387 protein-coding genes, 1 tRNA gene, 3 rRNA genes, 16 pseudogenes, 1 riboswitch and 1 other annotated feature (2 of these 409 only partly in view) are annotated in these 461,373 nt (G+C 71.7%); of the genes and pseudogenes, 167 read left to right on the forward strand and 240 right to left on the reverse strand.

From position 1 onward, the window contains the following. On the reverse strand, nt 1-333 hold the 5' end (the start) of the coding sequence (gene istA, locus NAMU_RS18315) for an IS21 family transposase (protein ID WP_041369125.1). Its footprint begins 900 nt before the window's first position; the window shows 333 of its 1,233 coding nt (coding positions 1-333); its start codon is at nt 331-333; its stop codon lies beyond the left edge, outside the window. A gap of 375 nt (nt 334-708) precedes the next feature. Here istA (NAMU_RS18315) and NAMU_RS29455 point away from each other — a divergent pair, with 375 nt between their 5' ends. The 3 genes and pseudogenes from NAMU_RS29455 to NAMU_RS18325 form a co-directional block, all read left to right on the forward strand. Continuing rightward, a complete protein-coding gene (locus NAMU_RS29455) occupies nt 709-978 on the forward strand; it encodes a hypothetical protein (protein WP_138180327.1) in 270 nt (89 codons plus the stop codon). 14 nt (nt 979-992) lie between these two features. Further along, nucleotides 993-2,039 (forward strand): tellurite resistance/C4-dicarboxylate transporter family protein, encoded by a 1,047-nt coding sequence (locus NAMU_RS18320; protein ID WP_015748846.1) that lies wholly within the window; start codon nt 993-995, stop codon nt 2,037-2,039. A 38-nt stretch (nt 2,040-2,077) separates the two neighbouring features. Next, a pseudogene (locus tag NAMU_RS18325) lies at nt 2,078-2,464 on the forward strand (NAD(P)/FAD-dependent oxidoreductase); the annotation flags it as partial. Nucleotides 2,465-2,712: 248 nt separating this feature from the next. Here NAMU_RS18325 and NAMU_RS18330 read toward each other — a convergent pair. Further along, entirely contained in the window at nt 2,713-3,093 is a 381-nt protein-coding gene (locus NAMU_RS18330; RefSeq protein WP_217180481.1) for a hypothetical protein, read from the reverse strand. A 76-nt stretch (nt 3,094-3,169) separates the two neighbouring features. Then, nucleotides 3,170-4,146, reverse strand: a pseudogene (locus NAMU_RS30075) (IS3 family transposase); the annotation flags it as partial. After that, nucleotides 4,015-4,146 (reverse strand) — a sequence feature (AL1L pseudoknot). It overlaps the preceding pseudogene by 132 nt. Nucleotides 4,147-4,227: 81 nt before the next feature. Between NAMU_RS30075 and NAMU_RS18340 the strand changes: the two are divergent. Genes NAMU_RS18340 through NAMU_RS30595 form a run of 3 tightly spaced genes read left to right on the forward strand, consistent with a single transcriptional unit; the run spans nt 4,228 to nt 7,083 of the window. Then, on the forward strand, nt 4,228-5,232 hold the full coding sequence (locus NAMU_RS18340; protein ID WP_015746553.1) for a tyrosine-type recombinase/integrase: 1,005 nt from the start codon (nt 4,228-4,230) through the stop codon (nt 5,230-5,232). Continuing rightward, nucleotides 5,229-6,353 carry a hypothetical protein gene (locus tag NAMU_RS30590; RefSeq protein WP_217180483.1) on the forward strand — a complete coding sequence of 375 codons (1,125 nt, stop codon included), beginning with the start codon at nt 5,229-5,231 and terminating at the stop codon, nt 6,351-6,353. Before NAMU_RS18340 ends, NAMU_RS30590 begins: the two co-directional genes overlap by 4 nt. Then, nucleotides 6,271-7,083: a tyrosine-type recombinase/integrase gene (locus tag NAMU_RS30595; RefSeq protein WP_217180484.1), complete on the forward strand. Its 813-nt coding sequence runs from the start codon at nt 6,271-6,273 to the stop codon at nt 7,081-7,083. Before NAMU_RS30590 ends, NAMU_RS30595 begins: the two co-directional genes overlap by 83 nt. On the opposite strand, the gene NAMU_RS31895 is transcribed toward NAMU_RS30595, so the two are convergent. The 3 genes from NAMU_RS31895 to NAMU_RS18360 form a co-directional block, all read right to left on the reverse strand. Beyond that, a complete protein-coding gene (locus NAMU_RS31895; protein ID WP_015747772.1) occupies nt 7,056-7,388 on the reverse strand; it encodes a transposase in 333 nt (110 codons plus the stop codon). The genes NAMU_RS30595 and NAMU_RS31895 overlap by 28 nt on opposite strands. A 113-nt stretch (nt 7,389-7,501) precedes the next feature. Next, nucleotides 7,502-8,017 (reverse strand): hypothetical protein, encoded by a 516-nt coding sequence (locus NAMU_RS18355; protein ID WP_015748847.1) that lies wholly within the window; start codon nt 8,015-8,017, stop codon nt 7,502-7,504. Next, a complete protein-coding gene (locus NAMU_RS18360) occupies nt 8,014-8,238 on the reverse strand; it encodes a hypothetical protein (protein ID WP_015748848.1) in 225 nt (74 codons plus the stop codon). The genes NAMU_RS18355 and NAMU_RS18360 overlap by 4 nt, the downstream gene beginning before the upstream one ends. A 62-nt stretch (nt 8,239-8,300) precedes the next feature. Between NAMU_RS18360 and NAMU_RS18365 the strand changes: the two genes are divergently transcribed. Beyond that, nucleotides 8,301-10,637, forward strand: a complete 2,337-nt coding sequence (locus NAMU_RS18365) for an ATP-binding protein (protein WP_217180485.1) — start codon at nt 8,301-8,303, stop codon at nt 10,635-10,637. 250 nt (nt 10,638-10,887) lie between these two features. Here the strand turns inward: NAMU_RS18365 and NAMU_RS18370 are convergent, their stop codons facing one another. The 6 genes from NAMU_RS18370 to NAMU_RS18395 form a co-directional block, all read right to left on the reverse strand. Continuing rightward, nucleotides 10,888-11,412, reverse strand: a complete 525-nt coding sequence (locus NAMU_RS18370) for a DUF4389 domain-containing protein (RefSeq protein WP_015748850.1) — start codon at nt 11,410-11,412, stop codon at nt 10,888-10,890. Between the two features lie 59 nt (nt 11,413-11,471). Further along, nucleotides 11,472-12,395, reverse strand: a complete 924-nt coding sequence (locus NAMU_RS18375) for an integrase core domain-containing protein (RefSeq protein ID WP_015747798.1) — start codon at nt 12,393-12,395, stop codon at nt 11,472-11,474. 164 nt (nt 12,396-12,559) lie between these two features. Then, complete coding sequence (locus tag NAMU_RS18380; RefSeq protein ID WP_015747797.1) at nt 12,560-12,904, reverse strand: hypothetical protein; 345 nt, start codon at nt 12,902-12,904, stop codon at nt 12,560-12,562. 285 nt (nt 12,905-13,189) lie between these two features. After that, nucleotides 13,190-14,005 (reverse strand): ABC transporter permease, encoded by an 816-nt coding sequence (locus tag NAMU_RS18385; protein ID WP_015748851.1) that lies wholly within the window; start codon nt 14,003-14,005, stop codon nt 13,190-13,192. Further along, nucleotides 14,002-14,943: an ABC transporter ATP-binding protein gene (locus NAMU_RS18390; RefSeq protein ID WP_015748852.1), complete on the reverse strand. Its 942-nt coding sequence runs from the start codon at nt 14,941-14,943 to the stop codon at nt 14,002-14,004. Before NAMU_RS18390 ends, NAMU_RS18385 begins: the two co-directional genes overlap by 4 nt. A gap of 111 nt (nt 14,944-15,054) precedes the next feature. Next, nucleotides 15,055-16,023: an NAD(P)-dependent alcohol dehydrogenase gene (locus NAMU_RS18395; protein WP_015748853.1), complete on the reverse strand. Its 969-nt coding sequence runs from the start codon at nt 16,021-16,023 to the stop codon at nt 15,055-15,057. Between the two features lie 546 nt (nt 16,024-16,569). On the opposite strand from NAMU_RS18395, the gene NAMU_RS18400 reads away from it, so the two are divergent. Continuing rightward, entirely contained in the window at nt 16,570-17,241 is a 672-nt protein-coding gene (locus NAMU_RS18400) for a TetR/AcrR family transcriptional regulator C-terminal domain-containing protein (RefSeq protein WP_015748854.1), read from the forward strand. Between the two features lie 519 nt (nt 17,242-17,760). Here the strand turns inward: NAMU_RS18400 and NAMU_RS18405 are convergent. Continuing rightward, complete coding sequence (locus NAMU_RS18405; protein ID WP_015748856.1) at nt 17,761-18,222, reverse strand: SRPBCC family protein; 462 nt, start codon at nt 18,220-18,222, stop codon at nt 17,761-17,763. Then, nucleotides 18,212-18,496 carry a hypothetical protein gene (locus tag NAMU_RS18410; protein ID WP_015748857.1) on the reverse strand — a complete coding sequence of 95 codons (285 nt, stop codon included), beginning with the start codon at nt 18,494-18,496 and terminating at the stop codon, nt 18,212-18,214. The genes NAMU_RS18405 and NAMU_RS18410 overlap by 11 nt, the downstream gene beginning before the upstream one ends. Before the next feature lie 30 nt (nt 18,497-18,526). Here NAMU_RS18410 and NAMU_RS18415 point away from each other — a divergent pair, with 30 nt between their 5' ends. Beyond that, the gene (locus NAMU_RS18415) at nt 18,527-18,817 is read left to right on the forward strand and encodes a type II toxin-antitoxin system ParD family antitoxin (protein WP_015748858.1); all 291 of its coding nucleotides are present in this window, start codon (nt 18,527-18,529) and stop codon (nt 18,815-18,817) included. Next, nucleotides 18,817-19,176, forward strand: coding sequence for a type II toxin-antitoxin system RelE/ParE family toxin (locus NAMU_RS18420; RefSeq protein WP_015748859.1), 360 nt, complete (start codon nt 18,817-18,819; stop codon nt 19,174-19,176). Before NAMU_RS18415 ends, NAMU_RS18420 begins: the two co-directional genes overlap by 1 nt. A 73-nt stretch (nt 19,177-19,249) precedes the next feature. Here NAMU_RS18420 and NAMU_RS18425 read toward each other — a convergent pair whose 3' ends face one another. Continuing rightward, nucleotides 19,250-20,314 carry a hypothetical protein gene (locus NAMU_RS18425; RefSeq protein WP_015748860.1) on the reverse strand — a complete coding sequence of 355 codons (1,065 nt, stop codon included), beginning with the start codon at nt 20,312-20,314 and terminating at the stop codon, nt 19,250-19,252. Between the two features lie 47 nt (nt 20,315-20,361). Here NAMU_RS18425 and NAMU_RS18430 point away from each other — a divergent pair, with 47 nt between their 5' ends. The 7 genes and pseudogenes from NAMU_RS18430 (at nt 20,362) to NAMU_RS18455 (ending at nt 29,036) form a co-directional block, all read left to right on the forward strand. After that, entirely contained in the window at nt 20,362-20,628 is a 267-nt protein-coding gene (locus NAMU_RS18430) for a transposase (protein ID WP_015748861.1), read from the forward strand. 47 nt (nt 20,629-20,675) lie between these two features. Beyond that, nucleotides 20,676-20,918 (forward strand): annotated as a pseudogene (locus NAMU_RS31900) (IS3 family transposase); the annotation flags it as partial. A 165-nt stretch (nt 20,919-21,083) separates the two neighbouring features. After that, nucleotides 21,084-23,984 (forward strand): FAD-binding and (Fe-S)-binding domain-containing protein, encoded by a 2,901-nt coding sequence (locus NAMU_RS18435; RefSeq protein WP_015748862.1) that lies wholly within the window; start codon nt 21,084-21,086, stop codon nt 23,982-23,984. Nucleotides 23,985-24,386: 402 nt separating this feature from the next. Further along, nucleotides 24,387-26,075, forward strand: a complete 1,689-nt coding sequence (locus NAMU_RS18440) for an L-lactate permease (protein ID WP_015748863.1) — start codon at nt 24,387-24,389, stop codon at nt 26,073-26,075. A 99-nt stretch (nt 26,076-26,174) separates the two neighbouring features. After that, nucleotides 26,175-26,924 (forward strand): (Fe-S)-binding protein, encoded by a 750-nt coding sequence (locus NAMU_RS18445; protein WP_015748864.1) that lies wholly within the window; start codon nt 26,175-26,177, stop codon nt 26,922-26,924. Then, entirely contained in the window at nt 26,921-28,405 is a 1,485-nt protein-coding gene (locus NAMU_RS18450) for a LutB/LldF family L-lactate oxidation iron-sulfur protein (protein WP_015748865.1), read from the forward strand. Before NAMU_RS18445 ends, NAMU_RS18450 begins: the two co-directional genes overlap by 4 nt. Next, nucleotides 28,398-29,036: a LutC/YkgG family protein gene (locus NAMU_RS18455; RefSeq protein ID WP_015748866.1), complete on the forward strand. Its 639-nt coding sequence runs from the start codon at nt 28,398-28,400 to the stop codon at nt 29,034-29,036. The genes NAMU_RS18450 and NAMU_RS18455 overlap by 8 nt, the downstream gene beginning before the upstream one ends. Here NAMU_RS18455 and NAMU_RS18460 read toward each other — a convergent pair. Both NAMU_RS18460 and NAMU_RS18465 read right to left on the reverse strand, forming a co-directional pair. Continuing rightward, on the reverse strand, nt 29,033-30,025 hold the full coding sequence (locus NAMU_RS18460) for an IS481 family transposase (RefSeq protein ID WP_015748867.1): 993 nt from the start codon (nt 30,023-30,025) through the stop codon (nt 29,033-29,035). The two genes, NAMU_RS18455 and NAMU_RS18460, sit on opposite strands and share 4 nt — an antisense overlap. A 107-nt stretch (nt 30,026-30,132) precedes the next feature. Next, nucleotides 30,133-30,717 (reverse strand): annotated as a pseudogene (locus tag NAMU_RS18465) (IS256 family transposase); the annotation flags it as partial. A gap of 71 nt (nt 30,718-30,788) precedes the next feature. On the opposite strand from NAMU_RS18465, the gene NAMU_RS18470 reads away from it, so the two are divergent. Beyond that, nucleotides 30,789-32,141 (forward strand): IS256-like element ISNml4 family transposase, encoded by a 1,353-nt coding sequence (locus NAMU_RS18470; protein WP_041369108.1) that lies wholly within the window; start codon nt 30,789-30,791, stop codon nt 32,139-32,141. 38 nt (nt 32,142-32,179) lie between these two features. Here NAMU_RS18470 and NAMU_RS18475 read toward each other — a convergent pair. Beyond that, nucleotides 32,180-32,986, reverse strand: a pseudogene (locus NAMU_RS18475) (IS256 family transposase); the annotation flags it as partial. Between the two features lie 202 nt (nt 32,987-33,188). On the opposite strand from NAMU_RS18475, the gene NAMU_RS18480 reads away from it, so the two are divergent. Beyond that, the gene (locus tag NAMU_RS18480) at nt 33,189-34,886 is read left to right on the forward strand and encodes a hypothetical protein (RefSeq protein ID WP_138180333.1); all 1,698 of its coding nucleotides are present in this window, start codon (nt 33,189-33,191) and stop codon (nt 34,884-34,886) included. 196 nt (nt 34,887-35,082) lie between these two features. On the opposite strand, the gene NAMU_RS27600 is transcribed toward NAMU_RS18480, so the two are convergent. After that, the gene (locus NAMU_RS27600; protein ID WP_052307997.1) at nt 35,083-35,517 is read right to left on the reverse strand and encodes a transposase; all 435 of its coding nucleotides are present in this window, start codon (nt 35,515-35,517) and stop codon (nt 35,083-35,085) included. Between the two features lie 842 nt (nt 35,518-36,359). Here NAMU_RS27600 and NAMU_RS18490 point away from each other — a divergent pair. From NAMU_RS18490 to NAMU_RS18520, 7 genes and pseudogenes are all read left to right on the forward strand, one after another. Beyond that, nucleotides 36,360-37,292 (forward strand): hypothetical protein, encoded by a 933-nt coding sequence (locus NAMU_RS18490; RefSeq protein WP_015748869.1) that lies wholly within the window; start codon nt 36,360-36,362, stop codon nt 37,290-37,292. Nucleotides 37,293-37,929: 637 nt separating this feature from the next. Further along, nucleotides 37,930-39,465 carry an IS21 family transposase gene (istA, locus tag NAMU_RS18495; RefSeq protein WP_041369141.1) on the forward strand — a complete coding sequence of 512 codons (1,536 nt, stop codon included), beginning with the start codon at nt 37,930-37,932 and terminating at the stop codon, nt 39,463-39,465. Nucleotides 39,466-39,598: 133 nt separating this feature from the next. Beyond that, nucleotides 39,599-39,928 (forward strand): annotated as a pseudogene (locus NAMU_RS18500) (ATP-binding protein); the annotation flags it as partial. A 119-nt stretch (nt 39,929-40,047) separates the two neighbouring features. Further along, a complete protein-coding gene (locus NAMU_RS18505) occupies nt 40,048-41,229 on the forward strand; it encodes a tyrosine-type recombinase/integrase (protein ID WP_015746535.1) in 1,182 nt (393 codons plus the stop codon). Further along, the gene (locus NAMU_RS18510; RefSeq protein ID WP_015746536.1) at nt 41,219-43,378 is read left to right on the forward strand and encodes a tyrosine-type recombinase/integrase; all 2,160 of its coding nucleotides are present in this window, start codon (nt 41,219-41,221) and stop codon (nt 43,376-43,378) included. The genes NAMU_RS18505 and NAMU_RS18510 overlap by 11 nt, the downstream gene beginning before the upstream one ends. Then, nucleotides 43,375-43,830: a DUF6262 family protein gene (locus NAMU_RS18515; RefSeq protein ID WP_015746537.1), complete on the forward strand. Its 456-nt coding sequence runs from the start codon at nt 43,375-43,377 to the stop codon at nt 43,828-43,830. Before NAMU_RS18510 ends, NAMU_RS18515 begins: the two co-directional genes overlap by 4 nt. A gap of 43 nt (nt 43,831-43,873) precedes the next feature. Continuing rightward, nucleotides 43,874-44,323 (forward strand): annotated as a pseudogene (locus NAMU_RS18520) (ATP-binding protein); the annotation flags it as partial. Here the strand turns inward: NAMU_RS18520 and NAMU_RS18525 are convergent. The 3 genes from NAMU_RS18525 to NAMU_RS18535 all read right to left on the reverse strand — a co-directional run bounded on the left by NAMU_RS18525 (nt 44,247) and on the right by NAMU_RS18535 (nt 47,161). After that, complete coding sequence (locus tag NAMU_RS18525; RefSeq protein ID WP_015748870.1) at nt 44,247-45,152, reverse strand: ExeA family protein; 906 nt, start codon at nt 45,150-45,152, stop codon at nt 44,247-44,249. The pseudogene NAMU_RS18520 and the gene NAMU_RS18525 overlap by 77 nt on opposite strands. After that, nucleotides 45,149-46,636, reverse strand: coding sequence for a DDE-type integrase/transposase/recombinase (locus NAMU_RS18530; RefSeq protein ID WP_015748871.1), 1,488 nt, complete (start codon nt 46,634-46,636; stop codon nt 45,149-45,151). Before NAMU_RS18530 ends, NAMU_RS18525 begins: the two co-directional genes overlap by 4 nt. A 111-nt stretch (nt 46,637-46,747) precedes the next feature. Then, a complete protein-coding gene (locus NAMU_RS18535) occupies nt 46,748-47,161 on the reverse strand; it encodes a hypothetical protein (RefSeq protein WP_245544824.1) in 414 nt (137 codons plus the stop codon). A gap of 464 nt (nt 47,162-47,625) precedes the next feature. On the opposite strand from NAMU_RS18535, the pseudogene NAMU_RS18540 reads away from it, so the two are divergent. Then, nucleotides 47,626-48,871 (forward strand): annotated as a pseudogene (locus tag NAMU_RS18540) (IS256 family transposase). A 326-nt stretch (nt 48,872-49,197) separates the two neighbouring features. On the opposite strand, the gene NAMU_RS18545 reads toward NAMU_RS18540, so the two are convergent. From NAMU_RS18545 to dxs, 4 genes are read right to left on the reverse strand one after another with little or no spacing between them, the layout of a single operon-like run. Beyond that, on the reverse strand, nt 49,198-49,782 hold the full coding sequence (locus tag NAMU_RS18545) for a hypothetical protein (protein WP_015748873.1): 585 nt from the start codon (nt 49,780-49,782) through the stop codon (nt 49,198-49,200). Nucleotides 49,783-49,788: 6 nt separating this feature from the next. After that, nucleotides 49,789-51,006 carry a sensor histidine kinase gene (locus tag NAMU_RS18550; protein WP_015748874.1) on the reverse strand — a complete coding sequence of 406 codons (1,218 nt, stop codon included), beginning with the start codon at nt 51,004-51,006 and terminating at the stop codon, nt 49,789-49,791. 8 nt (nt 51,007-51,014) lie between these two features. Beyond that, nucleotides 51,015-51,677, reverse strand: coding sequence for a response regulator transcription factor (locus NAMU_RS18555; protein ID WP_015748875.1), 663 nt, complete (start codon nt 51,675-51,677; stop codon nt 51,015-51,017). Nucleotides 51,678-51,720: 43 nt separating this feature from the next. After that, nucleotides 51,721-53,664, reverse strand: coding sequence for a 1-deoxy-D-xylulose-5-phosphate synthase (gene dxs, locus NAMU_RS18560; RefSeq protein ID WP_052307998.1), 1,944 nt, complete (start codon nt 53,662-53,664; stop codon nt 51,721-51,723). Between the two features lie 383 nt (nt 53,665-54,047). On the opposite strand from dxs, the gene NAMU_RS18565 reads away from it, so the two are divergent. Next, nucleotides 54,048-54,764, forward strand: a complete 717-nt coding sequence (locus tag NAMU_RS18565; RefSeq protein ID WP_015748877.1) for a glycerophosphodiester phosphodiesterase — start codon at nt 54,048-54,050, stop codon at nt 54,762-54,764. Between the two features lie 41 nt (nt 54,765-54,805). Here the strand turns inward: NAMU_RS18565 and NAMU_RS18570 are convergent, their stop codons facing one another. From NAMU_RS18570 to NAMU_RS18580, 4 genes and pseudogenes are all read right to left on the reverse strand, one after another. Further along, nucleotides 54,806-55,345 (reverse strand): DUF4265 domain-containing protein, encoded by a 540-nt coding sequence (locus NAMU_RS18570; RefSeq protein ID WP_015748878.1) that lies wholly within the window; start codon nt 55,343-55,345, stop codon nt 54,806-54,808. Nucleotides 55,346-55,459: 114 nt separating this feature from the next. Beyond that, nucleotides 55,460-56,431 carry a class I SAM-dependent RNA methyltransferase gene (locus NAMU_RS18575; protein ID WP_407669252.1) on the reverse strand — a complete coding sequence of 324 codons (972 nt, stop codon included), beginning with the start codon at nt 56,429-56,431 and terminating at the stop codon, nt 55,460-55,462. 156 nt (nt 56,432-56,587) lie between these two features. Then, nucleotides 56,588-56,761, reverse strand: a pseudogene (locus NAMU_RS31905) (TRAM domain-containing protein); the annotation flags it as partial. Beyond that, nucleotides 56,758-58,806, reverse strand: coding sequence for an APC family permease (locus tag NAMU_RS18580; RefSeq protein ID WP_015748880.1), 2,049 nt, complete (start codon nt 58,804-58,806; stop codon nt 56,758-56,760). The pseudogene NAMU_RS31905 and the gene NAMU_RS18580, both read right to left, overlap by 4 nt. A 233-nt stretch (nt 58,807-59,039) precedes the next feature. Here NAMU_RS18580 and NAMU_RS18585 point away from each other — a divergent pair, with 233 nt between their 5' ends. Beyond that, a complete protein-coding gene (locus tag NAMU_RS18585) occupies nt 59,040-59,705 on the forward strand; it encodes a potassium channel family protein (RefSeq protein WP_041369145.1) in 666 nt (221 codons plus the stop codon). Then, entirely contained in the window at nt 59,705-60,358 is a 654-nt protein-coding gene (locus NAMU_RS18590; RefSeq protein ID WP_015748882.1) for a potassium channel family protein, read from the forward strand. Before NAMU_RS18585 ends, NAMU_RS18590 begins: the two co-directional genes overlap by 1 nt. Nucleotides 60,359-60,379: 21 nt before the next feature. Here the strand turns inward: NAMU_RS18590 and NAMU_RS18595 are convergent, their stop codons facing one another. The 4 genes from NAMU_RS18595 to NAMU_RS18610 all read right to left on the reverse strand — a co-directional run bounded on the left by NAMU_RS18595 (nt 60,380) and on the right by NAMU_RS18610 (nt 62,430). After that, on the reverse strand, nt 60,380-61,195 hold the full coding sequence (locus NAMU_RS18595) for a DUF3159 domain-containing protein (RefSeq protein WP_217180487.1): 816 nt from the start codon (nt 61,193-61,195) through the stop codon (nt 60,380-60,382). After that, on the reverse strand, nt 61,192-61,560 hold the full coding sequence (locus NAMU_RS18600) for an OB-fold nucleic acid binding domain-containing protein (protein WP_015748884.1): 369 nt from the start codon (nt 61,558-61,560) through the stop codon (nt 61,192-61,194). Before NAMU_RS18600 ends, NAMU_RS18595 begins: the two co-directional genes overlap by 4 nt. 80 nt (nt 61,561-61,640) lie before the next feature. Beyond that, nucleotides 61,641-62,081, reverse strand: a complete 441-nt coding sequence (locus NAMU_RS18605) for a pyrophosphohydrolase domain-containing protein (protein WP_015748885.1) — start codon at nt 62,079-62,081, stop codon at nt 61,641-61,643. A 49-nt stretch (nt 62,082-62,130) separates the two neighbouring features. After that, a complete protein-coding gene (locus NAMU_RS18610; RefSeq protein WP_015748886.1) occupies nt 62,131-62,430 on the reverse strand; it encodes a DUF4193 domain-containing protein in 300 nt (99 codons plus the stop codon). Between the two features lie 393 nt (nt 62,431-62,823). On the opposite strand from NAMU_RS18610, the gene cei reads away from it, so the two are divergent. The 3 genes from cei (at nt 62,824) to NAMU_RS18625 (ending at nt 66,063) form a co-directional block, all read left to right on the forward strand. Further along, nucleotides 62,824-63,582, forward strand: coding sequence for an envelope integrity protein Cei (cei, locus tag NAMU_RS18615; protein WP_138180335.1), 759 nt, complete (start codon nt 62,824-62,826; stop codon nt 63,580-63,582). A gap of 107 nt (nt 63,583-63,689) precedes the next feature. Then, complete coding sequence (gene ppgK, locus NAMU_RS18620) at nt 63,690-64,502, forward strand: polyphosphate--glucose phosphotransferase (protein WP_015748888.1); 813 nt, start codon at nt 63,690-63,692, stop codon at nt 64,500-64,502. 214 nt (nt 64,503-64,716) lie between these two features. After that, nucleotides 64,717-66,063 (forward strand): RNA polymerase sigma factor, encoded by a 1,347-nt coding sequence (locus tag NAMU_RS18625; protein WP_015748889.1) that lies wholly within the window; start codon nt 64,717-64,719, stop codon nt 66,061-66,063. A gap of 39 nt (nt 66,064-66,102) precedes the next feature. On the opposite strand, the gene NAMU_RS18630 is transcribed toward NAMU_RS18625, so the two are convergent. From NAMU_RS18630 to cydD, 4 genes are all read right to left on the reverse strand, one after another. Further along, the gene (locus tag NAMU_RS18630; RefSeq protein ID WP_015748890.1) at nt 66,103-67,107 is read right to left on the reverse strand and encodes a M56 family metallopeptidase; all 1,005 of its coding nucleotides are present in this window, start codon (nt 67,105-67,107) and stop codon (nt 66,103-66,105) included. Next, entirely contained in the window at nt 67,107-67,457 is a 351-nt protein-coding gene (locus tag NAMU_RS18635; protein ID WP_015748891.1) for a BlaI/MecI/CopY family transcriptional regulator, read from the reverse strand. The genes NAMU_RS18630 and NAMU_RS18635 overlap by 1 nt, the downstream gene beginning before the upstream one ends. 106 nt (nt 67,458-67,563) lie before the next feature. After that, nucleotides 67,564-69,312: a thiol reductant ABC exporter subunit CydC gene (gene cydC, locus NAMU_RS27610; protein ID WP_138180337.1), complete on the reverse strand. Its 1,749-nt coding sequence runs from the start codon at nt 69,310-69,312 to the stop codon at nt 67,564-67,566. After that, complete coding sequence (gene cydD / locus NAMU_RS27615; protein WP_015748893.1) at nt 69,309-71,030, reverse strand: thiol reductant ABC exporter subunit CydD; 1,722 nt, start codon at nt 71,028-71,030, stop codon at nt 69,309-69,311. The genes cydC and cydD overlap by 4 nt, the downstream gene beginning before the upstream one ends. Nucleotides 71,031-71,348: 318 nt before the next feature. Here cydD and NAMU_RS31910 point away from each other — a divergent pair, with 318 nt between their 5' ends. Next, on the forward strand, nt 71,349-71,885 hold the full coding sequence (locus NAMU_RS31910) for a helix-turn-helix transcriptional regulator (protein WP_041370961.1): 537 nt from the start codon (nt 71,349-71,351) through the stop codon (nt 71,883-71,885). A 56-nt stretch (nt 71,886-71,941) separates the two neighbouring features. On the opposite strand, the gene cydB is transcribed toward NAMU_RS31910, so the two are convergent. Both cydB and NAMU_RS18655 read right to left on the reverse strand, forming a co-directional pair. Further along, entirely contained in the window at nt 71,942-72,961 is a 1,020-nt protein-coding gene (gene cydB / locus NAMU_RS18650; RefSeq protein WP_015748895.1) for a cytochrome d ubiquinol oxidase subunit II, read from the reverse strand. Nucleotides 72,962-73,049: 88 nt separating this feature from the next. Continuing rightward, nucleotides 73,050-74,504, reverse strand: a complete 1,455-nt coding sequence (locus NAMU_RS18655) for a cytochrome ubiquinol oxidase subunit I (RefSeq protein ID WP_015748896.1) — start codon at nt 74,502-74,504, stop codon at nt 73,050-73,052. A gap of 448 nt (nt 74,505-74,952) precedes the next feature. On the opposite strand from NAMU_RS18655, the gene NAMU_RS18660 reads away from it, so the two are divergent. Both NAMU_RS18660 and NAMU_RS18665 read left to right on the forward strand, forming a co-directional pair. Next, a complete protein-coding gene (locus tag NAMU_RS18660; protein WP_015748897.1) occupies nt 74,953-75,147 on the forward strand; it encodes a DUF7455 domain-containing protein in 195 nt (64 codons plus the stop codon). A gap of 125 nt (nt 75,148-75,272) precedes the next feature. Next, on the forward strand, nt 75,273-75,827 hold the full coding sequence (locus NAMU_RS18665; protein WP_015748898.1) for a hypothetical protein: 555 nt from the start codon (nt 75,273-75,275) through the stop codon (nt 75,825-75,827). Nucleotides 75,828-75,847: 20 nt separating this feature from the next. Here NAMU_RS18665 and NAMU_RS18670 read toward each other — a convergent pair whose 3' ends face one another. Further along, nucleotides 75,848-77,599 carry a DEAD/DEAH box helicase gene (locus tag NAMU_RS18670; RefSeq protein ID WP_015748899.1) on the reverse strand — a complete coding sequence of 584 codons (1,752 nt, stop codon included), beginning with the start codon at nt 77,597-77,599 and terminating at the stop codon, nt 75,848-75,850. 329 nt (nt 77,600-77,928) lie between these two features. Here NAMU_RS18670 and NAMU_RS18675 point away from each other — a divergent pair, with 329 nt between their 5' ends. After that, the gene (locus NAMU_RS18675) at nt 77,929-79,209 is read left to right on the forward strand and encodes a YihY/virulence factor BrkB family protein (protein ID WP_245544825.1); all 1,281 of its coding nucleotides are present in this window, start codon (nt 77,929-77,931) and stop codon (nt 79,207-79,209) included. A 55-nt stretch (nt 79,210-79,264) separates the two neighbouring features. On the opposite strand, the gene NAMU_RS18680 is transcribed toward NAMU_RS18675, so the two are convergent. Then, nucleotides 79,265-79,498, reverse strand: coding sequence for a DUF3039 domain-containing protein (locus tag NAMU_RS18680; RefSeq protein WP_015748901.1), 234 nt, complete (start codon nt 79,496-79,498; stop codon nt 79,265-79,267). A gap of 158 nt (nt 79,499-79,656) precedes the next feature. Here NAMU_RS18680 and NAMU_RS18685 point away from each other — a divergent pair, with 158 nt between their 5' ends. Both NAMU_RS18685 and NAMU_RS18690 read left to right on the forward strand, forming a co-directional pair. Then, the gene (locus tag NAMU_RS18685; protein ID WP_015748902.1) at nt 79,657-80,577 is read left to right on the forward strand and encodes a pseudouridine-5'-phosphate glycosidase; all 921 of its coding nucleotides are present in this window, start codon (nt 79,657-79,659) and stop codon (nt 80,575-80,577) included. Nucleotides 80,578-80,581: 4 nt separating this feature from the next. Then, the gene (locus tag NAMU_RS18690) at nt 80,582-81,475 is read left to right on the forward strand and encodes a carbohydrate kinase family protein (protein ID WP_015748903.1); all 894 of its coding nucleotides are present in this window, start codon (nt 80,582-80,584) and stop codon (nt 81,473-81,475) included. Between the two features lie 31 nt (nt 81,476-81,506). Here the strand turns inward: NAMU_RS18690 and NAMU_RS18695 are convergent, their stop codons facing one another. Beyond that, nucleotides 81,507-81,929, reverse strand: coding sequence for a DUF3099 domain-containing protein (locus tag NAMU_RS18695; protein WP_083785896.1), 423 nt, complete (start codon nt 81,927-81,929; stop codon nt 81,507-81,509). 147 nt (nt 81,930-82,076) lie between these two features. After that, nucleotides 82,077-82,670, reverse strand: coding sequence for an HhH-GPD-type base excision DNA repair protein (locus NAMU_RS18700; RefSeq protein WP_015748905.1), 594 nt, complete (start codon nt 82,668-82,670; stop codon nt 82,077-82,079). Nucleotides 82,671-82,763: 93 nt separating this feature from the next. Here NAMU_RS18700 and NAMU_RS18705 point away from each other — a divergent pair, with 93 nt between their 5' ends. Together NAMU_RS18705 and NAMU_RS18710 are read left to right on the forward strand one after the other, a co-directional pair. Continuing rightward, entirely contained in the window at nt 82,764-83,234 is a 471-nt protein-coding gene (locus tag NAMU_RS18705) for a hypothetical protein (protein ID WP_138180339.1), read from the forward strand. A gap of 70 nt (nt 83,235-83,304) precedes the next feature. Next, nucleotides 83,305-84,834 (forward strand): DUF7782 domain-containing protein, encoded by a 1,530-nt coding sequence (locus NAMU_RS18710; protein WP_015748907.1) that lies wholly within the window; start codon nt 83,305-83,307, stop codon nt 84,832-84,834. Here the strand turns inward: NAMU_RS18710 and NAMU_RS30600 are convergent. Further along, nucleotides 84,800-85,072, reverse strand: coding sequence for a hypothetical protein (locus NAMU_RS30600; protein WP_407669253.1), 273 nt, complete (start codon nt 85,070-85,072; stop codon nt 84,800-84,802). The two genes, NAMU_RS18710 and NAMU_RS30600, sit on opposite strands and share 35 nt — an antisense overlap. Before the next feature lie 162 nt (nt 85,073-85,234). Here NAMU_RS30600 and NAMU_RS18720 point away from each other — a divergent pair, with 162 nt between their 5' ends. The 3 genes from NAMU_RS18720 (at nt 85,235) to NAMU_RS18730 (ending at nt 89,016) form a co-directional block, all read left to right on the forward strand. After that, nucleotides 85,235-85,738, forward strand: a complete 504-nt coding sequence (locus NAMU_RS18720; RefSeq protein ID WP_015748909.1) for a D-aminoacyl-tRNA deacylase — start codon at nt 85,235-85,237, stop codon at nt 85,736-85,738. A 393-nt stretch (nt 85,739-86,131) separates the two neighbouring features. Continuing rightward, nucleotides 86,132-87,136, forward strand: coding sequence for a sigma-70 family RNA polymerase sigma factor (locus tag NAMU_RS18725; RefSeq protein ID WP_015748910.1), 1,005 nt, complete (start codon nt 86,132-86,134; stop codon nt 87,134-87,136). Nucleotides 87,137-87,333: 197 nt separating this feature from the next. After that, nucleotides 87,334-89,016, forward strand: coding sequence for an MFS transporter (locus tag NAMU_RS18730; protein WP_015748911.1), 1,683 nt, complete (start codon nt 87,334-87,336; stop codon nt 89,014-89,016). Between the two features lie 94 nt (nt 89,017-89,110). On the opposite strand, the gene NAMU_RS18735 is transcribed toward NAMU_RS18730, so the two are convergent. The 3 genes from NAMU_RS18735 to NAMU_RS18745 are packed head-to-tail and all read right to left on the reverse strand — an operon-like array spanning nt 89,111 to nt 93,881. Further along, nucleotides 89,111-91,792, reverse strand: a complete 2,682-nt coding sequence (locus NAMU_RS18735) for a bifunctional acetate--CoA ligase family protein/GNAT family N-acetyltransferase (protein WP_015748912.1) — start codon at nt 91,790-91,792, stop codon at nt 89,111-89,113. Next, nucleotides 91,785-92,966: an acetoin utilization protein AcuC gene (locus tag NAMU_RS18740; RefSeq protein ID WP_015748913.1), complete on the reverse strand. Its 1,182-nt coding sequence runs from the start codon at nt 92,964-92,966 to the stop codon at nt 91,785-91,787. The genes NAMU_RS18735 and NAMU_RS18740 overlap by 8 nt, the downstream gene beginning before the upstream one ends. Nucleotides 92,967-92,975: 9 nt before the next feature. Beyond that, complete coding sequence (locus tag NAMU_RS18745) at nt 92,976-93,881, reverse strand: sulfurtransferase (protein ID WP_015748914.1); 906 nt, start codon at nt 93,879-93,881, stop codon at nt 92,976-92,978. A 148-nt stretch (nt 93,882-94,029) separates the two neighbouring features. Here NAMU_RS18745 and NAMU_RS18750 point away from each other — a divergent pair, with 148 nt between their 5' ends. From NAMU_RS18750 to NAMU_RS18760, 3 genes are read left to right on the forward strand one after another with little or no spacing between them, the layout of a single operon-like run. Further along, nucleotides 94,030-94,719, forward strand: coding sequence for a metal-dependent transcriptional regulator (locus tag NAMU_RS18750; protein WP_015748915.1), 690 nt, complete (start codon nt 94,030-94,032; stop codon nt 94,717-94,719). A gap of 34 nt (nt 94,720-94,753) precedes the next feature. After that, entirely contained in the window at nt 94,754-95,974 is a 1,221-nt protein-coding gene (locus NAMU_RS18755) for a cation:proton antiporter (protein ID WP_015748916.1), read from the forward strand. Between the two features lie 22 nt (nt 95,975-95,996). Next, the gene (locus NAMU_RS18760; RefSeq protein WP_015748917.1) at nt 95,997-96,896 is read left to right on the forward strand and encodes an NAD-dependent protein deacetylase; all 900 of its coding nucleotides are present in this window, start codon (nt 95,997-95,999) and stop codon (nt 96,894-96,896) included. A gap of 70 nt (nt 96,897-96,966) precedes the next feature. Here the strand turns inward: NAMU_RS18760 and ileS are convergent, their stop codons facing one another. The 6 genes from ileS to ftsZ form a co-directional block, all read right to left on the reverse strand. After that, nucleotides 96,967-100,170 (reverse strand): isoleucine--tRNA ligase, encoded by a 3,204-nt coding sequence (ileS, locus tag NAMU_RS18765; protein WP_015748918.1) that lies wholly within the window; start codon nt 100,168-100,170, stop codon nt 96,967-96,969. Nucleotides 100,171-100,518: 348 nt separating this feature from the next. After that, a complete protein-coding gene (locus NAMU_RS18770) occupies nt 100,519-101,175 on the reverse strand; it encodes a DivIVA domain-containing protein (RefSeq protein WP_015748919.1) in 657 nt (218 codons plus the stop codon). Between the two features lie 155 nt (nt 101,176-101,330). Beyond that, complete coding sequence (locus tag NAMU_RS18775; RefSeq protein ID WP_015748920.1) at nt 101,331-101,630, reverse strand: YggT family protein; 300 nt, start codon at nt 101,628-101,630, stop codon at nt 101,331-101,333. Between the two features lie 145 nt (nt 101,631-101,775). After that, nucleotides 101,776-102,384 carry a cell division protein SepF gene (locus NAMU_RS31505; protein WP_015748921.1) on the reverse strand — a complete coding sequence of 203 codons (609 nt, stop codon included), beginning with the start codon at nt 102,382-102,384 and terminating at the stop codon, nt 101,776-101,778. Between the two features lie 146 nt (nt 102,385-102,530). After that, nucleotides 102,531-103,298, reverse strand: a complete 768-nt coding sequence (gene pgeF / locus NAMU_RS18785; RefSeq protein WP_015748922.1) for a peptidoglycan editing factor PgeF — start codon at nt 103,296-103,298, stop codon at nt 102,531-102,533. A gap of 38 nt (nt 103,299-103,336) precedes the next feature. Beyond that, nucleotides 103,337-104,674, reverse strand: coding sequence for a cell division protein FtsZ (gene ftsZ, locus NAMU_RS18790; RefSeq protein WP_015748923.1), 1,338 nt, complete (start codon nt 104,672-104,674; stop codon nt 103,337-103,339). 346 nt (nt 104,675-105,020) lie between these two features. Between ftsZ and NAMU_RS18795 the strand changes: the two genes are divergently transcribed. Beyond that, nucleotides 105,021-105,554, forward strand: a complete 534-nt coding sequence (locus tag NAMU_RS18795; RefSeq protein WP_015748924.1) for a PH domain-containing protein — start codon at nt 105,021-105,023, stop codon at nt 105,552-105,554. Further along, nucleotides 105,551-107,191, forward strand: coding sequence for a PH domain-containing protein (locus tag NAMU_RS18800; protein ID WP_052308003.1), 1,641 nt, complete (start codon nt 105,551-105,553; stop codon nt 107,189-107,191). The genes NAMU_RS18795 and NAMU_RS18800 overlap by 4 nt, the downstream gene beginning before the upstream one ends. On the opposite strand, the gene NAMU_RS18805 is transcribed toward NAMU_RS18800, so the two are convergent. After that, a complete protein-coding gene (locus NAMU_RS18805; RefSeq protein WP_015748926.1) occupies nt 107,188-107,463 on the reverse strand; it encodes a hypothetical protein in 276 nt (91 codons plus the stop codon). The two genes, NAMU_RS18800 and NAMU_RS18805, sit on opposite strands and share 4 nt — an antisense overlap. A gap of 246 nt (nt 107,464-107,709) precedes the next feature. Between NAMU_RS18805 and NAMU_RS18810 the strand changes: the two genes are divergently transcribed. From NAMU_RS18810 to NAMU_RS18820, 3 genes are all read left to right on the forward strand, one after another. After that, nucleotides 107,710-109,899: an elongation factor G-like protein EF-G2 gene (locus tag NAMU_RS18810; RefSeq protein ID WP_015748927.1), complete on the forward strand. Its 2,190-nt coding sequence runs from the start codon at nt 107,710-107,712 to the stop codon at nt 109,897-109,899. Nucleotides 109,900-109,997: 98 nt separating this feature from the next. Further along, nucleotides 109,998-111,479 carry an FAD-binding protein gene (locus tag NAMU_RS18815; RefSeq protein ID WP_015748928.1) on the forward strand — a complete coding sequence of 494 codons (1,482 nt, stop codon included), beginning with the start codon at nt 109,998-110,000 and terminating at the stop codon, nt 111,477-111,479. Between the two features lie 104 nt (nt 111,480-111,583). Continuing rightward, nucleotides 111,584-112,846 carry a class I SAM-dependent methyltransferase gene (locus tag NAMU_RS18820; protein ID WP_052308214.1) on the forward strand — a complete coding sequence of 421 codons (1,263 nt, stop codon included), beginning with the start codon at nt 111,584-111,586 and terminating at the stop codon, nt 112,844-112,846. Here NAMU_RS18820 and NAMU_RS18825 read toward each other — a convergent pair. From NAMU_RS18825 to NAMU_RS18855, 8 genes are all read right to left on the reverse strand, one after another. Next, a complete protein-coding gene (locus tag NAMU_RS18825) occupies nt 112,823-113,095 on the reverse strand; it encodes a putative acetyltransferase (RefSeq protein WP_015748930.1) in 273 nt (90 codons plus the stop codon). The genes NAMU_RS18820 and NAMU_RS18825 overlap by 24 nt on opposite strands. 211 nt (nt 113,096-113,306) lie before the next feature. Beyond that, complete coding sequence (locus NAMU_RS18830; protein ID WP_015748931.1) at nt 113,307-114,377, reverse strand: M14 family zinc carboxypeptidase; 1,071 nt, start codon at nt 114,375-114,377, stop codon at nt 113,307-113,309. Then, complete coding sequence (locus NAMU_RS18835; RefSeq protein WP_015748932.1) at nt 114,374-114,727, reverse strand: hypothetical protein; 354 nt, start codon at nt 114,725-114,727, stop codon at nt 114,374-114,376. Before NAMU_RS18835 ends, NAMU_RS18830 begins: the two co-directional genes overlap by 4 nt. Before the next feature lie 386 nt (nt 114,728-115,113). Beyond that, nucleotides 115,114-115,914 carry a nucleotidyltransferase domain-containing protein gene (locus tag NAMU_RS18840; RefSeq protein ID WP_015748933.1) on the reverse strand — a complete coding sequence of 267 codons (801 nt, stop codon included), beginning with the start codon at nt 115,912-115,914 and terminating at the stop codon, nt 115,114-115,116. 226 nt (nt 115,915-116,140) lie between these two features. After that, complete coding sequence (locus NAMU_RS27620) at nt 116,141-116,356, reverse strand: apurinic/apyrimidinic endonuclease family protein (RefSeq protein ID WP_052308005.1); 216 nt, start codon at nt 116,354-116,356, stop codon at nt 116,141-116,143. Nucleotides 116,357-116,362: 6 nt separating this feature from the next. Further along, nucleotides 116,363-116,524 (reverse strand): hypothetical protein, encoded by a 162-nt coding sequence (locus NAMU_RS30085; protein ID WP_169312523.1) that lies wholly within the window; start codon nt 116,522-116,524, stop codon nt 116,363-116,365. 203 nt (nt 116,525-116,727) lie between these two features. Continuing rightward, nucleotides 116,728-117,570 (reverse strand): sugar phosphate isomerase/epimerase family protein, encoded by an 843-nt coding sequence (locus NAMU_RS18850; RefSeq protein WP_015748934.1) that lies wholly within the window; start codon nt 117,568-117,570, stop codon nt 116,728-116,730. Then, nucleotides 117,567-118,643 carry a Gfo/Idh/MocA family protein gene (locus NAMU_RS18855; protein WP_015748935.1) on the reverse strand — a complete coding sequence of 359 codons (1,077 nt, stop codon included), beginning with the start codon at nt 118,641-118,643 and terminating at the stop codon, nt 117,567-117,569. Before NAMU_RS18855 ends, NAMU_RS18850 begins: the two co-directional genes overlap by 4 nt. A 247-nt stretch (nt 118,644-118,890) precedes the next feature. Between NAMU_RS18855 and NAMU_RS18860 the strand changes: the two genes are divergently transcribed. Continuing rightward, on the forward strand, nt 118,891-121,674 hold the full coding sequence (locus NAMU_RS18860; RefSeq protein WP_015748936.1) for an ATP-binding protein: 2,784 nt from the start codon (nt 118,891-118,893) through the stop codon (nt 121,672-121,674). A gap of 105 nt (nt 121,675-121,779) precedes the next feature. Here the strand turns inward: NAMU_RS18860 and katG are convergent, their stop codons facing one another. Together katG and NAMU_RS18870 are read right to left on the reverse strand one after the other, a co-directional pair. Further along, nucleotides 121,780-123,960: a catalase/peroxidase HPI gene (gene katG, locus NAMU_RS18865; protein WP_041370986.1), complete on the reverse strand. Its 2,181-nt coding sequence runs from the start codon at nt 123,958-123,960 to the stop codon at nt 121,780-121,782. 71 nt (nt 123,961-124,031) lie between these two features. Continuing rightward, a complete protein-coding gene (locus NAMU_RS18870) occupies nt 124,032-124,472 on the reverse strand; it encodes a Fur family transcriptional regulator (protein ID WP_015748938.1) in 441 nt (146 codons plus the stop codon). A 131-nt stretch (nt 124,473-124,603) separates the two neighbouring features. Between NAMU_RS18870 and NAMU_RS18875 the strand changes: the two genes are divergently transcribed. Next, a complete protein-coding gene (locus NAMU_RS18875; protein WP_015748939.1) occupies nt 124,604-125,218 on the forward strand; it encodes a hypothetical protein in 615 nt (204 codons plus the stop codon). A 46-nt stretch (nt 125,219-125,264) separates the two neighbouring features. Here NAMU_RS18875 and NAMU_RS18880 read toward each other — a convergent pair whose 3' ends face one another. Continuing rightward, nucleotides 125,265-126,416, reverse strand: a complete 1,152-nt coding sequence (locus NAMU_RS18880; protein ID WP_015748940.1) for a glycosyltransferase — start codon at nt 126,414-126,416, stop codon at nt 125,265-125,267. A gap of 236 nt (nt 126,417-126,652) precedes the next feature. Here NAMU_RS18880 and NAMU_RS18885 point away from each other — a divergent pair, with 236 nt between their 5' ends. The 6 genes from NAMU_RS18885 (at nt 126,653) to NAMU_RS18910 (ending at nt 132,890) form a co-directional block, all read left to right on the forward strand. Beyond that, complete coding sequence (locus NAMU_RS18885; RefSeq protein ID WP_015748941.1) at nt 126,653-128,746, forward strand: MDR family MFS transporter; 2,094 nt, start codon at nt 126,653-126,655, stop codon at nt 128,744-128,746. Between the two features lie 87 nt (nt 128,747-128,833). Further along, nucleotides 128,834-129,454, forward strand: coding sequence for a hypothetical protein (locus NAMU_RS18890; RefSeq protein WP_015748942.1), 621 nt, complete (start codon nt 128,834-128,836; stop codon nt 129,452-129,454). 39 nt (nt 129,455-129,493) lie between these two features. Further along, nucleotides 129,494-129,769 (forward strand): hypothetical protein, encoded by a 276-nt coding sequence (locus NAMU_RS18895; protein ID WP_015748943.1) that lies wholly within the window; start codon nt 129,494-129,496, stop codon nt 129,767-129,769. A gap of 220 nt (nt 129,770-129,989) precedes the next feature. Further along, nucleotides 129,990-131,177, forward strand: coding sequence for a chromate efflux transporter (gene chrA, locus NAMU_RS18900; RefSeq protein WP_015748944.1), 1,188 nt, complete (start codon nt 129,990-129,992; stop codon nt 131,175-131,177). Nucleotides 131,178-131,281: 104 nt separating this feature from the next. Then, nucleotides 131,282-131,692: a YciI family protein gene (locus NAMU_RS18905; protein WP_015748945.1), complete on the forward strand. Its 411-nt coding sequence runs from the start codon at nt 131,282-131,284 to the stop codon at nt 131,690-131,692. A gap of 4 nt (nt 131,693-131,696) precedes the next feature. Beyond that, on the forward strand, nt 131,697-132,890 hold the full coding sequence (locus tag NAMU_RS18910; RefSeq protein ID WP_015748946.1) for an RNA polymerase sigma factor: 1,194 nt from the start codon (nt 131,697-131,699) through the stop codon (nt 132,888-132,890). A 6-nt stretch (nt 132,891-132,896) separates the two neighbouring features. Here the strand turns inward: NAMU_RS18910 and NAMU_RS18915 are convergent, their stop codons facing one another. Next, nucleotides 132,897-133,661 carry a DinB family protein gene (locus NAMU_RS18915; protein ID WP_015748947.1) on the reverse strand — a complete coding sequence of 255 codons (765 nt, stop codon included), beginning with the start codon at nt 133,659-133,661 and terminating at the stop codon, nt 132,897-132,899. A gap of 91 nt (nt 133,662-133,752) precedes the next feature. Between NAMU_RS18915 and NAMU_RS18920 the strand changes: the two genes are divergently transcribed. From NAMU_RS18920 to NAMU_RS18945, 6 genes are read left to right on the forward strand one after another with little or no spacing between them, the layout of a single operon-like run. Further along, nucleotides 133,753-134,436 carry a class I SAM-dependent methyltransferase gene (locus NAMU_RS18920; protein WP_015748948.1) on the forward strand — a complete coding sequence of 228 codons (684 nt, stop codon included), beginning with the start codon at nt 133,753-133,755 and terminating at the stop codon, nt 134,434-134,436. Nucleotides 134,437-134,496: 60 nt separating this feature from the next. Further along, the gene (locus NAMU_RS18925; protein ID WP_015748949.1) at nt 134,497-135,057 is read left to right on the forward strand and encodes an RNA polymerase sigma factor; all 561 of its coding nucleotides are present in this window, start codon (nt 134,497-134,499) and stop codon (nt 135,055-135,057) included. Beyond that, nucleotides 135,054-135,779: a hypothetical protein gene (locus tag NAMU_RS18930; protein ID WP_015748950.1), complete on the forward strand. Its 726-nt coding sequence runs from the start codon at nt 135,054-135,056 to the stop codon at nt 135,777-135,779. Before NAMU_RS18925 ends, NAMU_RS18930 begins: the two co-directional genes overlap by 4 nt. A gap of 54 nt (nt 135,780-135,833) precedes the next feature. Continuing rightward, a complete protein-coding gene (locus tag NAMU_RS18935; protein ID WP_015748951.1) occupies nt 135,834-136,373 on the forward strand; it encodes a PadR family transcriptional regulator in 540 nt (179 codons plus the stop codon). Beyond that, nucleotides 136,370-137,050 carry an ABC transporter ATP-binding protein gene (locus NAMU_RS18940; RefSeq protein ID WP_015748952.1) on the forward strand — a complete coding sequence of 227 codons (681 nt, stop codon included), beginning with the start codon at nt 136,370-136,372 and terminating at the stop codon, nt 137,048-137,050. The genes NAMU_RS18935 and NAMU_RS18940 overlap by 4 nt, the downstream gene beginning before the upstream one ends. Beyond that, nucleotides 137,047-139,446 (forward strand): ABC transporter permease, encoded by a 2,400-nt coding sequence (locus NAMU_RS18945; RefSeq protein WP_015748953.1) that lies wholly within the window; start codon nt 137,047-137,049, stop codon nt 139,444-139,446. The genes NAMU_RS18940 and NAMU_RS18945 overlap by 4 nt, the downstream gene beginning before the upstream one ends. Before the next feature lie 77 nt (nt 139,447-139,523). On the opposite strand, the gene NAMU_RS18950 is transcribed toward NAMU_RS18945, so the two are convergent. Together NAMU_RS18950 and NAMU_RS18955 are read right to left on the reverse strand one after the other, a co-directional pair. Continuing rightward, nucleotides 139,524-141,062 (reverse strand): HNH endonuclease signature motif containing protein, encoded by a 1,539-nt coding sequence (locus NAMU_RS18950; RefSeq protein WP_015748954.1) that lies wholly within the window; start codon nt 141,060-141,062, stop codon nt 139,524-139,526. 41 nt (nt 141,063-141,103) lie between these two features. Then, nucleotides 141,104-142,300: an MFS transporter gene (locus NAMU_RS18955; protein ID WP_015748955.1), complete on the reverse strand. Its 1,197-nt coding sequence runs from the start codon at nt 142,298-142,300 to the stop codon at nt 141,104-141,106. Nucleotides 142,301-142,438: 138 nt separating this feature from the next. Here NAMU_RS18955 and NAMU_RS18960 point away from each other — a divergent pair, with 138 nt between their 5' ends. From NAMU_RS18960 to NAMU_RS18990, 7 genes are all read left to right on the forward strand, one after another. After that, the gene (locus NAMU_RS18960) at nt 142,439-142,789 is read left to right on the forward strand and encodes a hypothetical protein (protein ID WP_015748956.1); all 351 of its coding nucleotides are present in this window, start codon (nt 142,439-142,441) and stop codon (nt 142,787-142,789) included. A 137-nt stretch (nt 142,790-142,926) separates the two neighbouring features. After that, the gene (locus NAMU_RS18965) at nt 142,927-143,514 is read left to right on the forward strand and encodes a CBS domain-containing protein (RefSeq protein WP_217180491.1); all 588 of its coding nucleotides are present in this window, start codon (nt 142,927-142,929) and stop codon (nt 143,512-143,514) included. Between the two features lie 77 nt (nt 143,515-143,591). Next, nucleotides 143,592-144,218, forward strand: a complete 627-nt coding sequence (locus NAMU_RS18970) for an acetate uptake transporter family protein (RefSeq protein ID WP_015748958.1) — start codon at nt 143,592-143,594, stop codon at nt 144,216-144,218. Between the two features lie 91 nt (nt 144,219-144,309). Continuing rightward, complete coding sequence (locus NAMU_RS31510) at nt 144,310-145,101, forward strand: PadR family transcriptional regulator (protein WP_015748959.1); 792 nt, start codon at nt 144,310-144,312, stop codon at nt 145,099-145,101. Continuing rightward, complete coding sequence (locus NAMU_RS27630; protein ID WP_015748960.1) at nt 145,098-145,568, forward strand: DUF1707 SHOCT-like domain-containing protein; 471 nt, start codon at nt 145,098-145,100, stop codon at nt 145,566-145,568. The genes NAMU_RS31510 and NAMU_RS27630 overlap by 4 nt, the downstream gene beginning before the upstream one ends. A 22-nt stretch (nt 145,569-145,590) precedes the next feature. Continuing rightward, nucleotides 145,591-146,109: a DinB family protein gene (locus tag NAMU_RS18985; RefSeq protein ID WP_015748961.1), complete on the forward strand. Its 519-nt coding sequence runs from the start codon at nt 145,591-145,593 to the stop codon at nt 146,107-146,109. Nucleotides 146,110-146,163: 54 nt separating this feature from the next. Next, on the forward strand, nt 146,164-146,880 hold the full coding sequence (locus tag NAMU_RS18990; protein ID WP_015748962.1) for a YoaK family protein: 717 nt from the start codon (nt 146,164-146,166) through the stop codon (nt 146,878-146,880). Nucleotides 146,881-146,888: 8 nt separating this feature from the next. Here NAMU_RS18990 and NAMU_RS18995 read toward each other — a convergent pair whose 3' ends face one another. Continuing rightward, nucleotides 146,889-147,086: a hypothetical protein gene (locus NAMU_RS18995; protein ID WP_015748963.1), complete on the reverse strand. Its 198-nt coding sequence runs from the start codon at nt 147,084-147,086 to the stop codon at nt 146,889-146,891. 197 nt (nt 147,087-147,283) lie between these two features. Between NAMU_RS18995 and NAMU_RS19000 the strand changes: the two genes are divergently transcribed. The 3 genes from NAMU_RS19000 to NAMU_RS19010 all read left to right on the forward strand — a co-directional run bounded on the left by NAMU_RS19000 (nt 147,284) and on the right by NAMU_RS19010 (nt 149,323). After that, nucleotides 147,284-147,706, forward strand: coding sequence for a TIGR03618 family F420-dependent PPOX class oxidoreductase (locus tag NAMU_RS19000; protein ID WP_041370998.1), 423 nt, complete (start codon nt 147,284-147,286; stop codon nt 147,704-147,706). Nucleotides 147,707-147,817: 111 nt separating this feature from the next. Further along, nucleotides 147,818-148,849, forward strand: a complete 1,032-nt coding sequence (locus tag NAMU_RS19005; RefSeq protein ID WP_015748965.1) for an intradiol ring-cleavage dioxygenase — start codon at nt 147,818-147,820, stop codon at nt 148,847-148,849. A 57-nt stretch (nt 148,850-148,906) separates the two neighbouring features. Further along, entirely contained in the window at nt 148,907-149,323 is a 417-nt protein-coding gene (locus tag NAMU_RS19010; RefSeq protein ID WP_015748966.1) for an HNH endonuclease, read from the forward strand. Here the strand turns inward: NAMU_RS19010 and NAMU_RS31915 are convergent. Further along, nucleotides 149,290-150,298 (reverse strand): annotated as a pseudogene (locus tag NAMU_RS31915) (alpha/beta hydrolase fold domain-containing protein). The gene NAMU_RS19010 and the pseudogene NAMU_RS31915 sit on opposite strands and share 34 nt — an antisense overlap. Nucleotides 150,299-150,357: 59 nt before the next feature. Here NAMU_RS31915 and NAMU_RS19020 point away from each other — a divergent pair. Continuing rightward, a complete protein-coding gene (locus tag NAMU_RS19020) occupies nt 150,358-151,131 on the forward strand; it encodes an SDR family oxidoreductase (RefSeq protein ID WP_015748967.1) in 774 nt (257 codons plus the stop codon). 9 nt (nt 151,132-151,140) lie between these two features. Here NAMU_RS19020 and NAMU_RS19025 read toward each other — a convergent pair whose 3' ends face one another. Continuing rightward, on the reverse strand, nt 151,141-151,815 hold the full coding sequence (locus NAMU_RS19025; protein ID WP_015748968.1) for an NUDIX hydrolase: 675 nt from the start codon (nt 151,813-151,815) through the stop codon (nt 151,141-151,143). Nucleotides 151,816-152,127: 312 nt separating this feature from the next. Between NAMU_RS19025 and NAMU_RS19030 the strand changes: the two genes are divergently transcribed. The 5 genes from NAMU_RS19030 (at nt 152,128) to NAMU_RS19050 (ending at nt 157,491) form a co-directional block, all read left to right on the forward strand. After that, nucleotides 152,128-153,174, forward strand: a complete 1,047-nt coding sequence (locus tag NAMU_RS19030) for a LacI family DNA-binding transcriptional regulator (protein ID WP_015748969.1) — start codon at nt 152,128-152,130, stop codon at nt 153,172-153,174. A 143-nt stretch (nt 153,175-153,317) separates the two neighbouring features. Beyond that, on the forward strand, nt 153,318-154,583 hold the full coding sequence (locus NAMU_RS19035; RefSeq protein ID WP_015748970.1) for an ABC transporter substrate-binding protein: 1,266 nt from the start codon (nt 153,318-153,320) through the stop codon (nt 154,581-154,583). An 81-nt stretch (nt 154,584-154,664) separates the two neighbouring features. Further along, the gene (locus NAMU_RS19040; protein WP_015748971.1) at nt 154,665-155,627 is read left to right on the forward strand and encodes a carbohydrate ABC transporter permease; all 963 of its coding nucleotides are present in this window, start codon (nt 154,665-154,667) and stop codon (nt 155,625-155,627) included. After that, a complete protein-coding gene (locus tag NAMU_RS19045; protein WP_015748972.1) occupies nt 155,624-156,529 on the forward strand; it encodes a carbohydrate ABC transporter permease in 906 nt (301 codons plus the stop codon). The genes NAMU_RS19040 and NAMU_RS19045 overlap by 4 nt, the downstream gene beginning before the upstream one ends. A 2-nt stretch (nt 156,530-156,531) precedes the next feature. Next, a complete protein-coding gene (locus tag NAMU_RS19050; protein ID WP_015748973.1) occupies nt 156,532-157,491 on the forward strand; it encodes a glycoside hydrolase family protein in 960 nt (319 codons plus the stop codon). Between the two features lie 31 nt (nt 157,492-157,522). Here the strand turns inward: NAMU_RS19050 and NAMU_RS19055 are convergent, their stop codons facing one another. Together NAMU_RS19055 and NAMU_RS19060 are read right to left on the reverse strand one after the other, a co-directional pair. Then, entirely contained in the window at nt 157,523-158,716 is a 1,194-nt protein-coding gene (locus NAMU_RS19055; RefSeq protein ID WP_015748974.1) for a 4-hydroxybenzoate 3-monooxygenase, read from the reverse strand. A gap of 109 nt (nt 158,717-158,825) precedes the next feature. Then, nucleotides 158,826-160,166, reverse strand: a complete 1,341-nt coding sequence (locus NAMU_RS19060) for an MFS transporter (protein WP_015748975.1) — start codon at nt 160,164-160,166, stop codon at nt 158,826-158,828. 222 nt (nt 160,167-160,388) lie between these two features. Here NAMU_RS19060 and NAMU_RS19065 point away from each other — a divergent pair, with 222 nt between their 5' ends. Beyond that, nucleotides 160,389-160,673: a DUF1490 family protein gene (locus NAMU_RS19065; RefSeq protein WP_015748976.1), complete on the forward strand. Its 285-nt coding sequence runs from the start codon at nt 160,389-160,391 to the stop codon at nt 160,671-160,673. A gap of 191 nt (nt 160,674-160,864) precedes the next feature. Continuing rightward, entirely contained in the window at nt 160,865-163,000 is a 2,136-nt protein-coding gene (locus NAMU_RS19070) for a heavy metal translocating P-type ATPase (protein ID WP_041371005.1), read from the forward strand. Nucleotides 163,001-163,027: 27 nt separating this feature from the next. Here the strand turns inward: NAMU_RS19070 and rpmG are convergent, their stop codons facing one another. Continuing rightward, on the reverse strand, nt 163,028-163,192 hold the full coding sequence (rpmG, locus tag NAMU_RS19075) for a 50S ribosomal protein L33 (RefSeq protein ID WP_015748978.1): 165 nt from the start codon (nt 163,190-163,192) through the stop codon (nt 163,028-163,030). 150 nt (nt 163,193-163,342) lie between these two features. On the opposite strand from rpmG, the gene rpmB reads away from it, so the two are divergent. Both rpmB and rpsN read left to right on the forward strand, forming a co-directional pair. Further along, the gene (gene rpmB / locus NAMU_RS19080) at nt 163,343-163,579 is read left to right on the forward strand and encodes a 50S ribosomal protein L28 (protein ID WP_015748979.1); all 237 of its coding nucleotides are present in this window, start codon (nt 163,343-163,345) and stop codon (nt 163,577-163,579) included. A 5-nt stretch (nt 163,580-163,584) separates the two neighbouring features. Continuing rightward, nucleotides 163,585-163,889: pseudogene (gene rpsN / locus NAMU_RS31920) on the forward strand (30S ribosomal protein S14). A gap of 65 nt (nt 163,890-163,954) precedes the next feature. Here rpsN and NAMU_RS19090 read toward each other — a convergent pair. The 6 genes from NAMU_RS19090 to NAMU_RS19115 all read right to left on the reverse strand — a co-directional run bounded on the left by NAMU_RS19090 (nt 163,955) and on the right by NAMU_RS19115 (nt 170,325). After that, complete coding sequence (locus NAMU_RS19090) at nt 163,955-165,004, reverse strand: GTP-binding protein (RefSeq protein WP_015748980.1); 1,050 nt, start codon at nt 165,002-165,004, stop codon at nt 163,955-163,957. Nucleotides 165,005-165,126: 122 nt separating this feature from the next. Next, complete coding sequence (locus tag NAMU_RS19095) at nt 165,127-166,179, reverse strand: GTP-binding protein (protein ID WP_015748981.1); 1,053 nt, start codon at nt 166,177-166,179, stop codon at nt 165,127-165,129. Between the two features lie 101 nt (nt 166,180-166,280). Then, nucleotides 166,281-167,333, reverse strand: coding sequence for a hemolysin family protein (locus NAMU_RS19100; protein ID WP_015748982.1), 1,053 nt, complete (start codon nt 167,331-167,333; stop codon nt 166,281-166,283). Beyond that, nucleotides 167,330-168,712 (reverse strand): hemolysin family protein, encoded by a 1,383-nt coding sequence (locus NAMU_RS19105; protein WP_015748983.1) that lies wholly within the window; start codon nt 168,710-168,712, stop codon nt 167,330-167,332. The genes NAMU_RS19100 and NAMU_RS19105 overlap by 4 nt, the downstream gene beginning before the upstream one ends. 166 nt (nt 168,713-168,878) lie before the next feature. Beyond that, nucleotides 168,879-169,520: a response regulator transcription factor gene (locus NAMU_RS19110; RefSeq protein WP_015748984.1), complete on the reverse strand. Its 642-nt coding sequence runs from the start codon at nt 169,518-169,520 to the stop codon at nt 168,879-168,881. Nucleotides 169,521-169,542: 22 nt separating this feature from the next. After that, nucleotides 169,543-170,325 (reverse strand): thioesterase II family protein, encoded by a 783-nt coding sequence (locus tag NAMU_RS19115; RefSeq protein WP_015748985.1) that lies wholly within the window; start codon nt 170,323-170,325, stop codon nt 169,543-169,545. Between the two features lie 236 nt (nt 170,326-170,561). Here NAMU_RS19115 and NAMU_RS19120 point away from each other — a divergent pair, with 236 nt between their 5' ends. Beyond that, entirely contained in the window at nt 170,562-171,800 is a 1,239-nt protein-coding gene (locus NAMU_RS19120) for an IS110 family RNA-guided transposase (RefSeq protein ID WP_015748986.1), read from the forward strand. Nucleotides 171,801-171,817: 17 nt separating this feature from the next. Here the strand turns inward: NAMU_RS19120 and NAMU_RS19125 are convergent, their stop codons facing one another. Both NAMU_RS19125 and NAMU_RS19130 read right to left on the reverse strand, forming a co-directional pair. Continuing rightward, nucleotides 171,818-172,483: a 4'-phosphopantetheinyl transferase family protein gene (locus NAMU_RS19125; RefSeq protein ID WP_015748987.1), complete on the reverse strand. Its 666-nt coding sequence runs from the start codon at nt 172,481-172,483 to the stop codon at nt 171,818-171,820. A 2-nt stretch (nt 172,484-172,485) separates the two neighbouring features. Continuing rightward, a complete protein-coding gene (locus NAMU_RS19130) occupies nt 172,486-173,499 on the reverse strand; it encodes a TauD/TfdA family dioxygenase (RefSeq protein ID WP_015748988.1) in 1,014 nt (337 codons plus the stop codon). A gap of 202 nt (nt 173,500-173,701) precedes the next feature. Here NAMU_RS19130 and NAMU_RS19135 point away from each other — a divergent pair, with 202 nt between their 5' ends. Then, nucleotides 173,702-175,006 (forward strand): sensor histidine kinase, encoded by a 1,305-nt coding sequence (locus tag NAMU_RS19135; RefSeq protein ID WP_015748989.1) that lies wholly within the window; start codon nt 173,702-173,704, stop codon nt 175,004-175,006. 81 nt (nt 175,007-175,087) lie between these two features. Next, entirely contained in the window at nt 175,088-175,882 is a 795-nt protein-coding gene (locus NAMU_RS27635) for a DUF4097 family beta strand repeat-containing protein (RefSeq protein ID WP_052308010.1), read from the forward strand. Nucleotides 175,883-176,938: 1,056 nt separating this feature from the next. Here NAMU_RS27635 and NAMU_RS19145 read toward each other — a convergent pair. The 9 genes from NAMU_RS19145 to NAMU_RS19185 all read right to left on the reverse strand — a co-directional run bounded on the left by NAMU_RS19145 (nt 176,939) and on the right by NAMU_RS19185 (nt 207,613). Then, nucleotides 176,939-179,167 (reverse strand): MMPL family transporter, encoded by a 2,229-nt coding sequence (locus tag NAMU_RS19145; RefSeq protein WP_217180502.1) that lies wholly within the window; start codon nt 179,165-179,167, stop codon nt 176,939-176,941. 87 nt (nt 179,168-179,254) lie between these two features. Then, entirely contained in the window at nt 179,255-180,526 is a 1,272-nt protein-coding gene (locus NAMU_RS19150) for an MFS transporter (RefSeq protein WP_138180341.1), read from the reverse strand. Beyond that, nucleotides 180,523-181,506: an ornithine carbamoyltransferase gene (locus NAMU_RS19155; RefSeq protein WP_015748994.1), complete on the reverse strand. Its 984-nt coding sequence runs from the start codon at nt 181,504-181,506 to the stop codon at nt 180,523-180,525. The genes NAMU_RS19150 and NAMU_RS19155 overlap by 4 nt, the downstream gene beginning before the upstream one ends. Nucleotides 181,507-181,540: 34 nt before the next feature. After that, the gene (locus NAMU_RS19160; protein WP_015748995.1) at nt 181,541-198,637 is read right to left on the reverse strand and encodes a non-ribosomal peptide synthetase; all 17,097 of its coding nucleotides are present in this window, start codon (nt 198,635-198,637) and stop codon (nt 181,541-181,543) included. Next, nucleotides 198,637-203,634 carry a non-ribosomal peptide synthetase gene (locus NAMU_RS19165; protein ID WP_015748996.1) on the reverse strand — a complete coding sequence of 1,666 codons (4,998 nt, stop codon included), beginning with the start codon at nt 203,632-203,634 and terminating at the stop codon, nt 198,637-198,639. The genes NAMU_RS19160 and NAMU_RS19165 overlap by 1 nt, the downstream gene beginning before the upstream one ends. Nucleotides 203,635-203,703: 69 nt before the next feature. After that, nucleotides 203,704-203,925, reverse strand: a complete 222-nt coding sequence (locus tag NAMU_RS31925; RefSeq protein ID WP_041371018.1) for an MbtH family protein — start codon at nt 203,923-203,925, stop codon at nt 203,704-203,706. Nucleotides 203,926-204,131: 206 nt separating this feature from the next. Then, nucleotides 204,132-205,139, reverse strand: a complete 1,008-nt coding sequence (gene sbnB / locus NAMU_RS19175) for a 2,3-diaminopropionate biosynthesis protein SbnB (RefSeq protein WP_015748998.1) — start codon at nt 205,137-205,139, stop codon at nt 204,132-204,134. Then, the gene (sbnA, locus tag NAMU_RS19180) at nt 205,133-206,149 is read right to left on the reverse strand and encodes a 2,3-diaminopropionate biosynthesis protein SbnA (RefSeq protein ID WP_015748999.1); all 1,017 of its coding nucleotides are present in this window, start codon (nt 206,147-206,149) and stop codon (nt 205,133-205,135) included. The genes sbnB and sbnA overlap by 7 nt, the downstream gene beginning before the upstream one ends. Nucleotides 206,150-206,260: 111 nt before the next feature. Beyond that, nucleotides 206,261-207,613, reverse strand: coding sequence for a condensation domain-containing protein (locus tag NAMU_RS19185; protein ID WP_015749000.1), 1,353 nt, complete (start codon nt 207,611-207,613; stop codon nt 206,261-206,263). A 256-nt stretch (nt 207,614-207,869) separates the two neighbouring features. Here NAMU_RS19185 and NAMU_RS19190 point away from each other — a divergent pair, with 256 nt between their 5' ends. The 9 genes from NAMU_RS19190 (at nt 207,870) to NAMU_RS19230 (ending at nt 224,495) form a co-directional block, all read left to right on the forward strand. Beyond that, a complete protein-coding gene (locus tag NAMU_RS19190; protein WP_015749001.1) occupies nt 207,870-209,396 on the forward strand; it encodes a phosphopantetheine-binding protein in 1,527 nt (508 codons plus the stop codon). Beyond that, on the forward strand, nt 209,393-210,088 hold the full coding sequence (locus NAMU_RS27640; RefSeq protein ID WP_015749002.1) for an acyl-CoA dehydrogenase family protein: 696 nt from the start codon (nt 209,393-209,395) through the stop codon (nt 210,086-210,088). Before NAMU_RS19190 ends, NAMU_RS27640 begins: the two co-directional genes overlap by 4 nt. Beyond that, nucleotides 210,085-211,248: an acyl-CoA dehydrogenase family protein gene (locus tag NAMU_RS19200; protein WP_015749003.1), complete on the forward strand. Its 1,164-nt coding sequence runs from the start codon at nt 210,085-210,087 to the stop codon at nt 211,246-211,248. The genes NAMU_RS27640 and NAMU_RS19200 overlap by 4 nt, the downstream gene beginning before the upstream one ends. Next, complete coding sequence (locus NAMU_RS19205) at nt 211,245-212,201, forward strand: 3-oxoacyl-[acyl-carrier-protein] synthase III C-terminal domain-containing protein (RefSeq protein ID WP_015749004.1); 957 nt, start codon at nt 211,245-211,247, stop codon at nt 212,199-212,201. Before NAMU_RS19200 ends, NAMU_RS19205 begins: the two co-directional genes overlap by 4 nt. Next, nucleotides 212,198-213,076, forward strand: coding sequence for a hypothetical protein (locus tag NAMU_RS27645; protein WP_015749005.1), 879 nt, complete (start codon nt 212,198-212,200; stop codon nt 213,074-213,076). The genes NAMU_RS19205 and NAMU_RS27645 overlap by 4 nt, the downstream gene beginning before the upstream one ends. A gap of 9 nt (nt 213,077-213,085) precedes the next feature. Next, entirely contained in the window at nt 213,086-214,579 is a 1,494-nt protein-coding gene (locus NAMU_RS19215) for a class I adenylate-forming enzyme family protein (protein WP_015749006.1), read from the forward strand. 55 nt (nt 214,580-214,634) lie between these two features. Beyond that, nucleotides 214,635-216,371 carry an acyltransferase domain-containing protein gene (locus NAMU_RS19220; RefSeq protein ID WP_015749007.1) on the forward strand — a complete coding sequence of 579 codons (1,737 nt, stop codon included), beginning with the start codon at nt 214,635-214,637 and terminating at the stop codon, nt 216,369-216,371. A 5-nt stretch (nt 216,372-216,376) separates the two neighbouring features. Beyond that, nucleotides 216,377-222,421, forward strand: a complete 6,045-nt coding sequence (locus tag NAMU_RS19225) for an SDR family oxidoreductase (RefSeq protein WP_015749008.1) — start codon at nt 216,377-216,379, stop codon at nt 222,419-222,421. A gap of 73 nt (nt 222,422-222,494) precedes the next feature. After that, entirely contained in the window at nt 222,495-224,495 is a 2,001-nt protein-coding gene (locus NAMU_RS19230) for an AfsR/SARP family transcriptional regulator (protein ID WP_015749009.1), read from the forward strand. 168 nt (nt 224,496-224,663) lie between these two features. On the opposite strand, the pseudogene NAMU_RS19235 reads toward NAMU_RS19230, so the two are convergent. Continuing rightward, a pseudogene (locus NAMU_RS19235) lies at nt 224,664-225,833 on the reverse strand (IS1380 family transposase); the annotation flags it as partial. On the opposite strand from NAMU_RS19235, the gene NAMU_RS19240 reads away from it, so the two are divergent. After that, the gene (locus NAMU_RS19240; RefSeq protein WP_041369108.1) at nt 225,813-227,165 is read left to right on the forward strand and encodes an IS256-like element ISNml4 family transposase; all 1,353 of its coding nucleotides are present in this window, start codon (nt 225,813-225,815) and stop codon (nt 227,163-227,165) included. The pseudogene NAMU_RS19235 and the gene NAMU_RS19240 overlap by 21 nt on opposite strands. Before the next feature lie 40 nt (nt 227,166-227,205). On the opposite strand, the pseudogene NAMU_RS19245 reads toward NAMU_RS19240, so the two are convergent. The 5 genes and pseudogenes from NAMU_RS19245 to tatA (NAMU_RS19265) all read right to left on the reverse strand — a co-directional run. Next, nucleotides 227,206-227,505: pseudogene (locus NAMU_RS19245) on the reverse strand (IS1380 family transposase); the annotation flags it as partial. A gap of 120 nt (nt 227,506-227,625) precedes the next feature. Then, nucleotides 227,626-228,222 carry a hypothetical protein gene (locus NAMU_RS19250; protein ID WP_015749010.1) on the reverse strand — a complete coding sequence of 199 codons (597 nt, stop codon included), beginning with the start codon at nt 228,220-228,222 and terminating at the stop codon, nt 227,626-227,628. 133 nt (nt 228,223-228,355) lie between these two features. Next, nucleotides 228,356-228,697, reverse strand: coding sequence for a Sec-independent protein translocase family protein (locus NAMU_RS19255; protein ID WP_015749011.1), 342 nt, complete (start codon nt 228,695-228,697; stop codon nt 228,356-228,358). Nucleotides 228,698-228,730: 33 nt separating this feature from the next. Continuing rightward, entirely contained in the window at nt 228,731-229,627 is an 897-nt protein-coding gene (gene tatC / locus NAMU_RS19260) for a twin-arginine translocase subunit TatC (protein ID WP_245544826.1), read from the reverse strand. Between the two features lie 78 nt (nt 229,628-229,705). Then, entirely contained in the window at nt 229,706-230,002 is a 297-nt protein-coding gene (tatA, locus tag NAMU_RS19265; RefSeq protein ID WP_015749013.1) for a Sec-independent protein translocase subunit TatA, read from the reverse strand. 516 nt (nt 230,003-230,518) lie between these two features. Between tatA (NAMU_RS19265) and NAMU_RS19270 the strand changes: the two genes are divergently transcribed. Further along, on the forward strand, nt 230,519-231,187 hold the full coding sequence (locus tag NAMU_RS19270; RefSeq protein ID WP_015749014.1) for a 4'-phosphopantetheinyl transferase family protein: 669 nt from the start codon (nt 230,519-230,521) through the stop codon (nt 231,185-231,187). A gap of 13 nt (nt 231,188-231,200) precedes the next feature. Here the strand turns inward: NAMU_RS19270 and NAMU_RS29460 are convergent, their stop codons facing one another. Then, nucleotides 231,201-231,908, reverse strand: a complete 708-nt coding sequence (locus NAMU_RS29460) for a hypothetical protein (protein ID WP_138180345.1) — start codon at nt 231,906-231,908, stop codon at nt 231,201-231,203. Nucleotides 231,909-232,119: 211 nt separating this feature from the next. On the opposite strand from NAMU_RS29460, the gene ppk2 reads away from it, so the two are divergent. Then, the gene (gene ppk2, locus NAMU_RS19285; RefSeq protein WP_015749016.1) at nt 232,120-233,019 is read left to right on the forward strand and encodes a polyphosphate kinase 2; all 900 of its coding nucleotides are present in this window, start codon (nt 232,120-232,122) and stop codon (nt 233,017-233,019) included. A 31-nt stretch (nt 233,020-233,050) separates the two neighbouring features. On the opposite strand, the gene NAMU_RS19290 is transcribed toward ppk2, so the two are convergent. Continuing rightward, nucleotides 233,051-234,379, reverse strand: coding sequence for a M23 family metallopeptidase (locus tag NAMU_RS19290; RefSeq protein WP_015749017.1), 1,329 nt, complete (start codon nt 234,377-234,379; stop codon nt 233,051-233,053). 100 nt (nt 234,380-234,479) lie between these two features. On the opposite strand from NAMU_RS19290, the gene mftG reads away from it, so the two are divergent. Both mftG and NAMU_RS19300 read left to right on the forward strand, forming a co-directional pair. Beyond that, complete coding sequence (mftG, locus tag NAMU_RS19295) at nt 234,480-236,018, forward strand: mycofactocin dehydrogenase MftG (RefSeq protein ID WP_015749018.1); 1,539 nt, start codon at nt 234,480-234,482, stop codon at nt 236,016-236,018. Nucleotides 236,019-236,134: 116 nt separating this feature from the next. Continuing rightward, entirely contained in the window at nt 236,135-237,688 is a 1,554-nt protein-coding gene (locus tag NAMU_RS19300) for an IS1182-like element ISNml3 family transposase (protein ID WP_015749019.1), read from the forward strand. 181 nt (nt 237,689-237,869) lie between these two features. Here the strand turns inward: NAMU_RS19300 and NAMU_RS19305 are convergent, their stop codons facing one another. Continuing rightward, nucleotides 237,870-239,309, reverse strand: a complete 1,440-nt coding sequence (locus tag NAMU_RS19305) for a 6-phospho-beta-glucosidase (protein ID WP_015749020.1) — start codon at nt 239,307-239,309, stop codon at nt 237,870-237,872. A 90-nt stretch (nt 239,310-239,399) separates the two neighbouring features. Between NAMU_RS19305 and NAMU_RS19310 the strand changes: the two genes are divergently transcribed. Next, nucleotides 239,400-239,699: a hypothetical protein gene (locus tag NAMU_RS19310; RefSeq protein WP_015749021.1), complete on the forward strand. Its 300-nt coding sequence runs from the start codon at nt 239,400-239,402 to the stop codon at nt 239,697-239,699. 25 nt (nt 239,700-239,724) lie between these two features. Here NAMU_RS19310 and NAMU_RS19315 read toward each other — a convergent pair whose 3' ends face one another. From NAMU_RS19315 to NAMU_RS19345, 7 genes are all read right to left on the reverse strand, one after another. After that, on the reverse strand, nt 239,725-239,919 hold the full coding sequence (locus NAMU_RS19315) for a helix-turn-helix transcriptional regulator (RefSeq protein WP_015749022.1): 195 nt from the start codon (nt 239,917-239,919) through the stop codon (nt 239,725-239,727). After that, nucleotides 239,916-240,338, reverse strand: coding sequence for a hypothetical protein (locus tag NAMU_RS27650; RefSeq protein ID WP_015749023.1), 423 nt, complete (start codon nt 240,336-240,338; stop codon nt 239,916-239,918). The genes NAMU_RS19315 and NAMU_RS27650 overlap by 4 nt, the downstream gene beginning before the upstream one ends. Nucleotides 240,339-240,417: 79 nt before the next feature. Beyond that, nucleotides 240,418-241,323, reverse strand: coding sequence for a universal stress protein (locus NAMU_RS19325; RefSeq protein ID WP_015749024.1), 906 nt, complete (start codon nt 241,321-241,323; stop codon nt 240,418-240,420). 138 nt (nt 241,324-241,461) lie between these two features. Then, entirely contained in the window at nt 241,462-243,360 is a 1,899-nt protein-coding gene (gene recD / locus NAMU_RS19330) for an exodeoxyribonuclease V subunit alpha (protein ID WP_015749025.1), read from the reverse strand. Further along, nucleotides 243,357-246,776, reverse strand: a complete 3,420-nt coding sequence (locus NAMU_RS19335; protein WP_015749026.1) for a UvrD-helicase domain-containing protein — start codon at nt 246,774-246,776, stop codon at nt 243,357-243,359. Before NAMU_RS19335 ends, recD begins: the two co-directional genes overlap by 4 nt. Continuing rightward, a complete protein-coding gene (gene recC / locus NAMU_RS19340; RefSeq protein WP_015749027.1) occupies nt 246,773-250,198 on the reverse strand; it encodes an exodeoxyribonuclease V subunit gamma in 3,426 nt (1,141 codons plus the stop codon). Before recC ends, NAMU_RS19335 begins: the two co-directional genes overlap by 4 nt. A gap of 144 nt (nt 250,199-250,342) precedes the next feature. Continuing rightward, nucleotides 250,343-250,963 (reverse strand): hypothetical protein, encoded by a 621-nt coding sequence (locus NAMU_RS19345; protein ID WP_138180348.1) that lies wholly within the window; start codon nt 250,961-250,963, stop codon nt 250,343-250,345. Nucleotides 250,964-251,287: 324 nt separating this feature from the next. Between NAMU_RS19345 and NAMU_RS19350 the strand changes: the two genes are divergently transcribed. From NAMU_RS19350 to NAMU_RS19370, 5 genes are read left to right on the forward strand one after another with little or no spacing between them, the layout of a single operon-like run. After that, entirely contained in the window at nt 251,288-252,550 is a 1,263-nt protein-coding gene (locus NAMU_RS19350; RefSeq protein WP_015749029.1) for a substrate-binding domain-containing protein, read from the forward strand. After that, nucleotides 252,547-253,305 (forward strand): ABC transporter ATP-binding protein, encoded by a 759-nt coding sequence (locus tag NAMU_RS19355; protein ID WP_015749030.1) that lies wholly within the window; start codon nt 252,547-252,549, stop codon nt 253,303-253,305. The genes NAMU_RS19350 and NAMU_RS19355 overlap by 4 nt, the downstream gene beginning before the upstream one ends. After that, nucleotides 253,302-254,024: an ABC transporter ATP-binding protein gene (locus tag NAMU_RS19360; RefSeq protein WP_015749031.1), complete on the forward strand. Its 723-nt coding sequence runs from the start codon at nt 253,302-253,304 to the stop codon at nt 254,022-254,024. Before NAMU_RS19355 ends, NAMU_RS19360 begins: the two co-directional genes overlap by 4 nt. After that, nucleotides 254,021-254,899, forward strand: a complete 879-nt coding sequence (locus NAMU_RS19365; RefSeq protein ID WP_015749032.1) for a branched-chain amino acid ABC transporter permease — start codon at nt 254,021-254,023, stop codon at nt 254,897-254,899. The genes NAMU_RS19360 and NAMU_RS19365 overlap by 4 nt, the downstream gene beginning before the upstream one ends. Further along, the gene (locus tag NAMU_RS19370) at nt 254,896-256,017 is read left to right on the forward strand and encodes a branched-chain amino acid ABC transporter permease (protein WP_015749033.1); all 1,122 of its coding nucleotides are present in this window, start codon (nt 254,896-254,898) and stop codon (nt 256,015-256,017) included. The genes NAMU_RS19365 and NAMU_RS19370 overlap by 4 nt, the downstream gene beginning before the upstream one ends. Here the strand turns inward: NAMU_RS19370 and NAMU_RS19375 are convergent. The 4 genes from NAMU_RS19375 to NAMU_RS19390 all read right to left on the reverse strand — a co-directional run bounded on the left by NAMU_RS19375 (nt 255,977) and on the right by NAMU_RS19390 (nt 261,047). Further along, a complete protein-coding gene (locus NAMU_RS19375; protein WP_015749034.1) occupies nt 255,977-256,534 on the reverse strand; it encodes a hypothetical protein in 558 nt (185 codons plus the stop codon). The two genes, NAMU_RS19370 and NAMU_RS19375, sit on opposite strands and share 41 nt — an antisense overlap. A gap of 24 nt (nt 256,535-256,558) precedes the next feature. Further along, the gene (locus NAMU_RS19380; RefSeq protein WP_041371047.1) at nt 256,559-258,367 is read right to left on the reverse strand and encodes a helix-turn-helix domain-containing protein; all 1,809 of its coding nucleotides are present in this window, start codon (nt 258,365-258,367) and stop codon (nt 256,559-256,561) included. Nucleotides 258,368-258,387: 20 nt separating this feature from the next. Then, the gene (locus tag NAMU_RS19385; protein WP_015749036.1) at nt 258,388-259,170 is read right to left on the reverse strand and encodes a 3-hydroxybutyrate dehydrogenase; all 783 of its coding nucleotides are present in this window, start codon (nt 259,168-259,170) and stop codon (nt 258,388-258,390) included. 89 nt (nt 259,171-259,259) lie between these two features. Next, nucleotides 259,260-261,047: a chitobiase/beta-hexosaminidase C-terminal domain-containing protein gene (locus tag NAMU_RS19390; protein WP_015749037.1), complete on the reverse strand. Its 1,788-nt coding sequence runs from the start codon at nt 261,045-261,047 to the stop codon at nt 259,260-259,262. Nucleotides 261,048-261,150: 103 nt separating this feature from the next. Here NAMU_RS19390 and NAMU_RS19395 point away from each other — a divergent pair, with 103 nt between their 5' ends. The 3 genes from NAMU_RS19395 to NAMU_RS31930 all read left to right on the forward strand — a co-directional run bounded on the left by NAMU_RS19395 (nt 261,151) and on the right by NAMU_RS31930 (nt 262,695). Further along, entirely contained in the window at nt 261,151-261,438 is a 288-nt protein-coding gene (locus NAMU_RS19395; RefSeq protein WP_015749038.1) for a GlsB/YeaQ/YmgE family stress response membrane protein, read from the forward strand. A 244-nt stretch (nt 261,439-261,682) separates the two neighbouring features. After that, nucleotides 261,683-262,216, forward strand: a complete 534-nt coding sequence (locus tag NAMU_RS19400) for a hypothetical protein (protein ID WP_015749039.1) — start codon at nt 261,683-261,685, stop codon at nt 262,214-262,216. Between the two features lie 173 nt (nt 262,217-262,389). Beyond that, nucleotides 262,390-262,695 carry a cold-shock protein gene (locus NAMU_RS31930; protein ID WP_015749040.1) on the forward strand — a complete coding sequence of 102 codons (306 nt, stop codon included), beginning with the start codon at nt 262,390-262,392 and terminating at the stop codon, nt 262,693-262,695. Between the two features lie 138 nt (nt 262,696-262,833). Here the strand turns inward: NAMU_RS31930 and NAMU_RS19410 are convergent, their stop codons facing one another. From NAMU_RS19410 to NAMU_RS19475, 13 genes are all read right to left on the reverse strand, one after another. Next, on the reverse strand, nt 262,834-263,640 hold the full coding sequence (locus NAMU_RS19410) for a cell division protein FtsQ/DivIB (RefSeq protein WP_015749041.1): 807 nt from the start codon (nt 263,638-263,640) through the stop codon (nt 262,834-262,836). A 4-nt stretch (nt 263,641-263,644) separates the two neighbouring features. After that, nucleotides 263,645-265,093 (reverse strand): UDP-N-acetylmuramate--L-alanine ligase, encoded by a 1,449-nt coding sequence (gene murC / locus NAMU_RS19415; protein ID WP_015749042.1) that lies wholly within the window; start codon nt 265,091-265,093, stop codon nt 263,645-263,647. After that, nucleotides 265,090-266,175 (reverse strand): undecaprenyldiphospho-muramoylpentapeptide beta-N-acetylglucosaminyltransferase, encoded by a 1,086-nt coding sequence (gene murG / locus NAMU_RS19420; RefSeq protein ID WP_015749043.1) that lies wholly within the window; start codon nt 266,173-266,175, stop codon nt 265,090-265,092. Before murG ends, murC begins: the two co-directional genes overlap by 4 nt. Beyond that, nucleotides 266,172-267,803, reverse strand: a complete 1,632-nt coding sequence (ftsW, locus tag NAMU_RS19425; protein WP_015749044.1) for a putative lipid II flippase FtsW — start codon at nt 267,801-267,803, stop codon at nt 266,172-266,174. The genes murG and ftsW overlap by 4 nt, the downstream gene beginning before the upstream one ends. Then, nucleotides 267,800-269,257, reverse strand: a complete 1,458-nt coding sequence (murD, locus tag NAMU_RS19430) for a UDP-N-acetylmuramoyl-L-alanine--D-glutamate ligase (RefSeq protein ID WP_015749045.1) — start codon at nt 269,255-269,257, stop codon at nt 267,800-267,802. The genes ftsW and murD overlap by 4 nt, the downstream gene beginning before the upstream one ends. 2 nt (nt 269,258-269,259) lie before the next feature. After that, nucleotides 269,260-270,354, reverse strand: coding sequence for a phospho-N-acetylmuramoyl-pentapeptide-transferase (gene mraY / locus NAMU_RS19435; RefSeq protein WP_015749046.1), 1,095 nt, complete (start codon nt 270,352-270,354; stop codon nt 269,260-269,262). Beyond that, on the reverse strand, nt 270,351-271,883 hold the full coding sequence (locus tag NAMU_RS19440) for a UDP-N-acetylmuramoyl-tripeptide--D-alanyl-D-alanine ligase (protein ID WP_015749047.1): 1,533 nt from the start codon (nt 271,881-271,883) through the stop codon (nt 270,351-270,353). The genes mraY and NAMU_RS19440 overlap by 4 nt, the downstream gene beginning before the upstream one ends. Next, nucleotides 271,880-273,535 (reverse strand): UDP-N-acetylmuramoyl-L-alanyl-D-glutamate--2,6-diaminopimelate ligase, encoded by a 1,656-nt coding sequence (locus NAMU_RS19445; protein WP_052308014.1) that lies wholly within the window; start codon nt 273,533-273,535, stop codon nt 271,880-271,882. Before NAMU_RS19445 ends, NAMU_RS19440 begins: the two co-directional genes overlap by 4 nt. Before the next feature lie 75 nt (nt 273,536-273,610). Then, entirely contained in the window at nt 273,611-275,638 is a 2,028-nt protein-coding gene (locus tag NAMU_RS19450) for a peptidoglycan D,D-transpeptidase FtsI family protein (protein ID WP_052308015.1), read from the reverse strand. A 259-nt stretch (nt 275,639-275,897) separates the two neighbouring features. Next, nucleotides 275,898-276,671: a hypothetical protein gene (locus NAMU_RS19460; protein WP_015749051.1), complete on the reverse strand. Its 774-nt coding sequence runs from the start codon at nt 276,669-276,671 to the stop codon at nt 275,898-275,900. Next, entirely contained in the window at nt 276,668-277,714 is a 1,047-nt protein-coding gene (gene rsmH, locus NAMU_RS19465; RefSeq protein ID WP_015749052.1) for a 16S rRNA (cytosine(1402)-N(4))-methyltransferase RsmH, read from the reverse strand. Before rsmH ends, NAMU_RS19460 begins: the two co-directional genes overlap by 4 nt. Before the next feature lie 237 nt (nt 277,715-277,951). After that, entirely contained in the window at nt 277,952-278,386 is a 435-nt protein-coding gene (gene mraZ / locus NAMU_RS19470; RefSeq protein WP_015749053.1) for a division/cell wall cluster transcriptional repressor MraZ, read from the reverse strand. A 397-nt stretch (nt 278,387-278,783) separates the two neighbouring features. Continuing rightward, nucleotides 278,784-279,275 (reverse strand): GtrA family protein, encoded by a 492-nt coding sequence (locus NAMU_RS19475; RefSeq protein ID WP_015749054.1) that lies wholly within the window; start codon nt 279,273-279,275, stop codon nt 278,784-278,786. Between the two features lie 166 nt (nt 279,276-279,441). On the opposite strand from NAMU_RS19475, the gene NAMU_RS19480 reads away from it, so the two are divergent. The 4 genes from NAMU_RS19480 (at nt 279,442) to NAMU_RS19490 (ending at nt 284,089) form a co-directional block, all read left to right on the forward strand. After that, nucleotides 279,442-280,455 (forward strand): AAA family ATPase, encoded by a 1,014-nt coding sequence (locus NAMU_RS19480; RefSeq protein ID WP_015749055.1) that lies wholly within the window; start codon nt 279,442-279,444, stop codon nt 280,453-280,455. After that, nucleotides 280,448-281,104 (forward strand): DUF58 domain-containing protein, encoded by a 657-nt coding sequence (locus tag NAMU_RS30090; RefSeq protein WP_052308016.1) that lies wholly within the window; start codon nt 280,448-280,450, stop codon nt 281,102-281,104. Before NAMU_RS19480 ends, NAMU_RS30090 begins: the two co-directional genes overlap by 8 nt. After that, nucleotides 281,076-281,756, forward strand: a complete 681-nt coding sequence (locus NAMU_RS27660) for a DUF58 domain-containing protein (protein ID WP_052308017.1) — start codon at nt 281,076-281,078, stop codon at nt 281,754-281,756. Before NAMU_RS30090 ends, NAMU_RS27660 begins: the two co-directional genes overlap by 29 nt. A gap of 101 nt (nt 281,757-281,857) precedes the next feature. Further along, nucleotides 281,858-284,089: a transglutaminase family protein gene (locus NAMU_RS19490; RefSeq protein ID WP_015749056.1), complete on the forward strand. Its 2,232-nt coding sequence runs from the start codon at nt 281,858-281,860 to the stop codon at nt 284,087-284,089. Between the two features lie 369 nt (nt 284,090-284,458). On the opposite strand, the gene NAMU_RS19495 is transcribed toward NAMU_RS19490, so the two are convergent. Beyond that, complete coding sequence (locus NAMU_RS19495; protein WP_015749057.1) at nt 284,459-284,839, reverse strand: DUF3040 domain-containing protein; 381 nt, start codon at nt 284,837-284,839, stop codon at nt 284,459-284,461. 195 nt (nt 284,840-285,034) lie between these two features. Next, nucleotides 285,035-285,823 (reverse strand): class I SAM-dependent methyltransferase, encoded by a 789-nt coding sequence (locus NAMU_RS19500; protein ID WP_015749058.1) that lies wholly within the window; start codon nt 285,821-285,823, stop codon nt 285,035-285,037. A 102-nt stretch (nt 285,824-285,925) separates the two neighbouring features. On the opposite strand from NAMU_RS19500, the gene NAMU_RS19505 reads away from it, so the two are divergent. Beyond that, nucleotides 285,926-286,735: a ParA family protein gene (locus tag NAMU_RS19505; protein ID WP_015749059.1), complete on the forward strand. Its 810-nt coding sequence runs from the start codon at nt 285,926-285,928 to the stop codon at nt 286,733-286,735. Nucleotides 286,736-286,758: 23 nt separating this feature from the next. On the opposite strand, the gene NAMU_RS19510 is transcribed toward NAMU_RS19505, so the two are convergent. Continuing rightward, on the reverse strand, nt 286,759-287,196 hold the full coding sequence (locus NAMU_RS19510; protein ID WP_169312524.1) for an SAV_6107 family HEPN domain-containing protein: 438 nt from the start codon (nt 287,194-287,196) through the stop codon (nt 286,759-286,761). A 392-nt stretch (nt 287,197-287,588) separates the two neighbouring features. On the opposite strand from NAMU_RS19510, the gene NAMU_RS19515 reads away from it, so the two are divergent. Beyond that, on the forward strand, nt 287,589-288,179 hold the full coding sequence (locus tag NAMU_RS19515) for a GNAT family N-acetyltransferase (protein WP_015749061.1): 591 nt from the start codon (nt 287,589-287,591) through the stop codon (nt 288,177-288,179). 38 nt (nt 288,180-288,217) lie between these two features. On the opposite strand, the gene NAMU_RS19520 is transcribed toward NAMU_RS19515, so the two are convergent. From NAMU_RS19520 to NAMU_RS19570, 11 genes are all read right to left on the reverse strand, one after another. Further along, the gene (locus tag NAMU_RS19520) at nt 288,218-289,945 is read right to left on the reverse strand and encodes a DUF885 domain-containing protein (protein ID WP_015749062.1); all 1,728 of its coding nucleotides are present in this window, start codon (nt 289,943-289,945) and stop codon (nt 288,218-288,220) included. A gap of 10 nt (nt 289,946-289,955) precedes the next feature. Continuing rightward, complete coding sequence (gene mnhG, locus NAMU_RS19525) at nt 289,956-290,345, reverse strand: monovalent cation/H(+) antiporter subunit G (protein ID WP_015749063.1); 390 nt, start codon at nt 290,343-290,345, stop codon at nt 289,956-289,958. Between the two features lie 5 nt (nt 290,346-290,350). Beyond that, nucleotides 290,351-290,611, reverse strand: a complete 261-nt coding sequence (locus tag NAMU_RS19530; protein ID WP_015749064.1) for a monovalent cation/H+ antiporter complex subunit F — start codon at nt 290,609-290,611, stop codon at nt 290,351-290,353. After that, on the reverse strand, nt 290,608-291,207 hold the full coding sequence (locus NAMU_RS19535; protein WP_015749065.1) for a Na+/H+ antiporter subunit E: 600 nt from the start codon (nt 291,205-291,207) through the stop codon (nt 290,608-290,610). Before NAMU_RS19535 ends, NAMU_RS19530 begins: the two co-directional genes overlap by 4 nt. Continuing rightward, nucleotides 291,204-292,841, reverse strand: coding sequence for a Na+/H+ antiporter subunit D (locus tag NAMU_RS19540; RefSeq protein WP_015749066.1), 1,638 nt, complete (start codon nt 292,839-292,841; stop codon nt 291,204-291,206). The genes NAMU_RS19535 and NAMU_RS19540 overlap by 4 nt, the downstream gene beginning before the upstream one ends. After that, complete coding sequence (locus tag NAMU_RS19545) at nt 292,838-293,212, reverse strand: NADH-quinone oxidoreductase subunit K (protein WP_015749067.1); 375 nt, start codon at nt 293,210-293,212, stop codon at nt 292,838-292,840. The genes NAMU_RS19540 and NAMU_RS19545 overlap by 4 nt, the downstream gene beginning before the upstream one ends. Next, nucleotides 293,209-296,079: a Na+/H+ antiporter subunit A gene (locus tag NAMU_RS19550; protein ID WP_015749068.1), complete on the reverse strand. Its 2,871-nt coding sequence runs from the start codon at nt 296,077-296,079 to the stop codon at nt 293,209-293,211. Before NAMU_RS19550 ends, NAMU_RS19545 begins: the two co-directional genes overlap by 4 nt. Before the next feature lie 180 nt (nt 296,080-296,259). Next, on the reverse strand, nt 296,260-296,631 hold the full coding sequence (locus NAMU_RS19555; protein WP_015749069.1) for a WhiB family transcriptional regulator: 372 nt from the start codon (nt 296,629-296,631) through the stop codon (nt 296,260-296,262). Nucleotides 296,632-296,716: 85 nt separating this feature from the next. Further along, nucleotides 296,717-297,217, reverse strand: coding sequence for a universal stress protein (locus NAMU_RS19560; RefSeq protein WP_015749070.1), 501 nt, complete (start codon nt 297,215-297,217; stop codon nt 296,717-296,719). A 15-nt stretch (nt 297,218-297,232) separates the two neighbouring features. Next, nucleotides 297,233-298,606: an MFS transporter gene (locus NAMU_RS19565; RefSeq protein WP_015749071.1), complete on the reverse strand. Its 1,374-nt coding sequence runs from the start codon at nt 298,604-298,606 to the stop codon at nt 297,233-297,235. Then, nucleotides 298,603-299,259, reverse strand: a complete 657-nt coding sequence (locus NAMU_RS19570) for an SRPBCC family protein (RefSeq protein ID WP_217180516.1) — start codon at nt 299,257-299,259, stop codon at nt 298,603-298,605. Before NAMU_RS19570 ends, NAMU_RS19565 begins: the two co-directional genes overlap by 4 nt. A gap of 123 nt (nt 299,260-299,382) precedes the next feature. Between NAMU_RS19570 and NAMU_RS19575 the strand changes: the two genes are divergently transcribed. Further along, on the forward strand, nt 299,383-300,477 hold the full coding sequence (locus NAMU_RS19575; RefSeq protein ID WP_015749073.1) for a LacI family DNA-binding transcriptional regulator: 1,095 nt from the start codon (nt 299,383-299,385) through the stop codon (nt 300,475-300,477). Between the two features lies 1 nt (nt 300,478). Here the strand turns inward: NAMU_RS19575 and NAMU_RS19580 are convergent, their stop codons facing one another. From NAMU_RS19580 to NAMU_RS19590, 3 genes are all read right to left on the reverse strand, one after another. Then, the gene (locus NAMU_RS19580) at nt 300,479-301,162 is read right to left on the reverse strand and encodes a hypothetical protein (protein WP_015749074.1); all 684 of its coding nucleotides are present in this window, start codon (nt 301,160-301,162) and stop codon (nt 300,479-300,481) included. Between the two features lie 20 nt (nt 301,163-301,182). Then, nucleotides 301,183-303,039 (reverse strand): substrate-binding and vWA domain-containing protein, encoded by a 1,857-nt coding sequence (locus NAMU_RS19585; protein ID WP_015749075.1) that lies wholly within the window; start codon nt 303,037-303,039, stop codon nt 301,183-301,185. Nucleotides 303,040-303,291: 252 nt separating this feature from the next. After that, nucleotides 303,292-303,924: an alpha-ketoglutarate-dependent dioxygenase AlkB gene (locus tag NAMU_RS19590; RefSeq protein WP_015749076.1), complete on the reverse strand. Its 633-nt coding sequence runs from the start codon at nt 303,922-303,924 to the stop codon at nt 303,292-303,294. A 378-nt stretch (nt 303,925-304,302) separates the two neighbouring features. Here NAMU_RS19590 and NAMU_RS19595 point away from each other — a divergent pair, with 378 nt between their 5' ends. Then, nucleotides 304,303-305,400: a trans-sulfuration enzyme family protein gene (locus tag NAMU_RS19595; RefSeq protein WP_217180518.1), complete on the forward strand. Its 1,098-nt coding sequence runs from the start codon at nt 304,303-304,305 to the stop codon at nt 305,398-305,400. A gap of 16 nt (nt 305,401-305,416) precedes the next feature. On the opposite strand, the gene NAMU_RS19600 is transcribed toward NAMU_RS19595, so the two are convergent. The 3 genes from NAMU_RS19600 to NAMU_RS19610 form a co-directional block, all read right to left on the reverse strand. Continuing rightward, nucleotides 305,417-305,986 (reverse strand): pyridoxamine 5'-phosphate oxidase family protein, encoded by a 570-nt coding sequence (locus NAMU_RS19600; protein ID WP_015749078.1) that lies wholly within the window; start codon nt 305,984-305,986, stop codon nt 305,417-305,419. 43 nt (nt 305,987-306,029) lie between these two features. Next, complete coding sequence (locus NAMU_RS19605; protein WP_015749079.1) at nt 306,030-307,034, reverse strand: LacI family DNA-binding transcriptional regulator; 1,005 nt, start codon at nt 307,032-307,034, stop codon at nt 306,030-306,032. Between the two features lie 110 nt (nt 307,035-307,144). Then, nucleotides 307,145-308,611 carry a mannitol dehydrogenase family protein gene (locus NAMU_RS19610; RefSeq protein WP_015749080.1) on the reverse strand — a complete coding sequence of 489 codons (1,467 nt, stop codon included), beginning with the start codon at nt 308,609-308,611 and terminating at the stop codon, nt 307,145-307,147. Nucleotides 308,612-308,892: 281 nt separating this feature from the next. Here NAMU_RS19610 and NAMU_RS19615 point away from each other — a divergent pair, with 281 nt between their 5' ends. Further along, nucleotides 308,893-309,621 carry an SDR family oxidoreductase gene (locus NAMU_RS19615; RefSeq protein ID WP_015749081.1) on the forward strand — a complete coding sequence of 243 codons (729 nt, stop codon included), beginning with the start codon at nt 308,893-308,895 and terminating at the stop codon, nt 309,619-309,621. A 24-nt stretch (nt 309,622-309,645) separates the two neighbouring features. Further along, complete coding sequence (locus tag NAMU_RS19620; protein WP_015749082.1) at nt 309,646-310,644, forward strand: LacI family DNA-binding transcriptional regulator; 999 nt, start codon at nt 309,646-309,648, stop codon at nt 310,642-310,644. On the opposite strand, the gene NAMU_RS19625 is transcribed toward NAMU_RS19620, so the two are convergent. Beyond that, nucleotides 310,616-311,614: a DUF4432 family protein gene (locus tag NAMU_RS19625; RefSeq protein ID WP_015749083.1), complete on the reverse strand. Its 999-nt coding sequence runs from the start codon at nt 311,612-311,614 to the stop codon at nt 310,616-310,618. The genes NAMU_RS19620 and NAMU_RS19625 overlap by 29 nt on opposite strands. Nucleotide 311,615: 1 nt before the next feature. Then, the gene (locus NAMU_RS28540) at nt 311,616-313,658 is read right to left on the reverse strand and encodes a PfkB family carbohydrate kinase (RefSeq protein ID WP_015749084.1); all 2,043 of its coding nucleotides are present in this window, start codon (nt 313,656-313,658) and stop codon (nt 311,616-311,618) included. A gap of 183 nt (nt 313,659-313,841) precedes the next feature. Here NAMU_RS28540 and NAMU_RS19635 point away from each other — a divergent pair, with 183 nt between their 5' ends. The 5 genes from NAMU_RS19635 to NAMU_RS19655 all read left to right on the forward strand — a co-directional run bounded on the left by NAMU_RS19635 (nt 313,842) and on the right by NAMU_RS19655 (nt 319,308). After that, nucleotides 313,842-314,687, forward strand: coding sequence for a class I fructose-bisphosphate aldolase (locus NAMU_RS19635; RefSeq protein WP_015749085.1), 846 nt, complete (start codon nt 313,842-313,844; stop codon nt 314,685-314,687). Then, on the forward strand, nt 314,684-315,853 hold the full coding sequence (locus NAMU_RS19640) for a Gfo/Idh/MocA family protein (RefSeq protein ID WP_015749086.1): 1,170 nt from the start codon (nt 314,684-314,686) through the stop codon (nt 315,851-315,853). The genes NAMU_RS19635 and NAMU_RS19640 overlap by 4 nt, the downstream gene beginning before the upstream one ends. Before the next feature lie 313 nt (nt 315,854-316,166). After that, nucleotides 316,167-316,931: an ATP-binding cassette domain-containing protein gene (locus NAMU_RS19645; protein WP_015749087.1), complete on the forward strand. Its 765-nt coding sequence runs from the start codon at nt 316,167-316,169 to the stop codon at nt 316,929-316,931. Between the two features lie 88 nt (nt 316,932-317,019). Continuing rightward, complete coding sequence (locus tag NAMU_RS19650; RefSeq protein WP_015749088.1) at nt 317,020-318,123, forward strand: ABC transporter permease; 1,104 nt, start codon at nt 317,020-317,022, stop codon at nt 318,121-318,123. Nucleotides 318,124-318,255: 132 nt separating this feature from the next. Continuing rightward, nucleotides 318,256-319,308: an ABC transporter substrate-binding protein gene (locus tag NAMU_RS19655; RefSeq protein ID WP_015749089.1), complete on the forward strand. Its 1,053-nt coding sequence runs from the start codon at nt 318,256-318,258 to the stop codon at nt 319,306-319,308. 91 nt (nt 319,309-319,399) lie between these two features. Here the strand turns inward: NAMU_RS19655 and NAMU_RS28545 are convergent, their stop codons facing one another. Next, on the reverse strand, nt 319,400-320,620 hold the full coding sequence (locus NAMU_RS28545) for an HAD-IA family hydrolase (protein WP_169312525.1): 1,221 nt from the start codon (nt 320,618-320,620) through the stop codon (nt 319,400-319,402). 86 nt (nt 320,621-320,706) lie between these two features. Between NAMU_RS28545 and NAMU_RS31515 the strand changes: the two genes are divergently transcribed. Beyond that, a complete protein-coding gene (locus tag NAMU_RS31515; RefSeq protein WP_015749091.1) occupies nt 320,707-322,146 on the forward strand; it encodes an FGGY-family carbohydrate kinase in 1,440 nt (479 codons plus the stop codon). A 56-nt stretch (nt 322,147-322,202) separates the two neighbouring features. Next, entirely contained in the window at nt 322,203-323,093 is an 891-nt protein-coding gene (locus NAMU_RS19670) for a tagatose-bisphosphate aldolase (protein ID WP_015749092.1), read from the forward strand. 34 nt (nt 323,094-323,127) lie between these two features. On the opposite strand, the gene NAMU_RS19675 is transcribed toward NAMU_RS19670, so the two are convergent. The 4 genes from NAMU_RS19675 to NAMU_RS30615 all read right to left on the reverse strand — a co-directional run bounded on the left by NAMU_RS19675 (nt 323,128) and on the right by NAMU_RS30615 (nt 328,885). Next, nucleotides 323,128-324,117 (reverse strand): LacI family DNA-binding transcriptional regulator, encoded by a 990-nt coding sequence (locus NAMU_RS19675; protein WP_015749093.1) that lies wholly within the window; start codon nt 324,115-324,117, stop codon nt 323,128-323,130. Between the two features lie 89 nt (nt 324,118-324,206). Continuing rightward, nucleotides 324,207-327,173 carry a vitamin B12-dependent ribonucleotide reductase gene (locus NAMU_RS19680; RefSeq protein ID WP_015749094.1) on the reverse strand — a complete coding sequence of 989 codons (2,967 nt, stop codon included), beginning with the start codon at nt 327,171-327,173 and terminating at the stop codon, nt 324,207-324,209. 123 nt (nt 327,174-327,296) lie between these two features. Next, a complete protein-coding gene (nrdR, locus tag NAMU_RS19685) occupies nt 327,297-327,833 on the reverse strand; it encodes a transcriptional regulator NrdR (protein WP_015749095.1) in 537 nt (178 codons plus the stop codon). A gap of 338 nt (nt 327,834-328,171) precedes the next feature. After that, nucleotides 328,172-328,885 carry a LysM peptidoglycan-binding domain-containing protein gene (locus NAMU_RS30615; RefSeq protein ID WP_015749096.1) on the reverse strand — a complete coding sequence of 238 codons (714 nt, stop codon included), beginning with the start codon at nt 328,883-328,885 and terminating at the stop codon, nt 328,172-328,174. Nucleotides 328,886-329,163: 278 nt separating this feature from the next. Between NAMU_RS30615 and lexA the strand changes: the two genes are divergently transcribed. Beyond that, nucleotides 329,164-329,922 (forward strand): transcriptional repressor LexA, encoded by a 759-nt coding sequence (gene lexA, locus NAMU_RS19695; protein WP_015749097.1) that lies wholly within the window; start codon nt 329,164-329,166, stop codon nt 329,920-329,922. Between the two features lie 37 nt (nt 329,923-329,959). On the opposite strand, the gene tatA (NAMU_RS19700) is transcribed toward lexA, so the two are convergent. The 5 genes from tatA (NAMU_RS19700) to NAMU_RS30620 form a co-directional block, all read right to left on the reverse strand. After that, the gene (gene tatA / locus NAMU_RS19700) at nt 329,960-330,271 is read right to left on the reverse strand and encodes a Sec-independent protein translocase subunit TatA (RefSeq protein ID WP_015749098.1); all 312 of its coding nucleotides are present in this window, start codon (nt 330,269-330,271) and stop codon (nt 329,960-329,962) included. A 222-nt stretch (nt 330,272-330,493) separates the two neighbouring features. Continuing rightward, nucleotides 330,494-331,912: a GTPase HflX gene (gene hflX / locus NAMU_RS19705; protein WP_407669254.1), complete on the reverse strand. Its 1,419-nt coding sequence runs from the start codon at nt 331,910-331,912 to the stop codon at nt 330,494-330,496. Between the two features lie 139 nt (nt 331,913-332,051). Further along, a complete protein-coding gene (dapF, locus tag NAMU_RS19710) occupies nt 332,052-332,897 on the reverse strand; it encodes a diaminopimelate epimerase (protein WP_015749100.1) in 846 nt (281 codons plus the stop codon). Between the two features lie 4 nt (nt 332,898-332,901). Then, nucleotides 332,902-333,816 (reverse strand): tRNA (adenosine(37)-N6)-dimethylallyltransferase MiaA, encoded by a 915-nt coding sequence (gene miaA / locus NAMU_RS19715; RefSeq protein WP_015749101.1) that lies wholly within the window; start codon nt 333,814-333,816, stop codon nt 332,902-332,904. Beyond that, a complete protein-coding gene (locus NAMU_RS30620) occupies nt 333,813-334,523 on the reverse strand; it encodes a class III extradiol ring-cleavage dioxygenase family protein (protein ID WP_015749102.1) in 711 nt (236 codons plus the stop codon). The genes miaA and NAMU_RS30620 overlap by 4 nt, the downstream gene beginning before the upstream one ends. Nucleotides 334,524-335,492: 969 nt before the next feature. Here NAMU_RS30620 and NAMU_RS31935 point away from each other — a divergent pair. Further along, nucleotides 335,493-336,764 (forward strand): DUF349 domain-containing protein, encoded by a 1,272-nt coding sequence (locus tag NAMU_RS31935; protein ID WP_407669255.1) that lies wholly within the window; start codon nt 335,493-335,495, stop codon nt 336,762-336,764. A gap of 50 nt (nt 336,765-336,814) precedes the next feature. Here the strand turns inward: NAMU_RS31935 and miaB are convergent, their stop codons facing one another. Continuing rightward, nucleotides 336,815-338,353: a tRNA (N6-isopentenyl adenosine(37)-C2)-methylthiotransferase MiaB gene (miaB, locus tag NAMU_RS19730; protein ID WP_041369185.1), complete on the reverse strand. Its 1,539-nt coding sequence runs from the start codon at nt 338,351-338,353 to the stop codon at nt 336,815-336,817. 243 nt (nt 338,354-338,596) lie between these two features. Here miaB and NAMU_RS19735 point away from each other — a divergent pair, with 243 nt between their 5' ends. The 3 genes from NAMU_RS19735 to NAMU_RS19745 all read left to right on the forward strand — a co-directional run bounded on the left by NAMU_RS19735 (nt 338,597) and on the right by NAMU_RS19745 (nt 341,211). Continuing rightward, on the forward strand, nt 338,597-339,325 hold the full coding sequence (locus NAMU_RS19735) for an amino acid ABC transporter ATP-binding protein (protein WP_041369187.1): 729 nt from the start codon (nt 338,597-338,599) through the stop codon (nt 339,323-339,325). A gap of 122 nt (nt 339,326-339,447) precedes the next feature. Beyond that, on the forward strand, nt 339,448-340,413 hold the full coding sequence (locus tag NAMU_RS19740) for a glutamate ABC transporter substrate-binding protein (protein WP_015749106.1): 966 nt from the start codon (nt 339,448-339,450) through the stop codon (nt 340,411-340,413). Nucleotides 340,414-340,503: 90 nt separating this feature from the next. Beyond that, nucleotides 340,504-341,211, forward strand: a complete 708-nt coding sequence (locus tag NAMU_RS19745) for an amino acid ABC transporter permease (RefSeq protein ID WP_138180358.1) — start codon at nt 340,504-340,506, stop codon at nt 341,209-341,211. Between the two features lie 11 nt (nt 341,212-341,222). On the opposite strand, the gene NAMU_RS19750 is transcribed toward NAMU_RS19745, so the two are convergent. Continuing rightward, entirely contained in the window at nt 341,223-342,473 is a 1,251-nt protein-coding gene (locus NAMU_RS19750; RefSeq protein WP_015746517.1) for an IS110 family RNA-guided transposase, read from the reverse strand. Between the two features lie 275 nt (nt 342,474-342,748). On the opposite strand from NAMU_RS19750, the gene NAMU_RS19755 reads away from it, so the two are divergent. Next, the gene (locus NAMU_RS19755; RefSeq protein ID WP_015749108.1) at nt 342,749-343,672 is read left to right on the forward strand and encodes an amino acid ABC transporter permease; all 924 of its coding nucleotides are present in this window, start codon (nt 342,749-342,751) and stop codon (nt 343,670-343,672) included. Between the two features lie 30 nt (nt 343,673-343,702). Here NAMU_RS19755 and rny read toward each other — a convergent pair whose 3' ends face one another. The 4 genes from rny to NAMU_RS19775 all read right to left on the reverse strand — a co-directional run bounded on the left by rny (nt 343,703) and on the right by NAMU_RS19775 (nt 348,127). Then, nucleotides 343,703-345,418, reverse strand: coding sequence for a ribonuclease Y (gene rny / locus NAMU_RS19760; RefSeq protein WP_407669256.1), 1,716 nt, complete (start codon nt 345,416-345,418; stop codon nt 343,703-343,705). Nucleotides 345,419-345,881: 463 nt separating this feature from the next. Continuing rightward, on the reverse strand, nt 345,882-346,655 hold the full coding sequence (locus NAMU_RS19765; RefSeq protein ID WP_015749110.1) for a regulatory protein RecX: 774 nt from the start codon (nt 346,653-346,655) through the stop codon (nt 345,882-345,884). Between the two features lie 23 nt (nt 346,656-346,678). After that, nucleotides 346,679-347,719, reverse strand: coding sequence for a recombinase RecA (recA, locus tag NAMU_RS19770; RefSeq protein ID WP_086008639.1), 1,041 nt, complete (start codon nt 347,717-347,719; stop codon nt 346,679-346,681). 198 nt (nt 347,720-347,917) lie between these two features. After that, nucleotides 347,918-348,127: a DUF3046 domain-containing protein gene (locus NAMU_RS19775; RefSeq protein WP_015749112.1), complete on the reverse strand. Its 210-nt coding sequence runs from the start codon at nt 348,125-348,127 to the stop codon at nt 347,918-347,920. Nucleotides 348,128-348,258: 131 nt separating this feature from the next. Here NAMU_RS19775 and NAMU_RS29465 point away from each other — a divergent pair, with 131 nt between their 5' ends. The 3 genes from NAMU_RS29465 (at nt 348,259) to NAMU_RS19785 (ending at nt 351,130) form a co-directional block, all read left to right on the forward strand. Then, nucleotides 348,259-348,363: an LPXTG cell wall anchor domain-containing protein gene (locus NAMU_RS29465; RefSeq protein WP_015749113.1), complete on the forward strand. Its 105-nt coding sequence runs from the start codon at nt 348,259-348,261 to the stop codon at nt 348,361-348,363. A 152-nt stretch (nt 348,364-348,515) separates the two neighbouring features. Next, complete coding sequence (locus NAMU_RS19780; RefSeq protein ID WP_015749114.1) at nt 348,516-350,396, forward strand: MFS transporter; 1,881 nt, start codon at nt 348,516-348,518, stop codon at nt 350,394-350,396. Further along, nucleotides 350,393-351,130 (forward strand): TetR/AcrR family transcriptional regulator, encoded by a 738-nt coding sequence (locus tag NAMU_RS19785; RefSeq protein ID WP_015749115.1) that lies wholly within the window; start codon nt 350,393-350,395, stop codon nt 351,128-351,130. The genes NAMU_RS19780 and NAMU_RS19785 overlap by 4 nt, the downstream gene beginning before the upstream one ends. Here NAMU_RS19785 and pspM read toward each other — a convergent pair. Both pspM and NAMU_RS19795 read right to left on the reverse strand, forming a co-directional pair. Then, nucleotides 351,120-352,046 (reverse strand): phage shock envelope stress response protein PspM, encoded by a 927-nt coding sequence (gene pspM / locus NAMU_RS19790; protein WP_015749116.1) that lies wholly within the window; start codon nt 352,044-352,046, stop codon nt 351,120-351,122. The genes NAMU_RS19785 and pspM overlap by 11 nt on opposite strands. Next, nucleotides 352,046-352,870, reverse strand: coding sequence for a PspA/IM30 family protein (locus tag NAMU_RS19795; protein WP_015749117.1), 825 nt, complete (start codon nt 352,868-352,870; stop codon nt 352,046-352,048). The genes pspM and NAMU_RS19795 overlap by 1 nt, the downstream gene beginning before the upstream one ends. 329 nt (nt 352,871-353,199) lie before the next feature. On the opposite strand from NAMU_RS19795, the gene NAMU_RS19800 reads away from it, so the two are divergent. Then, nucleotides 353,200-354,399: a type 2 periplasmic-binding domain-containing protein gene (locus NAMU_RS19800; RefSeq protein ID WP_015749118.1), complete on the forward strand. Its 1,200-nt coding sequence runs from the start codon at nt 353,200-353,202 to the stop codon at nt 354,397-354,399. Between the two features lie 38 nt (nt 354,400-354,437). On the opposite strand, the gene NAMU_RS19805 is transcribed toward NAMU_RS19800, so the two are convergent. The 15 genes from NAMU_RS19805 to NAMU_RS19875 all read right to left on the reverse strand — a co-directional run bounded on the left by NAMU_RS19805 (nt 354,438) and on the right by NAMU_RS19875 (nt 368,039). Continuing rightward, nucleotides 354,438-355,295 (reverse strand): hypothetical protein, encoded by an 858-nt coding sequence (locus tag NAMU_RS19805; RefSeq protein ID WP_015749119.1) that lies wholly within the window; start codon nt 355,293-355,295, stop codon nt 354,438-354,440. Further along, a complete protein-coding gene (locus NAMU_RS19810) occupies nt 355,292-356,203 on the reverse strand; it encodes a hypothetical protein (RefSeq protein ID WP_015749120.1) in 912 nt (303 codons plus the stop codon). Before NAMU_RS19810 ends, NAMU_RS19805 begins: the two co-directional genes overlap by 4 nt. Nucleotides 356,204-356,287: 84 nt before the next feature. Further along, nucleotides 356,288-359,152 carry an aminomethyl-transferring glycine dehydrogenase gene (gcvP, locus tag NAMU_RS19815; RefSeq protein WP_015749121.1) on the reverse strand — a complete coding sequence of 955 codons (2,865 nt, stop codon included), beginning with the start codon at nt 359,150-359,152 and terminating at the stop codon, nt 356,288-356,290. 77 nt (nt 359,153-359,229) lie between these two features. After that, nucleotides 359,230-359,333, reverse strand: a riboswitch (glycine riboswitch). Between the two features lie 66 nt (nt 359,334-359,399). Continuing rightward, the gene (locus tag NAMU_RS19820) at nt 359,400-360,728 is read right to left on the reverse strand and encodes an MFS transporter (RefSeq protein WP_015749122.1); all 1,329 of its coding nucleotides are present in this window, start codon (nt 360,726-360,728) and stop codon (nt 359,400-359,402) included. Then, nucleotides 360,725-361,162 carry a MarR family winged helix-turn-helix transcriptional regulator gene (locus NAMU_RS30625; protein ID WP_015749123.1) on the reverse strand — a complete coding sequence of 146 codons (438 nt, stop codon included), beginning with the start codon at nt 361,160-361,162 and terminating at the stop codon, nt 360,725-360,727. The genes NAMU_RS19820 and NAMU_RS30625 overlap by 4 nt, the downstream gene beginning before the upstream one ends. A gap of 177 nt (nt 361,163-361,339) precedes the next feature. Continuing rightward, nucleotides 361,340-361,882: a MerR family transcriptional regulator gene (locus tag NAMU_RS19830; RefSeq protein ID WP_015749124.1), complete on the reverse strand. Its 543-nt coding sequence runs from the start codon at nt 361,880-361,882 to the stop codon at nt 361,340-361,342. A 184-nt stretch (nt 361,883-362,066) separates the two neighbouring features. Beyond that, nucleotides 362,067-362,582: a bifunctional nuclease family protein gene (locus NAMU_RS19835; RefSeq protein ID WP_015749125.1), complete on the reverse strand. Its 516-nt coding sequence runs from the start codon at nt 362,580-362,582 to the stop codon at nt 362,067-362,069. A gap of 111 nt (nt 362,583-362,693) precedes the next feature. Next, nucleotides 362,694-363,434 (reverse strand): transcriptional regulator FtsR, encoded by a 741-nt coding sequence (gene ftsR / locus NAMU_RS19840; protein ID WP_015749126.1) that lies wholly within the window; start codon nt 363,432-363,434, stop codon nt 362,694-362,696. Nucleotides 363,435-363,552: 118 nt separating this feature from the next. Further along, nucleotides 363,553-364,023, reverse strand: coding sequence for an FHA domain-containing protein (locus tag NAMU_RS19845; protein ID WP_015749127.1), 471 nt, complete (start codon nt 364,021-364,023; stop codon nt 363,553-363,555). Nucleotides 364,024-364,197: 174 nt separating this feature from the next. Next, entirely contained in the window at nt 364,198-364,602 is a 405-nt protein-coding gene (gene gcvH / locus NAMU_RS19850; protein ID WP_015749128.1) for a glycine cleavage system protein GcvH, read from the reverse strand. 60 nt (nt 364,603-364,662) lie between these two features. Further along, complete coding sequence (locus NAMU_RS19855) at nt 364,663-365,430, reverse strand: DUF881 domain-containing protein (protein WP_015749129.1); 768 nt, start codon at nt 365,428-365,430, stop codon at nt 364,663-364,665. Then, nucleotides 365,427-365,759, reverse strand: a complete 333-nt coding sequence (locus NAMU_RS19860; RefSeq protein WP_015749130.1) for a small basic family protein — start codon at nt 365,757-365,759, stop codon at nt 365,427-365,429. Before NAMU_RS19860 ends, NAMU_RS19855 begins: the two co-directional genes overlap by 4 nt. Nucleotides 365,760-365,811: 52 nt before the next feature. Continuing rightward, complete coding sequence (locus NAMU_RS19865) at nt 365,812-366,711, reverse strand: DUF881 domain-containing protein (protein ID WP_015749131.1); 900 nt, start codon at nt 366,709-366,711, stop codon at nt 365,812-365,814. After that, nucleotides 366,708-367,331: a CDP-alcohol phosphatidyltransferase family protein gene (locus NAMU_RS19870; RefSeq protein WP_015749132.1), complete on the reverse strand. Its 624-nt coding sequence runs from the start codon at nt 367,329-367,331 to the stop codon at nt 366,708-366,710. The genes NAMU_RS19865 and NAMU_RS19870 overlap by 4 nt, the downstream gene beginning before the upstream one ends. A gap of 156 nt (nt 367,332-367,487) precedes the next feature. After that, the gene (locus tag NAMU_RS19875) at nt 367,488-368,039 is read right to left on the reverse strand and encodes an NUDIX domain-containing protein (RefSeq protein WP_015749133.1); all 552 of its coding nucleotides are present in this window, start codon (nt 368,037-368,039) and stop codon (nt 367,488-367,490) included. Between the two features lie 69 nt (nt 368,040-368,108). Here NAMU_RS19875 and NAMU_RS19880 point away from each other — a divergent pair, with 69 nt between their 5' ends. Further along, nucleotides 368,109-369,224, forward strand: coding sequence for a chorismate-binding protein (locus tag NAMU_RS19880; RefSeq protein ID WP_015749134.1), 1,116 nt, complete (start codon nt 368,109-368,111; stop codon nt 369,222-369,224). On the opposite strand, the gene NAMU_RS28550 is transcribed toward NAMU_RS19880, so the two are convergent. The 4 genes from NAMU_RS28550 to NAMU_RS19900 all read right to left on the reverse strand — a co-directional run bounded on the left by NAMU_RS28550 (nt 369,136) and on the right by NAMU_RS19900 (nt 372,972). Continuing rightward, complete coding sequence (locus tag NAMU_RS28550) at nt 369,136-369,726, reverse strand: TIGR03086 family metal-binding protein (RefSeq protein WP_015749135.1); 591 nt, start codon at nt 369,724-369,726, stop codon at nt 369,136-369,138. The two genes, NAMU_RS19880 and NAMU_RS28550, sit on opposite strands and share 89 nt — an antisense overlap. Before the next feature lie 89 nt (nt 369,727-369,815). Then, the gene (locus tag NAMU_RS19890; protein WP_015749136.1) at nt 369,816-371,201 is read right to left on the reverse strand and encodes a UTP--glucose-1-phosphate uridylyltransferase; all 1,386 of its coding nucleotides are present in this window, start codon (nt 371,199-371,201) and stop codon (nt 369,816-369,818) included. A gap of 100 nt (nt 371,202-371,301) precedes the next feature. Beyond that, nucleotides 371,302-371,739 carry an OsmC family peroxiredoxin gene (locus NAMU_RS19895; protein WP_015749137.1) on the reverse strand — a complete coding sequence of 146 codons (438 nt, stop codon included), beginning with the start codon at nt 371,737-371,739 and terminating at the stop codon, nt 371,302-371,304. Between the two features lie 180 nt (nt 371,740-371,919). Continuing rightward, nucleotides 371,920-372,972, reverse strand: coding sequence for a LacI family DNA-binding transcriptional regulator (locus NAMU_RS19900; RefSeq protein ID WP_015749138.1), 1,053 nt, complete (start codon nt 372,970-372,972; stop codon nt 371,920-371,922). A 116-nt stretch (nt 372,973-373,088) separates the two neighbouring features. Here NAMU_RS19900 and NAMU_RS30095 point away from each other — a divergent pair, with 116 nt between their 5' ends. Beyond that, the gene (locus tag NAMU_RS30095; protein ID WP_015749139.1) at nt 373,089-373,256 is read left to right on the forward strand and encodes a hypothetical protein; all 168 of its coding nucleotides are present in this window, start codon (nt 373,089-373,091) and stop codon (nt 373,254-373,256) included. Between the two features lie 35 nt (nt 373,257-373,291). On the opposite strand, the gene NAMU_RS19910 is transcribed toward NAMU_RS30095, so the two are convergent. Next, entirely contained in the window at nt 373,292-373,903 is a 612-nt protein-coding gene (locus tag NAMU_RS19910; RefSeq protein WP_015749140.1) for an alpha/beta hydrolase family protein, read from the reverse strand. Nucleotides 373,904-373,989: 86 nt separating this feature from the next. Here NAMU_RS19910 and NAMU_RS19915 point away from each other — a divergent pair, with 86 nt between their 5' ends. From NAMU_RS19915 to NAMU_RS19930, 4 genes are read left to right on the forward strand one after another with little or no spacing between them, the layout of a single operon-like run. Further along, nucleotides 373,990-374,283 carry a hypothetical protein gene (locus NAMU_RS19915; protein WP_015749141.1) on the forward strand — a complete coding sequence of 98 codons (294 nt, stop codon included), beginning with the start codon at nt 373,990-373,992 and terminating at the stop codon, nt 374,281-374,283. Next, nucleotides 374,280-375,065 (forward strand): hypothetical protein, encoded by a 786-nt coding sequence (locus NAMU_RS19920; protein ID WP_015749142.1) that lies wholly within the window; start codon nt 374,280-374,282, stop codon nt 375,063-375,065. The genes NAMU_RS19915 and NAMU_RS19920 overlap by 4 nt, the downstream gene beginning before the upstream one ends. Nucleotides 375,066-375,113: 48 nt before the next feature. Next, nucleotides 375,114-377,054 carry a fumarate reductase/succinate dehydrogenase flavoprotein subunit gene (locus tag NAMU_RS19925; protein ID WP_015749143.1) on the forward strand — a complete coding sequence of 647 codons (1,941 nt, stop codon included), beginning with the start codon at nt 375,114-375,116 and terminating at the stop codon, nt 377,052-377,054. Beyond that, on the forward strand, nt 377,044-377,802 hold the full coding sequence (locus NAMU_RS19930) for a succinate dehydrogenase/fumarate reductase iron-sulfur subunit (RefSeq protein ID WP_015749144.1): 759 nt from the start codon (nt 377,044-377,046) through the stop codon (nt 377,800-377,802). The genes NAMU_RS19925 and NAMU_RS19930 overlap by 11 nt, the downstream gene beginning before the upstream one ends. 16 nt (nt 377,803-377,818) lie before the next feature. Here NAMU_RS19930 and NAMU_RS19935 read toward each other — a convergent pair whose 3' ends face one another. The 3 genes from NAMU_RS19935 to NAMU_RS19945 all read right to left on the reverse strand — a co-directional run bounded on the left by NAMU_RS19935 (nt 377,819) and on the right by NAMU_RS19945 (nt 380,123). Then, entirely contained in the window at nt 377,819-378,259 is a 441-nt protein-coding gene (locus NAMU_RS19935) for a CBS domain-containing protein (RefSeq protein WP_015749145.1), read from the reverse strand. Between the two features lie 53 nt (nt 378,260-378,312). Beyond that, nucleotides 378,313-378,702, reverse strand: a complete 390-nt coding sequence (locus NAMU_RS19940) for a hypothetical protein (RefSeq protein WP_015749146.1) — start codon at nt 378,700-378,702, stop codon at nt 378,313-378,315. Nucleotides 378,703-378,785: 83 nt separating this feature from the next. Next, entirely contained in the window at nt 378,786-380,123 is a 1,338-nt protein-coding gene (locus NAMU_RS19945; protein WP_015749147.1) for a protein kinase domain-containing protein, read from the reverse strand. 185 nt (nt 380,124-380,308) lie between these two features. On the opposite strand from NAMU_RS19945, the gene NAMU_RS19950 reads away from it, so the two are divergent. Then, nucleotides 380,309-381,550, forward strand: a complete 1,242-nt coding sequence (locus tag NAMU_RS19950; protein ID WP_015749148.1) for an alpha-amylase family protein — start codon at nt 380,309-380,311, stop codon at nt 381,548-381,550. 12 nt (nt 381,551-381,562) lie between these two features. Here the strand turns inward: NAMU_RS19950 and NAMU_RS19955 are convergent, their stop codons facing one another. Next, nucleotides 381,563-382,126, reverse strand: coding sequence for a helix-turn-helix domain-containing protein (locus NAMU_RS19955; protein WP_015749149.1), 564 nt, complete (start codon nt 382,124-382,126; stop codon nt 381,563-381,565). A 58-nt stretch (nt 382,127-382,184) separates the two neighbouring features. On the opposite strand from NAMU_RS19955, the gene NAMU_RS19960 reads away from it, so the two are divergent. The 5 genes from NAMU_RS19960 (at nt 382,185) to NAMU_RS27675 (ending at nt 387,545) form a co-directional block, all read left to right on the forward strand. Continuing rightward, the gene (locus NAMU_RS19960) at nt 382,185-383,387 is read left to right on the forward strand and encodes a benzoate/H(+) symporter BenE family transporter (protein ID WP_015749150.1); all 1,203 of its coding nucleotides are present in this window, start codon (nt 382,185-382,187) and stop codon (nt 383,385-383,387) included. Between the two features lie 34 nt (nt 383,388-383,421). After that, nucleotides 383,422-383,796 carry a hypothetical protein gene (locus tag NAMU_RS19965; protein ID WP_217180523.1) on the forward strand — a complete coding sequence of 125 codons (375 nt, stop codon included), beginning with the start codon at nt 383,422-383,424 and terminating at the stop codon, nt 383,794-383,796. 193 nt (nt 383,797-383,989) lie between these two features. Then, nucleotides 383,990-386,047 carry a RecQ family ATP-dependent DNA helicase gene (locus tag NAMU_RS19970; RefSeq protein WP_052308019.1) on the forward strand — a complete coding sequence of 686 codons (2,058 nt, stop codon included), beginning with the start codon at nt 383,990-383,992 and terminating at the stop codon, nt 386,045-386,047. A gap of 41 nt (nt 386,048-386,088) precedes the next feature. After that, the gene (locus NAMU_RS19975) at nt 386,089-386,877 is read left to right on the forward strand and encodes a MerR family transcriptional regulator (protein ID WP_015749153.1); all 789 of its coding nucleotides are present in this window, start codon (nt 386,089-386,091) and stop codon (nt 386,875-386,877) included. Then, nucleotides 386,877-387,545: a hypothetical protein gene (locus NAMU_RS27675; protein ID WP_015749154.1), complete on the forward strand. Its 669-nt coding sequence runs from the start codon at nt 386,877-386,879 to the stop codon at nt 387,543-387,545. The genes NAMU_RS19975 and NAMU_RS27675 overlap by 1 nt, the downstream gene beginning before the upstream one ends. Here NAMU_RS27675 and NAMU_RS19985 read toward each other — a convergent pair. After that, complete coding sequence (locus tag NAMU_RS19985; protein ID WP_015749155.1) at nt 387,478-388,044, reverse strand: maleylpyruvate isomerase family mycothiol-dependent enzyme; 567 nt, start codon at nt 388,042-388,044, stop codon at nt 387,478-387,480. The genes NAMU_RS27675 and NAMU_RS19985 overlap by 68 nt on opposite strands. Before the next feature lie 39 nt (nt 388,045-388,083). On the opposite strand from NAMU_RS19985, the gene NAMU_RS19990 reads away from it, so the two are divergent. Beyond that, nucleotides 388,084-388,926: a helix-turn-helix domain-containing protein gene (locus NAMU_RS19990; protein ID WP_015749156.1), complete on the forward strand. Its 843-nt coding sequence runs from the start codon at nt 388,084-388,086 to the stop codon at nt 388,924-388,926. Here the strand turns inward: NAMU_RS19990 and NAMU_RS19995 are convergent. Next, the gene (locus tag NAMU_RS19995) at nt 388,884-389,786 is read right to left on the reverse strand and encodes a helix-turn-helix transcriptional regulator (RefSeq protein ID WP_015749157.1); all 903 of its coding nucleotides are present in this window, start codon (nt 389,784-389,786) and stop codon (nt 388,884-388,886) included. The two genes, NAMU_RS19990 and NAMU_RS19995, sit on opposite strands and share 43 nt — an antisense overlap. Before the next feature lie 126 nt (nt 389,787-389,912). On the opposite strand from NAMU_RS19995, the gene NAMU_RS20000 reads away from it, so the two are divergent. Beyond that, nucleotides 389,913-390,854, forward strand: a complete 942-nt coding sequence (locus NAMU_RS20000; protein ID WP_015749158.1) for an SDR family oxidoreductase — start codon at nt 389,913-389,915, stop codon at nt 390,852-390,854. A gap of 111 nt (nt 390,855-390,965) precedes the next feature. Here NAMU_RS20000 and NAMU_RS20005 read toward each other — a convergent pair whose 3' ends face one another. Beyond that, on the reverse strand, nt 390,966-391,631 hold the full coding sequence (locus tag NAMU_RS20005; protein ID WP_015749159.1) for a TetR/AcrR family transcriptional regulator: 666 nt from the start codon (nt 391,629-391,631) through the stop codon (nt 390,966-390,968). Between the two features lie 50 nt (nt 391,632-391,681). Continuing rightward, a complete protein-coding gene (locus NAMU_RS30630) occupies nt 391,682-392,005 on the reverse strand; it encodes a hypothetical protein (protein ID WP_217180525.1) in 324 nt (107 codons plus the stop codon). A gap of 39 nt (nt 392,006-392,044) precedes the next feature. Here NAMU_RS30630 and NAMU_RS20010 point away from each other — a divergent pair, with 39 nt between their 5' ends. Further along, on the forward strand, nt 392,045-392,935 hold the full coding sequence (locus NAMU_RS20010) for a glycosyltransferase (protein ID WP_217180527.1): 891 nt from the start codon (nt 392,045-392,047) through the stop codon (nt 392,933-392,935). Nucleotides 392,936-393,073: 138 nt separating this feature from the next. On the opposite strand, the gene NAMU_RS20015 is transcribed toward NAMU_RS20010, so the two are convergent. From NAMU_RS20015 to NAMU_RS20030, 4 genes are all read right to left on the reverse strand, one after another. Next, nucleotides 393,074-395,182, reverse strand: coding sequence for a putative bifunctional diguanylate cyclase/phosphodiesterase (locus NAMU_RS20015; protein ID WP_015749161.1), 2,109 nt, complete (start codon nt 395,180-395,182; stop codon nt 393,074-393,076). A gap of 8 nt (nt 395,183-395,190) precedes the next feature. Continuing rightward, entirely contained in the window at nt 395,191-396,006 is an 816-nt protein-coding gene (locus tag NAMU_RS20020) for an SAM-dependent methyltransferase (RefSeq protein ID WP_015749162.1), read from the reverse strand. A 447-nt stretch (nt 396,007-396,453) separates the two neighbouring features. Further along, nucleotides 396,454-396,858, reverse strand: a complete 405-nt coding sequence (locus tag NAMU_RS20025) for a hypothetical protein (RefSeq protein WP_015749163.1) — start codon at nt 396,856-396,858, stop codon at nt 396,454-396,456. Between the two features lie 168 nt (nt 396,859-397,026). Further along, nucleotides 397,027-397,100: transfer RNA gene (locus NAMU_RS20030), tRNA-Pro, on the reverse strand. A gap of 129 nt (nt 397,101-397,229) precedes the next feature. On the opposite strand from NAMU_RS20030, the gene NAMU_RS20035 reads away from it, so the two are divergent. From NAMU_RS20035 to NAMU_RS31940, 4 genes and pseudogenes are all read left to right on the forward strand, one after another. Beyond that, the gene (locus NAMU_RS20035) at nt 397,230-398,780 is read left to right on the forward strand and encodes an HNH endonuclease (protein ID WP_015749164.1); all 1,551 of its coding nucleotides are present in this window, start codon (nt 397,230-397,232) and stop codon (nt 398,778-398,780) included. A 141-nt stretch (nt 398,781-398,921) separates the two neighbouring features. Next, complete coding sequence (locus NAMU_RS20040; RefSeq protein WP_015749165.1) at nt 398,922-399,872, forward strand: calcium/sodium antiporter; 951 nt, start codon at nt 398,922-398,924, stop codon at nt 399,870-399,872. Between the two features lie 2 nt (nt 399,873-399,874). Beyond that, nucleotides 399,875-400,057, forward strand: a complete 183-nt coding sequence (locus NAMU_RS20045) for a hypothetical protein (RefSeq protein ID WP_041369198.1) — start codon at nt 399,875-399,877, stop codon at nt 400,055-400,057. Nucleotides 400,058-400,158: 101 nt separating this feature from the next. Next, nucleotides 400,159-400,392 (forward strand): annotated as a pseudogene (locus NAMU_RS31940) (hypothetical protein); the annotation flags it as partial. A 127-nt stretch (nt 400,393-400,519) separates the two neighbouring features. Here the strand turns inward: NAMU_RS31940 and der are convergent. The 8 genes from der to NAMU_RS20090 form a co-directional block, all read right to left on the reverse strand. Then, the gene (gene der, locus NAMU_RS20055; RefSeq protein WP_015749166.1) at nt 400,520-401,971 is read right to left on the reverse strand and encodes a ribosome biogenesis GTPase Der; all 1,452 of its coding nucleotides are present in this window, start codon (nt 401,969-401,971) and stop codon (nt 400,520-400,522) included. After that, the gene (locus tag NAMU_RS20060; protein WP_015749167.1) at nt 401,968-402,636 is read right to left on the reverse strand and encodes a lysophospholipid acyltransferase family protein; all 669 of its coding nucleotides are present in this window, start codon (nt 402,634-402,636) and stop codon (nt 401,968-401,970) included. Before NAMU_RS20060 ends, der begins: the two co-directional genes overlap by 4 nt. 25 nt (nt 402,637-402,661) lie before the next feature. Continuing rightward, a complete protein-coding gene (cmk, locus tag NAMU_RS20065) occupies nt 402,662-403,375 on the reverse strand; it encodes a (d)CMP kinase (protein WP_015749168.1) in 714 nt (237 codons plus the stop codon). Beyond that, the gene (locus tag NAMU_RS20070) at nt 403,372-404,121 is read right to left on the reverse strand and encodes a pseudouridine synthase (protein WP_015749169.1); all 750 of its coding nucleotides are present in this window, start codon (nt 404,119-404,121) and stop codon (nt 403,372-403,374) included. Before NAMU_RS20070 ends, cmk begins: the two co-directional genes overlap by 4 nt. Further along, entirely contained in the window at nt 404,114-404,731 is a 618-nt protein-coding gene (gene scpB / locus NAMU_RS20075; RefSeq protein WP_015749170.1) for an SMC-Scp complex subunit ScpB, read from the reverse strand. Before scpB ends, NAMU_RS20070 begins: the two co-directional genes overlap by 8 nt. Continuing rightward, on the reverse strand, nt 404,728-405,603 hold the full coding sequence (locus NAMU_RS20080) for a segregation and condensation protein A (protein ID WP_015749171.1): 876 nt from the start codon (nt 405,601-405,603) through the stop codon (nt 404,728-404,730). Before NAMU_RS20080 ends, scpB begins: the two co-directional genes overlap by 4 nt. Beyond that, on the reverse strand, nt 405,600-406,406 hold the full coding sequence (locus tag NAMU_RS20085) for a ParA family protein (RefSeq protein WP_217180992.1): 807 nt from the start codon (nt 406,404-406,406) through the stop codon (nt 405,600-405,602). The genes NAMU_RS20080 and NAMU_RS20085 overlap by 4 nt, the downstream gene beginning before the upstream one ends. Before the next feature lie 366 nt (nt 406,407-406,772). Further along, nucleotides 406,773-408,167, reverse strand: coding sequence for a hypothetical protein (locus NAMU_RS20090; protein ID WP_015749173.1), 1,395 nt, complete (start codon nt 408,165-408,167; stop codon nt 406,773-406,775). Between the two features lie 245 nt (nt 408,168-408,412). Between NAMU_RS20090 and NAMU_RS20095 the strand changes: the two genes are divergently transcribed. Continuing rightward, a complete protein-coding gene (locus tag NAMU_RS20095) occupies nt 408,413-409,594 on the forward strand; it encodes an AI-2E family transporter (RefSeq protein WP_138180362.1) in 1,182 nt (393 codons plus the stop codon). 72 nt (nt 409,595-409,666) lie between these two features. On the opposite strand, the gene NAMU_RS20100 is transcribed toward NAMU_RS20095, so the two are convergent. The 9 genes from NAMU_RS20100 to NAMU_RS20140 all read right to left on the reverse strand — a co-directional run bounded on the left by NAMU_RS20100 (nt 409,667) and on the right by NAMU_RS20140 (nt 418,752). Further along, nucleotides 409,667-409,969 carry a DUF1540 domain-containing protein gene (locus NAMU_RS20100; protein ID WP_015749175.1) on the reverse strand — a complete coding sequence of 101 codons (303 nt, stop codon included), beginning with the start codon at nt 409,967-409,969 and terminating at the stop codon, nt 409,667-409,669. Nucleotides 409,970-410,069: 100 nt separating this feature from the next. After that, nucleotides 410,070-410,768: a hemerythrin domain-containing protein gene (locus NAMU_RS20105; RefSeq protein WP_015749176.1), complete on the reverse strand. Its 699-nt coding sequence runs from the start codon at nt 410,766-410,768 to the stop codon at nt 410,070-410,072. A 158-nt stretch (nt 410,769-410,926) separates the two neighbouring features. After that, complete coding sequence (locus tag NAMU_RS20110; RefSeq protein WP_015749177.1) at nt 410,927-411,988, reverse strand: site-specific tyrosine recombinase XerD; 1,062 nt, start codon at nt 411,986-411,988, stop codon at nt 410,927-410,929. A 31-nt stretch (nt 411,989-412,019) separates the two neighbouring features. Beyond that, nucleotides 412,020-412,706, reverse strand: coding sequence for an NUDIX domain-containing protein (locus tag NAMU_RS20115; RefSeq protein WP_015749178.1), 687 nt, complete (start codon nt 412,704-412,706; stop codon nt 412,020-412,022). Next, the gene (locus tag NAMU_RS20120) at nt 412,703-414,454 is read right to left on the reverse strand and encodes a CTP synthase (protein WP_015749179.1); all 1,752 of its coding nucleotides are present in this window, start codon (nt 414,452-414,454) and stop codon (nt 412,703-412,705) included. The genes NAMU_RS20115 and NAMU_RS20120 overlap by 4 nt, the downstream gene beginning before the upstream one ends. Before the next feature lie 118 nt (nt 414,455-414,572). Continuing rightward, a complete protein-coding gene (locus tag NAMU_RS20125; protein WP_015749180.1) occupies nt 414,573-416,039 on the reverse strand; it encodes an ABC transporter permease in 1,467 nt (488 codons plus the stop codon). Then, complete coding sequence (locus NAMU_RS20130) at nt 416,036-416,854, reverse strand: ABC transporter ATP-binding protein (RefSeq protein WP_083785909.1); 819 nt, start codon at nt 416,852-416,854, stop codon at nt 416,036-416,038. The genes NAMU_RS20125 and NAMU_RS20130 overlap by 4 nt, the downstream gene beginning before the upstream one ends. Before the next feature lie 93 nt (nt 416,855-416,947). After that, on the reverse strand, nt 416,948-417,604 hold the full coding sequence (locus NAMU_RS20135) for a response regulator transcription factor (RefSeq protein WP_015749182.1): 657 nt from the start codon (nt 417,602-417,604) through the stop codon (nt 416,948-416,950). Then, a complete protein-coding gene (locus tag NAMU_RS20140) occupies nt 417,601-418,752 on the reverse strand; it encodes a sensor histidine kinase (RefSeq protein ID WP_015749183.1) in 1,152 nt (383 codons plus the stop codon). Before NAMU_RS20140 ends, NAMU_RS20135 begins: the two co-directional genes overlap by 4 nt. Before the next feature lie 191 nt (nt 418,753-418,943). Here NAMU_RS20140 and NAMU_RS20145 point away from each other — a divergent pair. Then, a pseudogene (locus tag NAMU_RS20145) lies at nt 418,944-420,334 on the forward strand (ISL3 family transposase). 98 nt (nt 420,335-420,432) lie between these two features. Here the strand turns inward: NAMU_RS20145 and NAMU_RS20150 are convergent. The 13 genes from NAMU_RS20150 to NAMU_RS20210 form a co-directional block, all read right to left on the reverse strand. Next, complete coding sequence (locus NAMU_RS20150; protein WP_015749185.1) at nt 420,433-421,371, reverse strand: copper transporter; 939 nt, start codon at nt 421,369-421,371, stop codon at nt 420,433-420,435. Continuing rightward, on the reverse strand, nt 421,368-422,540 hold the full coding sequence (gene steA, locus NAMU_RS20155; RefSeq protein ID WP_015749186.1) for a putative cytokinetic ring protein SteA: 1,173 nt from the start codon (nt 422,538-422,540) through the stop codon (nt 421,368-421,370). Before steA ends, NAMU_RS20150 begins: the two co-directional genes overlap by 4 nt. A gap of 82 nt (nt 422,541-422,622) precedes the next feature. Next, on the reverse strand, nt 422,623-424,389 hold the full coding sequence (gene recN, locus NAMU_RS20160) for a DNA repair protein RecN (RefSeq protein ID WP_015749187.1): 1,767 nt from the start codon (nt 424,387-424,389) through the stop codon (nt 422,623-422,625). 55 nt (nt 424,390-424,444) lie between these two features. Then, on the reverse strand, nt 424,445-425,335 hold the full coding sequence (locus NAMU_RS20165) for an NAD kinase (RefSeq protein WP_015749188.1): 891 nt from the start codon (nt 425,333-425,335) through the stop codon (nt 424,445-424,447). Then, nucleotides 425,332-426,150: a TlyA family RNA methyltransferase gene (locus NAMU_RS20170; RefSeq protein WP_015749189.1), complete on the reverse strand. Its 819-nt coding sequence runs from the start codon at nt 426,148-426,150 to the stop codon at nt 425,332-425,334. The genes NAMU_RS20165 and NAMU_RS20170 overlap by 4 nt, the downstream gene beginning before the upstream one ends. Then, nucleotides 426,143-426,373 carry a hypothetical protein gene (locus tag NAMU_RS20175; RefSeq protein WP_015749190.1) on the reverse strand — a complete coding sequence of 77 codons (231 nt, stop codon included), beginning with the start codon at nt 426,371-426,373 and terminating at the stop codon, nt 426,143-426,145. Before NAMU_RS20175 ends, NAMU_RS20170 begins: the two co-directional genes overlap by 8 nt. 37 nt (nt 426,374-426,410) lie before the next feature. Continuing rightward, nucleotides 426,411-427,511 (reverse strand): HAD-IIA family hydrolase, encoded by a 1,101-nt coding sequence (locus NAMU_RS20180; RefSeq protein WP_015749191.1) that lies wholly within the window; start codon nt 427,509-427,511, stop codon nt 426,411-426,413. Further along, nucleotides 427,508-428,632, reverse strand: coding sequence for a pentapeptide repeat-containing protein (locus NAMU_RS29470; protein WP_015749192.1), 1,125 nt, complete (start codon nt 428,630-428,632; stop codon nt 427,508-427,510). Before NAMU_RS29470 ends, NAMU_RS20180 begins: the two co-directional genes overlap by 4 nt. A 1,787-nt stretch (nt 428,633-430,419) precedes the next feature. Further along, nucleotides 430,420-430,536, reverse strand: a 5S ribosomal RNA gene (gene rrf, locus NAMU_RS20195). 108 nt (nt 430,537-430,644) lie between these two features. Next, nucleotides 430,645-433,735, reverse strand: a 23S ribosomal RNA gene (locus tag NAMU_RS20200). After that, complete coding sequence (locus tag NAMU_RS30100) at nt 433,730-433,906, reverse strand: hypothetical protein (protein ID WP_169312528.1); 177 nt, start codon at nt 433,904-433,906, stop codon at nt 433,730-433,732. The genes NAMU_RS20200 and NAMU_RS30100 overlap by 6 nt, the downstream gene beginning before the upstream one ends. A 213-nt stretch (nt 433,907-434,119) precedes the next feature. Further along, nucleotides 434,120-435,636, reverse strand: a 16S ribosomal RNA gene (locus NAMU_RS20205). Together the 16S, 23S and 5S rRNA genes form the textbook arrangement of a ribosomal RNA operon. A gap of 517 nt (nt 435,637-436,153) precedes the next feature. Beyond that, the gene (locus NAMU_RS20210) at nt 436,154-436,573 is read right to left on the reverse strand and encodes a putative hemolysin (protein ID WP_052308020.1); all 420 of its coding nucleotides are present in this window, start codon (nt 436,571-436,573) and stop codon (nt 436,154-436,156) included. On the opposite strand from NAMU_RS20210, the gene NAMU_RS27680 reads away from it, so the two are divergent. Next, entirely contained in the window at nt 436,572-437,030 is a 459-nt protein-coding gene (locus tag NAMU_RS27680) for a hypothetical protein (RefSeq protein ID WP_052308021.1), read from the forward strand. The genes NAMU_RS20210 and NAMU_RS27680 overlap by 2 nt on opposite strands. Before the next feature lie 95 nt (nt 437,031-437,125). Here the strand turns inward: NAMU_RS27680 and ppdK are convergent, their stop codons facing one another. Genes ppdK through NAMU_RS20230 form a run of 3 tightly spaced genes read right to left on the reverse strand, consistent with a single transcriptional unit; the run spans nt 437,126 to nt 441,886 of the window. Then, nucleotides 437,126-439,852 carry a pyruvate, phosphate dikinase gene (gene ppdK / locus NAMU_RS20220; protein ID WP_015749195.1) on the reverse strand — a complete coding sequence of 909 codons (2,727 nt, stop codon included), beginning with the start codon at nt 439,850-439,852 and terminating at the stop codon, nt 437,126-437,128. Nucleotides 439,853-439,883: 31 nt separating this feature from the next. Then, nucleotides 439,884-440,942 (reverse strand): 4-hydroxy-2-oxovalerate aldolase, encoded by a 1,059-nt coding sequence (gene dmpG, locus NAMU_RS20225; protein ID WP_015749196.1) that lies wholly within the window; start codon nt 440,940-440,942, stop codon nt 439,884-439,886. Next, on the reverse strand, nt 440,939-441,886 hold the full coding sequence (locus NAMU_RS20230) for an acetaldehyde dehydrogenase (acetylating) (RefSeq protein WP_015749197.1): 948 nt from the start codon (nt 441,884-441,886) through the stop codon (nt 440,939-440,941). The genes dmpG and NAMU_RS20230 overlap by 4 nt, the downstream gene beginning before the upstream one ends. 168 nt (nt 441,887-442,054) lie before the next feature. On the opposite strand from NAMU_RS20230, the gene NAMU_RS20235 reads away from it, so the two are divergent. Beyond that, nucleotides 442,055-442,849, forward strand: coding sequence for an IclR family transcriptional regulator (locus tag NAMU_RS20235; protein WP_015749198.1), 795 nt, complete (start codon nt 442,055-442,057; stop codon nt 442,847-442,849). Between the two features lie 37 nt (nt 442,850-442,886). Here NAMU_RS20235 and NAMU_RS20240 read toward each other — a convergent pair whose 3' ends face one another. From NAMU_RS20240 to NAMU_RS27685, 4 genes are all read right to left on the reverse strand, one after another. After that, the gene (locus NAMU_RS20240) at nt 442,887-443,216 is read right to left on the reverse strand and encodes a DUF2218 domain-containing protein (RefSeq protein WP_015749199.1); all 330 of its coding nucleotides are present in this window, start codon (nt 443,214-443,216) and stop codon (nt 442,887-442,889) included. Nucleotides 443,217-443,268: 52 nt separating this feature from the next. Beyond that, nucleotides 443,269-444,072: a 2-keto-4-pentenoate hydratase gene (locus NAMU_RS20245; RefSeq protein ID WP_015749200.1), complete on the reverse strand. Its 804-nt coding sequence runs from the start codon at nt 444,070-444,072 to the stop codon at nt 443,269-443,271. A 127-nt stretch (nt 444,073-444,199) separates the two neighbouring features. Beyond that, complete coding sequence (locus NAMU_RS20250; RefSeq protein ID WP_015749201.1) at nt 444,200-447,079, reverse strand: helix-turn-helix transcriptional regulator; 2,880 nt, start codon at nt 447,077-447,079, stop codon at nt 444,200-444,202. Between the two features lie 97 nt (nt 447,080-447,176). Further along, nucleotides 447,177-448,115 carry a LysR family transcriptional regulator gene (locus tag NAMU_RS27685; RefSeq protein WP_015749202.1) on the reverse strand — a complete coding sequence of 313 codons (939 nt, stop codon included), beginning with the start codon at nt 448,113-448,115 and terminating at the stop codon, nt 447,177-447,179. A gap of 223 nt (nt 448,116-448,338) precedes the next feature. Between NAMU_RS27685 and NAMU_RS20260 the strand changes: the two genes are divergently transcribed. Beyond that, nucleotides 448,339-449,172 carry an IclR family transcriptional regulator gene (locus tag NAMU_RS20260; protein ID WP_407669257.1) on the forward strand — a complete coding sequence of 278 codons (834 nt, stop codon included), beginning with the start codon at nt 448,339-448,341 and terminating at the stop codon, nt 449,170-449,172. Nucleotides 449,173-449,191: 19 nt separating this feature from the next. Here NAMU_RS20260 and NAMU_RS20265 read toward each other — a convergent pair whose 3' ends face one another. Continuing rightward, nucleotides 449,192-450,919 carry a PHA/PHB synthase family protein gene (locus tag NAMU_RS20265; RefSeq protein ID WP_015749204.1) on the reverse strand — a complete coding sequence of 576 codons (1,728 nt, stop codon included), beginning with the start codon at nt 450,917-450,919 and terminating at the stop codon, nt 449,192-449,194. A gap of 188 nt (nt 450,920-451,107) precedes the next feature. On the opposite strand from NAMU_RS20265, the gene NAMU_RS20270 reads away from it, so the two are divergent. Together NAMU_RS20270 and NAMU_RS20275 are read left to right on the forward strand one after the other, a co-directional pair. Further along, nucleotides 451,108-453,045, forward strand: a complete 1,938-nt coding sequence (locus NAMU_RS20270) for a bifunctional sugar phosphate isomerase/epimerase/4-hydroxyphenylpyruvate dioxygenase family protein (protein ID WP_015749205.1) — start codon at nt 451,108-451,110, stop codon at nt 453,043-453,045. 139 nt (nt 453,046-453,184) lie between these two features. Continuing rightward, entirely contained in the window at nt 453,185-453,418 is a 234-nt protein-coding gene (locus tag NAMU_RS20275; protein ID WP_015749206.1) for a hypothetical protein, read from the forward strand. A 43-nt stretch (nt 453,419-453,461) separates the two neighbouring features. Here the strand turns inward: NAMU_RS20275 and NAMU_RS20280 are convergent, their stop codons facing one another. After that, entirely contained in the window at nt 453,462-455,210 is a 1,749-nt protein-coding gene (locus NAMU_RS20280) for an FAD-dependent oxidoreductase (protein WP_015749207.1), read from the reverse strand. A gap of 118 nt (nt 455,211-455,328) precedes the next feature. Between NAMU_RS20280 and NAMU_RS20285 the strand changes: the two genes are divergently transcribed. Next, complete coding sequence (locus NAMU_RS20285) at nt 455,329-456,204, forward strand: sugar phosphate isomerase/epimerase family protein (RefSeq protein WP_015749208.1); 876 nt, start codon at nt 455,329-455,331, stop codon at nt 456,202-456,204. A gap of 121 nt (nt 456,205-456,325) precedes the next feature. Here the strand turns inward: NAMU_RS20285 and NAMU_RS27690 are convergent, their stop codons facing one another. Further along, entirely contained in the window at nt 456,326-457,345 is a 1,020-nt protein-coding gene (locus tag NAMU_RS27690) for a hypothetical protein (protein ID WP_015749209.1), read from the reverse strand. 264 nt (nt 457,346-457,609) lie between these two features. Here NAMU_RS27690 and NAMU_RS20295 point away from each other — a divergent pair, with 264 nt between their 5' ends. Next, on the forward strand, nt 457,610-458,911 hold the full coding sequence (locus tag NAMU_RS20295) for an ISL3 family transposase (protein WP_015749210.1): 1,302 nt from the start codon (nt 457,610-457,612) through the stop codon (nt 458,909-458,911). A gap of 146 nt (nt 458,912-459,057) precedes the next feature. Here NAMU_RS20295 and NAMU_RS20300 read toward each other — a convergent pair whose 3' ends face one another. The 3 genes and pseudogenes from NAMU_RS20300 to NAMU_RS31945 all read right to left on the reverse strand — a co-directional run. Then, on the reverse strand, nt 459,058-460,122 hold the full coding sequence (locus tag NAMU_RS20300) for a Gfo/Idh/MocA family protein (RefSeq protein ID WP_015749211.1): 1,065 nt from the start codon (nt 460,120-460,122) through the stop codon (nt 459,058-459,060). After that, nucleotides 460,119-460,616, reverse strand: coding sequence for a type II 3-dehydroquinate dehydratase (gene aroQ, locus NAMU_RS20305; protein ID WP_015749212.1), 498 nt, complete (start codon nt 460,614-460,616; stop codon nt 460,119-460,121). The genes NAMU_RS20300 and aroQ overlap by 4 nt, the downstream gene beginning before the upstream one ends. 126 nt (nt 460,617-460,742) lie before the next feature. Further along, nucleotides 460,743-461,373: pseudogene (locus NAMU_RS31945) on the reverse strand (MFS transporter); it runs 864 nt beyond the window's last position.

The raw sequence follows: 461,373 nt of genomic DNA on the forward strand, positions 1-461,373 counted from the left end.
GATCAACCGGTCCGAAGGATCGGCCGGCCGGTGTTCAGGCCGCAGCTGCCGCACGTTGTCGCGGAACCAGGTGATCGACCCGGTCCAACCGACCCGCTCGGCAATGACGGTGGCCGGCATGTCCGGCGTCGTGGCCAGCAGTTGACGCACCGCCGGTTCGAACGGTGTGAACGAGGTCGGCACCACTGGCCGCTCGTACTTCGGTTGCCGGTCCGAAGCCAACGCCCGCGCCACCGTCGCCCGCCCGATGCCCAGGTCCCGTGCGACCTGGCGCTGCGGAACACCGTCCGCCACCAGCCGCCGGATCAGAGCCCAATCCTCCACAGAGATCACCCATCCAATCTGTCTGGGTGGCCTCGTTTTCGGCCGTCGCTTTGGCCTCGTTTTCAAGCGTCGTCGACAGGAGTTCGACCCGGGGTCGGACCGAACTCGCCGGCGGGCATGCTCAGCTTCGAGCGTGGAGCGCGTAATCGGTCGGCCGACGACCCCGTCACCGACTGGGTACGGCGACCTGGTCTCCCTGAACCCGAGCCAACGCCCAGCTGACCGACTGCCAGCGGCGGTCGTGACGTGTGCTGACGATCAGGGGATCCGTTCGGTTGTCCACGGGATCATGCTGACCTTTTCGGCCGCTGCCGGCGATGACTCGCGGACACCGCTCGCCGCGCGGGAGCGCGCCATCCTGATCCGCGTCGTGGGATGAGAGGCTTGACCGTCAATGACATGGATTTCCAGCAGCGGGATCCCGACCGTCCGGGCGAGGCCGGTATCCGGATACGGACGTTCATCGAAGGCCGTGACTGGACCTTCTTGGGCCGAACCGTTGAGTCGTCAGCCGCGCCTGACGAACTCGGCGCCGGTTCGAATTTCCAGAATGGTCGAGTATTTCCGCGCGGCGGACCGGACACACCTCACTCGGTGATCCGGCCAGCCGATCAAGCGCCCAGGCTGCTCGTCGTGCCAGTTTCGGTGCGGTGAATCACCATAGGCTGATGCCGCACCGCGTCCAAATCGCCGCCCGTGACCTGCCACCCGGCTCGTTCGCTCCGGTGATGGCCAGCGGCATCATCGCGATCGCACTGGATCTGACCGGGCACGACACCGTTTCCCTGATCCCGGCCGGTGTGACCGGTGCGGGTTACCTGCTTCTGATCCTGATGACCGGGTACCGGGTGATCGTCTTCCCCGCGGCCTTCGCCACGGATTTCCGGTCCCGGTCCCGCAGCGTCGGCCACTTCACCTTCGTCGCGGGCACCAACGTGGTGGGAGTACTGGCCCTACTGCGAGGATGGCCGGCCGCCGCGATCCCCCTGTTCACGGTCGGCCTACTGGCCTGGTTGGTCCTGGGATATGTCGTGCCCTGGTCGGTGTTGCTAGGCCGGCGAGACAGCGCGGTCCTTCCCGCGGTGGACGGAACGTGGCTCCTGTGGGCGGTCTCCAGCCATTCTGTGGCGATAGCCGCCGCCGACCTCGAGGTCGCCTATGTCGGGGTTCGCCAGTATCTGGCCGCGCTGGCGATCCTGGCCTGGGCGCTGGGCGTGGCCCAGTACGGCGTGGTCGTGGTCGTGCTGCTTCTCAGGTTCGCTGCCCGGCAGATGTGCCCGGCCGATCTCGACCCGTCGTACTGGGTGTCGATGGGAGCGCTGGCGATCACTGCGGTCGCCGGCGCGCAGATCACCGAGATGGACAGCGCGCCCATGGTGAACGCCACCCGGGCGGTCATCGCCGGACTGTCCGTCATCGCGTGGTGCGTCGCCACCTGGCTGATCCCGGTACTCGTCGCGGTCGGCTGGTGGCGGCACATCCGGCACCGAATCCCGCTGCGGTACGAGCCGGGCTTGTGGAGCTTGGTCTTCCCGCTCGGCATGTACGCGGTCGCTGGGATCGACCTCGGTCGGGCGGACCATCTTCCCCTTGTCCAGACCATCGGCGCAGCATGGTCATGGGTGGCCACCGCGGTCTGGGCAACGGTCCTGGTCGCCTCGACCCGAATCGTGCCCGGCGGGGATGTCACCGCCAACCGGAGATGCCGCCGGTAAACAGCGTCCCCGACGGGGGCCTGTCGGAAGACCCGCGTCCCCAGCACGTCCGCGGCCAGCACATCACCGGCCACTGGAGCCACACCGACGCCCAACGAATAGCCGACCGCATGCAAGGGAAGATCGAGCGCGCCGCACCCGGATTCACCGACCGCATCCTGGCCCGCCGGATCCTCACCCCACCCGACCTGTACAACCGCGACGCCAACCTCGTCAGCGGCGCCCTCAACGCAGGCACCCCCGCAATCCACCAACAACTCATCTTCCGGCCCATCCCCGGCCTCGGTCGGGCCGGAACGCCCATCCGCGGGCTCTATCTCGGCTCCGCCGACGCACACCCCGGCGGCGGAGTGCACGGCGCCTGCGGCGCCAACGCCGCCCGAGCCGCGCTCGCCCACGACCGGCTCCACCCATTCACCAGGTGACGATTCAGCGCCTCCCCGTGATCCGTCCCGGGGCGCAGGGACCCGCTGGTATTCGGGCATGCAGTCGACCTCCAATCGACAATCCCGGCCGTTCAATGAGACCCGACCGATCCGATTCGACCGGTCGACCGGTCGAAATCGCTCTGAGCGGGACCCGCTGTCCGAACCAGGCGACGCTGTCGAAGGCACGCCGCTCGAGCAACGTGACGCCGTCGACCGCCTGCCAGACCGCCTGCGGGGCGCACCGATCACCCACCTGCGCCCAAGACGCCGACCGCGCGGGCGATGACCAGAAGAGAGGTGACCAACGCCGCGGTCGCCTGCACTCCCATCAGGATTTTCGCGCGGCTCGTCAACGGCATCGTGTCGGTCGGGCTGAACGCGCTGGAATTCGTCGTGGACAGATACAGATAATCCACGAAGGTAGAGATCCAATCAGCCTTCACGCTCGAACCGGCGGAAACCTCCACCACGGTGTCCTGGGTTTCGTCCTGGGTGAAACGGAAATCGGCCAGCGGCAATTCCGCGCGCGCCTTCTGTGTTCGTGATACCGGACCGCCCCGGTCCAGCTCCCAGTAGATCAACCCGAACGCGATCACGTTCGTCGCCCACACCTGCAGCGCCGCCACCAGCAGGCTCGTGCCGGCCGTGTTCTGGTCGCCGACCAGAACGACTGAATCGCCCTGGATTTGCTGGAGGCTCGGGTTACGCAGCCTCCCCGGCCGGGGCGCTGGTCTGCTGACGGTACAGCTGCTCGTAGGTGACGGGTGGCCGGTAGTCGATCGAGGAGTGCAGTCGGCGGGTGTTGAACCAGTGCACCCAGCCGGCGGTCGCGGTCTCGACCTGCTGCGGGCCGGCCCAAGAGCGCCGGTACCGGTCGATCAGCTCGGTCTTGTACAGGCCGATGGTCGACTCCATGAGCGCGTTGTCCAGGGCGTCGCCCACCGAACCGATCGAGGGCGCGATCCCGGCCTCGACCAGCGCGGTGGTGTAGGCGATCGATGTGTACTGCGACCCGGCATCCGAATGATGCACCAGACCGGTTGCCGTGAAACGGGTATCGGTGCGGCGCCGGGTGAACAGGGACTGCTCCAAGGCCGCGGTGACCAGCGCGGTCGTCATCGACGAGGCGACCCGCCAGCCCAGTATCCGACGGGAGTACACGTCCACCACGAACGAGACGTAGCAGAACCCGGCCGGGGTCCACACGTAGGTGAAATCCGCGACCCACCACTGGTCCGGCCGGGTCGGCGCCGCCCAGTCCCGGTTGATCAGGTCCGCCGGTCGCGGCCGGTCATCGGTCGTGCGGCGCCGGGTCGTCGTGGTTGTGTGATCGCCGCGGCGCACGCCCTTAGGCCGGCGATGCTCATCAGCCGGGCGATCTGGTCCCGGCCGACCTGGTGCCCTTCCTGGGTCATCAGCTGCCACATCTTGCGCACCCCGTACACGCCGTGGTGCTCGCGGTGCAGGTCGATGACGGTGTTGACCAGCTCCGCCTCGGCCCGCAGCGCCGGGCTGACCGGCCGCCGGCGGTGCGCGTAGTAGCTGCTCGGGGCGATCGGCATGGCGTGCTCGGACAGCACCCGGCAGATCGGCTCGACCCCGAACCGATGCTTGTGCGCATCGATGTAGGCGCAGATCACTTGAGTCGGCGGTCGAGCTCCGCCGCTGCAAAAAACGGCTTGATATGCGGGTGATCTGACACGTCGGGTGTCAGCCTTGGTGCCCGGCCCCGGGTTGGGGCCGGGCGAGGAGGTCCCGTGATGGAGTTCGTGCCCTGTTTGCAGCGCCCGGCCGGGGAGGTGCCGCGGCTCGGGGAGGTGCTGTTGGACGAGTACCTGCGGTTCGTCGCGGCGCGGTGTCGGCCGAATACGCTGCTGGCTCAGATGTTCGACCTGAAGGTGTTCTTCACGGTCGTGGGGCGGCCGCCGGTGGAGGTGACCACGGCCGACGTCCTTCGCTTCATCGAGCGGCAGCGGGCAGCCCGTAACGGCAACGTGGTCCGGCTCGCCGATGGCGAGTCGGGGTTGGCGTTGACGACGATCAAGCGGCGTCTCGCGACGGTCTCCGGCCTGTTCGAGTATCTGGCCATTCGCGGGTTGGTGGCACGGAACCCGGTGCCGCGCAGTCTGTCTGCTCGGCCGGGCCGGGCACCTGTGCGAGGTGCTCCGTTGATCCGGGCGCCGCGCCGGCTGCCGCGGATCCTGAGCCCGGCCGAGGTGAACGCGCTGATCAGCGCGCTGCGGACGGCCCGGGACCGGGCCATGGTGTGGCTGATGCTGCTCGGCGGCCTTCGCCGCTGCGAGGTCCTGGGCCTGCGGCATCGTGACGTCCAACCGGGCGAGCGGCGAGTGTTCGTCACCGGCAAGGGCGGCCACGAGCGGGTCGTGCCGGTCGGGAAGGTGTTCTTCGCCGAGCTGGCCGGCTATTACGCCACGGAGCGACCAGACACCGACACCGATCAGGTGTTCGTTGTGTTGAAGGGACAACGCCGAGGCCAGCCGCTGTCCGCGGCCGGGGTGGACGAGGTGCTCTCCGGCGCCCGCCGGCGGGCCGGGCTCGCCCACGCCACCTGCCATGAGTTGCGCCATACCTGCTTCACCCGGCTCCGCGAATCCGGGATGGCGTTGGAGGCGATCCAGGCCCAGGCTGGGCACGTCTCGATCGAGACCACCAAGATCTACCTGCATCTGGCCCCGGACTGGCTGGTCGACGAGTACCGAAAGGCGATGGACATCCTCGACGACATCGCGGGAGCTCAAGGATGAGCGGGACCGCCGAATCGACCGCGGCCCGGGCCGAGGAACCCGGGATCGGCCAGGCTCGGGCGGCCTACCTGGCCGACGCTGGCACCCAGCCGGCACGACTGTCCCGGTCGCGGAGCATCGGGCGGTTCGTCACCGAGTTCGGTGACGTGAGCGGTTGGCGGGCCTGCTCGGTGCCCGAACGGCTCGCCGCCGGAGACCAGGCGCGAGCCTTCGCGCACTTCGCTGTCGTGCACGACCGGGTCCCGGTCGAGGCCGAGTACGTCGCAGCCGTGACGTCGAGGTGGGGCCATCACGTCGCGAACCGAGATCCGGAGCAGGCTAACCAATTCCGGCGCCAGGCCGCGTCGTTGAGTTTCAATCGGTTGGAGATCGACAAGATGTGGTCCAAGCTCGCCCAGATCTGCGTCATCACCGGCAGCCGCCCGGACGAACTGAGCAGCGACAACTACGTGGCCGGGCGGGCCGCGTTCTGGGCCGCGGTCGTCGCCAAACACGGCGGCACGATCCCGACAACACTGGCGACCCCCCTGTTCGGCCTGGACGCCGTGATGTTCCACCGGGGCCAAGCGCCCCGACCCACGACACGCAAGTCATGGGCTGCCCGGTCGGTGCCGGAGACCAGCTGGGACCAGATCACCGCCGCCGCCCCGATGATGGCCGCCACCATGCACCGCTACCTGGACCAGCTGCGGGTCAGCCTGCGCGCTTCATCGGTCGCCAGCATCGAGATCACCCTGCGGCAGATCGCCGGGCACCTGATCTCCACCAGCAGCGTCACGACGGTCGCCGACATCGGCCGGCCGCAGATCGAGGCCTACGGGACCTGGCTGGCCGGGCGTGGCGGCTACCGCAAGAACAGCACAATCAGCAAAACGACCATCGGGATGCGGATGTGTCACCTCGGCGCGTTCTTCCGCCGGATCATCGAATGGGGCTACCCCCGACGCACCCCTTCGGCCACCGGTCTTCTCCTCCGACCGGCCGGCCAAAGACAAGCCGCTGCCCCGGTTCCTCGACGACGCTGCTACCGCCAAGTTCATGGCCGCGGCACGGGAGCTGCCCGACCCGTTCGGTCGGCTCGCCATCGAGATCTTGGCCCGCACCGGCATGCGCAAGGGTGAGCTACTCGGTCTGACCACCGACGCCGTTGTGCAGATCGGCTCCGCCTACTGGCTGCGGATCCCTGTCGGCAAACTCCACAACGACCGCTACGTTCCTCTCCACCCGCAACTGAAAACCATGATCGACAACTGGCTCGAACAGCGACCCGACTGGCAAAACAGCCACCTGCTGTTTACCGACCGGGGCCGGCCGATCCCACCCACCCGAGTCGACCACGCCGTTCAAACAGCCGCCACCGCAGCCGGTATCGGTCACGTGCACCCACACCAACTCCGGCACACGCTAGCCACCCAGGCAATCAACCGCGGCATGAGCCTCGAAGCGATCGCCGCGCTGCTGGGCCACAAGACGATGAGCATGACCCTGGTCTACGCGCGCATCGCCGACCGCACCGTCGCCGACCAGTACTTCACCGTCACCGAGAAGGTCCAAGCTCTCTACCAACAGCAGCAACCCGCAATGCTACCCGCCGCGGACGAACCAGCCCCGATGCGCAAACTCCGCGCCGAACACAGCAAACGCATGCTCGGCAACGGCTTCTGCACCCGACCCGCCGAACTCGAATGCCACTACGAAACGATCTGCGAGTCCTGCACCTTCTTCGTCACCACCATCGAATTCCGACCCACCCTGCAGGCTCAACGTGACGACGCCGCCCGCAAGGGTCAAAGCGGCCGTCAGAAGGTCTACGACGGACTCCTTCAGCGACTCGCCGACACCGCTACTTGACACCGATCACCCACATAAGCCGAAGCGGTGCGCAGAATCTCGTTCGCACGGCGTAGTTCGGCCACCTCCCGGCGCAGCCGGACCAACTCGGTGTGTTCGTCGCTGCTGGTGCCCGGACGCTGCCCGGCGTCGATCTCGGCCCGCTCGATCCACCCCCGGAGGGTCTCGGATTTCACGTCGATCAGCGCGCCAATCTGCCGGCGGGCCTCGATCGCCGACTCACCCGGATGCGCGGATCGGCGTTCCCGGTACATCCTCACCGCACGGTCACGGGTCTCCTGGTCGTACTGGCGTGGTGCTGGCATGGCTCGATTCTCCTTGCGAGATCAGAGCCTGCAGCAGATCCAGGACATCTCACCTGCCCATCGCTTCGACGGTCCAGCCGTCGTGCCGCACGCACCTCGGCCGGTGAGCGGGGTTAGGGCCGGGGATTCTTGGGCGCGGCCGGCGTTGAGCGCCAGCGGTCGCCGGGCGTGGCCAGGTACTGCCGGGCGACGTAGCCCCAGGGGATGACGGCCAGGATGACGACGACCCAGAGGTTCTTGGCGAACAACTCCGTGGTGGCGGCGTCCATTCCGTCCCCGACCAGCTGCGGCAGGGCAACGACCGCAAACCAGGTCAGCTTCCACATCGACTCGAACAGCAGGATGGGCAGCATCTTCACCGGGTACCGCAATCCGAGCAAAGCCAGGAGTGACATCGCGAGCAGCATGCATTCGACAACCCCTTGTGACAGGGTCCAGGACCCGGCGTTCGCAACGAAGGCCGGCCATTTGACCAAGGCCAGTCCGCCGCCCATGACCAGGTAACCGAACCTGAGGACGTAGAGGCGGGGCAGGGACAACCCGCCCCCGGGTGCGGTGGGGATGCGGTCGGTGCCGCGGGCCGTGGGGGCGGCCGGTTGGGCGGCCGCGGAACTGGTTGGGGATGTCATCGAGTGTTCTCCTTCTGGTGGGCAGGCGTGGCCTGCAGGGCGATGACCTCGCAGCCGCGGAGGGCTTCGAGGAAGGGTTGGAAACTGCCGGCGACCAGGCAGCGCACGACCTGACCTTCGATCACGACCTCGCTGACCCCGGAGGCCCGCGCGAGCTGCCGGGCGGGCGGTGCGCCATCAACCATCACTTCGACCCGCTGCGTGAGGTGCTGTGCGCTCATGCAGTAAACGTACGAAGCGGCAGGGGGGCCGTCTTCGGTGGAACCACGGATCTGGTACGGAGTTGAACGCTGTCGAGCACCCCGCTGTAGCGTCAGCCCTCGTGGCGAGGCGCAGCTCCACGTCGGGGAACCTGCCCGCCGAGACGACGAGCTTCATCGGCCGTCGCCATGAGCTGGCCGAGACCCGTCGAAAGCTCGGTCTCGCGCGCCTGGTGACCCTGGTCGGGCCGGGTGGTGTGGGGAAGACCCGGCTGGCGATCCGGGCGGCGGCCGACTTCGCGCGCGGCGTCCCGGACGGCGCGTGGTTGGTCCAGCTCGCCGAACTGCGGGACGCGGCGCTGATCGGCAACGCGGTCCTGGCCGCTCTGGATCTTCGTGACCAGGGCGCCGCCGGGCCGCAGGCCCTGCTTCGCTCCTATCTACGGGACAAACAGCTGCTGCTGGTTCTGGACAACTGCGAGCACCTACTGCCGGCGGCCGCCGAGCTGACCAACGACCTGCTCAGGGCCGCGCCAGGCGTGAGGGTGATCGCGACGAGCCGGGAACCGTTGTCGCTCGACGGTGAACACGTGCTGCCGGTGCCACCGCTGCCGCTGCCCTCGGCGACCGCCACTGAGGCGCTGGACCGGGTGCGCCAGAACGAGACCGTGCAGCTCTTCATGGAACGGGCGGCCGCAGCATCGGGGAGTTTCGAGCTCACCCAGGGCAACCGGGCCGCGGTGGTCGAGCTCTGTCGGCGGCTGGACGGATTGCCGCTAGGGATTGAGCTCGCGGCGGTGCGGACCCGGGTGCTGAGCGCGGAGCAGATCCGCGACCGCCTCGGCGAACGGTTCGAACTGCTCACCGGCGGCAGCCGAGCGGCCTTGCCGCGGCACCAGACCCTACGAACCACGATCGAGTGGAGCTACGACCTACTGACCGGCGACGAGCGCCGGCTGCTGAGCCGGCTGTGCGTGTTCGCCGGCCGGTTCGCGTTGGACGACGTCGCGGCGGTGTGCGGCTGGGACGGCCTGCAGCCGGTGGATGTGCTCGACCACCTGTCGTCGCTGCTGGACAAGTCGCTGGTGATGAAGCATGACGTCGCCGGCACCGCGTGCTACCGGCTGCACGAGACGATGCGCGAGTACGCCAGGCTGAAGCTACGGGAGGCCGGCGGCGAGGTTTCGGTCGAGCGGCGATGCATGGGCTACTACCGGACCCGGTGCCAGCAGTTCGCGGTCGAGGGAAGGCACCAGCTGGTGGAGTGGCTTCCGTGGGTGGAGCTGCGGATCGACACCATCCGGGGTGTGCTGCGCCGGACTCTGGACAAGGACGAGGTTCCGGCCGGCACCGAGATCGCCGTCTTCCTCATGCGGTATTGGATTACCCGCGCGACCACGGAGGGCGTGCGGTGGCTCGACGAGCTGATTGCCGCGGGCGCCCAACACGGCATCCACCCCGGTGTGTACTTCGTTCGTGGGTTCCTGGCCGTCCTGCAGGGCGATCCGGCGGCTGCCGTGCCGGCGCTGGAGCGGTGTGTGAGCGCAGCCCGCGAGACGGGTCCACCCGAGAACCTGTCCCGGTCGCTGTCGATGGCGTCGATCGGTGCCGGTCTGGCGGGGGACCGCGAATCTTCCAGGGGCCTGCTGAAGGAGGCTCGGCTGGTCGCCGACGACTTGGGTGACCTCGGCGCGACGCTGATGCTGCACCAGGCCCAGGCCCTCAATGGTCTGCTTGACGGCGACCTCGCGGTGGTCGGGCCGGCGGCGGCGGAGGGGGCGCGACTCAGCCGGGAGGCGGGTGACGTGTACAGCCTGGAGATGATGGTGATGAACCAGGCCCTCGCCGCCGTGATGTCAGGGGATCTCCGCGAATGCGAGCGGCGGTCGACCGAAGGCCTGCGGATCGCCGACCAGCTCGACGACCGCGTCGCGCATTGCTACCTGCTCGGCGCTCTGGCGTGCTGCGCGGCGGCCTGGGGCGAGCACCGACGGGCCGCGCAACTCATCGGAGCAACGGACAGCGCCCGCACCGAAGCCGGGGCGAGGATCCACTTCGGCCTCGCTCCGGCACTGGACAAAGCAACCAGGACAGCGGCGGCGGCGCTGGGATCGGCGAGATACGCGGCAGACTTCGCCAGCGGACAACAACTGACCCGCCAAATGGCGTCCCGGCTCGCGCTCCGTGAGGCCGCCCCGGCCGCGGCCGATGCCGTCAGGAACCCCGGGCCCTCCGGGGCACTGAGCAGGCGTGGAACGCAAGTGGCGCAGCTGGTGGCCGAAGGTTTGACCAACCGGGAGATCGGCGCCCGCCTGTTCATCTCCGAACGCACCGTGGAAAGCCACGTGGGTACCGTCCTGAACACATTGGGCTTCACCTCGCGGGCGCAGATCGCCGGATGGGTGGCGTCCGGAAACTGAAGCACATGACCTAGCGGCTACCAATCCCTGAGAGCCTCTCTAGTCTGACTGCGAATTGGAATCTTCTCAATCGCAACACTTCTCGTTCTACCGCCGTGGCGTCACGTGGCCACACATGAGGTCACGATGCCCGAAATCCGTGGCGCTGGATGCGACTCGCCCGTCGCCGACCAGCCTTTGACGACGCGGGGTTTCCCCGGTGTCATACCGAGGGCCCCGGTCACCGGGTGCCGTCCGAAGCCGGTGGCCGTCAGCCGGCTTGCAGGCTGAACGGCGGGTACCGGTCGGTGAGCAGACCGGTATAGGCCTGCACGCGCACGCTGTAGCGGTAGACGGCGACCAGGAAATCGCGGAGCGACTGCGGGTACTCCCCGGTGATCAGGACAGCGAGGAACCCGGCAACCAGCACGGCGATCGCCGCGATGCTCAACCCGAACAGCACCAAGTAGTGCGGGACGGCGAGCAGCCATTTGACCAGTGGCTGCCACCGGGACAACTGCTCCGGGTAGGTGAACGTGACCAGGGTGGGCGGGTCGGCGCCGTCGTCGGCGGCGGTCGGCTGGAAGTCGAACGGCGGGTAGTCCGAGCGGAGGAACAGCGCGTAGCTGACGGTGCGCCATTCGTAGCGGAAGGTCATGGCGATCGCGTCGAACAGGGGCCGCGGAATACGCCGGGTGCCCAGCACGGTGACGAACGCGACCAGCGTCAGCACGGCCCGCACCACAGTCAAGGCGTATGCGATGAACAGGTGCGGAATGGCCAGGAGCCATTGCACGAGTGGTCGCCAGCGTGCGATGACGTGTGTCTGACTTAATGACGCATTTCGGCGTTTGATTAGCCAACATCGTCGGGCTCCGGGGCGGGTGGTTGGTGTTGGTCGTTCCGGTGCTCGCGGTGCCAGGTTAGCCGTCGTTGGCGGGCGGTTTCCAGGCCGGCCTGGCGGGCCTTGCGGATCTGGGCTCCTCGTCCTTGGTGTTCGTCGTTGGGACAGACGTAGCCGATGCCCTGGTGCAGCCGGACCCCGTTATAGTGCGCCCGCACCTGGTCCAGTTCGGCACGCAGCGTAGCCGGGTCGCGGATGGCCAGGAGGTGCGGGTACTCGGCCTTGAGGTGCCCGTTGAGGCTCTCGATCCACGCCTGGTCGGTCGGTGTGCCGGGCCGGCCGAAGTGCTGGGCGATCGCGCACAACGCCATGAACTCGCGGGTCGACCCGGAGGTCATCTGCGGGCCGTTGTCCGAGATCGCCAGCAGGATCGGCCGGTGCTCGTCGTCGACGCCCAGGTCGACGCGGCCGTCGTCGTGCCGGGCGTCGACCAGCTGTAGCAGCCCCTCGGCGTGCAGGGCGCGGGTGAAGCCGACCTGCACCTGCGTCGAGGTCTCCTCGGCCGACACGACCGTGCTCAGCCACTTGCGGGAGACCAGGTCCTCCACGATCAGCACCGCCATCCCGGCCCTGGTGAAGTGCGTTGTGTCGTAGATCCACAGACTGTTCGGCTTGTACTCGGCCCATTCCGGGAACGGCCGCTTGGAGCTGCGGCCGGGCTTGGGCAGCGGCCGGAAGTGCTTGTCCGCCAGGAACAACACTCGCCGCACCGTTGATGGTGACACCCATACCCGGCCCAGGTAGGAGCCCCGGTGGGCCAGCTTGCGATGACTGCGGTCGGTCTCGCCCCACTCGTCGAACAAGGCCAGGACCGCGGCCACCTCATCGTCGAGCAGGCCGTGCATCGGCGACCCGCCCGGCGGCGAGTCGGCCAACCGTCCCTCGGCTCGGCGGTCCAACCAGCGGTACGCGCGTCGCTCGGGCAGCTCCAGTACGCCGCACGCGTCGCGTAGGGACCAGCCGGCGTCCAGCGCCTGGTCCAGCAGCGTGAGCAGCTGATCCTTGATGGCCGCCTCGACGCGGCGCGGGACCCGGCCATCTAGGCCCAGCCGCCTTTTCCCTCGACCAGGGTGAGCTTGACCGCCATCTGCTTGACCGCCTCGGACAGCCGGGCGATCTCGGCTTTCGCGGCCTCCATCTCGTAGTCCCGCTGCGCCGCCGCGACGCCGGGCTTGGACGCAGCGAGCGCGGCCAACGCACCCTCCTTGGCGACGGTGCGTATCCGCATGATCGTTGATCGGTCGACCTGCTGCTGCTCGGCGGCCTCGGCGATCGTCACCTCCTGCCGGACCAGTTGCAGCCAGATCTCGTACTTCTCCGAGGGCGTCAGGAACCGCTTGGTGCGCCGGCCGGCACGGTCCTTGCCACGATCGGGTTGGGTCATCTTCGGATCCTCCGAGACGGGTCGAAGGAGTCGTCGGATGTTGGCTGATCAACACGCCGATCTCTGACACGAAGTCAGAAGCAAAACAGCGATCTGCGGCGTGCCGTGGAATTCGAGTCGGGTGGGATACTGGGTGGCCAGGGACATGGTGCCCTCCTTGGGCGAATTGTCAGCGGATGATGTTCGGCGGCCATGACGTTCCGGGCGAGGTGAATCGACGACGAGGCAACACCGGGACCACCACAGTGTGATCCTGGTGTCGATCTCCGGGCGGCGGTCTGGGGTTCAGGCGTCGACGCGGCGGAGCCGCCAGGCGGCGAGGCCGATCAGGACCGCGGCGTAGCTGCACATGACGGCGAAGCCGGTCCATGGGGTCAGGGGGTGGGCGACGCCGAAGGTGCCGTCGAGCATCACGGCACCGGCGTTGGACGGCAGGTACTGCACGAAATGGTCCGTCAATGCGGTGGGCAGCAGGTTCGTGAGCGGTGGGATCACGAAGAACACCGCGACGAAGGTGGTGATCGCGGCGGCGGTGTTGCGGAGCAGCGCCCCCAAGGCGATGGCGGTGAGTCCGGCCACGGTCAGGTACAGCGCCGCGCCCAGGACCGATCGCAGCGCCCCCGGGTCGGACAGCGTCACTCCCAGGTGCTTCCCGCTGAGCAGCGCCTGGCCGATGAAAAAGGAGGTGAAGCTGGCGGCGAGCATGGTCAGGAACGTGGTGCCGGCGAACACGGCGAGTTTGCCCCACAGCGTGGGGAGCCGGCTGGGCACCACCGTGAGGGAGGAGCGGATCATCCCGGTGCTGTATTCACCGGTGATCAGCAGCACACCGAGTACTCCGACGGCGAGTTGCGCGAAGAACGTGCCCGTCAGTGAGGTGGAAATGGCGGTGGCGCCCGGTTCGAATCCGGTCGCCTGGCTGGCGGTGATCGCGGCGAACATGGCCCCGAGACCGATCATCAGCATGACGGCGATCAGCAGGGTGGAGACCGTCGACCGCAGGGACCGGAATTTGGTCCATTCCGACAGCAGGACCCGGGCCTGGGTGACTCGCAACTGGGTGCCACCGTCGGCGCCGGTCGGGGTGAGGGTGCTGGTCATGCCGCCACCGCCGCGATGGTTGGGGAGCCGGTGGTGTCGGTGGAGCGGTACTCGACGGAGTCGCTGGTCAGGGTCATGAATGCTTCCTCTAGGGAGGCCTGTTGCACGGTCAATTCGAAAATGGGTACCCGGTGCTGCCAGGCGACGGTGCCGATGTGTTCGGCGGTCAGGCCCTCGATCTGCAGCACGTCGGGCTGCGCGGTGGTGATGGTGACGTCCGGGCCGAGGAGCAGCTCCCGCAGCCGGGTGGTTTCGGGGGTGCGGACGGTGACGGCGTGGTGTGATGCCTGGGCGATGAACTCCTCGACGGTGGTGTCGGCGATCAGCTTGCCGCGGCCGACGACCACCAGACGGGATGCGGTTTGGGCCATTTCGCTCATCAGGTGGGAGGAGACGAAGACGGTGTGCCCGTCGGCGGCGAGGTCTTTGAGCATGGTGCGCATCCAGAGCACCCCTTCGGGGTCCAGGCCGTTGACCGGTTCGTCCAAGAGCACGGTCTGCGGGTTGCCGAGCAATGCCGAGGCCACCCCCAGCCGTTGGCCCATGCCGAGGGAGAACCCGCCGACCCGTTTGCCGGCGACCTGCTGCAGGCCGACGATGTCGATCACCTCGTCCACCCGGCGCCGGCTGATGCCGTTCGTCTGGGCCAACGCGAGGAGGTGGTTGCGGGCCGACCGGCCGGTGTGCACCGCCTTGGCTTCGAGCAGCACCCCGAGTTCGGCCATCGGAGCAGCCGCGGACCGGTAGTCACCACCATTGACGGTGACCCGTCCGGTGGTCGGTTGGTCCAGGCCGGCGATCATCCGCATCGTGGTGGACTTCCCGGCGCCGTTCGGGCCGAGGAACCCGGTGACAATTCCCGGTTGGACCACGAAACTCAGTCCGTCCACCGCGAGCTTGGTCCCATATCGCTTGCTGAGATTTTCCACTTCGATCATTGTTTTGCCTTTCGGGCATGGTGGGGACCGCCGCGCCGTGGCGACGGAGCCGGGTGACGAACCTGATGGAATGCTCTGTCGCAGCACACTTGTCCGGAGCGGCGCCGATAGTCAGATGGTGATCGCGATCTTTCCCTTGACCGTGCCGCCCTCAAGGTGCCGCATCGCCGTGGATACCTGGTCCAGCGGGTAGGTGCGGTCAATGCTGGGGGTCACGGTGCCGGCGCCGATGTGCTGGGCGAGGACCTCGCTGTCGGTGGCCCGTTCCTTGGACGCCAGGCCGGTCAGCCGCTGCCCGATGAACGGGGTCAGAATCAGCGCTCGCAGCTGCCGCCCGATGCCGCCGGTGATGTTGCCCTTGCTTTCGCCGCCGACGATGACCGCGGTCCCGGTGGGGGTGAGTGCCCGGCGGAGCCTGGACAGTGGGGAGTTACCGGCGATGTCGATGATCAGGTCGTAGTGATGGGCGCCGTCGGCGAAGTCGTCCCTGGTGTAGTCGACGACCCGATCCGCACCCAGACCGGTGACCAGATCCATCTTGTTGGTGCTGCACACCCCGGTGACCTCCGCGCCGGCAGCCTTGGCCAGTTGCACCGCATAGCTGCCGACGCCGCCCGACGCGCCGATGATCAACACCCGCTGTCCCGCCGACACCCGCCCGGCCCTGAGGGCCTGCAACGCGGTGCCACCGGAGATCCCGACGGTGGCGGCCTGCTCGAACGAGGCGTTCGCCGGCTTGTGGGCAAGCTTGTCCTCCCGGGCGGCGGCGTACTCGGCGAAGGAACCGCGGCTCATCCCGAACACCTCATCACCCACACCGAACCTGGTCACCGCCGAACCGACCGCGGCAACCGTCCCCGCGACATCCACCCCAGGCACCCGGTTCTTCGGCCCGCGGAACCCGAACCCCATGATCCGCATCAGATACGGCGTGCCGGTCATCAGGTGCCACGTCCCCCGATCAAGACCGGCCGCGTGCACCCGAACCAGTACCTCGTTGTCCGCGATCTGGGGTCGTTCGATCTGCGCCGAGCGCAGCACATCGGCCGTGCCGTAGCTGTCCTGCACGATCGCCCGCATCATCCGTTCCGTTCGTGCCGGGCCGGTGTGGGCGACCGTCGTCTGCTTGCTGTCGAATCCCATGATTGCTTCCCTTTCCCGGGGCTGAATGGTCCATGCCGACGTACTTAGTACGAACCGTACTCGTACTAAGTACGAGCCGCTAGGCGGCCAGGACGCCTATTCCTAATGCTGGCTTCGGTGGTCCGATCGGAGAACGTGGGCTTCCCTCCCGGTTTCTGGCTGGTCGACTCCGCATGCCCCCATCGGCGGCCGGGCATCGGCCGTCGTCGTGATGGTGGAAGCCAAGGAGATTGTCGTCCGCACCGCGGTGGCCGGGCATCGGCTGCCGCACTGCCGGTGGGATGACTCAACTGGCTTGGGCCTTCGGTGTGAAACCTCTCTTGTCTCAATGTGGAGACCATGACCGTGCTGGGTTGCGCTCCGGTAGGAGGCCGGTGGAGCCGGGTGGAGAGCGGTTCTTTCCAGGATGGCTCGATGCTGTGCTCGTACTAAGTACGAGTGTACAGTACTAAGTACGAGATGGCTAGCGTTCGGGAGGCGCGGATGTCACAACCAACCAGCGGTAGTACCAAGGAACGCGTTCCGCTCAGCCGGGACCGGGTGCTGGCCGGCGCGATCACCGTCGCCGACGCCGGCGGGATCGGGGCGCTGACCATCCGCACGCTCGCCCAGGAACTCGGCGTCAAACCGATGTCGGTCTACCATTACGTCGCCAACAAGGACGAAATCATCGACGGCATCGTCGATCTTGTCTACGCCGAGATCGACCTGCCGGTGCCCGGCGGTGACTGGCGGGACGAGATGCGGCGGCGAGCCCACTCCGCTCGCCGGGTGCTGGCGAATCATCCCTGGGCCACCCCGTTGCTGCAGTCACGGCTGAACCCCGGGCCCGCGACGCTGCGACACCACAACGCTTTCATTGCCACCCTGCGGGCGGCGGGTTTCTCGGTGGAACTGACCGCCCACGCCTTTGCCCTGATCGACAGTTACGTTTTCGGGTTCGCCCTGTCGGAGAACGCGCTGCCCATCCACGGCCCGGACAGCGTCGCCGACACCGCCGCGTCGATGATGCATTTCTTCGACGCCGAGGCCTACCCGTCCCTGCTCGAGTTCACCATGGAGCACATCATGCGACCCGACTACGACTTCGGCGAAGAATTCGAGTTCGGGCTCGACCTGATCCTCGACGGCCTCGCCCGCTTCGTCGGATCGTGAACCCCGCTCGACGGCCGAAGGCGAAATGATCGCCCGGATGAGTCGGAACGATGAATGCGGGGCGTCGCTTCCTCTATCGTGCGGGTGGCTCTCTCGGCAGCGGCACACGATAGGCGGGAAGTCTTCGTCGCGTAGAGTGATGAGAGAGTGAACGGGGTTGTCGAGCGCGGCGGCGTGACCGATCTTGTTGGGCACCCGGGTCGGTCCAAACGGTCCGAGGCGGGGAGCGAAGGGGGATCGAATGGGACTCGACGAGTGTTCGTACGCGCGGCAGATGGGCGCCATCAAAACATTAATGGCCTCCCTGCCGCCCGGCTGGCAGTCGACGGCTTCCATGCCGATCCAGCATGACCCACACCCGGAGGATCCCCGGCGGCCCGGCGTTCCCAATCCCCGACGCCACATCAACGCCCCGGTCTGACCGACGCGGCCGTCAGCTCGCCACGCCGTCACCCAACGTCCGTGGTCAGTACACCTAGCGACCCTCTACCCGCAACCGAAGTGGACGTCCCCGACGGCCTACCCGAGGATTCGGCTCAGCTGCCGGTCTTCGAGGATCGCCTTGAGTCGCTCCAGGTCCTTCTGGTTCGCCCTGCGCATCGAGGCAACCATCATCGGTGCCGCCATCTTGCCGAAACCGCTGGGCTCACCCGCGTTCCGCAGGGTCATCAGGGTGCCACCGGACTCCGCGTCCCGCCAGGTGTAGGTGGTCTGCATGGGGAACGGCCCTTGGGCGGTACTCATCACGAAACGCTCGTCCGGGACGATCTCACGGACCTCGTAGGTGTAGGCGATCCGCCGACCCAGGAACTGCGCCACGAACGCGATCCGGGAACCGACGACCGCCGGCGCAGGGGTCTGCCAGCTGACCGACTTGATGTTGACGTACCAGCGGGTGGCGTTGTCCGGGTTCGACACGAACTCGGCGACGACGGAACGGGGGCAGTCGATCTCGATCGAAGTCTCGACGTCAACCGCCATGACCCGATGGTAGGCCGGCGACGTCGCGGCTCACCCGGGTGCACGCCCGGATCGGCATTCCGACGCCGACGATGGCCACGACAATCCTGGTCCAGACCAGCCGAACCAGGCCGTCCAGCACGGCCGAGCCGGTTCGATACCCCGGCCGATCCGGCTGCGCGTGGACCCGCAGCCCCAGGATGAAAGCCTCCGCCCCCTGGCCGCCGTCCACGCCCCGGGGGGCGAAGCAGGCGGCGTTGCGTCGGACGGTCGATGCCCGGTCGACCCCACCCATTGGCATAAACTGCCAATGGAGGTGGTTGTCGTGGCGACCCGGAACGTTGTCCTGAGTCAGCACCAGCATGAACTCGTCGAGTCCCTGGTGGCATCCGGGCGGTACCAGAATGCCAGTGAGGTGCTGCGCGAAGGTCTGCGCCTGCTGGAGCACCAGGAGGCGGAGAACGCGGCCAGGATCGCCGTGCTGCGTGAGGCCGCCGACAAGGGGTGGGCAGATCTCGCCGCGGACCGCTACGAGGACATCGCCGATGAGAACCTTCACGACTTCATCGGCCAACTCGGCATCCAGGCGGCCGCACCGCCGCCGTCGGCAGGCTGATGGCGGACTACCGCCTCACTCACACCGCCCGCGCCGATATCGTCTCGATCCTCGCGTGGTCCCACGAACAGTTCGGGGAGCAAGCCCGCAAGCGTTACGAGGCCTTGATCGCCACCGCCATCCGCGACGCCGCCTCCCGCGGTGGCGACGGCGGACACACGCTGCGCCCGGAACTCGGGGAGGGCGTCTTCACCTGGCACCTGGCGCGCAGCCGCGGCCGCACCCCCGGAGGCAGAGTCCACCGACCGCGACACTTCCTCGTCTGCCGACGCGACGGTGACACGCTGGTCATCGGTCGGGTCCTGCACGACGCCATGGACCTGCGACGACACGTCGACCCGCGACGGACCTGGGACTAGCGGGTGCACCCCGTCGACGAGTACCAAGGACAGCCGGTTGGACCACTTCGGGTCGGGCCCGCGATGGTGGTCATCACGGAGCCGTCGCCACCGTCAGGAGCTGGTCGATCCGCTCCTTAATCTCGACGGCCCGCCGGTCGACGTCGGCGAGTTCGTCGGCGATGCCGGCCAGCTCGGCCAGGTCGGATCGTCGCTGATCCCACGCCGCCCGCGCTTGTTGTTTCGTGTAGCCAGTGCCGACACCGTGGTGGGGAGCGGGCGACGCCGGCTCGCCGGCCCTGGGGACCACGTCCAGGTCCCGATGCACCGTGACGATCCCGTCCAGCAGATCCCGAGCCTGCCGAGACACCGCGTGCGGCGACATCGGGCTCAGCGGGAACGGGGCGTGTCCCCATTGATTGACCGGCGCCAACAAGGGGTGGCCGCCGGACCGCTCATCCAGCGCGAGCGGTTCCCGACACACGTGCGGTGACGTGCCGGTCAGCGACTCAAGCTTGCGCAGGTGCCTCGAGACCGCGGGGGTGGCGATCTTGGTGACGATGACGTCGTGGGTCTGCAGCCAGCGGGCGACCGCGCATGGCCCGCACAGCACTGGGTCGTGCACCGCCGCCACGGTTCGGAGCTGACCGGGGACCCTGATGGTGGCGACGCCGTCGGCGACGGTGACATCGCCGGCCGTCAGCTGCGCGAGGTGCCGGTGCGGGATCTGGGCGAGTTGGGACAGGACGAGCAGGCACCGGTCCCGTTGGCCGAACAGGCCGCCGGTCCAGCCGCGGCTGGGTAGCAACCGCAGGGCCCCGTCCACCCGAGCAACGGTCTTCGGTGTGACCGGTGGCAGGTCGGCGGGTGGGCGGCCGAGCGCGTTCCGGACCCGGGGGTCGGCGCCGGGCGGTGGATGTCCGGCGCTGGTGTGGTGGTGGTCGATGGCGATGACCCGCCGCCGCCGGGTGGCGGCGGCGGCCGGGCAGTCGACCAGGAAAGCCAGCACGGTGGTCGGGTCGGCGGGCAGCGGCTGGTGGTCGGTGGCGTCGCACCAGTCGACGAACAGGGCCCAGTCCGCCGTGTAGGCCCAGTTCTCCCGAACGTGACCCAGGCCGCAAGGTAGCGGTGTGGGCTTCCCCTCGTAGCGTGGAGGCATCGCCTCAAGGAGGTTGGCGGTGACGGAGACACGACGGAGGTTCGATCGTGAGTTCCGCGATGGTGGCGGTTCGGATCCTCCGTGAGACCGGGAAGCCGATCGCGCAGGTGGCCCGGGATCTGGGGATCAATGAGGGCACCTTGGGGAACTGGTGCGCCCAGGACCGGCGGGCACGGGGTGAGGGCGGCGGCCCGGTGACTGAGGACGAGCGCGCGGAGCTGGTCCGGTTGCGGCGGGAGAACGCGGAGCTGGCGATGGAGCGTGATGTCCTCAAGCGCTCGGTGGCCCTCTGGGTGCGGGATGCGATGCGGTGAGCACGGCCGCATTCATCGCTGCTCAGAGGGCGAACATGCGGTGCCGCATGCAGTGTCGTGTCGGGCATTGGGTGTGTCACCGGCCTGGTTCTACAAGTGGCGGCCGGGTCAGCTGTCCGCTGCGCCGTCAGCGGCGGGCGGTCTTGGCCGCGTTGATCAGTTACGTGTTCAACAAGCATCGCGGCACGTACGGGTCGCCCCGGATCGCCGCCGACCTGGGTGATCTGGGGTGGCGAGTGAGTGTCAATACGGTCGCGGAGATCATGGCCGAGCGGGGGTTGGCGGCCCGGCGCAAGCGCCGGTGCCGGGGCACCTGTCATGGGCGCGGCCCTGGGGGTATACGGTGTCCTCGACCAGGTGCCCGACAAGATCGACAGCTTGGGCCTGTTGCTCGGGATGTGCGTGCTGGTGTACTTGCAGTCCATGCCCGTGATCGGATGGATGGTGGTGGGCTGATGTCCCTGTCAACGAGGCCGCATGGGGGAGCCCCCGAGCAGGTCGCATCGGTCCTGCTGCCACCCGCCGACCCGACTCTGCTCGATGCGCTGCAGCGGGCGCTGCCGGAGCCGGGACAGCTGCGCACCCGCGCGCTGGACCGATTGGCCCTGGGTCACGACGCCTCGCACTACTTCCTCACCCCGACGGCCGTGGTCACCCCCCGTGACGCCGACGACGTCGGCCGGCTCTTCGAGGTCTCCGCGGCGCGCGGGGTGCCGTTGACGTTCCGGTCCGGCGGCACCAGCCTGTCCGGCCAGGCCGGCACTGCCGGCATCCTGGCTGACACCCGCAAGCACTTCCGGGGCATCGACGTGCTGGACGACGGCGCCCGGGTCCGGGTCGGTCCCGGTGCCACGGTGCGTCAGGTGAACGCTCGGCTGGCCCGGTTCGGACGCAAGCTCGGGCCCGATCCGGCCAGCGAGATCGCCTGCACGATGGGCGGTGTCGTCGCCAACAACTCCAGCGGGATGGCCTGCGGCACGACCCAGAACACCTACCAGACCCTGGAGTCGCTGGTCCTGGTGCTGCCCAGCGGCACCGTCCTCGACACCGGCGCGGCCGACGCCGACGAGAAGCTGCGGTCGACCGAGCCGGCGCTGTACGAAGGGCTGGCCCGGCTGCGGGGCCGGGTCCGCGGCAACACCGAGTCGCTGCGCATCATCGCGGCCCAGTTCGCGATGAAGAACACCATGGGATACGGGCTGAACTCGCTGGTCGACCACACCCGGCCGGTGGACATCCTGACCCACCTGGTGATCGGCAGCGAGGGCACGCTGGCGTTCGTCGCCTCCGCGATGTTCCGCACCGTGCCGCTGCTGCGGCACGCGATGACCGGGCTGCTGGTGTTCGAGGACCTGTCCGGCGCCACCGGGTCGCTGCCCGCCCTGGTGTCCACCGGGCCGGCCACTATCGAACTGCTCGACGCGACGTCGCTGCGGGTGGCCCAAGCAGATCCGGGCTGTGACGAGATCATCCGGCGGATCACCGTGGACCGGCATTCCGCACTGCTGGTCGAGTACCAGGCCGACTCGATCGAGGCCGTCAGCGAATTGTCACAGGCCGCCGGCCCGGTGTTGCGGTCGATCCCGGTCACCGGTCCGGCCGAGCTGACCGCCGACCCCAGGGCCAGGGCCCGGCTCTGGCACACCCGCAAGGGCCTGTACACCACGGTGAACGAGGCCCGGCCATCCGGCACGACTGCGCTGCTGGAGGACATCGTCGTCCCGGTCCCGAAGCTGCTGGACACCTGCGAGCAGCTGATCGACCTGTTCGCCAAGCACAGGTATACCGACAGCGTGATCTTCGGGCACGCCAAGGACGGCAACATCCACTTCATGCTCACCGAGCGCCTCGGCGCCGGGGGAGACCTGCAGCGATTCGCCGAGTTCACCGAGGACATGGTCGAGCTGGTGCTGGCCAACGGCGGCAACCTGAAGGCCGAGCACGGCACGGGCCGGATCATGGCGCCGTTCGTGCGCCGTCAGTACGGCGACGAGCTGTACGAGGTGACCCGGGAGATCAAGCAGCTGTGCGACCCGGCCGGACTGCTCAACCCTGGCGTGATCATCACCGACGACGACCAGGCCCACCTGCGGGACCTCAAGGTCACCCCGACCGTCGAGCAGGAGGTGGACCGCTGCGTGGAGTGCGGCTACTGCGAGCCGGTCTGCCCGAGCCGGGATCTGACCACCACCCCGCGCCAGCGGATCGTGCTGCGCCGGGAAATGCAGCGGGCCCGGGAGGCCGGCGACACTGCCCTGCTGGCCGAGCTCGAGCAGGAGTACGACTACGACGGCGTGCAGACCTGCGCGGTCGACGGCATGTGCCAGACCGCCTGCCCGGTGTTGATCAACACCGGTGACCTGGTGCGCCGGCTGCGGGCCGAGTCGGTCGGCAAGGTCACCGCGAAGGGCTGGTCCTACGCGGCCAAGCACTGGGCCGGCACCACCAAGCTGGCCGGAACCGCGCTGTCGGTGGCCGAGAAGACCCCGTCCATCCTCATCACCGGGCCGAACGAGCTGGCCCGGACGGTGATCGACCCGGACATTCTGCCGCTGTACTCGCCGGAGCTGCCCGGCGGCGGCCGGCAGCGGCCCAAGGGCGGTGGCGACGAACCGACCGCCCCGACGCCCACCGCGGTGGAAATCGTCTTCTTCAGCGCCTGTGTCGGCACCATGTTCGGCCCGGCCGACGGGGGACCGGGCGCCCGCGAGTCGTTCGTCCGGCTGTGCGAACGGGCCGGCGTGTCGATCACCTACCCGGCCGACCTGCCCTCGCTGTGCTGCGGGACGCCGTGGAAGTCCAAGGGCATCTCCGACGGCTACCGGGTGATGCTCCGCAAGGTGTTGCCGCGGCTGTGGGAGGCCTCCCGGCACGGCGAACTGCCGATCGTCTGCGACGCCTCGTCGTGCACCGAGGGTCTGCGGCACATGCTGCAGAGCGAACTCGCCGAGGGGCACTTCCAGGGCCTGAAGATCGTCGACGCGACCGCGTTCGTCGCCGAGCACGTGCTCCCCAAGCTCGACATCAAGCGCCGGAAGTCGGCGATGGCGCTACACCCGACCTGCTCGTCGACCCAGCTGGGTCTCAACGACACCCTGAAGTCGGTCGGCGCATCGGTCGCCGACTCGGTCACCGTGCCCGACAACTGGGGCTGCTGCGCCTACGCCGGCGACCGTGGCATGCTGCACCCGGAGCTGACCGAGTCGGCGACCAAGGGCGAGGCACTGGAGATCCGCCAAGGGAACTTCGACGCCTACGCCTCCTGCAACCGGACCTGCGAGCTGGGCCTGACCCGATCCACCGGCCACGAGTATCAGCACATCCTGGAGCTGGTGGACTGGGCCAGCGCCCCCTGAGACGCAGAGCCCGCTGCCGGAGTTTCCCGTTCACGGGGATCTGCGCCGGCCCGCCACTTCAGTGGCGCGCCGTGACTCGGCCGACGACGCGCGTCCCGGCCTCCGGGGCAGCCGCGCGGCCCGTCCGGAACACCCGGCGCTGAGAACCACGGCTCCGATCCCGCCAACTGCGGATGCCCGTCCTGCCAAATCGGTATATGAATTGAGGACTAATCGGGTAGAACGCGGGCCGCCCCAGCGACTGCGGTATGCCCGGCCTGCCTAATCGGTATAGGAGCGGAGGACTTCTCAGGTAGAACGCGACCCCGATCACGGCCACGATGAGCAGCGGTCACGGGACGCTGTCACGCCGCGTCACACGTCTCGGTAAGACCAACGCTCTATCAAGTACATGGAGGTTCAATGGCGACCCCGTACCAGCCCGACGTTCAAGCGGTCGGCGACAGCGTTTTCCTGACGGCGATGGTGTCGATCATCCCACTGCTCGTGGTGTTCGTCTTCCTCGGGGTTCTGAAGACGAAGGCGCACATCGCTGGTCTGGCGGGTCTGGCCGCCGCGATCCTGGTGGCGATCCTGGCGTTCGGGATGCCGGTGGATCTGTCCTTGCTGGCCGCGTCCCAGGGCTTCGTGTACGGCCTGTTCCCGATCATGTGGATCGTCATCGCGGCGATCTGGTTGTACGAGTTGACGGTGATCAGCGGGCGGTTCGAGGATCTGCGGACCGCGTTCAACCGGGTCTCCGACGACCCGCGGATCCAGGGCATCATCATCGCGTTCTGCTTCGGCGGTCTGCTCGAGGCTCTGGCCGGGTTCGGCGCCCCGGTGGCGATCACCGGTGTCATGCTGGTCTCGTTGGGCTTTTCCGCGATGCGGGCCGCGGCGACCGTGCTGTTGGCCAACACCGCGCCGGTCGCGTTCGGCGCGATCGCCATCCCGATCATCACGGCCGGCAACCTGACCGGCATCGACTACCACGAGATCGGCGCCGTGGTCGGCCGGCAGTCCCCGATCCTGGCGGCATTCGTCCCGCTGCTGCTGGTGTTGATCGTGGACGGCCGGCGCGGGCTGCGACAGACCTGGCCGGCTGCCGTCGTGGCCGGCCTGTCATTCGCCGTCGCCCAGTTCCTGAGCTCGAACTACATCTCGGTCGAACTCACCGACATCATCGCCTCCCTGGTCGCGCTGCTGGCCGTAGTCCTCCTGCTGCGGTTCTGGACGCCCAAGGGTGGGGACGAGGCCCGCCAGCGGCTGGCCATGGCCGCGAAGGACGAGCACATCGAGCCGGTCACCGGCACCGGTGGGTCCGCGCCAGTGGCGACCGAGGTCTCGACCGAGAAGTTGACCGTCGGCCGCACCGTGATGGCGTTCCTGCCCTACCTGGTGGTCATCGTGGTGTTCACTCTGGCCAAGTTGTGGGCGCCGCTGAAGACCTGGCTCGCCGGTACCGACGTCAAGATCCCCTGGCCGGGGTCGGACGGCTTCATCCTGAATGTCAGCGGCACCACCTCGACCGCCACCCAGTACACCCTGAGCTGGCTGTCCGGGGCGGGCACCCTGTTGCTGATCTCCGGCATCATCGTGGTGGCCGCCTATCGGATCTCCCCCGTCGTCGCGGTCAAGGAGTTCGGCCGCACCATCTACAAGTTGCGGTACGCGCTGCTGACCGTGGGCAGCGTGCTGGGTTTGGCCTACGTGATGAACCTGTCCGGTCAGACGATCACCATCGGTCAGTGGCTGGCCGCCGGTACCGGCGCGTTCTTCGCGTTCCTGTCCCCGATCCTGGGGTGGGTGGGTACCGCTGTCACCGGCTCGGACACCAGCGCCAACGCCCTGTTCGCCACCCTGCAGCAGTCCGCGGCCGAGGAGGCGGGCCTGGATCCGACGCTGCTGGTCGCCGCGAACACGTCCGGCGGTGTGGTTGGCAAGATGATCAGTCCGCAGAACCTGACCATCGCTGCGACCGCGGTCGGTCTGCTCGGCCGGGAGTCCGACATCCTGCGCCGGGTCCTGAAGTGGAGCATTGGCCTGCTGCTGGTGATGTGCGTCCTGGTCTACCTGCAGAGCAACGTCCTCGCCTGGATGATCCCCTGACCTGCGTCGATCATTTTCGGACGGCGTCCGTCTGATAACGGCTGTTGATGCCGCACCCCAACTTTCTCCGCCGCCGCACTGAGTTGACCGGAGTTCGTCATGCGTATCGCGTTGATCGCCACCTGTCTGGGTGACGCTCTGTTCCCCGAGGTGGCCAGGGCCACCACCCTGCTGCTGGAACGCCTCGGCCATGAGGTGGTCTTCCCGCCCGACCAGGTCTGCTGCGGGCAGATGCACGTGAACACCGGCTACCTCGCCGAGGCGGTGCCGGTGGTCCGGCATCACGTCGAGGTGTTCGAGGCCGCCGACTTCGACGTGGCCGTCGCCCCGTCGGGGTCGTGCGTGGGCTCGGTCCGGCACCAGCAGGCGATGGTCGCCCGCCGGGTCGGCGACACCCTCCTGGCGCGGCGGGCCACCGCCCTGGCCGGCCGCACCTACGAGCTGTCCGAACTGCTGGTCGACGTGCTCGACGTGACCGACGTCGGCGCCTACTACCCGCACCGGGTCACCTACCACCCCACCTGCCACTCGCTGCGGATGCTGCGGGTCGGCGACAAGCCGCTGAAGCTGCTGCGCCAGGTGCAGGGCATCGACCTGGTCGAACTCCCGGGCGCGCAGGAGTGCTGCGGGTTCGGCGGCACGTTCTCCATCAAGAACGCCGACACCTCCTCGGCGATGCTCGCCGACAAGGTCCGCAACGTGGTGGGCACCGGCGCCGACCGGTGCACCGCCGGCGACGCGTCCTGCCTGATGAACATCGGTGGCGGCCTGTCCCGGCAGGACACCGGGGTCCGCACGATCCACCTGGCCGAGATCCTGGCCTCCGCCCGAGAGAGTGTGGCCGCATGAGCACCTTCCTCGGCATTCCCCGGCGTGCGTCCCACGAGGACGAGGAGTCGCCGCTGCGCGGCACCCTGCCGTTCCCCAAGGCGGCCCGAAAGGCCCTGGCCAACGACCAGCTGCGCCGCAACCTGGCGCACGCCACCGCCGTCATCCGGACCAAACGGGCACTCGTGGTCGACGAGATGCCGGACTGGGAGGCGCTGCGGGACACCGGGTCCGCGGTCAAGACGCAGGTGATGGCGAACCTGCCGGAGCTGCTGGAGCAGTTCGAGGCGAACGTGATCGCCCACGGCGGCGTCGTGCACTGGGCGGCCGACGCCGAGGAGGCCAACCGGATCGTCACCGACCTCGTCCGCGCCCAGGACGTGGACGAGGTGATCAAGGTCAAGTCGATGGCCACCCAGGAGATCGGGCTCAACGAGTACCTGGAAGAGCGCGGCATCGCCGCGGTGGAGACCGACCTGGCCGAGCTGATCGTGCAACTGGGCCACGACAAGCCCTCGCACATCCTGGTCCCGGCGATCCACCGCAACCGGACCGAGGTCCGGGACATCTTCCTGGCCGAGATGGCCGACGCCCCGGCCGATCTCACCGACGAGCCGCGACGGCTGGCGATGGCCGCCCGGGACCACCTGCGGCGCAAGTTCCTGCGCAGCAGGGTCGCCATCTCCGGCACCAACTTCGGCATCGCCGACACCGGCACCATCGGCGTGGTCGAATCCGAGGGCAACGGCCGGATGTGCGTGACCCTGCCCGAAACTCTCATCACCGTCATGGGCATCGAGAAGATCCTGCCCACCTTCACCGACCTGGAGGTGTTCCTGCAGCTGCTGCCCCGCTCCTCCACCGGAGAGCGGATGAACCCGTACACCTCGCTGTGGACCGGCGTGACCCCCGGCGACGGCCCGCAGAACTTCCACATCGTGCTGCTGGACAACGGGCGCACCAACGCACTGGCCGACCAGGTCGGCCGGGCCGCGCTGCACTGCATCCGCTGCTCGGCCTGCCTGAACGTGTGCCCGGTGTATGAACGGACCGGCGGCCACGCCTACGGTTCGGTGTACCCCGGCCCGATCGGCGCGGTGCTCACCCCGCAGCTGACCGGCATGCACGGTCACCACGACGTCAACTCCACGCTGCCCTACGCCTCCTCGCTGTGCGGCGCCTGCTACGACGTCTGCCCGGTCAAGATCGACATCCCGACGCTGCTCGTCGAGCTGCGTGGCCGGGCGGTCGACTCGGACAGGGGTCGAACCATCCCCGGCGGCTGGGACGCGGCGATGAAGGCAGCGTCCTGGGTGATGAGCGACCCCAAGCGGTTCGTCGCCGCGGAGAAGGCCCTGGCCGCCGGACGCCTGGTCGCCGGCCGGGACCGCAAGATCAAGCACCTGCCCTACCCGGGGTCGGCGTGGACACAGAGCAAGGACATGCCGGCCCCGCCGAAGCAGACGTTCCGCCAGTGGTGGCAGGAGACCCATCATGAGTAGCCGGGATGCCGTGCTCGGCCGGATCCGGTCCGCACTGGCCGCCGACACCGACCCCCCACCGCCGGTGCCCCGCGACTACATCCGGGTCGGCGCGAACCCGCCGGGCAGCGAGCCCGTGCTCGAGCTGATGGTCGACCGACTGGTCGACTACAAGGCCCAGGTCCGCGAGATCTCCCCGGCCGAACTCGATGACGCCATCGACGCCGCCCTGACCGATCAGGCCTCGGTGGTCATCGCCGCCGACCTGGACCCCGATCTGGTCGAGCCGACCCGACGCAGCGGCCGCGCCGTGACGGTGGACGGGGACCCGACCGTCCTGACCCCGGCCGAACTGGACGCGATCGACGCCGTGGTATCCACCGCCCAGGTCGCCATCGCGCTGTCCGGCACGATCATCCTGGACGCCGGGCCCGGGCAGGGCCGGCGGGCCATCACCCTGGTCCCGGACTTCCACCTGATCGTGCTGTACGCGGACCAGATCGTGCAGACCGTGCCCGAGGCCATCGCCCGGCTCGACCCCCTCCGACCGCTGACCATGATCGCCGGGCCGTCCGCGACCAGCGACATCGAACTGGAACGCGTCGAGGGGGTGCACGGCCCGCGCACCCTGTACGTGCTCATCGTCCGCTAGTTGTTGAGCCCGGACAGGTTGGTAACGGCTGGCGTGCGGTAGGCGGGCGGTTTGCCCTTCAGCGCGGTGTGCGGCCGATGGTAGTTGTAGCGGTGCACGAACCCGGCCAGGGCGGCGGCTCGTTCGTCGTTGCAGGACCAGGCCTGGCGGTAGGCCCATTCCCGGGCCAGGGTCCGGTGGTACCGCTCGACCTTTCCGTTGGTCTGCGGTCGGTACGGTCGGGTGTACTTGTGGACCGTGGCCCCCAGCGCGGTGTTGAAGTCCTTGCCGCGGTAGCAGGAACCGTTGTCGGTCAGCACCCGGTGGATCCTCTCGATGCCGTGCGCGGCGAAGAACTCGACCGCGCGGGCCCAGAAACCGGCCGCGGTCACGGACTTCTCGTCGGCCAGTTCTTCGGTGTAGGCCAGCCGGGACCGGTCATCGATCGCGGTGTGCAGGAACGCGTACCCGGGTCGCTGACCCCGCTGGGAGGCTCGGTGGGCGTCGTTGCCCCGGCCGTGGATTCGCCAGCCGCCGCCGTCGGGGATGCGGCCGATCTTCTTCACATCGACGTGGATCAGGTCACCGGGCGCGGCCCACTCGTACCGGCGGACCGGTTCCCGCAGCTGATGGCCGGTGACGTCCAGGTGCCGCAGGCGAGAGATGCCCCGGCGCACCAGGACCCGGTGGATCGTCGACGGCGCCAGCGTGATCCCGAACTCGCGCAGCTCCGCGGCCAGCATCACCGGACCGAGCTTGAGGTGCCGCCGCAGATACTCCACGACGTCCTCGACCTGGGCGTCGACCTGGCCGGGTGAGGACACCGGGCGCGACGAGCGGTCCTGCAGGCCGGCCGGACCGTCGGCCTTCCAGCGGGCGTGCCACTTGGCCAGGGTTTGCCGGGCCACGCCGGCCTCGGCGGCGACGTGACAGATCGGCCGACCGGCGTCGACGCGCTGGCACAGGCGTCGGCGTCCCTCGGGGGTCAGCGGGGCGTTACGGTGGGCCACGAGGGTCCTCCTGGTTCGGCGTGTTTGCTTGGTCGCTTCACACCTCACCAAGGGATGCTGTCAAGTTTTCTGTGTAAGTCGCGATGTTGATCTTGGGTTGGGGTTGGTCAGCTGATCCTGGGGGTGATGCGGTCGGGGTATTGGATGGCCAGTGCACCGAGCGCGGGTTTCCAACCGGTGGTGACCTGGCCCTCGACGAGCCGGCCCTCGGCGGTGCGTCCGACTCGTTTGCCCTTCTCCGCGGCCCGGTCCCGGGCGCGTTTGTCCTCGATATCGCGGATGGCCAGCCACAGCAGCTTGACCACTGCGTCGTCGTTGGGGAAGTGCCCGCGGTTCTTGATGATCTTGCGGAGCTGGTAGTTCAACGACTCGATCGCGTTCGTGGTGTAGATGATCTTGCGGACCGGCCATGGGAACGCCAGGAACGGGATGAACCGGTCCCAGGCGTCCTGCCAGGTCCGCAGGCAGGCCGGGTAGCGGCGGGCCAGATCGGTCTCGGCGAACGTCGACAGCGCCGTCTCGGCGGCGTCCACGGTCGGGGCGGTGTAGATCGTCTTGAGCTGGGCCACGACAGCCCGCCGGTCGGTGTAGGACACGAACCGCATCGAGGCCCGGATCAGGTGGACCACACACGTTTGGACGGTCGTCCGCGGCCAGGTCGCCTCGATCGCCTCGGGTAGCCCGGTCAGCCCGGACCTGTCAGATGGACTGTGTAAGGGGTGTGGCATCTAGCGTCTGAGGAGTAGCTGTGACGATTGATGGCATGCCGAGATTGACCCCGCAGGAGCGGGCCGAGCGTCGTCGGGTGCAGGCTGAGTTGGCTGCGGATCTGAAGGCCTCGGGTGCGCTGGACGGGGTGTTCGCCCGCATCGATGCCGGGGAGCCGCTGACCGGCGACAGCGGGGTGCTGGGCGGGATGCTCAAGGCTGCGTTGGAACGCGGTCTGGAAGCGGAGCTGACCGACCACGTCGGCTACGACAAGGGCGCCGTGGACGCGGCCGAGTACGACAATTCCCGCAACGGTCACTACGCCAAGACGGTGTCCAGCGAGATCGGTGACATCGAATTGCGGGTCCCTCGGGACCGGGCCGGGACGTTCACCCCGATGCTGGTCGGCAAGGGGCAGCGCCGGCTGGACGGCATCGACGGGATGATCATCTCGCTGTACGCGGGCGGGATGACGTTGCGGGACATCGCCCACCACCTGGCGACCACGGTCGGGGTGGACCTGTCCCACGAGACGATCAGCAAGATCGTGGACGCGGTCGCCGACGAGGTCCTGGCCTGGCAGCGCCGTCCGTTGGAGCCGATCTACCCGGTGATCTATCTGGACGCCATCACCGTCAAGATCAAAGACGGCGGACACGTGGTGAACAAGGCCGCGAACCTGGCCGTCGGGGTCGACATGGAAGGTATCAAGCACGTTCTCGGGATCTGGGTGCAAACCCATGAGGGCGCCAAGTTCTGGGCCGGGGTGTGCGCCGACCTGGCCAACCGCGGCGTGCAAGACGTGCTGATCGTGTGCTGTGACGGGCTCACAGGGTTCCCCGAGGCCATCGCGGCGACCTGGCCGGCCGCGACCGTGCAAACCTGCGTGGTCCACCTGATCCGCGCGTCGATGCGGTTCGTGTCCTACGGCGACCGCAAAGCCGTCGCTGCCGCGGTCAAACCGATCTACACCGCCAGCTCCGAAGAGGACGCCCTCGCCGCCTTGGAGGCGTTCCGGGACGGGCCCTGGGGGTCGAAGTACCCGTCGGCGGTCCGCTCGTTCCAGGCGGCGTGGGACCGGTTCACCCCGTTCCTGGCGTTCCCGCCGGCCCTGCGCCGGGTCATCTACACCACCAACGCGATCGAGTCGCTGAACTATCAGTTGCGCAAGGTCACCAAGAACCGCGGCCACTTCCCCAACGACGCAGCCGCGGTCAAGCTGCTGTGGTTGGCGATCTGCAACATCGAGGACAAACGAGCCCGCGACCGGGAGAAAGAGCGCGGACTACCCGCCGCCGACCGACGAGCGTCCGGACGCCTCATCCAAGGCGCCGTCACCACCAACTGGAAAGCAGCGCTGGCCCAACTCGCCCTGGTCTATCCCGACCGAATCGAACCCCACCTGTAACCCCCGTCACACCCCTTACACAAAGGACTTGACAGGCTCGTCAGCCCGTCGCAACACACGATCAGCACGTCCTTGACGCCCCGGTTGGCCAGCTCGGCGCAGACCCCGGCCCAGAACTTGGCGCCCTCGGTGGACTGCACCCAGATCCCCAGCACGTGCTTGATCCCGGCCATATCGACGCCGACGGCGATGTACGCGCTCTTGTTCCGAACCTGGTGCCCGTCGCGGACCTTCACCACGATCGCGTCCAGGTACATGATCGGGTAGAGCTCTTCCAACGGCCGGGACTGCCAGGCCTTGACCTCTTCCAGGACCGCGTCGGTGATCTTGCTGATCGTGTCGTGGGACAGCTCGGTGCCCAGTGTCCGGGCCAGATGGGCCTGGATATCGCGGACGGTCATGCCGCCGGCGTACAAGCTGATGATCTGCTCGTCCAACCCGCCCAGGCGGCGTTGACCCTTGGGCACCAGCCGCGGCTCGAACGTCGACTTGCGGTCCCGCGGCACGCTCAACGGAACCGGACCGACCTCGGTCGAGAGCGTTTTCGGGGTGTGCCCGTTCCGACTGTTCGGCGAGCCCCGACCAGCCGGGTCGCCCGCTTCGTAGCCCAGGTGCCCGGTCAATTCCGCGGCCAGGCCTCGTTCGAGCACAGCCTTGATCATCTCCGGCAAGAACCCGCCCTCGCCGGTCAACCTGACCCCGCCGGCCTCGGCGCGGTCGATCAACTCATCCAGCCACACGTCGTCGGCCAGCAACTCCCGCAGCTGCCGACCAGTCGACCGGGCCGGACCCGGCACCTCATCATCGACCGGCGACGACGGCACCGATGAGGACTGCTCGGTCATGGTCATGATCCGCTCCTTCGCGAGGCACCCGCCTCAGCATCCGATCGCGGTTCCTACACAGACCATCTGACACGCCCCCGAGGGCGGCCAGTCCAGGACGCTGTACACCTCCAACGCAACCCGAAACGACAAGGCCAACCTACCGGTCGCGGAAATCATCCGATTGCTCGGTTCGGCCCACGGTAACGGTTTCAGCCGGCAGGTGCTGATCTTCGACGCCTGCGCGAACTACGTCGAGGAGATGTCCTACGACACTGGGCTGCCGCCAGGTGGGTTCGGAAAGTTGCATCCACGCCCGGTGCCGCATTTTGTGTACTACGCCACCGACCTGGGCCAAGTCGCCGCTTACAACCGCCTCCAGGGCCGCTCCGAATTTTCCACCGCCGTCTTCGACTGGCTCGACCAACAGCCCGCCGAGCCGTTCCTGCCGGACCTGGACACCCTGTTCACGAAGGTCGACGCGATCTTCGCTCAGCGGGCGACAAACGGCCAATACACCCAGCGGCCGGTCGCGCTGCAGGTCAAACCCTTCCACGGCATCGAACGCCAGCACACCCACCGGGCCGTAGTCGATGTCCGCGTCAAGAGCTCCGATCTGTTGGGCACTGACATCGCCCGTGCAGTGCGCGCCGCTGACCACCTTGCTGGTACCCCCGAACTGGACGTCAGCGCCCTGCTCAACGTGGACCGCACATCCAACGCCAGGTGGAGGATCGCGAGGACACTACTTGCGACCGTTCCCGATCGTTCCGGACCCCCACTACTCAAGCGGATCATGGCGTGCGAGGTGAGCGGCCCGACGTGGGGCCAAGCGTCGAATGCCGCCGGGTTGCTCTCGCCCACGCACCGCCCGCTGCTTGAAAACGACCTCACTGAGACGCTCGAGGGATGGCACGTCGAACGTATACGCCACGTCATCACTGCGTTGGGCAGGATTGGGGCCACCTCTCGGGCAGAGAGAGTTGAAGAAGCGGCCGAGCACTACATCGACAAGCTCGGCTCGTATGCCGCTGAAGCGCTCGCCCGCATGTTTCAGGCGAGCGTCGCCAAAGGATCTATCAGCGACGCGGACCCCGAGTCAGCGTTGCGAACGCTGGGCGACTTCCTCACCCGGCACCCCGACTACGTCAGGGATGTGTATTCCATCTTCTCCACGCTGACTCCGAAGCATGCCGATCCCCTCCTTAAGCACTGGTTGCCCTCCGAGAACACCGACCTGGTTTCACTAGCGGCCGACGCTCTTGGGCGCATGCGCATACGGAGGGCATGCAAGGCGCTGGCCGATCGCGCCAGCACCCTGCCAGCCAAGAATGCGGCACCGCTGTTATACGCCATCGGCCGGATTGGCGGTCGCGAGGCAGTGGAGTTGCTCCGGACACGGTCCCTGCTACCCCAATATGGTCGGGCGGCCAGCGAAGGCCTCGCCCTTAGCGCCGAATACGTCGAAGACGATTTCGACATTCTCTCCAACGAACTCATCGACACGACCAGTGTGTACACCTGGGCCGTCTACCGGGCGTTAGGGATTCGCCCAGACCTAGGCTCGGACGAACTGCTGCGGCGCGGGCTGCAAGACAAGCATGGCTTTGATCGCGGCGTGACGGCACTGGCGCTCGCCCGACGGGAGGGCAAGGCCGTCCTGAACACCGTCAAGGTCGCCTCCGACCAGGCTGCCGATCCTATCGAGTCAATCATGACTGCTCTCGCGGTGCGCCGACTCGACGACACCATCGCCACCCGGTCAATGATCAACGATCGGTTGGCCCGCCACGTGGACACCGTTCTGATGCTCGACGACATACCGTTCAACGATGTCGTGAACGAACTGGAGTTCGGCGGCGACCCGGGCCTGACTGATCTGGCCCATGCGCTCCGGTGGCTGGCCGCGGCCCCAAGCTGAACACGCCCAAAGAGATCGAGCTGCAACGTCTGCGGTCAGGTGCGTGACGGCGTCGGCGAGTCGACGGTCGGCGTCGATGTCAATCGGGCTCTACGCAATCAACCTGGGTCGGTGGGGTCGAAATCCGTGTCGGTTGTTGATCTTCCCTGATCAGGCCGTGGTTGAGAAGTAGTCGCAGTCGGTAGTTGGCGAACGATCAGTAGCCGCGGGCGACGCGCTTTGTGTTCTTGATCTTCAGATTGAGGTTCTCGGTGGGCCCGTTGGACACCTCGGGGTGATCGAAACGAGCGAGGAATTCGGTTCGCCAGGCGACCAGAGTGCGTCCGAAGCGGGCGATCTCAGGCACCGGACAGGTCTTCGCGAGCGTGATGAGGTGCTCGGCCGCGGCGCGGCCGGCGGCCCGGTCCGGGTTCGCGTACGCCTGCATCACCTTCTGCGCGACGAGCCAGGCAGCGGTGATCTCTTCACCGGTGTCACCGACGGTCAACGCGTCCCGCTGCCGGGCCAGTTGCCGGTCGGTGAGCCGGTCGTACCGGCGCCGCATGATCCGCCTCGCCCGGTACAGCGCGTCGCCGGCATGTCCGCGGTGCCCGGTGGTGTCCTGCTGCACCCGGCGCCGCACCTGGTCCACCGCCAGCAGGATCAGCTTGACGATGGAAGGGGTCCAGAACCCTCGTCGCCGCTGGTAGATGGCCGGTCAGGGCGGTCGCGTAGCCGCGGAACGGGTCCAGGGAAGGCGGTCCGGACCGCGGCCTTCCATGCCTCGTCACGGCCGGTCAGCCAGCCGCCCAGGACCCGGCCGGAGCGGCCCGGTACGACCCGCGTTCGGTCCAGGCGTCCCACTACGACCTTCCTCGACGAGGAGACGACAAGACGGCGCGAAAGCCCAGGTCACAAGGATATTGAGACCATTGTCGTGCCCGGCCCAGGCTCCAACCGGCCGACCCTCTCCAGGTAGCCTCCCCCAGGGGTCGACCTCGCCTTATAGCACTGCCACGTCGCGGGCGGCATCGCCGGCCTCGGCCAGGTCGTCGGCCGCGTCGCTGACGGCCGGGCCGGGATCGGCGTGGTTGTCGGACCGGACGCGGCCGGCGTCGTGTTCGGCGTGCAGCCAACCCTCGAGTACAGCCAGGCTCGGCGGAAGGGGTCAGTTATCACTCGTTGTCGACAGCACTTGCGGGGTTCATCACGGGGCCGGGCGGCCGCACTTGGATCGTTCAGGGGTTACCCCTTGGCGTCGGCGCGTGACCGCCAGGTACGACAAGAACCTGAGTTGCTCAGCCTCCACCGCGAACCCCTGACGGGCTCGCCTGGCAACACGGATTCGCGTCACTCCGGCTTCGCACTGCATCGCATCATGAGCCTCGCATCACGGCTTCACATGGAGGGATCGCGTAGGTAGGCACGAAAGGCAGATACAGCCGACCGAAGGGCGAGTACGCAGAGCGCCGCCGACCGCGTAGGTTTCCGTTCATGACGACGACTTCATCGGCGCCCCCGTCCGAGACCGTAGCCAGCGGAGACGAGGCCCTGGTAGAACTGCTCCGTCTTTCGGGCCGGGGGTACACAGTGGTGCGCCACGTCCTGAACCAGCTCCCCTCCGGCCCCGCAGACCGGACCAGCGTGCTGGGTCCAATGGTGACCGAGCGCAAGCGCAGGCCGCTCCAGCTGTACCTGCTCCTTCTGACGGTCTGGCCGTGGCTTCAGAACCAGCAGCCACTGCCGAATATCGTTTGGGCCAGGGCTCTCACAACCGACACTGGTCGAATCTGGACGGCCACCAACGTCTCAGAGGCCTGGAATGACCTAGAGGAACGCGGTCTCATCACTCGCGAACGAAAGTCGCGGGCCGTGCTGATCACACCCAGACGCGAGGACGGAAAAGCGCCCTACACCCCGCCCGGCGCAATCAAGAAGAACCATCGTGAGACATTCTTCATCCTGCCCGGGACCTTCTGGCGCGACGGCTGGTTCGAGAAACTCTCCATGCCAGGCTTGGCGATGCTGCTCATCATTGCCGGCCTGACCAGCGACAAACAGGAAGCGTGGTTGACCAACAAAGACGCCGGCAAGTGGTTCGGCCTCTCGCCTCGCAGCGTAGAGGCAGGCATCGAGGATCTCCGCACCAAGCACCTACTCGAGGAACGCGCCGAGTGGATCAAAGCCCCCCTCTCAGCCATTGGCGCCACACAGAGGCACTGGTACCACCTCACGGGTGAATTTGACACCGATCAACGCCGTGCGCTTCAGGAGCGCACCCGCCAGGAAGTCCGGGCGCGCATGTCGGCCAGCGGAGCGCAAAAGGCGTCCGGCTCGACTATCAAGATCAAAAAGAAGGGTGCCGCGACGGGTGCCACCGCCGACCGGAAGGTCAAGAGACGCCGAAAGAGTGCTGAGGAATCATGAAAACACTCGCCCGCGAGGTAGGCCGCACAGTACGGACGGCCATCGGCGGATGGGGCCCCACCGCCCGGTTAGTGATCTTGCTTGTTGTAATGACTGCCTGTGTAGTCGCCTATCAGAAGATCTACTGACCTCGTGCCCCTGGCCAGGCGGGCCAGAATGCGTACCCTCCTCGCCGATCGAGGAACTGTCGGTCGGTGACCGCGATCTGACGTACTACGCCGGTCAGATCAGCAGCGGTACGCCGGTCAGATTGTTGACCGGCGCTCTACATGGCGATGTTGGCATCGTCGTTGTTGACGATGGTCTGGGTGTTGAAAGGCCCCGCCCGGTGGTGGTGGGCGGGGCCTTGGTGGTCATGGCGGCGGGGTCGTCGTCAATGTGAGGGTCATTCGCCTCCGGTTTCGGCGATCGCGGCCCGGGCTGATTTCTCGTCGACGATGGCCTGGTGTCAGCGGTCATGAAATTCCCCAGGTCGGGGTGGGTGTCCGTCACGTAATTCCCCACCCTGGTGCGTCACGTAATTCCCCATGGGGACGACGGCGTGCCGTCGGCTGGTGGGTCCTGCTCGCAGTTCACGCTCACCGCCGGCCGTCAGGTGGCCCGGACGGGAGCGGTGATGGGCAGGAGGAGCTTCGACGTGGTGGATCTGCTGGAGTTGTTCACGCACTGGGAGGCGGGCCGGTCTCAGTCGCAGATCGCGGACAGCCTCAACCTCGATCGGAAGACAGTGCGCAAGTACACGGCGCCGCTGGTGCAGCGGGGCCTGGTGCCCGGCGGCCCGCCGGTCGGCGAGCAGGTATGGGAGCAGCGGATCGCGCAGTGGTTTCCTCAGGTGGTCGACCGAAGGTTGCGGCAGGTGACTTGGCCGCAGATTGAGGCGCATCGGGATTACATCGTCGAGCAACTCGGCGAGGGCGTGACGGTGGCGACGATCAGCCAGCGGCTGACCGATGAGCATGGGCTGATCGCGTCGGAGTCGTCGGTGCGGCGATGGATGAACGCGAACCTGACCGAGCAGGTCGCCCGTCACCGGGCGTCGCCGCCGCGGCCGCCGGTGGAACCGGGCAGCGAAGCACAGATCGACTACGGCGCTCTGGGGTCGTGGGTCGACCCGGCCACCGACCGGCGGCGGACGTTGTGGGCGTTCGTGATGGTGCTGGCATGTTCCCGGCTGATGTTCGTGCACCCGGTGCTCCGGTTGGACCAGACATCCTGGTGTGCAAGCCATGTGCTCGCGTTCGAGTACTTCCAGGGTTGCGTGGCCCGGCTGGTGCCGGACAATCTGAAGACCGGAGTCGACCGGCCGGACCTGTACGACCCGAGGATGAACCGGGCCTACGCCGAGCTGGCCAGCCATTACGGTGTGCTGCCCGACCCGGCGCGGGTCCGAAAGCCCAAGGACAAGGCCCGGGTAGAACGGGCCATGCCTTACGTGCGTGACTCGTTCTGGCGGGGCCGCACTTTCACCAGCCTGCAACAGATCCAGCAGGCCGCCGTGGTCTGGTGTGACGAGGTCGCGAACGTCCGCAAACACCGCAGCCTGGACGGCGCAACGCCCCGGTCGGTCTTCGACGCCGTCGAGGCCCCGGCTCTGCAACCGTTGCCGCGCAACGAGTTCGTCCTCGCGACCTGGTCGGTCGGCAAAGTAGGGGTTGATTGCCACCTCAAAGTAGGCCCCGCTCTCTACTCGGTGCCGTGGCGGCTGATCGGACAGCAGTTGCACGCTCGGACGGCCGGCGGCACGGTGCAGATCCTGCACGAGAACAAGGTCGTGGCCACCCACATCAGGCTGCCCAGGGGACGGGCGACCGACTTCGAGCACTACCCGCCGGAGAAGATCGCGTTCCACATGCGCAACCCGACCTGGTGCCGCAACGAGGCAAGCAAGATCGGTCCGGCGACCGCCGCCGTCATCGACGAGCTGATGGAGCACACCGCGATCCACCGGCTCCGCTCGGCCCAAGGCATCATCGGCCTGGCCGGCCGTCCCGGCATCGGCCCGGACCGGCTGGAAGCGGCTTGCGCCCGCGCGTTGGCCGTCGGCGATCCCCGCTACCGGACGATCAAGGGGATCCTCGCGGTGCACGCCGAAACCCCACCGGCCGAACCCACCGCCGGCGCTGCCGCGGACACACCCGCGTTCCTGCGCGGACCCGAGCAACTCCTCGGCTAACTCCGCTCCGACGGGCCCCGCTCGGGTGGCCGGTCCAGCCCCGGGCCAGCTTCGGCGGTTGGCCCGCCCCACGCTCACCGGACTTCGTTTCCTTTGTCTTCCTTCTACTCTCATCGAGAGGAAACACCACACAATGACGATCCTGGACCCATCGCTGCGGGACGCGTTACGCACCCTCAAGCTCACCGGGATGCTGCAGACCCTGGACGCCCGGCTGACCCAGACCCGCGACGGCACCCTGGGCCACCTGGAGTTCCTGCAGGTCCTGTGCGAGGACGAGATCGCCCGCCGGGAGACCGCTGCCCTGGCCCGCCGCGTCCGCCGCGCCCGGTTCGAAGAACAGGTCACCCTCGAAGGCTTTGACTTCGCCGCGAACCCGAAGATCCCCGCCCCGCAGATCCGGGGCCTGGCCGCCCTACGCTGGCTGGGCGCCGGCGAATCGGTCATCCTGTTCGGCCCGGTCGTTATCCCCGGTTCCTGACGCGCCCTCATCACTGTCATCACCGAGCCCTGTCCTGACGTCCTGCCATCGTCGTTTCCTCGCAATCAGCGGGTCTTCTTCGACGAGATGGAACGGCAACGATGGCGCAGAGCGTGATGGCCCGACCCGACGGCGGGCCTCGCACGTGGACGGTGATCGATCAGGGATACCGGACGGTCGGACCGGTCGAGGAGTGGCTGGAGGCCCACCGGCATCTTTGGTCGCCGAACACGGTCCGCGGGTACGCGACCGCGCTGAGCCAGTGGTGGACGTTCCTTGAACAGCGGGCCGAGTCCGGGCGGTGGAACGAGATCGGCGTGCCGACGGTGTCGGCGTTCGTGTCCTGGATGCGCAACGGGCGCCGGGTCGAGCGTTCCCTGGTGCCGGAGGACGGGCCGTCGCCGGAGACGATGCAGGCGCGGCTGGCCGCGGTCATCTCCTTCTACACGTGGCACGAAGCCGTGTCCGGCGTTCCGGTGGCCGGCCGGTTGATGCGTGGAGCGCCGCGGCGGGCAGTGGCCCGGGGGCTGCTGTCCCATCTGGATGCCCGCTCGGGGCCCGCTCCGACGTCGCTGGTCCGGGTGCGCCGCAGCCGGCGGCATCGTCCGCCGTTGCTGATGCCCCAGCAGATCCAGGCGATCCTGGATGGCTGCGCCACCTACGATCCAGACACCGGTGAATGGGTCGGAAACCTGCGTGACCGGCTGCTTTTCGCCGTTCTTGCGGAGAGCGGCATGCGGATCGGCGAGGCGTTGGGTTTGCGGATCAGCGACTTCGTGATGGGTCGCGGCGGCACCCCGTTCATCGAGATCGTGCCTCGCGCGGACAACACCAATGGGGCGCGGGTGAAGATGATGCGTCCCCGCCGGGTCTACGTCGGCGCCGATCTCGAGCGGCTGTTCGCCGACTACCTGACCCTCCTGGCCTGCACAGCAGCCGATATGGGCATCGCGGTGGCGGCGGACTCGCCGCTGCTGGTCAACCTGCAACGGCCGCCGCTGCTGGCTGCGCTGCACGAGGGCACCGTCCGCGACAAGACGGCCGCGCTGCGGAAGAAGGGGATCGGCCCGCCCGGGTGGACCCCGCACTGGTTCAGGCATAGCCACGCGACCGCGTTGCTGCTGGCCGGCACGGCGGAGTGGGTGGTGTCCCGTCGGCTGGGGCACGCCCACGTCCAGACCACGCTGGACCTCTACGGCTGGGTCCGCGAGGACGAGGCGCTGCGGGCGGCGGCGAACTGGACGTCGTACGCGTCCAATTGGCGGGTGACCGATGCGCCGTGAACCGGGCGGGGGCCTTCGGCCCGCCGAGGACCTGGATCCCGTTCATCGGCTCTGGCTGGAGCTGCCCGAGCAGTGGCGGGGTCCGGTGATCGGACCCGGCATCGCGAACTGGGACCGGATCACCGAAAACGGCGACAGGCGAATCGATCTGACTGGGCTGCCTGACCCGTTCCCGGCCGAACTCGCGTGGATGGCGCACTGGCAGTCCGTCGACGGGACCCGATCGACGGTGCTGGCGATGAACCAGCTGGCCAACATCCTGCGCCGCGCCATCCGCGAGGGGCACCCGTTCCCCACCTCGATGCTGGCCTTGGACTGGGAGACGGCCTCGGCGTTGCAGGGGTGGTTCTACGCGCACCGCTGGGGGCGGCTCCCACCCAAGGACAGCCGTAGCCGGCTGCGGGTGCTGTTCCGGTTCGCCCGGCAGGCGTTGATCGCCCGCTGCCACGATGGCCCGTGGTGGACGCTCGACGAGTGGCATCCACGTTGTGATCCGCGGATACCGCTGTCGACCCGGGAACCACAGGCCAACTACGGGTGCTCGCCCGGGCAGATCACCCAGCCCTGGCTCCGGGAAGCCGTCAAGTGGTACCTGGGGACCCAACTGGAGTCCGGGGCGCTGCGCTGGACGACCGTGAGCCAGGACCGGATGAATTGCCTGCGCCGGTTCGACGTCTGGCTGACCAGTTGCCTGGACGATCCCATCGAGGTGCTCGGCGATCCAGCGGCGGCCGCCGGGCAGGCGGACAGATATCGACGTTGGGCCATGGAACCGGGCCACCGGAAGACCGGCACGTTCGACCGTCGGACGCCCCCGAAGCCGGCCCACCCGCGCCTGATCAACGACGACATCCGGGCAGTGGCAGATCTGTTCACCTTCATGGTGGCCAACCGAGACCGGGCCCACATCGTCACCGGATACGCCGTCTGGGATCGGGTCACCGACACCCACGTGGCCGGATGGTTCCGCCAGGTCTCCCGCATCCCGCGGACACCCACCCTGAACGACCGGCACTACGTCGACGACCACGCGCTCGCCCAGATTCCGGGTGCGCTGCCGTTGCTGGGCTTGCCCCGGGACCAACAGATGACGATCACCCGGGGCGACGGCACCCAGGTTCTCGCCGCCGGCTTCGACGATCCGCAGGCGATGCGGATGATCCTGCTGCAGATCCTGACCGGGCGTCGGTCCAGCGAGATCCGCACGTGCGAGTTCGATTGCCTGTCACCGGCTCCCGATATCTCGGTGCAGTCCGGGCAGGACCAGGAAGTCGTCCGGTTCCGCTACGCCCAAAGCAAGATCGACACCGCGCCGGACACCATCCTGGTCGACCGCGAGGTCTCCGCGGTCATCGAGGAGCAGCAGCGTTGGGTCCGCGAACACCTGCCGGAGTTCGAACCGCGGCATCTGTTCGTGCAGCGGACCGGGAACCGCAACGGCGACAAGCCCTACCCGCCGGGAACCTACAACTGGATGCTCCGGGAGCTCAGCAACGTCGCGCGGATCACCGACGGCCAGGGCCGGCAACTGCAACTGAGCAACACGCACCGGTTCCGACACACCAAGCTCACTCGGCTCGCCGAACTCGGCCTGCCCATCCACGTCCTGCAGCGGTACGCCGGGCACGCCACACCGACCATGTCGATGCACTACGTGGCGCAGCGCGAGGAACACGCCGAGCAGGCGTTCCTGGCCACCGTCAAGCTGCGGGCCGACGGCAGCCGGGTCCAGTTCTCCCGTGAGGACCACGACGGCCTGCACCTGCTCGACCGGGCCGACCGGTTCCTGCCCAACGGCTGGTGCCTGCTGCCCCCGCTCCAATCCTGCGACAAGGGCAACGCATGTTTGAGCTGCTCGGTCTTCGTCACCGACGCGACCCACGAGCCGACACTACGACGCCAACAGGCCGAGACCGAAGCGTTGATCACACGCACAACCAACGCGTTTCGGGAGAAGCACGGTCGCGCCATGCCCGAGGACAATGTTTGGCTCGCGCAGCGTCGAGCCGAGCAAGCGGCGCTCACCCGGCTGTTGGACACGATGGCCGACCACCCCGAACGGGCGGTGCAAGGAGGCGGATGCGGCGCACCTCCGACAGGCCCGGTGCCCCTGGCACTCACCGGACCCAGGCGCAGGACCCGGCCATGACCGACGCGAACGCGAAACGCGCCGCGACGCTGACCGCCGCAGCCAAAGCGAAATCAGCCGCGAAGACCCAGGCCGCCGAGCAAGGCATCCGCGCGCTGGTCAAACGGGGCGAGTCCGTCACCTTCCAGGCCGTTCAACGGGAAGCCGGCGTCTCGCACGCCTTCCTCTACGGCAGCCCGGACCTCCGCGCGCGGATCGAGCACCTACGTTCCCGCGGCCGCCCGGGACCGACGCCAGCCAACCCACCGGACTCGGAAAGCACGCTCGTCCTGAGCCTGACCGCCCAGATCACCCAGCTCAAGAAGCGGCACCGGCAAGAGATCCAGACCCTCAAAGACGCGCTCGCGCAAGCCCACGGGGAGAACCTTGAACTTCGCCGCGAACTCGCCCGCAAGGGCAGCTGCGCCCGGCACCACACCGCTCACGTTGCATCGATCGCAGAAACGTCATGACCAGCGCAAATGTCGCTCGCAGGAGCCCAAACCGTCGATAACGGTCGGGGTCGGCAAGACCCACGTCGCCCAAGCCCTCGGGCACCTCGTCGCCCGGCGGGGCGGCGAGGTCCGCTTCGCCAAGACCAGCCGGGTGCTGGCCGACCTCGCCGGCGGGCACGCAGACCGCACCTGGGGTGCCCGGGTCCGCGAGTACACCCGACCCGCCGTCCTGATCCTGGACGACTTCGCCCTCCGGGAGCACACCGCCGCCCAGGCCGACGACCTCTACGAGCTCATCTCGGAGCGGGCCGTGCACCACCGGCCGCTGGTGCTGACCAGCAACCGCAAGCCAATCGACTGGTACCCGCTGTTCCCGAACCCCGTCGTCGCCGAGAGCCTGCTCGACCGACTGATCAACACCAGCCACCAGGTCCTCATGGACGGACCGTCCTACCGGCCCCGCAAGCGGCCCGGGCGAGCCGACTCGACACCACCGCCCGCCGACCGGTAGAACCAGACCAGCAGGGCCGACCTGGGGAATTACGTGACAGCAGCCCTGGGGAATTTCGTGACTGATGACACTGGTTGCGGGCGAACGCCGCGGTCAGGGCGTTGATCGCGAGGTTGTTGATGGCGCGGGGGTAGCCGCGGGCGGCGTTGTGGATCAGGGTGGTGGCGTCGCCGCTGAACAGGGTGTCGCTGCGGCCGGCGATCTTGAGGTGGTGGGTGAGGTAGTCCGCGGTTTCCTGGTCGGTCATCCCGGTCAGGGTGCAGCGCACCGAGATCCGTTGGTCCAGCGCGGCGAGCACGCCGAGGCGCAGCCGGTGCCGCAGGGTGGGTTGCCCGACGAGCAGCGCGGCGAACGGGCTGCCGGAGTCCATGTCGTGGTTGGACAGCATGCGCAGTGCTTCGAGTTGCTGGTTGTCCAACAGGTGCGCCTCATCGATCACGACCACGGGGGTGCGGCCGCGTTCGGCGTGTTCGGCCGCGAGGGCGTCGGCGGCTTGCGGGGCCAGGATCGAGGTGTAGAACGACGGGGTCCGGCCCAGGGCGGCGACGATGTGGTGGAGCATGCCGCGGACCCCGACGGACGGGTTGGGCAGGTAGATGACGACGTGCCGGCTGCTGTCCAGGGCGGCGGTGGCGGCGCGGACGGCGACGGTCTTGCCGGCGCCGACCTCGCCGGTGATCACGCCGAGGGCGTGTTGGTCGACGCACCAGCTGATCCGGGCGATCGCTTCGCCCAGTCCGCGGTGCCGATGCAGCATGCCCGGGGCCAGGTTCCGGCCGAACGGCATCCGGGTGAAGCCGTAGTGGGCCTGAAGGCGTTGCACGCTCACCGGGCCACCGCCTGACCATCGTCGTTGCCGTCGTTGCCGTCGTTGCCGTCGTTGCCGTCGTTGCCGTTGAGGTCGGCCAGGGCGTCGTCGATGCTGAGCTGCCCGGGCAGCTCACCTGGGTAGAGGGTGTGATAGTTGATCTTCTGGTCGGCACTGATCTGTTGCTGGTGGTCCTGCGCGACCAGCGCCAGGTAGTCGATCCCCGTCCGCGGTGTCGTTGCCGGTTCAGGGGTCTCGGGTCTGGCCTTGGGATGGGTGTGCCGGGTGATCCGATGCGGCACCGCCGGCCCGTGGTCCCGGCCGTCGTAGCGGACCCGCAGGGTTTCCAGATCGAACGGGGAGAACACCAACTCGACTTTCCGACCGACCAGCCCCGCCTGAACCTGGTAGGTGTTGCCGTGCAGCGACACCGTCGCGGTCCTGGTGACCACGCGTTGTTCGGACCACAGGAACGCCTCGGTCAGATCCGCGGGGGTCGGCATCGCCGGAGACCGGCCGGCCCGCTGCCACCCGTCGGTCCAGCGTTGCAAGGGGCTCTGCCCGGTCTCGGAATGCACGTGGTGATAGGACGCCTCGACCCAGGCGGTGAACAACCCGTTGAGTTCCAGCAGGGCGCCGGCGGGGGTCATCCCGGTATCCCGGATCTGGTCGGCGGTGCTGTCATCGATCTCGACCAGGAACTGGTCGCGCACGCTGCGGAACCAGCGTTCGATCTTGCCCCGCCCCTGCGGCTGCCCCGGACGGCTGTGGACGAGCCGGATCCCGAGCACCGCGCAGGCCCGCAGCAGCCAGTTGTCGACGAACGCGGACCCGTTGTCGACGTAGACCGAGCCGGGGACGCCGCGGCTGCCCAACGCGGGTTGCAGGGCCGCGGCCAGCCGGACGGTGTCCTCGGCGAACCCGAACCGATACCCCACGGCCACCCGGCTGTGGTCGTCCAGGAACGCGAACAAGTACGTTTTCCGGCCGGCGACCCTGGGCCCGTGCAGGGCGTCGCCGACCCACCGTTCGTTGCAATCGGCCGCTTCGAACCGGCCGAACACGGCCGGCCCGGCGCCGCCGGGCACCATCAGGTCCAGCCGGTGGAAATGCCGCAGCAGCGTCGTTTCCGACGGTGACCAGCCGGTCGAGGATCGCAGGATCCGGGCGACCTGGGCGACCGTGCGGGCCGGGTTCTCCCGTTTCAGACCGGCGGCCAGCTCGAACACGCCGGTGTCGATCCGGGTGCCGGGTTCCCGGGGCGACGGGCACAGACCTTCGAACCCGCCGGCCCGGTACCGGCGGATCCACCGGTCCAACGACTCCCGCGAGTATCGGACCCGGCCGCCGAACGGGCCGTCGTGTTCCCGGTCGGCGATCGCCCGAACGACCCGTCCGCGTTGCTTGGTCGACAGGCCCGGTTCCAGCGCCGGGCAGATCAACTGATATCGGAACAACGCGATCTGCTGCGCCCGTTCCCGCTGCTTGACCGTGTCCACACTCATCAACCACACCCGTCCTCGTCGTCGCTTCACCGCCCGGCAGGTGTTGCCGGGCAACGGCCTTCGCGACGATCCCGGACCAACACCGGTGACGTCAGGGGCAACTCGTGTTGATCAACACGGTGTCGAGAGCCGGGGCCAACCCGGGGACAGGAGCCGGCCGCCCGAGGACGCACAGGCGACCTGTCCGGCCGTCACCGTGCCGACCAAACCGGCCGACCCGAACCGGGACGCGATCGCCACCCAGGCCGCGGCGACCGCGGCCACCACGTCCCGCCAGGCGTCGCCAGTCGCGTCCGGGGCCGGCTGGTCCACCCCGGCCCGCCGGGCAGCGACGGTGAAGTGCACCCGCACCGGCTCCAACCGGGTGCTCATCCGTCGCAACCAGCCCCGGACCGTCGGCGCCGGCGCCCCGACCAGGACGGCGACCGCCCGGTGCCCGTGGCCGGCCGACCGGGCGACCAGCGCCGCCCAGATCACCGCGGCCGCGTCGGCCCGCCGCAGCAGCACCGTGACCGGCAGCAGCACGTGCGTGATCAGGCACGACGAACACCTGGCTCGGCGGGGCCGCAGTAACCCGACGCCTCGGACGTCACGCCGGCGAGCCCACCCCCAAGGGGCCAGCACACCTGGGCAGACCGGGCACGGCACGCCGCCGCCCGTCAGCCGGGACTCGACCAGATCCTGATTCGCCTCTACCGTGACCAACGGGTGCCTCCGTGCATCCGAGCACGGCCCTCCCGCACAGGTCTTCCCGGACACGTCGGCGGGAGGGCCGTTGTCCATTTCCGATGCTGGTCACACTGACGGTGACGACGACCGGACTCAACCCGCCAGCACACCCAGTTGAGTCCACCAGAGTGGTGTACGACCACTGATCGACCTTGACCCCCTGACCAGGCAGGTCGGGGCGTGTCGGTCCCGGGACGAGGACGGCCACCGCGTGAGGCTTCGAAGGACCTCTCACAGTCTGCCGAAGGAGACATCACGCGATGACCACTGCGCAGCCTAACGACCCCACGACCATGGTCGGCGACATGCTCGCGTCGGCGAGCCCGGACCTGCTCCGCTCGATGCTGTCCACGTTCATTCAGACGCTGATGGGCGCCGAGGCCGACGCCCTGTGCGGCGCCGGCTACGGAGAACGCAGCCCGGACCGGGTGAACTCCCGCAACGGGTACCGGCACCGGGACTTCGACACCCGGGTCGGCACCCTGGACGTCGCGGTGCCGAAACTGCGGTCCGGGTCGTACTTCCCGGACTGGCTGCTGGAACGGCGGACCCGCGCCGAACGCGCCCTGGTCTCCGTCGTCGCGACCTCGTACCTGCTCGGGGTCTCGACCCGGCGGGTGGAGAAGCTGGTCCAGGCGCTGGGCGTGACGTCGCTGTCCAAGTCGCAGGTGTCGGTGATGGCCCGCGACCTGGACGAGCAGGTCGAGGCGTTCCGCACCCGGCCGCTGGACCAGGGCCCGTACACGTTCCTCGCGGCCGACGCGCTGGTCCTGGAAGGTCCGCGAGGGCGGCCGGGTCGTGCAGGTCCACGCCCTGCTCGCGACCGGGGTCAACGGTGACGGGCATCGCGAGATCCTGGGCCTGGACGTGACCAGCCGCGAGGACGGCGCCGGCTGGTTGGCGTTCCTGCGTGGCCTGGTCGCCCGGCGCTTGTCCGGGGTCCGGCTGGTCACCAGCGACGCGCACAGCGGCCTGGTCGCCGCGATCGGCGCGACCCTGCCGGGTGCCTCGTGGCAGCGATGCCGCACGCATTACGCGGTGAACCTGATGTCGATCACCCCGAAGAGCAGCTGGCCGTGGGTGCGGACCATGCTGCACTCGATCTACGACCAGGTCGACGCGAAAGCCGTGGCTGCCCAGTTCGACCGGGTGATCGACACGCTCGCCGAGAAGCTGCCCGCGGTCGCCGATCACCTCGACCAGGCCCGGGCCGACCTGCTCGCGTTCACCCCGTTCCCGAAGGAGATCTGGCGGCAGATCTGGTCCAACAATCCTCAGGAACGGCTCAACAAAGAGATCCGCCGCCGGACCGACGTCGTCGGGATCTTCCCCGACCGGGGCGCTCTGATCCGCCTCGTCGGCGCCGTCCTGGCCGAACAGCACGACGAATGGACCGAGGGCCGCCGCTACCTTGGCATCGACGTCCTGGCCCGCTCCCAGACCGCCAACGGACCCGACGCGAAGGAGGACACCAGCACCACGCCCGCGATCACCACCGCCGCCTGACCAACGAAGATCACCGGCGGCCGGACCTCGTCACGTACACCACTCAGCTGGGCTTGACCGATCGGCGCCAACGCCCGACGCATCGACTGACCCGCGAGCACTCCCTGGAAAAACAGCACCTTGTCCGGCCAGTCATACACCCGCTTGCGCGGACCACTCATCGATTCTGAAGACAACGCAACACTCCTCGATCAGAGCGTGTTGCATCGACCATATGAGTCCGCCGCAGCCAGAACGGCCCTCTTCCCATGATCAACAGTCCGCGGGGGCCCGGCCGCCGTACCCCCGCCCGGGGTGCCCGGGGGCGGGGGTCGGGCAGGCGGGGCTCAGCCCGCGGGCGGTTCGGCGTCCAGGAACGCCCGGCCCCGCGGGGACAGCTCGTACCCCACCGGCAGGCTATGGGTCAGGCCGAGCTCCTTGAGCTTGCGGACATCGAGCTTGAACGGCTTGGTCTCCCGGCCCAGCGAGGCGGCCAGGTCGGGCGCGCGGACCGCCGGGTTGGCCTCGATCAGCCGCAGGATCGTCCGGGTCCAGGGACCGGTGCGCCGGCCGCGGTCCATCCGGTCCAGGGTCGCGGCGATCTGCGCGATCTCGGCCGCCGAGGGCAGCTCCGCGCGCAGGGCGACCCGCTCGTCGGGCCCGTCGTAGGCGACGCCGATCCGGTACAGCTGCGCACCCCGGCCGCGGGCGTTGGCCGCGCGCAGGGCGGCCAACGAGGCCATCCCGGCGCCGCGGGCGTCCGCTTCGGTCAGCGAGTCGTCGGTGACCCGGTCCACCGAGGTGAACCGGACCACGCCGGCCCCGGTCCGCTGGGTGCCGCCGACCCGCACCCGCGGTGCGTCCCAGCGGCGGAACACCGCGGTCACCGAGCCGTCCTGGATCCCCTGCGCCACGGCCAGCGTCAGCAACACCGTCGCTCACCTCTCCGATCGGTCGGGACGGCCCGTGCCGTCGTCGAAGGGCAGCCGGACGGTCACCCGCAAACCGCCGTCCGGGACCGGTGCGGCCACCACCGACCCGTGGTGGGCGGCGACCACGGCCCGCACGATCGACAGGCCCAGGCCGGTCCCCCGCTGCCCGGTTCGGGGCCGCCGCCCCTGCCGGAACGGCTCGAACAGCTCGCCGACGGTGCGCTCGTCGATCACCGGCCCGCAGGAGGCGACCTCCAGCACCGACTCGCCGCCGTCGCGCTCGGTCCGCACGGTGATCCACCCGCCGGCCACGTTGTGCCGCACCGCGTTCTCCACCAGGTTGCCGATCAGCCGGCCGAGCAGCGCCGGGTCACCGGAGACCGGCGCCGGGGCCGCCTGCACCGAGACCGACAGGCCCCGTTCGGCGATCGCCGACTCGTTGGCCTGCAGGGTCGGCGCGATCAGATCGGCGAAGTCGACCACCTGCAGCACCGAGACCCCCCGCGCCTGGGTCCGGGCCAGCACCAGCAACGAGGTGAGCAGCCGGTTGGCCCCGTCGGTGGCCTCCAGCACCACCGCCCCCATCTCGCGCAGGTCCGCGGCGCTGGCCTCAGGGTCGGCCAGGGTCACCTCGACCTCGGTGCGGATCACCGACAGCGGGGTGCGCAGCTCGTGCGAGGCGTTGGCGACGAACCGGCGCTCGGCGTCGAACGCGGCCTGCAGCCGGTCCAGCATCTCGTCGAAGGTGTCGGCCAGGTCGGCGACCTCGTCCCGCGGCCCGGACAGCCGGATCCGCCGGTCCAGCGACGACTCGGACAGCACCCGGGCGGTGCGGGTCAGGGTGAACAGCGGGCGCAGCGTCCGCCCGATCAGCAGCCAGGACAGCAGCGCGCCGGCCAGCACCTGGATCGGGAACGCGATCAGGCCGACCACCAGCACCGTCTGCCGCCCCTGCCCGGCGATCTCGGCGGCGGCCGTCGAGGCGTCCATCAGCTGGTCGCCGACCTGCACCAGGGTCCCCGGCGGGAACTGCGGCAGCGCCGCCACCACCCGCCCGACCAGCAGGTAGGACAGGGCCAGCAGGAGCGCGCCGAACAGGGCCAGCAACGCGGTGGACAGCAGGGTCAGCCGCAGCCGCAGGCTCTGCCGTTGGTCGATCGGGCCGCGGCGGCGCGTCGAGCGAGCCGGCCCCTCGGGACCGGCGGCGGGAGGGGCGGCGCTCACGGCATCAGTCAGTCGATGGCCACGCGGTAGCCGGAACCGACCACCGTGTCGATGATTCCGGGATCACCGAGCTTGCGGCGCAGGGTCATCATGGTCACCCGCACGGTGGTGGTGAACGGGTCGGCGTTCTCGTCCCACACCCGCTCCAGCAGCTCCTCGCTGGAGACCACCGAACCCCCGGCCGCCAGCAGCACCTCGAGTACGCCGAACTCCTTGCGGGTCAGTTCCAGCGCCCGGCCGGACCGGGTGACCGTGCGCTTGGCCGGGTCGAGTTCGAGGTCGCCGGCCCGCAGCACCGGCTTGACCGCCGGTGACGAGCGGCGGCCCAGCGCCCGGATCCGGGCCACCAGCTCGGGAAAGGCGAACGGCTTGGTCAGGTAGTCGTCGGCGCCCAGGGACAGGCCATCCACCCGGTCCTCCACGCCGGCCGACGCGGTCAGCATCAGCACCCGGGTCGTGTCGGAGGCCGACACGATCTCGGTCAGCACGTCGTCACCGTGCATCTCCGGCAGATCCCGGTCCAGCACCACCACGTCGTAGCGCGTGGTCATCGCCTTCTGATGCCCCTCGACCCCGTCGTAGGCGACATCGACGGCCATGCCCTCGGCCCGCAGGCCGCGGGCGATCGCGTCCGCCAGCCGTTGGGCGTCCTCGACGACCAGGACCCGCATGCTCTCCCCTTGTTGATGTGCCCGTGCTCAGGTGCCGGAAGCCCTACCGCTCGATCGACTCGGGCCCGCTGCCGGAGACGACCGGGCCGGAGACGTCCATCGCCCGCCGGGCGATGAGTTCGGTGATGCCGCGGGCCACCGCCTGACCGGTCAGGCCCAGGTCGACCAGCAGTTCGCCCCGGGACGCGGACTCCAGGAACTGCTGCGGCAACGCCAGGACGTGCACCGGGACGTCGGTGTCGGCCAACCGGTCGGTGACCGCGGCGCCCACCCCACCGGAGCGGCCCCCGTCCTCCACCGTGACCACCAGGCGGTGCTGCGCGGCCAGCGCGTCGATCTCGGCCGGGACCGGCAGCGCCCAGCGGGGGTCGACGACGGTCACGCCGATGCCCTGGGCGGCCAGCAGCCGGGCCGCCTCCACGGCCATCGCGGCGAACGCACCCACAGCCACCAGCAACACGTCCCGGTCCTGCCGGCCGACCGGCTCGACCAGGATGTCCACCCCGCCGACGGACGACCCACCGGCCGGCTGTTCGGCGGCCACGAATCGTCGCACCGCGGGGATGGTGGCCGGCACCGCGCCCTTGGGGAACCGCAGGACGGTCGGCCCGTCGGTGACCGCCAGCGCCTCGTGCAGCTCCTCGGCCAGGGTCGCCGCGTCCCGGGGGGCGGCCATCCGCAGCCCGGGCACGATCGCGGCCAGCGACATGTCCCACATGCCGTGATGGCTGGGCCCGTCCTCGCCGGTCACCCCGGCCCGGTCGAGCACCACGGTGACCCCGAGCCGGTGCAACGCGCAGTCCATCAGCAGCTGGTCGAACGCCCGGTTCAGGAATGTCGAGTACACCGCGACCACCGGGTGCATGCCGCCCATGGCCAGGCCGGCCGCCGAGGTCAGCGCGTGCTGCTCGGCGATGCCGACGTCGAACATGCGGTCCGGGAAGGCGGTGCCGAAGGAGGTCAGCCCGGTCGGCCCGCTCATGGCCGCGGTGATGGCGACCACGTCCGGCCGCTCGGCCCCGGCCACGACCATCTCCCGGCCGAACACGTGGGTCCAGGTGGTGGTGGTCGCGGCGACGGGCTTGCCGGTCGCCGGGTCGAACGCCGGCGGCGAGTGCATCTGCTCGGCCTCGTCGGTCTCCGCCGGGTGATAGCCCAGACCCTTGCGGGTGACGCAGTGCACGACCACCGGGCCGCGGAACGAGCGAGCCCCGCTCAGCGCCTGGACCAGCGCCTCGACGTCGTGCCCGTCGACCGGACCGACGTACTTCAGGCCCAGGTCGGCGAACATCGTCTGGGGCACGAACCAGTCCTTGACCGCGGACTTGGCCGCGTGCAGCGCGGCGTACAACGGTCCGCCGACGACCGGGGTGCGGGGCAGGGTGTGCTTGACCCGGCCGAGCATCCGCTCGTAGCCCGGGCGCAGCCGCAGCGCCGCCATCCGCTGCGCCATCCCGCCGGTGGTGGGCGCGTAGGAGCGGCCGTTGTCGTTGAGCACGATGACCACCGGGCGATCGGCCCCGGCGATGTTGTTCAGCGCCTCCCAGGCCATCCCCCCGGTCAGGGCGCCGTCGCCGATCACCGCGACGACGGTGCGGTCGCTCTCCCCGCGCAGGGCGATCGCCTTGGCCAGCCCGTCGGCGTAGGACAGCGAGGTCGACGCGTGCGAGTTCTCGATCCAGTCGTGCTCGGACTCGGCCCGGCTCGGGTACCCGGACAGGCCGCCCCGGGTCCGCAGGGTGTCGAACTGCCCGCCTCGGCCGGTGAGGATCTTGTGCACGTAGGCCTGGTGACCGGTGTCGAACAGCACCGGGTCGCGGGGCGAGTCGAAGACCAGGTGCAGCGCGATGGTCAGCTCGACGATGCCCAGGTTCGGCCCGAGGTGCCCGCCTCGCTTGGACGTCTGCTCGACCAGCAGGTCGCGGATGCCGGCCGCCAACTCGGTCAGCTGCGACGGCGAGAGCTCCCGGAGCCGAGCCGGCGACATGTCCCGCAATCCGTCCGGCACCTGCCCGTCCGGTGTGCCGGGGCGACCCTGCTGTGTCACCAACGCCTCCCTGACTCCGGACCTGACTCCGGACCTGACTCCGGACCTGATTCCGGACCTGATTCCCGGGCCTGCTTTCCGGGCCGACCGGCTGGCCACCCGAATCTCCTGACCGTACCGCCAGCGTCCCGGGTGGGACGACGGACGGCACGTGTGACAGACGCGCGAGTCGGGGGTGGCGTTGGGCCGAGCGGGGCTGCTCGCCCGAACGGGGTGAGGCGGCCGGACCAGCCGTGACGGCCGGCGGGCGGTAAATTCCGGCCGTGGATGCGAGATCACCCGACCCGGGGTCCGACCCGGCCGCGCTGCGTCACGATCGTGGCGTGCCGGTCGTCGTGGGACATCGGGGGGCCAGCGCCCGCTGGCCGGAAAACACGCTGTCGTCGTTCCTGGCCGCCTGGCACGCCGGCGTCACCTGGGTCGAGGCGGACACCCAACCCACCGCGGACGGGGTGCCGGTCCTGCTGCACGACCGGGACCTGAACCGCACCACCTCGGGACGCGGCCCGGTCCGGGCGACCCGCCTGCGCGACGTGCAGAAGCTGTCGGTGCGAGGTTGGCCCGGGGACTGGGTACCGCGGCTGGCCGAGCTGCTGACCATGCTGACGCCGACCCGGGCGCTGCTGCTGGAGATCAAGGGCTACCACACCAGCCGGCAGATCCGGGCGGTGCTGGACGAGATCGACCAGGCCGGCGTGGCCGACCGGGTGCTGCTGCAGTCGTTCGAGGTGGAGGTGCTGCGCGAGCTGCAGCGGGCGGTGCCCGACCGGCCCTACGGGCTGCTGGTCAGCTCCCTGGACGCGGACCCGGTGGCCCGGTGCAGTGAGGTGGGGGCGGCGTACTACAACCCCTCAGCGGGTGCGGTGCTCGGCCGCCCGGGCGTGGTGCCGCAGCTGCATGAGGCCGGCATCGGGGTGGTCTGCTGGACGGCCAATGAACCCCGGGAGTGGGACGCCCTGGCCGGTGCCGGCGTGGACGGGATCATCACCGACCGGCCGGCGGAGCTGCTGGCCCGGCAGCGGCGGGCGGCGCCGGCCTGATCGAGCCCCGCGCACGGGCCGACCGGCCCCGCGGTTCGAGTTCAGGCGCAGGCCGAGCGGGCCCCGTGCTGATCGCTGGCCACGGTGAACGCGCAGGTCATCGACTCGGCTGCAGTCAGGATCCGCACCACCGCGGTCAGGCTGACGCGTTCGGGGACGTCCACGGCGAGCATCGGCGGCTCCAGGCCGCTGCGAACCACGGCCCCCAGTGCGGTCAGCGCCTCGATCACCGGGGCCAGTTCGGCCGGGGTGGCGGCCAGCACGTGCAGGGTGGAGTGCCCGCCGCGGCTGACGATCACCCCGCCGACGTAACCGATGCCGTCGTGGCTGACCCGCACGATGTCACCGCGCGAGAGGTTGGTGACGAACCACGGCACCCCGACGATCTCGACCAGATCGTGGGCCAGCAGCACGCCCTCGATGCTCTCCGCCGGGTAGGGCGGCCACTGCTCCTCGTCGACGAGCGGGAACAGCACGTCGACCTCGGTCGGCTGGTGACCGACGGTGACGTTGCGCTCGGGCTGGTTCCCCGGACGGGTGACGACGGCCTGGGGCGATCGGACATCCACTGACATAGACATACAAAACTCCTCGACGGCGGTCGCGGCAAGCGTTGGCAACGCAGTGAAGAGTTCCGAATGGACGTCAGGGATACGTCCGATTCCGTCGGGTTCGCACCGAACCGCCGCGACCGGTCAGTCGGCGGCGGCCGGCACGAACCGGGCCACGCATTCCACGTGGTGGGTCTGCGGGAACGTGTCGAACGCGCGCAGCGAGTCCAGCCCGTAGCCACCGGCCGCCAGCGCCGCGGTGTCCCGGGCCAGGGCGGCGGGATCGCAGGCCACGTAGACGATGACGTCCGGGCCGAGCCCGGCCAGCGACGCGCAGACCCGGGGCCCGGCGCCGCTGCGCGGCGGATCCAGCACGATCGCGGCCACCGCCGGGTCCAGCGTCGGCAGCACGGCCTCGACCTCGCCGCAGCGACCGGTGAACCCCGGGTGGTCGGCCAGGTTGGCCACGGCCAGGTCGGCGGCCCGCTCGTCGGACTCCACGCCGATGACCGTCCCTTCGGGGCCGATCGCCTCGGCCAGCACCTGCGCGAACAGCCCGACGCCGCCATAGAGGTCCCAGCCGGTGCGCCCGGCCAGCTCGACGCCGGCCAGAGCGGCCGCGACCGCGGCCGCGAGTACGTCCGCGGCCGCATGGTGCGGCTGCCAGAAGCCGTCGGCGGCGACGGCGAAATCCCGCCCGGCGGCGTGTTCGGTCACGATCGGTGCCGCGCCGGGCCGGCCGGGCCAGGTGGCGGTCACCGCGCCGTCGGCGGCCTGGGCGAGCACCACCTCGGGCAGCGCGACCGGGGTGCGGCGCGGCGGCCGACCGGAGTCGCGCCGGCGGCGGCGCGGGCCGGTCGGCGGCGCCGGGTGCACGCCCGGCGGCACGTCCAGGGTGTCCGTGGCCGCGGTGATCGCCGGGTCGGCGATCAGGCACGGTCGCAGCGCATTGATCGGAACCACCCGGTGCGACCGGGTGGCCCGGGGGCCGACCCGGCCCTGCGCGTCCAGGGCCCAGCGGACCCGGCTGCGCCAGCCGACGTCACCGCCGGGCAGCGGCTCGACCACCACCGTGCGTTCGATCCCGGCCAGCCGCTGCAGCTGCTCGGCCACCACCTCGGCTTTGAGTTCGCGTTGCCGGTCCGGCTGCACGTGCTGGAAGTCGCAGCCCCCGCACCCGCCGGGCCCGTAGTGCGAGCACGGCGCCGGGATCCGGGCCGGGTCGGCCTGCAGCACCTGGATGACCTCGCCGCGGCAGAACGAGCCGGCCTTGGCCTGGGTGATCCGCACGATCGCCCGCTCCCCCGGCACGGCCAGCCGTACGAAGATGACGCGGCCGTCGTACCGGGCGACGCAGTGCCCGCCGTGGGCGACCGGACCGATCGTCACCTCGACCTCGACGCCGGGGGCCAGCTCGTCGGCGGCCGGGGCCGCCGCGCCGCTCACTCGTCCCCGTAACGGATCTCGAAGGTGCCGGTGTCGCTGGCGCCGTCGGGCGGGATCAGCGAGCCGGGCTTGCGGCCGCGGATGTAGGGCGATCGTTCGGCGCGCAGCCGGATCCGTTCGTCCAGCGCCTCGGACGAGGACAGCTGCCAGGGCACCGAGGTGACCATGACGCCCGGGGTGAACAGCAGCCGGCCCTTGAGCCGCAGCGCGGACTGGTTGTGCAGCAGGTGCTCCCACCAGTGCCCGACCACGTACTCGGGGATGAACACGGTGACCACGTCGCGGGGCGCGTTCTTGCGGGCCCGGCGCACGTAGTCCAGCACCGGCTTGGTGATCTCCCGGAACGGCGAGTCGATGACCTTGAGCGAGACCGGGATCTGCCGGTCCTCCCACTCCCGGGCCAGATCGGCGGTGTCCTCGGGATCGACGTTGACGGTGACCGCCTCCAGGGTGTCGGGCCGGGTGGCTCGGGCGAACGCCAGCGCCCGCATGGTCGGCAGGTGCAGCTTGGAGACCAGCACGATGGCGTGCACCCGGCTGGGCAGCACCAGATCGTCCTCGTCGGCGGCGATCTCCTGGGCGACCCGCTCGTAGTGCCGCTTGATGGCCTGCATGGTGACGAAGATGACCGCCATGGCCAGCAGGGCGATCCACGCGCCGGCCAGGAACTTGGTGATCAGCACGATGATCAGCACCACGCCGGTGAAGCAGAAGCCGACCGCGTTGATGGTCTGCGACCGGCGGTAGCGCCGGCGGACCGCCCCGTCGCGTTCGGTGCGCAGCAGCTTGTTCCAGTGCTTGATCATGCCCAACTGGGAGAAGGTGAACGAGACGAACACCCCGACGATGTAGAGCTGGATCAGTGCGGTGACGTCGGCCTGGAACGCGATCACCAGGATCAGCGCGATCGCGGCCAGGAAAACGATGCCGTTGGAGAAGGCCAGCCGGTCGCCGCGGGTGTGCAACTGCCGGGGCAGGAACCGGTCCTGGGCCAGGATCGAACCGAGCACCGGGAAGCCGTTGAACGCCGTGTTGCAGGCCAGCACCAGGATCAGGCCGGTGGTGAACGAGACGATGTAGAAGGCCAACGGGAACCCGGAGAAGACGGCCTCCGCGATCTGGGCGATCAACGTCTTCTGGTAGTAGCCCTCGGGGGCGCCGATCAGCTGGGTGGCCGGATCGTCGGCGAACTGCACGCCGGTGTAGAGCGTGAGCGCCACCAGCCCCAGCATCATCGACACCGACAAGGCGGCCATCAGGGCCAGCGTGGTGGCCGCGTTGCGCGACTTGGGCTTCTTGAACGCCGGCACGCCGTTGGAGATCGCCTCGACGCCGGTGAGCGCGGCCGAGCCGGAGGAAAAGCCCCGCAGGAGCAGGAAGACCAGGGCGAACCCGGTCAGGGCGGACTCGGCCTGCAGGTGGAAGTCCGCGCTCTGCGCCTTGACGTCGGCGCCGATGACGAACTCCACCAGGCCGGTGATGATCATCGCGACGATCGAGATGATGAACGCATAGACCGGGATGGCGAAGGCCGACCCGGACTCCCGGATGCCGCGCAGGTTCAACGCACAGACCAGCACGATGATCCCGATGGAGAACCACACCGGGTGATCGCCCACCACCTGGATCGCCGATCCGATGTTGGCCACGCCCGCGGCCGTCGACACGGCCACCGTCAGGATGTAGTCGACCAGCAACGCGCTGGCCACCAGCAGCCCGTACGTCGGGCCCAGGTTCTTGGTGACGACCTCGTAGTCGCCGCCGCCGCTGGGGTAGGCGTGCACGTTCTGCCGGTACGACAGGACGACCACGATCATCACCAGCGCGACCAGGCCGGCGATCCAGGGGGCGTAGGCGTAGGCGGCGAGCCCGGCGACCGAGAGCACCGCGAAGATCTCCTGCGGCGCGTACGCCACGCTGGACAGCGCGTCGGAGGCGAACACCGGCAGGGCGATCCGCTTGGGCAACAAGGTGTGCGCGAGCTTGTCGCTTCGGAAGGGCCGCCCGACCAGCAAGCGCTTGGCGGCCGTGGTCAGCTTGGACACAGTTCGCGAGCCTACGGTGGCCCGGCGGGCGCCGGCACCACGGCGGCCCCGAACACCGCTCCCGCGCGCCCGCGGCGCGGTCGCGCGGTCGGCCCGCGGCGCCACGATGTAGGTTTCTCCCTGCCGGGGCGGAGTGGTACCGCCGGCCCCGCAAGGCCGCGTCCACCCCGCCCGGACGGACCGCCCGGATGGACAGGGCCGCGGCGTCCATCAGCAGCGAAAGGGCACCCCGCGTGCACATCGTGATCATGGGTTGCGGCCGGGTCGGGTCGTCACTGGCCCGCCAGCTCGGCCGCGCCGGGCACTCGGTCGCCGTCATCGACCGCGATCCGGCCTCGTTCCGCCGGTTGGGCAGCGAGTTCCACGGCCAGCAGGTCACCGGCATGGGCTTCGACCGGGACGTGTTGCTGGCCGCCCGGATCATGGAGGCGCACGCGTTCGCGGCGGTCTCCTCCGGCGACAACTCCAACATCATCGCCGCCCGGGTCGCCCGCGAGCAGTTCAACGTGGAGACCGTGGTCGCCCGCATCTACGACGCCAAACGGGCCCAGGTCTACGAGCGCCTGGGCATCCCGACCGTGGCCACCGTGCCGTGGACCACCGACCGGCTGCTGCGGATGATCATCCCGGAGGGCCTGATCAGCGAGTGGCGGGACCCCTCGGGCACGGTGACGATCGTCAACCTGCCCTACCACCGGCACTGGATCGGCCGCCCGCTCAGCGAGCTGGACGCCGCCGTCGGCGTGCACGCGGCGTTCGTCGTGCGGTTCGGCCGGGGCCTGCTGCCCTCGCCCGAGACCGTCGTCCAGGACGGCGACCTGATCTACGCCTCGGTGCTCTCCCGTGACATTCACGACGTGGCCGACAAGGCCGCCATTTCCCCGGTGGACGGTCTGTAATGCGCATCGCCATCGCCGGAGCCGGTTCGGTGGGCCGGTCCATCGCCGGTGAGCTCGTCGAGAACGGCCACCAGGTCATGCTGATCGACCGGGACCCGGAGGCCATCAAGCCGGGCCGGATCGAGGCGGCCGAGTGGGTGCTGGCCGACGCCTGCGAGGTCGCCCTGCTCGAGGACGCCGGCCTGCAGACCTGCGACGTGGTCATCGCCTGCACCGGCGACGACAAGGTCAACCTGGTGGTCTCGCTGCTGGCCAAGACCGAGTTCGCGGTCGGCCGCGTGGTCGGCCGGGTCAACGACCCCCGCAACGAGTGGCTGTTCACCGACGCCTGGGGCGTGGACGTGGCCGTGTCGACGCCGCGCATCCTGGCCGCGCTGGTCGAGGAGGCGGTCTCGGTCGGTGACCTGGTCCGCCTGTTCACCCTGCGCCAGGGCCAGGTCAACCTGGTCGAGGTCACCCTGCCGCCGACCACCAGCATCGCCGGCCGGCCGGTGCGTGATCTGAAGCTGCCGCGGGACGCGGCCCTGGTCACCATCCTGCGCGGCGGGCGGGTCATCGTGCCGCAGCCGGACGAGCCGTTGGAGCCCGGGGACGAGCTGCTGTTCGTCGCCTCCACCGAGGTGGAGGGTCAGGTGCGCGAGGCCCTGCGCTAAGGGGCCGGGACGCCGGTGCCCTCAGGTGGCCTCGGAGGACTGCGGGTCGTCCTTGCCCGGCCGGCTGGACTCCCGCAGGTGCCGGATCCGGGACCGCCAGGTAGTGGCGTGCTCGGGCCAGGTGCCGTGGGCCACGATCAGCACGCTGGCCGCGATGGCCACCACGAACAGCGGGTAGCCCATGATCAGCCGGAAGGCGGCCAGCCAGCCGACCTGGTCCGAGTCGTACAGGTAGTTCTGCACCAGGTAGCGCACGGCGAACACGACCACCCAGACGAAGGTGGCCCAGTCGTAGCGCCGGACCAGGGCGCGGTCCTTGCGCCAGGCCGTGCCGCGCCCGTTGACCGATTCCCAAATGACGCCGATCAGCGGCCAGCGCACGACGATCGAGAGCAGCAGCGCGCCGCCGTAGAGCAGGTAGCTCCAGATGCCGAGCAGGAAGTAGCCCTTGGCCGAGTCCGTGCGGTAGGCGATGTAGGCGGCGATGCCGACGCCGAACAGGCCGCCGATCGCCTGGGTGACCGGGCGTTTACGGGCGATGCGCATGATCGCGATGACGACGGCCGCGGTCACCGCCGCGCCGATCCCCCAGCCCAGCCCGCCGACGGTGTTGGCGACGATGAAGACCAGCACGGGCAGGCCGGAATCGACCATGCCCATGACGCCGCCCATCTGGTCCCAGACGGTGGCCGGCGGCCGGGCGGCCGGACCCGGCGCGGTCGCGGGCGGCGGCCCCCACTCGGCGGCGGGCGGGGGGCCCGGATCGATCTCCGGCGATTCGTGCGGCGCGGCACCCGCCGGCTCACGGCCGTACGGGTCGGTCGGACCTGAACTCACGCGTGCGCCGGCAGCAGGTCGTAGTCGGGGTTGTAGATCACCTTGCGGCCGTCCCGGATGGCGACCCGGCCGCGCACCTTGACCGTCCGACCGGGCTCGATACCGGGGATGGAACGGCGGCCCAGCCAGATCAGCTGGACGCCCTCGGTCCCGTCGTAGAGCTCGGCGACCAGGGTGGCCAGCGAGTCGGTGGGCCGCAGGTCGACGTAGCGCAACCGGCCCTGCAGCTTGACCACCTCACCCTGGCAGCAGATCTGGGCGCGGACCGCGCCCGAGGCATCGGCCTCGCCGCTGAGCCGGTCGGCGTCGACCTCGTCGTCGTCCCGGGTGAGCTTGCGGATCCAGGTGGAGAACGATCCCGCCATGGCCCGTCCCTCCTGTCTCGCCACTGCAGATGTCGGGTCCGGTGTGCGGCCTCGGGGCCCACGCACCGGGTGGTGCTGTCCTAGTCGAGGGTAACCCCGCCACCGGCCCGGGCGCCCTGCCCGAGCACGGCGGCGATGTCCGGCGGGCGGTAGTGCGGACCCTTGAGCACCTTGCCGTCGGCCCGGCGCACCGGGCGCCCGTCCGCGCCCAGCTTGGTCATGTTCGACGCGTGCACCTCGTCGAGCACGGCATCCAGATCGATGCCGTACACGTGGGCGGTGCCGTACGCGACGTAGACGATGTCGGCCAACGCGTCGGCCACCCCGACCACGTCGCCGGCCCGCACCGCGTCGGCCAGCTCGCCGACCTCTTCCTCGATCAGGGCCTGCCGCAGCAGTGCCTGATCGGAGCCGACGCCGGCGGTCGGCTCGTCGCGCATCGGCAGCCCGTAGGCCCGGTGGAAATCACCCACCTGCCGGTGGGCCCGGCTGGGGCCGGACTCCACCGGGGCGGCGGGCACTTCTGTGTCCTGTATCACCTGTTGCCCCGCACCCGACCCGGCGTGCGGGTCAGGCACAGTCCACGCACACCAGGCGCCCGCCGTTGTCGGCGGCCAGCCGGCTGCGGTGCTGCACCAGGAAACACACCGAACAGGTGAACTCGTCCGCCTGCTTGGGGATGACCTTGACGGTCAGCTCCTCACCGGACAGGTCCGCCCCGGGCAGTTCGAAACTCTCAGCGGTGTCGCCCTCATCGATGTCCACCACCGCGGACTGGGCCTCGTTGCGCCGCGCCTTCAGTTCTTCCAGCGAATCCTCGGACGGTTCGTCGGACTCGTTCCGACGTGGAGCGTCGTAGTCGGTAGCCATGTTCACTTCCTCACCCTGGGATCGCCCCAGGTCTCATCTGCTCCGTTTACTGCGACCCGGGTAACGCATCCGACCCACGTTTTGTGCCCGCTGCGGTCGCCGTCACACCCGGCTCGTTGGTCACCACGGCGCGCCGACGAAGAACCAAGGGGAGCACCACTGGGCCGCGCCGACGCTATCGGCGCGCGCAGAGTAGCCGATACCCCGGCCGGAGGCGAGCGGGGGTCCGGGCCGGCTCGGCGTGGCTTTACCCTGGTTCCATGTCGCGCCCGCCATGATGGCGCCAGCCGCCGCGCAGCGACGCGCGCACTCCGGTGTTCGCCCGCGTCGAACTTCTCGCGGCCAGACGTCGGTCAGCCGGCCGGCTCCACGGAACAGAAGGGTCCCCCAGCGGTGAGTCGCGAGTCCGCGCCCGATCGGTATCGACGGCGTCACTACTGGCCGGTGGCGATCGTGCTCATCGTCTTGTTCGTGGTGGGCGCCATCATCTGGTTCCCCAGCCTGCGCGAGAGCGCCGCCGACAGCGGCGCCTGCAACGCCCCCGGGCCGGCCCCGGTGACCACCGCGCCGACCATCCGCAGCACCGCCGCCGATCCGACCGCGACCGGGGACACCGCCGCGCCGGCCACGCCCACCACCCCGACCTCGACCGCGCCGCCGATCGTCACCTCGTTGGGCGCCTACGCCGACCACGAGAGCCTGGCCAACGTCCGGCCGGCCAACCCCTCGACCATCCTGCTGACCGTGTTCAATGCCAGCAGCGTGCGCGGGCAGGCCAAGGCGGTGGCCGACGAGCTGCGGGCGGCCGGCTTCGAGTCGATGCTCGCCAGCGGCAACGATCCGCTGTACCCGGCCTCCGACCTGAACTGCGTGGCCCAGATCCGCTTCGGCCCGGCCGGGGCGGCCGCGGCCCGGACGGTGCTGCTGGTGGCACCGTGCGCGCAGCTGGTCGTCGACTCCCGGGTCGACGATTCGGTGGACCTGGCGCTGGGCGGCCGCTACATCTACGACTCGGTCAGCAGCGAGACCCGCGACCAGCTCAAGCAGATCAAGGACGCCGCGACCCCGCCGGCGGTCATCGAGGGCCAGACCGCGGCGGCCAAGCCGCTGCCGCCGATTCCCGCACTGCCCACGGCCGACTGCGCCACCTGAGCCCCGGGCGCGCTGATGCTGCCGTCCCGGACTTCGATCAGTACGATTTCGGCACCGTGCCGCCCACGCCCCACCCGGGCGGCGTACTCGATTGGCGAGGAGTTCGTGTGGCAACCAACCAGCCCGACATCGCTTTCGGCATCGACATCGGTGGCACCGGGATCAAGGGCGGCGTGGTCGACCTGCGCGGCGGCGTGCTGATCGGCGAGCGCTTCCGGCTGCCGACGCCCAGCCCGTCCACCCCCGAGGCGGTGGCCAAGACCGCCGGTCAGGTCGCCGCCAACTTCGACTACTCCGGTCCGTTCGGGGTCGACTTCCCCGGCGTCGTCCTGAACGGCGTCGTGCAGACGGCCGCGAACGTGGACAAGGGCTGGATCGGCACCTCGCTGCAGCAGGCCATGGAGCCGCACCTGCCGGGTCCGGTGACCGTGCTCAACGACGCCGACGCGGCCGGGCTGGCCGAGGCCCGCTACGGCGCCGGCCGGGGCCGGCGCGGCCTGGTCATCGTGGTCACCTTCGGCACCGGCATCGGCATCGCGTTGATCAACGACGGCAAGCTGGTGCCCAACGCCGAGCTCGGGCACATCGAGCTGGACGGGCACGACGCGGAGACCAAGGCGGCCGCCTCGGCCCGGGAGCGCGACGGCCTGAGCTGGGAGCAGTGGGCCAAGCGGGCCTCCAAGTACCTGCGCCACCTGGAGAACCTGCTCTGGCCGGAGCTGTTCATCCTCGGCGGCGGCATTTCCAAGAAGCCGGAGAAGTGGGTGCCGCTGCTGCGCAACCGCACACCCACCGTGGTCGCCCAGCTGATCAACAACGCCGGCATCGTCGGCGCCGCGCTGGCCGCCAGTGAGGCCCAGACCCCGGCCGAAGCGGCCGAGTCCCCGGCCGAGTCCACCCAGACCCTGATCCTGGACTGACGGGTACGACCGGCCGATTTTCGGTGGTCCGCCGATCGCGGGCCTCGATTCGGTCGTGGCCGGGAGGCGGCGCGGCTACACTGGAGCGGTCGCTTTCCGGCAGGACCACGGTTCTCGAGTTCGGATCCCTCGCGTCGGCTCAGCGCAAGCTGTACCCCGGCGTGAGCGGAATCGGACCGCCGTGTATGCGGCTCGTTGACGCGAAAGGGCATCAGTGGCAGGCGCAGCAACCTCTCCCAGTTCGACAAGGACCCGACGGTCGGCTTCGGGCGATCCCGGGGCAGCCATCAGGTCCGCTCCCCAGGCGGCCGATCCGGCGACGGACCCGACCGCCCTGGAGGCGACCGACGAGGCTCCCGAAGAGGAGCTCATCGGTGGGGCCGACGACGTCGAACTGATCGATGTCGAACAGGTCGCCGACGACGCGACCGCGACCGGCACCGCGGTGGTCGGGGTCCTGGAGATCGACGAGGCGGACGAGGACGACGAGGAGGAGGCCGCGACCCCGGCGGTGGCCAAGGCCAAGCCCGCCGGCAAGGACGCGACCCCCGACAAGCCGGGCGAGTCCGAGGAGTTCACCTGGGACGACGAGGAGGAGTCCGAGGCGCTCAAGCAGGCGCGCAAGGACGCCGAGCTGACCGCGTCGGCCGACTCCGTCCGCGCCTACCTCAAGCAGATCGGCAAGGTCGCGCTGCTCAACGCCGAGGAAGAGGTGGACCTGGCCAAGCGGATCGAGGCCGGCCTCTACTCCTCCGAGCGGATGCGCCAGTTCGAGGAAGCCGGCGAGCGACTGCCCAACCAGATGCGGCGCGACCTGCGCTGGATCAAGCGGGACGGCGAGCGGGCCAAGAACCACCTGCTCGAGGCCAACCTGCGGCTGGTCGTCTCGCTGGCCAAGCGCTACACCGGCCGCGGCATGGCGTTCCTGGACCTGATCCAGGAGGGCAACCTCGGTCTGATCCGCGCGGTCGAGAAGTTCGACTACACCAAGGGCTACAAGTTCTCCACCTACGCCACCTGGTGGATCCGGCAGGCGATCACCCGGGCCATGGCCGACCAGGCCCGCACCATTCGTATCCCGGTGCACATGGTCGAGGTCATTAACAAGCTCGGCCGCATCCAGCGCGAGCTGCTGCAGGACCTGGGCCGCGAGCCCACTCCGGAAGAGCTCGCCAAGGAAATGGACATCACCCCGGACAAGGTGCTGGAGATCCAGCAGTACGCCCGGGAGCCCATCTCCCTCGACCAGACCATCGGTGACGAGGGTGACTCGCAGCTCGGTGACTTCATCGAGGACTCCGAGGCCGTCGTGGCCGTGGACGCGGTCTCGTTCACCCTGCTGCAGGACCAGCTGCAGGCCGTCCTGCAGACCCTGTCCGAGCGGGAGGCCGGCGTCGTCCGGCTGCGCTTCGGCCTGACCGATGGTCAGCCGCGCACCCTGGACGAGATCGGCCAGGTCTACGGGGTCACCCGCGAGCGGATCCGGCAGATCGAGTCCAAGACGATGTCCAAGCTGCGGCACCCGTCGCGCTCCCAGGTGCTACGCGACTACCTGGAGTAAACCGCTCGGCCGGTCCCGGCCAGCGCTGTCCCGACCGAACTACCAGGTCAGGGTCAGCACGGTGGCCGGGATCGCCAGCAGGCCGGCCGCCGTGAGCACGATCAAGGCCCGGGCGAACAGCGGCAACGGCCGCGGATCGTTCATCCGCCGCACCCGGTCGGTCACGCACGTCCCCGATCCGGCCCGATGCGCGTCACTTCCGGCGGCCTGGCCGCCGATGGTGTCGGGGCCGTCGGTACCGGCCCGGGTCCGTCCCTCCAGGGCGACCCGGGTGAGCGCCGAGGCCAATGCGCCCGGGGCCGACCGGGCCCGCGCGACGTCGTCGGCGAGCATCTCGGTCAACTCCGTCACCGACCGCCCGGCCTCCCGCACCCCACGCACCCGGCCGACTGCGGCCACCCAGGACTGGAACGGCAGGATCAGGATGTCGTGCCGGGCCCGGAGGTGGGCCCGTTCGTGTTCGACCACCGCGGCCAGCTCGACCGGGGTGAGCAGGTCGACCAGCCCGGTGGAGACGACCAGCCGGGCGTGCAGACCGGGCAGGGTGTACGCGACCGCGCTGCGGTGATCCATCAACCGGACCTGGCAGCCGGCGCCGATCGGCACCCGGGGCGGGATCGGTCGGGTCAGCAGATCCAGCAGTTGTCGGTGCCCGCGGCGCCGGCGCACCGTGCGCCAGGCCGTGCGGATCAGGGTGGTCAGCAACAGCACGGCGACGGCCAGCCCGAGCAGCCCGCAGACCGCGCGCCAGGGCGCCAGCTCCCCCGCGAACAGCGACCCCCACCAACTCAGCCCGGCGCCGACCAGGGTGTGCCCGGACGGCTCGACGGCCAGCAGGGCCAGCCCGGCCACCACCGAGAATCCCGCGCCCAGGCAGACCCCCTGCCACAGCAGCAGGCTGCAGGCCGGCGCGCGCCGGGGCCAGCGGGCGTGGGCCAGCGCCAGGCTGACCGGCGCCGCCAGCGTCACCCCGATCAGGACCAGCAGGCAGCCGATCGCGGCGACCGGCGTCGGCCCCGCGGCCGGGGCCAGGTCCGCATCCATCAGCAGGGGCCGTCGAGGGCGCGCCGCAACGCTTCCTGGTCCTGTTCGGAGATCCCGCCGACGAACCTGGTCAGTGCCGCATCCCGATCCGGAGCCCCGTCCAGCACCTGCCGCATCAGGGTGGCCAGGTGCTCCTCCCGGCCCGCGGTCGCCTCGTACGAATGGGCCCGGCCGTCCCGGGACCGGCGGACCAGACCCTTGGTCTCCAGCCGGGACAGCACGGTGAGCACGGTGGTGACCGCGAGTTCGCGACCGGGCAACGCCTCGACGACGGCCCGGGCGGTCATCGGCTCACCGGCGTCCCAGAGCACGTCGACGACGGCCCGTTCCAGCTCGCCTCTGCCGGCCATGCACTCTCCTTCGGTCCGAGCACCCATCATCCTCCCCGGCCCCGGAACCGGCGAGAACGGTCCCACCGGCCGCCTCCGGCGCCGGCTCGATGCCCGGCGCGGGTCGTCAGCCGACCCGGCGCCCGCCGGCGAGCCGGACCACCTGGTCGGCCAGGGCCTCGTCCTGCGGGCGGTGCGAGACCAGCAGCACGCACCGGCCCGGGTCGGGTCGCATGATGCGGGCGGTGACGGACTCGGCGGTGGCCCCGTCCAGATGCGCGGCCGGTTCGTCGGCCAGCAGCACCGGCCGGTCGGCCAGGATCGCCCGGGCCAGCGCGATGCGCTGACGCTCGCCGCCGGAGACCGCCCGCCCGTGTTCGCCGACCGGAGTGTCCAGGCCCTGGGGCAGCCCGTCGAGCCAGCCGCCGGCGCCGGCCTCGCGCAGGGCCGCCTCGACCTGCGCCGCGTCGGCGTCCGGGCGGGCCAGCCGCACGTTCTCCAGCACCGTGGAGTCGAACAGGTGCGCGCTCTGGTCGCACCAGGAGAACCGGGTGCGGACCTGGTCGGGATCGAGCTCGGCGACGTCGACCCCGTCCAGGGTGATCCGCCCGGTGGTCGGGGTGAGGAAGCCCAGCAGCACGGCCAGCAGCGTGGATTTGCCCGAACCCGACTCCCCCGCCACCACGATCCGCCGGCCCGGCACCAGGTCCAGGTCGATGTCGGTCAGCGCGTCGCGGTCCGCCCCGGGCCAGCGGGCGCCGACCCCGCGCAGCCGGATGATCGCGCCGGCGGCCGGCTCCGGCAGCGGTCGGGGGTGAACCGGCGGAGGTGCGGTGACCGGCGGGGTGTCCATCACGGCGAACAGGCGGCGCAGCGCGGCCGTGGCCCGATGCAGGGCCGCGGCGGCCACCCCGACCGCCTGCACGGTGTCGGTCAGGGCCAGTGGGGTGAGCACGATCACGGCCAGCAGCACCGGGTTCAGGTCGGCCGCGGCGACCGCCGGCACCCCGAACCAGGCCGCGACCCAGACGGCCGCGCCCATGGCCGCGACGGCGACCGCGGCGGCCACCCCGGCCGCGCGGGCGGTCCCGGCCGCGATCCGCCGGCTGTCGGTCTCGATCTGGTCGAGCTCGTCGAGCCGCCCGGCCAGCCCGTCGGAGACGGTCAGCTCGGGCAGGTCGTCCAGCAGCTCGGTGACCAGCCGGGTCCGGCCGGCCCGGATCTGCACGGCTTGCCCCTCGACCCGGGCGGAGCGGCGGGCCGAGAGCACCGGCACCAGCACGCAGGCCACCACCAGCGCCACGGCCAGCGCCACCCCGGCGGCCGGCAGGATCAGCGCCAGCAGCACGACGGTGCCGGCCCCGACCAGGGCGGCCCCGGCCAACGGCAGCAGCCCGCGCAGGAAGGCGTCCCCGGCGTCGTCGACGTCGTCGACGGTGCGGGCCAGCAGATCCCCGCGCCGCCACACCGGCAGGGCGGCCGGCGCGATCAACGCCAGGTGCGCGACCAGCCGCTGCCGGATGCCGCCCAACACCCGGAAGGCGGCGTCGTGCGAGATGAGCCGCTCCACGTAGCGCAGCACGCCGCGGCCGATGCCCAGCGTCCGGACCGAGACCACGGCGACCATCAGGTACAGCACGGGTGGTTGCTGGGCGGCCCGGGCGATCAGCCAGGCCGACGTGGCCATCAGGCCGACCGCGCATCCGGTGGCCAACGCGCCGACGACGGCGGCGCCGAGCAGTCGCCAGCGCACCCCGGCCGCCTGGGACCACAACCGGGCCAGCGGCGCCATCCGGCGAGGCACCGCAGGTGCCGCCGGTGCGGCCGGCGGGCCGGCCGGGGCCACGGACGCGGCCCCGGAACGGGGGGCGGTCACCACGGGTTCACCCCGGTGGTGGCCAGCGCGGTGCCGGCCTCGCCGTCCGCGGGATCGGTCTGCTCGATCGCGGCCGTCTCCAGCCGCACGACGTGATCGGCCAGGGCGAGCGGGCCGGGCCGGTGGGTGACCAGCACCACCGTGCGTCCGGCGAGGTATCGCCGGATGCCGGCCAGCACCCGTTGCTCCGTGTCGCCGTCCAGCGCGGCGGTGGGCTCGTCCAGCAGCAGCACCGGGGCCGGCCGGGCCAACGCCCGGGCCAGCGTCAGGCGCTGCCGTTGGCCCTGCGACAGACCGGCCCCACCGTCACCGAGCCGATGCTCCAGGCCACCGGGCAACGCATCGACGAAATCGGCCGCGTCCACCGCGACCAGGGCCGCGCGCAGCGCCGCCTCGTCCAGACCGGGGTGACCCAGGCTCAGGTTCTGTCGGATGGTGCCGGCCTGCAGGGCGCCGCCCTGGGCCGCCCACCCGAGCTGGCCGCGCCACCATCCGGGATCCAGCTCGGCCACCGGGACGGGGTCGGTGCCGGCCCCACGCACGTCCACCGCACCGGAGTCGGGTCGAACCACCCCCGCGATCAGCTGCAACAACGTGGTCTTGCCGGCGCCGCTGTCGCCGATGACGACGGTCACCTGACCCGGCGGCACGCTCAGGGTCAGCGGGCCGACGGCGCCGCGCTCCCCCGGGCGGCCCACCGTCGCGTCCTGCAGGCCGATCTCGAACGGCCCGGCCAGATCGCGGCGGGTGCCGGCCGGCGGCGGCGGCGTGTCCAGCACGTCCAGCACCCGGCCGGCCGCCTCCACCCCGTCCGCCGCGGCGTGGAACTGGGTGCCCAGCGCCCGCAGCGGCAGGTAGGCCTCGGGGGCCAGGATCAGCACGGCCAGGCCCACCTCCAGGGTCAGCCCGCCGTACACCAGCCGCAGCCCGATCGCCACGGCGACCAGGGCCACCGACAACGAGGCGAGCAGTTCGAGCACCATCGAGGACAGGAACGCCACCCGCAGAGTGACCATCGAGGACCGGCGGTAGTCGTCGGTCACCCGGCGGACCGCCTCGGCCTGGGCCTTGGCCCGGCCGAACACCTTCAGGGTGGGCAGCCCGGCCACGACGTCGGTGAAGTGCGCGGCCAACCGGGACAGGCTGGCCCACTTGGCCCGGGTCTGCCGGTCGGTGTACCAGCCGACCAGCGCCATGAACAGCGGGATCAACGGCAGGGTGACCAGCACGATGATGGCGCTGGTCAGGTCGGCGCTGAACAGGTAGATCAGCATCATCACCGGCACCACCACCGAGAGCACCAGCTGCGGCAGGTAGCGGGCCAGGTAGGTGTGCAGCGATTCGACCCCGGTGGTGGCCAGGACGGCGAGCCGCCCGGTCTGTTCGCCGGATCGCCAGCGGGGACCCAACGCGGCCGCGTGCAGCACCAGATCGCGCCGCAGCCCGGCGGTGACCGCCGACGCACTGCGCCCGGCCAGTTCCTCCGACGCCCAGGCCAGCCCGGCGCGGATCGCGATCACCACGGCCAGCACCCCCAGGCGGCCGGCGACCTGTTCCAGGCCGGCCCCGCCGATGATCACCTCGGCCAGGATCCCGGCCAGCAGGACGGCCTGGACGATCACCACCAGCGCCGACAGAACACCCAGGACCACGGACAGCACGATCAACCGGCGCACGCCGGTGGCGTACCGGGCCAGTCGCGGGTCGAAGGGTCTCACGGCACCAGTGAAACAGAGCGGTCGGACAGCAGGGCGGCGGCCGCGGCGCCGTCACCCTGCGGATGCCGGCGTTTGACTGCGCTGAGTACCGGGTACATCACCTGGTGATGAAGACCCAGTCGCGGACTCAACCGTTCAGGGGCCCAGGAGGGACCAAGAACCATGACGCTTGATACCGACAGTGAGACCCGGTCAGCACTCATGTCACATACCTCGATCGCGCCGCGTGCCCGTTTTGTGCCCCGGCAACGCAGTGCCATCGCGGACCACCGCCGTCTGGGCGGATCCGCCGAGCCCACCGACCTCGTGGCCGGGGCGATGACCGTGCTCATCGCCGATCCGGTGCCCAGCAGCCGGGAACGGCTGGCCACCGAATTGGCCTCCGGCGGGGCCGGTCAGGTCATCCAGGCCGACAGCGTGCGTGCCGTGGAGATCCTGATCGAGAACTCGACCGGCGGTCAGCTGGCCCTGGTCAGCCTGGGTTTCGGCGATCCGGCGCCCCGACTGATCCGCGGCCTGGCCCAGGTTCCGTGGACCCGGGTGCTGGCCGTGGCCCTGTCCCGGCAACCGGAGCCGCTGCTGGCCGCCCTGGCCGCCGGCGCCACCGGCGTGCTGCGGGGACACCCGGGAGGCGCCGACCCGGATCTGTCCGGCCGGCTGGGCCGGTTGACCGCCCGTGAACTGGACGTGCTGCGGCTGGTCGCCGAGGGTCGCACCAATAAGTGGATCGCCGAACAGCTGTCGCTGTCGGCGTTGACCGTCAAGAGCCACCTGGCCCGGATCAGCCGCAAGCTGGGCACTGGCGACCGCTCGCACCAGGTCGCGGTGGCCATGCGCGCCGGGATGATGCGCTAACCCTGGGCCCGTGCGGGTCCGGACCGGCGTCGCCGGCCCGGACCCGGCCGCGGCCATCAATGGCTGGGCACCGAGGTCGGTGACTCGGGGATCTGCTTGGTCGAGATCCGCTTGCGGAAGATCCAGTAGCTCCACGCCTGGTAGCCCAGGATCAACGGGACGAACAGCAGGGCGATCCAGCTCATCACGGTGAGCGTGTACGGGGTGGACGCGGCGTTCTCGATGTTCAGCGAGTAGTCCGGGTTGATCGTCGAGGGGAACACGTCCGGGTAGATCGAGGCGAACCAGCCGGTGACCAGCATCCCGGTGGACACCGCGGAGGCCAGGAACGCCCAGCCGTCGCGGTTGGCGCGCGTCAACAGCACCGCCGCCAGCATCGCGACCACGGCCAACGCGCCCAGCACGACCGAGCCGGTGGTGCCCCGGATGAACTGCTGCCAGACGACGGCCACGGCCATCACCACGAGCGCGACCGGCCCGAGCCGGACGGCCAGCCGCTGCGCCCGTTCCCGAACCTCCTGGGTGGTCTTCAGGGCCAGGTATACCGACCCGTGGGTCAGGAACAGCAGCAGCGTGGTCAGGCCCATCAGCAGCGCGAACGGGTTGAGCAGGTCCAGGAAGGTGCCCACGTACTCGTGCTCGGCGTTCAGCGCGACGCCGCGCACCACGTTGCCGAAGGCAACGCCCCAGAGCAGGGCCAGCCCCCAGGAGGTGACCAGGATGGACAGGTCCCAGCGGGCCCGCCAGGTATCGCTGTGCCCCTTGCCCCGGTACTCGAAGGCCACCCCGCGCACGATCAGCAGCACCAGGATCAGCACCAGGGCCAGGTAGAAGCCCGAGAACATCGAGGCGTACCACTCGGGGAAAGCGGCGAAGGTCGCGCCGCCCGCGGTGAGCAGCCAGACCTCGTTGGCGTCCCAGACCGGGCCGATGGTGTTGATCAGGACCCGGCGGCCCTTCTCGTCCTTGCCGACGATGCGCAGCAGCGCGCCGACGCCGAAGTCGAAGCCTTCCAGGACGAAGTATCCGATCCACAGGATGGCGATGAGGACGAACCAGAGGTTGTTCAGGAACACGGTTGACCGCTCCTAGGTGCCAGGGCCGGCGGTAGTTCGAGGACAGGGGTGGTGACGGCGGTGATCACAGCGGTCGGGCGCATGGCGATCAGTAGGCGAACGCCAGTGGCTTCTCGTCCGCGTCCGCGGGCGTCCCTTCGTCGTCGCCGCCGAACCCACCGCTGCGCGGCTTGCCCCGGCGGATCGAGGCCAGTGCCTCCTGCTCGCTGGGCGGGCCGATCTTGACGTACTTGACCACCAGGCCGACCTCGACCACCGCGAGGATCCCGTACAGCAGCGTGAAGATGATCAACGAGGTCAGCACCGAGCCGCCGCTGACCGACGGCGAGACCGATTCCTCGGTCCGGTAGAGCCCGACCACCGTCCAGGGCTGGCGACCCATCTCGGTGAAGATCCAGCCGGCCGAGTGGCCGACCACCGGTCCGGCGATGGCGAACATCGCCAGCCGCCAGACGGTCTTGGATTCGGGGAGCCGGCCCTTGCGGGTCAGCCACAGGCCGACGATCGAGACCAGCAACATGACGAAGCCGGCGCCCATCATGATCCGGAACATCCAGTAGGCGACCGGGATGATCGGCCGGTAGTCGCCTGGGCCGTACTGCTCCTCGAACTGGGCCTGCACGTCGTTGATGCCCTCGACGGTGCCGGAGAACGACTCGGTGGCCATGAACGAGAGCACGCCGGGCACCCGGATGGAGAACACCTCGCTGGAGCCGTCCAGCGTGCCGATCGTGAACAGCGAGAACGACGCGCCCTCGGTGGTGTCCCACAGCGCCTCGGCGGCGGCCATCTTCATCGGCTGCACATCGGTCATCACCTTGGCCAGCAGGTCGCCGGTGACGATCACCGCCAGCGATCCGATGAGCATGCCGACCAGGCCGAACCGTACCGCCGGCCGGAAGACCTCGACGTCGCGCTTCTTCATCAGGAAGTACGACGCGATGCCCGCGAACATGGCCGCGCCGGACAGGATGGCCCCGGCGATAACGTGCGAGTACGCCCACATGTTCAGCGGCTGGGTCAGCACCGCCCAGATGTCGTTCATCTCGGCCCGGCTGCGGTCGGCGTTCACCGTGACACCGACGGGGTGCTGCATGAACGAGTTGGCCGACATGATGAAGAACGCCGAGAGCATGGTGCCGATCGAGACCAGCCAGATGCACGCGCAGTGCAGGCGCGGCGAGAGCTTGTCCCAGCCGAAGATCCACAGCCCCAGGAACGTGGACTCCAGGAAGAACGCGAGCAGGGCCTCCATGGCCAGCGGAGCGCCGAAGACGTCGCCGACGAACCGGGAGTAGCTCGACCAGTTCATCCCGAACTGGAACTCCTGGACGATGCCGGTCACCACGCCGATCGCGAAGTTGATCAGGAAGATCTTGCCCCAGAACTTCGTGGCCCGCAGGTACACGGGCTTGCGGGTGCGGACCCACGCGGTCTCGGTGATCGCGATGAAGAACGCCATGCCGATCGTGATCGGCACGAACAAGAAGTGGTACACGGTGGTGATCCCGAACTGCCAGCGGGCAATACCCAAGGGATCCACAGCTAGTTCTCCTCCTTCTGGCGGGCCGTTCGGCGGCGGCTGACGGCGACTCAACGAGACTGCTGGTTGGCGCCCCTTTCGATCAAGGACCAAAGTCCCGAGGTCAGTGTGACGCCTCACACCGGCAGTTGCAGTTTCTACCGGCCAGCGGGACGACACGGATGCGAACGGTGTCTTACGCCACGGGCGAATTCCCGGCCCGGACGGGCCCGGGGATGGCACGATGAGCGGGTCAGCGTCACCCGCAAGGACCCATCGTTACCGGCGATCGCTACGAATGACCGGTATCGGACAACCGGCGCGGTGCCTCTGACGTCCCAGACGTGGAGACAGCGACGTCTCGTCTTGATGGGAAGGACAGCGCCACGTACCAACACCCGTGAACGCGAAGTCGGACGTGAACGGTGACGAAGCTGCCACCGCGGTGGCGGCCGATGGGAGGACGACAATGACCGAGACTCTTGCCAGTCCAGCTGCGCTCACCGCCGCCGATCGTTGCGACCGTTGCGGTGCGGCCGCCCGCGTGCGCGCCCTGCTGCCCACGGGCGGCGAACTGCTGTTCTGCAATCACCATGCCAAGGAGCACGGGGCCCGGCTCGAGCAGCTGGCCGCGGTGATCCACCGCTCGCGCGACGAGTCCTGAGCGGCTCGTAGTCACGACGATCTGACCGGCCGCGGCCCCCGCCGCCGGCCGGTCACGCGATCGGGCGGTTCCGCCGTCGCCTGCTCATGCGCGATGATGCAGGCACCGATCGGGAGGTGCGGGGCATGTCACAACTGGGACGCGCAGTGGCGCCCTCGGTCGTGGCCGCCCCGCCCCCGCCCCATCGGTCGGTGCGAGCCGACCCGGTCGCGGCCATCTTTCTCCTGCTCGCCGGGGCGATCGGCATCTGGCAGCTGCTGGTCCCCTGGCTCACCACGACGGCGGCCGCGTCCGCGGTACTGTCCGGGGCCGGTGCCGGCCCGGCCGGCCAGCTGACCGGCTGGCGCATCTACCGGGCCCTGCGGGCCGCTCCTGCACCGTCCAGCGAAGTGAGCTGGGCCACCCTGGCTATCCTGGGATGCGCCGTCGGCGGTGGCGCGCTGATCGTGCTCGGCCTGGCCATGATGGCGCCGCTCAACCATCGCCCGTTGGGGGCGGCCGCCCTGGTCATCTCGCTGCTGTCGGCGGCGGGGGCCCTGTGGGTCGTCGTGCACGCCCGGATGGTCTTCGACGTCGGGGTGTTCAGCCTGTTCGGTCAGACCACGGTCGGCTGGTACCTGTTCCTGGGCTCCGGCCTGCTCGGCGTCATCGGGTCCTGGAAGGCCCTGTCCACCGGCTGACGCGCGGGCCGGGGCGAGAGTTACAGCAGGCCCAGCAGGTGGTCCCGGCGGGCGGTCAGCACGTCCGGGTCGGCGGCCGCCGAGGCCGGTCCGGGCACCGCCCGACGCACCTGGGAGTGCACGCTGGCGTGCGGCTTGCCGGTCCGCGCCGCGACCCGGGCAACCAGCTGATTGACCTCACGCCGCAGATCCGCGGCGGCCCGCCAGCCGGCCATCGACCCGGCGTCCGGGTCCGGCGCGTCGGCCAACGGGTCCCGCGGCATGGATCGCACCCGGCGCCGCAGGTCGGAATCCCGGGTGGCCAGCAGGGCCGCGGTCTGTTCCGGGCTGAGCAATCCGGGCAGCCCCAGATAATCCTGGTCCTCCTCGCCGATCATCCCGGACGTCATGACGGCCGGCTCCCGGCCCGGCGCCGACCCGCCGGACACCACGGCCCGGCCCGAGTGCAGCACGTGCGCGAACTCGGCCTCCGAGTCCAGGCCCTCGATCTTCCGGCTGCCCGGCTCGACCGGCTCCCGGGGCAGCGGATCGGCCAGCGCGTCCAGGTCGTCCTGCACCGGCGGGGGCGGCGCCATGACGTAGTTGCGGTCCTGCTCCAACTCGGCGGCCAGGGCCAGCAGCGGCCGCACGGCCGGCAGGAACACCGTCGCCGCCTCGTGCGCCCCCCGGGCCCGGACCACGCGGCCGACGGCCTGGGCGAAGAACAGCGGCGTCCGGTAGGAGGTCATCCAGGCCAGACAGGCGGCGCGGGGGATGTCGACGCCTTCGGAGATCATCCGCACACACACCGCGATCCGCTCGTCGCTGCCGCGGAACCGCTCGATCCGCTTGGATGCCGCGGCGTCGTCGGACAGGATCAGCACCGGGCGTGTGCCGGTGATGCGATGCACCACGTCGGCGTAGTCCCGGGCGTCGTCCTGATCACTGGCCAGGACCAGCCCGGCGGCGTCGGGAATGCCCGAGGACCGCAACTGGCTGATCCGCTCGTCCATCGCCGCGATGACGTGCGGCACCCAACCACCGGCCGGATCCAGCGCCGTCCGCCAGGCCGCCGTCTCCACCGACTTGGTGCCGGCCTCGGTGAGCGAGGCGGCGATCACCTCGCCGGCGCTGTTGCGCCACCGGGAGACGCCGCTGTAGGCGGCGAACACGACCGGCCGGACCACCCGGTCGGCCAGCGCCCGGCGGTAGCCATAGGTGAAGTCGGCGACCGAACGCAGCAGGTCGCCGTCGATCTCGTACTCGACGAACGGGATCCGCTCGCCGGCCCGGGTCCGGAACGGCGTCCCGGTCAGCGACAGCCGCCGGTGCACCTCGCCGAACGCCTCGCCGACCGCCTCACCCCAGGACAACCCGTCCCCGGCGTGGTGGATCTCGTCGAGCACCACCAACGAGCGCAGCTTGCCGCTGCGGGCCTGGTGGATGGCCGGGCGCGCCGCGACCTGCGCGTACGTGGCGACATAGCCCTGGCAGCCGGCCGGCACCGGGCCCTGCGCGTTGGACATCTTCGGGTCCAGCACCAGGTTGAAGGCGGCGGCCGCGTCGGCCCACTGGGTGCGCAGATGGTCGGTCGGGCAGACGATGACGACGCGGTCGATCACCCGGCGGCGCAGCAGGTCGCCGGCCACCGCGAGGGCGAACGTCGTCTTGCCGGCGCCCGGGGTGGCAGTGACCAGGAAGTCGCGCCGTCCCCCGCCGGCGTGCGCCGCATGGTAGGCCCCCAGTGCCTCGCGCTGCCAAGGCCGCAGCGGCGGCTGCCCCACCCCGCTCACCCGTCCCTCCGCTCCGTCACCCGGCCGGGTGGCCGCGCGCCTCGGTGCTCGCCCGAGATCACTGGTTGTGTCATCGATTCCGATGGCTGGGCCGGCCGTCCGGCGGCCGCGCCGACCCACGACCCTACCCTCGCCCCCGACCCCCGCGGACCGTTCCGGGCCCGCGCGGCGGGGCGCCGGTGCGGGTGTCGGCTCGGGTTCGGCGTGGCGGGCCGGGGCGCGCCGGGCGGGCCGGAGATTGTTGCGAATCGGTGTCGGTGCGCCGGCAACCGGCCGCCGAAGCAGTGTCGTGTTGGCACCGTCGGCGTCGGGCAAGGCAGACTCGTGAGGTGAGCACGGCCGTCCCGCCACCACGGGATCCGACGCGGCCCGCGGGGGGCCGCACGCTGAGTGCACCCTCCGCCCCGGCCGGTCCGCCCCCCGTTCCTGCCGCCCCACCCGTCGCCGCCGCGGCGGACGCGAGTGCGACGGCACCGTACGAGCCGGCGGTCGCCCGCAACGGGTCCGCGGGGCCGACGGGGCCGGACGCCACCGCGACGGTGGCCCTGCACCGCTTCGACCTCGATCCGGCGCCCGATCCAGCGCCTTCCCCGGCCGATGTCCAGCACACCGTCCCCTGGTTCCGGCAGGGCACCGGGCCCGCGGCCATCGCGCCGCCCCGGGTCCGGCACCGCTGGCGCAAGGTCATCGGCCGCACCCTGTCCAAGGCCTGGGGCGATTCCCTGTTCGGGATGAGCTCGCAGGCGGCGTTCTGGTGCGCCCTGTCCACCGCACCGCTGCTGTTGGCCCTGCTCGGCCTGGTCGGCTACGTGGTCGGCTGGTACTTCCCGGCGGGCACGATCGACCAGGTCCGTGAGCAGATCCTGATCTTCCTCAACGCCATCTTCAACGAGGAGGTCGCCGACAACCTGGTCGGCAACACGGTCGAGACGATCCTGAGCCAGGGCCAGGCCGACGTGGTCTCGGTCGGCCTGGTGATCAGCCTGTGGGCCGGCTCGTCGGCGATGTCGGCGTTCGTGGAGTCGATCACCATCGCCTACGGCCAGCACGAGGTGCGTCATCCGGTCGCCGAGCGCTTCTTCGCCCTCGGCCTGTACCTGCTGGCCTTGCTGTCCGGCATCATCATGCTGCCGCTGCTGGCCATCGGCCCGGACTACCTGCCCAAGGTGTTCCCCGAGTCGTGGCGCCCGCAGGTCTCCAACATCGTCAACATCGCCTACTACCCCACGCTGGCGCTGGGGCTGATCTTCCTGCTGACGGTGCTCTACAAGGTCGCCCCGAAGCACAAACATCCCTGGTACCGAGGCGTGCCCGGGGCGTTCCTGGCGGCCGCGGTGTTCATCGTCACCAGCTTCGGGCTCCGGCTGTACCTGTCGTACGTGTACGCGCACGGGCTGACCTACGGGGCGCTGGCCACCCCGATCACGTTCCTGCTCTTCTACTACTTCGTGTCCATGGCCGTGATCATCGGCGCCCAGTTCAACAACGCGACGCTGGAGTACTACCCGCCGCGGCCGTCGAAACGGGAACTACGTCGCTGGCAGCGCTACGACCCCGAGCAGGACCAGGTGGACCCGGCCGATCCGGCCGCCGGGCGGCCGGCGACCTAGCCGCCGGCCGGACCGGGCCAACGATCAGGCCGGCAGCTTCTCAGGCCTTCGGCGATCAGGCCTTGAGCGACTCGTAGATCTTCTTGCAGTCCGGGCACACCGGCGAGCCCGGCTTGGGCGAGCGGGTCACCGGGAACGTCTCGCCACACAGCGCCACCACGAAGCTGCCCATCACCGCCGATTCGGCGATCTTGGACTTGCGCACGTAGTGGAACATCTTCGGCGTGTCGTCGTTGTCGGTGGTGCTTTCCAGCGGCTTCTCGAGCGTGGTGGTGGTCGGGGAGGACATCAGGGGCTCCTGTTCGTTGGCGCCGCTCGCGATTCGCGGTGGCCGGCCTGTACCGGCCATGATGCCAGTCGCCGGGCCACCCTGTCCCCGCCCGACCCGGCAGTCAGCAGTGCCGAACCGGTTCCGATCCGGACCCGAGCTGCCGTGAAGGAGATGACGTGACCGGTCCGCTGGTGGTGTCCGACGAGGTGAGCGCGGCGGTCCGAGCCGGCCGGCCGGTGGTCGCGCTGGAATCGACCATCCTGGCCCACGGGCTGCCCCGCGGGGAGAACCGGCAGGTGGCCGCGAAGATCGAGGCGGCGGTCCGGGCCAACGGCGCGGTGCCGGCCACGATCGCGGTGCTGGACGGGGCGATCCGGATCGGACTGGGCGCCGCGGAGCTGGACCGGCTGTGCTCGTCGGCGGAGATCGCCAAGCTGTCCGTGCGCGACCTGGGGGTGGCGCTCGCCCTCGGGGTGCCGGGCGCGACGACCGTCGCCTCGACCGCGGCCCTGGCCCACCGGGCCGGGATCTCCGTGTTCGCCACCGGTGGCCTGGGCGGGGTACACCGGGAGGCCGGTCGCACCTTCGACGTCTCGGCCGACCTGCGGGTGCTGGCCAGCACGCCGATCGTGGTGGTGTGTGCCGGGGTGAAATCGATCCTGGACGTCGGGGGCACGCTGGAATACCTGGAGACGCTCTCGGTGCCGGTGCTCGGATACCGCAGCGACCGGTTCCCCGGCTTCTACCTGTCCGATTCCGGCTTCACCGTGCCCTGGCGGATCGACGAACCCGAGCAGGCCGCGGCGGTGCTGGCGGCCCGCCGCCGGCTCGCGCTGGATCAGGCCGGGGTGGTGGTGGCCAATCCCCTGCCGCCGGATCGCCAGCTCGATCCGGAGCTGCACGACCGGACCCTGGCCCAGGGCTTGGCCATCCTGGCGGCCGAGTCGGTCACCGGCAAGGACGTCACCCCCCGGTTGCTCGCGCACTTCCATGCGGCCACCGCCGGGGCCAGCCTGCGGGTCAACGTGGAGCTCGTGCTGTCCAACGCCGCGCTGGCCGCCCGGATCGCGGTGGCCGTGGCCGGCGCGGAGAGCTGAGCCGGTGAGCGCGGCGCCGCCCCCACGGGTGACCGTGGTCGGCGACGTCGGCCTCGACGTGCGGTGCCGGCTGACCGCGGCCCTGGCCCCCGGCGACGACACCCCGGCCCGGATCACCGCCCACCCCGGCGGGGCCGGCGGCAACACCGCGGCCTGGCTGGCCGACCTGGGGGTCCGGGTCGAGCTGATCGCCCGGGTCGGCGACGACGAAGCCGGCCGGACGGCCGCCACCGAACTGGGGGCCCGCGGGGTGGGCTGCCGGTTCGTCGTCGACCCGCAGCATCCGACCTGCCGGGTCGTGGTCCTGCTCGGTCCGGACGGCGATCGGACGATGGTCTCCGACCGGGGCGCCAATGCCGCGCTGCATCCGGACGACATCCGGCTGACCGACCCCGGGGCCCCCGGCCACCTGCACCTGTCCGGCTACGTGCTGCTGGACGAGGCCTCCCGCCCGGCCGGACGGGCCGCGCTGGCCCGGGCCGCCGCGGCCGGCTGGAGCACCTCGGTGGACCCGCAGACCGCGGCCGGCCTGAGCGCGGTGGGCGCGGACACTTTTCTGGAGTGGGTGCGCGGCGTCGATCTGCTCCTGCCCAACGACACCGAACTGGCCGCCCTGGGCGGGCCGGCCGCGGCCCTGGCCGTGGTCCGGGCGGTGGCGGTCACCCACGGCCGGCAGGGGGCGACCTGGTTCGCCGGCACCGAGCAGCGGCGCGCGGTGGTCGAGCGGGTCGACGACACCGACAGCACCGGCGGCGGTGACGCGTTCAACGCGGGCTTCCTGGCCGCCTGGCTGGACGGGGCGGAGCCGGGCGCGGCGCTGGCCGCCGGGGTCCGCGCCGGAACCAGGGTGGCCGGTGCGGCCGGTGCCCGGCCGGTCCTGGACGGGCCGGCCGGCTGACGCCGCGGGGGACGGCGGTGCGGCGGTCCGCTCAGCGCGGGTCCGGATCGACCGCCGAATCGACGATCTCGTGCCGGCCGGGCGGCAGCGCCCGCTCCGGGTTGACGGTCACCGGAGCCATCCGCTTGCGCTTCTGGGCGGGCCGGTCGTTGGCGATCAGCACCGCCATCCAGGGCAGCGGGATGGACAGGGCGGCGATGGTGATGGCCAGCCACGGGGTTTGGTAGAAGAAGGCGGCCAGGATCAGGCAGGGGATGCGCAGGCCCATCATGATCGAATACCGGGTGCGGCGGGACCGCAGCTGGTCGTCGTAGGAGGGTTCGGCCGCCGTGATGATCGCGGCCGCCGGAGCCTTGCGCGAACTGCGTCCGCCGTTCGCCGGGGCCGGTCCCCCCGACGGGTTCGCGGACGGGTTCACCGTCGGGCCTGCTGTCGATTCCGATCCGAGGGTCATGGCGTGTACACCGCTTTCAGGTCTCCTGTGCGACGCCCACGAGCCGTTGACGCGTCGCTACCGCAGCGGGCTTAGCCAGCCACCAGGCTGCCCGCCGACCACGCTACGCCCAGCCGGGACCGGTCAACCGGTCCGGGGCGGAGCCGCTCAGTTGCCGGCTGCCCGGGCCGCCGCCTTGGCCGCCTTCTTGGCCGCGCGCACGAGTTCGAGCGAGGGCTGATCGACCACGTCGGCGACCGATCGGTGGCTGCCCGCCTCGCCGTAGATCCCGGCCGCTTCCCGCCAGCCGGCCGGCTGGACGCCGTACTGCTTGCCCAGCAGGGCGAGGAAGATCGGCGCCTTGGCCGGCCCGAAGCCGGGCAACGCGGCGATCCGGGCCAGCAGCTCCTGGCCGTCGGCGACGTCGGACCACAGGTTCGCCGCGTTGCCGTCGTAGCGGTCGGTGAGTACCTGGCAGGTGGCCTGGACCCGCTTGGCCATGGCCGCCGGGAATCGATGGACGGCCGGGCGCTGCGCGCACAACGCGGCGAACTCCTCCGGATCGGCCTGCGCGATCGCCGGCACGTCGAGCCGCCCACCCATCCGCTGGGCGATCACCGCGGGCCCGGCGAACGCCTTCTCCATCGGCACCTGCTGGTCCAGCACCATGCCCAGCAGCAGCGCATTGGGGTCGGCGGCCAGCAGCTCGTCGGCGGCCCGGTCACCGGTCAGGTACAGCTCGGAGGCGGTCATGCCGAGCATTGTCCATTCCGCCGTCCCCGGTGGCGATCGATCCCCTGGGGTTGCCCGGTCGGATCGATGGTCGAATCGCGGCCGGGCACCTACCCTGGCCCTATGACGTCCAGTTCGGCGCTGACTCGGAGTTCACCCTCGCCAGGACCGGTGGCCGATCAGCCGCGGGCGTTGCCGCCGCTGGCCTTTCGCCAGGTCGAGTTGTCCGGCCTGGGCTGGGCCGCCATCGTGCTGCCGGGGGCGGTGGCCGGGGCGAGCGCCGGTCTGGCCTTGACCCGCGGGCGGCTGCGGCCCGGTCCGCTGGCCGCGGCCGGTCTGGCCGGGGCCCTGCTCGGCGTGGCCGTCGCCCGGGTCGTCGACGAACTGCGCTGGCGGCGCAGCGCGATCTGCCTGGAATTGGCCGAACCGGATGCGGTGCTGGACCTGCTGCAGGCGGTGCGCGCCGAGGGCGTGCACGCCGACATGATCCGGGCGTCCGACGGCCCCGCCGGCGCCGGCGCCGGATATGCGTTGCGCTACCGGGCCCGCGACGACCGCCGGGTCCGCGCCGTGCTCTCCGCCCAACTGAGCTGAGGGCCGGCCCCACCCCGACCGAGGCCGGCCCGTCGACCGGCGCCGCCTGCCCGCATGGTGAGCTGACCGGGTGAACGCTGCGAACCCGGACCGGCCGGCCGGCCTCCCCCTGACCGACCTCGAGATCGTCGACCGCCTGGGCGAGGACCTGCGGACGGGCGGCTTCGACGCCACCGGAGTCCCGGAGCTGCTGGGCGCGGCCGCCCACCGGGCGCTGGGCCGGGGTGAGCCGGCCGCGGCGCTGCGCGCCACCCGCGACGGATCGACCCGGTCCACCCTGGTCCGGTTGTTCCTGCTCGGCGCGAACGCGGCGGAGCGGGCCGTGGCCCGGGCGCTGCCGGCCACCGGGGTGGCCGCCGCACTGGCCCAGGGCGTGCTGGAGCGCGACGGCGACGAACTCCGGGCCGCGCTGGACATCCGCCCGCACGCCGCCGATGACGAGGAGTTCCTGCTGGTCTCCGACCTGGACTCGGATGTGCGGCCCGGCCCGGTACGGCCCGATCACGTGCTCGGCCTGGGTTCGGCCTCGATCACGTTGGCCCGGGCGATCGTGCGCGACCCGGTGACCACCGCCCTGGACCTGGGCACCGGCTGCGGCATCCAGGCGCTGCACCTGGCCGGACACGCCGGGTCGATCGTGGCCACCGACATCAGCCCGCGCGCGCTGGCGTTGGCCGGCGCCACCGCCCGGCTCAACCAGCAGCACTGGGACCTGCGGGCCGGGTCGCTGTTCGACCCGGTGGCCGGTGAGCAGTTCGACCTGATCGTGTCCAACCCGCCGTTCGTCGTCGGCGACGGCACCACCCGGTTCACCTACCGCGACTCCGGCCTGCCCGGCGACGGCGTCGGCCGGGCCATCGTCGAAGGGGCGCGCACGCACCTGCGGCCCGGCGGGACCGCGCAACTGCTGGCCAACTGGCTGGTCGTCGACGACGGCGACTGGCGCGACCGGGTCGGCGGGTGGGTCGCGGCCAGCGGTTGTGACGCCTGGGTGGTGCAACGGGAGATCGCCGACCCGGTCGAGTACGTCGGCCTGTGGTTGGCCGACGCCGGGGAGGACGCCAAGTCCGGGGGCGACCGGGCGCGGGCCCACCGGCTCGCGCAGGACTGGCTGGACTATTTCGCCGCGCAGCGAATCACCGGCATCGGCATGGGCATGATCACCTTGCGCCGCACCGACGCCGACGACCCGTCGATCAATCTGGACGAGATCACCGACGACCCGGTCACCGGCACCGAGGTCGGCGCGTTCCTGACCAACCGGGCCTGGGTCGAGTCCCGCACCGACGCCGAACTGCTGGGCCAGCGGTTCCGGCTGGCCGACCAGGTTCTGCTCGAACAGAGCGCATTGCCCGGCCCCGAGGGGTGGGACGTCATGCTGCGCCTGGTCCGCCGGCTGGGCGGCGCCGGCGCGACCCTGCAGGTCGACGAGTGGGGTCAGTCCCTGCTGGCCGGATGCTCCGGCGCCCTGCCGCTGGCGGTGCTGATCGAGTTACTGGCCGGAGCCCACGCGGTACCGGCCGGCGCGCTCGCCGAGGCCATCGTGCCGGCCGTCCGGGTCGCCGTCACCCGAGGGCTGCTGGTTCCGATCGGCGATTGAGCGCGCGGCCCCGCCGGCCGACCGTCAGGGCGGCGCGGACCGCACCGATCGAGGCGAACGACAGGATGGACCCGACGGAGGCGAACGACAGGATCGACCCGAGTGAGAACGCCGACCAGAGTGAGAGCACCGACCCCGTCGATCCGATGGACAGGATCGAGCCGGACGAACCGATCGACAGGATGGACCCGGCCGAGCCGATCGACAGGATCGAGCCCGCGGATCCGATGGACAGGATCGACCCGGCCGAGCCGGCCGGCCCCGGGTCGCCGTGCCCCGTCGCCCCATGCTTGCCGAGCCCGTGCCTCTTCGGCCCATGCTTCATCGCCCCATCGTGCCGCAATTGGCCCGCCGTGGCCTGCTCTCACCCGGACGTCGCCGACCTGACAGCATCACCGGCATGCGTGCCGTGGTGACCCGAGTGCTCTCCGCCAGTGTGACCGTGCCCCGCCCGAACGCGACCGGGCACGACACCACCAAGACTCAAGGCCCCGGGGACGACCGCGCCGGCACGGACGAGGCTGCGGGCGAGGTCGTCGGGCGGATCGACCGGCCGGGTCTGCTCGCCCTGATCGGGGCCACCCACACCGACACCCCCGAGACCGCCCGGGCGATGGCCGCCAAGCTGCACGAGCTGCGCATCCTGCCGGGCGAGGTCTCCTGCGCCACCACCGGCGCTCCCCTGCTGGTGGTCAGCCAGTTCACCCTCTACGCCCGCACCGACAAGGGCCGCCGGCCCTCCTGGGACCTGGCCGCCCCGCGCGAGAGGGCCGAGCCCCTCGTCGCCGAAGTGGTGGACGAGCTGCGGCGGCGCGGCGCGCCGGTGGCGACCGGCCGCTTCGGCGCCACGATGCGCGTCGCCAGCGTCAACGACGGCCCGTTCACGGTGCTGCTCGAGCTCTGATCGACCTCCCGTCGGCGAGTGTGACGTACCTCACTCGCATCGGCATTCGCGTGACCGCCCCGGTGCCCGGACGTCTCCGAATCAGAAAAACAAGGGGAAATAAGGCCGACGACAACAGCGGGTCGGCGCCGGCGGCCCGTTTCCCATGTAGTTCCCATGACCGCCACACGGCGGGTCACAGCCCGTCGGGATTGGGTATGTCGAACGGACGAAGGGCAGTCGCAATCCGGCCGTCGGGGTGCTTCAGCCGACATCGGCCGGGGAACTAAATCGGAACTGACAGACGTTCGAATAGTCAGCGGGTCAGCAGCAAACGGTCCGCCACGAACGTGACGAAGGGAGCATGACATGGCCGCACCCTCATACGACCTCGATACTGCGAGCCGCACCACCATGACCACGACCGCGAGCACCACCACCACCGCGACCACGGCGACTGCCGCGACCACGCGCACCGTCAGCCACGACGAGGACCTGGACGCCCAGGGCCCCTCCGCCGACCTGGTCCGCGTGTACCTCAACGGCATCGGCAAGACCGCGCTGTTGACGGCCGAGCAGGAAGTCGAGCTGGCCAAGCGGATCGAGGCCGGCGTGTTCGCCGCGCACGTGCTGGAGTCCGACGTCGAGATGTCCCCGCAGCGCCGCAAGGATCTGCGGATGGTCGTGCGCGACGGCGGCCGGGCCCGCAACCACCTGCTGGTGGCCAACCTGCGCCTGGTGGTCTCGCTGGCCAAGCGGTACACCGGCCGCGGCATGCCGCTGCTGGACCTGATCCAGGAGGGCAACCTGGGCCTGATCCGCGCGGTCGAGAAGTTCGATTACACCAAGGGTTTCAAATTCTCCACGTACGCCACCTGGTGGATCCGGCAGGCGATCTCGCGCGGCATGGCCGATCAGGGTCGCACCATCCGGCTGCCCGTCCACCTGGTCGAGCAGGTCAACAAGCTCTCCCGGCTCAAGCGGGAACTGCACCAGCAGCTGGGCCGGGACGCGACGCTGGCCGAGTTGGCCCACGAGTCGGGCATCCCCGAGGAGAAGATCGCCGATCTGCTCGACCACGCGCGTGACCCGGTGAGCCTGGACATGCCGGTCGGGTCCGACGAGGAGGCGCCGCTGGGCGACTTCATCGAGGACAGCGAATCCACCTCGGCCGAGGCCGCGGTGGTCGCCGGATTCATGCACGACGACATCAACCGGGTCCTGCGCACGCTGGACGACCGCGAGCAGACCGTCGTGCGGCTGCGGTACGGGCTCGACGACGGCCGGCCGCGCACGCTCGACGAGATCGGCCGGCACTTCGGCATCTCCCGCGAGCGGGTGCGGCAGATCGAGCGCGACTCGATGGCCAAACTGCGCGTCGGTGATCGTTCCGAGGTGCTGCGCTCGTACGCCAGCTGAGCTTGGCCGAGCTGACGATGACGCTGTAGCGGCGAGCGCCTCGACAACGAGGTTCTGCGCGCCGTCGCCCAGAGGGGCCGGGTCTGTTCACACGGACCCGGCCCTTCGCCATCTGCCCGCACCGTTTGTGGGACCGATCGGGCGAATCACCCCAACCGGATGCCGCCCGGGGGCCATCGGCTTGCCAGGATGAGCGGATGACCACCTCCGCGTCCACCGGCGCCGCTGCGGCCACCGCTCGTTCCGGGGCCGGTCTCGTCCTGGCCGTGCTGGCGGCCAGCCAGTTCCTGATGACGCTGGACAGTTCGGTGATGAACGTGTCCATGCCCACCGTCGCCGCGGACCTGGGCACCACGATCACCGGCATCCAGACCGCGATCACCATGTACACGCTGGTGATGGCCACCCTGATGATCACCGGCGGCAAGCTGGGCACGATCATGGGCCGCCGCCGGGCCATGGGCATCGGCCTGGTCATCTACGCGGCCGGCTCGTTCACCACCGGCATCGCCCAGAACCTGACCCAGCTGCTGATCGGCTGGTCGCTGCTGGAGGGCATCGGCGCGGCCCTGATCATGCCGGCCATTGTGGCCCTGGTCGCCTCGAACTTCCCGGCCGACAAGCGTTCGGCCGCCTACGGTCTGGTCGCCGCGGCGGGTGCGGCCGCGGTCGCCGTCGGCCCGCTGATCGGCGGCGCGGTCACCACCTACGCCTCGTGGCGGTACGTCTTCTTCGGCGAGGTCGTGATCGTCCTGCTGATCCTGGCCGTGCTGCGCAAGCTCAACGACGTGGCCCCGCAGCCCAGCCGGATCGACCTCTTCGGGTCGTTGCTGTCGGTGGTCGGCCTGGGTCTGTTCGTCTTCGGCGTGCTGCGCTCGAGCGAATGGGGCTGGGTGATCGCCAAGCCGGGCGCACCGGCCCCGTTGAACGTGTCGCTGACCATCTGGTGCATGGCCGGCGGGCTGCTGGTCGTCTACGGCTTCCTGCGCTGGGAGAGCCGGCTGGAGGCCGCGGCCAAGGACGACCCGACGGCGCTGCAGCCGCTGCTGCGGCCCAGCATGCTGGCCAACCGGCAGCTGACCGGTGGCCTGGGCATGTTCTTCTCCCAGTTCATGATCCAGGCCGGGGCGTTCTTCGCGGTCCCGCTGTTCCTGTCCGTGGTGCTGGGCCTGACCGCCATGCAGACCGGGGTGCGGCTGGTGCCGCTCTCGATCGCCCTGCTGGTCACGGCGATCGGGGTACCCAAGGTGTGGCCCAAGGCCAACCCGCGGCGGGTGGTCCGGCTCGGGCTGCTGCTGATGATCATCGGGATCGGCTTCCTGGTCGCCGGCATGGATCCGGACGCCGACGCCAGCGTGATGACGATCCCGATGATCCTGATGGGCCTAGGCCTGGGCGCGCTGGCCTCCCAGCTCGGCGCGGTCACCGTGTCGGCGGTGTCCGAGAGCGAGACCGCCGAGGTCGGTGGCCTGCAGAACACCGCGACCAACCTGGGCGCCTCGATGGGCACCGCGCTGATCGGCTCAGTGCTCATCGCCACGCTGAGCAGTGCGGCGTTGACCGGGGTGGCCAGCAGCCCGGAGATCAACGACGCGCTCAAGTCGCAGATCTCCACCGAACTGGTCGGCGGGGTGCCGTTCGTCTCCGACGAGCAGGTGGCGACCGCCCTGTCCGCGGCCGGGGTGAGCCAGTCCGAGATCGATGCCATCACCGAGATCAACGCGCAGGCCCGGCTGGAGGCGCTGCAGGTGGCCTTCGCGCTGGTCGGCTTCATCGCCATCGGGGCGCTGTTCTTCTCCACCAAGCTGCCCACGGTCGCCCCCGGCTCGACGGTCGCGGCCGCCGGTCCCGACCCCACCGGTCCGCCCAAGCGCGACTGACGCCCGGCCGGTCGGGGACGGGCCGGTCGACCCCCGGCACGGTCAGCCGGTCGGGCCAGCCGGCTGGGTCAACCGGTTCGATCAGCCGGTTCGATCAGCGCAGCCGGCGACGCCAGTCGTCGAACGCCGACGGCGGCCCGATCCGGGCCCGGGCCCCGGTGATCGCAATCCCGCCCGGTCCGGCCAGCACCGGCTGTAGCTGCAGTTCCAGCAGCTCGGGGACGTCGTCGGCCAGCGCGGACAGGCGCAGGGCCAAGTCGATCAGCGGCTCCTTGGGCACCGTGCGGGCGCCGCGGTAGCCGTCCAGCAGTGGCGCGGCCCGCGGGGCGCCGATCAGGTCGGCGGCATCGACATCGGTCAGCGGCACCGCCCGGTACGCGCGGTCGTCGAGCAGCTCGGTGGCCATCCCGCCGATGCCGAAGGAGACCAGTGCCCCGAACGAGGGGTCGGCGGTGATCCGGAAGACGGTGGGCACCTCGGACTTGGCCCGCGGCACCTCCCGCTGCACGTACAGCCACGGTCCGGCGATCGCCGACAGGCTCTCGTAGCCGTGCCGGAGCTGGCTGTCGGTGTGCAGGCCCAGCCGGATGCCGGCCTGGTCGATGCGGTGCCGCAGCGCGTCGTCGAACGACTTGAGGGCCACCGGGTAGCCGATCTCCTGGGCCGCGGCCACCGCCTCATCGGCCGAGCCGATCGCCCGGAAGTCCTCGATCCGGATGCCGTAGCCGGCCAGCAGGGTCACCAGTTCGGCGTCGGTCATCGCCCGGGCCGGGTCCTGCGGGGCCCGCATGCCCTCGACCGCGGCCCGGGCCGCGGCGGCCGCCGCCCGGCGATCCAGGCCCGGCAGGTCGGGCACGGTGCCGGCCGGGCGGGCCAGCCAGGCGCCGTAGCGAACGCCGAAGGCCAACGCGGCCACCGCCCGTTCCAGGGTCCGGTAGGAGGGCACCGACCCGCGCGCCGGGTGCCCGTGCTCGTCGAGGACGGCCAGGTGGGCGTTGAGCCCGTCGACGGCCAGGAAGGTGGTGACCGCCGGGATCGGCGCGCCCCGCAACGCGTCCCGCAGGGCGGCCGCGTGTTCGTGCCCCTCGGTGGCCACCGGCGGCACCCACCCGACGACCAGGGCATCCAGGTCGTCACGGTGGGCCATCTCGCGCACGGCGGCGGCCAGCTCGGCGGCGCTGACGCCGACGCCCAGATCGACCGGTGAATCAGGGTCGACGATCAGGCCGGCGTCCAGGCAGAAGTCGACCGCCAGCACGCCCAGCGCGCTGGAGTTGCCGACGATGCCGATCCGGTTCCCCCGTGGCACCGGCTGGGTGGACAGCAACTGGGCGACGTCGAAGGCGGCGGTCAGCCCCGGGGTGCGGATCACCCCGGACTGTTCGAACAGGGTCGCGACCACGTCCTCGGACAGGGCGGAGCCCTGCAGGCCGACCACCGTCCGGGCGTGCCGGCCGGACTTGACCGCGATCACCGGCTTGGTCCGGGCCAGCACCCGGGCCAGCCGGGCGAACTTGCGCGGGTTGCCGAACGATTCCAGGTACAGCAGCACCAGTTCGGTGCGGTCGTCGCCGTGCCAGTACTGCAGCAGGTCGTTGCCGGAGACGTCGGCCCGGTTGCCGGCCGAGACGAACGTCGACAGGCCCAGGCCGCGGGCCGCGGCGTCGGCCAGGATGGCCACGCCCAGCGCGCCGGACTGGCAGAAGAACCCGATCCGGCCGGGCGGCGGGACCACCGGCGCGAGCGAGGCGTTGAGCCGCACGGCCGGGTCGGTGTTGATCAGGCCGAGGCAGTTGGGACCCAGCAGCCGCATCCCGGCGCCGCGCACCACGGCGGCCATGTGCCGCTGCGCCGCCGCGCCGTCGTCGCCGGCGTCGCTGAACCCGCCGGTCATCACGACCAGGCCGTGCACCCCCTTGACCCGGCAGGCCTCGACGATGTCGGCGACCGTGTCGGTCGGCACGGTGACCACGGCGACGTCGACCGGGTCGGGAATGTCGTTGACGGTCGGGTACGCCCGCACCCCGCGCACCGACACCGCGTCCGGGTTGACCGGGTAGACCGGGCCCCCGAAGTCCTCGCGCAGCAGGTTGACCAGCACCGCGTGCCCGATCTTGGTGTGGTCGGCCGACGCGCCGATCACCGCGATCGAGCGCGGCGCGACCAGCCGGGCGATCGAGCGGGCCTCGGCCCGGTGCTCCCGGGAGAGCACGACGGCCCGGGACTTGTCGGTGGGCGCGATGTCGAAGACCAGGTCGATCACGCCGGAGTCGTACTCGCGGTGCACCGAGTAGCCGGCGTCGATGAACACCCGAACCATCTGGGTGTTCTCCCCCAGCACCTCGGCGGTGAACCGGCGGATGCCCCGCTCCTGCGCGGCCGCGGCCAGGTGTTCCAGCAGGATCGAGCCGAGCCCGCGGCCCTGCTGGGAGTCCTCGACCAGGAACGCGACCTCGGCCGAATCCCGGTCCCCCGACGGGTCCCGATGGGCGGTGCCGGCGGCGATGATCTGCTCGCCGAGCATCACCACCAGCCCGATGGCGGTGTCGTGATCGACGTCGGTGAACACCGCGACCTGGGCGTCGGAGACCTGCTTGACCGGCGAGAAATACCGCAGATAGAGCGATCGGGCACTCACCCGGCCGTGCATGGCGCGGATCCCGGCGGCGTCGTCGGGCGTGGCCGGGCGCACGTGGGCCACCCCGCCGTCGGTGAGCACGACGTCGGCCTCCCACTGCTGCGGGTAGGCCGGCCGGGCCGGCGCCGGGTCAGTCACGGGGATCCCGCGGGTCCAGCCCGTGCAGCGGGTAGACGGCCTCCCGGGTCTGCAGGATGGCCCGGTCCACGGCCATCTCCTGGTGCCCGGCCCACGGCTGGTAGCCGACGACATCGGGTGTGCCGTCGGACATGTCGATGGGCAGTTCGACATCGGGCCGGGCCGCGGCGGCCCGGGCGATCCAGTCCGGCGGCATCGGGGTGCCCGGGTGCAGGTCCCGGCCGGCGACGATGGCCAGCAGGTGGGTCCAGGCCCGCGGGACCACCCGGACCGGCGAGTACCCGCCGCCGCCCAGGGCCAGCCACCGGCCCCCGGTGAACTCCTCGGCGAGGTCCCGCAACGCCAGGTAGGTCGTTCGCTGCCCGTCTACGGTCAGCATCAGGTCGGCCAGCGGGTCCTCCCGGTGCGCGTCGGTGCCCTGCTGGGTGACCAGGACCTCGGGCCGGAACGCGCGGACGACGCCGGGTACCACCGCGTGGAAGGCCCGCAGCCAGGCGGCGTCCCCGGTGCCGGGCGACAGGGCCACGTTCACCGCGGTGCCGCTGGCCGCCCCGACCCCCAGCTCGGTCGGCCAGCCGGTTCCCGGAAACAGGGTCAGCGGGGACTCGTGCAGCGAGATCGTGAGTACCCGGGGGTCGTCGTAGAACGCGGCCTGGACCCCGTCGCCGTGATGGGCGTCGACGTCGATGTAGGCGATGCGGTTCACCCCGGCGTCCAGCATGGCCGTGATGCCCAGCGCCACGTCGTTGTAGACGCAGAATCCGGAGGCGTGATCGGGCATGGCGTGGTGCAGGCCGCCGCAGAAGTTGACGGCCCGGTCGACCTCGCGGTGGGCGATCGCCCGGGCGGCGTCGATCGACCCGCCCGCGATCAGCGCCGCGTTCTCGTGCATGCCGGGGAAGATCGGGTTGTCGTCGGTGCCCAGCCCGTGCCCGACCGCCATCGGCACCGGCCCCGAGGCGGCCCGCACGGCCTCGATGTAGCCGGCCGTGTGCACCCGGCCCAGGGCGGCGTCGTCGGCCACCTCGGGCACCAGCACCTCGTAGTCGTCGAGCACGCCCAGCTCGCCGGCCAGCGCCCAGGTCAGGTCCCAGCGCAGCGGGTGCAGCGGGTGATCCCCGCCCAGGTCGTAGCCGAGCATTCGTCGATCCCAGACCACCAGCGGCGCCGCCATCGAATCAGGCTAAACCTCCGCCCCGGGACGGCCCGCGCCGGTGGCGACCGGCCGGCCCAGCGCGCACCACTGCGAGTACGAGCCCGGGTACAGGGCGGCCCGCCGGCCGACCAGCTCGGCGGCCAGCACCAGCTGGCAGGCGGTCACCCCCGAGCCGCAGGACGCGATCGCCGGGGTGCCGTCGGTCAGCCCGACCGCCTGCAGCACCGTCGCGATCTCCGCGGCCGGCCGGTAGGTGCCGTCCGGGCGCATCAGCTCGCCGATGGGCAGGTTGACCGCGCCGGGGATGTGCCCGGCGACCGGGTCCAGGGGTTCGACCTCGCCCCGGTAGCGGGCGGCTGCCCGCACGTCCAGCAGCACGGGGTGATCAGCGGCCCCCTGCGCATCGATCCCGCTGCCGATCGCGCGATCGACCTCCTGGACCGTGACGGTCGGCATCGCCCCCGGTCGCACGGTGACCGAGCCCGCGGCCGGCGGGGCGGCCAGGCCGGACTCGGTCGGCCGGGCCGGGTCGGCCAGCCAGGCCGGAAGGCCGCCGTCCAGCACCCGGACGCGGGCCAGGCCGGACCAGCGCAGCACCCACCAGGCGCGGGCCGCGGACAGGCCGGATCCGCCGTCGTAGACGACGACCGGCGACTGGTCGGTCAGGCCCAGCGCGCGCAGCGCCGCCTGCAGCGACTCGGCCGGCGGCAGCGGGTGTCGGCCGCCGGGTCCGGCCGCACCGGCCAGGTGCCGGTCCAGGTCCAGGAACCGGGCACCGGGGAGGTGGCCGGCCACGAAGCCCGGTTCGTCGCTGCCGGCCAACGACCAGCGCACGTCCAGCAGGATCGGCGCAATCCGGTCGGGGCGCGGGCCGGCCAGTTCGTGAGCCAGTTCGTCGGCCCTGATCAACGGTGGCGCCGGTGAGGGTTTCATCGCCGACTATTGTGGAGTACTCGCGATGGAAAGGGGTTGCGCACGCCCGGAAGGGTGTGCCTCGGGTCCCCACCAGACCCACCGACCACCACCGCGTCGGGCCCGCCGCTGAGTAGGATCGCGAGCGCCAAGAAGGGGAAACGCCAGCGTGAACGACCTGATCGATACGACCGAGATGTATCTGCGGACCATCTTCGAGTTGGAGGAAGAGGGCATCGTTCCGCTGCGCGCCAGGATCGCGGAGCGGTTGAACCAGAGCGGGCCGACGGTCAGCCAGACCGTCGCCCGGATGCAGCGGGACGGCTTGCTGGTGGTCTCCGACGACCGGCACCTGGAGCTCACCGACCTGGGCCGGGATCGCGCGGTCGCCGTGATGCGCAAGCACCGGCTGGCCGAACGGCTGCTGCTGGACGTGATCGGGTTGGACTGGCAGGACGTGCACGTCGAGGCCTGCCGGTGGGAGCACGTGATGAGCGAGCAGGTCGAACAGCGCCTGGTCACCCTGCTCGGCCACCCCCGCACCTCGCCCTACGGCAACCCCATCCCCGGCCTGGATCATCTGGGCGAGTCCACGCCCCCGGTCACCGAGACCCATCGCGACTTGATCGGCGCCGACGTCGCCGCCGGGCGCGGCGGCCGGTTCGAGGTCCGCCGGATCATCGAGATCGTGCAGAACCAGCCCGTGGTGATGGACCGGCTGCACCGGGCCGGTGTGGTGCCCGGAGCGGTGCTGGAGTTCGAGGTCCGCGGCGACACGATGGTCGTCGTCGACGGGGCGATCACCACCGAGCTGTCCCCCGAGATCGCGCACGGGATCCACGTGCGACCGGCCGCCTGAGGCCGGGAACGCGAGCCGGCCCCGGGGGGTCGAGGTGGACCTGCCGCTGAGCGTGCTGGTGATGTTCCCGTTGCTGGCGGCGATCGCGCCGATCCTGGCCGCGGCCGCCGGGCGGCTCGTGCGGATCCCGCTGGTGGTGTTCGAGATCGTGCTGGGCATGGTGTGCGGCCCGGCGGTCCTTGGCTGGGTCACGCCCACCGGCACCACCGAGAAGCTGGCCAACCTCGGGCTGTGCATGCTGTTCTTCCTGGCCGGCAACGAGATCGACTTCCGCCGCATCCGCGGCCGGCCACTGAACTCCTCGATCGTCGGCTGGCTGTTCGCCCTGGTGCTGGGGGTGGGCGCGGCGTTCGCGCTCGCCCCGCAACCGGCCGCGGCGATCTTCATCGGGGTGGCCCTGACCAGCACCGCACTGGGCACGCTGATGCCGATCCTGCGGGACGCCGGTGAACTGCGCACGCCGTTCGGCGCGGCCGTCATCGCGATCGGCGCGGTCGGCGAGTTCGGCCCGCTGATCGCGATCTCCCTGTTCCTGTCCGGGCGGCAGCCCGGGGTGGCCACCGTCGTGCTGCTGGGCTTCGTGGTGATCACCGCGGTGGCGATCGTGCTGGCCGGTCGCGGCCCGCACGCGGGGCTCACCTCCCTGGTCACCGCGACCCTGCACACCAGCGGTCAGTTCGCCGTCCGCCTGGTGATCTGCCTGCTGTTGTTGCTGGTCGCGCTGAGCCTGCTGCTGGGCCTGGACATGCTGCTGGGCGCCTTCGCGGCCGGGGTGATCGCCAAGCTCCTGCTGGCCGGGGCGCCGCCCCGGGACAAGGAGTCGATCGAGGGCAAGCTCGAGGCCGTCGGCTTCGGGTTCCTGGTGCCGATCTTCTTCATCAGCACCGGGTTGACCTTCGACCTGGACGCCCTGCTGGCGCAGCCGCTGACGCTGGTGCTGGTCCCGGTCTTCCTGGTGCTGCTGCTGGTGGTGCGCGGCTCGTCGACGCTGTTCACCTCGCGGGGACTACCCGGGGCCGACCGGCGCGCGGTGATGCTGCTGGGCGCCACCGGGTTGCCGATCGTCGTGGCCGTCACCGACATCGGCGTCGATTCCGGCGATCTACCGGCCGGGACCGCCGCGGCCCTGGTCGGTGCGGCCATGCTGTCGGTGCTGCTCTACCCGTTGATCGGGCTCGCGCTGCACCGGCGGGCGCCCGACGGCGGCGTCAAACCGGCCGATCGGGACGTGCCGGAGATCGCCGAGGAAGGCTGAGCGCGGCCGTACTCTCGATGGGGTGACGGTCACCCCCACCGCGGCCGGCCCCGCCAGTGCTGATGTCCGCATCCCCGACACCCCGCGCACCGGCACGCCCAGCGCGGCCCTGCTGGCCGCCGAGCAGGCCGCCGACGTGCTGGCCGGACGCCGGCTGGTGGTGCTGACCGGCGCCGGTCTGTCCACCGATTCCGGCATCCCCGACTACCGCGGCCCGGACAGCCCGCCCCGCTCCCCGATGACCTACGACGAGTTCGTCTCCGGCTCGCGGGCGCGGCAGCGGTACTGGGCGCGCAGCCACATCGGCTGGCAACGGCTGGGCAGCGCCCAACCCAACCAGGGACATCACGCGCTGGCCGCGCTGGAATCCGCCGGCGTGGTCCGCACCCTGATCACCCAGAACGTCGACGGGCTGCACCGGGCCGCCGGCAGCCGCACCGTCATCGACCTGCACGGCCGGATCGACCAGGTGATCTGCCTGCGCTGCGGCGTCCTGTCCGGCCGGCTGGAGCTGCACCACCGGCTGGACGAGGTCAACCCCGACTTCGCGACCCACGCCGACGTGCGCACCGCCCCCGACGGCGACGTCGAACTGGAGGACACCAGCGAGTTCGTCCTGGTCGACTGCCGGGTCTGCGGCGGGGTGCTCAAGCCCGATGTGGTGTTCTTCGGCGAGAACGTGCCCAAGGCGCGGGTCGATCAGGTCTACACCGCGATGACGACGGGGCAGGCCCTGCTGGTGGCCGGCTCGTCGCTGACCGTGATGTCGGGCCTGCGGTTCGTCCGGCACGCGGCCAAGCTGGGCTGGCCCATCGTCATCGTCAACCGCGGCATCACCCGGGGCGACCCGCTGGCCCGCGGGCGGGTCGACGCCGGCTGCACGCCGACGCTCACCGCCCTGGCCGAACGCCTGACCGGCTGACCGACAGGCCAGCGCCCGCGCCGACTGAGGGGGATTCGGCCCGCGAGCGAGCCGAATCCCCCGGTCCTGGCTAGGACCCGCTGGGGGCCTTGCGCAGCTGCACCCGGATGGCGGCGTCGACGCCGGTACCGGCGACCAGGTCGGCGGCACCGAGCGCGTCGGCCGGAGCCGGCTCGAGCGTGGCCGCGTTGACCGCGAGCACCTGATCGGCGAGCCACCCCCACCGCCCGAGTACGGCCGACCGCGCGATGGCGTCGTCGCTCACCACGAACAGCTCGATCCGGTCCGAGACGTCCAGGCCGGCGCTCTTGCGCAGGTCCTGCACGCCCCGGGCGACGTCGCGAACCAGGCCGTCGGCGACCAGGTCGTCGTCCAGCGTGGTCTCCAGCGCGACGAACCCGCCGGCGGACAGCAGGCCGACCGCGTCGGAGGACGCGCCGGCGGCGGACAGTTCCAGGGTGTACTCCCCGTCCGCCAGCACCACGTCACCGCAGGTCACGGTGCCGTCTTCGGCCACCGACCAGTCGCCGGACTTGGCCGCCTTGATCACCTGCTGGACCTGCTTGCCCAACCGGGGACCGGCGGCCCGGGCGTTCACCGTGAGCCGGCGGGTGACCCGCTCGTCGTGCTCGGCCAGCTCGCTGACCAGCACCGAGCGCACGTTGACCTCGTCGGCCAGCAGCGCCGCGAATGGCTCCAGCGCGGCCGCGTCCCGCACCGCGACGGTCATCGACGACAGCGGTTGGCGGACCCGGAGCTTGCCGGCCTTGCGCACCGACAGGGCGACCGAGGCGACCTCGCGGACCTCGTCCATCACCGTCACCAGCTCGGCATCCAGCGGCAACTGGTCGGCCGGCCAGTCGGTCAGGTGCACGGACCGTTCGCCGGTAAGCCCCCGGTAGATCACCTCGGTGGTCAGCGGCAGCAGCGGCGCGGCCACCCGGCACAGGGTCTCCAGCACCGTGTGCAGGGTGTCGATCGCGTCCTGGTCGGCGTCCCAGAAGCGCTGCCGGGACCGCCGGATGTACCAGTTGGTCAGGACCTCCAGGTAGACCCGGACCGCGGCGCAGGCGCCGGCCAGGTCATAGGCGTCCATCGCCGCGGTGACCTCACCGGTCAGCTCCGCCGTCTTGGCCAGGATGTAGCGGTCCAGCACGTCGGTCGAGTCGGTCCGGATCGACCCGGCAACTCCCCCCGCATTGGCGTACAGGGACAGGAACGACCAGGCGTTCCACAGCGGCAGCACGGCCTGGCGGACGCTGTCCCGGATGCCCTGCTCAGTGACGACCAGGTCGGCGCCGCGCAGGATCGGCGAGGACATCAGGAACCAGCGCATCGCGTCCGAGCCGTCCCGCTCGAACACCTGCCCCACGTCCGGGTAGTTCCGCCGGGACTTGCTCATCTTCTGCCCGTCGTCGCCCAGCACGATGCCGTGGGCCATGCAGGTGACGAACGCCGGCCGGTCGAACAGCGCGGTGGCCAGCACGTGCAGGGTGTAGAACCAGCCGCGGGTCTGCCCGTTGTACTCGACGATGAAGTCGCCCGGGTAGTGGTCCTCGAACCACTCGCGGTTCTCGAACGGGTAGTGCACCTGGGCGTAGGGCATCGAGCCGGACTCGAACCAGCAGTCCAGCACCTCGGGTACCCGGCGCATGGTCGAGCGCCCGGTCGGGTCGTCCGGGTTGGGCCGGGTCAGCTCGTCGACCATCGGCCGGTGCAGGTCGCTCGGCCGCACCCCGAAGTCGCGCTCCAGCTCGTCCAGCGAGCCGTACACATCGGTCCGCGGGTAGGTCGGATCGTCCGAGGTCCAGACCGGGATCGGCGAGCCCCAGAATCGGTTGCGGGAGATCGACCAGTCCCGGGCCCCCTCCAGCCACTTGCCGAACTGGCCGTCCTTGATGTGCCCGGGCACCCAGCTGATCTGCTGGTTCAGCTCGACCATCCGGTCCCGGAACTGGGTGACGGCCACGAACCAGGACGAGACCGCCCGCTGGATCAGTGGGGTGTCGCAGCGCCAGCAGTGCGGGTACGGGTGCTCGTAGGAGTCGCGGCGCAGCAGCAGCCCGGCCGCCTTGAGGTCGGCGATGATCGGCACGTTGGCGTCGAAGACCTGAAAGCCCTCGTAGGCGGGCACCTGCGCGGTGAACCGGCCCTGCCCGTCGACCGGGTTGACCACCTCGATGCCGGCGGCGTCGGTGACGGCCTTGTCCTCCTCACCGAAGGCCGGCGCGATGTGCACCATGCCGGTGCCGTCCTCGGTGCTGACGTAGTCGGCGGTCAGCACCTGGTGCGCGTTGTCCCGGCCGACGAAGAAGTCAAAGGGCGGCGTATAGCGCACCCCGACCAGCTGGGCCCCGGTGTAGCGGGCCAGCACGGCCGGCTCCTCCCCCAGCTCCCGGGCGTAGGCCCCCAGCCGCGCCTGCGCGAGCAGGTACCGCCCGGCGAACGGGCCGGCCGACTCGACGACGACGTAGTCGATGTCCGGCCCGACCGCGGCGGCCAGGTTGGACGGCAGGGTCCACGGGGTGGTCGTCCAGACCAGCGCGTTGACCCCGTCCAGGGCCGGGTCGTCCGAGCGCAGGCGCAGCGAGACGGTGACCGCCGGGTCCTGCCGGGACCGGTAGGTGTCGTCCATCTTGGTCTCGGTGGCCGACAGCGGCGTCTCGCAGCGGATGCAGTACCAGAGCACCCGATAGCCCTCGTAGATCAGGCCCTTGTCCCACAGCGTCTTGAAGGCCCACATGACGGACTCCATGTAGTCCAGGTCAAGGGTCTTGTAGTCGTTCTCGAAGTCGACCCAGCGGGCCTGCCGGGTGACGTACTCCTGCCATTCGTGGGTGTACCGCAGCACCGACTGGCGGCAGGCGTCGTTGAACGCCTCGATGCCCATCCCGACGATCTCGGACTTGTGCTTGATGCCCAGCTGGCGTTCGGCCTCCACCTCGGCCGGCAGACCGTGGGTGTCCCAGCCGAAGCGGCGTTCCACCTTGCGACCGCGCATGGTGTGGTAGCGCGGCACCACGTCCTTGACGTAGCCGGTGAGCAGGTGCCCGTAGTGCGGCAGGCCGTTGGCGAACGGCGGGCCGTCGTAGAAGACGTACTCGTTGCTGCCGTTGTCGCCGGCGGCGCGACGGTCGATCGAGGCCTGGAAGGTGCCGTCCGCGGCCCAGTGGGCCAGGACCTGCCGCTCCAGGGCGGGAAAGTCGGGGTGGGTGGCGACCTCGGTCGCGCCGGCGCGGGGGTAGGCGTTCGGGTGGTCGGCGGTGCTCGCCATGCTGGGCACTCCTCGTCGCTGCAGGTCATCCGACACTGCAGGGACGAGGCCCGACCGTGTCCGGTCGCGCCCCGCGGTACCACCCCGCTTGCCCGGGTCCGCGCTCTGCCGAGCACGGGCCGGACCACTCATTGCGCCGGCTGTGTCGGGCCGGACCCGTTCGGGTCTAGTGAGAGAGCCCGCCGCGGTGGCGACGGGCGCTCCGTTCTTCCGAATGGCTCGCCGGTGATGGCCGGGTCACTGCCGTCGTGCAACGTTCACCAACAGATCTGAATCAAGCGTAACGCCGCCGGTCCAGGGATATTCCCGGCCCTGGCCGGGATCGGCCGGGAATCGACCGGAAATCGATCAGTCGCCGGGGCTGGTGGTCACCGCGATCGGCTGCTGCTCGCGGGATCCGCCGTCGTCGAGCTGGGCGAGCTGGTCGCTGATCCAGCTCTTGAGCCGGCCGCGGTACTCCTTCTCGTAGCCCCGCAGGTCCTCGATCTTCTTCTCCAGGCCGACCTTCTCGGTGTCCAGCCGGCCGAGGGTCTCGTCGTAGCGAGTCTTGGCCTCCCGGTCCAGGTTCTCGGCCTTGGTGCGGCTGTCCCGCTCGGTGGCCTCGGCCCGCGCGGTGGCGTCGGAGAGCAGGGCCTCGGCCTGGCTCTTGGCGTCGGCGACGGTCTTCTCGGCCTCGGCGGTGGCCTCGCCGGTGACCTTGTCCGCCTCGGCGCGCGCCTCGGAGGTCAGCCGGTCGGCGGTCTCCTGGGCCAGCCCGAGCAGGCGGGCGGCGGCGGTGTGCGCCTCACCGGTGGACAGCGGGGTCTCCGCCTTGGTCAGCGGCACGGTCTGGCCACCGGTGGTGGCGCCGCCGGCCTTGAGTTCGGCGTTCTCCTCGATGAGGCGGGCCAGCTCGGCCTCGACGACGTCCAGGAAGGCGTCGACCTCGTCCTCGTCATACCCGCGCTTGCCGATCGACGGCTTCTTGAAGGCAACGTTGTGCACGTCGGCTGGGGTCAGCGGCATGACTTACTCCTTGATGGCTCTACTCAACTGCGCTGGTACCGGGGCGATCGCTCACTTCGTCGAGCAGCACTCGCCGTGATCGTCTCGGCCAGGATAGTCGGAACCGCCGCCCATCGAGCCGCCATTCGCGGTCCGGGCGGCCACCGGGGGTGAGCTCACAGCGCGCCGAGCGCGAGCCGCCAGACCACTTCCATCAGGATGTAGACGATGATGAGCAGCACGATGATGCTCAGATCGAAGCCGACGCCGCCCATCCGGATGGTCGGGATGATCTTGCGGAACAGCTTCACCGGCGGGTCGGTGGTGACGTACAACACTTCCATCGCCACCGCCGGCGTGCCGGCCGGACGCCACGTCTTGGCGAACATGCGGACGAACTCGATGACGATCCGGCCGAGCAGGGCGAGGCGGAAGAGCCAGAGCAGGAGGTAGACGACCTGCCAGAGAACGTTCACGCCTCCACTTCTACCTGATCGAACGCGCGGAATTCCACCCGCGCGCCCAGACCGGGTCGGGCCGACCGCCAGCGGCCGGCGGCGGCCGGCAACGCCGAACACGCCGGTCCCCAGGTGCGGGGCCGGCGTGTTCGGGTACAGACGGTCAGCGGCCGGCGCGGCTTCCGGCGTAGGCCGGGCGGGCGCCCGGGTAGGCGGCGTAATCCGGCTCGTAGGCCGGCAGGTCGGCCATGTCGGTGTCCGGGGGCAGCAGCATGAACACCTTGGTCGTCACCTTGTCGATGGACCCGCGCAGGGCGAACGCCAGCCCGGCGGCGAAGTCGACCAGGCGACGCGCGCCGGCGTCGTCCATCTCGGTCATGTCCAGGATGACCGGCTTGCCCTCGCGGAACTTCTCGCCGATCACCCGGGCCTCGCTGAACCCGGTCAGCTTGACCGTGACCGGACGGGCCGCACCGGTGGACTCGGCGTACTCGCGACGGACCTCGGGGCGGGCCTGGACGGCCAGCGCCCCCTGGGTCATCGGGGCCTCGTACCCGTCCGGCACGGCCCGGGGGGCCGATCCGTAGGGCGACTGCCGAACCTGCTCACGGGCGTAGGCCTCGTCGTACTCGGGAGCCCGGTCGGCCTCGTACCCGTCCGGGTAGCCACCTTCGTGGTACTGCCCCTCGTGGTACTCCTCGCCGTATTCATCCCGGCGGCCGTCCTCCGGGACCAGCCCGAGGAATGCCCCCACCTTTCGCCACGATCCCATGCCCGTCCCGATCCTTCCGCTGTCGATCACTGCCACTGCGCTGACCCAGGGCCGTCTGTCAGGCCCGTCCAGCGGAGCCGCCCGGCCTGTTCGAGACCACTCGAAACGCAGGCCGCGCGAACCGTTTTCCACGCCTGCCGGTGAGGCTATCCCCGATCCGGGGACGGACTGTGGTGCGACACACCCGACCGGTCACCCGGCCGCAAAGACCCGTCCGAGGCCATCCAGATCAGGCCGGCCTGACGCCCGGTGGGGGCGCCTCGCCGGTGGCTGAACAGGTCGGGATCGGTGCGGGTGCAACGAGTGTCGACGTGCACCGCGCGGATGCCCAGTCCGGTCAGCTGTTCGGCCAGCCCGGCCCGCAGATCCAGCCCGGGCGTGCCCTGTTCGGTGCGGCCGGCCGAGCCGGGCAACGCCTGATCGACCTCGTCCCGCAGCGCCGCCGGGACCTCGTAACACCGCCCGCAGATCGCCGGGCCCAGCCACACCGTGATGGCGGCCGGATCCGCGCCGCAGCGCGTCATGACCTCGATCAAACGGGCCCCGATGCCGTCGGCGGCACCCCGCCGGCCGGCGTGCGCGGCGCCCACCACCCCGGCCGCCGGGTCGGCGGCCAGCACCGGCACGCAGTCCGCGGCCAGCACCGCCAGCACCAGCCCGGCGGTGGTGGTGACGACGCCGTCGCACTCGGGCAACGGCTCGTCCGGCGGCCCGTCGACGATGCGGACGATGCTGCTGTGCACCTGGTGCAGCCAGACGAACCGATCCGCCGGCACACCCACCTGCTCGGCGACCACGGCCCGGTTGACCCGGACGGCGGCGGGATCGTCGCCCACCGCGCCGCCGAGGTTCAGCTCGTCGTAGGGCGCCGCGGACACGCCTCCGCGCCGGGTCGTGAACAGGGTTCCGATCACCGGCGCGGAGGGCGGGGCTGGGGCGGTCGAGCCGACGCTCAGCGCTTCATGAACGACGGGACGTCCACGTCGTCGTCGTCCAGGTCGAGCTGCTGACGCCCGCGGGCCGGCGGCATCCCCTGCTGCGGGTGAGCCGGCGGCTGGGTCGGGTACCGGCCCGGCGCCTGCTGCTGGTACGCCGGCGCCGCGCCGCGCGAGGGCGGCGGCGGGGTGCTGGCGTACTGCGGCTGCGGCGGCATCTGCGGCTCGACCCGCTGCGGGTGCGAGGAGAAGCCACCGTTGCCGCTGTTGGCCAGCGCGCCGTCCAGGCTCGGGGTGTGGCCACCGTTGTGTCCACCACCGTGGCCACCACCGAGCCGGCCGCTGGGTCCACCCAGCCGGTCGGCCGAGGCCCGGGCCCGCTGGTCGATGCTCGGCGGCAGCACCGACGGGCTCGAGTCGAAGCCGGCGGCGATGACGGTGACCCGCACCTCGTCGCCGAGCGAGTCGTCGATGACGGTGCCGAAGATGATGTTGGCGTCCTCGTGGGCCGCCTCCTGCACCAGCGAAGCGGCCTCGTTGATCTCGAACAGGCCCAGGTCGCTGCCGCCGGCGATGGACAGCAGCACGCCGTGCGCACCGTCCATCGAGGCCTCCAGCAGCGGCGAGTTGATCGCCTTCTGCGCGGCCTGGACCGAACGGCCCTCGCCGCGGGCCGAACCGATGCCCATCAGCGCGGTGCCGGCCCCGGCCATCACGGACTTGACGTCGGCGAAGTCGACGTTGATCAGACCGGGGGTGGTGATCAGGTCGGTGATGCCCTGGACACCGTTGAGCAGCACCTCGTCGGCCGAGCGGAACGCGTCCATCAACGAGACGCCCATGTCGCCCAGCTGCAGCAGCCGGTCGTTGGGGATCACGATGAGGGTGTCGCACTCGTTGCGGAGCATCTTGATGCCCTCTTCGGCCTGCCCGCCGCGCCGCCGACCCTCGAACTGGAACGGCCGGGTGACCACACCGATGGTCAGGGCGCCGAGCTTGCGGGCGATGGAGGCGACCACGGGGGCGCCACCGGTCCCGGTGCCACCGCCTTCCCCGGCGGTGACGAAGACCATGTCGGCACCCTTGAGCACCTCCTCGATCTCCTCGCGGTGATCCTCGGCCGCCTTGCGGCCGACGTCCGGGTTGGCCCCGGCCCCCAGGCCACGGGTCATCTCCCGGCCGACGTCCAGCTTGACGTCGGCATCCGACATCAGCAGGGCCTGGGCGTCGGTGTTGATCGCGATGAACTCGACCCCGCGCAGGCCGACCTCGATCATGCGATTGATGGCGTTCACGCCGCCGCCGCCGATGCCGACGACCTTGATGACGGCCAGGTAGTTGTGCGGTGGCGTCATTCGCCTTCGCCTTTCTGTTCGGCCCGACCGCGGACGGACTGGCGGACAACCAGTCGACCCACGGGCCGGGCCACTCGACTACGGATGCACCGTGCCTGACTCAACTGCCCCGTTCGGCGTGTCGAACCCTCAACCTCAACCATACGGTTATAGTTATGTCAGGTGGTGGCGCTGGGGTTGAAGGTAGGTCGGGCGGCTCGGGAGGCTTCGGAGGCGCGCCGCGCGTCGCGTCAGTTTGTCGCGACTCCGATCGTCGACCGTGCGCCGTCCGTGCGCCGGCCGGTCGTCGTGCATGGGCGCACCGCGCGTCCGGCCGGGTGTCGGACCGCCGGGGCACGATGGAGCCATGACCACGAGCGCCGCCGACGATTCCCGGGTCGACCGGGCGGCCACCCGGCTGACCCTGCGGCCGCCGGCGAACCGGGTGAGCCCGCGGGCGCTGTGGTACTGGTTCACCTCCGCGCTGGCCGGCTGGGCGCTGGTGCTGGCCGTCGAGGTGGCGGCCCTGCTGCTGGACTGGCCGTTCCCGCCGGCCAAGCTGCCGGTGCTGGCCATCACCTTGGCGGTGGCCGCGGTGCACGTCACGGCGATGCCGTGGCTGCGCCGGCGGGTGCACCGGTGGGAATTGACCGGGACGGCCGTGTACACCCGCACCGGCTGGTGGACCCAGGAGTCGCGGATCGCGCCGCTGAGCCGGGTCCAGACGGTCGACAGCGCCCGTGGTCCGCTGGCCCGCCTGTTCGGCCTGACCGAGGTGACGGTCACCACCGCATCGGCGGCCGGACCGTTGCGGATCCAGGCGCTGGACCAGGCGACCGCGGCCGACCTGGCGGCCGACATCACCCGGGCCAGCGAGCAGTTCCGGGAAGACGCCACGTGAGCGAGCCCGTCGCGACCGACGCCGGCCCGCCCGCCCGGCCCGGTCCATCCGCACCTGCCGGCCCACCCGGCCCGTCCGCACCCGCCGGGCCGCCGGTCGCCGAACCCGAGTGGCGGCGCCTGTCCCCCGGCATGCTGCTGGTCGAGCCGGTCCGCGAGATCCTGCGCTTCATCCCGATGCTGGCGGTGCTGATCATCGCCGGCGCCGGCCGTTCGGACGGACCGCCCTGGGGATTGATCGGCACCGCGGTGGTGGTGGCCCTGGGCATCGGCCGGTACCTGAGCACCCGTTACCGGATCACCCCGACCGTGGTCGAGGTGCGGCGCGGCCTGGTGCAGCGCCGGCACCTGACCGTGCCTCGGGACCGGATCCGCAGCCTGGACGTCAGCGCGCATCCGCTGCAGCGGATGCTGCGGTTGGTCCGGGTCGACATCGGCACCGGCGGCCGCCACGCGCACGAGTCCGGGGTCCGGCTGGACGGATTGCCGGCCGGGGCGGTGCCGGCGCTGCGGGCCGAGCTGCTGCACCGGCAGACGGCCGCGACGTCCGCGGACTCCGGCCACCCACCCGATCAACCGGCCGGCTCCCCCGAGGTCGAGCTGGCCCGGCTGCGCCCGGGCTGGATCGCGCTGGCCCCGGCCACCCTCTCCGGCGCCATCACCGGCCTGGTCGCGATCGGCTTCGGTTTCCGCCTGATGCGCGAGGCCCGGCTGAACCCGGCCGAGTTCGGGCCGGTCCGGCAGGCCCTTGGCTACCTGCAGGGTCATTCGGTCGGCGCCGACATCGCGCTGGCCGTCGCCGCGGTCCTGCTGGTCGTGACGGTGCTGTCGGTGGCCGGGTACGTCGTGTCGTTCTGGGGGTTCCGGCTCAGCCGCCATCCCGGGGGCACGCTGCAGGTCACCCGTGGCCTGTTGACCACCCGCTCCACCAGCATCGAGGAGCGCCGGCTGCGGGGCCTGCAGCGCCGGGAGCCACTGGTCCTGCGGTGGGCCCACGGCGCCCGGTTGCACGCCGTGGCCACCGGGCTGCGCCGGTCCGAAGGCGCGGACGGCGGGGGCGGGAGCGCGTTGGTGATGCCCCCGGCACCGACCCCGGACGTGTTGCGGGTCGAGGCCGCCGTCCTGGGTGACGAGCGCCTGGTGCACACCCCGCTGACGGCGCACGGACCGGCCGCCCGGCGTCGTCGCTACCTGCGGGCGCTGGGCGGCGCGCTCGTCGTGGCCGCCGGGTTGGTCGCCGCGCACCGGTGGGCCGGGCTGCCGCCGCTGCTGGCGCCGGTCTGGGTGGTGCTGGCGCTGGCCGGCGGCTGGGCGCTGGCCGCCGACCGTGCGCGCAACCTCGGGCACGCGATCGTCGACGGGTACCTGGTGACCCGGCTCGGGTCGTTGCACCGGCGCCGCACGGTGCTGGCCCTGGAGGGCATCGTGGGGGTGACGGTGCGCCGGACGCCGTTTCAGCGGCGCGCCGGGCTAACCACCCTGATCGCGACCACGGCGGCCGGATCGCAGCACTACGACCTGCCCGACCTGCCCGCCGCTCGCGCGGTCGAACTCATCGGCGTCCTGGTGCCGGCCGGCCTCGACCTGATCGCGCCGGACGGCCCGCCCCCGGACCGCTCGGACAGGAACCGGACCTAGCCCAGGTCCTGGTCCTTGGTCGCGAAGTTCGGTTCGGCCGGATCGACCGGGTCGACCTCGTTCGGGTCGATGTCCTTGGTCGCGAAGCTCGGCCGGTTCGCGGCGATGGGATCGACCTCGTTCGGGTCGATGTCCTTGGTCGCGAAGTTGGGCTCGGCGTCCTCGGCCATGCCGGCCATGCGCTCCGGGTTCTCCAGCCCCTCGCGTGCGTAGTCGGGCTGCGCCTCGCCCTCGCCGACGCCGTCCGGTCCAGTGCTGTCACGGTGCTTCATTGCGTGTGCTCCATCCATCTCCAGGAGCCGGCGCCGCCGCGAGGCGGCCTAGTCCTGTTCAGGTAACCACGTCCGGGCGCCCGGCGGGGGCCACCGGTCGTGCGGTTGCGGTCGCGCGCTCCGCTGGCACACTGCCAGGTGAGTCCGACGGCGCCGGTCCGGGCCAGCGCTCGACCGCCGCTCGTCGGGTGTCGACATCGCCGCGGCGCCGGGCCGTGGCCCGCGCCCGACCAGAGGTGACGACAGATGAGCGTTCATGACGCCGTTCGATCGCGGGCCGGTGACGACCAGGTCCGCAACGTCGTCCTGGTCGGTCCGGGAGGCGCCGGCAAGACGCTGCTGGCCGAGGCCGCCGTCCTGGCCACCGGCGCCCTGACCCGGCTCGGGTCGATCGAGAACGGTACGACGGTCTGCGATTTCGAGGACGTCGAGCGCCGGTTGGGCCGCTCGGTGTCGTTGTCGGTGGCCAGCATCGTGGCCACCGGGGTGCCGGAGATGACCGGACCGGTGCGGATCAACCTGGTGGACACCCCCGGCCACGCCGATTTCGTCGGCGAGCTGCGGGCCGGGCTGCGCGCGGCCGACGCCGCCCTGTTCGTGGTCTCGGCCACCGACACCGCCGCCGCCGGCGGCGTCATCGACGGGGCGACCCGGATGCTGTGGACCGAATGCGCCGCCGTCGGGATGCCCCGAGCCGTGGTAGTCACCCACATCGACCAGCCGCGTGGCGATTTCGCCGCCGCCGTGGAGAACTGCCAGCTGGCCTTCGGCGACGGGGTGCATCCGCTGTACCTGCCCGAGGATTCGGCGATCGGCGCTCCCCCGACCGCGCTGGTCGGGCTGCTCTCGCAGACGGTCTACGACCTGTCCTCGGGCACCCGGACCGCCCGACCGGCCGACGAGGCCAGGCGCAAGGCGATCGCGACGACGCGGGACGCGCTGATCGAGGCCGTCATCACCGAGTCCGAGGACGACGGCCTGCTGGAGCGGTACCTGGCCGGCGAGCAGGTCGGCTTCGACACCGTCGTGGACGATCTGGAGAAGGCGGTCGCGCACGGCAATTTCCACCCGGTGATCCCCTGCATCCCGACCACCGGGCTGGGGCTGGCCGAGCTGATCGAGGTGATCTGCCGCGGGTTCCCGCACCCGGAGGAGCACGTGCTGCCGCCGGTGTACACCCCGGCCGGGGCGCCGCGGCCGGCGTTGACCGGCGAGGCCGACGGGCCGCTGGTCGCCGAGGTGGTCAAGACCACCACCGACCCCTACGTCGGGCGGATCTCCATCGTGCGGGTGTTCTCCGGCACGCTGCTGCCGGACGTGCCGGTGCACGTGTCCGGTCACTTCGCCCGGTTCTCCGGCCATCCGGAGGACGAGTCCTGGCACGCCGAGCACGATCTGGACGAGCGCGCCGGGGCGATCTCACGCCCGGTGGGCGCGACGCTGACCGGGGTTGGACGGGCAGTGGCCGGCGACATCGTCTCGATCGCCCGGCTGGCCCACGCCGAGACCGGGGACACCCTGTCCGACCCGGCCGACCCGGCCGTGCTGGCGCCCTGGGTGATGCCCGAGCCGCTGCTGCCGGTGGCCATCGCGGCGCGGTCGTCCAGCGACGAGGACAAGCTGGTCCAAGGCCTGGCCCGGCTGCAGGCCGAGGACCCGACCGTGCGGGTGGAGGTCAACCCGGCGACCGGCCAGCTGATCATGTGGACGATGGGCGAGCAGCAGCTGGAGGTGCTGCTGGACCGGTTCCGGACCCGCTCGGGGATCGAGGTGGCCGTCTCCGGCGTCCGGGTCGCCATCCGCGAGACGCTCAAGGGACCGGGGGCCGGGCTGGGCCGGCACGTCAAGCAGTCCGGCGGGCACGGCCAGTACGCCGTCGCCCAGATCGAGGTGGAGCCCCTGCCCGAGGGCGGCGGATTCGAGTTCGTGGACAAGGTGGTCGGCGGGGCGGTGCCGCGCCAGTTCATCCCGAGCGTGGAGAAGGGCGTGCGGTCCCAGCTGGACAAGGGCGTCAACGGCCACCCGATGGTCGACGTGCGGGTCACCCTGGTCGGCGGCAAGGCACACAGCGTGGACTCCTCCGACGCGGCCTTCCAGATGGCCGGCTCGCTGGCCCTGCGCGAGGCGGCGTCGGCCGCCGGGGTCCAGGTGCTGGAACCGATGGACGCGGTCACCATCACCGTCGACGACGAGTACGTCGGCGCGGTGCTGGCCGACCTGGCCGCCAAACGTGGACGGGTGCGGGGCACCGAGGCAGCCGGTGACGGCCGTTCGTCGGTCCAGGCCGAAGTACCGGAGCTGGAGTTCATCCGCTACGCCATCGAGCTGCGGTCGCTGGCCCACGGCACCGGCACCTATTCCCGCCAGTACCTGCGGCACTCACCGGCCCCGGACCACGTGGTCGGCCGGCTGCGGGCCGAGGAGGAGCACGCGTAAATCAGCCCGGTACGGACGGCCACTGTGACGCGACTCACGTCCGGATGTGCCCAGTCTGTGTGAACCGCGCGTAACCAACCGGGACTACTTTGGGCGATATGCGGGATGTATCCGTTCAAACCGCCACGATCGGGGTGGGGCCGGGTGGGGCCAGGGCAGCGGAATCGCTGAGCGATTCCTGGACTCGGGGTGCGTCCAGGAATCCCTACGCCGCCGGCCTGGCCCGGTTGCTAGCCAGCTACCGGGCGATCCCGGTCGATCAGCGGGTCCGGCTGGCCAAAAAGACCTCCAACCTGTTTCGCACCCGCGCCCGCTCGCGGGCGCCCGGCCTGGACACCGGCGGCCTGACCGGGGTGCTCGCGGTCGATCCGGATGCCCGGACCGCCGACGTCGGCGGCATGTGCACCTACGAGGACCTGGTCGCCGCGACCCTGCCCTACGGGCTGGCCCCGTTGATCGTGCCGCAGCTCAAGACGATCACCGTCGGCGGCGCGGCCACCGGGGGCGGCATCGAATCGGCCGCCTTCCGCAACGGCGTGGTCTACGACGACATCGTGGTGATGGACGTGCTGACCGGGGCCGGCGAGGTGGTCACTGCCGCCCCCGAGGGCCCGCACGCCGACCTGTACTACGGCTTCGCCAACTCCTACGGCAGCCTCGGCTACGCCACCCGGCTGCGGGTCCGGCTCGAACCGGTCGCCCCGTTCGTCGCGCTGCGGCACCTTCGCTTTCACGACGTCACCGAGCTGCAGGACGCGATCGGCCGGATCTGCGAGCGCCGGGCCCACGACGGCGAGCCCGTCGACTATCTGGACGGCGTCGTGTTCACCGCGACCGAGATGTACCTGACCCTGGGCCGCGGCACCCACGACCCCGGCCCGACCAGCGACTACACCGGCCAGCAGGTCTTCTACCGATCGATCCAACAGCGGACGACCGACCGGTTGACCATTCACGACTACCTGTGGCGGTGGGACACCGACTGGTTCTGGTGCTCCCGCGCGTTCGGCGCCCAGCAACCGCTGATCCGGCGGCTGTGGCCGCGACCGCTTCGGCGCAGCTCGGTCTACTGGAAGCTGGTCGCGCTCGATCGCCGGTTCGACGTCGCCGACCGGATCGAGAAGCTGAACGGCCGCCCCCCGCTGGAACGCGTGGTGCAGGACATCGAGGTGCCGCTGGCGGGCACGGCCGACTTCCTCACCTGGTTCCTGACCGAGGTGCCGATCGAACCCATCTGGCTGTGCCCCCTGCGGATCCCCCGCCGGCGCGACGCCGACCCCGCCAGCACGGCCCCGACCTGGCCGCTGCACCCGTTCGAACCCGAGCGGACCTACGTCAACATCGGCTTCTGGTCCGCCGTGCCGCAGGCCCCCGGCGGCCCGCCCGGGGCGACCAACCGGCGGATCGAGGCCACGGTCAGCGCCCTCGGCGGGCACAAGTCCCTGTACTCGGACGCCTTCTACAGCCGGGCGGAGTTCGCCGCCAAGTACGGCGGCGCGACCTACGCGCAGCTCAAGAGCACCTACGACCCGACCCATCGATTGCTTGATCTCTACGACAAGGCGGTGCGACGACAATGACAACCTTCCGGTCCCCTGGCCTCCGGTCCTCGATCACCTCCCACGATCTGAACCCCGACCTGAACCCCGGCCCATCGACGTCGCCGCCGACCCGTCATGGGTCGATGACGGTCGCGCAGATCGCCTCGACCATCACCGACGGTCCGCTGCCGTTCCGGCTGACTGCCTTCGACGGCAGCCAGGCCGGTCCGCCGGACGTTCCCGGACTGCACATCGGCAACCGGCGCGCCCTGAACTACCTGCTCACGGCGCCCGGTGACCTGGGTCTGGCCCGCGCGTACGTGGCCGGCGACATGGACATGACCGGGGTGCACCCGGCCGACCCGTACGAGTTGCTCCGGTTGATGGACGACGAACTGCGGCTGCGCCGGCCCTCGGCCGGCGAGATCGTCGAGCTGGTGCGCGGAGTCGGGCTCAAGACGCTGCTGCCGGTCGCCCCGCCGCCGCAGGAGGCGACGCCGCGATGGCTGCGGGTCACGCAGGGCCTGGGCCACACCCGCCGGCGCGACTCCTCGGCCATCGGCCGGCATTACGACGTGTCCAACGAGTTCTACGAGTCGGTGCTCGGACCGTCGATGACCTACACCTGCGCGCTGTATCCGACCGCCGACACCACCCTGGAACAGGCCCAGGAGGCCAAGCACGCGCTGGTGTTCGACAAGCTCGGGCTGGAGCCGGGCGACCGGCTGCTGGACGTCGGCTGCGGGTGGGGGTCGATGGTGCGCTACGCCGCCCGGCGCGGGGTGCGGGCCCTCGGAGTGACGCTGTCCCGCCAGCAGGCCGACTGGGGCCGGCGGGCGGTGCAGGAGGAGGGGCTCGGCGACCTGGCCGAGATCCGTTACCTGGACTACCGGGACGTCCCCGAGACCGGCTTCGACGCCGTGTCCTCCATCGGCTTGACCGAACACATCGGGGTGCGCCGCTACCCGGACTACTTCGCGCGATTGCACGACAAACTGCGGCCCGGCGGGCGGCTGCTCAACCACTGCATCACCCGCCCGCGCAACGACACCGCCGTCAAGCCCGAGCCGTTCATCGACCGGTACGTCTTCCCGGACGGCGAGCTCACCGGGTCCGGGCGGGTCATCGTGGCCATGCAGGACGCCGGCTTCGATGTCCGGCACGCCGAGAACCTGCGCGAGCACTACGCCATGACGCTGCGGGACTGGTGCGCGAACCTGCACCGGGACTGGGACAGCTGCGTGGCCGACGTGGGCGAGGGCACGGCCCGGGTCTGGGGCCTGTACATGGCTGCCTGCCGGTTGAGCTTCGAGCGCAACAACATCCAGCTGTTCCAGGTGCTCGGGGTCAAGCCGACCGACAAGGGCGATTCGCGGGTGCCGCTACGCCCCTGGTGGCACGGCTGAGTCCGGGCTCCGGGCCGGACGGCGCGGCGGCGGCTCCGGCACCGGCTTGGCCGCCACCACGTCGGCCAGCGGGACCGCCACCACACCCTTGCGGGTCTCGACGTGGCAAATGTCCGGCTCGCGCCGGCGCAGGTAACCCAGCGCGTCGGTGAACCCGCCGGCGGTCCGGTACCGGGCCACGATCCGCGTGCCCAGCGGCACCGAGCGCAGCAGCTGCGCCGGCGTCGGTCGGTCGGCCGGTTCGCTCACCCGGCCACGCTACCGCCGCCCGTGCCGGCTCCCCCTGCCCCTGAACCGGCCCGCCTGAACCCGCCCCGCCCCCCACTCGGCGCCCCAGCACTCGGTGTTGATCATGGGGAGAGTGCCGTTATCCGGCCCTGATAACGGCACTCTCCCCATGATCAACTTCAGGTGAGGGGCGGGAGGGTGAGGGGCGGGAGGGCGGGCGGGCGGGGCGGGTTCAGGCGGGGGTGGCGGTGGCGGCGGTGGCCTGGATCAGGGCGAGCAGCCCGGACTCGACCTCGCGCTTGATCGGCTCGGGGTCGCGGGGGTGGAACGACTCGCGGGCGTCGTCACCGGAGGGGCCGGTCTCGATGGTGTAGCCCTCGGTGCGGCGCAGGTTCGGGTCGGCCAGGTGCCGGCTCCAGGCGTAGTCGCTGTGGGTGCCGGTGGTCGGGTAGAGCGTCATGCCCGGCTCCGGGCTGTACTGGCGGCCGCGGACCGCGGCGATCTCGGCGACGATCCGTCCGGCCACCGCCTGGAACCGGGCCAGATCGGCCGGGGCGATGTACTCGGCGTAGCCGGGGCGGTTCAACGGACGGCAGGTCGTGGTGGTCAGCGTGCGGAAGTTCTGCGTGGGGTCCGTCGTCTGGCTGGGGGCGTGCCCCCAGGGGTAGATGACCAGCTCGGAGAACGAATGCACGTCGGCGAAGGCGTCGATGCGGTAGGTGTCCAGCAGGTGCTTGACGTTCCGGTTCTCCGGCTCGCTGAAAGCACCGGAACCGCAATAGATGTCGGTGCACGGCGAGCAGGACGTCTGGCCTTCGGTAACCCCCCAGAGGATGTCCGCGTTGCGGTTGAGGTCGACCCCGTCGCAGGTGGTGCCCGGGTTGTCGCGACGGTTCTTGCGCCACATGTCGTCGACGGTGAGCACGTAGGTGCGGCCGTCCGGGTTGACGCACGGCAACAGGTACACCGTCGCGGCGGCCAGCATCGCCCGGACCGCGGCGGCCGGCCAGGTCCGGCCGCCGAGCACGATGTCGGTCCCGGTGCGCTGGGCGGCGACCAGATCGACGGCCAGTTCGACCAGCAGGTCGGGGTTCATCAGCTCGCGGGCGTGAGTCCCGGCGATGAGCAGGACGCCGGGACGCTCGTCCACCGGCACCGGGCCGGCGGCGGCGATGCGCAGTGCGGACACCGCGGATCCCTGGACCGACCGCTCGGGCAGGGGCAGCAACGTGCACAGCTCGGGGGCGCCGGCCGTGACCTGGTTCAGCACCGCGGCGAGTTGGGCGACGGTCCGGTACATCATTGACCCCCAGGGGTGGCCGGGCCGGTCGGATCGTCGGACGATCCGGCGGGCGGACCCAACCGGGCGGCCAGCCACCCGGCGACGTCGTCATCGGTGGCGACGAGCGCCGGGTCCAGCGGCTGGACCGGGACCGAGCGTTGCACCCGCACGGTCAGACCCTGGGACCGGAGCCGGTCCAGTTGGTCGGCGTCGACCAGCAGCCGGACCTGGTCACGATCGGGCAGCCGATCCAGATCCAGCGCGCTCACCTGCGCCGTCCGGGCCTGCGCGGCAACGCCGGGATCGGGCTCCACGACGACTTCGAACCGTTCGCGGGGAGCGGACCCCGCCGATGACGATGAATCGGACATTCGATATCACCTGGCTTAGATCGGACACTGGGACCGCACATGACGGTACGCCGACCCACCCGACGGGCGCGCGAGCTTTTCACCCGGACGGCGGCTCGAGGAACGGCCCGCGCGTGCGGAGAGGAGACCAGGATTGGGGCGGGCCGGAGATGGGGCCCGTTCCCGGCGTAGGAACGGCCTCGCCACCTCCGGCGGCCCGCGTGTGCCACCCGGCGGGGCGGCACCTTCAGCGATGAAACCCGGAGCCCCCCGGCTCGCCGGGCCTCATCACTGACGGTTACTCTAGCCCGTCCTGTCCTCGCTCCGTAACCTGTTCGGCCGCATCGATCGAGTGAATCTCAGATAACGACTACGTAATGTCACTGTCGTGATCGTCGCGCCACCCGTTAGGCGGAAAGTCGAGTCGCTTCGCCGAGCCAGTGGCGCTCATGGGCCTGCACCGACCAGCGGTCGATCACCGCCAGGTCGGCGTGCGCCGGCAACGGGCACCGGCCGGAGTCCAGCGCCGCGAGGGTGCGCCGGGCCAGGTCGACGATGGCGGCCGACACCTCGTCGCGGCCCCGATCGCCCCGCTTGACCGCGAGCACCTGGTGCCGCTCGGCAGCCGGTAGCGGCAGCGTCAGCTGCCCGGTCGCGGCCAGCTCCCAGCCCTGCAGGGCCAGGCGCAGCGCATGGGCGCCGAACTTGGTGTCCCACCCGTCCCGCTCGATCAGCTCCGGGCGACCCTGACCGTCCAGCCGCATCCGCTCGTGCTGTCGACCCATGTAGCCCAGGAACCGGCGGACGGCGTCCTGGCTGAGGAACGCCGACCGCACCGCACGCAGGCTCGCGCCGATCTCGGTGAGAACCAGGACGTCCGACGCCGGGGCGAACAGCGGCAGCAGCGCGGTCGGGTTGCCCTTCGCCGCCAACCGCAGGTACCTGCGCAGGCTGTAGATCACCAGGTCGGTGTCCCCCGGCCGGCTGCGCTCCCCCTCCGCCCGGGTCCGCCAGACGTGCTGATCGAGCGCCGGCCGCACGCCGTAGACGTGCGCGCGCGGCTCGACGAAAACACCCATCTCGTCGTGATCGTCGGTGCCCAGGATCGCGACGCCGTGCACGCCGGAACCCACCACCGATCGCAGGATCTCGTTGGCCAGAGCCACCTCTCGGGGGCCGTAGCTGACACCTGTGCGCTGGTCGTTCATGTCGATCGGACCTGTCCGGGAACGTCGGTGTCTGACACCGAGTCCGACAGTCTGACGGGTAGGCCCTGCCGCCGCAATCGCTTTCCCGCCGGCTCCGCCGGTACCGCCGGCCACCGAACCCGTCCGAGCCCGCCTAGGACGGCCCTGAACAAGCCGGCTCCTGCGTCGCCGGCCTGCCTCCATGGCCGTCCTTCAGTGTTGATGGTGGCCTCGCAAGCTCGGCCAACTAGGATCGCGTCGCCGTCCCGGCGGGATCCTCGCTGGTCACCGTGGCCAGGACGTGCCGGGTGGAGGCGATGCTCTCGGTCAGGGCGGCGTCCTCGTCGGTGTCGAACATCGGGTGCAGGTCATCGATTTCGATGGCCAGCAGACCGTCGAAGCGGGCGTCGCGCAGCACCCGCAGGGTGCGCGGGATGTCGACCAGGCCACGTCCGACGGGCACACTCGGTCAGAAGGCGAAGGTCTTGGGATCGCCGCGGTGCGCCTGCACGTCCTTGAGGTGCACGGCCTCGGCACACGGCGCCAACACCTCGATGGCGCGATCGACATCCTCGAGCATGCGCAGGTTGTTCACGGTGTCCAGGCAGACCCCGAGCGCAGGGCTGCCCACGGCCTCGATCCTCGACCAGCTCATCGGCGAACAGATCGGCGTGGTTCTCCACCGCCAGCACCAATCCTCGCTCCCCGGCGTCGTCGGCGGCCTGCACCAGCAGGGGCAGGCCGGCGGCCGAGGCCCGTGCGCCGATCCGGTCGGCCACGTCAGCCGCCGCACCCTTGAACCTTTGGGCTCCTTGATGGGCGGTGCGGGGAGCTTCAGCTGGTCGGGGCCGGGGTGCGGTCGGCGTGCGCGGCCAGCACGCGAGCAGCGGCCGCGAACGCCGCGGTGGCCCGGTCCAGCGGTGACCGGCCGGTCAGTGCCGCGACCGGCGTCTCGACCGAGAGCGCGGCGCTGGCGGGAACCGCGTCGAGCAGATCGAGCAGCGGCAGCTCACCGTCACCGGGCAGCAGCCGTCCGGATCGGGCCTCGGCCCGCGCGGTGGCCGGTTCGGGCCAGACCGGTTGCGCAGGGGCGTCACACAGCTGCACGCACGGCATCAGGGCGGTCGGAACGGCGGCCAGATCGGCCGGCGAGCCGCCGGATCGGCGCAGGTGCAGCGGGTCGATCACCAGGACCGCATTGGGTTGGTCCGCCCGCTGCAGCAGCTGCACGGCCCGCGCCAGGGTGGGCAGTTGGCTGTAGACCATGAATTCCAACGAGATCGCCAGACCCCGCACCGCGGCCTCCTGGCACAGCCGCACGAAGTTCGTGACTGCCCGTTCGGTGTCCGGATCGTCGATGAGCGCCAACACGAACCGCGCGCCCAGCCGGTGCGCGGCGTCCAGCACCGGCAACGCCTCGTCGATCGTGCTGTCCGGCCGCAGCGACACGAACTCGACATCCAGCACCCCCAGACCGGTCTCGGCCAGGGCATGCAGGGTCTCGCGCAGCAAAGGGGTGTCGCCGAGCATCGGGGCCACCAGCACGCCGGGACCGGACCAGACCCGGATCCCGATCTTGCCGAACCCGGCCGCCGCCGCCGCGACGGCCTGCTCGGGCGGGGTGAGGTCCTGCAGGGACAGGTGGGACAGGCTGAGCCGGTGGGGATCCCAGCTCATCGGGCGGCCTGCAGGGGGGGTGCGGTCAGCCGGTCGGCGGTCTCGGTGACGTCGACCCGCTGTCCGGTCCGGGCGGCCCGGTGGCAGGCATCGACGACCGCGATGGTGCGGCCGGCATCGCGCACGGACACCAACGGCGGCACCTCCCCGCGAGCGACCCGCACGAAGTGGGCGAGCTGCCGGTCCAGCGCTCCGCCGGCCGGCAACGGCACCTGGTCGCGGGTGAGCGGGGCCGTCCAGTCGGCCTGGCCCTGGTAGGACCAGGTGGCCAGCTGTGGGACCTGGATGGAGCCCCGGGTACCGGCGATCATGAAGCAAGGTTGGTCCGGCTCCTGGGCGAAGTAGGGGTCGTCGCCGGAGTTCTTGTCCCAGCCCCAGGGGGCCACCGCGGCATCCGAGCCGATGATGCTGCCTAGAGCTCCGCCGGCGAACTGCAGGGTCAGGCTGGCGGTGTCCTCGACGACCAATCCCCGTGCCGCGGAGCTGGTCAGGGCGACCACGGAGGTGATCTCGCCGCACATGTACCGGAGCACGTCGATGTCGTGCACCAGGTTGATCAGCAGAACGCCGGCCCCGGCGGCCGAGCGCCAGGTATCGAAGTAGTCGGCGGGCTTGCGGGTCAGCCACAGTGCGTTGATCGCGACGAGCTGGCCCAGCTCGCCCGAGGCGATGTACTGCTTGGCCGCGCCGATCACCGGGTGATGCCGCCGGTGGTGCCCGACCAGGACCGGAACCCCGGTGGTCTGAACCGCGGCGGCGAGCTCGTCGACCTCCTGCGGGTTCACCCCGACCGGCTTTTCCACCAGCGCCGGCACGCCGGCGGCCAGGCAGTCCAGGGCGGTCGGCACGTGCAGGTCGTTCGGGGTGGCGACGATCACCGCGTCCGGCCGGGCCTGCGCCAGCAGGCTCGGGTGATCCGGGAAATGGGCGACTCCGAACTGCCGGGCCGGCTGGTCGGTGGCCGGGTCGATGATCGCGACCAGTTCGGTGTCGGGATTGGCCAGGATCTGGCGGGCGTGACTCTGGCCCATCCGGCCACCGCCGAGCACTGCGATACGAAGGGGGGATCCCATCGTTGGACTCCTTACTGTGATCGAAACACGTTGTTGAGCATGCGGTTGCGGGGTCGATTGGCCGGTGCGGTCAGTCCGGGCGGACCAGGTGCGCCGCCCCGTTGCGGCCGAGATCAATACTGGTCATCCGTCCGGTCGGCAGCCCTAGGGACGAGCCCCAGGGTTTGTCGGCTCAAGCCCCAGGCCGGTCGATTAGGGTGGAGCCGCTTGAGCCGGCGCCGGGCCGGTACCGCGAGCAGAAGGTCAGATGTCCGATCATTTCGTCGGCCGGGACACCGAGCTGGACACGCTCGACGAGCTTCTGGTCCAGGCCCGCGCCGGAGCCCCGCACGTCGTCCTGCTGGTCGGTGAGCCCGGGATCGGCAAGACCACGCTGATCGACGGGTTCCTGCGCCGGCATCGTGACGTCACGTCCCTGCGCGCGGGCGGGGACGACAGCGAAATGCTCTACTCCTACGGAATCGTCCGGCAGCTCGCGGCGTCGGCCGGGCCGGCCGGCCTCGAGCTGGCCGGCCAGCTGGCCCAGGTCGCTCCGGTGCCCGACCCGATCGCCATCGGCAGCCAGCTGCTGGCCCTGCTCGGCGAGCGGCAACAGGCCGGGCCGGCCGTCCTGGTCATCGACGACATCCAGTGGGCCGACGACCCTTCGGTCAAGTCGATCACCTTCGGGTTGCGCCGGCTTCAGGCCGACCAACTGCTGGTGATCCTCGCGGTTCGCGAGGAGTCGATCAACGAGCTGCCGGACGGGCTGCTGCGCATCGTCCGCGGCGAGCTGGCCACGGAGATCCGGTTGGGGGGGCTGGCCGAGCACGAACTGGCCGAGCTGGCCGGAAAGCTCGGCATCGGCAGCTTCCCGGCTCGGGCGGCCAGGCGGCTGCGATCGGGCACGGACGGGCATCCGTTGTTCGCCCGCGAGCTGCTCCGGGAGTTCCCGCCCGAATCCTGGGGAGCACAGGACGTCCTGCCGCCGCCCCGGTCGTTCCGGCACCTGGTCCGGCAACGTTACCGGCGGTGCAGCACCGACGGGCGCCGGCTGGTGGACGCGGCGGCCGTCATCGGCCTGTCCGCCCCGCTGGCCCTGACCGCCCAGTTGGCCGACCTCCCGCACGCGCTGGAAGCGATCTCCGATGCCGAGCGGGCCGACCTGCTGCAGCTGGTCGACGCCTCGTATCCCGGATCGGTCCGCTTTCCCCATCCGCTGGTTCGGTCGGCCGTGTACTCGGCGATCGACCCCCCGCACCGCTCCGCGCTGCACGCTCGCGCGGCCCAACTGCTGGACGACACCAGAACGGTGCTGCAGCACCGGTTCGCGGCGGCCCGGCAACCGGACGAGGGGCTGGCCGCCGACCTGTCCGCGTTCGCCGCCACCGAGATTCACAACGGCGAGTGGGTCAGTGCCGCCACGCACTTGGTCCGCAGTAGCCGGCTCAGCCCGCAGCCGGCGGATCGGCAACGCCGGCTCCTGCGGGCGGTCAATTTTCTGGTCATCGCCGGCGCGGCGTCCCAGGCCGCGCACCTGGCCGAGGAGGTCGCCTCCTTTCCGCCCGGCCCGTTGCGGGACAGCACCCTGGGGTACCTGGCGACGGCCACCCGGGGGCCCGCCGAGGCGGGGCGGCTGCTCAGCAGTGCCTGGCAGCAGGTCGATCCGGCCGCCGACCGGGAGTTGGCGGCCACCATCGCGCTGCAGAGCGCGATCCATTTCCACGGCCGGCTGGACGGCCCGGCCACCGCCACCTGGAGCGCCAAGGCCATCGACCTCACCGAACCCGACGACCCGATGCGGTTCGTGGCCGAGACGCATCGAGCCTTCGGCCTTGGCTACTCCGGTCGATTCGGCGAGGCGCTGCCCGTGGTCGAAGACGTGACCGGCACGATCGACGGCAGTCCGGACGCCCGCCGGGTCCAGCACGGAGCCGCGCACGGCTGGCTCCGGTTAATCAACGACGATCTCGTCACGGCCCGCAGCATGTTGCACGCGGTTGCGGTCGACGCCGCCCGACTGGTCACGCTGAACACCGCGGCGTTCAGTTACGCCCACCTCGCGCGGGCCGAGTACCTCGCCGGGGCCTGGCACGAGGCCCTGGTCCACATCGAGAACGCCATCGCGCTGACCACCGAATCGGAGTCGGACTACCTGCGCTCGTTGGTGTTCGGGATGGCCGTCGTCATTCCGGCCGCGCGGGGCGAGTGGGCGGCCGCCCGCACCTACGCCGATCTCGCGACCGCCGAGGCCAGCTCCTACGAGCGGGCAGTGGCCGCGGCCGCCCTGGCCGGGGCACAGCTGGCCGCCGCCCGGGACGAGCCCGAGCGGGTCCTGGACCTGCTCGACCCCATCCGCGCGATGCACCCCCGTCAGGGCATCGACGAGCCGGGGATCTGGCCCTGGCCCGAGCTCTACGCCGACGCCCTGACTGCCCTGGGTCGCACCGCCGAGGCGGACGCGTTCCTGATCCCCCATGAGCTGCTGGCCCACCGCCGCCGGCGCGCCTCCGCGATTGCCCGACTCGCCCGGGCGCGCGGTTCGCTGGAGTCCCGGGCGGGCCGGGACAGCGTGGCGGACCAGGCATTCCAGCTGGCCGCCGGGCAGATCCAGCGGTTGGCCATGCCTTACGAGCAGGCTCTGATCGAGCTCGCCCATGGCCGGCACCTGGTCCGGACCAACCGGCGTAAGGCCGCCGCCAAGCTGCTCACCGCCGCCGGCGACCGGTTCACCGCTTTGGGTGCGGCCCCGTTCCTGGCCCAGACTGTCGCCGAGCTGCGCGCCTGCGGCATCACCGTCGAAGGCACCACCCGGCAACGCCTGCGCATCGGCCTGACCTCCCAGGAACTGGTGGTCGCTCGCCTCATCGCCGATGGCAAGACCAACCGTGAGGCCGCCGCGGATCTCGTCGTCAGTGTGAAGACCATCGAGTACCACCTGAGCAACGTCTACGCCAAGCTGGGCGGCATCACCCGGCGGCAGCTCCGCAGCGCCCTGGCCGACCACGACCAGCAGGCTCCTCTGCAGCACCGCCGAACCGCGTCATCGTGACCCGGTCGAGCTGACCCGCCACGCCCCGGCGGCCCCCGAAACACCTCGACGGTGCGGCCCACGGCCCTGAGGGCCGGGGCCGCACCGTCGGCGGCAGAACTGGGCTCAGCGCAGGTCGAACCGGTCCAGGTCCATGACCTTGGTCCAGGCGGCGACGAAGTCGCGCACGAACTTGCCGTTCGCGTCGTCGCTGGCGTAGACCTCGGCCACCGCGCGCAGTTCGGAGTTCGAACCGAAGACCAGATCGGCGCGGGTCCCGGTCCAGGCTCCGTCGCCGGAGACGAACTGGGTCGAGCTCTCGTCGGTCGGCCTCCACTCGGTGTCGTAGTCGAGCAGGTTGACGAAGAAGTCGTTGCTCAACACGCCCGGCCGGTCGGTCAGCACGCCGTGCTTGGAACCGTCGTAGTTGGCCCCGAGCACTCGCAGACCGCCGACCAGCACGGTCATCTCGGGCGCCGACAGGGTGAGCAGGTTGGCCCGGTCGACCAGCAGGTACTCGGCCGGCAGCCGGTTGCCCTTGCCCTCGTAGTTGCGGAACCCGTCGGCGGCCGGCTCCAGGTAACTGAACGAGTCGACGTCGGTCTGCTCGGCGCTGGCATCGACCCGGCCGACGGTCACCGGCACCGTGACCTCGACACCGCCGTCCCGAGCAGCCTTCTCGACCCCGGCCGCGCCGGCGATGACGATCAGGTCGGCCAGCGAGACCGGCTTGCCGGACTCGGCCGCGTAGCTGTCGGCCAGGCCCTGCAGGGTGCGCAACACGATCGCGAGCTGGTCGGGGTTGTTAACCTCCCAGCCGCTCTGCGGCGCCAACCGGATGCGGGCGCCGTTGACGCCACCCCGCTTGTCGCTGCCGCGGAACGAGGCCGCGGCCGCCCAGGCGGTCGAGACCAGTTGCCCGACCGACAGTCCGGACTCCAGCACGGCGGACTTGAGGGCGGCCACATCGGTGTCCGACAACAGCTCACCGGTGCGCTCGGGCAGCGGGTCCTGCCACAGCAACTGCTCGGCCGGCACCTCGGCCCCCAGATACCGCGGCCGCGGACCCATGTCGCGATGGGTCAGCTTGAACCAGGCCCGGGCGAACGCGTCCGCGAACTCCTCCGGATTCTCCAGGAAGCGCCGGGAGATCTGCTCGTAGACCGGGTCGACCCGCAGCGCCAGATCAGAGGTCAGCATCCGCGGCTCCCGCCGTCCGGTGCCGAATGCCTCGGGCACCAGATCCGCGCCGCCGTTGTTCACCGGACGCCACTGGTGCGCGCCGGCCGGCGACTCGGTCAACTCCCACTCGTACCCGAACAGGATGTGGAAGAACTCGTTGTCCCACCGGGTCGGGTGGTAGGTCCAGGTGACCTCCAGACCGGAGGTGATCGCATCCGCGCCGACCCCGGTGCCGTAGCTGCTCTTCCAGCCCAACCCCATCTGCTCGATCGGCGCACCCTCGGGCTCGGCCGCGACCGCGTCGGCCGGGCCGGCGCCGTGGGTCTTGCCGAAGGTGTGGCCGCCGGCGATCAACGCGACGGTCTCCTCGTCGTTCATCGCCATCCGGCCGAACGTCTCGCGGATGTCGCGGGCCGAGGCCAGCGGGTCCGGGTTCCCGTTGGGACCTTCGGGGTTGACGTAGATCAGGCCCATCTGCACCGCGGCCAGCGGACCCTGCAGTTCGCGGTCACCGGTGTACCGCTCGTCGCCGAGCCAGGTCGTCTCCGGGCCCCAGTAGACGTCGTTGTCCGGCTCCCACACGTCCTCCCGGCCACCGGCAAACCCGAACGTGGCGAACCCCATCGTTTCCAGAGCGACGTTGCCGGTCAGCACGATCAGGTCGGCCCAGCTCAGCTTGCGCCCGTACTTCTTTTTCACCGGCCACATCAGGCGCCGCGCCTTGTCCAGGCTGACGTTGTCCGGCCACGAGTTCAACGGCGCGAATCGCTGCTGCCCGGCGCCGGCCCCGCCGCGCCCGTCGTGCACCCGGTAGGTCCCGGCGCTGTGCCAGGCCATCCGGATCATCAACGGGCCGTAGTTGCCCCAGTCGGCCGGCCACCAGTCCTTGGAATCGGTCAGCACCGCGGCGATATCGCTCTTGACCTCGGCCAGGTCCAGGCTCAGGAATTCGGCCCGGTAGTCGAAGTCGGTGTCCATCGGGTTGGACACGGCCGGGTTCTTGGCCAGGATCTTCAGATTGAGGCTCTCCGGCCACCACTCCCGGTTCGCATCGCCCGCGGTCGGGTACGGCAACGCCCCGTGCACGACCGGGCACTTGCCGGCCGCCTCTTCGGGCTCGTTCATCTCGCTCAGCACCGCATCGTCACGGGTGGAATCGTGGTCGGACACGCACAATCCTTTCGGGTTGGGGGATTTCAGGAGTCGGCGGAAACACAGGTGGGGCAACGGCCCCAGTAGAGAACCTCGGCCTGGTCGATCGAGTAGCCGTGGTCCTGGGCCGGGGTCAGGCACGGAGCGGCACCGACGGCGCAGTCGACGTCGACGATCGCCCCGCAGGTCCGGCAGATCAGGTGGTGATGGTTGTCGCCCGTCCTGGTCTCGTAGCGGGCCACCGATCCGGCGGGTTCGATGCAGCGCAGCAGGCCCGCCGCGGTCAGGGCGCGCAGCGCGTCGTAGACCGCTTGGTGGGACAGATCCGGGACCGAGCGACGGGCGATGTCGATGATCGACTGGGTGTCGGCGTGCGGGTGGGTGGCGACCGCGGACAGCACGGTGGTGCGCTGCCGGGTGACGCGGAGCCCCACGTCGCGCAGCTGCTGCTCGACGTCGCCCCCCTGATGCATGGTCATGATCATACGGCTGAACTTGAATCAGTCAAGAAAACACGCGGAGAACGGCGGGGCAACGCCGACTGTCGGACCCGACCGGCATGCTGCAGGCAGCACTGCCGCCAGACCCGGTACGGCACAGCGAAGGGACGTGCGCCATGACACCGACCATCTCGGGGGCCGAACGGCTGCCGGAACTCGGCCTGAGCGTCGAGGTGATCGCGGCGACCCTGGCCGCCGCCGACCGCGAGTCCGAGCTGTGTTCACCGCTGGACCCGCCGATCCTGGAGGGACTGCTGCGCTGGGGTCGAGCCACCCGGACCCTGCGCGAACAGCTGATTCCCCGGGGGTGGACCTACGACAACCCGAACAATCTCGCCCGCACCATCCACCCGTCGGGCGATTTCGCCCTGGTCCTGGCGACCGGGGACGAGGGCACCGGCCGGCCCAGCTCCGGCGTCGGGCCGCGGCATGCCCGCGGCTACGCCACCGAGCAGGCCATTCACGCGAACGGCCAGCTGACCTTCGAGTTCGGCGGGCTGATGCAGCTGACCACCGCCGGCCGGGCCGCCGGGGGCGGCCACCTGAAGACCTGGTTCCTGCTCTACTACCCGTCCGACGACGTCTACCGGGCCGAGGTCTCGTTGCCGGAGGGCTTCGACCGGGGGCGGATCACCACCTGGACCGAGCGCATCCTGCTGCCCGATCTGCCGCGCGCGGTGCGGCCCGATCCGGCCACCCGCTGGTTCGACACGGCGACCGTGCTGCCCTGATCGAGCCCGACCCGGTCGGACGCCGTCCGGTCTCGATCAGATCGGGTCAGCCGCCGGCGACCAGCTTCTCCAGTCGCGGCACGATCGTCTCGGGCGCGGGCATCCCGGCGATCTCGGCCCGCAGCTGCGCGGCGCGCTGCCGCGGCGGACCGGCGTCCAACAGGACCCGGACGGCGTCGGTGATCGCCCCGCCCACCTGTTCGTCCGCGCGCAGTGCCCGACCGATGCCGGCCCGGGTGACCAGGTCGGCGTTGAGGAACTGGTCGGCACCCTGCGGCAGGATCAGCTGAGGCACGCCCGCGGCGGCCGCACCGAGCACGGTGCCGGTGCCACCGTGGTGCACGATCACCTCGATCCGCTCCAGCACCTGGGCCTGCGGCACGAACCGTTCGACATGCACGCGCGCACCGACGGCACCGAGGGCGGCCGGGTCGCCCTCGGGCCCGACGGCGACCAGCAGGTCGACCGGCAGCGGCTCGATCTGGTCGATGGCCCGCCGGATCACCTCCACCGCCCCGAACGACACGGTGCCCAGGGTGAGATAGACGACGGGTCGAGATCGGTTGCCCACCAGCCAGTCCGGGATCGGAGACGAGCCGTCGGTGTAGGCCACCGAGCGGATCGGCCAGCGCGGGACGGCCGGCGCCGGCCCGGCGGTGACGGACAACGACGGCGGCGACGGGTCGATCAGGGCGGCGCCGAGCAGCCCGGTCCCGGTGGGCATCGGCCGGCCGCGGTCGATCCAGAAGTGGCCCTGGAAGTCGCGGACCGCGGTGTGGATGAGGTCGACGACGAACGGAGCCAGGCCGATCGCAAAGCCGACCGCCGGGATGTCGTGCCGGTCGGCGGCGACGGCCGCCCCGACGTTCATCGCCTCGAAGATCACCAGATCCGGTCGTGACTGCGCGAACACCTCGTCCAGCGCGCCACTGACCAGCTCGGCGGTGGTGTCGGCGAACATGGCCACGGCCAGGTCGGGTCCGTGCCGGTCCGGGTGGCGCCGCTGGGTCTCCCGGACGACGGCGTCGAGCTCGACGCCGGGCGCGATCCCGGGCACCGTCGGCCAGGGCAGGCGACCCAGGAAGGGGGCGCCGGTGGCCACCGTGACCTCATGCCCGGCGGCCGCACACGCCGCCGCCAGCGGCAGGACCGGAAACAGGTGCCCGTAGGCGGGAATGGCGGCCACCAGGATCCTCATGCCCGACCATGCTCCCAGCTTCGGCCGGACTCGGCCGTTCCAATGGGCCGTCCGGCCGTGTCGATGGGCCGTCCGGCCGTGTCAATGGGCCGTCCGGCCGTGTCAATGGGCCGTCCGGCCGTGTCAATGGGCCGTCCGGCCGTGTCAATGCGCCGTCCCGGGGCCGGGCGCCTACTCTTCGCATCGACGATTCCGCACAGTGCCGGAGGCGTCACTCTCCGTGAGAAGGGCGCGCCATGACCCAGACCGTTGCCACCGGCCCCGGCACCCGGGCGCGGCCGCCCATGGGGCGCACGCAGATGAACCTGGTGTTCGTCACCGTCATGCTGGGCATGCTGCTCTCGGCCCTGGACCAGACCATCGTCTCGACCGCCCTGCCGACCATCGTCGGCGATCTCGGCGGAGCCGGGCACATGAGCTGGGTGGTCACGTCGTACCTGTTGGCCGAGACCATTTCCACGGTGCTGGCCGGCCGGTTCGGCGACATGTTCGGGCGCAAGATCGTCTTCCAGATCAGCGTGGCCGTGTTCATCATCGGCTCCTTCTTCTGCGGCCTGGCCCAGAACATGGAGATGCTGATCGCCAGTCGCGCCATTCAGGGGCTGGGCGGCGGCGGGCTGGCGGTGACCGCGACCGCGCTGATCGGCGAGGTCATCCCGCTGCGGGAGCGGGGCAAGTACCAGGGCGCGCTGGGCGCCGTGTTCGGCGTGACCACGGTGATCGGCCCGTTGCTGGGCGGGTTGTTCACCGACCACCTGTCCTGGCGGTGGGCGTTCTACGTCAACGTGCCGATCGCCCTGATCGTCATCGCGATGGCCGCCACCACCATCCCCCGGCTCAGCGAGCGCAGCAAGGTGCCGGTCGACTACCTGGGGGTGCTGTTCATCGGCCTGGGCGCGACCGGCCTGACCCTGGCCACCACCTGGGGCGGCAACGAGTACGCCTGGGGATCACCGACCATCATCGGGCTGTTCGTCGGGTCGGTGGTCGCCCTGGCCATCTTCGTCTTCGTGGAAAGCCGGGCGGTGGCACCGATTCTGCCGCTGCACCTGTTCCGCAGCCGGGTCTTCACCGTCTCCTCGATCCTGAGCTTCATCGTCGGCTTCGCGATGATGGGCTCGATCACCTACCTGCCCGCGTTCCTGCAGTTCGTCGGCGGGGCATCGGCCACCGAGTCCGGGCTGCGCATGCTGCCGATGGTCGTCGGCCTGCTGATCACTGCGATCGCCTCGGGCAACTTCGTCAGCCGCACCGGCCGGTATCGGATGTTCCCCATCGCCGGGGCGGTGGTCACCGGCCTGGGCCTGTACCTGTTCTCGACCATGGGCGTGGGCACCTCGTACTGGCTCGAGGCGCTGTTCATGCTCGTGCTGGGCGCCGGGATCGGCCTGATGATGCAGATTCTCACGCTGATCGTGCAGAACACCGTCTCCTTCGAGGACCTTGGTTCGGCCACGTCGGGGGTGTCGTTCTTCCGCACCCTGGGCGGCTCGTTCGGGGCGTCGATCTTCGGCACCATCTACGCCAATGCGCTGGACGACCACTTGCCGCAGGCGGTGCTGGCCGCCGGCCTGCTCGACCCCCGCGCGGCCACCGACCCGGCGGCCCTGCAGGCGCTGCCGGCCGCTCAGCAGGCACCGATCGTGGCCGCCTACGCCGACTCGTTCCAGTTGGTCTTCCTGGGGGCGGTGCCGTTCGCGGTGGTCGCGCTGGTGGTCGCCCTGCTAATGCCGCAGGTGACGATGCGCGGCATCGCCAAGGACCTGGACTCCGGACCGGGCGCCGGCTTCGCGATGCCGCACCCCACCGGTTCCACCGACCAGCTCGAGGATCTGGTGGCCGGGGCGCTGCGCCGCAGCGGGCCGGACGTCGGCGACCGCGTCCTGCAGTCCGCCGGCACGGGCCTGTCGACGGCGCAGATCTGGGGCCTGTCGCAGGTGCTGATCCGGGAATGGTTCTTCGACCAGAAGTCGGTCACCCAGTCCACCATCGAGGACTGGGTCGGCGTGCCGGAGGGGGTGCTGACCAGCTTCTACGACGAGCTGGTCGCCGACGGGCTGCTCGTCCGCGACGGCGACCGGCTGGACCTGGCCCCGCGCGGCGAGCAGGCCGGCCAGGCGATCGCCCTGGCCTGGCGGGACTACCTGCGCGAGCAGCTGCGCGACTGGCTGCCGGCCGACAAGGTCGAATCGGCCGAGACCGACGCGGCCATGGTGCGGGTGGTCACCCGGCTGATCCGCGAGTCGGCCTCGCCGGGCCGGCACGCCCTCGAATCCACCCAGGGTGACCAGGCCGCGCCGGCCCACGCCGTGACCGACGACCGGGTTTGACCCGAACGAGGTGACGTCCCATCCGGCAATCGTCGCAGCGCGGACCGACAATCACTGGCGCGCCGTCACATCACCTCCGGAGGACCCATGAGCTACCCCGCCGCGGGCGTACCCGCCCCACCCCCGCCCCGAGGCAAGGGCATGCTGATCACCGGAGCCGTCCTGCTGGGGCTGGGCATCGTGGGGATCGTGCTGGGCATCGTGATGACCGTCAACGCGGCCACCTCGCTGCTGAGCAAGATCGGCGCCGCACAGACCGCGCCGGCCACCTTCACCAGCCAGCTCGACGGCGGCAGCACCTACGCGGTGTACGAGGCCACCCAGGGCACCGGCGCCGCGACCACGGTGCAGCCCACCGCCATCAGCGTGACCGGCCCGTCGGGCGCGGTCACGGTCAGCAAGACCGGCGCGACCGTGAACAGCGTGGGCGATAACAACCAGAACTACGCCGAGGTCGCGCTCTTCACGCCGCCGACGACGGGCAGCTACACCATCACGGTGGCCGGTAACGGCGCGGTGGTCGCGGTGGCCCCGGCCCTGTCGACCGCGGCCAAGGGGTTCGCCTGGATCGTGGCGGTCATCTTCGGCGGGCTGTTCGCCGTGGTCGGCCTGATCCTGCTCATCATCGGTGCAGTCCGCCGTTCGTCGTCACGGCGCGCGCAACCGAGCCAGTTCGGCGGCCCGCCCGGCGCCGCCCCCGCTCGCTGACCGCTCGACACCACCTTCGTACACCTGTTCTAATGATGCATGCTGACGCCGCGGGAGTTCGGACTCTCCACCCGCCACTACCGCGTCCGGGGACAGCAGCTCGCCGAGGCGATGCCCGATCGGTGTCCCAACGGTCATCCGTTGGGCACCGACACGGTGCTGATCGGCAACCATCCGTGCGTGGCCTGCACCGGAACCGGCCACCGCACGTGGCGCTGCCGGGAGTGTGACGCCTGCTGGATCTGGCCCGCCTGCGCCAGCCGGCCGCAGTGGCCCGAGTGGCCGGGCGACGAGGGCGTCGTCAGCGCACCCTGATCGGGTCCCCCACCAGCCGCGCGGCGGAGTCCAGGGCCGCCACGTCGACGACGGGCGCCCGACCGTCGGGCGGGGACATCACACACCGGTCAGACCCCCGAACCCCTCACCGTGATTGACAGCGGGCTGCATATCCTGCCGGTCCGAGCGTCATCGACGGCGCAGGCCGGTCCTATGCTCTCGGCCAGAGCAGGGCATCGTCATTCCGGCGGGAGGTGCCATGAACGGGGCCCGCGCGCCGGAGCCGACCGACGCGGTCCGGCCGAGCCTGGCGACGGTGCTGCGCTCCTGGGGCTGGATCGGCTGCGTCGGCTTCGGCGGGCCACCCACCCACATCCGGATGCTGCGCGAGCTGTGCGTAAACCGGCGGCGCTGGCTGACCGCGGTCGAGTTCGAGGACGCGGTCGCCGCCTGCAACCTGCTCCCTGGGCCGGCCTCGACCCAGCTGGCGATCTTCTGCGCCTGGCGGGTCCGGGGCCGGCTGGGCGCGCTGGTCGGCGGTCTCGCGTTCATCGTGCCCGGCCTGATCGTCATCCTGGCCCTGGCCGGGCTGTTCCTGGCCCAGGACCCGCCACGCTGGGTGCTCGGCGCCGGGGCGGGCGCCGGCGCCGCGGTCGCCGCGGTGGCCGTGCACGCGGCGGCCGATCTGCTTCCCCCCAGCTGGCGGCGGGCCCGGGACGTCGGCCGGGCCCGCCTGGCGCGTTGGGTCGGCTACGTCCTGGCCGGGGTACTGGCGGCGGCGACCGTCGGGCCGTGGGTGGTGCTCGTGCTGCTGGCCTGCGGCGTCGTCGAGTTGACCGCCCGCCTCCCCCGCGAGAACCGGCCGACGGCCATGCTCGCGGCGCCGATGATGGCCACCGGGGCGAGCGCCGGCGTCCTGGCCGCGGTGGCCTGGGTGGCGTTCAAGGTCGGGGCGCTGTCCTACGGGGGCGGCTTCGTGATCATCCCGTTGATGCAGGCCGACGCGGTCGATCGCTACCACTGGATGACCGACGGGCAATTCCTCAACGCCGTCGCCCTTGGCCAGATCACCCCGGGTCCGGTGGTGCAGACGGTGGCGGTCGTCGGGTACGCGGCCGCCGGACTCACCGGCGGCCTGCTGGCCTCCGCCGTCGCGTTCGCCCCGTCGTTCCTGCTGATCCTGGCCGGGGCCCGGCACTTCGACCGGCTGCGGGCCAACGCGGGCGCCCGGGCGTTCCTCGACGGGGCCGGCCCGGCGGCGATCGGGGCCATCGCCGGCTCGGCGGTCAGCCTGGCCCGGGCCCTGTCCCAGCCGTGGCAGTTCTGCGTGCTGGCCGGCGCGGCGATCCTGATCCTGGGTCTGCGCCGCGGGGTCGTGCCCACCCTGCTCGCCGCCGCGGGTGCGGGCGTACTCCTGACCGCGGTGGGGCTGCCCCTGCCCGGCTGACCATCCGGAGAATTCAGGTGAGGTGGCGTGTCGAGAACGGCCGACCGGCTCCGCTCCCCTGATACCGGCCTCCCCCGGCGAGGCCCACCACGAAGGAGATCACGATGCCGAAGTATCTGTTGCTCAAGCACTACCGCGGCGGCCCGGCGGCGCACCGCCCCGTGCCCCCGATGGACCAGTGGGACCCGCAGGACGTGGAGGCGCACATCGCCTTCCAGCGGCACGTCAGCGACCTGCTGGCCCGCAACGGCGAGTTCGTCGACGCCCAGGCGCTGACGCCGACCCAGACCTGGGTCCGCTACGGCGGTCCCGGCGCCGCTCCGGTGAGCACCGACGGCCCGCACCCGGAGACCAGCGATCTGGTCGCCGGCTGGTTCATGATCGACGTGGATTCGCACGAGCGGGCGATCGAACTCGCCGCCTACGTCTCGTCCGAGCCGGGCCCGGGCGGCGAACCGCTGTACGAGTGGATCGACGTCCGCGAGGTCATGTCCGAGCTGCCCGCCGGCGACTGATCCGATGAACCCTACCGAACCGCCGGCGCCGTCGTGGGACGGGGACGCCCTGCGCGCCCTCGTCCCGCGGGTGCTGGCCGGCCTGGTCCGGCGGGGTGAGGATTTCGACGCCGCCGAGGACGCGCTGCAGGAGGCGCTGCTGGAGGCGATCCGGGTCTGGCCCGGGCACCCCCCACGGGATGCCCGGGCCTGGTTGACGGCCGTCGCGACCCGGCGGCTCATCGACGCCCGGCGCAGCGCCGCCGCCCGCGCTCGCCGCGAGGTGACCGATCAGGTCCAGCCGGTGCCGGGCGCGACCGAGAACGGCGATGACACGCTGCTGCTGCTGTTCTGCTGCTGCCATCCCGAACTCGCCCCCGCGTCCCAGATGGCGCTGGCCCTGCGGGCCGTCGGCGGTCTGACCACCCGGGAGATCGCCGACGCCTTCTACGTCCCGGAAGCGACGATGGCGCAACGGATCAGCCGGGCCAAGCGCACCCTGCGCGGGCGCCGGCTCGACCGGCCCGGCGACCTGGCCGTCGTGCTGCGGGTGCTGTACCTGATCTATTCGACGGGTCACCACGAGCGGGTGGACCTGGCCGGGGAGGCGATCCGGCTCACCCGCCAGCTCACCCTGGGCACCGACGAGCCCGAGGCGCACGGCCTGCTGGCGCTGATGCTGCTCAACCACGCCCGGTCGGCGGCCCGCGTGGACGCGGACGGGCGGATCGTCACCCTCGATCGGCAGGATCGCGGCCGGTGGGACACCCGGCAGATCGCCGAGGGCGTGCGGGTCCTGCAATCGGCGTTGGCCGCGCAGCGACCCGGCCGCTACCAGATCGAGGCGGCGATCGCCGCCCTGCACGACGACGCCGTCGATGCCGCGGAGACCGACTGGCCGCAGATCCTTGCCTGGTACGACGATCTGGTCGCCCTCACCGACGATCCACGGCGTCAGGATCCGGCCGCCGTGCTGGGGCGGGCGGTTGCCGTCGGCCACGTGCTGGGCGCGTCCGCCGGGCTGCGCGAGACCGAACGGCTGCGCGAGGTCATCGGCGAGCGGCATCGCTGGCACGCGGTCCGCGGCTATCTCTACGAACTCGGTGGGCAGGGTCCGGCCGCTGCCGCGGCGTACGCCGAGGCGGCCCGGCGAGCCGGCACCGTCGCCGAACGCGACCACCTGATCCGGCAGGCGGCTCGCATCCGGGCCGCCGGCTAGCGGATCTCACGTGGGTGGGCCCGGCCGGGCCTCGAGCGCGTCGAGATCGCGGACGGCATACCGGTGGTGCTCCCACTCCTCGCCGAGGATCACGTGCAGGCACGAGCGGACGGTTTCGGGATACTCAGGCGCCCAGGGGTTTCGCCGTTCGGCGTCCAGTTCGGATGGGCCGATCGTGGCCAGGAAGTCCCGCACCATGGTCAGCCGGTCGGCCCGCACGGCCAGCACCTGCGCATACGACGGTGGGGTCGTGGCAAAGACCGTCATGTCGTACCCGTCGGACTCGTACTCGGCGTTCGGCTGACCGATGGGGTGATAGGGCTGCTCGATCCCGAGAATGGCCCGACCCAACCAGGTGTCGGTGGCCATGATCAGGTGCCGCAGGGTCTGGGCGAAGGACCATTCGCCGTCCACGGACTTCTCCACCGTCCCCCGCGGCATCCCTGCGACCCGACCCAGGGTGCCCGCCCAGGTCCGCTCCACCGCGGTCCAGGCCGCGCGTAGCCCGTCCGGATCGGTGGCCCGCCGCTGGCCGCGCCCGGGAAAGCGGCGGTCGAGTTCGGCCTCGACCAGCGCGGCTACCTCGACACCGTTGACGCGCAGGGAACTGTCGGCCTCGGACAACCAGGGCGCATCGATGTCCGCGCCGTCCAGCTGGACGCCCCGCATCACCACACCCGACAGATCCGAGCGGGCGAACCGCGCACCCCGCAGGTCGGCGTCGACGAACTGCGCCCCGGACAGGTCACCGGACCGGCGCTCAACACCCATGGCGGCCTTTCTCCCGTCGTCCCCGCCACCCACGATGCCAGCGGGCGGCGGTGAGCACCACCGGTGGCGAAACCCGACCGGAGCCGGGACAGTGGGCCCGGTGACCAACCCCCTCGACCGCACCGACAGCACCGCGTCCGCCCCTTCCAGTGGGTATGCCGGCGATCCCGCGGTCCAGGCCGAGTGGGACCGCCGGTACACCGAACGGGACAAGCTGTGGAGCGGCCAACCCAACGGCGCCCTGGTCGCCGAGGTCGCCGACCTGGCTCCCGGCCGGGCGCTGGACGTCGGGTGCGGTGAGGGCGCCGACACCATCTGGTTGGCCGGCCGCGGGTGGGACGTCACCGCACTGGACGTCTCCGGGGTGGCCCTGGAGCGGGCGGCCGAGCATGCCCGGGACGCCGGGGTGGCCGTCACCTGGGTGCATGCCGATCTGGTGGCCGCCGCGCTCCCGCCGGCCGGTTTCGACCTGGTGGCCGCGCTCTACCCGGCCCTGCCCCGCACTCCCGACGCCGCGGCCGAGCGGGCCCTGCTGGACGCCGTCGCGCCGGGTGGGGTGCTGCTGTTCGTGCACCACGCCGGGATGGATAGCCGCCCGGCCGACGAGGGCGGGTTCGACCCGGCCGACTACGTGTGGCCGGCCATGGTGTCCGCTCGGCTGGACGGCCAGTGGGACGTGCAGGTCGACGAGCAGCGGTCGCGGGTGGCGCCCGACGGCGGCGCCGGCGCCCACCACACCGACGACGTGGTGCTGCGAGCACGCCGGCGCGGGTAGGGCCCCGCCCGGTCGGGCATCGAGATGCAACGCGGGGCAGGCATCGGACCGAGTAGGGGTATGACGAGACGGGGGACCCCGGCGAGCGGGGCGGCGGTCGGGGTGCTGTTCGAGCGACACCGAGATCGCCTGCGCCGGTACCTGACCGGCCGGGTCGGGCCCACCCATGCGGACGACCTGCTGTCCGAGGTGTTCCTGGCCGCGTGTCGCCGGTGGTCGTCGTTCGACCCGGATCGGGGCTCCGAGCTCGCCTGGTTGTTCGGCATCGCCACCACTGCGATCCGCAGCCACGCTCGGGACGAGGCCCGCCACCTGCGCCGAATCCTGGCGCTGAGCGCCGATCGACCTCAGGCAGGCGGGGCCGACGAGAGCGGTGACCGCGTGGACGCCCAGCGCCGGATCCGCCGACTCCTGCCCGATCTGAAGCTGCTCGACCCGATCGACCGCGACATCCTGCTGCTTATTGCCTGGGCCGGCCTCAGTCCAGCAGAAGTCGCCCTCTCCCTTGACCTTCCAGCGGCGACTATCCGGTCGCGGCTGCACCGGGCCCGGCGACGACTTCGCCGCGTCGATGCCACCCATGACCTCGAGCCCGAACCTTCGGAAGGCGGCACCCGATGACTCGCGACGGCGATCTGCAGACCTGGACCGAGGACGAACTGGATCGCGCCCTGGACGACCTGTTGGCGCTCAGTTCGGCCGAACCACCGGCCAGCCGAGCAACTCCCGCCCGAGCCGGCCAGTGGCGGTGGGCCGCGCCGATATTGGCCGCGGCGGCGGTGATCGCGGTGGTGGCCGTCTCGGTCCTCCCCCAGGGCAGGTCGGATGCGGCGGCGGCGCGTGCGCTGTCCGTTCGGGCCGGCTTCGCCGACGTCGGTGGAGTGCGCTTCCCGGTCCCGGCCGGCTGGACGGTCGCCGTGACCAGCGCCGACGACGACGCCGTGACCGCCTGCGTTGCGGCCGCCCCGGCGCCGGCCTGCGACGGGGTTCTGATCGTCATGGCCGTCCCCGGAGCACCGGCCCTGTCGTCCGCCACCACGGGCGGGGTGCTCGATCCGCGCTGTCCAGGTGGCGGCGGGATCGTGATGGTCGAGCCGACCATCACGCTGGGCGACCGGACCGGCGCACACTACTTCGGCGGCTCCTGTTCGATCGAAGGCCCGCAGGCGCACGCTTGGGTCACCAACGATCTGTCGCTGGCCATCACCACTCCCAACGGCCGCTGGGCCGACCAAGGCGCCGCCGTGGCCGCCGGGCTCGATCTGTCGCACTGGCCCCGGGATCCCGGACCCGTGCTGGTGTACCCGACCGTCGCGAGCGGCCTGCTGCAGCCCACCGGTTGAGCACACCCACGGCGTGTATACACGCGGCGTATACGCCGTGTGTATATTGCTCCCATGTCAGTCTCCCGATCCCTGTTGGGCCTGCTGGACCTGGCCCCCCGCCACGGCTACGACCTCAAACGCAGCTACGACGAGCTGTTCGGCAGCGGCCGGCAGCTCGCGTACGGGCAGGTCTATTCCACGCTGTCCCGCTTGTTGAAGAACGGTTTGGTGAGTGTCGATGGGGTGCAGGCAGGCGAAGGACCGGACCGCAAGCGGTATGCGATCACCGATGCCGGCGTCACGGACCTGGAGTCGTGGCTGCGCACCCCGGAAAAGCCGGCCGACTACCTGCAGAACACCCTGTACACGAAGGTGGTGCTCGCCCTCATGAGCCACCGGTCGGCCGATCAGATCCTGGACGCGCAGCGCCGCGAACACCTGGTCAGCATGCGAGAGCTGACCCGCCGCAAGGAATCCGGCGATCTGGCCGACCAGATCATCTGCGACCACGCGCTGCTCCATCTGGAGGCGGACCTGCGCTGGCTGGAGCTGACCGCGTCGCGGTTGACCGCGCTGGCCGACCGGCTGCCGACCCAAGGAGCCGACAAGTGAGCGAGATCCTACTGTCGGCAACGGGTATCGAGCGCAGCTTCGGCCAGACCAGGGCGCTGCGGGGCGCCGACCTGACCGTCGAAGCCGGCGAGATCGTCGCGGTGATCGGGCCGTCCGGGTCGGGCAAGTCGACGCTGTTGCATTGCGCGGCCGGGATCCTGCCGGTGGACGCAGGCACGGTCAGCTACCGCGGCGACGACCTGGCCAGGCTGTCCGACCGGGACCGATCACGACTGCGGTTGCGCGAATTCGGCTTCGTCTTCCAGTTCGGCCGGTTGATTCCCGAGCTGACCTGCCGGGACAACGTGGCTGTCCCGCTGCGGCTGGCCGGGACGGGGCGCCGGGCGGCGCAGTCCGTCGCCGACGAGTGGCTCGGCCGGCTGGATGTCGAGCAGATCGCCGGCCGCCGCCCTGGGGAGGTCTCCGGCGGGCAGGCGCAGCGGGTCGCGCTGGCCTGCGCGCTGGCACACGGCCCGCGGGTCATCTTTGCCGACGAGCCGACCGGCGCACTGGACTCGCTGCAGGGCGAGGCGGTCATGCGGCTGCTCACCGCCACGGTGCGGCACACCGGCGCCGCCCTGGTCCTGGTCACGCACGAACCCCGGGTGGCCGCATACGCCGACCGCGAGGTCCTCGTCCGCGACGGACGCACCGGCGAGACCCGGGCCGCCGCATGACCGCGCAGGCCCCCGCCCACCCGCCGGACGCGTCGACCGCGACCCGCTCGCCCGGCTGGGTCGCGAACCTGCGCCTGGCCGCCGCGCTGCTGGTCGCCGCCGGCCGCGCCGGCCGGCTGCGCTGGCTGCTGGTCACGATCGGCCTGGCGTTGTGCACCCTGGTGCTGCTCCTGGCCGCATCGATCGGGCCGGCCCTGGACAGCCGGGACGGCCGCGCGGCAGCGCTGTCTGCGACCTCCGCACCGCTCGACACCACCGATGCCTCCGTCGATGTCGCGCGGCTCGCGCCCACGTGGTTCCAGGTCACCGAGACGGCATCGGTCTACCGCGGGGACCGGGTGCAGGTCAGCGAGCTGACCGCGCTCGACCCCGCCGTCGCCGCGCCCCCGCCCGGGGTGGACCGCTTCCCCAGGCCGGGTGAGGTCGTCGTCTCCCCCGCCCTGGCCGACCTGCTGGCCGGACCGGAAGGCGACGGGTTCCGGCCCCGGCTCGGTGGGGACACCGTCGTCGGCACCATCGCCGACGACGGGCTGCTCGCCCCCGACGAGCTGCGGCTGTACCGAGGGGTGGCCGCGGACCCGTCGGGCTGGGCGGTCTACCGGATCGCCGAAGGATGGGGTGGTGGCTACGTCCCCACCACCGGGATGGGTGGATCCGGCGTGAGCCTGGTCGCCGTCCTGTTGACCGCTGGGGTCACCATCGTGATCGTCCCGCTGCTGCTGTTCGTCGCGCTGATGTCCCGGGTCGGTTCACCGGCGCGCGACCGGCGGGACGCCGGCCTGCGCCTGCTCGGGGCGACCACCGGGCAGCTGCGGGTCGTCACCGTCGTCGAGACCGGCACCGCGGCGCTGGCCGGGCTGCTCGTCGGCGGGGCGGCCTTCCTGCTGGCCCGGCCGGCGGCGCCGTTCGTCGCGGTCGGCTCGACCGGCTTCTTCCCGGACGATCTCCGGCCGTCCGCGGGCGCCCTGGTCGCGATCGGGCTGGCCGTGCCGGTCCTGGCCGTCGGGTCGGTGCTGGCCGTACGCCGGCCCGACCCGATCGGCGTGGTCCGCCAGCAGAGCCCGCCCCGACCGCCGCGCCGCCTGTGGTGGCGGCTGTTGTTTCCGGTGCTCGGGGGCCTGCTGCTGTGGTCGCTGGGGCAGGCTCAGTTCGGCCCGCTGCCCGCTCTGGGCGCCGGCATCGTGGCCCTGCTGGTGAGCGCGGCGGTGCTGCTGCCCTGGGTGCTGGAACGTCTGGCCCGACTGCTGCCCGACGGCCCGCCGGCCTGGCAGCTGGCGGTAGGACGGCTGCGGCTCGATCCGGGCACACCGGCCCGGGTGGTCGCCGGGCTGTCGGTGGTGCTGGCCGGGGCGATCGCGCTGCAGCCGCTGCTGGCCGCCGGTGACCGGCTCGACCGTGAGGGAGAGGTCGCCTACCAGGTGCAACTGGCCGACGTCCCGACCAGCGAGATGGAGCGGGTCGTCGACCTGCTTCACGATCGGCTCGGGCCGGCCGCCGACATTCGCGGTGGTGCCCTGGTCACCGGCACGGTCGTCGCGCCGACGAATCCCTCGGCATTTCCCTCGACTTCGCCGCCAAGTCCGTACGTCGATCTGCGGCTGGCCCCCTGCGGCGCGCTCGGGGTCGCCTGCACGGACGGCATGGTCTTCGCCGTCAGCGATGCGGGCCGGGCCGGGCCGCCGGCCGGGTCGGTGGTGGCGATCTCGGTTCCGCTCACCAGCGGTGACAGCCGGTCGATCACGTTCAACTGGACGGTGCCCGAACCCACCGCCACCATCAGCCTGCCCGACCGCTACGAGGCCGCTCTGGTCGTCACTCCGGGAGCGCTCGGCCCGGCCGTCGACGGGCTGCTGGCCAGCAGCCCGGCCCGCTTCTCGGTGACCGGCGTCCAGGCCTCGGCCGAGATGGCCGACACCCTGCGGGCCGACCTGGCCGACCTGGGCTCGGCGGTCGAGATTCGCGCGGCCGGCGAACCGGCCGATCTGGGCCTGCGGAGCGTGCTGTCCCCGACCGCACGATCCGGGCTGATCATCGGCGCGCTGCTCACCCTGGTCGTCGCCGTCGTCGGGTTGATCGTCACCGCGATCGAGCAGGGACAGCAGCGACGCCGGCCACTCACCCTGGCCGTTGCCGCCGGTATCCCCCGCGGCGTGCTGGCCCGGTCGATGCTGATCGGCGCGGCGCTCCCGATCACGGTCGGGGTATCGCTCGCCGTGCCCAGCGGGTGGCTGCTCGTCACGTTGCTCGGTCCGATGCTGGACATACCGATAGCCCTGGACTGGGCCACGGTCGCGGTGTACTCGGCCGCCGCCCTGGGCCTGGTCACGCTGCTGGCCGGGGCGAGCACGCTGGCCCTGCCCGCCCTCACCCGCCCGACCGATCTGCGGACCGGCTAACCGATCGCGCACCCGCGCCCAGCACGGGAAGGCCCCGAGCGGAAAGGTCCAGAGCGAGAAGGTTCAGAGCGGAAGGTTCAGAAGGGCGGCGGGTCAGGGTCTTCGGGAGGTGGCGGGGGCGGGCGGTCCTCGGGGGCGGGTGCCCACAGACGGGTGTTCGGCCGCTCGTAGGTGCGCTCCAGCGGGGTCGTCCACGCGTAGCCGGTGGCAGTTCGGACGAGCCGGAAGCCGCCGCCGTCCTTGGCCCGATGGTGGTGCTTGCAGGCCGGGGCCAGGTTCGCGGCGCTGGTCGACCCGCCGGTGACTCGGCCCGGGCGAAACGGCTCGGTGTGGTCGAGTTCGCAGCGCCAGGCGGATTGACGGCACCCGGGCATGACACAGGTCAGGTCCCGCGCCAGGACGTGGTCGGCGAGCGCGACGGGCGGCTCGTAGGTGGTTCGACCGTGGTCGAGCAGGGTCCCGGACAGCGGGTCGCAGACCAGACGGCGCAAGGTCGCATCGGCGGCGATCTGCCGGGCCTGGACCGGGGTGATCGGCCCGTACCCGGCCAGTGTGGCCATGTCACCGGTGGGCGGACCCGGCAGCAGCGCGGTCAACGGCATGGTGACGTGCACGTGCGGCCGGCGCCGCTGCTGCGTCGGCAATGGTTGCTCACGCCACCTCCCGTGGTCCAGGACGTCCGCGCACACATCGACCAGCGCATCGACCCTCCGGTTGTCGGCGGTCCGCTCGTCGTCGGGCGTCGCGGACGCCTCGCCCATCGCGGTGAGGGCGGTGTGGATGGTGGCGATGTCCTGCAGTGTGGAGAACACCTTCAGCGTGCCCATACCGTCGGTGAGGTGATGCCGTGTAATGCTTCGCCGGCCTCGGGCCCGGTCGTGACGATCGTCGGCACCGAGGGGATCACGGCGAATGACCGCCGCCGCGATCAGCTCGTGCACCTGGGGCATGGTGCTGTGCGGCAGCTCGGGCAGCACGTCCCGTTCCACCTGGCGGGCGACGTCCGGGGTGACGTCGCCGGTGCCCTGGTGCACGGCCCGGGCCTTGCGGTCGCTGATGTCGCCGGCGTGCAGGGCCGCAAACGTCGCGGGTAGCCGGGTGGTGAACGCCTCGGCCTCGTCCAGCCTGCGGGTGGCGGTACTCTCCGCGACGCCCAGCGCCAGGGCGATCTCGGTGGACAGGAATTCGCGCAACCCCGGGTAGTTGCGGGACAGTTCGGCGAGGTCGGCGACCTGGCCGCCCTGCAGGTGGGCGATCAGGCGTTCCCGGGCCTGGATGGAATCGACGAGCACATTCGCCCACAGCCGGTCCTGATCCGGCAGCGCCAGCTCCTGGTCGGGGCGGGCGGGCCGGTGCTGCAAGAACTGGGCCAACGCGCCGCCGGCCGCGGTGGTCGCGATGCGATGCCGGTACTCGGCCAGATGCCGGACCGCGTCGTCCGCGGTCCGGGGGGCCAGCCCCTGATGGACGGCGTATTTCGATGCCCGGCGCGGTCCGTCCGAAGGATGCCGCACGGTCCGGTCCGGCGTCCACAGCTCACCGGGCAGCGGTGGCGCCGGCGGGGTGGAGCGCCAGACCAGGGCCCGATCCCCGTTCCGTCGCTCCGAGACGAACATGCCTGATCGTAGCAGTTTATAGCACATATGTCCAGAACCATTCAGGCCCGCTCCCCGACGATTCGCAGCCATCGCAGCACCGCGACCAGGGCCGCCAACGCGCCCAGCACGAGCAGCGGGACGGTGGGGCCGGCCACCGGATCGAGCGCGGCCAGCACCACCGGGACGGCGAAGCCGCTGTAGGTGGCCAGGTAGAACACGCCGGTCAGGCTGCCGCGGGCGGCCGGCGGCGCCCAGCGCTCCAGGTCCAGCAGGCCGGCCCGCAGGCACAGCCCGTACCCGGTGCCCAGCAGCAGGAACGCCACCGCGACCAGCACCAGGCCGGGCTGGGCGCCACCGATGGCCGCGAGGACCAATCCGGCCGCGGCGGCGACCGCACCGAGCACGCCCGCGCCGGGACCGACGTTGCGCCGGCGGGCGATCGTCTGGACGACCACCCCGGTGCCCAGTACCACTCCGGCGGCGATCCCGGCCAGCAACGGTCCCCCGGATCCGGCCGGCAATCGGGACGGCAGGGTGACCACCCCGACCGTGGCCCCGGCGAACACCCACGGCGCGACCGGCAAGGCCCAGGCCAGGGCGGTGCCGGCGGAGCGCCGCCGGTCGGGCACCCAAGGGGTCCGGCCGGCCGTCGACACCGCGTGCGGCGGCGGGTGCGGCGGCCGGCCCGGGACCAGGGCGGCGGCCGCCACCGCGGCCACCGAGAGCACCGCGCTGAGCACGAACGGGACGACCAGCGGCGCCGGCGCGAACTCGGCCAGCACCCCGGAAACCACCGGGCCGGTGGCGAAGCCCAGCGTCAGGAACACCCCGGCCCGGGTGACCCCGGCCGCCCCACCGAGGTCGGCGGCCCAGGCGGTGCCGGCGCTGAACGTCGCGCCGGCCCCGGCGCCGACCACCAGCCGGCCCACGACCAGCCCGGTCGGGTCGTGCCAGAACAACAGGATCAGCGTGCCGATCGCGGCCAGCAGCGCCCCGGGCACGGCCACGGCACGGCGCCCGAACCGGTCCGAGGCCGAGCCGCCGAGCAGCAGACCCGGCAACAGCCCGACGGCGTACAGCCCGTACAGGCCGGCCACCAGCGCGGCGGACAGGTTCTGCGACGTGCGCAGCACCGGCAGCAGCGCGGCAAAATGGTTGGCCGCCCAGCCGGTGGCCAGCAGCAGGGCCAGCACCGCCGACAGCCCGGCTCCGGGTCGGCGCCGATCGACCGGGCGCCGGGCAGGGTCGGACGGCACGCTTCCTCCGGGATCGTGGGCGCGGTCGGGTGACGAGCCGGGAACGGTGGGCCGGCGTCGGCCACAGGGTAGTCAGTCGCGGCGAGCCGCCGGGCGCCGGTCGGTTTGACCGATCCGGCCGGCGGGGACCATCACGCCATGGCCACCTATTCGGTCAATCCCGCCGCCGTTGCCCGCGCCCGCGCCCTGATCGACGCCCGGCAGTACGTCCTGGACAGCGATTGGGGGGCCGCGCAACCCCGGGCCGACGCCGAGAACGACTACCTCGAGCGGCATTCCTGGGACGAGTACGCCGCCTGGCACCTGGGCCTGACCGACGGCGCGAACGAGCAGACCAAGGCCCGCTACGCCTTCGTCTACGGCGACTTCCGCCGGGTGCACCGGACCGGGCTGATCGCCTGCGTCTACCGGGCCGCCGAATGGCGGCACAAGCAGGTGGAACTGGCCGCGCACGAGCTGCTGCAGTACCTGGACGGGCATTCCGGCTGATCATCGGCCGCTGGATTCCGGACGTGATCACGGGACTTTCGGCCGTGCCGGGCGCGATCCGCCGTCCCTAGCCTGAGGGTGATGCCGAGCGGCATCCGTGCCACGAGGAAGGCCCCGCCATGCGCGCCCGGGACATCATGACCAGGAACGTCCTGTCCGTCGAACCCACGGTCCCGGTGGCCAAGGCCGCCGCGATGCTGGCCAAGCGCGGCTACAGCGCGCTGCCCGTCGTCGACCGCTCCGGCGATCTCATCGGCATCGTCACCGAGGCCGACCTGATCGGGAACCGGTTCCCGTTCACCGAGGCGGCCGCCGAGGCCGGCGCCGCGACCGGCCCGGCGGCCACCGTGGCCGAGGTGATGACCAGCCCGGTGGTCGGCGTCAGCCACGACACCGACGTCTCCATCGTCGCCCGGGAGATGCTGGTCGACCGGCGCCGAAGCCTGCCGATCGTGGACGGGTCGGCCCTGGTCGGGGTGATCACCCGGCGCGACATCGTGCGCGCCCTGGCCCGTTCCGACGAGGAGATCGCCTCCGACGTCCGCGCCAAGCTGGGCGTCATCGGGGGTCTGACCCGCTGGTCGGCCCAGGTCGGCAACGGCGATGTGGTCCTGCACGATCGCTACCGCGAAGCCTCGGATCGCGACATCGCCCGCGCCCTCGTCGAATCGGTGCCCGGCGTCATCTCGGTGACGATCCGGACGCCGGACGACGAGAACGCCTGAGCGCACCGACCGCTCGAATCGTCCACCGCACCGCACCATCCGCCGCTTGACCACCCACCGATAGGGGTCCGCCCACCATGGCCGTCGACGTCGCACCCAGACCCACCACCCGGGCCGCCGCCGGGATCTCGGCCGCCGACCCGGGGCTCATCGGCCTGCTCGGGTTCGTGCTGGCCACCCTGACCGCCCAACTGGAGCACCTGGGCGTGCAGAACGAGGGACCCGTGTTCTGGGTCGGCGCCGTCTTCGGCGGCGTGGTCCAGGTGACCGCCGGGATGCTGTCCTACTTCAAGGGGGACAACTTCCATTTCGTCGTCTACAACGCATTCGGCTGGTACTGGATCGTGGTTCCCGGTTTCCTGCTCGGCCAGGAGGTCGGCATCTTCCAGGTCACCGGTCCGGCCCGGGGCGTGTTCGCCCTCGTCTTCGCCTTTCTCGCCCTGGCTTTCGCACCGGCCGGGGCGGTGCACAACTCCGTGCTGCCGGTGACCCTGCTGTGCGTGGCCGCCGGCCTGGGCTGCCAATCGATGGGCGCCTTCGCCGATTCGGCCCTGATGGGCACCACCGGAGCGATCATCCTGCTGGTGGCCTCCGCGCTGGCCGCCTACATGCTGGTGGAGAAGTTCTACTGGCTGACCCTGGGCCGGCGGGTGGTCCCGCTCGGGCCGCCGTGGATCGCCGGGAGCGACGACCGCGAGCCGTAAGCCCACAGCGGAGAAGCCTTGAAGGCCGTTGTATCGCGATATATCGTCGACGTATCGCGACCGATCTTCGGACTACTCCACTGGAGGGACGATGACATCTTCCGCCTGCGGTTCGTCGGGTGCCTGGGATCTGCCCGGCATGCTGCGAAAAGCGTTGATGGACACCGGATTGGGCGGGCCGGGGGGACCGTTCGGGCCGCCCGGTGCGGCCCGGGAGGGCGGCCCCCGGCCTGGTCCCGGACCCCGAGGACCCGGCCATCGCGGCGGCCCGTGGGGTGGCGGCCGCAAATGGGATTGGGGTCCTGGCAGCTGGGACCCCTGGTCCGGCGGGCCGGGCGGCGGCCGGGGCTCGCGCGGCCGGGCCGGCCGGGGCGACGTCCGGTCGGCGGTGCTGGCCCTGCTGGTCGACCAGCCCATGCACGGCTACCAGATCATCCAGGAGATCGAGCGGCGCAGTCACGGGGCCTGGAAGCCCAGCCCGGGATCGGTGTACCCGACCCTGCAGCAGCTCGAGGACGAGGGCCTGGTCCGGGCCGAGGAACTCGATGGTCGCCGGGTCTACCGGCTGACCGAGGACGGCCGGCGGGTCACCGCCGAGAAGGCCCAGGAGTTCGCCGGCATGTGGGACGCCTTCGCCCCCCGCGAGGACGACACCCAGATCGGCGACCTGGTCTTCCAGGTCGGGGCCGCCTTCGTGCACGTGATGCGGACCGGCAACCCGGAGCAGATCGCGCAGGCCCGGAAGGTGTTGGCCCGCACCCGCGGTGACCTGTACCGGATCCTGGGCGGTCCGGACGGGGACGGCCCGACCGGGGACGGCGCGGACGACGGCGCCCCTGACGCGGGCGCCGACGGGCCCGACCACGAACCGGGCCGGTCATGACCCAGTCGCCCCGGATGCGGGCCGGCACGAGCGACCGGCAGGCCGCGGTGGACCGGTTGACCACCCACTTCGCCGACGGTCGACTGGATGCGGCCGAGTTCGACCAGCGGGTGGCCACCGCCTACGGCAGCACCTACCTCGATGAGCTCACCCCGCTGTTTGCCGACTTGCCGGCCACCCGCCCGGACCGGCCGCCGTGGGCGACCGACGCCGGGTACCGGTCGGGCCCGGGGCGGGGTCAGCTTCCCGGCGGCGGACCCTGGGGTCCGCGCGGCGCCCGACCCGGACCCCCGCCGCCGATCCGGCTGGCGGTCTTCGTCCTGCTGATGGTCGCGATCTTCTGGTCGGTCGGTGCCGTCAGCCACGGCTTCTTCCCGTTCCCGCTGCTGTGGGTGGTCATCGGATTGCTGCTGCTGGGCCGGATGCGACACCGCCGGCACGGCTGGCAGCATCACGGGCATCGGTGATCCGCCCGTCTAGGCTGCCGTCATGGGCATCGCACCGGACACCAAGGACTGGACCTGGGTCATCGAGACCGCTTGCCCCGAATGCGGTTTCGATGCCGCGGGGCTGGCCCTGACCGACGTGCCGGCGCTGATCCGGACGAATGCGGCGGCCTGGCCGGCGGTCCTGGCCCGGCCCGATGTCCGGATCCGGCCCGCCGCCGACACCTGGTCGGCGCTGGAATACGGGTGCCACGTGCGGGACGCGTGCCGGGTCTTCGCCGACCGGCTCACCCTCATGCTGACCCAGGACGACCCGCTGTTCGCGAACTGGGACCAGGACGAGGCCGCCGAGCAGGGCCGCTACGGCGAGCAGGACCCGGCCCAGGTCGCGGCCGACCTGCAGCGGGCCGCCGACGGCGTCGCGGCGGGTTTCGCCGACGTCCGGGGTGAGCAGTGGCACCGGACCGGGCGGCGGTCCAACGGCTCGGTCTTCACGGTGCAGACGCTGGCCCGCTACTTCGTCCATGACCCGGTGCACCACCTGCACGACGTCGCCGGCTGATCCGCGACCCGGGCCGCTGCGGCCCGGTCCCGGCGGACCGGCGACAATCGCCGGATGCCTTTTCTCAGGTCGCGCCTGTCCGACCGCAGCGGCGGTGAGATCCACCTGGTGCTGATGCTCGCCCTGACCTTTTCCACCGGGATCGTCGACGCCGTCGGTTATCTCGGACTAGACAAGGTGTTCGCCGGCAACATGACCGGCAACGTGGTCATCCTCGGGATGGCCGCCGCCGGGGCCGACAGCCTGCCGCTGGCCGGGCCGTCGATCGCGTTGGCCGGGTTCCTGATCGGCGCGCTGATCGGCGGCCGGATCGTCCGCCCGGTCGACGGTGGTCAGTGGTCCCGCCGGATCGGTGGGGTCTTCGGTCTGGTCGGCCTGATCCTGGCCGGCGTGGCCGCCGCGTTGTTCGTGGTCGGCAGCGGTCCCGCGGCGCCGCAGCTGCTGCCGATCGTGGCGCTGCTGTCGACGGCCATGGGTCTGCAGGCGGCGACCGCCCGGCACCTGGCGGTCAAGGACATCACCACCGTCGTGGTCACCTCGTTGATCACCGGACTGGCCGCGGACGCCGCGGTCAGCGGGACCCGTCAGCCGTGGGCCCGGCGGGTGCTGGCCCTGGCCCTGCTCACGCTGGGCGCCCTGGTCGGGGCGCTGACCCTGCGTTGGCACCCGGGACTGGGCCTGGCGATCTCGGCCGGGCTGACGATCATCGTGGCCGGGGTGGGCACCCTGGCCTGGATGGCCCGCCGGTCCGCGCCGGCCGACGCGGACTGACCGGACGGTCAGCGCTGGTACAGGCCGGTCGCGATGTGATGGTCGCCGCGGCGGGTCAGCCGGGTCGGGCGCTCTCCGAAGCGGATGTCGCACTGCCGACACCACGGCCCACTCGCCTCATCGGTCGCCTTGGGAGCGCCGGCCAGGTACGGGGCCTCGGAGACCGATGCCGCACCGCACCGCGGGCACGCCTGAAACAGCTTCATGATGTCGTTCTTTCGTCTTCAAGTATCCGGGGCGGGCGACCCATGACGGCAGCCGTGCGCGTCCCACGAAATGTGACGGCCCTCCATCATGCACCATGATCCCCGGGTGAGGGAAATCACGATCGGGTTGTTCCGGCGTGTCCCGGGCCGGGCAGGCGGATGCGCCGCCCGGCCGGCGGCCCGACACAATGGGCACCATGCCCAAGCTCCCGCTGCCCGCCCCGGTCGTCGCTCTGCTGCACCGGCCCAATCCGGCCGTCATCGCCACCGTCCGACCCGACGGTCACCCCGTCACGGTCGCGACCTGGTATCTGCTGGACGGTGAGGAGATCGTGGTGAATATGGCGGCCAAGCGCAAACGGCTCGACTACCTGCGGGCCGATCCCCGGGTCGCCCTCACCATCCTGGACAGCGAGAGCTGGTACTCGCACGTGAGCATCGTCGGCCGGGTGATCAGCATCGTGGACGATCCCGACCTGGCCGGCATCGACCGGCAGTCGATGCAGTACGGCGGCAATCCCTACCCGAACCGGGTCGAGCCCCGGGTGGATGCCCGGATCGCCATCGACACCTGGCATGCCTGGGGCGCGATCGCGGAGCAGGTCCGCCCGGGCGGCTGACTGCCGCGGGACCCGTTCGCACTCACAGTCGGCGCACAGCGCACGCTGGGCCGGCGCTCGGCCGGCCGCCGGCACGATGGGCCAGCCCCAGACGCCGACGGCAGGAGAACCATGCGACGAGCACCGCAGAACACCCCGACTTACGAGGGTCGAGCCCTCCCCCGGCCGGACGAGGAGGTCATGGACCAGGGCCTGTCCTTCGATATGCAGACGATGCTCGGCCGCCGGCAGATGCTCCGGGCGGTCGGCCTGGGGGCGGTCGCCGTCGGGCTGGCCGCCTGCGGCGCCGGCACGACCACCGCATCAACGTCGGCGTCGACCAACGGGTCGACGACCGGGTCGACCGCCGGGTCGACCGCCGCCAGCCCGTCGAGCAGTGCGGCCGGCAGCGCCAGCAGTTCGAGCGCGGCCGCCGCGACGCTGACCGAGATCCCGGACGAGACCGCCGGCCCGTACCCCGGGGACGGCTCCAACGGGCCGGACGTGCTGTCCCAGAGCGGCATCGTGCGCAGCGACATCCGCTCCAGCTTTGCCGGCTCGACCGGCGTCGCCGAGGGCGTGCCGATGACGCTCACCCTGAGCATCAAGGACATGGTCAACGGCAACGCCCCGTTCGCCGGGGTCGCGGTCTACGTCTGGCATTGCGATCGGGAGGGCCGGTACTCCCTGTACAGCGACGGGGTGACCGAGGAGAACTACCTGCGCGGCGTCCAGGTCGCCGGAGCGGACGGCACGGTCAGCTTCACCAGCATCTACCCGGCCACCTACTCCGGCCGCTGGCCGCACATCCACTTCGAGGTCTACCCGGACGTCGCCAGCATCACCGACTCGACCAACGCCATCGCCACCTCGCAGGTGGCCATGCCCAGCGACGTCAGCGACCTGGTCTACCAGCAACCCGGGTACGAGCAGTCGATCATCAACAAGGCCCAGATCAGCCTGACCAGCGACAACGTCTTCGGCGACGACGGCGGCATCCACGAGCTGGGCACCGCGACCGGGGACGTCGCCAGCGGCTACCACGTCACTCTGGACGTGCCGGTCGACACCTCGACCGCGCCGACGGCCGGCAGCGCCCCCGCGGGCGGCCCCGGCGGTGGCCAGGGCGGTGGCCAAGGTGGTGGCCAGCCGCCGAGCCGCTGAGCTCGGGTCCCGCCGCGTCACCACCGGGATCGCACCCGGACGTCCTACGGTGAGGCGATGACGGTCAGTCGCACCCGCCGGGCCCGGGCGTCGCGCAAACGGCAGCGCCGGATGCGCGGGGTCGAGCACGACCTGACCGGCCCGCAGTGGGACGCGCTGCAGGCGGCGTGGGGCGGCTGCGCCTACTGCGGCGCGGCCGGCTCCGCGCTCCAGCGCGACTGCGTGCTGCCCATCTCGCGCGGCGGCCGGTACACCCTGGACAATGTCGTGCCGGCCTGCCGCTCCTGCAACGCCAGCAAGTGCGGCGACGAGGTCACCGGGTGGCTGCGCCGCCGCAAGCTGGACGAGAGTCGTTTCCTGCTCCGGCATCTGCAGATCCGCGCGGCCCTGGTCGCGCAGTTCGAACGGCGCGAATCCGATGATCGGGCCGACCCGGTCGTTCAGGCGGTCGGCGTCAACGCCGCCACCAGGTAGCGGACCGACAGCTCCACCACGGCGTCGACCTCGTCGGAGCCGTTGAAGATGTGGTCGGCTCCGGCCACCGGCACCAGCCGGACCGGCACGCCGGCGGCGGCCAGTGCGTCGCGCAGCGCCTCGCTCTGACCGAACGGCACCACCCGGTCCGCGGTGCCGTGCACCAGCAGGAAGGGCGGGGCGTCCGGGTGCACCTGACGGACCGGGGCGGCATCCGCGCGGGCGGCCGGATCGGCACCGGCCAGCAGGATCTCGGGGGGATGCTCGACGAGCGAGGGCGGCAGCAGCGCCTGCATCTCCGGCGGCAGCACCAGCCGCGGGATGGCGTCCGGGTCGGCGACGCCGTACCAGTCGACCACCACGTCGACCCCGCTGGCCGGCCCGACCACCCCGACCTGCCCCTCCAGCTCGGGCCGCCCGGCGGTCAGGGCCACCAGCGCGGCCAGATGGCCGCCGGCCGACTCACCCCAGATCCCCACCCGGCCGGCATCGATGCCGAGCTCGTCGGCGTGCCCGCAGGTAGCGCACCGCCGCCTTCACATCGTGCAGCTGGGCCGGGAACGGCGCCTCCCGCGCGTGCCGGTAGTCCACCGTGGCCACGGCCAGCCCGGCGGCCACCACAGCGTCGAAAAGCTGCTCGGGACGCAGTGTCTCAGGCAGGTACCGGCGGTCACCGGACAGCCAGGCGCCTCCGTGCACCCACACCACCAGGGGCGGCGGCGTGGGATTGGGCGGCACCCACAGGTCCAGTTGCAGCGGCCGGTACCCGGAGACCAGGGCGTAGCTGATCCCGCTGAAGCGGCGCACCCCGTCCACCCGGGTCCACGGGGGCACCGGCGGCAGGTGCGCAACCGGTCCGCTCCACTGGTCGTCCGCGTGGTCCGGCTCGTCGGGCGATGTCTGCTGATCCGGCATGGCTGGTTCCCGCGCCCTTCTGTGCTCGTCCGGGGCACGATAGGGCCGAAGGCCGGTCATCGGCCAGTGCCGGCCCGGCCGACCCGCCCCCGGGTGCGGCCCGAACGAGCGGAGGACCGATGGACCTGGGCATTGCCGGCAAGGCGGCGCTGGTGTGCGCGTCGACCAGCGGTTTGGGCGCCGCGACCGCCCAGGCGTTGGCCGCCGAGGGCAGCCGGGTGGTCTTCGCCGGTCGCCGGTCCGAGCTGGCCCGGGAGCTGGCCGGCCGGTATCCCGGTTGTGTCGGCCTGGCCGCCGACCTGTCCACCGTGGCCGGGGCGCAGGCCCTGCACGACGCGGCCGTACGGGCCGTCGGCCCGTTGGACATCGTCGTGCTCAACAGCCCGCCGCCGCCCCCGGGCACCGCGGTCGACCTGGACCCGCCGGCCCTGACCGAATCGCTGGCCTCCTTGCTGCTGGCGCCGACCGCGCTGGTCGGCGCCGCGCTGCCGCACCTGCGCCAGCAACGCTGGGGGCGGATCCTGGCCATCGGATCGAGCAGCGTGCAGGCGCCCATCCCCGGGCTGGCCGCCTCGAACACCGGCCGGGCCGCGCTGGCCGGGTACCTCAAGACGCTGGCCGGCGAGGTGGCCGCGGACGGGATCACGGTGAACCTGCTGCTGCCGGGACGCATCGCCACCGACCGAATGCGCTCGCTGGACGAGACGGTGGCCCGGGCCAGCGGCCGCCCGACCGCCGAGGTGGCCGCGGAGTCGCTGCGCCTGATCCCGGCCGGGCGCCTGGGCGACCCGGCCGAGTTCGGCGCGGTGGCCGCCTTCCTGTGCGGTGAGCCGGCGGCCTACGTCACCGGGACCGCGGTGCGCTGCGACGGCGGGCTGATCCCGACCCTGTGACCGCCCGGCTCAGCCGGTCAGGGTGGCCCACGCCTTCGGGGTCAGCCGGGTGCGGGGACCGCGCCGGTAGATCTCGGCCGGACGCCCGAAGTCGCTGCCGTACTCGCCGGTGGGATCCAGGTTCGGCACCACCAGCCGGCGGAACGTGTCCTTCATCAGCGCCCGCTCGAACACCGCCTCGTAGACCTTGCGCAGCTGGCGCACGGTGAACTCGGGTCCGAGCAGGCCGCCCGGGTCCACCTCGGTCGCGTACTCGCGGCGCAGCTGATCGACGGCCAGCCGGACGATCTCGTCGTGGTCGAACAGCAGCTCGCCGGCGGCCCGGCCGGCCCGGATCGCCAGCAGCCGGGTGTCCGGCCCGATCCGGTCGGCGGGGACGACGGCGCAGTGCCCGATCGACAGCACCCACCCGCGATCGTCCCGATCGAGACGGTCGAACACGTGCAGCTGGGCGAACGGCACCCGGTGCAGCCCGGCCTTGTCGGTCAGCGCGCGGGCGGCGGCATCGGCCAGCACCTCCCCCTCGTGCAGGAAGGTTCCGGGCAGGGCGAGGCCCCCGAGCCGGTGGTCGACCACCACCACGTGCAGCCGGTCGTCCCGCACGGTCAGCACGGCCACGTCCACCGCCACACTGGGACGCGGATAGTCGGACAGCCGCTCGGAGGAAGGCACAGCCGGCACCATAGCGCGGTCCTGCGCCTTGAGGGTGAACCCGCCGCCCAAAGGATGCGGCACTCGGCAAATTCTGGCCGACCACGCCCGACGGCCGGCCCGGCCGGCGAACGATCGGCAGCATCGGAGTCCCGTGATGCCGCAAATATATTGTGCGGCAACGCATATGAACGCAAATTCGACCGAGCGTGCACCGGCCCGCTCGATGAGCGTCCGCCGACATTCGTCGACGCGGCTCCGGAAAGAGGGGTTGACAACCGCTCATCGAGCCGCAATAGTCCTCCCTACCGAAGTGCACAAACGTTTTGGCAAAGGAGCAAGGCGATGGGCAAGCCCACTCTCCGCGACGTCGCGGACCGTTCCGGCTTCTCCATCACCACCGTCTCCCAGGTTCTCAACGATGTGCCGGGCAAGCGCATCCCGGACGCCACCCGCGACCGGGTCCGGGCCGCCGCGACCGAGCTGGCCTACCGGCCGAACCGGTTGGCCCAGGGCCTGCGGCTGCAGCGGTCCAACACCCTGGGGTTCGTCAGCGACAAGATCGCGACCACGCCCTACGCCGGTGAGGTGATCCTGGGCGCGCAGGACGCGGCCGCCGAGCACGGCGACCTGTTGTTGCTGATGAACTCCAACAGCGACCCGGGTCTGGAGGAACGCGAGATCCGCGCCCTGCAGGAGCGCCAGGTGGACGGCATCATCTTCGCTTCGGAATACCACCGGGTGATCACGCCGCCGGACGCGTTGCAGGGCACCCCGGCGGTGCTGCTGGACGCCCGCTCGGTCCGTGGCGATGTCAGCTCGGTCGTCCCCGACGAGGTCGGCGGCACGTTGGCCGCGGTGCGCGAACTGATCGCCGCCGGCCACCAGCGCATCGCCTTTCTCAACAACGTCGACGACATTCCCGCCACAGCCCTGCGTTTGCAGGGATTCCGGCAGGGTCTGAACGAGGCCGGCCGGCGCCTGCGCGCGGGCATGGTGGTGACCGCCGCCTCGACCCCGGGCGCCGGTTATGACGCGGCCCGGCAGTTGCTCGACCAACCCCGGGCCGGCCGACCGACCGCGATCTTCTGCTTCAACGACCGGATGGCGATGGGCACCTACCAGGCGGCCGCCGAACTGGGCCTGCGCATCCCGGACGACCTGTCGGTCGTCGGCTTCGACAACCAGGAACTGATCGCGGCGAACCTGCGCCCCGGTCTGACCACGGTGGCCCTGCCCCATTACGCGATGGGCCAGTGGGCGGTCGCCGCCCTGCTGGACCTGATCGACGCCCAGGCCGACCCATCCCAGAAGCGACAGCCGATCCGCGAGGAGAAGCTGCCCTGCCCACTGGTGCGCCGTGCATCGGTGGGCCCGCCGCCCCGGTCGTGATCCGGGACGGCGAGCAACACCCACCCCCACTCACCCGCGGCAACGGGTGAATCGACAGTCCGGCTGGACCGGACACCAGTGAGTTGGAGGAACCTCCGGTGGCACTACCTACCCGCAAGCGCCTCGCAGCAGCGAGTGTAGCTGTGGCGTTGGCGTTCTCCCTGGCCGCCTGCGGCAAGGGAGCGAGCAGCAGCAGCGACGCGCAGACCGACGCCAGCGGCACGACCACGTTGAAGATGTGGACGCACAACGCGGGCAACGACACGGAACTCGCCGCGATCAACCAGGTCGTCGCGGACTACAACGCCAGCCAGAGCAACTACAAGGTCGAGGTCCAGGCGTTCCCGCAGGACTCCTACAACACCTCGGTGACGGCGGCGGCCGCCTCCAAGAGCCTGCCCTGCATCCTGGACGTGGACGGCCCGAACGTGCCGAACTGGGCCTGGGCCGGGTACCTGGCCCCGCTGGACGGCCTGGACGAGCGGATCGCCCAGTTCCTGCCCAGCGTGGTCGGCAGCTTCGACGGCAAGAATTACGCCGTCGGCTACTACGACGTGGCGCTGATCATGCAGGCCCGGACGTCGGCCTTGCAGGAGAACGGGATCCGCATCCCGACCATCGACCAGCCCTGGACCGAGGACGAGTTCGCGGCCGCGCTGGCCGCGATCAAGGCCAGCGGCAAGTACGAGAACACGCTGGACCTGCAGACCGGCAACACCGGTGAGTGGTGGCCGTACGCGTACTCGCCGATGCTGCAGAGCTTCGGGGGCGACCTGATCAACCGGGACGGCTACACCAGCGCCGACGGGGTGCTCAACGGTCCGGCCGCGGTGCAGTGGGCCACCTGGTTCCGCTCGCTGGCCACCGACGGCTACATGCCGCTCAAGTCGGGCGCCGATCCGGCCCAGGACTTCCTCAACGGCAAGACCGCGATCCTGTACAACGGCTCGTGGGGCGCCGAACCCGCGCGGGCGTCGGCCATCGCCGACGACGTCTCCTTCCTGCCGGCGGTCAATCTCGGCCAGGGAGCCAAGATCGGCGGCGGATCCTGGCAGTGGGCGGTCAGTTCCGGCTGCCCGTCGACCGAGGGCGCGCTGGACTACATGAAGTTCGCGCTGCAGGACAAGTACGTCGCCGCGGTGTCCAAGGCGACCGGGACGATCCCGGCCACCGACGCCGCCGCGGCCATGGTGCCCGGCTACGAACCGGGTGGGGACAACGACATCTTCCGTCAGTACTCCAAGGAGTTCGCCCTGATCCGGCCGGCGACCCCGGGCTACCCGTTCATCGCGACCACCTTCACCAAGACCGCCCAGGACATCCTCAACGGCGCCGACCCGCAGGAAGCGCTGAACCAGGCGGTCGCCGACATCGACGCGAACCAGCAGTCCAACAACAACTTCCAGTAGTCCTCACCCACTCGTCGGCCGATCGGGCGGGCGCCCGGCCACGCGCGCCCGCCCGATCCCGTCTGGCCCGCAGGGAATCCAATGACGCAGACAATCGGGGCTGCCCACCCCGAACCACCCACCATCGATCAGCTCGGCCGGCTTTCCTTCCGGCAGCGGCGCTTCACCAAAAGCCGCCAGTCGCAACGGATCGCCGCTGCCTGGATGGTCACCCCGGCCGCGGCCCTGATGCTGGTCTTCATCATCATCCCGATCGTGCTGACCTTCGTGTTGGCGTTCACCAACGCCAAGCTCATCTCGCCGACCGGTCCCCGGTTCGTCGGATTCGACAACTTCGCCCGGCTGTTCGGCGATCCGATCTTCTGGAAGTCGTTGCGCAACACCCTGTTGTTCGCCGTGTTCGTGGTGCCGATCCAGGCCGGCCTGGCCCTGGTGCTGGCGCTGCTGATCAACGTCAAGATCCGCGGGGTCAACTTCTTTCGCACCGTGTACTTCCTGCCGGTGGTCACCTCCATGGTGGTGGTGTCGCTGCTGTGGAAGTTCCTCTACCAACCCGACGGCCTGATCAACAACTTCCTGGCCGTCTTCGGTATCGACGGTCCGGACTGGCTGGGTAATCCGAACACCGCGATGATCTCGATCCTGATCATGTCGGTGTGGCAGGGAGTCGGGTTCCACATGGTCATCTGGCTGTCCGGCCTGCAGACCATCCCGCAGGACATGTACGAAGCCGGGGCCATCGACGGAGCCAACAACTGGCAGCGCTTCCGCTACCTGACCTGGCCGGCCCTGCGCCAGACCCGCACCTTCATCCTGATCACGATCACCATCCAGGCCTTCGCCCTGTTCACCCAGATCCAGGTGATGACCGAGGGCGGCCCGTTGGACTCGACCTCGACGATCGTCTTCCAGGCCGTGCGCACCGGATTCGACCTGCAGCAGACCGGCTACGCCTCGGCGCTGTCGCTGGTCTTCTTCATCCTGGTGCTGGTGGTTTCCCTGGTCCAACGCTTCCTGACCCGCGACAAGGACGTGAAGAAATGAGCCAGACCCTGACGCCGGTCGCCGATCCCGCCGCCCCGCCGGCACCGCGCGGCCCGGGCGCCGGCCGGACCGTGCTGCGGTACCTGGTCCGGTTCTTGCTGGTGCTGGTCTTCGCCCTGCCGCTGCTGTTCATGCTGGTGTCCTCGTTCAAGCCGGACACCCAGATCTTCGGCGATCTCGGCTCGATCGACGCATTCCTGCCGGTCGGCGAGGTGTCGCTGTCCAACTACACCGCGGTGTTCGAGCGGGTGCCGTTCTGGCGGTTCATGATGAACTCGATCCTGCTGTCCGTGCTGACCGTCGGGCTGGGCCTGTTCATCAACAGCATGTGCGCGTTCGCCTTGGCCCGGTTGCGGTTTCGCGGTCAGGGTCTGATTCTCGGGGTGATTCTGGCGACCCTGATCGTGCCGTTCGAGACGCTGGCCCTGCCCCTGCTGTGGTGGGTGAACCTGCTGCCCTACTTCGACGGATCGACCGGCTGGCTGGACACCTACGAGGTGCAGTTCATCCCGTTCATCGCCAACGCCTTCTCGATCTACCTGTTCTACCAGTACTTCGATTCCATCCCGCGCGAGCTCGACGAGGCGGCCAAGGTCGACGGCGCCGGATGGTTCACCATCTACCGCAAGGTGATCATGCCGCTGTCCGGCCCGGCGGTCGCCACGGTGGCCATCCTGACCTTCCTGCCGTCGTGGAATCAGTACCTGTGGCCGCTGATGGCGGTGCAGACCGAATCGCTGCGTCCGGTGATGGTCGGCATCGACTACTTCTCGCAGCTGACCACCAACTGGGGCCAGATCATGGCCTACGCCTCGCTGATCACCGTGCCGGTGCTCGTCCTGTTCATCGCCTTCCAGCGATCGTTCATCAATTCCATCGCCTCCTCCGGCGTGAAGGGCTGACCGTGTTCCGACTTCCCGATTCCTGGTTGTGGGACTTCTGGCTCGCCCGTGACGAGCAGACGTACCACCTGTTCTTCCTGTATGCCTCGCGAGCGCTGCACGAGCCCGACCGCCGGCACCTGCGGGCCGCGGTCGGCCACGCGGTGTCCACCGACCTGGTCCACTGGGAACGGGTCGCCGACGCCATCGTCCGCGACGACGCACCGGCTTTCGACCACACCGCGACCTGGACCGGGTCGGTGGTCCGTGGACCCGACGGCAGCTGGTCGATGTTCTACACCGGCACCGTCCGCCACGAGGACGGGACGCTGCACCAGCAGGTCGGCCGGGCGGTATCCACCGACCTGTACCACTGGCTGAAGGATCCGCGAAACCCGTTGGTCAGAGCCGACTCCCGCTGGTACGAGACGCTCGGCGGGGCAGCCCCGTGGGCGGACGAGCACTGGCGCGACCCGTGGGTCTTCGCCGACCCGGACGGCGACGGCTGGCACATGCTGATCACCGGCCGGGCCAACCACGGACCGCTGGACGAGCGTGGTGTCGTCGCCCACGCCCGCTCGGCCGATCTGGCCGACTGGCAGGTCGGCCCCCCGCTGTCCGGCCCGGACGGCGGGTTCGGGCAGATGGAGGTCTTCCAGGTCGAGAACGTCGACGGCCGTTGGGTGCTGATCTTCAACTGCCTGGACGGGGAGTTCTCGGCGGCCCGGGCCCGGGCCGGCGGGCCCGGCGGGATCTGGGTGGCCGGCGCCGCGTCCGCGTTGGGCCCCTACGACATCGCCGGGGCCACCCTGCTCTCGGACGATCGTTACTACGTCGGCAAGCTGGTTCGGGATCCCGACGGGCACTGGGTGTTGCTGGCCTTCGTCAACAAGGACGAGAACGGCGCGTTCGTCGGGGATCTGAGCGACCCGATGCCGGTCGGCTGGGACGCCGACCGGCTGGTGCTGCGGCCCGCCGGGTAGGCGGACCGCCGCTCGGGTCGATCGGCCGGGATCAGGCGGTCGGCCAGCCGGTGTAGGCCTCGGCCAGGTAGGCCGAGCCGTGCCGGGACGCGACCACCCCGGCCAGCTCGCCGAGTTGCCGCTGACGCTCGAACGGGGTCGCGTCCGCGCGGTGGTGCAGCATGCTGGTCATCCAGTACGAGAAGTTCTGCGCCTTCCAGATCCGTTGCAGGGCCCGGTCGCTGTAGGCGTCCAGCAGATCTCGTGATCCGGTCGAGTAGTACGAGTCGATGCCCTCGAACAGCACCCGCACGTCGGCCAGGGCCAGGTTCAGTCCCTTGGCCCCGGTCGGCGGCACGGTGTGCCCGGCGTCGCCGGCCAGGAACATGTTGCCGTAGCGCAGGGGCTCGCAGACGTAGCTGCGGAAGCGCAGCACCGTCTTGTCGAAGATCCGGCCCTGCTTGAGCTGGAACCCGTCCGGGCCGTCGAGGCGCTTTTGCAGCTCGGCCCAGATGGCCTCCTCCGACCAGGCGTTGACGTCCTCGTTCGGGTCGCACTGGAAGTACATCCGCTGGATGTTCGCGTCCCGCTGGCTGATCAGCGCGAATCCGTGCTCGGAGTTGCAGTAGATCAACTCGTCGGCGCTGGGCGGCGCCTCGCACAGGATCCCGAACCAGGCGAACGGGTACTCCACGAAGTTGTCCACCCGCTGGTCCTGCGGGATGGACCACTTGCAGACGCCCTGCGAGCCGTCGGCACCGACCAGGATGTCGCAGTGGATCTCCCGGGCCTGCCCCTGCGCGTCGGTGAACAGGATCTTGGGGGTGTCCGTCGTCTGATCCAGGACCGCGGTGTCGGTGACCGACCAGAACACCTGCCCGCCGTCGCGCTCACGGGCGGCGGCCAGGTCGACGAACACCTCGTTCTGCGGGTACAGCCACACGGCCTCCCCGACCAGGTCGGTGAAGTCGAGCCGGTGGCTCACCCCGCCGAAGCGCAGGTCGATGCCCTCGTGCCGGTGTCCCTCTCGCAGCACCCGGTCGGACACCCCGGAATCCACCAGCATCGACACCGAGCCGTGCTCGAGAATGCCGGCCCGGTGGGTGGTTCGGATGGTCTCGTGATCGCGCTTCTCGACCACGATCGAATCGACGCCGGCCTTGGCCAGCAGGTGGGACAGCATCAGGCCGGCGGGACCGCCGCCGACGATTCCGACGCGGGTGGTGAGGATTTCCGGGGTGGACACACGAACCTCCATGGTTCGACACGGGCGGGTGGGCGGGCAGACGGGCGGGGCGGGTGGGCGGGCAGACGGGCGGGGCGGGGCGGACGGACGCTCAGGGACCGAGAACCGATCAGTGCGGGTGGATGTGGGTGATCTGGTCGGCCTGCTGTTCGGTGACCGGCAGCGGCTCGGCCGGGGCCGGGTTCCGATCGACCAGGAAGATGGCCGCGGCACCGATCGCGGCGACCGCCGCGAACAGGTAGAAGCCCCACGGGTAGGCCACCCCGGCGGTCAGCATGACGCCGGTGATCAGCGGGCCGGTGATGGCGCCCAGCCGGCCGACGCCGGCCGCGGAGCCCAGCGCGGTGCCGCGGGCGGCGGCCGGGTAGACATGGGCGACGTAGGCGTAGACCAGCACCTGCGCGCTGAACACGAACATGCCGGCCAGCAGCACGCTGATGTACACCCCGATGCCGGGCAGCTTGATCGACAGCAGGGCCAGGAACAGGGCGGCCACGGCGAACCAGCTGATCGACGAGCGACGGGTGCCGATCTTGTCGGCGACCTGCCCGGCGACCAGCAGGCCGAGCACCGCGCCGACGTTGAGTACGAGCAACAGGGCCAGCGCGGCGCCCAGCTCGTAGCCGGCCTCGCGCATGATCTGCGGCAGCCAGGTGTTCAGCCCGTACACCAGCAGCAGGCCCATGAACGAGGCGACCCAGAACGCCACCGTGGACCGGCCCAGACCGTGGTGGAACAGCATGCCGACCGGGTTCTTGGACTTGGCCGGCTTGGCCGGCTTGGCCGCCTGGTCGGCCCGGTCCGTCGTGGTGGCCTTGCCGGCGCTCGGCGCGAGCCCGGCTCGGGCCTGCAGGAAGGCGTTCGACTCGGGCAGGTACTTGATCATCAACGGGACCAGCACGATGGCCGGCAGGGCGCCGACGATGAACATCGCATGCCAGCCCCAGGGCTCGATGATCAGGATGCCCAGCAGCGCGGTCAGCACCGCGCCCACGTGGTAGCCGGTCATCATGGTGGTGGTGGCCCGCCCGCCGCGACCCGACCGGGCGTACTCGTTGATCAGCGCCAACGCGGTGGGCAGCACGCCGCCCAGGCCGAGACCGGCCAGGAAGCGCAGCACCGCGAAGGTGACTGGGTCGGGGGCGAAGGCGCAGGCCAGGGTCAGCACGGAGAAGCTGATCACCGTCCACAGCATGGTGCGGCGGCGGCCGATCAGGTCGCTGACCGTGCCGGCGGCCAACGCCCCGACCATCACGCCGACCAGGCCGACGACCGAGATCACCGAGGCTGAATTGGGGTTGAGCCCCCAGTCGTCGTACTTGAGCAGCGCGGGCAACACCACCCCCAGCACGACCAGGTCAAATCCTTCGAGGGCGACGGCAATCCAGCACAGGGGCGAGACCCAACCGGAGTACTGGGCGCGCGGGTTCACGACCGCGGATCCGTTCACGGACACACCTTTCACAACGTCATTGGTGGGAGAGCCTGGCGCGCAATCATGGTGGCCACCTCGATCGAGGGATGATCCGTCGATCGGTTCGAACGCGCGGTCTTACTGTCGCGTCCCGCTCGATCCGGGGTCAACGGAACCCTTCCGATAGTTGGAAGGGCGCCCCGGGGTCAAAGTCGCGACCGGGAATCGTTATCATCCATCGCGTCGAAAGGAGTCACCATGGTGACCGGACATCTCGCGGCGCGGGCCGCCGGTATGTTGATCAGCGGCGTCGCCGGAGCGATCGTCGTGGATCGGCTCAAGCAGCGGTCCACCGGCCGGGGACTCAACCAGGCGGCCGTCGCCGTCACCGCGCTCGCGCTGCGCGGCAAGCGGCGGGTCGAGGCGGGCGCCGAAAATCTGCGCCTGGGGGCCGGGGACGTCGTCGCCCAGGCCCGGGAGAAGATCGGGGAGCAGGCTCCCCCACCGGCTCAGTCGGCCCAGCCGCACGAGCACGACCACTGACCGAGATGACCCCGCCGCATCCGGCGCCCGCCCGCCGTCGATCGGCTGCCCCCAAGGCCGATCCGGCCGCGGCGGCGGCCCACATGGCCGAGCATCTGGCCACGCCCGCGTCAACCCGCCCGACCGAGCCCGCGCAGCAGCCGGTTGGGCGCCACGAACCGGCCGCCCGGCCGGTGGACGCCGGCACCCGGATGGTCACGGTGGCCGATGCGGCCGGGCGCTGGCGGCTGCGGGTGCCCGAGCTGGCCCGGTCGGCCGCACGCGCGGTCGCGATTGAGGACGCCGTGGACGGGGTGGCCGGGGTGCTGGCGGTGCACGCATTCCCGCGCACCGGCTCGGTCGTGGTCTGGTACCGGCCCGCCGCGCTGGACCACCATCGGGTCCGGCACGCCATCGACCGGGCCCTGAGCACCGATTGGGCAGCGCCGGCGCCGCGCTCGCCCCGATCGGCCGACGTCACGTCGGGCGACATCGTGCGGATGGTCGTGGGCGGCGCGGCGCTGGTCGCGTTGGGCGGCCGGCGCTATCTGCTGCGCCGGCCGCCGGTGCTCGGTCCGGGCGGACGATTGGTCGCCACCGGCGTCACCGTCTTCACCGGGTATCCGTTCCTGCGCGGCGCGCTGGCCGTCCTGCGCGGCCGACGGACCGCCGGCACGGACGCGCTGGTCTCCGCGGCCACCATTGCCTCGCTGGTGCTGCGGGAAAACGTGGTCGCGTTGACCGTGCTGTGGCTGCTGAACATCGGCGAGTACCTGCAGGACCTGACCCTGCGTCGGACCCGCCGCGCGATCTCCGATCTGCTCTCCGGCGCGGCCGACACCGTCTGGCTGCAACTGGCCGACGGGGTCGAGCAGAAGGTGCCGATGGCCACCCTGCAGGTCGGCGACCGGATCGTCGTGCACGAGCACGTCGCCCTGCCGGCGGACGGGCAGATCGTCGAAGGCGAAGGCATTCTCGACCAGTCCGCGATCACCGGAGAGAACCTGCCGATCACGGTGCGGCCGGGGGCGAGCGTGCACGCGGGCAGCGTGCTGCTCCGCGGCCGGATCGTGGTGCAGGCGCAGGCCGTTGGCACCGACACCGCGGTCGGGCGCATCATCGCCCGGGTCGAGCAGGCCCAGCAGGATCGGGCGCCGATCCAGACCGTGGGCGAGAACTTCTCCCGCCGGTTCGTCCCGCTCTCCTTCGGGCTGGCCGCCGCCACCCTGCTGCTCACCCGGGATGTTCGCCGGGCGATGACCATGCTGCTCGTGGCCTGCCCGTGCGCGGTCGGCCTGTCCACCCCGACCGCGATCAGCGCGGCCATCGGGAACGGGGCCCGGCGCGGGATCCTGATCAAGGGCGGATCGCACCTGGAGGCGGCCGGACGGGTCGACGCCATCGTCTTCGACAAGACCGGCACCCTGACCACCGGGCGGCCGGTGGTGACCAACGTGATCGCGCTGGCCCGCGGATGGGAGCCCGAGCAGGTGCTCGCCTATGCCGCCAGCTCGGAGGTCCACTCACGGCACCCGTTGGCCCAGGCGGTGATCCGCTTCACCGAGGAGCGGCGGATCGAGATCCCGCCGCACGAGCAGTGCGAGGTGCTGCTCGGATTGGGCATGCGCACCCGCGCCGACGGGCGGACCCTGCTCCTGGGCCGGCCGGAGTTCCTGCGGTCGGAAAAGGTCCGCATCTCGGCCAAGGCGACCGGCTGGGTCACCCGGCTGCGGGCCGCCGCCGAGACGCCGCTGCTGCTCGCCGTCGAGGGTCGGCTGGTCGGGCTGGTCAGCCTGCGCGACGAGATCCGTCCCGAGGCCCGGGATGTCATCGACGCCCTGCGGGCGGACGGGGTGCGCCGGATCGTCATGCTGACCGGGGACCATCCGGTCACCGCCGCGGTGGTCGCCCAGGAGCTGGGCATCGACGAGTGGCGGGCCGAGGTGCTGCCCGAGGACAAGCAGGACGCCATCGCCGCGCTGCGCGACGCAGGGCACCTGGTGGCCATGGTCGGCGACGGGACCAACGACGCGCCGGCCCTGGCCTTGGCCGACATCGGCATCGCCATGGGCATCTCCGGCACCGACGTGGCGGTCGAGACCGCCGACGTCGCCCTGGCCGGCGACGACCTGCGCCGCCTGCTGGAACTGCGGGAGCTGGCCCGGCGCACCATCGGGTTGATCCGGCAGAACTACGGGATGTCCATCGCGGTCAACGCGGCCGGACTCGCGGTCAGCGCCGGCGGCGCCCTGTCCCCGGTTCTGGCCGCGGTCCTGCACAACGTCTCGTCGGTGGCCGTGGTCGGCAACAGCGCCCGGCTCACCCGCTACCAGCTGCCCCGACGCTGACCCACCTCGGCGGGGCCGGTCGGGCGCTCATCGTTCCTCCCGGAAATCGACGTGACGACGAATCGTGGGGTCATATTTGCGCAGCACCAACCGGTCCGGGTCGTTGCGGCGGTTCTTGCGGGTCACGTAGGTGTATCCGGTCCCGGCGGTGGACTTCAGTCGCACCACCGGCCGGACATCGTTGCGGGCCAACAGTCCTCCTCCTGCTACAGTTTTAACGAGACCGATTCTCAGTATGACACGAATGAGGTCTGCACTTCCCGGAGAACCTGCCGGACTGATCGCCCGCGGCCTGCCGGCCGACTCTTCGCACCCCTGCGACCCGAACCTGGAGAACCCCGCATGTCCGCCCGTTGTCAGGTCACCGGAGCCGAACCCGGCTTCGGCAAGAGCGTCTCGCACAGCCATCAGCGCACCAACCGACGCTGGGAGCCCAATCTGCAGCACCGCCGCTTCTACGTTCCCAGTCTGCGCCGCACCGTGCGGCTGCGGGTCAGCACCAAGGGCCTGCGCATCATCGACCGGCGCGGGATCGATGCGGTCGTCGCCCAGATCCTGGCCCGCGACGGAAAGATCTGAACGCCATGGCCAAAACTTCCAAGATCGCCCGGAATCGGCAACGGCGCGCGGTGGTGGAGCGCTACGCCCAGCGCCGCGCGGCCGCCAAGACCATGGTGCGGGACCCGGATTCCACCACCGACCAGCGGCGCTCGCGGCGGCGGCGCTGCAGCGGATGCCCCGTGACGCCTCCCCCACCCGATTGCGCAATCGGGACGCGATCGACGGCCGACCCCGCGGGTATCTCCGCACGTTCGGGTTGTCCCGCATCCGGGTGCGCGAGCTGGCCCACCGGGGCGAGCTGCCCGGAGTGCGCACGTCCTCCTGGTAGTTCGGGCGGTCACGGTCCTTGACCAACGGGTCAAGGACCGTGCTCCGGCCGCTGGGGCTCCGCGGTCAGCGGGCGCCCAGCCAGCCGTCCAGTCCGTCGTCCTCGTGGCGGACTCGCATCGACCCGGCCAGCTCGTCGTCGGTCATCAGCATCCGAGCGAAACCTTGGGCCACTCGGGCCCGGTCGTCGTCCACCCCGGTGAACACGATGCGGGTGGACGGGGTGCCGACCCGCCACGGACCACCGTCGCCGATGGACAGCTGACGCCCGGCCCCGTCCCACACGGCCACCCGTCCCGGCCGGCTGAGCAGGTGGAACCGGCCCCGGGACCGGGTGCGGCCACCGGCCAGCTCACCGATCCCGGCCAGGAACCGGCCCGGGTGCACCGGGCGCGGGCTGAGCAGGTCCAGGCTCCAGACCCCATGCGCGTCCGGGGCATCCGGAGCCTGGATGCGGCACGGATCGATCCGCGCCTCGGCGTGCCGGGCCGAGTGCCGGGGGGCGAACACCTGCTCGGCGCGGATGCCGAACAGGGTGGAGCGCAGGGTGCGGCGGCCGCGCAGATGGTCGGCCAGGGTCAACCCGACCGGGTCCTCACCGATGGTCAGGACCAGGTCGGCGTGCCCGAGCTGGGCCGCCGAGGCCTCGCCGACCGACCGCCGGTCGTCGGCCGACAGGGCCAGATCCCGGTCGGCCAGCAGCTCGTCCCCCATCAGATCGGCCTCGACCTGGTCGGCGTCGACGACGCAGGCGACGGTGGCCAGCTCCAGGCCGGGCACGGCATCCGGTCGGCACAGCGGCCGGGCCGCCGGGGCGGTCTCGGCCGAGACCGGGAGCGCCCAGATGATCCGCTCCCACCGCCTGGCCGCGGCCATGGACTCCAACGTGGGCACCGAGTCCTCCCGGATCGCGCAGCCCAGGCAGGCGTGCGCCAACGGCCGGGTGCTGTCCTCGGCGATGCCGTGCTGGTCGCTGACGATCCGGCGCAACGTGCCGGTGTCGGGATCCAGGTCCTGGGCCAGCACCCCGGTGCCGGGCAGATCAGTGAGCAGGGACAGCAGAGCGGCGTCGCGCAGCACGGGGTCGACGGTCGCCAGAATCGCCACGGGAATCATGGTCATAGCCTCGTTCTCGATTTCTTCACCAGCAGTCGGGCCGAGGCGACCGCCCCGGCACGATCCACTTTAACGAGAACAATTCTCAACTACAACGCGGCGCGGCGGGTCGCCCGACGCGTCTACCGGGGCCCGAGCCAGTCGTCCAGGCCGTCATCAACGGTCGACCAGTCCCGGCCGGAGGCGAGTTCGTCGTCGGTGAGCAGCATCTCGGCGAACACCTGGCGCCGCTGGGCGCGCTCGGGGCCGGTACCGGTGAGCAGCACCCGGGTCCCGACCGCGGTGGCCGGCCGGCCGGCGTCGCCGATCGACAGGTGCCCGCCGGCGCCGTCGAGCACGGCCAGCCGGCCCGCCCGGGTCGGCACCTGGAACCGGCCCCGGGCGCGCACCCGGCCGCCGGCCAGGTCGGCCAGCCGGGCCATGATCCGCTCGGGGTGCATCGGCCGGTGGCTGACCAGGTCGAGCGTCCAGACCCCGTGCGCGTCGGGCACGCTCGACGGCTGCAGCGTTCGCGGGTCCAGCCGGGCCGCGGCCGAGCGGGCCGAGTGCCGGGCGGCGAACAACTCAGCCACCCGGGTCTGGTGCAGCTCGCGGCGGGCACTGCGGATACCGCGCAGATGGTCGACCAGGGTCAGCCCGACCGGGTTGCTCCCGGTGGTCAGCACCAGATCGGCATGCCCGAGCTGGGCGGCCAGGGCCTCGCCGACCGACCGGCGGTCCCCGACGGCCAGCGCCCCGCCCCGCTGCCCGACCCGCTCGTCGCCCATCAGGTCGTCCTCGACCCGGTCCACGTCGACCACACTGACCACGGTGGCCAGTTCGATGCCCAGCCGGCGCCGCGCGAACGGGTCGGCCAGTGGCCGGGACGCCGGGACGGAGGCCGCCGACACCGGAAGGGCCACCACGATCCGTTGCCACCGGCCGGACTTGACCATCGCGGCGACGGCGGGCAGCGCGTTCTCCCGCAGCACGCATCCGGGGCAGCCGCGGTCCGCCGGGCGGCTGCGATCCTCGACCACGCCGTGTTCGTCGCCGACCACCCGGCGCAGCATGCCCGCCTCGGGATCCAGGTCCTGGCGCAGCACTCCGGTTCCGGGCCGGTCGGTCAGCCAGGACAGCACGGCCGTCTCCCGCAGCACGGGGTCGACGGTGGCCAGCACGACGACGGGAATCATGCGCGACGTGGTTCCTTCCGGATCGGGAATGCGCGGGCAGGGCGCTCGGGTCGCCGCGAAGGCGTCCCGCCCCTACCCCGCCGGCATGAGCAGAGCCTAACCTAAGAGACCTGGGCGGCCGGGGGCTGGGTGGTGAGCCCGGAACGGTCCGTCTCCGGGAACAAGCGGCGCAGCAGGTCGGCCAGGGTGAGGACCCCGACGAACCGTCCCTGCTCGTCCACCACCACGGCGAGATGGTTGCGGCCCCGCCGCATCTCCTCCAGTCCCTGGGCGAACGGGGTCGACGCGGCCAGCACGAACACGGGCCTGGCGAAGGCGGTGGCCGGCGCGTCGGGCGGCGCGGTCAGGGTGTCGCGGACGTGCACCACCTGCCGCAGGTCGGGACCGTCACCGACCAGGATGCGCAGGTGACCGGACTGCCGGCCGACCCGCTGCACGTCGCGCACGGTGGCCGCGGCGCCGACCCGGGTCGCCGGCCCGTCGCTGCGCACCAGCGCGCCGATGGTCAGTGCAAGCAGGTCCAACGCCCGGGCCAGACGCTGCGAATAGTCCTCGTCCAGGGTCCCGGCCTGCGCCGAGTGTTCGACCAGTTGGCGCAGCGCCTGCGGGTTCTGCCCGGTCGCCAGTTCGGCCACCGGCTCGATGCCGATCAGCCGCACGCACCGGTTGGCCAGGGCGTTCAGCGCGGTCAACACCGGCCGGAACACCGCCATGAACGCGCGCATCGGCAGGGCCAGCAGGATCGCCGACCGCTCCGGGTGCGCGATCGCCCACGACTTGGGGGCCATCTCGCCGATCACCAGGTGCAGGAAGGTGACGATGAGCAGGGACAGCACGAACGCGGACGCGTCGGCCAGCCACAACGGCAGGGCCAGTGCGCGCAGCGGTCCGGCCAGCAGGTCCTGCACCGCCGGCTTGGTGACCGCACCCAGCGCGAGCGTGCAGGCGGTGATGCCCAGCTGCGACCCGGCCAGCACCACGGTCAGCTCGGCCGAGCTGCGCACGGCCGCCCGGGCCGAGCGACTGCGCGGCGCGGCGTCGGCCAACCGGTGTCGCTTGGCCGCCAGTAGGGCGAACTCGACGGCGACGAAGAAGGCGCTCAACGCGATCAGCGCGACGGTGGCCACGATCGCCCACCCGGTGCCGGACATCATGACGTCCCTTCCGCAGCCGAGGCGATCGCGTCGGGATCGTGGATGGTCAGCGTGATCCGGGCCGGCACGTGCCGGGCCAGCTCGTCCACGCGCAGCCGCAGGACCGGTTCGCCGGCCGGCTCGGCCAGGGTCAATCGGGCCGGGTCGGGCGGCAACGGGACAGCCACCACCTGCCCGACAGCCGGGAACGCGCCGCACCGAGCGATGACCAGCCCGGACAGCGTCTCGTAGTCTCCGGTCAGCAGCGGCCGGCCGATCAACCGGGCCGCCTCGTCCACCGGCAGGTCCCCGGGCAGCTGCCAGCCGGTGCTCGGCGACGGCGGCGGCAGCACCGGCGGGCCGACGGGGTCGTGCTCGTCGGCGATCTCGCCGACCAGCTCCTCGGCCAGGTCCTCGGCGGTCAGCACCCCGACGAAACCGCCGTACTCGTCCAGCACGCAGGCCAGCTGATCGGTGCCGGCGGTCAGCTCCCGCAGGGCCCGCGGCAGGCTCTGACCGGTCGGCACGAAGTGGGGCGGCCGCATCAGGCGTTCGATGGTGAGCGTGTCGTCGGTGTGCTCGAGCACGTCGATCAGGTGCACCACCCCGAGCACCTCGTCGGCGTCGTCCAGCACCGGGTACCGGGAATGGCCGGTGTGCATCACCTCTCGGATCCCGGCCAGGTCGATCCCGGGATGCAGCACGCCGACCCGGGCCCGCGGGATCATCGCGTGCGCGACCGTCCGGTTCGGGAAGTCGATCACCCGGTCCAGCAGCAGCGACAGCTCGGGCGAGAGGTCTCCGCTGTCCCGGGAGGCGGTGACGATGTGGGCCAGGTCGCGCAGGCTCGCCGAATGCTCCACGTCGTGCACCGGTTCGATCCGCAGCAGCCGCAGCAGCAGGTTGGAGGACTTGTCGAAGATGGCGATGAGCCACCCGAAGACGGTCAGGTAGAGCGTGGTGGAGCGGGCCAGCCGGACGGCGACCGGCTCCGGCCGGGCGATGGCCAGGTTCTTGGGAAACAACTCGCCCAGCAGCATCTGCACGAAGGTGGAAAAGGTCAGGGCCAGCAGGGTGCCGATGGTGATGCCGACGGCGGCCGGCACCGAGATCCCGCCCAGCGCCGCGCCGATCGCCGCGCCGATCAGCGGTTCGGCGACGTAGCCGACCAGCAGACCGGTCACCGTGATGCCGAGTTGGGCCCCGGAGAGCATGAACGAGGTCCGCCGGATCACGGCCAGCGCGCGCTCGGCGCCGGCGTCCCCGGACGCCGCGGCCGCCTTGAGCCGGGAGCGGTCCACCGACATGTAGGCGAATTCCTGGGCCACGAAGTAGGCGGTGGCCGCGGTGATGGCCAGCACGACGAGCACGCCGACCAGCAGCGACAGCGGCCAGATCATCGGACCGCCCCAGAGTGGGCGGTGTGGAGTGGTGAGCCGGGTTCGGGCCCGGCTCCGGGTCTGTCGGTGGGTGCGCTCATGTCACTTTCGGTCGATGGTGGGCAGCGCACGGTGAACGTGCACGGATCGGCCGGAGTTCCCGCCGCCGGCGCTTCTCGGGGCGGAGCTATTTGTTGATGAACTGCAGGACCGCGAGGACCCGCCGGTGGTCGGTGTCGGCCGGGCTCAGGTCGAACTTGGTGAAGATGTTGTTGACGTTCTTGGCCACCGCGCTCTCGCTGATGTGCAGGCCGGCGGCGATCGCCGAGTTGGAGCGACCCTCGGCCATCAGGCTCAGCGTCTCCAGCTCGCGCGGGGTCAACCGGTCGATCGGGCTGGCCTTGCGCCGCACCATCAACTGCGCGACCACCTCCGGATCCAGCACGGTGCCGCCGGCGGCGACCCGGCGCAGGGAGTCCAGGAACTGCTCGACGTCGGCCACCCGGTCCTTGAGCAGGTAGCCGATCCCCCCGGTGCCGCGGGAGAGCAGCTCGCTGGCGTAGCGCTCCTCCACGTACTGCGACAGGACCAGGACCGGCAGCGGCGGATCCCGGCGCTGCAGGGTCAGCGCCGCCCGGATGCCCTCGTCGGTGAAGGTCGGCGGCATCCGCACGTCGAGCACCACCACGTCCGCCTCGACCCGCCCCAACAGGTCGTTCAATTCAGCGACGTCGCCGGCCGTGCCGACCACGGCCAGCCCGGCGGCCTCGATCAGTCGGACCAGACCTTCCCGCAGCAGGACCGAATCCTCGGCGATGACGACGCGCACGGCACCCCTTCCGTACTCGCGATCACGATACCGCGCAGGCGTCGCCGGCCGGCCGGCCGCGAGCGACGCCGAGCTCGGCCAGCACGTCGTCGACCACGTCCGCGGTCACCGTATCGAGGTAGAAGTGGTGTCCGGGGAAGACGCGCAGCCGGAACGCTCCGCTCGTCATCGCCCGCCAGGCGGCCACATCCTGGATCGAGCACCCCGGATCGGCATCCCCGCAGTACCCGGTGACCGACGCGAGGGTGCGGGCCGGGCGGTCCGGACGGTGGTCGGCCAGCAACCGGTAGTCCGCGCGGAGCACACCCAGCAGCAGCTCGCGCAGTTCGGCCATGGCGAACAGGTCCAGCTGGGTGTTCCCGAGCTGCCGCAGGTGCTCAAGCAACTCGGCGTCATCGGCCAGGTCGAGCGCGGGATCCGCCGGGGCCCGGTGCCCGGGCGGCCACCGGCCGGAGACGAAGAGCCGGCGCGGCAGCACGCCGTAGCTGCGTTCCAGCCGCACCGCCGTTTCGTAGGCCACCACCGCACCCATGCTGTGCCCGAACAGGGCGCAGGGCACCGGGTCCAGGCTCGCGACCTCCGCGGCGATGCCGGAGGCCAACGCGGCGAGGGACGGGCTGAACGGCTCGGCCAGCCGGTGCTGGCGACCCGGGTAGCAGACCGCCACCACCTCGACGTCCGCCGGGACCAGGGTCGACCACCGTCGGTACACCGTCGCGCCCGCCCCGGCGTGCGGAAAGCAGATCAGCCGGGCCCGGGGGGAGGGCACCCGGCGGTAGGTCTGCAGCCATTCGCCGCCGGTCACTGGTGAACACTCCTTGTTGCGGGCCCTGAGAGGGTGCTCGTTGTAGGGACTCGGCGGGAGCCGGGGTGACGGCCTGTGCCGGTCGCCGTTCGACGGCCTGCATGACACCGCCGCCCCCGGTTCTCGCGGGGCTGTAGACCGGCAACAGAGGGACGCGCCGCAGAGCGCCAGTCAGTGACCGCCCGGTGATCGGCCTCCTCGCCGAGTCGTCGCTGCCGTTGTGAGGAGTTGTTGAGTTGTCCCTGCCCGAATGCGATTTCTACGTCGGTATCGATTGGGCCGCCCAAACGCACGCCGTGTGTGTGCAGGACGCGGCCGGGAAGATCACCGCGCAGTTCACGATCGAGCACACCGCCGACGGATTCGCGACCCTGTTGGCCCGCCTGGGTCGGTTGGCCAGCGACCCGATGCAGGTCAGCGTCGCCCTGGAACGGCCCGACGGTCGGCTGGTCGACGCCCTGCTCGAAGCGGGCTACCCGGTGGTGCCGGTCAGCCCGAACGCGATCAAGACCTGGCGCGACGGGGAGGTACTGTCCGGCGCCAAGTCCGACGCCGGCGACGCCGCCGTCATCGCCGAATATCTGCGGCTGCGGTCGCACCGGCTGCGGCCGGCCACCCCGTTCACCCCGGCGACCAGGGCGCTGCGTACGGTCGTACGCACCCGCGATGACATCGTGGCCATGCGGACCGCCACGGCGAACCAGCTGACCGCCCTGCTCGATGCCCACTGGCCCGGCGCCACCAAGGTTTTCGCCGATATCGAGTCGCCGATCGCGTTGGAGTTCCTGACCCGGTACCCGACCGCCAAACACGCCGCGGGCCTGGGTGAGAAGCGCATGGCCGCGTTCTGCGTCAAGCACGGCTACTCCGGTCGCCGCTCGGCCGCGGAGCTGCTGACCCGATTGCGGGCTGCGCCGGCCGGCACCACCGACCCGGACCTGGTCGAGGCCGTCCGGGACGCCGTGCTGGCGCTGGTGGCCGTGCTGCGCACCCTGGGCGAGACCCGCAAGGACCTGGACCGGTCGGTGACCGCCCACCTCGGGGAGCACCCGGACGCCGCGATCTTCACGTCGCTGCCAAGGTCGGGTCAGATCAACGCCGCCCAGGTGCTCGCCGAGTGGGGCGATTCCCGGCAAGCCTACGACTCGCCCGACGCCGTCGCGGCGTTGGCCGGCCTGACCCCGGTCACCAAAGCGTCCGGTAAATATCATGCCGTGCATTTCCGGTGGGCCTGCAACAAACGATTCCGTAAAGCGATGACCACGTTCGCCGACAACAGTCGCCACCAAAGCCCGTGGGCCGCCGAGGTCTACCGCAGAGCTATCCAACGCGGGCACGACCACCCGCACGCCGTCCGGGTCCTGGCCCGCGCCTGGGTGCGCGTGATCTACCGCTGCTGGCTCGACCGAGAGCCTTACGACCCGGCCAGGCACGGCAACGCGAACAAGATCAACAGCGGGCAACTTGCGGCCTGAGGTTGACACAGAGGGTGTCATGCCGGCACCGGCGCCAGGCTCGACATCCGGACCGTGAACGGCTCCGGCCCGAGCCGCGCGACCGCCGCCAGCAGAGCGCCGGGGGCGGCGATGTCGGTGATGCGACCCACCGCCGGGCCGCCGTCCAGCCGTTCCAGCGGCACCGGCCCGGTCGCGGCGTCGACCACGCCGATGCGCAGCGTGCGGTCCAGGTTGAGCCCGACCACCTTGCCCGCGGCCTCCTTGCGGGTCCACAACCGGATGTACCGGGCCGGCGGGTCGGCCGCCGCCTCGACCGCCCGGGCCTCCGGCGCCGGGAAGAAGGTGCGGGCCAGCCGCCCGGCGGGCAGGTCGGGGCGGACCGCCTCGATGTCCACCCCCACCGGCGCGTCCGCCGACACGGCGACCATGGCCACCGCGCCGCAATGGCTCAGGCTGTGAAAGATGCTGCCATCGGCCAGTTCCGGCTTGCCCCACCGGCCGGTGGTGAACCGCAGCGCGGCCGGGTCGACACCCACGCAGTCGCCCAGGATCGTCCGCCGGGCCCAGTGGGCGGCGGCGAAGCGGGCGCGCAGCCCGACCGTCCGCAGCCGCCGCCACCGGGCCCGCTCGTCCTCGTCCAGCAACTCGCCGTCGGCCGGCAACCCGTGCAGATCGACCGTCCAGACCCCGATCTCGCGCACCGTCAGGCGGGATACGGTTCGGCCATGGCGACGGCGATCGTGCGGGCCCCGGTGTACGGCTCCCGGGCGTGCGCCGCGGTCATGTTGTCGACCACCAGCACGTCATCGAACTGCCAGTCGAAACGCACCCACGCCGCGCGGTAGCAGGCCCGCAGGTGATCCATCACGTCGGCCGGGATCTCCCCGCCATCACCGAAATAGGTGTTGCTCGGCAGATCCTGCGGATCGAACAGGTCCAGCAGCCCGTCGCGAACCTCGGGCGTGAGCGTCGAGACGTGGAAGAAGGTGGCGTGGTTGAACCACACCTCGGTGCCGGTCACCGGGTGCCGGTGGATCGCGTCCCGGACCGCCCTGGTCCGCAACGATCCGCCCGGTCGCCACTCGCAGCTGATCCCGTGGTCGGCGCAGTAGCGCTCCACCGCGGCGCGGTCGTCGGTGCCGAACACCTGCTGCCAGGACACGCCGAACATGCCGTTGAAGTTGCGCACCACCATCCATTTGCGGGCGCGGAATTCCTCGACCACCGCCGGGTCGATCATCCGCAGCACCTGGCGGATATCGGCCAGGGGCGTCGCACCCTGGGTGGCGGGCGGCTGCAGGCAGTGGAAATAGAGCTTGAGTGGCCAGGCCTGCTGGTAGGAGTTCTCGTTGTGCAGGAAGATTTCCTCGCTCGGCGGGTAATCGGTCGAGGTGTACACCTGACCCTTGATGGTGCTGCGCGGGGACGAACGCTCGGTGTATTCCAGCGGTGCCCCGGACAGCGACCGGACCACCGCGTCGAACCCGTCCACGCCCCCGATGTCGAAGCCGCGCAACAGCATCGCCCCGTGCTGGACCAGCGCGCCGCGCAGCTCCTCCCGGTCCCGCCGGATGCGATCGACGACCCCCAGGCCAGGCTCGTCGTTGGTCACGACGAGGGGCAACGGGCCGGCCGCGCCAGGCTCGGCCGCCCCGGTGGCCCGGGAATTCGCGCTCGAATGTGCGCTTGCATGTGGGTTGGTGGACATGATGGTCATCGATCGCCCCGCCTTACTCGGATGAACCGTTCCGGCCGCGCCGACGCGGCCACGCACCGAACACCTTCACTGTGATCGCGCGACCTATACGGGTGCTATCTCCGTCCTGGCCGGGGACCGGGCCCGGGGTGGTGCTGGGTGCAGGACGGTTCGGCATTCTGATGGATGGTCGGGCCATCTCCGGCCGCTCTAGGGTTGATCCATGCAGCCGACCACGACCCAGCCACCGGCCCCCGGGCCGGTCGCCCGGTGGTGGCACGCGCCCTTCGCGGCCGACACGTGGCGGGCGACGGCGCAGATCGAACTGGGCATGCTGCTGGCCCTGGTCACCGGCAGCGTCATCTGGGTGCTGGCGGTCGCCGGCCTGGCCTTGGCCATCACCCTGGTGCTGGCCGCACCGGTGCTGGCCGCCCTGTTCGGCTGCGCCCGGACGTTCTCGATCTGGCATCGGGCGCGGATCGAGGCGATGACGCCGGGGCCACCCGACCGGCGCCGCTGGCCCGACCCACCGCCGGCTCCGACCGCGGGCGGCTGGTGGAGCCGGCTGTGGGCGCAGGTGCGCAGCCCGTCGATCTGGCGGCAGGTCGGCTACCACCTCGCCTCGCTGGTGGTGCTGCCGGTCCTGGGTCTGATGGTCAGCCTCTGGTGGTGCGCGGCCCTGCTGGGGATCACCTCCGGCACCTTCTTCTGGTCCTTGCCCGGCGACGTGCTCGGCATCCCGATCACCGGCGTCGGGCCGATCCTGGTGATCACCGCGCTCGGCGTGGTGTTGCTGCTGACCGCTCCGGCGGTCGCGACCTCGGCGGCGATGCTGGACGCGTCGCTCTTGCGCCGGGCGATGGCCCCGAGCCGGTCCGAGGCGTTGGCTCAGCGCGTCGTGGTGCTCACCGAGAGCCGGTCCGATGCCGTGGCCGCGGCCGACGCCGAGCGCCGCCGGCTGGAACGGGACCTGCACGACGGCACCCAGCAGCGCCTGGTGTCGTTGGCGATGAACCTCGGCATGACCCGCACGACCATGGTGGATGTCCCCGACCATGTCCGGGACGCGGTGACCAGCGCCCACGAGGAGGCCAAGCTCGCCCTGGCCGAACTGCGCGACCTGGTCCGTGGCCTGCACCCGGCGGTGCTGGACGACCTCGGGCTGGACGCCGCCCTGTCCGGGATCGCCGCGCGCTCACCGATTCCGGTGCGGCTGCTGGTCGATCTGCCCAGCCGGCCGAGCCGGCCGATCGAGGCCGCCGCCTACTTCCTGATCTCCGAGGCGTTGACCAACGCCGCCAAGCACTCCGGCGCGACGACGGTCGACATCCTGGTTGAGCCGACCGCGGCCGCGGAGCTGCGCATCGTCGTATCCGACAACGGTCGCGGCGGCGCCGACCCCGGCGGCGGTTCGGGCCTGGCCGGACTGGCCGGCCGGATCAGCGCCCTGGACGGCACTTTCGCCGTGCTCAGCCCGGTCGGCGGGCCCACCGTCGTCACCGCCACCCTGCCCTACCACTCGTCCTGACCCGCCGCCCCCGTCGGCGGTGCGGCGCCATTTCCCCGAATGTCCCTCGCAATCCTGCCTCCGGAGGCCATCATGACCGTCATGACCCACCTCACCGAAGAGCCCCCGACGCACGCGTCCCGATCCTGGTGGGCGATCGGAATCGTCGTCACCGTCCTGGTTCTCGCGGCCGGCCTGTTCTTCGGCTACCGCTGGTTGGCCGGTTCGGGCACCCCGTCGACCGAGACCACCTCGGCCACCTACCCGCAGCCGATCACGGCCCTGGACCTGCGCGTGCAGTCCGGCACGGTGACCCTCACCGCCGGCGCCGACGGCCAGACCACCGTGCAGAGCACCCTGACCTGGGACAACGACAAGCCGACGGTCAGCCAGCAGTGGACCGGGACCACGCTGTCGGTCATCGCCAGCTGCCCGGGCAGCGGCCGCTGCGAGGCCGACCTGACGATCGCCGTGCCGGCCGGCACCACGATCACCACCAAGACCGAGACCGGCGACGCCTCGCTGACCGGACTGACCGGCGCGGTGTCGGCCAGCACCAATACCGGGGAGATCCGGCTCACCCAGCTGGGTGGTGCGGTGATCGCGCGCACCGAGGTCGGTTCGATCACCGGCACCGACCTGACGTCCACCGACGCGGACGTGAGCACCGAGACCGGCGATGTGACCCTGGGCTTCTCGGCCGATCCGCAAACCGTTTCGGCGACGGTGGCCACCGGTGACGTGACCGTGACCGTCCCGCGGTCGTCGACCGCCTACCACGTCACCGCGACCACCGACACCGGCGACCGCCGGGTCGCGGTGACCCAGGACGAGACCTCCACCCGCACCATCCTGGCCCGCACCGACACCGGCGACGTCACCGTCGAGGCCCGCTGACGGCTCCCGCTCCGGTCCACCTGGCACCCGCTCGAACAGCCGCCCCCGCCGCAATCACCTGCGGCGGGGGGTGGCTTTTCGGGGTCCGGCACCGTCGGCGGGCGGTCGGCGGCGGGGCGAGCCGGCCGTCGGTCGAGCCAGGCATTCGGTCCGGCCAGGCATTCGGTCGAGCCAGGCCGGGCCGTCGGTCGAGCCGGGCCCGGCGGCCGGTGGTCGTCCCGCAGGGCAGCGCTCCACCACACCGCACACCGCTCCGCGGACCCGAACGCCGCTCCACCAAACCGAACACCGCTCCCGCCCGACCGGGAGCGGTGTCCCCATCCCGGGAGCGGTGTCACCCCTGCGTGGAGCGGTGTTCCGTGGGTCGCGGTGCGTCGGGGTGTGACTGCGGCGCCGGGCCGGGCCACACCCAATAAGCCTCGCCAGCGGCCGGCCGGGCGGTCGGTCGAGCCGGGCCGTCGGTCGAGCCGGACCGTCGGTCGGGCCGCGCCCGGTGGCCGGTGGTCGTCCCGCAGGGCAGCGCTCCACCGCGCCGCACACCGCTCCACGGACCCGAACACCGCTCCACCAAACCGAACACCGCTCCCGCCCGACCGGGAGCGGTGTCCCCATTCCGGGAGCGGTGTCCCCCTGCGTGGAGCGGTGTTCCGTGGGTCGCGGTGCCTCGGGGTGTGACTGCGGCGCTGGGCCCGGGCCGGCCACACCAATAAGCCCCGCCAGTGGTCGGCCGGGCCGTCAGTCGAGCCGGGCCCGGCGGCCGGTGGTCGTCCCGCAGGGCAGCGCTCCACCGCACCGCACACCGCTCCACGGACCCGAACACCGCTCCACCAAACCGAACACCGCTCCCGCCCGACCGGGAGCGGTGTCCCCATTCCGGGAGCGGTGTCCCCCTGCGTGGAGCGGTGTCCCCGTGGGTGGAGCCGTGTCGGGGCGAGAACCCGAACGCCGGGCCGGGCCGGGGTCGCGGCACACCAATGAGCCCCGCCAGCGGTCGGATGATCACTGGCGGGGCCCCGGTCAACGGGTCGGTGGGTGGGTGGGTGGAAGCCCGGGAGGTCAGTGGCTCCGCGACCCGGCGGGTTCGGGCTCGGGCGCGGCATGACGGGGCGCCGGCATCCCGACGTCGGTGGGATCGGGTTCGCTTCGGCCGGCTTCGGTCGTCGCGCTCCCGGCGAGAGTTGCCGCGTCCCGGTCCTCGGCCGGCCGTTCGCCTGCTTCGTGCAGGCCGATCCGGGCGTGCAGCCGGCGCAGGGGCGCCGGGGCCCACCAGGCGGCGCGGCCCAGGACGGTCATCAGCGCCGGGCTGAGCAGGCAGCGGACCAGGGTGGCGTCGATCAGCACGGCGACGAACAGGCCGAGGCCGATCTGTTGCAGCGCACCGATGTCCGCGGCGGCGAAGCAGGCGAAGACGATGAGCATCAGCAGCGCGGCCGAGGTGATGATGCGGCCGCTGCGCTGCAGCCCGTGCCGCACCGCCGCATCCGGTGACTCCCCGGCGTCGTAGAACTCCTTGATCCGGGCGAGCAGGAACACCTCGTAGTCCATCGACAGCCCGAACGCGAAGGCGAAGACGATCACGATCATGAACGGGCTCAGCCCGCCGACGGTGAGCATGCCCAGCGGCGCGGCCAGCCAGCCGTCCTGGAAGACGGCGGTCAGCACGCCGAAGGTGGCGGCCAGGGACAGCGCGCTCACCACGATCGCCTTGACGCCAACGACGACCGACCCGGTCATCAGGAACAGCACGATCAGCATGGACAGCACGACGATCGCCGCGGCCAGCGGCAACCCGTCGATCAGGCGGTCCTGCAGGTCCATCAGCCGCGCGGCGTCGCCGGTGACCCACGATTCGTACCCGGCCGGCCGGTCCTGCCGCAGCCGGTCCACCAGCGCCTGCGCGCCGGCGCCCTGCCCGTCGCCGTGCACGTCGAGCACCACCATCGACACCCCGGCGCCGATGGCCGAGGCCGGCTCGACCCGGGCCACCGCGGGGTCGGCCGCCCAGGGCTGCGCGTACGCGTCCAGGGTGGCCGGGTCGGTGCGGGCCAGCACGGCCACCCCGGCCTGGCTGGAGATGCCGAACCGCTGGTCGAGCACGTCGGCCACCTGGACCGACTCCAGCGTCCGCGGCAATCCTTCCAGCTGCGGCACCTTGATGATCACGTGCAGCAGCGGCGCGGCCAAGGCCAGCAGCACGACCGCGCACCCGGCCAGGGTGAGCCACGGGCGCCGCTGGGTCCGCCGGGCCAGCCCGGCGAAGAAGCCGGAGTCGGCCTTGGTGCGGCCGTGCCGCTGCCGGGGCTTGATCCACCGGCCGACGAACCCGAGCAGCGCGGCGGTCAGGGTGATCCCGGCCAGCATGGCCACGATCACCGTCGCGATCCCGGCCGCGGCCAGGGCCCGCAGTTCGCCGACGTCGAAAGCCATCAGCCCGGCCAGTGCGGCGACCACGGTCAGCGCGCTGAACCCGATGGTCCGGCCGGCCGTGTGCCAGGCCGCCGCGACCGCCTCGATCCGATCGCCGGTTCGGGTCAGCTCATCCCGGAACCGGGCGACCAGCAGCAGCCCGTAGTCGATGGACAGGCCCAGGCCGAGCAGCGTGACCACCGTGATCGCGTTCGCGTCGATGGTGACGACGCTGGCGAAGCCGAGCAGCACCGCGGTGGCGCCGAGCATGGTCGCGATCGCGGCGACGGCCGGCAGCGCGGCCGCGGCCACCCCGCCGAAGATGAGCAGCAGCAGGATCAGGGTCAGGGGCAGCGAATAGATCTCGGCGTTGCGCAGGTCGTCCTGCACGGCCGCGTTGGCCTCGTCCCCGATCAGATCGCCGCCACCGACGCTCACGGTGGCGCCGGGCAGGGCGGCGGTCAGCTCGGACCAGCGGGCCTGGGCGTCGGTGAACGGCTGGTACTGCGACTCAGCCGGCGCCAGGGTGACGATCAGCGTGGCGGCCCGGCCGTCGGTCGCGGCGATCGGGCCGTCGACGCTGCTCACTCCGGTGATCGCCCGGATGTCGTCGGCCGCGCCGGCCAGCGCGGCGGTGGTCGCCGCCGAGCCGGCGTCCACGTTGTCGACGACGGCGAAGAACTGCTCGCCGTGGTCGATCGCGCCGTCGATCACCGCCTGGGCCCGGCCGGTCTCGGTGCCGGGCAGCGTCGTCGTGTCCCCCATGCCGGCGAACAGCGGCCCGATCGCGACCGCGCCGCCGGCCATCGCCAGCAGCCAGAGGCCGACGACCAGCACCCGGCGGCGCCAGCACCACACTCCGATACGTTGCATCGACATTCCCTCAGCGTGTCCGGTTCTCGGCAGGAATTCAGTAACCCGATCTCCCCGATCCGGGGTGGTGACAGGTACACCTCACGGGCGCGGCTACTCGGTCAGATCGCCGAGCGCGGCCTCGGCGGCCGCCGCCTTGCGGCCACCGAAGGCCAGGACGGCCGCGATGGCGATGACCAGCATCGAGCAACCCACGATGATCATCGTGGTGCGCACCCCGAGCGCGTCCAGGATGGCCCCGGCGCACAACGCGCCCAACGCGTTCGCCCCCGAGGACAGCAGCGACACGATGGAGCCGATGCGCCCCTGCATGTCCTCCGGGGCCACCTTCATCGTGTAGACGATGCCGGCCACATTGGCCAGCCCGGCCCCGAACAGCAGCAGGCTGAAGATCACGCCGAGGGCCAGCGGCTGCTGGAAGAACACCATGCTGCCCATCAACAGGGTCCAGAAGATGTTGACGCCCATGAAGATCCACCGGACCCCGACCCAACGCATGAACAGGTTGCTGGACAGGGCGCCCAGCATTCCGCCGATCCCGCTGGCCAGCAGGATCCAGCCGATGGTGTCCGGACCGCCGCCCTGGTCCTTGACGATCACCAGCAGGCCCAGGGCCAGCACCTGGAACAGCAGGTTGCTCGCCGCGATCAGGCCGAGCGCGCGGCGCAGGTAGGTCTGCGACCGGACGAAGTCGAAGCCCTCCTTGACGTCCTGAACCGGGCTCGGCCGGGGACCGTCGGGCCGCGGTCCCTGCAACGGACGCCGGATCAGCAGCAGGGTGAACAGGGACAGCAGGTGCGAGACGATGGTGGCCGCGAACGGCAGCCAGCGCAGCGCGCTGAACAGGAAGGTGCCGATCGGCTGACCGATCAGGCCGGCCGCCTCGGACCGCGCCTCGTTGGCCCCGACGGCCACCCCCAGCTGCTCGTCCGGCACCACCGTGAACACCGCGGCCCGCTCCGCGATCGAGTACATCTCGGTGAGACTGCCTTCGCAGAAGGCGATCACCATCAGCAGCGGCACCCAGACGTGGCCCATGGCCACAGTGGTCAGGGCGATACCGATCAGCAGCACCCGGCCCAGGTCGCAGCCGATCATCACCCGCCGCCGGTCCAACCGGTCGACCAGCACCCCGGCTGGCAGCTGGGTCACCAGGAACGGCAACAGGGCGGCGAAGGTCACCATCGCGGTACTGGTCGCCGAGTCGGTCGCCCAGAGCACGACCAGGCTGTAGGCGATCGCACTCATCCGGGAGCCGAGCATGGACACGCCCGCGCCGGTCCACAGCAACAGGTAGGTGCGGTTGTGCCGCAGCTGGGTCGGTTCGGAGCGCCGGTGCCGCCCGACCTTGACCTCCAGGGTCATGACGATCCCGGCGCGCCCGCGGCGCACCATTCCAACACCGCCATGGCGCTGTACATCTTCATGTGCGCCTGCCGGAACGCCAGGCTGGCCGGCCCATCCAGCACCGCCGCGTCGACCTCCTCGCCGCGGTGGGCGGGCAGGTCGTGCAGGAAGACCGCCCGCGGGTACGCGGCCAGCAACGACGAGCCCACCCGGAACGGGGCGAAGGTGTGCCGCCAGTCCGCAGTGTGTTTGCTGGAGCCGGTGGTCTGCCAGCGGGTGGTGTAGATGACGTCGAGATCCGCCGGCAGCCCGCGCATGTCGTGCTGCTGGTCGATGTGCCCGCCGCTGCGGGCGGCATGCCGTCGGGCGCGCCGCAGGAAGTCGGCGGACAGCCCGTACCCGGCGGGGGTCCGCAGGTCCAGCGTGACGCCCGGGCACCGCATCAGGGCCAGGGCCAACGCGCTGGCCGTGTTGTTGCCCTCCCCCACGTAGAGCACCCGCAGCCCCGCCAGCCGGCCGAAGTGCTCCTGCAGGGTGGACAGGTCGCACAACGCCTGGGTCGGGTGCTCCTGCGCGCTCATCGCGTTGATCACCGACATCCCGCCGGGCTCGGCGTAGCTGCGCATCACCGCCTCGTCCTCGGCGGTCCGCATCACCAGGGTGTCCAGCATGCCGGCCAGCACCCGGCCGGTGTCGGCGTCGGTCTCGCCCGTGCTCAGCTGCAGGTCGCCCGGACCGTAGGCGACCAGGCCGGCGCCCAGGCGCAGCGCACCGGCCGAGAAGGCGGTCCGGGTGCGGGTGGACGGTTTGGCGAAGTACACCCCGGTCACCGTTCCGGCCAACGCCGTCGATCGGGCGCCGGCCGCGAACTCCACCCCCCGGGCCACGATGCCGGCCAGATCCCGGTCGGGCAGGTCGTCGATCGAGATGACCGACCGGGCCAGCGGTCCCGGTGGCCGCGTGGCCAGTAGCGGTGATGTCTCGAGGGTATCGGTCATCGGAGGAACTCCCTGTCGGTCGTGGCGGCGGGATTCATTCGGCGAGCACCGCGGCCAGGTGCTGGAAGACACCGTTGCCGGCCTCGCCGTTGGTGAGGATCACGACGGCGTCGCCGGAGCGGAGCCGGCCGAACACCAGGGCCCGGAAGCCCGTGCACTCGCCCGTGTGTCCGTACTCGACGTCGCCCCCGCTGTCGTCGACGAGGGTGCCCAGCCCGTAGAACGCGCCCGGCACCGACCGGAGCATCTGCCCGGCGAGCTCGGGCCCGAGCAACGACGGCCCGAGATCCAGGGCCGACCGGCGGATCTCGATGGCCACCCGGGCCAGGTCGCTCGCCGTGGAGAACAGGCCGGCGGCCCCGACGTCGGGCCGGATCCGCCAGGGTTCCGGTCGCCGGCCGCCCTGGGCATCGTGCCCCCAGGCGGTCGCGGCCGGATCCGGCGGCTCGAAGCTGCTGTGCGTCATGCCCAGCGGGGCGAACACCTGCTCCCGCATGAGGTCGGCGAACCGGAGGCCGGTGGCCTCCGCGATCACCTGCTGGACCACCGCGTAGTTGCTGTTGGCCGCCCGGAACTCGGCGCCGGGGCGAAGCTCCGGCCCGATCGGCGGCGAGGTCACCGGCGGGCGACCGGCCAGCAGCTCGACCAGTTCGGGCATGGCCGCGCCCGGCGGGTAGTCGGCCTGCTCCGGCGCGCTGAGCCCGGAGGTGTGGCCCAGCAACTGGCGCAGCGTCACCGGCTCGTCCCCGGGAATGCGCCACTGCGTCAGGTACCGGTTGACGTCGACGTCCAGGTCCAGCACGCCGCGGCGCACCAGCTGCAGGGCGCCGACCGCGGTGACCAGCTTGCTGACCGACGCGACCGGGAAGATCGTCTCCGGCCGGACCGGGTCACCGCCCGCGCAGACCACGCCGAAGCCGGCGCACCCGGTGAGCTCGCCGCCGGTGACCATGGCGATCGAGACCCCCGGCACCCGGTGCTCGGCCATCGAGGCCAGCGGCGACGGGACCGGCCGGGCCGGCGGACGCGGCCGGTCGACCGGCGCGGTCGGCAGTGCGGTCGGCGGTGCGGCAACCGGCTCCAGCTCGGCCGCCAGCTCGCCGAGAGTCCGGTTCTCGTACAGCATCCGCAGCGACGGTTGCAGCCCGACGGCGTTCGCCTCGGCGACCACCCGGACCACGGCGATCGAGTGGCCACCCAGATCGAAGAACCGGTCGTGCAGGCCGACGTCCGGCACCCCCAGGACGCGCGAGAAGATCTCGGCGAGCTGCCGCTGCGCGGTGGTGCGCGGGGCGACGAACGCGCCGCGCGCCGGGACGGCCAGCTCGGGTACCGGCAGGGCCCGCCGATCGAGCTTGCCGTTCGGGGTGAGCGGGAAGGCCGCGATCGTCAGGTACGCGCCCGGCACCATGTACTCCGGCAACCGGCGCAACAGGTAGCTCCGCAGGTCGGCCGGGGTCGGCGCGCTCTGGCCGGCAGCCGGGACGACGTAGGCGACCAGGGACGGGCCGGCCGGCCCGGCGTGCCCGACGACCAGTGCGTCGGCCACGGCCGGGTGACTGATCACCGCCGCCCTGACCTCCCCCGGTTCGACCCGGAAGCCGCGGATCTTGATCTGGTCGTCGATGCGGCCACAGAACTCGAACGTGCCGTCCGGCCGGCGCCGGGCCCGGTCACCGCTGCGATAGCGGCGGCTGCCCGCTGGGCCGTGTGGGTCGGGCTCGAACCGCTCTGCGGTCAGCGCCGGACGGCCGAGGTAGCCGCGGGCGACACCGGGCCCGGAGACGGTGATCTCGCCGATCACGCCGGTGGGTACCGGCTCCCCGGCGCTGTCGATCAACTCGATGTGCAGGTCGGCCAGCGGTCGCCCGATCCGGTTCGCCGCACCGGGAGTCAGATCGGCCCGGGTGATCCGGTGATAGGTGGTGTGCACGGTGGTCTCGGTGATCCCGTACATGTTGATCAGGGCCACCCGGCCGAGCCCGTGCCGGGCCACCCAGGGCGCCAGCATCGGCATGTCCAGCTTCTCCCCGGCGAAGACCACGGTGCGCAGGGCGAGCCGGTCGATGCGCGGGTCGCCGGCCGCGGCCAGATCCACCAGGGCGCGGAACGCCGACGGGGTCTGGTTGAGCACCGTCACCCGCTGCTCGAGGAGCAGATCGAGGAACTCTCCCGGCGACCGGAGCATCGACTGCGGCACCACGACCAGCCGGCCGCCGTGCAGCAGCGCGCCCCACATCTCCCAGACCGACACGTCGAAGGCGAAGGAGTGGAACAGCGGCCAGCAGTCGGTCTCGTCGAAACCGTAGTGTTCCTGGCCGGTGTCGATCAGCCGAAGGACGTTAGCGTGGGTGAGGCAGACCCCCTTGGGCCGGCCGGTGGAGCCCGAGGTGTAGATGACGTAGACCAGATCGTCGGCCCGGCACCCGGTGACCGGGGCGGTCACCGGACGGTCCGTCAGGTCCTCGTCGTCGAGCAGCAGCACCGTGCCGTCGATCGTCGCGGGCAGCAGCGGGCGCTGCGCGGAGTGGGTGATCACGATCGGCGCCCCGGCGTCGCCGAGCATGTACGCCAACCGCTCCGGCGGCTGCACCGGATCCAGCGGCAGGTAGGCGGCCCCCGACTTGAGCACCCCGAGCAGCGCCGGGATCAGGTCCGGGCCCCGGTCCAGGCAGACCCCGACCAGGGTGCCCGGCCCGGCGCCGAGCTCGATCAGCCGGTGCGCCAGCCGGTTCGCGAGGCGGTCCAGCTCGCGGTAGGTCAGCTGCCGGTCACCGGCCCGCACGGCGACCGCGTCCGGGGTGGCCGCCGCCTGGTCGGCGAACCGCTGGGCCAGCGTGCCCGTCGGCGCCGGTGCATCGGCCGCGATCCCGGCGCTCACACCGGGTTCGGGCGTGGCGTGGTCCCCGGCCGGCAGGCACAGCCGGCCGCTGGAGCCGTCCGGGTCCGCGAGCAGGGCGTCGACCGCGGCGTCGAGCATGCCGGCGATCCGGGCCAGTGACCGCTCGCCCAGAACGGTGCTCTCGCTCTGCAGGTCGAAGGCGGTGGGCGAGGCGATGACCGACAGGGCGAACTCGGTGGCCCCCTCACCGACGGTGGTCCGGACCGCCGTCGTGGTCCCGGGCGCCGGCGCCGACCCCGGCTCCCCCGCCGCGGGCCGGTCGAGATCCTGATAGTTGAACAGGATCTCCACCACCCGACGGCCGGCGGCCCGCTGGATGGCGGGCACGGGGAACCGCCGGTGCGGCCACAGCTGAACCTCCCGGTCGAAGACCCGGCGGGCCAGCTCGCGCCAGCTGCCGGTGCTCCGGTCGTGCCCGAACGGCACGGTGTTCAGGAACATGCCCAGCAGCCGGTCGGCGCCGGCCACCTCGGGCCGGGCGTCGCACACCAGCCCGGAGGCGTAGGCGGCGTCCCCGGTGAGCTGGCCGAGCACCTTGAGGTGCAGCGCGTGCAGCACGGCCTTGAGCGGCACCCCGGTGGTACGGGCGAAGTCCCGCAACCGGTCCCCCCGGCCGGTCAGATCGACCCAGGCCCGGGTCACCGCGCGCGGTCCGGGGTCCTGCCAGCCGGTCGGCACCCGGGCCGCCGGGTAGTCGGCCGTGATGCCCAGCCAGTAGGCGGCGTCGTCGGGGTCCGCCAGCGCGGCCAACTCGCCGGCGATGAAGTCGGCGTAGCGGACGTCCGGCACGTCGGGCAGGACGACCTCGTCGCCGGCCCGCCGCTGCTGGTACGCGTCCAGCAGTTCCTCGACCAGCAGCCGCAGGCTCCAGCCTTCGGTGATGGCGTGGCTGATCGAGATGGTCAACCACCAGGTCCGGTCGTCCTCCAGGTGGGCGGCCAGGCGCAGCTGCGGCGCCCGCGCCGGGTCCAGCAGCGCGGTCCGCTCGGCGGCCAGGTACTGCTCGAGCCGTTCCCGGGCGACCTGGGCGTCCAGCCCGCGGCCGTCGATGACCGGCACGGGCAGCTCGACGTGCTGCTGCACCAGCTGCAGCGGCACCGAGAACCCGGACAGCGCAAAGGACGTGCGCAGCGTGTCGTGCCGGCGCAGCACCACCGCGACGGCGGCCCGCAACGCGTCCGGGTCCAGCGGCCCGTCGTCGGCGATCCGATGCGCGAGCACGCTGTGATAGGCGCCCCGACCGGCCGGGCCCCGCGCGGCCGTCATCTCGGCCAGCATGCCCAGCTGCACCTGGGACATCGGGTACGCGTCGGTCAACCCGTCCGGCAGGGCCGCCCGGTCAGCCGGCTCCAGCAGGGCGAACGGGGCGACGGTGGCCGGTTCCGGCTCGACACCCGGATCGAGCCCGGCCGCCAGCGCCCGCACGGTCCGCCGGGCGAACAGATCCCGCACCGACACGGCGTAACCGGCGGCGCGCAGCTCGCCGATCACCCCGACCGCACTGAGCGAATCCCCGCCCCGGTCGAAGAAGTCGTCGTCCCGTCCGATCTCGACGCCCAGCCGGCGGGTCCACACGTCGGCGACGAGTCGTTCGGCCGCGCCGACCGGCGGCGCGGACGCTGCCCCGGCCGCAGAATCCGGATCGGGCAGCGCGAGCCGGTCGAGCTTTCCGTTGGGCGTGATCGGCAGCGCGTCGACGGGGACGAACGCTGCCGGGATCATCGGCGCCGGCAGCCGGCGCCGGCACTGCTCGCGCAGCTCGTCCGGGGCCACCTCGCCGACCACCCACGCGACGAGCCGTCCCGCGCGCACCAGCACGGCCGCGTCCCGCGCCCCGGCCGCGACCAGGACCGCGCGGATCTCGCCGAGCTCGATCCGGTGTCCGCGGATCTTCACCTGGTCGTCGGCCCGGCCCAGGCAGTCCAGCACCCCGTCGGGCAACCAGCGACCGAGATCGCCGGTGCGGTACAGGCGAGCACCGGGCGGCCCGAACGGATCCGGCCGGAACCGATCGGCGGTCAGCCCGGGCCGGCCGGCATAACCGAGCGCCACCCCGGGGCCACCCACCCAGATCTCGCCGGGGACGCCGGCCGGGACCGGCTGCAGCCGGGAATCCAGCACGTAGGCGGTGGTTCCGGGCAGCGGCCGGCCGATCGGGATGCGCCCGTCCGGATCTCCCGGCGGCAACGCGAACGCGCAGTTGGCCACCGTGATCTCGGTCGGCCCGTACTCGTTGATCAGGCCGCCGGCACCCAGCGCGGTCGACCACCGGGCGGCCAGCTCGGTCGGCAGCGCCTCGCCGCCGACCAGGTACACGCCGGCCACGGCCGCGCCCGCGGCCGCCCCGAGCTGCTCGTCGAGCAGTTGCAGGTGGGCCGGGGTCAGCGAGACGACGCCGAACGGCCCGGCCGCGGCGAGCCACCCACCCAGGTCGGCCAGCTCCAGGTCGGCCGGGGCCAGGGCCAGCACCCGGCCGGTGCACAGGGGACCCCACAGCACGGTCATCGAGAAGTCGACCGCGGGCGAGGAGAACAGCGGGGCGCCCCCGGCCCCGCGGGTGGCCAGGTCGGTCGCCCACGGGTGCAGGTACGCCCACAGGTTGCGGTGGCTGGTCAGCACCCCCTTGGGCCGGCCGGTGGAGCCGGAGGTGAAGATCACGTAGGCGGGCAGGTCCGGGTCGACCTTCCCCGCCGGGCCGGTGGGGTCGGTCCCCGCGGCCCGGTCCAGCTCGGCCACCGTGGCCACCGGCACGCCGAGATCGACGGCCCGGTCGGCGATCACGAGCCCGGCCCGGACGTCGGCGAGCATCTCGGCGAGCCGGCCGGCCGGATGGGCCGGATCGAGCGGCACGAACGCGGCGCCGACCCGCCATACCCCGAGCAGCGCGGCCACCAGGTCCGGGCCCCGGTCCAGCAGGACACCGACCATGTCGCCCGCGGCCACGCCCCGGGCGGTCAGCCCGCCCGCGATCCGGGCCGCCCGCCGATCGAGGTCGGCGTAGCTCAGCGCGCCGCCGGCGAAGGTCACCGCGGTGGCCGCCGGGGTGGCCGCGACCTGCCGGGCAAAGGCGGCCGGCGCGGTCATCTCGGTGGGCGCGACCTCCGCCCCGCGCGGCCATTCCCGGGTCAGCCGGACATGGTCGGCCGGGGTCAGGAAGGTGGCCTGGGCGTCGCCGTCGGGGTCGGCAACCATCGCCTCGAGCACCCCGCGGTAGCTGCCGGCCAGCCGGTCCAGTTCGGCCGGGCCGATCCGGCCGCCGCTGGTGGCCAGGTGGATCAGGCCGCCGACGGTGCTGACGGTCAGCGGGAACTCGGTCGCCGCGTCACCCAGCGAGGCCTCGACGTCCACGACGGCCTCGTCCACCTGATGGAAGTCGTTGAAGTCGAACAGCACCTCCAGCAACGGCCCCTGTCCGGATTGGCCGGCGGCCGCCGTGATGGCACCCAACGGGAACCGGCGGTGCGGCCAGATGGCCAGTTCGGCCGCGAACACCGCCCGCACCAGGTCGGCCCAGGTTCGATCCGACCGCCGGTGCGGGAACGGCAGCGAGTTGATGTACATCCCCAGCACCCGTTCCGCGCCAGCCTGTTCCGGGCGGGCGTCGGCGACCAGACCGACGGAGAACTCCGGCAGCTCGGTGAGCCCGCTCATCACCGCCAGATGGGCGGCGTGCAGGACGGCCTTCACCGAGGTGCCGCACCGGGCGGCCAGCGTCCGCAGGTCGGCGTCCAGGTCCCGGTAGGAGACCGAGACCTGCCGGGCGGCCGGCGCGGGCCGGCCGGCGGTGATCGGCTCGGCCCAGGCCTCGGGCAGCCGCAGCGGCGGGTGGTCGACGAGCAGGGTGCGCCAGAACGCCCCCTCGGCCGGGTCGGCCACGGCCTGCCGCTCGGCCGCGACGAAGTCGGCGAAGCGCACGGCCGGGACGGTGACGGGTACGGTCCGACCGGCCCGGCACCGCCGGTAGCCGGCGACCAGATCGGCCAGCAGGGAGTTCAGGTCCCAGCCGCCGACGATCAGATGGCTCACCGTCAGGGTCAGCCACCAGGCCCCACGGTCCTGGTGGGCGGCCACCCGCAGCAGCGGGGCCACCGTCAGGTCCACCCCGGCGGCTCGCTCGGCGGCGGCGAAGCCGGCCAGGTCAGGTCCGGCGGTGCCCGGGTCGATCCCGGGTCGCTCGGCGGCGGGATGGTCGATGACCCGCACCGGCACCGTCGCGGTCCGGTGCACCAGCTGCAGCGGCACCGAGTAACCGGTCAGCTGGACCGAGGTGCGCAGCGCCTCGTGCCGTTCGACCAGCTCGGCCACCGCCCGGGCCAGCGCCGGCTGCTCGACCGGCCGCTCGTCCCAGATCCGGAACGAGGAGACGATCGTGTACAGCGCGTGGTCCGGGTCGGCCTGCGCCTGGACCGCCATGCCGACCTGCGCCTGGGTGGCCGGATAGGCGTCGACCACATCGGCCGGCAGCCGGTCCCGATCGGCCGGATCGAGCAGCGCGAACGGCGCCACCGGCGTGAACGGGGTCACCGCCTGCGCACCGTCGATGGACTCCGCCGCCGTGGCCCGACGCTCGAGCTCGGCCGCGAGCCGGGCGATGCTCTGCTGCACGAACACGTCCCGGACGTCGACGTTCAGGCCGGCCGCGCGCAGCGCGCCGACCAGCGCGACGGCGCGCAGCGAATCGCCGCCGACGTCGAAGAACGAGTCCTGCACGCCGATCCGGTCCAGGCCGAGCGCGGCCGCCCACCCGGCGGCCAGTCGCTCCTCCAGCGGGGTTCGCGGCGGGACGTACGGCGCCCGGCGGGCCAGCGCGTCGAAGCCGGGCCGGGGCAGCGCTGCCTTGTCCAGCTTGCCGTTGGTGGTCGTCGGGAACGCCGGCACGGTGACCAGCGCGGCCGGGACCATGTATTCGGGCAGGGACCGGCGCAGCCGGTCCCGCAGGTCGGCCGGGACGACGTCGGCGCCGGCGACCGGCACGAGGTAGCCGACCAGACTCTGCTCGATCAGCAGCACGACCGCGTCCGCCACCTCGGGCAGCGCGGACAGGGCGGCGGCGACCTCGCCGAGTTCCACCCGGTAGCCGCGGATCTTGACCTGGTCGTCGGCCCGGCCGAGGCTCTCGATGGTGCCGTCGGCCAGCCGGCGACCGATGTCGCCGGACCGGTACAACCGGCCGCCGGGCGCCGCGGCGAAGGGGTCGGGCCCGAACCGGTCCGCGGTCAGCTGCGGCCGGCCCAGGTAGCCGCGGGCCAGACCGGGCCCGCCGACGTGGATCTCGCCCGGCACCCCGATCGGCACCGGGTGGCCGTGCGGGTCGAGCACGTGCATCGACCAGCCCGGGAGGGGCAGGCCGACCCGGCTCACCTCCGGGGTGTCGAAGTCGGCCGCGACCAGCCGGTGGAAGCTGGAATGCACCGTGGTCTCGGTGATCCCGTACAGGTTGAGCAGGGCGGGGCGGTCCAGGCCGACCCGGCGCACCCAGGGCAGCAGGGCGGCGAAATCCAGCCGCTCGCCGCCGAACACGACCGCCCGCAGGGACAGCCGGTCGATCCGCGGATCCCCGTCGGCGGCCGCGGCGACCAGGGACCGGAAGGCGGACGGGGTCTGGCTCAGGATGCTGACCCGCTCGGCGACCAGCAGGTCCAGGAAGGCGTCCGGGTTGCGCGCGACGTCCGCCGGCACCACGACCAGGGTGCCGCCGTGCCGCAGCGCCCCCCACATCTCCCACACCGAGACGTCGAAGGCGTACGAATGGAACAGCGTCCAGACGTCGTCCGCGCCCATCGCCACCCGGTCCTGGGTGGCCGCGAACAGTGCGTCCACGTTGGCGTGGGTGAGCAGCACGCCCTTGGGCACCCCGGTCGAGCCGGAGGTGTAGATCGCGTAGATCAGGTTGTCCGGGGTGGACACGGTGACCGGGTCGCTGTCCGGGCCGGCCCCGATCGCCGCGGCGTCGGCGTGCAGGTCGATGACGGTGACCGCGGGGTCGACCGCCGGCGGGCCGGTGGTGATGTCAGCGGTGATGTCAGCGGTGATGCCGGTGGTGATCAGGATCCGGGCCCCGGAGTCGGCGAGCATGAACGCCCGCCGGTCGGCCGGGGTGGCCGGGTCGATGGGCAGGTAACCGGCCCCGGACTTGAGCACCCCGAGCACGGCCGGGATCAGCTCGGGTCCCCGCTCCAGGCAGACCCCGACCAGCTCGTCCGGCCCGACCCCGCACGAACGCAGGTGGTGGGCCAGTCGGTTGGCCTGCGCGTTGACCTGGGCGTAGGTGCGGCGGTCGGTTCCGCAGACCACCGCGATCGCGTCCGGCCGGGCGGCGGCCACGGCGGCGAACCGCTCGTGCAGCAGGGCCGGTTGGTCCAACCGGACCGGCGGGTTCCACTCGTGCAGCAGCCGATCCCGCTCGCCGGCCGGCAGGTGCACGGCACCGGCGTCGCCGTCCGGGTCGGCGGCCATCGCGGTCAGCACGGCGCCGTACATCGCCGACAGCCGGTCCATGTCGGTCCGGCCGATCACCCGGGTGGTGCTGCTCAGGCCGAGCAGGCCGCCCAGGGTGGTCACGTTGAGGTCGAATTCGGTGGGGCTGTTGGCGATCGTCGCGTCCAGGTCGACGGCATCGCCCCGGGCCACGTGGAAGTCCAGGTAGGTGAAGATCACGTTGAGCAGCGGTGCGCCGCCGGCCTGCCGCTGGATCGCCGGCAACGGCAACCGGCGGTGGGCGAAGGCGGCCAGTTCATCGGCGAAGACCCGTTGGACCCAGTCGGTCCAGCTGCCGGTGGGCCGTTGGCCCTTGAACGGCAACGTGTTCAGGTGCATGCCGAGCACCCGGTCGGCGCCCGCGGCCTCCGGCCGGGTGTCCCAGACCAGGCCGGTGCAGAACCGGTCCTGGGCGGTGAGCTGGCTGAGCACCTTGAGATGGGCGGCCAGGAAGACGGCCTTCATGGGGACCCGGGCGCGGACGGCCAGCGCGCGGAGTCCGGCCTCGACCGACTCCAACCGGACGCCGCCCAGGATCATCTCCGGTTCCGCCGTCTGGCGGGGCCGCCAGGTCGCCGGCAGCTCCAGCCGGGGATGGTCGGCCACCAGCTCAGCCCAGAACGCCCGATCCGAGGCCGAGTCGAGCGCGGCCTGCTCGGCGGCGATGAAGTCGGCGTAACGCACGGCCGGCGGCTCCGGGTGCGTCGGGACCCGCCCGTCGCGCCGGTCCCGGTAGTCGGCCAGCAGCTCCATCAGCATCTGGTGGTAGCTCCAGCCCTCGGTGATCGCATGGGACTGGGTGAAGGTGAGGCGCCACCGGTCGTCGGCCAGCCGGTGGACGGTGAACCGGGTGAGCGGGGCGAGGGTCAGGTCGAACAGTTCCCGGCCCTGCTCGGCCACGAATTCGGTGACGGCCCGGCGCTGCCCGGCCTCGTCCTGCCCGCGCAGGTCGACGATGCGCAGCGGGATCGCCGCGGTCGCGTGCACCAGCTGCAGGGGTACCGAGTAGCCGGTCAGATCGATGGCGGTGCGCAGGGTCTCGTGCCGGGTGGGCAGACCGGCCACCGCCGCGCGCAACGCCGGCTCCGACCACTCCTCGTTCTCCACCAGGAACGAGTTGACGCTCTGGTAGGCGTTGACGTCACCGTCGGTCAGGGTCTGCACGACCATGCCGAGCTGCACCTGGGACAGCGGGTAGGCGTCGGTCAGACCGTCCGGGAGGCGGTTCCGGTCGGCGTCGGTCAGCAGCGCGAACGGCGCCACCGGTTCGATCTCGACCGGGGCCGGCCGGCCGGTCAGCAACTCGGCCAGCCGGGCGACGGTCTGCTGCTCGAAGACGTCCCGGACGGCGGCCGGGAAGCCGGCCGCCCGCATCCGGGTGACCAGGGTGAGCACCCGGATGGAGTCGCCGCCGAGCTGGAAGAAGCTGTCCTCGACACCGATCTCGTCCAGGTCGAGCACCTCGCGCCACACCTGGACCAGCCGCGCCTCGACGTCGGTCCGCGGGGCCAGGGCCGCCCGCAGGGCGGGCATCGCGGCCCGGTCCGGCTGGCCCAGCGCGGCCCGGTCGATCTTGCCGGTGGCGGTGAGCGGCAGCGCGTCGCGGAACACGACGGCCGCCGGCACCAGGTAGTCCGGCAGCCGATCGGCGCACCACCGGACGATCGTGGCCGCTTCCAGGGCCCCGTCGCGGTCGGAATCGTGGTCGGGGTCGGGCACCACCGTGGCCATCAGCACGTCGCCGTCGTGCACGGTGACGACCGCGTCCCGGACCCCGGGGCACCGGCGTAGCTGCGCGGCGATCTCCCCCGGCTCCACCCGGTAGCCACGGATCTTGACCTGGTCGTCGATCCGGCCCAGCACCTCCAGCCCGCCGTCGGGCCGCAGCCGGCCCAGGTCGCCGCTGCGGTAGAGCCGGGATCCGGGCGGTCCGAACGGGTTCGGCACGAACCGCGCGGCGGTCAGGTCCGGCCGGCCGAGATAGCCGCGGGCCAGACCGTGCCCGGCCAGGTGGATCTCCCCCGGCACCCCCACCGGTACCGGTTCGCCGTCGGCGTCCAGCACGACCATCCCGATCCCGGCGAACGGCCGGCCGGCCCGGTTGAGCCCGCTGCTGACGTCCACCGGTTCGAACTGCTGGGCGGCGCTTTCCACCGTGGTCTCGGTGATGCCGTACAGGTTGTACAGCCGGGGGCTGTGCCAGCCCCGGCGGTCGGTCCAGGGCGGCAGCTCGGCCGGCGCCGGCCGCTCACCGGCCAGGAGCACGGTGCGCAGCGCCAGGTCGGCGATCCGCGGATCGTCCTGGGCGGCCAGGTGCACCAGCCCGCGGAAGGCCGACGGGGTCTGGTCGAGCACGGTGACCCGGTACCGGACCAGCGCGTCCAGCAGGTCCTCCGGGGACCGCACGGTCGACCACGGCAGCACCGCGACCTGCCCGCCGACCAGCAGCGCGCCGAAGATCTCCCACACCGACACGTCGAAACCGAAGGAGTGGGCGGCCGCCCACACGTCGTCCGCACCGAAGCCGAACCGTTCCCCGGCCGCGGCCAGGAAGCTCAGCACGTTGGCGTGGGTGGCCATCACGCCCTTGGGGGCCCCGGTGGAGCCCGAGGTGTACATCACGTAGGCCAGCGCGTCGGGATCGACCGGCGGAACCGGGTAGCCGGCCGGGTCGATGACCGCATCCGGGTCGACGACCAGGACGCGACCGGGCAGCAGCGGCGCCAGCGCGGCGGCATTGGCCGCATCGGTGACCAGGGCGTCCACCGCGGCGTCGGCGAGCAGGAAGGCGATCCGTTGGGTGGGCAGGTTCGGCTCGATCGGCAGGTAGGCGGCTCCGCTGCCCAGCACCCCGAGCAGGGCCGGCACCAGCGCCGGACCCCGGTCCAGGCAGATCGCGACCAGCCGCTCGGGTCCGGTGCCGTGCCGGGCCAGCCGGCCGGACAGGTCGGCGGCCAGTGCGGCCAGGGCGCGGTAGCTCAGCGTGTGCTCGCCGCAGTGCACGGCCGGGGCGTCCGGCGTGCGCGCGACCTGGGCGGCGAACGCGGCCGGGATGGTCCGGGCCACCGGCGGATTCGGGCCGGTGGTCAGCCCCTGCAGGGCGGCGGCTCGATCCTCCGCGGGCAGCCGGACGGCCCGGGCGTCACCGTCCGGATCGGCCGCCATCGCCTCCAGCACGGCCCGGTACATGCCCAGGATGCGCTGCGCGTGCGCGCGGTCCAGGGTCTGCGGGTGGGCGGTCAGGTGGATGTGGCCGCCGCGGCTGGAGACCGACAGGCCGAACTCGGTGACGCTGTTGTCCAGGGTCGCCGGGTGGTCGATCATGCCCGCGTCGAGTTGCCGGAAGTCCTGGTAGTTGAAGTACACGTCGACCAGCGAGTCGGCGCCCACCGCCCGCTGGATGGCCGGCAGCGGGAACCGGCGGTGCGGCCACAGCTCGATCTCCCGGGCCAGCACCTGGGCGACCAGCTCGCGCCAGGTGCCGGCGGTGCGGTCGTGCACGAACGGCAGCGTGTTGATGTACATGCCGTAGACGCGGTCGGCGCCGGTGACTTCGGGACGGCCGTCGCAGACCAGGCCGGCGGTGAACGTGCGCTCGGCGGTCAGCTGGCTGAGCACCTTGAGGTGGGCGGCCAGCATCACCGCCTTGAGCGAGGCTCCGGCGGCTCGGGCCAGCTCGCGCAGGGCCGGGTCGAGGTCGTGCACGGGCACGGCAACCACGTAGGACTCGGTCAGCGGATCACCGGCCGGCGGCGGCGCGCCCCAGCCGTCCGGCAGGCTGAACGTGGGCACCGCGGCGACCCGCCGCCAGTACTCCTGGTCGGCCGGCGAATCGAGAGCGGCCAGCTCGGCGGCCACGAAGTCGGCGAAGCGGACGCCGGGCGCCGCGTAGGGCTCGATCGGCTGGCCGTCCCGGAACTGCCCGTACAACCCGAGCAGCTCCATCAGCAGGCTGTGGTGGCTCCAGCCCTCCAGGATCGGGTGGCATTCGGTGATCGAGAGCCACCAGCAGCCGTCGTCGCCGCCGTGCGCGGCAATGCGGAGCAGGGCCGGGGAACGGACGTCGAAGACCCGCGCGCGCTCCGCGGACTGGAACGCCAGTAGTGAATCCCGCACCGCGGCGCCGTCCAGTCCGGCGAGATCGTGCACCTGCAACGGCATCTGGGCCGTGGCGTGCACCAGCTGCAACGGTCGCGAGTAGCTGTCCAGGTCGAACCCGGTGCGCAGCACCTCGTGCCGCCGGGTCACCTCGGCCGCGGCCGCCCGCAACGCCGGCGCGGAGACCGGCCGCGCGTCCCGGATCCGGAACGAGGTGACGTTGTGGTACGGATTGCGCTGCTCGTCGGCCAGCATCGAGACCAGCATGCCCAGCTGGGCCTGGGCCACCGGGTAGGCGTCGACCACGCCCGGCGGGAGCCGGTCCCGGTCCTGCGCGTCGATCAGCGCGAACGGCTCGACCCGGGAATCCGGGGCGGTGCCGGCCTCACCGGCGTCACCGGTCAGGTGACCGGCGAGCTGGCCGATGGTGCGGTACGAGAACAGGTCCCGGACGCTGACCCGCAGGCCGGCGGCCGACATGGCCCCGGCCAGGGCCACCGCCCGGATGGAGTCGCCGCCGAGGTCGAAGAAGCTGTCGTCGACGCCGACCGCGGGCACCTCCAGCACGTCCCGCCAGATCTGCGCGAGCCGGCGTTCCAGGTCGGTGCGCGGGGCCAGGAAGCCGGCGCCGGTGGACATGTCGGCGCGGCCGGGCGCGGGCAACGCCCGCTTGTCCAGCTTTCCGTTGGTCGTCAGCGGCAAGGACGCGAGGGCGACGAACGCGGACGGGATCATGTATTCGGGCAGGGTGCGGCCCAGGTCGGCGCGCAGCCGCTCGGGATCGAGCCGGCGGCCGGCGTCCGGCACCAGGTAGGCGACCAGCCGTTTGTCGCCCGGCGTGGGTTCGCGCACCACGACGACGGCCTCGCGTACGTCCGGCTGGGCGCCCAGGGCCAGCTGGATCTCGGCGAGCTCGATCCGGAATCCCCGGATCTTGACCTGGTCGTCGATGCGTCCGTCGAAATGCAGCCCGCCGTCGGGGCTGCGGTGGGCCAGGTCGCCGCTGCGGTAGAGGCGGCCACCCGGCGCGCCGAAGGGATCGGGCACGAACCGGGCCGCGGTCAGCTCCGGCCGGTTGAGGTAGCCACGGGTGACTCCCGGCCCTCCGACGTGGATCTCGCCCGGCACACCGGTCGGGACCGGTCGGCCGTCCGGGTCGAGCAGGTAGATGCGCAGATCCGCCAACGGCTCCCCCACCGGGTTGCCCAGCGCGGCGTCCAGATCCTGCGGCCGGGTCGGGTAGTAGCTCGAATGCACGGTCGTCTCGGTGATCCCGTACATGTTGGCCAGCCGGGTGGTGGCCAGGTCGCGCCGCGCCACCCACGGCACCAGGTCGGCGAACTCCAGCTTCTCCCCGGCGAACACCACCGCCCGCACGGCCAGCTCGTCGATCCGTGGATCGCCGGCGCCGGCCAGTGCGACCAACCCCCGGAATGCCGTCGGGGTCTGGTTGAGCATGGTCACCCGGTGCCGGACCAGCAGGTCCAGGAAGTCCTCCGGGGACCGGGTGACCGCGGACGGCACCACCACCAGGGTGCCGCCGAACAGCAGGGCGCCCCACAGCTCCCACACGGAGACGTCAAAGGCGTAGGAGTGGAACAACGGCCAGACGTCCTGGTCGGAGAAGTCGTACAGCTCGTGCCCGCGGGCCAGCAGCCGCACGACGTTGGCGTGGGTGACGCACACGCCCTTGGGCCGGCCGGTGGAGCCCGAGGTGTAGATGACGTACGCGAGGTTGTCCGGCCGGGCCCGCACGATCGGGTCGGCGGCCGACTCGTCCTGCCAGAACAGGCGATCCAGCAGCACCACGACGACATCGGGGCCGAGCCCGCCCAGCCGGGGCCGCAGATCGGAGGTGGTGACGATGATCCGGGCCCGGGCGTCGCCGACCATGTAGGTCAGCCGATCGCTGGGCTGGGCCGGGTCCAGCGGCAGGTACGCGGCGTCGGCCTTGAGCACGCCCAGCAGCGCCGGGACCAGCTCGGGACCACGCGAGAGGCACACGCCGACGATCGATTCCGGGCCGGCGCCGAGCCCGCGCAGGTGGTGCGCCAACCGGTTCGACCGGCGGTTGAGCTCGGCGTAGCTGAGCCGGCTCCCCGGCTCGCCGTCGACCAGGACGGCCGGGGCGTCCGGGCGCGCCGCTACCTGCGTGCGCAGCAGCTGGTGCAGGCAGCCCGGCACCGGTTCGGCCTCCACCACAGCGCGGGCCGGCACCAACCGGGCCAGCTCGTCGGCGCCGAGGATGGGCAGCGCCGACACCGCGAGCTGCGCGTCCGCGGCCACGGCGGCCAGCAACCGCTGCAGGTGGGAGGCCATCCGGCGGACCGTCGAGGCGTCGAACAGGGCGGTCGCGTACTCCAGGTGGGCGACCGGTCGGTCCTGGTCCCACTCGACCTGCAGGGTCAGGTCGAACCGGGCCACCGGTGACGGCGCGCCGGCCGCCGTGGCGGCCAACCCGGGCAGCTCGATCACCCCGGCCCGCGACTCCTGCATCGCGAAAGCCACCTGGAACAAAGCGGTCCGGGACATGTCGCGCTCGGGCTGCAGGTCGTCGACGAGCCGGGCGAAGGGCATCGCGACGTGCGCGAAGGCCTGGCCGACCCGGGTCCGGTTCGCGGTGAGCAGCTCGGCGAAGGTCGGATCCCCCGACCAGCGTCCGCGCAGCACCAGGCTGTTGATGCCGTAGCCGATGAGCTCCTGCATCTCCGGCCGGGTGCGGGTGCTCACCACGGTGCCGACGGGCACGTCGGTCCGGCCGGTGTACCGGCCGAGCAGGACCTGGAATGCGGTCAGCAGCACCATGAACGGGGTCGTATCGGTGGTCCGGGCCAGCTCGGCCAGACGGTGGGCGACGGCCGGCGGCACCGCGAACGTCTCGGTCGCGCCGTGCCAGTCCCGTCGGGCCGGGCGCGGGCGGTCGACCGGCAGTTCCAGCGGCGCCAGATCGGACAGCTCGGTCCGCCAGAACGCCAGATCGGTCTCGTCCGCCCGCTCGGCCTCCGCGGCCGCGTAGTCGGCCCACTGCACGGGCAGCTCGGCCAGCGGCCGGCCCAGGTAGGCGGTCCGCAGGTCGGTCAGGAACACCCGGACCGACCAGTCGTCACAGGCGATGTGGTGGAACAGCACGGTGAGCAGGTGGTCGTCCGGCCCGATCTCGATCAGCTGGACCCGCAGCGGCCACTGCTCGGCCAGGTCGAACGGCCGGCCGCAGAAGCGGTAGGCCAGATCGGTGGCCGTCGCGACCGCCCCGGCGGGGTCGGTCATCTCGACGAACTCGAACGGCGCGGCGCCGGCCGGGTCGATCACCTGTACCGGCCGGTGATCGACCAGGCGATACCGCGTGCGCAGGATCTCGTGCCGGGCCACGACCGCGTCGATCGCCGACCGCAGTCGCGTGCGGTCCAGCGCGCCGGTCAGCCGCAGCACCAGCGGGGCCGCGTACTCCCAGCTGTCCGGTTCCAGCCGGGACAGGAACCACATCTGCCGCTGCCCCGCGGACAGCGGGATCGGACCGCCGCGGCGCGTCGCCGGCAGCGTGGGCTCGCGTCGCCCCGGGGCGCGGCCGGCCAGTCGCCGCTGCAGCAGCCGGGCCCGGACGGCGGCCAGGTCGTCCGCGCCGGCGGCGGGCGGCTCGATGATGCCGGTCGTCATCAGGCGACCTCCTCGGCCAGCCGGCTGCGGACCTCGTCGTCGGACAGCGCCTCGATGTCGGCGAGCACCGCGTCCTCGATGACGGCGGCCAGCCCGGCGATGGTCGGGTTGGTGAAGACCGCGGCCACCGGAATGGCGACGTCGAACTCGCTCTGGATCCGGGCGACCAGCCGGAGCACCAGGATGGAATGCCCGCCCACCTGGAAGAACCGGTCGTCGATGCCGACCTCGACACCGAGCAGGTCGGTCCAGATCGCGGCGACCCGCTCCTGCACCGGCGTACGGGGACGACGCGGCCCGGCGGACGCCGCGGTCGGGTCCGGCAGCCGGTCGCGATCCAGCTTGCCGTTGGCCGTCAATGGCACCGAGGGGATCTCGAGCAGGACGGCCGGGACCAGGTAGTCGGGCAGTCGATCCCGGCAGGCCGCGAGCAACTCGTCGACCGCCGGCGGGTTGTCGGGTGTGGCGGGCACGACGTAGCCGATCAGCCGCTGCCGGTCGGCGACCACGACGGCGTCGCGGACGGAGGGCGCGGCCACCAGCACGGCCCGCACCTCGTCCGGCTCCACCCGGTACCCGCGGATCTTGACCTGCTGGTCGGCCCGGCCCAGCACATCCAGTCCGCCGTCCGGCAGCCGCCGGACCAGGTCACCGGTGCGGTAGAGCCGGGCTCCGGGCGGCCCGTCGGGGGCGGGCAGGAACCGCTGCGCGGTCAGGGCCGGATCGCCGACGTAGCCGTCGGCGACGCCGGCGCCGCCGACGAACAACTCGCCGACCGCGCCGTCAGCGACCGGCCGCAGCTGCTCGTCCAGCAGGACCGCGGTGGTGCCGGGCAGGGCGGTGCCGATCGGCACCCGGGCGCCGGCGCCGACCTCGGCGACCCAGTGCGCGGCATCGGCCACCGTGATCTCGGTCGGGCCGTACTCGTTGACCAGCCGGTCCGGGCCCAGCACGGCCAGCCAGTGGCGGGCCAGTTCGGCCGGGAACGCCTCGCCCCCGACCACGTAGACGGCGGCCAGCGCGTCGACGTCGGCCTCGTCGAGCTGATCGCCCAGCACCTCGAGCTGCCCCGGGGTGAGCTTGACGAAGGAGAACGGCCCGGCCGCGACCAGCTGCCGGCCCAGCTCCGAGAGCTCCAGGTCCTCGGGCAGCAGCAGCACCCGCTGGCCGCAGAGCAGCGGCGCCCACAACGCGGTGACCGACATGTCGAAGGCGATCGAGGAGAACACCGGGGCGCCCCCGGTGCCGGCCGCGGCGAGCCGGTCCACGGCCCAGCTGGTCAGGTAGTGGGCCAGGTTGCCATGGGTGATCCGGACGCCCTTGGGGGCGCCGGTCGAGCCGGAGGTGAAGATGACGTAGGCCGGCTGCTCGGCGACCGCCGGCCGGGCCGGGAAGCGGCCGTCGCCGGCCGTGATCTGCTGCGGGCCAAGGATGCTCGGTCCGGCCTGGGATCGCGCCGGGTCGTCGGTCACCAGCACCGGCGCGGCGGCGGTGGCCAGCACGGTCGCCAGTACGGTGGCCAGCCGGCCGGCCGGAATCGCCGGATCCAACGGCAGGTACGCGGCCCCGACCTTCCACACGCCCAGCAGCGCGGCGAGCAGGTCGGTGGACCGGCCGAGCAGCACCGGCACCACGTCGCCCGGGCCGACCCCGAGCCGGTCGAGGGCGCGGGCCCAGTCGTCGCTGCGCTGCTCGAGCTGCGCGTAGGTCAGCCGGCCGTCGGCGGCCTGCACGGCCACGGCGCGCGGGCAGCGGGCCGCGCGGGCGCCGATCAGCTCGTGCACGCCGGCGGCGCGGCCGGTGCCGTCGGTGGATCCGGGCGCCGGTCCGGCCCCCAGCCGGTCGTCGGCACCGGGCAGCGCGGACAGCCGCAGGTCGGGGTTGACGGTCACCGCGGTGATCACCTGTTCCAATCGGGTGGCGAACTGCGCCACGGTGGACCTCTCGAACAGAGAAGTGGCGTACTCCAGCGCCCCGGTCATCTCGCCGCCGGCGCGGTGCCAGACGAAGAACGTCAGGTCGGTCTTGGCCACCCGCCAGGCCTGCTGGAAGGCCAGGTCGGCGGCCGGATCGGCGGCGCCGGTGGTGGCCAGGCCGCCGGCCTGCAGGTCGAACCCGACCTGGTAGATGGGCGTGCGGGACAGGTCCCGGCGGGGCAGCACCTCGTCCACCACCCGCTCGAACGGGACCTGCGCGTTGGCCTGCGCGTCCAGCCAGGTGGCCCGCACCCGGGCGACCGCCTCGGCGAAGGTCGGGTCCGCGGACAGGTTGCAGCGCAGGGCGATCGGGTTGAGGAACGGGCCGACCAGGTTTTCGAACTCGGGCCGGGTGCGACCGGCCACCGGGCTGCCGACGGCGAAGTCGAGCCGTCCGGTGTGCCGGGCCAGCGTCATCGCGAAGGCCGCGAGCAGGGTGACGAAGGGGGTCACGCCGAGCTGCCGGGACACGGCCTCCACGGCCGCCGCCCGCTCCCCGGTCAGCTGAACCGGCACCCCGGATCCGCTGACGTCGCGCTCGGCCGCCCGCGGCCGGTCGGCCGGCAGCTCCAGCGGTTCGATGCCCTGCAGCTGGGCCCGCCAGTAGGCCAACCCGTCCCGCAGGGCCGGGGCGCCGAGCCGTTCGTGCTGCCAGGCGGCGTAGTCGGCGAACCGCAGCGGCAACGCCGGCAGATCGGCCGGCTCGCCGGTCAGGGCGGCCCGGCACAGCCGGGTCAGGTCCCGTTCCAGGACCACAGCCGACCAGCCGTCGGTGGCGATGTGGTGCACGGTGAGCAGCACGACGGCGGGCCGGTGCGGGATCCGGACCAGCATCGCCCGCCAGATCGGGCCGTTCTCCAGATCGAAGCCGCGGCCGAACTGCTCGCCGAACAGCCCGGGCAGGGCGTCCTCGGTGGCCGCGTCGACGACCCGGAGTTCGACCGGTCCGGCCGGGCCGGTGACCGCGACCGGTTCCCCGGCCCGGTCGGCGAACCGGGTCCGCAGCACCTCGTGCCGCCGTTCCAGCTCGGTCAGGGCCCCGGCCAGCTGCTCGGCCGAGAGTTCGGCGGGCACCCGCAGGAAGATCGGGGCGACCCACTCTAGCCCGCCCGGCCGCACCCGGTCGGAGAACCACAGGCGGCGTTGACCGGACGAGAGCACCGGCATCCCCGCCGGCGTCCCCTCTGGCGTCGGTGCCGGCGCCTGTGTCGGGCGCTCGGTCGGCCCCGGTTCCGAGGCGGATTCGTCGGACAGCTCAACGAGCAGCTCAGGGGGCAGCAGGCGGGCCTGCGCCTCGACGGTCGCGGCGTCGAACAACCCGCGCAGGTCGATGGCCCCGCCACACGCCTTCGCCAGGCGGCTGGCCAGCCGGGTCAGCATCAGCGATTCACCGCCCAGGGCCAGGAAGTCCTCGTGCACGCCGACCCGGTCCAGCTGCAACAGGTCGCACCAGACCTGGGCGACGATGCGCTCGGCCGGAGTGCGCGGGGCGACGAACGCCGGTTCCGCCGCCTCGTCCGGCCCGATCTCGGGCAGCGCGGCGCGGTCCAGCTTCCCGCTGCCGGTCCGGGGCAGCTCGGCCAGCCGGCGCACCACGGCCGGCACCATCGCCTCCGGGAGCCGGCCGCGCAGGTGGGCCCGCAGCTCGTCGGTGGATACGTCCCGGTCCGCCTGGACGAAGGCGACCAGCCGCAGCCCGGCGTCGCCGATCGGCCGGGCCACCACCGCGGCCAGGTTGATTGCGGGATGGGCGGCCAGCGCCGCCTCCACCTCGGCCGGTTCGATCCGGACGCCGTTGATCTTGACCTGGTCGTCGGACCGGCCCAGGAACTCCAGCACGCCGTCGGGCCGCCGGCGGGCCCGGTCACCGGTGGCGTACATGCGGGATCCGTCGCCGGCGAACGGGTTCGGCCGGAAACCGGCCGCGGTCAGGTCCGGGCGACCCTTGTAGCCGCGAGCCACCCCGGCACCGGCGGCATACAGATCGCCGGTCACCCCGTCCGGGACCGGGGTCAGATTCTCGTCCAGGACCAGCAGCTCGATGCCGTCGATCGCCCGGCCGATCGGCACCGGGCCGGTGCCGCCGACCTGGACCGGGAACGCGGTCACGTCGATCGCACATTCGGTGGGACCGTAGGTGTTCCACACCTCGGGCCGCCGCGGGGCGGTGGCCAGCCGCCGGGCCAGCTCGTAGTCCAGCGGCTCACCGGCCGAGAACACCAGGCGCAGCCGGTGGGCCCGCGCCCACGCCGGTTCGGCGGCCAGCGGCCGCAGCACCGACGGCACCCCCTGCAGGATGGTGATGGCCCGCTCGGCCACCACGGTGGCCATCGCCTCGACCGACCGCTCCACGCCCGGCGCCGGCAGGACCACGGTGCCGCCGCTGATCAGCGGCGCGAAGATCTCCCATGCGGCCGCGTCGAAGGCGATCGAACTCTTCTGCAGCACCCGGTCGGTGGCCGCCAGGCCGTGCCGGCCGACTGTCCACCGGACCCGGTTGGCGATGCCCTCGTGGGTGATCACCACGCCCTTCGGCCGGCCGGTGGATCCTGAGGTGTAGACGACGTAGGCCGCGTTCGCCCCGCCCACCAGTGACGCCGGCGCCCGCCCGTCGGTGCGCGGGTCGGTGCCGGCGTCCGGCTCGAGCGTCAGCTGCCGCACCCCGGTGCCGGTCAGCAGCTGCTCGGTCAGCCGGTCGACCAGGACCAGCGCGGTGGCGCTGTCGGTGATCATCCCGGCGTTGCGCGCGGCCGGGTGCGTCGGATCGATCGGCAGGTAGGCGCCCCCCGCCTTCCAGGTGGCCAGCAGCGCGACCACCAGGTCGACTCCCCGGGTCAGGCAGACCCCCACCACCGACTCCGGCTGCACGCCCTGCGCGCGCAGGATGTACGCCAGCCGATTCGCGCGATAGTCCAGATCGGCGTAGGACAGCCGTCGGTGATCATCCTCGACGGCGACGGCGTCGGGCGTCCGCGCCGCCTGCGCCGCGAACAGTTCGGGCAGCAGCTGCATCTCGGTCATCGGGTCCTCGAAGAAGGGCGGGGAATGGGATTCCCGGGCGGACGACGGAACGGCGGGGGCGCCGGTGGGCTAGGCGTGCGCCAGGTCCATGCGGCGCCGCAGGCTCAGCGGACGCATGTCCGTCCAGACCTCGGTGATGTGCGCCAGGCACGCATCCTTCGGGCCGACGGTGCCGTCCGCCTCCCAGCCCGCGGGCACGTCGCGCCCGGCCGGCCAGATCGAGTACTGCTCCTCGGCGTTGCGCACCACCAGGTAGATCGGCTCGTTCTCGCCCGCGTTGGTGTTGTGCACGGCGTTGTTGTTGTTCGCGTTGTTGTTGTTCGCGTTGTTGTTGTTCACGTTGTTGTTGTTCACGGCGTTGATGCCGTTGTTGTTCGCGCCGTTGTTGTTCGGGGCATTGTTGTTCTGGACGTTGTTGTTCGCGCCGTTGCTGTTGTTGCCGTTGTTGGTGGTGCCGTTGTGGGTGGTGACGTTGTCGGACATGCCTGCTCCTTGGATCAGTGGGTGGCCGAGACCGGTTGGCTCGGCAGGAAATCCGGGACCTCGACGCCGGCCCCGTTGGCCTGCGCCCGGCTCCGGACGTAGTGGGCGAGCGCGATGTCCAGCGCCCCCAGGCCGAAGGGTGAGAAGATCACCAGCCGGCCGTCGGCGGCCGGCAGCGGCGTCGCGCCGGTCAGCAGGTCGCCCAGGCCGGCCCCGATGAACGATCGGTCACCGGTCTGCAGCTGGGCCAGGTGCAGCGAGGTGCGCTCGCGGCAGACGTGGTCGGCGTCGTCGACCACGTTGTAGGCGTTGCGGATGGTCGCCACGGCAATGTCCCGCAGCGAGATGTGCAGCACCAGTGCACCCGGCCGGCAGGCGCCCAGGTCGAGGTGCGGTTCGGCGGCGGTGGTGGCCAGGCTGATCAGGTCGTGCCGGGCCAGTGCCTGGTCGACGTGGTCAGCGATCTCGACCGTCGGCACCAGCTCCCGCGCCTGCGCCGCGAAGGCGGCGGCCCGCTGCGGGTCTCGGTCGAAAACGGTGACGCAGGTCAGCTCCGGGGCGACCGCGACCAGATACCGGAGCACCTCGACGTTGATGACGCCGGTGCCGACGAGGCCGGCGCCCCGCAGCGGCCGTCCGGCCGCCAGGGTTCGCGCGGCCAGCGCGGCACCGGCGCCGGTCCGGGCGGCCGAGAGCTGTGAGGCCTCCAGCAATGCCTGCGGCCGGCCGTCCAGCAGCGAGTTCAACACGAGAACCGCACTGGCCCGCGGTGTTCCGGCTACCACGTTGCCGGGGAAGGAGGAGACCCACTTGACCCCGGCGGCGGCGTGCGGCCCGCCGACGAACGCCGGGAGGGCGATGATCCGCTCCCGCGGCTGATCGGGAAAGCGCAGGAACACCGAGTGCGGCACCGCGGTCCGGCCGGTGGCGTGCGCGCGGTAGGTCTGCTCGATGACGTCGATGACGTCGAGTTCGCGGCCGGCCAGGGCGTCGGCGACGTCGTGGGCACGCAGGATCAGCACCAGGCCACGTCCTCGATGATCGGGCGCTGCCAGAGTTGCAGCGCGTCGGCGCCGAAGTGCTCGGCCACCCAGGGGTCGGAATAGATGGTGTCCAGGTAGCGGTCGCCACCGTCGGGAAAGATCGCCACCACCGTCGAGCCGGCCGGGATGCGCGGGGCGAACCGGCGGACCGCGGCGATCGTCGCCCCGGACGAGCCACCGGCCAGGATGCCCTCCTGCCGGGTCAGGGCCCGGCAGGCCACGATGCACTCCAGGTCGGTGACGTGCACGACGTCGTCGACCAGGCTCGGGTCCAGCAACGCCGGCCGGATCGCCGCGCCATGCCCGGGAATCAGCCGGCGTCCGGGGGTGGTGTGAAACAGGACACTGCCCACCGCATCCACCGCGATCACCCGGGTCGGCAGGCCTTGCGCCCGCAGGTATCCGACGCAGCCGCGCAGCGTGCCGAAGGTACCCGCCGCGGCGAACAGGAAGTCCACCCGGCCGTCCAGCGCCTCGGCGATCTCGCGCATGGTGTTCTCGTGGGCGGCCGGATTGCGCAGGTTCGCGTACTGGTTGGGCGAGTAGGCGTGGGGCAGGGTGTCGAGCAGGTGGCGGACCCGACGGACCCGTTCGGGCAGGTACTCGCCGGTGGCCGGATCCCGGTCGGTCACCACCTCGACCCGCGCGCCGTAGGCCCGCAGGATGGCCAGGTTCTGCGTGGTCGTCTTGGCATCGACGACGCAGATCAGATCGATGCCGTAGTAGCAGCAGATCTGGGCCAGACCGATGGCCAGGTTGCCGGAGCTGGATTCGATCACCACGGTCCGGCCGGGCCGGACCCCGCCGTCGAGAATCTTGGCCTGCAGCATGGCCAGCGCGGATCGATCCTTCACCGAGCCACCCGGGTTGAACCGCTCCATCTTGGCGAACAGCCGGAAGTCGAAACCCGGAACGAGGCATCCCATCTCCACCAGCGGGGTGTCCCCGATCGCGGAGAGAATGCCCTTGAGCGGTCTCCGGACGGCCATGTCATCTGTTCCTTGCGATCGTTGCCGATTGATTGCCCGTGCAGGCCCGGGTCATCAGCCGGTGCGATCTCCCCCGGCCGTTCGCCCCCGACCTCACTGTGGCCGAGTGCTCTATATCCGAACTATCGGTGGCTCGACCACCGCGTCGAGCCGGCCGACGGGCGTCCCCGGATCGTGGGCCGCCGCGGCCAGGATCCGCAGGTACGCCCCGAGATAGCGGCGGATCGTGGACTCGGCAAAGAGTTCCCGGTCGTACCGGAACGCGATCTCCGACGAGTGCTCGCCCCGGGCGATCTCCACCCCCAGGTCGTACTGCCCCTGCAGCCGGGGCACCTCGAAAGGGTGCACCACGCCGTCGAATCGGTCCGGCCCGAACGCGAGCCGGGCATCGACCTGGGTGATCGCGATCCGGTACGGCGGTCCGGCGTCCCGGCCCCGGTCCAGGGCGCGGACGATGTGCGGGTACGGCAGGGCCGCGGCGGCCGCCGCCGCGCGCAGCTCACGGGCCGCAGCCTGGACGAGGTCGGCGGCCGAGCCGCCGGGGTCGACCGTGGCCCGCAGCAGCACCATGTTGACGTAGTAGCCGATCGCCGGCAGTGTCGGCCGGCTCCGGCGCAGGCTCATCGGGCAGCCGATCAGGAAGTCCCGGGCCCCACCGGTCGCATGGATCAACGCCTGCAGGGCGGCCAGCTGGACGGCGAACGGCGTGACCCCCAGGGTCATTGCGCGGTCCTGCACCGCCCGTTCCAGGGTCGCCGGCACCTCGACCGTGACGGTGTCCCCCTGGTACGCCGGTCGCGCGGGACGTGGCCGATCCGAAGGGAGTTCGCCCGCCGGCACCTGCCGGCCCACGGTCCGCCAGTAGCTGGTCCAGCTCGCCCGCTGCGGGCCGGCCAGCTTGCGCCGCTCGGCCGCCACCTGGTCGTTCCAGGTCCAGGTCAGGGCGGGCAGGTCGGGGCGGCGACCGGCGGACCGGGCCTGGTAGGCCGTCAGCAGGTCGCGCCAGAGCACGAACTGGGAGGCGGCGTCGCTGGCGATGTGGTGGTTGCCGCAGACCAGGACCGCGTCGCCGGCCGCGCGCCGCAGCAACCGGAACCGGGCGGTGCCGCGGGCCAGGTCGTACGGCTCCCCGGCCACCGTGGCCACCAGGTCGGCCAGCTGCCGGTCGTCCACGGTGCCGACGTCGTCGACCCGTAGCCCCGGCCCGGTCGCATCGACCAGGCGCACCGGCATCCCGTCGTCCTCCACGAAGCGCGAGCGCAGCAGGTCGTGCCGTTCGGTGACGATCTCGACGGCCTCGGTCAGGGCCGAGACATCAGGCGACGGGATGAATCTCGCCGCTCCCGCGTCGTTGTAGGCGGCGCTGCCGGGGGCCAGCCGATGCAGCATCCACAGCGCCTGCTGCCCGACCGAGATCGGCAGCTCGGCCGCGCGCACCGCGCCCGGATCCGTGAGCACCCCCACCGTCGCTCCCCCGTCGTCCGGCCCGGGCGCGGTTTGCGCACCGGGCTTTCTCGCGGTCGAGCCTGCGGGGGCCGGCTACATCGCCGCTATATCGGGACGGGCCGTTCGTCAAGCCCGCCAGGTATAGAAAAAACATGGTGCCCGCCCCCACCGTGAGTCCAACAGGCCGGCCCGCCGGCGGTGGCTGCTCGCTTCTGCCGGGCGCCGGACCGCCGGGATGCCGGCAATCGGCGCCGTGGGGGCAGGAGGTCGGGGGATGGCGCGCACGCAACCGCTCGACGCTGCCCGGTGCACCGCGCTGGCCGCCCGCTTCGGCACCCCCCTGTTCGTCTACGACGCCGAGGTGCTGGCCGCTTCGTTCGGCGAGCTGCGGGAGGCCCTGCCGCCGGCCGTCGAGATCTTCTACTCGCTCAAGGCGAATCCGAACGTGTCGGTGGTCGGGGTGCTGGCCGCCGCGGGCGCCCGGGCCGAGGTGTGCTCGCGGGCCGAACTGCGGACGGCGTTGCTGGCCGGGATCGACCCGGCCGACATCATCTTCCTCGGCCCGAGCAAGTCGGCGACCGACCTGGAGGCCTGCCTGACGGCCGGCATCTACGCGATCGTGGCCGAGTCCTTCGACGAACTCGGCGAACTCGACCGGATCGCCCGGAGCCGGCAGGTCCGGCCGCGGGTCATGCTGCGGGTCAACCCCCGGCGCGGCACCACCGGCGCCGGGCTGTCGATGGGCGGCAAGCCGCGCCAGTTCGGCATCGACGAGAGTCAGCTGGAGCATTGCGGATCGGTCCCCGAACGGTTCCCCCAGCTCGACGTCTGCGGCATCCACGTCTACCTGGGCACGCGACTGCTCGACGCGTCGCTGTTCACCGAGAACGTGCGGGCCACCCTCGAACTGGCCGAGCGGATCGCCGCGGTGACCGGCATCCGGCTCGCCGCCGTCGATGTCGGAGGCGGGGTCGGGGTGGCGTACTTCGCCGGCGAGTCCGACCCGGATCTGAGCGGGGTCCGGGCGGAGCTGGAGCCGCTCGTCGCCTCGTTCCGGCAGCGTCATCCACGGGTGCGGCTGATGTGCGAATCCGGCCGGTTCCTGGCCGCCCGGGCCGGTGAGTACGTGGTGCGCGTCGGAGCGGTGAAGCAATCCATGGGTCAGTGGTTCGCCAGCACGGACGGCGGCACCCATCATCACCAGGCGGCCGCCGGCATCGGCTCGGTGGTGCCGCGCAACTTCCCGGTCCGCCTGCTCAACCGGACCTCGGCGGCGCCGGCCGGCGCCTGGCAGGTGACCGGTTCGCTGTGCACCCCCAACGACACCCTGGCCCGCAACGTCGAGCTGCCGCAACTGCAGGTCGGCGACCTGATCGGGATCGGCCGGTCCGGCGCCTATGCCGCCAGCGCGTCGCCCGGACGTTTCCTCAGCCACGGATATGCCGCCGAAGTTCTCCTGCACGACGGCGACGGCCATCTCGTCCGCCGCCGGGACAACCCACTCGACCTGCTGCGCGGGCAGCACTACCACCACGTCAGGACTCGCCCCATGGAACGTCGCCAGGCCATCGAACACATCCGGGTCGCAGTCGAGAAGGTGACCCGACGTGACCTGCCCGCGCTGGATGCGGAGACCCCGCTGCCGGCCCTCGGGCTCGATTCCACCGGGATGCTCGAACTGCTCATGGAGTTGGAGGATCTCGCGACCTTCGTGGTCGATCCGGACGACCTCGATCCGGAGGTGTTCCGGACGGTCGGCACCCTGTGCGACTACCTGACCCGAATGGCGTCGGTGCCGTGATCCACTCCATCGCCCGGCCCGACATCGCCGCCGTCGCCCGTCGTGACGGCCTGGCCGCCGGCCTGACGGCGGCGTTCGATCTGCAGGCCCCGGTGCCCTGCAGCGCCGGTGGCCGCACCCTGCTGCCCCCCGGCCTGCTGCCGGTGGTCGTCGGGTGGTCGCTGCCGGACATGCAGCTGCCGGCCGGGCGATGCCGGGTCGAGATCGAACCGCATGAGCTGGCCCGCAGCGAACACCTCGTGCTGGTCCGGGTGAGCCGGTTGGCGGCCTCGACACCGGCCACCGCCCGGCGGGTCGCCGCGGATGTCGAGGCGGACGGCTTCAGCTGGCCCGCCGCATTGCTGGCGGTGCGGGCGGGGCTGACTCGGCGGCTGCTGGGCCGGGCCATCGAGGAGCTGGCCGGGCGAATCTCGGACGGGGCCCCGCTGACCGAGCGGCAGCTGGTGCGAGCCGAGATCGCCGAGATCGCGATCACCGTCGAGACTGTCGAGACCGTGTTGCCCGCGCTGCCGAGCCGGCCGGCCGACGCCGAGACCGACTTCTGGCACGGCGAACTCGACCGCGCCGACCAGGCGCTGAGCCGGTTGTTCGGGGCGTCGGGGTACCTGGACGATCATCCCGCCCGCGGGTTGCGGCTGGTCCCACTGCTCCGCGACGTGTATGCGCCGCCCGGCCTGGGGCAGGCCGCGTGAGCAAGGGGGACGAGCGGCTCGACGAGGTGCGGGCGCAGGCCCGGGCCATTGCCCCGGATCTGCGCAGCCGCGCGTTGGACGTGGACGCCCATCCGGCGCAGGTGGCCCGACATGTCGACTCCCCCGGCATGCGCATGGTGCACGCGATCAGCATGGGGCCGGCGCAGCCGCAGCCGGACCGGTGCCGCCGGCTGACCGTCGCCACGCTCGAGGCGGCCCGTGGCGATGCCGGCGTGCTGCTGGCCAGCCCGGGTCCGTCGGTGGCCGGGGTGGTCGTCGATCTGCTGGCCGACGAGGCCCAGCGCGACCGGTTCCGGTCCGCGCTGGCCGACGGCCGGTCGTGGGCCTTCTGCGCGATCACCGAGCCGCAGGGCGGCAGCGACGTGCTCGGGTTGCGCACGCAGCTCCGGCGCACCCCGGACGGCCTGCGTCTGTCCGGCTCGAAGCTGTATGTCGGCAACGCTTCTCGGGCTCGCGTCGGGGTGGTGCTGGCCCGGACCGGGCCCAGCCCGCTGCACATCAGGGCGGTCCTGGTGCCCGCCGATGCCCCCGGCGTCGTCGGGTCGCCGCTACCGATGGCCGGTCTGCGCGGGGCCCGGATCGGCCGGCTGACCTTCACCGACGTCCCGGTGTGCGAGCAGGACGTTCTCGGCGCGCACCTGCCGCCGAGCCGGCGGGGCCTGTGGGGTGCGATCCGGGCCTTCGCCAGCGTCCGGGTGCAGGTCGGCGCAATGGCGGTGGCGACGGCGGCCGCGGTGTGCGACTACGTCACCGAGCACGTCACCGATCACGCAGCCGTCCGGCGCGACGCCGACCTGACCGCCATCCGGGCGAGAATCGCGGCCGCGGAACGACTCCTGCTCATGGCGGCCGCCGCGGTGGACCGGGACGAGGGCCGCGGGCAGCTGTCCGCACTGGCCAAGGTGACCGCGACCCGGCTGGCCATCGACGTCACCACCGGGCTGCCGGCGCGGCTGGGCCGCGGCGCCCTGCTCGACCACCCCTTGCTGGAGAAGTGGCGGCGGGACGCCGCCGGGTTCGAGTTCATGGAGGGCACCACGGCCATGCAGTTGTTGCACGTCGCCGACGGCGCCCTGCGGGACCCGCGGAACCGGGGGCCGGCCGACCAGCCGGCGCAGCCGGACGGAGCGGCGGCATGACCGTGTTGCAGGCCGTGGCGACCTACGTGCCGCCGGTGGGGCGTCCGCTGAGTGAGGTGGCCGGCGAGCTGCACCTGTCCGCGTCCGAGGTGAAGATCTACGAGAAGTTCTACGGCCTGCGGGATTACCGGGTCGATCGGGAGGCCGACGGGGCCGAGCTGCTGGCCCGCGCGGCGCGGTCGCTGCCCTCGCTGGACCGGGTCGCCCACCGGGTGCGCTATGTCCTGCACGCCAAGAGCGTGCCGCCCAGCGGACCGCACGCCGAACCGCCGGTGCAGGCGGTCCGGGCCGCGCTCGGCCTGTCCGGGGCCGTCGGGTTCGCGGTCACCCAACACGCCTGCGCGTCCGGGCTGCTGGCGCTGGACCTGGCCGGCCGGCTGCTCGCGGCGCACGACGCCGACGCGCTGGTCCTGCTCCTCACCGGTGAGAAGGCCGATCCGACCGTCAACCAGGTGATGCCGGCGCCGACGGTGACGGGCGAATCGAGCGCGGCCTGCCTGGTCGGCCGCACCGGCGACGGTGACGAGCTGCTGTCCTACGAATGGCGGGTGGACGGGGAGTTCCGCGACGGCACCGCGATGCCGCCCGCGACCCGGTCCCGGTTTCACCAGCGCTACCCGGACACGCTGGCCGCGGTGATCCGGGCGGCCGTGCGCAAGGCCGGCCTGGAGCTGTCCGATCTGGCGAAGATCCTGCCGCACAACGTCAATCGAGCATCCTGGGTGCGGGTGGCCGCCCTGCTGGACCTGCCGCTGGACCGGGTCTACCTGGACAACGTGCCGATCACCGGGCATTCCTTCTGCGCGGATCCGTTCGTCAACTACCGCTCGGCGCTCGATGCCGACCTGCTGCCGCCCGGGCGACCGTACCTGCTGGTCAGCGTCGGGCTCGGTGCGGTGTACGCGGCGATGGTGCTGCGGGCCCGGGGCACCGCCGGGCGGTGGCCCCGATGACCGCGGTGATCGGCGCGCCGGCGCCGCTGCGCCACCCCGAACCGACCGCGCCCCAACCGGTCCGGGCCGCCCGCTTCCCGCGCAGCGCCGGGCGTCCCGCCGGTCCGGGTCTGCGCCCGATGTGGGCCGAGCGCCTGACCGGCGATCCCCTGCCGCCACCCGGCGACCCGGAACCCGTCGGCCATGCGTTCGCCGACATGTGCGCGGAGCTGCTCGATCCGATCCAGGCCAGCGGCCCGCTCGAGCTGGTGGTCCTGGCCCACGTCACGCCGGACCTGGACCCTCGGGACTCGGTCGCCGGGGCGCTGGCCGAGCCGGACCTGCTGGTGTTCGCGGTGTCCGACCAGGGCCGGCTGGCCCCGTTCACCGCGCTCCAGGTCGCCGCGGCCTGGCCCGACCGGTCGCGGGCCGCCGTCATCGTGCTGGATCAGGCGGTGGTGCCCTACCGCGACCCGGATCTGTCCGCCCTCGACGGGCGGTTCGACCATGCGGTCGCCCTGAATCCGGATCTGGGATTCGAGCCGGTCCGGCAGTGGGCGGGGGTGACCGGCGATCGGGTCGCCGACGTGCTCGGTCCGGCCCTGGCCGCCGAGCACCCGGACCTGGTGATCCTCGGACCGGCCCTGCCGCCGCCGGACGGATGGAACTGGTGCCGGGCGCCCGGAGATCAGCTGGGCACCGCGGTCTTCGCCGCCCTGGGCGCCGTACTCGACGACACCACCGAAACCGGCCAGCGGCCAAGGCGAGTCACCGTCGTGGAGTACGAGCCGGCCCTGGGCGGGCTGGCCCTGGTCACCTGGTCCGCCCCGGCCCGGCCCGCCCGTCATCTCGCCCCGGTCCCGGAGCTCCCGCCGGACCGGACGAATCATCGATAGGGGGAAGCGATGGAACCCACCCTGCTGAGCGACCTGCTGGACGCCGCCGCGGCCCGGCAGCCGCAGGCACCCGCGCTGACCGCCGGCGACCGAACCGACAGCTACCTCGACCTGGCCACCGAGAGCCGGCGGGCGGCGGGCTGGCTGGCGGCGCGCGGCATCGGCCGGCGGGACCGGGTGGTGGTGCTGGCCCAGGACCACCGGCTGCAGGTGCCGGTCCTGTTCGGCTGCGCCCGGATCGGCGCGATCTTCGTCCTGCTGCACGAGGATCTGGCCGACCCCACCGTCCGGCACGTCCTGGCGGACACCGCACCCACCCTGTTGATCACCGACCGCCCGGACGCGGCGGCCCAGGCGCAGCGGCTCGGCGTGCCCGTGGTGTCGGCGGCGCAGACCCGGGACGGCATTGCCGCCGCGCCCCCCGCCGATCCGCCGCGGCCGCTGAGCGTCGATCCCGCGTGCCTGATCTACACCTCGGGCAGCACCGGGATGCCGAACGCGGTGGTGTCCACGCACGCGCAGATGGTGTTCGCGGCCCGGGCGATCCAGTCCCAGCTGGGCTACCGGCCCGACGACGTGGTGTTCTGCCCGCTACCGTTGTCGTTCGACTACGGTTTGTACCAGGTGTTTCTCGCCGCCCTGGGGGGCGCGCAGCTGCACCTGGGCTCGGCCCAGGACGCCGGCCTGGGGTTGCTGCGCCGGCTGCGCACGGTCGGTGCGACGGTGATGCCGGCCCTGCCGTCCCTGGCCGCCATCCTGGCCCGGCTGCTCGAACGCTATGGCGGCACCGTGGACCTGCGCCTGATCACCAACACCGGCGCCGCCATGCCCGCCAGCACCATCGCCCGACTCCGCCGGCTGTTGCCGGACGTGCGGATCCAGTTGATGTTCGGGCTGACCGAGTGCAAGCGGGTGAGCATCATGCCCCCGGACGGCGACCTGGACCGGCCCGGGGCGTGCGGCCGCCCGCTGCCGGGCACCGAGGTCGTCGTGGTCGACGACGACGGCGCGGCCCTGCCCGCGGGCGAGGTCGGCGAGTTCGTGGTCCGGGGACCGCATGTGATGGCCGGGTACTGGCGACGACCCGAACTGACCGCCCGGCGCTTCCACCGGGTCGACGACCTGTTCGTCGAACTGCGCTCCGGCGACTACGGATACCTCGACGAGGACGGGTACCTGTACTTCGTCGGGCGGCGGGACGACATCTACAAGTCGCGCGGGTTCCGGGTCAGTGCCACCGAGGTCGAGGCGGCCGCGCTGCGGGTGCCCGGAGTGACCGCGGCGGCCGTCCTCGCGCCCACCGCCCAGCACCCCGAACCGGTGCTGTTCGCGGTGACCGACCTGGATCAGCCCACCTTCCACGCCCGGCTCCGGGAGCAGCTCGAGCAGTACAAGATCCCGCGGCACTGCGAGCTCGTGGACGCGTTGCCGCTCACCCAGAACGGAAAGACCGACAAGAAGGCCCTGGCCTCCCGCGCGGAGGCCGGCCGGCTGATCGCCTGACCGCCATCTCGTACCGTTCGCCGCCGCGTGCGGACGCCAGCAAGGAGACACACCGATGTCCGAGACGAACCGCCGGGTCTTCCTGTTCCCCGGACAGGGTGCCTACCTGCCCGGGGCGATGGCCGCCTTCGCCCAGCATGACCGGGTTCGGGGTGTGCTCGACGAGATCGACCGGGCCGTCCCCCGGGACGCCGGCGGCGTGTCGGACCTGTTGCTGCGCAGCCCGGGTCGGCCCCTGCCCGAGCTGCTCGCGCAGGATCCGCTCGGATTGCAGCTGGCCCTGCTGGGCACCTCGGTCGCGCTGTTCGGTGAGATCGCCGACCTGGTGGAGCCTTCCGATGTGCTGGTCGGCCACAGCCTGGGCGAGATCGGCGCGCTGACCGCCGCCGGCGCCTGGACGGTCGGCGACGCGGCCCGGATCGTCGCCGCCCGCACCGACCGGCTGGCCGCGGCGGCCGGCCCGGACGGCGGCATGCTGGCGCTGTCGACCCACGCGGAGGTCGCGGCCGCCCTGGTCGCGGCCGCCGACGACGCGTCGGTCGTCGTTGCCGTGCGCAACTCGCCCCGGCAGACCGTGCTGTCCGGTCCCCGCGCCGCCCTGGCCCGCATCGCCGCGGCCGCGGCCGCGCTGGGCATCGCCACGACCGCCCTGGCGTCCCCGTTCGCCTTCCACCATCCGGCGCTGGCCGGCGCAGCGGCCTCGTTCCGGTCGGCGATCGCCGGCCTCCCGGTGCGGCCGTTGCGGTATCGCGTCCACTCGCCGATCCTGGGCCGGGCCTACCGGGACGAGGACGATCTGGCCGAGCTGCTGGCCCGGCACCTGGTCCGGCCGGTCGACCTGCTCACCGGCATCCGCGGGCTGCACGAGCGCGGCCACACCGTGTATGTCGAGTGCGGGGCGCGAGATGCCCTGGTGGCGGCGGTGCGCCGCACGGTGCCCGGGGTGCAGACGCTGACCTGCCTCGACGGCAGCCGGCCCGGCCCGGAGTTGATCGCCGACGTCCGCGACCGGTTGACGGGGCCGGTCGTCCCGGTGCCGGTGGTGTCGCTGCCGGTGGGGTCGCTGGTGCCGGTGCCGGTGGTGTCGGTGCCGGTGGTATCGGTGCCGCCCTGCCCGGGCCTGGCCGGGTCCCCGCTGGTCCCGGTCGTCCCTGCTCCGGTGGTCCCCGCCCCGGTGGTCCCCGCCCCCGTGCTCGCGGCCGACCCGATCGGCGCGCCGGCCCCCGGCCGGGCCGAGGTGATCGCCCGGTTGCGCGCCGCCTACGCCGCGGCGCTGGACTACCCGGAGTCGGTGTTCACCGACGAGGCCGACCTGGAGGCCGACCTGGGGGTCGACTCGGTCAAGCAGACCGAGTTGCTGGCCCGGATGTCCGACGAGTTCGGCGTGCTGGTCGCGCTGGCCGACATCGGGCTGGCCGAGCTGGCCACCCTGGGTCGCATCGCGGATGCGATCGTGGCCCGTCAGGTGGCCGGTCCCGGCTCGCCGGTCGCATCCCCCGCCCCGGCCCCGACGGCGGTCCCGGCACCGACCGCGGACCGGGCCGCGCTGCTGTCCGATCTGCGCCGGACCTACGCCGGCGCGCTGGACTACCCGGAGTCGGTGTTCACCGAGACGGCCGATCTGGAAGCCGATCTGGGCATCGATTCGGTGAAACAGACCGAGCTGCTGGCCCGGGTCAGCGAACGGCTGCCCGGCGCGCCGCTGGGTCGGGATGTTCCGCTGGCCGAGCTGACCACGCTCGGCGCGATCGTCGACTTCATGCTGCGCGGCGCCGCCGCCGAGCGGGGCTGACCGCGATGCCGATGGACGAGGTCGCCGGCCGGGTCGTGCTGGTCACCGGCGGGGCCAAGGGCGTGGGCCGGGAAGTGGTGCGGGCGTTCGCCCGTCGCGGCGCGACCGTGCTGGTCAACTACTTCCATTCGCGGGCCGAGGCCGAACGGCTGCAGGCCGAACTGGCCGACCAGGGGCTGCCCATCACCCTGCTCCGCGCCTCGGTGGCCAAGCGCGAACAGGTCGACGAGATGTTCGACACCATCGCCCGTGACGTCGGCCGGCTCGACGTCCTGGTGAACAACGCGGCGCTCGGCGCCCTGCGACCGTTGGCCGAGCTCGACGAGCGGGACTGGACACGCACGTTCGACACCATCCTCAAGGGCTCGCTCTGGTGCGCCCAACGGGCCGCCCGGCTGATGCCGGCGGGCGGGGCGATCGTGAACCTGTCCTCGGTCGGCTCGCCGTTCGTGCTGGACGGGTACACCGCGGTCGGCACGGCCAAGGCGGCGCTGGAATCACTCACCCGCTACCTGGCCGTCGAATTCGCCGGCGCCGGGATCCGGGTGAACACCGCCTCCGGCGGGCTGCTCGACGGGTCGGTGGCCGGGCTGTTCCCGGACGCCGACCGCCTGCGCTCGACCGTGGTCGCCGCGACGCCGCTGGGCCGGCTCGGCACCGAGGCCGAACTGGCCGAGGTGGTCCTGTTCCTGGCCTCCCCCGCGGCCTCCTGGGTGACCGGCCAGTGCCTGATCGCCGACGGCGGGCTCTCGCTGGGGCACGCCATGCTCAGCGCTGGATCGACCCCCGCCGGACCGATCCCCGCCGGCGCGGAGCCGTCGGCGGCACCCGAGCCCGTGGCGAAGACTCAGCCTGTCGCGGCGCCCCAGCCTGTCGCGACACCTCAGGCCGTCGCGGCGCCCGAGACCGTCCCCCCGGCGGCGCCTCTCGCTCCCTCGGGGTCCGAGATCGGCGCGGGCGCCGGCATCGCCGTCGTCGGCATGGGCATCAAGGTGCCCGGCGCGGCCGATCCCGACTCGTTCTTCCAGTTGCTGCTGGGCGAGCGGCCGGTGTTCAGCGAACCCGGCGAGCGGTGGGACATCGAGAGCTTCTGGGCCCCCGCGGACAGCGACGTACCCGACAGCACCTATTCGCGGACGCTCGGCTTCATCCACGACGAGCAGCCGGACGGCGTCCCGGCCCAGGACTACACCACCGCCTGGCTGCGTCATTGCCTGCAGCAGGCGCTGGCCGGCGTGCATCGCCGCGCCGACGACCGGCACCTGTTCGCCGTCGGCTACACCGCCGACGGCAGCCAGCACCTGGAGGAGGCGATGGTCTGGGCGGGCATCGAGCACCGGTTGGCCGCCCGCCTGGACCCCGCCGATCCGGCGACGGCCGCCGCGCTGCACCGCCTGCGGCGGCTGCTGCCGCACGTGAACGACGATCCCGGGCACAGCCTGCCGCACGCCGTCGGCGCGGCCGCGGCGGATGGCCTGCTGCCCGCCGACACCGAGCTGCTGATGCTCGACACCGCCTGCAGCTCCTCGCTGTTCGCGGTCGAGTCGGCGGTCCAGGCGCTGCGCAACGGCACCTGTGACGTGGCCGTGGCCGGCGCCTCGTTCGCCGTCGGCCCGCGTCACTCGACGTTGTTCGCCGGCCTGCACGGGCTGTCCGCCAGCAACGACGTCCGGTCCTTCGACGCCGAGGCCGACGGTGTGCTGTTCTCCGACGGCGCGGCGGTGGTGGTGCTCAAGACCCTGGACCGGGCGCGGGCCGACGGCGATCACATCCTCGGCCTGCTGACCGGGGTCGGCACCTCCGCCGACGGCCGGGGCAAGGCGATCTACGCGCCGAACACCAAGGGGCAGCAGGTCGCCATCGAGCGCGCCTGGACCGCGGCCGGCATCGGTGCCACCGACGTCGACTGGGTGGTCGCGCACGGCACCGGGACCCGGGCCGGTGACCAGGTGGAGGTCAAGACCCTCACCGCCGCGCTGGCCGGTCATCCCGGAGTGTGGGTCACCTCGAACAAGTCGATCGTCGGGCACACCGGGTGGGTCGCCGGCATCGTGTCGCTGATCCACGTGCTGACCGCGCTGCAGCACCGGCTGATCCCCGGCCAGCGCCGGTTCACCGCCGCGCCGGCCGCTTGGCAGCTGGAGCGCACCCCGTTGCGGATCCCGACCACCGACCAGGCCTGGCCGCAGCCACCCGATCGGCCGCGGACGGCCGCGGTGTCCGGCTTCGGGTTCGGCGGCACCAATGCGCATGTCGTGGTCCGCGAGTACTCGCCGAGCGCCCGGTACGCGGTGAACCCGGTCGTCCCGGTCGACGACGATCCGGTCGTGCTGGTCGGCTGGAGCGCCCGGCTGCCCGGCGAACCCGACCGACCCACCGTGCGCCGCTGGCTGGCCGGCGATCCGGCGGCCGCGCCGGACCCGTCCTTCGGCGAGCAGTTCCCGCTGCCCCCGGTCGGTACCTTCCGGATCCCGTCGGCGACCCTGAACACCATCGACCGCGCCCAGGTGCTGGCCATGCAGTGCGTCCAGGACCTCGACCCGGGCCTGGGCCAGGCGCTGGACCGGCACGGGGCCCGGACCGGCGTGGTCGCCGGCCACCTGGGGCCCACCCGCAACGCCGTCGGCTACGCCCTGCGCACCTACCTGCGATACCTGTCCCAGCACATTTCCGCCGACCCGCAACTGGCGGCGCTGCGTCCCGCGCTCGCCGCGTACACGGCCGAGATCTGTTCGCTGGTCCCACCGACCAACGAGGACGCGACTCCCGGGATCATGCCGAACATCATCCCGGCCCGGATCACCAACTACTTCGGGTTCACCGGGTCGAACCTGACGGTCGACACCGGATTCGGATCCGGACTGGCCGCCACCGGCCTGGCCATCGAGCGGATCCGGGACGGCGGCTGGGACGCCGGCCTGGTGCTCGGCGTCAACGGGAACAGCACGCCGGAACTGCGCGGCCTGCTCGGCCAGTCGCTGGGCGGGGCCGTGCCGGCCGAAGGGGCCGTGCTGCTGGTGCTCACCCGGCGCAGCATCGCCACCCGTGAGCACCTGCCCGTGCTGGCCGAGCTCGACGTGTGCCGGGACCCGGCCGAGTATCCGGTCCCGGCCCCGCCCGCGGTGCTGGCCGGCCGGCACCACCTGGGCGCGCAGGGCACCCTCGAGCTGGTCGCGGCGCTCGACCGCCCCCAGACCTCCGTCGTCACCTGCACCGACGCGATCACCGGAGCCCGGGTCGCGGTGCAGGTCCGGCCGGTCGCGGACCGGCCGGCCGACCGATCCGCACCGGCGTTGACGGCCGCCCTGCGCACACCGGCCGGAGAAGCGGAACCGGCGGCACCGGCCGACCCGGAGTCGGCGCCGGCCCCGGCCGTGCCGGCGCCGACCGTGCCGGCGCCGACTGTGCCGGCGCCGACTGTGACACCGTTCGCCGTGGCCTACCGGCGCTGGGAGGGCGAGAACGTCCGCAGCGCCCTGCCCGCGCTGCCGGCCAATTGCCTGATCGTCACCGATCGACCGGAGGACCTGCCGCCGGTCGACCCGTCCTGCCTGGTCCTCTCGTCCGTCCCGCACGCCGGCGCCGGGGTGGTTGCGCTGCCCGGACCGGTGGACGAAACCACCGTCACGGACGCCATTGCCGCCTTCGGGCGGCCGCTGATGCAGCTGCGGGTCATCGTCACCCTGGGGGCGGATCGCGATCCGACCGAACCCGGCTTCACCGCCGCGCTCGCCCTGGCCGATCTGACCTTCCTGGCGATCCGCGCCCTGTTCGCCGACCCGGCCGGCCCGGCCGGTGGATCGTGCTGCCTGCTCGCGCTGGACGCCGTGCGCGACACGCGCCCGCGGGCCGGCACCGGGATCTTCACCGGCATGCTCAAGACGCTGCGGGCCGAGCGACCCGATCTGGACGTCATGGCCGTGCTGACCACGACCCGGTCCGCGGCCGACGGGCTGGCCGAACTGGTCGCCGAGTCGCGCCGGGCCAGGCTGCTGCCGGTGACGGTGCTGGCCGCCGGCCGCCGGTACGTGCCGCTGCCGGTGCCGCGCGCGGACGCCGGCGAAGGCCCCGGCCCGCTCCGGCTCGATCGCACCTCGGTGGTGGTCGCCGCCGGCGGCTCCCGCGGCGTGACCGCCGCGCTGCTCACCGCGTTGGCGCAACGGTCGGCCCCGACGCTGTGGGTGCTGGGCTCGAACCGGCTCGACCATCCGGCCGCCGACGATGCCCGGCCATCCCGCGCCGAGTTCCTCGCGGCCGCGCACGCCGCCGGATCCGGACGCAAGCTGGCCGAGCTCAACCGGGTGTTCGACCGGCTCATGCAGGCGTGGGAGGCGCGGGCCACCCTCGAAGAGCTGACCCGGCTCTGCGGCGCCGGCTCGGTGCACTACCGGGTGTGCGACCTGACCGATCCGGCGGCGGTCGCGCGCACCGTCGACGAGATCCAGGCCGTCAGCGGCCGGGTCGACCTGGTGCTCTTCGGGGCCGGGATCAGCCGGTCGGCCGCGCTGGAGCGCAAGCGGCTGGCCGACTTCCGGGCCGTCCGCGACGTCAAGGCGCTCGGCTACGCCCACCTGCGACGGGCCTTCGCCGGTCGGCCACCGCTCGCCTGGTGCAACTTCGGTTCGATCCTGGGCTTCACCGGGCAACCGGGCGAGATCGACTACACCGCCGGCAACGACCTGCTGGCCAGCGCGGCGGCGGCCGGCCGGGACGACGGCTGCCAGGAGTTCACCATCGGGTGGACCCTCTGGGACAGCATCGGTCTGGCCGCCGACCCGGTCACCCGCGGGTTCCTGCATCGATCGGGGTTCTCCGGGGGCATGTCGACGGCCGAGGGCATCGCGCTGTTCTTCGGCGAGCTCGACCGGCCGTCCCGCGATCGGGTGACGATCCACCTCGGCGCGGCCGAGAAGGCGATGCTGGACGATCGTTTCCCCGGGCTGCGGGCCGCGATGGCCGATGCGGCGGACCGGCCCCGGCCGCGGGTCGCCCGGGTCGATCCCGACCTGCTCCCGCCGGCCATCGGCCGGCGATCGTTGCGCGCGTCCGACCGGACCTTCGACGCCGACGACCGGGCCTTCGACTTCCTGCTCGACCTGGACCACGATCCCTACCTGGCGCACCACCTGGTCGACGGCCGACCCACCCTGCCCGGCACTTTCGCCCTGGAGCTCGCGGCCACCGCGGCGGAGACGCTGTGTCCCGGCCGCCGCGCCATCGCCTTCGAACACGTGGTCTTCCGCAAGTTCCTGCGGCTGCACCCCACCCGAAAGTCGTTGGCCATCAGGGTGAGAGCGACCCGAATATCCGACATTGCCGACGGTACCGGGACATCGGTACGAGTCACCATCACCTCCGACGTCCGGGCACCCTCGGGCGAGCTGCTGGTCGCCGACCAGGTGCACGCCGACCTGGAGGTCCGGGTGGCCGATCGGCCGGGGTGCAGCACGGTCCCGCCGCGCGCGGTGCTGGCGACCGGGTGGCCGACCGTCGACCCGTACCTGCAACCCAACCCGGCGGTGCAGTTGTCGGGACCGTTGGACACCCTGCGGTCACCCGTCCGTGGTGAACACGCGGGTCAGGCGATGTTCGTGTTGCGTCCGGAGGCCTACCGGGCTCCGTTCGACCGGTTCCGGATTCCGGCGTTGCTGCTGGACGGCCTGGCCCGCACATCGGTGCTGGCCGGAGGCGATCGGACGGCCCGGCCCCTGGTCGCGCTGTCGCGCATCGAACGTGTCGATCTTTTCGATTCGGCTGCCGATGGCCGCAACGATGGCGCCCTGGCCGCCACCTACCCGCGGATTCGGCTGATCGCCGGCCCCGACCCGGCGACCCCGGGGGCCTTCCTGGGCGAGGCGGTGGCCCCGTCCGGCGTGGTGCTGGCGCGGATCAGCGGGCTGGTCGGCGCGCTGCTGGGCTGGTGCACCGCGGACGGCGCCGGCTTCCGCCGCGCCGATCGCGGCCGGGAAACCCGTTCAGTCACAACGACTGTCACTCAATCGAGTGGCCTTGTGCGCCAGTCGGCGGCACATGCTGCGCTGGAAGAGTGAATGCCGGCCATGGGGTACTTCCCAGTGCCCACCGGACTCTTCTTCATATGCAGCTTTTCGAATGGGGTGTCCGATGACGGGAACCCGCTCGGAATTGTTCGCGATTATCGGCAATGATCTCGAGAGCGGCCGTTCCGGGTCCGGTCTCGAACCGACGCGCCGGGACGACAGCAATCCGAGATCCGTCCTGCAATTCCGCATCCTCGGCCCCGTCCAGGTCTTCTGCCACGGCAGCGAGGTCCAGCTGGGGGGCTCGAAGCAACGCACGGTGCTGGCCACCCTGCTGCTGGCCCGGGGCCGGGTGGTCACCGACGCGGCCCTGAGCACGGTGTTGTGGGGTGAGGATCCGCCGCGGACCTCCAGCGCGCAGATCTACACCTACGTCTCCCGGTTGCGCCGCAGTCTGGGCGAACAGGTCGAGCTGGTGCGCAGCGGCCAGGGCTACGCGCTGCGGGCGCCGCACGCCTGGTTCGACCTCGACGAGTACCTCAGCCTCACCCGGCTGGGTCGGGCGACCCTGGAACAGGGACGGCCCGACGTCGCCACCTTGCACCTGGCCGCCGCGTTGGCCCTCTGGCGGGGCGCGGCCCTGGGATCGGGCACCGAGTTCCTGGCCGAGACCGAGGTCGCGGCGTTGGAGGAGAGCCGGCTGAGCACCCAGGAACTGTGGGTCGAGGCCGAACTGTCGCTGGGCCGGTGCCGCGGCCTGATCGCCGAACTCACCTCGCTGGTGGCCGCCCATCCCCTGCGGGAACGCTTCCGGGCCCAGCTGATGACCGCCCTGTGGCGCTCGCACCGGCGGGCCGACGCGCTGCGGACCTTCTTCGAGGGCCGGGAGCTGCTGGCCGACGAGCTCGGCGTCGACCCGAGCCCACTGCTCACCGAGCTGTACGAGGAGATCGTCGCCGAACCGGCGGACGGCCCGACGGTGCCTGGCGCGTCCGCCGACGGCCCGACCGGTCCCGTCGGCCCCCGAGCGCCGGCGCCGGCGCCGGCGCCGGCCATGCTGCCGCCCGATCTGGCCGACTTCACCGGGCGGCGCACCGAGGCGGCCCGGCTCAGCAGCTGGCTGGGATTCCAGCACCCGGCGACCCCGCCCCGGCCGCACACCCCGGCCCCGTGCGCGGTGGCCTGCGACGGGCGCCCGCGGATGGCGCTGATCTCCGGTCCCCCGGGTGTCGGCCGGTCGTCGCTGGCCATCCACGTCGCCCAGTTGGGCCGCCAGCTGTATCCCGACGGGCAGCTGTTCGTCGATCTGGGCGGGCCCGGCCGGCCGCGGGTGGACGTGCGCGACGTGCTGGCCTGGTTCCTGCGGGCCCTGGGCGCCACCGCCGATCAGATTCCCGGCGACACCCAGGAACGCGCGCAGGTGTACCGGAGCATGCTGGCGCGCCGGCGGGTGCTGGTGGTGCTGGACAACGCCGTCTCCGACGAACAGGTCCACCTGCTCCTGCCGGCCGGCGCGGGCTGCGGAGTGCTGATCACCAGCACCGAACCACTGGCCGCGGTACCGCTGAACCGGCAGATCGATCTCGGTCCGTTCGGCATGGACGAGGCGCTGGCGTTCCTGGGCCGCGCGGGCGGCCAGGACCGGGTACGAGTGGAGCGGCCGGCGGCGGTGGAGCTGGTCAACAGCTGCGGCCGGTTCCCCCTGGCCCTGCGGATCCTGAGCCTGCAGTTGAGCCGCAAGCCGCACTGGTCGCTGCGGCAGATGGTCACGCACCTGCACGCCGACGCAACCCGGCTGGACCGGCTGCAGGCCGGGGCGCTGCACATCCGACCGGCCCTGGACCGGTTGTTCGACGCGATCGAGGAGGGCCGGCTCACCCAGATCCGGCTGCTGGCCGACCTGCCAACCCCGACCTTCACCGCGGACACGGTCGGCCGGTTCCTGGGGATGCCCGAGAGCCTGGCCGAGCACGTCTTGGAACAGCTGCTCGACCGGCGGCTGCTGGAGGTCATCGGGCTCGATGCCGGCCGCCGCCCGCTCTACACCTTCCCGCCGCTGACCCGGTTGGCCGCCCGCGAGCTGCGGCGCGGGGCCGGAACCCGGCCGGTGGTCGAGGGCGCCTGAGCCGGACACGCAGGCGGCTCAGCCTGAATCCACCGATTGCGTTGGTGGGTCGGTCGGCTCGGGTGGATCTTGGGGCGGGGTGTCCGATTTCGAGGTTGGGCAGGGTTGAGTTGCCGGTCGGTCCGGCTTCTCCTGGTTCCTGAGTGTGGGGTCGTGGTCCTGGCTGGGTTATCCGGTCGCCGCGGGTAGGTCGCGGAGCCGTTTGATGGCGGTGATGATGGCGTGGGCCCAGGGCCAGCGACTGGGTAGCCGCAGGGTGGTGCGTCGGCCGGTGCGGACCAGCCGGCCGGCGAGGTTGAACACGCGGCGGCGGATGTTCTTGGTCATCCGGTGGCCTTGGTCAAAGCCGAGGCGGGTGATCCAGCGGGTGAGGTTGTGGGCGATGGTGTTCAAGATCAGCCAGGCGGCGTTCCCGCCGAAGCTTTTGGTCGGCAAGTGCGCCAGACCCATGCCGTGTTTGAGGTCCCGGATGGTGAGCTCGACCTCGGCGTGCCGGCGATGGTCGGCCTCCAGGTCGCGCAGGTCGCCGTCCCGGTCGGTGATGATCGGGTGGTAGTCGTAGACCGGGAACAACGCTGCCTGGTCGGTGTCCTGGCCGCGGTTGCGGACCTGGGCCTGGGTGGGTGGGGTGCGCCGCACCATCAGTCGTAGCGGGACGGTGTCGGTCCGGTCGCGGCCGTGGGTGTCCTGGGCGAACGGGGTGTACGGGATCTCGGCGACCCCGGCGCCGGGCAGGAAGTACTCGATCGGCTGCCATTGCTCGTCCGGGATCGCCTCGATCTGTCCTCGTAGGTGCCCGATCATCCGGGCGCCGATCGAGAACCGCACATCGGCGGCCCGGCAGGCCGCGACGACGTCGTGCAGATAGAAGCCGGAGTCGGCGCGCAGCACGATCTGCCCGGTGGCGCCGGCCTGACGCAGCCGGGAGATCGTTTCGTTGATGAACAGCGGTGCCGCGGTGGCGTCGTTGGAACGGCCCCGCCGGAGCCGGGCATGCGCGATATCGCCGGTCCCGGAGATCACTGCCAGCAGCGGGTGGTAGCCGCGGCGCCCGGTCCGCATGACTTCCCGGGCACCGTCCTTGGCCAGCCCGAACGTCTCACACAGGGTCGAGTCGATATCGACGGTGACCGACCGACCGAACTGTGGATGTGCGCCGGCGGTCACAGCTCGGGTCAGCAGGCGGCGGGTCACCACGTCCAGTTGGCGGGCGTGTCCGAAGCCGAAAGCGCGGAGGAACGTGCCGGGACCTGTCAGATGGACTGTGTAAGGGGTGTGGCATCTAGCGTCTGAGGAGTAGCTGTGACGATTGATGGCATGCCGAGATTGACCCCGCAGGAGCGGGCCGAGCGTCGTCGGGTGCAGGCTGAGTTGGCTGCGGATCTGAAGGCCTCGGGTGCGCTGGACGGGGTGTTCGCCCGCATCGATGCCGGGGAGCCGCTGACCGGCGACAGCGGGGTGCTGGGCGGGATGCTCAAGGCTGCGTTGGAACGCGGTCTGGAAGCGGAGCTGACCGACCACGTCGGCTACGACAAGGGCGCCGTGGACGCGGCCGAGTACGACAATTCCCGCAACGGTCACTACGCCAAGACGGTGTCCAGCGAGATCGGTGACATCGAATTGCGGGTCCCTCGGGACCGGGCCGGGACGTTCACCCCGATGCTGGTCGGCAAGGGGCAGCGCCGGCTGGACGGCATCGACGGGATGATCATCTCGCTGTACGCGGGCGGGATGACGTTGCGGGACATCGCCCACCACCTGGCGACCACGGTCGGGGTGGACCTGTCCCACGAGACGATCAGCAAGATCGTGGACGCGGTCGCCGACGAGGTCCTGGCCTGGCAGCGCCGTCCGTTGGAGCCGATCTACCCGGTGATCTATCTGGACGCCATCACCGTCAAGATCAAAGACGGCGGACACGTGGTGAACAAGGCCGCGAACCTGGCCGTCGGGGTCGACATGGAAGGTATCAAGCACGTTCTCGGGATCTGGGTGCAAACCCATGAGGGCGCCAAGTTCTGGGCCGGGGTGTGCGCCGACCTGGCCAACCGCGGCGTGCAAGACGTGCTGATCGTGTGCTGTGACGGGCTCACAGGGTTCCCCGAGGCCATCGCGGCGACCTGGCCGGCCGCGACCGTGCAAACCTGCGTGGTCCACCTGATCCGCGCGTCGATGCGGTTCGTGTCCTACGGCGACCGCAAAGCCGTCGCTGCCGCGGTCAAACCGATCTACACCGCCAGCTCCGAAGAGGACGCCCTCGCCGCCTTGGAGGCGTTCCGGGACGGGCCCTGGGGGTCGAAGTACCCGTCGGCGGTCCGCTCGTTCCAGGCGGCGTGGGACCGGTTCACCCCGTTCCTGGCGTTCCCGCCGGCCCTGCGCCGGGTCATCTACACCACCAACGCGATCGAGTCGCTGAACTATCAGTTGCGCAAGGTCACCAAGAACCGCGGCCACTTCCCCAACGACGCAGCCGCGGTCAAGCTGCTGTGGTTGGCGATCTGCAACATCGAGGACAAACGAGCCCGCGACCGGGAGAAAGAGCGCGGACTACCCGCCGCCGACCGACGAGCGTCCGGACGCCTCATCCAAGGCGCCGTCACCACCAACTGGAAAGCAGCGCTGGCCCAACTCGCCCTGGTCTATCCCGACCGAATCGAACCCCACCTGTAACCCCCGTCACACCCCTTACACAAAGGACTTGACAGGCTCACGTGCCGACCGTGGACGGCGCCGCGACCCGGTGTCCCAGCACTGCGCTGGTCGAGCCCGCCCGCAAAGCGTTCACGTCATCGATGCAGTCACCGCCGGCCAGCAGCGAATGGACGACGGTCAGGCACTTGCGGTCCGGGTGGGCGCCCACGCTCCCGGGCACCGTGACGTGCTCACGCAACAAACCGGCCAGATCCAGCCGTTGGGCCAAAGTTGCCGCGACCAGCAACCCGGCATCGGACACGACACTGTCCTCGTCAGCGCGTACGGACAAGCGGTCCAGTGTGCAAGACTTCGTCACCAAGAGGGTGCTCCCTGGGCTTGCGTGATCTTTGGTGTGGTAACCGTGATCGTGCAGGTCAGGAGCACCCTCTTGCGTTAAACGCGCCGCGCCGGCTCCACCCCACCGGTGAATCCAGGCTCAGGCGGCCAGGATGGCGGCCGCGACCCCGAGGTGACGGGCGCCGGGCGCCGGGCGGGCGCCGACCGGCGGTTGCGGGCGGAACATGTGCTCGATGGTGAGCTGCAGCTGCCCCAGGGACATCTCGTACCCGGCGAAGACGAATCGCAACGGCTCTCCGGTGCCGAGCAGGCCGCGTTCGATCACGATGGCGCCCTCGCCGTACCGTCCGGTCGGCAACTGCTGGTCGGCGATGCGGGCCAGGAAATTCTCGCCCCGGGTCCGCTCCCGATCCCGGAGCCAGCCGAATCTCGGGATCGACAGCCGGCGCTCGCCGGCCCCCGCACCGCCCACGTCCAGGGCGCCGAACGGAACGAACGGCGCGCGCCCCAGCGGCAGGGTCACCACCGTCACCCGGTCGTCGACGACCACCACGGTCCGCTGGCCGTGATCGATCTGCCGGCGGACGTGGACGAGTTCGTCGCGCCGGGGCCAGACATGGTCCAGGACCGCCGCCGGGGCGCCGGCCCCGTGCAACCGCCAGGGACCGGCGGCCCAACGCAGCCGCGGCAATCCCTCGAAAATCACGTGCACACCGTCAATCAGGAGCGTCGTCATCCGGCTGCCCTACCGTTGTGTCCATTTCCTTCCCAGGAGAACACCGGGCACTATCACAATTCTTGACCGGCTCCGAACCGAAGGCGGTCGCCACGAATTCGGAAATACCCCGATACCGATGGCCTTTTCGCCATCAAGGGGACGCGGCGCCCCGATCGGTGCGGCCGGTGCCGGTGGCCGACTCCGCCGCCGCCGGATCGGAGGTGGTCATCGAGGCCAGCACCCGCTGCGGATGCAGCGCGCGCAGCTCCGAGATCCCGGCCAGATCCTGCAGTTCGGCCAGCTGCTGACGGAGTTGGGCGATCTCGGAGGTGAACTGGCCCAGGGTGTCGGCCTGCGCCCCGGCGACCAGCGCGCGCAGCTTGCGCACCGCAGTCAACGCGCCGGCGATCGCGGTCGGGATCCGTTCGGGACCGAGCACGAAGACCGCGACGAGCAGGATGATGCCGATCTGACCCCACGACAGCCCGAACATGATGTGGATTTCCGTTTCTCGAGGAGAGCGAGGTCAGACCGGGGTGCCGGGCCGGAGCCGGCTGGGTTCGTCGTCGGGCCGGGCCGGTTGGGCGGCGCCGCGGCGGGCCAGACGGCGGTCATGCATCCGGGTGACCTGGACGGCCACCTCGTAGAGCAGGACCAGGGCGGCCGCCAGAGCGCCCATGGTGATCGGGTCGTTGCCCGGCACGACGAGCCCGGCGAACACGACCAGGCCGAAGATCGCATACCGCCGGGCGGTGGCCAGCCGCTCACCGGTGAGCACCCCCGCGAGGTTGAGCATGATCAACAGCAGTGGCAGCTCGAAGGACACCCCGAAGATGATCAGCATGGCGATCAGGAACGAGAAGTAGCTCTCCGGCGACAGCGCCGCGACGGTGGCGTCCCCACCGAAACCGAGCAGGACCGTCAGCCCCTCCCGGATGACCAGGTAGGCCAGCCCGGCGCCGGCGCCGAACAGCAGCCCCCCGCTCACGCCGAAGACGATCGCGTAGCGGCGCTCCCGGGCGTGCAGCGCCGGGGCGACGAACGCCCACAGCTGATGCAGCCAGACCGGCGCGGTGAGCACGGTGGCCGCGATCAGCGCGGATTTCAGTTGCAGTTCCACCGCCGAGAACGGCCCGGTGGCCAGCAGCTGGCAGCCGCTGCCGTCGCCGAACGTCACCCGGCTCTCGGCCGGGACCGCGCAGTAGGGGCCGGTCAGGATGTCCCCCAGGCTGGGCAACCCGATCGCCGGGATGCCGCGGGCGAACCACGCGAAGCCGACCGCCGTGCCGGCCATCAGGGCCAGGGTGGCCAGGAACAGCCGCCGGCGCAATTCGTGCAGGTGGTCCAGCAGGGCCATGGAACCGTCGGCCGGCGGGCGCGGGCGGCGGCCGGGCAACCGGAGCCGGATGGCGCGAACGGACACCACTGGTGGGCAGCCTTCCGGGATCGGAGGGGTCGACGATCGGGCGGCCCGGTGGCCAGCCGACCACCGGGCCCGAGGTCAGCGGGGCGCCGGCGCGGCGACCGGGCCGGCGGCGGGTTCCGGGGCGGCCGGCACCGGCGTGGACGCCACGGTGAGCGGGGCCGCGGCGACCGGGGTCCCGGCCGCCGGGGCGGCGCCGGACGCCGGGCCCACCTCGCCGGCGGCCTCGTCCTCGTGCATGGCCGAGACCTCGGACTTCAGGATGCGCAGCGACCGGCCGACCCCACGGGCCGCGTCGGGCAGCCTCTTGGCCCCGAACAGCACGACGAACGCGCCGCCGATGATCAACCAATGCCACCAGGACAATCCACCCATGATGATCTACCTCCAGAAGGTTTGCGACGGCTCGACTGTCGAGCCGTCGGGAAAGATGGGGACGCGACAATCAGCTGCCGGAGCCGGGCGATCCCGTTCGTATCGGCGACCTGCCCACCGCTCAGGTAGTTCTCGCTCTCCAGGCCCTCGGAATACAAGGAGTACTTGCCGTCCCGGTCGCCGGGCCGGACGGAAACGGCGGCCCCGGAGTACGGCACCTGCTGGCCGTCCTGGACGGTGGCCAGGTTCAGGCGCAGGGTCATTGGCACGCCCGCCGCGGTCGTGGAGCCCACAGCCGCGGACGTCGAACGACAGTCCCTGGTGGGTCGGACGGCTGGGGGCAGACAAGAACTCTCCTCGGATCGGTGGGTCGACGGGCCGGACCGGTGCGGCTCGTGGTGCGGTAAAACCGACTCTGGTTGAGCCACCCAGCCAGGACCTGTTCGGCGGCTGTAGGAATCCTGTGGACCGCACCGGCCCGGACCGGTCGGGCCGGTCGCGGCCTACGCTGACCCGGTGCCCGGCCTTGCGACGCTCCTGCCGGCCGGGGTGGCCGTGGCCCACTGCCGGGGCGACGAGCTGCCCGACGGCGACCTGGGCCTGTACCCCAGTGAGGAATCGATCGTGGCGCGGGCGGTGGACAAGCGGCGGCGCGAGTTCGTCGTGGCCCGGGCCTGCGCCCGGCAGGCCCTGCGCCGGCTCGGCGCACCGGCCGGTGCGATCCCCAAAGGTTCGGCGGGCGAACCGCAATGGCCGCCGGGCGTGGTCGGCAGCATCACCCACTGCGCCGGCTACACCGGCGCCGCCGTCGCCTGCCGCAGCGACATGCTCGCCATCGGCGTCGACGCCGAACCGAACGAGCCGTTGCCCGATGGCGTGCTGCGGCTGACCGCGGCGGCCGGTGAGCGGGCCCAGCTGGACTCGCTGGCCGCGCAGGACCCGGCGGTGCACTGGGGGCGGCTGCTGTTCTGCGCCAAGGAAGCCCTGTTCAAGGCCTGGTACCCGGTGCAGCAGCAGTGGCTCGGATTCGCCGACGCCACGATCCGGCTGGAGCCGGCCGGGACGTTCCGGGCCCGGCTCACGGCGCCGACCCCCGACGCCGGCCGCTTCGCCGACTGCCCGGGGCGCTGGAGCCTGGACGGTGGGGTGCTGCTGGCCGCGCTCTGGCTACCGGCCGACGAGTGAGGTCGCGGCGCGCTCAGCCGGCCGGAATCACGGAGCAGACGGCCGGATCGGTGATCCACCCCTGCTCGCAGCCGTGCACGACGACGACCTGAGCGATTGTCGGCGGCTGCGCGGACGGCAGCCCCAGCACCGCCCCGACCCGGGCCAACTCGGTGATGCGGGCGTCGTTGTCCAGCGCCATCAGCTGCTCGTAGTCGACCTTGGACGCCCAGAACTCGGCGATGTTGGCGGCGCACTCGGCGCGCACTTGCTCGTCCGGCAGCGGCTCCTGGCCGGCATTCTCCCGGTGCATCTCGATGTCCGGGCTGCAGATCGGGCCGGACCACCAGCCCTGGGACTGGGCGGTGGCCAGCTCGGCGTCGGCCTGGGCCAGCGCCGCCTGCAAGGTCGCCCAATCCTCATCCGCACTGCTGGAGGAGGCCGCGGATTCCGTGGTCGCGGCCGGCGGCTCGGTGACCGGCGCCGCGGACTCCGCGTCCGTCGTGTTCGGCGCCGGTGAGCTGGTCGTGGCCATGGTGGTGGCGGCGGTGGACGTGGCCGGCGCCCTCGAAAGAGTGGTCGAGGCGGCCGGCGACGAGGCGCCGGCCCCCGACGACGAGGCTGATGCGGTGCCAACGGTCGTGCCGCTGCTCGCACCGGAGGTCGCACAACCCCCGAGCGTCAGCGCGGCCAGCAGCGCGGCGCCGGCGAACGCGGCCGATCGGGTTCGAGTTGCTCGCACGGACGGCACCCCCATTTGTGCGTCGGTCTTGCGCTTCGGTCACTCTCTTGGCCCACCCTAACTGTCGATGCGACAATTCCGCTGGAGCGACAGAGCTGACCGGGGCCGGTCCCGCTCGCGCCGATGGCCACGTCATGACGGCCCGGGAAACCGGCGATGAACGCCCGGCCCCGGCTGGTGGGAGTGGCCGCCGGCGGTCGATACTGAGCCGGTGCTGATCCGGGAGAATTTCCGCGAGTACCTCGACCACCTGCTCAACGACGGGTACACCGTTCGCCACGACGAGCACGGCTCCGACCCCGACCTGATCGACCCGGGCGGCAACCCGATCGTCACCTGGCAGGAGGAGTACCCCTACCCGGAGCGGCTGGACCGGGAGATCTACGAGCAGGAGAAGTACCAGCTCCAGATCGAGCTGCTCAAGTTCCAGTACTGGACCCAGGACACCGGCGGCAAGCACGTCATCCTGTTCGAGGGCCGGGACGCGGCCGGCAAGGGTGGCACCATCAAGCGGTTCATGGAGCACCTGAACCCGCGCGCGGCCCGGGTGGTGGCGCTGAACAAGCCCACCGAGACCGAACTGGGCCAGTGGTACTTCCACCGCTACATCACCCACCTGCCCACCGCCGGCGAGATCGTGCTGTTCGACCGGTCCTGGTACAACCGGGCCGGCGTGGAGCGGGTGATGGGCTTCGCCAGCGAGAAGGACTACCGGATCTTCCTGCGGCAGGCCCCGCTGTTCGAGGAGATGCTGATCGAGAGCGGCTTCTCGCTGACCAAGCTGTGGTTCTCGGTCACCCAGGCCGAGCAGCGCACCCGATTCGCGATCCGGCAGATCGACCCGGTCCGGCGCTGGAAGCTCTCCCCGATGGACATCGAGTCGCTGGACCGGTGGGACGCCTACACCGAGGCCAAGGAGGCCATGGTGCTGGCCACCGACACCGACGAGGCGCCCTGGATGTCGATCAAGAGCAACGACAAGAAGCGGGCGCGGATCAACGCGATGCGCTTTTTCCTCAACCAGTTCGACTACGAGGACAAGGACACCTCGGTCGTCTACCCGGCCGATCCGAAGATCGTCAAGCGGGCCCGGGTGCAGATCAAGGACTGATCGGCACCACCGGGCCCGCCGACCCCGGGCCTCAGCCGGTCGGGGCCGGGAAGTCGACCAGATCAAGGTACAGCGGCAGATCGTCGGTGCGCGGCCCGGACGCCGCGCCGGGCGCCAGGGTCAGCGCGCCGCCGGTGAACAGCGGCAGCAGCGCATCGTCGCCGGTGGCCCGGCCGACCAGCTGGAACGAGCTGAACCGGTACGGCAACCCGTTGCTGGCCAACGGATCCGGGCCGTCCATCACGTGGAAGTGCAGGTGCGGGGAGTCGGTGTTGCCGGTGTTGCCCAGCTTGCCGATCGCACCGCCGGTGGCGACCTGCTGGCCGACCTGCAAGGCGTCCATGCTGCCCGGTTCCAGGTGCGCGTAGAAGGCGTAGTAGATCTCGCCGCCCTGGGTGAAGCGCTGCACCACGTAGTTGCCGCCGTACTGGGTCACCTGCAGCGATCCCACCGCCGGTGACGAACCCGGCGTCTGCGTCACCTCGCCGTCGTGCACGGCCACGATCTCGCCGTCGGCCACCGCGGTGATCGGGGCGCCGTAGTACGGGTAACTGGACAGGGAGGTCGGATCGCCGACGAGCAACCGGCCCTGCGCGTCCAGCTGCACCCAGTCGACGCCGAACCGCTCGGCGAAGTAGAACTGCCCGTCGACCGGGTTGGCCGCCCCGCGGTGCGGGGTCACCTCGTCGCAGCATCCGTTGCCGTCGAACCAGTTGTCGCCCTGCAGCGGCGGGGCGATCACCGGAGCCGGCTTGGACCGCACCGGGGTCGGCGCGATGGTCTCGGTGGACGAGGGGGCGATCAACGCGTTCGGCGGGTTGGCGTAGCTGAGCTCGAGCTCGTGCACCAGGGCGTGCGGCACCGCCTGGGTCGGGTCGAAAGAGGGCGAGAGCCAGATGAACCCGTGTTGCCCACCGTTGAGGGTGGCCTCGGTCGGCGCCGTCGTGGCGGCCCCGGCGCCGGTCGCCTTGAACGTCGACAGCAGTGCGGCGCCGGAGCGTTCCTGGACCACCTCACCGGTGTCGGCGTCGCGCACGCGCACGCCCTTGATCACCACGGGGGCCCCGGCGGCGTTCACGATCGACAGCTCGTAGGCCAGGTACACGTTGCCGTCGCTGCCCATCACCGGAGCCGGTTCGGTGGTCACGGTGCCGACCACCGGGGTCAGCTCGGCCTCCGCCGGCGAGACCACCGGCGCCGCCGAAGATGTCGTCAACGATGTGGCCGTGGCGGCGGCCGAGCCGCCCTCGTCGTGACTGGAGCCGGAACCGGATTCGGTCCCGGAGGTGCAACCGGCCACCAGCGCGACGGACGCGGCGGCGGACAGCGCGAGCAGCAGGCGTCGCGGCAGGAGGGACATCGGGGCGCCTTTCAGGTCGGTGGGTGAGGCGTTAGCATCCCCCGACACGCCGCGGCCCGCGATTCGGGGTGGCGGACCGGGCCGGGCAGCGGAGGCGGCGGTGCACACGTTCGACCTGATCGTCGTCGGCGCCGGGGCCGGTGGTGCGGTCGTCGCCGCCCGGGCCAGCGAGGACCCGGACCGCCGGGTGCTGCTGTTGGAGGCCGGGGACTGCCCGGGCTCCCCGGCCGAGTTCCCGCCCGAACTGCTGGACGCCGCCGTGGTGCCGGGGGCCCAGCCGGCGGCCGGACGGCACTGGCGGTACCCGGTGCGGCTGGCCGGCGACGGGGTCGGCGACATCTTCCGGGGCCGGTTCCTGGGCGGCAGTACCGCGACCAACGGCGGTTACTTCATGCGGGCGCGGCAGGAGGACTTCGCGGCCTGGGCGGCGGCCGGCAACCCCGCCTGGGCCTACGAGCGGGTACTACCGTTCCTGCGGGGACTGGAACGGGACCTGGACTACGGCGCGACCGACCTGCACGGCGGGTCCGGGCCGGTGCCGGTGCAGCGTCCGGCCCTGACCGGGCCTCTCGCGGCCGCCTTCGCCCAGGCCGCCGCCGAGCTCGGCTTCCCGGCCGAACCGGACAAGAACGCCCAGAACGCACCGGGTTTCGGCCCCGTCCCGCGGAACGTGGAGCACGGCCGGCGGTGGAACACCGGCCTGGCCTACGTGCTGCCGGCGATCGGCCGGCCGAATCTGACGGTGCGCGGCGGGGCCACGGTGGGCCGGCTCCGGGTGCGCGGCGGCCGGGCGGTCGGCGTGGAGCTGCACGCCGGCGGGGCCACCGAGGTGATCGACGCGGGCGGCGTCGTGGTCTGCGCCGGCGCCCTGAACACCCCGGCGCTGCTGCTGCGGTCCGGGATCGGTCCGGCCGCCCCGCTGCGCGCGCTGGGCATCGAGGTGCTGGTGGACCTGCCGGCCGTCGGCCGGCGGTTCAGCGACCACCCGCAGGTCGTCCTGAACTGGGTGCCCCGCGACTACCGGGGTCGCGGCGCGGACAGCTGGATCAGCGGCGTCCTGAACGCCCGGTCGGCCGGCGGTCCGGCCGCGGGCGACCTGCAGGTGCTGCCCGCACACGTGCCGATGAGCGTGCTGACCGGGGGCGTCGCCGGGCCGGCCCCGGCGCTGCCGGTGCTGATCTCGGCGATGGGCGCGCAGCCGACCGGGCGGCTGCAGCTGGTGGATGCCGACCCCGACGTCCCGCCGGACCTGCGCTACGGCTACCTGTCCACGGCCACCGGCCGGGCCCGGCTGCGCGAAGGCGTCCGGCTGGCCCTGGAGCTGGTCAGCACCAAGGCCTTCGCCGATCTGACCGCCGGCGCACCCGATCTGGACCGGCGGACGGCCGCCGACGACGACGCCCTGGACGGCTGGATCCGCGGCCGGCTGGGCACCTCGCTGCACACCTGCGGCACCGCCCCGATGGGCTCGCCCGACGACCCGGACACGGCGGTGGACCAGACCGGCCGGGTGCACGGCATCGCCGGGTTGCGCCTCGCCGACACCTCGATCCTGCCGGCCGCCCCGCTGCGCGGACCGGCCAACACCGCGGTGCTGATCGGTGAGATCGTCGCGCACGCCCTGCGCTCGGGCGGCTGAGCCGGCTGAGCCGGCGGGGCCACCCTCGAGCACCGCAGGAGCGGACCGGCTAGGACGCTCCTGAATTATCCGTATGTCGGCCCCTGTTGATCTTGTGGGTTCGGGATGATCTTGGTGTGCAGGGTCGGTCGCGGGATCAGCGTGAGTTGTTGGATGCCGAGTCGGTAGTCGGTGGGCTGCTCAAGCCGGGCAGCGTGTTCGCGTTTCTGGCCGCGCACCGGCGGGAGGTGTTCCCGGACGGCATGTTCGCGGATCTGTTTCCGTCGGGTCGGGGCCGCCCGTCAGTGCCGGCCGACGTGATGGCCTCGGTGATCGTGTTGCAGTCGTTGCACGGCCTGTCCGACGCGGACACGGTGGACTCGGTGACGTTCGATCTGCGGTGGAAGGCAGCGTGCGGGTTACCGGTGACCGCTGCGGCGTTCCATGCCACGACATTGACGTACTGGCGGCGTCGGCTGGCCGCTTCGCAGTCGCCGAACCGGATCTTCGACGCGGTCCGCCAGGTCGTGGACCAGACCGGGGTGCTGGCTGGAAAGAGCAGGCGAGCGTTGGATTCCACGATCCTGGACGACGCGGTCGCCACCCAGGACACGGTCACCCAGTTGATCGCGGCGATCCGCCGGGTCCGCCGCGAGGTACCCGGCGCCGCCGAGGTCGTCGGCGAGCACTGCTCGGCTCACGACTATGACGACCCGGGCAAACCGGCGATCGCCTGGAACGATCAGCAGGCCCGCGAGGCCCTTGTCGATGCGCTGGTCACCGACGCGCATCGGGTGCTGGGACACCTGCCCGACCAGGAGCTCGGACCGAAGGCGGCGGACGCGGTCGCCCTCTTGGCGTTGGTCGCCGGGCAGGACGTGGAACCGGTCGAGGGCTCGGACGGCACCGACGGACGGTGGCGGATCGCGCAGCGGGTCGCCCCGGACCGGGTGATCTCCACCGTGGACCCGGAGGCGCGGCACGCCCACAAGACCGTCCACCGGCGGCAGGACGGGTTCAAGGCACACATCGCGGTCGAACCCGACACCGGTCTGGTCACCGCCTGCGCGGTGACCATGGCCAGCGGACGCGGCAACAGCGACGCCGAGGTTGGACCCACCTTGCTGGCACAGGAGACCGAAAAGCTGCACGTGCTGGCCGATTCGGCGTACGGATCGGGATCCGCGCGGGCCGAACTGGACCATGCCGGGCACATCGCGTTGATCAAGCCGTTCCCGCTGCGGTCGGCCGTGCCGGGCGGGTTCACCCTGGACGACTTCACCGTCGACCCCGAGGCCAGGACGGCCACCTGCCCGAACGGGGTGACCCGGTCGATCACCGCGCAATGGTCCGTCACCTTCGGAGCGGCTTGCCGCGGCTGCCCGCTCCGGGCCCAATGCACGACCAGCGACGCCGGTCGATCGCTGAAGCTGACCGAGTACGAAAGCCTGCTCAGGGCGGCCCGTCGACAAGCGGAAACCGAGGACTTCCAACAGGTCTACCGACGGCACCGGCCGATGGTCGAACGATCGATCTCCTGGCTGGTCCGCGGCAACCGCAAAGTCCGCTACCGCGGCGTCGCCAAGAACGACCACTGGTGGCACCACCGCGCCGCTGCGATCAACCTCAGGCGAATGCTCACCCTCGGGCTGACGCGGGTGAGCGGGACGTGGACCATTGCACCGGCCTGACCGGCCGGCACGAGACCTCACCGGGCCGTGAGCAACGGCCCGTCCCTCCGATCAGTCAGGAGAATCATCCAGGGCCGGGCGACGACTCAGGACCACGCCTGACAGCCCGATCACGCGCGAACGCTCCCACTGTCCCAAAGCGAACTCCCGAACCCACAAGTGACCGTTATTCAGGAGCGTCCTAGAGCGCGGCGCCGTTGGCGGCGATGACGTCCCGGTACCAGCCGAAGGACCGCTTGCGGGTCCGGGCCAGCGTGCCGTGGCCCTCGTTGTCCCGGTCGACGTGGATCATCCCGTACCGCTTGCGCATCTCCCCCGTCGTGAACGAGACGAGATCGATGATGCCCCAGGGGGTGTAGCCGATCAGGTCGACGCCGTCCTGGTCGATCGCGTCCCGCATCGCCTCGATGTGCGCGCGCAGGTAGTCGATCCGCTCGGCGTCGTCGATGGTGCCGTCGTCGGCGACCACATCGACCGCGCCGAAACCGTTCTCGACGATGAACAACGGTAGCTGGTAGCGCTCGGACAGGGTGTTCAGCGTGTACCGCAGGCCGACCGGGTCGATCTGCCAGCCCCAGTCGCTGGCCGTCAGGTACGGGTTGGGCACCCCGTTGGGCAGGGTGAAATCGACCGACTCGCCGGTGTTCTCGTTCACCGCGTCAGCCTTGACCACGGTGGACATGTAGTAGCTGAAGCCCAGGTAGTCGACCGTGCCGGCGGCCAGGATCTGCGCGTCCTGCGGATCCATCGCGATCCGGTAGCCCTCGCGCTCGAACTCCTTGAGCGCGTAGGCCGGGTAGGCGCCGCGCACCTGCACGTCGGGGAAGAAGAACCGCTGCCGCATCGCGATCTGGGCGGCCATCACGTCCTGCGGGTCGCAGGAGAACGGGTAGATCGGCACGTGCGAGACCATCGCCCCGATCTGCAGGTCGGGGTCGATCGCATGCCCGATGGCGACCGCCCTGGCGCTGGCCAGCAGCTCGTGGTGGGCGGTCTGGAACATCACCTCGCGGGCGTTCTCCTCCGGTCCGACCAGCACTCCGGAGTTGGTCCACAGGAACAGCCAGTTGTCGGTGTCCATCTGGTTGTTGATCTCGTTGAAGGTCATCCAGTACCGGACCTTGTGCCGGTACCGGCGAAAGCACACCTCGGCGAACCGGGCGAACAGCTCGACCAGGGCGCGGTTGCGAAAGCCCCCGTACTCGCGGGCCAGGTGCAGCGGCAACTCGAAGTGCGACAGGGTGATGACCGGGGCGATGCCGTGCGCGATCAGCTCGTCGAACACGGCGTCGTAGAAGGCCAGACCCTCCTCGTTGGGCTCGGTCTCGTCCCCGCGGGGGAAGATCCGGGCCCAGGAGATGGACGTGCGAAAGCAGCGCAGTCCGAGCTCGGCGAACAGCGCGATGTCCGAACGGAACCGGTGGTAGAAGTCGATCGCCTCGTGGTTGGGGTAGAACGTGCCCGGCTCGACGGAGTCGGTCAGCCGGCGGGGCACGCCGTGCGCGCCGGCGGTCAGCACGTCGACGACGTTCGGTCCCTTGCCGCCGGCGTCCCAGCCGCCCTCGAACTGGTGCGCCGCCACCGCGCCGCCCCACAGGAACCCCTCGGGAAATCCGCTCACGGACCTCGTCTCCTCTGCGTCGCGGGCCGGCCGATCCACGCTAGCGGACACCTGGACGGCCCACCCGGTGATCGGCGCTAGCCTCGACCGGTGGCCCGCCGACCCCGTAAGCGCTCCCCCGCCGCCGAGCACGTCCCGCTCGACGTCGCCGCCCTGACCCGCGGCTGGGCCCGCACCGAGACCGGCGCCGGTGGCCGGGAATGGATGGTGCGCAGCGTCGGCGGGGCGGAGAAGGCCTACCGCTGCCCGGGGTGCCAGCAGCTCATCCGGCCGGGCCTGGCCCACCTGGTGGTCTGGCCGGCCGACCACCTCTTCGGCGAGCAGGCCGGGCTGGGTGATCGCCGGCACTGGCACACCCCGTGCTGGCGGGGCCGGTCCGGCCGGGCCTGAGACCCCGGGCGAGCCGGGCGCCGGCTCAGCCGTCGGGATCGAAGACCTCCTCGATCGCCCGGTCGAACAGCCGGGCGATCCGGAAGGCCAACGGCAAGCTGGGGTCGTACTTGCCGGTCTCCAGCGCGTTGACGGTCTGCCGGGAGACCTCCAGCCGATCGGCCAGTGCGCCCTGCGTCCAGCCCTTTGCCTCCCGCAACGACCGCAGGGAGTTCTTCACCCGCGGCGGGCGACCACGATGGCGGTCACCCCCCACCCGGCCATCCCGGCCCCGAAGATGATCCAGCCGCCGGCCCGGGTCGACAGCCCGGCGCTCTGCAGCAGGCCGACGGTGATGGCCGCGCCCATCGCCACCGCGAACCCCACCCCGAACGCCTGCAGGTTCAGCCGCTGCTGGTAGTCGTCGAGCCGGCGCACGTGCCGGATCACCGCGACGGCGACCCCGATCAGCGGCAGCACCGGCAGCACCGCCCAGACGAACCGCCAGGGCGAGCTGCCGTCGAGGTCGCCGAAGGTGAGCACGAGCACGATGACGACGCAGTAGGCCAGCATCGCCGGGATGAACTCCCGCACATAGGCCCTGGCCTTGGCCCGGTCCCCGTCGCTGCGATCCGACTTGTCAAGGTTGCTTGTCATCATTGGTCAAGCGTGCTTGACAGAGCGACCGTTGTCAAGGGTGCTTGTCAGCCGCCGCGGCCGGCCGGAGAGTGCCAGCCGGTCACCGGCCGTCGTCCAGGCGGACCACCGCCACCGGGCTGCCGGAATGCACGATCAGGTGCTGGCTGGTCGAGCCGAGCAGACCGCCGACGACACGGTTGCGTCCCCGGCTGCCCACGACCACCAGCTGCGCCTTCTTGCTCAGCCGCTCCAGCCCGTCGGCCGCCCGTTCAGTGAGCAGGGTGGTCTCGACCGGTACATCCGGGTAGCGCTCGCGCCAGCCGGCCAGCCGCTCGGCCAGCACCACGCGCTCGATCTGCTTCAGGTCGCTGACCGTCAGCCGGCCGGCGGGGATGGTGACGCCCTCGGGGTCGAAGGCCTGCTCGGTGTCCCAGGCATGCACCGCGAGCAGCGAGGTGCCGCGGACGGCCGCCGCCTCGAACGCGAAGGCCAGGGCCTGCTCGCTGATGGGCGAGCCGTCGACGCCGACCACCACCGGTCCCCGCGGATCGACCGGGTCGGTGCCGGGACGGACGACGACCACCGGGACGTGCGCCCGGGCGGTGACCCCGAAGGCGACCGAACCCATGGTCACGTGACTGAGCCGGCCGGATCCGCGGGTCGCCACGACGAGCATCAGGGCGTGCGCGGACTCGTGCAGCAGCAACGGGATCGGCTGCTCGTAGGCGACCAGCCCGGTGACCCGCAGGCCGGGATGGGCGGTGGTGAGCTCGGTCTGGATCTGCCGGTGCAGATCCTTGAGGGTGTCCTGGTGCGCGATGGACGGCACGACATCGGCCACCCCGGTGGCCAGCCGGTTCGGGTAGGCCGAGACCAGGTGCAGCACGGCGTGCCGCTGGGCCGCCTCGCGGGCCGCCCACTGGGCGGCGACCCGGGCGCCCTCGGACTCGTCGATGCCGACGACGATGCGGTTGGTGGACCGTTGTTGGACGTCGATCTCGTTCATGTCAGCTCCTCTGGTGGCGCCCTCACGATCGCGGATCATCGCGTGCGCGGGCCAGGGCCGAAGGTCCCGCCCCGGCCCGCCGCCCTGCCACCCCGCGGGGGAAGCACCCGCCTTGCCCGCCGCCCCCGCTCCGGGCGGTCAGCCGCCGGCCATCCGCAGCCGCAGCCCGCTGGCCCGGGCGGCCGGACGGGCGACGGCGGCCCGTACCTCGGCCTCGGTGCCGATCAACCGCACCCGGGTCTGCGCCCGGGTGAGCGCCGTGTACAACAACTCTCGGGTGCACAGCGGCGAATCCGCCTCCGGCAGCACGACGGTCACCCGGTCGAACTGGCTGCCCTGGCTGCGGTGCACGGTCATCGCGTGCACGGTCTGCACGTCGGCCAGCCGGCCCGGCGCGTAGTCCACGATGCGGCCGTGCTGGCTGAAGGAGACCCGCAGCTGGCCCCCGGTCAGCACGGCCACCCCGACATCGCCGTTGAACAGCCGCAGCGTGTAGTCGTTGGCGGTGACCAGCACCGGCCGGCCCGGGTACCACAACCGATGCGGCGGCAGCAGATCCTCGGCCGCCAGCCAATTCTCGATGCGATAGGTCCATTGCGTCACCCCGCGCGGCCCGCTGCGGTGGGCGCACAGCACCCGGTGGCCGTCCAGCCGGCGCAGCGCCTCCTGCGCCTCGCCGGCATCCGCGGCCGCCCGCACGGCCGCGGCGGTGCCGACGACGTCGGGTCGGACGGCGGCGTCCACCGCCGCGCCCGCCCCGGCGGTGTCCTCCGGCGCGATCAGGGCCACGTCGGCGCCCGGGCGGGCCAGCACGGCCAGCGCGGCGTCGGCGTCACCGGCGCGGACGGCGGCGGCCAGCTCGGCGATGTCACCGCCGAAGCGCCAGGTCCGGTCCAGCAGGGCCACCGCGTCGGCCCGGGCCGGCGCGATGGCCGGCGGGCCGGGTGGGACCGCGCCCGGCCCTGCGGCCGACCCCGCTGCCGACTCTGTGGCCGACCCCGTCGCCGACCCTGTGGCCGGAGGTGCGGCCGGGACCGCGGTCAGCCCGGCGACCAGGTCGGCCAGCACCGCGCCGGCCTCCACCGAGGCGAGCTGGTCCGGGTCGCCGACCAGGATGAGCCGGGCGTCCGGCCGCACGGCCTCGAGCAGCCGGGCCATCATCGTCAGCGAGACCATCGAGGTCTCGTCGACCACCACCACGTCGAACGGCAGCCGGTTGTCCCGGTCGTGCCGGAACCGCTGGCTGCGGCCGGGCAGCCAACCGAGCAGCCGGTGCAGCGTGGAGGCGGTCAGGGTCGGCAGGTCGTGCCGGTCGGCCGGGCTCAGCGCCACGGCCTGGGCCTGCACCGCCGCCTGCAGCCGGGCGGCGGCCTTGCCGGTCGGTGCGGCCATGGCGACCCGCGGCCGCGCCCCCGGCTGCCCCATCAGCAGGGCCAGCACCCGGGCCACGGTGGTGGTCTTGCCGGTGCCCGGCCCGCCGCCGATCACCGTGGTCCAGCCGGTCGCGGCCAGCTCGGCGGCGTGCCGCTGCCCCGGATCACCGCCGGCGAACAGCCGGTCCAACCCGTCCGCCAGCGCGACCCGGTCCACCACCGGCGGTGGCTGCGCCCGCCGGTCGCGCAGGTCGTCGCGGACCTGCTGCTCCTGCGTCCGGTACCGGTCCAGGTAGAGCAGGTCGAACTCCCACTGCAGCGGCCGGCCGGCGCCGACCAGCAGGCTGGCCCGGACCGCGTCCCGCCAGTCCGGCAGGACCGGCCAGTCCCCGCCGGGATCGGCCAGCAGCAGCGTGGCCCGGGCCTGCGCCAGGTCGATGCAGACCGAGCCGCTGCGGATCCCGCGCACCGCCATCGCGACGGCCAGCCGCACCCGGTCGTCGGGCTCGCCGGCCAGCTGCGCGATCCGGGTGGCCACGTGCACGTCGGCGGCGCTGAGGACGTCGGCCACGTTGGCCGCCCGCAGCAGTCCGCTGGCGCCCAGGGCCAGCCGCCGATCGTAGGGGTCCTGCGGTCGCTCGAAGGACTCGGTGAACGTGCTCATGACGCGGTCCCGTCCAGCAGGTCCGAGACCGCGGTGATCAGCTCGACCGGCGGCGCCCAGCCGAACACCCCGCACGGTCGACCGTCGATCTCCGGCGTGTCCGGGCCGGCCATCCCTCGCACGAAAAGGTAGAGCACGCCGGCGATGTGGCGGCCCGGGTGATAGCCGGGCTGGCGCCAGCGCAGGAACCGATGCAGGGCAACGGTGTAGAGCATGGCCTGCAACGGGTAGTCCGACCCGGCCATGGCCGCGTCCATCGCCGCCGGCCGGTAGTCCCACAGGGACAAGGGCGCGCCGGAGTCGAAATCGCCCAGCCAGTTGGTCTTGTAGTCCGCGACCAGGTACCGCGGGCCGGGCAGCCGCAACACCGCGTCCAGGCTGCCGGTCAGGTACCCGCGCAGCGGCAGCTCGGCGAACGACGGCGCGGCCAACCGGTCGGCGTACCCGGCCAGCGGGTCGGCGGCCGGCAGATGGCGACGGATCACCGGGGCAAGATCGCCCAGCACCAGGTCCGGCACCGGGCCGGCCGCGCGGTCGCCGCCGGCCAGCGGCAGCTCGAACTCCAGCTCGGTCAGCCGGTCCCGGGTGCCCAGGTCGGCCAGGGTCAGGCCGCCGGCCAGCGGGCCGAGGGAGGTGCGCAGCACCGGCACCAGGGCGGCGGCCAGCGTGTCCGGGTCGAGAGGGAAGCCGACCCGGGCGACCTGCTCGGCGCAGCGGGCCCGCACCTGGGCAGGCAGGTCGGCGGCGCGGGGGTCGGTGGTCTCGAACACGGCGTGCACCAGGGTGCCGAAGGTCGCCCCCACCGGCAGGTCGGCCATCGGCGAGAGGGTGGCGCGCAGGGCCGCCATGGGGTCCGCTACGGGGTCCGGTGCGCCGGCCGGCGCGGCGAGCGCGCCGTCCTCGTCGGCCAGTTCGGGGTGTTCCGGTTCGCTGCCCACCCCGAGGTCACCGGCCACCGGCCCGGCGTCCGCCCCGATCAACAGGCCGGACGAGCCCGCGGCCGACAGCGAGCTGTAGGAGACGCGGCGCCACCGCTGCAGCTCCAGATCGCGGTGCAGCACGGCCACGGCCAGCTCGTCCGGCCGGGGCGCGTCCGCCGCCGGTGGTCGGGCGGCGCTGACTCCGACCTGCTCGAGCACCAACGCTCCGCGCTGCTGCCAGCCGTCCAGGCGGGTACGGGCCGCCTCGTCGCTGGGCACCTTGACGCTGTCGGGCACGCCACCGTCGAAATCCCGGTCGCCGAACAGCACCCGATGCAGCCCCGAGGTTCGGGTGTTCTTCGTCGGCGCCCACCAGGTGACGACCTGGGACTGGGCCCGGGTCAGCCCGACGTACAGGTGGCGCAGCGCCTCCCCGGCCTCCTCGGCCAGGGCCTGGTCCCGGCGCCGGCCGCGGCCGGGGGTGTCCGGGCCGCCGATGTCGAGCACGCGGTGACCGTCCTGATGCAGCAGCAGCACGTCCGGCTCGTCGTTGTACCAGCGGTCGAACGCGAACGGCAGGTAGACCACCGGGTACTGCAGGCCCTTGCTGGCGTGCAGGGTGACCACCTGGCAGGCGGCGGCGTCGGTCTCCAGGCGGCGCACCCGGTCGGCGGTGACATCCAACCGGTCGTCCGCGCGGCGACGGCGCAGCCATTCGGCCAGGGCGGCCACCCCGAGGCTGTCCTGGACCGCCGCGGTCTGCAGCAGCTGCCCGACGTGCCGCAGGTCGGTCAGCAGGCGCTCGCCGCCGACCCGCCCCAGCACCCGGGCCGGCAGTCCGGTCTCGACGCCGACGACCTCCAGCAGGGCCGCGACCCCGCGGGTGGCCAGCACTCCGGCCCACCCGCTGATCAGCACGCTGAGCTCGTCGGTCGCTTCCTCCCCGCGAGCGGCCAGGTCCGCCGCCGACCAGCCGACGAACGCGGTGAGCGCGGCGGCCCGGACCCGGGCGGCCCGGTGCGGCTGTTCCAACGCCTCCAGCAGGGTGACCCACTGATCGGCGGCCTCGGTCTGAAAGACGCTGGAACTGCCGGCCACCACGGCCGGGATACCGACCCGGATCAGCGCTGTCTGCACGGTGCGGGCCTGCTTGTGCGTGCCCACGATCACCGCGACATGCCCGGCCTGCAAGGGCTTGTGGTCAAAGGTGGCGCCGGCGCCGAGCAGTTCGGCCAGGTCGGCGGCCAGGTCGCGGGCGATCAGCTCGCGGGCCCGGTCGATCGGGATCAGCTCGCCGGCCCCACAGTTCACCTGGTCGCGGCGCAGCACCCGCAGCCGCAGCGGGGCGGCGCTGGGCGCGCCGTGCAGCCGGGGGCCGGGCAACGCGGAGACGACCGGCCGCACCACGATCTCCGGGCTGCCCAGGGTCAGCTCGTGCAGCAGCACCTGCAGCGCGGTGACCAACGGCGGGTCGGTCCGCCAGTTGCGGTCCAGGGTGGCCCGGGCCGGCCCGGCGGTGTGCGCGGCGGCCAGGTAGGTGGGCACGTCACCGCCGCGGAAGGCGTAGATCGACTGCTTGGGATCGCCGATCAACACCATCGTCGCGTGCCCGGAGAACGCCCGGTCCAGGATCTGCCACTGCACCGGATCGGTGTCCTGGAACTCGTCGACCAGCACGAATGACCAGCGGCGGCGCATCCGCTCCCGGGCCGGCGCGTCCGCGGGCGCCAGCGCGGTGGCCAACCGACCCAGCAGGTCGTCGTAGCCCAGGATGCGGCGCTGCCGCTTGCGTTCCTCGACCTCCCGGCGGACCCGCTGCCCGAACTTGATCCGCCAGTTCGCCGGGCTGATCGGATCCGGATCCGGCGGCGCCAACAGGGCCTGCGGGTCGTCGACGACCCGCCGGGCCAGGGCCAGCGCGGTGTCCCGGTCGAACACCGGCGGCAGGTCGCGCCGGGCGAACGCGGCGATGTAGAGGTCGTCGACGACCTGGACGATCAGGTCGTCCAGGGTATCGACCAGTTCGACGTCCGGGTCGGCGTCGCCGGCCACGCCCAGGCCAGTGAGCACGAACTGGCAGAACTGATGGGTGGTCAGGATGGTGGACGCGTCGTAGCCGGCCAGCGCGGCGCGGAGCCGGTCCCGCCGCCGGCCGACCTGCGCCTCGTCGACGTCGTGCGCGCCGGGGCCACCGGCCAGCAGCGCGTGCACCGGGTCCGCGCCGGCGCGAGCGGCGGCCGGATCGGCCAGCGCCCGCTCGGCCCGCACCAGGTGGTCCCGGACCCGCTCGCGCAACTCCTGGCTGGCCGCGCGGCCGAAGGTGATCACCAGCAGCTGGTCCGGCCGGGCCACCCCTTCGGCGATGTACCGGGTGACCAGGTCGCCGATGGCGTGGGTCTTGCCGGTCCCGGCGCTGGCCTCCAGCAGGGTGGTCCCCCTGGGCAGCGGGCCACAGGCGTCGAACGACGGGATCGGGTCCGGCTGCTCGCTCGTCACAGCGCGCCCCGTTCCTCGTGCTGCTGCAGCGGGCGCCACAACCGGCCCGCGAGCAGGGCGAACCGTCCGGTCGCCGTCCCGCGATCGGTGCCGGTGTCGGCGTCGATGCCGGGGTCGGTGCCGGTGTCGATGCCGGTGTCGGGGTCCGTTCCGGATCCGGTCAGCACGCTGAACGGGGCGTCACGGCCCCAGACCCGCATGTTGGCCGCGTCCTGCCGCTCGCCCGGGTACTTGCCGCCGGTCCAGGTGGCGGCGGCCTGGTCCTGCGCCTTGTCGTGGTCCATCCCGCGGCGGCGCGCGTCGGCGTACTTCTCACCGGTCTTGAGCGGCAGCGGCAACGGCGCGCGCAGGCCCTCCTCGTACAGGCCGACCAGATCGATCAGCAGTTCGCGGGCCCGCTCGCCCGGCAGCGCGGCCAGGGTGGCGCACTGCGGGCGGCCACGCTCGGCCCGACCGACGGCCGCCGCAGTCCAGGCGAGGGCGGGGTCGGACGCGGTCAGCGCGAGAAAGGCCAGCCAGGATTGGAGCCGGGCCCGGGGGGCGAGCTTGCTGTAGGAGACGGTGACCAGCCCGATGCCGTGCACCCCGCCGACGGTGCCGCGCAGCCGACGCCCGTCGGGCAGCGGCACCGAGACCTCGACCGTGTGCCGGGGCGCCGCCCGCAGGGTCGCCGTCCGGTCCACCAGCGGCCGCACGTCCCGCAGCACCCGCTCCAACGCCCGGCCGCCCAGCGCGGCCGGCGGCAGTACCCCGCGGCGCCACTCGGCCTGCCGGCACTCCTGCTCGGGCACCCCGGCCAGCCGGTCGCGCAGGATCCGGTCACCGACCCCCCACTCCTGCAACGCATCCAGATCGACCGGCAGGTCGTCGGGCGGATCGTCCTGCTCGAACGGCACCGCGACGTCGAGCCGGCGCCGCAGGAACCCCTTGGCCGGGTGAGTCAGCACCTCGATCACCTCGGCCAGTTCCACGTCGGCCGGCGGCCGGTCGGGGGCCGGCAGCGGCGCGGGGACCAGCCGGCCGGCCGGCCGGCGCGGACCCGCCAGCGCCCGAGCCCCGCCGAGGGCGACCGGGTCAAAGGTGAACGGGCCCACCCGCCCGAGCGCGCCCGCCGTGAGTGTCCGCGCGTCGAACGGCTGCAACGGGTGGCGCACCAGCACCAGGTCCCGCACGGCGCCGCCGGTGGCGGTCGTCGCCGTGTCGTCCAACGCGTCGAGCAGCTCGCCCACCGGCACCGCGGGCGGACGCTGGGCGCCGGTGCGCTCGTCCGCGCCGGAGTAGGTGATGACCAGCTTCTCGGTCGCCGCGACGATCGCGTCCAGCATCAGCTGGCGGTCCTGGGAACGCAGATCCCTTTCCCCGCAGGCAGGTTCTCGGATGAGCAAGTCGTCGCCGTCCTCCCGGGCGCCCCGCGGGAAGACCCCGTCGTCCAGCCCGAGCAGGCAGATCACCCGGTGCGGCACCGACCGCATCGGCATCATGGTGCACACGGTCAGCGTGCCGGTCCGGAAGTTGGCCCGAGTGGGCCGGCCGGCCAGGGCGCCGGCCAGCAGCGCCCGGACGTCGGCCAGCCCGAGCTCGAGACCGGTCGATCCGGCCGCGGCCGCGTGCCGCTGCACGGCGGCCACCTCGGCCCGGAACTCGGCCACCTGCCACGCCGCCCGCGCCGGCACCGAGGTCAGGCTCTGCACTCCGGCCAGCAGCTCGGCGCACCACCGCTGCACGCTGTGCCGGCTGCTCAGGGTGTCCACCACGGTGGCCAGCCGGTCGATCAACTCGGCCAACCGGCCGGCGAGATCGACGTCGGCGCTGCCGATCTCGTCCAGTGGCAGCGCGGTCTCGAGCCGGTTGCCGGGCTCGTCGGACATGCACACGCCGAGCAGGATCCGGTCCAGCGCCGCCCGCCAGGTGTTCTGTCCGTACTCGGCCAGGCCGTACCGGCGGCGGTGCTCGGCGTCCAGCCCCCACCGGGCGCCAGCCGCGGCGACCCAGTCGGCCAGCGTGCTCAGTTCGTCGTCGTCGAAGCCGAACCGGTGCCGGACCGGCGCGAACGCGGCGAAGTCCAGCACGTCGGAGGCGGTGACCCGGCTGCCGGCCAGGTCCAACAGCCGGTCCAGGGTGGCCAGCAGCGGATTCGTCTGGCGCAGCGCCCGGTCGGCCAACCGAACCTGCAGCTGATGGGCCGGATGGCCATCCGGCACCGAGTCGGCCAGCCCGAACGCACCCTGCAGCAGCGGCGCGAACGCCTCGATGTCCGGGCACATGATCAGGATGTCGGCCGGGTGCAGGGTGGGATCGTCGGCCAGCAGGCCGATCACCACGTCGCGCAGCACGTCGACCTGACGGCCCGGGCCGTGGGCCGCGTGCACCCGGACGCTGTCGTCGGTGGCATCGACCACCGGCTTGTCGGCCATGCCCGGTCCCGGGCGGCGGTTGTCGCTCAGGTCGCGCTGCAACCGGCCCAGCAGGGTGGCCGGTGGATCGTCGGCCCGATGCCAGGTGTCCCGGTCGATCCGGCCGGCCAGCACGGTGCGCAGTTCCCGCACGTCGCGGCCCATCGAGGCCAGCAGCGGGTGCGTGGCGGCGCCGGCCGTCGGGTCGTCGCGGCGCCGGATCCGGCCCGGGACGGGCGGGCGCAGCTCACCGACCCGGTCCCACAGCACCGGCGAGGGATGCGGCAACCACAGGTGCACGTCCCGGTGGTGAGCCAGTGCGGACAGCAGCAGGACCTGCCGGTGCGGCAGGGCGGTCGCGCCGAACAGGCTGACCCGTTCGGGCAGGTCCACCGCCCCGGGATCGGCCGCCAGCCGCGCCGCTACCTGCGCGAACGTGGCCACCGGGTCGGGGGCGTCGATGCGGTCGCGCAGCCGCCGCCACAGCCGCGGCTGCCAGCTCAGGTCCGCCGGCACCGGCTCGCCCCAGCCGTCGTCGTCCCCGCCCTGCGACCAGGCGGCCACCATCTCCGGCCGGTGTTCGGCGTACCCGTCGAACAGGCCGGCGATCCGGCGGGCGACCGCATACCGGCGGCCCCGGCGATGCTCGGCCTGGGCATCGTCGCCCCGGTAGCCCAGGTGCTCGGCCAGCAGCGCGCACCAGGGTTCGTGCACGGATGCCTCGATGGCGGCCAGCAGCGGCCAGACCGCGGCGTCCGGCGTCCAGGGATCGTCGGCCCGGTCGCCGGCGAGCTCATCGACCAGCGTGGTGGGACTGGGGAACCGGACGGCGGCGCAGATGCCGTCGGACCGGCCGTCGCGGGTGCCGAGCCGGTGCGCGAGCCGCTGGGTGAGCCACCGTTCCACGCCTCGGGTCGGCACGGCGACCACGTCCACGCCGAACGGGTCGGCCGGCGGCTCGGCCAGCAGGTCACCCAGCGCGGCGGCCAGGGCATCGGCGCGCTGGGCGCGGTGCACGTGCAGGCCCACGCGGCCACCCCCTCCCACCGAAGTCCGGACCGTCGGCTCGACGGACGGGAGACAGTGTGGCGGACCGGTCGGACAGTGCCGATCGGTGGGCGGGCCGATCGGTGGGCGCCGATCGGTGGGCGGGCTGCTCGGTGGACGGGTGGATCAGTAGGACGCGAGGTCCGGGACCCGCAGGTGGGGCATGACCTCGTCGAACTCACGGACCTGGATCACGTTGGACTCCAGCAGCCGGCGGCCCTCGGCCCCGTTGATCCGCCGGTCCATGGCCTCGGTGCTCTCGTAGGCGATGGACACCGCCGCCCGACGCCAGTCCGGGTTGATCATCAGGCTGGTCGAACAGAATCCTCGGGTGGCGTCCAACGCCGGCAAGGTGGCGGTGTTGAACTCCGACACCAGATCGTCGATCCCGGCGGTCTCCAGGCGGAGCCAGATCACCCGGGCACAGACCGGGTGCCCGGCGTGCTGGCGCCGGTGCATGGCCGCGATCTGCCATTCCTCGAGTTCGGCGGTGCCGCCGCCGATCGCCTCGGCCGTTTTCTCCCGGATCGGCCGGATCTTGACCACACTGGCGTGCATGTCGGCCTTGGTCTCCCAGGCCGTGCTGATGATGGCCAGCCCATCGGTTCGGCTCGCCAGCACCGACATCCCGACGCAGGTCGGCATGCCGAGAATGGCAGGTACCGCGGTGTCCCGCAGGTACGCGATACAGGCGTCGACCCGGTCAGGGCGACCCTGGTGCACCGCGGTGCGCGCGAAGACGGTCAATCCACACCTCACCTCCACTCGAGTACGACTTACCTTTCCCTACCCGCGCAGTTAACGCCACGGTCAACCGCTCTGTCACACGGACGCTCAGTGAATTCATGGCCGCAGGCGTACCCGGCCCCGTCGCCGCGCCTGGTCCGATTCACCACTACGGGTTGATCAAGTGTGTGGGCCGGACACATAGGCGGTTGTAGATCTCCGCGTAGCGTCCTGACCGAACCCGCTCACCGATGTTCTCGCCCGACGCCGGCCCGCCTCGCGATCACGCCGCGTCACCACGCTGACCAGCCCCGTTCCACCACCTCGACGAGGAGGACCCTCATCATGAGTCGCCGACGATTGACCGGCCGGATCGCAGCCGGCACCCTGGCCACCGGCCTGCTGCTGGCCGCGTGTGGCAGCCCCGGTTCGTCGTCCTCGTCGCCGACCACGGCGGCCAGTGCCGCCAGTGCGGCCGGCGGCGGTTCGGCCGGCGCCTCCGCGCAGGCGGCCACCGGTGAACCGATCAAGGTCGGCGTCGTCACCTCGCTGTCGGGGCCGCTGCAGTCCTACGGGCAGATGTACCTGGACGCCTTCAACGTGTGCCTGGACCACGCCACCAACGGCACCGGCGCGGTGAACGGCCGGCCGATCGCGGTGGCCACCGCCGATGACGCCGGCGATCCGGCCAAGGCAACCACCGCGGCCACCGACTACATCGGCCAGGGCTACCAGATCCTGGCCGGGTCCGCCTCGTCCGGGGTCGCCCTGCAGGTCGCCCCGCTGGCCCAGGAGAACCAGGTGCTGTTCATCTCCGGGCCGGCCGCCACCGACGCCATCACCGGGGTCAACAAGTACACGTTCCGCTCGGGACGCCAGACGTACCAGGACATTGCGACCGCGGCGTCCTTCGTGGGCGATCTGCAGGGCAAGAAGGTGACGATCTTCGCCCAGGACAGCGCGTTCGGCCAGGCCAACGTGGCCGCGGCCTCGGCCGTCTTCGGCGCCGAGGGGGCCACCGTCACCCCGCTGCTGGTGCCGGCGACCGCGACCGACCTGGTGCCGTTCGCCAAGCAGGCCGCCGACGCCGACCCGGATCTGCTGTTCGTGGCCTGGGCCGGCACCAACGCCACCCAGATGTGGGAGGCGATGGGCCAGCAGGGCGCGTTCGACGGCACCACCGTGGTCACCGGTCTGGACATCAAGCCCACCCACACCGTTTTCGCTCCGGTCGCGGACAAGCTCTCGCTGCTGGCCCACTACTTCGACGGCGCCACCGACAACGAGGTGGAGCAGGCGCTGGTCGCCGGGCTGACCGCGGAAGGCAAGACGCAGGATCTGTTCTCGCCGGACGGCTGCAACGCGGCGTTGATGGTGGTGCGGGCGGCGCAGGAGTCGCCGGACGACGTGGACGGCATGATCACGGCGCTGGAGGGCTGGGAGTTCGAGGGTCCCAAGGGCACCACCACGATCCGGGCCGAGGATCACGCGATGCTGCAGCCAATGTTCCAGACCAAGCTGGCCGATGTGAACGGCACGCTGACCCCCGAACTGGTCAAGGAGCTGGCACCGGCGGACACCGCCCCGGCCGCGACGCCCTTCAAGTGAGCCCGACCGACGCGCCGGCCGTCCAGGTCGGCGAGCTCGGCTTCGCCGTCGGCGGCGCCCAGATCCTGACCGAGATCGACCTGACGATTGCCCGCGGCGAGCTGCTGGCCATCATCGGACCCAACGGAGCCGGCAAATCCACGCTGGTGAACATGATCTCCGGGGTGGCCCGGCCCACCGCCGGGCAGATCCGGCTCGATGGACGGGATGTCACCGGCCTGTCGGTGCGGCACCGGGCCCGGGCCGGCATGGGCCGGACGTTCCAGACGTCCTCGCTGTTCAACGGGCTGACCACGGTGCAGAACGTCTGTTTCGCGGTCCAATCGGCCGCGCCCGGGGCGCTGAACCCGTTCCGGCGGGCCAGCTCCCGGTCGGTGATCGACCAGGCCATGCAGCTGCTGGAGCGGGTCGGTATGGCCGCCCGCAGCGCCTGGCCGACCGCCGCCCTCTCGCACGGCGACAAGCGCAAGCTGGAGCTGGCCGTGGCCATGGCCCGGCGGCCGAGCGTGCTGCTGCTGGACGAGCCGATGGCCGGCGTGGCCATGGAGGACGTGCCGTCGTTGGTGCAGTTGATCGCCGATCTCAACCGGGACGGGGTCACCGTGTGCATGGTGGAGCACCACATGCACGTGGTGCTGGGCCTGGCCGATCGGATCGCGGTGCTGCACCACGGCCGGTTGCTCGCCGTCGGCACGCCCGCCGAGGTGACCGCGAACCCCGAGGTACGCCGGGCCTACCTGGGAGATGCCCTGTGATTCTTCGTCTCTCGGATGTCTCCGTGCGCATCGCCGGGTCGCACATCCTGCACGGCATCGATCTTGAGGTGGCCGAGGGCGGGGTGACCGCGCTGCTGGGCCGCAACGGCGTGGGCAAGTCGACCACGCTCAAGGCGATCCTGGGTATCGTGCCGGCCACCGGCACCATCGAGTTCGACGGCCGTGACATCGCCGGGCAACCCACCCACAAGATCGTGCGGGCCGGCATCGGCTACGTGCCCGAGGACCGGGACGTGTTCGCCGGCCTGACCGTGGCCCAGAATCTGGAACTGGCCGAACAACCGGGTGTTGACCCCGACTACGACACCGTGCACGACCTGTTTCCCGAACTGCTGGAGCGGCGCAAGCAGCGGGCCGGAACGCTGTCCGGCGGCCAGCAGCAGATGGTCGCGCTGGCCCGGGTGATGCTCAACCCGGCCCGGCTGCTGCTGGTCGACGAACCGACGAAGGGGTTGGCGCCCAAGCTGGTCGAGCAGGTCGGCGACGCGCTGACCCGGATCGCCGAGCGCACCACCGTCCTGCTGGTCGAGCAGAACCTGCCGCTGGTCCGGCGGATCGCCCGCGACGCGATCGTGCTGGACACCGGCCGGGTGGTGCACCGCTCCCCGGCTGCCGACTTGATGGCCGACGAGACGCTGCTGGACTCGCTGCTGGGCGTGTCCGCGGCCGTGCCCGACCCCGGGAAGGCGACGAGATGAGCACCATGGTCCTGATCCTGGTCACCGGCGTCGGCCTGGGCGCCCTGTACTTCCTGGTGGCGTCGGGGCTGTCGCTGATCTACGGCCTGATGCACGTGCTGAACTTCGCGCACGGCGCCTTTCTCACCGCCGGCGCCTACGCGGCGTGGGTGGCGATGGGCCGGCTGTCCGGGCTGGGTGGCTGGGCGTTCCCGCTGTCGGTGGTCATCGGCATGGTGGTCGGCGCGATCATCGGTGCGGCGGTGGAGTTCTGCTTGATCCGCCCGCTGTACCAGCGGCACATCGAGCAGGTGCTGGTGACCGTCGGGCTGGGCCTGATGGCGGTCGCCCTGTTCACCGGCATCTGGGGGGCCGACCCGCAGCCGTTCGCCCGGCCGGAATGGACCCGGCAGACCACCGACCTGTTCGGTGCGGCGATCCCCAACGACCGGTTCCTGCTCATCGTGGCGGCCGGGCTGCTGCTGGCCGGCCTGCTCGCCCTGCTCAAGTACACCCGGATCGGCCTGGTGATCCGGGCCGGGGTGGAGAACCGGACCATGGTGCAGGCGCTGGGCATCGACGTGCGTCGCACTTTCACGCTGGTGTTCGCCCTGGGCGGGGCGGCGGCCGCCCTCGGCGGGGTCCTCGGATCGGTGTACCTGGGCTCGGTCTCGCCGGGCCAGGGCACGGCGCTGCTGATCTTCGCGTTCATCGTCGTGGTGATCGGCGGGTTCGGCTCCATCGGCGGCACCGCGATCGCGGCGCTGCTGGTCGGGCTGGTGCAGCAGATGGCCAACTACTACGTGGGTTCCGGGATCGGTGACGTGTCGGTGGTGCTGCTACTCGCGGCGGTGCTGCTGGTCCGCCCGGCCGGATTGACGGGCAGGACGGCATGACCGATCTCGCGCAGAAACTGACCGACCGGGCCGCGAAGGCCACCGGCTCGGCCGCCCCGGGACGCTCCGGCTGGCGGCGCTGGCTGCCGGTGGTGATCCCGGTGGCCGTGCTGGCGCTGCTGATCTTCCTGCCCTGGATGCGGTTCTCGGTGCCGGGCGTGCTGCCCGGGGTGGTGAACTCTCCCGGCTCCATGCAGCTGCTGGCCCTGTGCCTGGTGACGGCCGGGATCGCCCTGAGCTACGACGTGATGTTCGGGCGGACCGGATTGCTGTCCTTCGGCCACGCCCTGTTCGTCGGCACCGGCGCGTACCTGGCCGCGATCGCCCTCGGCACCTGGGGCGCCTCGCTGGGCCTGGCCGTGCTGATCGTGCTGGCCGGCGCGATCGCCCTGCCCCTGGTGGTCGGCGCGATCGCGTTGCGGGTCAAGGGAATCGCGTTCGCGATGGTCACCCTGGCGTTCGCGCAGGCGGTGGCGATCACCGCCGCCCGCAACCCCGGCGGGCTCACCGGTGGTGAGGAAGGCTTGTCGCTGAACCGGTCGGCGTTGCCGGCGTTCCTGTCCGGGGTGGTCAACGCGCCGTACCGGTACTGGCTGGCCCTGGGCTTCCTGGTGCTGTGCGTGCTGGTGGTGCTCTGGTTGACCACCGCACGGACCGGGCACGCCTGGGCGGCCGTGCGGGAGAACGAGGACCGGGTCGAGGTGCTGGGCATGTCGGCCTACCGGACCAAGTTGACCGCGGTGGTGGTCGCCGGATTCCTCGGCACGCTCGGCGGTTTCGTCCAGTTGATCATCGTCGGTGGGGCCAACCCGCACCTGCTGTCCACCGAGCTGACCCTGTCGCTGCTGATCATGGTGGTGCTGGGGGGCGCCGGCAGCCGGTGGGGCGCGGTCATCGGCGGCGTCGTCTACGTGCTGCTGGACAACCGCCTGCAGGAGCTGTCCACGTCCTCGACCATCGCGGACCTGCCCGCGGTCCTGCGGGTGCCGCTGAGCCAGCCGGTGTTCGTGCTGGGGCTGCTGTTCGTGCTCGTCGTGTACTTCGCCCCGGGCGGTCTGGCCGCGATCGGCGGGCGGGTCAGGCGGTGGGTGGCCGGGCGTCGCGGAGCCGCTCGGTGAGCCCGGCGGCCGCTCCGGCGATGGTCAGGGCGTCGAAGAATTCACCGGCGGTGGTGGCCAGCCATCGGTGCTTGACCGGGGCCATCCGGAGGCGGAAGTGGACCCGGGTGCGTGCAGGCGTCACGGATTCCCGTTCGAGCGTGATGGACCAGCTCAGGTCGGTCCGTCCGCGCCGGGAGGTGTAGACGATCGAATCCGGCGCGTGAATGCGGTCGACCCGAAAGGTCTCGTGCCGGCCGCCGTAGTCGGGGATGATGTCGCCGGCCTGCAGGTGCTGCCATCGGGGCTGAATCTGCCGGGTGGCGCGCCGGCCGGCGGGGAGGAACCGTTCGACGCGGCGGGGTAGGTACCAGCCGGCGCGGTGCTTGCCCAACTGCACCAGCCACGGCCAGACGGCCTCGGGTGCGGCGTCGAAGGTGACCGCGCGGTCCATCACCACGTCGGCGGGGTCGACCAGATCGTCGCCCGGGCGACGGGCCCGTCGTTCGGCCACGCTGGCGGCCACCGTGGCGAACATCGTTCCCCTTCCGGGCGAGTCGGGTCAGGCCGGCAGCAGCTTGCGCAACTGCAGGGCCAGCTGCACCTGCAGCGCCCGGTCGGGGTTCCTCCAGTCGTCGCCCAGCAGGGTGGCGACCCGGGACAGTCGCTGCCCCACGGTGTTCGGGTGCAGGTGCAGGGCGGCGGCGGTACGGCCCAGATGCCCACCCTCGCCGAACCAGGCGTCCAGGGTGGCGGCCAGGTCGGACCCGCGGGCCGCGTCGTAGTCCAGCACCGGGCCCAGGGTGTCCTGCACGAAGCGGGCGCCGGAGTCACCGGCGGACAGCAGCACCCCGACGAAGCCCAGGTCCGCGGTCGTTGCCCCCTGACCCTCCCGGCCCAGCGCCAGCATGGCGGCCAGCCCCTGGCGGGCGGACCGGTGCGCGCGCACCAGCTCGGCCCCGCGGGAGGGGCCGGCGGCCACCTGCTCCCCCGCCGCAGTGACCGGTCCGCCGAGCACCCGGGCCAGACCGGTGGCCGCCTCCCGGGCGGCCGCCCCCGGATCGGTCCCGGGGACCAGCAGCACCAGGTGCCCGTCCAGCCGGGCCGACAGACCGCGGCGTTGCCCGGCGTAGAACGCGGCCGCCTGCTCGGAGTCGACCCGGTGCCGGGGCACCGCGCAGACCACGACGACCAGCTCGCCGGTCAGGTCGGCGTCCAGATGGGCGGCGCGGGCACTGATCTCGTCGGCATCGGTGACCGAACCGGTGAGCAGGTCCTCCAGCAGATCCCGCCGCCCGCGGTTGGCCATCTCGGCCAGGTGCCGGTTGAACAGCAGCAGCAGCGCGGTCACCACCGCGCCGCGTTCCAGCACGCGCAGGTCGGCCGCGCGGGTCTGGCTCGGCCGGGTGAGCACCAGCCGACCCAGCAGCTCCGATCCGGTGGCCACCGGCACGGAGCACTGCCCCGGCGCCAGCGGGATCGACATCTCCGTCGGCCCTTGCAGTTCCACCGAGCCGCCGAGCACATCGGCCAGCTCGGCGGCCACCTCGGCGACGCCGCCGCCGCGTAGCACGAGCTCGGCCAACCGGTCGTGCGCGATCACGGCCAGCTCGGTATCCCGGCTCTGCTCCCGCAACGAATCATTGGCCCGTTCCAAACTGATCAGCGCGGAACGGGTCTCGGCCAGCAGCCGGGCATTGTCCAGCGCCACCGCGGCGTGCGCGGCCAGCGAGGACAGCAGCGCGACCTCGTCCCGGGAGAATGCCCGGCGCCGCCGGTCGGCCGCGAAGAGCACGCCGATGACCTGGGCGCCGCGCTTGAGCGGCACCCCGAGGATGGACACCAGGCCCTCGGACCGGACGGCCGAGTCGATCGTGTTCAGATGGTGGAACCGGCTGTCGGAAAAGTAGTCCGCCGAGGCGATCGGCACACCCTGCTGGGCGACGAGCCCGCCCAGGCCACCACCCAAGGGCAACCGAACCGCCTGGAACTCGGCCGACACCGACCCGTCGGTCACCCGCATGTAGGTGTCGCCGCGCTCGTCGTCGTTCAGGCACAGGTAGGCGGTGTCCCGGCCGAGCAGGGCCCGCGCCCGCCGCACGATGGCGGCCAGGACGTCGTCGACGCTGGACAAAGCGGCCAGATCGGAGGCCGTCTGGAACAGGGCGGCCAGCTCGGCCTCGCGGCGGCGATGCGACTGCAACTGCTCGCGCACGCCCAGGGCGACCTGCTTGGCCCGTTCCAGCGCGTCGATGTCGGCGGCCGGCAACCCGGCGGTGCGGGCCTCGACGACCGGGCGCTCGAATTCGACCGCGGAGGCGTCCCGGGCCAGCAGATCCAGCAGGTACGCGACCCCGTCCGTGGCGCCCAGGTGGGCGCTGCCCGGGGCGGTCAGCGGGCGCCCCAACCGCCGTCGAGCACCAGGTCCGAGCCGGTCATCGAGTTGCAGGCCGGCGTGCACAGGAACGCGGCGGCGGCCGCCACCTCTTCCGGCTCGATCAGCCGCTTGACCGGCGACGAGGTCAGGATGATCTTGGCCAGTACCTCGTCCTCGGGCAGGTCGTGCACGGCCGCCTGATTGGTGATCTGCTTTTCCACCAACGGGGTTCGCACGTAACCGGGGTTGATGCAGTTGCTGGTGACGCCCTTGGCGGCGCCCTCCAGGGCGATGACCTTGCTCAGCCCTTCCAGGCCGTGCTTGGCCGTGACGTAGGCCGACTTGAACGGGCTGGCCCGCCGGCCGTGCGCGGAGGAGACGTTGATGATCCGGCCCCAGCCGCGCTCGTACATCCCCGGCAGCACGGCCCGGGTGAGCACGAACGGGGCGGTGAGCATGATCTTCAGGATCGTCTCGAAGGTCTCGATCGGGAAGTCCTCGATCCGTTCCACATGCTGGATGCCGGCGTCGTTGACCAGGACGTCCACCGTCGGGGCGACGTCGGCGATGGCCGCCGGCAGCCCGGCGATGTCGGACAGGTCGATGACCAGTGGAGTCGCGCCGGTGTCCGCGCACATCTTGCCGAGCCGCTCGGCGTCACGGTCGACCGCCACCACCTGGGCGCCGTCCTGGAGGAAACGCTCGGTGATGGCCCGGCCGATGCCGCTGGCCGCCCCGGTGACGAGGGCGGTGCGGCCGGCCAGGGGTCGCGACTGGTTCATGGACGGCTGTGTCATGACGATGAGCGTAGGCCCGTGCCTCCCGTGCTCATATGGTCGGCTCACACATCCGCGGATCGCGTCGATGTGTGGTTCAGACATGGGGTTCAGGCGTCGGGGATGGAGCCCGGAATCGGCAGGGCCGTGTAGTGCACCCGGCCGTCCGCGGCGGTGGTGCGTCTGGCCACCACGACCGGGACCGGGCCCGGCGGTACGGCCACCGGGATGCCCGTCCACTCCGGTGAGGTGTCCGTGGGCACGCTGCCGTCCAGGGTGTAGCGGACCTGCGAGCCGGGCGCAACGTCGTCGAAGGTGATCTGGGTGGGGCGCTGGGCGGCGGCTGGCGGGCGCGGGGCCCCGCTCACCGCGGGTGCCGGCCGGGCCGGGTCGAGCACCCAGTCCCCGGCGACCAGATACAAGGTGAACGCGGTGAAGAAGCCGAACTGACTCGAGTAGGCCAGGAACTCGTCGACGTCGATGCGGCCGGCGACGAAATGGTCGATGACGGTGCCGCTGGCCTGGTCGTCCCACGGGATGCGCTTGGTGAACGACCGGGTCGCGACCGGCGAGGCCAGCCCATCCGGGTCGATGGCGACGAAGGAGACGACCGCGTCCCGGTCGAGGACCACCGAGGCGCCGACGCTCCAGCGTTGACCGTCGAGCGAGTGATAGACGGTCGCGGCGACGCTGGAGGGCAGGGCGGTGACGAGCAGGCTGTCGTCGAACGGGTCGGCGTTGTCGGTAACGATGGTGACCGCCACCGGCTCGACCCCGACCCAGTACGTGCCGCGGCCGGGGGTGGCGCCGGTGGCGGTGGCGGTCACCTCCCACCCGCCCGCCTCGTCCAGGGTGATCCCGGCACCGTCGGGCCCGGTGACGGTCACCGTCTGCTCGACGGTGGGCACCAGGTAGCCGTTGACGAAGGCGGTGCTGACCCGCTCGGCGGTGAGGACGATCGGGGCGGCGGGGTCGGACCGTCCGGTGATCGTCGCTGTGATCCGTACCCCCGGCGACTGGGCACCCGAGGGTGGTTGCAGCATCACCGCGGCCGGCGGAACCGGCGGGACGGAGTTGAGCAGCGGCCGGAAGTCGTCGAAGACCGCCTGACTCTCCTTGATCGCCTGATGCCCCTGGGTGCCCGAACCCAGGTTGTAGGAGCGGTTGACCGCTCCGGCCAATCGGCCGGTGCCCGGGTTCTGCGCGTCCACGAAGTCGCCGGCCGCGGTGGCACAGAAGTAGGTGATGGTGTGCGGCGGCGCCCCGTCGGTGGGCGGATCCCCCGCGCCGAAGGGTGTTTCACCGCCCCCGCCGGCGGTCTCGGCGAGCAGCTCGGTCATGAACCCGCCGCCCGTGCGCCACTCGCCGATCGACCCGGCGCTCAGTCCGTGGAACGCGCCGGCCAGCGCAACGAAGGTGCCCAGGCGCCGCCAGCGCGGGGGCTGGTCCCAGACGATCGGCGCGTTCTGCCGGCGGAGTCCACGGGCCACCGCGTAGGTCAGCGTGCAGCCCAGCGAATGCGCGATGACGTCGACGACCGCGACGTCCAGGTAGCGGCAGACCGCTTCGAGGAAATCGCGCAGATCATCGACGTTGTCGGTGTGCGGGGTCTGCAGGTCGACCGTCCCCGGACCGAGGTAACTCGGCGCCCAGATGATCTCGTCGGCGTACCCCGCGGCGCGCAGAAAGCGGCGCTGGTCCAACAGGTCCCAGGGCCGGACATCGGCCGCTCCCCCGTTGCCGTGCACCAGCAGCACCGGAGCGAGGCCCCGTTCGGCGACCACGACCCGGTGCGCCGCCCGGTCGGTCTGCGGGTTGCCGCCGAATCCGCCCAGCAATGAGCCGGCGCCGGGGCCCCCGGAGTCGGTGGGCACGGGGAAATCCTCGGGATAGGTCACCGGGCCAGTGTGGGTGATTGATCCGACATCGGTTTCGCCGGGCCGTCCGCGGTGAACATGGCCTGCGGTGGGGCGAGGCGCTCCGCCGACTTTGGAGGACATTATGACCGTCACCGGAATCATCTCGGCCATCATCATCGGCGCCATCATCGGCGCGTTGGGTCGGCTGCTGCTGCCCGGCAAGCAGAACATCCCGATCTGGCTGACCATCGTGGTCGGCATCATCGCCGCGCTGGTCGGCACGTTCCTGGCCCGCGCCCTGGGCATCCCGACCCAGACCAGCGGCATCGACTGGCTGGAACTGATCGTGCAGCTGATCGTCGCGGTCATCGCCGTCGCCGTGGTGGCCAGCCTCTACGGCCGGCGCACCGGGGTACGCGGCTCGCGGTAACACGCAGCGCCAGAAGTCGCGCGGGCCTGTGATCCCGCGCACCGGCCCGGTCCCTCGACAACGCCGATGTCACCCGACTGCAACACCGGGTGTATCTGCCGAGGGCCGGGCCGGCTCTTTTCGTCATCGCCCTGTGACCTGCACGTCATCTCGAAAGTCCTTAGCACTCAGGGGGTCTTGTGTGCTAACAGGCGTGTGATTCACCATGGGCCATCCGGCGGGCCGGCCAACACGGGAGGTCGACATGGGTGACGGAGAGAGAATTTCGGTCGAAGTCTCGCCCTTCCACGCCGAAGGGCTGCTCAGCGGTTTCCTGGTGTCCGGCCGTTGGCCGGCGAACACGGTCGAATGGGCGCGCTTCCTGCTGCTCGCGGTCCGGGTGGCCAGCGTGCCCGGGATGTTGCCTACCAGCACCGTGTTCCGGGTCCGTGAGGAACTGCCGGACGAACCCGCCCCGGGCACCGTCGGACTGGTGCTGGCCGAGGGTCCGGTGGTCGGCGAGAACGCGGTGCTGCCCGGCCAGTTCGCCGAACATCAACCACCCGGCCTGATCGTGCTGCATCCGCCGAACGAGATCCGCCCGTCACTGCCCGAGCAGGACGAGGTCGCCTCCGGCTGCGTGCTCCTGCCCGGCATCCCGCATCTGGGTCTGGATCACCGCGCCGCCTGGGTCGAGGCCGACCACCGCGGCAACATCACCAGCATGGTCAGCCGGGCCGGCATCAACCCGTTCGACGACGCCGACACCGCGGTCCTGGCCCTGTTCCTGGCCGCCTGACCCCCCTTTTCGCCCGCCGACTTGCCTCATCCGGACCCCCTCGACGGCCGACTTGCCTCAAACGCACCAGCCGCAGGCGCTCCAGCGGTGCGTTTGTGGCAAGTCGACGCCGGGCCGGGCGCGCGCCGGGGTGCGGGGTGGCGCCGGGCGGGCGGCCCTCCTACCGTGATCCGATGGCCCGCGGATTCGTCAAGTTCTTCAAGCCCGACAAGGGCTGGGGGGCTATCACATCCGACGCCCTGCCGGAGGGGAGCGACGCTTGGGTGCACTTCTCGGTGATCGAGAGCGACGGGTATCGCGCCCTGGACGCCGGCGACGTTGTCGACTTCGACTACGAACCGGCCCATCAGGACAGCTTCCTCTTTCGGGCCACCCGAGCCCGGCGGCTCGCGCCGGGTCCCGCTCCGACTCTGCGGCGCGTCGGCGACCGGGTGGTGATCGCGCCGGACGGCACGCCCGACACCCCCCTCGACCGCTGACTTGCCTCATACGCACCGCCGCAGGCGCTCCGGCGGTGCGTTTGTGGCAAGTCGGCGCCGGGCGGGGGCGGGGTGGGGGGCGGCGCCCGGGTGGGGTGGGGGCGGCGCCTGGGTGGGGGCGCGGGGGTGTGGCCGGGCCTAGCGGACGGTGGCCAACGTCGGGTCGGTGATGTCGTACTCGGTGCCGTCGCGCGCGGCCAGCAGCGCCGGCAGCATCTGCATCTTCTTGGCGTTGTCGGTGGGCTCGCCCCAGATGACCTTCTTGCGGTCGATCAGGGTCAGTTCGACGTCGAACTCGGTGCGCGCGGACAGCACTGCCACCTGCGACTTGAACTCCGGCGTCAGGGCCATGACGACCGACAGGGCGGCCGTGGTCGACGGGTCGTTGCGGCCCGGCGTCGGCAGCTGCACGGTGACCAGGCCCGGCGGCGGCGAATCGACGGTCAGGTACGGGTCGCCCTCCGCGTCCAGCAACCACAGCTGGCCGTTGGCCGAGGTGACCGCGATCGGCACCCGCGGAGTCACGCTGATCGAGACGGTGTCCGGCCAGTCGCGGGCCACCTCGACGGCGGCGACCTCGGGCACCCCTTCGACCCGGGCCGCGAGCGCGTCCAGGTTGACCCGGGCCAACGGGGTCCCGACCGGATCGTCGATCACCGCCCGCACCTTGGCGGTCAGCGCGTCGTCGGTGCCGGTGATCGAGACCGTGGAGACCGCGAGCATCGAGCTGAAGAACACCACGTAGACACAGCCGGCCAACACGGCCAGCACGGTGACCAGGGCGACCACCCACGGCCAGGTCCGGCGACCCGACGGCCGGGGCGTGGACGCGGCCTTGTCCGCCGCGGCCGGCTTGGTGCGGCGACCCCGGCGGTCACGGCGGCCACCGCGGCCCCGGGACGACCCGGCGCTCGACCCCGTCGGGCGGCTGGTGGTCGTACTCACCTGGTCACTCTCCCTCGGTGCTGGGCGCGGTCGGATCGGCCAGCAGCGCCAGCAGATGCGGCCCGATCGCGGTCACGTCACCGGCGCCCATGGTGATCACCAGGTCCCCGGCCCGCACGATCTCGGCGACGAAGCGGGCCGCCGTCGACCGCTCGGGGTGGTAGCGCACATCCGGACCGGCCGGCACGGCCGCGGTGATCAGCTCGCCGGTCACCCCCGGCCGCGGATCTTCCCGGGCGCCGTAGATGTCCAGCACCACGACCAGGTCGGCGGTGCCCAGGGCCGCACCGAACTCGGTCGCGAACGTCGCGGTCCGCGAGTACAGGTGCGGCTGGAACACCACGACCAGCCGGCCGTCGGCCGGCACGACCCCGCGGGCGGCGGCCAGCTGCGCGGCCACCTCGGTCGGGTGGTGGGCGTAGTCGTCGTAGACGGTGACCCCGCCGGCGACCCCCTTGAGTTCGAACCGGCGTCGCACCCCGGTGTAGCCGGCCAGCCCGGCGGCCAGCAGGTCGGCGTCCACCCCGAGCTCGACCCCGGCGGCCAGCGCGGCGACCGCGTTGAGCAGCATGTGGTCCCCGGGCACGGTGAGCCGCAGCGGCACCGCGGTGCCGTCGGCCAGGGTGACCACCGGCTCGCCGGTGGCCGGGTCCGATGCCGGGTCGACGGCCAGCCGGACGACGGCGTCCGCGGCGCGCCCGTAGGTGACCAGCCGGCGCAGCCGCACCCGGGCCGCCAGCGCGGCCGACCCGGGGTCGTCGGCGCAGATGACCAGGAATCCGCCCGGTTCGATCCGCTCGATGAACTGGTCGAACACGGCCGTGTAGGCCTCGGCGGTGCCGTGATGGTCCAGATGGTCCGGCTCGATGTTGGTGACGATCGCGCCGTGCGGGCTGAAGGACAGGAACGAGCCGTCGGACTCGTCGGCCTCGGCGACGAACACGTCACCCTGGCCGTGGTGCGCGCCCAGCCCGGAGCCGGTCAGCTCGCCGCCGATCGCGAACGAGGGGTCCAGGCCGGCGTGCTGCAGCGCGACGGTCAGCATGGAGGTGGTCGAGGTCTTGCCGTGGGTGCCGGCCACGCACACCGACCGGCGATCGGTCATCAGGGCGGCCAGCGCATCGGCCCGGCGGACCACCGCAATGCCGGCGGCGCGGGCGGCGACGACCTCGGGGTTGTCCGGCCGGACGGCGGTGGAGACCACGACCGCGGTCGGCCCCCCGGGGATCAGCGACAGGTTGGCGGAGTCGTGCCCGACGGCGGTGCGCACACCGCGCCCGGCCAGGCCGGCCAGCATGGGCGAGTCGCGGGCGTCGGACCCGGACACGGCGAACCCGCGGTCGGCCAGGATCCGGGCGATGCCGCTCATCCCGGCGCCACCCACCCCGACCAGGTGTGCGCGTTCCAGCGAGACGCCCAGGTCGGTCATCGGCGCCGTGGTCGACCCCGTCATCGGACCGCGTCCCGCACCATGGCCGCCACCCGTTCGTCGGCCCGCTCGGCGGCCAGGCCGGCCGCCGCGGCGGCCATCCCGTCCCGCACGATGCCGTCCACGGCCAGCGGGATCACCCGGGACACCACGGTGGCCCGGTCCAGCTCGGCGTCCTCGATGATGATCGCGGAACCGGCCGCGATCTGGCCGGAGGCGTTGAGTCGCTGCTCCCCGTTGCCGTGCGGGAGCGGCACGTAGACCGCGGGCAGGCCGACGGCGGCGATCTCGGCGACGGTCATCGCCCCCGACCGGGCCAGCACCAGGTCCGCGGCCGAGTAGGCCAGGTCCATCCGGTCCAGGTAGGGCACGCTCACGTAGGCCGGGCCGGCGGGCAGCTCGGGCAGGGTGATCGTGTTCTTGCGGCCGTGCGCGTGCAGCACCCCGATCCCGGCGCCGACCAGGTCCGGGGCCGCCTCGCTGATCGCCGCGTTGATCCGTTGGGCGCCCTGCGAGCCGCCGAAGACCAGCAGGGTCGGGGCGTCCGGGTCGAGCCCGAAGAACTCCCGGGCCGACGCCCGCAGGCCGGCCCGATCCAGCTCGGACAGGCTGCGGCGGACGGGGTTGCCGACCACCTGGGCGCCGCGCAGTCCCGACCCGTCGACCGCCGCGGCGACCGCACTCGCCCACCGGGAGCCGATCTTGTTGGCCAGTCCGGCCCGGGCGTTGGCCTCGTGGATGACGACCGGTACCCGCTTGCGCGCGGCCAGGTAGGCCGGCAGGGCCACGTACCCGCCGAACCCGACGACCACGTCGACCTTGCGCTCGGCCATCACCGCGCGGGTCGCCTGCACCGCGCGGTGCATCCGGCTGGGCAGGGTCAGCAGATCCGTCGACGGCTTGCGCGGCAGCGGCACCGCGGGGATCAGCCGCAGCTCGTACCCGCGGTCGGGTACCAGGCTGGTTTCCAGTCCACGCTCGGTGCCCAGCGCGGTGATGGTGATCGTCGGGTCGGCCGCGACCAGGGCGTCGGCCACCGCGAGCGCGGGTTCGATGTGCCCGGCGGTGCCGCCGCCGGCCAGCAACACGCTGATGCCGCCGCTCACCGGCCGCCCCGGCGGCTGTCCGGCCGGCCGTCACGGCCGTCGCGGGTCGGCCGGGCCGACCGGGTGCCCGGCTGGGGGGTCGCCCGGGGAGCCGACCCACCGGTGGTGCGGTGGGCGGCCGAGCGGGCGGTGGTGCCGCGCGGAGCCGCCGAACGGCCGGTCGGGCGCGGCGCCGGCGCTGCCGGGCGCGCCGCCGCAGCCGGGGGGCGTCCGGACGCGCGTGGCGCGGACCGTCCGCCGGGCGGGGCCGGGCGGGGTTGGCGCGCGGGGGCGGCCGCGCGGCGCCGGCGGCGCAGCATCGGCTTGCGCGGGCCGGTGCTGTTCGGCCGGAGCCCGAGGAACTGGGCCAGCCGGCCGCCACCGGCGGCGGCCAGGGCAATCTCGGCCTCCCGCTCGCGGCGGGCGAAGTTGGCCAGCAGGCCGAAGACCACCATGGTGATCAGCAGCGAGGTGCCGCCGGCCGAGATCATCGGCAGCGGGATGCCGGTGACCGGCAGCAGGCCGATCACGTAGCCGATGTTGATGCAGGCCTGGCCGACCAGCCAGACCGTGCCGGCCGAGGCGACGATCTTGATGAACGGGTCGGAGTTGCGCCGGGCGATGCGCAGCCCGGTGTAGGCCAGCAACGCGAACAGCAGCACGACCAGGAAGGTGCCGATGAAGCCGAGCTCCTCGCCGATGATGGCGAAGATGAAGTCGGAGTCGGCGTTGGGCAGGTAGCTCCACTTGGCCCGGGACTGACCGAGCCCGACCCCGAACAGGCCCCCGTTGCCCATCCCGTACAGGCTCTGCAACAGCTGGTAGCTCGAGTCCGGGTGGTCCTCGGGGTTGATGAACGACAGCAGCCGGGCCAGCCGGTAGTTGGCCGACACGGCCAGGTAGAAGATGCCGGCCACGCCGACGCCGGCCAGGCTGACGAACATCCACCACGGCGCGCCGGCGAAGAACAGCACGGCCATGAAGACGATGGCCAGCGAGACGGTGGTGCCCAGGTCGGGCTGCATCATGATCAGCGCGCACATCAGCCCGAAGACCGGCAGCACCGGGATGAGCAGGGCCTTGGGCGAACCCAGGGTGGACCGGCGGGCGGCCAGCACCTGGGCCATCCACAGCAGCAGGGCCAGCTTGGCGATCTCACTGGGCTGGAACTGGAAGCCGCCGATCCGGATCCAGCTGCGGGCGCCGTTGACGTACGCGCCGATGCCCGGGATCAGCACCGCCACCAGCAGGGCGATGGAGACGATCACCGCGATCAGCGAGGTCGACTTGAGGAACCGCACCGGCACGTACTGGGTGGCGAAGAAGCCGATCAGGCCGATCGCCGCGTACGTCGCCTGGTTGGCGAAGGTGGAGAACGAGGAGCCGCCGTTGCGGTACGAGGTGACCGCCGAGGACGAGAGCACCATCAGCAGACCGATGCCCAGCATCAACGCGAAGACGGCCAGGATCAGGTGCAGCGAGGTCATCGGGCGGTCGAGCCAGTCGACGGTGGCCCGGCGCAGCGACCCGGCGGTGCTGCGGAGCCGGCCGCCCGTGCGCCCCGATCCGCCCTTGCGCCCCGATCGACCCGAGGTGGCCTTGCCGCTGCGCGTCCCGGTCCGGCTCCGCGCCGGCTCGGTGACGGTCACGCCGATGACCCGGCCGACGGCTGGTCGGGCAGGTCGAGCGCGGCGGCCGCGAAGGCCTGGCCGCGGGCCGCGTACGAGCTGAACATGTCCAGGGACGCGGCGGCCGGGGCCAACAGCACCACGTCACCGGGTGCGGCCATCCGGGCGGCCGCGCAGACCACTGAGCGCATCACGTCATCGTCCGTCCCGGGCACCGGCAGAACCGGCACATCGGGGGCGTGTCGGGAAACCGCGGCGTGGATCACCGGGGCATCCACCCCGAGCAACACCACCCCGGCCAGCCGGTCGCGCACGGCCAGCACCAGCTCGTCGACCTGCGCCCCCTTGAGCTGGCCGCCGGCGATCCAGACCACCCGCGGGTAGGCCAGCAGCGAGGCCAGCGCGGCGTGCGGGTTGGTCGCCTTGGAGTCGTCGACGTAACGCACACCGGCCCGCTGGGTGACCAGCACGTTGCGGTGCCCGCCCGGCGCGAACGCGGCCAGCCCGGTGGCCACCGCCTGCGCCGGGACGCCGGCGGCCAGGGCCAGCCCGGCGGCGGCCAGCGCGTTGGTCAGGTTGTGCGCCCCGGGCGGGCGGACCGCCTCGGCCGCGGCCAGCCGCTGCGCCGAGGCGGCATACGCGTGATCGACGAGCCAGCCGTCGGCCAGGCCCAGGCGACCGGCGACCGGCGCGGCCGCGGTGATCGGGATCCGCCGTGGCGCTCCGGCGCCGGCCAGCAGGCCGGCCGCACCGGAGTCGTCGACGACGGCCAGGGCGATCTCGCCGGCCAGCGCGCGGGCCTTGTCGGCGCCGTAGGCGGCCATCGAACCGTGCCAGTCCAGGTGGTCCTCCGCCAGGTTGAGCACCACCCCGGCCCGCGGCCGCAGGCTCGGCGCCCAGTGCAGCTGGAAGCTGGACAGTTCGACCGCGATCACGTCCTGCCGCGGGGTGTCGTCCAGGGCGTCGCGGCCGCCGGCCAGCACGGCCGCCAGCACCGGCCAGCCGATGTTGCCGCAGGCGGTCACCGTCCGGCCGGCGGCCCGCAGGATCGATTCGAGCATGCCGGTGGTGGTGGTCTTGCCGTTGGTGCCGGTCACCACCAGCCACGGTCGCGGTGCAGTCTGGCCGCCCGCCGGGCCGTCGTGGTCGATCCGCCAGGCCAGCTCCACCTCGCCGATGACCTCGATGCCGGCGGCGGCGGCCGCCACCAGCAGCGGGTTGGTCGGCGGGATGCCGGCCGAGGTGATCACCAGCGTGGTGCCGGCGGGTGGGGTGGCCAGGTCGCCGGCGAAGGTGACGTCGCCGGCGATGGCGGCCAGCTCGGCCGGGGCGGCCCGGTTGGCGGTGACGACCACCCGCACGCCGCGGGCGGCCAGGTAGCGGACCACCGGCAGGCCGGTCACCCCGGCGCCGGCGGCCACGACCAGGTCACCCGGGCCGGGCAGCACGCTCGGAGCGGGGGGTGTCGCGGTCATGGTCAGCCTCCGGTCAGGGACAGCCACTCGGCGTAGAACAGGCCAAGGCCCAGCGCGGCGGACATCGCGGCGAGCAGCCAGAACCGGATCATCACGGTGGTCTCGGTCCACCCGGACAGCTCGAAGTGGTGGTGGAACGGCGCCATCTTGAACACCCGCACATGACGGGTCCGGAAGACCGCGATCTGGATGACCACCGAGAGCATCTCGACCACGAACAGCCCGGCGATGACGACCAGCAGCAGCTCGGTCTTGGTCAGGATGGACAGGCCGGCGATCAGCCCGCCCAGGGCCAGCGAGCCGGTGTCGCCCATCATGATCCGGGCCGGGTGCGCGTTCCACCACAGGAAGCCGATGCAGCCGGCCAGCGCGGCCGAGGCGATCACCGCCAGGTCCAGCGGGTCGCGCACCTCGTAGCAGCCGGCCTGCGCGGCGGTGGACAGCGGCATCCAGCACGCGTTGCGGAACTGGAAGAAGCCGATCGCCACGTAGGTGCCCAGCACCATCACCGAGGAGCCCGCGGCCAGGCCGTCCAGGCCGTCGGTGAAGTTCACCGCGTTGGACCAGGCCGAGACCAGCAGCCAGCACAGCACGACGAAACCGATGGCGCCGATGGACAGGAACGTCAGGTCCCGCACGTAGGACAGGGACGCCGAGGCCGGGGTCAGACCACCCACGCCCGGGAAGAACAGCGCGCCGATGCCGAAGGTGACGGCCACGAACGTCTGCCCGAGGAACTTCATCCGCTTGTTCAGCCCGAGGTTGCGCTGCTTGCGGAGCTTGATGAAGTCGTCCAGGAAGCCGACCAGACCCATGCCGGTGGTCAGGTAGAGCAGCAGCAGCCCGGAGGCGGTGAACCCGTCGCCGCCGCCGGAGATCCAGTCCACCAGCTTGGCGGCCAGGTAGCCGCACCACATGGCGATCAGGATCGAGGTACCCCCCATGGTCGGGGTGCCGCGCTTCTTCTTGTGGTGCTGCGGGCCGTCCTCGCGGATCTCCTGGCCGAAGCCCTGCCGGGAGAACACCTTGATCAGGTACGGGGTGAACAGGATGGAGACGGCGAGCGCGACCAGCGCCGCGACCAGGATGGCCTTCACGCGGGGCCGTCCTTCCGGTCGCCGGCCAGCCGGCCGGCCGATGCCCCGACGGCCTCGATCAGCCGCAGCGCGACCCGTTCCAGCCCGGCCGACCGGGACGCCTTGACCAGCACCACGTCACCGGGCTCCAGTTCGTCGAGCAGGATCGCCACCGCGTCGTCGACGTCGGGCACCAGCTCCGACTCGCCACCCCACGACCCCTCCAAGTGCGCGCCCAGGTGCAGCGCCCGCGGGGCCGTGCGGCCGCCCACGGCGGCCCCGGTGGCCGCGCCGGGCCCCTCGACCACCAGCAGCCGGTCCACTCCCAGGCGGACCACCAGGCGGCCGATCTGGTCGTGCGCCGCGGTCGCCTCGTCGCCCAGCTCGGCCATCTCCCCCAGCACCGCCCAGGTCCGCCGGCCGCGGCCGATGGTGGACAGCGAGTGCAGGGCGGCCTTCATCGAGTGCGGGTTGGCGTTGTACGCGTCGTTGATCAGGGTGACGCCGTTGGCCAGCTCGGTGACCTCCATCCGCCACCGCGACGCCGGCTCGGCCTGCGACAGCGCGCGGGCGATGGCCTGCGGGCCCAGCCCGACCGCGCGACCGACCGCGGCCGCGGTCAACGCGTTGCCGATCTGGTGCGCGCCGACCACGCGCAGCGTCACCGGGGCCGACCCCTCCGGGGTGACCAGGGTGAACCGGGCCCGGTCGGCGTCGTCCTGGCCGACGTCGGTGGCCCGCACCTGGGCCGCCGCGCCCGTGCCGACCATGACCACTTCGGCCGCGGTCAGTTCGGCCATCGCCGCGACCAGGGCGTCGTCGGCGTTCAGGATCGCCACCCCACCCGTCAGCGGCTGGGCACCGGCCGGGGGCAAGGACTGGACCAGCTCGGACTTGGCCTGCGCGATGGCCTCGACCGACCCGAACTCGCCCAGGTGGGCGGAGCCGACGTTGAGCACGGCCCCGATCCGCAGCGGCGCGACCCGGGCCAGCGCGGCGATGTGGCCGGCGCCCCGCGCGGACAGCTCGAGCACCAGGAACGCGGTGCTCTCGTCGGCCCGCAGTGCGGTGTACGGGTGGCCCAGCTCGTTGTTGAACGACTCCGGCGGGGCGATGACCCGTTCGGGACCGGTCCCCGGCACGGCGCGCAGGACGGCCGCGATCAGGTCCTTGGTCGAGGTCTTGCCGGAGGACCCGGTGACGCCGACGACCTGCAGGCCGTGCTCGCGGACCAGCGCGGTCACCGACGCCCGGGCCAGGGCGGCCAACGCGTCGAGCACGCCGGCGTTGTCGGGGCGGTCGGGCACCTGCAGCAGCGGCAGCGGGGCCGACACCGGGGCCGACCCCAGCACCGCCACCGCGCCGGCGGCGGCGGCCGTGGCGGCGAAGTCGTGCCCGTCCACCCGCTCGCCGCGCAGGGCGACGAACAACGCCCCCGGGCGGATCCGGCGGGTGTCGAACTCGACCGAGCTCACCAGCACGTCCGCCGCTCCGGCGGGCACGGGAACCCCGATCTCGTCGGCGATCTGAGCCAGGGTCAGCGCGATCATCGGCTGCTCGGATTGCGGTCGGCGGGCGCATCGGTCACGCGGTGCAGGCTAGTCGGCCCGGCCGACAGGTCGTGACCGCCGGGACCACCGGGACCGACACCGGCCCGTCCGGCCGGCTCGACCAGGGCGACCAGGGCGGCCCGCAGCTCGTCCCGATCGGAGAAGGGATGCACCACGCCGTCGATCTCCTGGCCCTGTTCGTGGCCCTTGCCGGCGATCACCACGGCCCCGCCGGTGCCGGCCAGCTGCACGGCCCGACGGATCGCCGCCCGCCGGTCGCCGATCTCCAGCACCTGGCAGGGGCGCCGGTCGGCCACCGGGGCGGCCCCGGCCAGCACCTGGGCGCGGATGTCGGCCGGCCGCTCGGAGCGGGGATTGTCGTCGGTGACGATCAGCACATCGGCACGGGCGGCGGACTCGGCGCCCATCATCGGCCGCTTGCCGGTGTCCCGGTCGCCGCCGGCCCCGAGCACCACGATCAGCGGCCCGGCCAGCCCCTGCCCGATCGCGTCCAGCACGGCGGCCACCGCGCCGGGCTTGTGCGCGTAGTCCACGACGGCCAGGAAGTCCTGCCCGGCGTCCACCCGCTCCATCCGGCCCGGCACCACCACGGTGGCCAGCGCGTCGGCCGCCTGCTGCACGTCCCGGCCCAGCGCGTCCACGCAGGCCAGCGCCACGGCGGCGTTGCCGACGTTGAACGCGCCGGGGATGGCCAGGTCCAGGGTGACCTGGCGCTTCCCCGGCCCGGACAGCACCACGTGCTGCACCCCGTTGGCCGCCAGCGTGACCATCTCGACCGACCAGTCGGCCGCGCCCGGCCGGTCGCTGACGGTCAGCGCCTCCGGGTGCTCGGCGGCCAGCCGGGCGCCGTACTCGGTGTCCACGTCGATGACGTGCGCGCCCGCGCGCCCGTCGAACAGCATCGCCTTGGCCCGGAAGTAGTCCTCCATGTCGTGATGGAAGTCCAGGTGGTCCTGGGACAGGTTGGTGAAGGCGCCGACCGCGAACCGGGTGCCGCTGACCCGGCCCAGCGACAACGCGTGCGAGGAGACCTCCATGGCCACCGCGCCGACGCCCCGCTCGACCATCACGGCCAGCAGGGCCTGCAGGTCCGGCGCCTCCGGCGTGGTCAGCGCGCTGGGCGTGATCTGCCCGTCGATGCGGGTCTGCACGGTGCCGATGACGGCGCTGCGCGAGCCGTCGGCGGCCAGTGCGGCCTCCAGCAGGTAGCAGGTGGTGGTCTTGCCCGAGGTGCCGGTGACGCCGACGACGGCCAGCCGGCGGCTGGGGTCGCCGTACAGCTGCCGGGCGATCGCCCCGAGGTGCTCGCGCGGACGCTCGACCACCAGCAGCGCGACCGACCCCAGGTCGGTGCCGGCCAGCAGCTCGGCCCCGGCCCGGTCGGTCAGCACGGCCGCCGCGCCCCGCTCCAGGGCCTGGCCGGCGTAGCCGGCCCCGTGCGCGCGGCTGCCGGGCAGGGCGGCGAACAGGTCGTGCGGCCGGACGTCCTGGGCGCGCAGGGTGATCCCGGTCAGCCGCTCACCGGTCGGGGCGGGCCGTTCCAGGCGCGCCCCGGTCAGGGCGGCGACCTCGCCCACCGTCGCGCCGACCGGGTCCCGCGGACGGGGCGAGGACGGTGCGGATGAACCCACGGGCGGCAAGGTTACCGTCACCGCCCGGTGCCGGGCCGGGCGCCGAGCCGCGGCCGGCCGGACCGCAGCGCCGGATCAGTTGTCGACATAGAGGTCGTAGATCGGTGCCTCCTGCGCCGACGGCGGCACGTCGGCGGCGCGCATCGCGTAGGCGGCGATGTCGTGGAACAGCGGGGCGCAGCTGGTCGTGCCGGCCGGCGAATCACCCCGGGGGTTGTCCAGCATGATCGCGATCGAGTACTTCGGGTTGTCCGCCGGCACGATGCCGGCGAACGTCGAGGTGATCAGGGTCTTGGAGTACTCGCCGGTGCTCTCGTCGACCTGCTGCGCGGTGCCGGTCTTGCCGGCCACCTGGTACCCGGTGATGGCCGCCTGCGGGGCGGTGCCCCGGTGATTGGTGTCGCCGCCCTGGATCGGCCCGTGCAGCATCTGGATCAGCGTCTGGGCCGTCTGCGGGCTCATTGCCACCGTCTGCTTGCCCAGCGGGCTGGCCGTGGTGACCCCGTCCACCGTGGTCGACTTGATCAGGGTGGGCGTGACCCGCACGCCGTTGTTGCCGATGGCCTGGTACATGCCGGCCAGCTGGACCAGGGACTCGCTGACGCCCTGCCCGATGGGCAGGTTGCCGAAGGTGCTCGAGGACCAGCTGGAGCGGGGCGGGAAACGTCCGGAGGTCTCGGCCGGCAGCTGGACGCCGGTCTTGAAACCCTGACCCAGCTTGGCCGACATGTCCACGAAGGCGTCCGGCCCGACCTGCTGGGCGATCATCAGGGTGCCGACGTTGGAGGACTTGCCCAGGATGCCGGTGGCCGTCATGTTCTGCGGTCCGTGCGCCCAGGCGTCGTTGATGACCGCGTCGCCGACGGTGATCTTGCCGTCCACGTTGAACACGGTGGTCGGGGTGATCAGGCCCTTCTCCAGCGCCGCGGCCATGGTCACCACCTTGTTCACCGAGCCGGGCTCGATGGCGTCGGTGACCGCCTTGTTGCCGGTCTCCCGCGGCGTCTGCCCGGGGACGTAGCAGGCCATGGCCGCGATCTGGGCGTCGGCGACCTGCATGATGACGACGCAGCCGGACTTGGCGGCCGACTTGTCCACCCACGCGGAGAGCATCTGCATGGTCGTGTACTGCAGGTCGGAGTCGATCGTCAGGGCGACGTCCATGCCGTCCACCGCCGGCGTCTCGTCCCGGGCGCTGCCCGGAATGATCAGGTGCCGGGCGTCGACGTCGACCACCCGCTCGCCGTCCTTGCCGGCCAGCTTGGTGTCGAACTTGGACTCGAAGCCGGACAGCCCGTTGCCGTCGTAGTCGGTGTTGCCGACGACCGCCGAGGAGGCCGAGTTGTCCGGGTACTCGCGCACGTCCTGCCGTTCGGTGACGACGGCGTCGATGTGGTCGGCGTCGAACAGCGGGGTGATCTTCTCCATGACCGCGTCGGCCTGGGCCGGCATCAGGTCGCGGGCCAGGTAGACGTAGGTCTTCCCGGAGGTCAGCTTGGCCATGATGTCGGCGGTGGTCAGCCCGTTGCCGATGTCGGCGACCAGGATGTCGGCGACGGCCTGCCGCTGCGCGTCGTCGGTGAACAGGGCCGGCCGGGCGGCCACCGCCCGTCCCTCGACGGTCAACGCGAGCTCGACGCCGTTGCGGTCGGTGATGGTGCCGCGCTGGGCGGTCAGGGTCAGGGTGCGGGTGCGCTGCGCCTCGCTCTTGGCCGCGTAGCCGCCCAGGTCGACGACCTGGACGGTGACGATCTTGATGGTGGCCACGGCCAGCAGGCCCAGCAGCACGACCAGCGCGATCCGGCCGCGCTGCCGCGGGTTGCTGACGGCCGCGCGGGGCCGCCGGGTGCGGCGTCCCCGGACCGACCGGGGCGGCCGGCCCGAGCCGGCCGACCGGGGTCGGGGCGCGCCGGCGTTCGGATCGCGGCGGCCGTCGGCGGGCGCCGCCGGGCGGGCACCGCGCGGCGGGCGAGGGGTGCCGCGAGCGGCGGACGCCGAGGCGGGACGCGAACCCGGGCCGGCGGTGGCCCGGGGGGCGGCGGCTCGTCGACGGTCGGCCGGTGGTTGCCCGCCGGCGGGCCGGCGGTCCTGTTGATCGGTCACGGGGTCGCTCCTGCCCCCACGGTCCGGCACCGGGCCGCACCGGCGGCCGGGTGCACGGTCGGGGGCACGCGGAACCGGCACCGATCAGTCATCCGCGAAGGCTCGCGCATGGCGGCGCCGTGCACCCCGTCGACACGCCGCGTGGCGGCGGATGTTCCCGGCGCGGCCTCGAGCGACCGGGCCGGGGACCGGAGCCGGAGCGCGGTGACGAACGGGAACGGGAACGGAAACGGGATCGAGAACCGGGTCGCGGTCGAGGTCACTGCCCCGCGCCCTGCGGCTCCCCGGCCGCGGCCGGCGTCGCCGCCGCGGCCTGATCGGCCGGTGCCGCCGCGGGCTGCTCGGCGGCCGGCGCGGGCTGCTCGGCGGCCGGCGTCGGGGCGGGTGCGGCCGGCTCCGCGGCGGGGGTGGTGGCCGGAGTGGCCGCGGCCGGATCGGCGGCCGGGGTCGGAGCAGCCGCCGGCGTGGTGGCCGCCGGATCAGCGGCGGCCGTCGGTGCCGGGGCGGGCGCCGGCGCGGCCACCGCGGACGGTTCGCCGACCACGGTGCCGGTCCCGGACCCGTCCACGATCAGCATCGCCGAGTCCCCGGCCTGGACCATGCCCAGCGCCTTGGCCTGCTCGGCGATCCGCGGGGTGGCGTCCAGCATGGCCACGTCGCGGCGCAGTTCCTCGATGCTCAGCCGCAGATCGGTGGTCTTGCTCTTGGCCGTCGAGGTGCGCATGCCGGCCTCGTCGGTCAGCGTGTTGAGCCAGAGCACGGCGGTGACGCCGACGCCCAGCAGGGCGATCAGCGCCACCACGAACGGTGCCCGGTTCAGCGCCGTCGTCGAGACCGGCCGGCCGGGCCGCACCAGGCGGTCGTCGGACATCTTCTGCCGGCGCCGGATCCGCCGCTCGTAGGCCCGGCGCGAGGATGCGGTCGTCGCCGACGACCAGCGACTGGTCTCCGAGCGCAGGGCCGCAGTGGCGGTGGCGGTCGAGGCCCCGTCCTTGGTCGCCCGGTCCTTGGTCGTCGTGCCGGTCCGGCTCACGTCGCTGCCTCTCTGATGCGTTCGGCCGCCCGCAACCGCGCGGACGCGGCTCGGGGGTTGGCCTGGATCTCTTCGTCGGTCGGGGCCTGGGAGCCCCGCACCACCCAGCGGAACTCGGGGTCGTGGCCGGGAAGTTCGGTCGGCAGGTCCAGCGGGGTCCGGGACAGCGTCAGCGGGGCGATGGCCCGCTTGACGATCCGGTCCTCCAAGGACTGGTAGGACATCACCACGATCCGGCCGGCGACCGAGAGATGCTGCAGCGCCGAGGGAATGGCCCGCTGCAGGGCGCCCAGCTCGTCGTTGACCTCGATCCGCAGGGCCTGGAAGGTGCGCTTGGCCGGGTTGCCGCCGGTCCGCCGGGCGGCGGCCGGGATGTTGGCCCGCACCAGCTCGACCAGCCGGGCACTGGTGGTGAACGGCCGCTTGGCCCGCTCGGTGACCACCGCCCGGGCGATGCGCTGGGCGAACCGCTCCTCGCCGTACTCGCGCAGGATGCGGGTGATCTCCGCCCCCGGGTAGGTGTTGATCACCTCGGCGGCGGTGATGCCGCTCGTCGGGTCCATCCGCATGTCCAGCGGCGCGTCCTGCGCGTAGGCGAACCCGCGGTCGGCCTCGTCGAGCTGGACCGAGGAGACGCCGAGGTCGAACAGGACCGCCTGCACCCGGCCGGAGGCGACGGTGGCGGCGATCACCTCACCGATCCGGTCGTAGACCGCGTGCACCAGCTCGACCCGGTCGGCCAGACCGGCCGCGGTGATGCGCTGTTCGGCGATGGACAGGGCCTGCGGGTCGCGGTCGATCCCGACCACCCGCAGTCGCGGGTGCGCCTGCAGCAGGGCCAGGGTGTGCCCACCCATGCCGAGGGTGGCGTCGACCAGGACGACATCGGTGGCCCCGTCGGCGGTGGCCGCCTCGATGGCCGGGGCCAGCAGCTGGTCGACCCGGTCGACCAGCACCGGGATGTGCCGCCGGTCATCGGGACCCGCCTCGGGAGGCGAAGCCTGGGGGTCCTGCTCGTCCCCGCTCCCGGCCTGGCCCGACATCGGCGCGTTCCCTTCTGGCCGAGGGCATCCGGTGCTCTGAATGCGCCTGGAGTTGCGAATGTGACGGGGTGGGCTGGTCGGGGACTGCGGGTGGGGCCGGGTGGGTCCTGAATCCTGGTCCCCATCCGCGGTGGTCCTGGCACGGGGGAAGTCGTGTCAGGGCCGGTGGTCCTGGCACGGGGGAAGTCGTGTCAGGGCCGGCGCGGATGTGGGCCGGGCGTCAGGAACCGGTGTTCGTCAGGTGCCCAGCAGCCCCCGTTCCGGGGCCGCGTAGGCCGCCTCCTGCTGGGCCTCGTAGGCCGCCCACTCGTCGGCGTCCCACAGCTCCATGCGCAGGCCGATGCCGGTGATGACTAGATCCTTGGTCAGCCGGGCGTACTCGCGCATGCGGGGCGTGATGGTGATCCGGCCCTGGGCATCCGGGCGCTGCTCGTCGGTATTGGCGAGCATGTAGCGCTGGTAGCCGCGGGCCCGCTCGTCGGTGATCGGCGCGTTGATCGCCGCCTCGGCGAACTGCTCGAAGCCCTCGGGGGTGAACACGTAGATGCAGTGGTCCTGACCCCGCACCAACATCACCCCGTTCTTGAACGACTCCCGATACTTCGCCGGCAGGGTGACCCGCCCCTTGTCGTCCATCCGTGGCGTGTAGGTGCCGTAGAAGCCGGTGGGCATCTGACGAACACCTCCTCGCGACGGCGGCTCGTGGGGTCCCGCGCCGGTCCCGGTGGGCGCTGACCCCATCTGTCAGGCTCGCTCCCCCAGGCTCCTCCACTCTAACCCACTTCCCACCACTCCGACCCCGAAGTCGCCCATCTGAGGCGGGTGTCGCGGAGAAACCGCACGTCATTGCGGTGGGTGACGGTGGGGGAAGTTCGCCGCGCCCGGGCCGGGCGGGGACCGCGCCCGGCGTGCGCAGCGCGGCGAAGGGCCAGGGGCGGCCGTTTTTCGCCGCGGCGCGAGCCTCAGTGAGACCTCCGAGGCGCTCCGTCGAGCGCCGTGGGGCTCTGGTGGGGCTCGGTGGTGGGGCGCGGTGGAGGGCCCGGTGGAGCGGGGTGGGTGACCCGGTGGGTCAGGCCGCCGCGGGCTGCGGCTGGTGGGTGAAGACGAACTTCTTGTAGGCCCAGAACCGGAAGGTGGTGCCCAGGACCAGGCCGACCACGTTCGCCGAGATGTTGTCGGCCAGCGCCGAGGTGAAGCCCAGGACGTAGTGCGAGATCCACAGGCAGCTCAGCGCGATGAGCAGACCGACGGTGCACATGATCAGGTAGAGGACGAACTCGCGGCCGGCGTCGGGCCGGCGGTGGTGCCGGAAGGTCCAGTACCGGTTGCCCAGCCAGGCCACCACGGTCGCCACCACGGTGCTGATGATCTTGGCCAGCAGCGGCTGGCCGGCCAGCAAGGGCGGCGACCCGACGTAGCTGAGCAGGTTGAACAGGCCCACGTCGACGACGTACGCGGTGGCCCCGACGACCCCGAACTTAGCCAGCTGCGCGATCAGCGCGGCCGCGGCGGCACGCAGCCGTCCGGCCGGGCGCGCCGGGGGTGGGGCGGTGGTCGACATCCGGCTCATGCTACCGAGCGCCCACCCGCCGGCCCGTCGTTTCCACCGAGCGTCGGGCGGCCGATCCCCCGACGCCGGTGCGGCAGGCTGGCAGACTGGCAGCCACAGACCTTTGCCCGGACGCACGACCCACCGGTTCCGGGCACCCGTCAGGAGGTAACCAACCGTGGCACAGCGCGTCGACCTGGACCCGGCGCAGGGACCAGGACCCGTGACGCCATCGGCGGAGCTGCCCGACCTGGAGACCGTCCGTCGGGTCGCCGGGCAGATCGGCTCGGCGATCTCCCAGGTGGTGCTGGGCAAGCCCGAGGTCGTCCGGTTGGCCCTGATCGCGCTGCTGGCCGAGGGGCACCTGCTGATCGAGGACGTGCCCGGCACCGGCAAGACCGTGCTGGCCAAGTCGCTGGCCCGCACCGTGGACGCCACGGTCAGCCGGGTGCAGTTCACTCCGGACCTGATGCCCAGCGACGTCACCGGCGTCAGCGTCTACGACCGGCAGACCTCGCGGTTCGACTTCCGGCCCGGCCCGGTGTTCGCCAACATCGTGGTGGCCGACGAGATCAACCGGGCCTCGCCCAAGACCCAGTCGGCCCTGCTGGAATGCATGGAAGAACGGCAGGTCACCGTCGACGGCACCAGCTACCGACTGGCCCGTCCGTTCCTGGTGCTGGCCACCCAAAACCCGGTCGAGATGGAGGGCACCTATCCCCTGCCCGAGGCCCAGCGCGACCGGTTCCTGGCCCGGATGTCGATCGGCTACCCGGACCGGTCCGCCGAGGTCGGCATGCTGGCCGACCGGGACCGGATCGATCCGCTGGACTCGTTGCGGCCGGTGACCGACGCGGCCACCGTCGCCTCCCTGGTCGACGCGGTGGCCACGGTGCACCTGGCACCGCCGCTACGGCACTACCTGGTGGAGATCGTGGCGGCCACCCGGTCGGTGCCCGAGGTCCGGCTGGGCGCCTCCCCACGGGCGGTGCTGCACCTGGCCCGCGCGGCCAAGGTCTCGGCCGCGCTGGACGGGCGCTCGTTCGTCGTGCCCGACGACATCCAACGGCTGGCGGTGCCCGTGCTGGCGCACCGGCTGCTGCTGACCGTCGAGGCGCACGCGGCCCGCCGGTCGGCCGATGAGGTCGTCCGGGTGCTGTTGAGCCGCCTGCGGGTGCCGCGAGGTGGCTGACCGGCCTCCTCGCCCGAGCCGGGGCCGGCCGGCCGGGCTGCGCGGGCTCACCACCCGGGGCCGCTGCCTGCTGGCCGGGGGTCTGGCCGCCGTCGTCTGCGCCATCGCCCTGGACGAGCGGGATCTGTTACGGGTGGGGCTGTTCGCCGCCTTGCTGCCCATCCTGGCGGTGCTCGCCGGGGCGGTGCGCAGCGTCCGGCTCTCGGCCGAGCGCAACGTGGGACCGAGCCGATTGATGCCGGGCACGGCGGGTCGGGTGCAACTGACCGTCACCAACACCGGATCGACCCGGACGGCGGCGTTGGAGATCAACGATCCCCCGGTCGTCGACCTCAGCGGTGGGATCCGCTGCCTGATGCCGCCGCTGCGGCCGGCACACCGGGCCCGCACCGAATACGCGATCCGCCCGACCCGGCGAGGCCGGTTCGTCTTCGAGCCACCCTCGGTCCGGGTCGGCGACCCGTTTGGCCTGTGGGAGGACAGCCGCACCCTGGACACGTCAACAACGGTGCTGGTGGTGCCGTCGCTGGTCGATCTGGCCGGGATGCCGGCCAGCACCGGGAGCCGGTCGGGCCGCGGCGGACCGGGCCCGGTCCGGGGCCTCCGGCGGCGACCCGGACGTGGGGGTGCGGCCGTACCGCAGCGGTGACGACATCCGCACCATTCACTGGCGGGCCTCGGCCCGGCACGAGGACGAGCTGATGGTCCGGCTGGCCGAGCCGGTCTCGCACGGCGGCGCGGTGGTGATGCTGGACCACCGGGCGATCGCGCACGCCGGCACCGGTGCCACCGGCAGCCTGGAGACGGCCGTGAGACTGGCCGCCTCGATCACCGTGCACCTGCTGGCCGCCGAACACCAGGTCCGGCTGACCGCCCACAGCGGGACGGTGCTGGCCGCCGGCCGGGACATCCAGGACGACGTGCTGGCCGCGCTGGCCGTGGTCGAGCCGGATACCCGGACCATGACCGCGTCCTCGATCGCCGGCATCGGCCTGATCGTCGCCGTGCTCGCCGCGCTGGACGCCCCGACCGCCCGACTGCTGATGGCCGCCCGGCTGCGTGGCACGACCGCCATCGCGTTCCTGCTGGACACGGCGACCTGGGCCGGCACACCGCGATCGGGGAGCCCCGACCGGTCGACCGACCCGTCGGCCGGCGCGCTGCTGCAGTCGGCCGGCTGGCGGGTCGTGCCCGTCCGGCGGGGTGACGACGTGGCCCAGGCCTGGAGCCGGGCCTGCCAGGCCGGAGCACCGGTCAGCGGGCTGCCGCCCCGGCCGGCGCCGATCCCGGTGGTCTCGTGAGCACCGCCACCGCCGGCCGCGCGCCTTCGACACCACTGTCGACACCGCCGTCAACACCACCGTCGACACCGGCACCCAGTGCGCCCGCTCCCACCCACGCGGTGCCCGCCCTGCTCGGCGCCCTGGCCGTCCTGGGCGGCACCCTGGCCATCCCGCCGATGATCAGTGGTAGCTCCTGGTTCTGGCCCACCGCCGAGGTGGTGCTGGTCATCTGGCTGGTCGGGGTGGGCGCGCGGCTGGCCCGGATCCCGATCGCGGCCGTCATCGCGATGCAGGCGGCCGCCGCGGCGATCGCCGTCACCGCCCTGTTCACCGCGCGCGGGTGGGGTGGGGTGATCCCCAACGGTGCGGTACTACAGGAGGCGGGCGAGCTGCTGGACGGCGCCTGGACCCAGATCCGTACCTCGGTCTCCCCCGCCCCGTCCTCGCCCGAACTGTCCTTCCTGATCTGCGTATCGGTGGCGGCCACCGCGTTCGTCGTCGACCTGCTCATCACCGCGTGCCGGGCGCCGGCGCTGGTCGCCCTGCCGCTGCTGTGCCTGTACGCGGTGCCAGCGTCCATCGACGTCTCGTTGCTGCCCTGGCCGGCCTTCGCCATCCCGGCGGTGCTGTACGCGCTGGTGTTGGTCGCCGACGGCCTGTCCGGCCGGGGTGCGGGGGCCGGGGCCCGGGCCGCCCAGGCGGGTTCCGGCCTGGTCCTGGCCTGCGTGGCCACGGTGATCGCGCTGGTGGTGGCGGACTCGGTCACCGGTGTCGGCACCACCGGCCGGCTCCCGCGGACCGGCACCGGCGCCAGCACCGGCATCGGCCTGTCCCCCTTCACCTCGCTCGAGGGCAACCTGCAGCGGGGTGAGCCGGTGGACCTGCTGCGGGTCAGCGGGCTGCCCCAACCCGAGTACCTGCGCACCGTCGGGCTGCAGCAGTGGACCCCGAACGAGGGCTGGTCGGTCGACCAGCTCGACGACGGACCGCTGCCGCTGCAGCCGATCACGGTCGGCGAGACCCAGGTGACGGTCACCCCGCTGGACTACCGGGACATCTTCCTGCCCGTGTACAACGGGGTCCGCTCGCTGCAGGGGGTCGATCAGGGCTGGTCGTTCGACTCGGCCCTGGAATCGGTGCACCGGGCCGAGGCCGTCACCCCCGACCCGTACCAGGTCACGGCGATCCTCTCCACACCCTCGGCCGACGAGCTGCGCACCGACAGCGTGACCGGCGGCAGCGACCTGCTCGACACCGGCGACCTGCGACCGGAGGTGATCGCCCGGGCCACCGAGATCACGGCCGGGGCCACCACCGCGTTCGACAAGGCCAGCGCGCTGGTCTCCTACTTCACCGACCCGGCCAACGGCTTCACCTACTCCCTCGACGTGCCCACCGGCACCACCGGCGACAAGTTGCTGGACTTCCTGGACCTCAAGCAGGGATTCTGCGAGCAGTACGCCTCCGCGATGGCCGTCATGCTGCGCGCGGTCGGGGTGCCCGCCCGGGTCGCCGTCGGCTTCACCCAGGGTCGGCTGGACGCCTCCGGCGACTACGTCATCACCAGCAACGACGCGCACGCCTGGGTGGAGGTGCCGTTCAGCGAGGCCGGGTGGGTGGAGTTCGATCCGACGCCGCTGGGTGGCGGGCAGGGCGGCCAGCAGGGCTTCACCACCGCCTCCGGTGAGCCGACGCCGACGCCGACGGCCAGCGCGGCGACCTCGGCCCCGCAGACCGAGCAGGAGCTGGGCGCCAACCGGGCACCGACGGCGGCCGCGACCACGTCGGCCGGCAGTGCCGCCGGGAGTGGCGCCGACGACGGCCCGATCGTGCCGGCCGGCGTCTGGTGGGCGCTGGCCGTCCTGCTCGTCATCGGCGGCGCGTTGGCCGGTCCGACGCTGGTCCGGCGCCGCCGCCGGGACCAACGGCTGGCCACCGCCGACGCCGGCGGACCCGGCGCGGCCGCCGCGGCGTGGCGGGAGATCGAGGACCTGGCCGTCGACCACGGCATCGCCCTGGACCCGGCCCAGTCCGCGCGATCCTGCGCGAACCGGCTGGCCAAGTCGGCCAAGCTCAGCGAGACCGGGCGGGCTCAGCTACGGGCGGTGGTCTCGGCGGCCGAGCAGGGCTGGTACGCCGGCGACGCACCGACCGTCACACCGTCCGTGGGTAGGGTCTCGGTGGCCGAGCGGACCACGCCCACCGTCCCGAGCACGACCACGGCCGGATCGAGCTCGCCCATGGGTGACGCGGCCCGCACGCTGGCCGTCGACCTCGGCCACGCCGCACCCCTGTCACTGTCAGAACGGCTGGTGCCGCGCTCGGTGCGACCGGCCTGGTGGCGGGGCTGACCCCACCCAGGACGCCTGCGCGCCCCGGTTTCCCGCGCGGATCATCCACCCGTGCGCGCCCCGGTATCCCGCGCGGATCATCTACGCCTGCGCGGATGAACTCACCCCGAATGTGATGGGTGTGCTTCGAGTCAACGACTTGGGCCGCGCCGGGGAAGATGATCCGCGCGGTCAGGTGAGAGCCAGCGGGGTGAGGTCAGCCGGCGGGGTGAGTTCAGAGCCGCCGGGGTGAGGGCGGGCCTGGCCTTGGTGAGGGCGGGCATGGCCGGGGTGAGGGTGGCCCGGCCGGGCGGTGGGCGTGGGGGGCGAGCCGGTCCGGGCGCACGACAACGCCGCGACCCAAACACGGGTCGCGGCGTGGCGAGTGTGCTACTGGCTGGGGTCGTCGAAGCGGCGGCGGAAGCGCTCTTCCATCCGGTTGCCCAACGTGGGCCCGGCCTTACCGGCGCTCTTGTCCATCCCCTTGGCGGCGCGCGCACCCGGCTGTCCGAAGACGAACATGCCGACCGCGCCCACCATCGTCAGGAAGCCGACGACGCTGACGACGACGCCGACCGCCAGCAAGCTCTGAGTCGCGATCACGCCGACGACCAGCGCGACGAGACCGGCAACGAACAGGCATCCGGCGACGATGGGCCGGCGGCGCCGAATACGACTCACATTCACGCTTGTTGCGAACTTGGGGTCGTCCTCGTAGAGCGCGCGCTCGATCTCGTCTAGCATCCGCTGTTCGTGCTCGGAGAGCGGCATAGGTCCCTCCTCCGGCACCTGGCCACCAGAAAGTGTGGTCACATCCTACGGCCGCCAGCCGGCGACCTACGACCAGGATACGAGCCGTTCGGGCAGACCACTAGCGGGCTGCGCAATCTCCCACGCCAATCACCCCGATGTGACGAGTGTCACCCGGATGTGCGATCGATGACGCGCCGGTTTCGTGGGCTCGGCTCAGGCCGGCCCGTCCGGACGGCGGGCCACCACGTGCAGGTCGGCGGCAATGTGCAGCAGCTCCGGGTGCTGCCCGGCGGCCGCCTCCAATGCGGCCAGGTCCGCCTCGCCGCCCGGGCCGGCCTGCCGGATGACCCCGGACACCAGCCCGACCAGCACGCCCACCCCGCTGACCGACTCGACCTGCAGCCCGACCGAATCGACCAGGGCGCGCACCCCGGGCACGTCGAACCGGCGGCGAAGCGTGTCGGCCGCGCCGGAGCGGCCGTCCGGACCGGTCAACAGCTCCCGGGCGGCCTCGAAGCGGCCGGCCATCGTCTGCCCCAGGACCGCGCCCAACCGGCCGGCCACCAGGATCGAGACGTAGCCACCCGGCCGCACCGTCCGGACGACGGCACCCATCACCGCGGCCGGGTCGTCCACCGCTTCGAGCAAGTGATGGCACAGCACCAGGTCGATCGAGGCCGGGGCAGCAATGGCCTCCAGCCGGTCGGCGTCAGCCTGGACGCCGACCACTCGATCGGCGACCCCGGCGTCCTGGGCCCGGCGGTGCAGGATGGCCAGCGAGTTCACCGACGCGTCGACCACGGTCACCGAGCAGCCGAGCACGGCCAACGGCACCGCCCGGGTTCCGCTGCCCCCGCCGACGTCGAGCACCCGCACCGCGGCCAGCGTCCCCGGTTCGGCGGGTCCGGCGGCCGGACGGTCGGCCCGGGAGCAGGCCCGCGCGAGTCCGGCCAGGACTCCGTCGACCGGGTCGCCGGTCGTCGCCAGGTGTTGCTCGACCATGGGTCTCCTCCCGCACCGGCCGGGCTCGTCGTCCGCCGCCGACTCGCAGCGTATCGGCGCGCGCACGGGATCCCCGGGAAGCGCACCTGCGGCCGGTACGGTGTGCCGGTGCTGGTTGCCAGTGTGCTGAGCCTTAAGGGCGGAGTCGGAAAAACCACGGTCACCCTGGGGCTGGCTTCCGCGGCTGTTCACCGCGGATTGAACACCCTGTTGGTCGACCTGGACCCGCAAATGAACGCGACCGCGACGGTCGCGCCGGAGCTGGACGGGGTGGCCGACGGCCGCCTGAAGTGGTCCGTGGCCGAGGTGTTGGACGACCCCTCGAGCAAGGTGATGGGCCGGACGGTGCGCGAGTCGGGCTGGGGTGAGCACCTGCGGGTGCTGCCCGGCAGCGAGCGCACGGAGATCCACAACCATCCGGACCCGGGCTCCAAGAAGCTGTTCCGGCTCTCCTCCGCCCTGGAGCGGGTCCGGCCCGAGCCGGACCTGGTGCTGATCGACTGTCCGCCCTCCCTCGGCCAACTGACCCGCAGCGCGTTGATCGCGGCCGACCGTGCGGTCCTGGTCACCGAGCCGTCGTTGTTCGCCGTCACCGGTGTGCAGCGGGCCCTGGAGGCGGTGCAGACCGAGCGCGCGGCGCACCGGCCGACGCTGCAGCCGCTCGGCGTGGTGATCAACCGGTTCCGGCCGCGGGTCACCGAGCAGGAATACCGGCTGGCCGAGCTGCGCGAGCTGTTCGGGCCGTTGGTGCTCAGCCCCGTGCTGCCTGACCGATCCGCCATCCAGCAGGCGCAGGGCGCCGCCGTGCCGATCCATCAGTGGCCGACGGCCGGGGCTCGGGAGATCGCCCAGAGCTTCGACCAGTTGCTGGACCGGCTGATGCGGGCGGGCAAGCAGCGCTCCCGCAAGTAGCTCGGCCGCCGCGGGCGGGGCGGTCAGTGACCGGCCGGCTGCTCGATGCTCTCGCCGACCAGCGAGATGAACACGACCACCTGCCGGACCAGGTCGTCGGCCTCCCGCGGGCTGACCCCGGCCGGCAACCCGGCCTGCACGGCCTGACGCTTGGCCGAGCCGGCGGCGAAGAACGCGGCCCACTCGGTGAACTCCGGGGCGACCTGGGTCATCAACGTCCAGACGCTGCCCCGCCGACCCCGGGTCGGCCGGGCCCGGGCTGCCAGCACCGCCGCGGCCGCGCGCAGGGCGGCCAGGTGGGCAATCGCGTACCGGTCGGCCGGGTCCACCGCGGCGCAGGCCCGGCCCAACCCCAGCGAGGCGTCGGCCAGCAGGTCGCGTGCGGCCGGCGACACCGGCGCGGAGGCCATCGCCGGACGCGGTGCCCGGGTCCGGACGCGGTTGCCGGCCGGCTCGTCCATCGGCATTGCCTTCCTTGCTCGCTTGGTCGTCAGTGCAGTCGTCAGTGCAGTCGTGGGTGCTTTCGCGGGTGCTGCGGTGGCTGATGTGGTCGCTGATGTGGTGACCGTCCGGGTCGGCCGGGGCGTGTCGATCCCGATCGCCTCGGGGCACTCGAACAGGGCCGGCCGATGCGACCGGTCGGCGCGGACCCGACCGACTCGCGAGGACCGCACCGGGGACATGACCATGGGCTGCGTCGACATCGCTTCTCCCGTTCTCGAACCTGTGTTCGATCGTACACGTGTTCGGAATCGTCGTCGAGACAGATGCCCGCCCCGCCGTTCCGGTGGCCGGGCCCTCGACCGCCCCACCCGACCCTCACCATCGATCGGTGCGTGATCTGATGGACGGCATGTCGATTCCCACCGCCCACGGGCGGCCCGGCACCCGACCGGGTTCGATCGAGATCCGCCGCCTGGATCCGGTGACCTTCCGGGGGCGGCTGCGCGAGTTGATCGGCATCTACCTCACCGCGATGCAGTACCCGGCCGAGCTGGCCGGCGCCCGGGCGGTGCTCTGGGAGGAGCACAGCCGGCGGGAGGGCTTCGACTGTGTGGTGGCCGTCAGCCGCGACGACGACCAGCTGCTCGGGCTGGCCTACGGCTACCGCGGCGCGCCCGGGCAATGGTGGTACTCCGAGGTCCGGCGCGGGATGACCCCGGCTGCGCTCCCCCAGCTCGGCGATTTCTTCGAGCTCACCGAGTTGCACGTGCACCCGGCCTGGCAGGGCCGGCGGATCGGCGAGACCCTGCTGCGCCGGCTGGCCGACGAACGGCCCGAACGATCAATGCTGTTGTCCACCCCCGAGGGCGAGAACCGGGCCTGGCGCCTGTACCGCCGGCTGGGATTCGGCGACGTGTTGCGCCACTACCGGTTCACCGGCGACCCGCGGCCGTTCGGCGTGCTCGGCCGCGAGCTCCCGCTGATCCCCCCGGCCGGCTGATCCGGAAGGAGCCAGCCGGCCGTCGACCACCGGGCGATCTACAGCAGGGCCAGCCGGCGGGCCAGCACGTCCAGCCCCATCGCGCCCATGTTCAACGCATCGGTGTGGAAGGCCCGCAGATCGAACGCGTCGCCGTGCCGGCGGCGGGCGGCGTCCCGGCCGGCCAGCCATACCCGTTCGCCGACCTTGTAGCCGGGCGCCTGGCCGGGCCAGCCCAGGTAGCGGTCGATCTCGTACCGGCAGTGCGCGGGATCGGTGACGGTCCTGGTCAGCAGGAACTCCAGGCCGAGTTCGGGGGTCCACCGCTCCCCCTCGTGGAACCCGGTCCCGGCCGGGATCTCCAGCTCCAGATGCATGCCGATGTCCAGGACCACCCGGGCGCTGCGGAACAGCTGAGAGTCCAGCAGGCCCAGCAGCCGCCCGTCGTCGGCCAGGTAGCCCAGCTCGCGGACCAGCCGCTCGGCGTACAGCGCCCAGCCCTCGGCGTGCGCGGAGTAGTCGGCCAGCAGCCGCTGGAAGTCGTTGAGGCGGTCCCGGCGGTAGACCGAGGTGGCGATCTGCAGGTGATGGCCGGGCACGCCCTCGTGGTAGACGATGCTGGCCTCACGCCAGGTGTTGAACACCTCGCGCCCGGGCTCGACCCCCCACCACATCCGGCCGGGCCGGCTGAAGTCGTCGCTGGGGCCGGTGTAGTAGGCGCCGACGATGCCGCCGGGCGGGGCGATCAGGCATTCCAGCCGGCGGATCGGCTCGGGGATGTCGAAATGGGTGCGGCCCAGCTCATCGATCGCCCGGTCCGACAGGTCCTGCATCCAGGCCTTGAGCGCCGGCACCCCGGACAGTTGGTGGGCCGGGTGGCGATCCAGCGCGGCGGCCGCCCCGGCCGGTCCCTCACCCGGGGCGATCCGTTCGGCCACCGCCCGCAGTTCGGCCTCGATGGTGAGGAATTCCGACCAGCCCCATTGGTAGGTCTCCTCGAGGTCGATGACCGCGCCGAGGAAGTCGCGGGAGGCCAACGCGTACCGCTCCCGGCCGACCGCGTCTTTCGCCGGCGCCCGCTCGCGCAGCTCGGTCCGCAGGAAGTCGCCCAGCTCGGCGTACGCCTGGTCGGCGGCAGCCGCAGCCGCGGCCAACTCAGTAGCCAATTCAGTGGCCAACTCCCCGGACACCGCGGTGGAGCCGTCCGGACCCGCGGTGAGGGTGCCGGCCAGGCCGGCGAAAAAGCCCCGCTCGGCGGTGCGGCCGGAGTAGACGTCGCACTGCTCGGCGCACCGGTCGACCTGCCGGACGGCGGCGACCTGGCCGTTCTCGGCCGCCTGCAGCAGGCTCTGCCGGTACCCCAGCAGCGCGGCCGGCACCACGGCCATCCGCCGGGCGATGGTCTCGACGTCGGCGGTGGTGTCGGTCGGCATCAGATCGAACACCTCGCGCACGGCCTGCAGCGGCGAGGCGAGGACGTTCAGGTCGGCGTGGGCCCAGCCGGAGCGGTACCGGTCGGCGTCGACCTCGAGCCGCTCGGCGAGCACCTCCCGGGCGATGTCGTCGGCCGGCCCGGTGGAGGGCAGCTCGGCCAGGCGACGCGCGGTCGCGGTGGTGAACTCGTACCCGTCGGCCAGCCCGGCCGGGCTCAGATCGTCCAGCCGGTCCTGGGCGACGGGCAGGCCGATATAGGTCGCAATGATCGGCCGGCGGCGCGCGTACTCGGCCACGTAGGCGTTGGACAGTTCGGTGATCGGTGAGGGGCTCTCCGGCTCAGTCGGTGACATCTGCCGCAGGCTACTCGGCCGGCCCGGCCGGGCTCCCGTCCTTTTCGGCCCGGCGCTTCTGGGCGAACGCGGCCGACTCCTGGGCCTGTACCTCGTCGTCGACGCTGTGTCGGTAGGCCGCCCGCACGGTCAGGTGGGCCGAGACCGGGGCGGTGACGAACTGCAGCACCACGATCAGCACCAGCACGCCGATGACGGCCGGCGACTGCAGGCGCAGCCCGACCCCGAGCATCAGCAGCATGATGCCCAGCACCTGCGGCTTGGTCGCGGCGTGGATGCGGCTCATCGTGTCCGGGAAGCGCAGCACCGCGACGCCGGCCAGCAGCGACATCAGTGCGCCGAGCACGATCGCCACCGAGGCGATCCAGTCCAGCACGGTCAGATCGTAGACGTCGAGCATGCCGGTCACCTCCGATCCCGGGGCATCAACTTGGCCAGGCTGGCCGAGCCGAGGAAGCCGAGCAGGGACACCACGACGGCGATGACCAGGGTGATCGAACTGTCGGACACGGCCGCGGTCAGCACGATGACGCCGACCAGGATGGCCAGCAGCACGTCCAGAGCGACGGCCCGATCGATCTGGGTCGGCCCCTTGACCAGCCGGATGGCGGCCAGCAGTGCCCCGATCCCGAAGAAGGTGCCGGCGATCATCGCGATCAACGTCATCGCGCACCCCGATCCGACCGGCGGGCCGGGGCCGGGGTGACCGCGTCGTCGCCCAGGGCCCGCCGGATGCGGTCCTCCTGCGCGAGCACCTGCGCGGCGAAGTCGGCGTCGGACTGCTGCGCGGCGTCGAGCACGTGGATGGTCAGCGTCCGGGTGCTCGAATCGGCATCGATGATCAGGCTGCCCGGGACCAGGGACACGGCCATGCCGGTCAACGCCTCCAACAGGTCGGAGTCCGAGGCCAACTGGACCTGGGTCACGGTGGACTCAGGCAGGCGGGGCCGGACGGCCAGCCAGGCCACGTGCACGCTGGCCACCACCACGTCCCACAGGAAGCGGGCGATGAGCACCAGCGCCCGGCCGGGATGGAACCCGAACCGGAAGTGCATGGTTGGCAACGGGAACAGCAGCAGGATCAGCACGCTGACCAGCACCCCGATCAGGATGACGATCAGCGAGGCCGACCCCCACAACGCCATCCAGACCAGCACCAGGGCGACCAGCGTCATCACGTAGGGCGCCCAGCCGCCGCTGCCGGGGATGCGGGCGCCCCGGACCTGGACGGCGCGGCGGCGCAGCTTGCGCACGGGGCTCATCCGGTCCCTCCACTGGCGCCCGGTGGGGCCGGCGCGCCCGAATCGAGCACGGCGGTGACGTAGATGCTGCGGTCGCTCAGGCTGGCTCCGGCCTTGGCCGCGATCTCGTAGATCGGCCCGCCGGCCACGGTCAGCAGCAGGCCGACGGCCACGATCGCGGTGGTCGCGCCGACCATGCCCATCGGCAGCCGGGCGGTCTCCTGCCGGGCCAGGCGCCGCTGCGCCTCGCGCTGCACCCGACGCCGGGTCAGCAGCGATCGGCCGGACTCGGTCTCCTGCGCGTCCCCGCCGATTGCGGTGGGCTCGGGCTGCGGCCGCCAGAACGCCCGCCCCCACACCCGGATGATCGCGTACAGGGTGAGCAGGCTGGTCAGCGCGCCACCGGCGACCAGGATGTAGGCCAGCACCCGGCCGTCCTGCACGCCCGCCTCGAACAGGCCGACCTTGCCCAGGAACCCGGACAGCGGCGGCACCCCGGCCAGGTTCATCGCCGGGATGAAGAACAGCACGGCCAGCATCGGGGCGGCCGAGGCGAGCCCGCCGAGGCGGGCCAGCACGGTGGTGCCGGCGACCCGCTCGATCAGACCGACGGCCAGGAACAGCGCGGTCTGCACCAGGATGTGGTGGGCGACGTAGTAGATGGCCGCGGACAGTCCGGTCTCCGAGGCCAGGGCGACGCCGAAGAGCATGTAGCCGATGTGCGAGACCAGGGTGAACGAGAGCATCCGTTTGATGCCGGACTGGGAGATGGCGCCGAGGATGCCCACGATCATGGTGGCCAGCGACGCCAGCATCAGCAGGGTGCCGAACGAGCCGGTCGGGAACAGCAGGGTCTGCACCCGGATGATCGCGTAGATGCCGACCTTGGTCAGCAGGCCGGCGAACACCGCGGTGACCGGGGCCGGCGCGCTGGGATAGGAATCGGGTAGCCAGGCCGACATCGGGAAGACCGCCGCCTTGATGCCGAAGGCGACCAGCAGCAGCGCCTGCAGGGTGGCCACGATGCCGGCCGGCAGCGCCGGGATCTTCTCCGACAGGTCGGCCAGGTTCACCGTGCCGGTCGCCGCGTAGGCCATCGCGATGCCGGCCAGGAAGATCAACGACGACAGCAGCGAGACCACGATGTACGGCGCGCCGGCCCGCAACCGCTCGCGGGTGCCGCCCGAGGTGAGCAGCACGAAGCTGGCGGTCAGCAGGATCTCGAAGCTGACGAACAGGTTGAACAGATCGCCGGCGATGAACGCGTTGGACACGCCCGTAACCAGGATCAGGAACGTCGGGTGGAAGATCGAGATGGGCACGTCCGGGCCGGATTCCCGGTCGGCGATGCCCTGCGAGATGCCGTAGACGAGCACCGCCAGCGACACCACGGTGGAGACCACCAGCATGAACGCGGCCAGTTCGTCGGCGACCAGGGTGACGCCCAGCGGGGCCGTCCAGCCACCGATGTGCATCACCATCGGACCGTTGCTGGTGACCTGCGCGATCATGATCAGCTCGACGAGCAGCTGGACGCTGATCACGGTCACCGAGATGGTCCGTTGCACCCGGGGCCGCCGGCTGGCCACCAGGGTGAGGGCGGCGCCGGACATCGGCAGGATGATGCTGACGGGCAGCAGCCAGGTCCAGGTCATTCTTCACCCGCCCCGGCTTCGGCGTCGGCGAATTCGTCCGGTTCCAGCTCGTCCTCGATCTCGGGGTCCTGGGTGTTGCGGAAGTTGCGGTAGGCCATCGCGAACAGGAAGGTCGAGACGGCCAGGCTGATCACGATCGAGGTCAGGATCAACGCCTGCGGGATCGGGTCGGCCATCTGCTCGCCGTTCGCCGCCTCCCCCACGATCGGCGGCACCCCGCCCACGCCGGTGGTCAGCAACAGCAGGTTGATGCTGTGCCCGGCCAGCAGGAAACCCAGGATCACCCGGATCAGGTTCCGGGAGAGCATCAGGTACACCCCGGCGGCGAACAGCCCGCCGATGGTGACGGCCAGCACCAGGTTGGTGGTCATCGGGCACCCTGCCGATCCCGGGTCGAGGAGGTGCGCTCGCTGCGTTCGAGCATGCCCTGCCGGTCCAGTTCGGCGCCCATCGCCCGCAGCACGTCCAGCACCAGACCGATCACGATCAGGTACACCCCGACGTCGAAGATCGACGAGGTGACGAACTTCAGGTCACCCAGCAGCGGCACGGTGGCCTTGAGGATGGTGGACTGCAGCGCGGCCCCGCCGGCGATGACGCCGTAGATCGCGGTGGCCGCCGAGATGAACAGCCCGGTGCCCATCAGGATGCCCGGGTCCCAGGGCGCGGCCTCGCCGAGTTCGTAGGCGCCGCCGGCGATGTAGCGCAGGGCCAGGGCCAGCCCGACGATCAGCCCGGCGGCGAACCCGCCGCCGGGGGCGTCGTGGCCGACGAACAGCACGTAGACGGAGAACACCACGATGACGTGGAAGATCATCCGGGTGACGACCTCGAGCAGCAGCGAACGCCGGGGCATCCAGTTGGTCGCCAGCCAGGGCGACGGCTCGTGCGGCCGGCTGGTGCTCGATTCCTGGGTGGGCCGTCGCGGGGTCCGGCCGGTGCGGCGGACCAGGAAGATCATCGACGCGACACCGGTGGCCGCGGCGATCAGCACGGTCAGCTCACCGAAGGTGTCCCAGGCCCGGACGTCGACCAGGATCACGTTGACGATGTTGTAGCCGCCGCCGAATTCGACGGCCGGCCCGGCCAGATCGGCCGAGACCGGGGTGGCCACCCGGGTACCGGGGATGATCAGCGCCAGGCCGGTCATCAGCGCGCCGGCGGCCACCGCGATGATCGCCCGGAAGGCGTTGCCGCGGTGCTTGGCGAACAGCAGGTCGTCGGGCAGCCGGGTCAGCACCAGCAGCGCCGCGACCAGGGTGATGGTCTCCACCAGGATCTGGGTCAGGGCCAGGTCGGGAGCCCCGCGCAGGATGAACAGCACGGCCATCGCATAGCCGATGCCGCCGACCATCATCACCGCCGGCAGGGCCCGGCGGGCCCGCAGGGTGGCCGCTGCGATGGCCAGGATGACCACGCAGATCACCAGCGTGCCCGGCTGCCCGATCACCTCGACGTCCTTCGGGCCGACCCCGGAGGTGAGGAGCATGGTGCCCGGGAACAGCACCAGCACCAGCAGGATCGCGCCCAGCGAGACCGGCAGCGACCCGCGCTGGGTGGCGTTGGTGACGCCGTCGGCGACGACGTCGACACCCTTGATGCCGACCCGGTAGGCGATGCCGGGCTCGGCCCCCGGCCGGGCGATCAGGTCCCGGCGGCGTTCCCAGGCGCGCTGGCCGAGGAAGACCGCGGCGCCGATCAGCCAGCCGGCCGCGGACAGGGCCAGCGGGATCGACCAGCCGTGCCACAGGGCCATGGCCCCCGGATGGGTCGGCCCGGCGGTCTGCGCGTACGACTGCAGCAGCGGTTCCAGCAGCCCCGGCGCGATGCCCAGGACCAGCCCGATGGCCACCATCGCCATGGTCGGTCCGACCATGAAGGCGCTGGTCGGGGCCGGGTCGGCGGCCGGCACGTCCTTCTTGGCCGCGAACGCGCCCCAGATGAACCGGGCGCTGTAGGCGGTGGTGATCGCCGAGCCCAGCGCCATCACCACGACCGCGACGTACCCGCCGGTACCGCCCTCGAGCAGGCCGGCGTAGTCGGCTTCCTTGGCCGCGAAGCCGAGCATCGGGGGGATGCCGGCCATGCTCAACGCGGACAGCACGGCCAACGTGGCCAGCAGAGGCATCCGGCGGCCCAGTCCGGACAGCTTGGTCAGGTCGCGGGTGCCGGTGGTGGTGTCGATGATGCCGACGGTGAAGAACAGGGGCGCCTTGAACGTGGCGTGGGCGATCAGCATGGCCAGCCCGCCCAGCAGCGCATCCGGGTTGCCGGTGCCGATGACCAGGGTCATCAACCCCAGCTGGGAGACGGTGCCGTAGGCCAGCAGCAGCTTGAGGTCACGCTGGCGCAGGGCCAGCACCGCGCCGAAGAGCATGGTGCCGCCGCCCAGCGCGATCAGCACCGGCTGCCACACCGGCAGCGTGGCGAACGCCGGGGCGAGCCGCAGGAACAGGTAGATGCCGGCCTTGACCATGGTCGCGGCGTGCAGGTACGCGCTGGCCGGGGTGGGTGCGGCCATGGCCCCGGGCAGCCAGAACTGGAACGGCACGATTGCCGACTTGCTGATGCCGCCGACGATCAGCAGCAGCACCGAGACGGTGACCAGCGGGCCGGACGGCGGGGCGGCCAGGATCTCCGAGATGGTGAAGGTGCCGGCCAGTGTGCCCAGCATCACCGCGCCGATCAGCATGACCAGCCCGCCCGCGGTGGTCACCATCAGCGCCTGCGACGCGGCCGTCCGGGACGACTTCTTGCCCGCGCGGTGGGCGATGAGCAGGTAGGACAGGATGCCGGTGAGCTCCCAGCAGACCACCAGCAGGATCAGGTTGTTCGCCCAGACCAGGCCGAGCATGGCCCCGGCGAACGCGACCAGGGAGCCGCTGTACTTGCTCAGGCCGTCGTCGTCGGCCGGGAAGTACCGGGCCGAGTACAGCAACACCAGCATGCCGATGAACGCGATGATCAACGTCAACGCCATCGCCAGTGCGTCCATCCGCAGGTCGATGGCCAGGTCGAGGGCCGGCACCCACCGGGTGGACGACGTCAGCGCCCCGCCGTTCATCACCGACGGCAGCATGGCCGCGGCCCAGACGGTGGTGGCGGCCGGCAGCAGGGCAAGCACGATCAGCGCGCCGCGGCCGAGCCGGCGGCACAGCGCCGGAGCGAGGATCGCCAGCGCCAGGTACAGCAGCAGCAGCCAGGGCGCGACGGCGAACAGACCGGTCGGGCTCGTCATCGGGCCGCCCCGGAGGGCGTCGGCTCGCCACCGAGGCGTGGCGGGTCGGACGGGCGCACGAATCTCCCGGAGGTTGGTGGGCGGGCTCCCGACCTGATCCGATCGGGAGGTATCTACCCTACCGAGTGGCTGTGACACTCCGGTGTCGCGCGCACGGCGAGCAGGCAGACACCCGGGCCGTCAGCGCTTCGTCAGCTCATCGACGTGGTCGACGGGCTGGACAGACCCCGCTCCGCTGCCGTCGGGCTCGGTCGAGTCCGGTCCGGGTGTTCGATGTCGCCGGTGCAGGCCCAGCAGGATCAGTCGTTCGTCCTCGGACAGGCCTCCCCAGACCCCGTACATTTCTCGTGCCTGGAGCGCGTGTCGGCGGCATTCGTCGATGACGGGGCAGCCGGCGCACACGTCTTTGGCCTGCCGGACCCGTTCGATCCGCTCTGGGCCACGTTCACCCCAGGGATGGAAGAAGAACGCGCTCGGCATGCCACGGCAGGAGGCGGCGACCTGCCATTGCCATGCTTCGATGGTCGGCGACCGCATCGGGCGGGTCTGCATGGTGCGCGCGGCACCTCCGATTTCTTTCTGTCGGTCGACCGACCCGGCCGGCCCGGACCGGAACCTCGGCTACTCGGCTACTCGGCTACTCGGCCGGAGCGTCCTCGGGGACCGCCAGGTCGCCCTGGTCGTACTCGGGCCGGACGATGAGCACGTCGCACCGGGCCCGTTTGGTCACTTCCGTGGCCGTCCAGCCCAGTACCCGATCGGCGAGGCTGCGGTCGTGCAGGGCCCCCAACACGATCAGGTCCGCGCTCCGGTCCTCGGCCGTGACGACCAGCGCCGTGGACGGATCGCCGTCGATCAGCAGCGCCGCGGCGACGGTCGCCCTCTCGGCGGTCGCGACCCTCATCGCCTCGGCCAACGCCACGGATGCGGCCTCGCGCCCGAGGACCTGACCGGTGCGGCTGTCGCCACCGAGGGTGGCGACGTTCTTGGCCTCGGTGCGACGGGACAGCTGGGCGTAGGCGCAGACGATGACCAGATCGGCATCGTCGTGCTTCGCGAGCCAGGCGGCCCGCCCGACAGTCGGTTCGGCGAGTGCGGAGCCGTCGGTGCCCACGATGATCGTGCGGTAGTCCTTCATCGGGATGGTTCCTCCTCAGTGCCCAGCCGGGATGAACGCGACGTCGTCCACATCGCGGACGATCGGCGGTTCCTTGATCCACAGCATGAGAACGCCGGCAATTCCGAGGAAGACGGCGGCGAACCGGATCGCATTGTTGGGGTTGTCCCCCAGCAAGTTCTCGTAGATCGGCCCGAACGTCAGCGACTGGATGAGCATCGGGATGACGATCATCATGTTGATGATGCCCATGTAGACCCCGAAGCGGGTCGACGGGATCATCCGGACCGCCATGATGTAGGGCACGCCCATGATCGAGGCCCACGCGATGCCGAGTCCGATGATGGGGATGAAGATCAGGTACTGGTTGGTGATCGACGGCACGATCATCAGGCCGGCGGCGGCGAGCAGCAGGCACACGCAATGCACCGTTCGGGCCCCCCGCCGCTTGGCGAACGACACCAGCGAGAACGCCACGCAGAACGTCACGATGTTGTACCAGCCGTTGACCAGGCCGGTCCACGCCACCGCTTCTTCCTTGCCCTCCGGCGTATCGGGGAAGGACGACTTGGCGATGGACAGCGCGATGAACTGCCAGTAGCAGACCATGCCGTACCACTGGAAGAAATACACCAGCGCCAGCTTGCGCAGTGGCGGGGGCATATCGACGATCGCCTCGCCGATTTCCTTGACGGCCGGACCGAGGCCGCCCTTCTTGGCCCGCAACGCCGCGAGTTCCTCGTCGCTGGGCGGGATCTCCTTGGTCCGCAGGACCGAGACCAGCACCGTGCCGATCGAGCAGACGGCGCCGAGCATGAAGGAGCCGACCACCCAGTACGGAATGCCGGCCGCGGTGGCCCCGGTGATGAACTTCTGAAAAACGAACAGCGAGATGTTGGCCAGCGTGATGCCCAGGCCGGTGAAGAACGACTGGGCGAGGAAGCCCTTGCCCAGTTGGGACGGCGGCAGTTTGTCGGCGATGAAGGCGCGGTAGGGCTCCATCGCGGTGTTGTTGCTCGCGTCCAGCAGCCACAGCAGGATCACGGCCATCCAGACGGCGGTCACGAACGGGAAAAAGAACAGGCACAGGCTGCAGCCGATCGCGCCGACGAGGAAGAACGGCTTCCGGCGGCCCCAGCGTGGACTCCACGTCCGGTCCGAGAGCGCGCCGATCAATGGCTGGATCAGCAGACCCGTGATCGGGCCGGCGAGGTTGAGGATCGGCAGATCGTGCGGGTTCGCGCCGAGGAATTCGTACACCGGGTTGATGGCGGTCTGCTGCAACCCGAAGCTGTACTGGATTCCGAAAAAGCCGAGATTCATGATCAGAATCTGCGGCATGGTCATCAGCGGTTTGGTCCGGACGACCGACATGTGCTGCAGGTTGGCCGATGTGGACTCGTTGCTCATCGTCTTGCCTCCTGCCCGGCGGTACCGAGGAAATCCGCGAGCCGGTTCAGCTCCTTCTCCCAGGCCTCGCCGTGCCAGCCGGCCACGTCGGGCTCGTACGGTCCCTGGATGATCCGGACGAGCGTGTCGTGGCGCCCCATCTCGGTGAATTCCACCCGCAGCTCCAGCGGTACCGCCGGGTCGATGCCCGGGTCGCCGGTGATCCGCTCCCGCGACACGAAGACGTCCGGCTCGAAGAACTCGGTGTAGACCCCGTCGGTGGTGACCGCGAGGCCGTCCGATTCGCGCACCGTGACGTGATGGTGCCGGCCCCCGGGCTTCGGCTCACCGACGAGCCCGGACGGTTCCACGTGCCAGCCGGGGGAGCCGCGCCATTGGGCCAGTTCGGCCGGCACGGTCCAGGCCCGGAACACTTGCGGACGAGGAACGTCGAATTCGCGTTCGACCGTCACGATGACGTTGGCCGTCATTGGCATTCCCATCTCGTCTGGGCCTTGGGCCAGCCCTGGTCCGGCATCTGACTGCTGACGGAGCCGACATTGTCGATCATTGAACGTGCAACAAGTGGCACGCTCGAGCGGTTCGGTGAATGTTTCACCGGATTCTGGCACCGCCTTTTCATCCTTGCAAGACGAACTCGATAGCGCGTTCACGAACTGTAGCGCACCGGTTAATAGTTGGCCGAATGAGCAAAACCCGCCGTGTGCAACGTTTCATCGGTTGCCGCGGCGTGATGATCCGGCAAGCGACGCAGCCGGGGTGGCTACGCTGTCCGGGTGAGTGACAGTTCCGAGGCAGCCGCGGCCGGCCGTGTGAACATCGTGGCTGTCGCGCAGCGCGCCGGGGTGTCTCCGGCGACGGTGTCCCGCTCGCTGCGCGGCATGGCGAAGGTTGCCCCGGAAACCCGGCAGCGAGTCCTGGATGCCGCCCGCGATCTGTCCTACGAACACTCCCCTCGGGCATCCGGCATGGCCTCCGGGTCACGCCGCGCGGTGGCGGTCGTCGTTCCGTACATCACTCGCTGGTTCTTCAGCACCGTCACCGCCGGAGCCGTCGACCACCTGCGCGTCAACGGCTACGACGTCACGCTCTACCACCTGGGCGATGCCGCGATCCGCGACCACTTCTTCGAGCGCATGCCGCTCGACGCACGAGTGGACGGCGTCCTGACGCTGTCCATGCCGCTCACCGAGGAGCACACCCTCGCCCTCCGCGCACTCGACATTCCCTTGGTGAGTGTGGGATCGCCGATCCCCGGCTCACCGTCGGCCGGGATCGACGAGAACGCGGCCGCCCGAAGCGCGGTCAACCACCTCCTGCATCTCAAACATGAACGGATCGGGTTCATCGCCGGCGAGGCCGACGATCCCCGGTTCGACTTCGTCTCCTCGGCGGCCCGCCGCCTCGGGTACGAGCAGGCGTTGCGGGCCGCCGGCCTCACGGTCGACGAGCGCCTGGTGGCCGCGGGCCCGCACGGTCTGGAGGGTGGCGCGGCCGCGATGACGCAGCTGCTGGCTCGGTCGATCATGCCGACGGCGGTGTTCGCGGAGTATGACGAGCTTGCGATCGGTGCGCTCTGGGCGCTTCGACGATCCGGACTGGACGTGCCCGGCGACGTCTCGATCATCGGAATCGACGACCACGAGATGGCCGCGATGCTCGACCTGACCACGATCGCCCAGAACGTCACCGCACAGGGCGAGATCGCCGCTCAGCTGCTGCTGCAGGTCCTGCGGGGAGAGGCGGGCGAGGCTGCCGTCGACCCCGTGCTCCTGCCGACGAGGTTGATGCTGCGCGGATCGACCTCACCGCCTGGCACGGCCCGGTCCGCGTCCCGCCGACGCACTCGTCGCCCGGACCGGGGTCGGTGACTCAGAGCATCGCCCGGGTGCGCGAGGCGTCGGTCTCCAGCTCGGCGAAGACCAGCCGGATCGCGTCCAGGGAGTCGTTGACGTCGGCCGCCCGGCTCCCCGCGTCCGTCTCCATGCCGACCAGCCCGGCGGTGGTCGAGAGTTCCAGCAGCCGCGCGTAGAGTTCGCCGACCTCGCCGACGGCGTCGTGCAGCTTGGTCAGCAGCTGCTCGCGCCGGCCCCCGATCCGCTGCACGGTGGCCTGCACGTCGGCCGATCCGGGCAGCTGCCGGGCCACAGCCTGGGCCTTGACCAGCGCGTCGTCGACGGCGTCGACAGCGAGCGCGACGTTCCGGGCGACGCGCTCGGCCTCGACGGCGGCCTCCCCGGCCTCGCGGGCGGTGACGCCCACGGCGGGCGACTGCGGACCGGACGCCAGCCGGCCCAGGTCGGCCCGGTAGCCCTGCAGGGTCTGCAGCATGTCGTGCTGCACGGTGCCGCGTCGCAGCTGCGCCGGCGGCGGCTGGTCTTCCTTGCGCACGGCCCCGCCGACGACCGCGGCCACGCCGAGCATGCCCGCGCCGACCAGCCCGGCCGCGCCGACCGGCAGACCGATCGCCCACGCCGACCCCGCGCCGATACCGGCAACCACCAGGCTCCACGGGTCGCGCAGCGAGCGGAGTGCACGGGCGGCGAACGAAGCCATTCCCCGATCCTTGCCGATGCTCAGAAGTTGGACAGCACGTCGGAGAACACCTTGTCGATGCTCGTCGGGTTCCGCGCGTCGTAGGCGGCGGCCCGGGACGCCTCGGAGATCTCCTGCAGGGTGGCCAGGTCCGCATCCGGACCGTAGGCGATGGTGAACACCCGCACCCCGTCCTCCTCGGCGCTCGCGTTCAGCTCGCGCAGCAGACCGTCCAGATCGTTGTCGGTGTACTCATTGCGACCGTCGGTCAGCACGACCACCGCGTTGATCGAGTTCGGATCCTTCTGCGCGTTCATCGCCTTCGCCGCCTCCCGCGTCGCCGCGTACAGCGGGGTGCCGTTCAGCGGGGTCAGGCTGGAGATCGCGTCGATGATCGGCTGCCGGGTCTGCGCCAGCGGCCCGACACCGACCAGGTCGGCGGTGATCGTGTCCGGGGTGGGCAGGTCGGTGGTGAACGCCCACAGCCCCATCTGATCGGTGTCGGTCAGCTGACCCAACGCCGATGTCGCGGCCTTCTTGGCCAGGTCGAGCTTGGACTCGCTGCCGTACCCCGACTCGCTGGCCATCGACCCGGACACGTCCATCACCACCAGGACCCGGGCGGGCTTGCGGACCTGCGTCCAGAGGGCTCGGACGTCGCGCAGGACCGACGGGCCCGGCGGGTTGAGCGCGATCGTCACGCCGTCCGCGATCAGGTACGGACTCGACGTGATCGGTTCGCCGGGCTGGTGGTCCGCGGTGCGGAAGTTCGCCTCGGTGAACACCTTCTGCTGCTCGGGCAGCAGCAGGAACTCCATGAAGTCCTGCGCGCCGGCCTGCTTGTCGGCGGTCGACCACGGGGCGTCGAGGATGACGAACGGGCTGTCGCTGTAGAGCGTGCCCTCCTTCGGGTACACCGCGACCAGCGGCACCTTCGGCGGTGCGTGGTCGCCCAGGGTGGCCGGGTTCCCGCTCGGGTTGCCGGCGTTGTAGTCCAGAACGCTCTTCTCCTCCACGGCCACCGCGGACACGTAGCCCAGGGCCGCGCCGGAGTCGTCGGCGTGCTGCAGGTTGGTCAGGTAGGTCAGCGTGGTGTCGCCGTAGTGGATGACGGCGGTCTCGACGTCCTTGAGGTACTGCTGCACCTCCGGCCGCTGCAGGGCCGCCTCGGTCAGGTCCGACGACGTACCGGTGGCCGCGACCAGCGTGCCGATGGTGGCGGCCAGCCCGGAGGTGGACACGGTCGGGTTCGTCTTGCCGAGGGTGAACCTGCCCCATTCCGGGTGGCCCTTGGCCGCCCACCCTTGCGGGTCCTTGGCCAGCGCCAGCACGTCCGACCAGCCGATCTGCGCGTCCGGCCAGCCTAGTGCCCTGGCCATCGGCTCGGGCATGGCCAGCACCAGCGGCGTCGAGACGATCGACTTCGCCGCCTCGGCCGGAAGGATGGTGGGCCGGTCCTTGGCGGTCAGATCGCTGGCCAGCAGGCTGACCCAGGTGGAGGCGGCGGGCGTCCAGGCGTCCGGTGCGGGGCCGTCCAGTGCCTCGTCCCAGCCCTGCGCGAGGTTGGCCTCGGCCGTGCCGGAGGCCACCGAGTTCACCTGCACGTCGAAACATTTGCCGTCGACGGTGCGCCCGGACGAGTGGTAGGTCTGCGCCATCTGCTGCAGCAGCGCCGCCTTCTCGCTGGAGGCGGCGACGGTCACCCGGGTGCAGCCGTCGCGTGGCGGTGGCGCGCCGGTGGCGGTGGTGGTCGGACCGGAGCCGGAGGTCGAATCGTCGCCCCGGGTGGTGAACCAGCGGATGCCGACGATCAGCAGCACGCCGGCGATCACCGCGGCGACGATCGGCACGACGTTGCTGCGCTTGCGCGGCCCGGCCTGACCCGGCGGATAGCTCACCGATCACCCTCCCCTGCCCCGGTCCCGGGACGTCGGCACCGGCCGTGAAAGGTGCCGGCCGGTGACCCATTGTGCCGGGTCCGGTCGGCCGATCGGGCTACTTTTCGGTATCGGCGCCGGTCAGCGTCGGCCTTCGTCCCGGTCGACCTTGCGCCGGGCCAGCTTGCTGACGATCTTGTCGATCCAGCCCATGACGGTCTTCACATCGCCCTCCTCGCTCGTGCTCTCGTTTCAGGGTGCCACTCCGGTCCGTCAGGCGACCCCGATCGGGCGGAACTGGATGCTGATCCGCGGACCCACCGGTTTCGCGGTCTTCGGCACGGCGTGCTCCCAGGTGCGCTGGCAGCTGCCACCCATCACCACCAGGTCACCATGGCCCAGGTGGAACCTCGGCCCGGCTCCGCCGCCGCGAGGCCGCAGCGCCAGGGTGCGCCCGCTGCCGACCGACAGGATCGCGACCATGGTGTCCTGGGTCGCGCCGCGGCCGATCCGATCGCCGTGCCAGGCGACGCTGTCCGCGCCGTCCCGGTACAGGCACAGGCCGGCGGTGACGAACCGGTCCGGCGGCCCCGGCCGGTAGTGCGCGTTGAGCGCGGTCCGCGCGTCGTCGAGCACCGGGTGCGGGAACGGGACGGCACCGCTGTACCAGCACAGCAACCGCGGCACGGCCACCTGCCGGTCGTACATCTGCCGTTCCTCGGCCCGCCACGGCACGTCGCGCAGCAGGGTGTCGAGCACCTGCTCGGACCCGGTGAGCCAGCCGGGCCGGTGGTCCACCCATGCGCCGTCGGAGAGTTCGGTGCGGGTCGTCGTGCTCAGGTCGCCCAGTGCCGGCCCGGCGGTCACGTCCTCGTCGAACATCGACGGCTGGTGCAGCACGCTCATGCGAAGCAGGCTACTCCCTCTTCGAACACATGTCCGGAGTGGCCGGGTTGGGGCGGCGGCGGTACGGCGGGGGCGGGGCAGCGGGGGCACGCCCCGCCGACTCCACTCCACGTCGACCACGACAACTCCGCGACGGGGTACCCCACTCCACCTCGACCAGGAGTACCGAACCCTCAACCGGAGTTCCGTCCGCCGATCCGGAGTCGAGTCGGCCGGGCCGAAGTTCAGCCGACCCGCCCGGCGCTCATTCGCGCCCAGGGCCGCCCTCCCCGCGTTCATTCGCCGCCCCGGACGGCTGCCCCGGCCCCGGCCGGCCCCGGGTGTGAGCCGGACCGGCGCGCCGGATTGACTGGGCGCATGACGGACGAAGCTCTCCGGATGGAGACAGTGGCGATCACCGCGGGCCGGCCCTCGCCCTACCCCGGTCACCCGCTGAGCACGCCGATCGTGCTCGCGTCGAACTTCCGGGCCGACGGGGCGGTCGAGTACGCCCGGGACGGCGGCACCGACACCTGGCAGGCCCTGGAGACGGCGGTCGGCTCGCTGGAGGGGGGCGACGCGGTCGCGTTCGCCTCGGGCATGGCCGCGGCGGCGGCGATCCTGGAGTCGCTGCCGACCGGGACGTCGGTGGTCGTGCCGGCCGACTGCTACGCCGGGGTCCGGACGCTGCTGAACGAGGGCGCCGCGCACGGGCGGTGGAAGGTGACCGCGGTGGACATCACCGACACCGCGGCGACCGAGCAGGCGGCGTGGGCGGCGGACCTGCTGTGGTTGGAGTCGCCGACGAACCCGCTGATCGACGTCGCCGACCTGCCGCGGCTGTGCGCGTTCGGCCGGGACCGGGGCGCCCAGGTGGTCGTCGACAACACCTTCGCCACCCCGCTGCTGCAGCGCCCGCTGGCCGCCGGGGCCGACTACGTGCTGCACAGCGCGACCAAGTTCATCGGCGGCCACTCGGACCTGCTGATGGGAGTGGTCGTCGGCCGCGACCCGGCGGCGGCCGCGCCGATCCGGCGACGCCGGCAGCTGGCCGGCGGCACGCCCGGCGCGCTGGAGGCGTACCTGGCGCTGCGCGGACTGCGCACCCTGCCGGTCCGGCTGGAACGGGCCCAGGCATCGGCCGGCGTGCTGGCCACCCGGCTCGCCGCGCACCCGGGGGTGTCCCGCGTCCGCTACCCGGGCCTGCCGGCCGACCCCGGGCACGCGCGGGCGGCGGCGCAGATGGCCGGATTCGGCTCGATGCTCGCGTTCGAGGTGGTCGGCGGCGCGGGGCCGGCCGACGCGGTCTGCGCCGGGGTGCGGGTGGCCGTCGCCGCGACGTCCCTGGGCGGGGTCGAGACGACGCTCGAACGGCGGGCGAAGCTGGCCGGTCAGGGGCACATCCCGGCCGGGCTGATCCGGATGAGCGTCGGCATCGAGCACGTCGAGGATCTGTGGGCCGACCTGGACCGGGCTCTCACCGCGGCCACGGCCTGACCCCGAGCCGGCCGGGTCAGCCGGTGGCCGGCTCGACGTCCAGGGCCGGCAGACCGTCGATGCTGACCGCGTTCTTCTCGGCCCAGTACCGGTGAAAGTGCTCGTCGGAACGGCGTTCCTGGGCGACGTCGAGAATGTCGCGGTCGGCGCGGAAATCGAGCAGGGGCACCGACCAGCCGCAACTGTCGGAGATCCGGGTCAGCTCGACGAGGATGATCGATCGCTGACCGCTGGTCCGCGCCTTGCCGAAGTGGCTTCGGAGCGCCGCGAACTCGGGGTCGGTGGCGAGCACGGCCCGGCCACGCCCGTGCAACCGGACGATCCGGGGCGGACCGTCGAAGGCGCAGAACATGATGACGATGCGGCCGTTGTCCCGCAGGTGCGCGATCGTCTCGGCGCCGGACCCGGTGTAGTCGAGATAGCCGACCCGGGTGGGTTCCAGCACCGCGAACGTCCCGGCCATGCCCTTGGGCGAGACGTTGATGCTGCCGTCGGCGCCGGACGGCGCGGTGCCGACGAAGAACATCGACTGACGGTCGATCCATGCGTGAAGCTTGCCGTCGATTTCGGCGAACACCTGACCCATGGGCTCGATGGTGCCATCCCGCGGGCCGCCGCCGACACCGGACTCAGAACGCCGGGAGCAGCCGTTCCGACCCCCGCAGGATCAGCGACGTCGGCAAAACCGTGGTGGTGCAGGGGATATCGCTCCCGTTGAGCCGGGCCACGGCGAGGTCGGCGGCGGCCCTGCCCATCGCCTGGATGTCCTGGCTGACCACCGAGATCGGCGGGTTGATCAGCGCGGCGGCCTCGAACTCGTCGAAGCCGATCATCGGCAGGAACGTCTCGGCCAACCGGAAGGCGCGCAACGCGCCCAGGGCGGCGCGGTTGTTGGCCGCGAACACCGCCTGCGCCCGTCCGCCCGCGAGCAGATCGAGCACCACCCGCATCGCGTCGTCGACCGTGTGCACGGTGTCCCGCACCAGGTCGTCGTCGACCGGCCGGTCGGCCTCGACCAGGGCCTGCCGGTAGCCGGTCAGCCGCTCCCCCATCGTGAAGATCTCCACCGAGTCGCCGACGAAGGCGACGGTGCCGGCACCGGCGTGCAGCAACGCCCGGGTGGCAGACCGGGCACCTCCGGCGTTGTCGGCCAGCACCGTATCGGCAGCGGCCCAGTCGGACGGCCGGTCGACGAACACCAGCGGCGGCAGCGGCGGCGGGATGTCCCGCCAGGCCCGGCCCGGCGCGCGCGGCGGGACGTCGATGATCGCGTCCACCTGCTGCTCCAGCAGCCGGTCGACCAGCAGGTCGTGCCGCGCTCCGTCCTCCTCCGAGCTGGCGATGGTCAGCATGTAGCCGGCCGCGGCGGCCCCCAGTTCGATGGCCCGGGCCAGGGTCGCGAAGTAGGGGTTGGACAGGTCGCTGATGATCAGCCCGATCATCTTCGCGCTCTGCCCGGGCCGGATCCGGGCGGCGGCCATGTTGCGCCGGTAGCCCAGTTCCGCGATCGCCTCCCGGATGCGGTCGGCATAGTCCGCACCGATCGTCGGGTCGCCGTTGACATACCGGGAGACGGTCTTCAGCGCGACGCCGGCACGGTGCGCCACGTCGTTCATCGTCGGCTTGCGCTGCACGGACCCTCCGGATCGGTGGCACGGTCCGTTCGATGCTAGGGCGGCGGCATCCGCGTGGCGGCCCCGGGGACCGCGACGGCGGCGACGGGCCGGCGACAGTCAGGCGACCATCAGGCCAGGCCGGCCATGGCCGCGCGGGCGCCGACGCCGGCCAGCTTCGCGCGGGCGGCGACGAACGCGGCCCGGAAGCGGGGGTGCTCGCCCAGGTCGCCGAAGATCTCCGGCTGGTCCAGGAACACGCCCGGGTCCGCCCGCTCGGCCGCGACCGCCGCGCGCAGCTCCGGCAGCCGCCGGTCGGGCGAGATCTCGATCGGCGCTCCCGCGTCGGTGACGCCCTCCAGATACCGGCTCCAGGCCGCGACGGTCAGGGCGGCCCGGCGAATGTCGCCGCCGCCCGCCAGTTGGTGTCGAACGACGGGGAGCACGAAGGTCGGGATGCGGACGGACGCGTCGACGGTCTGCCGGGCCAGCGTGTCCCGGATCGCTTCACTGCCGAATCGCTCGATCAGCGTGCGGCAGTAGTCGTCCAGATCGATCCCGGGCACCGGATCGAGCGTCGGGATCGCCTCGGCGTGCAGGTATCCGAGCAGGAAGTCGACGAAGGCGGGCGTGCGGCACACGTCGTGCACGTACGTCTCGCCGGCCAGCACGCCCAGGTAGCTCATCACCTGGTGGGCGGCGTTGAGCAGGCGCAACTTCATCTTCTCGTAGGGCGCGACGTCGGGCACGATCTGCACGCCGACCTGCTCCAGCGCGGGACGGCCGGCGCTGAACCGGTCCTCGATCACCCACTGGCGGTAGGCCTCGGACCGCACGGGCGCGCCGTCGGTGATCCCGTAGCCGGCCACCGCGTCCCGGACCGCATCGGTGGTGACCGGGGTGATCCGGTCGACCATCGAGTTCGGGAACGCGACGTGCGCGGCGATCCAGTCGGCCAGGCCGGGGTCGGTGGCACGGGCGAACCCGGTGACCGCCGCCCGGGCGACCTCGCCGTTGTGCTGGACGTTGTCGCAGCTGAGCACGGTGAACGGCGGGGTGCCGGCGGCCCGCCGGGCGGCCAGCGCGGCGACGATCAGCCCGAACGCGCTGTGCGGCGGTTGCGCCCCGGCCAGATCGGCACGGGTCAGGACGTCGCGCGGATCGAAGGTGCCGGTCAGCTCGTCGATCCCGTAGCCGCCCTCGGTGATGGTCAGCGAGACGATCCGGGTCCCCGGGTCGGCCAGCCGGTCCACGACGGCCTGCGGGTCGTCCGGGGCGTGCAGGTGGGCCACGTGCGAGCCGATCACCCGCGGCACGGTGCCGCCGTCGGCGTCGACGGCGAGCAGCGTGTACAGGCAATCCTGGGCGGCCAGCACGTCGCGGACCGCCGCGTCCGGCGGCAGCACGCCGACCCCGCAGATGCCCCAGTCACGATCGCCGGCGGCCAGCACGTCGTCCAGGTAGACGGCCTGGTGGGCCCGGTGGAACGCGCCGACCCCGAGGTGCACGATGCCCACCCGCACCCGGTCCCGGTCGTACCCGGGGACGGCGACCCGCGGGTCGAGGGTGGCGAGTGCGCCGGCGGTCAGCGTTGACATCTTCGGGCTCCGGTTCGACGAGAACCGTTGCGAGCACCGGAATCCGAGCCGATGCCCGCACCGGAGAACGGTGGTAGCCAGCACGGTACGGAGGTCATGTCACGCGTGTCAAGCCCTTGCCGGCACTCGTCGTGACACCGGTGCCAGTTGCTGACCACGACACGCGTGACATGCCGAGCCGCAGGCGCTACGCTGACCCGACCCGGCGCGGTCCGCCCCGGGACGCGCAGCGCCGGCGGCCGAGCCCGCCGCGACCTCTCGACACCCCACGTGGAGACCTGATGACCGACTTCGACGGACGGACCATCCTGGTGACCGGCGCCGGTGGCGGGATCGGCGGCGCGACCGTGCGCCAGCTGGTCGCCGCCGGCGCCCAGGTCATCGCCGCCGGCCGCACCGCGGCCCCGCTGGACGCCTTGGCGGACGAGACCGGTTGCCGAACGCTTCTTTTCGACGTCAGCTCGGAGGACAGCGTGCGCGCCGCGCTCGACGGGCTGGACGTGGCCGGCGTGGTCAACTGCGCGGGTTTCGGCGGCGAGATCGCCACCCCGATGGACACCGACATCGACGTCTTCGACGCGGTGATCGCCACCAACGCCCGCGGCGCGCTCCTGGTCACCAAGTACACGTCCCGGTCGATGATCCGGCTGGGCCGGGGCGGGGCCATCGTCAACGTGTCCAGCCAGGCCGGGCTGGTCGCGCTGCCCGGGCACATCTCCTACGGTTCGTCAAAGGCCGCCCTGGACAACATCACTCGCGTCTGCGCCCTGGAGCTGGGCAAGTACAACATCCGGGTGAACAGTGTGAACCCGACCGTGGTGATGACGCCGATGTCGGCCTGGTACTGGGGCCGTGAGGACGTCGGCACGCCGTTCCTGGACGCGATGCCGCTGCACCGCTGGGCCACCGAGGACGAGATCGCCGCACCCATCGTCTTCCTGCTCGGGGACGGCGCCTCGATGATTTCCGGGGTGTCCCTGCCCATCGACGGCGGCTACACCTGCCGCTGACCGGCCCGGGACGAGGCTCCGGCCATGGCCACCATGCGGGACGTCGCCGCCCGGGCCGGGGTGAGCGCCAAGACGGTGTCCCGGGTGTTCAACCACGATCCGCACGTCACGGCGCAGACCCGGCAACGCGTCGAGACGGCCCTGCGCGAGCTGAACTACGTGGCCAACTCGATCCCGACCACCCTGCGCAACGGCCGGGCCCCGGTGATCGGGGTCGCCGTGCCGGACATCGTCGACCCGTTCTTCGCCCAGGTCGCCCGGGCCGCCGAACTGCACGCGGCCCGGCAGGGCATGTCGGTGATCATCGCCAGCCTGGACTCGGCCGACCGGGAACCCGATGTGGTGCAAGGGATGCTGCGGCAGGCGCTGACCGGGCTGATCATCACGCCGGCCGGCGCCGACCACGGCTACCTGCGGGCCTGGGTGGACCGGATCCCGGTGGTGTTCGTCGACCGGCCGCCGGTCGGCGTGGTCGCGGACACCTTCCTCGAGGACGATCTGCGCGGCGCCCACCTGGCCACCACCCATCTGGTGGAGCACGGGCACACCCGGATCGCGTTCATCGGCGACACGCTGACCATCCCGACGACCCGGAGCCGGCTGGCCGGCTACCGGGCCGCGCTCGACGACGCGGGGATCGCCGTCGACGACGGGCTGATCGAGCTGGGGGCCACCGACCGGTCCGGGGCCGCCGCGGCGTTCGCCGCGCTGGAGCGACTCGACCGCCGGCCGACCGCGCTGTTCTGCACCAACTCGCGCGCCGCGATCGGGCTGATCCCGGCGCTGCGGTCCAGCGGACTGGCCGTGACCACCTTCGGCGACTTCCCGCTGGCCGACATGCTGACGCCGGCGCTGACCGTCGTCGACCAGGATCCGCTGCGACTGGGACAGCTGGCCGCACAACGGGTATCCGACCGATTGGCGCACCCGCAGCGGCGGTACCAACGGCGCACCGTGCTGCCGGTCACCCTGGTGGAACGCGAGTCCTGCCGGGTCACCGACCGGCTACCCCCGGCGGGGTGACCGTCAGGGTGAGCTCGTGCCGGCGGACCGTCCCCATGGGCACCGCCGGGATGCCGGCATCCGCCGCGGCCCGGTCCGGGCCGAACAGCGGGGCGCTGGCCGGCTCGATGCCCAGCGCCCAGCGCCGGCGGGTGGGCACCGTCCACTGGTAGGAATACGGCAGAGTATCCGCGGTCCAGGCGACCTCGACGGTCAGCCCGTCCGGGGCGATGACATGCACCCGCACCCGGCCATCCGGGTCGACCCGCGGCCCGGTGTGCGCGACCACGGACTCGGTGAGCTGATCGGTCGGCTCGGGCATCGTCGACGGGTCGGGCACGGCCGGGCACGGCTCCCGTTCGGTCCGCCGGGTGCCCGGCCACCGGATCGCGGTGCCCGGGCGCACCAGCGGCGCGCCGAGATTGACGTGGTAGAGCACGGCGGCCGGGAACGGGCCCGGCCCCTCGTTGACGATCTCGTCGGCGACCCGCAGCACCGCCCGGCCGCGCTCGTCCACGGTGGACTCGATCACCCGGTCCAGCCGCGCGGTCGGACCGAGAACGGCGGCGTAGTCGACGGTGCCGGCCAGCAGGACGAACGGCCGGCCGTCCCGGACACCGCTGCGCAGCTCGACGGGCCGGCCCGGCCGGTGGCTGTGGCTGCCGTGCAGGCCGGCCCGGCCGGTCGGCGGGCCGATGTTCTCCGGACCGCAGGTCGTGAGCAGGCCGCCGGCGAACCGGGCCAGCCAGGCGTCGCCGGCGGGCACGTCCAGCGGGCGCGCGTCGGCCACCGGCGACACCCAGGCCAGCGGCCAACCGGAGTAGCAGGCCGCGCCGATGTCGAACCCGCGGTCCGGCAGCACCTCCAGATCAAGGCCGCCGGCCACCCGAGCCCGCAGCACGCCGCCGCTGCGCCCGGCGCCGTCGGAGACGGAGGCCAGCGCCTCGGTCCGGGCGACGAAGCCGCCGGCCCACAGCTGCGCGGCGTCCATCTCAGGCCGCCGGTGGGCGCGCGATCAGCGCCCGGCCCTGGCCGTGCAACTGCCGGGACGGGCAACCGGCCGGCAGCAGGACGGTCGCCCCGGCCGGCAGGGCCACCCCACCGGCCGGACCTTCCAGGGCCAGCGGCCCGTCCACCACGATCAGCACGACGAACCCGTCGCCCAGGACGGCCCGGCCGGCCACGTCGATCCGCTCCAGCCGGAAGTACTCGTCCGCGGCCGCGGGCAGGCCGGCGGCCCGGTCGTCCGACCGGACGATCAACGCGTCCACCTCGGCCGGCGTCCGGCCGGTGCGCTCGACCGCCTGCAGTGCCTTGTCGAAGCCCAGACCCAGGTGACCGTCGACGGTTCCGTCCAGGTCGAAGTCCCGCCATTCCAGCAGGATGGACAGGTCCTCGGGCTCCTGCACCTCGGCCAGCAGCACCCCCTCGCCGATCGCATGCAGCACCCCCGGCGGCACGTAGACCCGGTCCCCCGGCGCCACCGGCACCCGGTGCAGCAGCTCGATCAACGTCTCGGTGTCCTGCCCGTCGACCAGCGCACGCAGCTCCGCCGGCTCGACGGTCCGGCGCAACCCGAGATGGACCTCGCCGCCGGCGAGGATCGACCACGCCTCCGCCTTGCCGTGCGCGGCGCCCAGCTCGGCGCGGGCGAACGCGCCGTCCGGGTGGGCGTGCACGGGCAGCCGCTGCCCGGCGTCCAGCAGCTTGACCAGCAGCTTGGTGTCCACCCCGTAGCGAGCCAGATGCGCTGCACCGAGCCAGTACTCGGGGTCCGCGGCGATCGCCGTGGCGAGGTCGGCGCCGTCCGGCAGCACGGTCCGGCCGGTGGGGTCCTGGCCGCGGACGCAGGTGGTGGAGCCGACCCAGTCCTCCGGGGTGTTGGGCGGCGGGGCGGCGTCGCCGCGGAAGGCGGCGATCCGCGAGCCGCCACGGTAGAACCGGTCGCGCGGCTGGTTGGCCGGCAGCACGATCGGGCCGGCCGGCGGGCGGGCGGGCCCCTCGTCGCCCAGCACCGCACCGGCCGCCGGTACCCTGGCGAGCACCTCGTCCGGGGTCGGTCGCCGGCCGGCGACCGCGGCGGCCGCGGCCCCGACGGCCACCAGCGCGGCGGACCGCGGGTCGGCGCCGCGGGCGATCGCCGCGAGCAGCCCGGCGGTGCAGGCGTCCCCGGCGCCGTTGGTGGTCGCGACGGTCTCGACGGCAATCGGCGCCTGCCAGCGCGCGGCGCCGGCCCACCGGCCGGCCAGTGGGGCCAACACCCGGCCGGCGGCCGCCAGCCGATCGGCCGATCCGGCCCGCAGCCGCACTCCCCCGGCGCCGGCCGAGACCGCGACGACCGCGGCGCCCCAGCCGATCAGCCGGTCGGCCAGGGTCTCGACCAGCGCCGGAGTGACCGGTTCGGTCAGCCGGAGGGCGGACACCAGGTCGTCGGCGCTGGGGCTGACGATGTCGACCAGCGGCAGCACCCGGGCCAGGATGGCCGCCCAGTCCAGCCGGCCGGCGGCCGAGTCCGGGTCGACCACGGCCAGGTCGATCGAGGTGGTCAGCCCGGCGGCCCGGGCCCGGCCCAGCAGCTCGACCAACGGCGTCCCGCCGTCGGTCAGCAGACCGGGCAGCAGCGACGGGTAGCCCACGTGCAGCAGGTCGGCGCCATCGAGATCGACCGAGGCGCCGGTGAAGTCGCAGTTGACGCCGGTGTGGTGCCAGAACGTGCGGTCGGTCCGCGGCGGTTCCAGGACCAGGCTGTAGGAGGTGGCGCGACCCGGGCAGGCGGTCAGCCGGCCGGTCACGCCGGGCAGCTCGGCGACCGCCCGCTGCGCATAGCGGCCGAGCTCGTCGTCGCCGGTCAGCGCGCTGGCCAGCACCGGAACGCCCAGGGCACCCAGCGCCCGGGCGGTATTGGCGACGCAGCCGCCCAGCTCCAGAGCCAACGGCCCGACCTCGATGAGCCGGCCGGGGGTGAGCTGAGCGGTGGGGCCCAGCTCGGGCGTCACATCCACGCAGATGTGACCGGCCACAGCAATGGTGTGCACGTGGAGCCTTCCTTCCTCGTCGGCGAGGTCAGGGGTGGGGAGACGGATGACGGGAGCGCCGGGTCCGGAAACAACGTTGTTCCGAGAGTCTAGACAACGTTGTTTCGTTCTGGCTACCCTTTGATTGCGACGGCATCCGACACCGACCGGGTGCCCCGATCCCCCCTCCTTGGAGTCCACGAGATGTCCCTGTTCCGACTCAACCGGCTGTTCAACCCCACCTCCGGGCGCGCCCTGGACGTCGCGGTCGACCACGGGTTCTTCGGTGAACCGTCCTTCATCGGCGGCATCGAGGACATGCCCTCGGTCGTCCGCACCCTGGTCGCCGTCGGCCCCGACGCGGTCCAGCTGACCATCGGCCAGGCCCGACACCTGCAGTCGGTGCCGGGCAAGGCCAAGCCCTCGCTGGTGCTGCGCACCGACGTGGCCAACGTCTACGGCAACCCGTTGGACGAGCACCTGTTCAGCCACCACGTGCCGTTCGCGATCGAGGAGGCCGTCCGGTTGGATGCGGTCGCCGTCTGCGCCAATCTGATGCAGCTCCCCGGCCACCCGGCCATCCGCGACGCCAACATCCGCTCGATCATGGCGCTGCGCGAGCAGGCCACCCGCTACGCCATGCCCCTGATGATCGAGCCGCTGGTGATGCAGGACAACGCCACCGCCGGCGGCGGGTACATGGTCGACGGCGACACCGCCAAGGTGGTCACCCTCGTCCGGCAGGCCGTCGAACTGGGCGCCGACCTGATCAAGGCCGACCCGACCACCGACCTGGCCGACTACGCCAAGGTCATCCGGGTCGCCGGCGGCATCCCGGTCCTGGTCCGGGGCGGCGGTCGGGTCGACGACCGGACCCTGCTGGAGCGCACAGTGGCCGTCCTGGACGCCGGCGCGAGCGGGATCGTTTACGGCCGCAACATCATTCAACATCCGTCGCCGGCCGGCATCACCGCCGCGCTGATGGCCGTGCTGCACGAGGGCATGGGCGTCGACGCCGCGCTCAAGCTCGTCACCGAGTACGCCAAGTGAGCCCGCAGACCGTCAACGTCGCCATCGTCGGCGGCGGGCTGATGGGCCGGGAGATCGCCGCCGCACTGCAGCGCTGGCCGGCGCTCATCGACCACCCGGTGCGGCCCCGGCTGACCGCCGTGTGCGACGTCAACCCGGCCGCGATGACGTGGTTCGACCAGATCGACACGGTCACCACCAAGGTCACGGACTACCGCGATCTGCTCGGCGACCCGACGATCGACGTGCTCTACGTGGCCGTCCGGCACGACCTGCACGAGCAGATCTATTGCGACGTCATCCGGTCCGGCAAGGACCTGCTGGCCGAGAAACCTTTCGGCATCGACCCGGCCGCCGCCGCCGCGATCATGGCGGCCATCGGCGAGCACCCGGAGAGCTTCGTCCGCTGCTCGAGCGAGATGCCGTTCTTCCCCGGCGCCCAGTGGGCGGCCGACTACGTGCGCTCCGGCGCGCTCGGCCCGATCATCGAGGCGCGCAACGCCTTCCTGCACTCCAGCGACCAGGACGTGCGCAAGGGCATCAACTGGAAGCGGCAGATCGCCACCTGCGGCGAGGCCGGTGTGCTCAACGACCTGGGCATGCACACCTGGCACCTGCCGCTGCGCCTGGGCTGGGCGCCGGACCGGGTCTACGGGGTGCTGCAGAACATCGTCACCACTCGGCCCGGCCCGGACGGCACCCCAGCGCCCTGCGACACCTGGGACAACGCCACCCTGCACTGCTGGAGCCGGCACGATGGCCGCGAGTTCCCGCTGACCACCCAGACCAAGCGGATCGATCCCGGGCAGAAGAACACCTGGGCGTTCGAGGCGATCGGGATCGACGGCGGCGTGCGCTTCTCCACCAAGAACCCCAAGGCGGTCGAAGTGTTCGGCGTCCGCGACATTCCGGGCATCGGTCGCGAGCAGATCTGGCACCAGCTCGACGTGGGCAGCCAGTCGGTCTGGCCGACCGTCACCGGCGGCATCTTCGAGACCGGCTTTTCCGATTCGATCCTGCAGATGTGGGCGGCATTCCTGGCCGAACGGGCCGGCGCGCTGGGCGACCAGTTCGGCACCGTACGGCCCGAGGAGGCCGCGCTGACTCACGAGATCTTCCGTGCGGCAATGACTTCCCAGCGCGATGGGGCCGCGGTCGCGGTCCGGCCGGCCGTGCCGGCGCCCTGACCGGCGGCTCGCGCCAGGCTCCACGCTCCGCCCGGCGGCCGTCGTCGACCCGACGACGGCCGCTTCGGCAACCCCGGAATCCGCTCTCCGAAATCGTCGAGAAAATGTCGATGACACCCGTGACATGGACCGGTTCGATGCTCTACAGTCATCTCAACGTCGAGGACCGACCGGGCACCGCAAGCTGACCGAGGTTGCTCGAAACTATCTGTGATGAAGGCCTTTCCGGTCGCAGCCGCGGCTGCGAGACCGGAGGCCGCAGCGTGACCCGTCCCGGGCCCCGGCCCGAACTACCCAAAGGTGGTGTAGTCACATGAGCCCGGTCCTCCAGGCCCGTGGACTGTCCCGAAGCTTCGGCAGCGTCCAAGCCCTGACCAACTGCGACTTCGACATCGAGCCCGGTGAGGTCGTCGCCCTGATCGGCGACAACGGCGCCGGAAAATCAACCCTGGTCAAGGCCCTCTCGGGCAACCTGACGCTGGACGAAGGTCAGATCGAGTTCGACGGCCGGCCGGTCACGATCACCTCGCAGCAGCACGCGTCCGCGCTGGGCATCGAGGTCGTGTACCAGGATCTAGCGCTGGCCCCGCACCTGGATCCGGCCCAGAACGTGTTCCTCGGCCGGGAGATCCCGGCCCGGGGGCTGCTGGGCCGGCTCGGCTTCATGGACAACCGCGCCATGCGGCGGCAGGCCAAGGCCGGCTTCGACGAGCTGGGCGCCACCATCCGCTCGATGGTCGCGCCGGTCGGCTCGATGTCCGGCGGCCAGCGGCAGTGTGTGGCCATCGCCCGGGCCGTGACCTGGGCGAACAAGGTCGTCTTCCTGGACGAGCCGACCGCCGCGCTGGGCGTCGTGCAGACCAAGAACGTGCTCGACACGATCAAGCGAGTGCGCGACAAGGGCATTGCCGTGGTCTTCATCTCGCACTCGATGCCGCACGTGCTGGAGGTCTCCGACCGGGTCCAGGTGCTGCGGCTGGGCCGGCGGATCGCGACCTTCCGCGCCGACCAGACCCATGTGGAAGAACTCGTCGGCGCCATGACCGGCGCCTTGGACCAGAAGGAGGCGGCGGCATGAGCGAGGCTTGCCGAGCGAATCATCAACCCAGCGGCGTCGCGCCCGGTAGGGTCGTGGAGCCTGCGAGCGAGCCGTCGGGGGCGGCGGCATGAGCGAGGCAACGGACTCCCCCACCGGCTCATCGACCAAGCCGTCCGTCGATCTCGGCGAGGACAACGGCCCGCTGCTCGCCCGGCTGTTCAAGCTGCAGTCCGTGTGGATCCTGTGCGTGCTCATCGGCATCTGCCTGATCTTCTCGCTGGCCGCCGGCAGCAAGTTCTTCGCGTGGTCCAATATCTCGACCATCACCCAGAACGTCTCGATCTGGGCCGTGCTCGGGGTCGGCATGACGTTCGTCATCATCACCTCCGGCATCGACCTGTCCATCGGCTCGGTACTGGTATTCTCCTCGGTGGTCTCGGCCAAGGTGATGGAGGCGATCGGTGGCGACGGCGTCGGCGTCGCGTTGGCCGGTGTGGTGGCCGCGGTGGCCAGCGGCATCTGCTGGGGCCTGCTCAACGGCGTGCTGATCGCCCGCGCGAAGATCCCGCCGCTGATCGTCACCCTGGGCACGCTGTCCATCGCGCTGGGCCTGGCCCAGATCATCACCGGTGGGCTGGACATCCGGGCCGTCCCGGACTCGCTGACCGACACCATCGGCTGCGGCCGCTTTCTGGGCATCCCGATGCTCACCCTGATCGCCCTGATCATCCTGGTGATCGGCGGGATCATCCTGCACAAGACGCGTTTCGGCCGGTACACGTACGCGGTCGGGTCCAACGAGGAGGCCGCCCGCCGGGTCGGCGTCAAGGTGAGCCGGCACCTGATCAAGGTGTACGGGATGACCGGAATGCTCGCCGGTTTCGCCGGGCTGCTCTCGCTGGCCCAGTACAGCACGACCACGATCGCCGGGCAGTCGCTGACCAACCTGAACGTGATCGCGGCGGTGGTCATCGGCGGCACGTCGATCTTCGGTGGTGAGGGCTCCATCTTCGGCACCGTGGTGGGCCTGTTCATCCCGGCCGTGCTGCTGTCCGGCTTCACCATCCTGGGCGTCACCCCCTACTGGCAGACCGTCGCCGTCGGCACCGTGCTGATCGCCGCCGTCTACGTCGACCAATCCCGCCGGGCCGCCGCCACCCGCGGCGCCAAGCCCCGGCGCAAGGCCAAGCCCGCCGCGGCCGCACCACCGAAGGCGCCCGCCCCGGTGTGAGCCGCGTGCCCGACTCCCTGCGCTGAATCCCGTTTCTGAGTAACCCATGTCGCTCCACCCGTCCGCGTCGCTGCGCGCACGGTCCCTTCCCCTACCCCACGAACCGGGCCCTCCCGTCGTGAAAGGAAAGCAATGAAGCGTTCCAAGGTCCTCACTGCCACCGCGGTCGGCGCGTTCGCCGTCATGCTCACCGTGGCGGGCTGCTCGTCCTCCAAGCCGGAATCCAGCGCGGGCACCTCGGCCGGTTCGGGCTCGGCCGCGGCGGCCACCGCCAGCGCCGCGACCGGGTCGGTGGCCGCGCCGACCAAGGCCGGCAAGGACTACAACGTGGCGTTCATCCAGGGTGTCGCCGGCGACGAGTTCTACATCACCATGCAATGCGGCATCGAGGCCGAGGCGGCCAAGCTGGGCGTCACGGTGAACACGCAAGGCGGCCAGAAGTTCGACCCGACGCTGCAGACCCCGATCCTGGACTCGGTCGTGGCCAGCAAGCCCGACGCGATCCTGATCGCGCCGACCGATGTCACCGCCATGCAGAGGCCGCTGGAGAACGCGGCCGCCGCCGGCATCAAGGTCGTCTTGGTCGACACCACCACCGAGGACCCGTCGTTCGCCGTCTCCCAAGTCTCCTCGGACAACGAAGGCGGCGGCGCCGCCGCGTTCAAGGCCATCAAGGACAAGAACCCCAACGGCGGCAAGGTGCTGGTCATCTCCACCGACCCCGGCATCTCTACCGTCGACGCCCGGGTGAAGGGCTTCGAGGACGCGGTCGGCAAGGATTCCACGTTCGACTACCTGGGCGTGCAGTACTCGCACAATGACCCGGCCACGGCCGCCCAGCTGGTCACCGCGGCCCTGCAGAAGGACCCCGACATCGTCGGCATCTTCGCCACCAACATCTTCTCCGCGGAGGGCTCGTCCACCGGCGTCAAGCAGGCCGGCAAGAGCGACCAGATGACGATCGTCGGCTTCGACGCCGGCCCGAACCAGGTCAAGGCGCTCAAGGACGGCACCGTCCAGGCGCTGGTCGCGCAGCAGCCCGCCACCATCGGCACCGACGGGCTGGATCAGGCGATCGCCTCGCTCGACGGCGGCACCATCACCCCCAAGATCCAGACCGGCTTCACCATCATCACGGCCGATAACGTCGACTCCTCGGATGCGGTCTACAAGTCCTCCTGCTGACCGGTGCCGGTCCGATCACCTCGGACCGGCCCACCAGTGACCAGGGCAGCGATCTGCTGCCGGGGCCCTTGGCGTTCGATCCGGGTCGCGATCAGCCGGTGGCGGCCAACCGCAGCGCCGATCCGTGCGGCACCACGGTCAGCCGGTCCAGTGCGTCCACGATCAGCTCGGCCCCGACCAACTCGTCCGCGGGGGCCGTGCCCAGGACCGCCACCACCCGGCAGCCGGCCGCCCGGGCCGACGCGATGCCGGCCGGCGCGTCTTCGAACACCAGGCAGCGCGCCGGGTCCACCCCCAGCCGCGACGCGGCCAGCAGATAGGGCTCCGGATCGGGCTTTCCGCGCATCACGTCGTCGAAGGTGACCATGGTGGCCGGGATCGGCAGCCCGGCGGCGCGCAGGCGCGCGGCCGCCAGCTCGCGGACGCCGGAGGTGACGATGGCCCGGCGCGACTCCGGGACGGACGAGAAGAGTTCGGCGGCACCGGGTATCCGGTCGATCGAGGGCGCGTCCTCGATCTCCAGCTGCCGGATCCGGGCCCGTCCGGCGGCTTGCGGATCGGGTCCGACCAGCTTGCCGACCAGGACGTCGGCCGGCTGTCCGTGATTGGCCTGCACCAGAGCCGGCGCCGCCCCGAACTCGCGGGCCAACCGGTCCCAGCAGCGAGCCACCGATGCGGTCGAGTCGGCCAGCGTGCCATCCAGGTCGAACAGCAGCGCGTCGACGTCGAGGCCGAGGATCGGCGCGTCCGGTGCGACGGGAATCCGGTCGCCCAGCGCCCGCCGGACCCGGAAAACCTGCTGTGCCGTGGTGAGGTCGGCGTCGACGGCCAGATGATCGACGGCCGGCGGCACCGGCGCGGGCCCGTCCGGCCGGTGCCGGTCGCGCTCCGCCGCCCGCTGCCCCCGCCGCCGCGCGAACAGCTCGGCATCCCCGCGGATCCACACCACCAGCGGGTCGGTCGGCGCCAGCGCGGTTCGGAGCCGGACCCACGCGTCACCGCCGGCCAATTCGGCGGTGAACGGGGCGACCAGCACTGCCCCGCCGGCGGTGGCCACCACCTGCGCGGCCACCGCCCGCAGCGCGGCGTACCGGCCGTCGCGGACGGCGGTGCCGTGGGCCGGCGAGAGCCAGTGTTCGGCGAGCAGCGAGACCGGCAACGCGTCGAGAAGCGGGTTGGTCAGGGTGTCCAGGTCGAGCACGGGCAGGCCCAATTCCTGGGCGAGAGCCATTGCCAAAGTGGACTTTCCGCTGCCGGCAACGCCGGCCACAAGCACGGTGGGCCGGATGAGGGCTTGACATTTGGGGGTCACCGATTCAGGATAGTCCCATCACGACACGCGTGTCATGGTTTTTCGAGACACGGATGTCATCCCCTTGGACGAGAGGCGCCACGCCAGTGTCGACGACTGCCCCGCTGCTCGCCGGTCTGGATCTGGGCAGCACCGGCATCAAGCTCCTGGTGGTCGACGCCGCCGGCGCCGAACTGGTGGTCGAGCAGGTTCCCACGCCCTGGCAGTCGGGCGCCGAGGGCACGGCCGAGTTGTCCGCCGATCGGCTGCTCGCGGCGGTGCACGAATTGCTGCGGGCCGCCGCGGCCCGGCTCGGCGACCTGGGCGGTGAACCGGTCGCCGCGATCGGCGTCTCCGGGATGGGCGAGAGCGGCATGCTGATCGACCCGCGGGGCACCGCGGTCCGGCCCGCCTTCGCCTGGTTCGACCCGCGAGGTGCCCGCCAGGTCGCCGCGTTCCCCCGTCCGGTGCGCGAGCAGTTCGCCGGACGCACGGGATTGCCCCTGGGCAGCCAGGTATCGGTGGCCAAGCTGGCCCTGCTCCGCGACGAGGGGTTGGCCCTGCGCGGGTTGCGCTGGCTCAACCTGCCCGAGTTCGTGGCCATGTCGTTGGGCGGCCGGGCAGTGGCCGAGTATTCGCTGACCTCACGGACCGGGTTGCTGGACCAGGACTCGGGCACCGCCTGGGCGCCGATGCTCGAGCACCTGGGGGTGACCGACACGCTGCTGCCGCCGCTGGTGACGGCCGGGACGGCTGTGGGCCACACCGATTCCACGCTCCCGGCGCCCTTTGCCGGGGCCGCCATCACCGTGGCCGGGCACGATCACCTGGTCGCCGCCGAGGCGACCGGCGCCATCCCGTTGGGCCACTACCACGTCTCGATGGGTACGGCCGAGGTGCTGCTGCGCGTGCTGGACGCACCGTTGGGCTACGACGCCCGGACCCGGCTGGCCGGCCGGCTGATCAACGAGGTCCGGCACATCGTGCCGGGGCGACACGTGCTGGTGGCCGGGGTCAAGACCGGCCTGGTGCTGCGGCGGGCCCTGCAGTTGTGCGGGATTCGCGACCGGGCCGGTCGAGACGGGCTGGATGCCGCGGTGATGGCCCTGCCGTACTCGGGATCGCTTCCGCCGGGCGGGATCTCGGTGACCGGCGCGCGCAACGACGACGGCGTGCTGCGGGTCGCCCTGCAGACCGACGACGCCACCCCGGCCGAGTTGTTCGGCGCCGTGCTGCGGCACAGCAACGACGAGATCGCCCGGCTCATCGAGGCCATCGACGCCGAGGTGCCCCCGGCGACGTCGGCGATGCTGACCGGTGGGTGGGTCGACATGGCCGCCGTGCAGCGCGCCCGCGCCCAGGTCCTGCCGACGTTCTCGGTCTCCGCCCGCACGCAGGAGACCGCCTTCGGCGCCGCCCGGATCGCCGCCGGCCTGCTTGCCCCGGCCGCCGCGGACACCCCCATTCCCGGGGCCCCGGCCCCCGGCACCGCAACGCCCGTCCCCGGCCGGCCGAGCCGGCGGCCCGGGCCCCCACCCGCCGCCTGACCCGGCGGCCCGCGCCGCCCCGCCCCCCGCCCCACGACCTCACCGGAGGAACCACCATGAACACCCTGACCACCCTGGAACGCCGCGGCATGAGCTCGATCTCCACGCCCGGCGGCCGCATGCTGATCGTCGCCGCCGATCAGCGCAACGGCATGAAGGCCGCCATGACCGACGCCCCCAACGGGGCCAAGGGCATCAGCACCGCCGAACTCGCGGCGGCCAAGTCCGATCTGGTGCAGTACCTGGCCAACCACGCGCCGGCCATCCTGCTCGATCCGGAGGTCGCGCTGCCGGCGATCGTCGACGAGGGCACCCTGGGTCGCAACACCGCCCTGGTCGTCGGGATGGACGCCTCCGGCTTCGAGACGGTCGACGGGCTGCGCTACACCCGTTACGTCGACGGCGTGACCCCGCGACGGGTCCGCGAGCTCGGCGGTGACGTCGCCAAGATGCTCTTCTACACCCGGCCCGACAAGCAGGGCCTCACCTCCGTGGTGGCCGACCAGATCCGCGAGCTGGTCGCCGCGTGCTCGGCCGAGGGGCTGCTGCTGATCGTCGAGCTGCTGACCTACCAGCTCGAGGACGAGTCCGACGAGGACTACCGCGCCGCCTTCGGCACGCTCGTCGTCGACGGCGCCAAGCTGGCCGTCGAGTGCGGGGCCAAGGTGCTCAAGCTGCAGTACCCGGGCTCGGCGCAGGCCTGCCAGGCGGTGACCGCGGCCGCCGACGGCGTGCCGTGGGCGGTGCTGTCGGCCGGGGTCGATCACGAGACCTTCATCGAGCAGGTCGCGATCGCCATGGCCAACGGGGCCAGCGGCGCGATGGCCGGCCGGTCCCTGTGGAAGGACAGCCTGTCGATCTCGTCCGCCACCCGGCAGGACTACCTGACCAACCGGGCCTTGCCGCGGTTGCGCGAGCTCAACGCGGTCATCGACGCGGCGAACTGACCGACCCGAGCGCCCCGGCCGGACTGAGTTGGCCTCAGCCGGCCGGGGCCGCCGAGCAGGACGCCCGTTCGATCAGGCGCACCGGGACGACGGTGCGCCGCCGGTAGCGCCGGTCGGGGGCGTCGAGCCGGTCGAAGATTCGTTCGGCGGCCAGTCGACCGAGCCGGTAGGGGTCCTGGTCGATCACCGAGACCGCGGGCGTCACCACGTCGGCCATCGGGAAGTCGCCGAACCCGACCAGGGCGAACTCGTGCGGCCGCAACGCCGGCAACAGCGCCATCGTGCAGCGGGCGTTGGAGGAGAAGACGGCGGTCGGCGGCTCCGGCAGGTCGCGCAACGCCGCCAGGGCATCGCGAGCCCCCGGACGGTCGCCCACCCCCAGGATCACCAGCTCCGGGCTCTCGGGCAGACCGGCCCGCTCCAGCGCGGCCCGGTACCCGGCCAGCCGCCCGGCCGCGGTGCGCAGGATCGGCTGCTCCCCCAGGAACGCAATCCGCCGGTGCCCGTGCTCGATCAGATGGGTGGTCGCCGCATCCGCGCCGCCCTCGTCGTCCTCGGTGAAGGAATCCGCGGCCAACTTGGCCGGTTGCCGGTCCACGAACACCACCGGCAGGCGGGTGGACCACACCGACAGGTACGACTGGTCGGCCGTGATCGGCGCCAGCACCAGCCCGCTCAACCCGCGCTTGAGCAGCCCCTCGACCATCGGCTTCTCCAGCTCCGGGTCCACCCCCAGGCTGGTCACCAACGTGAACATGCCCCGCTCGAAGGCCAGCGACTGGATCGAGTGGGTGATCGACGCGAAGAACGGATCGACGATGTCCGGCACGGCAATGCCGATCACCGGCGCGCGGCCGGCCCGCAACGTGGACGGCAGGTCGTTGGGTACGTAGCTCAGCTCCCGCAGCGCGGCCTGCACCCGTTCCCGCGTGTCCGGCAGCACATGCGGATCGTCATTGAACACCCGGGAAACCGTCTTGACGCTGACTCCCGCGCGCGCGGCAACCTCCCGCATCGTGCTCATCGTGTTCGTCCTTCACCGCGGTGGTCGGGCCGGTGGGCAAGCCCGGGTGACCGGCCGGGGCCCCCGGAGGGTACCCCGGCCGCCAACCGTCAGCTGCAGCCGCTGGTGGAGCCGCACCCCTCGCACAGGTAGCACGCTCCGGACGGGCGCATCTTGGTCCCGCAGGTGAAGCACAGCGGGGCATCGGCCGACTTACCGATCACCAGCTCCAGCAGCTCGGTGGACGAGCCCGCCTTGCCGGCATCCCGCGCACCGGCCGGAACCGCGCTCGGGGCACCGCTTTCCACCGCCGGCCGGACCACCGGGGTGGCGTCGACCGTGGTGCGCAGGTTCTCCACCAGGCCGTCGTCGGCGTCGTCGACCCCGGTCGGGGCCGGGCTCTCCGACCCGTAGTTGGTGGCGACCTGGGCCCGGCGCTCCTCGGCGGAGAAGATGCCCAGCTCGGCCCGGGACTCGACCGGCAGATAATCCAGCGCGATGCGACGGAACAGGTAGTCCATCACCGAGGTGGCGATCCGCACGTCCGGGTCATCGGTCATGCCGGCCGGCTCGAAGCGCAGGTTGGTGAACTTGGCGACGTAGGACTCCAGCGGAATGCCGTACTGCAGACCGACCGACACCGCGATGGAGAACGCGTCCATCACACCGGCCAGGGTGGAACCCTGCTTGCCCAGCTTGATGAACACCTCACCCAGGCCGTCGTCCGGGTAGGAACCGGTGGTCAGGTAGCCCTCGGCACCGCCCACGGTGAACGACACCGTCTGCGACGGACGCTTCTTGGGCAACCGCCGGCGCACGGGGCCGGTGACGACGGGCGCGGCCGGCGCGGCCGTCACCTCGGCCGCGGCACCGACCGAGGCGTCGGCGGACTTCTCGCCGTGGTTCTTGTTCGAGGCCGACAGCGGCTGGCCGACCTTGCAGTTGTCCCGGTAGATCGCCAGCGCCTTGAGGCCCATCTTCCAGCCCTGCTGGTAGATCTCGGCGACGTCGGCCACCGTGGCGTGCTCGGGCATGTTGACGGTCTTGGAGATCGCGCCGGAGATGAACGGCTGCACCGCCGCCATCATCCGCACGTGCCCCATCGGAGCGATGGACCGCTCCCCCATCGCGCAGTCGAACACGCTGTAGTGCTCGCGCCGCAGGCCGGGGGCATCGACCACGTGGCCGTGCTCGGCGATGTACTCGACGATCGCCTCGATCGACTCGGCCTGGTAGCCCAGTGACTTGAGCGCCCCCGGCACGGTCTGGTTGACGATCTGCATGGAGCCACCGCCGACCAGCTTCTTGAACTTCACCAGCGCCAGATCGGGCTCGATGCCGGTGGTGTCGCAATCCATCATCAGACCGATGGTGCCGGTCGGGGCGAGCACGCTGGCCTGCGCGTTGCGGTAGCCGTTGCGCTCACCGATGGCCACCGTGTCCTGCCAGACGGTGGTGGCCAGCTTGAGCACCGCACCGTCGTTGCCGCCGATGGAGCGGACGTAGTCGTTGGCCGCGGCGTGCTTGCGGATGACCCGCTTGTGCGCGTCGGCGTTGCGGGCGTAGCCCTCGTACGGTCCGACGACGCCGGCCAGCTCGGCCGAACGCCGGTAGGCGACACCGGTCATCAGCGAGGTGATGGCGGCGGCCAGCGAGCGGCCACCCTCGGAGTCATAGGCGTGCCCGGTGGCCATCAGCAGCGCACCCAGGTTCGCGTAGCCGATGCCCAGCTGCCGGTAGGCGCGGGTGGTCTCGGCGATCGGCTGGGTCGGGAAGTCGGCGAAGCAGATGGAGATGTCCATCGCGGTGATGACGAATTCCACGGCCCGCGCGAAGGTCGGCGCGTCGAACGTGCCGTCCTCGGACAGGAACTTCATCAGGTTCAGCGAGGCCAGGTTGCACGAGGAGTTGTCCAGGTGCATGTACTCGCTGCACGGGTTGGACGCGCTGATCCGACCCGACTCGGGGCTGGTGTGCCAGTCGTTGATCGTGTCGTCGTACTGGATGCCGGGGTCGGCGCACTCCCACGCGGCCTGCGTGATCTTGCCGAAAAGCTCACGGGCGTCGACGGTCTCGATGACCTCGCCGGTCTGCCGGGCACGCAGCCCGAAGCTCGCGCCCTCGTCGGTGTCGGCATCGACGGCGCGCATGAACTCGTCGGAGACGCGCACCGAGTTGTTCGCGTTCTGGTACTGCACGGAGATGATGTCGTCGCCGCCCAGGTCCATGTCGAAGCCGGCGTCGCGCAGCACGCGGATCTTGTGCTCCTCGCGCGCCTTGGTCTCGACGAACTCGGCGATGTCCGGGTGGTCGACGTCCAGCACGACCATCTTGGCCGCCCGGCGGGTGGCGCCACCGGACTTGATGGTGCCGGCCGAGGCGTCCGCACCGCGCATGAACGAGACCGGCCCGGAGGCGGTGCCGCCGGAGGACAGCAGCTCCTTGGACGAGCGGATCCGGGACAGGTTGAGCCCGGCGCCGGAGCCGCCCTTGAAGATCAGCCCCTCTTCCCGGTACCAGTTCAGGATCGAGTCCATGGTGTCGTCCACGGACAGGATGAAGCAGGCCGAGACCTGCTGCGGGGACTTGGTGCCCACGTTGAACCAGACCGGCGAGTTGAACGCGAACACCTGGTGCAGCAGCATCCAGGTCAGCTCGTGCTCGAAGATCTCGGTGTCCTGCTCGGTGGCGAAGTAGCCGTGCTCGACGCCGGCGGCGGTGTAGGTGGACACCACGCGGTCGATGAGCTGGCGCAGGCTGGACTCACGGGTGGGCCCGCCGACCGCGCCGCGGAAGTACTTGCTGGTGACGATGTTCGTCGCGTTGACCGACCAGAAGTCGGGGAACTCCACGCCGCGCTGCTCGAAGTTGACGGTGCCGTCCCGCCAGTTGGTCATCACGACGTCGCGACGCTGCCAGCTCACCTCGTCGTACGGGTGCACGCCGGCGGTGGTGAACAGCCGCTGCAGCGTGAGGCCCTGCGTTCCCCCGTTGGTCGCGGCGGCCTTGCTCTTGCGAGCCTTGGCCGACCCGTTCGAGCCGTTCGCCGAACCTGGTACTCCGATGGTCTCGGTCATGCGCTTCCTTCCCCTGAAAAGCATCCGTCTGAAGCAAATCTGCTGAGCGATCCACACCGAGGTGAGCCGCTGTCGAACCGAAGTGGGTCGGGCCCGTGACCCCGTGGCGGGGCCGGGCGCGGTCTAGGTGATGGGGACCGGCGGTGACCGGTCGGACGTCGGTGCGGTGCCACCGCCGGCGGCATCGGCCCCGGCGTCGGGAGCGATGGTGCCCGCATCCTGCTCGCGCATGCTCCTGATCTCGGCGGCGAAGTCGTCGGCCGAGGTGAACGACCGGTAGACCGAGGCGAACCGCAGGTAGGCCACCTCGTCCAGGTCGCGCAACGGTCCCAGGATGGCCAGTCCGACGTCCTGGCTCGGTAACTCGGCCTGGCCGGATCCGCGCACCGTCTCCTCCACCCGCTGGGCCAGCTGCGCGATCGCGTCCGGGTCGACCGGCCGGCCCTGGCAGGCCCGGGTGACCCCGGCGATGACCTTGCTGCGGCTGAACGGCTCGGTGACGCCACTGCGCTTGACCACCGACAGCAGCGCGCCTTCCAGCGTGCTGAACCGGCGCCCGCACTCCGGACACGAGCGCCGCCGACGGATGGCTTGTCCGTCGTCGACCTCGCGGGAGTCGATCACCCGCGAATCGGGATGGCGACAGAAGGGACAGCGCACGACGGCAACCTTCCCTTCTGTGTCAGATCGATTTGTCCCCAACCGGCGTCCGGGCTGTGGATCGCTCGTGTGGATGACCGGCTGGTGGATCGCTGTCGGACTGGCTCTGTGGATCGGCATGTGCACCACCGGTGGGCAACCGGCCATTCCTGTGGACAACTGCCCGATCGAGGTGGCACAACCTGTTGATATCTTACATCCGTGTAAGTACTAGATGTAGGGGTAGACGGTAGATCCGAGCGGATCGAAGCGCAAGCCGCCCCCGGCGTGTCGGATCACGAACTCCTGGTGTCCCCACTGATTGGGCACCGGCCGTTGACTGCCCAACGGCCGCGCGATCACCCCGCCGGGGCCGGCACGCGGAGCACCTCGCCGACCCGTACCAGGTCACCGGACAGATCGTTGAGCCCCCGGATGTCCTCGATGACCGCCCGTGGATCCCGATCCGGGGAGGTCGTGCTGGCGATGGACCACAGCGTGTCCCCGGGCCGAACGGTGACCTCGACCAGTTCGGTCCCGCCGCCGCCGAGCGCCCCGGCCAGTAGCCGCCCGGCCAGCAGGACCATCGTGGCCGCGACCAGCACGGTCAGGCTGAGCCGGCCCCAGCGACCGATGTTCCCGGCCGGGCCGGCCGTCCGCACCGGGCCGACCGCCTCGGCGACCCGGCGCACGGTCGCGACCGGTCGAGGCCCCTGGGCCGGCCCGAGCCCGACGCCCGCCGGGCCGACCGGGACGACGCGCCCGTGCCGCCGGAGCCGACGCCGGGACAGCTCACGCTCGCGCGCGGCCCGCGCCGAGGCGGTCCGCCGGGGCCGACGACGCCGCACCGCCGGCCCGCCGTCCTTGCCCCGGTCGTCCACGCCCGGACCGCTGGGTTGGGCGCCGGGGACGGCGACGGGGGCCTCGGACCGACCGTCCGACCCGGCGCCGACGGAAAGGGACCCGCCGGCCGGACCGACCGGGACTGCCGGAGCCAGCCAGCCGGTCGGGTCGACCTGCGGAAGCCGCCACGAGCGTTCGTCGACATCGTCGTGAAGAAGCTGCGTTCTCATTGCCACACCTGACCGATCCGCCGGACCAGAGGGGCCCGATCTGTCATCCGCCTGGCGTTCGAACCCCGATCGGCGCTCGAACGGACGTTCTATCGAACGTCTGCACGAGTTGTACCTCAGGGGTCTGACAGTGGGAAGATCTATCGGCGTGTTGATCGAACGGGTGTTTGAATTGTGACCAGGTGAACCCTAGGCTGGCCTGGACCGATCGGCGCGAGCGGGCGTCAGGTCTCATCAGTTCAGGCCGATTCAAGCCAGGTTCAGGAAGGCGCCGCATCATGACCGACGACGAGCAGGCAATCCCCACCGATGCGGATCCCGAGGTGCTCGCCGACGAGGCTGTCCCGGCCGACGGGGCGTCGGCGGGTGCCGAGGTCGTCGACTTCCCGGACGCGCCGGCCAAGCCCGGCCGGGTCCTGACGATGCGCCAGCACAAGATCCTGCAGGTCATCCGTGACTCGGTGGAGCGTCGCGGCTACCCGCCCAGCGTCCGTGAGATCGGGGACGCGGCCGGGCTCAAGTCGCCGTCGTCGGTCGCCCATCAGCTCAAGGTGCTGGAGAAGCGGGGGCTGTTGCGGCGGGACCCCAACCGGCCGCGCGCGGTCGACATCCGCCCGTTGGACGATGCGATGCCGGACACCGAGGCGACCCACCCGCTGCCCAGCCCGAGCTACGTGCCCGTCGTCGGCCGGATCGCGGCCGGTGGGCCCATCCTGGCCGAGCAGGCGATCGAAGACGTCTTCCCGCTACCCAAGGAGATCGTCGGCGAGGGCACGCTGTTCCTGCTCAAGGTTGTCGGCGATTCGATGATCGACGCCGCGATCACCGACGGCGACTGGGTCGTGGTCCGTCAGCAGCCGGTCGCCGACAACGGTGACATCGTGGCCGCGATGATCGACGGCGAGGCCACCGTCAAGACGTTCAAGCGCAAGGACGGGCACGTGTGGTTGATGCCGCACAACGCTGCCTACGAGCCGATTCCCGGTGACGAGGCCGTGGTCCTGGGTCGCGTCGTCACCGTGCTGCGCAAGCTCTGACCGACCCGCTCTGGCTCAGCCGCTCAGTGCAGGCCGCTCAGGGCCGCCGCTCGTCCACCGGAACCGGATTGACCACCGGGACCACCGGGGTGACGGGCGGCGGCGGGGTCGCCGCCAGCGGGGTCTGGCCGACGATCTGCGCGGTCGGCGTGGGCTGGGCCGCCGTCAGGTCGGTCTCCGTGGCGGCTCGCTTGGCCTGTTCGTCGTCGTGCATCGCGCCGACCTCGGACTTCAGAATCCGCAAGGACCGGCCCACGCTCCGGGCCGCGTCGGGCAGGCGCTTGGCGCCGAACAGCACAATGAAGACGGCAATGATGATCAACCAATGCCACCAGGACAGGCCGCCCATATCGAATGCCTCCTCGTTGTCGCGACCGGACGTCGCGGTGACCGCCCCAGCATTCCTCCTGGGACGGGCGGATAGATCGGAATCGCTAGTACTTCGTGGCCACGACCCCCACCGATTGCCCGACCGTGGCCCGGCAACGGGGAATCCCGCCCACGCTCAGGTTACCCGCGCCGCCACCCGCAGCCGGCGCGCGCCGTCCATCCGCGGCCGAATCGCCGGCGATCAGCCGGCCGCCGCGAACGGCGCCAACACACCGGCCAGGTCCGGGTAGACCCGCGCCTGCAGCAGCGTGCCGTCCGGGGTGTGTTCCTCGCCCAGCACCGTGCCCTCGGAGTGCACCCGGGACACCAACGCGCCCTCGCTGAACGGCATCAGCACGTTGACCGCGACGGCCGGATCGGGCAGCGCGGCGGCGATCCGATCCCGCAGCTCGTCGATCCCGGCCCCGGTCCGGGCCGAGACGAACACCGCACCGGGCAGCACGTGCCGCAGCCGGGTCAGCGTCATCTCGTCGGCGGCGTCGATCTTGTTCACCACGATGATCTCGGCCACCGATAGGGCGTCGATCTCGCCGAGCACCTCGCGCACCGCGGAGACCTGGGCCTCCGGGTTCTCGTCGGAGCCGTCCACCACGTGCAGCAGCAGGTCGGCGTCGCCGATCTCCTCCAGCGTGGAGCGGAACGACTCGACCAGCTGGTGCGGCAGGTGCCGCACGAAGCCGACCGTGTCGGTCAGCGTGTAGACGCGGCCGTCGGTGGTCCGGGACCGGCGGGTGGTCGGATCCAGGGTGGCGAACAGCGCGTCCTCGACCAGCACCCCGGCGTCGGTGAGCCGGTTCAGCAACGAGGACTTGCCGGCGTTGGTGTAGCCCGCGATGGAGACCGCCGGCACCGCGTTGGCCCGTCGCTGGGACCGTTTGGTGTCCCGGACCCGGCGCATGTCCTTCAGATCCGAACGCAACTGGGAGATCCGCCGGTGGATCCGTCGACGGTCGATCTCCAGCTTGGTCTCGCCGGGACCGCGGGAGCCGATGCCGGCGCCGGCGGCCACTCGACCACCCCGTTGCCGGGACAGCACGCTACCCCACCCCCGCAGTCGCGGGACCAGGTAGTTCAGCTGGGCCAGTTCCACCTGGGCCTTGCCCTCCCGGGACCGGGCGTGCTGGGCGAAGATGTCCAGGATCAGCGCGGTCCGGTCGACGACCTTGACCCGCAGCTTCTCCTCCAGGTTGCGCAACTGGCTGGGCGTGAGCTCGCCGTCGCAGATCACCGTGTCGGCGCCGGTGACCTCGACGATCTCCTTGAGTTCGGTGACCTTGCCGGAGCCGACGTAGGTGGCGCTGTCGGGATGGCTGCGTCGCTGCATGACGGCCTCGAGGACGACCGAGCCGGCGGTCTCGGCCAGCCGAGCCAGCTCGGCCATCGACTCCTCGGCCGCGACCGCGGTCGAGGCCGCGCCGGCCCAGACGCCGACCAGCACGACCCGTTCCAGCTGAAGCTTTCGGTATTCGACTTCGGTGATGTCGGTGAGTTCGGTGGACAGACCGGCCACGCGCCGTAGCGCGGCGCGGTCGGCCAGGTCCCGGTCGCCCTGGGTGTGTTCCAGGTCGTCGAACTCGATCGGCTCGTCCCGCAGCCGGATGGGCGCGCCGCCGTCACCGTCGTGGTGAGTGGGCTGGATTCGCACAGTTGGACCCTCTTTGTTCGTCATCAATGAATGCCAGGTCCAGCCTGCCATGCCGGCGGCCCGAATTTCCGGTCCTTTTCCGCAGGGCCGAATATCAGCGGTGGGCGGCCCAGAACTGCGGTTCCACCCGACCCTGGGCCACGATCACCGCGGGGCCGGTCAACATCGAGGTGCCGGGGGCGATGTCCACCGTGACCTGGCCGCCCGGCACGTTGACCAGGACGCGGCCCTGCGTCCGCCCGGCCGCGGCCAGCGTGGCCGCGGCCACGGCGACGGTGCCGGTCCCGCACGAACGGGTCTCTCCCACCCCACGCTCGTGCACCCGCATGGCCACCTCGCCCGGGCCCTGCGCGGTGACGAACTCGATGTTCACCCCGTCGGGGAAGACCTGCGGATCGAATTCGGGCGCGTGGCTCAGGTCCAGCGCGGCCAAGGTCGACCGGTCGCCGATGTCCAGGCAGACCAGGTGCGGATTGCCGACGTCCACCGCGATCCCGGCGAATGCCGCATCGCCGATCGCCGCCCGGGAGGCGACGCCCAGGGTGGCCGGTCCCATCTCGATCGAGACGTCGCCGCTGGTCTGCACATGGGCCACCCGGGGGCCGCCGCGAGTGCGGAACGGGATGCGGCCGGGCGCGGCCCAGCCGGCGTCGACCATGTAGCGAGCGAACAGCCGGGCGCCGTTGCCGCACATCTGGGCCAGCGATCCGTCGGCGTTGCGGTAGTCCATGAAGAACCCGCCGTCGGCGTCCGGCACCACCCGGATCACCCCGTCCCCGCCCAGCCCGGCCCGGCGGTCACACAGGGCGCGGACGCGGTTCTCGGTCAGATCCAGCTCGTCCGCGCGGTCGGGCAGCAGGACGAAGTCGTTCTCGGTGCCGTGCCCCTTGAGGAAAATGGGCCCGTCGGAATCGGCGGGGGCGGAGGGGGCGGCGGGCACCGGCTCAGCTTACGGATGTGGCGGCGATCGCCTCCAACGCCCGATCGAGCAGATCGGCTCGATCCGCCGCCACCTCGATCATTCGATGGTCGCGCCGGAACCAGGACCGCTGCCGGCGCACGAAGCGCCGGGTCGCCTGGGTGGTCTGCGCGATGGCATCCGGCACGGTGGAGGTGCCGTCCAGCACGGCCAGGAACTGCGCGTATCCCAGCGCCCGGGAGGCCGTCACCCCCTGACGCAGGCCCCGCGTCGCCAATTGCCGGACCTCGTCGAGCAGGCCGAGCTCGACCATCCGCTGCACCCGGTCGGCCAGCCGGACGTCCAACCCGGCGGTCTCCCGGTCCAGCAGCAGTTGGACCGCGTCGAACGCGGGGGCCCCGTACCGGGGCATCGTCGCGCTGAACGGGCGCCCGGTCAGCTCGATCACCTCCAGCGCGCGGACGATCTTGCGCCCGTTGGCCGGGCCGATGCTCAGCGCCGCATCCGGGTCCACCTCCCGGAGCCGCTCGGCCAGCGCGGCCGGGCCGAGGACGGCAAGCTCGTCCTCCAACCGGGATCGCACGGCCGGGTCGGTCGCCGGGAACTCGATCGAGTCGACCACGGCCCGGATGTACAGGCCCGACCCGCCGACCAGCAGCGGAGTGCGGCCGCGGGCCAGGATGTCCTGGACCAGCGCCCCCGCGTCGCGTTGGTAGGCGGCGACGGTCGCGGTCTGGGTCACCTCCAGCACGTCGAGCAAATGGTGCGGCACACCGCGACGCTCGGCCGGCGGCAACTTGGCCGTGCCGATGTCCATACCCCGGTACAGCTGCATGGAGTCGGCGTTGATCACCTCGCCGTCGAGCCGTTCGGCCAGGTCCAGGGCGAGTTCGGACTTGCCGGTGCCGGTCGGGCCGGCGACCACCACCAGCCGGCTCACCCCCGGCTCCAACGCCAGCCGGCCACCAGGTAGCCCACCCCGTACGGGTGCGCGCCGTAGAGCAGCTCGGCGCCGGTCGGCGGCTCGGCCACGGTCAGCAGGGCCAGCACGCGCAGCGGGTCGGTGACGGCCAGCAGCTGCCGCCCGAGGTCGCGGTCGGCGCAGGCCCGGGCCAGGGCCGCCGGGTCGCCGTCGCCCAGGGCGGCGGCCAGCGCATCGTCGAACTCGGCGCTGCGGTCGTCCCGCCGGCCCGGGGCGTGCTCACCGTGGGCGGCGGCGCCGTCGGCCACCACCAACAAGCCGATCCGGGACTCGTCCTCGGGGGCGGTGATCAGGGCGGCCGCGGCGGCCGGGTCGGTGCCGGTCTCCACCATCAGCACGCGGGTCAGGTCCAGCTCCGGCCGGGCCCGGCGCAGCACGGCCGCCCCGACGATGCTGCCCACCGCCGGATCGATCACCGGCGGTGCACCGTCGCCCAGATCCCGACGGCGCAGCGGCGACCCGCCCGGCACCGTGCCGGGCGGCAGCCGACGGGCCGGCGACGGCCATCGCGCGGCGCTGACCAGCACGATCCGGTCGGCCCCGGACAGCCCGCCCACCGCCTGCCGGCAGGCGGCCGTCAGCTCGGAGGTACGCGCGGCGATCGGGTCGGCCACCCCGGGCACCAGAAACGGCGCCCCCGGCACGACGGCGGCAGCGACGATCACGACTGGCTCACGCCGCCACCCCTGAGTTCCGGATTTCGCTGGTCTTGTGTGTCCCGTGCAGGCTAACCATCGATCGCACGGGACCCCCTCTCGCCCGGTATGGGGGCAGCGGGCACACTGGACGTGATGTCGGCCACGCCGGCGATGCATATGTAAGGGAGCGCCGCGAGGCGCCCGGGGGCCATGACGGTTCCCTTGAGCGGTAGGAGCGTGTGACCGATGCCCGACGACGTCACGACCACCGAAGGACATTCTTCCGGAGAGCCGGCCGGCGCGGACCGCCCGGACCCCACGCTCAGCGTGCCGGAGACCCCGGATTCGCCGGACATCCCCACCCCGGAACCGGGCGCCCCGGCGCCGGCTCCGGAGGTGCCGGACCTGCCCGAACTCCCCGACCTACCGGACCTTCCCGACGCTCCCGCGCCCCCGTCGACCACGACGCCCACCGACGACGCCGCACCCGCGGCCGGGACGGACGAGGGCTCGGCCGCGGGTGCGGACGAGCTCGCCCACGCCGGATCGAGCGGGCCCGTCCCGATGCCGACGGTCGCCCCACGCACGCCACCGGTCGCGATCCCGACCGTGGCGCCGTCGATCGAACCCGCGCCGATGCCCTCCCCGATCACGACCAGCACCCCGGCCGATGCGCCCGACCAGCCGACCGTCGAGCCCGCGACGGATCAACCGGCACCGGCCGACCAGGCCGACGCTGCACCGGCCGAGCAGACCGACGCTGCACCGGCCGACCAGGCCGACGCTGCACCGGCCGACCAATCCGACGACGCCGCGCCCGAGCCGGCGGCCGCTCCACACCCGGACGCCGACCCGGCCACCAGCACGCCGGCTCCCGCGACCCCCGGGCAGCGGCCGGGCCAGCGTGGTCCTCGTCCCCGCGGCGGGCGTCCCGGGTCGCCGGGGTCGCGCCCCGGTGGCCGGCCGGGTGGCCCGGGCGGCGGCCGGCCCAGCCCGGTGCCGGCGACGCCCACGCACGCCCCGGCGCACTCGACGGTGGTCGAGCCGGTGGTCGACAGCGTCGACCCGCACGAGTGGGGCCGCATCGACGACGACGGTGTCGTCTACGTCCGCACGGCCGCCGGCGAGCGCGCGATCGGCAACTGGCAGGCCGGTGACGCGGAGGCCGGGCTGGCCCACTTCGGCCGCAAGTTCGACGACTTCAACACCGAGATCGCTTTGCTGGAGGCGCGTCTGGCCTCCGGCACGGGTGATCCCAAGGCCACGAAGGCGCAGGCCATCGCGCTGCGCGACCAGGTCGAGTCGCTGTCGGCGATCGGTGATCTGGACAACGCGGCGGTCCGGCTGGAGATCGTGATCGGCGTCGCCGACGCCGCCATCGCCGGCGCCTCCACCGCCCGGATCGCGGCCCGCAACGCCGCGATCAAGGCCAAGGAGGACCTGTGCGCGGAGGCGGAGGCCCTGGCCGAGTCGACCCAGTGGAAGTCCACCGGCGACCGGCTCAAGGCGATCGTGGACGAGTGGCGCACCATCCGCGGCATCGACCGCAAGACCGATGACGCGCTGTGGAAGCGGTTCGCCAAGGCCCGGGACACCTTCACCCGGCGCCGGGGCTCCCACTTCGCCGAACTGGACAAGCAGCGGGGCGCCGCCCGGGAGGCCAAGGAAGAGCTGATCAAGCGGGCCGAGGCGCTCTCGGACGCCAGCGACTGGGGCGAGACGGCGGCCAAGTACCGCGCCCTGATGGAGGAGTGGAAGGCCACCGGCCGGGCTCCGCGCGACGTCGAGGACGCGCTGTGGGCGCGTTTCCGGGCCGCGCAGGAGAAGTTCTTCTCCCGCCGGAACAAGGTGTTCTCCGACCGGGACGCCGAGTTCGCGGCCAACGCCGCGACCAAGGAAAAGCTGCTCACCGAGGCCGAGAAGATTGACCCGGCAGCCGGTCTGGACCAGGCCAAGGCCAAGATGCGCTCGATCCACGAGCGCTGGGAGGCGGCCGGCAAGGTCCCCCGGGAACGGATCCGGGACCTCGATCAGCGCCTGAAGACGATCGAGGACCGCATCAAGGCGGCCGAGGATCGGCAGTGGCGGCGCACCGACCCGGAGACCGACGCGCGGGTGGCGCAGTTCCGGGCCCGGGTCGAGTCGTTCCAGGCCCAGGCGGCCAAGGCCCGCGCGGCCGGGGACGAGCGCAAGGCCAAGCAGGCCGAGGCCCAGGCCAAGCAGTGGGAGGAATGGCTCAAGACCGCGCAGAGCGCGGTCGACCGTTAGCCGGCCCGCAGGCCCACACCGGCCGGCCCTGAGCGTGTGCCGGGGCCGGCTCAGCCGCAGGCGGTGACCGGCTCCGGCGAGCGGGCCGGCCGGCCCACCGACGGCATGCCCAACCCCACCCCCGGGGTGATCAACGCGGTGCCCTCCAGCGAGCGATCGCCGGCCCGGGTCCGCCGATGCGTCAGCACACCCTCGTCCGCCACCAGGTGGTGCGGGGCGGCCCGGGTCACGGTCACCGTGACCACGTCACCGGGCCGGATCGACCCGCTGACCCCGGCCGCAGCGGCAGTGGCAGCGGCAGTGGCAGTGGCAGGTTGCGGCGCGAAGTGCACCAGCCGCCCGTCGCGGGCCCGCCCGGTCAGCCGTCCACTGCTGTTGTCCTTGCGACCCTCCCCCGCCGAGACCAGCAACTCCACGGTCCGTCCGACCTGGCGCTGGTTCTCGGTCAGGGCGGACTCGGTGACGATCTCGGTGAGCCGGCCGAACCGTTCGGCGACCACCTCCGGCGGGACCTGATCGGGCAGGGTGGCCGCCGGGGTACCGGGCCGCGGCGAGTACTGGAAGGTGAAGGCGCCGGCGAAGCGGGATCGGCGCACCACGTCCAGGGTCTGCTCGAAGTCCTCGTCCGTCTCGCCCGGGAAGCCGACGATGATGTCGGTGGTGATGGCCGCGTCCGGCATCGCCGCGCGGACCTCGTCCAGGATCGCCAGGTAACGGGTGGAGCGGTAGGAGCGGCGCATCGCCTTGAGCACCCGGTCGGAGCCGGACTGCAGCGGCATGTGCAGCTGGTGGCACACGTTCGGCGTCTGGGCCATCGCCTCGATGACGTCCGGGGTGAAGTCCTTGGGATGCGGCGAGGTGAAGCGGACCCGCTCCAGCCCGTCGATGGCCCCGCAGGCCCGCAGCAGCTTGCCGAACGCCTGCCGGTCGCCGAACTGGACGCCGTAGGAGTTCACGTTCTGCCCGAGCAGGGTCACCTCCAGCACCCCGTCGTCGACGAGCATCTGCACCTCGGCCAGCACGTCACCGGGTCGGCGGTCGGCCTCCTTGCCGCGCAGCGAGGGCACGATGCAGAACGTGCAGGTGTTGTTGCAGCCCACCGAGATGGACACCCAGCCGGCATAGTGCGAGTCCCGCTTGGCCGGCAGCGAGGACGGGAAGACCTCCAGCGCGTCCAGGATCTCCACCTGGGCCTGCTCGTAGTGCCGGGCCCGCTCCAGCAGCGTGGGCAGCGACCCCACGTTGTGGGTGCCGAACACGACGTCGACCCACGGGGCGCGGCGCACGATCTCGCCCCGGTCCTTCTGGGCCAGGCAGCCACCGACCGCGATCTGCATGCCCGGGCGCTTGGCCTTGACCGACGCCAGGTGGCCCAGGTTGCCGTAGAGCTTGTTGTCCGCGTTCTCCCGGACCGCGCACGTGTTGAACACGACCACGTCGGCCGGGTCGCCATCGTCGGCCGCCCGGTACCCGGCACCCTCCAGCAGCCCGGACAGCCGCTCGGAATCGTGCACGTTCATCTGGCACCCGAAGGTACGGACCTGATAGGTCCTGGTCCGGGCCGGGCTGTCGGTCACTGCTGCGCTCACGACGATCAGGGTAGTTGCCGCCGGCGCGGGCCGGGGCGACTCGCACGGGGTGACCGGCGGGGACGAGATCGCCCGAACGGCTGCACCAGGTCACCGCTTGCGTAAAGGTTCGATTACTGCTGGGCCGTTTGGTGTTCATGTGCGGGCGGTGTGTGACAGTCTCGAACGACCTGTGAGTCCGATGCCACCACTTGGGGAGGGTTTGTGACCGCTGGCAGCACGCCGTCGACGTCGGCGCAGCCGATGATTTCGATGCACGACGTCGACAAGCATTTCGGAGCGCTGCACGTGCTCAAGAACATCCAACTGGAGGTCCCGGCCGGCCAGGTGGTCATCGTCATCGGACCGTCCGGTTCCGGGAAGTCGACCCTGTGCCGCACGATCAACCGGCTCGAGTCGATCGACTCGGGTCGGATCGCGATCGACGGGATTCCACTGCCCGAGGAGGGCAAGGGGCTGGCTCAGCTCCGGGCCGACGTGGGCATGGTCTTCCAGTCGTTCAACCTGTTCGCGCACAGGACGATCCTGCAGAACGTCACCCTCGGCCCGACCAAGGTCCGCAAGATGAACAAGACCGAGGCCGACGAGTTGGCGATCTCGTTGCTCAAGCGCGTGGGCATCGAGGCGCAAAAGGACAAGCTGCCGGCCCAGCTCTCCGGCGGGCAGCAGCAACGGGTGGCAATCGCCCGGGCGCTGGCCATGAAACCCAAGGTCATGCTGTTCGACGAGCCGACCAGCGCCCTGGACCCGGAGATGGTCAACGAGGTCCTGGACGTCATGGTCTCGCTGGCCAAGGAGGGCATGACCATGGTCGTGGTCACCCACGAGATGGGTTTTGCCCGCAAGGCCGGCGACCGGGTGCTGTTCATGGCCGACGGGGAGATCGTCGAGGACGCGCCCCCCGAGCAGTTCTTCACCAACCCGACCTCGAACCGGGCCAAGGATTTCCTGAGCAAGATCCTGACCCACTGAGTGATGTCGAGTGACTCATCTCGAGCACTGACCCGCTTCGAGCACTGCCCCATCTCGAGCACCACCGTCGAGCTCACGGCCCGGGACCGACCCGGGCCGGAATCACCGGAAGGAAGCACCTGATGAAACTCCGCAGAATCGGATCGGCGATCGCTGGCGCGGCTGCGCTGGCCCTCGTCGTCACCGGCTGCAGCGGTTCGAGCACCTCTTCGGCGACCAGTGCGGCGGGCAGCGCCGCCAGCGCCGCCCAGAGCGCAGTCGCGTCGGCCACCTCGGCCGCGGGCAGCGCGCTGTCCTCGGCGCAGAGCGCGGCCAGCAGCGCGATCGCGGGCGCGACCGGAGACTCGCAGGTGCTGACGAACGCCGGCGAGGGCAAGGTGACCGTCGGGATCAAGTTCGATCAGCCCGGCCTGGGCCTGAAGAACCCGGACGGCTCGTTCTCCGGCTTCGACGTCGAGGTGGCCAAGTACGTCGCCGGCAAGCTGGGCGTCCCCGAGGGCGGCATCACCTTCGTGGAGTCCAAGTCGGCCGAGCGTGAGGGCCTGATCGACCGCGGCGAGGTCGACTACATCGTCGCCACCTACTCGATCACCGACGCGCGCAAGGAGAAGGTCAACTTCGCCGGGCCGTACTTCATCGCCGCCCAGGATCTGCTGGTCAAGTCCGACAACACCGACATCACCGGCCCCGAGGCCATGGCCGGCAAGATCCTGTGCTCGGTGACCGGTTCGACCTCCGCCCAGAAGGTCAAGGACAACTACGCGGCGGACGTGGCCCTGCAGGAGTACGGCACCTACACCGAATGCGTCGAGGCCCTGCGGTCCGGCGCCGTCGACGCGGTGACCACCGACAACGTCATCCTGGCCGGCTACGCCGCGCAGTACCCGGGTGAGCTCAAAGTCGTCGGCAAGGGCTTCTCGACCGAAAACTACGGCATCGGCCTGAAGAAGGGTGACGCCGCCGGCACCGCGGCCATCAACGCGGCCATCGCCGCGATGATCGCCGACGGTTCCTGGAAGCAGGCCCTGGAGGACACCGTCGGGCCGTCGGGCTTCACCATCCCGTCCCCGCCGACCCCCAGCAGCTGATTCGCGCGACGGCCCCCGGGGATCGACCCGGGGGCCGTTCGTTCTGACCTGTGCCACCCGACTGGGCCGCAGCCCGCATGACCTCGAGGGGTGAACGTGGATTTCAGCTTCCTGACCGACCCCCGGTACGACATCCTCGGTGCGTTCTGGATGACCGTGCAGCTGACCTTCTGGTCGGCGATCGGGTCGTTCATCCTCGGGGTGATTCTGGCGGCGATGCGGGTGAGCCCGGTGCCGCTGATGCGCTCGTTCGCGGGCGGCTTCGTCAATGTGGTCCGCAACATCCCGCTGACCCTGATCATCATCATGATGTCGCAGGTGGTGGCCAATCAGCTCGGCCTGCGCCTGGCCGTCCGTGAGGCCGGCGTCAACCCGCAGGCCTTCCTGAACTCGCAGAACTTCCGGCTGGCCGTCCTGGGCTTCATCATCTACACCTCGACCTTCGTCTGCGAGGCGATCCGGTCGGGCATCAACACCGTGCCCCCCGGCCAGGCCGAGGCCGCCCGGGCGATCGGCCTGAAGTTCACCCAGGTGCTGGGCATCGTCGTCCTGCCGCAGGCGATCCGGGCGGTGATCGCCCCGCTGGGTTCGGTGCTGATCGCCTTGACCAAGAACACGACGGTGGCCTCGGCCATCGGGGTGGCGGAGGCGGCCCTGTTGATGAACACGCTGCTGGAGAACGAGGCGGACAAGTTCACCGCCGTCTTCCTCGTGATCGCCGCCGGGTTCATCGTGTTGACCCTGCCGACCGGCCTGATCTTCGGCGCGGTCGCCAACAAGTACCAGGTGAAGCGATGAGAAGCCCTGTGTCAAGCCGCCCTTTTTTGATCTTGGTTGAGGAGGCGTTGCAGGGCCCGGTGTTCTGCGGGGTCGTAGCGCACGCCGTCCTGCCAGCAGTGCCAGATGACGGTCAGCCAGGCACGGGCCAGGACCCGGACGGCGTGGGGGTGGTCGTGACCTCGTGCTCTGGCTCTTCGGTAGAGATCGGCTGCCCAGGGATTGGCCTTGATCGAGTCGCCGGCGAAGTCGCAGACGGCGTCGCGGAGTTGTTTGTCGCAGGCCCATCGGAACGCCACGACGCGGATCTTTCCGGACTGGCGGGTGGACGGGGCGACACCGGCCAGGCAGATCAACGCTTCCGGGGTGGGGAACTTGGCTCGGCAGTCGCCGATCTCGGCGAGCAGCCGGGCGGCCCGGACGCGGCCCGAGCGGGGCAGGCTGGTGAAGATGTGTTGGTCGGCGTGCGCGTCGAGCTGGGCGCTGATCTGGGCTTCCAGAGCCTTGATCTGGGTAACCATCGCGGTGAGCAGGGCAACGGAGGATGCGGTGATCGCGGTGTACGCCGTCTGGTCGCCGGCGGCGCCGCGGGGTGCGGCGGTCAGATGGGCGTGCAACGCGGCCGGGTCGGTGCGTCCGGAGTAGCCGACCGAGGACAGCCACCGGCCGAGTCTGGTCGGGGTGAGCCAGTCGGCTTTGTCCTGGGTCGGGAAACGGGTCAGGAACGCCAGAGTGATCAGCGAGTCGATCTGCCGGAACAGGCCGACCGCACCGGGGAAGACCAGGCGAAGGTGGGCGCGCAGTTGGTTGGCCAGGGCCACGCGGTGGGCGACCAGATCGCGGCGAGCGCGGACGATTCGGCGCAGCGCGACGGTTTCCGGTGCGTCGGGCACCAGTGGCCGCAGCCGGGACCGGTCGGTGCGCAGGGTGTCGGCGAGCACGTAGGCGTCGAACCGGTCGTCCTTGTTGCCGGCCGAGCCGTACCGGCCACGCAGGTTCTTGACCTGGTTCGGGCTGATCACGACCACGGTCACACCGGCGCCGAGAAGGGCGTCGACCACGGGCCCGTCGGGGCGTTCGATCGCGACCTCCTGGCAGCCGGCGCGGGTGAGCACGGCCACGAGTTCGATCAGTCCGGCGGCGGTGTGCTCGATGGTGTGCCGGGCAATCTCGCGGCCGCGGTCGTTGACGATCGACACGGCGTGGTCGTCGCGGGCCCAGTCCAGGCCTGCGGTCAGGTCTTGGGGTGCTTGGTCGGGCAGGGTGTTGCTGGCAGACTTCACGTCAGCCTCCTCGCTGCTAGTCCCAGTGGGGAGGCGCCCTCGTACGGTGCCGATGGTGCCGGGACGTGTCTGCCGGTTCGCTCACTGATCGGCGCTCGCGGCACGCAGCTTTGGCGCTCAGCCCTGTCGACGGTCGGCACGTCCCGGGGAACCGCCAGATCTCGCAGATCTCATCGTGGACATCAACCGTGTCCAGCGAGCTGGGCGATGACCGGGCGGCACCTCGGGCGCATCACCAACCCCTCGAGGATTGATGACCTAAGGATGGTGCACCAGTGAGCGAACGCGCCACCGTCCTCTACGACATCCCCGGCCCGAAGGCGCGGCGGCTGAACCTGATCCTGAGCGTGGTCTTCGGGATCGTGCTGGCCGCCCTGGTCTGGTGGATCATCAGCGTGCTGATCGAGAAGAACCAGCTGACCGCCGAGAAGTGGTCGCCATTCCTGGAGATCCAGAACTGGACGACCTACCTGCTGCCGGGCCTGTGGGCCACGTTGCAGGCGGCCGCCCTGAGCGTGGTGATCGCGCTGCCCATCGGCGCGATCTTCGGCATCGCCCGGATGTCGGACCACACCTGGGTGCGGTGGGTGGCCGGCGTGGTCGTCGAGTTCTTCCGGTCCATCCCGGTCATCATCCTGATGTTGTTCGCGTTCCAGCTCTGGTTCGCGATCCTGGGTACGTCCAGCCCGTTCGCGGCCGTGGTCATCGGTCTCGTGCTCTACAACGGCTCCGTGCTGGCCGAGGTGTTCCGGGCCGGCATCCTGGCCGTGCCCAAGGGCCAGTCCGAGGCCGCGTACGCGCTGGGCCTGCGCAAGACCCAGGTGATGACCCTGATCCTGTTGCCACAGGCGGTCACCTCGATGCTGCCGGCGGTGGTCAGCCAGCTGGTCGTCATCGTCAAGGACACCGCCCTGGGCGGCATCCTGGTCGGCTACGTGGAGCTGCGTCGGGCCGCGAACACCTCGGCCAGCAACTACGGCAACCTGCTGCCCACCTACGTCGTGGTGGCGCTGATCTACATCCTGATCAACCTGGCGCTCGGCTGGTTCTCGCACTGGCTGGAGCGCAAGCTGCGCACCCGTCGTGGCGGTGGCAAGGTCGTGCAGATCGATCCGGCCGCCCAAAGCGACCTCATGGCTGCCCGACAGCAGATCGAGATTCTGGACGCGCCCGGCATCGACGAGTTCAAGAAGAGCTGATGGCGGACCGCCGCTCCTCGCGGCGGCCGCCTAGCGGGCGATCTCGGTGGCCCGGGACTCTCGGATGACGGTGACCCGGACCTGACCGGGGTAGGTCAGCTCCTCCTCGATCTGCTTGGCCACCTCGCGAGCCAGGATGTGCGCCTCGACGTCGTCGACGATGTCCGGCTTGACCATGACCCGCAGCTCGCGACCGGCCTGCATGGCGAAGACCTTCTCCACGCCCTTCTTGGCGCCGGCGATGGCCTCGATCCGCTCCAGTCGCTGCACGTAGGACTCCAGCGACTCGCGGCGGGCACCGGGCCGGCCGCCCGAGCAGGCGTCGGCCGCCTGGGTGAGCACGGCCTCGACGGTGCTGGGGGCCACCTCGTCGTGGTGGGCCTCGATGCAGTGCACGACCTCGTCGGACTCGCCGTACTTGCGGGCCAGGTCGGCCCCGATCAGGGCGTGCGAGCCGGGGACCTCGTGGGTCAGCGCCTTGCCGATGTCGTGCAGGAAGGCACCGCGGGTGACCACGGTCGGATCGATGCCCAGTTCGGCGGCCATGGCCCGGGCGATGTGCGCGGTCTCGACCAGGTGGCCGAGCACGTTCTGGCCGTAGGAGGTCCGGTACTTCAGCCGCCCGATCAGGGCCACCAGCTCCGGGTGCAGGTCGGTGATGCGGACGTCGAGCATGGCGTCCTCGGCGGCCCGCCGGCAGAGCACGTCGACCTCGTCGCGGGCCCGTTCGAAGGCCTCCTCGATGCGGTGCGGGTGGATCCGGCCGTCGTCGATCAGCATCTCCAGGGTGATGCGGCCGATCTCCCGGCGGACCGGGTCGAAGCAGGACAGCAGGACTGCTTCGGGGGTGTCGTCGATGATGACGTTGACGCCGGTGACCGTCTCGAACGCGCGGATGTTGCGGCCCTCGCGGCCGATGATGCGGCCCTTGACCTCGTCGGCAGGCAGGTGGACCACGGCCACCACGGTCTGGGCGGTCTGGTCCGAGGCCACCCGCTGGATCGCCTCGGCGACGATCGCCCGAGCCCGCTGCTTGGCCGAGTTCTGGGCCTCGGATTCGATGCGGCGGATCATCATCGCCGCGTCCCGGCGGACCGCTTCCTCCTGGCCGGCCAGCAGCTCGGCCCGGGCCGCCTCGACCGTGAGCCCGGAGATCCGGACCAGCTCGGCCTCCCGGGCCGCGTCGGCGGCGGCCAGGTCGCGTTCGCGCTGGTCCAAGGCGCCGGCCTGCTTGCGCAGGTCGGCCTCCTGTTCGGCCAGGGCGGCGGCCTTGGCCTCCAGCGCCCGCTTGGCCGAGGCCAACTCGCTGCTCTCGCTGCCGATGCGGCGCCGGTCGGCGACCAGGGCATGCTGCTCGTCGGCCAGGGCCTGGGTGGCGGCCCGCAGCCGCTGCTCGGCCTCCTGCAGTTCCTTGCGGTCCTGGGCGAGCGCGGCCGTGGCCTCGCCGGCGATCCGGGTGCGCTCGTTCTCCAGGCCGGCGCGTAGTTCGGCCGCTTGGGCCCGGGCGGCCGCAATCGTGCGCTGCGCCTCGGCCTGGGCGTCCTGGCGCAGCTGCTCGGCGTCCCGCCGGGTGCGCACGGACAGTTCCTCGGCGGCCTCGGCCGCGGTCCGGCGGACGGCGTCGGCCGCCTCGGCGGCGGCCTGCGCCTCGTGGCTGAGTAGGGCGAACCGGCCCAGGTCGGGCTCGGCGGCCGGCTTGACTTCGGACGCGCTGCGGCTGACCGCCTCGTCCAGCAGGCGACGCAGCGAGTCCTCGTCCACGGCCGGTGGCGGGGCCACCGGCTTGCGTCGGGCCAATGCCACCACAGCACCGACCGCCACCAGCAGCGCCAGAATCAGGGCAATGACGAGAGCGTCGGACACGGCACGACCTCCCCTCGTCAGCACCACCGGCACACGGCACCCGGCTGGGTGCCGTCACGGTGGACGGCAGGAGGGTCGCCAACAAACGCGAACCTCGACGCGCTGAAAACGCGCATCGAACACATGGGCCAGCCGGATCACGAACGACCCAGCCAGGCAGGTGCGGGGTGCGGCAACCCGAACCGCTATCGACCGCGCAGCCGAGGCGTGCGCGTGGTGGTGACTCTCCTGTTGCTTCCGAGGTTAGGGAGCGCCGCCGCAAGGGTCAAGCCGACCCGCGTTCACGCCGGTCATCAGCCTTTCGAGCCGGGTCCAGCACCAACCGTGACCGGTGATTCGCCGACGGTCACGACCAGCCGTCGTCGGTCTCGGCGTCGTATGCGGCGAGCACCTCATGGACGACCTGCCGGGACAGATCCCCGGGGTAGCCGCGACGAGCCAGCAGCCCGAGCAGCCGGCGGCGCGCGGTGTCGACCCCGTGAGCCATGGCGGCATCGACCCGTCGTTCGAGCAGGGCGCGCGCCCGTTGGTACTCGGCGTCCCAATCGACCACGGCCACGGCGGAGGCGGCGGTTTGCGCGTCGATGCCCTTGCGGGTCAGCTCCTGACGCAGGGCCCCCGCCCCGAGCCCGCCCTGCCGGTGCCGGCTGGCCACGAACAACTGGGCGTAGGCCTCGTCGTCGATCAGCCCGACCTCGGTCAGCCGGTCCAGGACCCGCTCGGCGACCTCGTCCGGGATGCCCTTGCGGCGCAGGGCGGCGGCCAGCCCGGCGCGGGGGCGGGCCGCCCCGGTGAGCAACCGCAGACAGATCGCCCGGGCCACCGCCTCCGGATCACCCGGGTCGTCCTCCGGATGACCCGGCGCCGGCTGCGCCGCTGCGCCCTCGGCCGAGCCCCGACCCGACCGGCGGTCGGAGCGGGCATCGGAGGACCCGGACGGCAACCGCCGGCCGGGGCCGACCGAACCGGCCCAGCCGGGGCCGTCGGCGGCGTCCGCCTCTGCGCCCGAACCCGCCGCCGGTGCGGCGGCGATCTCGCGCATCTGCTCGGCCAGTCGAGCCAGGATCTCGGCCTGTCCCGGCCCGGCGGCCGGGGAACCGGCGGCTTCGTTCACGTCCACGGGATCACCAAGCCCAGCGGCGATCAGAAGTCGACCGGCGCCGGCAGCGGCTCATCCTGGTCGATGCGCGCACCGACGCCGAGCTTTTCCTTGATGCGCTTTTCGATCTCGTTGGCGATGTCCGGGTTCTCCCGCAGGAAGGTGCGCACGTTCTCCTTGCCCTGGCCCAGCTGCTCGCCGTCGTAGGTGTACCAGGCACCGGCCTTGCGGACCAGGCCCTGCTCCACGCCCACGTCGATGAGCGAGCCCTCCCGGGAGATCCCGCGGCCGTAGATGATGTCGAACTCGGCCTGCTTGAACGGCGGGGCCATCTTGTTCTTGACCACCTTGACCCGGGTCCGGTTGCCGACCACCTCGGCGCCGTCCTTGAGCGCCTCGATCCGCCGGATGTCCAGGCGCACCGACGCGTAGAACTTCAGCGCCTTGCCACCGGTCGTCGTCTCCGGCGACCCGAACATCACGCCGATCTTCTCCCGCAGCTGGTTGATGAAGATCATCGTGGTGTTGGTGGTGCTCAACGCACCGGCGATCTTGCGCAGCGCCTGGGACATCAACCGGGCCTGCAGACCCACATGGCTGTCGCCCATCTCGCCCTCGATCTCGGCCCGCGGCACCAGGGCGGCGACCGAGTCGACCACGACCAGATCGATCGCACCCGAACGGATCAGCATGTCCGCGATCTCCAGCGCCTGCTCACCGGTGTCCGGCTGGGAGACCAGGAGCGCGTCGGTGTCCACGCCCAGCGAGCGCGCGTACTCGGGATCCAACGCGTGCTCGGCGTCGATGAACGCGGCGATCCCGCCGGCGGCCTGCACGCTGGCCACCGCGTGCAGGGTCAGGGTCGTCTTGCCGGAGGATTCCGGACCGTAGATCTCGATCACCCGCCCGCGCGGCAACCCGCCGATCCCCAGAGCGACGTCCAGGGCGATGGACCCGGTGGGGATCACCTCGACCGGTGCTCGCCCGTCGTCGCCGAGCCGCATGATCGAGCCCTTGCCGTACTGCTTCTCGATCTGCGCCAGCGCAATGCCGAGCGCCTTCTCACGATCCGGTGCCGACATGATCCACCCCGTGCCTTTCATCGCTGTTGGGTGCTGCTGCTGTGGTGCCTGTCGAGATCGACGCTAGAGGCCGGCACCGACAGTCCTCCCGATCCGCGCCAGATTGTGGATGGATTCGGGCATGGGGATAACTCTAGACGTACACCTGTTCGATCAGGAAGCGTCGCGTCCGCGTGTCGCCGTTCGAGCCCCGGTCCCGGTTCAGTCCGGCAGACCGTGGCGCAGGGTGTCGGGCACGTCGAAGTCGTCGCACACGGCGAACCAGATGCGCTTAGGGTCCTCGCCGGCGTCCAGCGCCTGATCGACCGTCCGGCCGCCGAGTACCGCAAAGACGTGGTCGGAGGCGACGGAGGCCGCCCGGGGCGGTCCGAAATGAGCCACCATCAGGCCACGGAACTCGGTCAGACGCACGCGACCACCCTACTGATCGGGCGCTCCGACCGGGCCAACGCTCCCCCGCCGGCCACCGGCGCCGGGCACTGCCGCGGGGTCGACCCACGGCCGGGGTGCCACTGTCGTACCCGTTGGGCAGACTGCCGGCCATGGACCCCACCGGCATGTCGAGCCCGCTCGGCCAACTCGTGATCGCGGCCGGCCTGCTCGCGGCGATCGTGGTCGGCGTGCTGGCGCTGCGCCGGCGGAAATAGCGCGCCGATGGACGGGATCGCCTGGACCCAGGTAACGATACGAGACGGTTGCGTTTCGCAATCGTCGGGCGCAGAATCGACGGCGACCGGATCAGCGATGCTCCTGCCGCGCCCGACCCGTTCTGATCAAGACCCACCTGGAAGGCCACGCCATGTCCGACGCCCCTGCCACCGTGCCATCGAGTGGGCCATCGAGTGGGCCATCCGGCGCGACCGGTGCGCCACCGGCCGCCGCCGCGGGCCAGGCCGGTTTCTACCCCAAGCGCTGGAAGGCGCTGTCGGTCCTGGTCGTCGGCCTGCTGGTGGTCATTCTGGACAACACGATCCTCAACGTCGCCCTCAAGACCATCCAGATCGATCTCGACGCCACCCAGAACGAGCTGGTCTGGGCGATCAACGCCTACTCCTTGGCCTTCGCCGCGTTGCTGTTCACCTGGGGCGTGCTCGGCGACCGGTTCGGCCGCAAGCGGATCCTGTTGATCGGGCTCGTGCTGTTCGGCTTCGCCTCGGCCCTGTGCGCCTTCGCCTCGACGCCGGGCCAGCTCATCGCCTTCCGGGCGCTGATGGGCGTGGGCGGGGCGTCGGTGATGCCGATCTCGCTGTCGATCATTACCGTCATCTTCCCGCCGCAGGAGCGGGGCCGGGCCATCGGCGTGTGGTCGGCCGCGGTCGGCGCCGCGGTGGCGATCGGTCCGGTCCTGGGTGGGCTGCTGCTCGAGCACCCGAACTGGTTCAACTGGCTGACCGGCAACGACTGGGGGTCGGTGTTCTTCATCAACGTCCCGGTGGTGATCGTCGGGATCATCGGCATCGTCATCCTGGTGCCGGAGACCAAGAACGAGCATCCCGGGCGGCTGGACCCGGTTGGCCTGGTGCTGTCGGTGGCCGGCCTATTCACCGTTGTGTACGGCATCCAGAACGCCTCCGAGGTCGGCTGGGCGTCGCCGTCGACCTGGGGATTCGCCCTGCTCGGCCTGGCCATCCTGGCCGTCTTCGTCCTCTACGAGCACCGCAGTACGCATCCGTCGATCGATCTGTCCCTGTTCCGCATCCGGTCGTTCTCGGTGCCGCTGACCGGCGTCACGCTGGCCTTCGCGGCCATGCAGGGCACCCTGCTGTTCCTGACCTTCTACTACCAGATCGTCCGCGGCTGGAGCCCGCTGCAGGCGGGCCTGCTGGTGCTGCCGTTCGCCGTGGGCCAGTTGCTGGGTGCTCCGCGCAGCGCCGGCATGGTCAAGCGTTTCGGCGCCCGTGTGGTGATCCCGGTCGGTCTGGCCTTCGCCGCCGCCGGCATGGTGTTCTTCTCGGTCGTCACCCCCGACACCCCGGTGTGGATGCTGGTGGTGCTCGGCGTGGTCTTCGGGTTCGGCCTGGGCAACACAATCGCCCCCTCCACCACCCGGATGACCCTGGCCACCCCGCCGGCGCGGTCCGGCTCCGGCTCGGCGGTGCAGAACACCGTCCGGCAGGTCGGCGCCGTGTTCGGGGTGGCGATCCTGTCCTCGATCGTGACCACCGTCTACAGCAACAACATCACGCCGCTGCTGGAGGGCCGGGGCCTGCCCAGCGCGGCTTTCGATGCCGCCACCGAGTCGATCGGCGGAACCAACGAGGTCGCCGATCGGTTGGCCGCCAGCGGCGCGGTGCCGCCGCAGGCGATCGCCCAACTGCGCCAGGCCTCCATCGACTCGTTCATGCCCGCGCTGCACACCGCGACCTTGTTCTCGGTCGGCCTCCTGCTGATCGCGCTGATCATCGTGGTGGTCTGGCTGCCGACGAAGGCGCAGGCGGCGGCCTGGGGCGCCCCGTCCGCGCGCCCGTCCGCGCCGCCGGCCGCGCCCCCGGCCGCAGACGCGGTTCCGGACCAGGCGCCGGTCGCCGCGACCGCCCCGGTGCCCGTGGCGGTGAGCGCTGCCACGACCGGCGGCGGGCGTCATGCCGCGCCCGACGAGGCTCCGGCGGGCCCACCGGCCGGCGCGCATGCCGTCGGCCGGCACGCGCGGACCGAGGACGGCGGGACGGAGGGACGGTGACGGTGTCGGCGATCGCGCAGGTGTCGCCGACCCCCGATCCGCAGGTGCCGGCCCGGCCCGACGCGGCGGCGGACGGGCAGCACCCGGCCGATCAGCCCGAGGCGGCGCCGGCCTGCCGCCGGCCGGGGCGGCCGCGGGAGCGTCGGGTGGATCGCGCGATCATCGCCGCCACCCTGGAGATCTTCGCCGACGAGGGCTACCACGCGCTGTCGATGGAATCCGTGGCCGCCCGCGCCGGCGTGGGCAAGGCGACGATCTACCGCCGGTGGCCGGGCAAGAAGGAGCTGGTGATCGACGCGTTGGCCACCCTGAACGACGATCTGCTGGCCGCCCGGCAGCAGCTGCCCGAACGGACCGTCGACCGGATCCGCGCCATCCTGCGGCATCTGGCCACGCGTGACACCGACAGTCTCGCCGGCCGGATCCTGCCTCGCATGGTGGTCTACAGCGTCAGCCAGCCGGACCTGTACGCGGAGTACTACCACCGGGTGATCACCCCGCGCCGGCAGTGGCTGCACGGCATCCTGCGGGAGGGGGTCCGGCGCGGGGAGCTGCGGCCGGACCTGGACGTCGAGGTCGCCGCGCTGGCCATCGTCGGGCCCACGATGTTGCCGACGCGCGGGCTGGGAACCGATTCGCAGGGCCGGGATCTGGCCGATCGGGTCTTTGCGGTGCTCTGGCCGGGCCTGGCCGGGCCGGATACGCCGGCCCAGGCCGACCGGGTCAGCGAGTGAGTTCGCGCATCCCGGCGGCCAACGCCTGCAGCTGATCGATCGATTCGGTCAGCTCGGGGGCACCGGCGGGCCCGTCGTGGCCCGGCCCGGTGGCCGGAGCGGATCCGGAGGCGCCGGCCGCATCGGTGCCCGCCGGCAAGGGTGTCCACGCCACCGACGGCGGCACCGCGGCGGCACCGCCGTGCGCGAGTCCACGGGTCGCGCGGGCCGCCTCGTTGGCGGCCGTGACCAACTTCCCGTAGCCGGCGACGCCGTCCTCGATCTCCCGACGCATCGCCGTGATCGTCCGGTCCAGGTCGCCGCCGACGTCGGCCGCGGACCGGCGCCGGGCCCGGATCAGGTCGCTGGCCTGCGCCGCCCGGGTGCGCAGCCGCAACTCGGTGGCATCGGCCGCGCGAATGACCTCGTCCCGCAGGCCCCGGACCGTGCTGGTCCCCAGGCCGTCGTCGGCGTCCAGTCCGACCAGGTCGACCAGGCGCCGCAGCCCGTCCGAATACCCGTCCAACCGGGCCATCGCCGGCCGCAGCTCGCCGACCACGGCGCTGCGCCGCGGCGAGGGCGGCGGCAACGCGTTCACCACCCGGGTCCGCATCCGCAGGTCCGCGGCCGCCCGGACGGCCCGAACCACGCAGGCGATCAACAGCGCGCTCAGCACGATCAGACCGATGATCATCCCGGCGGACACGCCCCCGGTGATTGCCACCACACCGGCCCCGCCGGCCACGGTGGCCACCGACGCCGCGGACCACGTCTTGACCCGTCGCCGCGCCGCCCGCTGCCGGCGCCGGGCGACCAGCGCCGGCTCCCGGCGCGACCGCAGCGCCTCCGTCGCGGTGGCGGACACGGCAGCGGCCAGATCCAGGCCCTGCTCGACCGCGGCGCCGGAGGTCAACTGCGCGACGACGGCCCGGCGCATCAGGTCTGCTGGTTGGGCAACGGCTGCGCGGCCGGCGCCACCGCCGGGTTCGCGGGCGCCGCCGTGGCCGCGTCGATGGATCGGGGCTGCTGGCTGGCCAGCTCAGGGTGCAGCTGGGCCCGCAGTTGATCGAGCCGGGCCGAGCCGGCCATGTCCAGCGTCGACTTCTGCACCTCGAGCATCCGGCCCTCGACCGAGTCCGAATGCAGCTCGGCCGCGCCGAGCGCGTTCGCGTAGCGCCGCTCGATCTTCTCCCGGACCTCGTCCAGCGACGGGGTGTTGCCAGGAGCCTGCAACTGCGACATGGACTGCAGCGAGGCCGACACCTGCTCCTGCATCTTGGCCTGCTCCAGCTGGGAGAGCAGCTTGGTGCGCTCGGCCAGCTTGGACTGCAGCTGCATGGCGTTGTTCTCCACCGCCTTCTTGGCCTGCTGCGCCGCCTGGAGAGCCTGATCGTGCATCTTCTTCAGGTCTTCCATCTGCTGCTCGGCGGCGACCAACTGCGTGGCGAAGGCCTGCGCGGTCTGCTCGTACTTGTCCGCCTCGGCCGCATTGCCCTTGGCCCGCTGCTCGTCGGCCAGCACCAGTGCCTGCCGGGCCGAGGACGAGAGTCGCTCGACGTCACCCATCTGCCGGGTCAGCTTCATCTCCAGCTGCCGCTGGTTGCCGATGACCGCGGCGGCCTGCTGGGACAGCGCGGCGTGCTGGCGCTGGGCATCCTCGATGGCCTGCTGGATCTGAACCTTCGGATCGGCGTATTCGTCGACCTTGGACGAGAACAGCGCCATCAAGTACTTCCACGCCTTGGTGAACGGATTCGCCATGATGTAGTCCTCTCGCCAGTTGCACGCTCCCGCGCCCCCGCCCGTGCGCGGTCATCTCATCGTTCCAGGTCGGCGCGCGAGGTTCCACCCGGTCCGATCAACCCAGGGGTCTATTTCCGGCGCACCCCGGATCCGGGTCGGCTCGGGATCGGGCGCCGATCAGGGTTCCCCCCGACCCGGCGCGGCCGGCCGGCGTGGTGCACCGGGCGAGGGGAATCAACCCGTTCGGACCAACCAGCGTCGGGCCCTCTGGTTACAGTGACGGTCCGCATCGGGTCAGCCGGCCCGCCCGCCGGCGGCGCCCGGCCGCGCCCGGATCAGGAGGTTCCATGACGTCACGCCACGGCTCGGGGTCCGGCGGGGCACGCATCGCCCCGTGGATCATCGTCGCCGTCGTCAGCGTCGTCGTGATCGCCGGCGCGGTGACCGCCTACGTCTTCATCACCCGGGACAACAAGGCCGCCGCCACCTGTACCAGCCAGGTCGTGCTCGAGGTCGTGGCCGCCCCCGGCGCGGCGCCGGCCATCGAGGCCGCGGCCGCCGCGTTCGACGCCACCAATCCGGTCGCCCGATCGGCCTGCGTCACCACCGACGTGACCGCGGCGCCCGGGTCGCAGACCGCCAGCGACCTGGCCGACGGGTGGACCGCCCAGCCGAGCCAGGGGCCGGCGCTGTGGTTCCCGGACAGCGCCGCCGATCTGGCCACCCTGGAGACCCAGGACTCGGCGATGACAGCCGGCCGCAACCCGGCGCCGATGGCCGCGTCACCGGTCGTGCTGGCCGTGCGCAGCACGGACGCGGCCGCGGTGACCGCCGCCAACCTGCAGTGGAAGGACCTGATCACCGCCGCCGGACCCACCGGATCGGTGACCCTGCCCGACGGCGGCAAGCTGATCCTGGCCTTGCCCGATCCCACCACCAACCGCGCCACCAGTGACGCGCTGCAGTCGGTCCTGGCCGGGACGACGTCGGCGACCATCGACCCGTCGGTGGTCGCGGCGAACGCCCCCGCCCTGGCCGGGCTGGCCGCCGGTGGGCCAGCCGTCCCGCCGGCCACCACCCTGGACGCGTTGGCCGACCTGCAGGCCGGCAACGCAGGTTTCGCCGCCGTGCCGATCGTGGCGTCCGAGTTCGCCCAACTGGCCGAGCAGAATCCCGGGTTGACCACGGTGAGCCTGGGCGGTCCGACCGGAGGTGACCAGATCTTCGGCGTGCCGATCACCGCCAGCTGGGTCAACCCGACCATGGACGACGCGGCCAGCGCGTTCCTGGCCTACCTGCGAGGACCGGCCGGAGCGCAGGTGCTGACCGACCAGGATCTGGCCGCCGCCTCCGCCGTCTCCCTGGCCGATGCCGGGGCGTCGGTCGACGCGGCCCTGGCCAGCGCCATCGGCAGCCCCGGCGCGACCGGCGCCGCGCCCACCGCCGACGGCACCGCGCCCGCGACGGCAACCCCGGGGCCGTCCGGTGCCCCGACCTCGGGCGCATCCACCCCCACCACGACCACGACCACGACCACGGGATCCTGACCGCACCGGGTCGGCGCCCGTGATCACGCCGGGGCGGACTACCCCGTAGTCAGCGGGAGGGGCGCGTCACCCAGGCCGAGCAGGGTCGCGGTCAGCCGCTCCGGTCCGGCGACCCGCACCCGGCAAGTGGCGGCGGCACCCGTGCCGACCACCCCGACCGCCAGCCGGCCGGACCCGGTGGGATCACTCATCGCCGTGAGCCGCGCCGCCAGGGCGCGGCAACCGGCGTCGGTCGGCGTCACCCCGCTCGGCGCGGTCCCCAGCAGCTGCTCGCGGTGCGGCAGCTGGCAGGACACCTGCTGCTCCGGCAGGTCACCGGAACGGCAGGAACCGAAGGGGGCGGGCGCCGCGGTGTCCGCGAGCGAGCCGAGGTAGGAGCCCCGGTACGGCTCCAGCCCCGGGGCCAGGACGACGCACACCGCCCAGCCGTCCGCGCCGGGCCCGCTGACCACGGCGAGGAAGCGCTGGACCACGGCCGGCGTCCACTCCCCGTCGGCGGCGGCCGCCTGCCACCGCAGATGCTCCCGGTAGGTGACGCCCACGTCCGTGCACCACCGCGCCGCCCCGGCCGTCCGGGTCGCCTGATCGGGGCCGGGCGGATCGCGGCGCAGCGCCGCCACTTCGCCCAGATGGGTTCCGCCGCAGCCGGCGAACATCGCGGACGAGCCGTCGACGACCGCCGCGCTCGGTCCGACGACCATCGGCACCAGGGTCGGCGTCGGGCCGGTCAGCGCGGCCAGGCAATCGCCGACGGCCGGCACCACGACGGTGCGGGCGAGCACCGCCGTCCCGGCCACCCGCTGCCCCTCCCGGCGGCTGGCGATCGGCACACCGAGCACCACGGCCAGCACCAACACCGCGCCCAGCAGCCGGCGGGCGGCGGGCCGGCCGGTCACGGCGCGAACGGCAGCGGCCCGTCACCGACGCCGGTGACCAGCCCGACGAGCGCCTGTCCCGGTGCCGCCGTCACGAAACAGCCGAGGGTGGAAGGGTTTGCGCCCCAGCCGGGGGCGATGCGGCCGAGCCGGTCGGCGACGAAGGTCAGCTGGCCTCCCCGCGCCGGATCGGCGGTCTGCATCACCCGGGCCGCCACCCGCCGGCAGGAGGAGACGATGTCGGCGTCCGCGGCCGACCCGTCGGGCCCGGTCCAGCCCGTCGCCAGCAGCTGCGCCGTGTGCGCTCGCGCGCACTCCCCCGGGCCGGCGAGCAGCCCCGTCGACGCCGTGGTCCAGCACGATCCGAAGCCGATCGGCAGCGCGCCGATGCCGAACGCGCCGGCCAGGCTGCCCCGGTACTGCTGCCCGCCCGCCGGACCGACCACGCACGCCGCCCAGGTGCGGCCGGCGCGACGCTCCAGGTCGGTCGGCGTGATCAGATACGCCTGGAAGGCCAGGGTCGGCCGCCAGGACACCGGTTCCACCAGCCAGGGTTCGGCCGCCCCGTGGGACGTGGCGTCCAGGGTGAGGGAGGCATATTGCGCCAGCGGCGGGTAGCAGGGCCCGGCCCGACGCGAGCGCGGCGCCTGGGCCAACGCCTGCTCGTCCGGCCAGAACCCCACGACCTCGCCGGCGATCGCGCCGCGACAGGATCCCAGCTGCACCTGCTCCATCGGCACCGGCTGCTCCAGGCCCGCCGTGGTCGCCCCGGCGGGCAACGCAGCGACGCAGTCACCGACCGCGGGCGGTGCGGGGAGCGCGACCGGCTCGGCGGTGCCCGGAAGGCGGAGTCCGGACAGCACCGGAATGATCATCACCGCCGTGAAGGCGGCGACGACCACGGCCACACCGACCAGGCGCCGGTCCATCCGACCACCGTAACCGCACCGTGATCGGGCGGCCCGAGGGCGAACCCCGGGACCGGCCCGAGCCGGACGTCAGGCCCGGCCGGCTCAGGCGTAGGCCTCCGGCGCCGGGCAGGAACAGACGAGGTTGCGGTCACCGAAGGCCCCATCGATCCGGCCGACCGGTGGGAAGTACTTGTGGGCGGCCGAGACACCGGCCGGGAAGACCGCCTCGGCCCGCGAGTACGGGTGCGGCCAGTCCTCGACCAGCGAGGCCGCGGTGTGCGGGGCCCCGCGCAGCGGGTTGTCGGTCGCCGGCCAGTCCCCCGCGCCGACCCGGTCGATCTCGGCCTTGATCGCGATCATCGCGTCGCAGAACCGGTCGATCTCGGCCAGGTCCTCGCTCTCGGTCGGCTCGACCATCAACGTGCCGGCGACCGGGAACGACATGGTCGGCGCGTGGAACCCGTAGTCGGCCAGCCGCTTGGCCACGTCGTCGACGGTCACGCCGGTGGCCGAGGTGATCGGCCGCAGGTCCAGGATGCACTCGTGGGCGACGAACCCGCCCGCCCCGGTGTAGAGCACCGGGTAGTGCTCGTCGAGCCGGCGGGCGATGTAGTTGGCCGCGGCCACCGCGGTCAGGGTGGCCCGGCGCAGGCCGGCCGCGCCCATCATCCGCACGTAGGCCCAGCTGATCGGCAGGATCGACGCCGAGCCCCAGGGAGCGGCGGCGATCGCGCCGATCCCGGTGTCCGGGCCGGCGGCGGGAGCCAGCGGATGGTTGGGCAGGAACGGTGCCAGGTGCGCGGCCACCGCGACCGGCCCGACCCCGGGCCCGCCGCCGCCGTGCGGGATGCAGAACGTCTTGTGCAGGTTCAGGTGCGAGACGTCCCCGCCGAAGACCCCCGGCCGGGCCACCCCGACCAGCGCGTTGAGGTTGGCCCCGTCCACGTACACCTGCCCGCCGGCGGCGTGCACCAGTTCGGCCAGCTCGGTGATCGTGTCCTCGTAGACCCCGTGGGTCGAGGGGTAGGTCACCATGATCGCGGCGAGCTGGGCGGCGTGCTGGTCGATCTTGGCCCGCAGGTCGGCCATGTCGATGTCGCCGGTGGTCGCGGTCTTGACCACCACCACCTTCATGCCGGCCATCACCGCGCTGGCCGCGTTGGTGCCGTGCGCGCTGGCCGGGATGAGGCAGACCGTCCGGTCCTGCTCGCCGCGGGAACGGTGGTAGGCGCGGATCGCCAGCAGCCCGGCCAGCTCGCCCTGCGACCCGGCGTTGGGCTGCAACGACACGGCCGCGTACCCGGTGATCTCGCACAGCCAGGCCGATAGCTGCTCGATCAGGTCGAGGTACCCGGCGGCGTCCTCGACGGGAGCGAACGGGTGGATGCCGGCGAACTCCGGCCAGGTCACCGCCTCCATCTCGGTGGTGGCGTTGAGCTTCATCGTGCACGAGCCCAGCGGGATCATCGACCGGTCCAGGGCCAGATCCATGTCCGAGAGCCGGCGCAGGTAGCGCAGCATCGCGGTCTCGCTGCGATGGGCGTGGAACACCGGATGGGTCAGGTACTCGGAGGTGCGCGCGGCCCAGCCGGGCAGCGAGGCGGTGGCGGCCTCCCCGCTGGACAACCCGGCGGCCACACCGAACGCCTCGACGACCGCGGTCAGGTGCGCCCCGGTGGTCGACTCGGAGACGCTGATCTGCACCGCGTCCTCGCCGTCGGCCCACAGGTTGATACCACGGTCCCGGGCGGCCGCCACCACCTCGCGGGCCCGGCCCGGGACGATCGCGCGCACCGTGTCGAAGAACAGCGCATGCTCGACCGTCACGCCACCCTGCTCGAGCAGCGCGGCCAGCACCAGGGCATCGGTGCGGATGCGCTCGGTGATCCGCCGGAGCCCGTCGGGACCGTGGTAGACCGCGTACATCGAGGCCATCACGGCCAGCAGCACCTGTGCGGTGCAGATGTTGCTGGTTGCCTTCTCCCGCCGGATGTGCTGCTCGCGGGTCTGCAGGGCCAACCGGAACGCGGTGGTGCCATGGGCGTCATGCGAGACCCCGACCAACCGGCCGGGCAGCTGGCGCTGGATGTCGGCGCGGACCGCGATGAACCCGGCGTGCGGGCCACCGAAGCCCAGCGGCACCCCGAAGCGTTGCGCGGACCCGACGGCGACGTCGGCGCCGATCTCGCCGGGCGGGGTGAGCAGGGTCAGCGCGAGCAGGTCGGTGGCCACGGCCACCTTGGCCTCCCGCTGGTGCGCGGCCTCGATCAGCTCCCGGTGGTCCCGCACCGCCCCGGAGGCGCCCGGGTAGGACAGCAGCAGGCCGAAGAAGTCCCCGACCGGCAGCGCCTCGACGCCGGCCGACAGATCGGCGACGACCACCTCGATGCCGATCGGCTCGGCCCGGGTGCGCACGACGGCCAGCGTCTGCGGCAGGGTGTCGGCGTCGACCACGAAGCGGTTCGACTTGGCCCGGGCGGTGCGCTTGATCAGCGTCATCGCCTCGGCCGCGGCGGTGCCCTCGTCGAGCATGGAGGCGTTGGCGATGTCCAGGCCGGTCAGGTCGGCGACCGCAGTCTGGAAGTTCAGCAGCGCCTCCAGCCGGCCCTGCGAGATCTCCGGCTGGTACGGGGTGTACGCGGTGTACCAGGCCGGGTTCTCCAGCACGTTGCGCTTGATCACCCCGGGGGTGATCGTGTCGTGGTAGCCCAGGCCGATCATCTGCACCATCGGCCGGTTCCTGGCGGCCAGGCCGCGCAGTTCGGCCAGGGCCTGCACCTCGGAGGCCGGTTCGGGCAGCTCGAGCGGGCGGCCGGTGCGGATGGTCGCCGGGACGGCCGCCGATTCCAGCGCATCCAGGTCCGACTGGTCGAGCAGGTCCAGGATGCGGCGCAGCCCGTCCGCGTCGGGACCGATGTGCCGGTCTGCGAACGTCGCGCTGGTGCCGGTTGCCGCCGAGGACGTCATCGAAGTCACCTTCCGTTGGGCCGAGAAATCCGGCTCCCCCTCAGTCACCCGGCACGTCGGTCGGGTTCCAGAGGCGTCTCACCCCGGCGGTTCGGTGGCCTGAGAGATTGGCGGGGAGGCTTGCTCCTTCGGCGGCCCGGCACCCGCTTGGGGCGACCGGACACTCTCCCGCGGGGGGTCGGTGACGCGTCCGAGACTACCAGCGGGCGGGCGCCCGCTACCCCGGCCGGCGGCCGGGGACGGGCCCTCAGGCGCGGTGCGGATGGGCGACCAGGCGGCGGACCCGGGCGGCCAGGTCGGTGCGCACCGACACTCCGGCCGAGTGGGCGGCGAACGCGGCCGCCCCGGCCGCGGCCAGCAGGCAGATCAGCCCGGAGATGATCAGGGCGGCCGGCGCCCCCCACTGCTGGGTGATGGCCCCGACGATCGGCGCGCCGATCGGCGTGCCGCCCATGAAGACCAGCATGTACAGGCTCATCACCCGGCCGCGCAGCTCCGGCTCGCTGGACAGCTGCACGGTGGCGTTGCCCAAGGTGTTGAAGGTGACCGAGACGAACCCGACGACGACCAGCAGCAGCAGGAACGGCCAGAACCAGGGGGTCAGGCCGAGCACGATCAGGCCGAGCCCGAAGCTGCCGGCGGCCAGGAACAGCACGGCCAGGTTGGCCGAGGTGCGCCGGGCCGCGAAGAGCGCGCCGACCACCGAGCCGGCGGCCATCGCGGTGTTGAGCAGCCCGTACAGGTCGGCACCGGACTGGAAGATGTTCTGGGTGTAGGCGGACAGGATGATCGCGAAGTTGTAGCCGAACGTGCCGATGAAGAAGACCAGCACGATCGGCCAGAGCAGAATCGGGTTGCTGCGCACGTACCGCAGCCCCTCACGCAGCTGGCCAGGAGCCCGGTCGGCGTGCGGCAGGTGCTGCAGCTCGGCCGGTCGCATCAACAGCAGCGCGGTGAGCACGGCGGCGAAGCTGGCCGCGTTGAACGCGAACGCCCAACCGGTGCCGACCGCCGCGATCAGCACGCCGGCCACTGCCGGGCCGAGCATCCGGCCGAGTTGGAAGTTGCCCGAGTTGAGCCCGACCGCGTTGCGGACCAGGTGGGTGGGCACCATCTCGTTGACGAACGTCTGCCGGGTCGGGTTGTCCACCACGGTGGCCAGCCCCAGGCCCAGGGCGATCAGGTACACCTGCCAGACCTGCACGACTCCGGCCAGGGTCAGCCCGGCCAGCAGGACGGCGAGCACGCCCATCGACGACTGGGTGAGCAGCAGCAGCCGGCGCTTGGGGTAGCGATCGGCGATCAGGCCGCCCCACAGTCCGAACACCAGCATCGGCAGGAACTGCAGCGCGGTGGTGATGCCGACCGCCAGCGGCGAGTGGGTCAGCTCCAGCACCAGCCAGTCCTGGGCGATTCGCTGCATCCAGGTGCCGGTGTTGGACACGATCTGGCCGGCGAAGAACAGCCGGTAGTTGCGGACCCGCAGGGCCGCGAAGGTGCCCATCCGCGCCGGTGCGGCGGGCTCGCCCGCCGTGGCCGACGTGGGCGTCGGGGCGTTGGTCAGGTCCTGGCTCACGGCAGGTCCGCCAGCCGTTGCAGGGCCGGCGCGGCGGCCAGCAAGGCCTGCCGATCGACCGGGTCGAGCTCGGCCAGGTGCGCGGCCAGCCACGCGGTCCGCTGCGCCCGGGTCTTGGCCACGAACGACTCCCCCGCCTCGGTCCGCGAGATCAGGCATTGCCGCCCGTCGGTCGGATGCGGGTCCCGGCGGACCAGGCCGCGCTCCTGCAGGCTCTCGATCACCTTGGTCATCGACGGCGGCTTCACGTGCTCGGCTCGGGCCAGCGCGCTGGGCGCCATCGGTCCGCACAGCCCGATCCGGCCCAGGACGGCCAGCTCGGTCGCCGACAGGTCGGCATCACCGGAGGTTTGGTAGCGCAGTCGACGACCCAGCCGGAGCACGGCGCCGCGCAGGGTGGCCACCGCCTCCTGGTCCAGTTCGTCGTCGGTCATGTTGTTAGTTTAACTCATTAGCTCAACGAAGGACAGTGAGCTGCCGCACCGTCGACGGCACGCGGGTTCGCGGACGAAAGCCGCGCCGACCCGGACGAAACGGGTCGGCCGACGCGGCTTTGATCAGCCCAGGGGGCGGTGACGCGAGGCAGTGCGGAGTGAGGAGGGGGTCAGCGGTCAGCCGGCGGTGCGCGCGCGGCGGCGCTCGGCCAGCTCGTCACGCTCGACCGGGACGACCCGGTCACCCTCGACGCGCTCCTGCGGGAACTCCGCGAGCGAGCCGGTGATTTCCTTCATGGTGCCGCCGACGGCGATGCCGAACACGCCCTGGCCGCCCTGCAACAGGTCGACGATCTCTTCGGGAGAGGTGCACTCGTACACCGTGGTGCCGTCGGAGAACAGGGTGACGCCGGCCAGGTCGTCCACCCCGCGGGCGCGCAGGTGCTCGACGGCGACGCGGATGTTCTGCAGCGAGACGCCGGTGTCCAGCAGCCGCTTGACCACTCGCAGAACCAGGATGTCCTTGAACGAGTAGAGCCGCTGGCTGCCCGAACCCTTGGCGCCGCGCACGGTCGGCACGACCAGATCGGTGCGGGCCCAGTAGTCGAGCTGGCGGTAGGTGATGCCGGCAGCGGTGCAGGCGGTCGGTCCGCGATAGCCGATGTGCTCGTCCGGCATCGAGGTGTTCGGGAACAGCGCGGCTTGCTCCTGCTCGACCATCCCGCCACCTCTCTGAAGATCCGGTCTGAAGATGTGATGAAACCGAAGACGAGTGCCAGGCGAACTACATCCACGTGACTCGTTGACGGTAGGCCCGCCCGCCCCCGGGGTCAACGTCCACGGCGGGCGTGTCCTCAACCTCAGCTTCAGGGTGACCGTTCCGTGATCAACGGCCGGGCCGCGCTCAGGGCTTCTGCTCGCCTCCGAAGTCGTCCGGGGAGACCGAATCGAGGAACTCGCGGAAGCGTTCGACCTCGTCCTCGGCGTCCTCGACCTCGGCCGGCTCGCCCTCGTCGGCGTCCTCGGCGTCGGGGATCACGATGCCGGCCTCGGCCAGGACCGACTCCTCGACGAAGACCGGGATCTCGATCCGCACGGCCAGGGCGATCGCATCCGAGGGCCGGGCCGAGACGGTGGTGCCGTTGTCGAAGGCCAGTTCGCCGAAGAAGGTGCCCTCGCGGAAGTCCACGACGCGCACCTGGGTGACCGACCGGCCGAGCGCGGCGATGACGTTGCCCAGCAGGTCGTGGGTCAGCGGCCGCGGGGGCCGCACCCCCTGCTGGTGCATGGCGATCGCGGTGGCCTCGGCGGAGCCGATCAGGATCGGCAGGCTGCGCGGACCGTTGACCTCGGTCAGCATGAGAATCGGCTGCTGGGTCGGCATTTCGACCCGGACGCCGACGATCCGCATCTCGATCATCTCGGTGTGCCTTTCTCCGTCACCTCGAAACGCTACACGTCCGGGCGGGTCGGCGACGGACTCCGGTCGGGTCCGGTCCCGGGCCGGCCGGGGCGGGCGGCCCGGCCGCCCTCAGCGACCGAGATCGCGGCGCAGACCGGCCTTGACCAGGCGGGAATGCAACCGCAGGATCGTCGAGGCCAACTGGGCCGCTTCCGCTCCGGCCCGTTCGCGGGCGTCCGGGTCCCGCTGATGGGCCTGGGCCGAGACGAGCTGGGTGATCAGGGTGGCCTCGCGGTCGGCGGCGGTGCGGAACGAGCGTAGGTGCCGGGCCTCCAGGCCGACGGCCAGCAGCTCGGCCGAGGTGGACGCGACATGGGCGGCGTCGGCGTCGAAGTACCCGCCGGGACCGGCGGACAGCAGCCCGAACTGCTCGAGTTCGGCCAGCGAGGTGGCCGTCAGACCCGAATGCGCGAGCAGCTCGTTGCGGGTCATCCGCACCTCGCGGCCGGCGGCCAGGTCCCGCGGCAGCGGGGTGTCCGACGAACCGTTGGCCGCGGGCAGCCGGGCCTGCGGCACCGCCGGCTCCAGGCCGCGGTCGATCGCGTCCAGGTGGTCCTTGATGACCTTGAGCGGCAGGTACTGGTCCCGCTGGGCGGCCAGCACGTAGCGCAGCCGGCTCACGTCCGCCGGGCTGAACTGCCGGTAGCCCGATGGTGTGCGATGCGGGGTCACCAGGCCCTCGGACTCCAGGAACCTGATCTTGGAGATCGAGACCTCGGGGAACTCCGGCTTGAGCCGGGTCATGACCGCGCCGATGGACAGGGTCGAGTTCGGGGGCATGTCGGGCTGTTCGGCTAGGGATGTCGTCATCGTGGGCTCACCCGGGCTCGGTCGCGATCAACTGGCCGGACCCGGGCAGCCGCGAGCGCTGGACGAGCAATCCCCCACCCCGACAACGCCGTCGGTCCGCTGCGCAGACCGGCCTGGTTCATGACCTGGTGTCGCCCTGGGCCTGATCGCCCGCCAGGAACACCAGCCGGAACTTGCCGATCTGCACTTCGTCGCCGTTGGTCAGCGGGGAGACCTCGATGGGTTCGCGGTTGACATAGGTGCCGTTCAACGAACCTATATCGGCGACCTCGTATCCCTCGGCCGTCCGCCGGAACTCGGCGTGTCGGCGGGAGACGGTCACGTCGTCCAGGAAGATGTCGCTCTCCGGGTGCCGGCCGGCCGTGATCTTGTCGCGATCCAGCAGGAACCGGGACCCCGCGTTGGGTCCGCGCTTGACGACGAGCAGCGCGGTGCCCGAGGAGAGCCCGTCGACCCCACCGATGACCTCATCGCCCGACTCGACCTCGGCCGCGCCGAACAACCCGCCGGCGAAGATCGACGTGGAGTCCGACGCCGCGGATGACGACGACGCGGGCGAATATCCAGGCCCGCGGTCACTCTCAGTCACCAGACACTCCTTCGTATCGCCGTGGCATCTGTGTGCCCGAACACGACGTAACAGTTCCCACGACCGTACCGTGCCGGCCCCCGGTGGCGCATCGCGGGCGCGGTCTGCGCCCACCCGGCGGCCGGAAAGTCCGCTGCGCCCACAGGTCTGGGCCGGCCGATCACTGCTGGCCGATCATTCCTCGCCGATGACCGCCGCGTAGCCGCCGGCGTCCAGCAGCTCGTCGAGCTGGGCCGGGTCGGTCAGCTCGATCTCGATCATCCAGCCGTCCCCGTACGGGTCGGAGTTGACCAGCTCCGGGGTCGCGTCCAGTACGTCGTTGCGGGCGACCACGGTGCCGGCCAGGGGCGCGAAGATCTCCGAGACCGACTTGGTCGACTCCACCTCGCCGATCGAATCGCCGGGCTCGACGGTGGTACCCGGCTCGGGCATCTGCACGAAGACGATGTCGCCCAGCGAGTTCTGGGCGTAGTCGGTGATGCCGACCCGGGCGACGGTCACCCCGTCGGTCGCCTCGCCCCCGTCCTGGGCGCGCACCCATTCGTGCTCGGAGCTGTACCGCAGGTCCTCAGGGATCACGTCAGGGGGCCTTTCCGCTGGTGCAGCGACCGCTGCCGCACAACTGTGCATCACCGATGGTCATGGAGCGGGGCGAGCGTAAAGCGGTTCGCGGGCCTGTCGCAAGGCGTCGACGACGACGCTGTCGGCCTGCGTGACCTCCATCGTGCCGCCCGCCCGGCGGACCGTGTCCAGCACCCCGCCCGGAATCGCCAGCGCCGCGGCCAGCGTGGGCGGATCGCCGATCGCGGTGATCGTGTACGGGGCGGTCAGCCCGGTGCCGTCCAGGCTGACGGACCCGCCGGAGCCGGTGAACGCCGAATCGACGCCGATCCGCACGGTACCGACCTGGAACGCCTCGGCGCCGGCGTTGCGCAGCTCCTGGATGGCGTCCAGCAGCACCTCCGGGGTCACCCGGCGGTCGGGGTCGGTGATGGAGATGCTCACCCCGGGCCCGGTGGCCGGGACGGTGCCGGTCAGGATGCCCAGCGCCTGGGCCTGGCGCTGCGCCTCGGCCAGGGCCTCCTCGCTGGACTGCCCGCTGCGCTGCAGCCGGGCCAGGCTGTCCTGCAGCCCGGCGATCTCGGTGTTCAGGTCGTCCTCGCGACGCTGCAGCTCGTCCAGGATCTGCACCAGGTCGTCCGGGCGGGCCGTGGCCAGGGCGTCGCCGGAGGCGGTGCGCTGCACCTGCAGCACGACCGCGAAGCCCAGCAGCGCGCACAGCGCGGCGATCAGCAGGTGCGCGCCGGCCCCGCTCCACCGCCCGGGGGTGCGCGTCGGCGGGACGCCGGGACCGGGGCCCGGTTCCGGTTCGGGGCTCGCCGGCGGCGGCGCCTGTGGCTCGCTCATGCCTTGAAGATGTGCCGGCGGATGGCCGCGGCATTGCCGAAGATGCGGATGCCGAGCACGACCACCACCGCCGTGGACAGCTGGGCGCCCACCCCCAGCTGGTCGCCCAGGAACACGATGAATGCCGCCACCAGCACGTTGGCCACGAACGAGACCACGAACACCTTGGCGTCGAAGATGTTGTCCAGCTTGGCCCGCAACCCGCCGAAGACGGCGTCCAACGCGGCGATCACGGCGATCGGCAGGTAGGGCGCGAGCCACTCGGGCACCGTCGGATGGACCAGCAGACCGGCCACCACACCGACGATCAGGGCTATGACCGCGTACATCTGTTCAGCTCCTCGGCGGACCTGTGCTCAGGTCGAGTCATCCGCATCCGGCTCAGCCGGTCGGGGTCGGGGGCGTGCTCAACGGCTGCGCAAGTCGCTGTTCCGGCGCGGTGCCCCCGGGCAACCGTAGGTCCGTCTGTGCGGACACGTCGAACTCTATGCCGTAGAGCTGGGCGAACGAGGAGAACCGCCCGCTCGACGGGCTGCTGATGAATTTCACCTGCATGGCCGAGGAATTCCCGATGGCCTCCACCGTCAGTGGCCAGAACACCGGCCGGTTGTCGACCAGGATCGCCCCACCGGCCTGCCGGATCGCGCTGCGCGTGTTGAGCCGGACCCCACCGATCGAGATCGCCTCCGCGCCGGCCGCCCACAGGTCGTTGACCAGCAGTTGCAGGTCCCGGTCGAGGATGACGGCGTTGGTCTGCCCCTGGCCGGCCGGCGGCTGGTTGAGCACCAGGCGCAGCCCCGGTCCGGTGACCGGGGTCAGCTGGCCCTGGTTCTCCAGCCGGGTGACCTCGGCGACCGGTCCGGCCGCGCCGGCCGCGGCCTGACTGGCCCGCAGCTGTTCGGCCAGGTCGGTGGCGGCCGACTCCATCGCCGACTGCCGCTCCTGCGCCCGGTCGATGTCCTCGCGCAGGGCCATCCGGGTGTTCTCGGCCCGGGTCTGGTTGCTCTCCGTCCGGGACGCGGCGACGCCCAGCACCCCACCTGCCACTACGCATCCGACCACGACCAGGACCAGCCGCCGGGACGGTCGCCGGCCCGGACCGGGCGCCGGGCCGCCGGCCGCCGCGGCGCGCTTGCGTGCGGCCGCCTCGGCGTACCCGGGGTCGAGATGGTCGCGGTTCAGCGACTCCAGCAGCGGCGCGATCGGGTTGCGGGTCGGCGACCCGGCCGGCGGTGACGCGGGAGGCGGGGACGCGGGAGGCGAGGACTGGGGCGGGCTCATGCCGCGGGCCGGTACTTGGGGGCCAGCGGGCAGGTGCGGACGATCCAGACGACCTGGCGCAGGTAGATCGCCCCGGCCCACAGGTACATCACGGTGCCCCAGGCGATGAACGCGTAGGCGATCGGCAGGCACACCTGGCCGAGCGTGTACTGCTTGGTGCTCTGCCCCAGCAGCAGGAACGGCAGCCCGTAGAGCAGGCAGAAGGTGGCCGCCTTGCCCAGGTAGTGCACGGGCAGCGCGGTGTAGCCGTGCCGCTTGAGCACCGGCAGGGTGGCGGCCAGCAGCACGTCGCGGCCGATGATCAGCACGGCCACCCACCACGGGATGAAGCCCCGGACGACGAAGCCGACCAGGGCGGCCAGGATGTAGAGCCGGTCGGCGGCCGGGTCGAGCAGCTCACCCAGTCGGCTGTACTGATCGAGCAGCCGGGCCAGCTTGCCGTCGGCCCAGTCGGTGATGGCGCTGACCGCCAGGACGACCAGGGCCCATCCGTCGCTCTGCACGACCAGCAACAGGTACAGGAACAGCGGGACGCCGAGCAGCCGCAGGAACGAGAGCAGGTTGGGCACGGTCAGGATGCGATCCGCGCCCCGGGCCGGCGACGAGATGCCGTCCGTCACCCTGTCTCCCCACTCATTTGCGCGCGCACGATCTGGCGCGGGGCCGTGTCTCGGCCGGTGCGGGCGCCGCCGTCGGCGATCCGCCCCACACGCGTCCGGAGTCTACGGCGCCCCCGGGTCGAGATCGGCCCGCCGTCCGGGGCGGCGGCCGGGTGATCAGCCCACCATCCGCAGCAGCCCGTAGGCGGCGATCGTCGGGGCGTCGAAGATCTCGCCGTCGGCGATCATCCGACGGAACTCGTCCTCGGTGACGAAGGCGTGCACCATGTCGGCCTCGGTGAGTTCGCGGTCGGGCGGGCCCGGGGTCAGCTCGGTCGCGTGCCAGACGGCGAAGCCCTGCGAACAGAACCCGGTCGAACCGTGCAGCCGGCCGGTCAGGCAGCGCCACTGCCCCGCGGTCAGCCCCGTCTCCTCCAGCAACTCCTGGCGGGCCAGCTGCTCGGGGTCGCCGGACTTGCCGACCGCCCAACCGCCCATCGGGAACTCCCACGAGCGGCGACCGACGGCATGCCGGAACTGCTCGACCAGGTGGAACCCGCCGTTCTCCTCCGGGATGATCAGCGCGTAATCGGCCTTCTCCACCACGCCGTAGATGCCGGTGGAACCGTCGGCCAGCACCAGGGTGTCTTCGCGCACGCTGAGCCACGGATTGCGGTAGGCCACCCGCGTACCGAGCCGGACCGGCGGCTGGATCGATTCGGAAACCATGGCTGCAGTATCTCCCGACAATCCGGGTCAGCCCGGTTTCGCCCCGCCGACGCTCTACGCTGAGCCGCGATGACCCCTACCCCGCCCTTCGCGCACGTCGGCGGCCTGCTGGCGACCGAGCTGGAGCAGGTGGCGGACCTGGCCGCCGATCCGTCGGTGCTGGACCGCGGTTGGTGGGTGGTGGTCGGCACGTTCGAGGGCGAGCTGACCGGGTACCGGTTCGGCCGGGTCCGCCCGGCCGAACTGCCGGCGCCGACCGGTCGCTGGCCGGGTCCGGCGGCCGACCAGTGGCACTCCAGCCTGGACCGGGCCGCCTACCAGGACGGGGTCCGCCGCATCCGCGCCTTCATCGCCGCCGGCGATGTCTACCAGGTCAATCTCTGTCGGCTGGTGCGGGCGCCGTTGGCCGCCGACGCGGACCCGCTGGTGCTGGCCCACCGGCTGGCCGCCGGCAACCCGGCCCCCTGGTCCGGGCTGCTGCACCTGGGCTCGTCCTGGATCGTCAGCGCCTCCCCCGAGCTGTTCCTGGCCCGGGACGGCGACCGGCTCGCCTCGTCGCCGATCAAGGGCACCACCCGTCCGGGGGAACCGTTCGCGGACAAGGACTTCCCCGAGAACATCATGATCACCGACCTGGTCCGCAACGACCTGGGCCGGATCGCCCGGCCGGGTTCGGTGGTGGTCACCGAACTGCTGGCCCGGCAGGAGCATCCCGGATTGGCCCACCTGGTCTCGACGGTGACCGCCCGGCTGGCCGACGGCGTCGGCTGGGGGCAGATCCTGCCGGCCACCTTCCCGCCCGGGTCGGTGACGGGCGCGCCGAAGATCCGCGCGCTGGAGGTGATCGCCGAACTGGAGCCCGTGCCCCGGCAGGTCTACTGCGGCGCCTTCGGCTTCGTCGACGGCGAGCACCGGCGGGCCCGGCTGGCGGTGGCCATCCGGACGTTCTTCGCCACCACCGACGCGGCCCCCGGTCACCGGCCGGTCGCGGGGTCCGGGACGCTGCACTTCGGCACCGGCGCCGGCATCACCTGGGCCTCGGACCCGGCGGCCGAATGGGCCGAGACCGAGCTCAAGGCGGCCCGGTTGATCGGGCTCACCGGCGCGGCGCCGACCACCCCGGATCCCGGCCGGTCAGCCCCAGCACCTGATCCAGCGCCGACGCGGTCGGCGGCACCGCGATGATCGGCCCGAAGATCGTCCCGCGGGTCGCCGGGTCGGCCCCGAACGAGGACACGAAGGCGTGCAGCGGGGGCAACAGGTCGGGTTCGACCTCGTAGGGCCGGCCGATCGCGACGGCCAGATCCCAGCCGTGCACCACGATCTCGTCCAACGCCACCAGGGCGGTGACCTCGCCGGGCATGCTCACCCCGCCGGCCTTGGACATCCCGGTCCAGGCGGCCGGGTCACGCCAGGCCGCGCCCAGGGCCACCAGGTCCGCGGGAATCCGGGTACGCCAGTCCGCCGGCAGCCGGGTGGCGGCCGGGTCGGGGGCACTGCTGGTCAGCGGGCCGTCGATCTTGCCGGCGGCGGCGGTGAAGGCCAGGGCCAGGCCGCCGATGTGGTCGAGCAGATCCCCGACGGCGTACTCGGGACACGGGGTCGGGTCGCCGAGGCGCTCGTCGGGCACCTGCTGCACGAGCCACCCGAGGGTGGTCGCGGCGGGCATCAGGTCCAGTGGGGTCATGACGGTGCTCCTCCGGTCGGTGGCGTGCTGAACCGACCGGAGGAAGCCCCGGAACTCATCGCCCGGGTCGGCGCCCGGGGGCGGCCGGGTCAGCCGCCGAGCACGGTCCCGTCCGGGATGGTGCCCGGGGAACCCTCGGCGGAGACCGCCGCCACCCCGACGGCCCGGACGTCCCGACCGAAGGTCCAGTCGCCCTTGACCGTGAGCTTCTCGCACTCGATCAGGGACGGGGCACCCTGCGGGAAGCGGGCGTCGAAGTCGCCGACCAGCTTGTAGGGCTTGTCCAGCTCGACCAGCGGGGCCGCGCTGCGCGACGGCGCCAACCGCACCTGCGCGCCGTCGACCAGTTCGTAGGCGTCCGACCGCAGCACCAGCAGGTCGCTGGTCGCCTTGACCGGCAGGAACCGGGAGCGGTCGACCTCGATGGCCGCGGCGCCCTCGAACACGCCGATGGCCGCGCCCATCGCGGTCTCGATCTGGATCACCTCGGGCGAGGACGGATCGGCCGGGTCCACGGTCTTGACGTTGCGGATGATCGGCAGCCCGAGCACCCCGTCGTTGGCCTGCAGGACGGCGTCGAGCGCGGCCAGGTCCAGCCACAGGTTGTTGGTGTTGAAGAACTTGTGCCGGTCGATGTCGCCGAACGCGTCCTCGTCCTCGGGCCGGGTCTGGGCCGACTCGCGCAGCACCAGCTGGCCGTCCGCCGCCCGGCGGGCCAGGTGGCCACCCTTGCGGTCGGCGGCGGTGCGCCGGCAGAACTCGGCCGCGAACGGGGCCCCGGACTGGGCGAACCAGGCGGCCAGCGCCGGGTCCGGGCGGGCGCCGAGGTTGTCCGCGTTGGACACGAACAGGTAGCGGTAACCCTTGTCCAGCAGCGCGCGGAGCAGGCCGCTGGCGTCCAGGGCGGTGTAGATGTCGCCGTGCCCGGGCGGGCACCATTCCAGGGTCGGGTCGGCCGGCCAGCTGACCGGGGTCAGATCGTCCGAGCGCAGCTTGGGCTCCCGGTTCTGCAGGAAGTCCAGCGGCAGCCCGTCGGTCGCCAGCCCGGGATGCGCGGCCAGGGCGGCCAGGGTGTCGTCCGAGGTGCGGAAGCTGTCCATGAACACGACCGGCAGGCCGACGCCGTACTCGGCCCGCAGCGCCAGGATCTGCTCGGCGATGATGTCCAGGAAGCTCTTGCCCGGCCGCACCTCCAGCAGCGACTTGGCCCGGTCCATGCCCATCGAGGTGCCCAGACCGCCGTTGAGCTTGACCACCGCGGTCGCCGCCATCGCGGCCCGGGCCGCCTCCGGATCGGTGTCCAGGTCGGCCAGCCGGGGCAGCTCGGCCACCGGCTCCAGGTCCGGCTCGGCCAGCAGCCCGGTCTCGCCGGAGGCCAGAATTCCGTATGAATGGGCAAAAACCGCAATTGCGCGGGGATGCACGCCGCCTTCCGCCATCAGGCGACGGGAAGATTCCAGTCCGTTACTGTCCATACGCAAATCGTAAAGTGGCCCGGCGCGGACCGCGCGCGCGACAACGCGCCCGCCGACCGGGGTCGACGGGCGCGTTGTCGCAGGTCAGCGGCCTGGTTGCTTACGCGAGGGCAGCATCCAGGGTGATAGTTGTCCCAGTGAGCGCCTTGGAGATCGGGCAGCCCGCCTTGGCCGCCTCGGCCGCCTTGAGGAACGCGTCGTTGTCCAGGCCGTCGACCTGGCCACGAACGGTGATCTTGATGCCGGTCAGCCGGAAACCGCCGGCCGGGTCCGGACCCAGCGTGACGTCGGCCTGGGTGACCAGGCTCTTGACGGTCCCGCCGGCGGTAGTCAGCTCGTTGGACAGGGCCATCGAGTAGCAGGACGAATGCGAGGCGGCAATGAGCTCCTCCGGGCTGGTGACGCCCTCGGCGTCATCGGCCGCGCGTCGCGGGAAAGAAACATCGAAGGTGCCGGTACCGGAGCTGGTCAGGGTGACCTGGCCAGACCCGTCCTGCAGGCCACCGCTCCATTGGGTGGTTGCCACGCGTGAGGGCATGTGTGCTCCTGTGGTGCTCGGGGCCCGCCCCGGACATGGGCGGGGCCGTCCTTGTCCGGTGGGCTCTTCCGCACCGGGGCGTCCGCCACCGTAGCCCAGGTCCGACGGGACCGACCGAACAGGCCGTCCGGACGGCCCGACGAACCGGACGACCAGGCCAAACAGGTTGATCCGACCCGCTCAGGCGGACGTCCGGACGACCATCTCGGGCGGGAAGACGACCGGCCCGCGGTCGGGCGGCTCCGGGTCGGTGAGCCACCGCTGCAGGATGCCGCCCGCCGTCCGGGCCATCGTGGCCACCGGGTTGATCACCGTCGTCAGCGGCGGGTCGGTGACGGCGGCGACCGCTGAGTCGTCGTAGCCGACGACGGCGATGTCGCCGGGCACGCTCCGCTCGGCCGCCCGCAGCACGGCCAGCGCGCCGGCGGCCATCAGATCCGAGGCCACGAACACCGCATCCAGGTCGGGCCGGCGGGCCAGCAGCCGCCGCATCGCCGCTGCGCCGCCCTCGGTGGTGAAGTCGCCGTACTCGACCGCGTCGGCCGGCAGCCCGGCCGCGGCCAGGGCCGATCGCCAGCCGGCCAGCCGGTCGTAGGCGGCGGTCATGTCCGCCGGGCCGGCGACCGTGCCGATGCGCCGGCGGCCCCGGGCGATCAGATGCTCGGTGGCCAGCTCGCCGCCCCGCCGGTTGTCGGTGTCCACGTAATGCAGCTGGTCCGGCAGGTTCCAGGGGCGGCCGACGAACACGCTGGGCATCCCCGAGGCGACCAGCACCCGCTCGATGTCGTCGGCCTGGTGGTGGGACACCACGACCGCGCCGTCGACGTGCCCGTGCCGCAGGTAGTGCACGGCCCGTTCCGGTGAGCCGGCCAGGCCGGCCATCAACAACACCAACTGCAGGTCGGAGTCGGCCAGAGCTTGGGACAGGCCCTGCACGGCGGCGGAGAAGAACGGGTCGGCCACCACCCGCTCGTCGGGCTCGGGCACCACCAGGGCGACCGCATTGGTCCGTTGGGTGACCAGGGTGCGAGCCGCCTGATTGGGGGTGAACCCGAGCTGGAGCACGGCCGCCTCGACCGCGGCCCGCGCGCGGGGGCTGACCTTGGCCTCGCCGTTGATCGCCCGGGACGCGGTGGACCGGGACACCCCGGCCGCGCTGGCCACGTCCTCGAGCGTGGGCGCGCCACGGCGCACGCCGACATCGTCGGCGGCCCCACCCGTCGCGCCCCGCATGGTCGCACAGTAGTGCTCACTCGCCCGTGCGCCGGCCAATGGCGTCGCCGATCCACCGATCGGGCACAATGATCGTCGCCGGTGACCGCGCCGCGCCGTCGGGAGGAGACCCAACCGTGTGGACCACGACCCTGATCATGGCCGCCTGCATCATCGTGCTGGGCGCGCTGGCCATGGCCGGCACCGACAGCTACAAGCGCCCGGTGACCGGAGTGCTGATGTACCTGATCCTGCCCGTGCTGGCCGCGGCCGGGTTCGTCACGCTGGCCAACCTGTCCGGCTGAGCTGGGCCGGCTGAGCCGGGCCGGCCCGGCAGGGCTCACCCGCCAGCGGCCAGCTCGCCCAGCCAGCCGGCCACGATGCCGGCCACCTCGTCGTAGCGGCGGGGGTCGTGCCCGCCCGGCAGCCACACCGTGGTCACCGGGCCGGGGATCGCCGCCAGTTCCCGCTCGAACTCCTGCGTGGTCCCGAACGGATCGCCCCGGCCGGACACCACCAGTACCGGCACCCGGATCTGACCGAAGTGCTCGGTGCGCAGCCGCTCCGGCTTGCCCGGCGGGTGCAGCGGATAGCTGAGCAGGACCAGCGCCGCCGCCGGCACCCCCTGGGCCACGGCCATCGAACACATCCGCCCGCCGTAGGAGCGTCCACCCAGCACCAGGGCCTGCGGCGCGATGCCCCAGCGGTCGACCAGCGCGGCCGCCTGCTCGGCCAGGTGGGCGATCGCCACCTCGGGCTTGTCGGGCATCCGGGAGCCCCGCAGCCGGTACGGGAAGTCGACCCGCTCGCAGGGCAACGGGGCGACCGCCTGCTCGACGGCGACCAACGTGCGTTGGTGCCGATCGGCCCCCGCGCCCGGAGTGAGCAGTAGCCCGCCGATGGACGGCCCGCGATCCGGCTGGGAGAAGTTCACCGCATCAGCCTGACCCATCCGCCACGCCTAGCACGAACTGACAGTCGATCAAAGCCGGACTAGTGTCACCAACATCACTCTCGCTTCGCCGACCGGGAGGTTCGATGACCGACTCCGCCCTGCAATCCCTGCAACGCTCCATCGACGAGTTGGCGTCCGCGGTCGCGGTGCTCTCGCACGCCCACGGCAAGATCCCGATCGTCGCCCGGCTGTGCAACGACCTGGAGCGGCTCAAGCTCGACGTCGCCGACGCCCAGGTGCTGCACACTCCGGCCGCGGTCGGCGTCCCCGCCGCGGCCACCATGTACACGGTCAGCGACGAGCCCTACGACCAGTCGATGTGGGGTGAGGACGCCGACCACGAAGGGGTCGGCGGGTACCACGGGAAGAGCCGTTGAGCGGCGTCAACACCCCGGGGCGGGCCCGCATCGCGGCCCGCACCCTCCGGACCGACCACTGGCGCCGGGCCCCGCTGGTCACCTTCCTCGGGCTGAGCCTGTTCGTGGTCTACGGCACGGTCCGGGCGTTCTGGGCGGTCAACTACTACGCCGCGCCGTACCTGTCGCCGTTCTACTCACCCTGCATCACCACCGCCTGCGTGCCCGAGGCCAGCGACTTCGGCCAGCCCATCGCCTGGTGGCCGCTGTCCCCCGCGCTGCTGATCCTGATCTTCCCGCTGGGTTTCCGGTTGACCTGCTACTACTACCGCAAGGCCTACTACCGCTCGTTCTGGCAGTCGCCGACGGCCTGTGCGGTGGCCGAACCGCACAAGCGGTACACCGGGGAGACGCAATTCCCGTTGATCATGCAGAACGTGCACCGGTATTTCTGGTACGTCGCGATGATCTTCGGCGTGATCTTGACCTACGACGCCATTCTCAGTTTCCGCAATCCGGCGGGCGACTGGGGCCACATGGGCCTGGGCACCGTGATCCTGCTGATCAACGCCGGACTGATCTGGCTCTACACCCTGTCCTGCCATTCCTGCCGGCACATCATGGGCGGCAAACTCAAGCATTTCTCCCGGCACCCGATCCGGTACAAGGCCTGGCAGCAGATCTCCAAGCTCAACGCCAAACACATGCAGTTGGCCTGGGTGTCGCTGATCTGGCTGGCGGTCACCGATTTCTACATCGTGCTGCTGGCCTCGGGAACCATCCATGACCTGCGGTTCTTCTGAGTTCTCGCTCGCCCGGCTCCCCGACCCCGCGCCAGGAGGCACCGTTTCGTGACCGACCTCGAAGAACACCGCTACGACGTGGTCATCGTCGGGGCCGGCGGCGCGGGCCTGCGGGCCGCGATCGCCGCCCGCGAGGCCGGCATGCGCACCGCAATCGTCTGCAAGTCGCTGTTCGGCAAGGCGCACACCGTGATGGCCGAGGGCGGCATCGCCGCGTCCATGGGCAACGCCAACTCCAAGGACAGCTGGCAGGTGCACTTCCGGGACACCATGCGGGGCGGGAAGTTCCTCAACCACCCGCGGATGGCCGAGCTGCACGCGCAGGAGGCGCCCGACCGGGTCTGGGAACTGGAGACCTACGGGGCGCTGTTCGACCGCACCCCGGACGGGCGGATCAGCCAGCGCAACTTCGGCGGCCACGAATACCCCCGGCTGGCCCACGTGGGCGACCGCACCGGACTGGAGCTGATCCGCACGCTGCAGCAGAAGATCGTCTCGCTGCGCCAGGACGAGGACAACGCGGCCACCGCGGCCGGCGGCGAGCCGCCGGCCGACGAGGACGCCGGGCTGCGAGTGTTCGCCGAGGTGACGATCACCGAGCTGCTGCGCGACGAGACCGGGGCGATCGCCGGGGCGTTCGGCTACCGCCGGGAAACCGGCACGTTCGTGGTGTTCCACGCGCCCGCGGTCATCCTGGCCACCGGCGGGATCGGCAAGTCGTTCAAGGTGACCAGCAATTCCTGGGAATACACCGGCGACGGCAACGCGCTGGCTCTGCGGGCCGGCTCGACCCTGGTGAACATGGAATTCATCCAGTTCCACCCGACCGGCATGGTGTGGCCGCCGTCGGTGAAAGGCATTCTGGTCACCGAATCGGTTCGCGGTGACGGCGGCGTGCTGCGCAATTCCGAGGGCAAGCGGTTCATGTTCGACTACGTGCCCGACGTGTTCCGGTCCAAATACGCCGAGACCGAGGAAGAGGCGGACGGCTGGTACAAAGACCCGGAGAATCATCGCCGGCCGCCGGAGCTGCTCCCCCGCGACGAGGTGGCCCGGGCGATCAACTCCGAGGTGAAGGCCGGCCGGCAGACCCCGCACGGCGGGGTGTTCCTGGACGTGTCGACCCGGCTGCCGGCCGAGGAGATCAAGCGCCGGCTGCCCTCGATGCACCACCAGTTCTCCGAGCTGGCCGACGTCGACATCACCAATGAGCCGATGGAGGTCGGCCCGACCTGCCACTACGTGATGGGTGGCATCCAGGTCGACCCGGACACCGCGGCGGCGGCCCGGGTGCCGGGCCTGTTCGCCTGCGGCGAGGTGGCCGGCGGCATGCACGGCTCGAACCGGCTCGGCGGCAACTCGCTGTCCGACCTGCTCGTCTTCGGCCGGCGGGCCGGCCTGGGCGCGGCGGAGTACGTCACCGGCCTCGGCGACGCGCTCCCGGTGCCGGCGGTGGGCTCGATCGAGGCGGCGGCCCGGTCCGCGCTCGCGCCGTTCGATCGCGAGGACGGGGAGAACCCGTACACCTTGCATCGGGAGCTGCAGCAGACGATGAACGACCTGGTCGGCATCATCCGCAAGGAATCTGAGATCGAACGAGCGATCCAGTCGCTGGCGGCGATGAAGCCGCGCGTCGCCGCGGTCAGCGTCGAGGGCCACCGCCAGTTCAACCCCGGCTGGCACCTGGCCCTGGACCTGGTCAACATGCTGCAGGTCAGCGAGTGCGTGGCCAAGGCCGCGCTGATCCGGCAGGAGAGCCGCGGCGGGCACACCCGTGACGACTACCCGCAGATGAGCGCGGACTGGCGCCGCCGCCTGCTGATCTGCGCGCTCGACGGCGCCGGCGGGGTGACGGTGCAGCCGGAGCCGATCACCCCGATCCGGCCCGACCTGCTCGCCCTGTTCGAGCGCTCCGAGCTGGCCAAGTACCTGACCGAGGACGAGCTGACCCCGTTGGACGAGCAGCAGGAGGCCGGACATGGGTCGTGACGCGCATTTCCGGGTCTGGCGGGGCGACGCCGCCGGCGGGGACCTGCAGGACTACACCGTCGAGGTGAACGAGGGTGAGGTGGTGCTGGACATCATCCACCGGCTGCAGGCCACCCAGGCCGGGGATCTGGCCGTCCGGTGGAACTGCAAGGCGGGCAAGTGCGGGTCGTGCAGCGCGGAGATCAACGGCCGGCCGCGGCTGCTGTGCATGACCCGGATGTCGATCTTCGATCCGGACGAGACGATCACGGTGACGCCGATGCGGGCGTTCCCGGTCATCCGCGACCTGGTCACCGACGTCTCGTTCAACTACCGCAAGGCCCGGCAGATCCCGGCCTTCGCCCCGCCACCCGACCTGGCCCCCGGCGAGTACCGGATGCAGCAGGTCGACGTCGAGCGGTCCCAGGAATTCCGCAAATGCATCGAATGCTTCCTGTGCCAGAACGTGTGCCACGTGGTCCGCGACCACGAGGAGAACAAGCCGGCGTTCGCCGGCCCGCGGTTCCTGATCCGGGCGGCCGAGCTGGACATGCACCCGCTGGACGCGCGGACCGACCGCCGCGAGTTCGCCCGCGAGCACCAGGGCATCGGGCTGTGCAACATCACCAAGTGCTGCACCGAGGTCTGCCCCGAGCACATCAAGATCACCGACAACGCGATCATCCCGATGAAGGAACGGGTCGTCGACCGGTCCTACGATCCCCTGGTCTGGTTGGGCAACAAGCTGTTCCGGCGCCGCCGGGACTGACTGTCCGTCCGTGCACTCAGGAGCGACCCAGCCGGCTCCACAGGCCGCGTTTGCGCCCCTGCTCCTCCGCGCCGCCGCGGGTGGAGGGCGCGCCCTTCTCCAGGTCCTGCTCGGTCGGCTCGGGCACCTCGACCTTGTCGTCCAGGACCACCCCGACCAGCCGCCCGTTGTCCACGACCGGGGTGCCCGCATCCGCCGCGGCGACCTGCGCCCGGCTCACCGGCGGGCGCGGCGTCGAGGAGGACAGGTCCAGCGCCTCGTGCAGCGGGGTGGCCGAGAGCTGGTTGGTCATCGCGGCCTGCAGCTCGGCCATGGCCAGCACGTGGTACTCGGGCCCGGCCGGCGCCTGCACGACCACGACGACCGGCAGCTTGCCCGTCTTGGCGGTGAGCAGGGCCAGTCGGGTCGGCCCAACCGTATCCGTCGCCGGCACCGCGATCACCGATTCGACCCGCATGGCCCGAACCTACAAGAGCGGCGCGGGGCCGGCACGACGGCGCCGGCGCCGGGTCAGGAGGTGACCGGGCCGCGCCGGGCGGCGACGAATGAGCGCACGCCGACGGCGAGGTAGGCCACCAGGATCAGGAACATGATGGTGCTGACCACGACGGCGGTGGGCCGCTGCGCGGTGCCGGCGAAGACCTGACCGATCTTGACCACGTTCATCAACGATCCGAGCGCGCCCAATAGCGCGACGGCGAGCGCGGCGTGGATGGCGTGCCGGCGCAGCTTGTCCTGCCGGGCCAGTACCCCGCAGATCGCCAGAAGCACCCCGACCAGGGCGGGGATCAGGGCGGTGAGGCTGGCCGCGCCGGAGAGCGCGTAACCGGCGATGCCCAGCACGGTGAGCACGGCACCAGCGGCCAGGGTGATGGTCGTCATCGGCGTCGAGGTGTTCATGGCTGCGAACCTACCCAGCCGGCCGGGACGCGCCGGCCTGCCAGACGAAGATCGTGACGACCTTCACCGGCGGGCCGGTCCGGTCAGCCCTCGACCTCGACGGTGACGTCGGTGCCCGCGTCCACCTCGGTCTTCTCCGAGGGCCGCTGGTTGACGATGGTGCCGGCCGGAGCCTTGTTGGTGTCCACCACGGTGACCGTGCCCAGCTGCAGTTCCTTGTCCTGCAGCGCGGCACTGGCCCGGGCCACGGTCATGCCGATGACGTTGGGCACGGCGACCTTGGCCGGCGGCGGCGGGGTGGTGATGACCACCAGGGTCAGCCAGAGGGCGGCCACGAGCGCGACGGCGAGCCCGCCCAGGCCGACGTAGGTCCACCGTTTGCGGTGCGCGGCCGCCCGTTCCGGGTCGAGCGGCTCGACCTCGTCGAGCACCGGCAGGGTCAGGCCGGGGGCCAGCAGCGGGGCGTTGAGCCGGGACGCCGGGGCGCCCGCCCCGGCCGCGACCCCGGCGGTCACCCGGGGACGGACCGCGGTGGCCGTGGCCGGCCCGCGCCGGGACACCGGCTCGGGCGCGGCGAAGCTCTCCCGAGCGGCGACGGTCCGTCCGGCCAGCGCCCGTTCGATGTCGGTCCGCATCTGATCCGCGGTCTGGTAGCGGTTGTCGGGGTTCTTGCTCAACGCCTTGAGCACGATCGCATCGACGTCGCGCGGGATGCCCGAGATCACCTCGCCCGGGGCCCGGGGCGCCTGGCGCAGGTGCGCGTCGGCCACGGCCTGCGGGGTCGTCCCGACGAACGGCGCCCGGCCGGTGAGCATCTCGAACATCACGCAGCCCAGCGTGTACAGGTCGCTGCGCTTGTCGGGCAGCCCACCCCGGATCTGCTCGGGCGAGTTGTACTGCCGGGCCACCACTTCCGGCGTCCCGGTGCGCTCGCCGATGTTGATCACCTTGACCTGATCGGCGCCGTCGCTGCCCCGGCTCGGGTCGATCAGCACGTTCACCGGGGTGAGGTGACAGGGCACCATGTTGCGCCGGTGGGCGTGGTCCAGGGCGGCACACAGCTCGGCCGCGATCTGCAGGGCCCGGCGCCACGGCAGCGTGCCCTGCCGGGCCAATACGGTGCGCAGGGTGTCCCCCGGCACGTACTCCATGACCACGAACGGGACGCTGCCCGCGTCGCTCGGGGTGTCACCGGTGTCGTAGACCGCGACGAACGCGGGATGGTTCAGGGCCGCGGCGTGGTTGGCCACCTGCCGGAAGCTGTCCTGGATCGAGTCCTGCGTGGTCAGGTCCGCGCGCAGGACCTTGATCGCCACGTCCCGGTCCATCAGCAGGTCACGGCCGCGGCGGACCACCGAGATCTCGTCCTGGCCGATGACATCGGTCGCCTGATATCGGTTCGCGTAGCGATAGCCGACCATCGGTCACACTCCCACATCTGCCCCGGGCATACGAGATGGTCGACATCTACCAGCCGGGACCGGCCGAGCCCGGCAGGACGTGCCCGAGTGTCGGTAAACGTTACGAATCCGACCCGGACCCGTACGGTCGGCGATGGACCTACGCGGCAAACAACGCCGGGCCGGCGAACGAGCGCGATCGAGGTGTGGACGTGACGACGGATCGATCCTTCGAACAGGTCATCTGGTGGCAGGTATATCCGCTGGGTTTTGGCGGCGCCCCGATTCGGCAGGCCCACACCCCCGGTCACCGGCTGCGCCGGCTGCTCGGCTGGTTGGACGAGGTGGTGGAGCTGGGCTGCACCGGGCTGCTGCTCGGGCCGATCTGCGCGTCGGCGACGCACGGGTACGACAGCGTCGATCTGCGGCGGATCGACCCGCGCCTGGGCACCGAGCACGACTTCGACGACCTGGTCGCCGGCTGCCGATCCCGGGGCCTGCGCCTGCTGCTGGACGGGGTGTTCAGCCACGTCGGCCGCGATCATCCGCTGGTCGCGCAGGCGCTCGCCGAAGGCCCCGACAGTGCCGCGGCCGCCCTGTTCGACATCGACTGGTCCGACCCGGCCGACCCGCACCCACGGGTGTTCGAGGGCCACGACACCCTGGTCCGGCTGAACCACTCCGGTGACGCCGCCGCCGACTGGGTCACCGACGTGCTGATCCACTGGTTGGACCGCGGCGCCGACGGCTGGCGGCTGGATGCGGCCTATTCGGTGCCGCCCCCGTTCTGGGCCCGCGTGCTGGCCGCCACTCGCGAGAAGCACCCCGACGCCTGGTTTCTCGGCGAGGTCATCCACGGCGACTACCCGGATTTCGTGACCCGCTCCACCGTCGACTCGGTGACCCAGTACGAGCTGTGGAAGGCGATCTGGTCCTCGCTCAAGGACGGCAACTTCTTCGAGCTGGACTGGACGCTGCAGCGGCACAACGACTTCCTGGATCACTTCCGGCCCAACACCTTCATCGGCAACCACGACGTCACCCGGATCGCCTCTCAGGTCGGCCCGACGCTGGTGCCGGTCGCGCTGACGATCCTGCTCACCGTCGGCGGCATCCCGTCGATCTACTACGGCGACGAGCGCGGTTTCACCGGGGTCAAGCAGGACCGGCTGGGTGGCGACGACGCGGTCCGGCCCGAGTACCCCGACTCGCCCGCCGATCTGCCCCGCAACGATCTGTGGCGGATGCACGCCGGGCTCATCGACGTGCGCCGGAGCCGGCCCTGGTTGGCCGGCGCGTCCACCGAATCGCTGGAGCTGACCAACACCCGCTACCGGTACCGCGCATCCGGCGACGGCGAGCACCTGGACGTCGAGCTGGACCTGGACCGGCCGTCGGTGCTGATCCGGGACGCCGGCGGCGGGACGATCTGGGAGCACGCCGGCTGATCCCTGGCTGTCCTAGGCGGGCCCGGCGCCGTCCGGCTCCCAGCGGATCACCAGCACCACGTCGGCCGGGCGCTCGTCCAGGGCCCGGTAACTGTGCGGGCCGTCGCTGACCCAACTCGTCGACATCCCGGTGTCCAGGGTGACCTCGGCGCCCTGCCGGCCGGCCGCCACCCGGCCGCGCACCACCAGCAGGTGCTCGACGACCGCCGGTCCGTGCGCCTGCGATACGTGCGTCGACCCCGGCTCGAGCCGGATCGCGTAGACCTCCACCGTCACGTCGTCATCGGTTCCCGACGGGCCGGTCGCCGACGTGTCCAGCAGCCGGGCGGCGATCCCGGGGCTGGACACCTGCGCTCCCACCTGCTCGGCCAGCAACCAGGACAGCGGCCGCCCGAGGGCGTTGGCCAGCCCGTACAGGGTGCTCAACGTGGGGTTGCGGGTGCCGTTCTCGATCTCCGAGAGCGACCCCTTGCCAATACCGGCCGCCTGGGCCAGGCCGCCGACCGACAGTCCCTGCTCGGTCCGGGCCGCGCGCAGTCGCTCGCCGATCAGGTGCGGCAGATCCGGGGAGTCCACTCCCGGGACCCTACCGGCGGTGTTCCATGAACAGAACGCTCCTGCTACGGTTCTGTTTATGGAACGTTCGTGGACGCAGCCCGTCGGCGTCGGCGTGGTAACGGCGCTGGTCGGGTTCACCAGCTCGTTCGCGGTGGTGCTGGCCGGCCTGCAGGCGGTGGGGGCCGACACCGCCCAGGCCGCCTCCGGGCTGGCCGTGCTCTGCGTGCTGCAGGGCGCCGGCACGATCTGGCTGAGCCAGCGGCACCGCACCCCGCTGACCCTGGCCTGGTCGACGCCCGGCGCGGCGCTGCTGGTCGCCGCGGCCGGCCTGCAGATCGGGTGGTCGGCGGCCGTCGGGGCGTTCGTCGTGACCGGGGCATTGCTGGCCATCACCGGGCTGTGGCCGTGGTTGGGCCGGACGGTCGCCCGGATCCCGGCCCCGCTGGCCCAGGCGATGCTGGCCGGCGTGCTGCTGACCCTGTGCCTGCAGCCGATCACCGCGCTGACGGTCAGCCCGTTGCTGGTCGCCCCCGTGATCGTCGTCTGGCTGGGGTTGCAGCGGCTGGCCCCGCGCTGGTCGACCCCGGCCGCGTTCCTGCTCGCGCTGGCCCTGATCGTGGGTGATGCCGTGCTGTCCGGTCAGGGCGTCACACTGCTGGCGCCGGTCGTGAGCCTCACCGTCCCCACCGTCACCTGGACCGCGGTCGTCGGCATCGCGATACCGCTGTACGTGGTGACCATGGCCTCGCAGAACGTGCCCGGGGTGGCCGTGATGAGCGCCGCCGGGTACGCGGTGCCCTGGCGGGAGTCCTTGCTGCTGACCGGCCTGGGCACGATGGCCGGTGCCGGCGCCGGGGCCCACGCGGTCAACCTGGCCGCGATCAGCGCGGCGCTGCCGGCGTCCGCCGAGGCCCACCCGGACCCCCGCCGCCGGTGGATCGCCTCGACCACCGCCGGCGTGACCTACCTGTTGCTGGCCCCGCTGGCGGCCACGTTGACCGCCCTGGTGGCCGGGGCTCCGCCCGGCGTCATCGAGTCGGTGGCCGGGCTGGCCCTGCTCGGCACCCTGGCCGCCTGCCTGGCCGCCGCGACCGCCGATCCGGGCGAGCGGCTGCCGGCGGTGGCGGCGTTCCTGGTCGCGGCCAGCGGGGTGAGCGCGCTGGGCATCGGTGCGGCGTTCTGGGCGCTGCTGGCCGGGTTGGCGGTGCGGACCGTGCTGCGGCCCCGCGATCCTCGAGCCGCCGAGAAGCCTCGATCGGGCCGGCACGCCCGCGTCTAAGGCGGCTCATCCGGCGAGAAGGATGCGCCCGCGGGTGACGGGGGCGCAGGCTTCGCTCGTGGTGGCGACCGGCGCCGTCGAACGCCGGGCCGTCATTGCCTCGCCCCGTCGAAAGGACCACGCCATGTGCCTGTTCGTCATCCTGCTGTTCTTCGGGCCGCGCGCGGGGATCGTGTTGTGGTGGCTGTTCGAACCGCTGCGCTGGGACACCACCTTCTCCAGCTTCTGGCTGCCGTTCCTGGGGTTCCTGCTCGCCCCCTGGACCACCCTGATGTACGTGCTCGTCGCCCCGGGCGGGGTGAACGGCCTGGACTGGTTGTGGTTGGGCCTGGCCATCGTGGTCGATCTGGCCAGCTACAGCTCGGGCGGCGTCTACGGTCGCCAGCGCCGCAGCGTGCAGACCGGCTGACCCGGCCCGGCCGACCTGGTAACGGCCGCACGGCCCCGGCCCCGGCCCCGGCCCCGCCGACCTGGTGTTGATCATGGGAAGAATGCCGTTCTGGCTGCGCCAGAACAGCATTCTTCCCATGATCAACTGCGAGGGGGTGGCGCGGGGAGGTCGCCGCGCAGGCATTGTCGGGGCGCCGGGACATGATGGGGGCATGACGAGTCCTCCCGCTGTGCTCCCGGCCGCCGACGTCCTGGCCCGGGTGATCGCCGCCGCCGCCGGACCGCAGGCGCGCCCGCGCGAGGATCAGGTGCGCGCGGTGGGCGAGCTGGTCGAGCGGCGCCGCCGGGTGCTGGTCGTGCAGGCCACCGGGTGGGGCAAGTCGGCGGTCTACTGGGGCGCGACGGCCGCCCTGCGCGGACGCGGAGCCGGACCCACCCTGGTCGTCTCGCCCCTGCTGGCGCTGATGCGCGATCAGATCGCGGCGGCCGAACGGGCCGGGCTGCGGGCGGCCACCATCAACTCGACCAACGTCGACGAGTGGACGCAGGTGCTCGACGAGCTGCGCGCGGACCGGCTCGACCTGCTGCTGGTCTCCCCCGAGCGGCTGGCCAACCCGCGGTTCGCCGCCCAGCTGCCGGACCTGCTGGCCCGGTGCGGGCTGCTGGTGATCGACGAGGCGCACTGTGTGTCCGACTGGGGGTTCGACTTCCGGCCGGACTACCAGCGGCTGACCCGGATCCTGCTGCGGCTGTCCCCGGACACCCCGGTGCTGGCCACGACGGCGACCGCGAACGAGCGGGTGACGGCCGATGTCGCCGCCCAGCTCGGGCCGGACACGGTGACGCTGCGCGGCTCGCTGGCCCGGGCCTCGTTGGGGCTCTCGGTGGTGCCCGGGTTGAGCACGCTGGAGGGGTACGCCTGGGTCGCCGACGCGCTGGCCACCATGCCCGGCTCGGGCATCGTCTACGTGCTGACCGTTGCCGAGACCGAGCGACTGGCCGGGTTCCTGCGCGAGCGGGGCTTCGACGTGGCCGCCTACTCGGGCCAGACCCAGAACCGGGAGGAGCTGGAGGACCGGCTGCGGGCCAACGACGTCAAGGCGCTGGTCGCGACGTCGGCCCTGGGCATGGGCTACGACAAGCCCGACCTGGCGTTCTGCCTGCACCTGGGCTCGCCGTCGTCCCCGGTCGCCTACTACCAGCAGGTCGGCCGGGCCGGCCGGGCGCTGGACACCGCGGTCGCCGTGCTCGTGCCGGGCCCGTCCGACGAGCGGATCTGGGAGTACTTCGCCACCGCCGGCATCCCCACCGACGAGCAGGTGCGGCGGGTGCTGGGGGTGCTGGACGAGGGCCCACAGAGCCTGCCCGCGATCGAGGCGGCCACCGGGATCCGGCGCGGGCGGCTGGAGACGCTGCTCAAGATCCTGGCCGTGGACGACGTCGTCGCCCGCGACCCGGCCGGCTGGCGGGAGGGCGAGCAGCCCTGGGTCTACGACGAGGCCAAGTGGTCGGCGCTGCGCCGGGTGCGCTCGGCCGAGGCCGACCTGATGCGCCGGTACGCGCACGGGCAGGGCTGCCTGATGCAGTTCCTGCAGCAGGCCCTGGACGATCCCGATCCGCACCCGTGCGGGCGGTGCTCGGTGTGCACCGGGGAGCTGCCCGCGCCCGGCGCCCGCCCGGACCCGGAGACGATCAGCGCCGCCCAGCGGTTCTTCCGCGGGCAGGACGTCGTCGTCGAACCGCGCAAGTTGTGGCCCAGCGGCCTGCCCGGCCGCAAGGGCAAGATCGCCGGCCTGCGGGCCGGCCGGGCGTTGGCCTTCGCCGACGACCCGGCCTGGTCGCAGGTGCTGGCCACGTTGTGGCAGCACGACGCCCCGGCCCCGGCCGAGGTGCTGGACGGGATGGTCGAGGCGCTGCGGCGGTGGTCGCGGTCCTGGGACCGACCGACGGCGGTGGTGCCGATGCCGTCCCGCCGGTACCCGCAGCTGGTCGGCTCGGTCGCCGAGCACCTGGCCCGGATCGGCCGGCTCCCGCTGGTGCCGGCCCTCGAGGTCACCGGTCCCCCGCCGTCGGCCGAGGTGTCCTCGGCGGTTCGGGTCCGGGAGTTGCTGGCCCGTACCGCGCTGCGGCCGGGCGTCGAACTCGACGGGCCCGTGTTGCTCGTCGACGACGTCATCCGGACGCGGTGGACGGTGACGGTGGCCTCGGCCCTGCTGGTCCAGGCCGGCGCCGCCGCCGTGCTGCCGCTGGCCGTGCACCAGCTGCCCTGAGCGCTTGACCTTGACGCGGCGTCACGGTTTTGAATCGAGCGATGCGAATCGGCGAGCTGGCGGCCCTGGTCGGGGTGTCGACCAGAACGGTGCGGCACTACCACCACGTCGGGGTCCTGCCCGAACCGGCCCGAGCCGGCAACGGCTACCGGGAGTACGAGCTGGCGGATGCGGTGCTGCTGGTCCGGGCCCGCCGGTTGACCGAGCTGGGCCTGACCCTCGAGGAGGTCGCCGATGTGCTCGCCGACGACCGCGGACGCGACCTCGGTGAGATCCTGGCCGAAGTCGACGCCGACCTGGCGCGGCAGGAAGCGGACCTGCGCGAGCAGCGCCGCCGGGTCGAGACGCTGCGGTCCCGGCTGACCGACACGCCCCGCGACGTGGCGGACTCGATCGACGAGCCCGGGTTGCTCGCCTATCTCGACGCGGTCCGCCGGGCCGGCGCGCGCGGACCCGCGTTGGACCGGGACCGGCAGCTGCTGTCGTTGATCGGCGGCCCGGACGGCACCGCCAGCACCGCCAGCACCGACGGGGCGGACCTGGGTGCCTTGCTCGCCGCGATCGGCGACGACCCGAGCGCGGCGGCCCGAGCCGCCGCGATCTACGCCCGGTTCGACGCGCTGGCCGCCGGCGCCGCCCCCGCGCGGGAGGTCGTGGAGGACCTGGCGGCCGACATCCTGGCCGGCGTGCCGCCCGAGCTGATCGACCGGGCCGCCGGCGCGGGGCCGCTCGCCCCGGCCCACCTGGCCCTCATGAATCAGGGATTGAGCCCGGCACAGCAAGCGGTCGTCACGGCGGTCATCCGCCGGCTGAGCCGACCGGCCGGCTGATGGTCCGAACCGACCCGACTCGGCCGGCCCCGCCGACCCAGCTCCACCGGGCCATCGAGGGGGAACGGCAGGTGTGGCTCGGGTTGCTCCGAGGGCTGACCCGGCGACCCGACATTCCCAACGGGGCAGAGGGTTTCACCCATCATCGGGCGTTGGCCCCGGTCCGCTGGACCGGCGCGGCGCTGCTGGTGCTGGAGGTCGGCGTCGTCCACCTGCTGGTGCCGGCCGGCCCGGTCCGGACCGTGCTGCTGATCACCGGCCTGTACGGCCTGGCCTGGCTGGCCGGATACCTGCTGGGGGCGGGGCCGGTGCGCCCGCACCTGGTGACCGGCGACCGTGTGGTGCTGCGCTGCGGCCTGACCACCGACATCGTCGTACCGCTGGACACGGTCGCCCAGGTCCGCGCCCACCGGTCGGCGCGAACCGGGTTGGCCACCGTCCAGCTCGAGGGCGACGTGCTGAGCCTGGTCGACAACGGCGGCACCAGCATGGAGCTGGTGCTGACGCGGCCGCTGACCGTGCCCGGGCCCCGGGGCCGGGCGGTCCGGGTGACCGCGGTGCGGGCCTGGGTCGACGAGCCCGGAGCGATGGTCGCCGCCATCACCAGCCGCGGCGCCCCATCCGGGCGAGCAACCGAACCTGACGCGACGCCCCGTCCGGCGGGGTGAGTGCGGCCTGGCACACCCCGTCGGAGTACATCGCCGGGCCCCAGGCCTCGATCGCGCTCTCCAACCGGTCCAGCTCGTCGTCGGTGAGCCGGGTGTCGCCGTCCACTGCGACCGCCACATCCCAGCGGTGCACCACCATGTCCGGGACGTAGAAGTCGACCAAAGTCCGGCCGACCGTGGTCGGGCCGAAGTAGCCGTCGTAGGCCAGCTCCCCCGCCTGAGTCCGGTCCAGCAGATCCTGCACGGCCGGGCCGTGCCCCCGCCAGGCCGCGGCCGGATCGGCGTCGAGGTCGGGAGCCGGCCCGAGGTCCAGACCCCGGCCGGTGAAGAAGTCGCGTTGGGTCTCGATCAGGTGCCGGACGACGTCGCGGGCGGTCCAGCCCTCGCACGGGCTGGGCCGGGCCCAGCGGTCGGCCGGCACCGCGTCCAGGACGGCGGCGAGCGGGGTGGCGCCGGCCGCGTACCGTGCGGCGGTGGGGTTCTCGGTGGACTGGCTCATGAACGGGCACGCTACGACGCCCGGACGGAGCGGCGCTTGATGAAACCCGACAGGATCGAGCGGGCCCATCTGCGCGACCCCCGCGATCTCTCGCACACCATCCACCGCTATCCCGCTCCCGAGGACCTGCGCGAGCTGCTGCAACGGTTCTGGATCCCGGTGTGGTCGGTGGATCCGGGCCGGCAGGCGCCGCAACGGGTGCTGCAGTACCCGTGCGCGCTGATCGTGATCGCGCCCGACTACGCCCGGTTCTACGGGGTGGCCTCGGGGCTCTCCACGACCACCCTGGTCGGTGACGGATGGGCGGTCGGGGTGATGTGCCAGCCGGCCGGCGGGACCCTGATCGCCGGCCGGTCGATGGCCCAGTTCCGGGACCGGCACGTCGAACTGACCGAGGTCCTCGGCGACGCCGGATCGGTGCTGGCCGGCCGGGTGCGGGCGGCGATGGACCGGCCCCGACGCACCGAATCCCACGCCGCGGCGATGGCGTTGGTGGCCGGCGCGGTGCGCCGGTTCCTGCCCGTCGACGACGAGGGCATCCTGGCCAACCGGATCGTTGCGTTCGTCGAGCAGGACCCGACGGTGACCCGGGTCGGGCCGGTGTGCGAGCGGTTCGAGCTGACCGAGCGGGCCCTGCAACGCCTGGTGCGGCGCCGGATCGGGTTGTCGCCCAAGTGGTTGATCCAACGGCGGCGGCTGCAGGAGGCGTCGGTGCGGTTGCGCAGCGATCCCGCCTCCCTGGCCGACGTCGCGGCCGACCTCGGCTATGCCGACCAGCCGCACTTCACCCGCGATTTCCGCTCGGTGACCGGGATGACGCCCGGCGAGTTCGCGGCCCGCTACCGGGCGGTCCGACCCGACGGTGTATCCGGCACGGGCTGATCGCGGCCGGCGTCCGGGTCGGTCAGGACCTGGGTACCGATGACGGACAGCAGCTGCAGCTTCTCGTGGGTCTCGCTGCCCGGGACGGCGGTGTAGACGAGCAGCATCTGCGACTGCTGCGGATCGAGCAGCGTCTGGCAGGTCAGCTCCATCGCGCCGAGTTCGGGGTGCACGAAGTGCTTGACCTCCCGGGGCCGGATGCCGACCTCGTGCCGGGCCCAGACCGCCCGAAACTCCGCGCTGCCGGCGAGCAGCAGCTCGGCCAGCTGCGCGGCCCGAGAGCCGTTGCCACGCAATGCGATCGCCTCGCGCAGGCCAGAGGCGAACATCCGGGAGAGGAACTCGTGGTCCTCGGGGGCGTACCGCCGGCGCATCGCCGGGTCGGTGAACCACCGGTAGCCGATGCTGCGGGCCGGGCCGCGGTAGACGGTCAGATCGCCGGTGAGGGCCACCGCCAACGGGGTCTGCCGCAGCGTCTCCCCGAGCTCGGTGACGATCTCGGCCGGCGTGTCCTGCAGCCGGTCGAAGATGCGCAGCATGCCGGGCCCGATGTAGTCGCTGGCCGCCCCGCGGGTCGGCGGATGGTGCCCGGCCAGCCGGAACAGGTGGTCCCGCTCGTCGAGCGAGAGGTGCAGGCCTTGGGCGATGGCCGCCGTCATCTGCTCCGACGGCTGGGGGCCACGCTCCTGTTCCATCCGTGCGTAGTAGTCGGTCGACATGTGGCAGAGCGCGGCGACCTCCTCGCGGCGCAGCCCCTGCGTCCGCCGGCGGCGCCCGCGGGGCAGGCCGACGTCCTCCGGCTGCAGCGATTCCCGGTGGCGCCGCAGAAAGCCGGCCAGTGCGGCCCGGTCGATCGTCATCCGGCCAAGGCTATCCGGGACCACCCTGGGCGATCGGGCGTGATCCAGGGACTGAGCAACCCTGGATAGCGCGGCCGGTCACCCGCACGGTGGAGCCAGTCCCCCCACGACGATTGCGGAGCCCCCATGACGAAGACCATCGACATCACCGTCCCCGACCTGAGCGGGCGGCGCGCGGTCGTCACCGGGGCCAGTGACGGCCTCGGCGTCGGCCTGGCCGGCCGGTTGGCCGCGGCCGGCGCCGAGGTGATCATGCCCGTGCGCAACCAGCGCAAGGGCGAGGCGGCGATCGACCGGATCCGGCGGTCGGCACCGGATGCCACCGTGTCGCTGCGCGAGCTGGACCTGTCGAGCTTGGATTCGGTGGCTGAACTCGGCCGGACGCTGACCCAGGAGGATCGGCCGATCCACCTGCTGATCAACAACGCGGGGGTGATGACCCCGCCGGAACGGCAGAACACGGCCGACGGCTTCGAGCTGCAGTTCGGGTCCAACCACCTGGGCCACGTCGCCCTGGTCGCGCACCTGCTGCCGCTGCTGCGGGCGGGGCAGGCCCGGGTCACCTCACAGGTCAGCGTCGCGGCGGCCCGGGGGTCCATCAACTGGGACGACCTGAACTGGGAACGGTCCTACGACGGGATGAAGGCCTACCGCCAGTCCAAGATCGCGCTCGGACTGTTCGGGCTGGAGCTGGACCGGCGCAGCCGAGCCGCCGGCTGGGGCATCAGCAGCAACCTGGCGCACCCCGGGGTCGCCCCGACGAACCTGCTGGCCGCCCGACCCGAGGTGGGCCGGGCCAAGGACACCCTGGGCGTGCGCGTCATTCGCGCCCTGTCCGCGCGCGGGCTCCTGGTCGGCACGGTCGCCAGCGCCGCGCTCCCGGCGGTGTACGCGGCCACCTCGCCCGACGCCCAGCCGGGGCGGCTGTACGGGCCCGGCGGGCTGGGCCACCTGGGCGGTGCGCCGGCGGAGCAGAAGCTCTACCCCACCCTGCGCGGCGACGAGCAGGCCGATCGCATCTGGCGGGTCTCACAGGAGCTGACCGCGGTGCCGTTCCCGCAGGACTGAACGGCCGCACGGGGTAGCCGGGCTCGTTCGCGTCCGGATCGGCTGACCATCGCGTGGGCACAGGGCCCCGAAGGGACGGATACGCGCCGCGTTCGGCGCGCCGAAGACCCGTCAGGGCATCGGACGGGTGCCGGAGGCAAGGATCGACTCCCCGATGGTCCGCGCCACGAAGGCCTTGTACTGGTCGGGGGACTTCCCGTCGTGGTGGACGAACCGCACGAAGGTCTCGATACAGGTGACTACGCAGAATGCCTCGACGAGGTCATCGAACGGGACGTCGCGACGGAGCCAGCCCTGATCGTTGACATAGTCCAGGACGTGCTGAACCTGTCCGCGGATCAGCGCCAGCATCCGCGCGTGGTAACCGCTGAGTTCGGCATCACCTTGAGCCGCCGCCACGAAGGTCATCCACAGGCCGGCCGACGGGGTGTTGATGGCCAGCATCGCCTCGCCGACCATCACCGCAAGCTCGCCCGGGTCGCGGATCTGCAGCACCGCTCGCCCGAGATCGGTGGCGAAGAAATCGGTCTCGCCCTCCACCCCGAACGACGCCAGCTCGACGGCCGCCTGCAGCAGATCGGCCTTGGGGCCGTGTTCCTGCACCGTTTTGACCGACACCCCGGCTTCCTTGGCCAATTGGGTGAAGGTGGTAGCCCGGTACCCGTCGCGGCCGAACAGCCGCACGGCCGCCTGGACCACCCGTAGCCGCGTCCGGGCCGCCTGCTCTTGGCGGAGCTCGGATCGGTAGGGCCGTCCACGGCCGGGACTGTCGGTCATATTGACTACCTTCTCATAGCGGTGAATACTAGGACGTAGCGCCCAAATCGTCAGTCGATGCTGGTGACCGAGGTGAGCTCATGGCTTCCATCCTGTTTGCATCCGTTCCCGTGCACGGCCACGTCACACCGCTGCTGTCCGCCGCCGGGCATTTCGTGGCTCGCGGAGACCGGGTTCGTTTCCTGACCGGGTCCCGGTTTGCCGGGGTCGTGCAAGCGACCGGCGCGCAGCACCTCCCACTGCCGCCGGAGGCCGACTTCGACGACCGGCAGGACCTCGCCGAAACATTCCCCGAGCGCGCACGACTCACCGGGGCCAAGTCCATCGCCTTCGACATCGAGCACGTCTTCGTGCGTCCCGGTCGCGCCCAGCACGACGCGATCATGAGCCTGCACCGGGAGGAACCCGCGGACGTGGTCCTGGTCGACACCGCGTTCGTAGGTGGTGCATTCCTGCTGGGTCACCCGTTGCGCGACCGTCCACCGATCGTGGTCGGCGGCGTGGTTCCGTTGACCATCAGCAGTCGCGAAACCGCGCCCTACGGCATGGGTTTGACGCCGATGCGCGGGCCCCTCGGCCGGTTGCGCAATTCGGTGCTGAGAAAGATCGCGGCGCGTACCGTCTTCCCGCCGGCCGAGCGCGTGGCCGACGAGGTCCACGACACGCTGTTCGGGCGCCCACTGCCGTTTCCGGTCCTGGACTGGCCGCGGCATGCGGAGGCGATCGCGCAGTTCACCGTTCCGGAGTTCGAGTATCCGCGCTCCGACGCGCCGGCCGGCCTGCATTTCGTCGGCCCGATCTCGGCCACCGGCTCGCGGGCGGACCCACCGCCCTGGTGGGACGAGCTGGACGGGTCCCGGCCCGTCATTCACGTCACCCAGGGAACGATCGCAAACCGTGACTACGACCAGATCATCGCCCCCACGCTCACGGCACTGGCCGGCCAAGACCTCCTGGTCGTCGTCGCCACGGGCGGGCGCCCCGTGGACTCCCTCCCGCCGCTGCCGGCGAACGCGCGCGCGGCGACGTTCCTGCCCTACGACTCGCTCCTGCCCAAGACCGATGTCTTCGTGACCAACGGCGGCTACGGCGGCGTCCAGTACGCCCTTCGCTATGGGGTCCCGGTCATCACCACCAGCGGTCACGAGGACAAGCCCGAGGTGGCTGCCCGAATAGCCTGGTCCGGCGCCGGCCGGCGGTTGAAACCACCAGGCCCACCCCCGCCGCGGTCGCCGCCGCCGTCCGTTCGGTGCTCGAGGATCCCGGCTACCGCGCCCGCGCGCAGGCCATTGCGGCGAGCATGAGCCGCGTCGACGGCCCCACTCACCTCGCCCGCATCATCGACGACCTGGTGACCAGCGCCGCGCCCCACCGCCGCGGTGGCGATCCGGGCTGAGCCCGGGCGGCGCCCTGATGCGGAGGCGATGCGTCGACCCGACGGATCATCGCGTTTCGCCGGGGGCATCGGGCGTGCGCAGGAGTGCGTCGGCGGGGACAGGCGCGCCGAAGTACATCCCCTGCGCCTGATCGCACCCGAGTTCGCGCAGGGCCCGGGCCTGGGCGGCGGTTTCGACCCCCTCGGCGGTGACGGTGAGGCCCAGGTCGTGCGCCAGGGTCAGGATCGACCGGACGATCTTGGCGTCCGTCTGGTCCGCGGCGTCGGGCCGCAGCTCGCTGACGAACGACTGGTCGAGTTTGAGCGCCGTGATCGGCAACCGGCGCAGGTAGGTCATGTTCGAGTAGCCGGTGCCGAAATCGTCGATCGCGATCCCCACCCCGAGCGCGGCCAGAGCCTGCAGCTCGGCGAGCGGTTCGTGGTCCGATCCGATGACGGCACGTTCGGTGAGCTCGAGCTGCAGCTGGTCGGGCGTGAGCTGTTCGGCCTCGATCACCCGCAGCACGTCGTCGAGCAGGCCGCCGTCCGACAGCTGGCGCAGGGCCACGTTGACGCTGACACAGGGCCGGATGCCGGTGATCTCGTACCACCGGCGAGCCTGCCGGCACGACTCCTGCAGGACCCACTGGCCGATCGGCACGATGATGCCCGACTCTTCGGCGGCGGCAATGAACCGATCCGGCCGGAGCCGACCCAGCCGCGGGTGCTCCCACCGCAGCAGCGCCTCGAAACCGGTGAACCGGCCGTCGGCCAGGGCGATCAGGGGCTGATAGTGCAGGCGGAACTCGCCCCGGTCCAGCGCGGTGGGCAGCAACTGGGCGAGCGTGTACTGGTCGACCTCGCGCAGGCTGCGCTCGGGATCGAAGATGGCCCATCGAGCCTTGCCCTCGGCCTTGGCCCAGTACAGGGTGATGTCGGCCGCGCGAACCAGCTCGGCGGGATCGGCGCCGGCGGCCGTCCGCTCGACCAGCCCGGCGCTGGCGGTGACGTTGAAGACGCCGCCCGCCACCGAGACCGGTCGGGCCACCGCCGCGAGGGCCGCCTCGGCCACGGCGACCATGTCCTGGGCGTCCGACGTGCCCGCGACCAGGATGACGAACTCGTCGCCGCCGAGGCGGGCGACCAGCTGCCGGTCGCCGTCGACGGTCTGGCCGAGCCGGGCCGCGATCTCCACCAGCACCCGGTCGCCGACACCGTGCCCGACACTGTCGTTGATCGCCTTGAACCCGTCCAGGTCCAGCAGGCACAGGCCGATCCGCTCGGTCGGGTCCGTGGTCGCGGCGAGCTCCCCCAGACGCTGCTGGAACAGGGCCCGGTTGGCCAGCCCGGTCAACGCGTCGTGGTGGGCCTGGTGCTCCAGGCGGATCTGCAGGCGGCGCAGATCGGTGACGTCCTCCATGACGGCGATCTGAAATTCCGGTCGCCCGCGGTTGTCCCGGATCAGCGACACCGCGAGCTGCGTCCACACGGTGTCGCCATCCTGACGAACGAACCGCTTGGCGGTGCGGAAGGTGTCGATCGTGCCGGTGATCAACTGCTGGTAGAGCTGCCACACGTCGGCGGTGTCGGCCGGGTGGATGAACTCGCCGACGTTGCGCCGGCGCATCTCCTCGACGGTGTACCCGAGCATCTTCTGCAGGGCCGGGTTGACGTCCAGGATCCGGCCGTCGACGTCGCCGACGCCGATGCCGACGGCCGCGCCGGAGAACACGGCCCGGAACCGGGCCTGGAGCTCACGGGCGGCCCGCTCGGCCTCGTCCTGGGCGATCATCGCGGCCCGGCGGATGGCGTCCTGCTCGGCGAACGTCCGTTCCTGGAGTCGTTCCGCGTAGCCCGCGGCCAGCGCGCCGGCCAGGCCGGCGACCCGATCCCGCAGGTCCGGATCGTTGACCCCACCCCACGAACGCGAGACCAGGCCGACGGTGCAGGCGATGCTGTCCGGGTGGGTGAAGTGGCGATCGACCAGCGCAGCCCCGACCCGGGCGGCGGGGGCCGGATCGAACGGCTCACTGGCCAGCACGCACCGCAACTCGCCGGTCAGCTCGGTCAGCGTGCTCTCAAGCTCGACCAGGCCGAGTGGCACGTAACTGGTGCCGGCGATGGTTCGCGCCCACTCGGCGGCAAAGGCCCGGATGGCCTCGTCGCTGATGCTCACGCGGTGCCCTAACGTACGGTCTCCTTGAGACCGACGCCGGCGAAGCCGACCATCCGTTCGATCTCCGGGTGGGCCTGCGCACCGGGGTCGGGATGCCAGCGCGCAATCGGCACCACCCCGGGTTCCTGCAGCGCGAAATCACCGAAGAGCGACTCGATCTCGACCTTGGACCGCATTGTCATCGGGGTCGGCGTGCGGGAGTAGAGCTGCTGGTGACGCGCGGCCAGTTCGGGCTGTCCGTCCGAGCTGGCGTGCGAGACGACGAGCATGCTGCCCTCGACCAGGGCATCACCCAGCTGGGCGATGACCTCCCGCGGCTGGTCGGCATCGGGCACGAAATGCAGCAGGGCGACCATCAGCACGGCCACCGGACGATCCAGGTCCAGCAACTCGCGGACCCGTTCGTCGTTCAAGATCTCGTCGGGCCGGCGCAGATCGCCCTGGAGCACCCGCGTCGCCGGATCGTCGCCCAGGATGGCGCGACTGTGCGCCACGGCGATGGGGTCGATGTCGACGTAGACCACCCGGCTCTGCGGGTCCGCCTGGCGGGCCACCTCGTGCGAGTTGCCCACCGTCGGGATGCCCGAGCCGATGTCGAGGAACTGGGTGATGCCGCGGCTGACGCAATACCGGATGGCGCGGCGCAGGAACGCCCGGTTGGCCTGCATCATCACCGGCAGCTCGGGCCACATGCGGATGGCCTCCTGGGCCATCGCCCGATCGGCCGGGAAGTTGTGGAAGCCACCGAGGTAATAGTCGTAGACCCGCGCCGCGCTCGGCCGGTCCAGATCGATCTCGGGCGGCGCCCAACTAGGCCTGGTCATCGCACCCCCATCGCGTTCCCCGTCTGTCGTCACGTCGTACTGAACGAACGGCGAGTCGGTCCAACGGATTCGCGGGCCCGATCGGGGGCCAGTGTCTCACTCCAGCCAGCCGAATCGAAGACGAGCCGCGACCGTTCGATCACCGTCCGGGGGCGACGAAAGCCGCCGGAATCACCCAAATAGAGCTTATGCCCCTTCGTCACGGAGCCCATACTCACGGTGACTCAAGGGGAGGCCCACGCGTGCCGTATCGCACCCAATCGCTGCATGACACCCCTACCGCACCGCAGGCCGGACCGGCCATGTCCGCCACCAGTTGGACCCACTGCTGGTGCTGCGGCCGATCGCTCGATCACCCGTCGCTGTGCCATTGCGGGCAGCCGCACTACTGCGAGGGACGGCCGCCGGACTGGTGCCAGCGGCCGGCGGACCGCTGACCCGACGCGGTCAGGCCCCGGGCTCGTCGTCGGCCGCCGAGGTGACCGGCGAGTCCAGGACGGTCACCGGGATCCCGTACGGCAGGAACCGGACACTGCGGTTGCTGTCGGTGTTGTGCTTGTTCGCACGCAGGGCCTCGAGCTCGGTTGCGAACACCTGCTCGACCCGCGCATCGCCGTCGGCGTCCACGGTGTAGATCATCCAGACGCCCTCGCCGGTCTCCCCGGTCGTCTCCGGCTCGGGTGCCGAGCGCCGACTGCCCCCGAATCCGGCGGACGAACCTGCGCCGCGGCCCTCGCCGGAGGCGTTGAGCATCCGGGCGAACTGACCGAGCGCACCCCGCAGTTGATCACCGGCCCCGGGGAAGAAGCGATCGAGATCGTCGGGATCGAATCCGAACTCGTTGTTGGCCATGTTGGGAACCTCCTGCTGGCGCCGACCCGCAGCACCTGCGGACCATTCCAGTGTGCGCTCTGCGCCCGCGGCGGCCCTGCGGGTCGCGGACGGGCCGGGCACCGACCTGCCCCGGCGCCCGGAACGAAAAGGGGCTCCCCACCTGCCATCAGGTGAGGAGCCCACACGTCGGGATGACAGGATTTGAACCTGCGACCCCTTGACCCCCAGTCAAGTGCGCTACCAAGCTGCGCCACATCCCGGCCACTCGGCGAACCGAGCGTCAGAAAGCCTACCCCAGCCGAGGCGGCCGCGGCGCCATCCCGGCCGAACTGATCGCCCCAGGTCCTCAAGGTTCTGTACACGTGTTCGTTTTCACGGTAGGATCAGCTATGTTTGTCGACGACCACTGGGGCGGCCGCCCGGTGCGGGTCTGGTCCGGGGCCCGGCCCCCGGCCCGCTGGGGCCTGCCGGAGTCGTTGACCCACGGGGTCGTGTTGCCCTTCCGTGCCAGCGCCGCTCGCGCGGCCGTCCGTGTGCGGTCCTGGCGGGAGACCCTGGCCACCACGGGCCCGGGGGCCGACCTGGCCCGGGTGCTGGAGACCCGGCCCGACGGCCCCGTCGACCGAGCCGACGGCTCGACCGACTGCTCGGCTGAGGCCACCACGACGTCAGTGCCGCTGTGGGCGAACACGTTGATCGATTCGCTCCAGGCCCGCCAATCCCTGATGGCGCACCTGCAGGCCCGGCAGCAGGCCGATCTGGCCGAGCTGTCCGGCTGCTACCCGGGCCTGCACGAGTTCCTGGCCACCGAGATCGCCCTCGCCCTGGGCATCGCCGAGGGCACCGCGACCCGGCAACTGGCCGAGGCCGTCGACCTGACCACGCGGCTGCCCGAGACCTTCGCCGCGCTGGACGAGGGCCGGATCACCCCGGTCAAGGCATCCACCATCCGGTCCCACACCCAGGATCTGGACCTGGATCAGTCCGCCCTGGTCGAGGCCGACGTCCTGCCGGCGGCGCCCCGGGGGACCGTGCCCGAACTGCGACATGCCGTGCAGCGCGCGGTCATCCGGCACGACCCGCACGGCGCCGACGACCGGCATCAGGCCCAGCGCGAGCGCCGCCGGGTCAGTGTCAAGGCCCAGCCCGACGGGATGGGCAGCCTGTGGCTGCTGTCCACCGCGCAGGACGTCGCCACCATCCAAGCCTGCCTGGTCGCCGTGGGTGACGCGGCCGCCTCCCCGGACGACGGTCGCACCGCCGACGCCCGCCGGGTCGATGCCATGGTCGACCTGTGCGCCGAGGTCCTTGACTCGGGGCAATGGCGGGGCACGGCCCTGCCCACCCGGCAGCGCCGCCGCCCGCACGTCCAGGTGACCGTCCCGATCACCGCGCTGCTCGACCCCGCCACGACGGCCGGCCAGAGCGCCGAGTTGCACGGATACGGCCCCATCACTGCGGCCCAGGCCGCCCAGATCACCGCCGACGCCACCCTGCGCCGCCTGGTCTGCGACCCGCTGACCGGAGCGCTGCTGGATTACGGCCGGACCACCTACCACCCACCGGCCGCGCTGGCCGACCACGTGCTGGTCCGCGACCAGACCTGCCGGCTGCCCGGCTGCCGACAGCCCGCGCAGCGCTGCGAGCTCGACCACGTCGAACCGTTCCGCCCGGGCCACGACACCGGCGGAACCACCAGCGCGACCAATCTGTGCCTGGTCTGCAAACACCACCACCGGGCCAAGGACGGCGGCGAGTTCCTTCTCCGGCGCACCGCCGACGGCTACGACTGGACCAGCCCGCTGGGCCGCCGCTACCGGCAACCGCCGACCCGGCTGTGGGAACCGCCGCCGGAACACCCACCCGAGCGGCCGGCGTCGGTCTTCACCGCCGACCCACCCGATCGGCCGATCCGGGACGACGACCCGCCGCCGTTCTGAGTCCGCGACCGTGCGGGCGAGCACGGGCACCCGCCGACTCTCGGCTCAGCCGGGCGCATCCGGCGGCTCGGGATATCCGGCGGCTCGGGGCCAGCTGGGAGAGACTGTTGACCGCCCCGGCCCCACCTGCGAAAGAGCCCGATGACCGCCGCCGTGCTGCTCGTCGCCGGCGGGCTCGCCCTGCTCATCGTCGGTGCCGAGGTCCTCGTCCGGGGCGCCGCGGCGCTGGCCGGCGCGTGGGGCGTGCCGCCGGTCGTCGTCGGGCTGACCGTAGTGTCCGTCGGCACCAGCGCACCCGAACTGGCGATCGGCATCGACTCGGCCATCAACGACGCCGGCCCGTTGGCCATCGGTAACGTCGCCGGCACCAATATCGTCAACCTGCTGCTGGTGCTCGGGCTCTCGGCGGCCATCGCCCCGCTGGCCATCGCGGTGCCGACGATCCGCCGGGACCTGCCGATCATGGCGGCCATCGGCCTGCTGCTGCTGGCGCTGTGCTGGGACGGCTCGCTCAGCCGGGTCGAGGGCGCGATCCTGCTCGCGATCGCCGTCGGTTACACCGTTCTCATCGTCGGGCAGGCCCGGCGCGACCCGGTCGCCATTCAGGTCGCCGCCGACGAGGTGCCCGCCCCCCGAGGCCGGGGCTGGGTGAACCTGCTGCTCACGGTCGCCGGCCTGGCCGTCATCGTGGTCGGCGCCGACCTGCTGGTGCGCGGTGCGGTCGACCTGTCCCGCGCCTTCGGCGTCTCCGAGGCCGTCGTCGGCCTGACCGTGGTCGCCATCGGCACCAGCGCCCCCGAACTGGTCACCACGCTGGTCTCCACGTTCCGCGGCGAACGGGACATCGCCATCGGCAATCTCATCGGTTCCAGCACCTACAACATCGGTCTGGTCCTCGGCGGATCCGCGCTCGTCGCGCCGCTGGCCGTCACGCCCGAACTCGCCCACGTCGACCTGCCGATCATGGTCGCGGTGATGCTGGTCTGCATCCCGGTGTTCCTGACCGGTCGGCGGATGAGCCGCGCCGAGGGCATCGGCTTCGTCCTGGCCTACGTCGTCTACCTGACCGTGCTGCTCGCGGTACGGACCTGATCATGACCGCCCGGGTGCTGCCCCAGGCGGTCGTTGACCCGGTCGACGCCGACGACGTCGCCGCCACGACCGAGGTCGTCCGCTCCCTGGGCGTGCCGGTGACCAGCCGCGGCAGCACCTCCATCGCCGGCAACGCCGTCGTTCCCGGCATCGTGAGGCGTCGTCGAACCCGGGTCGCGCTGTGAGCGCCTCAGCGACGGTGCAGGTGGCGTCGGCGACCCGCTGCGCGCGGGGTCACCCGGGCCAGGTGCCGGTTCAGGTCCAGCACCGCCGCAATGGAAGGTGCTGGCCACCACCGGATCTCACCGGCGTCGAGGTGATCGCCCAGCCGCACTGCCACCACCGCGCGGTGACGGGCTTCGACATCGACCGGGCCCTGCTGGAAGCGGCCGGCGCGCGGGTGACCACCCTGGCCGATTGCTGCGGGTTGGCCGGCAACTTCGGCATGGAGCGGGGGCACTACGAGATGTCCGTCGCGGTTGCCGACACCAGCCTGCTGCCGGCCCTGCGCGCGGCACCGGCCGAGCGGCTCGCCCCCGGCGTGGACTGACCGGTCCGCGCCGGGTTCGCTGATCAATCCCGCGCCATCGGCGGCGCGGTGTCCGATTCGGCGCGGCTTTGATCAGCGAACCGCTCGCACGACCGGGCTACTTCTTCGCGCCGCGCTTCTCCCGCACCCGCACGTTCACCCGCACCGGGGAGCCGGTGAACTCGAAGTCCTCCCGCAGCCGGCGCTCGATGAACCGGCGGTAGCCGGCCTCCAGGAAGCCGGTGGTGAACAGCACGAACGTCGGCGGCCGGTTGGACGCCTGGGTCGCGAACAACACCCGCGGCTGCTTGCCGCCGCGCACCGGCGGCGGCGTCGCCGCGATCAACTCGCCCAGCCAGGAGTTCAACCGCCCGGTCGGGATCCGCCGGTCCCACGACTCCAGCGCCCGGGTCATCGCCGGCGCCAACCGGTGCACGCCCCGCCCGGACTGCGCGGAGATGTTGATCCGCTGGGCCCAGGCCACCCGGGCCAGGTCCCGCAGCACCTCGTCCTCGACCTCGGCGCGGCGGTCGGCGTCCACCAGGTCGGCCTTGTTCAGCGCGATCACCAGCGCCCGGCCGGAGTCGATGACCATGCTGATCACCCGCTGGTCCTGCTCGGTGATCGGCGTCGACGAGTCGATCAGGGCGATCGCCACCTCGGCCGATTCCAGCGCCGTCTGGGTGCGCAGGGAGGCGTAGTACTCCATCCCCTTGGCCTGGTTCACCCGCCGCCGCAGGCCCGCGGTGTCGACGAAACGCCAGAGCTGGCCGTCGATCTCGACCAGCGAGTCGACCGGGTCGACGGTCGTGCCGGCCACCGCGTGGACCACCGAGCGGGACTCGCCGGTCAGCTTGTTCAGCAGCGAGGACTTGCCCACGTTCGGCCGGCCGATCAGTGCGACCCGGCGCGGACCGCCGCCGCTGCCGACGAACTCCTCGGGTGCCGTCGGCAGCGCCTCGAGCACCGCGTCCAGCAGATCGCCCGAGCCGCGGCCGTGCAGCCCGGAGACCGCGATCGGCTCCCCCAGGCCCAGCGACCACAACGCGGCCGCATCGGCCTCGGCCCGCTCGTCATCGACCTTGTTCACGGCCAGGATCACCGGCCGCTTGGACCGCCGCAGCACCTTGGCGATCGCGTCCTCGGTCTCGGTCGCGCCGACCGACGCGTCGACCACCACCAGCACCGCGTCGCTGGTCTGCATCGCCCGCTCCGCCTGCGCGGTCACCTCGGCCTGCAGACCGCTGGCCATCGGGTCCCAGCCGCCGGTGTCGACCACGGTGAACCGGCGGCCGCGCCACAGCGCGTCGTGACTGACCCGGTCCCGGGTCACCCCGGGCACGTCCTGCACGACCGCTTCCCGCCGCCCGATCAACCGGTTGACCAGCGTGGACTTGCCCACATTGGGCCGGCCGACCACGGCCAGCGTGGGCGCCGGACCACCCTGGTCGAAGCCGTCGTCCTCGGCCGAGCCGTCCTCCCAGCCGGTGAACTCACTCTCGTCGGCCCACGTGCCGTCCGCTACCCCGTCGCCGGCCTCGATCGCCGGTCCTGCGTATTCGTCGCTCATCTCATCCTCACCACATCCGCGTCCAGTTCCTGCACCAGCGCGGCCAGGTTCACCCGGATCGCCTCGGTTGCCTCGGCCACCGGCTTGCGGCCACCGCCGACCGGCACCGTGAACGGCTGGCCGACCAGGGCGGTCACCGCCGGCCGGAACCGTCGCCGTCGTCCGGCCGGCCGCGCCGTGCCCCGGATGGCCACCGGCACGACCGGGGCGCCGCCGCGGGCGGCCAGCCAGCCGGCCCCGGCGAACACCGAGTCGACATTGCCGTTCCCACGCGCACCCTCGGGAAAGATGCCGATCGCCCCGCCCGCCTTGAGCTGCGCCAACGCCTGCAGCAGCGGTTCCCGGTCGGGGGCGCCGCGGACGATGGCGTACTGGCCGACGTTGGTCAGCAACCAGCCCAGGGGACCCTTCACCGCCTCCGCCTTCACCAGGAACGACACCCGCCGCGGCAGGCAGCCGAACAGCACCGCGCCGTCCATCAGGTGCTGGTGGTTGGCCACGACGACCACCGGCCCGCTGGTCGGGATCCGCTCCGCGTGGTGCAGCACCACCCGGTAGGTGAGCAGGTTGACCACGATGCCGATCCGCCGGCCGCGGTCCATGCCTTTGGGTCCGGTGTGCGGCGGGGTCGGGTCGGCCGTCCCGCCCAGGTGCCGCCACCTCACGCCGGCACCTGCCGTCGATGACGCATCACGGACTCGCGTCGCTCGCGCGGATGCCCCGGTCGGCGGCCAGGGCCAGCACCCGGGCGACCGTCTCCTCGACGGCCAGCTCGGACGAGTCGACCACCACCGCATCCGCGGCCGCCTGCAGCGGGGCGTGGGTGCGGCTGCTGTCCTTGCTGTCCCGGCGGTGCAGGTCGGTGGCCACCGCGGCCAGGTCCAACCCGACCTCCCCGGTGCCTGCGCCGACCAGCGCCGCGTTCTGCCGGTGCCGGCGACGCGCCCGTTCGGTCGCGTCGGCGGTCAGGTAGATCTTCAGGTCGGCGTCCGGGACGACGACCGTACCGATGTCCCGGCCCTCCACGACCATCCGGCCGGAGCGGGCCAGCCGCCGCTGCCGATCCAGCAGGAAGGAACGTACGGCCGGGTTGGCCGACACCGGAGTCACGGCGAGAGTGACGGCGCTGCCGCGGATCTCGGAGGTGACCCGGTCGCCGTCGAGCACGTGCTCCTGCCGGTCGGCGGTGGTCGGCGACTCGAACGTCAGCGCCGGCAGCACCGCGGCCACCGCGGCGTCGTCGACCGGATCGACGCCGGCCCGCAGCACCGCGAGGGTGACGATCCGGTACATCGCCCCGGTGTCCAGGTAGCCGGCGTGCAGCGCCTGGGCCACCCGCCGGGCCACCGTCGACTTGCCGGTTCCGGCCGGGCCGTCGATGGCGATTACAAAACTCGAGCTCACAGCCCGACCGCCTTGTACAGCTGCGAGACCTCGACCGGGTTGAGCTTGCGCAGGGTGCCGGGCCGCTGATGACCCAGCTGCACCGGTCCGATCTGGGTGCGCACCAGCCGGGACACCGGCCGGTCCACCGCTTCCAGCAGCCGCCGCACGATGTGCTTGCGCCCCTCATGGATGACGACCTCGACAACCGCCCGGTTGTGGTGCAGGTCCATCACATCGAACGAGTCGACCTTGGCCGGACCGTCCTCCAGCTCGACCCCGGCCTTGAGCCGGCGACCCAGGTCCTTCGGGATGGGTCCGGGCACCTCGGCCACGTAGGTCTTGGCCACCCCGTAGGACGGGTGGGTGAGCCGGTGGGCCAGGTCACCGTCGTTGGTCAGCAGCAGCAGACCCTCGGACTCCATATCCAGCCGGCCGACGTGGAACAGCCGCTCCGAGCGGTCCTCCAGCATCTGCCCGATGTGCGGGCGCCCCAACTCGTCGGACATGGTCGACAGCACGCCGCGTTCCTTGTTCAACGCCAGGTACACCAGGTCGGTGCGGGTGGTGATCCGGTTCCCGTCGACGTGCACGACGGCGTTCTCCGGGTCGATCCGGGTGCCCATCTCGCGCACCACGATGCCGTCGACCTTCACCCGGCCGTCCCGGATCAGTTCCTCGGCCTTGCGGCGCGACGCGACACCCGCCGAGGCGAGCACCTTCTGCAGTCGCACGCCGTCGTCGGCGGCCTCGCTTCGATCAGACATCGTCCAACTCTCCAGCCTCGGGCAACAGCGGTCCCAGGGAGGGCAGCTCGGTCAGATCGCCCAAGCCCATCCGCTCCAGGAACATGTCGGTGGTGCGGTACAGGGTGCCGCCGGTGTCCGCGTCGATGCCGCAGTCCTGGATCAGGCCCCGGGACATCAGGGTGCGGATGACGCCGTCGACGTTGACGCCGCGGACGGCGGCGATCCGCGCCCGGGTCACCGGCTGCCGGTAGGCGACAACGGCCAGGGTCTCCAGCGCGGCCTTGGACAGCCGGCTCTGCGCGCCGTCCAGCACGAACCGCTCGACCACCGGCGCGAACCGGTCACGGGTGTAGAAGCGCCAGCCGCCGCCGAACTCGCGCAGCTCGATGCCGGAGTTGGCCGCCGTGTAGTTGTCGGCCAGCTCGGCCAGCAGCGCCCGGACATGGCCGGGGGTGTGCCCCACCGCGGCCGCGATCTGCGCCTCCGGGATCGGGGTGTCGGCGACCAGCAGCACCGCCTCGATCGCCCCGGCCAGGTCGTGCTCGGGCACCTGATCGACGGCCGGCGGCTCAGGCGCCACGGCCTCCGCAGTCTCCGGCGCGTCCGGCGCTTCGGTTGCTTCGTTCACTCGTATTCCTCCACGTCCGCGCCGGAGGACTCGGCGCGGCCGACATCCGGTGCCATCCACCGTACGGTCAGCTCACCCAACGGCAGGGGTTGATCGAAGGCCACCGCCGACTCCCGGTACAGCTGCAGCAGGCCCAGGAACCGGGCCACTACCTGCAGCGTCGCGGTGCAGTCGGCGACCAGCTCGCCGAACGTCGCCGCGCCCCGGGTGGCCAGCAGCTCGCGCAGCATCCCGGTGTGCTCGGCCACCGAGACCCGCGGCGCGTGGATGTGGTCGACGTTGACCACCGGTTCGGGCTTGGGCGTGAACACGGTGCCGGCCAGGTCGGCGAACGCCTCCGGGGTCAGCCCGATCGTCACCTCGGGCAGCAGGCCCAGATAGCGCTGTTCCAGCGAGACCGCCCGCGGGTAGCGGCGCAGCGCCCCCGCCTCCAGCTCCGCGAACAGCGCCGCCACCTGCTGGTAGGCCCGGTAGGCCAGCAGCCGCGCGAACAGCAGGTCCCGGGCCTGCAGCGGCTCGTCCGGGTTGAGCCCGTCGTCGGCCGGCGCCGGTAGCAACCGGGCCGCCTTCATGTCCAGCAGGGTCGCCGCGATCACCAGGAACTCGGTGACCTGGTCCAGGTCCCAGTCCTTGCCCATGCCCCGGACGTGGGCCAGGAAGTCGTCGGTGACGCGGTGCAGCGCCACCTCGGTGACGTCCATCCGGTGCTGGCTGATCAGCTGCAGCAGCAGGTCGAACGGACCGTCGAAGTTGTCCAGCCGCACGTGGAAGGACTTGCGGCCGCCCTCGACGCCCTCGGGCGTCTCCGATTCGTCGTGCGACCCGCCCTCCGCCGATCCCGGCAGCTGCCGGTCGCGGGGGGTCACGGTCATCGAGCGATCACTTCACGCGCAAGCGCCTTGTAGGCCTGCGCCGCCGGGTGGCTCGGGGCGTAGGAGATGATCGGCTCGCCGGCGACCGTGGTCTCCGGGAACTTCACGGTTCGGGTGATGATCGTGTCGTAGACGGTGTCGCCGAAGCGCTGGTCGAGCATGCCGACCACCTCGCGCGAGTGCACGGTGCGGCCGTCGTACATGGTGACCAGGACGCCGGCCACCTCCAGGTCCGGGTTGATCCGGGCCTGCACCTTCTCGATGGTGTCGACCAGCAGGTGCACCCCGCGAAGCGAGAACCATTCGGCGGCCAGCGGGATGATCACCCCCTGGGCGCAGGTGAGGGCGTTGATGGTGAGCAGCCCGAGCGAGGGCTGGCAGTCGATCAGGATGTAGTCGTAGGCGTGCAGCACCGGCCGTAGCGCCCGGGACAGGGTGTGCTCCCGGCCGACCTCGTTGATCAGCTGCACCTCACCGGCCGACAGGTCGATGTTGGCCGGAATCAGGTCGACGCCCTCGATCCCGGTCGGCACCAGCACGTCGGTCAGCTGCGTCGACGGCTCCAGCATCAGGTTGTAGATGGTGTGGTCCAGCTCGTGCGAGGCGATGCCCAGCCCGGCCGACAACGCCCCCTGCGGGTCCAGGTCGACCAGCAGCACTCGCCGCCCGTAGGCGGCCAGCGCCGCCCCCAGGTTGATGGTCGAGGTGGTCTTGCCGACCCCGCCCTTCTGGTTGCACATGGCGATGACCTTGGCCGGACCGTGGCTGGTCAGCGGCTGCGGCTGGGGGTCGCGGCCCCGCATCGCGCGCAGGGCCGGAGACGTCGATCCGGCCACGCCGTGATCGACCGGACGGTCGGGCACGCGTTCCACGACAGGCGCCGCTGCCGGCGCCGGTTCCGGTTCGGCCGGCGCCGGGACGGGCACGGGGGCCGGCGGTTCGATGCCGGGGAACGCGAACTGATCCCGCTCCTGGTAGTCGACCGCCGCGGCCAGCGATCCTTCGACCCGGGGACCACCGGTCCCTGCCCAGACCTCGTCATTCCGTTCGCTCATGCGTCCTGGAACTCCCTTGCCAGCCGTGTCGTCATCCCGACGATCCCGTCAAGGGTAGGTGGCCGGCACCGGCCCGACCAAAACGACCCGCCCGGCCGGACCTCGCCGATCGGGCTAGGACGGCCGATCGGCTGAGGACCCTGAGGACGCTGAGGATCCTGAGGTCGGTGTGACAGGTGGGACTCCCGGGGAGGTCGGTCGGTCGTCGACGACCGGGACGAGCTCGCGGGTGTCGGCCGGGCCACCGCCCGCATCGGCCCCGCCCGCGGCCCCACCCGCCGCATCGGCGGTGGCCGGCTCCCCCGGGCGCAGCGCGACGAACGCGGCCAGGCCGGCCAGCAGCACCAGCAGCACCGCCCAGAGCACCCGCGGCTCGTCCATCGACAGCAGCCAGATGATCAGCGCCACCGCCGCCGCACCGGCGCCGGCCCGCACGGCCAGCTGCCAGCGCGGGTCACGGACCAACCCGGCCGCCTGACCGGCCTGCCGGCGCAGGCTGGTGGCGCTGCGCGAGCGGCCGAACAACCAGCTCACCGCGGCGATGACGGCGGCCAGTCCGATCAGCGCCCGGACCTGGTCCCGCAGCCCGGCCAGCAACGACGCGACGAAGGCCTCCGTCACCTGCGGCTGCAGCGGCGATTGCCCGACCAGCCACTCCCGGCCGATCGCCGCCCCGACCACCAGCACCAGCAGGGACACCGCGACCCAGAACCCGGCCCGGGCCAGCCCGGTGAGCCGGCTGGGCGCGATCAGGATGGAGGCCAGCAGCAGGAGCAGGGCGACCCAGGGCAGCCAGGTGCCCAGGGTGTTGAGCAGGTCGTAGTAACCGGCGATCGCCTGCAGGTCGGCCTGCCCGGTCAGGTTGATCACGACCGGGATGTCGGGGATCTGGTTGGCCCAGCTCACGCCGGCCGACTCGAGCTTCTGCTTGATCGCCGCGGCCCCCTGGGACAGGTCGACGTTGACCGAGTGCAGCTTGGTCACCTCGTCGTTGTACTGGCCCTGCATGGCCTGCACGAACACGGTGTGGGCCTTGGCGTTGGCCGCGTTCCACAGCTCGGCCATCTTGGGGCTGGTGACCAGCTCGTCGACCATCCGGCTGATCGCGTCGGTGATGTCCGAGCGGAAGGTGGCCAGGTACCCGGTGGCCAGGGTGGCCAGCTTCGGCGGCAGGCCCAGCGACTGCAGTTCGTCACCGATCTTGTCGGCCAGCTGCAGGTTGCTGATCTGCTCGTCGATGGCGCCGGTCAGCCGGTTCTCCAGGGCCGAGACGATCGCCGGGTCGGTGGCCAGCGGTTCGACCGCGGCCAGGTACGCGTCCTGGTCGGAGACCAGGGTGCTGGCCCACTTCGCGGTCAGCGCCACCGGGGTGAGCACGCAGCCCAGGACCAGCAGCACGATGGAGGTCACCCGCCAGATCCGGGCCTGCGGACCGTGGTCGATCGTGTGCCAGACGGAACCGGCCGCGTGCTCCACCCGGACCGTTGCCGAAGCCGTTTCGCCGCTCATGTGTGCCCTCCAGCTCGGCGGGCCGCCCGACTGCTCGCCTGAATCTTCGTATCGAAATCATTGAGATCCGATCACATTCAACGGCGCCAGCGCGGGAAGCACTTCATCCATCCGGGATGATGTCCGCGAAACCGGCAATCAGGCACGGTCGGTACTGTCCCGGCGGCGCTCGCCGTGCCCGGTACCCGTCAGGGTGCGTGTCGCGGGCACACAGCGTCGCCGTGCTCGAGAAGAACGGATTCCTCATGGCCAACGAGCCCGAGACCCAGCACTCCCCGACGGCGCCGGTGGTGCACCACCATCCCGACGATCCGCTGCACGCCCGCCGGGTGCACGCCTACGGGCTCCCCCGCGGGCTGATCATCATGCTCGGCCTGGCCGCCGGCGTGGTGGTCGCGGCCGGCATCCACGCGGTGCCGGATCTGATCGGCCCGATCTTCCTGGCCCTGGTGCTGACCATCACGGTGGACCCGCTGCGCGGCATGATGATTCGCCGCGGCGCTCCGCGCTGGCTGGCCACGCTGGTCGTGGTGATCGGGGTCTACGCGATCATCTTCGGGCTAGTGATCGCCGCCGCGGTGGGCGTCGCCCAGTTCGTCGGCCTGATGCCGCAGTACGCCGACCAGCTGCAGACCGAGCTGACCGGGGTCAAGAGCTGGCTGGCCGGGATGGGGGTCACCCAGGAGCAGATCCAGAGCATGCTCTCCAGCGTCGACAAGAGTTCGATCCTGTCCTACATCGCCTCGCTGCTCTCCAGCGTGATGAACGTGTTCACGTCGCTGTTCTTCATCATCACGCTGCTGATCTTCCTGGCCGTGGACGGCTCGGTGTTCAGCGAGCGGATGGTCAAGCACCGCCCGGGCCGCGAGCCGGCGCTCAACGCACTCGGCCAGTTCGCCGCCGGCACCCGCAAGTACTTCGCGGTGGCGACGATCTTCGGCGGCATCGTCGCGGTCCTGGACGGGGCCGCCCTGGTGATCATGGGGATCCCGGCGGCCGGCCTGTGGGCGCTGCTGGCGTTCGTGACGAACTACATCCCCAATATCGGATTCATCATCGGCCTGATCCCGCCGGCCCTGCTCGGCCTGCTGGTCGGCGGCCCGAGCCTGATGATCTGGGTGATCGTCGTCTACTGCGTGCTGAACTTCATCATCCAGTCGGTGCTGCAGCCCAAGTTCGTCGGCGACGCGGTCGGCCTGACCACCACGATGAGCTTCCTGTCGCTGATCCTGTGGGCGTTCCTGCTCGGACCGCTGGGCGCCATCCTGGCCATTCCGGCCAGCCTGCTGGTCAAGGCGATCATGGTCGACGTCGACCCCGAGGCCAAGTGGCTGCAACTGTTCCTGGGCGACGAACCGATCCTGACCAAGAAGGAAAAGACGCCGAAGCCCGCCAAGAAGAGCAAACCGGCGGTCGAACCGGCCTGATCAACGGCAAAAGGCCGCGGATCCCACTGACGGGATCCGCGGCCTTTCGCGTGCTACGTGGGGGTGACGGGGTCAGCGCGCCTGGAAGGTCAAGCAATCGGCGGCGTCCGCGCCGGCCCCGATCTTGACCGAGCTGGCCGTGCACTCGAGCGACTCGTTGTGCTGACAGTCGGCCCGCTGACAGGCGCCGACGTGGCCGGTCACCTTGGCCAACCCACCCTTGGACGACAACGGGATGAAGGTGGCGCAGGCGGCATCGGCAGATTCGCGGCCGCCCACCGTGATCGCGAACGCGTGGCAGTTCGAGTGATCGTTGTACGAGCACCCGGACACCGTGCACTCGGCAATCGGACGCATCTCCAGCATCGCAGTCATGGTTCCTCCGTCGACTCGGCGTGGTGGGCCTGCCCAGACGGTCGACGGTAGCCCTCGAAACGAAGACCGGCTAGCCAGGCAGTACTGCCTTACCCGCAGGTCAGAGGCCATCCGGACAGCGCAGCTCGCGCATCTCCCGCAGGTACTGCTCCTGGCCCACCATCCGGTACAGCAGCCGGGCCGGCCCGGGCACCTTGCTCATCAGGTTGCGCCGTTCGGCCTCGGTGGCGTCCTCGAGCATCGCGCCGAGCATCCAGGCCATCCGGTTCAGCGGGATCCAGCTGGCCGCGCGCAGCCCCAGCGCGAGCCATTCGCGGTTGCTGAAGTGCCGGTCCACCGCGGGCAGCACCCGCTGCTCGACCAGATCCAGATGGTCGGTGACGCCGTCGGCCAGCTCGGTCAGGATGTCCACCAGCAGGTCGCGCACGTCGAGGTCGGCGGCCGCCGTCCACAGCCCGAGCATGGCGTCCAGCTCGTCGAGCAGCTCCTCGTGGCGCCGGTGCCGCGCCTGCATGCCGTCCCGGATCGCCGGTTCCAGCGGGGCCCGTTCGGCCAGCCGGCCCAGCAGCAGGTGCTGCTCGGCGTGGTGATGGTGGCGCAGCGCGGTGGCCAGGTCCCGGTAATGACCGGCCAGCAGCACGGCCCGGTCGGCGCGTCCCGCCGGCACCGCGCCGACCAGCGCCGGCAGCAGCCGCAGCTCCCGGCGGAAGACCTTGTGGACCAGCACCAGATCGGTGGCCAGACCGACCCGTTGAGGACAGCCGGCGGTCCCGGTCGCGAGGTCGACGGGTGCGGACACGGGGTACCTCCGGGGGGTCGATCGGTGGGCGGAGCCGACCCGATGCGGGCACCGTCAGCCGGTCACCGGACGCCATCGGGCGGGGTTGCCATCAAGAGATGTGACCCGTCTGCCTGATACACCGGAACGGCCTGTGACCGGCACCGATCACCGTCCGACTAGCGGGCCCGCGGGTGCGCGGTGACGTAGACCTCGCGCAGCGCGTCGACGGTGACCAGGGTGTAGATCTGCGTGGTGGTCACCGAGGCGTGGCCCAGCAGCTCCTGCACCGACCGGACGTCGGCGCCGCCTTCGAGCAGGTGGGTCGCGAACGAGTGCCGCAGCGTGTGCGGGGAGACACCGGACGCCGGCAGCCCGGCCCGGCGGGCGGCGTCGGCCAGCACCTGCCAGGCGCTCTGCCGGGACAGCCGGCCGCCGCGAATGTTGAGGAACAGCGCACCGCGGGCCGGGCCGGCGCCCCGACCGGCCGCGGCCAGCACCGGCCGGCCCCGCACCAGGTAGGCCTCCAGGGCGCGGAGGGCGAAGGAACCGACCGGGACTAGCCGCTCCTTGGCTCCCTTGCCGTGCAGCCGGACCACCGACGTGATGGGCGGGGCAACTTGGGGATCGGTCGGGTCGGTCGGGTCGGTGGACGACCGGCCGGCCAGGCGGCCCGGGCCGAGGTCGATGTCGTCGACGTCGAGCCCGACCACCTCGCTGATCCGGGCCCCGGTCGCGTACAGCAGCTCGAGCAGGGCCCGGTCACGCAGGCCGCGAGGACCGTCCGGGTCGGCGGAGCCGGCCGCGTCCAGCAGCCGGCCGATGGCCTCGACCGGCAGCGCCTTGGGCAGCCGGCGGGCCGGCGTCGGCGGGTGCACGTCCCGCGACGGATCGGCCTCGGCGGTGCCCTCGTTGAGCAGGAACCGGTGCCAGCCGCGGGCCGCGACCACCGCCCGGGCCGCGGACGAGGCGGCCAGCGGCGGCCGGCCGTCGGCCCCGGTGCGCAGGCAGACCAGGAAGTCCGAGACGTCCGCGGCGGTCACGTCCGCGACCCGGGTGCGCCCGGCCGCGGCCAGGAACTGCAGGTACCGGTTCAGGTCACGGCGGTAGGACAGCACCGTGTTGCGGGCCACCCCGCGCTCGACCACCAGATGATCGAGGTACCCGCGCAGGGCGGCGACCAGCTCGGGCGACGGCTCGACCGGCGAGGCCACCGCCTCCCGAGCCGGGTTCACCGACACCGGGACCGGCCCCGGGCCGGGCCGGGCACCCTCACAGCTCGCGGGCCCCGTCCAGCGGCGGGGCGCTTGGGGTGCCCGCGCCCCGGTACACGGTCCAGGGCGCGTCCGGCTCGGCCGGATCGGGCCGGGCCACCGGCGTGGCGATCCCGCGGAGCACCGCGTCGGCGGCCAGCACCCCGGCCACCGCCATCACGTTGACGATCGAGCCGGCCAGCGCGGCCTGCACCGCCGCCCGCAGCGGCACCCAGACCACGCGCAGCTCGGCCTCCTCGTCGTCCGGACCGTCCGGGCGGCCGACGAAGCTCATCCCGGTGGCCAGAAAGATCCGCACCGTCTCCTCGCTGAACCCGGGGGAGGTCGCCACGTCCAGCAACTCGGTCCAGCTGTCGGCTCGATACCCGGTTTCTTCCAACAACTCTCGCTGGGCCGCAGGCTGCGCGGGCTCGCCCGGCACGTCCAGCAGGCCGGCCGGCATCTCCCACAGCCGCCGGCCCACGGCGTGCCGGTACTGCTCGATCAGCAGCACGTGGGCGGTCTGCGGGTCAGTCGAGTCGAGGGCGACCACCGACACCGCCCCGCCGTGCCCGACGATCTCCCGGTTGGCCGTCCCTCCACCGGGCATCCGCACCTCGTCGACCCGCAGCGAGACGATCTTGCCGTCGTAGACCGGGGTGCTGGCCACCACCGTGAAGTCGTGCCCGGCCGGCCCCGGGGTCATCCGGCCACCAGCGCGGCGGCCGGGTCCGGGTCGGCCTCGGACTCGGGGTCGGCCGGCTCGCCGTCCCGGTCGGTGCCCAGGATCGGCAGCCGCTCGGACTCCAGATAGTCCAGGGCGGCCCGGACGAACGAGGCGAACAGCGGGTGCGGCCGCGTCGGCCGCGACTTGAACTCCGGATGCGCCTGGGTGGCGACCATGAACGGGTGCAGCTCCCGGTCCAGCTCGACGAACTCGACCAGCGAGGAGTCCGGGGAGGTGCCCGACAGGTGCAGGCCGGCGGCCTCCAGCACGTCGCGGTAGGCGTTGTTCACCTCGTACCGGTGCCGGTGCCGCTCGGTCACCGACGTGCTGCCGTAGATCTCGGCGACCAGCGACCCCGGGGTCAGCCGGGCCGGGTAGGACCCCAGCCGCATGGTGCCGCCCATGTCCTTGGCCCCGGCGACGACGTCGTGCTGGTCGGCCATCGTCGCGATCACCGGATCGGCCGCGTTCGCGTCGAACTCGGCCGAGTTCGCCCCACCCAGGCCGGCCAGGCTGCGGGCCACCTCGATGACCATGCACTGCAGGCCCAGGCACAGCCCCAGGATCGGGATCCGGTTGACCCGGGCGAAGGTGATCGCGCCGAGCTTGCCCTCGATGCCGCGGACCCCGAACCCGCCCGGGATCAGCACCCCCTGCACGTCGGACAGTGCCGCCGCGGCCCCGGCCGGGGTGATGCAGTCGTCGGAGGCGACCCAGACGATCTCGGCCCGCGCATTGTTGCCGAACCCACCGGCCCGCAGTGCCTCGGTCACCGACAGGTAGGCGTCGGGCAGGTCGATGTACTTGCCGACGACTGCGATCCGGACCGTCTCGGCCGGGTGGTGCACTCGCTCCAACAGGCCGCCCCAGGTGGTCCAGTCCACGTCGTGAAAGCTCAGGTTCAGCCGGCGCACCACGTACGCGTCCAGCCCCTCACGGTGCAGCACCCGGGGGATGTCGTAGATCGACGGGGCGTCCGGGGTGGAGATGACCGCCTCGGCGTCCACGTCGCACATCAGCGAGATCTTGCGCTTGAGGTTCTCCGGAATGTCCCGGTCCGAACGGCAGATCAGCGCGTCCGGCTGGATGCCGATGTTGCGCAGCGCGGCGACCGAGTGCTGGGTGGGCTTGGTCTTGAGCTCGCCGGAGGGCGCCAGGTACGGCACCAGCGACACGTGCAGGAAGAACACATGCTCGCGGCCCAGGTCGTGCCGGACCTGGCGGGCCGCCTCCAGGAACGGCAGCGACTCGATGTCACCGACCGTGCCGCCGATCTCGGTGATCACCACATCGGGGGCCTGCCCGTCGGGATCGGGGTCGGCCATCGCCCGGATGCGTTCCTTGAGCTCGTTGGTGATGTGCGGGATGACCTGCACGGTGTCCCCGAGGTACTCCCCGCGGCGCTCCCGGGCGATCACCCGTGAGTACACCTTGCCGGTGGTCACGTTGGCGTCGGCCGACAGGTTCCGGTCCAGGAAGCGCTCGTAGTGCCCGATGTCCAGGTCGGTCTCGGCCCCGTCCTCGGTGACGAACACTTCCCCGTGCTGGAACGGGTTCATCGTCCCGGGGTCGACGTTGATGTAGGGGTCCAGCTTCTGCATGGTGACGCGCAGGCCCCGTGAGGTGAGCAGCCGACCCAGGCTCGAGGCGGTCAACCCCTTGCCCAGCGAGGAGGCGACGCCGCCGGTGACGAAGATGTGCTTGGTGATTCGCGGCGATATCGCCAACGCAGCTCCCGTGTTCTGCTCTGGTCCGGTCGGCGTCCCCGCCGCCCGGCTGGCTGGGCGCCTGACGGCGCCTGTCCCACGGAATTTCACCCTACATCGGTCCGGGCCCATCCCGTGCTCATCCGGCGGCGAGCGCATCGATCGGGGTGACCCGCACCGCCGGCCGGACGGACACCGCCGCGGCGATCAGGGTCAGGGCCGCGGTGGCCCCGACGACGATGACGATCGGTCCCGGCGGCAGCGCCGGCGGGACCAGCGCGCCGGTCAGCTCCGGGCCCAGCCAGACCGACCCCATCAGCGCCTGCGCCCCGGCCCAGCCGTACCCGATGCCCAGCACCAGCCCGGTCAGCAACGCCGTCACCGTCAGATGGGTCGCCTCCAGCAGCACCATCCGCCGCACCTGCCCGGTGGTCAGGCCCAGGGTGCGCAGCAGCCCCAGCTCGCGGCGCCGCTGCCGCACCCCCAGGGTGAGCAGGTTGACCAGCCCGACCGCGGCGATGGCCGCGCTGACCGCCACCAGCGCGGTCATCACCGCGGTGAAAGTATCCAGCGGCCGCTGCAGCTCCGCCGGCAGCGGTCCACCCCAGGCGGCGGCCATCCGGGCCGACACCGACTCGGCGGCGACGGCGAGCATCGTCACCAGCGTCACCCCGATGACGATCCCGATGGCCATCCGGGAGGAGCGCTCGGGGTACCGCAACGCGTTCTCCGCGGCCAGGCGAGCCGCGGTCGACCCGCCGAAGGCCCGGCCGACCAGGCGGAGCAACGGCGGCATCAGCACGGCCGCGCCGACCACCAACCCGGTGAACGAGAGCAACCCGCCGACGAACGCCACCACCACCCCGTACGGCGAGAGCAAGCCGATGCCGATCCCGCCGACCAGCAGCGCACCGCCGGTGACCAGCAGGAACCCGGCGGTGGCGTGCCGGGCCGGCCGGCGCACGACCTGCTCGTAGGCCGGTTCGTCGGCCGCGCCCAGCGCCTGCAGCGGGGTGACCGTCAGCACCCGGCGCGATCCCGCCCAGGCCGCCGCCCAGGTGGTCAGGGCGACGATCACCGCCGGCCCGAGCAGGGACGGCCGGGGCACCAGGTAGTCGACGTCCAGGTCGAGCGCCGACCCGGCCATGGCGACCCCGCCCATGGCCATCGCCGTCCCGATCAGCAGGCCCAGCACCGACCCGACCGCGCCGACGATCAGCCCCTGCCGGGCCACCTGCGCGCGTTGGGACCGGGCGGTCGCCCCGAGCAGCCGCAGCTGGGCGATGCGCCGGGTGCGTCCGGCGACCACGGTGGCGAAGGTGTTCGCGGTGACCACCGCGGCCACGTAGATCGCCAACCCCAGCAGCACGGTGCCCAGGAAGCTGAGCAGGAACGCGACCGTGTCGCTGCGTCCCATGTCCGGGTCGGCCCGCAGCATCGCTTCCAGGTACCCGGTGGCACTGATCAGCACCACGCCGAACGCGCTGGACAGCGCGGCCACCAGCACGCTGGCCCCCAGGCCCGGTTCCAGCCGGGGCCGCACCCGACGCCGGGGCGCGGCGGCCGGGCCCAGCTCGGTGATTGGCCCGGACAGCGTGGCCGTCATGCCGGCACCTGCTGGGTCGCGGCCGTCGTCGTCGCGCCGGTCGCGCTCCCGGTCTCGGGCGCCGGCTCCGCGGCCAGCAGGAACGCGGCGATCTGCTCGGCGGTCTGCCGGGGCTTGTCGGCCACGATGCGGCCGTCGCCGAGGAACAGCACCCGGTCCGCGTACGCGGCCGCGATCGGGTCGTGGGTGACCATGGCGATGGACTGCCCACCCTCCCGGCTGGCCACGGCCAGCAGACCGAGCACCTGACGGCTGCTGCGCGAGTCCAGGTTGCCGGTCGGCTCGTCGGCGAAGACCAGGTCGGGCGCGGTGGCCAGGGCGCGGGCGATGGCCACCCGCTGCTGCTGCCCGCCGGAGAGCTGGTGCGGCCGGTGGCGCAGCCGGCCGGACAGGCCCAGCGCGGAGATCAGCCGATCGACCCGAGTCCGTTCGGCGTCGGTGGGGCGGCGACCGTCCAGGTCGAACGGCAGCAGGATGTTGCCCAGCGCGTCCAGCGTGGGCACCAGGTTGAAGGCCTGGAACACGAACCCGATGCGGCGCCGGCGCAGCACGGTCAGCTCGGTGTCCGAGCGGCCGGTGATCTTGGTGTCGCCGATCCACGCCTGACCGGAGGACGGCGCGTCCAGCCCGGCCATGATGTGCATCAGGGTGGACTTGCCGGACCCGGACGGGCCCATGATCGCGGTGAACTCGCCGCGGCGGATGCTCACGCTGACCCCGGCCAGCGCGTGCACCATCCCTTCGCCGGAGCCGTAGGTCTTGGTCAACTGCTGCACCCGGGCCGCGGGGCGGGGGGCGCTCTGTCCGATCAACATGCCTGCGACGCTAGGGATCACGCGGCGTCGCGGGCATCGGTCGGCAGTCGCGCCCGCATCCATCCAGCGGATGATCCTGGCGGTCCGCCGGGCTCAGGTCAGACCGTGTTCATAGGCGAACACGACCAGCTGAACCCGGTCCCGCAGGGCCAGTTTGCCCAGGATCCGGCTGATGTGGGTCTTGACGGTCGCCTCGGAGAGGAACTCGCGGGCCGCGATCTCGGCGTTGCTCAGGCCCCGGGCGGCCAGCGCGAAGATCTCCCGTTCGCGCTGGGTCAGCTCGGCGAACGCAGCCGGGACCGGGGCCGGCGCGGACGCCGCGAACCGGCTGAACAGGTCCCGGGTGGCGGCGGCCGCGATCACCGCGGACCCCGCGTGCACGGTGCGGATGGCGGCCAGCAGGAACTCGGGGTCGGCGTCCTTGAGCAGGAATCCGCTGGCCCCCTGCCGGATCGCCCGGGCCGCCGCCTCGTCCAGGTCGAAGGTGGTCAGCATGACCACGCGCGGCGGGTCGGGGTCGGCCAGCAGCTCGGCGGTCGCGGCCAGCCCGTCCAGCACCGGCATCCGGATGTCCATTAACACCACGTCGGGCCGGCTCGCCCGGACCATGTCGACGCCCTGCCGCCCGTCGGCCGCCTCCCCCACCACCTGCAGGTCGGGTTGGGAGTCCACGACCATCCGGATGCCGGCCCGGAACAGCGCCTGGTCGTCCACCAGCGCCACCCGGATCCGGTCGGGACGCGCGGTCATGCCGGCCACTGCACGGGCAGCCGGGCCTGCACCCGGTACCGGCCAGGACCCCGGTCGGCCCGCAGGTGACCACCGGCCAGCTCGGCGCGTTCCCGCATGCCGATCAGGCCGTGGCCGGTGCGCTCGGTGGCCGGCGCCGGCCCGGACACCCCGTTGTCGACCGACACCTCGACCCGGTCGTCCCGCCAGGCCAAGGCGACCTGCACCGGGCCGCCGTCACCGTGCCGCAGCGCGTTGGTCAGCGCCTCCTGCAGGATCCGGTACACCGCCAGCTGCACCCCGGCCGGCGGTTCGGCCGGCGGCGCCGGCGTGACGTCGACCCGCAGGTCCACCCCGGCCGCCCGGACCTGCTGGTAGAGCTCCTCGGTGTCGGCCAGGGTCGGCTGCGGCCCGTCGCCCTGGCTGTGCCGCAGCCGGGTCAGCAGCAGCCGCACATCGGCCAGCGCGGATCGGGCGGTGGAGCCGATGGTGGTCAGCGCGGCGGTGGCCGCGGCCGGATCGGTGGCGGCGGCGTACCTGGCCCCGTCGGCCTGGGCGATCACCACGGCCAGCGAGTGGGCGACGACGTCGTGCATGTCCCGGGCGATCCGCACCCGCTCGGCCTCGGCCACCGCCGCGGCCTGCGCCCGGACCTGGGCGAGCCGGTTCGCCCGAGCCTGCAGCACCGTGCGGGCCAATGCGCCGGCCGTCCAGCTCAGCAGCAGCGAGAACAGCGCGGCCCCCAGGACCAGGCCGAACTCACGGACCGAGGGCTGCGCGCCGCCCACAGGCAGCGGGCCGAGCAACACGTACAGGGTGATGACCCCGGCCCCGACCACGGCCGAGGCCAGCCCCAGCCAGAACACCAGCCGGGTGCCGTAGGCCGCCGTCGCGTAGAGCACGGCAAACACCGCGACGTCGGCGAACCGCGGCGGCACCGCCCACAGCATCTGCAGGACGGCGGCGATCCAGGCGATCGCCAGCGACAGCGGCGGCGACGCCCGGCGTACCGCCAGCGCCCCGGTGAACCCCAGCACGGTGACCAGCAGGGCCAGCCGGCCGGAGGTGCCGCCCAGGACCGCCCACTCGACCAGCAGCGCCAGCACCAGGAACGCCCCGGCCAGCGCCAGGTCGACCGCGGTCTGGGTAGGGGTCAGCCGGCGCAGCACCCGCTCACCGTAGGCGGACCGGCCGGCCGCGGCATCGGCCGCTGGATGTATCCCGGCCCCGCCCGGTGCCCCGCCCCGCCGCCCCGACCGCCGCCCCGCGTCCAGTTGATCATGGGCAGAAGCCCGTTATCCGGGGTCTTCAGACTTGATGGGGCTCTGGGCTTCCGACCTGCGGCGGCGTGTCGGGTGAGATGAGGGCTCGTGGCCTTCGAAACTGGTTGTTCTCTACGCAATCAGCCGAAGGACCACGAGCATGGACCAGAGTAGTAGCTCGCTGCTGTTGGACATTGACGGGTTGGTCGTCGACCGGGTCGTCCGCAACGACGCCGGCCGACGGGTCGTGCACTGCTCGACCGACCCCCAACTGGCCGGCTGGTGCCCGGAGTGCGGTGAGCAGTCGAAGTCTCCGAAGGCGTGGGTGACGACCCGCCCGCGGGACGTCCGGCTCGGCGAGGACAAGCCGATCCTGTTGTGGCGCAAACGGAAATGGCGCTGCCAGGTCGACAGCTGCGAGCGGAAGGTGTTCACCGAATGCCTACCCGAGCAGATCCCTGCCCGGGCCCGGATCACCACCCGCGCCCGCCGGCTGGCGGCGGAAGCGATCGGCGACCACACCCGACCGGTGTCCGGCGTCGCGGCCGAGTTCGGCATGGACTGGCGCATCGCGCACGACGCGTTCGTCGCCCACTCTGCCGCGGTGCTCCCCGACGCGCCGCCGCCGGTCACCGTGCTGGGCGTCGACGAGACCCGCCGCGGCAAGGCCCACTACGAGACCGACCCGACCACCGGGGAGAAGACCTGGGTGGACCGGTTCGACACCGGCCTGGTCGATCTGAGCGGCAACGGTGGCCTGTTCGCACAGGTCAACGGCCGCACCAGCAAGGTCCTCATCGAGTGGCTGCAGGCGCAGGACCCGGACTGGCTCGCCACCATCACCCACATCTCGATGGACACGTCCGCGACGTACGCCCGCGCCGCCCGCCTCGCCCTGCCGAACGCCGTCGTGGTCGTGGACCGGTTCCACCTGGTCGCCCTGGCCAACAAGGCGGTCACCGACTACCGGCGGGAGTTGGCCTGGGCGCTTCGTGGCCGGCGGGGCCGCAAGTGCGACCCGGAATGGGCGCAACGGAACCGGCTGCTGCGCGCCGTGGAGACTCTCACTCCGGACGAGCTGGCCAAGGTGCGGGAAGCGATGCGCCGGGCCGACCCCTCCGGCGGCCTCGAGAAATGCTGGCAGGGCAAGGAACTGCTCCGCAAGCTGCTCAAGCTCGCCGGCACCAACCCCGACCGCGGACAGATCTTCAACGCGCTGACCGCGTTCTACCTGCACTGCGCCGACTCCGAGATCTCCCAGCTGCGCAGGCTCGCGTGGACGGTGCATGCCTGGCAGAACTCGATCATCGCCGGCCTGCACACCGGCATCAGCAACGGCCGCACCGAGGGCTACAACCGGATCGTCAAACACATCGGCCGGATCGCGTTCGGCTTCCGCAACCAGGACAACCAGAAGCGGCGGATACGCTACGCCTGCACCCGGAAATCCCGGGCGTCAACCAGCAGCGCGAAGCCCTGCCAACTCTGAAGAGCCGTTATCCGGGACGGATAACGGGCTTCTGCCCATGATCAACTCCCCTTGCGGGGGACACGTCGGCGGCGCCGTGGATCGGGACGCCGGTCCGGTCAGCCCACCGCGAGGGTGGGGGCCTGCGCCTGGGCCTTCTCGCCGAAGCCGTACTGGCCCTGCCCGCCGCCGTTCTGCTCGACCAGGGCGAGCACGGTGGCGATCCGGCCGGTGTCGGAATCGACGTTGTCCACCGTGCTGACGGTGCCGCTCATGGCCGTGTCGCCGCGGATGACCCCGACCGTGCCGGTCGACTCGTCCGACCCGGAACGGCCGGCCACCACCACTCCGGTGGCGGTCTGCGCCAGCTGAGTGGCGAACGAGGCGACGGCGCCGGCCTTGTCGGCCTCCGACCCGCCGGTCACCTCCGCACCGGTCAGCACGATCACCGACTGCCCGGCGGCCGGGGTCCCGGTGACGGTGATGAACCCGGCCGACTGCAGCGCCGCCAGCACGGCCGCACCCTGTTCGGCGCTGGCCTTGGGGGCGCCGCCGGCCGGGGCGAGCAGCACCGAGGACAGCAGGCCGCCGGCGACCGCACCGGCCTGCGGCACCTCGGGCAGCTGCACCCCGGTCGGCAGGGTGGTGGTCGCGATCTGCCGCAGCTCATCGGCCCGCAGCGGGTCGCTGAAATCGTTGGTCAGCTGGATCTGCCCGGTGACGGTGGCTCCGGCCCGGTTCAGCAGCGACAGCAGCGCATCCCGGTCGTTGGGGTCGGCCGCGGCCGTGGTCACCAGCACCACGTTGGTGCTGGGCAGGGTGCCGCGCACGGTGAGCGCGCCGACCGATCCGGCGAACTTCTCGTCGGCCGCGACCCGGGCGGTGAGGTCCTCATTGGTCGAGGCGAGCTCGCCCTGCTGGCTGGACAGCGAGGCGTTGTCGTCGCGCAACCCCTCCAGCAGCGGTGACTGGATCTTGGTGGCGCCGAGCACGATACCCAGGGCCAATGCGAGGAACACCGCCGCGAGCGAGACGATGTGGTAGCGCATCGAGATCATGCGAACAGTCCCCTGACCCACTCGACCAGCTGGTTCCACCAGTCGCGGACCAGGTCCGCGTACACGCCGCCGACGTCGGCGACCATCAGGGCGGTCGCCATCGCCACGGCGGCCGCGACCACCAGCATCAGCACGACCCACCAGGAGATGCGCGACTTGTACAGGGACGCGACGACGGGCGACTCGACCACCTTGTTGGCCACCCGCATGCGGACCAGGAAGGTCGAGGCGGTCGAGCCCCGGCCCCGGTCGAGCAGGTCGACCAGGGTGGCCTGCAGGCCGACGGTGACGATCATCGACGCGCCGCGGCCGTCCACCAGCAGCAGGGCCAGATCCTCCGACGAGCCGGTGGCCGGGAAGGTGACCGCTCCGACGGCGAGGTCCTGCAGCCGTTCCAGGCCGGGGGCGTGCCCGTCGGTGTGCGCGGGGATGACGACCTCGGCCCCGCATCGCAGCGTCTCCGAGTCGATGTGCTCGGGGTTGCCGATGATCAGCGCGGGCTTGTAGCCGGCGGCGCGCAGGGCGTCGGCGCCGCCGTCGACGCCGACCAGCACCGGCCGGAAATCGGAGATGTACTTCTTGAGCGACTTGAGCTGCTTGGGGGTGTCCGCGGAGCCGGCGACCAGCAGCACCTGCCGGCCCTCCAACTCGGTGGCCACCTCGGGGATGCCGACCCCGTCGAGCAGCAGGGTGCGCTCCCGCTTCATGTACTCGATGGCGTTGGCGGCGAAGGCCTCGAGTTGGGCCGACATGCCGGTCTTGGCCTCGATCAGCAGGTCGGCGATCGACTCCCGAGTCTGCTCGGTGCCCTGCGCGATCACGTCGTCGCCGATGTAGACGGACCCGCCGTCGACCCGGATCTTCGCCCCGTCCTTGACCTTGGCGAACACGCCGTCGCCCACCCCGTCGACGAGCAGGACGTCGGAGGCGACCAGGATCTCCGGACCCAGGTTGGGGAACCGGCCGGAGATGGACTGGGCTGCGTTGATCACCCCGGTGACGCCCGCCTTGACCAGGGCGTCCGCGGTCGCCCGGTCGATGTCGACCTGGTCGATGACGACGATGTCCTTGTGGCCCACCCGATCGAGCAGCGCCTCGCTGCGACGGGACACGCGCGCCACTCCTGTGACACCCGGCAACGCGCGTGACTGACGTGACAAGAGCTTCATGCTCCGATCGTGGCAGCCAAGTGGGTGATCAGGCGGTAACCACTCCCCCGTGTCGCTTGACTTTGCGAAAGTGAGACCCCTCTCAGCCCGCCCGGCGCAAGGGGGTGGTGCCGGTCGCACCCTTGGCCGCGGCGAGCAGGTCCCGGGCGTGCGCCCGGGCGGCGGGGCCGTTCGTCCCGCCCAGCATCCGGGCCAGCTCCCGTTCGCGTTCGCGTCCGGTGACCAGCCGCACGTTCGAGGTGCCGATCCGGCCGGAGGAGTCGGCGTCGACGATGTAGTGACGATCGGCGTGGGCGGCCACCTGAGCCAGGTGGGTCACGACGATGACCTGGTGGGTCCGGGCCAGCGCGGCCAGCCGCTCCCCGATCTCGGTCGCGGCCCGGCCGCCGACCCCGGCGTCGACCTCGTCGAAGACCATGGTCGAGACCGGATCGGAGTCGGCCAGCACCACCTCCAGGGCCAGCATCACCCGGGACAGCTCGCCACCCGAGGCGCCCTTGGCGATCGGCAGTTCGGGGGCACCGGCGTGCGCGACCATGACGATCTCCACCTGGTCCACCCCGTCTGGGCCGGCCAGCAGCCAGCTGTGGTCGACCGGCACCGCCTGCGGGTCGTGCGGGTCGGCCGCCTGCTGGCTGACCCGCACCCGGACGGTGGCCCGGGCCATGGCCAGGGAGGCCAGCTCGGCCGTGACCAGGCGACCCAGCCGCTCGGCCGCCGCGGACCGCTCGCCGGACAGCCGCGCGGCCAACCGGCCCAACTCGCCGCGCACCTCGTCGAGGTCGGCCTGCATCCGGGCCAGCCGGTCGTCGGAGGAATCCAGCTCGAGCAGCTCCTGGCCGGCCGACCGAGCCCAGGCGCAGACGGCGTCGACGTCGTCGCCGTAGCGGCGGGTCAGCGCCCGCAGGGTCGCCTGCCGCTCGAGCACCTGGGTCAGCCGGCCCGGCTCGTCGTCCAGCCCGGAGAGGAAGACTGACAGCTCGGATCCGACATCGGCCAGGACCAGCGCGGCCTGCTGCAGCTGACCACCCAGTTCGGCCAACCGCGGATCCTCCGCCGTGTCCAGCAGATGCTGGGCGCCGTGCACCAGGGCCAGCGCGGCCGGTGCGGCGGCCGCGTCCTCCGACCCGGTCAGCGACTCGTGAGCACCCGCCGCCGCCGCCCGCAGCCCGTCCAGGTTCTGCAGCCGGCGCACCTCCTCGACCAGGTCCCGATCCTCGCCGGGCACCGGCGCGGCCGCCTCGATCTCGGCCAGGCCGATGCGCAACAGCTGCTCGCGCTGGGCCCGCTCCCGGGCCCGGGCCCGCCGGTCGGCCAGATCGGCGGCCATCCGGTGCCAGCGGCTGCGTAGCTCGCGATACCGACCGACCTGCGCGGTGAGCCCGGCGAAGCGGTCCAGGACGGCCCGCTGCGGGCCCGGTCGCAGCAACGAGATGGCCTCGGACTGGCCGTGCACGGCGATGAGCGGCTCGGCCAGCTCGGCCAGCGTGGCCAGCGGCACGGACCGGCCGCCGACGTGCGCGCGGGATCGGCCGTCGGTGCCCACGGAACGGGCGGCGATCAGCGTGCCGTCCTCGTCGAAGCGGCCGCCGACCGAGGACACCAGTTCCTGGGCGGGAGACTCGCTCTCGCCGTCGGGCGGCGACCAGCGGACCTCGACGGTGGCCCGCTCGGCCCCGGCCCGGACCTTGCTGGCGTCACCCCGGCGCCCGCCGATCAGGCCGAGCGCGGTGACCACCATCGTCTTGCCCGCACCCGTCTCACCGGTCACGACGGTGAAGCCACGATCGGGCTCGATCAACGCCTCGTCGATCACCCCGAGGTCGGCAATCCGCAGCTCTTGCAACATACGTTCGACGATAGCGGATTCGAACGTCCGTACGGAAGTACCTATGTTCGAAAAATCAGTGCCGCTGGTCGCGCCAACCGTGCACGGGCAGCTTGAACTTGCGGACGAGCCGGTCGGTGAAGGTTTGATCGCCCAGCCGGACCAGGGTGACCGGCTTCTCGCCCTTGCAGATGTGGGCGCGGGAACCGGGGGGAATCTCCTGGGTACGGCGCCCGTCGCAGACCAGGATCGCGCTGGGACCGGCCGGGTCGATGTGCACGGTGACCGTCGATTCCGGCGAGACCACCAGCGAGCGGGCGAACAGGGCGTGCGCGTTGGACGGGGCGACCAGCAGTGCGTCCACCCCGGGCCAGAGCACCGGACCGCCGGCGGAGAAGGTGTAGGCGGTGGACCCGGTCGGCGTCGCGCACAGCACGCCGTCGCAGCCGTAGGCCGAGACCCCGTGCCCGTCGACCTCCACGACGACGTCGAGAATCCGCTCCCGGGTGACCTTCTCGACGCTGATCTCGTTCAGCGCCCAGCCGCCGGCGATGTATTGCCCCTCGTGTTCGACCCGCACCTGGACGGTCATCCGCGAGGACACCCGGTAGCGCTGGTCGACGATGGCCTGCAGGGCGGCGTCGACATGGTCCACGTCGACCTCGGTCAGGAACCCGACCCGGCCCAGGTTGATGCCCAGGATCGGCGCGGACAGCGGGCGGGCCCGTTCTGCGGCCCGCAGCAGCGTGCCGTCGCCGCCGATCGCCAGCACCATCTCCACGGAGCCGGCGGCGCCCTCGTCGTCGTCGGTCGGCTCGAAGCGGTTCAGACCCAGCTCGCGGCTCTCGTCGGTCGAGGCGAGCAGGTCGATCCCGGCCTCGGCCAGGGTGGCCGCGACTTTGCGCGCAGTGATGTCGACATCGGGGCGCCCGGTGTGGGCGACCAGCAGCATCCGCCGTTGCGTCATGCCGGTCCCTCCCCCACTGCCGTCGCGATCAGCTCGGCGCAGCGGCCGTCGGCGAACGGATCCTCGACCGCCGTGTCGCGTCGCAGATGCACGAAGAACTCCACATTCCCGCTCGGTCCGGGCAGCGGCGAGGCGACCACGCCGGCCATGCCCCACCCCAGTAGACCAGCCGCCTGCACGACCGTCGCCACCGCCTCCGCGCGCAGCGCCCGATCGCGGACGACTCCGCCGGCACCGAGCCGCTCCTTGCCGACCTCGAACTGCGGCTTGACCATGGGGATCAGGTCGGCGTCCGGGTGCGCGCAGGCGATCAGCGCGGGCAGCACCAGGGTCAGCGAGATGAAGGACAGGTCGGCCACCACCAGGTCGACCGGGCCGCCGATGGCCTCGGGGGTGAGGTGACGGATGTTGGTGCGGTCGTGCACGTGCACCCGCTCATCGCTCTGCAGGGCCCAGACCAGCAGCCCGTAGCCGACGTCGACGGCGACCACCTCACGGGCTCCGCGCCGCAGCAGCACGTCGGTGAAGCCGCCGGTGGAGGCCCCGGCGTCCAGGCAGCGCCGACCGTCGACGACGACGTCGGTGAACGCGTCCAGCGCACCGATGAGCTTGTGCGCACCCCGGGAGGCCCACCGCGGGTCCAGATCGGCGTCACGAACGAGCAGCGCGACCGCCGGGTCGACCGCGGTGGACGGCTTGGTGGCGACCTGACCGGCGACCAGCACCCGGCCGGCGGCGATGAATTCGGCGGCCTCGGCGCGGGAACGGGCGTGGCCGCGCCGCACCAGTTCCGCGTCCAGCCGGCTCCTACGCACCCGGCCGTCCGGGGACCGGCCGGCCGTGCGGCTGCCCGGGCGTCTCCGCCGTGCGGGCCAGCGCCTGCGCGAGCGACTCGTGGATCCGCTGGTAGCCGGCCACCTGGTCGTGGGTCGTCAGCTGGTCCAGCCCGGCCAACTCGGCCTGGGCCTGTTCGAGCAGGCCGTCGACCTGCCCACCGGGATTCGGGTTCGGGTTCGGGGTGGGGTGGGCCTGGTTCACCGTGGTGTCCTCCCGGCGGTTGCGGGTGTGCGGGCGGTCAGTCGAGCGAGTCGGTGAATGCCCGCTGGCCAGATTGGGTCGGTCGAATCGGGATGCCGCACCGGGTCAGTGCGGCCGCGGCGAGCGCGTCGTGCGGCCGGACGGCGGTGAGGCCGGACGCCCAGGCGGCTGCCGTGAGCAGCGCCAGGGCCCGCAGGGCGGCACCGTCGGAGACGGCCGCGGGGCCCGGTTCCGAGCTGGGTTCGGCGTCTGCGGCCGAGCTGAGGACCAGACCGGAGGAGTCGGTGCCGACCGTCCACTCCCGGCTGCTCCGGGGTGATCCCGGGCCGGGAATGCGGACCGCCCGGTCCTCCTCGACCAACCCGCGCATGTCGAAGGCCACGTAGGTCGGCCGCTGGCCGGGGTCGGCGGCGAGCAGGTCGGAGGCGGTCGAGACGCCGGTGAGCACCATCAGGCTCGGCGTGGACGCGCCCACCGCGCAGGCGATGTCGGTGTCCAGCCGGTCCCCGACGACCAGCGGGCGGGTGCTGCCAACGAGCCGGACGGCGGCGTCGAGCAGCGGGCGTTCGGGCTTGCCGGCCACCCGCGGGTGCAGGCCGGTGGCCGCGACCAGGGCGGCCACCATCGAGCCGTTGCCGGGGAGCATGCCCCGGTCCGTCGGCAGGGTGCTGTCCACGTTGCAGGCGACCCAATCGGCCCCGGCCCGCAACGCGATGCACCCCTCGGCCAGGTTGCGCCAACCGGTGTCGGGCGAATGGCCCTGCACCACGGCCACCGGCTCGTCCTCGGCCAGCCGGACCGGTTGCAGACCGGCCTGCCGGACCGACTCCTCCAGCCAGGGCGCCCCGATGACCAGCACCTTCGCGCCGGCCGGATGCCGGTCGGCGAGCATGACGGCGGCCGCCTGCGGGGAGGTCAACACGTCGTCGGCCTCGGCGGCAACGCCCATCGAGGTCAGCGCGGCCGCCACCTCGGCCGGCGGGCGGGAGGCGTTGTTGGTGACGAAGACGGACCGCGCCCCGAGCACCCCGGCCCGGACCAGCGCCGGAGCCACGTGGTCGATGGGCTGCCCGCCCAGGTACACGGTGCCGTCCAGGTCGAGCAGCAGTGCATCGTGGGCCTGCGCCAGGATGGTCATCGATCTCCCGCCGGCGGTTCGTCGGAAAACAGCAGGGCGGTCATATCCTCGCTCAGCGCCGGCAGCGGAGCGCGCTCGGGCTCGACCTCGGTGAACATGGCGGGCGGGGCCGCGGGCTGGTCGGCCCCAGCCTCATCGGCCCCAGCCCCGTCGACCTCAGCCTCACCGGTCTCGGACGCATCGGTCCCAGACACATCCGTCCCAGACACATCCGTCCCAGACACATCGGTCCCAGACGCATCGGTCCCAGACGCATCGGTCCCAGACGCATCGACCTCGGACGCATCGGCCTCGGACTCATCGGCCTCGGACTCGGCATGCTCGGGCCCTACCGACTCGGAGTCGGCATCAGCATCCGCCGCCTGGTCCGTCCCGTTCTCCGGCACCGCTGCCGCGGCGGCCGGCACGACCGCGGCCCCCACGGACGCGGCGAGCGCCTCCACCCGGTCCTGGGCGTCGGTGTCCTCGTCCGCGTCGGCATTGGCGGCCCGGATGAACCAGGTCAGGGCGTCTGACTCGCGGCCGGCCCGATCGAGCAGGTCCGCGTAGGCGTAGGCGAGCCGAGGGTGGTGGCCGAGCTTGTCCGGACCGAACTGTTCGAGGTGGGCGAGCCCGGCGTCGAGCTGTCCCAGATCGGCGCGGGCGCCGGCGACGACGGTGGCCAACTCGATCGTTGCTTCCTCGTCGAGCGCGGCGGCCTGCTCGGAGCGGGCCAGTTCGATGGCCTTCTCCGGGTGTCCGAGCGCGCGTTCGCAGTCGGCGAGCACGGCCAGGTGACCGGGGCCACCACCCATCCGGCGGGCGGCCCGCAGTTCCCCGATGGCCTCGGCCCATTCACCGGCGCGGTACGCGACCAGGCCGACGGTCTCCCGCACCACCGCGATCCGGCCGCCGCGAGCCCGGGCCGCGCGGGCATGGGCCCACGCCGCCTCCGGGTCCTCGTCCGCCAGGGTGCCGGCGGCCACCAGATGGGCGGCGACCCAGGCGGCGCCGTCCTTGCTCAGGCCACGCAGGTCGCGCCGCGCGTCGGCGTCCAGGGCATCCGGGGTCGCCCATTCGGGCAGGTCGGGCCAGGTTTCGCCGATGTCTTCAGCCCGGCGACGGGAGCCGGTCTCGGGCACTCGAGGGCCCTCGGACCGGTCCGGGCCGCCGTGGCGGGCCGGCTCGCGCCGGTCATGGCCGGCGCCACGAGCGGGTCGATCGGACCGAGCCGGTCGCTCGGCCCGTTCCGGACGGTCGGAGCGGGCCGGACGATCCGGTCGGTCGGCCGGCTGATGCGGTGCACGGGTCGGCGGGGCGGCCTCTCCGGCCGCCCACAGCCCGGCGCTGAGGTTGCCGCCGAAGTCGTTGCCGGCCGGACGATGCTCCCGCGGTGCACCGCGGTCGGCCGAAGTGGGCCGATCGGTCCGCGGACGATCGGGGCCGCGGTCGGAGCGGTCGTCCCGGCGCGGCCGATCGCCGTAGGGCCGGCGATCGTCGGCGGACCGGTTGCGGTCCTGGTACGACGGGCGATCACCGGTAGGCCGGTCATCCCGACGCGGGCGGTCACCATAGGGCCGGCGCTCATCGGAGGACCGGTTGCGGTCCTGGTACGACGGGCGATCACCGCTGGGCCGGTCATCCCGACGCGGGCGGTCACCGTAGGGCCGGCGATCGTCGGCGGACCGGTTGCGGTCCTGGTACGAAGGGCGATCACCGGATGGGCGATCACCGTACGGGCGATCGTCCCGACGAGGGCGGTCACCATAGGGCCGACGGTCATCGGCGGACCGGTTGCGGTCCTGGTAGGACGGCCGGTCCCCGGACGCACGATCCCCATAGGGACGGTCATCCCGGCGGGGCCGATCCGAATACGGACGTCGGTCATCGGTCGACCGGTTCCGATCCTGGTACGACGGGCGATCACCGTACGGGCGATCATCCCGACGAGGACGTTCCGCATAGGGACGGCGATCATCTGAGGACCGGTTGCGATCCTGGTAGGACGGCCGATCTCCGGCCGGACGATCACCATAGGGACGGCGATCGTCCCGCTGATTGCGGTCTGGGTAGGGGCGTCGATCGTCCCGCGGACCACGATCGGCGCGGTCGCGGTCGTCCCGAGGGCGGAAGTCCGACGTCGGCCGCCGGTAGTCGCGGGGGCCGCGATCGGGGCGATCGCGGTCGCCGAACTGCTGCTCGTCGCGACCGCGGCGGTCATCGCCGCCCCGATATCCGGATCCGGAACGATCGTCGCGGCCGCGGTACTCCGACGGCCCACGTCGCTCCCAGGGGCGATCCCCGGCCGGTCGGTTCGGCCGCTGATCGCGGTCATCCCGGCTGCGGCTGTCCCGGGCCGGCCGATCCTGGTCCCAGGATCGACGCTCACTCGGTCCGCCGCTGCTGCGGTCGTTGGGACCGCTCCAACGCCCGGACGCCGGCCTCGGCTCACGCGAAGCGGGACGTCGGGACGGTCCGCCCGACGAGGAACTGCCCGAAGCGGAACCACCGGAGTACGAGGCGCGGCCACCCACCTGGCCCCGGAAGCCGTCACGGTCACCGGGCCGGTCCGAGCGGTCGGACCGGGCACGATCCTGCCCGGATCGCGGTCCGCCGCTGCCCCGGTCGCTGCGCTGGTCACCGGAACCCTGGTTGCGGGGGTAGCCCCCCGTCCGCTTCGGACCGCGACCGCCGGCGGAGTGCGGCGGCGTCGCGGGACGGTCGGAGGAACGCTCGTGATCGCTCATGAGCACGGTCCCGACGAACGAAGGAACAGGAAGGTGACGGGCATGGTGACGGTCTCGGCAATCAGCTGGGTGGTGCACACGTCGAATCGCCGGTCGGGCGAATCGACCACGATCGAATCAGGATACGCAAAAGGGGAGGTCCCTTGCGATAAACGCAAGTGACCTCCCCTTTTGGAAAGTATGTCCGGCGGTGTCCTACTCTCCCACACCCTCGCAGGTGCAGTACCATCGGCGCAGTGAAGCTTAGCTTCCGGGTTCGGAATGGGACCGGGCGTTTCCCTCACGCTATAACCGCCGAAACACTATGAAACACACAAACCCCAACACCACCACCACAGTGGTGGGTGGGTCGTTTGTTGTTTCAGATCTGCACAGTGGACGCGAACACGCAATAGTCTTGGTGTTAATTGTGGTAAGTCCTCGGCCTATTAGTACCGGTCAGCTCCACACCTTACGATGCTTCCACTTCCGGCCTATCAACCCGGTGGTCTAACCGGGGGCCTTAACCCACTAGGGGTGGGAGCCCTCATCTAGGAACAGGCTTCCCGCTTAGATGCTTTCAGCGGTTATCCCTTCCGAACGTAGCCAACCAGCCATGCTCCTGGCGGAACAACTGGCACACCAGAGGTTCGTCCGTCCCGGTCCTCTCGTACTAGGGACAGCCTTCCGCAAGACTCCTACGCGCGCGGCGGATAGGGACCGAACTGTCTCACGACGTTCTAAACCCAGCTCGCGTGCCGCTTTAATGGGCGAACAGCCCAACCCTTGGGACCTACTCCAGCCCCAGGATGCGACGAGCCGACATCGAGGTGCCAAACCATGCCGTCGATATGGACTCTTGGGCAAGATCAGCCTGTTATCCCCGGGGTACCTTTTATCCGTTGAGCGACACCCCTTCCACTCGGAGGTGCCGGATCACTAGTCCCGACTTACGTCCCTGCTCGACACGCCTGTCTCACAGTCAAGCTCCCTTGTGCACTTACACTCAACACCTGATTGCCAACCAGGCTGAGGGAACCTTTGGGCGCCTCCGTTACTCTTTAGGAGGCAACCGCCCCAGTTAAACTACCCACCAGGCACTGTCCCTGAACCGGATCACGGTCCGAAGTTAGACATCCAGTACGACCAGAGTGGTATTTCAACGACGACTCCACAACCACTGGCGTGGCCACTTCACAGTCTCCCACCTATCCTACACAAGCCGAACCGAACACCAATACCAAGCTATAGTAAAGGTCCCGGGGTCTTTCCGTCCTGCCGCGCGTAACGAGCATCTTTACTCGTAATGCAATTTCGCCGAGCCTATGGTTGAGACAGTAGAGAAGTCGTTACGCCATTCGTGCAGGTCGGAACTTACCCGACAAGGAATTTCGCTACCTTAGGATGGTTATAGTTACCACCGCCGTTTACTGGGGCTTAAATTCTCAGCTTCGCCCTTACGGACTAACCGGTCCTCTTAACCTTCCAGCACCGGGCAGGCGTCAGTCCATATACCTCGTCTTACGACTTCGCATGGACCTGTGTTTTTAGTAAACAGTCGCTTCTCCCTGGTCTCTGCGACCAAAACGTGCTAGCCCGCAAGGGGCTTCACACACCTCGGTCCCCCTTCTCCCGAAGTTACGGGGGTATTTTGCCGAGTTCCTTAACCATAGTTCGCTCGATCACCTCGGTATTCTCTACCTGACCACCTGTGTCGGTTTGGGGTACGGGCCGCTCGGAGCTCGCTAGAGGCTTTTCTCGACAGCATAGGATCACGCTACTTCGCCTCAATCGGCTATGCATCAGGTCTCAGATCAACACGCAGACGGATTTACCTACCCACGCTACCTACACCCTTACACCAGTACTACCACTCACTGGCGACGCTACCTTCCTGTGTCACCCCATCGCTTGACTACTACCGGATAGGGTCCCGCGCTCCCCACAAACCCAACCGAAGTCGGGCCATGGTTCGGGCGGTCAGCATCACCGGCCTCGTCATTGGCGCTCCATCACGGGTACGGGAATATCAACCCGTTGTCCATCGACTACGCCTGTCGGCCTCGCCTTAGGTCCCGACTCACCCTGGGCGGATGAACCTGGCCCAGGAACCCTTGGTCAATCGGTGGAGGAGGTTCTCACTCCTCATTCGCTACTCATGCCTGCATTCTCACTCGCGTGGCCTCCACGACTGGATCACTCCGCCGCTTCACCGCCCACACGACGCTCCCCTACCCAACCCACCACTGAAGGTGAGATGCCGCGGTTTCGGCGATGTGCTTGAGCCCCGCTACATTGTCGGCGCGGAACCACTTGACCAGTGAGCTATTACGCACTCTTTAAAGGATGGCTGCTTCTAAGCCAACCTCCTGGTTGTCTGGGCAATCCCACATCCTTTCCCACTTAGCACACGCTTAGGGGCCTTAACCGGCGATCTGGGCTGTTTCCCTCTCGACTATGAAGCTTAGCCCCCACAGTCTCACTGCCACGCTTCACTTCCCGGCATTCGGAGTTTGGTTGATTTCGGTAAGCTTGTAGGCCCCCTAGACCATCCAGTGCTCTACCTCCGGAAAGAAACACGCAACGCTGCACCTAAATGCATTTCGGGGAGAACCAGCTATCACGAAGTTTGATTGGCCTTTCACCCCTACCCACAGCTCATCCCCCAGGTTTTCAACCCTGGTGGGTTCGGACCTCCACGACGTCTTACCGTCGCTTCATCCTGGCCATGGGTAGATCACTTCGCTTCGGGTCTAGAGCATGCGACCACAACGCCCTATTCGGACTCGCTTTCGCTACGGCTACCCCACACAGGTTAACCAAGCCACACACCACTAACTCGCAGGCTCATTCTTCAAAAGGCACGCCGTCACCAAGCCACAAGGACTCAGCCCCGACGGATTGTAAGCACATGGTTTCAGGTACTATTTCACTCCCCTCCCGGGGTACTTTTCACCTTTCCCTCACGGTACTTGTCCGCTATCGGTCACCAGGGAGTATTTAGGCTTAGCGGGTGGTCCCGCCAGATTCACAGCGAATTTCACGAGCTCGCTGCTACTTGGGAAACAATGCAAGACAGAACAAGTGTTTTCGCCTACGGGGCTATCACCCACTACGGCCGGTTTTTCCAATTCCGTTCGACTAACACAAGTTTTTATCACTGTCCGCCAGGCCGGCAGGCCCAGCACACACCATCCCCACAACCCCGCCAACGCAACCCCTGCCGGGTATCACACGCCAACGGTTTAGCCTCATCCGCTTTCGCTCGCCACTACTCACGGAATCACAATTGTTTTCTCTTCCTGTGGGTACTGAGATGTTTCACTTCCCCACGTTCCCTCCACACACCCTATACATTCAGGTGCGGGTCACACGACATGACTCGTGCGGGGTTTCCCCATTCGGACATCCTCGGATCACAGCTCGGTTGACAGCTCCCCGAGGCTTATCGCAGCCTCCCACGTCCTTCATCGGCTCCTGGTGCCAAGGCATCCACCATGTGCTCTTAAAAACTTACACACAAACCACAAAAATAAAGATGCTCGCGTCCACTATGCAGATCTCAAACAACAAACCCAGAACCAGCACCACCAGCCCACCCACCACAACAACGCGCAGCGGTATGACACTCACTGATCCGGAGAAGAAACAAGCAAAGCCCGTTCCCTCAGGACCCAACAGCGCACCCACGACCCACCCACAACCCCACCGCCCGTTCCCACCACCCCACCCCCCACAAGGAGCAAGACAGCAGTACTAACCACGACAAGACCATCAATGAACCGCATAGTCAGTGTTCCACCCATGAGCGGCCGCCACAGAACAAACGCCTGCGAAACGACACACAATGAACCACGACATCTCCCACCACACAGCAGGAAACCATGGCCACTTGCTCCTTAGAAAGGAGGTGATCCAGCCGCACCTTCCGGTACGGCTACCTTGTTACGACTTCGTCCCAATCGCCGATCCCACCTTCGACAGCTCCCTCCCCACAAGGGGGTTGAGCCACTGGCTTCGGGTGTTACCGACTTTCGTGACGTGACGGGCGGTGTGTACAAGGCCCGGGAACGTATTCACCGCAGCGTTGCTGATCTGCGATTACTAGCGACTCCGACTTCATGGGGTCGAGTTGCAGACCCCAATCCGAACTGAGACCGGCTTTTTGGGATTCGCTCCACCTCACGGTTTCGCAGCCCTTTGTACCGGCCATTGTAGCATGCGTGAAGCCCAAGACATAAGGGGCATGATGATTTGACGTCATCCCCACCTTCCTCCGAGTTGACCCCGGCAGTCTCTTATGAGTCCCCACCATCACGTGCTGGCAACATAAGACAAGGGTTGCGCTCGTTGCGGGACTTAACCCAACATCTCACGACACGAGCTGACGACAACCATGCACCACCTGTGCACGGACCTTGCGGGGGAACCATCTCTGGAACTTTCCCGTGCATGTCAAGCCTTGGTAAGGTTCTTCGCGTTGCATCGAATTAATCCGCATGCTCCGCCGCTTGTGCGGGCCCCCGTCAATTCCTTTGAGTTTTAGCCTTGCGGCCGTACTCCCCAGGCGGGGCGCTTAATGCGTTAGCTGCGGCACGGAGATCGTGGAAGGACCCCCACACCTAGCGCCCAACGTTTACGGCGTGGACTACCAGGGTATCTAATCCTGTTCGCTCCCCACGCTTTCGCTCCTCAGCGTCAGTATCGGCCCAGAGTCCCGCCTTCGCCACCGGTGTTCCTCCTGATATCTGCGCATTTCACCGCTACACCAGGAATTCCAGACTCCCCTACCGAACTCTAGCCTGCCCGTATCGAATGCAAGCCCGGAGTTGAGCCCCGGGTTTTCACATTCGACGCGACAGACCGCCTACGAGCTCTTTACGCCCAATAATTCCGGACAACGCTCGCACCCTACGTATTACCGCGGCTGCTGGCACGTAGTTGGCCGGTGCTTCTTCTACAGGTACCGTCTACATTCGTCCCTGCTGAAAGAGGTTTACAACCCGAAGGCCGTCATCCCTCACGCGGCGTCGCTGCGTCAGGCTTCCGCCCATTGCGCAATATTCCCCACTGCTGCCTCCCGTAGGAGTCTGGGCCGTGTCTCAGTCCCAGTGTGGCCGGTCGCCCTCTCAGGCCGGCTACCCGTCGACGCCTTGGTAGGCCATCACCCCACCAACAAGCTGATAGGCCGCGGGCCCATCCCCAGCCGAAAAAACTTTCCACCACCCACCATGCGGCAGACAATGAATATCCGGTATTAGCCCCGGTTTCCCGGAGTTATCCCGAAGCTGAGGGCAGGTTACCCACGTGTTACTCACCCGTTCGCCACTCGAGTACCCCGAAGGGCCTTTCCGTTCGACTTGCATGTGTTAAGCACGCCGCCAGCGTTCGTCCTGAGCCAGGATCAAACTCTCCATCGAATGCATATAACCAGACCCCAAAAGGGCCACAGTCAACAAAGAGAAAACCTGAACCCCAAACGAGCCAAACTGACCCATTCAAAATCCAACACCAAACCACCCACCCCACAAAGCAGGGCAGACAATCCGGCAAACAACACCAAACAAAAACATTTGGCACTGACTATCGGTACGCTGTTGAGTTCTCAAAGAACGGACACACACCCGCCCAGACCTTTCGATCTGCTTGGGGGCAACCCGATAAACGTTACCGGGTCCATCCTGGCCTGTCAAGTCGCTCTTTCGAGTGAATCTGTCCGGCTCTGGAGCGGACCCTCTCGGATCCTGCGTCCCGCCGGCCAGTCCCGCACGGCCGTCGACAACTGTACGGCATCTGCGGAGGTGCTGGTGACCATCGGAAGTCCCGGCGCCCGTTCAGCTCTCGTGATGCACGCCACGCAGTGGATCTTGACCCGGCAGGCAACCTGCCGGCCGCTCGTCGCTCCGGGAGCGCTCGTGGCCGCGCCTGCTCGGCGGGCTAGGACGTCGGCTGCGCGGAGCCGGACGGGAATACCGGCGGCAACGATCCGGACGGTTGGTAGCGCATCACCGTGGTCAGGTCCTGCCCGCGCACCTCACCGGCCGAGTGGTAGGCCAGTCCCCACTCGTCGATGAACGAGCCGTCCGGGAACACACACAAAGAAACGACCACGTCGTCCGGGTCCTGCTGGGCGACCCATCCGCCGCCGGACGCGCTCACGCCACCGCCGAAGGTGGACGAACCGTTCAGCTCCTTGCTGCAGTAGCCGGTGGCCGGGTTCCCGCCCCCGGTGGATGCGGGCATCGGCACCTTGGACAGGTAGGCCAGCCCGGCCAGCGTCGGTTCGGTCGAGGACAGCGTGGTCAGGTCGACATAGATCCGGGACTTGGCCTCGTCGTCGGCCTGGAACCGGCACATGGTCGCGGACCCGCCCAGCGCCAGCCACTGGTTCTGGCTGCCATTGGTGTTCCAGTACGGCGCCCGGGTCTGGACCTGCCCCCCGGACGTCCTGCAGTACTGCTCCTGCTCGGCGGTCGCCCCCGCCGAGGCCGCGCCGGAACTTGCCGCCGTGGGACTGGCCGCCGTGGGACTGGACACGGTGGGACTGGACGCCGTGGCCGAGCCGGACCCGCCGGTCGAGGCCGACCCGCGGGTCGCGGGTGAGCTGGACGCGACCGAGGCGGCACTACTGCTCGCGGCGGCGCTGGTCCCGGCTGTGGACCCACTCGATCCGCACCCGGACAGCAGCGCCAGCACCAACACCGACGTCACCGCCACCGGGGCCGCCGCTGCTGTGCGAGTCCGACTCGTGCTCATCGCTGCTCCTTTACCGTGGCCGCCGTTGGCCGGGCCATCATCATCGCGCGACGGGTGACAGACAGCGATCCCCGGTGACCGCGTGTTGCGGTCCCCGGGGATCGATGGCGATGCGCTGGGTCGAACTGTCTAGATCACTGGTCAGATCACTGGTCAGATCACTGAGGCGCGGCCGGCCTCCAGCCGGGCGACGGGCACCCGGAACGGCGAGCAGGAGACGTAGTCCAGGCCGGCGTTGTGGAAGAAGTGGATCGACTCGGGGTCACCACCGTGCTCGCCGCAGACCCCGAGTTTGATGCCCGGCTTGGTCGCGCGGCCTTCCTTCACCGCGATCTCCACGAGCCGGCCGACGCCGTCCGCGTCGATCGTCTCGAACGGGGAGATGGTGAACACGCCCTTCTCCAGGTACTTGACGAACAGCTCGGCCTCGACGTCGTCCCGGGAGAAGCCCCAGGTGGTCTGGGTCAGGTCGTTGGTGCCGAAGGAGAAGAAGTCGGCCTCGTCGGCGATGCGGTGCGCGGTGAGCGCGGCCCGCGGCAGTTCGACCATCGTGCCGATCGGGACGGACAGGCTGTGCTGGCCACGCGGGGCGGACGCGCCCAGCACCACGCCGCGGGCCTGGGTCACCTCGGCCAGGATCGCCTCGGCCTCGTCCCGGATGATGTGCAGCTCGCGGACCGACCCGACCAGCGGCACCATGATCTCGACCCGGGGGTCGTGCCCGTCCAGCACCAGGTCGCACGCCGCTTCGGCGATCGCGCGGACCTGCAGGCCGAACAGGCCGGGCACGACCAGTCCGAGCCGGACGCCGCGCAGACCCAGCATCGGGTTGGATTCGTGCATCCGCTCGACCGCGTGCAACAGCTTGCGGTCGGCCTCGACCGCGTCGCCGGTCTGCCCGGTGGCCTCGGCCACCGCCACCTTGACCGCGAGCTCGGTGCGGTCGGGCAGGAATTCGTGCAGCGGCGGGTCGAGCAGCCGGATGGTGACCGGCAGCCCGTCCATGGCCCGCAGCAGCTCCCGGAAGTCCTCGCGCTGCAACGGAAGCAACGCCTCGAGGGCGGCGTCGCGCTCGTCGCCGGAGTGGGCCAGGATGACGCGCTCGATCAACGACCGGCGATCGCCCAGGAACATGTGTTCGGTCCGGCACAGGCCGATGCCCTGAGCCCCCAGCGAACGGGCCCGGGCCGCATCCTCGTGGGTGTCGGCGTTGGCCCGCACGGCCAGCCGGCGGACCGCGTCGGCGTGCGAGAGCACCCGGTCCACCGCCTTGACCAGGTCGGCGGTCTCGGCGTCGGCGTCGGCCAGGGCCGACTCCAGGCCGTTCTCGATGTAGGTCGCCACCGGCGAGGGCACCACCGGCATCGCACCGGCGAACACTTCGCCCGTGGTGCCGTCGATGCTGATCTCGTCGCCCTCGCTGATGGTCGTCGAGCCCAGGGTCAGCCGCTTGGCGACCACGTCGATGTCGAGCTGCTCGGCCCCGCAGACACAGGTCTTGCCCATGCCGCGAGCCACGACCGCGGCGTGGGAGGTCTTGCCGCCCCGCTGGGTGAGGATGCCGTTGGCCGCGATCATGCCGCCCAGGTCGTCCGGGTTGGTCTCCCGACGGACCAGGACGACCTGCTCGCCGCGGGCCGCCCACTCCTGGGCGGTCGGCGAGTCGAAGACCGCCCGGCCGACCGCGGCGCCGGGCGAGGCGGCCATGCCCTTGGTCAGCAGCACGCGCTCGGCGGACCGGTCGAACTGCGGGAACATCAGCAGCGCGAGCTGGGCGCCGGTCACCCGGGCCAGCGCCTCGTCCATGGTGATCAGGTTCTCGTCGACCAGCTGCGCGGCGATCCGGAACGCCGCGGCCGGGGTGCGCTTGCCGACCCGGGTCTGCAGCATCCACAGCTTGCCGCGCTCGATGGTGAACTCGATGTCGCACAGGTCCCGGTAGTGGGTCTCCAGCCGGCGCATCACCCGCAGCAGCTGGCGGTGCGAGTCGGGATCGAGGTTCTTCAGGTCGTCCAGCGACAGCGTGTTGCGGATGCCGGCCACGACGTCCTCGCCCTGCGCGTTGGGCAGGTAGTCGCCGTAGGCGCCGGTCTTGCCGGACGCCGGGTCACGGGTGAACGCGACGCCGGTGCCGCTGGTCTCGCCCAGGTTGCCGAAGACCATGGTGCAGATGTTGACGGCGGTGCCCAGGTCCTGCGAGATCCGCTCCCGGCGCCGGTAGAGCCGCGCCCGGTCGGTGTTCCAGGAGTTGAAGACCGCGCGGATGGCCATGTCCAGCTGCTCGCGCGGATGCTGCGGGAAATCGACACCGGAGTGCTCGACGATGAAGCCCTTGAACTCGGTGACCAGTTCCTTGAGATCCTCGACGCCGAGCTCGAGGTCGTTGGCCAGCCCGCGGGTCGCCTTGGCCTTGTCCAGGGCGTCCGCGAACACCTCACCGGGAATGTCGAGCACGGTCTTGCCGAACATCTGCAGCAGCCGGCGGTAGGAGTCCCAGGCGAACCGCTCGTCGCCGGACTCCTCGGCCATGCCCTTGACGCTGGCGTCGTTGAGGCCGATGTTCAGGACGGTCTCCATCATGCCGGGCATGGAGAACTTCGCCCCGGACCGGACGCTGACCAGCAGCGGATCGTGCCGGTCGCCCAGCCGGCGACCGGTCTTGTCCTCCAGGTGACGCAGCGCCATGGTGACCTGCACCCGCAGATCACCGGGCTCGGTGCCGATCGAGAGGTACTCGCGACAGGCCTCGGTGGTGATGGTGAAGCCGGGGGGTACCGGCAGGCCGAGCTTGGTCATCTCGGCGAGGTTCGCGCCCTTGCCGCCGAGCAGGTCCTTCTGATCCTTGTCGCCCTCGGTGAAGTCGTACACGTACTTGGTCAACGGCGTTCTCCTAGCCAGGTGTCGGGTCAGGTCAACCGGTTCGCTGCGCCGCGAGCCCGATGGCGACATCGATGATCATGTCCTCCTGTCCGCCGACGTAACCAGCCTCGCCGACCTTTCGGAGTATTTCGTGAGAAGACACACCGTATCGGTCCGCTGCACGTTCGGCGTGCAAAAGGAATGAATTGTAAACACCGTAGCGCCCCTGCACGATTGAGGCTCGGTCGGCGACCGGCATGCGGGTGATCATCGGCTTGACAATGTCCTCGGCGGCGTCCAGGACCTTGGCCGCGTCGACCCCGGTCGGCACGCCCATGACGTCGAAGACCGTCGCCAGGATCTCGGTCGGCGAGTTGCCCGCACCGGCCCCCAGCGCGCACAGCGTGCCGTCGATCTGCCGGGCCCCGTTCTCGTAGGCGACGATCGAGTTGGCCACGCCCAGCGACAGGTTCTGGTGACCGTGGAAGCCGACCTGCGCGTCGTCGCCGAGCTCGGCCACCAGCGCCTGCACCCGGTCGCGGACCATGTCCGGCAGCAACGCGCCGGCCGAATCGACGACGTACACGCACTGGCAGCCGGCGTCGGCCATGATCCGGGCCTGCTTGGCCAGCTGCTCCGGCCCGATCCGATGCGAAAGCATCAGGAAGCCAACGGTTTCCATGCCCAGCTCGCGGGCCGCGGTGAAGTGCTCGACGGAGACGTCGGCCTCGGTGCAGTGGGTCGCGACCCGGGCGATCTGCGCGCCGGCGCTGTGCACCTGCTTCAGGTCGTGCACGGTGCCCAGCCCCGGCAGCACCAGGACGGCGATCTTGGCCCGGGTGGCGGCGCGGACCGCGGCGGCCACCAGCTCGGCGTCGGTGTGCTTGCCGAAGCCGTAGTTGAACGACGAGCCGGCCAGCCCGTCCCCGTGGGTCACCTCGATGACCGAGACCCCGGCCGCATCCAGTGCGGTGACCACGTCGGTGACGTTGTCGGTCGTGAACTGGTGCCGGACGGCGTGGCTCCCGTCGCGCAGCGTGCTGTCGGTCAGCCGGACGAACGGCCGGTCCGAAGTGGTGGAATTTGCAATTGTCTGTTCGATCGTGGTCATTTGTTAGCCGCCTTCTGAATCGTTCCCGACAGAGCGATCACTTCTCCGGCACGCACCGCGGCGGCCGTCATGATGTCCAGATTTCCCGCCCACTCGGGCAGGTAGTCGCCATTTCCGCGGACTTCCAGGAAGATGCCCACCCGGCCGTTGCCGTGCCACAACGGGTTGGGGTCGTCGAACTGCGGATCGCTGCGCAAGGTGTAGCCGGGCACGTACTGCTGCACCGTCGCCACCATCCGGTGGATCGACTCGCTGATCGCATCCTGGTCGGCGTCCGCGCCAATCGCGCAGAACACGGTGTCCCGCATGATCATCGGCGGCGTCACCGGGTTCAGGATGATGATCGCCTTGCCCTTGGCCGCTCCGCCCACCGCTTCGATGGCATGCGAGGTGGTCTCGGTGAACTCGTCGATGTTGGCCCGGGTACCCGGACCGGCCGACCGGGAGGCGATCGAGGCGACGATCTCCGCGTACGGCACCGGGGTCACCCGGGAGACGGCATGCACCATCGGGATGGTGGCCTGCCCGCCACAGGTGATCATGTTGACGTTGGCCGCCCCAGCGTGCACGTCCGCGTTGACCGCGGGGCAGACGAACGGGCCGATGGCCGCCGGGGTCAGGTCGATGGCCGTGATGCCGGCGGCGGCGTAACGGTCGGCGTTGGCCAGGTGCGCCTTGGCCGAGGTCGCTTCGAAGACCAGGTCCGGGACCTCCTGCTCGAGCAACCAGTCCACCCCACCGGCACTGGCCTGCACGCCGAGCGAGCGGGCCCGGGCCAGACCGTCGGAGGCCGGGTCGACCCCGATCATGTACTTGACGTCGATGTGCTCGGAGCGCAGCAGCTTGACGAGCAGATCGGTGCCGATGTTGCCGGGTCCGACGATGGCGGCGGTGGCCCGGCCACCGGTGGTGGTGGGCGCCGCAGTGGCGGTCGTGCTGGTCATTGCAGGGTCTCCTGTCCTACCGGACGGCTCCGGGTCGGGTTCGGAAAAGCGAATGCACCGTCAGTCGATGCGGGAGGTATCCGGCGGTTGTGCCGCTCAGCGGGAGAAACGAACTCGGTACTGCTCGGGTCATTGCACTGTGCCCTGGAGCACACGCATCATCAACCGATGCGTACCGGTGAGCGGAACACTCATGACTCGGTGATCGGGCGGGCCTCGGCGTTGCTGGGGGCCTACGACTCCCGGCACCTGGCCATCGGCGTGTCCGAACTGGCCCGCCGGTCGGGCCTGGCCAAGACCACCACCGCCCGGTTGGCCGCCGAACTGGCCGAGCACGGCTTCCTGGAGCGCACCGAGGGCAGCGACTACAAGCTGGGCAGCCGGATCTTCGAGCTGGGCTCGCTGGCCTCCCGGCAGCGACAGCTGCGCGAGGTGGCGTTGCCGTACATGGCCGATCTGCGCCAGGTCAGCAAGCAGACGGTGCACCTGGCCGTGCTGGTGGGCACCGAGGTGATGTACGTGGAGATCGTGCGCAGCCGGGACGCACCGCGGATGCCCTCCGAGGTGGGCGGCCGGTTGCCCGCCCACGCCTCCGGCGTCGGCAAGGCCATGCTGGCGTTCTCGCCGGAGCCGGTCGTCCAGTCGGTGCTGGACACCGGCCTGCCGGCGGTCGGGCCGCGGACGATCACCGCCCCCGGGCTGCTGCTGCGGGAGCTGCGCCGGATCCGAGAGTTGGGAATTGCCTACGAGAGTGAAGAGTCCGGGCACGGCATCGGTTGCGCAGCCAGCCCGATCATCGGCCCGGACGGGCAGGTCGTTGCGGCCATGTCCATCTCGGGCTGGAACGGCAAGTTGGACCTGCGCCGGATCGGTCCGGCGGTCAAGACGGCGGCCCTGGCACTGAGCCGCGACCTGGCCATCCGTGGTCCGGCGGCCCGCCCCGCCTGGGCCGGCCGGGTCTGATCGATCACCCGCGGCCGGACGCCGCCGGCCGGCCGGCCTACTGGGCCGGGCCGACCGGTTCCGCATCGCCCGACGTCGGGCCCCAGCTCACCACCAGCTCCCGGCGCGCGCCGAAGCGTTCCAGATGCCGGGCGAGCACGTCCTGCAGCCGGGCCAGCGCCTCGGGATCCCCGGCGGTGGCCCGCAGCTCCAGGCCGGCCGGCGTCGGCCGGACGACGCCGACGCCGTAGCCGAAGACCAGCTGACCGGCCGGTTCGGGTTCGCCGGGCACGGGTTCGACCGGCACCTTGCGACCCAGATGGGACAGCAGCTGCTTGGCGTAGCGCCCGGCGGCGTCCGTCGGCACCACCGCGACCGACTCCAGCATGGGGTGGTGCTCCTTCCGGTCGACGGTGGGGCCCGCGGTCAGCGCAGGTTGCTCAGCCCTGCTCGGCGCGCTTGGAGAACCGGACGGTGACCGGGCCGAGGTGGGCGAAGTCGGCCCGGAAGACGTCGCCGGACTGCACCGGCACCATCTTGTGCACCGCGCCGGGCAGCACGATGTCGCCGGCCTTGAGTCCCGAGCCCAGGCTGCCCAGCTTGTTGGCCAGCCAGGCCACGCAGCGGGCCGGGTTGCCCAGGGCCGCGGCGCCGGCGCCGGTGTCGATGACCTCGCCGTGCCGGGACACGACCACGCCCAGGGTGCGCAGGTCCAGGTCGTTGACCGGGAGCATCCGGCCGCCGACGACCAGCAGGCCGGAGGAGGCGTTGTCCGAGACGGTGTCGACCAGCTTGATCTTCCAGTCGGCGACCCGGCTGTCCACGATCTCGACGGCGGGCAGGGCACCGGCGATGGCCCGCAGGGCACCGGCGGTGGTCACGCCGGGGCCGGCCAGATCGGTCTCCATGACGAAGGCCAGCTCGGCCTCGACCCGCGGTTGGACCAGGTCGTTGAGGTCGATCGGGTCGCCGTCCTCGATGAACATGGCGTCGGTCAGCACGCCGAAGTCGGGTTCGTTCACCCCGAGCAGCTGCTGCATCGGCGCGGAGGTCAGCCCGACCTTGCGGCCGATGATCTTCTCGCCGGCGGCGACGCGGCGGTCGATGTTGATGGTCTGGATCGCATAGGCGTCCTCGACCACCAGGTCGGGGTAACGCTCGGTCAGCGGGGAGATGGGCTTGGCCGTACGGTCGGCCTCCCAGAGCTCGTCGGCCAGCTGCTGGTGAAGGGAGTCGGCAGTCACCTGAGCAGACTCCTGCCTGGCCGGGCGCCGGGCAACCGGACGGCCGCCGATTCCGGGCAGTGGAACCCCTGGAGCGACCCATCGCCGAGCGACCGATCGCCGGCGGGCCGGGTGATCGCCGGGCGGGTCAGCCCCCGGCGCCGGGCAGCTGGGCCAGCCGGTCCGCGAGCTGGCGCCGGGAGGTGATGCCCAGCTTGGCGAAGGCGTTGCGCAGGTGGTACTCGACGGTCTTGATGCTGACCACCAGCTCGCCGGCGATCTGCCGGTTGCTGAGCCCGTCCGCGGCCAGCCGGGCCACCACCAGCTCCTGGGCGGTCAGCCCGAACCGGGGCCCACCGGGGCGGTCGGCCGTGGCCAGCCCGGCCGCCGCCAGCTCGGCGTCGCAGCGTTGCGCGTACGGCGTGGCGCCCAGCCCGAGGAACCCGGCCCGGGCGGCCAGCAGCAGCTCGACGGCCCGCCGGCGGTTCCCCGCCGCGCGGGCCACCTCGCCGGCCGCGAGTTCGATCCGGGCCCGTTCGAACGGCGCGCGCACGGTCCCGACCACCGTCAGTGCCCGGTCAAAGGCGGCCTGAGCCGCCTCCGGCCGGTCCAGTGCGGCCTCGACCCGCCCGCGGGAGCGGGCCAACCGGGCGATCGCCGTCGGCCGACCCCGCTGCTGCGCGCGCTGCTCGTGCGAGAGCAGGAACTGATCGGCCTCGGCGGCGCGCCCGACCGCCACCAGCGCGTCGGCGTACAGGTCCGGCCACGGCCAGAAGCCGGGCTCGTCGACGGCGTCCCGGATCGGGAACTGGTGGACCCGGTCCAGGGCGGCCAGCACGTCCCGCGGCCGGCCGCGGGCCTCCCCCACCCGGGCCCGGGCCAGCCCGAGCGCGACGATCGAGCGTTCGTAGTGCACCTGGCTGCGTGGCAGCAACCGCAGGTGCTGCTCGGCGGCCGCCCAGTCGCCGCGGGCCGCGGGCACCAGGACCGCGATCCCGACCACGGCCGACCGCAGGAAGCCCAGGTCGGACTCCAGGTTGATCGACACCGCCCGATCGGCGTTGACCTGGGCGTCGTCCCAGTCGCCGGCCATCCACTGGGCCCGGGCCAGGTAGGCGTAGCTGAACGCCGCCGTGTTCAACACCCCGATCCGGGACGCGCTGGCCGCCACCGACCCCAAGACCGCCGCCGCCGAATCGAACTCGTCCTCGACCAGGTGCAACACCCCCAACGCCGAACGCGGGTTGAGCCAGCGGTAGGGCGACTCGTCCGGCTGCCGCTGGGCCGCGACCACGGCCTGCGCCTGATCCAGCCGGCCCAGGTAGCCCAGGCCGTGCGCCAGGTAGGTCACCGCGGCCACATGGATGGAGGTCTGCGGGCCCATCCGGTCGCTCTCGTCCGGCCGGTCCGGATGGTCGGGACCGGACTCCCGGTCGCCGACGGCGGCCAGCGCGCGCTCGCACCAGGCGACCGTGCCGGCGGCGTCCAGCCGGCCGTAGTGGGCGATCGCCTGCATCAGCGCGACGGCCGCGACGTCGTCCCCCTCGAGCGCGGAACCGTCCGCCGCGCAAGCCCTCTCGCAGGCCGCCCAGGCCCGGTCGAGCAGCTGCCCGGCCCGCTCGGGTTCCTCGGCGGCCATGGCCAGCGAGCCCAGGACCAGATCGCGCAGCGGTTCGGGCGGGTAGGCGGTTACCTCGTCGACCAGGTCGGACGCGGCGGCGGCGTCGCCGCGCATCAACGTCCAGATCAACGCCCAGAGCACCCGGCGGCGCGCCCGGTCCGGGTCACGGCTCAACCGACTGGCCGAAACCAGATGAACCGCAGCGCTTTTCCAGTCGAAGCGGCGCTGGGCGCGGGCGGCGAAATCGGTCAGGTCGGCGGCCAACCGTTCGTCCGGACCGGTGGCGGCGGCCACTCGATGACGCAGGGCGGCCGCCTCGTCCGCGCTGACCCGGGCCGCGGCGGTGTGCAGGGTGTACCGAGCCGCCGGGCCGATCGCGTCGTAGACGGCGGCCCGCACCAGCGGGTGGGTGAACTCCACCGACCAGGGGCCGTCGGCCGACCGAACCCGCAGCAGATCGCTCGCCGTCGCCTCGTCGATCGGCCCGACCGGGTCGCTCAGGCCGGCGATGGCCATGACGTCGGCCACCGCGGCGTGCAGGCCGAGCACGGCCAGGGCGTCGACGAACCGGCGGGTGTCGGGCGCACTGTGCTGGTAGCGGGACCGGACCAGGTGCCGGAACGGCCGCGGCGCCGGCAACAGCGACTCGTCCTGCCGGTTCACCGGCCAGACGGTCACCGGGAACTCCTCCAGCAGGGCCCGGGCGTGCAACGGGTTGCCGTCGGTCCCCTCCCGCAGCCGGCGGGCCACGGTCGAGCCCACCCCGGAGACTCCCAGGGCCGTGGCCAGGTCCCGCAGTTCTCGCTCGTCCAGCCCGGACAGGCGCAGCACCGCGCCCAGGTGACCGGTGATCAACCTGGTCAGGCTCTCCGGGAGGTCGCCGGCCGCGCGCTCGCGGGTGGCGAACACGGCCAGCACCCGGTCCGCGACCAGCCGGCGCAACGCGAACACCAGGGCCAGCAGGGACGGCCGGTCGGCCCACATCGCATCGTCGATGATTATCACGACCACCGACCCGGCCATCGCGTCCAACCGGTGCAGCCACTGCGCCCCGACGGTGATCGGGTCGGCCAGCGGAGCGGAATCGGCGGGATCGGCGGGATCGGCGACCGCCGGACCCGATCGATCGGGCAGGTCCGGCAGTCCCGGCGTGGCGGGTCCGGCCGAGCGGGCGAGCTGGCCGAGCACGCCGTAGGCGAGCAGGTCCTCGTGCAGATCGCCGCTGGCCCGCAGGACGACGACATCGTCGGCGGCGGCGGCATCCTCGGCCAGACGGTCGAGCAGGGCGGTCTTGCCGATCCCAGGGGCGCCCTCGATGAGCACCACCCGTGGGCGGCCGGCGCGGGCGTCGGCCAGGCACGCGTGCAGCACGCCGAGCTCGGTCTGACGTCCGACGAACGGGACCATCACGTCCTTGGGGGCGGGCGCAGGGATGGGACGGCGAGCGGCGCAACGAGCGCAGTGCGAACCCGACTGACCCTACGCCGCGGCCGGCGGTCGGCGGTCATGTCCGGGTCCGGCGGTCGCTCGCGCCGACCGGGGTGGGGGCCAGCAGGACCGCCTCGTGCAGCGCCCGGCCGATCGGACTGGTCAGCACGACGTCGAACCACTCGACGGCCACATCCAGGCCGAGATCGGCGGACCCGTCCACCCCGCGCAGCGGCACCGCAACCAGGTCGCGATCGCCGAGGAGGCCGGTCAGGCCGATGTTGACGATCCCGATCCCCAACCCGGCGGCGACCAGCGCGGCCAGCGTGTGCGGCGCCTCGACGGTGATCCGGGGAGCCGGCGCCGCACCGGGGTCCTCGCCGAGCAGCGGTTCGATCACTCCGCCGACCACCGGGCAGAGGACCAGCCGCTGCTCGGCCAACCGGTCGACCGAGATCCCCCCGGCCTCCCGCGCCCACGGGTGTGCGGCCGGCAGGAGCGCTTGCAACGGCTCCCACCAGAGCACATGCCGCCGGGCCAGCGGGTGCGGATCTCGGTCGACCGGGGCCACGACCAGGACGGACTGCTCGGCCGCGGCCGCGCCCGCGTCCTCGGACCAGCCATCGGGTTCGGACACGGCGACCGTGGCGTCCGGGAAACGCTCCAGCACGCCGGCCAGCACCGCGGGCAGGATGGTGGCCCCGATGCACGCGGTGGTCTGGACGCGGATGCTCTGACCGGACAGGGCGCGGACCGCGGCCAGGGCGGCGCGCGCCGTGCGCACGTCGGCCAGGATCTCCCGGGCGTGTGCGGCGAACACCTGCCCGGCCTCGGTGACGGCGGCCGGCCTTCGGCTGCGATCGATCAACCGGGTGCCGAGCTCGCGCTCCAGCGAGGCGATGTGTGCGCTCACCCGCGACTGGGAACGATGGACCTGAGAGGAGGCCGCCGTGAAACCACCACGGTCGACGACCGCGAGGAACGTCTCCATCCAGTCCAATTCCACCGGAGTCATGATGGCTGCTCGCGACCCCGGGCCGGGCTCGGCCGACCCCAGGACCGACCCCAGAATCGGCCCGGACACCGTGTTGCGCATTGGTCCATCCGTGTCGCGGATGGTTTCCTCACGATGACGCACTGGTCTGTGGCTGCCACGATGTGTTTGCCTAGGGCCGGAGTTGATCACCGGATCGGTCATTTCGAACGAATCCGCTCATGACGTCGATGACGACGAGGAGGTGGCCTTGGCCGGCAATTCCACGGAGTCCGGGCGGTCCGTCACCAGCAAGATCACCTCGATCCTGCTGACCTTCACCGAGGGCTCGGAACACTCGCTCACCGAGATCGCCCGGCTGGCCGGGCTACCGATCTCGACCGCGCACCGCTTGACCTCCGAGCTGGCCTCCTGGCGGTTGCTCGAACGCACCGACGACGGTCACTACCGGGCCGGGCTGCCGCTGCGGATGATCGGCACCCAGGACACCGAGCGTCCCGGCCACCCCACCATCGCCGAGCGCGCCCCGTGCATCATCGAGGACCTGTCCGCCGCCACCCGATCGCGAGTGCGGCTGGGGGTGCTCAGCGAGCTCGAGGTCGCCTACATCGAGAAGGTGCCCGGTCCTCGACCGGCCTCGACCTTCAGTTCGGCGGCCACCGTGCCGGCGCACCCGACCGCGATGGGCCGGGCCCTGCTCGCCTTCTCCTCCGCGCGGATGGTCGAGATGACGATCATCCGCGGGCTGCGGGCCTACACGCCCCACACCGTCACCTCCCCGGACCGGTTCCGGCGAGCCCTGGGGGTGACCCGGCTGACCCGGGTCGCGGTGACCCGCTGGGAGCTGGAAAGCGAGCTGTGCTGGGTCGGGATGCCCGTCTTCGGCCGCGGCGGCGAGGTGCTGGCCGCCATCGAGATCTCCGTGCAGGACCTGCAGCGGGACATGCATGCGGTCATCGGCACGCTCGCGATCGCCACCCGCAGCCTCACCCGGGAGCTGGCCGGCCGGCCCGGGCCCGACCTGCCGGTGCAGGCCTGCCCGGAGCCGGAAGACCTGCACCTGGCCGCCACCACCTGAGCGGGGCGGCCGGGCCGGCTCAGCCCTTGACGTAGCTGCCCGGGCCCGAGCGAAGCACCGGGTACTTCGCGCTGCCCATCGACGGCGGGTCGATCATCGGCCCGGAGGTCTCGTCGGACCAACGGGCCCAGTCGTCCCACCAGGTGCCCTGCTTGCGCGCCGCCGTGGTCCGCCACTCGGCGCCGGTCGCCGGCAGCTGCTCGTCGCCCTCGGCGACCTGGTACCAGACCTTGGGTCCGGGCGGGCTGACGATGCCGGCGATGTGCCCGCCGCTGCCCAGCACGAACCGCACCGGTCCGCTGACCAGATTGACGGTCTTGTAGGCCGATTCCCACAGCACGATGTGGTCGTTGATCGCGCTGACCACGTAGACCGGCGACTTGATCACGCTCAGATCGATGGTGGCGCCACCGATCTCGAGCGTGCCGGCGGCCAACTTGTTCTGCACGTAGAAGTTCTTGAGGTAGAACGCGTGCATCGCCGCGGGCATCCGGGTGCTGTCGGCGTTCCAGGCCAGGATGTCGAAGGCGGGCGGCGGCTGACCCATCAGCCAGTTGGAGACCACGTAGTTGAAGATCAGGTCGTTGGCCCGCAGGATGTCGAAGGTGCCGGCCATCGTCTCGCCTTCGAGCGTGCCCGCCTTCTTCATCTTCTTCTCCAGCCGCTCCACCGACTTCAGGTCGGTGAACGCGCCGAGCTGGCCGGGCTGGTCGTAGTCGAGCATGGTGTTGAGCAGGGTCAGCGTGCCGACCCGGTTGTCACCCTGCTGGGTCAGGAATGCGGCGGTGATGGCGGTCATCGCCCCGCCCAGGCACAGCCCGACGATGTCGATGGTCTGCGCCCCGGTGATCTCCTCGATCACGTCCAGCGCGGTCTGCGGCCCGTGCACCAGGTAGTCGTCCATGGTGGTGCCGGCCATGTCGGCCGACGGGTTCTTGTAGCTGATGGCGAAGACCGTGCGCCCGTGCGTGACCGCCCATTCGATGAAGCTGCGGTTCGGCGCGAGATCCATGATGTAGTACTTGTTGATCCAGGGCGGGCTGCACAGCAGCGGGGTGGCGTGCACCTGCTCGGTCTGCGGCTCGTACTGCAGCAGCTCCATCAGCTCGTTCTGGTACACCACCTTGGCCGGGGTGCAGGCCAGGTTGACGCCGACCTCGAAGCCGCTGCGGTCCACCTGCTGCGGCTTGCCGCCGTTGTTGATGACGTCGCCGACGAAGTTGCGGGCGCCCTTGAGCAGGCTGGCCCCGGCGGTGTCGAACGCCTTCTGCAGGGCGGCCGGGTTGGTCGGCAGGAAGTTGGTCGGGGCCAGCGCGTCGACGATCAGATCCAGCGCCATCATCGCCTTGCGGCTCTCGTCCGGGCTCAGATTGGCCGAGCCGACCAGCTCGCGAGCCGCCTTGGCCGAGGCCAGGTAGGCCATCCGGATCGAGTAGTAGGCCGGGTTGTCCTGCCAGGCCGCGGCGGCGAACCGGCGGTCCTTGGGATCGGCGTCCACCGGCGGGGTGACGTCCCGGCCCAGCCAGCGGGCGCCCGCCGCGACCGGGATCCGGACCAGGTCACCGGCCAGATGGAAGGCGGACTTGATGGGCACGGTCGGCTGGGTGACCGAGGTGCGCAGGGCCTTGGCCAACGACTCGCCGAACCCGGCGACGTCGACGTCCTCGAAGATGTCCGTCTCAGGCGCGAGCACGCTGGCCGCCCGCTCGGCGACGTCCCGCAGTGCCTCTGGAAGTTCCGGTGCCATATTTCCCATCCTTTGCCCGACGATCGCCATGATGGCCGTTTCCGGCGGCCCTCCCGCTGGTCGGAACACCTAGGCGCAGGAGTGCCGCAGCGGGGCCGATGCCGGTATCTGTGAATTTCAACCGACCCCTGGAGGCGATGATGTCACTGCTCGCCGGTTCAGCGCCCGGTACGGAACCGGTCGACGGCGTGGCAACCGCCACATCCCGTCCGCCGCTGCGTACCGCGATCGCCACCGTTTGCATCTCCGGCACGCTGGAGGACAAGCTCGCCGCCGCCGCGGCGGCCGGCTTCGACGGCGTGGAGATCTTCGAACCGGACTTCGTGGTGTCCTCGTCGTCGGCGCGCGAGGTGCGGCAGCGGTGCGCCGACCTGGGCCTGTCGATCGATCTGTACCAACCGTTCCGGGACTTCGATTCCACCGACCCGGCGCAGGTGGAGCTCAACCTGCGCCGCGCGGACCGCAAGTTCGACGTGATGGAAGCCCTGGGCACCGACCTGATCCTGGTCTGCTCGGCGGTCTCCCCGACCGCCGTCGACGACAACGCGGTGATCGCCGAGCAACTGCACCGGCTGGCCGAACGGGCTCGGCAGCGGGGCATGCGCATCTCCTACGAGGCGCTGGCCTGGGGCACCAAGGTCAACACCTACGACCGGTCCTGGGACATCGTCCGGGCCGCCGATCACCCGGCGCTGGGCGTCTGCCTGGACAGCTTCCACATCCTGTCCCGCGGGTCGGACCCGGCCGGCATCGAGCAGATCCCGGGCGAGAAGATCTTCTTCCTGCAGCTGGCCGACGCGCCGTTCATGAACATGGACGTGTTGCAGTGGAGCCGGCACCACCGGCTCTTCCCCGAGCAGGGCACGTTCGACCTGCCCGCCTTCCTGGGCCATGTGTTGACCGCCGGTTACACCGGTCCGCTCTCGCTCGAGGTGTTCAACGACGTGTTCCGCCAGTCCGACCCGGGCCGGGCGGCGGTGGACGCGCACCGCTCGCTGCTGGCCCTGTACGAGTCGACCGTGGGCAGCGTGCCGCTGGACCGGGCCGGCTCGGTCACCGGCGATTCCGGCGCGGTCGGGACCTCGGGGTCGGACCGGCAGGTGCCGCCGGCCCCGGAACTGGGCGGCTTCGCCTTCGCCGAGTTGGCCGTCGACGACGAGAGCGGCCCGGCGGTCGCCGCCACCCTGTCCTGCCTGGGCTTCGTGCACTCCGGGCAGCACCGCAGCAAGCCGGTGCAGCTGTGGTCGCAGGGTGATGCGCGGGTGCTGCTCAACGCCGCCCGCGGGCTCGACGAACACCCGACCGGGGCCGCGGTAGCGGCCATCGGCTTCGAGACCCGGGACCCGGCGGCCGCGGCCGTGCGCGCCCAGGCCATGCTCGCCCCGCTGCTGCCCCGCCGGGTCGGCGCCGGCGAGGCCGACCTGTCCGCGGTGGCCGCCCCCGACGAGACCGCGGTGTTCTTCTGCCGGACCGGGGCCGCGGACGCGAGCAGCTGGATCGGCGATTTCGAACCGACCGCCGCCGCGGCCGGGACCTCCCCATTGGGGCTGCGCCGCATCGATCACGTGGCCCTCACCCAGCCCTACGACCGGTTCGACGAGGCCAGCCTGTTCTTCCGCTGCGTGCTGGGCCTGCCGACCCGGCACAGCTCGGAGATCGCCGCGCCGTTCGGCCTGGTCCGCAACCGGACCGCGGCCAACGTCGACGGCTCGGTCCGGATCGGGATGACCGTCTCGGTGCTGCGCCGCGGCGGCCAATGGGCGCCCGGGGTGACCGACCCGCAACATGTGGCGTTCGCCACCGACGACATCGTCGCGGCCGCTCGAGCGGCCGTCGCGGCCGGCGCCCCGGTACTGCCCGTGCCGGCCAACTACTACGACGACCTGGACGCCCGGCTGGCCCTGCCGGCCGAGCAACTGGCCGCGCTGCGCGAGCTGAACCTGTTGTACGACCGCACATCTGACGGCGAGTTCTGGCACTTCTACACCGCCGTCCTGGGCGGGCGGGTGTTCTTCGAGGTGGTCCAGCGGATCGGCGACTACCAGGGCTACGGCGAGGTCAACTCGCCGGTACGGATGGCCGCGCACCGTCGGCAACGACGCGCCACCACGTCCATCTCGTCCTGAACCGCCCCGGACCATCGGCGATGGTCCGGGGATCGTCGTAGCCTGGAGTCGACGACGGTCGACACAGCTCCTCAACGTCGCGTGGTGTCTTTTCTCGGTGCCGCGCCGTCGGGATCATCCGGCATGCCAGGAGGAGCCCATGACCACGTCCACCACCACTCGCGCCCGCGCCGCGCTCAGCCGGCGGCTGCTGCTCTTCGGCGCCGACCGGTCCATCCAGACCCGGGAGCTGCAGCGCCGGATCGACTCGCTCGGGCCCGACCTGGCCGACGCGCCCGGACTGCACGCGGCCCTGAGTGCGGCCCGGGCCTGGGAGTCGGCCGTGCTGTGGCTGGCCTGGCGGCTGCAGCCCCGCACCACGACCGGGCTGTAGCCGCCTCCCCACGGCCGTTGCGCTCCGCCGGCGCGCGGACTCCCTAGCGGTCGCCGGCGGCGTGCCGGCCGGCGATGTAGCCGAACGTCATGGCCGGGCCGATGTTGATGCCGCCCGACGGGTAATGCCCGCCCATCACGTTCGCCTGATCGCTGCCGGCCGCGTACAGGCCCGGGATCACCGACCCGTCGGCCCGCAGCACCCGAGCGTCGGCGTCCGCGCGCAGGCCGTAGAACGTGCCGAAACTGCCGGGCAGCACCCGGATCGCGTAGAACGGACCCTGCTCCAGCGGGGCCAACGACGGGTTGGGGCCGTGGTCCTTGTCGCCGGAGCCGCGATTGAAGACGGTGCGCCCGCGGCCGAACTCGGGGTCCTGCCCGAGCCGGGCGTGGGTGTTGAACTCGGCCACCGTCCGCTCCAGGCCGGCCGGGTCGATCCCGCACTTGACGGCCAGCTCGCCCAGGGTCTTGCCGCGCTTCATGTAACCGTTCCGCAGGTACGGGAAGGTGGGCACCGGGAACGGCTTGGCCATGCCGAACGGGTACCGCCGCTGGAACGCGTGGTCGCAGATCAGCCAGGCCTGCACCGGCTCACCCTCGGGGGCGGCATCGATCATCGCCGTCGTGAACTGGTAGTAGCCGTCGGCCTCGTTGACGAACCGGCGGCCGGTGGCCGTCACCGCGATCAGGCCGGGCTTGCCCCGGTCGACGATGTGCGGGTAGGTGCCCACCCGCCCGTTGCGGTACGGGACCAGCGAGACCGGGCACCAGGCCGCCGGAGAGGCCAGCGAGGTGTCCAACGCGGCGCCCACCCGTTCGGCCACGGTGATCCCGTCGCCGGTGGTCTCGGCCGGGGCCAGGGTCCAGTGCTCACGGCCGGTCGGGGTGCGCGGGTAGAACTCGGCCCGCCGGTAGACGTCGCGGGGGAAGCCGCCGGTGGCCAGCACCACCCCGCGCCGCGCGCGGATGGTCACCGGGCCGGACGGGTGCTGCACCAACGCGCCGGTGACCCGCCCGTCGGTGTCGATGTCGTTTTCGTTGTCGGTGCTGGTGTCGGTCAGCAGCTGCATCACCGGTGAGTCGACCCACATCCGCACGCCGGCCTCGTCGGCGGACTTGATCAGCCGCGCGATCAGGGCCGGGCCGTTCACCAGCTGCATGCCGCGCCGCTGGGTGAGCAGATCCCAGACATGGAAGGCGACCCGCCAGGCGGCGTGGAAGAAGGACTTGACGTCGGCCGTGGCGTGCAGGAACGCCTGCAGGTCCGGGCCGGCCATGATGCCCATGCCCAGGAACGAGGTCTCGTACAGCTGGGGGCGGACCAGCGCCCGCAGGTCCTTGCGCAGCTTGCGGGCGTTGATCGGCTTGGGCCCGACCGAGCGGCCGCCGGTGCCGGCGCCGGGCAGGTCGCCCAGGATGTCGGCGATCCAGGTGCCGCTGACGAACTGCAGGCTGGTCTGGTTCTCGAAGAAGTCGACCATCTTCGGGGCGTTGGCCAGCAGGGCCTCGACCCGCGGCTCGTCGTAGTTCTCCCCCAGCGCGTGCTTGAGGTAGGTGCGCGGCTCGTCGACGTCCTCGACGATGCCGTCGGCCCGGGACAGCGGATTGAGCGGCGCCCACATCCAGCCGCCCGACCAGGCGGTCGCCCCGCCCAGGGTGGAGGCCTTGTCCACGACGATCACGTCCAGGCCCTGGTGCGCGGCGGTCACCGCGGCGGACAGGCCACCCGCACCCCCTCCGGCGACCAGCAGGTCGCACTCCACCGTCCGGTTGCTCGTCGTACCCGTGTCCACGTTCGACCCTTCCTTCGTCCGGCCTTCAGTAGACGGGGCCGGCCGGGTGCGGGTCCACGCGCTTCCGGTCGCCGGAAGCCGCTGCGGTCCCGACGGTTCGACCCGCAGACTCGGTGGCATGTCACCCAGTGCCGGCTCCCCCGCCCCCACCGCCGTGCTCGGTCCCGCTGGCTCCGCGCCGCCGCTGGTGCTCAGCTCGTACACCCTGGGTACCCGGGTGGCCTTTCCCGACCGGGTCCGCGCGGCCGCCGCGGCCGGGTTCGAGGGCATCGGCCTGCGCGCCGAGAACTACTGGGACGCCATCGAGGCCGGGCTGGACGGCCCGGCGATGGCCGAGATCGCCGCCAGCGCCGGGGTTCCCGTGCTCGAGGTGGAGTACGTGACCGGCTGGGGCACGGCGGCCGACCGCACGCCCGAGCAGCAGCGCAAGGAACGCACAGTGGTCGAGATGGCCCGCACCTTCGGGGTCCGGCACCTCAACGCCGGCCTGCTCGAACACCTGCCGGTCGAGCAGATCACCGAGGAGTTCGCCGGGCTGTGCGACCGGGTGGGCCCCGAGCTGACCGTCGCGTTGGAGTTCATGCCCTACAGCGGGGTGCCCGACCTGGCCACCACCGGCCGGATCCTGCGCGACGCCGGTCGGTCCAACGGCGCCGTCATCGTCGACGTCTGGCACTGGGCCCGGTCCGGAATGACCGCGGCCGATCTGGCCGCCGTGCCGGCCGCCGCGATCGTGGCCGTGCAGCTGTGCGACGTGCAGGCCACCCCGATGGACCCGCTGCGGGCCGAGTCCCTCGGCCACCGGTTGCCGCCGGGGCAGGGCTACGGCGACGCCGCCGGCATGGTGCGCGCCTTGCACGAGCACGGCGCCACCCCGGCCGTCGTCACCGTCGAGGTCATCTCCGACGCCCTGGTCGCGCAGGGCGTCGACCAGGCGGCCGCCGTCTCGCACGCGGCCGCCGTCGACGTACTCCGCTCCGCCGCCACCCCCTAGCCCCGGCCGCTCTCCGGTCCAACCCGCTTACCCGCCCCGCCCCCGCTTCCCGCGCGGATCAACAACGCCGGCGCGGCCCAAATCGTCGACTCGCCTCCCTCCAGTCACATTCGGTGCAGTTTCATCCGCGCAGGGATCCACCGTCGGCGTCGGCCCACGGCGGGTCGAGCCGCCATCCGGTCGGCAGGGACGCGTGCGGGCGCAGCCGGGCCGCCTCCTGGACCCGGTGCAACAGCAGGCCCGGCCGATGCACGGCGTCGGCCCAGGTGTAGCGGACCACCCCGTAGCCCAGCCCGCGGATCAGCCGCTCCCGTTCCTTCTCGTCGGTGACGATGACGTCGGCGTCCGGCCGATTGCGGTATTTCACGGCGCCGTCGCCCTCCAGCACGACCCCATCCTCGGGCAGCAGATGGTCGACACGGAACCACCGGGAGCCGGCCCCGATCCAGACATTGCTCAGTGGCACGGGCCGATCCGCCGCGAGAAACGCGTAGCGGGCCACCGATTCGAGCGGGCTTTCGGCCCGCCCGTCGGCGTGTGCGGCGACCCAGGCCACGGTCGCGATACCGGGATAGGCCAGCATGTGCTCGGCGATCCGGGTCAACGCCTCCCGATCCACCCCGGTGTGCAGGACGGCGTCGGCGACCACCAAGCCGTCCCGCGGACCGAGGTGCCGGGCAATGTCGACCGCGCAGAAGGCCGGGCTGACCACCGGCACCCGGGCCCGTTCGGTACGGCAGGTCAGCGGCAGGTAGCCGCGCCGGACCCGGCCGTAGGGCGAGCGATCGTGCCCGACGTGGGCGTTGCCCGGGCGGATCGCCACCGGCAACCCGCTCGGGTCATCGACCAGGGGCAAACCGAGCAACAGGGCGGCGGCCTCACCGGTGAGGTGGGCGTCCTCGCGCAGACACAACCCAAAGGCCAAGGCGCGCAACCGGAATCGCTCGCGCTCGTCGGCCGCCGCCCAGTCCTGCTGGCGGACGAAGGCGGCCTTGCCGACCCGGATCAGGTCGGCGCGATCCACCCCGCGGATCAGCAGCGCCCGCGGCAGCCCGCCGGTGACCACGTCATGCAGATGCACGACCGGGCCCCAGCGGGCGAACAGTTGGTCCAGGAGGCGACGGTCGGCCAGCACACTCATGACGCCGAGGATGACGGCTGGCCGCGAAGTTCGGGCAACAAATGTCGCCATTGTGGACAACCGGCGAGGGCCGATCCGGGTTGTGCACAACTAGCGGATCCCCGGCGCGGATGAAGTCGTTGACAACGTCCCCACCAGTCACAAGAGGTGGCTCTCCTGCTGAATCAGTGGGTCGTTTGTTGGGGTGGGGAATGGCAACACGCCGCTCCCGCGCCTAGGTTCTGGGGCTGTCTGAAGGTCCCGGAACGGTGGGCGGAGAGCGGCGTGCGCGGAAACAGGGTATGGCATCGGGCGTTGGGCCTGATGGGGGCGATCGTCGAGGACGTCGACGTCAATGATCCGGACTTGATCGTGGTGCGGGTCCGGCCAGTGAAGAGGTGGGCGGGGCGGTGTGGCCGGTGTCGACGCCGGTCGCCGTGGTACGACCGGGGCGCCGGCCGCCGGCAGTGGCGGACGGTGGACGTGGGGTTGTCCCGGGCGGTGGTGGAGGCTGAGGCCCCTCGGGTGTCGTGCCGTGAGCATGGCGTGGTCGTTGCGCATGTGCCCTGGGCCAGGCACGGCGCGGGCCACACCCTGGTGTTCGACCGGACCGTGGCGTGGTTGGCCACTCAGACCTCGAAGACGGCCACGACCCAGCTGTTGCGGATCAGTTGGCGCACTGTCGGGGCGATCGTGTCTCGGTACTGGGCCGATCATGAACGGTTGCAGGACCGGTTACGCGAGGTCCGCCGCCTCGGGATCGATGAGATCTCCTACAAGCGTGGCCACCGGTTCCTCACCGTCGTGGTGGACCACGACACCGGTCACTTGTTGTGGGCGGCACCCGGCCGGGACTCGGCAACGTTGCACCAGTTCTTCGATCTTCTGGGCCCGGATCGGTGCGCTCTGCTGACCCATGTCTCGGCCGACGGCGCCACCTACATCAGCACGGTCGTCAAGCAGCGATGCCCGAACGCGGTCCGGTGTGCTGACCCGTTCCATGTTGTTGGGTGGGCTACCGACGCCTTGGACAAGCTACGACGCATCGTGATCAGCACGGCCCGTCGGCAGGCCCGCCGGGCCGCCGTCGACCGCATCGCGGGCGGCTCGAGCCCGGTCGTCACCGCCGGGCAAGCCGGCGCTGACCTGGTCAAGGGCATGGCCGGGGCCCGGTCGGCGTTGCTGCGAAACTCGGAGGACCTCACCGAGAATCAGCAGGTCAAACTGGCCTGGATCGCGCTGACCGACCCCGACCTGCACCGCGCGTATCTGCTCAAGGAAGGCCTTCGACTGATCTTCAAACTGCCGGTCGAGCAGGCCGCCACCGCCCTGGAGAACTGGATCACCTGGGCGCGGACCGCCGGCATCGGCCTGTTCAGCAGCCTGGCGAAACGGATCACTCGACATCGAGCCAGCATCCTGGCCGCGATCGAGCACCACATGTCCAACGGCCGCGTCGAGTCCGTCAACGCCAAGATCAGGCTGATCACCCGAGTCGCGTTCGGGTTCGCCTCTCCACACGCCCTCATAGCCCTGGCTATGCTCCGGCTGGGCGGACACCGCCCAGCACTCCCAGGCCGCGGCTAACCCACAGACACGGCAGGAGAGCCCAAGAGGTGAGGTTTCATCCGCGCCGGCGAAGTTGATCCGCGCGAGGCCGGGGTGGATCCGCGCGAGGCCCGGGGTGGATCCGCGCGAGGCCCGGGGTGGATCCGCGCGAGGCCCGGGGTGAATCAGGCGGTGATGTCGACGGGGCGGCCGGTGCGGGCGGCCTCGATGACCGCGTCGACCACCTTGAGGGTCTTGAGGCCGTCGCGGCCGCTGCAGACCGGTTGCTCGTCCCCGCGGATGACGGCGGCGAAGTGGGTGATCTGGTTGGCCAGCGGGTCGCTGCGCTCCAACTCGATCGTCGACGAGGTCAACGGCTCCCACCAGGACGGGGTGCCCTCGTAGACCTTGAGCCGCATGGTCGGCACCGACAGCGAGCCGCGGGTGCCGGCCAGGTGGTAGCAGTCCTCGTCGGGGAAGCTGTCGTAGCTCTTGTTCTCCAGCGAGGTCTGCTCCCACGAGCGCGGCGAGGCGGCGGTGTCGGACAGCACGAACGTGCCCAGGGCCCCGTTCGCGAAGGTGAAGACCATCGCCGCGGTGTCCTCCACCGCGAACCCGCGGGTGGCGTCGGAGGTCACCGCCTGCACCCGCACGATGTCCCCGACCAGCGAGAGCAGGTTGTTGACCTCGTGAATCAGGTTCAGCAGGATCGGGCCGCCGCCGGGCTGGGTGCGCCACCCGCCGCCGACCTCGAAGTAGTCGTCGGGCTTGTAGAACAGGGCGGTGCCGACCACGGCGACCAGGTCGCCCAGCACGCCGCTGCGCACGACCTCGCGGGCCCGCGCCATGATCGGGCTGTAGTTGCGGTGATGGCCGGTCAGCACCGGCACCCCGGCCGCCTCGCCGGCCTCGACCAGCCGGGTGGCCGCCTCGACGGTGTCGCCGATCGGCTTCTCGACGATCACCGGGACCCCGGCCGCGACGCACTCCAGGCCGCCCTGCACGTGCACCTGGTTCGGCGTGGCCAGGATGACCCCATCGACCCCGCCGGCGGCGAACAGCTCGGCCAGCCCCGCGTACCGGGGCACGGAGTATCTCGCCGCGACCTCATCGGCGGCCGGGAACGGATCGACGATGGCGGCCAGGTCGGCCACGGTGCTCGCGTCGATCTCCTCGATGTGCCGCCGGCCGATCAGGCCGGCCCCGGCGACCGCGATCCGGACCGGGGCGCCGGCGGCCGGCGGGCTCACGTGCGCACGCCCGGCTTGAGGTTCTTGCTCACCTCGGCCTCGTGCAGCTCGTACAGGCCGCGGACGGCCAGCGAGTACCCGACGACGCCGAAGCCGACGATGATCCCGCGGGCGACTGGCGAGATCACCGAATGGTGCCGGAACTCCTCACGGGCATGCACGTTGGAGATGTGCAGCTCGATGACCGGGACCTGCGCCCCTTCGATGGCGTCCCGGATCGCGTACGAGTAGTGGGTGTGCGCACCCGGGTTGTAGACCATGCCGATCGACTCGCCGGCCTTGAACGCGGGGCCGGTCTCATGGATCCAGTCGATGAGCTGGCCCTCGTGGTTGGACTGCAGGAACCGCAGCTCCAGGCCGAGCTTCTCGGCGTCGGCGCGGACCAGATCCTCGACGTCGGACAGCGTGGTGTGTCCGTACACCTCGGGCTTGCGGGTGCCGAGCAGGTTCAGGTTGGGCCCGTTCATGACGGTGATCGACGGCTTGATCGACATGGGTCGAATTCTCTCCGGTAGGCAGCTGGCTCGGGAACGCGGGGTCGGACTAGGGCGGGAACGCGGAACGGCCGGTCGACGACAGTCGACCGGCCGTCCGCCGATGATGCTGGATCGGTCAGGAACTCAGACGGGCTGGTCCGTCCGGGTCGACCGGATCCGGTCGTACTCCTCCTTGGGCACCGGCACGGCGTCCTTGTTGCCCAGGTCGTTCATGTGCACCCGGAAGGTCTCGCGGTCGCTGAAGGCGGCGATGGCCGCAATGATGGCCAGGCCGAAGGTGATGCTGCCGACCGTCCAGACGACGTCCATCTCGATCGAATCGGCCAGCGCCCGGCAGGTCTCGCCGTTGACGATGGCGTCCGGCACGAACTTCTTGTCGACCACGCACGGGTTGGTCGGGGTCGGGCCGACGATGGCGGCGTAGATGGCCGGCAGGAAGGCGGTGATCAGGGTGCCCAGGTTCTGCGAGACCGCGAAGCCGGTGACCCGGGTCTTGGTCGGGAACAGCTCCTGGAAGAAGGACGGGAACACCGCGTTGTAGCCCTGATACACGCAACCCCACATCAGCATGGCGAACAGGAACGCCATGGGCAGGTTGGCTTCGCTGACGAAGTACAGGTACGGGTAGGCCAGGATGCCCGAGCCCAGGCAGCCGACGATGATCACCGGGCGACGACCGATCTTGTCGGCCAGGTTGCACACGAACGGGATCAGCACGACGGCGATGATGTTGCCGGAGACCGAGATCCACAGG

The sequence above is a fragment of the Nakamurella multipartita DSM 44233 genome (assembly GCF_000024365.1).
GTDB classification, from domain to species: domain Bacteria; phylum Actinomycetota; class Actinomycetes; order Mycobacteriales; family Nakamurellaceae; genus Nakamurella; species Nakamurella multipartita.

What these genes read in the sequence shown, in the direction of transcription:
- NAMU_RS19645 (WP_015749087.1), top strand. Translation starts at nt 316,167, where the DNA reads ATGAGCCCGGTCCTCCAGGCCCGTGGACTGTCCCGAAGCTTCGGCAGC.
- NAMU_RS19350 (WP_015749029.1), top strand. Translation starts at nt 251,288, where the DNA reads ATGAGTCGCCGACGATTGACCGGCCGGATCGCAGCCGGCACCCTGGCC.
- NAMU_RS20090 (WP_015749173.1), bottom strand. Translation starts at nt 408,167, where the DNA reads ATGAGCGGCGAAACGGCTTCGGCAACGGTCCGGGTGGAGCACGCGGCC.
- NAMU_RS19600 (WP_015749078.1), bottom strand. Translation starts at nt 305,986, where the DNA reads ATGGGTCAGGTGTTCGCCGAAATCGACGGCAAGCTTCACGCATGGATC.
- NAMU_RS18400 (WP_015748854.1), top strand. Translation starts at nt 16,570, where the DNA reads ATGTCACAACCAACCAGCGGTAGTACCAAGGAACGCGTTCCGCTCAGC.
- NAMU_RS20035 (WP_015749164.1), top strand. Translation starts at nt 397,230, where the DNA reads ATGTTTGTCGACGACCACTGGGGCGGCCGCCCGGTGCGGGTCTGGTCC.
- NAMU_RS20130 (WP_083785909.1), bottom strand. Translation starts at nt 416,854, where the DNA reads ATGTTGATCGGACAGAGCGCCCCCCGCCCCGCGGCCCGGGTGCAGCAG.
- NAMU_RS19935 (WP_015749145.1), bottom strand. Translation starts at nt 378,259, where the DNA reads ATGCGGGTCGAATCGGTGATCGCGGTGCCGGCGACGGATACGGTTGGG.
- NAMU_RS20040 (WP_015749165.1), top strand. Translation starts at nt 398,922, where the DNA reads ATGACCGCCGCCGTGCTGCTCGTCGCCGGCGGGCTCGCCCTGCTCATC.
- NAMU_RS19830 (WP_015749124.1), bottom strand. Translation starts at nt 361,882, where the DNA reads ATGGTCGAGCAGGAGCAAGCCGCGCTGTTCCCGAACACCTCGATGCCG.
- NAMU_RS27635 (WP_052308010.1), top strand. Translation starts at nt 175,088, where the DNA reads ATGACCCACCTCACCGAAGAGCCCCCGACGCACGCGTCCCGATCCTGG.
- recD (WP_015749025.1), bottom strand. Translation starts at nt 243,360, where the DNA reads ATGAGCACGTTCACCGAGTCCTTCGAGCGACCGCAGGACCCCTACGAT.
- NAMU_RS18885 (WP_015748941.1), top strand. Translation starts at nt 126,653, where the DNA reads ATGACCCAGACCGTTGCCACCGGCCCCGGCACCCGGGCGCGGCCGCCC.
- NAMU_RS19970 (WP_052308019.1), top strand. Translation starts at nt 383,990, where the DNA reads ATGACGAGTCCTCCCGCTGTGCTCCCGGCCGCCGACGTCCTGGCCCGG.
- NAMU_RS19800 (WP_015749118.1), top strand. Translation starts at nt 353,200, where the DNA reads ATGACGTCACGCCACGGCTCGGGGTCCGGCGGGGCACGCATCGCCCCG.
- NAMU_RS19580 (WP_015749074.1), bottom strand. Translation starts at nt 301,162, where the DNA reads ATGGCTTCGTTCGCCGCCCGTGCACTCCGCTCGCTGCGCGACCCGTGG.
- NAMU_RS18725 (WP_015748910.1), top strand. Translation starts at nt 86,132, where the DNA reads ATGACCACGACCGCGAGCACCACCACCACCGCGACCACGGCGACTGCC.
- NAMU_RS19220 (WP_015749007.1), top strand. Translation starts at nt 214,635, where the DNA reads ATGTCCGAGACGAACCGCCGGGTCTTCCTGTTCCCCGGACAGGGTGCC.
- NAMU_RS18425 (WP_015748860.1), bottom strand. Translation starts at nt 20,314, where the DNA reads ATGCCTCCACGCTACGAGGGGAAGCCCACACCGCTACCTTGCGGCCTG.
- NAMU_RS18840 (WP_015748933.1), bottom strand. Translation starts at nt 115,914, where the DNA reads ATGAACGACCAGCGCACAGGTGTCAGCTACGGCCCCCGAGAGGTGGCT.
- NAMU_RS20275 (WP_015749206.1), top strand. Translation starts at nt 453,185, where the DNA reads ATGACCACGTCCACCACCACTCGCGCCCGCGCCGCGCTCAGCCGGCGG.
- NAMU_RS18530 (WP_015748871.1), bottom strand. Translation starts at nt 46,636, where the DNA reads ATGAGTGTGGACACGGTCAAGCAGCGGGAACGGGCGCAGCAGATCGCG.
- mraZ (WP_015749053.1), bottom strand. Translation starts at nt 278,386, where the DNA reads ATGCCCACCGGCTTCTACGGCACCTACACGCCACGGATGGACGACAAG.
- NAMU_RS27690 (WP_015749209.1), bottom strand. Translation starts at nt 457,345, where the DNA reads ATGAGTGTGCTGGCCGACCGTCGCCTCCTGGACCAACTGTTCGCCCGC.
- NAMU_RS20085 (WP_217180992.1), bottom strand. Translation starts at nt 406,406, where the DNA reads ATGCGGGGCCGCGACCCCCAGCCGCAGCCGCTGACCAGCCACGGTCCG.
- NAMU_RS19500 (WP_015749058.1), bottom strand. Translation starts at nt 285,823, where the DNA reads ATGGTCGAGCAACACCTGGCGACGACCGGCGACCCGGTCGACGGAGTC.
- NAMU_RS18880 (WP_015748940.1), bottom strand. Translation starts at nt 126,416, where the DNA reads ATGAGGATCCTGGTGGCCGCCATTCCCGCCTACGGGCACCTGTTTCCG.
- NAMU_RS18490 (WP_015748869.1), top strand. Translation starts at nt 36,360, where the DNA reads ATGACGACGACTTCATCGGCGCCCCCGTCCGAGACCGTAGCCAGCGGA.
- NAMU_RS18810 (WP_015748927.1), top strand. Translation starts at nt 107,710, where the DNA reads ATGAGCGTTCATGACGCCGTTCGATCGCGGGCCGGTGACGACCAGGTC.
- NAMU_RS19960 (WP_015749150.1), top strand. Translation starts at nt 382,185, where the DNA reads ATGGAACGTTCGTGGACGCAGCCCGTCGGCGTCGGCGTGGTAACGGCG.
- NAMU_RS19615 (WP_015749081.1), top strand. Translation starts at nt 308,893, where the DNA reads ATGACCGACTTCGACGGACGGACCATCCTGGTGACCGGCGCCGGTGGC.
- NAMU_RS18340 (WP_015746553.1), top strand. Translation starts at nt 4,228, where the DNA reads ATGGAGTTCGTGCCCTGTTTGCAGCGCCCGGCCGGGGAGGTGCCGCGG.
- NAMU_RS19795 (WP_015749117.1), bottom strand. Translation starts at nt 352,870, where the DNA reads ATGGCGAATCCGTTCACCAAGGCGTGGAAGTACTTGATGGCGCTGTTC.
- NAMU_RS19620 (WP_015749082.1), top strand. Translation starts at nt 309,646, where the DNA reads ATGGCCACCATGCGGGACGTCGCCGCCCGGGCCGGGGTGAGCGCCAAG.
- NAMU_RS30615 (WP_015749096.1), bottom strand. Translation starts at nt 328,885, where the DNA reads ATGAGAACGCAGCTTCTTCACGACGATGTCGACGAACGCTCGTGGCGG.
- NAMU_RS19105 (WP_015748983.1), bottom strand. Translation starts at nt 168,712, where the DNA reads ATGATCTGGCCGCTGTCGCTGCTGGTCGGCGTGCTCGTCGTGCTGGCC.
- NAMU_RS19375 (WP_015749034.1), bottom strand. Translation starts at nt 256,534, where the DNA reads ATGTTCGCCACGGTGGCCGCCAGCGTGGCCGAACGACGGGCCCGTCGC.
- NAMU_RS18470 (WP_041369108.1), top strand. Translation starts at nt 30,789, where the DNA reads ATGCCGAGATTGACCCCGCAGGAGCGGGCCGAGCGTCGTCGGGTGCAG.
- NAMU_RS19915 (WP_015749141.1), top strand. Translation starts at nt 373,990, where the DNA reads ATGACCGACTCCGCCCTGCAATCCCTGCAACGCTCCATCGACGAGTTG.
- NAMU_RS20265 (WP_015749204.1), bottom strand. Translation starts at nt 450,919, where the DNA reads ATGGCACCGGAACTTCCAGAGGCACTGCGGGACGTCGCCGAGCGGGCG.
- NAMU_RS20165 (WP_015749188.1), bottom strand. Translation starts at nt 425,335, where the DNA reads ATGACGCAACGGCGGATGCTGCTGGTCGCCCACACCGGGCGCCCCGAT.
- steA (WP_015749186.1), bottom strand. Translation starts at nt 422,540, where the DNA reads ATGAAGCTCTTGTCACGTCAGTCACGCGCGTTGCCGGGTGTCACAGGA.
- NAMU_RS18965 (WP_217180491.1), top strand. Translation starts at nt 142,927, where the DNA reads ATGACCAGGAACGTCCTGTCCGTCGAACCCACGGTCCCGGTGGCCAAG.
- NAMU_RS20240 (WP_015749199.1), bottom strand. Translation starts at nt 443,216, where the DNA reads ATGCTGGAGTCGGTCGCGGTGGTGCCGACGGACGCCGCCGGGCGCTAC.
- NAMU_RS18805 (WP_015748926.1), bottom strand. Translation starts at nt 107,463, where the DNA reads ATGAAGCACCGTGACAGCACTGGACCGGACGGCGTCGGCGAGGGCGAG.
- NAMU_RS19130 (WP_015748988.1), bottom strand. Translation starts at nt 173,499, where the DNA reads ATGACCATCATGTCCACCAACCCACATGCAAGCGCACATTCGAGCGCG.
- NAMU_RS20285 (WP_015749208.1), top strand. Translation starts at nt 455,329, where the DNA reads ATGTCACCCAGTGCCGGCTCCCCCGCCCCCACCGCCGTGCTCGGTCCC.
- NAMU_RS19100 (WP_015748982.1), bottom strand. Translation starts at nt 167,333, where the DNA reads ATGATGTCCGGCACCGGGTGGGCGATCGTGGCCACCGTCGCGCTGATC.
- NAMU_RS18960 (WP_015748956.1), top strand. Translation starts at nt 142,439, where the DNA reads ATGGCCACCTATTCGGTCAATCCCGCCGCCGTTGCCCGCGCCCGCGCC.
- NAMU_RS18985 (WP_015748961.1), top strand. Translation starts at nt 145,591, where the DNA reads ATGGGCATCGCACCGGACACCAAGGACTGGACCTGGGTCATCGAGACC.
- NAMU_RS19025 (WP_015748968.1), bottom strand. Translation starts at nt 151,815, where the DNA reads ATGGTGCCGGCTGTGCCTTCCTCCGAGCGGCTGTCCGACTATCCGCGT.
- NAMU_RS19675 (WP_015749093.1), bottom strand. Translation starts at nt 324,117, where the DNA reads ATGAGCACGATGCGGGAGGTTGCCGCGCGCGCGGGAGTCAGCGTCAAG.
- NAMU_RS19740 (WP_015749106.1), top strand. Translation starts at nt 339,448, where the DNA reads ATGAAACTCCGCAGAATCGGATCGGCGATCGCTGGCGCGGCTGCGCTG.
- mnhG (WP_015749063.1), bottom strand. Translation starts at nt 290,345, where the DNA reads ATGCTCGACGTCTACGATCTGACCGTGCTGGACTGGATCGCCTCGGTG.
- NAMU_RS19225 (WP_015749008.1), top strand. Translation starts at nt 216,377, where the DNA reads ATGCCGATGGACGAGGTCGCCGGCCGGGTCGTGCTGGTCACCGGCGGG.
- NAMU_RS18720 (WP_015748909.1), top strand. Translation starts at nt 85,235, where the DNA reads ATGCGTGCCGTGGTGACCCGAGTGCTCTCCGCCAGTGTGACCGTGCCC.
- NAMU_RS18320 (WP_015748846.1), top strand. Translation starts at nt 993, where the DNA reads ATGCCGCACCGCGTCCAAATCGCCGCCCGTGACCTGCCACCCGGCTCG.
- NAMU_RS31930 (WP_015749040.1), top strand. Translation starts at nt 262,390, where the DNA reads ATGGCCCGCGGATTCGTCAAGTTCTTCAAGCCCGACAAGGGCTGGGGG.
- NAMU_RS18745 (WP_015748914.1), bottom strand. Translation starts at nt 93,881, where the DNA reads ATGAAACCCTCACCGGCGCCACCGTTGATCAGGGCCGACGAACTGGCT.
- NAMU_RS19090 (WP_015748980.1), bottom strand. Translation starts at nt 165,004, where the DNA reads ATGATTCCCGTGGCGATTCTGGCGACCGTCGACCCCGTGCTGCGCGAC.
- NAMU_RS19985 (WP_015749155.1), bottom strand. Translation starts at nt 388,044, where the DNA reads ATGAGCCAGTCCACCGAGAACCCCACCGCCGCACGGTACGCGGCCGGC.
- NAMU_RS18890 (WP_015748942.1), top strand. Translation starts at nt 128,834, where the DNA reads ATGAGCTACCCCGCCGCGGGCGTACCCGCCCCACCCCCGCCCCGAGGC.
- NAMU_RS19150 (WP_138180341.1), bottom strand. Translation starts at nt 180,526, where the DNA reads ATGACCCTGGAGGTCAAGGTCGGGCGGCACCGGCGCTCCGAACCGACC.
- NAMU_RS20235 (WP_015749198.1), top strand. Translation starts at nt 442,055, where the DNA reads ATGCGTACCGGTGAGCGGAACACTCATGACTCGGTGATCGGGCGGGCC.
- NAMU_RS19930 (WP_015749144.1), top strand. Translation starts at nt 377,044, where the DNA reads ATGGGTCGTGACGCGCATTTCCGGGTCTGGCGGGGCGACGCCGCCGGC.
- NAMU_RS19650 (WP_015749088.1), top strand. Translation starts at nt 317,020, where the DNA reads ATGAGCGAGGCAACGGACTCCCCCACCGGCTCATCGACCAAGCCGTCC.
- NAMU_RS19565 (WP_015749071.1), bottom strand. Translation starts at nt 298,606, where the DNA reads ATGAGCAACGAGTCCACATCGGCCAACCTGCAGCACATGTCGGTCGTC.
- NAMU_RS19000 (WP_041370998.1), top strand. Translation starts at nt 147,284, where the DNA reads ATGCCCAAGCTCCCGCTGCCCGCCCCGGTCGTCGCTCTGCTGCACCGG.
- NAMU_RS18695 (WP_083785896.1), bottom strand. Translation starts at nt 81,929, where the DNA reads ATGACCCTCGGATCGGAATCGACAGCAGGCCCGACGGTGAACCCGTCC.
- NAMU_RS18830 (WP_015748931.1), bottom strand. Translation starts at nt 114,377, where the DNA reads ATGATGTACCGGACCGTCGCCCAACTCGCCGCGGTGCTGAACCAGGTC.
- NAMU_RS19005 (WP_015748965.1), top strand. Translation starts at nt 147,818, where the DNA reads ATGCGACGAGCACCGCAGAACACCCCGACTTACGAGGGTCGAGCCCTC.
- NAMU_RS18360 (WP_015748848.1), bottom strand. Translation starts at nt 8,238, where the DNA reads ATGAGCGCACAGCACCTCACGCAGCGGGTCGAAGTGATGGTTGATGGC.
- NAMU_RS19400 (WP_015749039.1), top strand. Translation starts at nt 261,683, where the DNA reads ATGGGTGACGGAGAGAGAATTTCGGTCGAAGTCTCGCCCTTCCACGCC.
- NAMU_RS20005 (WP_015749159.1), bottom strand. Translation starts at nt 391,631, where the DNA reads ATGACCGACAGTCCCGGCCGTGGACGGCCCTACCGATCCGAGCTCCGC.
- NAMU_RS18570 (WP_015748878.1), bottom strand. Translation starts at nt 55,345, where the DNA reads ATGTCTATGTCAGTGGATGTCCGATCGCCCCAGGCCGTCGTCACCCGT.
- dmpG (WP_015749196.1), bottom strand. Translation starts at nt 440,942, where the DNA reads ATGACCACGATCGAACAGACAATTGCAAATTCCACCACTTCGGACCGG.
- NAMU_RS19610 (WP_015749080.1), bottom strand. Translation starts at nt 308,611, where the DNA reads ATGTCAACGCTGACCGCCGGCGCACTCGCCACCCTCGACCCGCGGGTC.
- NAMU_RS19160 (WP_015748995.1), bottom strand. Translation starts at nt 198,637, where the DNA reads ATGACGACCGGCATCATCGAGCCGCCCGCCGCCGGCGCGGACGACCTG.
- ileS (WP_015748918.1), bottom strand. Translation starts at nt 100,170, where the DNA reads ATGGCGAGCACCGCCGACCACCCGAACGCCTACCCCCGCGCCGGCGCG.
- NAMU_RS18875 (WP_015748939.1), top strand. Translation starts at nt 124,604, where the DNA reads ATGACACCGACCATCTCGGGGGCCGAACGGCTGCCGGAACTCGGCCTG.
- NAMU_RS19855 (WP_015749129.1), bottom strand. Translation starts at nt 365,430, where the DNA reads ATGAGCGAGCCACAGGCGCCGCCGCCGGCGAGCCCCGAACCGGAACCG.
- NAMU_RS19385 (WP_015749036.1), bottom strand. Translation starts at nt 259,170, where the DNA reads ATGACACAGCCGTCCATGAACCAGTCGCGACCCCTGGCCGGCCGCACC.
- NAMU_RS19595 (WP_217180518.1), top strand. Translation starts at nt 304,303, where the DNA reads ATGGAGACAGTGGCGATCACCGCGGGCCGGCCCTCGCCCTACCCCGGT.
- NAMU_RS19860 (WP_015749130.1), bottom strand. Translation starts at nt 365,759, where the DNA reads ATGTACGCGGTCATAGCCCTGATCGTCGGTGTGGTGGCCGGTCTGCTG.
- NAMU_RS18970 (WP_015748958.1), top strand. Translation starts at nt 143,592, where the DNA reads ATGGCCGTCGACGTCGCACCCAGACCCACCACCCGGGCCGCCGCCGGG.
- der (WP_015749166.1), bottom strand. Translation starts at nt 401,971, where the DNA reads ATGAGCGACGAATACGCAGGACCGGCGATCGAGGCCGGCGACGGGGTA.
- NAMU_RS20100 (WP_015749175.1), bottom strand. Translation starts at nt 409,969, where the DNA reads ATGACTGCGATGCTGGAGATGCGTCCGATTGCCGAGTGCACGGTGTCC.
- NAMU_RS19190 (WP_015749001.1), top strand. Translation starts at nt 207,870, where the DNA reads ATGGCGCGCACGCAACCGCTCGACGCTGCCCGGTGCACCGCGCTGGCC.
- NAMU_RS19880 (WP_015749134.1), top strand. Translation starts at nt 368,109, where the DNA reads ATGACCCCTACCCCGCCCTTCGCGCACGTCGGCGGCCTGCTGGCGACC.
- NAMU_RS19440 (WP_015749047.1), bottom strand. Translation starts at nt 271,883, where the DNA reads ATGATCGCGCTGACCCTGGCTCAGATCGCCGACGAGATCGGGGTTCCC.
- NAMU_RS19625 (WP_015749083.1), bottom strand. Translation starts at nt 311,614, where the DNA reads ATGGACGCCGCGCAGCTGTGGGCCGGCGGCTTCGTCGCCCGGACCGAG.
- NAMU_RS28550 (WP_015749135.1), bottom strand. Translation starts at nt 369,726, where the DNA reads ATGACCCCACTGGACCTGATGCCCGCCGCGACCACCCTCGGGTGGCTC.
- NAMU_RS19155 (WP_015748994.1), bottom strand. Translation starts at nt 181,506, where the DNA reads ATGACCGATACCCTCGAGACATCACCGCTACTGGCCACGCGGCCACCG.
- NAMU_RS20180 (WP_015749191.1), bottom strand. Translation starts at nt 427,511, where the DNA reads ATGACCATCCTGGCGCAGGCCCACGATGCACTGCTGCTCGACCTGGAC.
- NAMU_RS31510 (WP_015748959.1), top strand. Translation starts at nt 144,310, where the DNA reads ATGACATCTTCCGCCTGCGGTTCGTCGGGTGCCTGGGATCTGCCCGGC.
- NAMU_RS19680 (WP_015749094.1), bottom strand. Translation starts at nt 327,173, where the DNA reads ATGACCGAGACCATCGGAGTACCAGGTTCGGCGAACGGCTCGAACGGG.
- NAMU_RS19370 (WP_015749033.1), top strand. Translation starts at nt 254,896, where the DNA reads ATGACCGATCTCGCGCAGAAACTGACCGACCGGGCCGCGAAGGCCACC.
- NAMU_RS18870 (WP_015748938.1), bottom strand. Translation starts at nt 124,472, where the DNA reads ATGATCATGACCATGCATCAGGGGGGCGACGTCGAGCAGCAGCTGCGC.
- NAMU_RS20020 (WP_015749162.1), bottom strand. Translation starts at nt 396,006, where the DNA reads ATGACCAGGCCTAGTTGGGCGCCGCCCGAGATCGATCTGGACCGGCCG.
- NAMU_RS19165 (WP_015748996.1), bottom strand. Translation starts at nt 203,634, where the DNA reads ATGACCGAGATGCAGCTGCTGCCCGAACTGTTCGCGGCGCAGGCGGCG.
- NAMU_RS31910 (WP_041370961.1), top strand. Translation starts at nt 71,349, where the DNA reads ATGACCGTGCTCATCGCCGATCCGGTGCCCAGCAGCCGGGAACGGCTG.
- NAMU_RS19250 (WP_015749010.1), bottom strand. Translation starts at nt 228,222, where the DNA reads ATGACGACGCTCCTGATTGACGGTGTGCACGTGATTTTCGAGGGATTG.
- murD (WP_015749045.1), bottom strand. Translation starts at nt 269,257, where the DNA reads ATGACCGCGACACCCCCCGCTCCGAGCGTGCTGCCCGGCCCGGGTGAC.
- NAMU_RS27630 (WP_015748960.1), top strand. Translation starts at nt 145,098, where the DNA reads ATGACCCAGTCGCCCCGGATGCGGGCCGGCACGAGCGACCGGCAGGCC.
- NAMU_RS19495 (WP_015749057.1), bottom strand. Translation starts at nt 284,839, where the DNA reads ATGCCGCTCTCCGAGCACGAACAGCGGATGCTAGACGAGATCGAGCGC.
- NAMU_RS20070 (WP_015749169.1), bottom strand. Translation starts at nt 404,121, where the DNA reads ATGTCTGATCGAAGCGAGGCCGCCGACGACGGCGTGCGACTGCAGAAG.
- NAMU_RS20115 (WP_015749178.1), bottom strand. Translation starts at nt 412,706, where the DNA reads ATGACCCCGGGGCCGGCCGGGCACGACTTCACGGTGGTGGCCAGCACC.
- NAMU_RS19590 (WP_015749076.1), bottom strand. Translation starts at nt 303,924, where the DNA reads ATGAGCGTGCTGCACCAGCCGTCGATGTTCGACGAGGACGTGACCGCC.
- aroQ (WP_015749212.1), bottom strand. Translation starts at nt 460,616, where the DNA reads ATGTCGATCAAGCCGTCGATCACCGTCATGAACGGGCCCAACCTGAAC.
- NAMU_RS18945 (WP_015748953.1), top strand. Translation starts at nt 137,047, where the DNA reads ATGACCGCGCAGGCCCCCGCCCACCCGCCGGACGCGTCGACCGCGACC.
- NAMU_RS19990 (WP_015749156.1), top strand. Translation starts at nt 388,084, where the DNA reads ATGAAACCCGACAGGATCGAGCGGGCCCATCTGCGCGACCCCCGCGAT.
- chrA (WP_015748944.1), top strand. Translation starts at nt 129,990, where the DNA reads ATGAACGGGGCCCGCGCGCCGGAGCCGACCGACGCGGTCCGGCCGAGC.
- NAMU_RS19550 (WP_015749068.1), bottom strand. Translation starts at nt 296,079, where the DNA reads ATGACGAGCCCGACCGGTCTGTTCGCCGTCGCGCCCTGGCTGCTGCTG.
- NAMU_RS19240 (WP_041369108.1), top strand. Translation starts at nt 225,813, where the DNA reads ATGCCGAGATTGACCCCGCAGGAGCGGGCCGAGCGTCGTCGGGTGCAG.
- NAMU_RS30595 (WP_217180484.1), top strand. Translation starts at nt 6,271, where the DNA reads ATGGCCGCGGCACGGGAGCTGCCCGACCCGTTCGGTCGGCTCGCCATC.
- NAMU_RS19205 (WP_015749004.1), top strand. Translation starts at nt 211,245, where the DNA reads ATGACCGTGTTGCAGGCCGTGGCGACCTACGTGCCGCCGGTGGGGCGT.
- NAMU_RS19555 (WP_015749069.1), bottom strand. Translation starts at nt 296,631, where the DNA reads ATGCAGACCCGCCCGATGCGGTCGCCGACCATCGAAGCATGGCAATGG.
- NAMU_RS19945 (WP_015749147.1), bottom strand. Translation starts at nt 380,123, where the DNA reads ATGGTCGGCTATCGCTACGCGAACCGATATCAGGCGACCGATGTCATC.
- NAMU_RS19255 (WP_015749011.1), bottom strand. Translation starts at nt 228,697, where the DNA reads ATGTTCGGGCTGTCGTGGGGTCAGATCGGCATCATCCTGCTCGTCGCG.
- NAMU_RS18355 (WP_015748847.1), bottom strand. Translation starts at nt 8,017, where the DNA reads ATGACATCCCCAACCAGTTCCGCGGCCGCCCAACCGGCCGCCCCCACG.
- NAMU_RS19560 (WP_015749070.1), bottom strand. Translation starts at nt 297,217, where the DNA reads ATGAAGGACTACCGCACGATCATCGTGGGCACCGACGGCTCCGCACTC.
- NAMU_RS18795 (WP_015748924.1), top strand. Translation starts at nt 105,021, where the DNA reads ATGACCACGAGCGCCGCCGACGATTCCCGGGTCGACCGGGCGGCCACC.
- NAMU_RS18935 (WP_015748951.1), top strand. Translation starts at nt 135,834, where the DNA reads ATGTCAGTCTCCCGATCCCTGTTGGGCCTGCTGGACCTGGCCCCCCGC.
- NAMU_RS19995 (WP_015749157.1), bottom strand. Translation starts at nt 389,786, where the DNA reads ATGACGATCGACCGGGCCGCACTGGCCGGCTTTCTGCGGCGCCACCGG.
- NAMU_RS19070 (WP_041371005.1), top strand. Translation starts at nt 160,865, where the DNA reads ATGGTCACGGTGGCCGATGCGGCCGGGCGCTGGCGGCTGCGGGTGCCC.
- NAMU_RS20095 (WP_138180362.1), top strand. Translation starts at nt 408,413, where the DNA reads ATGGCCAACGAGCCCGAGACCCAGCACTCCCCGACGGCGCCGGTGGTG.
- NAMU_RS20210 (WP_052308020.1), bottom strand. Translation starts at nt 436,573, where the DNA reads ATGTGCCGGTTCCAGGCCGACGACGAGGCCAAGTCCCGGATCTATGTC.
- NAMU_RS18895 (WP_015748943.1), top strand. Translation starts at nt 129,494, where the DNA reads ATGCTGACGCCGCGGGAGTTCGGACTCTCCACCCGCCACTACCGCGTC.
- NAMU_RS18610 (WP_015748886.1), bottom strand. Translation starts at nt 62,430, where the DNA reads ATGGCTACCGACTACGACGCTCCACGTCGGAACGAGTCCGACGAACCG.
- NAMU_RS18505 (WP_015746535.1), top strand. Translation starts at nt 40,048, where the DNA reads ATGGCGCAGAGCGTGATGGCCCGACCCGACGGCGGGCCTCGCACGTGG.
- NAMU_RS19515 (WP_015749061.1), top strand. Translation starts at nt 287,589, where the DNA reads ATGTCGATTCCCACCGCCCACGGGCGGCCCGGCACCCGACCGGGTTCG.
- ftsZ (WP_015748923.1), bottom strand. Translation starts at nt 104,674, where the DNA reads ATGACGCCACCGCACAACTACCTGGCCGTCATCAAGGTCGTCGGCATC.
- NAMU_RS18555 (WP_015748875.1), bottom strand. Translation starts at nt 51,677, where the DNA reads ATGCGGGTCCTGGTCGTCGAGGACGCCCAACGGCTGGCGGACGCGATC.
- NAMU_RS18600 (WP_015748884.1), bottom strand. Translation starts at nt 61,560, where the DNA reads ATGGCGGGATCGTTCTCCACCTGGATCCGCAAGCTCACCCGGGACGAC.
- pspM (WP_015749116.1), bottom strand. Translation starts at nt 352,046, where the DNA reads ATGCGCCGGGCCGTCGTCGCGCAGTTGACCTCCGGCGCCGCGGTCGAG.
- NAMU_RS19810 (WP_015749120.1), bottom strand. Translation starts at nt 356,203, where the DNA reads ATGGACCGGCGCCTGGTCGGTGTGGCCGTGGTCGTCGCCGCCTTCACG.
- NAMU_RS18930 (WP_015748950.1), top strand. Translation starts at nt 135,054, where the DNA reads ATGACTCGCGACGGCGATCTGCAGACCTGGACCGAGGACGAACTGGAT.
- NAMU_RS19975 (WP_015749153.1), top strand. Translation starts at nt 386,089, where the DNA reads ATGCGAATCGGCGAGCTGGCGGCCCTGGTCGGGGTGTCGACCAGAACG.
- NAMU_RS19040 (WP_015748971.1), top strand. Translation starts at nt 154,665, where the DNA reads ATGACGCAGACAATCGGGGCTGCCCACCCCGAACCACCCACCATCGAT.
- NAMU_RS19540 (WP_015749066.1), bottom strand. Translation starts at nt 292,841, where the DNA reads ATGACCTGGACCTGGCTGCTGCCCGTCAGCATCATCCTGCCGATGTCC.
- NAMU_RS19395 (WP_015749038.1), top strand. Translation starts at nt 261,151, where the DNA reads ATGACCGTCACCGGAATCATCTCGGCCATCATCATCGGCGCCATCATC.
- katG (WP_041370986.1), bottom strand. Translation starts at nt 123,960, where the DNA reads ATGAACGAGCCCGAAGAGGCGGCCGGCAAGTGCCCGGTCGTGCACGGG.
- NAMU_RS20045 (WP_041369198.1), top strand. Translation starts at nt 399,875, where the DNA reads ATGACCGCCCGGGTGCTGCCCCAGGCGGTCGTTGACCCGGTCGACGCC.
- NAMU_RS18835 (WP_015748932.1), bottom strand. Translation starts at nt 114,727, where the DNA reads ATGTCCGATTCATCGTCATCGGCGGGGTCCGCTCCCCGCGAACGGTTC.
- NAMU_RS27675 (WP_015749154.1), top strand. Translation starts at nt 386,877, where the DNA reads ATGGTCCGAACCGACCCGACTCGGCCGGCCCCGCCGACCCAGCTCCAC.
- NAMU_RS19535 (WP_015749065.1), bottom strand. Translation starts at nt 291,207, where the DNA reads ATGAGCCCCGTGCGCAAGCTGCGCCGCCGCGCCGTCCAGGTCCGGGGC.
- NAMU_RS19865 (WP_015749131.1), bottom strand. Translation starts at nt 366,711, where the DNA reads ATGAGCCCGCCCCAGTCCTCGCCTCCCGCGTCCCCGCCTCCCGCGTCA.
- NAMU_RS18910 (WP_015748946.1), top strand. Translation starts at nt 131,697, where the DNA reads ATGAACCCTACCGAACCGCCGGCGCCGTCGTGGGACGGGGACGCCCTG.
- NAMU_RS20125 (WP_015749180.1), bottom strand. Translation starts at nt 416,039, where the DNA reads ATGACGGCCACGCTGTCCGGGCCAATCACCGAGCTGGGCCCGGCCGCC.
- NAMU_RS19020 (WP_015748967.1), top strand. Translation starts at nt 150,358, where the DNA reads ATGGACCTGGGCATTGCCGGCAAGGCGGCGCTGGTGTGCGCGTCGACC.
- NAMU_RS18990 (WP_015748962.1), top strand. Translation starts at nt 146,164, where the DNA reads ATGCCTTTTCTCAGGTCGCGCCTGTCCGACCGCAGCGGCGGTGAGATC.
- NAMU_RS18860 (WP_015748936.1), top strand. Translation starts at nt 118,891, where the DNA reads ATGTCCGATCATTTCGTCGGCCGGGACACCGAGCTGGACACGCTCGAC.
- NAMU_RS19365 (WP_015749032.1), top strand. Translation starts at nt 254,021, where the DNA reads ATGAGCACCATGGTCCTGATCCTGGTCACCGGCGTCGGCCTGGGCGCC.
- NAMU_RS30625 (WP_015749123.1), bottom strand. Translation starts at nt 361,162, where the DNA reads ATGACCGACGACGAACTGGACCAGGAGGCGGTGGCCACCCTGCGCGGC.
- NAMU_RS20150 (WP_015749185.1), bottom strand. Translation starts at nt 421,371, where the DNA reads ATGATCTCGATGCGCTACCACATCGTCTCGCTCGCGGCGGTGTTCCTC.
- NAMU_RS18665 (WP_015748898.1), top strand. Translation starts at nt 75,273, where the DNA reads ATGTCACAACTGGGACGCGCAGTGGCGCCCTCGGTCGTGGCCGCCCCG.
- NAMU_RS19045 (WP_015748972.1), top strand. Translation starts at nt 155,624, where the DNA reads ATGAGCCAGACCCTGACGCCGGTCGCCGATCCCGCCGCCCCGCCGGCA.
- NAMU_RS19835 (WP_015749125.1), bottom strand. Translation starts at nt 362,582, where the DNA reads ATGATCGAGATGCGGATCGTCGGCGTCCGGGTCGAAATGCCGACCCAG.
- NAMU_RS20000 (WP_015749158.1), top strand. Translation starts at nt 389,913, where the DNA reads ATGACGAAGACCATCGACATCACCGTCCCCGACCTGAGCGGGCGGCGC.
- NAMU_RS18705 (WP_138180339.1), top strand. Translation starts at nt 82,764, where the DNA reads ATGACGTCCAGTTCGGCGCTGACTCGGAGTTCACCCTCGCCAGGACCG.
- NAMU_RS18660 (WP_015748897.1), top strand. Translation starts at nt 74,953, where the DNA reads ATGACCGAGACTCTTGCCAGTCCAGCTGCGCTCACCGCCGCCGATCGT.
- NAMU_RS31505 (WP_015748921.1), bottom strand. Translation starts at nt 102,384, where the DNA reads ATGGGATCGTGGCGAAAGGTGGGGGCATTCCTCGGGCTGGTCCCGGAG.
- murC (WP_015749042.1), bottom strand. Translation starts at nt 265,093, where the DNA reads ATGACGGGGTCGACCACGGCGCCGATGACCGACCTGGGCGTCTCGCTG.
- NAMU_RS19095 (WP_015748981.1), bottom strand. Translation starts at nt 166,179, where the DNA reads ATGATTCCCGTCGTCGTGCTGGCCACCGTCGACCCCGTGCTGCGGGAG.
- NAMU_RS20025 (WP_015749163.1), bottom strand. Translation starts at nt 396,858, where the DNA reads ATGGCCAACAACGAGTTCGGATTCGATCCCGACGATCTCGATCGCTTC.
- gcvP (WP_015749121.1), bottom strand. Translation starts at nt 359,152, where the DNA reads ATGACGTCCTCGGCGGCAACCGGCACCAGCGCGACGTTCGCAGACCGG.
- NAMU_RS19890 (WP_015749136.1), bottom strand. Translation starts at nt 371,201, where the DNA reads ATGGACAGTAACGGACTGGAATCTTCCCGTCGCCTGATGGCGGAAGGC.
- NAMU_RS27685 (WP_015749202.1), bottom strand. Translation starts at nt 448,115, where the DNA reads ATGACTCCGGTGGAATTGGACTGGATGGAGACGTTCCTCGCGGTCGTC.
- NAMU_RS27650 (WP_015749023.1), bottom strand. Translation starts at nt 240,338, where the DNA reads ATGATGACAAGCAACCTTGACAAGTCGGATCGCAGCGACGGGGACCGG.
- NAMU_RS19670 (WP_015749092.1), top strand. Translation starts at nt 322,203, where the DNA reads ATGAACACCCTGACCACCCTGGAACGCCGCGGCATGAGCTCGATCTCC.
- NAMU_RS19895 (WP_015749137.1), bottom strand. Translation starts at nt 371,739, where the DNA reads ATGCCCTCACGCGTGGCAACCACCCAATGGAGCGGTGGCCTGCAGGAC.
- NAMU_RS19030 (WP_015748969.1), top strand. Translation starts at nt 152,128, where the DNA reads ATGGGCAAGCCCACTCTCCGCGACGTCGCGGACCGTTCCGGCTTCTCC.
- NAMU_RS19780 (WP_015749114.1), top strand. Translation starts at nt 348,516, where the DNA reads ATGTCCGACGCCCCTGCCACCGTGCCATCGAGTGGGCCATCGAGTGGG.
- NAMU_RS18770 (WP_015748919.1), bottom strand. Translation starts at nt 101,175, where the DNA reads ATGCCGCTGACCCCAGCCGACGTGCACAACGTTGCCTTCAAGAAGCCG.
- NAMU_RS18925 (WP_015748949.1), top strand. Translation starts at nt 134,497, where the DNA reads ATGACGAGACGGGGGACCCCGGCGAGCGGGGCGGCGGTCGGGGTGCTG.
- NAMU_RS18850 (WP_015748934.1), bottom strand. Translation starts at nt 117,570, where the DNA reads ATGAGCTGGGATCCCCACCGGCTCAGCCTGTCCCACCTGTCCCTGCAG.
- NAMU_RS19910 (WP_015749140.1), bottom strand. Translation starts at nt 373,903, where the DNA reads ATGGGTCAGGCTGATGCGGTGAACTTCTCCCAGCCGGATCGCGGGCCG.
- NAMU_RS18630 (WP_015748890.1), bottom strand. Translation starts at nt 67,107, where the DNA reads ATGGATGCGGACCTGGCCCCGGCCGCGGGGCCGACGCCGGTCGCCGCG.
- NAMU_RS19545 (WP_015749067.1), bottom strand. Translation starts at nt 293,212, where the DNA reads ATGACCACCAACCTGGTGCTGGCCGTCACCATCGGCGGGCTGTTCGCC.
- NAMU_RS27645 (WP_015749005.1), top strand. Translation starts at nt 212,198, where the DNA reads ATGACCGCGGTGATCGGCGCGCCGGCGCCGCTGCGCCACCCCGAACCG.
- NAMU_RS18420 (WP_015748859.1), top strand. Translation starts at nt 18,817, where the DNA reads ATGGCGGACTACCGCCTCACTCACACCGCCCGCGCCGATATCGTCTCG.
- NAMU_RS19145 (WP_217180502.1), bottom strand. Translation starts at nt 179,167, where the DNA reads ATGTCGATGCAACGTATCGGAGTGTGGTGCTGGCGCCGCCGGGTGCTG.
- NAMU_RS19010 (WP_015748966.1), top strand. Translation starts at nt 148,907, where the DNA reads ATGACGGTCAGTCGCACCCGCCGGGCCCGGGCGTCGCGCAAACGGCAG.
- NAMU_RS18410 (WP_015748857.1), bottom strand. Translation starts at nt 18,496, where the DNA reads ATGGGTGGGGTCGACCGGGCATCGACCGTCCGACGCAACGCCGCCTGC.
- NAMU_RS20250 (WP_015749201.1), bottom strand. Translation starts at nt 447,079, where the DNA reads ATGGTCCCGTTCGTCGGACGTCAGACCGAGCTCGGCGTGCTGCACGCG.
- dxs (WP_052307998.1), bottom strand. Translation starts at nt 53,664, where the DNA reads ATGTCGCCGGCTCGGCTCCGGGAGCTCTCGCCGTCGCAGCTGACCGAG.
- NAMU_RS18635 (WP_015748891.1), bottom strand. Translation starts at nt 67,457, where the DNA reads ATGGCCGGCAGAGGCGAGCTGGAACGGGCCGTCGTCGACGTGCTCTGG.
- NAMU_RS18510 (WP_015746536.1), top strand. Translation starts at nt 41,219, where the DNA reads ATGCGCCGTGAACCGGGCGGGGGCCTTCGGCCCGCCGAGGACCTGGAT.
- NAMU_RS19290 (WP_015749017.1), bottom strand. Translation starts at nt 234,379, where the DNA reads ATGTCCCTCCTGCCGCGACGCCTGCTGCTCGCGCTGTCCGCCGCCGCG.
- sbnA (WP_015748999.1), bottom strand. Translation starts at nt 206,149, where the DNA reads ATGGCCGTCCGGAGACCGCTCAAGGGCATTCTCTCCGCGATCGGGGAC.
- NAMU_RS19635 (WP_015749085.1), top strand. Translation starts at nt 313,842, where the DNA reads ATGTCCCTGTTCCGACTCAACCGGCTGTTCAACCCCACCTCCGGGCGC.
- NAMU_RS18815 (WP_015748928.1), top strand. Translation starts at nt 109,998, where the DNA reads ATGCGGGATGTATCCGTTCAAACCGCCACGATCGGGGTGGGGCCGGGT.
- NAMU_RS31895 (WP_015747772.1), bottom strand. Translation starts at nt 7,388, where the DNA reads ATGCCAGCACCACGCCAGTACGACCAGGAGACCCGTGACCGTGCGGTG.
- ftsR (WP_015749126.1), bottom strand. Translation starts at nt 363,434, where the DNA reads ATGACGACATCCCTAGCCGAACAGCCCGACATGCCCCCGAACTCGACC.
- NAMU_RS18515 (WP_015746537.1), top strand. Translation starts at nt 43,375, where the DNA reads ATGACCGACGCGAACGCGAAACGCGCCGCGACGCTGACCGCCGCAGCC.
- NAMU_RS19900 (WP_015749138.1), bottom strand. Translation starts at nt 372,972, where the DNA reads ATGCGGGGCGCGACGGGTGGGGCCGCCGACGATGTCGGCGTGCGCCGT.
- lexA (WP_015749097.1), top strand. Translation starts at nt 329,164, where the DNA reads ATGACCGACGACGAGCAGGCAATCCCCACCGATGCGGATCCCGAGGTG.
- NAMU_RS18855 (WP_015748935.1), bottom strand. Translation starts at nt 118,643, where the DNA reads ATGGGATCCCCCCTTCGTATCGCAGTGCTCGGCGGTGGCCGGATGGGC.
- NAMU_RS20230 (WP_015749197.1), bottom strand. Translation starts at nt 441,886, where the DNA reads ATGACCAGCACGACCGCCACTGCGGCGCCCACCACCACCGGTGGCCGG.
- NAMU_RS18435 (WP_015748862.1), top strand. Translation starts at nt 21,084, where the DNA reads ATGTCCCTGTCAACGAGGCCGCATGGGGGAGCCCCCGAGCAGGTCGCA.
- tatA (WP_015749013.1), bottom strand. Translation starts at nt 230,002, where the DNA reads ATGGGTGGATTGTCCTGGTGGCATTGGTTGATCATCGGCGGCGCGTTC.
- NAMU_RS18395 (WP_015748853.1), bottom strand. Translation starts at nt 16,023, where the DNA reads ATGCGGGCGATCGTGCAGGACAGCTACGGCACGGCCGATGTGCTGCGC.
- NAMU_RS18680 (WP_015748901.1), bottom strand. Translation starts at nt 79,498, where the DNA reads ATGTCCTCCCCGACCACCACCACGCTCGAGAAGCCGCTGGAAAGCACC.
- NAMU_RS19735 (WP_041369187.1), top strand. Translation starts at nt 338,597, where the DNA reads ATGATTTCGATGCACGACGTCGACAAGCATTTCGGAGCGCTGCACGTG.
- NAMU_RS19065 (WP_015748976.1), top strand. Translation starts at nt 160,389, where the DNA reads ATGGTGACCGGACATCTCGCGGCGCGGGCCGCCGGTATGTTGATCAGC.
- rpmB (WP_015748979.1), top strand. Translation starts at nt 163,343, where the DNA reads ATGTCCGCCCGTTGTCAGGTCACCGGAGCCGAACCCGGCTTCGGCAAG.
- NAMU_RS19510 (WP_169312524.1), bottom strand. Translation starts at nt 287,196, where the DNA reads ATGGACGAGCCGGCCGGCAACCGCGTCCGGACCCGGGCACCGCGTCCG.
- NAMU_RS30590 (WP_217180483.1), top strand. Translation starts at nt 5,229, where the DNA reads ATGAGCGGGACCGCCGAATCGACCGCGGCCCGGGCCGAGGAACCCGGG.
- NAMU_RS19325 (WP_015749024.1), bottom strand. Translation starts at nt 241,323, where the DNA reads ATGAACGAGATCGACGTCCAACAACGGTCCACCAACCGCATCGTCGTC.
- NAMU_RS19135 (WP_015748989.1), top strand. Translation starts at nt 173,702, where the DNA reads ATGCAGCCGACCACGACCCAGCCACCGGCCCCCGGGCCGGTCGCCCGG.
- NAMU_RS18440 (WP_015748863.1), top strand. Translation starts at nt 24,387, where the DNA reads ATGGCGACCCCGTACCAGCCCGACGTTCAAGCGGTCGGCGACAGCGTT.
- NAMU_RS18590 (WP_015748882.1), top strand. Translation starts at nt 59,705, where the DNA reads ATGCGCATCGCCATCGCCGGAGCCGGTTCGGTGGGCCGGTCCATCGCC.
- NAMU_RS18995 (WP_015748963.1), bottom strand. Translation starts at nt 147,086, where the DNA reads ATGAAGCTGTTTCAGGCGTGCCCGCGGTGCGGTGCGGCATCGGTCTCC.
- NAMU_RS18730 (WP_015748911.1), top strand. Translation starts at nt 87,334, where the DNA reads ATGACCACCTCCGCGTCCACCGGCGCCGCTGCGGCCACCGCTCGTTCC.
- NAMU_RS19475 (WP_015749054.1), bottom strand. Translation starts at nt 279,275, where the DNA reads ATGTCGACCACCGCCCCACCCCCGGCGCGCCCGGCCGGACGGCTGCGT.
- NAMU_RS18455 (WP_015748866.1), top strand. Translation starts at nt 28,398, where the DNA reads ATGAGTAGCCGGGATGCCGTGCTCGGCCGGATCCGGTCCGCACTGGCC.
- NAMU_RS20080 (WP_015749171.1), bottom strand. Translation starts at nt 405,603, where the DNA reads ATGACCGTGACCCCCCGCGACCGGCAGCTGCCGGGATCGGCGGAGGGC.
- NAMU_RS18700 (WP_015748905.1), bottom strand. Translation starts at nt 82,670, where the DNA reads ATGCTCGGCATGACCGCCTCCGAGCTGTACCTGACCGGTGACCGGGCC.
- NAMU_RS27680 (WP_052308021.1), top strand. Translation starts at nt 436,572, where the DNA reads ATGGTCGCGGACCCGCCCAGCGCCAGCCACTGGTTCTGGCTGCCATTG.
- NAMU_RS18915 (WP_015748947.1), bottom strand. Translation starts at nt 133,661, where the DNA reads ATGGGTGTTGAGCGCCGGTCCGGTGACCTGTCCGGGGCGCAGTTCGTC.
- NAMU_RS18380 (WP_015747797.1), bottom strand. Translation starts at nt 12,904, where the DNA reads ATGACCCAACCCGATCGTGGCAAGGACCGTGCCGGCCGGCGCACCAAG.
- NAMU_RS20135 (WP_015749182.1), bottom strand. Translation starts at nt 417,604, where the DNA reads ATGACCGCGCGTCCCGACCGGATCCGGGTGGCGCTGGTGGACGACCAG.
- NAMU_RS18445 (WP_015748864.1), top strand. Translation starts at nt 26,175, where the DNA reads ATGCGTATCGCGTTGATCGCCACCTGTCTGGGTGACGCTCTGTTCCCC.
- rsmH (WP_015749052.1), bottom strand. Translation starts at nt 277,714, where the DNA reads ATGTCGGGCCAGGCCGGGAGCGGGGACGAGCAGGACCCCCAGGCTTCG.
- recN (WP_015749187.1), bottom strand. Translation starts at nt 424,389, where the DNA reads ATGTTGCAAGAGCTGCGGATTGCCGACCTCGGGGTGATCGACGAGGCG.
- NAMU_RS19520 (WP_015749062.1), bottom strand. Translation starts at nt 289,945, where the DNA reads ATGTCACCGACTGAGCCGGAGAGCCCCTCACCGATCACCGAACTGTCC.
- NAMU_RS19655 (WP_015749089.1), top strand. Translation starts at nt 318,256, where the DNA reads ATGAAGCGTTCCAAGGTCCTCACTGCCACCGCGGTCGGCGCGTTCGCC.
- NAMU_RS29465 (WP_015749113.1), top strand. Translation starts at nt 348,259, where the DNA reads ATGGACCCCACCGGCATGTCGAGCCCGCTCGGCCAACTCGTGATCGCG.
- NAMU_RS18950 (WP_015748954.1), bottom strand. Translation starts at nt 141,062, where the DNA reads ATGTTCGTCTCGGAGCGACGGAACGGGGATCGGGCCCTGGTCTGGCGC.
- NAMU_RS19215 (WP_015749006.1), top strand. Translation starts at nt 213,086, where the DNA reads ATGGAACCCACCCTGCTGAGCGACCTGCTGGACGCCGCCGCGGCCCGG.
- tatA (WP_015749098.1), bottom strand. Translation starts at nt 330,271, where the DNA reads ATGGGCGGCCTGTCCTGGTGGCATTGGTTGATCATCATTGCCGTCTTC.
- NAMU_RS19530 (WP_015749064.1), bottom strand. Translation starts at nt 290,611, where the DNA reads ATGACGTTGATCGCGATGATCGCCGGCACCTTCTTCGGGATCGGGGCA.
- NAMU_RS19940 (WP_015749146.1), bottom strand. Translation starts at nt 378,702, where the DNA reads ATGAACACCTCGACGCCGATGACGACCATCACCCTGGCCGCTGGTGCC.
- NAMU_RS18390 (WP_015748852.1), bottom strand. Translation starts at nt 14,943, where the DNA reads ATGATCGAAGTGGAAAATCTCAGCAAGCGATATGGGACCAAGCTCGCG.
- NAMU_RS18405 (WP_015748856.1), bottom strand. Translation starts at nt 18,222, where the DNA reads ATGGCGGTTGACGTCGAGACTTCGATCGAGATCGACTGCCCCCGTTCC.
- NAMU_RS18740 (WP_015748913.1), bottom strand. Translation starts at nt 92,966, where the DNA reads ATGGCGGCGCCGCTGGTGGTCTGGGATCGACGAATGCTCGGCTACGAC.
- NAMU_RS18450 (WP_015748865.1), top strand. Translation starts at nt 26,921, where the DNA reads ATGAGCACCTTCCTCGGCATTCCCCGGCGTGCGTCCCACGAGGACGAG.
- NAMU_RS18905 (WP_015748945.1), top strand. Translation starts at nt 131,282, where the DNA reads ATGCCGAAGTATCTGTTGCTCAAGCACTACCGCGGCGGCCCGGCGGCG.
- NAMU_RS18385 (WP_015748851.1), bottom strand. Translation starts at nt 14,005, where the DNA reads ATGACCAGCACCCTCACCCCGACCGGCGCCGACGGTGGCACCCAGTTG.
- NAMU_RS19875 (WP_015749133.1), bottom strand. Translation starts at nt 368,039, where the DNA reads ATGGTTTCCGAATCGATCCAGCCGCCGGTCCGGCTCGGTACGCGGGTG.
- NAMU_RS19230 (WP_015749009.1), top strand. Translation starts at nt 222,495, where the DNA reads ATGACGGGAACCCGCTCGGAATTGTTCGCGATTATCGGCAATGATCTC.
- NAMU_RS18820 (WP_052308214.1), top strand. Translation starts at nt 111,584, where the DNA reads ATGACGGTCGCGCAGATCGCCTCGACCATCACCGACGGTCCGCTGCCG.